General features: G+C 38.8%; 413 protein-coding genes, 9 tRNA genes, 3 rRNA genes and 9 pseudogenes (2 of these 434 only partly in view). 263 read left to right on the forward strand and 171 right to left on the reverse strand.

Annotated features, from left to right (window positions below; genetic code table 11):
• On the forward strand, positions 1–107 hold the 3' portion of the coding sequence (locus tag ALW18_12310) for a pyridoxamine 5'-phosphate oxidase (GenBank protein AOE53235.1). Its footprint begins 607 nt before the window's first position; only the last 107 of its 714 coding nucleotides appear in the window; its start codon lies off the left edge, out of view; the stop codon is at positions 105–107.
• Between the two features lies 1 nt (position 108).
• A complete protein-coding gene (locus ALW18_12315; GenBank protein AOE53236.1) occupies positions 109–882 on the forward strand; it encodes an alpha/beta hydrolase in 774 nt (257 codons plus the stop codon).
• Positions 883–1,078: 196 nt separating this feature from the next.
• On the opposite strand, the gene ALW18_12320 is transcribed toward ALW18_12315, so the two are convergent.
• A complete protein-coding gene (locus ALW18_12320) occupies positions 1,079–2,647 on the reverse strand; it encodes a hypothetical protein (protein ID AOE53237.1) in 1,569 nt (522 codons plus the stop codon).
• A 379-nt stretch (positions 2,648–3,026) separates the two neighbouring features.
• On the opposite strand from ALW18_12320, the gene ALW18_12325 reads away from it, so the two are divergent.
• From ALW18_12325 to ALW18_12355, 7 genes are all read left to right on the forward strand, one after another.
• The gene (locus ALW18_12325) at positions 3,027–4,307 is read left to right on the forward strand and encodes a transporter (protein AOE53238.1); all 1,281 of its coding nucleotides are present in this window, start codon (positions 3,027–3,029) and stop codon (positions 4,305–4,307) included.
• 12 nt (positions 4,308–4,319) lie between these two features.
• Positions 4,320–5,819, forward strand: a complete 1,500-nt coding sequence (locus tag ALW18_12330) for a G-D-S-L family lipolytic protein (protein AOE53239.1) — start codon at positions 4,320–4,322, stop codon at positions 5,817–5,819.
• Between the two features lie 74 nt (positions 5,820–5,893).
• Complete coding sequence (locus tag ALW18_12335) at positions 5,894–6,235, forward strand: hypothetical protein (GenBank protein ID AOE53240.1); 342 nt, start codon at positions 5,894–5,896, stop codon at positions 6,233–6,235.
• 125 nt (positions 6,236–6,360) lie between these two features.
• Positions 6,361–7,686 carry a peptidylprolyl isomerase gene (locus ALW18_12340; GenBank protein ID AOE53241.1) on the forward strand — a complete coding sequence of 442 codons (1,326 nt, stop codon included), beginning with the start codon at positions 6,361–6,363 and terminating at the stop codon, positions 7,684–7,686.
• A 92-nt stretch (positions 7,687–7,778) separates the two neighbouring features.
• Complete coding sequence (locus ALW18_12345; GenBank protein ID AOE53242.1) at positions 7,779–8,453, forward strand: Clp protease; 675 nt, start codon at positions 7,779–7,781, stop codon at positions 8,451–8,453.
• A 72-nt stretch (positions 8,454–8,525) separates the two neighbouring features.
• Complete coding sequence (locus ALW18_12350; GenBank protein ID AOE53243.1) at positions 8,526–9,758, forward strand: AAA family ATPase; 1,233 nt, start codon at positions 8,526–8,528, stop codon at positions 9,756–9,758.
• A gap of 445 nt (positions 9,759–10,203) precedes the next feature.
• Positions 10,204–12,300, forward strand: a complete 2,097-nt coding sequence (locus tag ALW18_12355) for an alpha-glucosidase (protein AOE53244.1) — start codon at positions 10,204–10,206, stop codon at positions 12,298–12,300.
• Positions 12,301–12,569: 269 nt separating this feature from the next.
• Here the strand turns inward: ALW18_12355 and ALW18_12360 are convergent, their stop codons facing one another.
• The gene (locus ALW18_12360) at positions 12,570–12,935 is read right to left on the reverse strand and encodes a hypothetical protein (GenBank protein AOE53245.1); all 366 of its coding nucleotides are present in this window, start codon (positions 12,933–12,935) and stop codon (positions 12,570–12,572) included.
• A 149-nt stretch (positions 12,936–13,084) separates the two neighbouring features.
• Between ALW18_12360 and ALW18_12365 the strand changes: the two genes are divergently transcribed.
• Complete coding sequence (locus ALW18_12365) at positions 13,085–13,693, forward strand: hypothetical protein (protein ID AOE53246.1); 609 nt, start codon at positions 13,085–13,087, stop codon at positions 13,691–13,693.
• 106 nt (positions 13,694–13,799) lie between these two features.
• Positions 13,800–14,090 carry a hypothetical protein gene (locus ALW18_12370; GenBank protein AOE53247.1) on the forward strand — a complete coding sequence of 97 codons (291 nt, stop codon included), beginning with the start codon at positions 13,800–13,802 and terminating at the stop codon, positions 14,088–14,090.
• Between the two features lie 225 nt (positions 14,091–14,315).
• On the opposite strand, the gene ALW18_12375 is transcribed toward ALW18_12370, so the two are convergent.
• Positions 14,316–14,507, reverse strand: coding sequence for a hypothetical protein (locus tag ALW18_12375; GenBank protein ID AOE53248.1), 192 nt, complete (start codon positions 14,505–14,507; stop codon positions 14,316–14,318).
• Between the two features lie 60 nt (positions 14,508–14,567).
• Entirely contained in the window at positions 14,568–16,100 is a 1,533-nt protein-coding gene (locus ALW18_12380; GenBank protein ID AOE53249.1) for a hypothetical protein, read from the reverse strand.
• A gap of 40 nt (positions 16,101–16,140) precedes the next feature.
• On the opposite strand from ALW18_12380, the gene ALW18_12385 reads away from it, so the two are divergent.
• Both ALW18_12385 and ALW18_12390 read left to right on the forward strand, forming a co-directional pair.
• Positions 16,141–16,938: a hypothetical protein gene (locus tag ALW18_12385; GenBank protein AOE53250.1), complete on the forward strand. Its 798-nt coding sequence runs from the start codon at positions 16,141–16,143 to the stop codon at positions 16,936–16,938.
• A 119-nt stretch (positions 16,939–17,057) separates the two neighbouring features.
• Positions 17,058–17,267 carry a hypothetical protein gene (locus tag ALW18_12390; GenBank protein ID AOE53251.1) on the forward strand — a complete coding sequence of 70 codons (210 nt, stop codon included), beginning with the start codon at positions 17,058–17,060 and terminating at the stop codon, positions 17,265–17,267.
• A 125-nt stretch (positions 17,268–17,392) separates the two neighbouring features.
• On the opposite strand, the gene ALW18_12395 is transcribed toward ALW18_12390, so the two are convergent.
• Together ALW18_12395 and ALW18_12400 are read right to left on the reverse strand one after the other, a co-directional pair.
• On the reverse strand, positions 17,393–20,062 hold the full coding sequence (locus tag ALW18_12395; protein ID AOE53252.1) for a hypothetical protein: 2,670 nt from the start codon (positions 20,060–20,062) through the stop codon (positions 17,393–17,395).
• Between the two features lie 299 nt (positions 20,063–20,361).
• Positions 20,362–22,185, reverse strand: a complete 1,824-nt coding sequence (locus tag ALW18_12400) for a protease IV (GenBank protein AOE53253.1) — start codon at positions 22,183–22,185, stop codon at positions 20,362–20,364.
• Positions 22,186–22,351: 166 nt separating this feature from the next.
• Here ALW18_12400 and ALW18_12405 point away from each other — a divergent pair, with 166 nt between their 5' ends.
• Complete coding sequence (locus ALW18_12405; protein ID AOE53254.1) at positions 22,352–23,482, forward strand: 7,8-dihydro-6-hydroxymethylpterin-pyrophosphokinase; 1,131 nt, start codon at positions 22,352–22,354, stop codon at positions 23,480–23,482.
• Between the two features lie 332 nt (positions 23,483–23,814).
• Positions 23,815–24,462, forward strand: coding sequence for a hypothetical protein (locus ALW18_12410; protein ID AOE53255.1), 648 nt, complete (start codon positions 23,815–23,817; stop codon positions 24,460–24,462).
• On the opposite strand, the gene ALW18_12415 is transcribed toward ALW18_12410, so the two are convergent.
• Positions 24,452–26,494 carry a hypothetical protein gene (locus ALW18_12415; protein AOE54402.1) on the reverse strand — a complete coding sequence of 681 codons (2,043 nt, stop codon included), beginning with the start codon at positions 26,492–26,494 and terminating at the stop codon, positions 24,452–24,454. The two genes, ALW18_12410 and ALW18_12415, sit on opposite strands and share 11 nt — an antisense overlap.
• Positions 26,495–26,588: 94 nt before the next feature.
• On the reverse strand, positions 26,589–27,128 hold the full coding sequence (locus tag ALW18_12420) for an RNA methyltransferase (GenBank protein ID AOE53256.1): 540 nt from the start codon (positions 27,126–27,128) through the stop codon (positions 26,589–26,591).
• Positions 27,129–27,361: 233 nt separating this feature from the next.
• On the opposite strand from ALW18_12420, the gene ALW18_12425 reads away from it, so the two are divergent.
• From ALW18_12425 to ALW18_12475, 11 genes are all read left to right on the forward strand, one after another.
• Positions 27,362–29,968, forward strand: coding sequence for a DNA mismatch repair protein MutS (locus tag ALW18_12425; protein ID AOE53257.1), 2,607 nt, complete (start codon positions 27,362–27,364; stop codon positions 29,966–29,968).
• A gap of 75 nt (positions 29,969–30,043) precedes the next feature.
• Positions 30,044–30,634, forward strand: coding sequence for a phosphohydrolase (locus ALW18_12430; protein AOE53258.1), 591 nt, complete (start codon positions 30,044–30,046; stop codon positions 30,632–30,634).
• 264 nt (positions 30,635–30,898) lie between these two features.
• Positions 30,899–30,974, forward strand: a tRNA-Gly gene (locus ALW18_12435).
• Between the two features lie 12 nt (positions 30,975–30,986).
• Positions 30,987–31,075, forward strand: a tRNA-Leu gene (locus ALW18_12440).
• A gap of 80 nt (positions 31,076–31,155) precedes the next feature.
• On the forward strand, positions 31,156–31,485 hold the full coding sequence (locus ALW18_12445; protein AOE53259.1) for a hypothetical protein: 330 nt from the start codon (positions 31,156–31,158) through the stop codon (positions 31,483–31,485).
• A gap of 78 nt (positions 31,486–31,563) precedes the next feature.
• Complete coding sequence (locus ALW18_12450) at positions 31,564–33,201, forward strand: hypothetical protein (GenBank protein ID AOE53260.1); 1,638 nt, start codon at positions 31,564–31,566, stop codon at positions 33,199–33,201.
• A 170-nt stretch (positions 33,202–33,371) separates the two neighbouring features.
• Positions 33,372–35,588 (forward strand): glycosyl hydrolase family 3, encoded by a 2,217-nt coding sequence (locus ALW18_12455; GenBank protein ID AOE53261.1) that lies wholly within the window; start codon positions 33,372–33,374, stop codon positions 35,586–35,588.
• A 70-nt stretch (positions 35,589–35,658) separates the two neighbouring features.
• A complete protein-coding gene (locus tag ALW18_12460) occupies positions 35,659–36,309 on the forward strand; it encodes a hypothetical protein (GenBank protein ID AOE53262.1) in 651 nt (216 codons plus the stop codon).
• A 3-nt stretch (positions 36,310–36,312) separates the two neighbouring features.
• A complete protein-coding gene (locus ALW18_12465) occupies positions 36,313–37,368 on the forward strand; it encodes an acyltransferase (GenBank protein ID AOE53263.1) in 1,056 nt (351 codons plus the stop codon).
• A 507-nt stretch (positions 37,369–37,875) separates the two neighbouring features.
• Positions 37,876–38,580 (forward strand): hypothetical protein, encoded by a 705-nt coding sequence (locus ALW18_12470; GenBank protein ID AOE54403.1) that lies wholly within the window; start codon positions 37,876–37,878, stop codon positions 38,578–38,580.
• 263 nt (positions 38,581–38,843) lie between these two features.
• Complete coding sequence (locus tag ALW18_12475) at positions 38,844–39,770, forward strand: hypothetical protein (GenBank protein ID AOE53264.1); 927 nt, start codon at positions 38,844–38,846, stop codon at positions 39,768–39,770.
• 151 nt (positions 39,771–39,921) lie between these two features.
• Here the strand turns inward: ALW18_12475 and ALW18_12480 are convergent, their stop codons facing one another.
• Both ALW18_12480 and ALW18_12485 read right to left on the reverse strand, forming a co-directional pair.
• Positions 39,922–40,131: a hypothetical protein gene (locus ALW18_12480; GenBank protein AOE53265.1), complete on the reverse strand. Its 210-nt coding sequence runs from the start codon at positions 40,129–40,131 to the stop codon at positions 39,922–39,924.
• Between the two features lie 231 nt (positions 40,132–40,362).
• A complete protein-coding gene (locus tag ALW18_12485; protein AOE53266.1) occupies positions 40,363–42,498 on the reverse strand; it encodes a peptidase S46 in 2,136 nt (711 codons plus the stop codon).
• Between the two features lie 93 nt (positions 42,499–42,591).
• Between ALW18_12485 and ALW18_12490 the strand changes: the two genes are divergently transcribed.
• Together ALW18_12490 and ALW18_12495 are read left to right on the forward strand one after the other, a co-directional pair.
• Positions 42,592–43,164, forward strand: a complete 573-nt coding sequence (locus tag ALW18_12490; GenBank protein ID AOE53267.1) for a cyclic nucleotide-binding protein — start codon at positions 42,592–42,594, stop codon at positions 43,162–43,164.
• A 102-nt stretch (positions 43,165–43,266) separates the two neighbouring features.
• Positions 43,267–43,701 carry a hypothetical protein gene (locus ALW18_12495; protein AOE54404.1) on the forward strand — a complete coding sequence of 145 codons (435 nt, stop codon included), beginning with the start codon at positions 43,267–43,269 and terminating at the stop codon, positions 43,699–43,701.
• Between the two features lie 99 nt (positions 43,702–43,800).
• Here the strand turns inward: ALW18_12495 and ALW18_12500 are convergent, their stop codons facing one another.
• A complete protein-coding gene (locus ALW18_12500; protein AOE53268.1) occupies positions 43,801–44,814 on the reverse strand; it encodes a UDP-galactose-4-epimerase in 1,014 nt (337 codons plus the stop codon).
• 93 nt (positions 44,815–44,907) lie between these two features.
• Positions 44,908–46,038, reverse strand: coding sequence for a transcriptional regulator (locus ALW18_12505; protein AOE53269.1), 1,131 nt, complete (start codon positions 46,036–46,038; stop codon positions 44,908–44,910).
• Positions 46,039–46,139: 101 nt separating this feature from the next.
• Here ALW18_12505 and ALW18_12510 point away from each other — a divergent pair, with 101 nt between their 5' ends.
• Both ALW18_12510 and ALW18_12515 read left to right on the forward strand, forming a co-directional pair.
• Positions 46,140–47,369 carry a 3-deoxy-D-manno-octulosonic acid transferase gene (locus tag ALW18_12510; protein AOE53270.1) on the forward strand — a complete coding sequence of 410 codons (1,230 nt, stop codon included), beginning with the start codon at positions 46,140–46,142 and terminating at the stop codon, positions 47,367–47,369.
• Entirely contained in the window at positions 47,369–47,818 is a 450-nt protein-coding gene (locus ALW18_12515) for a GCN5 family acetyltransferase (GenBank protein ID AOE53271.1), read from the forward strand. The genes ALW18_12510 and ALW18_12515 overlap by 1 nt, the downstream gene beginning before the upstream one ends.
• Here ALW18_12515 and ALW18_12520 read toward each other — a convergent pair whose 3' ends face one another.
• Entirely contained in the window at positions 47,819–48,001 is a 183-nt protein-coding gene (locus ALW18_12520) for a hypothetical protein (protein AOE53272.1), read from the reverse strand.
• Between the two features lie 210 nt (positions 48,002–48,211).
• Positions 48,212–49,096: an ACP S-malonyltransferase gene (locus ALW18_12525; protein ID AOE53273.1), complete on the reverse strand. Its 885-nt coding sequence runs from the start codon at positions 49,094–49,096 to the stop codon at positions 48,212–48,214.
• A 370-nt stretch (positions 49,097–49,466) separates the two neighbouring features.
• On the opposite strand from ALW18_12525, the gene ALW18_12530 reads away from it, so the two are divergent.
• Positions 49,467–49,748, forward strand: a complete 282-nt coding sequence (locus ALW18_12530) for a hypothetical protein (GenBank protein ID AOE53274.1) — start codon at positions 49,467–49,469, stop codon at positions 49,746–49,748.
• Between the two features lie 55 nt (positions 49,749–49,803).
• Here the strand turns inward: ALW18_12530 and ALW18_12535 are convergent, their stop codons facing one another.
• From ALW18_12535 to ALW18_12550, 4 genes are all read right to left on the reverse strand, one after another.
• Positions 49,804–50,754 carry a hypothetical protein gene (locus ALW18_12535; protein ID AOE53275.1) on the reverse strand — a complete coding sequence of 317 codons (951 nt, stop codon included), beginning with the start codon at positions 50,752–50,754 and terminating at the stop codon, positions 49,804–49,806.
• Positions 50,755–50,791: 37 nt separating this feature from the next.
• A complete protein-coding gene (locus ALW18_12540; GenBank protein AOE53276.1) occupies positions 50,792–51,511 on the reverse strand; it encodes a hypothetical protein in 720 nt (239 codons plus the stop codon).
• 80 nt (positions 51,512–51,591) lie between these two features.
• The gene (locus ALW18_12545; GenBank protein ID AOE53277.1) at positions 51,592–52,989 is read right to left on the reverse strand and encodes a histidine kinase; all 1,398 of its coding nucleotides are present in this window, start codon (positions 52,987–52,989) and stop codon (positions 51,592–51,594) included.
• A gap of 1 nt (position 52,990) precedes the next feature.
• Positions 52,991–53,665, reverse strand: a complete 675-nt coding sequence (locus tag ALW18_12550) for a transcriptional regulator (protein AOE53278.1) — start codon at positions 53,663–53,665, stop codon at positions 52,991–52,993.
• A 235-nt stretch (positions 53,666–53,900) separates the two neighbouring features.
• Between ALW18_12550 and ALW18_12555 the strand changes: the two genes are divergently transcribed.
• Complete coding sequence (locus tag ALW18_12555) at positions 53,901–55,535, forward strand: hypothetical protein (GenBank protein ID AOE54405.1); 1,635 nt, start codon at positions 53,901–53,903, stop codon at positions 55,533–55,535.
• 151 nt (positions 55,536–55,686) lie between these two features.
• Here ALW18_12555 and purT read toward each other — a convergent pair whose 3' ends face one another.
• The 3 genes from purT to ALW18_12570 all read right to left on the reverse strand — a co-directional run bounded on the left by purT (position 55,687) and on the right by ALW18_12570 (position 59,415).
• On the reverse strand, positions 55,687–56,853 hold the full coding sequence (gene purT, locus ALW18_12560) for a phosphoribosylglycinamide formyltransferase (GenBank protein AOE53279.1): 1,167 nt from the start codon (positions 56,851–56,853) through the stop codon (positions 55,687–55,689).
• Between the two features lie 243 nt (positions 56,854–57,096).
• Entirely contained in the window at positions 57,097–58,287 is a 1,191-nt protein-coding gene (locus ALW18_12565) for an aspartate aminotransferase (protein ID AOE53280.1), read from the reverse strand.
• Positions 58,288–58,320: 33 nt separating this feature from the next.
• Positions 58,321–59,415, reverse strand: coding sequence for a fatty acid desaturase (locus tag ALW18_12570; GenBank protein ID AOE53281.1), 1,095 nt, complete (start codon positions 59,413–59,415; stop codon positions 58,321–58,323).
• Positions 59,416–59,525: 110 nt separating this feature from the next.
• Between ALW18_12570 and ALW18_12575 the strand changes: the two genes are divergently transcribed.
• Positions 59,526–60,155, forward strand: a complete 630-nt coding sequence (locus ALW18_12575) for a 16S rRNA methyltransferase (GenBank protein ID AOE53282.1) — start codon at positions 59,526–59,528, stop codon at positions 60,153–60,155.
• 93 nt (positions 60,156–60,248) lie between these two features.
• Here ALW18_12575 and ALW18_12580 read toward each other — a convergent pair whose 3' ends face one another.
• From ALW18_12580 to ALW18_12605, 6 genes are all read right to left on the reverse strand, one after another.
• Positions 60,249–61,874 (reverse strand): 1-pyrroline-5-carboxylate dehydrogenase, encoded by a 1,626-nt coding sequence (locus tag ALW18_12580; GenBank protein ID AOE53283.1) that lies wholly within the window; start codon positions 61,872–61,874, stop codon positions 60,249–60,251.
• Positions 61,875–61,985: 111 nt separating this feature from the next.
• Positions 61,986–62,372 carry a cobalt transporter gene (locus ALW18_12585; GenBank protein ID AOE53284.1) on the reverse strand — a complete coding sequence of 129 codons (387 nt, stop codon included), beginning with the start codon at positions 62,370–62,372 and terminating at the stop codon, positions 61,986–61,988.
• A 113-nt stretch (positions 62,373–62,485) separates the two neighbouring features.
• On the reverse strand, positions 62,486–63,742 hold the full coding sequence (locus ALW18_12590) for a hypothetical protein (GenBank protein AOE54406.1): 1,257 nt from the start codon (positions 63,740–63,742) through the stop codon (positions 62,486–62,488).
• A gap of 138 nt (positions 63,743–63,880) precedes the next feature.
• The gene (locus ALW18_12595) at positions 63,881–64,648 is read right to left on the reverse strand and encodes an SAM-dependent methyltransferase (protein ID AOE53285.1); all 768 of its coding nucleotides are present in this window, start codon (positions 64,646–64,648) and stop codon (positions 63,881–63,883) included.
• A 52-nt stretch (positions 64,649–64,700) separates the two neighbouring features.
• Positions 64,701–65,093, reverse strand: coding sequence for a GxxExxY protein (locus tag ALW18_12600; protein AOE53286.1), 393 nt, complete (start codon positions 65,091–65,093; stop codon positions 64,701–64,703).
• A gap of 51 nt (positions 65,094–65,144) precedes the next feature.
• The gene (locus ALW18_12605) at positions 65,145–65,963 is read right to left on the reverse strand and encodes a methionine aminopeptidase (GenBank protein ID AOE53287.1); all 819 of its coding nucleotides are present in this window, start codon (positions 65,961–65,963) and stop codon (positions 65,145–65,147) included.
• A gap of 126 nt (positions 65,964–66,089) precedes the next feature.
• Between ALW18_12605 and ALW18_12610 the strand changes: the two genes are divergently transcribed.
• Entirely contained in the window at positions 66,090–67,364 is a 1,275-nt protein-coding gene (locus ALW18_12610; GenBank protein AOE53288.1) for a 4-hydroxybutyrate CoA-transferase, read from the forward strand.
• 126 nt (positions 67,365–67,490) lie between these two features.
• On the opposite strand, the gene ALW18_12615 is transcribed toward ALW18_12610, so the two are convergent.
• Positions 67,491–69,011, reverse strand: a complete 1,521-nt coding sequence (locus ALW18_12615) for a phosphoglyceromutase (protein ID AOE53289.1) — start codon at positions 69,009–69,011, stop codon at positions 67,491–67,493.
• 343 nt (positions 69,012–69,354) lie between these two features.
• Here ALW18_12615 and ALW18_12620 point away from each other — a divergent pair, with 343 nt between their 5' ends.
• Complete coding sequence (locus tag ALW18_12620) at positions 69,355–70,062, forward strand: hypothetical protein (GenBank protein ID AOE53290.1); 708 nt, start codon at positions 69,355–69,357, stop codon at positions 70,060–70,062.
• On the opposite strand, the gene ALW18_12625 is transcribed toward ALW18_12620, so the two are convergent.
• Positions 70,051–71,646, reverse strand: coding sequence for a hypothetical protein (locus ALW18_12625; GenBank protein AOE53291.1), 1,596 nt, complete (start codon positions 71,644–71,646; stop codon positions 70,051–70,053). The two genes, ALW18_12620 and ALW18_12625, sit on opposite strands and share 12 nt — an antisense overlap.
• Positions 71,647–71,927: 281 nt before the next feature.
• On the opposite strand from ALW18_12625, the gene ALW18_12630 reads away from it, so the two are divergent.
• On the forward strand, positions 71,928–72,551 hold the full coding sequence (locus ALW18_12630; GenBank protein ID AOE53292.1) for a hypothetical protein: 624 nt from the start codon (positions 71,928–71,930) through the stop codon (positions 72,549–72,551).
• Between the two features lie 69 nt (positions 72,552–72,620).
• On the opposite strand, the gene ALW18_12635 is transcribed toward ALW18_12630, so the two are convergent.
• Positions 72,621–73,058, reverse strand: a complete 438-nt coding sequence (locus tag ALW18_12635; GenBank protein AOE53293.1) for an acetyltransferase — start codon at positions 73,056–73,058, stop codon at positions 72,621–72,623.
• Positions 73,059–73,184: 126 nt separating this feature from the next.
• On the opposite strand from ALW18_12635, the gene ALW18_12640 reads away from it, so the two are divergent.
• A tRNA-Gly gene (locus tag ALW18_12640) sits at positions 73,185–73,257 on the forward strand.
• An 83-nt stretch (positions 73,258–73,340) separates the two neighbouring features.
• On the opposite strand, the gene ALW18_12645 is transcribed toward ALW18_12640, so the two are convergent.
• Positions 73,341–74,048: a (alpha)-aspartyl dipeptidase gene (locus ALW18_12645; GenBank protein ID AOE53294.1), complete on the reverse strand. Its 708-nt coding sequence runs from the start codon at positions 74,046–74,048 to the stop codon at positions 73,341–73,343.
• A gap of 125 nt (positions 74,049–74,173) precedes the next feature.
• On the opposite strand from ALW18_12645, the gene ALW18_12650 reads away from it, so the two are divergent.
• From ALW18_12650 to ALW18_12695, 10 genes are all read left to right on the forward strand, one after another.
• Complete coding sequence (locus ALW18_12650) at positions 74,174–74,884, forward strand: hypothetical protein (GenBank protein ID AOE53295.1); 711 nt, start codon at positions 74,174–74,176, stop codon at positions 74,882–74,884.
• Positions 74,874–75,608, forward strand: a complete 735-nt coding sequence (locus ALW18_12655; protein AOE53296.1) for a hypothetical protein — start codon at positions 74,874–74,876, stop codon at positions 75,606–75,608. Before ALW18_12650 ends, ALW18_12655 begins: the two co-directional genes overlap by 11 nt.
• Positions 75,598–76,311, forward strand: a complete 714-nt coding sequence (locus ALW18_12660; protein ID AOE53297.1) for a hypothetical protein — start codon at positions 75,598–75,600, stop codon at positions 76,309–76,311. The genes ALW18_12655 and ALW18_12660 overlap by 11 nt, the downstream gene beginning before the upstream one ends.
• The gene (locus tag ALW18_12665) at positions 76,304–77,056 is read left to right on the forward strand and encodes a hypothetical protein (protein ID AOE53298.1); all 753 of its coding nucleotides are present in this window, start codon (positions 76,304–76,306) and stop codon (positions 77,054–77,056) included. The genes ALW18_12660 and ALW18_12665 overlap by 8 nt, the downstream gene beginning before the upstream one ends.
• Entirely contained in the window at positions 77,049–77,819 is a 771-nt protein-coding gene (locus ALW18_12670; GenBank protein ID AOE53299.1) for a hypothetical protein, read from the forward strand. Before ALW18_12665 ends, ALW18_12670 begins: the two co-directional genes overlap by 8 nt.
• Complete coding sequence (locus tag ALW18_12675) at positions 77,809–78,594, forward strand: hypothetical protein (GenBank protein AOE53300.1); 786 nt, start codon at positions 77,809–77,811, stop codon at positions 78,592–78,594. Before ALW18_12670 ends, ALW18_12675 begins: the two co-directional genes overlap by 11 nt.
• A 28-nt stretch (positions 78,595–78,622) precedes the next feature.
• Complete coding sequence (locus tag ALW18_12680; protein AOE53301.1) at positions 78,623–79,126, forward strand: hypothetical protein; 504 nt, start codon at positions 78,623–78,625, stop codon at positions 79,124–79,126.
• Between the two features lie 54 nt (positions 79,127–79,180).
• The gene (locus ALW18_12685; protein ID AOE53302.1) at positions 79,181–81,388 is read left to right on the forward strand and encodes an aminopeptidase; all 2,208 of its coding nucleotides are present in this window, start codon (positions 79,181–79,183) and stop codon (positions 81,386–81,388) included.
• Between the two features lie 106 nt (positions 81,389–81,494).
• Positions 81,495–81,794: a Sec-independent protein secretion pathway component gene (locus ALW18_12690; protein ID AOE53303.1), complete on the forward strand. Its 300-nt coding sequence runs from the start codon at positions 81,495–81,497 to the stop codon at positions 81,792–81,794.
• A 1-nt stretch (position 81,795) separates the two neighbouring features.
• On the forward strand, positions 81,796–82,410 hold the full coding sequence (locus tag ALW18_12695; GenBank protein ID AOE53304.1) for a phosphoesterase: 615 nt from the start codon (positions 81,796–81,798) through the stop codon (positions 82,408–82,410).
• On the opposite strand, the gene ALW18_12700 is transcribed toward ALW18_12695, so the two are convergent.
• Entirely contained in the window at positions 82,369–83,010 is a 642-nt protein-coding gene (locus ALW18_12700; GenBank protein AOE53305.1) for a methyltransferase, read from the reverse strand. The two genes, ALW18_12695 and ALW18_12700, sit on opposite strands and share 42 nt — an antisense overlap.
• Before the next feature lie 121 nt (positions 83,011–83,131).
• Between ALW18_12700 and ALW18_12705 the strand changes: the two genes are divergently transcribed.
• The 8 genes from ALW18_12705 to ALW18_12740 all read left to right on the forward strand — a co-directional run bounded on the left by ALW18_12705 (position 83,132) and on the right by ALW18_12740 (position 92,663).
• Complete coding sequence (locus ALW18_12705) at positions 83,132–84,754, forward strand: hypothetical protein (GenBank protein AOE53306.1); 1,623 nt, start codon at positions 83,132–83,134, stop codon at positions 84,752–84,754.
• Between the two features lie 115 nt (positions 84,755–84,869).
• Positions 84,870–85,931 carry a 23S rRNA (adenine(2503)-C2)-methyltransferase gene (locus ALW18_12710; GenBank protein AOE53307.1) on the forward strand — a complete coding sequence of 354 codons (1,062 nt, stop codon included), beginning with the start codon at positions 84,870–84,872 and terminating at the stop codon, positions 85,929–85,931.
• A gap of 63 nt (positions 85,932–85,994) precedes the next feature.
• Positions 85,995–86,972, forward strand: a complete 978-nt coding sequence (locus tag ALW18_12715) for a polyprenyl synthetase (GenBank protein ID AOE53308.1) — start codon at positions 85,995–85,997, stop codon at positions 86,970–86,972.
• Between the two features lie 277 nt (positions 86,973–87,249).
• Entirely contained in the window at positions 87,250–89,088 is a 1,839-nt protein-coding gene (locus ALW18_12720; protein ID AOE53309.1) for a hypothetical protein, read from the forward strand.
• 226 nt (positions 89,089–89,314) lie between these two features.
• The gene (locus ALW18_12725) at positions 89,315–89,875 is read left to right on the forward strand and encodes an RNA polymerase subunit sigma-70 (GenBank protein ID AOE53310.1); all 561 of its coding nucleotides are present in this window, start codon (positions 89,315–89,317) and stop codon (positions 89,873–89,875) included.
• The gene (locus ALW18_12730) at positions 89,862–90,539 is read left to right on the forward strand and encodes a hypothetical protein (protein AOE53311.1); all 678 of its coding nucleotides are present in this window, start codon (positions 89,862–89,864) and stop codon (positions 90,537–90,539) included. The genes ALW18_12725 and ALW18_12730 overlap by 14 nt, the downstream gene beginning before the upstream one ends.
• Before the next feature lie 34 nt (positions 90,540–90,573).
• Complete coding sequence (locus ALW18_12735) at positions 90,574–91,614, forward strand: hypothetical protein (protein ID AOE53312.1); 1,041 nt, start codon at positions 90,574–90,576, stop codon at positions 91,612–91,614.
• A 122-nt stretch (positions 91,615–91,736) separates the two neighbouring features.
• Entirely contained in the window at positions 91,737–92,663 is a 927-nt protein-coding gene (locus ALW18_12740; GenBank protein ID AOE53313.1) for a cobalt transporter, read from the forward strand.
• Between the two features lie 2 nt (positions 92,664–92,665).
• On the opposite strand, the gene ALW18_12745 is transcribed toward ALW18_12740, so the two are convergent.
• Complete coding sequence (locus ALW18_12745) at positions 92,666–92,926, reverse strand: hypothetical protein (protein ID AOE53314.1); 261 nt, start codon at positions 92,924–92,926, stop codon at positions 92,666–92,668.
• Positions 92,927–92,933: 7 nt separating this feature from the next.
• Between ALW18_12745 and ALW18_12750 the strand changes: the two genes are divergently transcribed.
• Positions 92,934–94,928, forward strand: coding sequence for a DNA primase (locus ALW18_12750; GenBank protein AOE53315.1), 1,995 nt, complete (start codon positions 92,934–92,936; stop codon positions 94,926–94,928).
• A gap of 246 nt (positions 94,929–95,174) precedes the next feature.
• On the opposite strand, the gene ALW18_12755 is transcribed toward ALW18_12750, so the two are convergent.
• Together ALW18_12755 and ALW18_12760 are read right to left on the reverse strand one after the other, a co-directional pair.
• Positions 95,175–95,804 carry a LuxR family transcriptional regulator gene (locus tag ALW18_12755; protein ID AOE53316.1) on the reverse strand — a complete coding sequence of 210 codons (630 nt, stop codon included), beginning with the start codon at positions 95,802–95,804 and terminating at the stop codon, positions 95,175–95,177.
• A 75-nt stretch (positions 95,805–95,879) separates the two neighbouring features.
• A complete protein-coding gene (locus ALW18_12760; GenBank protein ID AOE53317.1) occupies positions 95,880–96,686 on the reverse strand; it encodes an NAD synthetase in 807 nt (268 codons plus the stop codon).
• An 85-nt stretch (positions 96,687–96,771) separates the two neighbouring features.
• On the opposite strand from ALW18_12760, the gene ALW18_12765 reads away from it, so the two are divergent.
• Complete coding sequence (locus tag ALW18_12765) at positions 96,772–97,734, forward strand: gliding motility protein GldB (GenBank protein AOE53318.1); 963 nt, start codon at positions 96,772–96,774, stop codon at positions 97,732–97,734.
• Positions 97,734–98,075, forward strand: a complete 342-nt coding sequence (locus ALW18_12770; GenBank protein ID AOE53319.1) for a gliding motility protein GldC — start codon at positions 97,734–97,736, stop codon at positions 98,073–98,075. The genes ALW18_12765 and ALW18_12770 overlap by 1 nt, the downstream gene beginning before the upstream one ends.
• A gap of 27 nt (positions 98,076–98,102) precedes the next feature.
• Here the strand turns inward: ALW18_12770 and ALW18_12775 are convergent, their stop codons facing one another.
• The gene (locus ALW18_12775) at positions 98,103–99,176 is read right to left on the reverse strand and encodes a hypothetical protein (GenBank protein AOE53320.1); all 1,074 of its coding nucleotides are present in this window, start codon (positions 99,174–99,176) and stop codon (positions 98,103–98,105) included.
• A 329-nt stretch (positions 99,177–99,505) separates the two neighbouring features.
• On the opposite strand from ALW18_12775, the gene ALW18_12780 reads away from it, so the two are divergent.
• The gene (locus ALW18_12780; protein AOE54407.1) at positions 99,506–100,657 is read left to right on the forward strand and encodes a hypothetical protein; all 1,152 of its coding nucleotides are present in this window, start codon (positions 99,506–99,508) and stop codon (positions 100,655–100,657) included.
• 174 nt (positions 100,658–100,831) lie between these two features.
• On the opposite strand, the gene ALW18_12785 is transcribed toward ALW18_12780, so the two are convergent.
• The 3 genes from ALW18_12785 to ALW18_12795 all read right to left on the reverse strand — a co-directional run bounded on the left by ALW18_12785 (position 100,832) and on the right by ALW18_12795 (position 102,948).
• The gene (locus ALW18_12785) at positions 100,832–101,302 is read right to left on the reverse strand and encodes a hypothetical protein (GenBank protein ID AOE53321.1); all 471 of its coding nucleotides are present in this window, start codon (positions 101,300–101,302) and stop codon (positions 100,832–100,834) included.
• Positions 101,303–101,323: 21 nt separating this feature from the next.
• Entirely contained in the window at positions 101,324–101,944 is a 621-nt protein-coding gene (locus ALW18_12790; GenBank protein ID AOE53322.1) for a GTP-binding protein, read from the reverse strand.
• Between the two features lie 218 nt (positions 101,945–102,162).
• Positions 102,163–102,948, reverse strand: a complete 786-nt coding sequence (locus ALW18_12795; GenBank protein ID AOE53323.1) for an alpha/beta hydrolase — start codon at positions 102,946–102,948, stop codon at positions 102,163–102,165.
• 406 nt (positions 102,949–103,354) lie between these two features.
• Here ALW18_12795 and ALW18_12800 point away from each other — a divergent pair, with 406 nt between their 5' ends.
• The 15 genes from ALW18_12800 (at position 103,355) to ALW18_12870 (ending at position 119,983) form a co-directional block, all read left to right on the forward strand.
• Positions 103,355–103,828, forward strand: coding sequence for an MraZ family transcriptional regulator (locus tag ALW18_12800; protein ID AOE53324.1), 474 nt, complete (start codon positions 103,355–103,357; stop codon positions 103,826–103,828).
• Positions 103,815–104,711, forward strand: a complete 897-nt coding sequence (locus ALW18_12805) for a 16S rRNA methyltransferase (protein AOE54408.1) — start codon at positions 103,815–103,817, stop codon at positions 104,709–104,711. Before ALW18_12800 ends, ALW18_12805 begins: the two co-directional genes overlap by 14 nt.
• Positions 104,712–104,715: 4 nt before the next feature.
• Positions 104,716–105,063: an S-adenosyl-methyltransferase gene (locus tag ALW18_12810; protein ID AOE53325.1), complete on the forward strand. Its 348-nt coding sequence runs from the start codon at positions 104,716–104,718 to the stop codon at positions 105,061–105,063.
• Entirely contained in the window at positions 105,054–107,054 is a 2,001-nt protein-coding gene (locus tag ALW18_12815) for a penicillin-binding protein (GenBank protein ID AOE53326.1), read from the forward strand. Before ALW18_12810 ends, ALW18_12815 begins: the two co-directional genes overlap by 10 nt.
• A complete protein-coding gene (locus ALW18_12820; GenBank protein ID AOE53327.1) occupies positions 107,051–108,514 on the forward strand; it encodes a UDP-N-acetylmuramoylalanyl-D-glutamate--2,6-diaminopimelate ligase in 1,464 nt (487 codons plus the stop codon). The genes ALW18_12815 and ALW18_12820 overlap by 4 nt, the downstream gene beginning before the upstream one ends.
• Before the next feature lie 9 nt (positions 108,515–108,523).
• The gene (locus tag ALW18_12825) at positions 108,524–109,753 is read left to right on the forward strand and encodes a phospho-N-acetylmuramoyl-pentapeptide-transferase (GenBank protein AOE53328.1); all 1,230 of its coding nucleotides are present in this window, start codon (positions 108,524–108,526) and stop codon (positions 109,751–109,753) included.
• A 3-nt stretch (positions 109,754–109,756) separates the two neighbouring features.
• Complete coding sequence (locus tag ALW18_12830; protein ID AOE53329.1) at positions 109,757–111,088, forward strand: UDP-N-acetylmuramoylalanine--D-glutamate ligase; 1,332 nt, start codon at positions 109,757–109,759, stop codon at positions 111,086–111,088.
• A 109-nt stretch (positions 111,089–111,197) separates the two neighbouring features.
• Positions 111,198–112,532: a cell division protein FtsW gene (locus tag ALW18_12835; protein AOE53330.1), complete on the forward strand. Its 1,335-nt coding sequence runs from the start codon at positions 111,198–111,200 to the stop codon at positions 112,530–112,532.
• A 94-nt stretch (positions 112,533–112,626) separates the two neighbouring features.
• A complete protein-coding gene (locus tag ALW18_12840; GenBank protein ID AOE53331.1) occupies positions 112,627–113,721 on the forward strand; it encodes a UDP-diphospho-muramoylpentapeptide beta-N-acetylglucosaminyltransferase in 1,095 nt (364 codons plus the stop codon).
• A 90-nt stretch (positions 113,722–113,811) separates the two neighbouring features.
• A complete protein-coding gene (locus ALW18_12845; GenBank protein AOE53332.1) occupies positions 113,812–115,161 on the forward strand; it encodes a UDP-N-acetylmuramate--alanine ligase in 1,350 nt (449 codons plus the stop codon).
• On the forward strand, positions 115,148–115,870 hold the full coding sequence (locus ALW18_12850; protein AOE53333.1) for a cell division protein FtsQ: 723 nt from the start codon (positions 115,148–115,150) through the stop codon (positions 115,868–115,870). Before ALW18_12845 ends, ALW18_12850 begins: the two co-directional genes overlap by 14 nt.
• Positions 115,871–115,875: 5 nt before the next feature.
• Positions 115,876–117,282, forward strand: coding sequence for a cell division protein FtsA (locus ALW18_12855; GenBank protein AOE53334.1), 1,407 nt, complete (start codon positions 115,876–115,878; stop codon positions 117,280–117,282).
• A 12-nt stretch (positions 117,283–117,294) separates the two neighbouring features.
• Complete coding sequence (locus tag ALW18_12860; GenBank protein ID AOE53335.1) at positions 117,295–119,289, forward strand: cell division protein FtsZ; 1,995 nt, start codon at positions 117,295–117,297, stop codon at positions 119,287–119,289.
• 86 nt (positions 119,290–119,375) lie between these two features.
• Complete coding sequence (locus ALW18_12865; GenBank protein ID AOE53336.1) at positions 119,376–119,825, forward strand: glutamyl-tRNA amidotransferase; 450 nt, start codon at positions 119,376–119,378, stop codon at positions 119,823–119,825.
• Positions 119,826–119,906: 81 nt separating this feature from the next.
• Positions 119,907–119,983, forward strand: a tRNA-Arg gene (locus ALW18_12870).
• 354 nt (positions 119,984–120,337) lie between these two features.
• Here the strand turns inward: ALW18_12870 and ALW18_12875 are convergent.
• From ALW18_12875 to ALW18_12885, 3 genes are all read right to left on the reverse strand, one after another.
• On the reverse strand, positions 120,338–120,877 hold the full coding sequence (locus ALW18_12875) for a hypothetical protein (GenBank protein AOE53337.1): 540 nt from the start codon (positions 120,875–120,877) through the stop codon (positions 120,338–120,340).
• 15 nt (positions 120,878–120,892) lie between these two features.
• Positions 120,893–121,939, reverse strand: a complete 1,047-nt coding sequence (locus ALW18_12880; GenBank protein AOE53338.1) for a hypothetical protein — start codon at positions 121,937–121,939, stop codon at positions 120,893–120,895.
• Between the two features lie 278 nt (positions 121,940–122,217).
• Complete coding sequence (locus ALW18_12885) at positions 122,218–127,761, reverse strand: hypothetical protein (GenBank protein ID AOE53339.1); 5,544 nt, start codon at positions 127,759–127,761, stop codon at positions 122,218–122,220.
• 329 nt (positions 127,762–128,090) lie between these two features.
• Here ALW18_12885 and ALW18_12890 point away from each other — a divergent pair, with 329 nt between their 5' ends.
• The gene (locus ALW18_12890) at positions 128,091–128,864 is read left to right on the forward strand and encodes a PA-phosphatase (GenBank protein ID AOE53340.1); all 774 of its coding nucleotides are present in this window, start codon (positions 128,091–128,093) and stop codon (positions 128,862–128,864) included.
• 43 nt (positions 128,865–128,907) lie between these two features.
• On the opposite strand, the gene ALW18_12895 is transcribed toward ALW18_12890, so the two are convergent.
• Positions 128,908–129,777, reverse strand: a complete 870-nt coding sequence (locus ALW18_12895; protein ID AOE53341.1) for a cupin — start codon at positions 129,775–129,777, stop codon at positions 128,908–128,910.
• 206 nt (positions 129,778–129,983) lie between these two features.
• On the reverse strand, positions 129,984–130,142 hold the full coding sequence (locus tag ALW18_12900; GenBank protein ID AOE53342.1) for a tropinone reductase: 159 nt from the start codon (positions 130,140–130,142) through the stop codon (positions 129,984–129,986).
• Positions 130,143–130,327: 185 nt separating this feature from the next.
• On the opposite strand from ALW18_12900, the gene ALW18_12905 reads away from it, so the two are divergent.
• The 10 genes from ALW18_12905 to ALW18_12950 all read left to right on the forward strand — a co-directional run bounded on the left by ALW18_12905 (position 130,328) and on the right by ALW18_12950 (position 139,385).
• The gene (locus ALW18_12905; GenBank protein AOE53343.1) at positions 130,328–131,671 is read left to right on the forward strand and encodes a kynurenine 3-monooxygenase; all 1,344 of its coding nucleotides are present in this window, start codon (positions 130,328–130,330) and stop codon (positions 131,669–131,671) included.
• A 626-nt stretch (positions 131,672–132,297) separates the two neighbouring features.
• Entirely contained in the window at positions 132,298–133,134 is an 837-nt protein-coding gene (locus ALW18_12910; GenBank protein AOE53344.1) for a flagellar motor protein MotA, read from the forward strand.
• 85 nt (positions 133,135–133,219) lie between these two features.
• A complete protein-coding gene (locus ALW18_12915; GenBank protein ID AOE53345.1) occupies positions 133,220–133,870 on the forward strand; it encodes a biopolymer transporter ExbD in 651 nt (216 codons plus the stop codon).
• Between the two features lie 20 nt (positions 133,871–133,890).
• Positions 133,891–134,448, forward strand: a complete 558-nt coding sequence (locus ALW18_12920) for a biopolymer transporter ExbD (protein AOE53346.1) — start codon at positions 133,891–133,893, stop codon at positions 134,446–134,448.
• A gap of 28 nt (positions 134,449–134,476) precedes the next feature.
• Positions 134,477–135,304: a hypothetical protein gene (locus tag ALW18_12925; GenBank protein AOE53347.1), complete on the forward strand. Its 828-nt coding sequence runs from the start codon at positions 134,477–134,479 to the stop codon at positions 135,302–135,304.
• A gap of 11 nt (positions 135,305–135,315) precedes the next feature.
• Positions 135,316–135,549: a hypothetical protein gene (locus ALW18_12930; GenBank protein AOE53348.1), complete on the forward strand. Its 234-nt coding sequence runs from the start codon at positions 135,316–135,318 to the stop codon at positions 135,547–135,549.
• Complete coding sequence (locus ALW18_12935; protein AOE53349.1) at positions 135,546–136,475, forward strand: hypothetical protein; 930 nt, start codon at positions 135,546–135,548, stop codon at positions 136,473–136,475. Before ALW18_12930 ends, ALW18_12935 begins: the two co-directional genes overlap by 4 nt.
• Positions 136,476–136,518: 43 nt before the next feature.
• Entirely contained in the window at positions 136,519–138,213 is a 1,695-nt protein-coding gene (locus ALW18_12940; protein ID AOE53350.1) for a hypothetical protein, read from the forward strand.
• A 102-nt stretch (positions 138,214–138,315) separates the two neighbouring features.
• Entirely contained in the window at positions 138,316–138,948 is a 633-nt protein-coding gene (locus ALW18_12945) for a 7-carboxy-7-deazaguanine synthase (GenBank protein AOE53351.1), read from the forward strand.
• A 26-nt stretch (positions 138,949–138,974) separates the two neighbouring features.
• Positions 138,975–139,385: a hypothetical protein gene (locus tag ALW18_12950; protein AOE53352.1), complete on the forward strand. Its 411-nt coding sequence runs from the start codon at positions 138,975–138,977 to the stop codon at positions 139,383–139,385.
• Positions 139,386–139,433: 48 nt separating this feature from the next.
• Here ALW18_12950 and ALW18_12955 read toward each other — a convergent pair whose 3' ends face one another.
• Complete coding sequence (locus tag ALW18_12955) at positions 139,434–140,138, reverse strand: methyltransferase (protein ID AOE53353.1); 705 nt, start codon at positions 140,136–140,138, stop codon at positions 139,434–139,436.
• A gap of 42 nt (positions 140,139–140,180) precedes the next feature.
• Here ALW18_12955 and ALW18_12960 point away from each other — a divergent pair, with 42 nt between their 5' ends.
• The 3 genes and pseudogenes from ALW18_12960 to ALW18_12970 all read left to right on the forward strand — a co-directional run bounded on the left by ALW18_12960 (position 140,181) and on the right by ALW18_12970 (position 141,307).
• The gene (locus tag ALW18_12960) at positions 140,181–140,672 is read left to right on the forward strand and encodes a Fe-S-oxidoreductase (GenBank protein ID AOE53354.1); all 492 of its coding nucleotides are present in this window, start codon (positions 140,181–140,183) and stop codon (positions 140,670–140,672) included.
• Positions 140,673–140,694: 22 nt separating this feature from the next.
• Positions 140,695–141,071: pseudogene (locus tag ALW18_12965) on the forward strand (glyoxalase).
• Complete coding sequence (locus ALW18_12970; GenBank protein ID AOE53355.1) at positions 141,068–141,307, forward strand: hypothetical protein; 240 nt, start codon at positions 141,068–141,070, stop codon at positions 141,305–141,307. Before ALW18_12965 ends, ALW18_12970 begins: the two are co-directional and overlap by 4 nt.
• A gap of 3 nt (positions 141,308–141,310) precedes the next feature.
• Here the strand turns inward: ALW18_12970 and ALW18_12975 are convergent, their stop codons facing one another.
• Positions 141,311–141,520 carry a hypothetical protein gene (locus tag ALW18_12975; GenBank protein ID AOE53356.1) on the reverse strand — a complete coding sequence of 70 codons (210 nt, stop codon included), beginning with the start codon at positions 141,518–141,520 and terminating at the stop codon, positions 141,311–141,313.
• A 90-nt stretch (positions 141,521–141,610) separates the two neighbouring features.
• Positions 141,611–142,867 carry a hypothetical protein gene (locus ALW18_12980; GenBank protein ID AOE53357.1) on the reverse strand — a complete coding sequence of 419 codons (1,257 nt, stop codon included), beginning with the start codon at positions 142,865–142,867 and terminating at the stop codon, positions 141,611–141,613.
• A gap of 7 nt (positions 142,868–142,874) precedes the next feature.
• Between ALW18_12980 and ALW18_12985 the strand changes: the two genes are divergently transcribed.
• The 8 genes from ALW18_12985 (at position 142,875) to ALW18_13020 (ending at position 152,270) form a co-directional block, all read left to right on the forward strand.
• Positions 142,875–144,110 carry a transmembrane permease gene (locus ALW18_12985; GenBank protein ID AOE53358.1) on the forward strand — a complete coding sequence of 412 codons (1,236 nt, stop codon included), beginning with the start codon at positions 142,875–142,877 and terminating at the stop codon, positions 144,108–144,110.
• Positions 144,111–144,971: 861 nt separating this feature from the next.
• Positions 144,972–146,497 (forward strand): 16S ribosomal RNA (locus ALW18_12990).
• Between the two features lie 89 nt (positions 146,498–146,586).
• Positions 146,587–146,663, forward strand: a tRNA-Ile gene (locus ALW18_12995).
• A 109-nt stretch (positions 146,664–146,772) separates the two neighbouring features.
• A tRNA-Ala gene (locus ALW18_13000) sits at positions 146,773–146,849 on the forward strand.
• Between the two features lie 126 nt (positions 146,850–146,975).
• Positions 146,976–149,864: ribosomal RNA gene (locus ALW18_13005) — 23S ribosomal RNA — on the forward strand.
• Between the two features lie 167 nt (positions 149,865–150,031).
• A 5S ribosomal RNA gene (locus tag ALW18_13010) occupies positions 150,032–150,140 on the forward strand.
• Together the 16S, 23S and 5S rRNA genes with 2 tRNA genes alongside form the textbook arrangement of a ribosomal RNA operon.
• A gap of 347 nt (positions 150,141–150,487) precedes the next feature.
• Positions 150,488–150,793: a hypothetical protein gene (locus ALW18_13015; GenBank protein ID AOE53359.1), complete on the forward strand. Its 306-nt coding sequence runs from the start codon at positions 150,488–150,490 to the stop codon at positions 150,791–150,793.
• A gap of 124 nt (positions 150,794–150,917) precedes the next feature.
• A complete protein-coding gene (locus ALW18_13020) occupies positions 150,918–152,270 on the forward strand; it encodes a chemotaxis protein CheY (GenBank protein ID AOE53360.1) in 1,353 nt (450 codons plus the stop codon).
• On the opposite strand, the gene ALW18_13025 is transcribed toward ALW18_13020, so the two are convergent.
• Together ALW18_13025 and ALW18_13030 are read right to left on the reverse strand one after the other, a co-directional pair.
• Positions 152,267–154,699 (reverse strand): hypothetical protein, encoded by a 2,433-nt coding sequence (locus ALW18_13025; protein AOE53361.1) that lies wholly within the window; start codon positions 154,697–154,699, stop codon positions 152,267–152,269. The genes ALW18_13020 and ALW18_13025 overlap by 4 nt on opposite strands.
• Before the next feature lie 70 nt (positions 154,700–154,769).
• Entirely contained in the window at positions 154,770–155,111 is a 342-nt protein-coding gene (locus ALW18_13030) for a hypothetical protein (GenBank protein AOE53362.1), read from the reverse strand.
• A gap of 361 nt (positions 155,112–155,472) precedes the next feature.
• Here ALW18_13030 and ALW18_13035 point away from each other — a divergent pair, with 361 nt between their 5' ends.
• Positions 155,473–155,808, forward strand: coding sequence for a hypothetical protein (locus tag ALW18_13035; GenBank protein ID AOE53363.1), 336 nt, complete (start codon positions 155,473–155,475; stop codon positions 155,806–155,808).
• 33 nt (positions 155,809–155,841) lie between these two features.
• Here ALW18_13035 and ALW18_13040 read toward each other — a convergent pair whose 3' ends face one another.
• Positions 155,842–156,984 (reverse strand): acyl-CoA dehydrogenase, encoded by a 1,143-nt coding sequence (locus ALW18_13040; GenBank protein ID AOE53364.1) that lies wholly within the window; start codon positions 156,982–156,984, stop codon positions 155,842–155,844.
• A gap of 91 nt (positions 156,985–157,075) precedes the next feature.
• On the opposite strand from ALW18_13040, the gene ALW18_13045 reads away from it, so the two are divergent.
• Positions 157,076–158,143 carry an anhydro-N-acetylmuramic acid kinase gene (locus ALW18_13045; GenBank protein AOE53365.1) on the forward strand — a complete coding sequence of 356 codons (1,068 nt, stop codon included), beginning with the start codon at positions 157,076–157,078 and terminating at the stop codon, positions 158,141–158,143.
• On the opposite strand, the gene ALW18_13050 is transcribed toward ALW18_13045, so the two are convergent.
• Positions 158,140–158,817, reverse strand: a complete 678-nt coding sequence (locus ALW18_13050) for a hypothetical protein (protein AOE53366.1) — start codon at positions 158,815–158,817, stop codon at positions 158,140–158,142. The two genes, ALW18_13045 and ALW18_13050, sit on opposite strands and share 4 nt — an antisense overlap.
• Positions 158,818–158,922: 105 nt before the next feature.
• Between ALW18_13050 and ALW18_13055 the strand changes: the two genes are divergently transcribed.
• Positions 158,923–159,648 (forward strand): hypothetical protein, encoded by a 726-nt coding sequence (locus tag ALW18_13055; protein ID AOE53367.1) that lies wholly within the window; start codon positions 158,923–158,925, stop codon positions 159,646–159,648.
• A 205-nt stretch (positions 159,649–159,853) separates the two neighbouring features.
• Here ALW18_13055 and ALW18_13060 read toward each other — a convergent pair whose 3' ends face one another.
• Positions 159,854–160,150 (reverse strand): hypothetical protein, encoded by a 297-nt coding sequence (locus ALW18_13060; protein ID AOE53368.1) that lies wholly within the window; start codon positions 160,148–160,150, stop codon positions 159,854–159,856.
• 43 nt (positions 160,151–160,193) lie between these two features.
• Between ALW18_13060 and ALW18_13065 the strand changes: the two genes are divergently transcribed.
• The 4 genes from ALW18_13065 (at position 160,194) to ALW18_13080 (ending at position 165,107) form a co-directional block, all read left to right on the forward strand.
• Positions 160,194–162,239, forward strand: a complete 2,046-nt coding sequence (locus tag ALW18_13065; protein AOE53369.1) for a hypothetical protein — start codon at positions 160,194–160,196, stop codon at positions 162,237–162,239.
• Positions 162,240–162,307: 68 nt separating this feature from the next.
• The gene (locus ALW18_13070) at positions 162,308–163,534 is read left to right on the forward strand and encodes an amino acid dehydrogenase (GenBank protein AOE53370.1); all 1,227 of its coding nucleotides are present in this window, start codon (positions 162,308–162,310) and stop codon (positions 163,532–163,534) included.
• A gap of 65 nt (positions 163,535–163,599) precedes the next feature.
• Positions 163,600–164,814: a tetrahydrofolate synthase gene (locus ALW18_13075; GenBank protein AOE53371.1), complete on the forward strand. Its 1,215-nt coding sequence runs from the start codon at positions 163,600–163,602 to the stop codon at positions 164,812–164,814.
• Positions 164,815–165,032: 218 nt separating this feature from the next.
• Positions 165,033–165,107, forward strand: a tRNA-Val gene (locus tag ALW18_13080).
• Positions 165,108–165,205: 98 nt separating this feature from the next.
• On the opposite strand, the gene ALW18_13085 is transcribed toward ALW18_13080, so the two are convergent.
• Positions 165,206–166,552, reverse strand: coding sequence for a hypothetical protein (locus ALW18_13085; protein AOE53372.1), 1,347 nt, complete (start codon positions 166,550–166,552; stop codon positions 165,206–165,208).
• 206 nt (positions 166,553–166,758) lie between these two features.
• Here ALW18_13085 and ALW18_13090 point away from each other — a divergent pair.
• Positions 166,759–167,238, forward strand: a pseudogene (locus tag ALW18_13090) (hypothetical protein).
• A 176-nt stretch (positions 167,239–167,414) separates the two neighbouring features.
• Positions 167,415–168,614, forward strand: coding sequence for a sugar transporter (locus tag ALW18_13095; protein AOE53373.1), 1,200 nt, complete (start codon positions 167,415–167,417; stop codon positions 168,612–168,614).
• A 123-nt stretch (positions 168,615–168,737) separates the two neighbouring features.
• On the opposite strand, the pseudogene ALW18_13100 reads toward ALW18_13095, so the two are convergent.
• The 9 genes and pseudogenes from ALW18_13100 to ALW18_13140 form a co-directional block, all read right to left on the reverse strand.
• Positions 168,738–169,796: pseudogene (locus ALW18_13100) on the reverse strand (hypothetical protein).
• 109 nt (positions 169,797–169,905) lie between these two features.
• Entirely contained in the window at positions 169,906–170,370 is a 465-nt protein-coding gene (locus tag ALW18_13105) for a hypothetical protein (GenBank protein AOE53374.1), read from the reverse strand.
• Positions 170,371–170,458: 88 nt separating this feature from the next.
• Entirely contained in the window at positions 170,459–171,505 is a 1,047-nt protein-coding gene (locus tag ALW18_13110; GenBank protein AOE53375.1) for a hypothetical protein, read from the reverse strand.
• 271 nt (positions 171,506–171,776) lie between these two features.
• Positions 171,777–172,637 (reverse strand): abortive infection protein, encoded by an 861-nt coding sequence (locus tag ALW18_13115; GenBank protein AOE53376.1) that lies wholly within the window; start codon positions 172,635–172,637, stop codon positions 171,777–171,779.
• Positions 172,638–172,708: 71 nt separating this feature from the next.
• A complete protein-coding gene (locus ALW18_13120; GenBank protein ID AOE53377.1) occupies positions 172,709–173,503 on the reverse strand; it encodes a hypothetical protein in 795 nt (264 codons plus the stop codon).
• A 65-nt stretch (positions 173,504–173,568) separates the two neighbouring features.
• On the reverse strand, positions 173,569–174,258 hold the full coding sequence (locus ALW18_13125; GenBank protein AOE53378.1) for an abortive infection protein: 690 nt from the start codon (positions 174,256–174,258) through the stop codon (positions 173,569–173,571).
• A 75-nt stretch (positions 174,259–174,333) separates the two neighbouring features.
• Positions 174,334–174,894, reverse strand: a complete 561-nt coding sequence (locus tag ALW18_13130; protein ID AOE54409.1) for a cyclic nucleotide-binding protein — start codon at positions 174,892–174,894, stop codon at positions 174,334–174,336.
• Positions 174,895–175,086: 192 nt separating this feature from the next.
• Positions 175,087–175,833 (reverse strand): response regulator, encoded by a 747-nt coding sequence (locus ALW18_13135; GenBank protein ID AOE53379.1) that lies wholly within the window; start codon positions 175,831–175,833, stop codon positions 175,087–175,089.
• A complete protein-coding gene (locus ALW18_13140) occupies positions 175,833–177,647 on the reverse strand; it encodes a regulator of cell autolysis (GenBank protein AOE53380.1) in 1,815 nt (604 codons plus the stop codon). The genes ALW18_13135 and ALW18_13140 overlap by 1 nt, the downstream gene beginning before the upstream one ends.
• Before the next feature lie 165 nt (positions 177,648–177,812).
• Here ALW18_13140 and ALW18_13145 point away from each other — a divergent pair, with 165 nt between their 5' ends.
• The 3 genes from ALW18_13145 (at position 177,813) to ALW18_13155 (ending at position 180,744) form a co-directional block, all read left to right on the forward strand.
• A complete protein-coding gene (locus ALW18_13145; protein ID AOE53381.1) occupies positions 177,813–178,031 on the forward strand; it encodes a hypothetical protein in 219 nt (72 codons plus the stop codon).
• 198 nt (positions 178,032–178,229) lie between these two features.
• Positions 178,230–179,414 (forward strand): hypothetical protein, encoded by a 1,185-nt coding sequence (locus ALW18_13150; GenBank protein AOE53382.1) that lies wholly within the window; start codon positions 178,230–178,232, stop codon positions 179,412–179,414.
• An 88-nt stretch (positions 179,415–179,502) separates the two neighbouring features.
• Positions 179,503–180,744 carry a hypothetical protein gene (locus ALW18_13155; GenBank protein AOE54410.1) on the forward strand — a complete coding sequence of 414 codons (1,242 nt, stop codon included), beginning with the start codon at positions 179,503–179,505 and terminating at the stop codon, positions 180,742–180,744.
• A gap of 253 nt (positions 180,745–180,997) precedes the next feature.
• Here the strand turns inward: ALW18_13155 and ALW18_13160 are convergent, their stop codons facing one another.
• Positions 180,998–181,609 carry a hypothetical protein gene (locus ALW18_13160; GenBank protein AOE53383.1) on the reverse strand — a complete coding sequence of 204 codons (612 nt, stop codon included), beginning with the start codon at positions 181,607–181,609 and terminating at the stop codon, positions 180,998–181,000.
• Between the two features lie 187 nt (positions 181,610–181,796).
• On the opposite strand from ALW18_13160, the gene ALW18_13165 reads away from it, so the two are divergent.
• From ALW18_13165 to ALW18_13175, 3 genes are all read left to right on the forward strand, one after another.
• Positions 181,797–182,357 carry a hypothetical protein gene (locus tag ALW18_13165; GenBank protein AOE53384.1) on the forward strand — a complete coding sequence of 187 codons (561 nt, stop codon included), beginning with the start codon at positions 181,797–181,799 and terminating at the stop codon, positions 182,355–182,357.
• Between the two features lie 236 nt (positions 182,358–182,593).
• On the forward strand, positions 182,594–182,803 hold the full coding sequence (locus ALW18_13170; GenBank protein ID AOE53385.1) for a hypothetical protein: 210 nt from the start codon (positions 182,594–182,596) through the stop codon (positions 182,801–182,803).
• 216 nt (positions 182,804–183,019) lie between these two features.
• Positions 183,020–183,400, forward strand: coding sequence for a hypothetical protein (locus tag ALW18_13175; GenBank protein ID AOE53386.1), 381 nt, complete (start codon positions 183,020–183,022; stop codon positions 183,398–183,400).
• Positions 183,401–183,452: 52 nt separating this feature from the next.
• Here ALW18_13175 and ALW18_13180 read toward each other — a convergent pair whose 3' ends face one another.
• The 5 genes from ALW18_13180 to ALW18_13200 form a co-directional block, all read right to left on the reverse strand.
• Positions 183,453–184,307 (reverse strand): esterase, encoded by an 855-nt coding sequence (locus ALW18_13180; GenBank protein ID AOE53387.1) that lies wholly within the window; start codon positions 184,305–184,307, stop codon positions 183,453–183,455.
• Positions 184,308–184,445: 138 nt separating this feature from the next.
• Positions 184,446–185,783, reverse strand: coding sequence for an ankyrin (locus ALW18_13185; protein AOE53388.1), 1,338 nt, complete (start codon positions 185,781–185,783; stop codon positions 184,446–184,448).
• 11 nt (positions 185,784–185,794) lie between these two features.
• Positions 185,795–186,982, reverse strand: a complete 1,188-nt coding sequence (locus ALW18_13190) for a hypothetical protein (protein ID AOE53389.1) — start codon at positions 186,980–186,982, stop codon at positions 185,795–185,797.
• A gap of 22 nt (positions 186,983–187,004) precedes the next feature.
• Positions 187,005–187,703, reverse strand: coding sequence for a hypothetical protein (locus tag ALW18_13195; protein AOE53390.1), 699 nt, complete (start codon positions 187,701–187,703; stop codon positions 187,005–187,007).
• Between the two features lie 170 nt (positions 187,704–187,873).
• The gene (locus ALW18_13200; protein AOE53391.1) at positions 187,874–189,124 is read right to left on the reverse strand and encodes a hypothetical protein; all 1,251 of its coding nucleotides are present in this window, start codon (positions 189,122–189,124) and stop codon (positions 187,874–187,876) included.
• Positions 189,125–189,385: 261 nt separating this feature from the next.
• On the opposite strand from ALW18_13200, the gene ALW18_13205 reads away from it, so the two are divergent.
• A complete protein-coding gene (locus tag ALW18_13205) occupies positions 189,386–189,739 on the forward strand; it encodes a hypothetical protein (protein AOE53392.1) in 354 nt (117 codons plus the stop codon).
• A gap of 6 nt (positions 189,740–189,745) precedes the next feature.
• Positions 189,746–191,494: a hypothetical protein gene (locus ALW18_13210; GenBank protein ID AOE53393.1), complete on the forward strand. Its 1,749-nt coding sequence runs from the start codon at positions 189,746–189,748 to the stop codon at positions 191,492–191,494.
• Between the two features lie 37 nt (positions 191,495–191,531).
• Here the strand turns inward: ALW18_13210 and ALW18_13215 are convergent, their stop codons facing one another.
• Both ALW18_13215 and ALW18_13220 read right to left on the reverse strand, forming a co-directional pair.
• Positions 191,532–192,818, reverse strand: coding sequence for a UDP-N-acetylmuramoyl-tripeptide--D-alanyl-D-alanine ligase (locus ALW18_13215; protein AOE53394.1), 1,287 nt, complete (start codon positions 192,816–192,818; stop codon positions 191,532–191,534).
• A 66-nt stretch (positions 192,819–192,884) separates the two neighbouring features.
• A complete protein-coding gene (locus ALW18_13220) occupies positions 192,885–194,549 on the reverse strand; it encodes a gliding motility protein GldJ (GenBank protein AOE53395.1) in 1,665 nt (554 codons plus the stop codon).
• Between the two features lie 206 nt (positions 194,550–194,755).
• On the opposite strand from ALW18_13220, the gene ALW18_13225 reads away from it, so the two are divergent.
• From ALW18_13225 to ALW18_13265, 9 genes are all read left to right on the forward strand, one after another.
• Positions 194,756–198,631, forward strand: a complete 3,876-nt coding sequence (locus tag ALW18_13225) for a peptidase C25 (protein AOE53396.1) — start codon at positions 194,756–194,758, stop codon at positions 198,629–198,631.
• Between the two features lie 40 nt (positions 198,632–198,671).
• Positions 198,672–199,856, forward strand: coding sequence for a hypothetical protein (locus ALW18_13230; GenBank protein ID AOE53397.1), 1,185 nt, complete (start codon positions 198,672–198,674; stop codon positions 199,854–199,856).
• Between the two features lie 220 nt (positions 199,857–200,076).
• The gene (locus ALW18_13235) at positions 200,077–201,078 is read left to right on the forward strand and encodes a pyruvate dehydrogenase (protein AOE53398.1); all 1,002 of its coding nucleotides are present in this window, start codon (positions 200,077–200,079) and stop codon (positions 201,076–201,078) included.
• A 2-nt stretch (positions 201,079–201,080) separates the two neighbouring features.
• Entirely contained in the window at positions 201,081–202,754 is a 1,674-nt protein-coding gene (locus ALW18_13240; GenBank protein AOE53399.1) for a pyruvate dehydrogenase, read from the forward strand.
• Between the two features lie 374 nt (positions 202,755–203,128).
• Positions 203,129–204,082: a peptidase M28 gene (locus ALW18_13245; protein AOE53400.1), complete on the forward strand. Its 954-nt coding sequence runs from the start codon at positions 203,129–203,131 to the stop codon at positions 204,080–204,082.
• Positions 204,083–204,084: 2 nt separating this feature from the next.
• Entirely contained in the window at positions 204,085–204,762 is a 678-nt protein-coding gene (locus ALW18_13250; GenBank protein ID AOE53401.1) for a short-chain dehydrogenase, read from the forward strand.
• Positions 204,763–204,781: 19 nt separating this feature from the next.
• Positions 204,782–205,378: a metallopeptidase gene (locus tag ALW18_13255; GenBank protein ID AOE53402.1), complete on the forward strand. Its 597-nt coding sequence runs from the start codon at positions 204,782–204,784 to the stop codon at positions 205,376–205,378.
• A 76-nt stretch (positions 205,379–205,454) separates the two neighbouring features.
• Complete coding sequence (locus ALW18_13260; protein ID AOE53403.1) at positions 205,455–206,528, forward strand: mannose-1-phosphate guanylyltransferase; 1,074 nt, start codon at positions 205,455–205,457, stop codon at positions 206,526–206,528.
• Between the two features lie 86 nt (positions 206,529–206,614).
• Entirely contained in the window at positions 206,615–210,859 is a 4,245-nt protein-coding gene (locus ALW18_13265; protein AOE53404.1) for a hypothetical protein, read from the forward strand.
• A gap of 48 nt (positions 210,860–210,907) precedes the next feature.
• Here the strand turns inward: ALW18_13265 and ALW18_13270 are convergent, their stop codons facing one another.
• The 3 genes from ALW18_13270 to ALW18_13280 all read right to left on the reverse strand — a co-directional run bounded on the left by ALW18_13270 (position 210,908) and on the right by ALW18_13280 (position 213,377).
• Positions 210,908–211,705, reverse strand: coding sequence for a phosphonate ABC transporter ATP-binding protein (locus ALW18_13270; GenBank protein ID AOE53405.1), 798 nt, complete (start codon positions 211,703–211,705; stop codon positions 210,908–210,910).
• A complete protein-coding gene (locus ALW18_13275; protein AOE53406.1) occupies positions 211,705–212,445 on the reverse strand; it encodes an ABC transporter permease in 741 nt (246 codons plus the stop codon). Before ALW18_13275 ends, ALW18_13270 begins: the two co-directional genes overlap by 1 nt.
• An 83-nt stretch (positions 212,446–212,528) precedes the next feature.
• Positions 212,529–213,377, reverse strand: coding sequence for a glycosyl transferase family 2 (locus ALW18_13280; protein AOE53407.1), 849 nt, complete (start codon positions 213,375–213,377; stop codon positions 212,529–212,531).
• A gap of 59 nt (positions 213,378–213,436) precedes the next feature.
• Here ALW18_13280 and ALW18_13285 point away from each other — a divergent pair, with 59 nt between their 5' ends.
• Entirely contained in the window at positions 213,437–214,306 is an 870-nt protein-coding gene (locus ALW18_13285; GenBank protein ID AOE53408.1) for a glycosyl transferase, read from the forward strand.
• Positions 214,307–215,773, forward strand: coding sequence for a hypothetical protein (locus ALW18_13290; GenBank protein AOE53409.1), 1,467 nt, complete (start codon positions 214,307–214,309; stop codon positions 215,771–215,773).
• A 151-nt stretch (positions 215,774–215,924) separates the two neighbouring features.
• Here the strand turns inward: ALW18_13290 and ALW18_13295 are convergent, their stop codons facing one another.
• From ALW18_13295 to ALW18_13305, 3 genes are all read right to left on the reverse strand, one after another.
• Positions 215,925–216,983: a 3-oxoacyl-ACP synthase gene (locus ALW18_13295; protein ID AOE53410.1), complete on the reverse strand. Its 1,059-nt coding sequence runs from the start codon at positions 216,981–216,983 to the stop codon at positions 215,925–215,927.
• A gap of 130 nt (positions 216,984–217,113) precedes the next feature.
• Positions 217,114–217,485: a hypothetical protein gene (locus ALW18_13300; GenBank protein AOE53411.1), complete on the reverse strand. Its 372-nt coding sequence runs from the start codon at positions 217,483–217,485 to the stop codon at positions 217,114–217,116.
• Positions 217,486–217,626: 141 nt separating this feature from the next.
• Positions 217,627–220,476 carry a glycine dehydrogenase gene (locus ALW18_13305; GenBank protein AOE53412.1) on the reverse strand — a complete coding sequence of 950 codons (2,850 nt, stop codon included), beginning with the start codon at positions 220,474–220,476 and terminating at the stop codon, positions 217,627–217,629.
• Positions 220,477–220,608: 132 nt separating this feature from the next.
• On the opposite strand from ALW18_13305, the gene ALW18_13310 reads away from it, so the two are divergent.
• A complete protein-coding gene (locus ALW18_13310; GenBank protein ID AOE53413.1) occupies positions 220,609–221,433 on the forward strand; it encodes a hypothetical protein in 825 nt (274 codons plus the stop codon).
• A 51-nt stretch (positions 221,434–221,484) separates the two neighbouring features.
• Here the strand turns inward: ALW18_13310 and ALW18_13315 are convergent, their stop codons facing one another.
• From ALW18_13315 to ALW18_13365, 11 genes are all read right to left on the reverse strand, one after another.
• Positions 221,485–224,127, reverse strand: a complete 2,643-nt coding sequence (locus ALW18_13315) for a TonB-dependent receptor (protein AOE53414.1) — start codon at positions 224,125–224,127, stop codon at positions 221,485–221,487.
• Positions 224,128–224,323: 196 nt separating this feature from the next.
• A complete protein-coding gene (locus ALW18_13320) occupies positions 224,324–225,232 on the reverse strand; it encodes an NAD-dependent epimerase (protein AOE53415.1) in 909 nt (302 codons plus the stop codon).
• Between the two features lie 16 nt (positions 225,233–225,248).
• Entirely contained in the window at positions 225,249–225,635 is a 387-nt protein-coding gene (locus ALW18_13325) for a hypothetical protein (protein ID AOE53416.1), read from the reverse strand.
• 4 nt (positions 225,636–225,639) lie between these two features.
• Positions 225,640–225,999 (reverse strand): hypothetical protein, encoded by a 360-nt coding sequence (locus ALW18_13330; GenBank protein ID AOE53417.1) that lies wholly within the window; start codon positions 225,997–225,999, stop codon positions 225,640–225,642.
• Positions 225,996–226,301 carry a hypothetical protein gene (locus ALW18_13335; protein ID AOE53418.1) on the reverse strand — a complete coding sequence of 102 codons (306 nt, stop codon included), beginning with the start codon at positions 226,299–226,301 and terminating at the stop codon, positions 225,996–225,998. Before ALW18_13335 ends, ALW18_13330 begins: the two co-directional genes overlap by 4 nt.
• A 54-nt stretch (positions 226,302–226,355) precedes the next feature.
• Complete coding sequence (locus ALW18_13340) at positions 226,356–226,862, reverse strand: transcriptional regulator (GenBank protein AOE53419.1); 507 nt, start codon at positions 226,860–226,862, stop codon at positions 226,356–226,358.
• Between the two features lie 108 nt (positions 226,863–226,970).
• The gene (locus tag ALW18_13345) at positions 226,971–228,998 is read right to left on the reverse strand and encodes a peptidase M3 (protein AOE53420.1); all 2,028 of its coding nucleotides are present in this window, start codon (positions 228,996–228,998) and stop codon (positions 226,971–226,973) included.
• Between the two features lie 139 nt (positions 228,999–229,137).
• Complete coding sequence (locus ALW18_13350; GenBank protein AOE53421.1) at positions 229,138–229,428, reverse strand: hypothetical protein; 291 nt, start codon at positions 229,426–229,428, stop codon at positions 229,138–229,140.
• Complete coding sequence (locus ALW18_13355; GenBank protein AOE53422.1) at positions 229,425–229,655, reverse strand: hypothetical protein; 231 nt, start codon at positions 229,653–229,655, stop codon at positions 229,425–229,427. Before ALW18_13355 ends, ALW18_13350 begins: the two co-directional genes overlap by 4 nt.
• Before the next feature lie 35 nt (positions 229,656–229,690).
• The gene (locus ALW18_13360) at positions 229,691–230,173 is read right to left on the reverse strand and encodes a N5-carboxyaminoimidazole ribonucleotide mutase (protein AOE53423.1); all 483 of its coding nucleotides are present in this window, start codon (positions 230,171–230,173) and stop codon (positions 229,691–229,693) included.
• 72 nt (positions 230,174–230,245) lie between these two features.
• Positions 230,246–231,397 (reverse strand): phosphoribosylaminoimidazole carboxylase, encoded by a 1,152-nt coding sequence (locus ALW18_13365; GenBank protein ID AOE53424.1) that lies wholly within the window; start codon positions 231,395–231,397, stop codon positions 230,246–230,248.
• 211 nt (positions 231,398–231,608) lie between these two features.
• On the opposite strand from ALW18_13365, the gene ALW18_13370 reads away from it, so the two are divergent.
• On the forward strand, positions 231,609–233,072 hold the full coding sequence (locus tag ALW18_13370) for a glycosidase (GenBank protein ID AOE53425.1): 1,464 nt from the start codon (positions 231,609–231,611) through the stop codon (positions 233,070–233,072).
• Positions 233,073–233,161: 89 nt separating this feature from the next.
• On the forward strand, positions 233,162–234,436 hold the full coding sequence (locus tag ALW18_13375; protein AOE54411.1) for a hypothetical protein: 1,275 nt from the start codon (positions 233,162–233,164) through the stop codon (positions 234,434–234,436).
• Positions 234,437–234,666: 230 nt separating this feature from the next.
• Here ALW18_13375 and ALW18_13380 read toward each other — a convergent pair whose 3' ends face one another.
• From ALW18_13380 to ALW18_13400, 5 genes are all read right to left on the reverse strand, one after another.
• Positions 234,667–235,905, reverse strand: a complete 1,239-nt coding sequence (locus tag ALW18_13380) for a glutamate:protein symporter (protein ID AOE53426.1) — start codon at positions 235,903–235,905, stop codon at positions 234,667–234,669.
• A gap of 37 nt (positions 235,906–235,942) precedes the next feature.
• Positions 235,943–236,542, reverse strand: a complete 600-nt coding sequence (locus ALW18_13385; protein AOE53427.1) for a hypothetical protein — start codon at positions 236,540–236,542, stop codon at positions 235,943–235,945.
• 84 nt (positions 236,543–236,626) lie between these two features.
• Complete coding sequence (locus ALW18_13390) at positions 236,627–238,069, reverse strand: hypothetical protein (GenBank protein AOE53428.1); 1,443 nt, start codon at positions 238,067–238,069, stop codon at positions 236,627–236,629.
• Positions 238,070–238,279: 210 nt separating this feature from the next.
• Positions 238,280–240,349, reverse strand: a complete 2,070-nt coding sequence (locus tag ALW18_13395; protein AOE54412.1) for a TonB-dependent receptor — start codon at positions 240,347–240,349, stop codon at positions 238,280–238,282.
• Between the two features lie 214 nt (positions 240,350–240,563).
• On the reverse strand, positions 240,564–241,841 hold the full coding sequence (locus tag ALW18_13400) for an L-sorbosone dehydrogenase (GenBank protein AOE53429.1): 1,278 nt from the start codon (positions 241,839–241,841) through the stop codon (positions 240,564–240,566).
• Between the two features lie 186 nt (positions 241,842–242,027).
• Here ALW18_13400 and ALW18_13405 point away from each other — a divergent pair, with 186 nt between their 5' ends.
• From ALW18_13405 to ALW18_13425, 5 genes are all read left to right on the forward strand, one after another.
• The gene (locus ALW18_13405) at positions 242,028–242,558 is read left to right on the forward strand and encodes a hypoxanthine phosphoribosyltransferase (GenBank protein AOE53430.1); all 531 of its coding nucleotides are present in this window, start codon (positions 242,028–242,030) and stop codon (positions 242,556–242,558) included.
• Positions 242,559–242,575: 17 nt separating this feature from the next.
• Positions 242,576–243,148 carry an adenylate kinase gene (locus tag ALW18_13410; GenBank protein ID AOE53431.1) on the forward strand — a complete coding sequence of 191 codons (573 nt, stop codon included), beginning with the start codon at positions 242,576–242,578 and terminating at the stop codon, positions 243,146–243,148.
• 66 nt (positions 243,149–243,214) lie between these two features.
• Entirely contained in the window at positions 243,215–244,441 is a 1,227-nt protein-coding gene (locus ALW18_13415; protein ID AOE53432.1) for a hemolysin, read from the forward strand.
• A 99-nt stretch (positions 244,442–244,540) separates the two neighbouring features.
• Positions 244,541–245,551 (forward strand): GTPase CgtA, encoded by a 1,011-nt coding sequence (locus tag ALW18_13420; GenBank protein AOE53433.1) that lies wholly within the window; start codon positions 244,541–244,543, stop codon positions 245,549–245,551.
• A gap of 310 nt (positions 245,552–245,861) precedes the next feature.
• Positions 245,862–247,799: a hypothetical protein gene (locus tag ALW18_13425; protein AOE53434.1), complete on the forward strand. Its 1,938-nt coding sequence runs from the start codon at positions 245,862–245,864 to the stop codon at positions 247,797–247,799.
• Between the two features lie 25 nt (positions 247,800–247,824).
• On the opposite strand, the gene ALW18_13430 is transcribed toward ALW18_13425, so the two are convergent.
• The gene (locus ALW18_13430; protein ID AOE53435.1) at positions 247,825–248,892 is read right to left on the reverse strand and encodes a nucleotidyltransferase; all 1,068 of its coding nucleotides are present in this window, start codon (positions 248,890–248,892) and stop codon (positions 247,825–247,827) included.
• Positions 248,893–248,896: 4 nt separating this feature from the next.
• Positions 248,897–249,646 (reverse strand): nucleotidyltransferase, encoded by a 750-nt coding sequence (locus tag ALW18_13435; GenBank protein AOE53436.1) that lies wholly within the window; start codon positions 249,644–249,646, stop codon positions 248,897–248,899.
• Positions 249,647–249,860: 214 nt separating this feature from the next.
• Here ALW18_13435 and ALW18_13440 point away from each other — a divergent pair, with 214 nt between their 5' ends.
• Together ALW18_13440 and ALW18_13445 are read left to right on the forward strand one after the other, a co-directional pair.
• Complete coding sequence (locus ALW18_13440; GenBank protein AOE53437.1) at positions 249,861–252,005, forward strand: peptidase S46; 2,145 nt, start codon at positions 249,861–249,863, stop codon at positions 252,003–252,005.
• A gap of 119 nt (positions 252,006–252,124) precedes the next feature.
• The gene (locus tag ALW18_13445) at positions 252,125–253,483 is read left to right on the forward strand and encodes a peptidoglycan synthetase (protein ID AOE53438.1); all 1,359 of its coding nucleotides are present in this window, start codon (positions 252,125–252,127) and stop codon (positions 253,481–253,483) included.
• Positions 253,484–253,505: 22 nt separating this feature from the next.
• Here ALW18_13445 and ALW18_13450 read toward each other — a convergent pair whose 3' ends face one another.
• Positions 253,506–254,069 (reverse strand): hypothetical protein, encoded by a 564-nt coding sequence (locus ALW18_13450; GenBank protein AOE54413.1) that lies wholly within the window; start codon positions 254,067–254,069, stop codon positions 253,506–253,508.
• A 137-nt stretch (positions 254,070–254,206) separates the two neighbouring features.
• Between ALW18_13450 and ALW18_13455 the strand changes: the two genes are divergently transcribed.
• Positions 254,207–254,905 carry a hypothetical protein gene (locus ALW18_13455; protein ID AOE53439.1) on the forward strand — a complete coding sequence of 233 codons (699 nt, stop codon included), beginning with the start codon at positions 254,207–254,209 and terminating at the stop codon, positions 254,903–254,905.
• Here the strand turns inward: ALW18_13455 and ALW18_13460 are convergent.
• From ALW18_13460 to ALW18_13470, 3 genes are read right to left on the reverse strand one after another with little or no spacing between them, the layout of a single operon-like run.
• Positions 254,902–255,813 carry an AraC family transcriptional regulator gene (locus tag ALW18_13460; protein ID AOE53440.1) on the reverse strand — a complete coding sequence of 304 codons (912 nt, stop codon included), beginning with the start codon at positions 255,811–255,813 and terminating at the stop codon, positions 254,902–254,904. The genes ALW18_13455 and ALW18_13460 overlap by 4 nt on opposite strands.
• A 58-nt stretch (positions 255,814–255,871) precedes the next feature.
• A complete protein-coding gene (locus ALW18_13465) occupies positions 255,872–256,909 on the reverse strand; it encodes a hydroxyacid dehydrogenase (GenBank protein ID AOE53441.1) in 1,038 nt (345 codons plus the stop codon).
• A 19-nt stretch (positions 256,910–256,928) separates the two neighbouring features.
• Positions 256,929–257,936, reverse strand: coding sequence for an aldo/keto reductase (locus ALW18_13470; GenBank protein AOE53442.1), 1,008 nt, complete (start codon positions 257,934–257,936; stop codon positions 256,929–256,931).
• Positions 257,937–258,084: 148 nt separating this feature from the next.
• Here ALW18_13470 and ALW18_13475 point away from each other — a divergent pair, with 148 nt between their 5' ends.
• The 7 genes from ALW18_13475 to ALW18_13505 all read left to right on the forward strand — a co-directional run bounded on the left by ALW18_13475 (position 258,085) and on the right by ALW18_13505 (position 263,009).
• Positions 258,085–258,516, forward strand: coding sequence for a hypothetical protein (locus ALW18_13475; protein ID AOE53443.1), 432 nt, complete (start codon positions 258,085–258,087; stop codon positions 258,514–258,516).
• A 171-nt stretch (positions 258,517–258,687) separates the two neighbouring features.
• Positions 258,688–259,071, forward strand: coding sequence for a hypothetical protein (locus ALW18_13480; GenBank protein ID AOE53444.1), 384 nt, complete (start codon positions 258,688–258,690; stop codon positions 259,069–259,071).
• Between the two features lie 64 nt (positions 259,072–259,135).
• Positions 259,136–259,765 carry an ABC transporter ATP-binding protein gene (locus ALW18_13485; GenBank protein AOE54414.1) on the forward strand — a complete coding sequence of 210 codons (630 nt, stop codon included), beginning with the start codon at positions 259,136–259,138 and terminating at the stop codon, positions 259,763–259,765.
• Positions 259,759–261,096 (forward strand): permease, encoded by a 1,338-nt coding sequence (locus ALW18_13490; GenBank protein AOE53445.1) that lies wholly within the window; start codon positions 259,759–259,761, stop codon positions 261,094–261,096. The genes ALW18_13485 and ALW18_13490 overlap by 7 nt, the downstream gene beginning before the upstream one ends.
• Entirely contained in the window at positions 261,089–261,583 is a 495-nt protein-coding gene (locus ALW18_13495) for a hypothetical protein (protein AOE53446.1), read from the forward strand. The genes ALW18_13490 and ALW18_13495 overlap by 8 nt, the downstream gene beginning before the upstream one ends.
• Positions 261,583–262,272 (forward strand): haloacid dehalogenase, encoded by a 690-nt coding sequence (locus tag ALW18_13500; GenBank protein ID AOE53447.1) that lies wholly within the window; start codon positions 261,583–261,585, stop codon positions 262,270–262,272. Before ALW18_13495 ends, ALW18_13500 begins: the two co-directional genes overlap by 1 nt.
• A 5-nt stretch (positions 262,273–262,277) precedes the next feature.
• Positions 262,278–263,009 (forward strand): hypothetical protein, encoded by a 732-nt coding sequence (locus tag ALW18_13505; GenBank protein AOE53448.1) that lies wholly within the window; start codon positions 262,278–262,280, stop codon positions 263,007–263,009.
• Positions 263,010–263,074: 65 nt separating this feature from the next.
• On the opposite strand, the gene ALW18_13510 is transcribed toward ALW18_13505, so the two are convergent.
• Positions 263,075–264,349 carry an AAA family ATPase gene (locus ALW18_13510; GenBank protein AOE53449.1) on the reverse strand — a complete coding sequence of 425 codons (1,275 nt, stop codon included), beginning with the start codon at positions 264,347–264,349 and terminating at the stop codon, positions 263,075–263,077.
• 162 nt (positions 264,350–264,511) lie between these two features.
• Here ALW18_13510 and ALW18_13515 point away from each other — a divergent pair, with 162 nt between their 5' ends.
• Positions 264,512–265,321: a hypothetical protein gene (locus tag ALW18_13515; GenBank protein ID AOE53450.1), complete on the forward strand. Its 810-nt coding sequence runs from the start codon at positions 264,512–264,514 to the stop codon at positions 265,319–265,321.
• Between the two features lie 3 nt (positions 265,322–265,324).
• Here the strand turns inward: ALW18_13515 and ALW18_13520 are convergent, their stop codons facing one another.
• Positions 265,325–266,059, reverse strand: coding sequence for an RNA methyltransferase (locus ALW18_13520; protein ID AOE53451.1), 735 nt, complete (start codon positions 266,057–266,059; stop codon positions 265,325–265,327).
• A gap of 195 nt (positions 266,060–266,254) precedes the next feature.
• Here ALW18_13520 and ALW18_13525 point away from each other — a divergent pair, with 195 nt between their 5' ends.
• A complete protein-coding gene (locus ALW18_13525) occupies positions 266,255–268,993 on the forward strand; it encodes a metallophosphoesterase (GenBank protein ID AOE53452.1) in 2,739 nt (912 codons plus the stop codon).
• Positions 268,994–269,104: 111 nt separating this feature from the next.
• On the opposite strand, the gene ALW18_13530 is transcribed toward ALW18_13525, so the two are convergent.
• From ALW18_13530 to ALW18_13550, 5 genes and pseudogenes are all read right to left on the reverse strand, one after another.
• Positions 269,105–270,763, reverse strand: coding sequence for a hypothetical protein (locus tag ALW18_13530; protein AOE53453.1), 1,659 nt, complete (start codon positions 270,761–270,763; stop codon positions 269,105–269,107).
• Between the two features lie 152 nt (positions 270,764–270,915).
• A pseudogene (locus tag ALW18_13535) lies at positions 270,916–271,233 on the reverse strand (hypothetical protein).
• Between the two features lie 536 nt (positions 271,234–271,769).
• Entirely contained in the window at positions 271,770–273,488 is a 1,719-nt protein-coding gene (locus ALW18_13540) for a hypothetical protein (protein ID AOE54415.1), read from the reverse strand.
• 10 nt (positions 273,489–273,498) lie between these two features.
• Positions 273,499–276,648 carry a TonB-dependent receptor gene (locus ALW18_13545; GenBank protein AOE53454.1) on the reverse strand — a complete coding sequence of 1,050 codons (3,150 nt, stop codon included), beginning with the start codon at positions 276,646–276,648 and terminating at the stop codon, positions 273,499–273,501.
• A gap of 116 nt (positions 276,649–276,764) precedes the next feature.
• A complete protein-coding gene (locus tag ALW18_13550) occupies positions 276,765–278,429 on the reverse strand; it encodes a hypothetical protein (GenBank protein AOE53455.1) in 1,665 nt (554 codons plus the stop codon).
• 179 nt (positions 278,430–278,608) lie between these two features.
• Here ALW18_13550 and ALW18_13555 point away from each other — a divergent pair, with 179 nt between their 5' ends.
• The 45 genes from ALW18_13555 (at position 278,609) to ALW18_13775 (ending at position 312,863) form a co-directional block, all read left to right on the forward strand.
• On the forward strand, positions 278,609–278,989 hold the full coding sequence (locus tag ALW18_13555; GenBank protein AOE53456.1) for a 30S ribosomal protein S12: 381 nt from the start codon (positions 278,609–278,611) through the stop codon (positions 278,987–278,989).
• 26 nt (positions 278,990–279,015) lie between these two features.
• Positions 279,016–279,492, forward strand: coding sequence for a 30S ribosomal protein S7 (locus ALW18_13560; GenBank protein AOE53457.1), 477 nt, complete (start codon positions 279,016–279,018; stop codon positions 279,490–279,492).
• Positions 279,493–279,511: 19 nt separating this feature from the next.
• A complete protein-coding gene (fusA, locus tag ALW18_13565) occupies positions 279,512–281,635 on the forward strand; it encodes an elongation factor G (GenBank protein AOE53458.1) in 2,124 nt (707 codons plus the stop codon).
• Positions 281,636–281,646: 11 nt separating this feature from the next.
• On the forward strand, positions 281,647–281,952 hold the full coding sequence (locus tag ALW18_13570) for a 30S ribosomal protein S10 (GenBank protein AOE53459.1): 306 nt from the start codon (positions 281,647–281,649) through the stop codon (positions 281,950–281,952).
• A 254-nt stretch (positions 281,953–282,206) separates the two neighbouring features.
• Positions 282,207–282,824 (forward strand): 50S ribosomal protein L3, encoded by a 618-nt coding sequence (locus ALW18_13575; GenBank protein AOE53460.1) that lies wholly within the window; start codon positions 282,207–282,209, stop codon positions 282,822–282,824.
• Positions 282,824–283,453, forward strand: a complete 630-nt coding sequence (locus tag ALW18_13580; protein AOE53461.1) for a 50S ribosomal protein L4 — start codon at positions 282,824–282,826, stop codon at positions 283,451–283,453. The genes ALW18_13575 and ALW18_13580 overlap by 1 nt, the downstream gene beginning before the upstream one ends.
• Positions 283,454–283,460: 7 nt before the next feature.
• A complete protein-coding gene (locus tag ALW18_13585) occupies positions 283,461–283,751 on the forward strand; it encodes a 50S ribosomal protein L23 (GenBank protein ID AOE53462.1) in 291 nt (96 codons plus the stop codon).
• 6 nt (positions 283,752–283,757) lie between these two features.
• Complete coding sequence (gene rplB / locus ALW18_13590; protein ID AOE53463.1) at positions 283,758–284,582, forward strand: 50S ribosomal protein L2; 825 nt, start codon at positions 283,758–283,760, stop codon at positions 284,580–284,582.
• Positions 284,583–284,592: 10 nt separating this feature from the next.
• A complete protein-coding gene (locus tag ALW18_13595) occupies positions 284,593–284,871 on the forward strand; it encodes a 30S ribosomal protein S19 (protein AOE53464.1) in 279 nt (92 codons plus the stop codon).
• Between the two features lie 9 nt (positions 284,872–284,880).
• Complete coding sequence (locus ALW18_13600) at positions 284,881–285,294, forward strand: 50S ribosomal protein L22 (protein AOE53465.1); 414 nt, start codon at positions 284,881–284,883, stop codon at positions 285,292–285,294.
• 5 nt (positions 285,295–285,299) lie between these two features.
• A complete protein-coding gene (locus ALW18_13605; protein ID AOE53466.1) occupies positions 285,300–286,055 on the forward strand; it encodes a 30S ribosomal protein S3 in 756 nt (251 codons plus the stop codon).
• Between the two features lie 20 nt (positions 286,056–286,075).
• The gene (locus ALW18_13610; protein ID AOE53467.1) at positions 286,076–286,495 is read left to right on the forward strand and encodes a 50S ribosomal protein L16; all 420 of its coding nucleotides are present in this window, start codon (positions 286,076–286,078) and stop codon (positions 286,493–286,495) included.
• A gap of 12 nt (positions 286,496–286,507) precedes the next feature.
• Positions 286,508–286,699, forward strand: a complete 192-nt coding sequence (locus tag ALW18_13615) for a 50S ribosomal protein L29 (protein ID AOE53468.1) — start codon at positions 286,508–286,510, stop codon at positions 286,697–286,699.
• 17 nt (positions 286,700–286,716) lie between these two features.
• Positions 286,717–286,974 carry a 30S ribosomal protein S17 gene (locus ALW18_13620; GenBank protein AOE53469.1) on the forward strand — a complete coding sequence of 86 codons (258 nt, stop codon included), beginning with the start codon at positions 286,717–286,719 and terminating at the stop codon, positions 286,972–286,974.
• 2 nt (positions 286,975–286,976) lie between these two features.
• Positions 286,977–287,345 (forward strand): 50S ribosomal protein L14, encoded by a 369-nt coding sequence (locus ALW18_13625; GenBank protein AOE53470.1) that lies wholly within the window; start codon positions 286,977–286,979, stop codon positions 287,343–287,345.
• 11 nt (positions 287,346–287,356) lie between these two features.
• Positions 287,357–287,671 (forward strand): 50S ribosomal protein L24, encoded by a 315-nt coding sequence (locus ALW18_13630; protein AOE53471.1) that lies wholly within the window; start codon positions 287,357–287,359, stop codon positions 287,669–287,671.
• Between the two features lie 2 nt (positions 287,672–287,673).
• On the forward strand, positions 287,674–288,225 hold the full coding sequence (locus ALW18_13635) for a 50S ribosomal protein L5 (protein AOE53472.1): 552 nt from the start codon (positions 287,674–287,676) through the stop codon (positions 288,223–288,225).
• A gap of 3 nt (positions 288,226–288,228) precedes the next feature.
• Positions 288,229–288,498 carry a 30S ribosomal protein S14 gene (locus tag ALW18_13640; GenBank protein ID AOE53473.1) on the forward strand — a complete coding sequence of 90 codons (270 nt, stop codon included), beginning with the start codon at positions 288,229–288,231 and terminating at the stop codon, positions 288,496–288,498.
• A 70-nt stretch (positions 288,499–288,568) separates the two neighbouring features.
• Positions 288,569–288,967 (forward strand): 30S ribosomal protein S8, encoded by a 399-nt coding sequence (locus tag ALW18_13645; protein AOE53474.1) that lies wholly within the window; start codon positions 288,569–288,571, stop codon positions 288,965–288,967.
• A 17-nt stretch (positions 288,968–288,984) separates the two neighbouring features.
• Positions 288,985–289,527 (forward strand): 50S ribosomal protein L6, encoded by a 543-nt coding sequence (locus ALW18_13650; GenBank protein ID AOE53475.1) that lies wholly within the window; start codon positions 288,985–288,987, stop codon positions 289,525–289,527.
• Between the two features lie 11 nt (positions 289,528–289,538).
• The gene (locus ALW18_13655; GenBank protein ID AOE53476.1) at positions 289,539–289,889 is read left to right on the forward strand and encodes a 50S ribosomal protein L18; all 351 of its coding nucleotides are present in this window, start codon (positions 289,539–289,541) and stop codon (positions 289,887–289,889) included.
• Positions 289,890–289,895: 6 nt separating this feature from the next.
• Positions 289,896–290,420: a 30S ribosomal protein S5 gene (locus ALW18_13660; GenBank protein AOE53477.1), complete on the forward strand. Its 525-nt coding sequence runs from the start codon at positions 289,896–289,898 to the stop codon at positions 290,418–290,420.
• A 13-nt stretch (positions 290,421–290,433) separates the two neighbouring features.
• On the forward strand, positions 290,434–290,616 hold the full coding sequence (locus ALW18_13665; protein AOE53478.1) for a 50S ribosomal protein L30: 183 nt from the start codon (positions 290,434–290,436) through the stop codon (positions 290,614–290,616).
• Positions 290,617–290,628: 12 nt separating this feature from the next.
• Positions 290,629–291,081, forward strand: a complete 453-nt coding sequence (locus ALW18_13670; GenBank protein ID AOE53479.1) for a 50S ribosomal protein L15 — start codon at positions 290,629–290,631, stop codon at positions 291,079–291,081.
• A 14-nt stretch (positions 291,082–291,095) separates the two neighbouring features.
• Positions 291,096–292,439, forward strand: coding sequence for a preprotein translocase subunit SecY (locus ALW18_13675; GenBank protein ID AOE53480.1), 1,344 nt, complete (start codon positions 291,096–291,098; stop codon positions 292,437–292,439).
• 8 nt (positions 292,440–292,447) lie between these two features.
• Positions 292,448–292,663 carry a translation initiation factor IF-1 gene (gene infA / locus ALW18_13680; GenBank protein ID AOE53481.1) on the forward strand — a complete coding sequence of 72 codons (216 nt, stop codon included), beginning with the start codon at positions 292,448–292,450 and terminating at the stop codon, positions 292,661–292,663.
• A 10-nt stretch (positions 292,664–292,673) separates the two neighbouring features.
• Positions 292,674–292,790, forward strand: coding sequence for a 50S ribosomal protein L36 (locus tag ALW18_13685; GenBank protein ID AOE53482.1), 117 nt, complete (start codon positions 292,674–292,676; stop codon positions 292,788–292,790).
• A 2-nt stretch (positions 292,791–292,792) separates the two neighbouring features.
• The gene (locus tag ALW18_13690; protein ID AOE53483.1) at positions 292,793–293,167 is read left to right on the forward strand and encodes a 30S ribosomal protein S13; all 375 of its coding nucleotides are present in this window, start codon (positions 292,793–292,795) and stop codon (positions 293,165–293,167) included.
• Positions 293,168–293,175: 8 nt separating this feature from the next.
• Positions 293,176–293,559 (forward strand): 30S ribosomal protein S11, encoded by a 384-nt coding sequence (locus tag ALW18_13695; GenBank protein ID AOE53484.1) that lies wholly within the window; start codon positions 293,176–293,178, stop codon positions 293,557–293,559.
• Between the two features lie 85 nt (positions 293,560–293,644).
• A complete protein-coding gene (locus tag ALW18_13700) occupies positions 293,645–294,250 on the forward strand; it encodes a 30S ribosomal protein S4 (protein ID AOE53485.1) in 606 nt (201 codons plus the stop codon).
• A 21-nt stretch (positions 294,251–294,271) separates the two neighbouring features.
• Positions 294,272–295,264, forward strand: coding sequence for a DNA-directed RNA polymerase subunit alpha (locus ALW18_13705; protein AOE53486.1), 993 nt, complete (start codon positions 294,272–294,274; stop codon positions 295,262–295,264).
• 32 nt (positions 295,265–295,296) lie between these two features.
• Positions 295,297–295,809 (forward strand): 50S ribosomal protein L17, encoded by a 513-nt coding sequence (locus ALW18_13710; protein ID AOE53487.1) that lies wholly within the window; start codon positions 295,297–295,299, stop codon positions 295,807–295,809.
• 171 nt (positions 295,810–295,980) lie between these two features.
• Entirely contained in the window at positions 295,981–297,090 is a 1,110-nt protein-coding gene (locus ALW18_13715; protein AOE53488.1) for a carbamoyl phosphate synthase small subunit, read from the forward strand.
• 160 nt (positions 297,091–297,250) lie between these two features.
• Positions 297,251–298,546 carry an enolase gene (eno, locus tag ALW18_13720; GenBank protein AOE54416.1) on the forward strand — a complete coding sequence of 432 codons (1,296 nt, stop codon included), beginning with the start codon at positions 297,251–297,253 and terminating at the stop codon, positions 298,544–298,546.
• 139 nt (positions 298,547–298,685) lie between these two features.
• Positions 298,686–300,662, forward strand: a complete 1,977-nt coding sequence (locus tag ALW18_13725) for a hypothetical protein (protein AOE53489.1) — start codon at positions 298,686–298,688, stop codon at positions 300,660–300,662.
• A gap of 2 nt (positions 300,663–300,664) precedes the next feature.
• The gene (locus tag ALW18_13730; protein AOE53490.1) at positions 300,665–301,426 is read left to right on the forward strand and encodes a transcriptional regulator; all 762 of its coding nucleotides are present in this window, start codon (positions 300,665–300,667) and stop codon (positions 301,424–301,426) included.
• Positions 301,427–301,525: 99 nt separating this feature from the next.
• On the forward strand, positions 301,526–303,397 hold the full coding sequence (locus ALW18_13735) for a hypothetical protein (protein ID AOE53491.1): 1,872 nt from the start codon (positions 301,526–301,528) through the stop codon (positions 303,395–303,397).
• A gap of 136 nt (positions 303,398–303,533) precedes the next feature.
• Positions 303,534–305,984, forward strand: a complete 2,451-nt coding sequence (locus ALW18_13740; protein ID AOE53492.1) for a hypothetical protein — start codon at positions 303,534–303,536, stop codon at positions 305,982–305,984.
• A gap of 172 nt (positions 305,985–306,156) precedes the next feature.
• On the forward strand, positions 306,157–307,440 hold the full coding sequence (gene gltA, locus ALW18_13745; GenBank protein AOE53493.1) for a type II citrate synthase: 1,284 nt from the start codon (positions 306,157–306,159) through the stop codon (positions 307,438–307,440).
• Positions 307,441–307,597: 157 nt separating this feature from the next.
• Positions 307,598–308,512, forward strand: a complete 915-nt coding sequence (locus tag ALW18_13750) for an amidinotransferase (GenBank protein AOE53494.1) — start codon at positions 307,598–307,600, stop codon at positions 308,510–308,512.
• A 14-nt stretch (positions 308,513–308,526) separates the two neighbouring features.
• On the forward strand, positions 308,527–309,462 hold the full coding sequence (locus tag ALW18_13755; protein AOE53495.1) for an amidinotransferase: 936 nt from the start codon (positions 308,527–308,529) through the stop codon (positions 309,460–309,462).
• 1 nt (position 309,463) lies between these two features.
• Positions 309,464–309,877, forward strand: a complete 414-nt coding sequence (locus ALW18_13760; protein ID AOE53496.1) for an Rrf2 family transcriptional regulator — start codon at positions 309,464–309,466, stop codon at positions 309,875–309,877.
• A gap of 114 nt (positions 309,878–309,991) precedes the next feature.
• On the forward strand, positions 309,992–310,711 hold the full coding sequence (locus ALW18_13765) for a phosphoadenosine phosphosulfate reductase (GenBank protein AOE53497.1): 720 nt from the start codon (positions 309,992–309,994) through the stop codon (positions 310,709–310,711).
• 2 nt (positions 310,712–310,713) lie between these two features.
• Positions 310,714–311,619: a sulfate adenylyltransferase gene (locus tag ALW18_13770; GenBank protein ID AOE53498.1), complete on the forward strand. Its 906-nt coding sequence runs from the start codon at positions 310,714–310,716 to the stop codon at positions 311,617–311,619.
• Between the two features lie 2 nt (positions 311,620–311,621).
• Positions 311,622–312,863 (forward strand): hypothetical protein, encoded by a 1,242-nt coding sequence (locus ALW18_13775; GenBank protein ID AOE53499.1) that lies wholly within the window; start codon positions 311,622–311,624, stop codon positions 312,861–312,863.
• Positions 312,864–312,926: 63 nt separating this feature from the next.
• Here ALW18_13775 and ALW18_13780 read toward each other — a convergent pair whose 3' ends face one another.
• Positions 312,927–313,559 carry an antibiotic resistance protein MarC gene (locus tag ALW18_13780; GenBank protein AOE53500.1) on the reverse strand — a complete coding sequence of 211 codons (633 nt, stop codon included), beginning with the start codon at positions 313,557–313,559 and terminating at the stop codon, positions 312,927–312,929.
• Positions 313,560–313,899: 340 nt separating this feature from the next.
• On the opposite strand from ALW18_13780, the gene ALW18_13785 reads away from it, so the two are divergent.
• Entirely contained in the window at positions 313,900–314,358 is a 459-nt protein-coding gene (locus ALW18_13785; protein AOE53501.1) for a hypothetical protein, read from the forward strand.
• 22 nt (positions 314,359–314,380) lie between these two features.
• Here ALW18_13785 and ALW18_13790 read toward each other — a convergent pair whose 3' ends face one another.
• Complete coding sequence (locus tag ALW18_13790) at positions 314,381–315,079, reverse strand: hypothetical protein (protein AOE54417.1); 699 nt, start codon at positions 315,077–315,079, stop codon at positions 314,381–314,383.
• A 170-nt stretch (positions 315,080–315,249) separates the two neighbouring features.
• Between ALW18_13790 and ALW18_13795 the strand changes: the two genes are divergently transcribed.
• Together ALW18_13795 and ALW18_13800 are read left to right on the forward strand one after the other, a co-directional pair.
• Positions 315,250–316,332, forward strand: coding sequence for a hypothetical protein (locus ALW18_13795; protein AOE53502.1), 1,083 nt, complete (start codon positions 315,250–315,252; stop codon positions 316,330–316,332).
• Positions 316,333–316,400: 68 nt separating this feature from the next.
• On the forward strand, positions 316,401–316,769 hold the full coding sequence (locus ALW18_13800; protein ID AOE53503.1) for a CoA-binding protein: 369 nt from the start codon (positions 316,401–316,403) through the stop codon (positions 316,767–316,769).
• Here ALW18_13800 and ALW18_13805 read toward each other — a convergent pair.
• Entirely contained in the window at positions 316,753–318,261 is a 1,509-nt protein-coding gene (locus tag ALW18_13805) for a sodium:solute symporter (protein AOE53504.1), read from the reverse strand. The two genes, ALW18_13800 and ALW18_13805, sit on opposite strands and share 17 nt — an antisense overlap.
• Before the next feature lie 112 nt (positions 318,262–318,373).
• Between ALW18_13805 and ALW18_13810 the strand changes: the two genes are divergently transcribed.
• The 25 genes from ALW18_13810 to ALW18_13930 all read left to right on the forward strand — a co-directional run bounded on the left by ALW18_13810 (position 318,374) and on the right by ALW18_13930 (position 347,325).
• A complete protein-coding gene (locus ALW18_13810; protein AOE53505.1) occupies positions 318,374–318,994 on the forward strand; it encodes a recombinase RecR in 621 nt (206 codons plus the stop codon).
• Positions 318,995–319,104: 110 nt separating this feature from the next.
• Positions 319,105–320,094: a Vi polysaccharide biosynthesis protein VipB/TviC gene (locus ALW18_13815; protein ID AOE54418.1), complete on the forward strand. Its 990-nt coding sequence runs from the start codon at positions 319,105–319,107 to the stop codon at positions 320,092–320,094.
• Positions 320,095–320,115: 21 nt separating this feature from the next.
• Entirely contained in the window at positions 320,116–321,387 is a 1,272-nt protein-coding gene (locus ALW18_13820) for a UDP-N-acetyl-D-galactosamine dehydrogenase (protein ID AOE53506.1), read from the forward strand.
• A gap of 143 nt (positions 321,388–321,530) precedes the next feature.
• A complete protein-coding gene (locus tag ALW18_13825) occupies positions 321,531–322,925 on the forward strand; it encodes a UDP-glucose 6-dehydrogenase (GenBank protein AOE53507.1) in 1,395 nt (464 codons plus the stop codon).
• 12 nt (positions 322,926–322,937) lie between these two features.
• Positions 322,938–323,993 carry a dTDP-glucose 4,6-dehydratase gene (locus tag ALW18_13830; GenBank protein ID AOE53508.1) on the forward strand — a complete coding sequence of 352 codons (1,056 nt, stop codon included), beginning with the start codon at positions 322,938–322,940 and terminating at the stop codon, positions 323,991–323,993.
• The gene (locus ALW18_13835) at positions 323,993–324,541 is read left to right on the forward strand and encodes a dTDP-4-dehydrorhamnose 3,5-epimerase (protein AOE53509.1); all 549 of its coding nucleotides are present in this window, start codon (positions 323,993–323,995) and stop codon (positions 324,539–324,541) included. The genes ALW18_13830 and ALW18_13835 overlap by 1 nt, the downstream gene beginning before the upstream one ends.
• A gap of 6 nt (positions 324,542–324,547) precedes the next feature.
• A complete protein-coding gene (locus tag ALW18_13840; protein ID AOE53510.1) occupies positions 324,548–325,408 on the forward strand; it encodes a dTDP-4-dehydrorhamnose reductase in 861 nt (286 codons plus the stop codon).
• Positions 325,405–326,271, forward strand: coding sequence for a glucose-1-phosphate thymidylyltransferase (locus ALW18_13845; GenBank protein ID AOE53511.1), 867 nt, complete (start codon positions 325,405–325,407; stop codon positions 326,269–326,271). Before ALW18_13840 ends, ALW18_13845 begins: the two co-directional genes overlap by 4 nt.
• A 114-nt stretch (positions 326,272–326,385) precedes the next feature.
• Positions 326,386–326,895, forward strand: coding sequence for a transcriptional regulator (locus ALW18_13850; protein ID AOE53512.1), 510 nt, complete (start codon positions 326,386–326,388; stop codon positions 326,893–326,895).
• A 15-nt stretch (positions 326,896–326,910) separates the two neighbouring features.
• Complete coding sequence (locus tag ALW18_13855; protein ID AOE53513.1) at positions 326,911–328,041, forward strand: UDP-N-acetylglucosamine 2-epimerase; 1,131 nt, start codon at positions 326,911–326,913, stop codon at positions 328,039–328,041.
• A gap of 20 nt (positions 328,042–328,061) precedes the next feature.
• Positions 328,062–329,270 (forward strand): UDP-N-acetyl-D-mannosaminuronic acid dehydrogenase, encoded by a 1,209-nt coding sequence (locus ALW18_13860; GenBank protein ID AOE53514.1) that lies wholly within the window; start codon positions 328,062–328,064, stop codon positions 329,268–329,270.
• A 12-nt stretch (positions 329,271–329,282) separates the two neighbouring features.
• Entirely contained in the window at positions 329,283–330,698 is a 1,416-nt protein-coding gene (locus ALW18_13865; GenBank protein AOE53515.1) for a hypothetical protein, read from the forward strand.
• A gap of 1 nt (position 330,699) precedes the next feature.
• A complete protein-coding gene (locus tag ALW18_13870; protein ID AOE53516.1) occupies positions 330,700–332,472 on the forward strand; it encodes a hypothetical protein in 1,773 nt (590 codons plus the stop codon).
• Positions 332,469–333,542 (forward strand): hypothetical protein, encoded by a 1,074-nt coding sequence (locus ALW18_13875; GenBank protein AOE53517.1) that lies wholly within the window; start codon positions 332,469–332,471, stop codon positions 333,540–333,542. The genes ALW18_13870 and ALW18_13875 overlap by 4 nt, the downstream gene beginning before the upstream one ends.
• Before the next feature lie 2 nt (positions 333,543–333,544).
• On the forward strand, positions 333,545–334,867 hold the full coding sequence (locus ALW18_13880; GenBank protein ID AOE53518.1) for a hypothetical protein: 1,323 nt from the start codon (positions 333,545–333,547) through the stop codon (positions 334,865–334,867).
• On the forward strand, positions 334,864–336,021 hold the full coding sequence (locus tag ALW18_13885) for a hypothetical protein (protein AOE53519.1): 1,158 nt from the start codon (positions 334,864–334,866) through the stop codon (positions 336,019–336,021). The genes ALW18_13880 and ALW18_13885 overlap by 4 nt, the downstream gene beginning before the upstream one ends.
• Positions 336,003–336,458, forward strand: a complete 456-nt coding sequence (locus ALW18_13890; GenBank protein AOE53520.1) for an acetyltransferase — start codon at positions 336,003–336,005, stop codon at positions 336,456–336,458. The genes ALW18_13885 and ALW18_13890 overlap by 19 nt, the downstream gene beginning before the upstream one ends.
• Positions 336,459–336,538: 80 nt before the next feature.
• Complete coding sequence (locus ALW18_13895) at positions 336,539–338,383, forward strand: heparinase (protein AOE54419.1); 1,845 nt, start codon at positions 336,539–336,541, stop codon at positions 338,381–338,383.
• A 4-nt stretch (positions 338,384–338,387) separates the two neighbouring features.
• Positions 338,388–339,620 carry a glycosyl transferase family 1 gene (locus tag ALW18_13900; protein AOE53521.1) on the forward strand — a complete coding sequence of 411 codons (1,233 nt, stop codon included), beginning with the start codon at positions 338,388–338,390 and terminating at the stop codon, positions 339,618–339,620.
• A gap of 6 nt (positions 339,621–339,626) precedes the next feature.
• Positions 339,627–340,229, forward strand: a complete 603-nt coding sequence (locus tag ALW18_13905) for a UDP-galactose phosphate transferase (protein ID AOE54420.1) — start codon at positions 339,627–339,629, stop codon at positions 340,227–340,229.
• Between the two features lies 1 nt (position 340,230).
• Positions 340,231–340,836, forward strand: a complete 606-nt coding sequence (locus ALW18_13910) for an acetyltransferase (protein ID AOE53522.1) — start codon at positions 340,231–340,233, stop codon at positions 340,834–340,836.
• A gap of 86 nt (positions 340,837–340,922) precedes the next feature.
• Entirely contained in the window at positions 340,923–342,065 is a 1,143-nt protein-coding gene (locus tag ALW18_13915) for a pyridoxal phosphate-dependent aminotransferase (GenBank protein AOE53523.1), read from the forward strand.
• A gap of 16 nt (positions 342,066–342,081) precedes the next feature.
• On the forward strand, positions 342,082–344,031 hold the full coding sequence (locus ALW18_13920) for a polysaccharide biosynthesis protein (GenBank protein AOE53524.1): 1,950 nt from the start codon (positions 342,082–342,084) through the stop codon (positions 344,029–344,031).
• Between the two features lie 139 nt (positions 344,032–344,170).
• Positions 344,171–344,947 (forward strand): sugar transporter, encoded by a 777-nt coding sequence (locus ALW18_13925; GenBank protein ID AOE53525.1) that lies wholly within the window; start codon positions 344,171–344,173, stop codon positions 344,945–344,947.
• Positions 344,948–344,949: 2 nt separating this feature from the next.
• Complete coding sequence (locus ALW18_13930) at positions 344,950–347,325, forward strand: hypothetical protein (protein ID AOE53526.1); 2,376 nt, start codon at positions 344,950–344,952, stop codon at positions 347,323–347,325.
• 17 nt (positions 347,326–347,342) lie between these two features.
• Here the strand turns inward: ALW18_13930 and ALW18_13935 are convergent, their stop codons facing one another.
• The 3 genes from ALW18_13935 to ALW18_13945 are packed head-to-tail and all read right to left on the reverse strand — an operon-like array spanning position 347,343 to position 350,248.
• Complete coding sequence (locus ALW18_13935; GenBank protein ID AOE53527.1) at positions 347,343–348,080, reverse strand: histidinol phosphatase; 738 nt, start codon at positions 348,078–348,080, stop codon at positions 347,343–347,345.
• Positions 348,081–348,121: 41 nt separating this feature from the next.
• Entirely contained in the window at positions 348,122–349,249 is a 1,128-nt protein-coding gene (locus tag ALW18_13940; protein ID AOE53528.1) for a hypothetical protein, read from the reverse strand.
• 9 nt (positions 349,250–349,258) lie between these two features.
• Positions 349,259–350,248 (reverse strand): hypothetical protein, encoded by a 990-nt coding sequence (locus ALW18_13945; protein ID AOE53529.1) that lies wholly within the window; start codon positions 350,246–350,248, stop codon positions 349,259–349,261.
• 186 nt (positions 350,249–350,434) lie between these two features.
• Here ALW18_13945 and ALW18_13950 point away from each other — a divergent pair, with 186 nt between their 5' ends.
• A complete protein-coding gene (locus ALW18_13950) occupies positions 350,435–351,184 on the forward strand; it encodes a phosphatidylserine synthase (GenBank protein ID AOE53530.1) in 750 nt (249 codons plus the stop codon).
• 4 nt (positions 351,185–351,188) lie between these two features.
• On the forward strand, positions 351,189–352,058 hold the full coding sequence (locus tag ALW18_13955) for a glycoside hydrolase (protein AOE53531.1): 870 nt from the start codon (positions 351,189–351,191) through the stop codon (positions 352,056–352,058).
• 215 nt (positions 352,059–352,273) lie between these two features.
• On the opposite strand, the gene ALW18_13960 is transcribed toward ALW18_13955, so the two are convergent.
• From ALW18_13960 to ALW18_13975, 4 genes are read right to left on the reverse strand one after another with little or no spacing between them, the layout of a single operon-like run.
• The gene (locus tag ALW18_13960; GenBank protein ID AOE53532.1) at positions 352,274–353,059 is read right to left on the reverse strand and encodes an ABC transporter; all 786 of its coding nucleotides are present in this window, start codon (positions 353,057–353,059) and stop codon (positions 352,274–352,276) included.
• 12 nt (positions 353,060–353,071) lie between these two features.
• Positions 353,072–353,434, reverse strand: a complete 363-nt coding sequence (locus ALW18_13965) for an alkylhydroperoxidase (protein AOE53533.1) — start codon at positions 353,432–353,434, stop codon at positions 353,072–353,074.
• Complete coding sequence (locus ALW18_13970; GenBank protein ID AOE54421.1) at positions 353,427–354,233, reverse strand: preprotein translocase subunit TatC; 807 nt, start codon at positions 354,231–354,233, stop codon at positions 353,427–353,429. The genes ALW18_13965 and ALW18_13970 overlap by 8 nt, the downstream gene beginning before the upstream one ends.
• A gap of 31 nt (positions 354,234–354,264) precedes the next feature.
• Positions 354,265–355,230, reverse strand: a complete 966-nt coding sequence (locus ALW18_13975; protein AOE53534.1) for a D-arabinose 5-phosphate isomerase — start codon at positions 355,228–355,230, stop codon at positions 354,265–354,267.
• An 88-nt stretch (positions 355,231–355,318) separates the two neighbouring features.
• Here ALW18_13975 and ALW18_13980 point away from each other — a divergent pair, with 88 nt between their 5' ends.
• Positions 355,319–357,514, forward strand: a complete 2,196-nt coding sequence (locus ALW18_13980; protein ID AOE53535.1) for an ATP-dependent DNA helicase RecQ — start codon at positions 355,319–355,321, stop codon at positions 357,512–357,514.
• 119 nt (positions 357,515–357,633) lie between these two features.
• Here the strand turns inward: ALW18_13980 and ALW18_13985 are convergent, their stop codons facing one another.
• Positions 357,634–357,870, reverse strand: a complete 237-nt coding sequence (locus ALW18_13985) for a hypothetical protein (GenBank protein AOE53536.1) — start codon at positions 357,868–357,870, stop codon at positions 357,634–357,636.
• Between the two features lie 284 nt (positions 357,871–358,154).
• Between ALW18_13985 and ALW18_13990 the strand changes: the two genes are divergently transcribed.
• Positions 358,155–360,320 carry an alpha-glucosidase gene (locus ALW18_13990; protein AOE53537.1) on the forward strand — a complete coding sequence of 722 codons (2,166 nt, stop codon included), beginning with the start codon at positions 358,155–358,157 and terminating at the stop codon, positions 360,318–360,320.
• Between the two features lie 73 nt (positions 360,321–360,393).
• On the opposite strand, the gene ALW18_13995 is transcribed toward ALW18_13990, so the two are convergent.
• Both ALW18_13995 and ALW18_14000 read right to left on the reverse strand, forming a co-directional pair.
• Positions 360,394–361,293 carry a short-chain dehydrogenase gene (locus ALW18_13995; protein ID AOE53538.1) on the reverse strand — a complete coding sequence of 300 codons (900 nt, stop codon included), beginning with the start codon at positions 361,291–361,293 and terminating at the stop codon, positions 360,394–360,396.
• Positions 361,294–361,374: 81 nt separating this feature from the next.
• Positions 361,375–362,283 (reverse strand): transcriptional regulator, encoded by a 909-nt coding sequence (locus ALW18_14000; GenBank protein ID AOE53539.1) that lies wholly within the window; start codon positions 362,281–362,283, stop codon positions 361,375–361,377.
• An 86-nt stretch (positions 362,284–362,369) separates the two neighbouring features.
• Between ALW18_14000 and ALW18_14005 the strand changes: the two genes are divergently transcribed.
• From ALW18_14005 to ALW18_14015, 3 genes are all read left to right on the forward strand, one after another.
• Complete coding sequence (locus tag ALW18_14005) at positions 362,370–363,422, forward strand: hypothetical protein (protein AOE53540.1); 1,053 nt, start codon at positions 362,370–362,372, stop codon at positions 363,420–363,422.
• 112 nt (positions 363,423–363,534) lie between these two features.
• The gene (locus ALW18_14010; GenBank protein ID AOE53541.1) at positions 363,535–365,100 is read left to right on the forward strand and encodes an FAD-binding protein; all 1,566 of its coding nucleotides are present in this window, start codon (positions 363,535–363,537) and stop codon (positions 365,098–365,100) included.
• Between the two features lie 244 nt (positions 365,101–365,344).
• Positions 365,345–366,946 carry a hypothetical protein gene (locus ALW18_14015; protein AOE53542.1) on the forward strand — a complete coding sequence of 534 codons (1,602 nt, stop codon included), beginning with the start codon at positions 365,345–365,347 and terminating at the stop codon, positions 366,944–366,946.
• A 78-nt stretch (positions 366,947–367,024) separates the two neighbouring features.
• On the opposite strand, the gene ALW18_14020 is transcribed toward ALW18_14015, so the two are convergent.
• The 5 genes from ALW18_14020 to ALW18_14040 form a co-directional block, all read right to left on the reverse strand.
• Positions 367,025–367,855 carry a dioxygenase gene (locus tag ALW18_14020; GenBank protein AOE54422.1) on the reverse strand — a complete coding sequence of 277 codons (831 nt, stop codon included), beginning with the start codon at positions 367,853–367,855 and terminating at the stop codon, positions 367,025–367,027.
• Between the two features lie 143 nt (positions 367,856–367,998).
• Positions 367,999–368,823: an AraC family transcriptional regulator gene (locus ALW18_14025; protein ID AOE53543.1), complete on the reverse strand. Its 825-nt coding sequence runs from the start codon at positions 368,821–368,823 to the stop codon at positions 367,999–368,001.
• A 53-nt stretch (positions 368,824–368,876) separates the two neighbouring features.
• Positions 368,877–369,116, reverse strand: a complete 240-nt coding sequence (locus ALW18_14030; protein ID AOE53544.1) for a hypothetical protein — start codon at positions 369,114–369,116, stop codon at positions 368,877–368,879.
• A gap of 79 nt (positions 369,117–369,195) precedes the next feature.
• Positions 369,196–369,657, reverse strand: a complete 462-nt coding sequence (locus ALW18_14035) for an RES superfamily protein (protein AOE53545.1) — start codon at positions 369,655–369,657, stop codon at positions 369,196–369,198.
• Positions 369,654–370,085 carry a hypothetical protein gene (locus ALW18_14040; protein AOE53546.1) on the reverse strand — a complete coding sequence of 144 codons (432 nt, stop codon included), beginning with the start codon at positions 370,083–370,085 and terminating at the stop codon, positions 369,654–369,656. Before ALW18_14040 ends, ALW18_14035 begins: the two co-directional genes overlap by 4 nt.
• A 220-nt stretch (positions 370,086–370,305) precedes the next feature.
• Here ALW18_14040 and ALW18_14045 point away from each other — a divergent pair, with 220 nt between their 5' ends.
• Both ALW18_14045 and ALW18_14050 read left to right on the forward strand, forming a co-directional pair.
• Positions 370,306–370,965: a heat-shock protein gene (locus ALW18_14045; protein AOE53547.1), complete on the forward strand. Its 660-nt coding sequence runs from the start codon at positions 370,306–370,308 to the stop codon at positions 370,963–370,965.
• A gap of 1 nt (position 370,966) precedes the next feature.
• Positions 370,967–372,286: an ABC transporter gene (locus ALW18_14050; GenBank protein ID AOE53548.1), complete on the forward strand. Its 1,320-nt coding sequence runs from the start codon at positions 370,967–370,969 to the stop codon at positions 372,284–372,286.
• A 68-nt stretch (positions 372,287–372,354) separates the two neighbouring features.
• On the opposite strand, the gene ALW18_14055 is transcribed toward ALW18_14050, so the two are convergent.
• From ALW18_14055 to ALW18_14070, 4 genes and pseudogenes are all read right to left on the reverse strand, one after another.
• Entirely contained in the window at positions 372,355–372,969 is a 615-nt protein-coding gene (locus ALW18_14055; protein ID AOE53549.1) for a hypothetical protein, read from the reverse strand.
• Between the two features lie 51 nt (positions 372,970–373,020).
• Entirely contained in the window at positions 373,021–373,740 is a 720-nt protein-coding gene (locus tag ALW18_14060; protein AOE53550.1) for a hypothetical protein, read from the reverse strand.
• A 78-nt stretch (positions 373,741–373,818) separates the two neighbouring features.
• Positions 373,819–374,379, reverse strand: a pseudogene (locus ALW18_14065) (hypothetical protein).
• 414 nt (positions 374,380–374,793) lie between these two features.
• A complete protein-coding gene (locus tag ALW18_14070; protein ID AOE53551.1) occupies positions 374,794–375,453 on the reverse strand; it encodes a hypothetical protein in 660 nt (219 codons plus the stop codon).
• Between the two features lie 163 nt (positions 375,454–375,616).
• Here ALW18_14070 and ALW18_14075 point away from each other — a divergent pair, with 163 nt between their 5' ends.
• The 6 genes from ALW18_14075 (at position 375,617) to ALW18_14100 (ending at position 378,374) form a co-directional block, all read left to right on the forward strand.
• Complete coding sequence (locus ALW18_14075; GenBank protein ID AOE53552.1) at positions 375,617–376,144, forward strand: isopentenyl-diphosphate delta-isomerase; 528 nt, start codon at positions 375,617–375,619, stop codon at positions 376,142–376,144.
• A gap of 71 nt (positions 376,145–376,215) precedes the next feature.
• Positions 376,216–376,626, forward strand: coding sequence for a 6-pyruvoyl tetrahydrobiopterin synthase (locus ALW18_14080; GenBank protein AOE53553.1), 411 nt, complete (start codon positions 376,216–376,218; stop codon positions 376,624–376,626).
• Positions 376,627–376,648: 22 nt separating this feature from the next.
• Positions 376,649–377,614 carry a mannose-6-phosphate isomerase gene (locus ALW18_14085; GenBank protein AOE53554.1) on the forward strand — a complete coding sequence of 322 codons (966 nt, stop codon included), beginning with the start codon at positions 376,649–376,651 and terminating at the stop codon, positions 377,612–377,614.
• A 55-nt stretch (positions 377,615–377,669) separates the two neighbouring features.
• Positions 377,670–377,936 carry a hypothetical protein gene (locus ALW18_14090; protein ID AOE53555.1) on the forward strand — a complete coding sequence of 89 codons (267 nt, stop codon included), beginning with the start codon at positions 377,670–377,672 and terminating at the stop codon, positions 377,934–377,936.
• A gap of 80 nt (positions 377,937–378,016) precedes the next feature.
• Positions 378,017–378,093: transfer RNA gene (locus tag ALW18_14095), tRNA-Thr, on the forward strand.
• Between the two features lie 204 nt (positions 378,094–378,297).
• A tRNA-Thr gene (locus ALW18_14100) sits at positions 378,298–378,374 on the forward strand.
• Positions 378,375–378,520: 146 nt separating this feature from the next.
• On the opposite strand, the pseudogene ALW18_14105 reads toward ALW18_14100, so the two are convergent.
• From ALW18_14105 to ALW18_14155, 11 genes and pseudogenes are all read right to left on the reverse strand, one after another.
• Positions 378,521–378,718: pseudogene (locus tag ALW18_14105) on the reverse strand (hypothetical protein).
• Between the two features lie 139 nt (positions 378,719–378,857).
• On the reverse strand, positions 378,858–379,988 hold the full coding sequence (locus tag ALW18_14110; protein ID AOE53556.1) for a hypothetical protein: 1,131 nt from the start codon (positions 379,986–379,988) through the stop codon (positions 378,858–378,860).
• 172 nt (positions 379,989–380,160) lie between these two features.
• A complete protein-coding gene (locus ALW18_14115; GenBank protein ID AOE53557.1) occupies positions 380,161–380,748 on the reverse strand; it encodes a hypothetical protein in 588 nt (195 codons plus the stop codon).
• An 82-nt stretch (positions 380,749–380,830) separates the two neighbouring features.
• On the reverse strand, positions 380,831–381,559 hold the full coding sequence (locus ALW18_14120) for a hypothetical protein (GenBank protein ID AOE53558.1): 729 nt from the start codon (positions 381,557–381,559) through the stop codon (positions 380,831–380,833).
• A 140-nt stretch (positions 381,560–381,699) separates the two neighbouring features.
• Entirely contained in the window at positions 381,700–382,017 is a 318-nt protein-coding gene (locus ALW18_14125; GenBank protein AOE53559.1) for a hypothetical protein, read from the reverse strand.
• Between the two features lie 40 nt (positions 382,018–382,057).
• Positions 382,058–383,884 carry a peptidase M61 gene (locus tag ALW18_14130; GenBank protein AOE53560.1) on the reverse strand — a complete coding sequence of 609 codons (1,827 nt, stop codon included), beginning with the start codon at positions 383,882–383,884 and terminating at the stop codon, positions 382,058–382,060.
• 95 nt (positions 383,885–383,979) lie between these two features.
• The gene (locus ALW18_14135) at positions 383,980–385,365 is read right to left on the reverse strand and encodes a hypothetical protein (protein ID AOE53561.1); all 1,386 of its coding nucleotides are present in this window, start codon (positions 385,363–385,365) and stop codon (positions 383,980–383,982) included.
• A 5-nt stretch (positions 385,366–385,370) separates the two neighbouring features.
• Positions 385,371–385,946, reverse strand: coding sequence for a hypothetical protein (locus ALW18_14140; protein ID AOE53562.1), 576 nt, complete (start codon positions 385,944–385,946; stop codon positions 385,371–385,373).
• 13 nt (positions 385,947–385,959) lie between these two features.
• Positions 385,960–386,241: a hypothetical protein gene (locus ALW18_14145; GenBank protein ID AOE53563.1), complete on the reverse strand. Its 282-nt coding sequence runs from the start codon at positions 386,239–386,241 to the stop codon at positions 385,960–385,962.
• Positions 386,242–386,366: 125 nt separating this feature from the next.
• Positions 386,367–386,639, reverse strand: a complete 273-nt coding sequence (locus ALW18_14150) for a hypothetical protein (GenBank protein AOE53564.1) — start codon at positions 386,637–386,639, stop codon at positions 386,367–386,369.
• A 244-nt stretch (positions 386,640–386,883) separates the two neighbouring features.
• On the reverse strand, positions 386,884–387,237 hold the full coding sequence (locus ALW18_14155) for a DoxX family protein (GenBank protein ID AOE53565.1): 354 nt from the start codon (positions 387,235–387,237) through the stop codon (positions 386,884–386,886).
• A 655-nt stretch (positions 387,238–387,892) separates the two neighbouring features.
• On the opposite strand from ALW18_14155, the gene ALW18_14160 reads away from it, so the two are divergent.
• Both ALW18_14160 and ALW18_14165 read left to right on the forward strand, forming a co-directional pair.
• Positions 387,893–388,231, forward strand: coding sequence for a hypothetical protein (locus tag ALW18_14160; GenBank protein ID AOE54423.1), 339 nt, complete (start codon positions 387,893–387,895; stop codon positions 388,229–388,231).
• 138 nt (positions 388,232–388,369) lie between these two features.
• A complete protein-coding gene (locus tag ALW18_14165) occupies positions 388,370–388,969 on the forward strand; it encodes a peptidase (protein ID AOE54424.1) in 600 nt (199 codons plus the stop codon).
• A 95-nt stretch (positions 388,970–389,064) separates the two neighbouring features.
• Here the strand turns inward: ALW18_14165 and ALW18_14170 are convergent, their stop codons facing one another.
• Positions 389,065–389,472, reverse strand: coding sequence for a hypothetical protein (locus tag ALW18_14170; GenBank protein AOE53566.1), 408 nt, complete (start codon positions 389,470–389,472; stop codon positions 389,065–389,067).
• 165 nt (positions 389,473–389,637) lie between these two features.
• Between ALW18_14170 and ALW18_14175 the strand changes: the two genes are divergently transcribed.
• A complete protein-coding gene (locus ALW18_14175; protein AOE53567.1) occupies positions 389,638–390,174 on the forward strand; it encodes a general stress protein in 537 nt (178 codons plus the stop codon).
• Between the two features lie 46 nt (positions 390,175–390,220).
• On the opposite strand, the gene ALW18_14180 is transcribed toward ALW18_14175, so the two are convergent.
• Together ALW18_14180 and ALW18_14185 are read right to left on the reverse strand one after the other, a co-directional pair.
• Positions 390,221–391,000, reverse strand: a complete 780-nt coding sequence (locus tag ALW18_14180) for a hypothetical protein (protein ID AOE53568.1) — start codon at positions 390,998–391,000, stop codon at positions 390,221–390,223.
• Positions 391,001–391,092: 92 nt separating this feature from the next.
• On the reverse strand, positions 391,093–392,979 hold the full coding sequence (locus ALW18_14185) for a molecular chaperone Hsp90 (GenBank protein ID AOE54425.1): 1,887 nt from the start codon (positions 392,977–392,979) through the stop codon (positions 391,093–391,095).
• Positions 392,980–393,353: 374 nt separating this feature from the next.
• On the opposite strand from ALW18_14185, the gene ALW18_14190 reads away from it, so the two are divergent.
• The 4 genes and pseudogenes from ALW18_14190 to ALW18_14205 all read left to right on the forward strand — a co-directional run bounded on the left by ALW18_14190 (position 393,354) and on the right by ALW18_14205 (position 396,086).
• A complete protein-coding gene (locus ALW18_14190; GenBank protein AOE53569.1) occupies positions 393,354–393,806 on the forward strand; it encodes a hypothetical protein in 453 nt (150 codons plus the stop codon).
• Between the two features lie 32 nt (positions 393,807–393,838).
• Complete coding sequence (locus ALW18_14195; protein AOE53570.1) at positions 393,839–394,534, forward strand: hypothetical protein; 696 nt, start codon at positions 393,839–393,841, stop codon at positions 394,532–394,534.
• 103 nt (positions 394,535–394,637) lie between these two features.
• A pseudogene (locus ALW18_14200) lies at positions 394,638–394,829 on the forward strand (hypothetical protein).
• Between the two features lie 378 nt (positions 394,830–395,207).
• Positions 395,208–396,086, forward strand: a complete 879-nt coding sequence (locus ALW18_14205; GenBank protein ID AOE53571.1) for an alpha/beta hydrolase — start codon at positions 395,208–395,210, stop codon at positions 396,084–396,086.
• 36 nt (positions 396,087–396,122) lie between these two features.
• Here the strand turns inward: ALW18_14205 and ALW18_14210 are convergent, their stop codons facing one another.
• Positions 396,123–396,713 carry a hypothetical protein gene (locus ALW18_14210; GenBank protein AOE53572.1) on the reverse strand — a complete coding sequence of 197 codons (591 nt, stop codon included), beginning with the start codon at positions 396,711–396,713 and terminating at the stop codon, positions 396,123–396,125.
• Between the two features lie 452 nt (positions 396,714–397,165).
• On the opposite strand from ALW18_14210, the gene ALW18_14215 reads away from it, so the two are divergent.
• Positions 397,166–398,125, forward strand: coding sequence for an ABC transporter ATP-binding protein (locus tag ALW18_14215; GenBank protein ID AOE53573.1), 960 nt, complete (start codon positions 397,166–397,168; stop codon positions 398,123–398,125).
• A gap of 89 nt (positions 398,126–398,214) precedes the next feature.
• Here the strand turns inward: ALW18_14215 and ALW18_14220 are convergent, their stop codons facing one another.
• Positions 398,215–400,629, reverse strand: coding sequence for an aminoacyl peptidase (locus ALW18_14220; protein ID AOE53574.1), 2,415 nt, complete (start codon positions 400,627–400,629; stop codon positions 398,215–398,217).
• A 179-nt stretch (positions 400,630–400,808) separates the two neighbouring features.
• Here ALW18_14220 and ALW18_14225 point away from each other — a divergent pair, with 179 nt between their 5' ends.
• Both ALW18_14225 and ALW18_14230 read left to right on the forward strand, forming a co-directional pair.
• The gene (locus ALW18_14225; GenBank protein AOE53575.1) at positions 400,809–401,822 is read left to right on the forward strand and encodes a 3-oxoacyl-ACP synthase; all 1,014 of its coding nucleotides are present in this window, start codon (positions 400,809–400,811) and stop codon (positions 401,820–401,822) included.
• Positions 401,823–402,087: 265 nt separating this feature from the next.
• A complete protein-coding gene (locus ALW18_14230) occupies positions 402,088–402,591 on the forward strand; it encodes a hypothetical protein (protein ID AOE54426.1) in 504 nt (167 codons plus the stop codon).
• Positions 402,592–402,734: 143 nt separating this feature from the next.
• Here ALW18_14230 and ALW18_14235 read toward each other — a convergent pair whose 3' ends face one another.
• Positions 402,735–405,137, reverse strand: a complete 2,403-nt coding sequence (locus ALW18_14235; GenBank protein AOE53576.1) for a TonB-dependent receptor — start codon at positions 405,135–405,137, stop codon at positions 402,735–402,737.
• 335 nt (positions 405,138–405,472) lie between these two features.
• Between ALW18_14235 and ALW18_14240 the strand changes: the two genes are divergently transcribed.
• The 5 genes from ALW18_14240 to ALW18_14260 all read left to right on the forward strand — a co-directional run bounded on the left by ALW18_14240 (position 405,473) and on the right by ALW18_14260 (position 413,359).
• Complete coding sequence (locus ALW18_14240) at positions 405,473–407,254, forward strand: arginyl-tRNA synthetase (GenBank protein AOE53577.1); 1,782 nt, start codon at positions 405,473–405,475, stop codon at positions 407,252–407,254.
• Positions 407,255–407,341: 87 nt separating this feature from the next.
• Entirely contained in the window at positions 407,342–408,748 is a 1,407-nt protein-coding gene (locus ALW18_14245) for a hypothetical protein (GenBank protein ID AOE54427.1), read from the forward strand.
• Positions 408,738–410,171 (forward strand): peptidoglycan-binding protein, encoded by a 1,434-nt coding sequence (locus tag ALW18_14250; protein AOE53578.1) that lies wholly within the window; start codon positions 408,738–408,740, stop codon positions 410,169–410,171. The genes ALW18_14245 and ALW18_14250 overlap by 11 nt, the downstream gene beginning before the upstream one ends.
• 3 nt (positions 410,172–410,174) lie before the next feature.
• Positions 410,175–411,842 (forward strand): alginate O-acetyltransferase, encoded by a 1,668-nt coding sequence (locus ALW18_14255; GenBank protein ID AOE53579.1) that lies wholly within the window; start codon positions 410,175–410,177, stop codon positions 411,840–411,842.
• A gap of 113 nt (positions 411,843–411,955) precedes the next feature.
• On the forward strand, positions 411,956–413,359 hold the full coding sequence (locus ALW18_14260) for a hypothetical protein (protein AOE53580.1): 1,404 nt from the start codon (positions 411,956–411,958) through the stop codon (positions 413,357–413,359).
• 136 nt (positions 413,360–413,495) lie between these two features.
• On the opposite strand, the gene ALW18_14265 is transcribed toward ALW18_14260, so the two are convergent.
• Genes ALW18_14265 through ALW18_14275 form a run of 3 tightly spaced genes read right to left on the reverse strand, consistent with a single transcriptional unit; the run spans position 413,496 to position 417,488 of the window.
• Positions 413,496–416,030: a hypothetical protein gene (locus tag ALW18_14265; GenBank protein ID AOE53581.1), complete on the reverse strand. Its 2,535-nt coding sequence runs from the start codon at positions 416,028–416,030 to the stop codon at positions 413,496–413,498.
• On the reverse strand, positions 416,030–416,923 hold the full coding sequence (locus ALW18_14270) for a hypothetical protein (protein ID AOE53582.1): 894 nt from the start codon (positions 416,921–416,923) through the stop codon (positions 416,030–416,032). Before ALW18_14270 ends, ALW18_14265 begins: the two co-directional genes overlap by 1 nt.
• 43 nt (positions 416,924–416,966) lie before the next feature.
• Positions 416,967–417,488, reverse strand: a complete 522-nt coding sequence (locus tag ALW18_14275; GenBank protein ID AOE53583.1) for an RNA polymerase subunit sigma-70 — start codon at positions 417,486–417,488, stop codon at positions 416,967–416,969.
• A gap of 234 nt (positions 417,489–417,722) precedes the next feature.
• On the opposite strand from ALW18_14275, the gene ALW18_14280 reads away from it, so the two are divergent.
• The 3 genes from ALW18_14280 to ALW18_14290 all read left to right on the forward strand — a co-directional run bounded on the left by ALW18_14280 (position 417,723) and on the right by ALW18_14290 (position 421,589).
• The gene (locus ALW18_14280; protein ID AOE53584.1) at positions 417,723–419,048 is read left to right on the forward strand and encodes a hypothetical protein; all 1,326 of its coding nucleotides are present in this window, start codon (positions 417,723–417,725) and stop codon (positions 419,046–419,048) included.
• 214 nt (positions 419,049–419,262) lie between these two features.
• Complete coding sequence (locus ALW18_14285; GenBank protein ID AOE53585.1) at positions 419,263–420,603, forward strand: signal recognition particle; 1,341 nt, start codon at positions 419,263–419,265, stop codon at positions 420,601–420,603.
• Between the two features lie 101 nt (positions 420,604–420,704).
• Positions 420,705–421,589 (forward strand): 5,10-methylene-tetrahydrofolate cyclohydrolase, encoded by an 885-nt coding sequence (locus ALW18_14290; protein ID AOE53586.1) that lies wholly within the window; start codon positions 420,705–420,707, stop codon positions 421,587–421,589.
• 48 nt (positions 421,590–421,637) lie between these two features.
• Here the strand turns inward: ALW18_14290 and ALW18_14295 are convergent, their stop codons facing one another.
• Entirely contained in the window at positions 421,638–422,468 is an 831-nt protein-coding gene (locus tag ALW18_14295) for a short-chain dehydrogenase (protein ID AOE53587.1), read from the reverse strand.
• Between the two features lie 152 nt (positions 422,469–422,620).
• Positions 422,621–425,191, reverse strand: coding sequence for a hypothetical protein (locus ALW18_14300; GenBank protein ID AOE53588.1), 2,571 nt, complete (start codon positions 425,189–425,191; stop codon positions 422,621–422,623).
• A 649-nt stretch (positions 425,192–425,840) separates the two neighbouring features.
• Here ALW18_14300 and ALW18_14305 point away from each other — a divergent pair.
• Both ALW18_14305 and ALW18_14310 read left to right on the forward strand, forming a co-directional pair.
• Positions 425,841–426,914, forward strand: coding sequence for a histidine kinase (locus ALW18_14305; protein AOE53589.1), 1,074 nt, complete (start codon positions 425,841–425,843; stop codon positions 426,912–426,914).
• Entirely contained in the window at positions 426,911–427,648 is a 738-nt protein-coding gene (locus ALW18_14310; protein ID AOE53590.1) for a transcriptional regulator, read from the forward strand. Before ALW18_14305 ends, ALW18_14310 begins: the two co-directional genes overlap by 4 nt.
• Positions 427,649–427,765: 117 nt before the next feature.
• On the opposite strand, the pseudogene ALW18_14315 reads toward ALW18_14310, so the two are convergent.
• A pseudogene (locus ALW18_14315) lies at positions 427,766–428,515 on the reverse strand (pseudouridine synthase).
• A gap of 422 nt (positions 428,516–428,937) precedes the next feature.
• Here ALW18_14315 and ALW18_14320 point away from each other — a divergent pair.
• Positions 428,938–429,978, forward strand: a pseudogene (locus ALW18_14320) (hypothetical protein).
• Positions 429,979–430,290: 312 nt separating this feature from the next.
• Here the strand turns inward: ALW18_14320 and ALW18_14325 are convergent.
• From ALW18_14325 to ALW18_14335, 3 genes are all read right to left on the reverse strand, one after another.
• Entirely contained in the window at positions 430,291–431,139 is an 849-nt protein-coding gene (locus ALW18_14325; GenBank protein AOE53591.1) for an alpha/beta hydrolase, read from the reverse strand.
• Between the two features lie 47 nt (positions 431,140–431,186).
• On the reverse strand, positions 431,187–431,966 hold the full coding sequence (locus ALW18_14330) for a hypothetical protein (protein ID AOE53592.1): 780 nt from the start codon (positions 431,964–431,966) through the stop codon (positions 431,187–431,189).
• A gap of 431 nt (positions 431,967–432,397) precedes the next feature.
• Positions 432,398–433,489: an NGG1p interacting factor NIF3 gene (locus ALW18_14335; GenBank protein ID AOE53593.1), complete on the reverse strand. Its 1,092-nt coding sequence runs from the start codon at positions 433,487–433,489 to the stop codon at positions 432,398–432,400.
• A gap of 174 nt (positions 433,490–433,663) precedes the next feature.
• Here ALW18_14335 and ALW18_14340 point away from each other — a divergent pair, with 174 nt between their 5' ends.
• The 3 genes from ALW18_14340 (at position 433,664) to ALW18_14350 (ending at position 436,040) form a co-directional block, all read left to right on the forward strand.
• Entirely contained in the window at positions 433,664–434,107 is a 444-nt protein-coding gene (locus tag ALW18_14340) for a hypothetical protein (protein ID AOE53594.1), read from the forward strand.
• A 123-nt stretch (positions 434,108–434,230) separates the two neighbouring features.
• Positions 434,231–435,268, forward strand: coding sequence for a tetraacyldisaccharide 4'-kinase (locus tag ALW18_14345; GenBank protein ID AOE53595.1), 1,038 nt, complete (start codon positions 434,231–434,233; stop codon positions 435,266–435,268).
• The gene (locus tag ALW18_14350) at positions 435,228–436,040 is read left to right on the forward strand and encodes a purine nucleoside phosphorylase (protein AOE53596.1); all 813 of its coding nucleotides are present in this window, start codon (positions 435,228–435,230) and stop codon (positions 436,038–436,040) included. The genes ALW18_14345 and ALW18_14350 overlap by 41 nt, the downstream gene beginning before the upstream one ends.
• A 76-nt stretch (positions 436,041–436,116) precedes the next feature.
• Here the strand turns inward: ALW18_14350 and ALW18_14355 are convergent, their stop codons facing one another.
• Positions 436,117–437,118 carry a glyceraldehyde-3-phosphate dehydrogenase gene (locus ALW18_14355; protein ID AOE53597.1) on the reverse strand — a complete coding sequence of 334 codons (1,002 nt, stop codon included), beginning with the start codon at positions 437,116–437,118 and terminating at the stop codon, positions 436,117–436,119.
• A gap of 42 nt (positions 437,119–437,160) precedes the next feature.
• The gene (locus tag ALW18_14360) at positions 437,161–438,051 is read right to left on the reverse strand and encodes a lipoyl synthase (protein ID AOE53598.1); all 891 of its coding nucleotides are present in this window, start codon (positions 438,049–438,051) and stop codon (positions 437,161–437,163) included.
• A 145-nt stretch (positions 438,052–438,196) separates the two neighbouring features.
• Between ALW18_14360 and ALW18_14365 the strand changes: the two genes are divergently transcribed.
• On the forward strand, positions 438,197–438,664 hold the full coding sequence (locus ALW18_14365) for a hypothetical protein (GenBank protein ID AOE53599.1): 468 nt from the start codon (positions 438,197–438,199) through the stop codon (positions 438,662–438,664).
• 44 nt (positions 438,665–438,708) lie between these two features.
• Here the strand turns inward: ALW18_14365 and ALW18_14370 are convergent, their stop codons facing one another.
• The 7 genes from ALW18_14370 to ALW18_14400 all read right to left on the reverse strand — a co-directional run bounded on the left by ALW18_14370 (position 438,709) and on the right by ALW18_14400 (position 444,782).
• Positions 438,709–439,542, reverse strand: a complete 834-nt coding sequence (locus ALW18_14370; GenBank protein ID AOE53600.1) for a hypothetical protein — start codon at positions 439,540–439,542, stop codon at positions 438,709–438,711.
• 174 nt (positions 439,543–439,716) lie between these two features.
• Positions 439,717–440,283, reverse strand: coding sequence for an RNA polymerase subunit sigma-70 (locus tag ALW18_14375; GenBank protein ID AOE53601.1), 567 nt, complete (start codon positions 440,281–440,283; stop codon positions 439,717–439,719).
• Complete coding sequence (locus tag ALW18_14380) at positions 440,274–441,380, reverse strand: glycosyl transferase family 2 (GenBank protein ID AOE54428.1); 1,107 nt, start codon at positions 441,378–441,380, stop codon at positions 440,274–440,276. Before ALW18_14380 ends, ALW18_14375 begins: the two co-directional genes overlap by 10 nt.
• A gap of 103 nt (positions 441,381–441,483) precedes the next feature.
• Positions 441,484–441,855, reverse strand: coding sequence for a S23 ribosomal protein (locus ALW18_14385; protein AOE53602.1), 372 nt, complete (start codon positions 441,853–441,855; stop codon positions 441,484–441,486).
• Between the two features lie 51 nt (positions 441,856–441,906).
• A complete protein-coding gene (locus ALW18_14390; GenBank protein ID AOE53603.1) occupies positions 441,907–442,920 on the reverse strand; it encodes a UDP-N-acetylenolpyruvoylglucosamine reductase in 1,014 nt (337 codons plus the stop codon).
• A gap of 47 nt (positions 442,921–442,967) precedes the next feature.
• The gene (locus ALW18_14395; protein ID AOE53604.1) at positions 442,968–443,639 is read right to left on the reverse strand and encodes a hypothetical protein; all 672 of its coding nucleotides are present in this window, start codon (positions 443,637–443,639) and stop codon (positions 442,968–442,970) included.
• Between the two features lie 63 nt (positions 443,640–443,702).
• On the reverse strand, positions 443,703–444,782 hold the full coding sequence (locus ALW18_14400) for a DNA recombination protein RecF (protein AOE53605.1): 1,080 nt from the start codon (positions 444,780–444,782) through the stop codon (positions 443,703–443,705).
• A 146-nt stretch (positions 444,783–444,928) separates the two neighbouring features.
• Between ALW18_14400 and ALW18_14405 the strand changes: the two genes are divergently transcribed.
• Both ALW18_14405 and ALW18_14410 read left to right on the forward strand, forming a co-directional pair.
• The gene (locus ALW18_14405) at positions 444,929–445,705 is read left to right on the forward strand and encodes a hypothetical protein (protein ID AOE53606.1); all 777 of its coding nucleotides are present in this window, start codon (positions 444,929–444,931) and stop codon (positions 445,703–445,705) included.
• 2 nt (positions 445,706–445,707) lie between these two features.
• A complete protein-coding gene (locus ALW18_14410; GenBank protein ID AOE53607.1) occupies positions 445,708–446,199 on the forward strand; it encodes a 6,7-dimethyl-8-ribityllumazine synthase in 492 nt (163 codons plus the stop codon).
• Between the two features lie 192 nt (positions 446,200–446,391).
• Here ALW18_14410 and ALW18_14415 read toward each other — a convergent pair whose 3' ends face one another.
• The gene (locus tag ALW18_14415) at positions 446,392–446,814 is read right to left on the reverse strand and encodes a hypothetical protein (protein ID AOE53608.1); all 423 of its coding nucleotides are present in this window, start codon (positions 446,812–446,814) and stop codon (positions 446,392–446,394) included.
• Complete coding sequence (locus ALW18_14420) at positions 446,814–447,284, reverse strand: 3-demethylubiquinone-9 3-methyltransferase (GenBank protein ID AOE53609.1); 471 nt, start codon at positions 447,282–447,284, stop codon at positions 446,814–446,816. The genes ALW18_14415 and ALW18_14420 overlap by 1 nt, the downstream gene beginning before the upstream one ends.
• 191 nt (positions 447,285–447,475) lie before the next feature.
• Here ALW18_14420 and ALW18_14425 point away from each other — a divergent pair, with 191 nt between their 5' ends.
• Positions 447,476–448,345 (forward strand): NmrA family transcriptional regulator, encoded by an 870-nt coding sequence (locus ALW18_14425; protein AOE53610.1) that lies wholly within the window; start codon positions 447,476–447,478, stop codon positions 448,343–448,345.
• Positions 448,346–448,359: 14 nt separating this feature from the next.
• Here the strand turns inward: ALW18_14425 and ALW18_14430 are convergent, their stop codons facing one another.
• Both ALW18_14430 and ALW18_14435 read right to left on the reverse strand, forming a co-directional pair.
• Entirely contained in the window at positions 448,360–449,067 is a 708-nt protein-coding gene (locus ALW18_14430; protein ID AOE53611.1) for a chemotaxis protein CheY, read from the reverse strand.
• The gene (locus ALW18_14435; GenBank protein AOE53612.1) at positions 449,064–450,089 is read right to left on the reverse strand and encodes a histidine kinase; all 1,026 of its coding nucleotides are present in this window, start codon (positions 450,087–450,089) and stop codon (positions 449,064–449,066) included. The genes ALW18_14430 and ALW18_14435 overlap by 4 nt, the downstream gene beginning before the upstream one ends.
• Positions 450,090–450,308: 219 nt before the next feature.
• Here ALW18_14435 and ALW18_14440 point away from each other — a divergent pair, with 219 nt between their 5' ends.
• Both ALW18_14440 and ALW18_14445 read left to right on the forward strand, forming a co-directional pair.
• Entirely contained in the window at positions 450,309–451,109 is an 801-nt protein-coding gene (locus ALW18_14440) for a hypothetical protein (GenBank protein AOE53613.1), read from the forward strand.
• A 28-nt stretch (positions 451,110–451,137) separates the two neighbouring features.
• Positions 451,138–453,519, forward strand: coding sequence for a hypothetical protein (locus ALW18_14445; protein AOE53614.1), 2,382 nt, complete (start codon positions 451,138–451,140; stop codon positions 453,517–453,519).
• Positions 453,520–453,647: 128 nt separating this feature from the next.
• Here the strand turns inward: ALW18_14445 and ALW18_14450 are convergent, their stop codons facing one another.
• The 4 genes from ALW18_14450 to ALW18_14465 all read right to left on the reverse strand — a co-directional run bounded on the left by ALW18_14450 (position 453,648) and on the right by ALW18_14465 (position 459,929).
• Positions 453,648–455,090, reverse strand: coding sequence for an RND transporter (locus ALW18_14450; GenBank protein AOE53615.1), 1,443 nt, complete (start codon positions 455,088–455,090; stop codon positions 453,648–453,650).
• Positions 455,083–458,277 carry a multidrug transporter AcrB gene (locus ALW18_14455; GenBank protein AOE53616.1) on the reverse strand — a complete coding sequence of 1,065 codons (3,195 nt, stop codon included), beginning with the start codon at positions 458,275–458,277 and terminating at the stop codon, positions 455,083–455,085. The genes ALW18_14450 and ALW18_14455 overlap by 8 nt, the downstream gene beginning before the upstream one ends.
• 26 nt (positions 458,278–458,303) lie before the next feature.
• Positions 458,304–459,386 carry a hemolysin D gene (locus ALW18_14460; GenBank protein AOE53617.1) on the reverse strand — a complete coding sequence of 361 codons (1,083 nt, stop codon included), beginning with the start codon at positions 459,384–459,386 and terminating at the stop codon, positions 458,304–458,306.
• Between the two features lie 174 nt (positions 459,387–459,560).
• Positions 459,561–459,929: a hypothetical protein gene (locus tag ALW18_14465; protein ID AOE53618.1), complete on the reverse strand. Its 369-nt coding sequence runs from the start codon at positions 459,927–459,929 to the stop codon at positions 459,561–459,563.
• A gap of 513 nt (positions 459,930–460,442) precedes the next feature.
• Here ALW18_14465 and ALW18_14470 point away from each other — a divergent pair.
• Complete coding sequence (locus tag ALW18_14470; protein AOE53619.1) at positions 460,443–460,835, forward strand: hypothetical protein; 393 nt, start codon at positions 460,443–460,445, stop codon at positions 460,833–460,835.
• A gap of 76 nt (positions 460,836–460,911) precedes the next feature.
• Here ALW18_14470 and ALW18_14475 read toward each other — a convergent pair whose 3' ends face one another.
• Positions 460,912–461,373, reverse strand: partial view of a thioredoxin reductase gene (locus tag ALW18_14475; protein AOE53620.1) — the 3' portion only. Its footprint extends 492 nt past the window's final position; 462 of the gene's 954 nt are visible here — the last part of the coding sequence; the start codon falls outside the window, past its right edge — the gene reads right to left on this strand; it ends in the stop codon at positions 460,912–460,914.

A 461,373-nucleotide genomic window follows, 5' to 3' on the forward strand; every position in this document is an offset into this window, starting at 1 on the left:
ATATTCCAGGTTTATTGGAGGTGTCTATCGGGCATGCACTTATTGCAGAGTCATTATACCTTGGGCTGGAAAATGTGGTGAATATGTATCTTCAACGATTAAAATAATATGCAGTTACATTCTACTATACAGGGAGAGGGCAAACCGCTTCTTATTATTCACGGTTATTTAGGAATGAGCGATAACTGGAAAACACTGGCAGGGCAATATGTTGCTGCGGGTTTCCAAACGCATGCGCTCGATATGCGTAACCACGGAAAGAGTTTTCATTCGGATGAGTTTACGTATGATGCTATGGCGCAGGATCTTGTGAAATACATCAATTTTCATAACCTGAAAAAGGTAGATGTTATTGGGCATTCTATGGGTGGTAAGGCCGCTATGTTTTTTGCTGTAAAACATCCTGAACTATTAAATAAGCTTGTGGTTGCAGATATTGGCCCTAAATATTACAGGCCGCACCACCAGGATATCATGGAGGGGCTTAATGCGGTAGATTTTTCTGTTCATACCGATAGGGCTGCTGTGGAAGCTGCCATAGAACAACACGTGCCCGATTTTGGTACGCGCCAGTTTTTAATGAAGAATGTATATTGGGTAGAACCGGGAAAACAGCTAGGTTTCCGATTCAATCTGGACGTGTTTAACAATATGATCGATTCTATTGGTGAGGCGCTTCCGGAAGGAACAACGTTTAATGGGCCGACACTTTTTCTGAGGGGAGATAAATCTAATTATATAAAAGATGCCGATTTCGATTTAATAAAATCGCATTTTCCTCACGCAGAAATAAAAGAGATTAAAAATTCAGGACACTGGCTTCATGCCGAAAATCCAAAAGACTTTTTAGCAGAAACGCTTGAGTTTTTGAACGAAAACTAAATTTCTTGTTATGCTATGTTTGTAGATAATAAGAAAAAAAACTGTCGATAGGTCTAGCGTTAAATAAAACACACCCCTAGCCCCTCTCAAGAGGGGAACTACTCAAACCGACTTACTTTTACGTCTGAGGGAAGCTGGTTCCCCTCTTGAGAGGGGCTAGGGGTGTGTCTATAGTATATTGACCACTGTAAACTGATTACTGTTTCTTCCCCTTTGCCTTCGTTGTTTTAGATTTCTCTTCCTTGTCCTTTTTCTCTTTTTTATTATCGGCAATTTTAACCACGGCTTTTGGCAGTACAGATTGTTTTAATCCCTGCTCAACAAAACGCCAAAGGAAATTAAAGATTGATTTATGCTGAATCCTGTCGACCGCTACGTTAGTCTGTTTTAGTTTATCGTCGGTGTCGTTCTTAACCACCAGATTGGCTACAGCACTAACGATCTTATTTTCTTTTTTACCGTCTTTCTTAAGTATGTCAACTTTTAGGTCGTCATAATTTATCGCGAAAGTTCCCTTGCCATTTCTGGCATTACCGTTCATGTTGAATTTCACTTCTTTAATGTTGCCATCAGTTCGGGCATTCATCAGCGGTCTGGTTATAGGGTCTATCCGTTCGCTGTCAATATTCTGCAGGTGGCCCATAATGCTAAAGGCGTCACTCTCTTCCGGAATATTAAACGACCATGTAACCCTTAATGGGGACGACTTCATAAAGATGCATTTCACATCCAATACAGTTGCTGGCAATTTGGTGTTTTTCTTTTTGCCAACGAGGCTAAAAACGTTGGATATTTTCGCATCGAACTTGGTAAAGGTTACTCTTGCAGCAGGCTTTGCAAAGCTAAGTTGCTCCTCATATACTATAGTTGTGTTTTTGATGTCCAGTTTTTTGATATCAATATCAATCTTAAGGGAGCGTAGCATTTCGCTATATAGCTTTTTACGGCTATAGTCGTCTTTAGGTTCTTTGTTACGGTAAATATTGGCGTAAACTTTATCCAGTGTCATTTGTGGTGAATGCACATAAAGCGTATCGCGGGCAAACCCCCAGTCGAGGTTAGGTAGGCTTATTTTGTCGACCTTTAGGTTAAACTGATCCAGTTCTTTAGATTGCATACGGGTAAACTGAACACGGTTTTGCTTGGGAGTCATTTTAAATTGCTCCATAGTAAAATCGTTGTCGGTAGTGTTTAATTTCCCGGCCGTAATGGTATAAAATTTCCCCGAATCATAAAAAAGGCTGTCCAGCTTTAGCGTGTAGTCACGGTAACGGATAGGTATATCTTTTGTAACCGATGCGCTGTCTATTTTAATATTGGTCAGCCCAAAGTTTATGTTGGCTGCGGTAAGAAATGGCTTTTGTAGGGAATCAAGCATTTTAAAGCGTCCGTCTTTAATAGACAGGCTTCCTGTAGTAATGGCGTTTTCAAATGGTTTTACAAAATCGTCTTCGGGTTTGTATTTTTCTTTTCGGTAATACAGTATGACATCGGGTTTTGTAATTATTACTTCCTTAACCCTTATACTGTTATTGCGAAGTAGCGCCCAAAGGTTAAAATGATTTACTTCAATCTTTTCTATTTTGGCAAAGGCCCCTTGCTGCATAGCTGTTTGCAGGCTGTCTTTTGGTGCCAGATATGCGTTTTTTATAGAGAAACTTCCGCTAAGAAGACTTATGTCCAGGTCTTCGTAACTTACATTGTATGGAAAGTCTTTTTGGTCTTTAAGTATAGAAGGCAATTTTTTAGATACATAATAGCTCAATCCGAAACTTAGAGACACGATTAGTACTACAATTACGGTAATTATTATAGCTATTCTCTTTATTATCCTCATAGTGTGTGATTTAAGATGTAATGTACTACATTATGCGCGGTATAAATAGTTATTTATGTTTTTATTAATATCCTTATCTCAAAAGAGGCTTTAACTGGAGAAAACGCATGTAGATCATTAAAATTTGTTCTTAAATCTGAACTTTATAATTTTTTTATGATAATTTTTCAAAATTGATAAGTAATTTTTGCGAATATAATTATTATGAATGCATAATATTTTACGCTTTACTATTGTGTAATTCATAAAATATTATAAATTTGGTATACGATTTTTAACAAACGAAGAACCTAACACTTCTTAACTTATGAGAAAACTATTATCTTTAACAATGATGGCTCTTGCTACATCATCTGCTTTTGCCGGTGGGTATCGTGTGAGTCTTCAGGGTCAGCAACAATTGGCGATGGGGCATACCGGTGTTGCCGTTGCTAACAGTGCCGAGGTGCTGTTTTTCAACCCGGCGGGAGCGGTGTTCCTAAAAGACCGTTTTAATGCGTCGGTGGGTGGTAACCTGCTGTTCGCAAAAACCAAATATCAAAACGCCGAGTTCAATCAAAAAAACTCTACCGATAATATGGGTACGCCATTAAGTGCGTATGTATCCTATAAGGCTACCGACTGGCTGGCTCTTGGTGTTGCTTTGTATACTCCGTACGGTAGTGCCGTAGAGTGGGACAGGGACTGGCAGGGTGCTCACCTTGTAAATAACATCGACCTTCAGGCAGTGTATGTTCAGCCAATAGTTTCAGTTAAAGTTAGCGACCAGTTTAGTGTTGGTGGTGGTCCTATCTATGTTTCGGGTGGTGTAGAATTCAACAGGAATGTTGGAAGAAGCATCACAGATGAAGAAGGTAATAAAACAGATGTTACTATCGAAGCTAAAGGTGTTACGGCTTGGGGATGGAGTGCAGGTTTAATGTTTAACCCAACCGAAAAAATAAGATTAGGGCTTAACTATCGTTCTGAAATTACAATGGAAGCCCGTGATGGCGATGCTACTTTTCATGATGTACCGGCTTACCTTGCCGATTCTCCTACATCTGCAACAGACCTTCAGTTAGGTAATACTAAATTTAATGCAGATCTTCCGCTTCCTGCCGAAATTACAGCAGGTATTTCATGGGAAATCGATGACCAATGGTTAGTGGCTTTTGACTACAACAGAACATTCTGGAATGTATACGATGCCCTTGTGGTAGATTTTAAAGCGTCTTCATCTTCTCAGGTTCCACAGTCTTTCAATCCGCGTAACTATAAAGATGCAAGTACCTACAGAATTGGTGTGCAGTACAAACCAAATAGCAAATTCTCTTTCCGTGCAGGTACTTATTTTGATGAAAGCCCGGTACAGGACGGGTATTTTGCTCCCGAAACACCAAGAAACGACAGTGTTGGATTTACAGGTGGTTTAACGTATATGATTACCGATAAACTGGGTGTGGATGCATCATTCCTTTACCTTCACTTTAAAGAAGTTAATGCTTCTTACGACTATTTTGTAGAAGAAGGCCAGAATATACCTTTTGGAGGTACTTACAAAAACGTGGTGTTCTCACCGGGACTTGGTTTATCTTATCGCTTTTAATCTTACCTGAAAATGAAAAATAAATTTATATACTTAGCGGTTCTGTCGGCAATATTTGCCAGCTGTGAACCTGAATTTGATAATGAGGTTACTAATGCAACGTACAGTGCTGGTGAAGCCGATTTTTCATCATATGTTGCTATTGGTAACTCACTTACTGCCGGTTATATGGATGGTACAGTGTTTAGAACGGGGCAGCAATATTCGTATCCTAATATTCTTGCACAGCAATTTGCAATAGTAGGTGGTGGTGCTTTTACACAACCGTCTTATGAAGACGATATTAATAATACAGGTGGTTTTCTATTGGGGTCTACACCAATAACATCTACAAGGTTAGTTATAAATACTGCAGTTGGAGGGCCTCAGCCGCTTAATTTGCCGCCAACGGCAAATGTATCTACTTTACAGGCTACAGCATATAATAATATGGGTGTACCGGGTGCAAAAGTATTCCATCTTTTAGCACCGGGGTACGGTAACCTTCAGGGTGTGGCAACAGGTCAGGCTAACCCATACTTTGTACGTCATGCAACATCGCCTACAACTACAGTTTTGGCAGATGCCATGACTAAAAACCCAACATTCTTTACCAACTGGATAGGTAACAACGATGTGTTGTTCTATGCATTATCGGGAGGTACAGGAGTAAACCAGACAGGTAACCTAAACCCTGCTACATACGGACCTAACGATATTACAGACCCTCAGGTGTTTGCAAGTGCTTATTCTACAATTATGAATACGCTTACGGCAAACGGCGCAAAAGGTGTTGTAGCTACAATACCGGGTGTAACATCTATACCGCATTTTACTACAGTGCCTTACAATCCGGTTCCGCTTGATGCTACAACAGCAGCAGCGCTTAACCAGGGGTTTGCACAGTATAATGGCGGACTTCAGTTAGCAAGAACAGCAGGATTAATTACTGCAGATGAAGTTACAAAGAGAACAATTTCTTTTAAAGCAGGTGCCGGTAATGCGGTAACTATAGAAGATGAAAGCCTTACTAACTTAGCTGCGCTGGGCTTACCGTCTTACAGACAGGCTACAGCGTCAGACCTTATCGTTCTTCCTGCAAGCTCGTTTATTGGTACTACCGTTAACGGAAATCCTCAGCAAATCAACGGTGTGTCTGTGCCATTAGCAGACAAGTGGGTGCTTATACCTTCTGAAATTGCTGCAATTAATGCTGCAACAGATGCATATAATACTACTATTAAAACCATTGCTGCTTCTAAAAACATTCCGGTAGCCGATATGAATGCTGTATTAGCACAGTTGGTTACAGGGTTAAGGGGCCCGGACGGACAAATTTATAAAGCAAGCTTCTTTAGTGCTGCTACAGCAAGTACAGTAGTGTTCTCTTTAGATGGTGTTCATCCTAATGCAAGAGGTTATGCTTTTGTAGCTAATGAATATATTAAAGTAATCAACAGCTTTTATAAAGCGCACCTTCCGTTAGTACTACCCGGAGAATATCCAGGGGCTACGATCCTTACGTCTAATTAATTTAGTGCTATAATTTCTACAAAAACATCCCGCAATAGTGGGATGTTTTTTATTTTTGCTTAAAACCATTTGATATGAAAACGCTCATAAATATTTTCTTTACCGCAGTATTCGTAGTATTACTGTCGTATTTTATGCCCGGTATTTCTGTAGATAGCTTTTTTACGGCTGTTATAGTTGCCTTGGTACTGGGGCTGCTTAATATTTTTATTAAACCCCTGCTGGTGCTGTTTACACTGCCGGTTACCATATTTACACTGGGTCTTTTTCTCTTAGTTATCAACGCTATTATAATTATGCTGTGCGATGAACTGGTAGATGGTTTCGAGGTTCATGGCTTTTTAAGGGCATTGTTATTCAGCCTTGTGCTGTCGTTCTGCCAGTCGTTGGTATCATCACTTTCCTCTAAAAAATAAGAAGGGGCAAAAATTGATATTCTTTTTCAGGATATTGGTATACAATAATTTAAAAACTTGTATGGCTTGTAAAAAAACTTTAATTTTGCAAGCCAAATTTATATGGATATAAAACAACTTAGATAATGAATATTACAAGAGAGCAGGTAGATGCATTAAATGCTGTTGTAACAGTAGCTGTAACCAAAGAAGATTACAAACAAAAAGTAGATAAAGTTTTACAGGACTACAGGAAAAATGCAAGCATTCCAGGTTTTAGAAAAGGTGCAGTACCAATGAGCCTTATCGAGAAACAATATGGTAAAGCTGTACTTTTAGAAGAAGTAAACAAAGTACTTCAGGCATCATTAAATGACTATCTTGTAAAAGAAAAACTGGATATACTTGGTAACCCGCTACCTAAAGTAACTGAAGATTTTAACTGGGATGCTGAAGATTTCTCTTTTGAGTTTGAACTTGGCCTTGCTCCGGAATTTACAGTAGACCTTGATGCTAAAAATAAAGTAGTAAAATATAACATTACTGCTGACGATGCTATGCTTGATGAGCAGATTGAGCGTATACAGAAACAATTTGGTAAACTTGTTTCTAAAGATAAATCAGAAGAAGGAGACGATATCCGCGGTACTTTTGTAAACGAGGAAAAAGGTATCAATGCAGAGGCTACAATCTCTTCAGACATCTTTAAAACTAAAACTGTAGGTAAAAAATTCCTTGGTAAAAAAGTTGGCGATGTAGTTACTGTTTCTACAAAAGGCCTTTTTGATGATGACCACAAACTAATGGATGTACTTAAAGTAAGCCATGATGATGTTCACGGTCTTGAAGTTGATGTAAACTTTACTATTGAAGAAATAAACACTTCTGAGAAAGCTGAGCTTAACCAGGAGCTATTTGATAAACTGTTTGGAGAAGGTGTTGTAACATCTGTAGAGCAGCTTAAAGAAAAAATCAAAGAAGATGCAGAGCAGCAATTTGCTTCTCAGGCAGACCAGAAATTCCTTAACGATATAACCGAGTCGCTTATAGAGAATACTAAATTCGACCTTCCGAATGAATTCCTTGTAAAATGGCTTCAAACTGCAGGTGAAACGCCTCTAACAGCTGAACAGGCAGAAGCTGAATTCAAAAAATCTGAAGGCGGACTTCGTTACCAGCTAATTGAAGGTAAAGTAATCACAGGAAACAACCTGCAAATTACTTTTGAAGACCTTAAAGCATATACTTCAGAGGTTATTAAAAAGCAAATGGCACAGTTCGGACAGCTTAACCCAACTGCAGAAGATGTGGAAGGAATCGTTGCAAGGGTACTTTCTAACCAGGATGAAGTTAAGAGGTTATCTGAGCAGGTTATGAGCGAAAAAATGCTTAACCTTTTCAGGGAAAAAGTGAAGTACACTACTAAAGATGTTACTTATCAGGAGTTTATCAAAGAGATGTACGGAGAATAATTCTCGTAAAAAATGATTATATTTGAACGTCAGTCCATTTGGGCTGGCGTTTCGTTCTTTAATGCAAACAAATAATTTTTTTTAAAACGACTATGAATTACGGTAAAGAATTTAAAAAGTATGCCACGAAACACCATGGCGTAAACAATTTATACTACGATAAATTAATCACCCGCGTTACACCAACAGGTATGACGCCTTATATCATGGAAGAGCGCCAGATGAACGTAGCACAGCTTGACGTTTTTTCGCGCCTTATGATGGACAGGATTATCTTCCTGGGAACAGGTATAGACGACCAGATCGCAAACATCGTTCAGGCACAGTTATTGTTCCTTGAAAGTACAGATGCATCTAAAGATATCCAGATCTATATTAACTCTCCGGGTGGAAGCGTTTATGCAGGTCTTGGTATGTATGATACAATGCAGTACATCAGGCCCGATGTAGCTACTATCTGTACTGGTATGGCAGCATCTATGGGTGCTGTGCTTTTATGTGCAGGAGCGGCCGGAAAACGTTCGGCACTACCGCATGCAAGGGTAATGATCCACCAGCCTTCGGGAGGTGCACAGGGTGTAGCTACTGATATGGAGATCAACCTTCGTGAAATGCTTAAGCTTAAAGAAGAGCTTTATGAGATTATCTCTAAGCATTCAGGACAGAGCTACGAAAAAGTACACACAGACAGTGAGCGTGATTACTGGATGAAAGCTCAGGAAGCTAAGGAGTACGGAATGATTGATGAAGTATTGATAAGAGAATAAAAATAAAAATCTGCGTTATGTAACAATAGGGCTGCTATGTAGTCCTATTGTTGTATATCCAAATTATTAAAAATGGCTAAAGAAGTATTAGAGTGTTCTTTTTGTGGAAGGAAAAAGCCTGAGACTAACCTGCTTATCGCAGGAATAAGTGCCCATATCTGCGACCGCTGTATTGAGCAGGCGCATGGTATTGTGCTGGAAGAATTAAAGCAGTCGGGTACATCGGCATTGTCTGCTGAGCTTGAGCTTAAAAGACCTAAAGAGATACGTGCTTTCCTTGACCAGTATGTTATTGGCCAGGATCAGACTAAAAAAGTGCTTTCGGTAGCGGTTTATAACCACTACAAAAGGCTTATGCAGCCTCAGGGCGATGATGGTGTAGAGATTGAAAAGAGCAACATTCTTATGGTGGGGCAAACAGGTACAGGTAAAACGTTGGTTGCCAAAACCATTGCCCGTATGCTTAATGTGCCGCTAACCATTGTAGATGCTACGGTGTTAACTGAGGCAGGTTACGTTGGTGAAGATGTTGAAAGTATACTTACCCGTTTATTACAGGCAGCAGATTATGATGTGGCAAAAGCCGAGCGTGGTATCGTGTTTATTGACGAGATAGACAAGATTGCCCGTAAAAGCGATAACCCGTCTATAACCCGAGATGTATCGGGTGAGGGTGTGCAGCAAGCATTGCTTAAACTGCTTGAAGGTACGGTTGTTAATGTTCCGCCAAAAGGTGGCCGTAAACACCCTGACCAGAAATTCATTGAAGTAAATACGCAGGATATCCTGTTTATTGCCGGTGGTGCTTTTGACGGTATTGAGCGTATCATCTCTAAAAGGCTTAACCGCCAGGCAGTAGGATACAGCACATCTAGGAATGTAGATAATATAGACAAAGACAATCTGTTACAGTATATTATTCCTAAAGATGTTAAGGATTTCGGGCTTATCCCTGAGATCATCGGGCGTATGCCGGTACTAACACATATGGATCCGCTGGATAGGGAAACGCTTCGTGCAATCCTAACCGAGCCTAAGAATGCCCTTGTAAAACAGTATGTTAAGCTATTTGCTATGGACGAGGTTAGCCTTTCTGTAGAAGATGATGCTCTTGACTATATTGTAGATAAAGCATTGGAGTATAAGCTGGGTGCCAGGGGTTTACGTTCGCTTTGCGAAGCTATCCTTACCGAAGCAATGTACGAATTGCCGGGTTCTGATGAGAAAGAACTGCATATCGACAGAGAATATGTAGAACACCACCTTAACAGGACGCTTCTTAAAAGGCTTAAAACAGCTTCTTAAATAGTTTGAGTGTTCCCCTCTCGAGAGGGGAAACGGGTGTGTTAGTACATATCTAAAATATAAAATTTCAAAAATCCTTCGCATTGCGAAGGATTTTTTATTTGAAGTATAATCTTACAGGAATGATTAAAAAAGTGCCTAATGTTACACTTTGTGTTCTCAAAATGCACTTTTGCTGCGTAACATTAAAATTCGTAAACGACTGTACGTCAATATTCCGGAAAATAATGTTTCTCTTTTTGTTTTTGAAAATCAGGGTGATTTTACCCTATTTTGAATTAGTAAAATCCACCTTTTAAAAGTTATAAAAATCAAACAGTCAAAATTCATTTATGAATGCCTAAAACGATAAAGTTGTCAACACGAAAACGGTTTCGGTTATCTATATTTAGTATTATGTGCTGAATTTGGGTACTTTAGCAATTCAAAAGACAAAATCCATACTATGAATAAACTGTTTTCTGCCGTTTTACTATTGGCAGCGGCTCTGGCGGGAGCACAAACCATCTCGTCACCCGACAAAAACCTTTCGCTAACCTTTACCTTAAGTGCTAAAGGAGAGCCTACTTACCAGCTTACTTACAAAAAGAAACCGGTTATAAAAACCAGTAAACTAGGACTAGACCTTAAAAAAGGTGCCGATATGCTTGACGGCTTTACCGTTACAGGAACCAAACAGGCTTCGTTCGATGAGACCTGGAGCCCTGTATGGGGAGAGCAGAAAAACATTCGCAATAATTATAACGAATTGCTTGTTACCCTTGCCCAGCCTGCTGAGAAAGGGCGATACATCAATATTCGTTTTAGGGTGTTTAATGACGGACTGGGTTTCCGTTACGAATTCCCTGAGCAGAAGGAACTTGACTATTTCGTTATCAAAGAAGAAAAGACACAATTTGCCCTTGCGGGAGACCACAAAGCATTTTGGCTTCCGGGAGATTATGATACCCAGGAATATAGCACAACAACCTCTAAACTATCTGAGGTTCGCGGACTTATGAAAACGGCTGTAACTCCAAATGCATCGCAGCATCCGTTTTCAGACACTGGCCTACAGACACCATTAATGATGAAAAGCCCTGACGGATTGTATATCAACATTCACGAGGCAGGACTTATTAACTATTCTTGTATGTCACTTAACCTAGATGACAAGAATATGATTCTTGAATCATGGTTAACACCGGATGCAATCGGTGATAAAGGATACATGCAGGCATCTACGCAGTCGCCGTGGAGAACGGTTGTTGTTAGCGATAAAGCTACTGATATCCTTGCGTCTAAGCTTATCCTGAACCTTAACGAGCCTACACAATTTAAAGATGTTTCATGGATTAAACCTGTGAAATATATTGGTGTATGGTGGGAAATGATTACAGGCAAAAGCACTTGGGCGTACAACGACCTGACAAGTGTTAAGCTTGGCGAACTGGATTACTCTAAAACAAAGCCTAACGGCAAACATGCGGCAAACAACGCACACGTAAAAGAATACATTGACTTTGCAGCGAAACATGGCTTTGATGCGGTACTTGTTGAAGGCTGGAACGAAGGCTGGGAAGACTGGTTCGGGAAATCGAAAGAGTATGTTTTCGACTTTGTAACGCCATATCCTGACTTTAATATTAAGGAACTGAATGATTACGCGCACGCTAAAGGTGTTAAGATCATTATGCACCATGAAACATCGGGTGCTGCTGCAAACTATGAGCGCCACATGGATAAAGCGTATAAGCTTATGAATGACTATGGCTACAACGCAGTTAAAAGCGGTTATGTAGGCGATATCATCCCAAGGGGTGAGTTTCACTACAGCCAGAGCATGATTAACCACTATAACTTTGCTATCACTAAGGCAGCAGAATACAAAATAATGGTAAATGCCCATGAGGCAGTGCGTCCTACTGGATTGAGTCGTACGTATCCTAACCTTATTGGTAACGAGGCAGCTCGTGGTACAGAGTATGAGGCGTTTGGCGGTAACAATGCAGATCATACAACGATACTTCCGTTTACTCGTTTAATGGGTGGGCCTATGGATTATACGCCGGGTATCTTCCAGACAAAAGTGAGCGCTTACAATCCTGAGAATAACTCATTTGTTCACACTACACTTACAAAACAATTAGCATTGTATGTTACTATGTACAGCCCGCTTCAAATGGCGGCAGACCTTCCTGAAACTTACAACAAATACCTGGATGCTTTCCAGTTTATTAAAGATGTTGCGGTAGACTGGGATGACAGCTATATTCTTGAAGCAGAACCTGGCGATTATATTACTATTGCCCGTAAGGCAAAAGGCAAGGACGAATGGTTTGTTGGTGCTATAAACGATGAAAATGCACGTACTGCAAAGATCACTTTTGAGTACCTTCCAAAAGGTAAAACCTATACAGCTACAATTTACGCTGATGGCGCAGATGCTCATTACGAGAAGAATCCGCAAAGCTATACCATTAAGACCATTAAGGTAACCAGCAAAACCAAGCTGGATCAAAAACTCGCTCCGGGCGGCGGAGCTGCAATAAGCATTAAATAAGATCTATAGAATATAGAGTTAAGGTTAAACTCCGGAAGTGCAGCAATGTATTCCGGAGTTTTTTATATTGGAAAAGCCCCAGCAGGGCGGTATGTTTATAGAAACAAGGAGCCTATAATAATTGAGCTCCGGAGGAGCGGTACATATTATTTCTATGCCGCTCCTCCGGAGCTCTCTGTTTCTGTACAAAATGTCAACTATAAATATACCGCTTCTCCGAAGCTATCGATGTTTTGCCTCTGGCTTTAGCCAGGGGGAGACAATAAGTTCTAATCATCTTCCGGAACTTCCTCAATATATTCCATGATAAATATCTGGTAATTGTAGTGCATTTCTAAAGGACGTGCATGGTTAGTGCGCTTTAAAAAATCCAGTAATTGATTCAGGAAATTGGGGTCAGTTTCGCTGCCATCGGGGGCTTTCAGGCCAACAATGGCGTAATTGCCAAAACTGTCCGGGATGCTAAGCTTTTCATGCATTCCGGTATTTAGGACAAAACCACCTTCGAATATTTCGACAATGTCGTCAACGGTAACTTTTTGTATGGCATCGAAAAAAGCGTCGGATACATACCCTCTTTCAGCTTCAAGTTCTTTTCCGCCGGGCAGGCGAAATATCGCTTTATAATGTTGCATAATTCTGTTTGTGTAATACTACTAAGGTAAAATATTTTGAAAAATCTCACAAACATTGGTATAGTTTCCTGTATGGTTTTCAGAACCTTTTAGGTATAATTTATATATTTGATTGATGGTGTGCTGAAGTAAACTCTAAAATAGCAACAATGGGATTATTCAATTTTAATAACAAAAAGAAACAAGAGAATAAATCAACGCCTGCCGAACGATACCTGCAGCATCTTGATGCGGTTTTTCAGCAGGAACCTATCTTTCATAACGGGGGAAAAGGCAAAAACAAAATGGATAATGTCAGTGTGATGATTTACAAAGATGTTCCAGAGGAAGGTTTCATTACCGGAATAACCTACGGATTATCGCTTTTTGAACACCCGGCATGGAAATTGGGCCGTCCTGAACTTTGCATTTCTGTTGAATCTACAGATGAGGATTGGGCAAGGGTAGCGGGTTTTATTGCAAATCAACTTGGCGGCGACTGTCCGTTTAGCTATGGACAGGCGATTAATTTTGGGCAGCAGGTAGCCGAAGAATCAGAGATGGATGCCTTTTTTGTATTTGCACCCAGTACACTGGATAAGGAAGATTGCCTGGATATTGAAGTTGGTGCTGATTACAAAATAAACATTGTGGGATTGTATCCAATGTATTCTAACGAGCTTGAAGCCTTTGGAGAAATGGGACTTGAGCAATTCTGGCATCATCCCAATTTTAATAACTACGCGGTAAACAGGGATCGTATTACTAATACAGAATAACCAGATAATTGTATACAGTCCGTTTGTAGTGTAACCGTTTGATTTTCTTTTAATTATTCCCTTTCCGGTTTTTAATGTCGTACCTTACTTACCTAAATATAATGTTATGACAAAAGCCGAAAAGAAGGTGCAGTTGAACAAACTGATTGCCGAATTCCTTAAATCTACCGATAAAGAGCTGCTAACCAGGCTTCGTAACGATATATACAAAGAAATAAACAAACTTCCTATGTCGTCTAACGACAGGAATGCCACAGAAGAGTCGATGTATTTGTGGAATTATAACAGCGACAGGTATATTGAAAATCCTAAAAGTATCACTATCCGTACATCGCTTACTGCCGATTTTGAAGCAATCGTAAAAACCGTTGATATTTCTTTACTGAGTAACAAGTAAGTGTTGTCGTTACGTCCTCATAGTGGTAACGCCAAAAATCAAGGAAGGATTTAGCGTTGGGAGAAGGAGAGCGACCCACGAGTCGAGCGCGGAGCAGCGAGCGGCTTGGGTCGGGATGGAAAATCCTGACGTAGATTTTAAGTTGCCGTTATGCAGGCTTGAATTTTTGTTTCTTTTGTTTCAAGACAAAAGAAAATAAAAAGCCCCACTTCCGTGAGGCTCATATTATGCTTCTTTGGTCAAAGACCTTTGCTGTAATTTTTCGGCTGCCGATTTTGCAGTTTCAACATGGCTTATGCAGCGGCGTTTTCCGCCACAGCTGTAACGGTGAAGTTTTGGGCCGCATGATCCTAAAAGTAACAGTGTTGCAGCGCCCAGTATAAAAAAGTATTTCCTCTTCATTATCATCAGTTTCATATTGTGGTAGTGATATTGCAAACAGTGTGCCAAATTATTGATACACTACATGTTAAAGCATTACGCTATGTCTGCCGAAAGGCTCTGCATCGCTTTAAGCTCCTCTAAATAATGGCGTTCGTTAGACAGTCGCGGTATCTTATGCTGTCCGCCAAGCTTGTCTTGTTCTTTAAGCCAGTCGTAAAACAGCTTAGGTCTCGCAACATTCAATACCAGCGGATTCAGCGTCATGTTGTTGTAGCGTTTCGCCTCATAATCGGAGTTTAATGACTGCAACGTTTCATCCAGTACGGTGCGGAAATGTTCGGCATCCGCCGGAGCCTGTTTAAACTCGATTATCCACTCATGTGCACCTTTTTCACGTCCTTCCATAAATACCGGGGCAACGGTATAATCAATTACTTCGTGTCCCGTTATTTTGCAGGCTTTAGCAATGGCACTATCGGTATTTTCTACCATTAGTTCTTCACCAAAAACATTAATGTGGTGCTTTGTTCTTCCTGTCACTTTTATGCGGTACGGGTCGATTGATGTAAACCTAACCGTGTCGCCAATCATATAACGCCAAAGTCCCGAATTGGTAGTGATAACTATAGCATAGTTTTTATTCAGCTGAACTTCTGCAAGCGGAATAACCCTTTGCTCTAAGGTCCCAAAAGTATCCATAGGGATAAATTCGTAGAAAATTCCGTAGTCCAGCATTAGCAATAGCTCATTGCTGTCGTTGGAATCCTGTATGGCAAAGAATCCTTCGGATGCGTTGTATATTTCGTAATATCTAAAGTCCGCTTTAGGCAGTATCTTTTTGTATTGATCGCGATAGGGTTCAAAACTCACGCCGCCGTGAAAGTATACTTCCAGGTTGGGCCATATTTCCATAAGGTTGCCTTTTCCGGTTTCTTCAAGGGCACGGTTCATAAGCACCAGCATCCAGGAGGGAACGCCTGCAAAACTGGTAACGTTCTCATTTATGGTTTCTTTTACAATGGCCGGCAGCTTGGTTTCCCATTCGCTCATAAGCGACACCTTATTACTTGGTGTGCTGCTAAATTCTGCCCATATTGGCATGTTGTCTATAAGTATGGCAGAAAGGTCGCCAAAAAAGGAGTTGTTGTCTTCATAGAGCTGTTTACTGCCTCCAAGGCGAAGCGACTTGCCAGTGAATAGCTGCGACTCTTCATTATTGTTTAAATAAAGGCAAAGCAGGTCTTTTGCCGCCTTATAGTGGCAGTCTTCTAGCGCATCGCTGCTTACGGGGATAAATTTACTCTTGGCGTTGGTTGTTCCGCTGGATTTTGCAAACCATTTTATCGGCGTAGGCCAAAAAACGTTCTGCTCGCCACGGCGGGTCTGTTCGATAATAGGCTCCAGGTCTTCATAGGTAGAAACAGGAACCCTCTCGGCGAATGCCCTGTAATTTTTGGCCGATGCAAAGTCGTACTTACGGCCTATAACCGTATGTTCTGCTGTGCGTATTAGGCTCATTAGCAGCTCGTCCTGAACTTCATTAGGGTATTTCAGGAACAATTCTATCTGGTGGACACGTTTTTTGAGTATCCACGAAGCAATTGAATTGATAATTGGCAATGCCATATTTTAGTATCTTTATGCCCATAAAAATACTAAATTTTCCATGCAATACGAAGGGGTTTTAACAAAAATGCAGACAGAGGCGGGCAGCCCTATACAATATTACCTTGTTTTTGAAGATAGTTTTTTAAACGTGAACCAGTTGCTGGGTAAGGACTTAGAGATAAATTTCATGGGTTTTTGCTGCTTAAACTGCAGTAAGAAAAAAAAGATATACCGTCAGGGGTTTTGTTATGATTGTTTCTATAGTTCGGCTTCGGCGGGCGACTGGATCATGCGCCCCGAACTGAGTACTGCACATTTGGATATCGCCGACCGTGACCTGGAATTTGAGAAGAAAGTGCAGCTTCAGCCCCACGTGGTTTACCTTGCGGTAGCCAGCGATATGAAAGTAGGGGTGACCCGAAAAACACAGGTGCCTACCCGATGGATAGATCAGGGTGCATCGTGGGCTACACCACTTGTTGAAGTGCCAAACCGATACCTTGCAGGAATAACCGAGGTGGCGCTTAAAAGCCATTTTTCGGATAAGATCAACTGGAAGAGGATGCTTTTAAATGAGCTGACAACTATCGACCTGCTTGCCAGGAGAAATGAAGTGCGTAACCTGCTGCCTGAAGAAGTACAGCCTTATTTTGATACTACCGCAGAGAAATTATATACACTGGATTATCCGGTACTGCAATACCCTAAAAAAGTAGCGGGAAGCCTTAATCTTTCCACCACTCCAATTTACAACGGAAAACTGATGGGTATTAAAGGACAATACCTTTTGTTTGAAGACGGTACGGTTTTTAATGTGCGTTCGTACGAAGGTTTTGTTGTAAGGATATTGGTATAGTTTGATTACTGGTTGTTAGTTGTTGGTTTCAAAATGAACTTTCGAAAAACAGTAAAATGTTAAAAATCATGGCTATGGGTTTATAGTTGCGTAATTTTGTATTCTAAATATTTAACGCCATGAAGAATTTTATCGAGATTTTAGAGAATCAGGTGCCGGTTGCATCTGTAAATATAAACCATATTGTAAGCCTTACCGCAGTTGAAGACGAGGTAACTCACCTACTGCTTTCAACAGGAGAAACAATACCTGTAAATTTGAGTTATGACGAAGTCAAAAAGCTGATTGAAGCAGAATCGGCAGGTAGTTTTTTAACAACTTTTAGTTAAGATATAAGCAATACTAAAATAGTAAAAAGCCTGATGAACATATTCATCAGGCTTTTTTATAGCTGTATTTCATGTTTGAGTGGGTAACCCGAACCGGAACTCAAAACATTGTACCGCGCTTCGCGCTATTCTTTTTTCTCTTTTTTCTTAAACAGTCCCTGTATTACTTTACCGGCTGCTTCTTTACCTTTTTCTTCAAGCTGCTGCTTGGTTGGGGTAGGTGTCTGCGTTTTTGTAGTATCTGTGCTTGTAGCAGGCTTGTTTCCGTTTAAACGTTTGTTTATAGCTTCTTTACCTTTATCTTTCGCTTCGTTTACATACATGTCTTTTTGCTGTTTCGCCAGGTCTGTAGTAAGTTTAGTAATGGCTTTAGGTAAATCGGTAGATACTTTTGGATTTTTAAAATTACCCGTAAGCAGTGCCGTTACCGGAACGCTTATCTTACTTGCATCTACACCTTTGAGTTTGCCGATAAGGTTGTTAATATCGCTGCCCAGGTATTTTGCAGGAACATCAAACGCTACATTGTAGGCTATGTTTTGGTCGAACCCATGCGTACCATCTACCTTAATAGCAATATCCTGATATTTGAGATCGATCGGCTTAATAAGCACTTTACCTTTTTCAAAAGTAAGGTTTATCTTTTTATTCAGGTCGATCTTTTTAGGATCTAAGAATTTTACGTTAGATGTTAATGCTGAAAGTAATTTCGAATTCTCAGGGTTAATAGCCGTTTGCGCCAGTTGTCCTAAGAAATCTCCCGAAAGCGAGTTAAGATCCGGTGTCATTTCTTTTGCATCAAGGTTACCGTTTACTTTAATGTTGGTGTTCAGCTTTCCTGTAATAACGCCTGCTATGGGCGCGATAGACTTAAGCATCTCCAATTGCGTAAACGACTGTGTAATATCGATATTGCTTAACGCAAGGTCAACATCAAACGTTGGCACTTTCGCTTTTGTAGATACCGTACCGTTCATGCCTATGTTTCCGCCGAAGATGGATGTTTTTACATTTTGTAATGTAACCGCCTCATCTTTAATGATCATTTTGCCTGAAACATCTTTAAGGTTCAGGTTGTCATAAACTACAGTTCCCGCTTTGGCTGTAATGGTGCAGTCAAGAAACGCAGGAATTTTAACATCTGTTGATGGAGTAGTGGTTTTGGTAACCTTTTCTTCAGCAGAACCCTGCTCTGTAGTTTTAGTTGTTGTAGTCTTAGGAGCTGCCGGAGCCATGAAATCGGCTACCAATAGCTTGTTAGAATTCATGTTGAAATTTCCCTTAAGCGTTTGGTCTTTAAATACAAAGCCGTAAAAATTATCCAGTGTTCCGGTTACAGAAATATCAGAACCTCCGGTTACAGCGTCAAATTTGCTCAGTGTAATACGGCTTGGGTTAAATTGTATTGCAGCCTGGTTTATTTTAATAGGCTTAGCGAGTCCTTCACCTGCGTAGGTAAATCCGCTTAAGCTCATGCTCCCGTTATTCTGTATCTTCTCATACTGGCTTGTCTCAACCGACTTCATGTCGAATTTTGTTTCAACATCAGCTTTTAATATACCCGATAATGGAATATCAAGTTTCACAGGGTAGGCTTTAGATACGTTGCCAAGGTTCACAGTACCTTTTAGTCTGGCGTCAACTAAAGCATTTTCGGCAATGTTTTTTATGGTAGCACTTGCGTCAAATACATCTTGGTCTATCCTGAAGGATAGTTTATCAAGGTTTACGTAAGTATCGTTAAGTACACCTGTTTCGTTGATGATCTTGGTGTCAATAACAATATTCTGAACCGATTTTGGCAGGTCAGGGTATTTAAATGATGCATTGTTAGATGCAATAGCAATGTTGAATTTAGGGATAGAATTATCGCTGTTCAGTCCGTTTACCTTACCGTTGATGGTGAAATCACCTTCCGTTTTAACCGATGCAAGGTTGCCGGAGTACTGTGCAGGCACTAACCCCAAAAAGTTTTTAAACGATGAGGTTGGCGTTTTAAATGTAATATCTATCTGTTGTCCCTGTTCTACCATTGCAAATGACCCGTCAAACTCCAAAGGCAATTGGTTAATAAGTGCCTTGTTGTTTTTAAAGGTGTAAATGCTTTTGTCAAGGTCAAGCCCCAGTACCGCATCAAGGCTAAGCGCTACATTGTTCATGTAGTTCGACTTGTCCATTGTAAGCGAAAGTTTTGCCGTGGTTTTAGTATCAAGGTCAAGCTTGTTGGCTGCCATGTTTCCCTTACCCTCATGGTTAAGGCTGTCTATAACCATATTGATTTTAGAGCGCTCGTCGTAATAGCGAAAACGCAGGTTTTCTACTTTATAGCTTTGCATATTTAGTGCAAACGGCTTACTCTCTTTGTCATCAGGTGTAGCGGCTTTGTCATCTTTAATTGCAATGTCAAAGTTTCCTATGCCATCTTTATTAAAAAGAATGTTTATTATTCCGTCTTTAGTACCTACATACTCAATATTCATCGGTTCGCCATCTCCTTTAAAAAGCTCCTTAACCGACATATCAAGATCTATGTGACCCATATATACCAGCGTATCGCCGGCAAACGGAGCCTTATTGATGATGCTAAGCTTGTCTATTTGTACATTCGCTTTCGGGAAACTCCTGAAAAGGCTCAGGCTTACATCCTCAAAAGCAACGGTAGCATCAACTTTTTCGTTAATGGCCTTAACCACAAGTTCCTTTATTTTATTCTTAAACAAGAAAGGTGTTGCAACTAACAGTATGATAATCACCAGTAGTGTAATACCTGTCCACTTCAATATTTTCTTAACCATAGTACATTTTATTTTGCCCTAAAGATAAAGAATAATGCCTTTTACATACTTTAAAATTTTAACAATTGTGACATAATTGTTTTTTTAAGAAAATTAATTGTAGTAGCTGTTTTCCTGATAAATTAACCATTTGGTTTGATTAGTCGGGTTAAAGACATAACGATACTAATTCAAAATCAGCATAACTTTACTGGTAATGATTACAATAAAACCGGGTAACTGAAGCATAAAATGTAAAAGTAAAAAAGCGGAATGATATAAACCATTCCGCTTTTTTTATGTAGTCTTTATAGAGAGCCTTATTTTATGTTTATCTCATAAGGCAGCATAACCTGTGTGCCTTTAAGCTGGCTTACACGGCGAATGCGCTCAATAACTTTGTAGTTTTCTTCGCCAACTTCCTCTTTAATAAACTCTTCTTTCGTTTTTGCTAAAGGCAGTCCTGTAAGGTTAGCAAAAAGCTTGCTAAGATCCCTCTCGAATTCAGGATAGTCATGTACAAAATAATCGGTAGTCTTGCCCAGTTTTGCAGCATGTTTAATGGCAGCGTCAAGTCCGCCAATTTCGTCAACAAGTCCAATCCTTTTCGCATCGGTACCGCTCCAAACACGTCCCTGGCCAATAGCATCTACCTGCTCGGGGGTTAGTTTACGGCCTGCGGCAACACGGCTTACAAATGTTTTATAAACGTTTTCTACGCTTTCCTGTATAATAGCCTTTGTATCATCTTTAAGTGGAGAGAAAACACTGTAGCCCGATGCGTTCTTATGTGTGCTTACCTGTTCTGTATGAATACCTATTTTGTTAGAAAGCTCGGTAAAGTTAGGCAGCATGCCAAACACACCGATAGATCCTGTAATAGTACCTTCTTCAGCAAAAATGCGATTGGCATTACATGAAATGTAGTAACCGCCCGATGCTGCTACGTTACCCATAGAAACCACAACCGGTTTCACTTTTTTAGTCAGTTCAATATCCCTCCATATAAGTTCAGAAGTCAGTGCGCTTCCACCCGGAGAGTCAACACGAAGAACAATAGCTTTTACTGCTTTGTTATCGCGGGCCGCTTTAAGGGCATCCCTCATTGCGCCTTCGCCAATAATATTTACATCACCTTCGCCACCGCGAATTTCACCCTGTGCATAAATTACAGCGATCTCGTCTTCCGCGCCCGATAGCAGGTCGTTAATAGCATTTGCCTGTACATAATCAAGAATATCAACACTGTTGTATTCTTCGTCTTTTTTCACCTTAAGTGCTTTTTTAATTCCGTTGCGGAATTCGTCTTCGTAACCTATTTTGTCAATAAGTCTAACCTGTTTTGCCAGTTCGGGAGTACGGGCGCCCAGCCTGTCGGCAATGCTGTTAAGGCTGTCTACCGGTATTTTACGGCTTTTAGAAATATCGGTAACTACCGAACTCCAAACCGAATTTAGCAATGTAGTTAGCTGCTCCCTGTTTTCAGGGCTCATTTCGTTGCTTAAGAACGGCTCAACGGCACTTTTAAATTTACCGTGACGGATAACTTCCATCTTAATACCTGTTTTTTCCTGAAGGTCTTTGTAAAACATAACTTCAGACGATAAACCTTTAAAGTCTATTTCGCCAACCGGGTTAAGATATACAGTATCGGCAACCGAGTTAAGGTAATAATCGCTTTGCGAATAACCATCAGAATAGGCCACGACAAACTTGCCCGACTTTTTAAAAGCTTCAAGCTCGTCACGAAGCGCTTTGTTTTGCGCAATACCCAATGAGGTGCTGCTATTGGTTATAGAAATACCTTTAATCCTGTCATCTTTTTTAGCAGCATCAATGGCTTTTATAATATCCATTACACCGTCTTTAGGTTCAGAATCCAGCATTGCAAAATCCTTGTATTTAAATTTTCCGCCGTAATCGTTGGTTACTTTGGTAATGTCAAGCTCTATAACTGAATTGTCTTTTACGGTAACAACATCTTTATCGTTGCCACCTGTAACAGCAGCCACAATTACACCTACCAAAAAGAGCAGGAAGAATACGATTAGCATAAAAAAGAAAATTCCTGTTACCGTGGCCATTACACTCTTAAAGAAAGAAGGGCCGGCGGGTTTTTGCGGGTATCTTGGTGTTTCGTTCATTTTAAATATGAATAGTTTATTTACGGTACTAGTCGCATTAATGGCGATAATGTTACAATATACGAAGATAGAATTTTAGGATAGTAATGTTAAAGCCTGTTTTAAAATTATTAACAGCCGCCAATAATTTTAAAACCCTAGCATAGTTTTGTGTTACTTTGCAGGTATGAGATTTCAAAACAAAGCCATATTATCATTGGGCAGTAACATGGGCAATCGCCTGGAAAACCTGCAATGGTGCATAGACTATATAAACGCCTATATCGCCACAGTAGTGAAGGTTTCGGGTATTTACGAGAATCCGTCGGTAGGGTTTGAGGGTGCCGATTTTTACAACTGCTGTATTTTACTGCATACGCAGAAACCCGTACTTCAGCTGCTTGGCGAACTGCTTAAAGCCGAACTGGAAGGCGGCAGGGTTCGTAACCCCGATGGTGGCTACAGTTCGCGTACTATAGATATTGATATTATTACTTTTAATAACGAGGTAATAGACAATGCCGAACTTACCGTACCGCATCCGCGGATGCACGAGCGTAATTTTGTCATGATACCGTTACGGGATGCCGATCCGCATTGGGCACACCCGATCCTTAAAAAAGATATTCAGCAACTAATTGCCGAATCGCCCGATACCAGTGCGTGCGAATTTGTATTGCAGCTGCCGTCCCCGGTTGAAGAACTGAGTCCGAGGCAGTACAGTTACATTGCTATTGAAGGAAATATAGGCGCAGGCAAAACCAGCCTTACGGGAAAACTAGCCGAAGATTTTGGCGGCAAAATTGTGTTAGAACGTTTTGCCGATAATCCTTTCCTCCCACAGTTTTATAAAGATCCGCAGCGGTATGCGTTCTCGTTAGAAATGTCTTTTCTTGCCGACAGATACCAACAGCTTACAGACGATATTGCCCAAATAAACCCGATGCACGATTTTGTAGTGGCCGATTACCACATTATCAAGAGCCTTATTTTTTCTAAGGTAACACTTAACGATGATGAATATACGCTGTACAAAAAACTGTTTGATATTATGTATGGGGAAATGCGCAGGCCGGGATTGTATGTGTACTTATACCAGACTACAGAAACGCTGCTTGCTCATATAAAACTTCGCGGGCGCAGCTACGAACAGGAAATTGAAGCAGATTATCTGGATAAAATAAACGAGGGATACCTTGACTATATAAAAAACCATAGCGGATTAAATGTACTGGTTATAGATGTTTCTAACCGCGATTTTGTACATAATCAGGAGGATTATATCTGGGTGTTGGGGGAGATGAACAGGGTTTTGTAATCGATAAAAAAATAGCGACACTATAGTTTACTTTGGTAAGCCCCCGGAGGGGCGGTATATTTATAGGATATATTCATAAATTATAACAAGAGCTCCGGAGGAGCGGCATTAATAATATGCCGCTCCTCCGGAGCTCTTGCCGCTTTCAGTACCTGTATACTATAAATATCGCGCTTCTCCGAAGCTTCAAATTGGTTTTCTCAATAGCGGCTTTGCATGCAACGCTTGATTAATTCCGGATCATTTTAATTTTATGAAATTACACTGTAACAAAACCTTCAGGCGTTACACTAATAGATAATCATCAATGCCAATCAATCATCAATCAAAAAATGAACAATTATAAATATATCGTCTTTGATTTTGACGGTACTATTGCCGATTCCCGCAGTGTCTTTATTTCGCTGTACAACGAACTGGCACACAAACATGGCTACGGAATCCTTACAGATGAAAACCTCGACGAACTACGAAGCCTGAGCATACCACAGCGTTGCAAAGTATTAGGGGTGCCGTTGTATAAAATTCCTTTTATTGCGTCTGCCATCATTAGCAAATATAAAACTTCAGTCGCCGGACTTCAGTTTAATGAAGGAATGAAACAACTGTTGCAGTCGCTGGAACGCAATAATATTAAGTTTGCCGTATTATCATCTAATGCCAAAGAAAATATAGAGCAGTTTTTTGATTTAAACAGATTGGTTGTTGCCGATATATTTTCATCCCGAAGCGTTTTTGGGAAACACATCCTCATTAATAAATTCCTGAAAAAGAAGGGCCTTCATCCCTCGGAAATTCTGTATGTGGGAGATGAACTCCGCGATGTAGTAGCCTGTCACAAAAGCAATGTAAAAGTGGCCTGGGTGAGCTGGGGGTACGATAGTTTACAATCATTTAAAGACAATAAACCGGACTATTATATAGATAGCCCTGCGCAAATATTATCGTTGGTTTTGTCTAAACCTGTAGCTATCGTATAAGACTAAAGTTGCCTTTTATCTCTTCACTGTTTTCATCCAGTTTCATTACATACCAGTAGTCGGTTGCGGGTAAGCGGTTGCCATCAAAAGTGCCATCCCATGAGCGGTTGGTGCGGTTCAGACCTGTGATAAGCTTTCCGTAACGGTCAAATATCATAATGGTAGCATTAGGATACAAATTAAACGCTGTCATGGTAAATCGATCGTTACTATCATCTCCATTTGGAGTGAAGAATCGTGGCAGCAGGTTTACAGTGAAATTTTTAAAGTCGCTGCCACAACCGCTTTTCGATTTTACAAATACGGTATATACCCCGGCGGTTAAATTGCTGAAGATGTTAGAATCTTTATACGTTTGCCCATCCAGTGAATATAAATAATTGGAAGTGTTAGGGTCTGCCATTACAACTTTGGCAACGTCGGTATTAACTTCAACCCTTAGAATATCAGCAGCAGGAAGGGTAGTCGCTGTAACAGTTTTTACGGCGCTGCATCCCGCAGCATTGGTAATAGTTACGGTATAGGTTCCGGCATCTTTTATCTCAATATTTTCTGTAAGTTCTCCCGTAGACCATACGTATCGCATATCGGGAAGTCCCGAACTAATAGTGGTTGATGCTCCCTGGCAAAATTCTATTTCCTCGTCCTGTATTTGCGGAACATCCAATACCCTTACAGTTATCAATTGCAAACCCTGTGAAGGGCATCCGTCAAATGTTGCCTGCACGTTATAAGTGGTGTCTTCGGTAAGTGGAGGGGTTGTAAATGTAGTTCCGTTAGCAAGCATATCACCGCTCTGTACGTCATGCCAATATATGGTACTGCCGGGAGTTGCGGTAACGGATAATTGCGCCGACGATCCGCTGCAAACAGGATCTGCCGGGTTGATTATTAGTATTGGCGGTGTATTTATAGTTGCGGTAACTGCTGTCCTTGTGCCGGTAGTACAGCTTTCGGGGTAGGCAGATGCATAATATGTTGTAGTTTCAGATAGTGTGGGAGTAGTAAATGATGAGCCTGTTGCAATAGGGCTGCCGCCTGTAGCATTCGCATACCAGTATACCATTGTGCCGGTAGAAACGGCGTTTAAAACAACGGTTCCTTCGCCGCAGGCCATGCGGTCCGTTGAGGTGGCAATTTTTACAACTTCAATAGTTGTACTGGCCGATATGTTAGGTGCCGGAGGGTCGCCAGGCATGCCGCCGTATTCCACAACGTAGCCTTTTGGCATATATTCGCCGCCGCTTCCGCCATTTGCCAGGTCGTTCCATGAGCCTTTAATACCTACGCCGGGCGCAGTAATATGCGCATAATTTTCATCACCAAGGTTGTTGGGTTCACCCGTATTCCAAAATGCAAAATTTGGGGTTGAACCATTTACACCGCCATTCCAGAAAGTTGTGCCTGCCTCGGGGCCTGTAACCCATTTCCAGATACCTTCCTGCGCTGCATCACTACCGCCTATCCATCCTGTTCCGGTAGCCTGCTCGCCGCATAGTGTAGCTTCATCTGCAGAAAGCAATGTGGCAAGGTAGCCCTGCAAGCCATAATAGGTGCTGTTTTCTGCGGCAATTTTAGCCGACGTCCACAGTATATTTGGTGCTGCAATAAATTTGTAGTAATGCCCTGTTGAAGGCAGGTAATTGGCATCACCAACTGTTATGGAGAATGTTCGTATTCCTGCTGTGGGATTGGTCGAGGTATTAGTATATACGGTGCTGTAAACAGCATTTATGAGTGCTGCAATAGATGCCTGTTGCCCGCCTACGCCTGTTATGCTTAATTTTCCCGAAGCCGTATCCCATTGCGATGTGATATTCGGCAGGTTAAGCGATAAGCTTAATTGATCCTGTCCGCTTACATACCCACTCGCTATCTGAATATATACACCCTGTGCTGTGGCATCGTCCGGGTCAACAATATTAAAAAAAGTAGCTATGTTTAATGGCGTGCCCGGGCAATATTGTTGTGTTCCCTGGGCGGTAACCGTTGGGGCAACATTACTTTGTGACGTAGCAGTTTGCCCTGTCAGGAATAGTGTCGTTATTAAAAGAAATTGTAAGTTTTGTATCTTAAAAAAAGCAGGCAAAAAATTCTTCATGTCGTAAAAATAACGATTTCGGAGACTAATTGCTACTTGTATAGTTTTTTTGAAAGATATCCCACACTACGATACCTGCACTAACCGATATGTTGAGGGAATGTTTAGTTCCTAATTGCGGAATTTCTATGGTTCCGCTGCATAGTTTTATGGCTTCCTGCGATACGCCTTTTACCTCGTTGCCAAATACAAGGGCATATTTTTTTTGAGGTTCGGGTATAAAATCATTCAGGTAAACCGAATTCTCCACCTGTTCAATAGCCCAGACTTCAGTCGCTTCAGCCTGTAGTTTGGTAATTACATCAAGTACGTCTTTGGCATATTCCCAGGCAACGGTATCGGTAGCGCCAAGAGCTGTTTTGTGAATTTCTTTATTAGGAGGGGTAGCGGTTATGCCGCACAGGTATATTTTTTCGATAAGAAAAGCATCGGCGGTACGAAAAACAGACCCAATATTGTGCAGGCTGCGAATATCGTCAAGTATCAGTATCAGCGGAGTTTTCTCGGCTTGTTTAAAGTCGTCAATACTTTTACGTCCCAGTTCGCTGTTGGCTAATTTTCTCATGTATTTATAATAAATAGGGGCAAATGTACTTATTATTTAGATAATGCGCATATCGGTTCGTAGAGACGTTACTCTGCAATGTGTCTGGTAATAAACTATATCAAAGAATGTTTTTAAAACCTTACAGGATATTATGTCGTCCCACAAGTTATCCACCATTTACCAACACCGCATTTAAGGGTGCAGGATTTTGAGTAACTTCGCCCTCTAAGTAAATTTAAACCTCATTTCCATTGGCTACGAAAGAAAAAGCACCCAAAGAAACCCCGTTAATGAAACAGTATAACGAGATTAAGGCAAAGTATCCCGATGCGTGCCTGTTGTTTCGTGTGGGCGATTTTTACGAAACCTTTGGTGAAGATGCCGTTCGTACTGCCGGAATATTAGGTATTGTGCTTACCAAAAGGGGAGCAGGCAGCGAAACCGAAACTGCATTGTGCGGGTTTCCGCACCACTCTTTAAATACCTATCTGCCAAAACTGGTTAAAGCCGGGCTGCGTGTTGCTATATGCGACCAGCTGGAAGACCCTAAAATGACAAAGACCATCGTAAAACGTGGTGTAACCGAACTGGTTACTCCGGGTGTATCGATGAACGATGAGGTACTACATTCTAAAAGTAATAACTTTTTAGCTTCGGTTTATTTTGGCAAGAGAACTGTTGGTGTTTCGTTTCTTGATGTATCTACGGGTGAGTTCCTTACAGCACAGGGTAATGAGGAATATATAGATAAACTGTTGCAGAATTTTAGTCCGAGTGAGGTGCTTGTGCCTAAGGCGGAGAAAAATAATTTCAAGGAAACTTTCGGGGACGATTTTCATACTTTCTTCCTTGAAGACTGGGTGTATAAAGAAGATTACGCTTTTGAGAACTTAACATCGCATTTCGGAACCAACTCCTTAAAAGGGTTTGGTGTAGAAGAATTGCAAGAGGGCGTTATTGCATCGGGCGCGGTGCTATACTATCTGTCCGAAACCCAGCACAACAGGGTGCAACACATAACATCTATTCAGCGAATTGCAGAAGATGCCTATGTATGGATGGATCGTTTTACCATCCGTAACCTTGAGCTGTACCAGAGTCCGAACCTGAATGCCGTAACCCTTTTGGATGTTATAGACAGGACGCTTTCGCCAATGGGCAGCCGACTGCTAAAACGCTGGCTGGCACTTCCGCTAAAGGATGCCAACAAAGTACGCGCACGCCATGAGGTAGTGTCGTACCTGAAAGATAATCAGGAAATATTAAACAAAATACAGTACCAGATAAAGCAGATTTCCGACCTGGAAAGGCTTATCTCTAAAATTGCGACCGGAAAGGTGAGTCCCCGCGAGGTTGTTTACCTAAAAGATTCACTTGATGCGATAGTGCCGATTAAAGGCTTGGCACTGGAAAGCAAGAACGAGGCATTGAAAGCCATCGGCGACAGCCTGCATGCGTGCGACCTGCTTCGTGAAAAAATAAAGACAACCCTGCATGCCGATGCTCCTGTTTCCATCAATAAAGGAAACGCCATTGCATCGGGTATTCATCCTGAACTGGATGATCTAAGGAATATATCGAATTCAGGTAAAGAATATTTGGAAGGTATAGAGCGAAGAGAGTCGGAAGCCACCGGTATCTCATCATTAAAGATATCCTTCAACAATGTATTCGGTTACTATATCGAGGTGCGTAATACCCACAAAGATAAAGTGCCTACAGAATGGATTAGAAAGCAAACACTGGTAAACGCAGAGCGTTACATTACCGAAGAGCTTAAAGAATATGAAACCAAAATTCTTGGTGCCGAAGAAAAAATACATGCGCTGGAAACCCAGTTGTTCGATCAGCTTGTAGTGTGGATATCTACCTACATTAAGCCCGTTCAGCTTAACGCCAGCCTTATCGCTCAGTTAGACTGCCTGGCTTCGTTTACGCAGCTGGCTATAGAAAATAAATACGTTTGCCCGGTTATAGACGATAGTTTCGACCTTGAAATTAAAGAAGGCCGCCACCCGGTTATAGAAAAGCAATTGCCGGTAGGTACGCCATACATCACAAACGATGTCTATCTTGACCGCTCACAGCAGCAGATCATCATGATTACCGGACCCAATATGTCGGGTAAGTCGGCTATCCTTCGCCAAACTGCATTAATTGTTTTGCTGGCGCAGATGGGAAGCTTCGTGCCTGCCGAAAGCGTACGCATGGGAATTGTAGATAAGATATTTACAAGGGTAGGAGCATCGGATAATATTTCTATGGGAGAATCTACTTTCATGGTAGAGATGAACGAAACAGCAAGCATCCTGAATAATATATCCGACAGGAGCCTTATTTTGCTGGATGAAATTGGCCGTGGTACCAGTACCTATGACGGTATCTCTATTGCATGGGCAATTGCCGAATTCCTTCATGAACATCCGGCGCAACCAAAAACGCTGTTCGCAACGCACTATCATGAGCTGAATGAGATGCAGGATATCTTTGACCGCATACAGAATTTTAACGTGTCGGTAAAAGAATTGAAAGATACAGTATTGTTTATCCGTAAGCTTGTAAAAGGCGGCTCTGCGCACAGTTTTGGTATCCATGTGGCTAAGATGGCGGGAATGCCGCAAACGGTTATCCAGAAGGCGCAAAAACTGCTTAAAAAGCTGGAAAAAGATCATTCGGGCGAGGCGTTGGGTAATGGCAAGGCAGCAAGTAAAGATGAGTTGCAGTTGAGCTTCTTTAACCTTGACGACCCATTACTGGAAGAAATAAAAGAAGAGATTATGAATCTCGACATCAATACCCTTACGCCTGTAGAAGCTTTAATGAAGCTGAACGAAATAAAAAGGATGCTGACGAAGTAGTGTTCAGTGTTCAGTGTTCGCGCGGTGTAACGGAGTCGAAGAATCTCAGGAATTTACTTTTCAAATTTGAAAATTATGAGAACTGATAATCTATTAAAACAGGTCGTTTTTATCAAGGAAATTGATAAGCTAAAATATATTCAGCGCAAAACCAGGCTCTTTAATAGCGACAGGCACGAGAACGATGCCGAACACAGCTGGCATCTGGCCATGATGGCCCTGGTTTTAGCAGAACATGCAGACAAGCCAATTGATGTGCTTAAAGTCGTGAAGATGGTACTGATACATGACATTGTTGAAATTGATGCCGGCGATGTTTTTATTTACGATACCGTAAAAAACCATTGTAATACAGACGAGGAGCGCTTGGCAGCAGAGCGGATCTTTGGTTTATTACCCGAAGAACAGGCAAAAGAATATATTGCTATATGGGAAGAGTTTGAAGAGGGAATTACTGATGATGCAAAATTCGCGAAGGCAATGGACAGGTTTGAGCCTCTTTTGCAGAATACGTCGAACAATGGCGGAACATGGGTCGAGTTTGATGTAAAGTACGATAAGGTATATAATAAGAAAAAAGTAATTCAGGAGGGTTCAGCATCAATTTGGGAATATGCCGAGCGTTTGATTAATGAGAGCGTGGAAAAGGGTATTCTTAAAAAATAGCTTTATCCGCTAAGCTGATGACAGATTTTTATAGAAAAAGGAAGACTCAGGGTGTTTAAAAGGGGAAACCCTTTGTGAATCTTTGCGCCTTCATTGCTAATCTCCGTATCATAATTCCAATTGCTGAAAAAACTTTCATTTTTAAGCCAAACGTTATCAGAAAGTTATATTTTTTAGTGAATTTTTTTTCAGGAAACGTTTGCAGAATTGAAATTTAGTGCTACATTTGCAACCGAATTACTGATACAAACAGCGGTAACCAATGCGAAAATAGCTCAGTTGGTAGAGCGCAACCTTGCCAAGGTTGAGGTCGCGGGTTCGAATCCCGTTTTTCGCTCAAACTACTAATAATGCTCGAGTGGTGGAATTGGTAGACACGCTGGACTTAAAATCCAGTGGGTAGTAATGCCCGTGCGGGTTCAAGTCCCGCCTTGAGTACAAGAAGCCTTAAACGAAAGTTTGAGGCTTTTTTTGTTTTTAGATGCTTCCATAATTCTTCATTTAATTACCTAATTGTTCATATGGAAAATACGAATCAACATAACTTTATACTGTGGCTTGAATTTGAACATTCAGATTATTCAGACTCCGATATGGAGAATGAATTATGTAATGTTATTGTGGATCTTCCTGATGGCAGACGTTATGGAATTAATGTGTGGACATACAAATTTCTTGAAACTATTGAGAAAATTAATCAGAATTCGGGTGAAGAACTGGCAGGGCTTTATATAGTTCCTCCTGATTTATTTGTAAAAGTCCTGACGCGGGAATGTATTGAAAAAACAATTTCTGATTTGCTGAAAAGAGGTAATCTGGAAGATGTGCTTAATCCTTCAGTACTGTCTTAAGATTATAACAGAAATTTGTAATTTGGATCTAAATTATTTCTCCCACTACCTCACTACATTTGCCTTTTAATGCTCCTCGTGAAAAAACTACTTTTTATACTGTTCCTCTTTTTTGGTACAATAGCCGCTGCCCAAAACAGCCGTGCTATTTTTGCCGAACTAAATGCTGCCATAAAAAACAAAAAGGAATATTCGAAAAAAAGGGAACAGCGTATAAGCGGACTTAAAAAAATCAACGAAAGCGGGCTTCCTTCGCTGCAGGAATACCAGGTGAATAAAAGCCTGTATAAAGAATACCGTAAGTTTAAGTTAGATTCGGCTATATTCTATGTGCAGCGCAATCTTGCCATTGCGGCCTCGCAAAAAAATGCAGCATTGCAGGACGAGGCAAATATCCAGCTTGCAAACCTGTATTCGTCTTCTGGTAAATTCAGGGAAGCCGAAAGTATCTTTAAAAACATCAGTAGCAAAAGACTTCCTGCATCGCTTCTTCCGGAGTTTTATGAATTCTACAGTCAGTTTTTTGAACATTACGCTACCAACAGCTATAACGAAGATTATTTTAAAAGCATAGCAATCTACAGGGATTCACTGCTGAGAGTGCTTAATCCATCATCTGTAAAATATAAGATCGTACAGGCGCAGAAAGACATCTACAATAAAAAGTTAGACAAGGCAGAAAGAGACCTGCTGCAGTTGCTGAATACTTCTGAAGAAAAAAATGCCGACTATGCGATGTTTGCTTATCTGTTGGGTGATATTTATGGTACTCAGGGCAAAGCAGAACTCCAGAAAGATTATTTTGCCATCTCGGCAACTGCTGATATAAAGAATGCTATTAAAGACAATGCGGCGATTCAGAATCTTGCATTGTTATATTATGAAGAGGGCGATATAGATAACGCTTATAAATTCACCAAATCGGCTATTGAGGATGCTATCTTTTGCAATGTAAAGTTCAGGACGTTACAGATGTCAGAACTGTATTCCATTATCAACACAACGTATCTTGATAAAGAAGCGAAGAGCAAAAGCCAGTTGCAGTTGTATCTTGTCCTGATCAGCATCCTTTCGCTATTCCTTATTATTGCCATTGTATATGTATACAAACAAATGAAAAAGGTATCGCGCATTAAGGAAGAACTGGCTGTAACCGGGCAAAAGCTTGCAGAACTAAATGCCGATATTACCAATGCTAATGCGCAGTTACACGAAAGCAATACACAGCTGTGGGAATCCAATCACATAAAGGAGGAATACATTGCACATTTCTTCGATCTGTGCTCTACGTATATTAACAAACTGGAGGATTATCGCAAATCGCTTAACCGTAAAGCGAATGATAAGCAGATGGACGAATTGTTCAAAATGCTTAAATCGACCACAGTAGTGGATAACGAGATCGACGAATTGTATAAAACCTTTGATACTATCTTTGTTAACCTGTATCCTACCTTTGTTAAAGATTTCAACGCGCTTCTTGTTCCCGAGGAGCAGGTGACCGTTAAACAGGGCGAACTGCTAAATACCGAACTGCGTATTTTTGCACTGGTTCGTTTGGGTATTACCGACAGCATAAAGATCGCTGCATTTCTTCGATACTCACTTAGTACTATTTACAACTACCGCACTAAGGCCAGGAACAAGGCCGCTGTTTCCCGCGACGATTTTGAAATTATGGTTTCAAAAATCGGTATAATGGCTTCTAAAAGCTAAATTTCCCTTTTTATTTTACTACTTTTTTTGGGTGTCAGTATATGTTTAATATATTGATATTCAGTGTTTTTTTGTTTATGATTCACTACTTTTTTTGGTGTAGAAATTCTGCGTGTACTATAACGTTATAGTTTTACAAAAAAAATAAGATCACTTTAAAATATACAAACATGCTTAAAAAGTTTAGAGTAATTGTTATATCTCTTTTGTTGGGTTCATCCGGGATGCAGGCGCAAACCACTGTGCCTGTTTACCTGGATGATAATAAACCTATTAAAGACAGGGTAGAAGATGCCCTTGCTAAAATGACCCTTGAAGAAAAGATAGCCATGATACATGCGCAGTCTAAATTCAGCTCGCCGGGCGTACCAAGATTGGGCATCCCTGAAAACTGGATGACCGACGGCCCTCATGGGATACGCCCTGAGGTAATGTGGGACGAATGGTCTCAGGCAGCGTGGACAAATGATTCCTGTATTGCTTTTCCTGCCCTTACGGCGCTTTCAGCAACATGGAACAGGGATTTAGCGAAACTTTACGGAAAGTCGCTTGGTGAAGAAGCTCGCTATCGAAACAAAAATGTACTGTTAGGCCCGGGTGTAAACATTTACCGTAGTCCGCTTAACGGAAGGAATTTTGAGTACATGGGCGAAGATCCGTTTCTTACATCAAAAATGGTGGTGCCGTATATTCAGGGTGTACAGTCTAACGGTGTAGCCGCTTGCGTAAAGCATTTTGCGCTGAACAATCAGGAAACCAATCGCCATAGCGTAAATGTGGTTGTTAGTGACCGCGCACTGTACGAAATTTACCTGCCGGCTTTTAAAGCGGCGGTTCAGGAAGGGCAAACGTGGACGATAATGGGGGCTTATAATAAATACAAAGGGCAGCAGGCTTGCCATAACGAATACCTGCTTAACGATATCCTTAGGGGTAAGTGGGGTTTTGAAGGTGCTGTTGTAGCCGACTGGGGTGGAACACACGATACCAAACAGGCTATTTATAACGGACTCGATATGGAGTTTGGCAGCTGGACCGACGGTCTTGCGTGGGGTAAAAGTAACGCTTATGATAGTTATTACCTGGCGGTGCCCTACCTGAAGATGATTAAAGATGGTGAAGTTGGTACTAAAGAGCTTGATGATAAAGTGCGACGCATACTTCGATTATCTTTCCTTACAACAATGAACAAAAACAGGCCGTGGGGTTCTTTTGGTACCGAGGAGCATGCGCTTGCGAGCCGCAAGATCGCTGAGGAAGGTATTGTGCTGCTTCAGAATAAAAACAACATATTGCCTATCAACCTGGCGAAGACTAAAAAAATCGCTGTTATTGGTGAGAATGCTATTAAAATGATGACTGTTGGTGGTGGAAGTTCTTCATTGAAAGTGAAGTATGAGATATCTCCGCTTGACGGATTGAAAAAACGAATTGGTAATCAGGCTGAGGTGGTGTACGCACGTGGTTATGTAGGCGATGCAAGTGGCGATTATAATGGTGTGGTTTCGGGTCAGAATCTTGCTGACAGCCGTTCTGCTCAGGAGCTAAAAGCCGAAGCTTTAAAGGCAGCTAAGGATGCCGACATCGTAATTTTTGTGGGCGGATTGAATAAAAGCGATTTTCAGGATAGTGAAGGTAACGACCGTAAAGGTTTAGAGCTTCCGTACAACCAGAACGAACTGATTACAGAGCTGGCTAAAGTAAATAAGAATCTGGTGTATGTAAATGTATCGGGTAATGCAGTGGCTATGCCGTGGATAAACCAGGTGCCGGGTATTGTTCAGGGATGGTTTTTAGGCACAGAAGCCGGTACGGCATTGGCTTCGGTGTTGGTGGGCGATGTAAATCCGTCGGGTAAACTTACGTTTACCTTTCCTGTAAAGCTTGCCGATAATGCTGCGCATTCTGTTGGGCAGTTTCCGGGTGGTGATGAGGTTGAATATACCGAAGGCTTATTTGTAGGTTACCGTTGGGCAGACAAGCAAAACATAAAACCGTTATTCCCTTTTGGGCATGGGTTAAGCTATACTACGTTTGCCTACGGAAAAGTAACTTCCGACAAAAAAGCAATGACAGCAGGAGATAAAATAACCTTCTCTGTTAAAGTAAAAAACGCAGGCAAGCGGGACGGGCAGGAAATAGTTCAGCTGTATATAAACGATGTAAAATCATCATTAGAGCGTCCTCTAAAAGAGCTGAAAGGTTTCGAAAAAGTAACTCTTAAAGCGGGCGAAGAAAAAACGGTAACCTTTACTCTCGATAAATCGGCATTAAGCTTTTTTGACGACAAAAAACATGACTGGGTTGCAGAGCCCGGCGATTTTGAAGCGATCATCGGGGCATCATCTTCAGATATCAAATCGAAAGTAAAATTCATATTAAAATAAAGAATATATTTACAAATACAAGGGTTGTAGCTGTTGTTGCAGCCCTTTTTTCAATCAACCACCAAACACTATGAAGAAATTTTTTATTGGGATAGTTTCGCTACTGTCCCTGCAAGCAGCCTTGGCGCAAAGCCTCGAAAAAATGCAATGGTTTAACGAGCCTGCAAAATGGGAAATTAAAAACAATGCACTAACCATGCAGGTTACCCCAAAAAGCGACTACTGGCGCATATCGCACTATGGCTTTACGGTAGATGATGCTCCGTTTTATTACACTACCTATGGCGGTGAATTTGAAGCTAAAGTAAAGATCACAGGCGCATACAAAGTCCGTTTTGACCAGATGGGGCTCATGCTTCGCATCGACGAAAAGAACTATATAAAAACAGGTGTGGAATTCGTAGACGGTAAATTTAATATCAGCACTGTTGTAACACATGATAAAAGCGACTGGAGCGTAACTACCCTTGATAAAGCACCGCCATTTGTATGGATAAAAGTAGTACGCAGGCTGGATGCTGTTGAGGTGTTCTACTCGTATGATGATAAGACCTATGTTATGACCCGTAACGCGCCACTACAGGACAATACTCCGGTGATGGTGGGGCTTATGGCTGCCTGCCCGGATGGAAACGGCTTTGAGGCTAAATTTGAGAATTTCACAGTGAAGCACCTTCCGGACCAAAGAAGGCTTGAGTGGTTAAAAAATCATCAGGAATAGCAGATGAAGCCGCATTACCCAATTCTTGATGGCCTGCGCGGAACAGCAGCCATTCTGGTTGTTATCTTCCATCTGATTGAGGCAATTTACCCCGATGTAAACATCCACCCCATGCACCACGCCTTTTTAGCGGTCGATTTTTTCTTCTTGCTATCGGGGTTTGTAGTTGGTTATGCTTATGATGACCGCTGGGAAAGAATGACTATAAAAGACTTTTTTAAGATACGCCTGGTACGGTTGCATCCGTTGGTAATTGTTAGTTCGCTTATTGCCGGTGCCTGTATATTGCTTGATCCATATACGGAGAGTGTACAGAAATTTAGTTTTCTGCAAGTGACGGGCATAACCCTGCTTGCAATGACATTACTACCGGTGCCCGATGTGAGGGGTTGGAATGAAACACACTCTATCAACGGGCCATTCTGGTCGCTGTTGCAGGAATACATAGCCAACCTTGTATATGCTGTTATCGGCAGGAAGCTAAACAGGACAGCCTTATGGATACTCGTGATTATATGTGCCATAGCACTGACAATAACGGCTTCGTGGCGTGGCAATCTTGGTACGGGCTGGGGCTTTGATACCTTCTGGATAGCCTTTGTCAGGATGATGTTCCCGTTTTTTGCGGGTCTATTGCTTTTCCGTACAGGGAAGCTTATCAGGATTAAAAATGCTTATTTGTGGTGTTCGGTAGCCCTAACCGTGTTGTTCTGCCTGCCTACCTTCAGGTTCAACGGTTTGTACGAAGCAGCTGTTATTATTTTTGCTTTCCCCCTTATCGTTGCGGCGGGAGCAGGGGGTAGCATAAACGGAAAACGGGCGAAACTTTGTAAGTTCTCCGGCGATATTTCGTATCCTATTTACATACTGCATTACCCTTTCATCTACATTTATACATCGTGGATATATGCCGAAAAACCGGATACCATAACTATATGGTATGTCGCTATAGGTCTGAGTATATTCTTTGTACTTTTGGCGTATGCCGTGCTTAAGCTATATGATGAGCCAGTAAGGAAATGGCTGAAAGATAAATTTATTACAAGAAGAACAGTATAACAAACCTACTCTTACAAAATGCCGCTAAAGATTTGCTTAGCGGCATTTTTTTGTTTACAGCATTCATATTTAACATTTTTGGGCATACTAATTGTTTATATTACAACGTTGTAATATGCTAAAGTATAGCTGTTTATTTTGTGTTTAATTTTAAAAGGGCATTTTGTTCCGTTTCATTTTTTAACATTCGGCGAAAGCCAAATCTTTATTATCCCTACTATATAACAAAACAAATTGAGGCTGTTGGGCTGTTGTCTGATTTTGATGCAGCGTAATAATGCCAAGGAATGCATGTGTGTGGAATAGTTTAATTTATATGGAACTAGAATGAGAATAAGAGGATTTTTGTTATCGGTTGTTTTGGGTATATCTTCATTTGCCGCAATGGCACAAACCGATTCGCTTTCGGAACCAAAAGATAAGGTACGTTTTAAAGAATTTAATATCCCGGCAGTAAAGGCCAAAGATTCTGTTGCGTCTAAGCAGCGTCACGATCCACCCAAATCGCTGCAACAGGCTGTTGCCGAAAACAAGCAGAAGGATTCGCTGGTACTGCAATCTAAGGCAAAACCCGGTTTTATCCGAAAAACTGTTTTACCGGTATCTATGATAGCGGTTGGAGTTTTAATAAGCAAAAGTGCTTTTGAGCGTTCTGTAAAAAACGAGGTGCAGGATGCCTTGGGTAATAACTTTCACACCAAGATTGACGACTACACCCGCTATGCACCTATAGTGCAGTTGTATGCTGCCGATGCTTTTGGCGTAAAAGCTAAAAACCATTGGTTTGACCAGACAAAAAACCTGGCTATATCATACATTATTACCGATTTTGTAATTAATTCATTAAAGGACAATGTACATAAAATACGCCCTGATGTTGAAATGGGAGACGGGTCGTTTCCATCAGCGCACACAGCCCAGGCTTTTACAACGGCAGCGGTATTGTATGAGGAGTTTAAAGATACAAGTCCGTTATTAGCATACAGCGGATATGCCTTTGCTACTGCTACCGGTACAATGCGTATTATGAACAATGCACATTGGTTTAGCGATGTCGTTGTAGGAGCCGGAATTGGTATACTGGTAACTAAGCTGGTATATATGCTGGATCCGATTATCAAGTGGAACCCGTTTAAAAAGAAGAAAGATATAACCATTCTACCCCAAATTGCGGGCAACGGATATGGTGTGTACGTAGGGTATAAGTTTTAGAAAAAAATATATAGAATGAATGCCGCTCTTAATGAGTGGCTTTTTGTTTTTTGGTAAAAAGTAATGGGTACCATATTTAATATTTATATAATTATTTATGATGTAAAAAATTCGTCTAAATATTTAATATTCGTAACGTTAGCCTGATAATTTTAAAATGATTTGGGAGGCTGTACTTAACATACGTTGCTGTCCTTTGTTTACAATGATTATTTAAACAATAGCAAACGGTAAAATAAGTCCAATCAACTAAATCAATCTAAATGAAAAAAAATGTACTAAAAGTATTGGGAGCTTTCTCTCTACTATTATTTATCCAGTGTTCAGATGCGTCGCTTGAAGAAGTCGATGAAGTAGTATTTAATACTAAGGCAAAAGCGGTTGTGAATGTAAATCCTTTCCTTAACTGTGGGTGCAGCGAAAGCAGCACAAAAATTACAGGTAACGATGCTGCAAACTGGGCGTCTAAATTTGCGCCGCTTGTGAAGTTTGACCGTGCCGCACCGGATTACCCTACGTCTGTAGAGGATGTCTGGGCAAGTTCTAACCCTTCGGCTATTAACTGTGGTTCAACCCTTGCGTTAACAAATGCAGTGTCGCCATCGGCACCAAATTTTCCGACATATTATGACGTGCAGCAGCACCCTTCTGACGCCGATAAGGTATTTATAGATTACTGGTTTACCTACAAACGCCAGGAACCTTGCGCAGCAGGGCAGGGTGGTCATGATTACGACTGGGAACATGTAGTTATACAGTTTAAAAAATCAACGCAGAGAATCGTTACTGTTACTTATTTTCAGCATGGTGGCTGGTACACTAAAGACTGGAGGAATGTAGCAGCAGGAACAAGGCTTGTTGCTTTTGTTGGTAAAAAAGCACATGGAATGTACCACGATTCGCGTTCAAGCAGTTTCTTTGGTTTTGAGTGTACCTATTATGGCGATTACAGGAATCCGGCGGATGCAGGTGATGAATTTGGCGCTTGGAACAACCTGTTACAGATGAGCTGCGAGAAAACCGAATTTAATTTTAGCGGTACATGGGGAGCTTCGGGTAAAGGGCCTCTGTTCCGTGACCGCGGTTACTGGAATTTTGCAGGCTGTAAAGGTTCTGACGGTCTTTTTGGTACCGATGGATGCAGTGCATCTGATTTTGCAGTAGGAACGATACTGGGTAGTATCAATTAATAAAAATAACCGTTTGCTATTGTTATTAAGCTACTCTTAAGGAGTGGCTTTTTTTATGCTTCGGATAAATGCAAAATGATGTAAAAAAGAAAAGCTTCCGCATTGCGGAAGCTTTCAATACTTTAACTAGTGTTACTAGCCTTGCAAATTCTTAGTGAGCAGGAGCAGTAGTAGTTGTAGTAGTTGAATCTACAGTAGTAGTTGTAGCAGAATCAGCAACTGGTGCAGTTTCTTCAACTGGAGCAGTTTCAGTTTCTGTAGTTACTTCTGTTTCTGTAGTTTCAGTTTCTTTAGCTGCATCTTTACAAGAAACAACGCTCATCATAGCTACTAGTGCTAGGCTTAAAACAACTTTTTTCATCTTACTAAATTATAAAGGTTAATTATTAATTCGGAGCAAAGATATAAATTTTTTGATATCACAAAATATTTCGTGCAAAATTTTTTATAAATCTTTTTCCCTTTAAAATCAATGGTTTGCGGGCATCGTATTGCATTTTGACATTAGGTTTTTTCTGTACATGCCCGCATGATATTCTTAAGACAGCTTTTTGATATTTGCACTCCGTTTTTTTAACGTAAAAATAGGGAGTTATTTACCTACAACTTTCATCTCGTCTACCAAGTGTTTTGCCCCGGCATACTTATCTATTATAAATAAAACATAGCGCATATCTACCATAATGTTACGGCAAATAGACGGGTCGTAATGAATGTCGCTCATCGTTCCTTCCCAAACACGGTCAAAGTTTAAACCTATAAGGTTTCCTTTTGCGTCTATAGCAGGGCTTCCTGAGTTACCGCCGGTAGTATGGTTAGTACCAATAAAGCAGACAGGCATTTTGCCTTTGTCGGCATAAGGACCATAATCTTTAGCATTGTAAAGGTCTATCAGCTTTTGAGGCACATCAAATTCATAATCGCCCGGCACATATTTTTCCATCACACCATCAAGGTAGGTAACAGGCTTGTAGTACGTAGCATCTTTAGGCTCATAGCCATTTACCTTACCGTATGTAACACGCAGGGTGCTGTTAGCATCGGGGAAAATGCGTGCATCTTTCGGGCTCAGTTCTAATATGCCTTTCATATACGTACGCTGTAAAGCAGCGATCCTTAAATTGATCTCATCATGTTTAGGCGCAACGTTTGCCAGATAGGCATCGGTCATAGCTTTTATAAGCTTATAGCCTTTATCCTGGTTAAGGCGTGCAATAACGGTTTTTGCATCGCCTTCAAGCAATGCTTTTACACCGCTGTATGAAGTTAGTTTAGACTGTCCGTATACTTCGGTAGTCATTCCTTTAAAATCAGTGGTGTTCAGCTCTTTCGGAAGAAACTGCTTAGGTGATTTGGTAGCGTAAAGTTCTATAAGCTGCTCGAATATTTTTTCATCAACATTTTTGTTGAAATCCTTATACGTTTCTTCAAGGCTGGCAATAGTGTTGTTACGCCTGTCGTTAAATGATTGCTCGCCACGTGCATTGAAGATTTGCTCCAACTGGTATAACCTATAACCTACCGTAAGAAGTTCTGTATTACGAAGGGCAACTTCGGTAAAGTAATCCCTGCTTAATGCATAGGGTGCAATCTCGGTATAATTCTTTTCGAAATCAGCGATCAGGTTTCCGTACTCTGCCTGTTTGCCGGCTTTGGCGACTTTAGCAAGGAAATCTTTTTCGAATGCTCTTTTTATAGCAATAGCATTTGTTTTTTTAAGGCCCAGTGTTTCGCCTATCCATTTTTTCCAGTAGTTGGCAATGCTTGCATATTTGGCAGCATACTGAATTTTAATGGCCTGGTCTTTACGCATAAAGCCGTCGGCAACTTTAAGGGCCGCTTCCCTGATCTCTATTTTAGCCGGGTTAAGGCTGTTCACGATCTGGTCTACCGCAACAGCAGGAAGGTACTCTGTAGTCCTGCCCGGGTAACCAAATACAAGTGTAAAATCATTCTCTTTAACACCGTCTATAGATACAGGGAAGAAGTGTTTTGGAGTATACGGCACGTTGTCTTTAGAATATTTTGCCGGTTTGTTGTCTTTACCCGCATAGATGCGGAAAAGCGAAAAATCGCCTGTATGCCTTGGCCAAACCCAGTTGTCGGTATCCGATCCGAATTTACCAATTGATGATGGCGGTGCACCTACAAGGCGAACGTCTTCAAAAGTTTCGGTCACAAAACGCATGTACTGGTTGCCTTCGTAAAATGTACGTATGCTGTTACCCTGCCACGATTCTTTAGGAAGCGTGTTGGTAAGGCGCGTAATGTTTTCCTGTATTTTTTTCTGTTTGTCTTTTTCGTTTGTAAGTGTAACCACGCCTTCAAGAACCTGGCTGGTTACATCTTCAATTCGTACAATAAAAGTAACCTCAAGATCCGGGTTTGGCAGCTCTTCGGCAAGGCTCATCGCCCAAAATCCGTTAGCAAGGTAATCGTGGTCTACAGTAGAATGGGATTGTATCTCGCCAAAACCACAGTGGTGGTTGGTAAGCAATAATCCTTTTGAAGAGATAACCTCCGATGTACACCCGCCGTTAAATTGCGGTACAGCATCTTTAAGGCTCGAATTGTTTACATCATAAATGTCGGCAGCGGTCATTTTCATGCCCAGGCTTTTCATTTCTTTTTCATTCATTCCCTTAAGCAGGGAAGGTATCCACATACCGCCTTGCTGCGCATAGGCAGGCAGGACAAGTAATAAGACAAGCAGTCGTAATAATCTCATATCTTGATTGTATAATTATTTTAGCGTTGCGCAAGTTACACAATATTTATAAAAGGGTGTAATTTGTATCTTCGCCTATATATACTTAGTGTTATGTTCGATGCAATTGTTACACATATACGAAAACATGTTAGCCTTACCGATGCCGAAGCCGATGTCTTAACCTCATTGCTTACGGTAAGGGATGTAAAAAAGAAAGAGCATTTGCTTGAAAGCGGGACGGTATGCCATGAGAATTATTTTATATTAAACGGCTGCTTCAGGATGTACCTCATCACTACCAAAGGCGTACAGCAGGTGATACAATTCGGAATCGAAGACTGGTGGATAACAGACTACGCCAGTTATAAAAGCGGGCTTCCATCTGGTTATTGTATACAGGCTACAGAGAAAGCCACAGTTATTGTTCTTGATAAAAAGGATGAGGAAGAAATGTTTTCAAAGCTTCCGCAGATGGAACGTTACTTTAGGCATGTGGCAGAAAAGGCCTATTCGGCTCAGCTAATGCGTATTCATTATATTTTTAACCTTACGGGAGAGGAGCAGTACCATCTCATGAATAAAAAGTATCCGTGGTTTGTGCAGCGTGTGCCTCAATATATGCTGGCTTCTTTTTTAGGCATTACGCCCGAATTTTTAAGTAAGCTCCGCGCTAAAAAAGAATAATTTTAAAGGAATTTCATTTCTTAATCTACTTTAAGTTTTTTGAGGGTTAGTTGATGGAAATTTGTCATGTACAAATCACATAACAAATTAAAAACTAATATCATGGAAAAGCGAATGAACTTTTTTAAAACAGAACCGGAAGGGTATAATGCAATGCTTGCAATCTCTAAATACCTTGAAGGAACAGAACTTACCAATATACATAAAGAACTTATTAAGATAAGGGCTTCTCAAATAAATGGCTGTGCTTTCTGTCTTGATATGCACACTAAAGATGCAAAAAAATATGGCGAGACAGAACAACGCATCTATACCGTAAGTGCCTGGAGGGACACTCCTTTCTTTACGAAAGAAGAACAGGCTATACTTGCCTTAACCGAAGAAGTTACGCTTATCTCTAACCATGTTTCTGATAAAACCTATAATGAGGCGGTAGCTGTTCTTGGCGAAAAATATACTGCGCAGGTTATTATGACGGTTATTGTAATTAACGGCTGGAATCGTATTGCCATCACCACGGGTATGATGCCGGTGTAATACGTTGACTAGTTATAAAACAAAAAAATCCGAAGCATAAGCTTCGGATTCTTTGTTATTTATGAGACTGTTTATTGAACACTATTTACTGTGAACTAACTAGCTCCTTATTTTTTGCTCCCATTTCCATGCAGAAGCAAGAGCATCTTCTAAAGAAAGCTGAGATTTCCAACCTAATACATTGTTTGCTTTTTCGGTATCGGCATAAGCTTCTGTAACGTCACCGGGGCGTTTGTCTACAATTTTGTAGTTAAGTTTCTGACCGCTTACTTTCTCAAAAGCATTAATAACTTCAAGAACAGAGCTTCCCGTACCAGTTCCCAGGTTAAATACCTCCACTTTTTCAAGGTTAGCTTTTTTAACCAGTCGCTGTAATGCTGTTACGTGTGCTTTGGCAAGATCTACCACGTGAATGTAATCACGAACACATGTACCGTCTGCTGTTGGGTAGTCGTCACCAAAAACAGATAGTTCTTTGCGTAATCCCATTGCTGTTTGCGTAATAAACGGTACCAGGTTTTGAGGAGTGCCTTTTGGCAGCTCACCAATGTTTACCGACTCATGAGCCCCAACGGGGTTAAAGTAGCGTAAAAGTATTGCGTTAATGCCGCTTACATTGGCTACATCTTTTATGATTTCCTCTCCAATCTGTTTCGTGTTTCCGTACGGAGACATAGCAGGCTGTATCGGTGCATTTTCTGTAATTGGCATTGTTTCGGCTTGTCCGTAAACGGTACATGACGAACTGAATATAAAGTGTGCTTGAGGTTTGCTTTGCATTTCCTGTAATAAGTACACTAATGTGCCAAGGTTGTTTTCGTAATATAATAATGGGTTTTCAACACTTTCTCCCACAGCTTTAGACGCTGCAAAGTGAATTATACCCGATACATCGCTGTATTTTTTAAAGAACTCCTTAACGCTCGCTTTCTCGCGAAGGTCTATTTGTTCAAAATCAGGTTTTTTGCCTGTAATAGCTTCAATGCCTTTAAGAACATCAATAGAAGAGTTCGAAAGGTCGTCGATCACAACTACGTCAAAGCCTTCGTTCTGAAGCTCAACTACAGTGTGCGAACCGATAAAGCCAAGGCCGCCTGTTACAAGAATTTTCATAATATGTTTTTTGGTTGATTATTGGTTGCCGGTTGTTAGTTGTCGGTTGATGGCAACTTCTGTCCAGCAACTGTTAACGAACAATTCTTAACTTTATTTCAGAAACTCTAAAATGCTGTCGGTAATAAATTTAATCTGCTCATCATCCAGTTCAGTGTGCATTGGCAGCGATATAACTTCTTTTACCAATTGATTGGTAACCGGAAAATCAGCCTCGTTGTAACGTGCATCGGCGTATGCCTTCTGACTGTGAAGCGGAATAGGGTAATAAATAGCACACGGAATACCTTTGTCTAGAAGGTGCTGCATAAGTCCGTCCCTGTCAGCATTAAGTATACGTAATGTATACTGGTGGAACACGTGGCTGTCCCTGTCGCCTTTAATTACCGGAGTAACAATGTTAGCGTGGCCTGCAAGAGCATCACTATATTTCTGGGCAGCTGTTTGCCTTGCGTCGTTATAAGTATCAAGGTTTGGAAGTTTTGCATTAAGCACTGCTGCCTGAATACTGTCTAACCTCGAGTTAACGCCTACAACATCGTGGTGGTAGCGAACATACATACCGTGGTTTACAATACCTCTAAGTTTGTGTGCAAGATCATCATCATTTGTAAAAATTGCACCACCATCGCCATAGCAGCCAAGGTTTTTAGATGGAAAGAAAGAGGTTGAAGCCACATGGCCTATAACACCTGCTTTTTTCTTAGAACCATCTGCATATTTATAATCGGCACCAATAGCCTGTGCGTTATCTTCAATAACATAAAGGTTGTGCTCTGTGGCAAGTGCCATAATAGCTTCCATATCGGCAGCCTGCCCAAAAAGGTGAACGGGAACAATTGCTTTTGTTTTTGGCGTTATAGCTTTTTTGATCGCTTCAACAGAAATGTTGAAAGTATCCGGCTCAACATCAACTAAAACCGGAGTAAGCTGAAGCAACGCAATAACCTCAACGGTAGCAGCAAAAGTAAAGTCGGCTGTAATAACCTCATCGCCCGGTTTAAGGTCAAGGCCCATCATAGCAATCTGAAGCGCATCGGTTCCGTTTGCACACGGAATTACGTGTTTTGCATCAAGATAGGTTTCAAGGTTTTTCTGGAAACTGTGTACCTGTGGTCCGTTAATATATGCTGTGGTATCTAAAACTTCCTGAATGGAAGCATTTACTGTATCTTTAATCTGGTCGTACTGACTTTTCAGGTCAACCATTTGGATTTTCTTCATTTGTGCAGAAATTATTAATCAACGCAAAACTACTAATTTAATGACTGCCTGCCAATGAAAATGGCATAAAGTATGTAATTTAGCACCTCAATTTTAAGCCTATGTTTTTTCTATATAACATCCTTACTCTAATTGCCAAATCTGTACTGAATATAGTAGCACTTTTTAGCCCCAAGATCAGGCTTTTTGTTGATGGCAGAAAGACAGTTTTTGCCACTTTACAAGAAAAAATTAAACCGGGTGATAAGACTATTTGGTTTCACGCTGCATCGCTTGGCGAATATGAACAGGGGCTTCCGGTTATGGAAAAAGTCAGGGCACTGCACCCCGATCATAAAATTGTAGTTACCTTTTTTTCGCCTTCGGGATACGAGGTGCGTAAAAATGCCACCACTGCCGACGTAATTGTATACCTGCCAATGGATACCATTGCCAACGCCAAAAAGTTTGTGGCAATGGTAAATCCGCAAAAGGTGTTTTTTATTAAGTATGAGTTCTGGCCTAACTATCTTAATGAGCTTAAAAAAGCAGATGTCCCTGTGTATCTTATTTCGGGACTGTTCAGGGAAAGCCAGATGTTCTTTAAGTGGTACGGCGGTTTTTACAGAAAGGCGTTAAAAACATTCACACACTTTTTTGTGCAGTATGAAAGTTCTAAAATGCTGCTGCATAAAATTGGATTTACGAATGTAACTATAAGCGGCGATACCCGTTACGACCGTGTTAGCGAAATATTGGAACGCGATAACACCCTGTCATTTATTGAAGAATTTAAAAATGATAAAGTAACCGTTGTATTTGGTAGTTCATGGCCCAAAGATGAAGCGATGTTTGCCGATTTTATAAATACAGCAGTCGATACAAAATTCATTATTGCGCCACATACCATTGGAGCAGATCATATTGCTGATATCAAAAATAGCCTGAGTAAAAAAGTGGTACTGTTCTCTGAAAAAGAAGGTAAAAACCTTGCAGAATATGATGTGCTTATTATCAACATTATTGGGATACTGACCAAAATTTACAGCTACGCCGATGTGGCTTATGTTGGCGGCGGTTTTGGTACTGCCGGTCTGCACAATATATTAGAACCCGCTGCTTTTGGTGTGCCAATCATTATTGGGCCTAATCACCAGAAATTCCCCGAGGCTGTGGCTTTGGTAAGTATGGGAGGCTGCCTTGCAGTGAAAGATAAAGCTGAAATGAATGATGCCCTTTCATCGCTTGTGTATAACGACGATTATAGATGGGAAACTGGCCACGTAGCCGATACTTTTGTGCGCATGAACCGTGGTGCTGTAAATATTATACTTAAAAATATTGAAGACTAATGGAAGCTGTGTTTAAACCTATAGAAGCCCAAGATATTCCGGTAGTGATCGCTATGATGGAAGAATTTTACGCGATAGATAATTATCCGATTGATGCTGATGTATCACGCGGACTTATGCATGAATTTCTTGAGAATGATTCTTTGGGAAGGGGATGGGTTATATTAAAAGAAAATGAGCCTGTTGGATATGTGATAATGACGTTTGTATTCTCGTTTGAATACAAAGGTAGAATTGCTTTTCTGGATGAATTATTTATTTCAGAAAAGGCACGCGGACTCGGTTTTGGAAAGCAGGCACTAGATTTTGTAACCAAACAAGCCAGGTCTTTATCGGTAAAGATAATTTACCTTGAAATAGAAGGACATAATACTGTAGCCCAAAAGCTATACCTCTCTAAAGGATATGAAATACATAACCGTGGGCTGATGAAGCTTATGGTGAAGTAATTATAAATTAAACTTCTCTTTGCAAACGTGTTCTTTTACTGTTACAATATTGCCATCGGCATCGGTAACCTGTTTAGTTATATCTGAACATTCTTTATGATCGTTTGTTACATTAACAAAGATAGCAGCACCCGTTATGGCAAAGGCGACTATTGCGATAAGGAAAAAGATCTTAATTTTCATAACGATAAGGTTTTAACCTAAAGGTAGAAAATAAAAATCCCTAATCACATTTGTGTTAGGGATTTTTTATGAGTGCTGTTTTATTCTGACTAAGAAAAATTTTTAATCTTTATTATAAGATTTCTCAATTCCGCTGCGCTTCATTTGAAATTACAAAACGTTGCGCACTGAATACTGATTACTGCAAATGTCTACTGAACACTGCGACTGCTAACTTAAAACTGCAGCTGCTGTCTGTGCTTCAGGAGCAATTTTCTTTACAAGCCCCTGTAGTACATTACCCGGGCCAACTTCTGTAAACAATGTAGCGCCATCGGCAACCATGTTCTGAACAGACTGTGTCCATTTTACAGGAGCAGTAAGCTGTATGATCAGGTTTTGTTTAATTTCGTCCGGAGATGTAACCGCGCTTGCAGGCACGTTTTGGTACACAGGGCAAACCGGTGTGCTGAATGTTGTTTTTTCTATAGCTGCTGCAAGTTCTTCGCGTGCAGGTTCCATCATTGGTGAGTGAAAAGCACCACCTACCGGTAATATAAGAGCACGTTTTGCACCTGCTTCTTTCATGGCAACACATGCTTTTTCAACGGCTGCAGTTTCTCCCGAAATTACAAGCTGACCCGGGCAGTTATAGTTTGCCGGTACAACAACGCCATCAATAGTTGCACATACATCTTCCACTACTTTATCTTCAAGGCCTAGTACTGCAGCCATTGTAGATGGCGTTATCTCACATGCTTTTTGCATAGCAAGGGCACGTTGCGATACCAGTTTTAATCCGTCTTCAAAAGTAAGTGCGCCTGCAGCAACAAGTGCAGAGAATTCGCCTAATGAGTGTCCGGCTACCATCTCGGGCTTAAAATCGTCACCTAAAGTTTTTGCCAGTATAACCGAATGTAAAAATACTGCCGGCTGAGTAACTTTGGTTTCTTTTAGTTCTTCGGCAGTGCCTTCAAACATAATATCGGTAATGCGGAAACCTAAAATTTCGTTCGCTTTTTCAAATAGTTCTTTTGCCTGGGCCGATTTTTCGTAAAGGTCTTTGCCCATTCCTGTAAACTGGGCACCTTGTCCCGGAAATACATATGCTTTCATATTATAGGTATTTGTTTCTGTTTTGTTTGCTCCGCAAAAATAAGGATTTTTTGCGATTACCAGTCGCTGATATTTTTAGGTAACATTGCTTATTGTGTTGCGGTTGATATTTAACACAATAATTAACATATTGGCTTATTGCAGTATAATTTATAATTTCTACTTTTGAAAGACCTTATTAAAGCCCACAGGGTTTTCCTAAAAATATTTTTTAATTAAATCCCACCAATTCGGAGGGATTTTTTTTGTTAATTATTTTACAAAATGCTTACATGTAATCGTGTAGCTAATCTATCTTTACAGTACCAAAAAACATATAGTCTAACGTACCATCTGCTCCTAATTTGTGATGGTCAAAAGTATTTTTGTTATGTCTGATTTTGATAAATTTTCGCTTAAATGTAACTATTCATGGTCTGATGCGGATAAAGCAAACAGATATGAAAATAGTAGGGCTGATGATGTTATTAATACCAATAACGGTTATCAGGTGCTGGACTTTATAAATCATTTTATGGAAGTAGCCGGGCACAGATCGCTGGAGTCTTTTAACAGGGTTGAAAAAATGGTAAAGAGGGAACTTCCCGAAAACTTTACTACCAGAAAAGAAATTGAAAGCTGGTTAAGCAAGAACATGTACAAAAGGGTGTAAAAAAAAGCCGCCCCCTTTCGGGAACGGCTCAACACTTAACAGTATATGAACAAAACTAAAGCACAAAGTAAGCATTCTTAACGGGTTGAATATGGTGCAGTTTGTCATCTGTGGGTACTGCCTCATCTTCGAACTCGTTACGGTATTCGTTAACCATTTGCATAAGATTTCTTTCTATATTATTAGAGATAGATATCATTGGTGTATCTGTAGGCCTGTTCTCAAACGGATCCTGCAGGTGTATAGCCATTTTCTCGATAAGAAAACATGCAGCAGCAATAGTTGCTATAACAGGAATCTGCATCCATCCTAAGTAATCTGTAAGTCCAAACGGCAATAACAAGATAAACAGGAACAATGTAAAACGTATGTACATGCTGTAGGTAGTAGGGAATATTGTATTCTTGATACGTTCGCATTTACCCATCCAGTCACACAATCTTGTTAACGTATTGTCTAACTCTACCTGTTGGTAGGTGTTTATTTTTCCCTGGTCTTTTGCTTTTTTTATTTCTTTAGCGTGGAGCATAAGGATTGCATTAGGTACATGTTTATGGTTCTTTACGAAACGCAACTCTTTCTCTGACAGTAACGTCTGTATTGGCTTTATTGGATCTTTACCTCTTAAAGACTGGGCAAGGCTATAGCACCACGCCGACTGCCTTTTTGCAAAACCTTCTTTAAATTCATTTGCTTCTACAGAAAAGGTTGGATCATCGTAAAAGGTAATGATCTGACGTAATAGCGATCGAGAATCATTTACTATTGCACCCCATACAATGCGGGCTTCCCACCAACGGTCATACGCCTGGTTCGATTTAAACGCCAGTAGCAGCGATATAATAGTACCTATAATAGTAGGTACTGCGATAGGTATGTTTATAGAGATGGCATGGTAAAAGTGGTGAATTATCTCAAATCCTATTGTGTACACTATAACCAGCGCAAGCTCAACCTTAATTTTTCCAAGCACATATTTTAGCGGTATTCTTTTCTTTAATAGCATAATCTTTTCATTTTAATTTAAACGGAATCACTCGTCATTATATCACAGCCTCTTCGTAAATAGACAACACGGGTAAACCAAGTGTGTCGTTTACGTTAATCCCTTTTTTATTCCTTATTTTTTCCGGCTTACGTGTTTCAATAAGCAGGTCGATGTTGTTTTTTGATATTGCTTCTGTAATCTGCGAACCTAGTTCGGCCGGGTATTGTTCGCTTATTGTAGCCTGGCTTACAATTTTAAAGCTAAACTGTGTATTAATGTGTTTTTGTAGTTGTTGTACGTCCAGTTGGTTTTTGTTGTGTTCCAGGTAAAGGGCTTTATTAAATTCACTCTCCTGGCAATCTATAGTAAGATGTAGCATCGGTATCCTGCTGTTGGCAAGAAGTCCCAGAAAGTGGTGATGTATTTTACCTGTCTCTTTTTTATAAGATGCCGGAATTATAATCAGGTTAGTACCCAGATGCTCAAGTAGGTTTTTTAGCAACGGTGCAGACAATCCGTACTGGTTGTGAATTTCCAGCCTGCAATTATCGGTGGCATAGGCAGCCTTTCGGCAGTTTTCTAAAACCGTCGATTGGGCAGTAGTGTTAGTGTATTTTGTTTTACGTAAAAAATAGGCAGCCGATTCAGCTTCCGGGGCTTCATTAAGAAGTACCATTGTGATTACGCAATTTGCGCCGGCCGATTGTTTAATGGCCGCTTTTACAGAATATAAAGTATCATGCTGCAGCGTTGTAGGGACAAGTATGTTCTTCATGATGTATAATCTTTTTGCGGTTATACATACAAACTAACAACCCTAAAATAAGAGCGGACTTAAAATAACGTTAGAAAATCCTAAGATTTTACATTAGATTTTTTAATCTTATCTTTATGAAAGACAATACTTACCACGGTTCCCTTGTCGGGTTCCGACTGAATAATCAATTCACCACTATGCATTCGTATAATTTTCATAGCGAGAGGTAAACCTAAACCATAGCCTGTGTAGCGTGATGCTTTTTTGCCACGGAAAAAAGGTTCATAAAGATATGGAATGTCTTCGGGCGGAATGCCAATACCTATATCGGTAATAACAATTTTAATATCTTTTGTATCTGCGGTAAGCGAAACAAAAACCTCTTCATTGTCTGAATATTTTACGCCATTGCTAATAATATTGCCAATAGCAAGTTCCAGTAAAGGCCTGTTGCAGGGCAGCATAAGCAGATTCTCATCTTCAGGCATATCATTAAGTTTAATGCTTATGCGGTTGTTAGGGTAAAGCCTGTCAAGGTCGCATTTTACATCCATAAGCAATTCGTCTATGCGTGTAATATCCTGAACCTGTTTCGTGCCATCGTAACCAGTCTGTGTAAGCTTTAATAAACTTTCGGTTAAATTGCTGAGGCGCGATGCCTGCCTGCTGATGCTCTCTAATGCAATAGTATATTCCTCGGGGTCACGCTCTTTAAGAAGTGCAATCTCGGTTTCCGCAAGAATCGTCGTAATTGGTGTCTTTAACTCATGTGAAGCATTATTGATAAAATTCGCCTGAATTTCAAACGAAGTTTCCAGCCTGTCGAGCATATCGTTAAAAGTCTTGGTCAGGTCGGTAATTTCATCAGAATCATCCAGTCCTGGAAGCGGAAGGCGATTATGCAGGTTAGAAGCACTAATGCGTTTTACTTCTTTAGTGATCCTTGAAACGGGATTGATAACCCTCCTTGCCAAAAAGCGTCCAAAAAAATAGGCTAGGATTATAAAGCCTATACCACCAAAAAGCATAATACGGGTTATATATATGGTACTTGTATTACCACGTCGGTCTTTTGCGGTTACAATTACCATGTATTTAAGTCCGTTCTCTTCAAAGATCTGCGCGTAATAATAACGGTGTTCTTCCTGCATCACCCAGGAGGTTCCTGTTTTCATGGCTTCCTCATAAAATTCATGAGGTAGGTGCAGCGCGGTATTGTATTCAAAAGAATTAGCACCGTTAACCTTAAGTACAAAGTCGTTTTCGTCTATAAGCTCTTCCAGTCCGTGTTTTTTAAGCTCGCGATAGTAACGGGCTTTTTCAGGATCGTTCTGGTAGTGTATTGAAGCAACGATCTTTGCCCTGTCCTGAAGGCGTTTCAGGAAATAGTATTGGTTGTTCTGCTTAAAAAGAAAAAACACCACAACACACAGCAAGAGTGTACTGAGGCCCGAAAGCGTAATGTAGGTGACAATTATTTTTCTTCTTATCTGCATATTATGTTTTTACCACGTAACCCAGGCCTTTAATGGTATGGATGAGTTTGGTTTCGTAGGGTTTATCTATTTTTTTGCGCAGGTAGTTAATATATACATCTACTACATTGGTATTCATGTCGAAATTTATATTCCACACGTTGTCCAATATTTTTTCACGGGATAGTATCATCCCCGAATTTTTGGCTAAATAATACAGTAGCTTAAATTCTTTTGCGGTAAGCGAAATAACATCGTCGCCGCGTTTTACGGTTTTAGAAAGTCGGTCTATTTCGAGGTCTTCTATAGTAATAACTTCGGGCGGACGGTGTTCCTGCTGTGCACGGCGGGCCAGTGCATTTATACGGGCTTCAAGCTCGGTAAATTTAAAGGGTTTTGCCATGTAGTCATCGGCACCTGCGTTAAGGCCTGTAACCACGTTATCGCTGCTGTCAAGCGCGGTTAGCATAAGTATGGGTACATAATTTCCTGCGGCACGAAGTCGGCGGCAAATTTCTATACCATTAATATCGGGCAGCATAACATCCAATACGACGACATCAAAAGTGGACGCTGCCAGCATAGAAAGCGCAGTAGTGCCATCCAGTGCGGCACTTACCTCATAGTTTTTTTCTGCCAGTCCTTTTCTTAAAATGGAAAGCAGGTTGGGCTCGTCTTCTACAATTAATAGTTTCATCTATTTTGTGGGCATTTTTACAAAAATAAGCATAACCTTCTTAAGTATATCTAAATAAAATACGGTAAACCTCATTTTGTGGATTTAGTAACTAAACTCAGTTTTAATTATACTTTTTTTTATTTTTAACGGTGGTATAAAAACCAATGTATAAATAAATGTGAGATTTTTTGTAACAAAACACCTGCTTTTACGTACAAATAAGTATAACCAGATAATCATAAATAAACAAAACATGAGGAAGCCATTAGTCGTTGGAGTATTGTTGTTAATTGGATTTTTACTTTTTTATACAGCCCTGCCTGTAATTAATTACGGTTTTACCGGATTTGCAATACTGCTTATCTTTCTTTTAGTGCTTGGTAGTTTTCTTACTGCAAATGCCGAAACTAAAAACAATAAGCTGTCGCTTAAATTTAATAAGGGCAATAAGATCGCCTTTATTGTTGCTTTTATCTTATTGCTTTATGTTACCATTTTGCCGCTTCTTACAAGTGCTCCAATTTTTCATAACCAGGCATATCGCGAAATGATAGGTAAGGTGAAAGTAGGTAACGATATGAGTAACCATATTGCGCCTATCGCTATCAATAAAGTAAGGGTGGTAGATGAGCAGCTTGCCTACCTGTTGGGTGAAAAGATATTAGGGTCTGACCCGGCACTGGGTAGTAAAAGTGAGTTAGGAGAATTCTTTATCCAGAAAGTGGGTGACGAGTTGTACTGGATTGCGCCACTATTGCATTCAGGTTTCTTTAAATGGCTTAACAATACAGAAGGTACCGAAGGTTACGTAATGGTATCGGCTACCAATGAACGCGATGTAAAGCTAGTACAGACGCTTAACGGAAAAGACCTTAAAATTAAATACCAGCCGGAAGCTTTTTTCGGAAGCCAGATAGAGAGGCATGCGTACTTTAACGGCTATGCTACTACGGGGTTAGCCGATTTTAATTTCGAGATTGACAATGATGGCAAGCCGTATTGGGTAGCTACAAAGTACAGCCGTAAAGTTGGTTTTGCCGGAGACGACGCCACAGGAGTGGTATTGATTGACGCACAAAACGGAGAGATTAAAGAATATTCAGTTGCTGATGCACCTAAGTGGGTAGACAGGATTCAGCCGATATCATTTGTTATAGAGCAGATGAACGATTGGGGAGAATATGTACACGGCTACTGGAACTGGGCAAATACTGATAAATTGATGATTACCGAAGACCTTACGCTGGTTTATGGTGAAAACGGTCGTTCATATTGGTATACAGGAGTGTCGTCTGTAGGTAAAGAAGAATCTAATGTAGGTTTTGTATTGGTAGATACCCGTACTAAAGAAACTACGATGTATAATCAAAGCGGTGCTACAGAATATGCTGCACAAAGATCTGCCGAAGGTAAAGTGCAGGAGAAAGGTTACCATGCTTCGCTGCCTGTGCCATATACAATTAACGGTATTCCAACCTATGTTATGACGCTTAAAGATGAAGGCGGACTGGTGAAAATGTATGCTATGGTTGCAATTGGCGACTATACTATAGTAGGTGTGGGTAATACAATGCGTGAAACACTCATGTCGTTTAAAAACGTGTACAACATGGCTGGAAACCGAATTAACCCTGATGATAAAGATACCCGAACAAACCTTAAAACGGTGGTGACGCGTATACAGAGCGATATTAAGAATGGTAACAGTTTCTATTACTTTACCGTAAACGGAAACCCTAAGATATTTATCGGTTCTTCACAATTATCAAACGAACTGCCTGTAACAGTAGTAGGCGATAGTATCAATATTTCTTTTGATACCGATGCCGAAGAAGTAATAGACGTTTCAACTTTTGACAACCTTAAATTGGGGGTTAAGAAGAAGTAATTTAAGCCTGTTATTTAGTTTCCAACAAGGTCTCGTATACCTTGTGCGTATAAAATGAAAATCCCGATTACGTTTAGTAATCGGGATTTTTTATTTTTGATATTCTTCGCTCCGCTATCATCCGTTCAGAATGACAGAAGTATCGACTAATTTAAGCGTGAACTTTAACTAAAGCAGCGGCAGCCTTTGCTTTTTCAACAATGCCTTCCACAGGAGTGTCTATGGTATCGCTAACCAGTGCTACACCCATACGGCGGTACGGACGCGATGTTGGTTTGCCAAACAGCCTGAAGTCGGTTTTAGGAAGCGCAGCAATAGCCTCGATACCTTTAAAGGAAGGATTGTCGCTGTTTTCAGATGCCAGTATAACGGCACTTGCCCCGGCTTTCTCTAAAGTGATCTCAGCAATAGGCAGGCTTAGTATCGCACGAAGGTGCAATTCAAATTCATTAAAGTTTTGTGTTCCTGCAAGGGTAACCATACCTGTGTCATGAGGGCGCGGAGATAGTTCAGAGAAATATACGCCTTCATCCGTAAGGAAAAATTCCACTCCAAAAATGCCGGCACCACCAAGTGCCTCGGTTACTTTGCGTGCCATATCCTGTGCTTCGGCAATAGCGGCATCAGTTACAGTAGCAGGCTGCCAGCTTTCTTGGTAATCACCACGTTCCTGCCTGTGGCCTATTGGCGAACAAAATAGGGTCGGGTTATTGTTTTGCGTTACAGTTAGCAATGTAATTTCTGAATTGAAGTTTACAAACGCTTCAACGATAACTTCAACTACGTCACCACGCGAGCCTTCAACAGCATATTTCCATGCTTTTTCAATATCTTCTTGTGTTTTAATTGTTGACTGACCTTTTCCTGATGATGACATCAGTGGTTTAACTACACATGGCATACCTACTTCGGTAACAGCCTTAGCCAATTCTTCGCCGGATGTTGCATAACGGTAGTTAGCTGTACGCAATCCAAGATCTTTTGCAGCCAGGTCGCGTATTGCTTTACGGTTCATGGTAAAGTTGGCAGCCTTAGCCGATGGCACTACATTAATGCCTTGTTTTTCGTAATCGTAAAAACGTTCGGTACGTATCGCCTCTATTTCGGGAACTATAAAATCCGGGTTGTGTTTGGCAACGATAGCGTCAAGTGCATCGCCATCCAGCATATTAATGACTTCAAAGCCATCGGCAACCTGCATTGCAGGTGCACCTTCGTAGCTGTCAACCGCAATAACGGTCTGGCCTATGCGCTGTGCGGCGATAACAAATTCTTTACCAAGTTCTCCCGATCCTAATAGTAATATCTTTTTTTGCATTTGTGAAGTAGTAGTTTAGTGTTTATTGGTTTTTTGTCGTGGTAAAAATACAAAAGTTTTTGTAGATCGGCTTTCCCTACAGCCCGTCTACAGAGGAGGGGAGTGAGTATCACTCAATTGTCATTTCGGTCTTTTCAGGTTGTTTCCGTACTGGATCCCTCTCCTTTTGAGAAAGTTAGGATGGGGTCTCATTCAGGAAAGGGCAAAAAAAAGCCCCAAGTTTCCTTGGGGCCTTATATTTTTTTAAGCCGCCAGGGCTTCTTTTATTCTTCGTAGTGCTTCCGTTAGTATTTCTTCGCTGGTTGCGTAAGAGAAACGGATACAGTCAGGGTTTCCGAAAGCATCGCCTGTTACAGTAGCTACGTTAGCATACTCTAAAAGGTACATAGACAGATCATCGGCGTTTTTAATTTCAACACCGTTAAGTGTTTTACCAAAGAAAGACGATACATCAGGGAAAACATAAAATGCACCTTCCGGAACGTTGATCTTAACACCCGGAATTTCTTTAAGTAATCCTACCACAAGGTCCCTGCGGCTATGGAACGCTGCAACCATGTCTTTAAGAACGCTTGGGTCTGCATCTACAGCAGTAATAGTAGCGCGCTGAGCAATACTGTTAGCACCGCTTGTTACCTGTCCCTGCATTTTTGTACATGCCTTAGCGATAAATTCAGGAGCACCTATGTAACCGATTCTCCATCCTGTCATAGCAAATGCTTTTGCTACACCATTTACGGTAATTGTTTTATCAAACATGCCCGGAATTGTACCGATGCTGCAGAATGTTCCTGAGAAATTGATGTGCTCATAGATCTCATCAGAAACCACATATATGTTAGGGTATTTTTCTAATACTTTAGCCAGTGCAGTAAGTTCTTCGCGGCTGTAAACAGATCCGCTTGGGTTACATGGCGAACTAAACATCATAAGTTTAGTTTTTGGTGTAATAGCAGCTTCCAGTTGTTCCGGCGTAATTTTAAAATCACTCTCTACAGATGTAGGAACTTCTACAGGAGTAGCTTCAGCCATCTTAACCATTTCTGCGTAGCTTACCCAGTATGGAGCAGGAAGTATACACTCATCACCAGGATTAAGCATTACCTGGCACACATTATAAAGCGACTGTTTTGCACCTGTAGAAACTACAATGTTAGCAGGTTTATAATCAAGGTCGTTATCACGTTTAAACTTACGAACGATAGCGTCTTTAAGTTCAGCATAACCGTCAACCGGGCTGTAAGTGCTGTAGTTTTCGTGTATGGCTTTTATTGCAGCCTCTTTAATAAAGTCGGGTGTATTAAAATCAGGCTCGCCAAGGCTAAGGCTGATGATGTCTTTACCCTGTGCTTTAAGTTCTCTGGCTTTAGCAGCCATGGCAAGGGTTTGCGATGTAGAAAGATTGTTAATTCTGTCTGAAAGCGGATTCATCAAGTAGAATGTTTTTGGATTTATGTTCTTTGTTAATTAATTCAGTGCAGGTTTCATTCCCAGTTCTTTTAGGTGTTTAAAGTGAGCAACAACAGCGCCGCGCATGGTTTTGAACTCATGGTAGGGCAGGTTATGCTCGTGGGCTGTCTGTTTTACTATCTCGGCAATTTTGCCATAGTGAATGTGACTGATGTTAGGGAATATATGGTGTTCTATCTGGTGGTTTAGGCCACCGGTAAACCAGTTTATTATTTTGTTTTTAGGCGCAAAGTTAGCTGTAGTGTACAGTTGGTGAATAGCCCAAGTGTTTTCCATTTCGCCGTTTTCATCAGGTATAGGGTTTGCAGTTTCTTCAACCACGTGTGCCAGCTGGAAAACAACGCTTAATATAAGCCCGGCAACATAATGCATTACAAAAAAGCCTACAAGTACTTTCCACCAGGTAATGCCTAAAAGCATTGGGGTAACTATCCAAACCATGACATAGATAAGTTTAGTAATTACAAGAACTGTCCATTGCTTAACAGGGCTTTGGAATTTTCCGTAAGAAAGCCCTCTTTTAATATAACGCCTCATCTGTTTGATATCTGTAGTGATAGCCCAGTTAAAGGTTAGTAACCCGTAAAGGAAAATAGAGTAGTAGTGCTGAAATTTGTGAACTTTCATCCACTCTGCATCTTTAGTGAAACGGATAATACGTCCGGCATCAAGGTCTTCATCATGACCATGAATGTTGGTATACGTATGGTGAAGCACATTGTGCTGTACCTGCCAGTTATTTACGTTTCCTGCTAAAAGGTAAAGGCTTCCGCCCATAAATTTATTAAGCCATGATTTGTCAGAATACGATCCGTGGTTACCATCGTGCATTACGTTCATACCGATACCTGCCATGCCAATACCCATAACTACAGATAGCAGCAACTGTGCCCACAAAGGCATATCTAATGCAAGTATTACAAAGTATGGTGTAAGCAGCAGCGAAAACATAATGACTGCCTTAAGGTGAAGTTTCCAGTTCCCGGTTTTTTTAATGTTATTTTCTTTGAAATAATCATTAACACGCTTATTAAGCGTACGGAAGAATTTTATAGAGTCGTTTTTAGAAAAAACGGGTGGGTTTAAATGCATAACAGGTTTATAGTCTTAGGTTTCAAAGGTAGTTATTAATGAATATGTAAACGCAAAAAATGATGCAAAATTTCATAATGGAATGATTACTTTTGCTTAAAATTTAAAAGATGCAGGAGATACTTAAGCATTTTCCTAACCTTACAGAAGAGCAGGTTGAACAATTTACCAAACTGGAAGGTTTATACAAGGAATGGAATGCCAAAATAAACGTTATTTCACGTAAAGATATTGATGAGCTATATACCAGGCACGTGCTGCATTCGCTGGGTATAGCTAAAGTAATGGAGTTTAAGCCCGGATCTTGGGTTTTGGATGTTGGCACAGGCGGAGGTTTCCCCGGTATACCGTTAGCAATACTTTTCCCGGAAACTAAATTTTATTTGATAGATGTTATCGCCAAAAAAATTAAGGTTGTTCAGGAAGTGGCAGCAGGCCTTGGATTGACCAATGTTAAGGCAGAACAGATTCGCGCAGAAAACGTAAAGGGTGACTTCGATTTTATCGTAAGCCGTGCTGTTACCAATATGCCCGATTTTGTGGGGTGGGTAAAAGAGAAGATCAAGAAGAAACAAAACCACGAATTAAAAAATGGTATTTTGTATTTGAAAGGCGGCGACCTTACCGAAGAGCTTCAGGATTTTCCTAAAGCAACGCTTTATGATCTTGCCGGTTATTTTGAAGATGAATTTTTTGAGACGAAAAAAGTGGTTCACCTTCCGTTAAAATATAAGCCGTGATGTGCCCTGAAAGGCGGCATATTCTATAAATACAATGCTCTTATGTATCTTAATAAAAAAACGCTCCCAATGGGAGCGTTTTTTGTATGATGACTATCCTAAGAAAGGATATCTGTAATCTGTTGGCGGAACAAACGTTTCTTTGATTGTTCTTGGCGATACCCAACGTAGTAAGTTTAGTATAGAACCTGCTTTGTCATTAGTACCCGATGCTCTCGCACCACCAAATGGCTGCTGTCCTACAACGGCACCTGTTGGCTTGTCGTTAATGTAGAAGTTACCCGCAGCGTTTTCAAGTGCTTTAGTTGCCTCTTCGATAGCGTAACGGTTCTGGCTAAAAATAGCCCCTGTTAATGCGTACGGAGAAGTCTCGTCTACAAGCTGAAGAGTTTCTGTCCATTTAGCGTCTTCGTAAACATATATTGTAAGTACAGGGCCAAAAAGCTCTGTAACCATAGTGTCGTATTTAGGGTTTGTAGTTACAATAACCGTAGGCTCTATAAACCATCCCACAGATTTATCATAAGTACCACCAATAACAACTTCTGCTTCGTTAGACGCTTTAGCAGCATCTATAGCAGCTGCAAGTTTGTCAAAAGAACCTTCTGTAATAACTGCTGATACAAAGTTTGTAGTATCTTCAGGAGAACCCATTTTGAAAGACGCAAGGTCTTTTGCAAGATGCTCTTTTACGTCACCCCATATGGACTGAGGGATGTAAGCTCTTGAAGCAGCCGAACATTTTTGCCCCTGGTATTCAAAAGCACCTCTTGAAAGGGCTGTTGCTACCTGTGCAGGAATAGATGAAGGGTGAGCAAGAACGAAATCTTTACCACCTGTTTCGCCTACTATTCTTGGGTATGTTTTGTATTTGCTTATGTTTTTACCAATGTTACTCCAAATGTCGTTAAATACACCTGTAGATCCTGTAAAGTGAACACCTGCAAAATCACGGCTCGCAATAATAGTATCGGTAATCATGACTGCACTACCGTTGATCATGTTGATAACACCATCGGGTAATCCTGCAAGTTTAAATACTTCCATAATAACATTAGCACTTAGCATTTGCGTAGCACTTGGTTTCCAAACCACAACGTTACCCATTAGGGCAGGAGCAGCAGGAAGGTTACCGGCAATTGCAGTAAAGTTAAACGGAGTAATGGCATATATAAAACCTTCAAGCGGGCGGTGCTCCAGCCTGTTCCATATACCTTCTGAAGATACCGGCTGTTCTGCATATACCTGAGTCATAAACTCTACATTGTAACGTAAAAAGTCAATGAATTCGCAGGCAGCATCAATTTCTGCCTGGTGTACTGTTTTTGCCTGTCCTACCATAGTGGCAGCATTAATTTTAGCACGGTATGGCCCTGCTAAAAGATCGGCAGCTTTAAGGAATATCGAAGCTCTGTGTTCCCATGATAGTGAAGCCCATTTTTTCTTAGCGGCAAGAGCGGCAGCAATGGCTTTTTCTACATGCTCTTTCTCTGCTTCATGAAAATTCCCTACCACTTTTTTGTGGTCGAAAGGAGGGTTTATAGTTCTTGTTTTTCCTGTACGTATTTCTTCGCTTCCTATGTATAATGGCACGTCTGTAGTTGTGCTATACAATTCTTTAAAAGCGGCTAGTACCTGCTCTCTTTCTGTAGATCCGGGAGCATAAGATTTAACGGGTTCGTTAATCGCTTTAGGTACATTATAAATTCCTTTTGGCATAATAAAAAGTATTTTTTAAAGGATTAAATTAAAGTATTGCAAAGGTACAATAAATTATCTATCCCGTATTTGTAAAAAATACAGGAAAAAGGATAAAATACTGATTATATATTAATTTATAGCAAATGGTGCACTTAGCCTGAAAGTAGGCACTATAACCCTGAATGTACGGGTTGAAGTAAAATTGATCATGTTAAAATAACCTCTCATAGCACCAAAAGGCGACGCTAAAAGACAGCCTGAACTATACGTGTGCTTTTCGCCCGGCTTAAGTACAGGCTTCTGGCCTATAACGCCTTCACCATCTACAATTTCGATATCGTTTAACGAATCGAAAATTTCCCAGTGGCGGGTGTTTAGCTGTACAGAGTCTTTGCTTTGGTTCTCTATGGTTATCTCATAGCTAAAAGCAAATTGTATCCTGTAATTTTTAAAGTAGGTGCCTTCAAAATTAGTAGATACCGATATTTTTATGCCTCTTGTTATCTGTGTTACCATAGTAAAACCTGGTTTAACGGTTCTCAATCAGCCTCAAAAATACAAATTATTTGTGGTATGGGCTAAGTTTAAAATATTAAATTATCTCTAAAAAATATTTAACTAATTGAATTTTAGTTGATAATGTTTTCTGAATTTGCGCTTCCTATGCCTATCACCCTGTCATAACGCTCGCCATTTTCTCTGTAATACACCAATACAGTGTAATCATTTTCTGTCTGGTAATAGTTGCCGTCTATAGCATTCTTGCCGTCTACCTTGCCGTTTTTATCGGCTACGATATACTGATAGTTGGTAAAGCCTTGTTTTACCATGATTGCTTTTTCGTAGGTAGCAGTCTTCTCGTTATAGTCCATTTTATATTCGGGCGTTTTGGCGTAGTTGTTAAACATTCCGCCTACATAAACGTCTTTCTTTTCGTAAAAGGTTGGAGCGATCATGCTGAAAAATACCCATGTATAGTCAGACTCCAGCATTGGGTTGGTAACACTAAGGTTGATATTATTCACCCTGAAGTTACCATTAACATCGGGATAAAACGTATAGCCTTTTGCATTTCGTGCTTCGCCTGGGTAAAGTATCGTGTTGTAAATCTCGCCTGCTGTAATGCGCATAACGTTGTTTACAGCATTACGAATGTCTTTGTTCTCAAAGTATAAAAATTCGTTGCCCGCCCAGAACTGGGTTTCTTTATCGTAACGGTAAATAAGGTCGTTGCCGGTAGTATACTGGGGTTTTATATTGTAAATGGCGGTGTCAAAGCGTCCGTTCTGAAAAAGGGCAACCTTTACATTTTGCAACGGGCTTTGGAACTGTATAGAGGCACTTCTTATTGAAAATTCAAGATTGTGTTTTTCCTGTATTACAGCCATGTCCCTGGCTCTTTTTACCTGAAGCGGTACTGCTACCTGTTCCTGATATAATACAAATCTCCTGCTGAATACCACTTCGCGGTCGTCATTAAGAATTTTTAATATATAGTTACCACTAAGTAAAAGTGTAGTAAAGTTATTAGGGAATGGCAATGTATATCGCGAATAGATCTGCAGGGTATTAAACGAGTTATCATACGTTTGTATCCTTTGGTTGTCAAACCCCTGTATGTAATCGTTTATTGTTAACTGGGATGACGGTGTCCAGTCGTAATTGCAATGTTGAAGGGTGTAATAATAGTTGGCTTCGTTGCCAAAAAGGTCGTCAAAAACAAAAGTGAAATTATCGCCCAGCCTAAAGAAAGGATATACATTTTCTCCATTTTTTGTAAATGAAGCTGTTTTTATATTGTAAGGCGGTGCAACTTCCTGCTGAACCTGCCCTAGAAATGTTATCGGAAGAAGTAAAAAAAGCGATAAGGCAATAAACCTTTTAATTGCACCCGTCATTTTGTTTCTGGTTTTGTTAGTGAACGTAAATATAGGAATATATATTATATCCTAAATGAAGTTAACAATAAGCACGCCAAAATTGTCATAGGTATTTAGTTGTTATAAAGATAATTCATACCTGAATTAATCTTTATAACAAACCGGAATAATCTCTCCTTTAGCAAGGCAAAAACGTTCAACATCGGCCTCATTCAGTTTTTTAGTGTAGTCTTCTTCTACAACCCTAAAGCCGATGCTTCTTAGTTTATCAAAGTAGTCACGACCGTAAACCCTTACGTGGTCATACTGTCCAAAAATGCGTGCGCGCTCTTTTGGATCGGTAATGCTGTTATCTTCAAAAGTAGTTTCACGGCTCAGGTCCTGCGGAATCTGAAAAATTCCCATGCCGCCGGGCTTAAGTACGCGATATAATTCCTGCATCGCTTTTGTATCGTCCGGTATGTGTTCCAGTACGTGGTTACACAGTATCAGGTCGTAAGCATTGTCTTCAAACGGCAGGTTACAAATATCAGCCTTAACATCTGCCAGGGGAGAATAAAGATCGGTAGTTGTGTAATCCAGGTTTTTCTGGTTACGGAAACGTTTGTAAAAAGCCTGTTCGGGTGCAAAATGCAATACCTTTTTCTGTGACGTAAAAAAGTCGGTTTCCCTGTTTAAGTACAGCCACAATAAGCGGTGCCTTTCCAGGGAAAGCGTTCCCGGAGCCAATACATTATTACGCTGGTGTCCATAACCATACGGCAGGAAGTTTTTAAAACTTCTGCCATCTATAGGGTCAGTGTAAGTATCCCCTTTTAAGGCAAAAGCCAAAACGGGGCGTGCTACATAGCTAAGCCTTATAAGCAGCGGGCGGGGAATGGTGTTAAGTATAAACTTAAAAAGTTTCTTCATGGGCTATTTCGCAAAGATTCACAAAGAAGGCGCAAAGTTTCGCAAAGATTTATTAATAATGATTTGCAGTTTTTTGATTTATAAAACGTTTAATGCCTTCTTTGAGTGTTTTAGTATGAAAATTGATTAATAATCCTAAAGGATAATTTCCTAATTTAAGATAAGTTAGTATTTGTGCATAGTGCACATCTGTAAAACATTCAACAGTTTTTAGCTCCAGTACTAGTTTGTTTTCGACGAGCAAGTCAATTCTGTAGCCGTGTTCAAGTTTAATGTCTTTATAGATTATAGGTAGTGCTTTTTGACTTTCTACGTATAGTCCACTGTTTCTAATTTCATAAGACAAACATTCACAATACGAAGATTCCAAAAGACCTGGGCCGAGGGTTCTGTGAACTTCTATGGCTAATCCAATAACTATATTTGATAGCTTATTTGCATCCATAAGTCTTTGTGAATCTTTGTGTATCCTTTGTGTCTCTTCGTGTAACCTGTCTTAAACTGTAAACGGCACTTTTCTAAATTCCTCCTCTTCATTACTCTCAATACCTAATGCTTTATAAACATAAGCGAAAGTTGAAAGCAGTTCCGGTTTGCCATCCACTAAAGCAACATTATGCTCAAAGTGGGCGCTTGGTTTACCATCGCGGGTTACAATTGTCCAGCCGTCTTTAAGCTGTTTAATGTTTTTGGTACCCATGTTTATCATTGGCTCAATAGCAACTACAAGTCCTTCAACAAACAGTTTTCCGCGTCCTCGTTTACCGTAGTTAGGCATTTCAGGGCCTTCATGCATTTTTTTACCAAGTCCGTGGCCAACAAGCTCACGTACTACGCCATAACCTTCAGCTTCGGTATATCGTTGTATTGCGTTGCCAACATCTTCAACACGGTTTCCGGCTTTAAATTCACGGATTCCTACATATAATGATTCTTTGGTAACCTTAAGCAGTTTTTTAGTTTCCGGAGCTACATCGCCTATCTCAAAAGTATAGGCATGGTCGCCATAATATTCGTTCATAATAGCACCACAATCTACAGATACTATGTCGCCTTCTTCAATGGGGCGGTTAGTAGGCAGACCGTGAACAATCTGGTCGTTTACACTGGTAAGCAGGGTAGACGGGCAGCCGTAAAGGCCAAGAAAACCGGGAACAGCACCGTTGTCGCGGATGAACTCTTCAGCTAGTTTGTCCAGGTGAAGTGTAGTAACACCCGGTTTTATTTCGGAGGCAATCATGCCTAGTGTCTTAGAAACTATAAGTGCACTTTGGCGCATCAATTCAATTTCTTCTCTCGTTTTTGGGATAATCATAGTCTAAAATTTTTCCAGGGCAAAAGTACAACTTTCCGCCGGATTATTTTAACTGCCTGCGTAACATGAGATATATCATGTTTTGTAACTTTAAAGACATTTAATTTTGCGTAAAACTTATTAGGTATGAGTAAATATGTAACCGCGGCAGAAGCCGTAAAAGTAGTACAGTCAGGAAACAGGATATATGTGCAGGCAGCCGGTGCAACACCAACCGTGCTAACCAAAGCACTTGCAGAAAGGGCATCAGAACTTCGCGATGTAGAAGTTTGCCATATGCATACAGAGGGAGAGGCAGCGTATGCCGACCCAAAACTAAAAGACAGCTTTCATGTCAACTCATTTTTTATCGGTAAAAATGTAAGGCATACATTATCGGCGGGTAACGGGTCGTATACTCCGGTGTTTTTAAGTGAGATACCACGGCTGTTCCGTAAAAATATATTGCCGCTGGATGTAGTTTTTATTCACGTTTCGCCACCGGATCATCATGGGTATTGCTCATTGGGAATTTCGGTTGAAGCAACAAAAGCAGCTATAGAAAATGCAAAGGTTGTTATTGCACAGGTAAACCCACAGATGCCAAGAACCTTTGGCGATAGCGTAATTAAGATCTCTTCTATAGATTACCTTGTTGAGGTAGATGCACCAATGTACGGGCATGGCATAGCGCCAATATCCGAACAGGAAGAATTGATAGGGGGTTTTGTAGCTTCGCTTATTGAAGACGAAAGCACTTTGCAAATGGGTATCGGGTCTATACCGAATGCTGCCCTTGCAAAACTGACCAACCATAAAAACCTGGGACTGCATACAGAAATGTTTTCCGATGGAGTTATCGATCTTATTGAAAGCGGCGTGATTAATTGCAAGTTTAAAGGTGTGACCAAAAACAGGGCACTGGCTACGTTTTTAATCGGTTCGCAAAGGTTGTATGACTTTGTAAACGATAATCCGTTTATATCAATGCGCGAATCTTCATTTGTGAATGATACGGCTGTTATCCGCCGAAACCCTAAAATGATAGCTATTAATTCGGCTATTGAGGTAGATATTACCGGGCAGGTTTGTGCCGATTCTATCGGATCAAGAATGTATAGTGGTGTTGGTGGGCAGATGGACTTTATCAGAGGGGCATCGTTAAGCGAAGGTGGTAAAGCTATTATAGCATTGCCATCGGTTACCAAAACAGGCGAAAGCAAAATCGTGCCATTTCTAAAAGAAGGTGCAGGTGTTGTTACAACCCGTGCCCACGTGCAGCATGTTGTAACAGAATACGGTATTGCCGATTTATATGGTAAAACCCTTAAGCAGCGCGCCAATGCTATGGTAAATATTGCGCATCCCGATCATAGGGAAGCTATAGACAGGGTCAATTTTGATAGGTTCAATAATATATAGTAGTGATTAGTATAGTTTTTTTAAGTGTGAATACCCGTAAAAGTCCTTTGTGTTTTTGCGGGTTTTTTATGTAAAAAAAATCCGCTACGGTTAGGTAGCGGATCTATATATAACTAAAGTTTTGTATTATGATACAAGCGAATGCCTTGTCATTGCTTCCGGCTGTGGTATGCCCATCATGTCTAAAATAGTAGGGGCAATATCACCCAGCACACCATCTTTAACGTGTTTAATGTCTTTGTCAACAATTATAATAGGCACAGGGTTCGTGGTGTGTGCCGTATTCGGCGAACCGTCCGGGTTAATCATGGTTTCGCAGTTACCGTGGTCTGCAATTACAATTGTAGTGTAGCCATTTTCAAGCGCAGCTTCAATAACTTCTTTAGCACATTGGTCTACCGCTTCGCAGGCTTTTATGGCAGCTTCAAAAACTCCTGTATGGCCTACCATATCTCCGTTTGCAAAGTTTAGGCAAACAAAATCTACCTCTCCTTTTTTAAGTTCCGGTACCAGGGCATCTTTAAGGTCAAAGGCGCTCATTTCCGGCTGAAGGTCATACGTTGCTACTTTTGGCGATGGGCAAAGTAAACGCTTTTCACCCTCAAAAGGCTCCTCACGGCCTCCCGAGAAAAAGAAGGTAACGTGCGGGTATTTTTCAGTTTCGGCAATACGAATCTGTTTTTTACCATTGCGTGACACAATTTCGCCAAGCGTTTCGGTAAGGTTGTCTTTATCGTAAACTACATGAATGTTTTTGAAGTTATCATCGTAGTTAGTCATGGTAACATAGTATAGTTTCAGCTTGTGCATGTTTTGCTCATGAATATCAAACTGGCTCAATACTTCTGTTAGCTGCCTTCCACGGTCGGTACGGAAGTTGAAGAAGATAACAACATCATCTTCCTGTATTGTAGCAAGAGGTTTACCGTCGGCACCTGTCATTACTATAGGTTTGATGAATTCATCGGTAACGCCTTCTTTGTAACTATCCTGTATGCTGTCTACTGCATTGGTAGATGGTGTTCCTTCGCCGTTAACCAAAAGGTCGTAAGCCAGTTTTACCCTTTCCCAACGCTTGTCACGATCCATTGCATAGTAACGCCCGATAACAGATGCAAGTTTTGCGTTTTTGTCTTTCAGGTGGTTTTCAAGTTCGGATATAAACGACACCCCCGATTTTGGGTCAACGTCGCGTCCGTCTGTAAAGGCATGGATGAAAACATTATCTACACCGGCTTCCTGCGTAGCATCTACCAGTCCTTTAAGGTGTTCTATATGAGAGTGCACTCCTCCGTTAGAAACAAGTCCTAATAACTGTACTTTTTTGTTGTTTTGTTTTGCATAGTTAAAAGCCTCAACAAGCGGTTGTTCCTGTGCAAGGGTTTTGTTTTGTACGGCAAGATTTATTTTTACAAGATCCTGGTATACAATTCGTCCTGCGCCAAGGTTCATGTGTCCTACCTCGCTATTACCCATTTGTCCTTCAGGAAGGCCAACGTTTAAGCCGTCTGTTCTCAGGGATGCACTTGCGTAGTTTTCGTATAGGCTTTTGATAAACGGAACGTTTGCATTGTCTATGGCTGATACTTTAGGATCGGGCGATTTCCCCCATCCGTCAAGGATCATTAAAATTACTTTTTTGTTCATTTTCAAGATGTTATTAATTTTTGGCACGATTTTGGGATTATATTAACCCGTAATCGAGGCTCTAAAATTACTATAATTTAGCCGGTTTTACATACAGTAGCGACGGGTTTGTATTGTGTTTTATAGAAAATTTAATAAAATTTTAATAATCAACGCAATATATGTTTTTGACAACCGTTATAATAATGATTATCGATGAATATGAGATACAGCTTTTGGGAAAAGGCCTATCAAATGAATAAATGTTAAATAATTGATTTTAACAGTGTTGCTATTTTTTGTTTAGATTTCTTTAACTTATTTTAGCCATTCTGATTAAAAACACAACTACTAGAATTTACTTATGGTTTACAACTTTTTTACGTCCGTTTTCTTTTTGTTCTTTTCGCTTACTGCAACAACACCAAAACATACTGAAAGTAAAGGAACCCTTGCTACTGTTGAGAATTCTGCAGTAGCCGAGACACAAAATGTGTACAACTCTATCAAATTGCACTCTGCCTCAATGCCAAAATTCGAATGCTTTTCTAAAGCAATGAACGGATTTAAGCGTCTTAAGGCTCAGGGGAAAATTAAAAAAGACATTCTTACCCTTATCGATTTTAGCCAATCGTCTAATACTAAACGACTTTGGATAATTGATATGGCTACTAACACTGTATTGTATAATACTTTGGTAGCGCACGGAAGAAACAGCGGCGACGAGTTTGCAACTGATTTTTCTAATGCATCAAGCTCTAACAAAAGCAGCCTTGGTTTTTATTCTACAGGAGAAATTTACAACGGTAAACATGGTGCTTCACTTCGCCTTGACGGGTTGGAGAATGGCATAAACAACAATGCACGCAACAGGGCTGTTGTTATGCATGCTGCCGATTATGTAAGCGAATCATTTATTAAAATGCACAAAAGACTAGGCAGAAGCCAGGGATGCCCTGCTTTACCATCTGAACTTACTAAAGAGGTGATAAGCCTTATAAAAGACAAATCATGCCTTTTTATTTATCATCCGTCAAAAAACTATGTAGCGTCGTCTAAATTACTGTCGTAATTTTTTATACAGTACCTTATCGAGTTTATAAATATCATTTCGAAACTGAATACCGCCTTCGTCCATCCAGGCGGTCCAGTATAACTGATGAACGTGGGTTCCTTTTTTAAGGCCCACGTTTTTTGTTTCGCCCTGTGCAATCGTCCCGTCAAGTTTTTCTTTATCCCAGCCGGCATCTTCCTTGTCAAGTACATAGGCAGCTAGCTTAAGCGGATCCTGAACCCTTACACATCCTGAGCTTAGTGCCCTGTAGCCACGGCCAAATAACTCTTTGTGATTAGTATCGTGCAGGTATACGCTAAAGCTATTTTTAAAGTTGAATTTTACCTGTCCCAGCGCATTGCCGCTTCCGGGTCCCTGTACATAACGATAGTGATTTGCTTTTTCAGGATCCCAGTCTTCGGCGGAGGTTTCAATGGTATCGTTATGCCTGTAGATTTTCATGTTATGATTGGCAAAATAACTCCTGTCACCGGATGCTGAAGGTGTAAGATCTTCCTTAAGTATAGTTGGCGGCACCGTCCATGTAGGGTTTAGTACAATATTTTTCATAACAGAATGCAGTACCGGAGTTCTTCTTCCAGGTTTGCCCACTACGACTTTATACATTTGAATGGTGTCATGGCCATTTTCTACCACAGCCATCTGAAATTCCGGAATATTTATTACAAATGCTTTCGGACCGAAATCTTCTGCAAACCAGCGCCAGCGTTCAAGATTAGCCACAATTTGCTGTTTGCGTTTTTCAAGGCTTATGTTTAATGCTTTAACTGTAATGCTTCTCACTACTCCATCTGGGTAAATGCCATGTCGTTTTTGGAAACGTTTCACAGCCCTTAGCGTATTCCTGTCGAAAACATTGCCTTTGGCATAAGCTGTGTCAAGATCTTTCCAGTAGGCAAGCCTTTCTTTTATAATGCTAACAATAGCGGTAGAATCATTAAGTTTAATGTTTGTATTGTTTGGCAATCCGTTATATGAATCGTCATCAGGAAGGCTGTTAAGGAATTTCATGCTTTTTCGTAGCCCCGCATACATTTTACTGCCGGGCCTGCACTTATCCAGGGTTTCGGTTACAGAATGTTTGTCAAGGGCAGTGGTAAGCAGTTTATTGGCGTTGATAGATTTACCGGGCAAAGCCCAGTCGTAATGTACATTATAGGGCTTAAGCTTCCCTTTGTGTAAATGGGTGGCCAGCTTGCGGAACGATTTTGTAAGCAATATGTCATAGGCTGCGCAGCCTTCTTCTGTAATGTTTTTATTGTTTTCAAATTCAAGAAGCGCGGTAATGTTGTACTCTGTAGGGGTAAGCCCATCATTGTTAGCATCCTGTATGGCGCGGTGCAATGCTTTACGGTCGGCTTCTTCCGTCCAGACAGTTTTGAACCCGTTGCCCTGATAAAAATCGGCAATGGCTTCGGGCTCATTGGTGAGTGAAGATGTGTCTATCTGATGGGGAGAATTCTTTAAATGTGCAGTTGAAGCAGCTTCTGCATCGGGCAATTTTTCTTTACCCCCGGCTGCATTTTTGCAGGAAAGGAAAAGAAATAGGATGCTTAGCAATATGATGGCTGCCTTCTTCATTTATGTTTGAATTTTAGCTTGTGCTAAAGTTACAAAACAAAAAAATGCGAAAAATGTAATTCTTTGTGAACGAGAGGTTAAAGTTGTCTTATCGCTTAAGCCATTCGTCTTTTTTGTGGCGGAATAACTTTTGAATTACGTACAAATTATAGTGTAATGATGTATTTTAGCTGTACTTCTCTCAAATACCTGAGCCTATGAAAAATATTTTTTTGACACTCTTATTTTTAAGTATGTATGCCATAGGCCAAACTGCATAGGGTGTAGGAGTTTCTTCTAATATGCCGACAAATCTCAAAGAATTAGTAATCAATTCAAATCAAACGGTCGATATTGGCTACAGTAAAATCAAACGAAAAAAAATAAAAAGCAGCCTCGGTATTGGTAAATTCATCCAGATGGCAGTCTTTATAGAAAACCCATTTAAAACCCCCGTAGTTATAAAGTCTATTTCTTTTAATGTTATAAGGGTAACGGGGCGTCCTGCCTATAAACTTCATTTGTACCATAAACAACAGGGAAAAAACATAAGAGGAGAAGATGCTCCCGGAGATGATATTCATATAAAAGACTTAGTCTATTTTTTGGAAGAAAACACAAAAGGGCTTGTAGAGATCGATTTAGCAGAAGAAGATATTGAAATGGCTGCTGAAGGGCTTTATGTGGCTTTAGAAGGTTTGGGATCTTATGATGAGAATGGCAGGGCAGATAATAATGGGTTCATACCGGAAATGTTCCAAACCTTCGAGCCAATTCATTGTTACAAATATAATTTTCCTGAGCGCTCCATAGGCTGGATCAATAATAACCAGGAATTATTTAGGGCGGAGAAAGCTAATGGTTATAATATAGGTAAAAAAAATTTTCTGGCTCCTTCCTTTGGGTTGACAGTATTTAAGCCATAATGTGATTCAGGTTTATTCTTATTTCACTATTTAGGGAAAATAATGAAATAAGAATATTGGGAGTTGAAATTACAACAGCCTGTACATTACATGGTGTACACCTATGTCGCCTATGGTAAATGGTGTCCCGATAATTTCATATCCCATTTTTTTATAGAAGCCAACGGCAATTTCGCGTGCGTTAAACCAAATAGCATCGGCGTTTTGGGATATTATGTAGTCTTCGGCAGCTTTAACAAGCCTGTCGCCAAGGCCTATTTTCTGATGGGAGTCTAATACTGCCATGCCGCGTATCTGGAATTGGTTATTTTGAGGTAATAAATTGGTGTTTGCTTTAAAAACCGATATAACTCCGATGAGGTTTTCGTCTTCAAAAATGCCAAAGTGTACAGTAGTGGGTAAATCATCACCATCAAAAACACAAGATTCTACAGGTTTTCCGGGACGAAGAACAGGCAGGCGAACGGCAAAAGTGGCTGAAGAAGGGATTTGTTTAATGGAATACATAAAAATTTTAATTAGGTAACAAATTAGTAATAAATAAATTAAAAGCGAACGCCGAAAAAACCTCGATTTTTTTTATTGAAAAGTTTGCGAATATGGAAAGTGGTTGTATATTTGCACCACAATAACGCGGAAGTAGCTCAGTTGGTAGAGCTCCAGCCTTCCAAGCTGGTTGTCGCGAGTTCGAGCCTCGTCTTCCGCTCTGCAAAGCCCAAACAACTGTTTGGGCTTTTTTATTGGTATCAATTAAAAGCTCCCATTTTACGATGGGAGCTTTTCGTTTTTTTACTTCAGCCACGACAAATCGCTTTCTGTATTAATCTCTTCGGGTTGCTCTCCCTGGCGGAAGAGCCTCGCCTGCAAATCGCCTTTAAGGGTTATAGTGTCGCCGTGCACTTGCAGCCAGCTTCCTTCGCGAAGCCCGAGTACCGGCTGCGAATTTATTTTGTGGAATTCGTTAATTCGCATTTCGCGTGTTTCGCCCATGTGGGTAGAACCTTCAATTGGGTCAAGGTAATGCGGATTAAGGTTAAACGGTACTAATGCAAGCGTATCAAAGCTCGGCGGATAGATTATAGGCATATCGTTAGTGGTTTGCATGGTTAGTCCGCAAATGTTGCTTCCTGCGCTGCTTCCCAAATATGGAGTTCCGTTATTAACGGCCTGTTGTATGGCCTTCATTACGTTATTCGCGTAAAGCTGCCTTACCAGTAAAAAGGTATTGCCGCCACCGGTAAATATAGCTTCGGCATTGGCAACCGCTTTCGCCGGATTATCAAATTCATGCAGTCCTTTAACGTTTATTCCCAGCGGGGCTAATGTTTGGGCAACCCTTTTGGTGTAGTCATCATGGCTTATGCCGCCCGGCCTTGCGTACGGAACAAACAGCAAGGTGCTGTATCCTGCAAAATGTTCTTTAAGTGTTGGTAGTAAATAGTCAAGGTAAGCGCCTCCGTGTAATGTAGAAGTACTTGCAATAATTAGTTTTTTCATTCGTTTAAATACTATAAGAAGAGGTAAAGTTACAAAGATTTTAATGTGCGGGATGGTATGTTTTTTGATGAATGTAATGTGCACTTGTACTTTTCCGAACAAATAGTCACCTAAATATACCCCTGTTGAAGAATCTGTTTTTATTTATTTCTGTTATTTCAGCATCATTGCTCACAGCTCAGCAACGTGTCCCGTTAAAGGGAAAGATAAAGTCTGATGCCGAAGACCTGGAAGGAATTTATGTAATCAATAAAACAGCCGATCTTTCGGTGGAGACTTCGCGGGGCGGTTATTTTACATTGATGGTAAAACCCAATGATACCATTATATTCTCGGGTATGCAGATAGCCGCAAAGAATATTACACTTACCGAAGAAGATGTAAAATCTGAACTTTGGATTGTTCCTGTAGAAAAATATACCCGCATTCTTGATGAACTTATAATTGTAGACTACAGGCATATTAATTCAGAATCTTTAGGGCTGGTGCCAAAAGGCCAAAAACAGCTTACAATTACAGAGAAAAGGCTTTTTACTTCTAAAGACGGTGTAGATGGCGTAATAAACATGTTTTCCGGACGTACTAAAATGCTAAAAGGTGCCAATGAGGCTGCTAAAAAAGAGCGGATCATGGAGAAAATTAATTATATTTATACTGAGGAAGAGCTTGTTGAGAAATACCATATCCCAAGAGAATACCTTAGGGGTTTTGTGTACTACATTGTGGAAAATGAAAATTTTGCCCGCGCCCTTAAAGATAAAAATGAAACTATGGCAAAATTTCTCATAAGCGGCCTTTCGGTAAAGTACCTTGAGCTGATAAAGGATGAGAAATAAATTAATTTACCTTTTTATACTACTATTGCCTGTGCTTCTTATGGCTCAGGAAAGGCAAACCCTTGAAGGCAGGGTAGTTTCGGGAGCCAATGGCGTACCCGGTGTTTTTATTATAAACAAAACCGCGGGCCTGGAATCTAAAACATCTTCCATTGGTTATTTTAGCATTAAAGCCAAAAAGGGAGATGCAATAATTGTTTACAATTCTAAAATAATAGTGAGGGAGTTTATTCTTACTGCCGAAGCCCTTGCTGCAAATCCATACATAATAACAGTAAACTATAGTGTAGCCGAACTTGATGAGGTGGTTATTACTAAATACGGAAATATTAATGCCGAATCGTTAGGGCTGGTGCCTAAAGGGCAGAAGAAACGTACCGTCGCTGAAAGGAGATTATATACCGCCGGGGCATTTACTGTGGGTACTGTTATTGGTCTTGATCCTATAATAAACGCGATATCGGGGCGTACGCGTATGCTGAAAAGAGCCTATGAAACCGAAAAGCAGGAGACAGTTATAAGTAGCATACGAGCCTCTTTTGATGACGAAGAGATTTCTCAGCAATATAACATTCCCAAGGAGCATGTTGACGGCTTTTTGTTTTACCTCGCCGAAAATAAAGATTTTACTGCCGTCCTTAAACAGGGTAATAAGCAATACGTAGATTTCATGATGATGGAACAGGCCAAAGCATACCTTAAATTACAGCAGGATGGTAAATAAATTACTTTGCTTTTTACTGTTTTTTCTATTTGTGGCAGGCAGCGCTACGGCGCAGTCGCTGCAGGGTAGGGTAATTTCCGGTAAGCAGGGTGTAAGTGATGTATTTGTGATTAATAAAAATACAGGCGCAGAAACTAAAACAAACACTACAGGAAACTTTGTTATACAGGCGAAACCCGGCGAATCTATCGTAGTGTATAATACTAAAATCATGATTCGTGAGTTTATGCTTACAGCAGAGTCGTTTAAAAATATGCCTTACGATGTATCTGTCAATTATCATCCATATCAGTTGGATGAAGTGGTTATCGATAGAAAGATTGATGCTGTTTCTCTCGGCCTTGTGCCAAAGGATCAGCTACAGCTAACAGTAGCAGAACGCAGAATTTATAGCTGTGTTGGTTTTATAAGCCTGGATGTCTTAATAGACCGCCTGACCGGACGTTGGCGAATGTTACAGGCCAATTTGGTAACCGAGAAAAAAGAAATGATGATTGAGGCATTGAGGGGTTTGTATAACGAAGATGAAATTACCAAAGACTATTCTATTCCTAAAGAGCATGTAGATGGCTTTTTATATTATCTGGCAGAGAAAGGAGACTTTGCACTTATAGTGAAGCAGGGAGACAGGAACCAGATAAATTTTTTACTTGCAGATTTTGCCGCGGACTATCTTACTTTACAAAACAATAATGATGAATAAAGTATACTGTACATTTCTATTGCTGCTAAACATTGCTTTGGGCTTTTCCCAGGAACGTATACCGCTTAAGGGTAAGGTGCTATCGGGAAGCAGGGGCATTGCAAATGTTTTTGTAATTAATAAAGCAAACGGTACCGAGGCTAAAACCGATTATAGCGGTGCATTCGCTATACAGGCAAAACCCGGCGACGTGCTCGCCGTATACAATAAAGATATAACGGTACGGGAATTTCTGCTAAAACCGGAGTCATTCGCAACACAACCTTATGAAGTGTCAGTTAATTACCAACCATACCAGCTGGATGAGGTGGTGATAGATAAGAATGTTACTGCGGAGTCATTAGGTATTGTGCCTAAGGGACAGAAGAAATTTACACAAGAGGAGAAAAAATTATATACAGCAAGTTATAACACACCATTATGGAAGCTTGCCTTAGGGCTGCTTGCCGGGTCTATGCCGGTAGATCCTTTTATAAATGCTATAACAGGGCGTACGCGAATGCTTAAAAACTCGGTGGCAACTGAAAGGACAATTGCGGCGATTGAAAAGATAAACGATATTTATACGAATGAGGAAGTGATTGGGCAACTTAAAGTTCCGGCAGATTATGTGCAGGGATTTAAGGTTTACGCAGCAGAGAATAAAGCAATAACCGCTGCTTTTACGGCAGGAGATGAAGGTCATGCAAAAGCTTTATTGGCTACACTGGCCATACAATACAATCAGCTTATAGCAAATGAATAAACTAGTCGCCATATTGTTTTTCCTTCTCCCTGTGCTGGTAATAGCCCAGGAGAGGCAGCAATTGAAAGGGCGTGCTATTTCAGATCAGCTGACTGTTGATTTTCTTATCGTTAAGAACACAACATCTAATGCAAGTGTCGAAGGAAATGAAGAAGGCGGTTTTGTTATTGAAACGGCTATAGGCGATGTGCTCGAGTTTTCAGCGCCAATTTTTAAGCCATTATACTATACCGTAACAGTAAGGGATTTTAAGGAAGAGCTTTTTGTGGTACGCATGGAAACAAAGGCTTTAATGCTGGATGAAGTGCAGGTATCCGGACTTACAGGAAACCTTGCCATAGACAGCAAGAATACCAAGGTGATTCTGCTGAACGGCCTTTTTGATCCGGCTGAGATAAATAAGAATCTGGTGCCTGCAAATCCAATGGGTAATGTAGATTTTGTAGCGATCTTTGGTCTTATTAAAAATTTGATATCATCTTCGGAACCGACAAAAATGTATAGTAAAAGAGATGCGCCACCACCACCCCGTGTAGAGCATAAGTTGTTTTCTAAAGTTTTACAGGAAAGTTACCCTGAATCTTTTTTTACAGAAACTATTGGTGTACCCAGGGAAAAACTGGGATTGTTCCTGAATTTTTGTAATGCTGAGGCCAAACGATATCTGCTTGATCCTAAAAATGAGGCCGACCTTATAGCGTACCTAAAAAAGAAATACGCCCAATACCAAAACCAATCACCTAACCAAGTTTATGAAGATTAAATTATTCTTTCTGTTGTTACTGCTTCCGGTAATGGCAATCGCCCAAAAAAAGCCGAGGACTGTTTTACCCGGGAAGGTTGTTGCCGACTCCCTTATGGTAGATAACCTTACGGTGCTAAACCTTACATCAAATATTCGCGCTGTTACAGATGCTGAAGGCGAGTTTACTATTTATGCCCGCCCTACAGATACGCTTATGTTTACCGGCGTAGGAGTGCGAACAGGTAAGCTGGTACTGAAAGATGAGCACTTTTCGCAAAGAAAGCTGCTTATAAGATTGAATGTAGATGTGAAAATGCTTGAAGAGCTTATAATCAAGGCGGAATTGAGTGATGACCTGAGTAAGGCGAGTAAAGCATCGAAAACAAAAAATCTTACTTCGGGGTTTGACTCCTCCAAGATTATAGAAAGTGCCGACCCCAAACCTGTTGCTAACATAAATACAGCATTACCAACAGCGGCAACAGGCAGTCAGTTAACAGGGGTAGATTTTGGTAAGATCTATAAATTAATATTTAAAAAGAAAAAGCGTAAAGATGCCGGCGAAATTTATGCGGCTGCATCGGGCAAAACATTTTCGCAAAATGCAAAAGAAAGATATACCTATTATTTTTTTACCGAAACACTTAAAATTCCCAAAGACGAGATCGGACTTTTTCTCACCTTTTGTGATAAAAGAAGCGAAACCGACTGGATGCTCGACCCTAAGAAAGAATTTGAACTTACCGATTACCTTATTGGTAAGAGCAGGGAATACTTAAAAAAAGAAAAATAACCCGCTAAGTTTATTACATTTGGGGCGAATGAGAAAAGTTATCACATTTTCGTCTCTTATACTAATTATGGTATTGTGTATGTCTATGACTGCGCACAAGTACTATGTTGCCGTATTTCAGATGGACTATGTGCCGTCAAAAAAAGTTATTCAGGTAACCTCCCGTGTTTTTGTAGACGACCTTGAAGCGGCGTTTGTGAAAAAGTATAAAAAGAATTTTTATCTTGGTACTTCAACCGAAGTAGCAGGCGCAAATGATTACCTGGCTAAATATTTTGGCGAAAAAATGCGCGTTAAGATAAACGGCAAAGAAAAAGCTGTGAAATTTTTAGGCAAGGAAATAGAAGACGATATTCTTATCTGTTACTACACCATACCTGCCGAAAGCGCAGTGAAATCTGTTGAGGTAACAAATACCACATTATTAGAAATGTTTGACGACCAGCAAAATATAATTCATGCCAAAGTAAAGGGTAACAAAAAAAGTCTGTTACTGACTAGTGGAGAAACAACTGGCTTGCTGGAATTTTAAAATACGGTTATGAGAAAGACTTTATATATACTATCGGTACTGGCAGTGTTTCAAATGACGGCTCAGGAAACACCTGTGCAAAAACGCGAACCAGGCCATAAGGATGCCAATAAATTTAGCCAGATGTACGATCTGCTGGCTACGCCAAATATGTTTCGTACAGCATCGGGAGCTCCCGGGCCGGCTTACTATCAGCAGCAGGCCGATTATAAGATGGACATTGAGTTGGATGATAAGAATACAAAGCTGTTTGGTAAAGAAACCATTACCTACCATAACAATTCGCCCGAGGATTTAGACTATTTATGGATTCAGCTGGACCAGAACCAAAGTGCTAAAGATTCAAAATCTAAACTGGTAGACAGCCAAAAGATGGATCAGGCGTATAATGCCGATGCATTTTCACGCCGTTACCTGGAAGAAGGTTTTGCGGGTGGTTTCAATATAGAATATGTTCAGGATGCTAATGGCAAAGCATTGCCGTTTACCATTAACCAAACCATGATGCGTATTGATCTGCCTACCCCGTTAAAGTCACGTAGTAAAATTTCATTCGCTATAAAATGGTGGTATAATATTAATAACTACCGTGTAGTTGGTGGGCGCTCGGGTTACGAACATTTTGATAAAGACAATAATAACCTGTATGTAATTGCGCAGTTTTATCCGCGAATGGCGGTATACAATGATGTGGAAGGCTGGCAGAACATGCAGTTTTGGGGTGCAGGCGAGTTTGCTTTGCCGTTTGGAAACTTTGAGGTAAATATTACTGTCCCTGCCGATCATATCATGGATGGTACCGGCGACCTTATGAACAGGGCTGAAGTGCTTACGGCAGATCAGCTTAAGCGTTACGAACAGGCAACAAGATCGTATGATAAGCCTGTGGTGATTGTAACTCAGGCGGAAGCCGAAAAATCAGAAAAAGGATTTGCTACCCAGAAGAAAACCTGGAAATTTAACGCTAAGAACGTAAGGGATTTTGCTTTTTCTACATCAAGGAAGTTTATTTACGATGCTATGGCCGTTAAGCTTTCAGAGAAAACGGTAATGGCAATTTCGTTATATCCTAAAGAAGCCAATCCGCTATGGGGTGATACTTCAACTAAAACGGTAGCGCACACTTTAAAAACCTATTCTAAATATACTTTTGATTACCCTTATCCTAAAGCTATATCTGTTTCGGCAGAAGACCAGGGGATGGAATACCCAATGATATGCTGGAACTACGGGCGCCCTGATGAAAAAGGATTTGTAAGCGACAGGATAAAATGGGGAAATATGAGTGTGATCATCCATGAGGTTGGGCACAACTTCTTCCCGATGATTGTTAATTCTGACGAAAGACAGTGGAGCTGGATGGATGAAGGACTTAATACTTTTATACAATATTTAACCGAGCAGGAATACTCGGCAGATTATCCGTCGTCACGTGGGCCTGCGTCTAAGATTGTTCCCTATATGAGCGGCGACCAGAAGTTTCTGGAGCCAATTATGACGAATTCTGAATCTATCCATCAGTTTGGCAGCAATGCGTATGCTAAGCCGGCTACAGGTTTAAATATACTGCGTGAAGTAATTATGGGCAGGGAATTGTTTGACCATGCCTTTAAAACCTATGCTAACCGTTGGAAGTTTAAGCACCCAACCCCTGAAGATTTTTTCAGGACTATGGAAGATGCATCTGCGGTAGACCTTGACTGGTTTTGGAGAGGCTGGTTTTATACTACAGATTATGTAGATCTGGGTATTCAGGACGTAAAACAATACTACGTAACCGAAAAACAGCCTGAAAGCGTTAAAGAGGTGAACATTAAAAAAGGCAGGTTCGGGCAGGAGAAAGGTCCATTTGTGTATATGGTGCCCGATACATACGATGTGAAAAAACGCGATAAGAAAGCACTTGATCTTAAAGAGGTGAAACTGCTTGACGATTATATTACAGAGAAATTTACAGGAGAGGAGAGGGCAAAACTAAAATCACCATCTTATTTTTATGAGGTAACGTTTAACAAGCCGGGTGATATGCTGATGCCGATAATAGCCGAGCTTACGTATGAAGACGGTACTACCGAAACGTTTACTTTCCCGGTGCAAATATGGAGAAAGAACAATCAAACGGCATCGAGGGTGTTTGCTACAAGTAAAAAAGTAACTAAAATTATTGTCGATCCTAAGTTGCTTACTGCCGATGTAGATGTTACCAATAACGTGTGGCCTGCAGCTGAAGGCAATGCAAAGTTTGATAAGTTTGGTGGCTAATTGAGGCTGTTAACGTTAAAATAGCTTTAATTGGGCTATAAACATAAACCGTTCGGGGTTTAAAAACGTAATTTATAATTACATTTGTATATTAAAATTTTGAGCTATGTTTGGAATAGGAGGAGGAGAATTTTTCTTCATTATAATAGTCGTACTTATGCTTTTCGGATCGGATAAGATTCCGGAAATCGCGCGCGGACTTGGTAAAGGTATGCAGCAGCTTAAGGATGCTACAAACGATATTAAAAGCGAAATTCATAAAAGTGCCGATATAGACGGGATAAAGAAAAGCTTTAACGAAATTGGTAACGGTACCAACGATACTTCAGATAGTATAAAAGGTGAGATCGATAAGATAAAAGAAGATGTTGAAGATATGTCGGGCCCTATAAAACGTATCCGATAATATGCTTGAAAGACTTATAGAACTGGACAGAGATGTATTTGTATACCTTAATTCCCTTGGAACTGAATTTTTTGACCCTTTCTGGTTGTTTATAACCAAACAGGTAAATTGGCTACCCATATTTGCAATTATAGCCTACCTTACTTTTAAAAGGCTGGGTTGGCGTCATGCGTTGCTCGTAGTAGGTATGGTTGCGGTTTTAATTGCTTTTACAGATCAGACAACAAACCTGTTTAAAAACAGTTTCCAAAGGCTGCGTCCGGGCAATAACCCCGAGATTGCAGGAATCATCAGGGCTATTCAGCACCGAAAATCATTCAGTTTTATATCAGGGCACGCTTCCAATTCTATGGCTGCCGCTTTCTTTTTATATCATGTATTAAAGCCTTACCTAAAATATATGGGCTTCTTTTTTATATGGCCGCTTATATTTGCTTACAGCCGAATTTACCTTGGCCTGCATTACCCGGGAGACATACTTTTGGGCTATGCATGGGGCATATTCACAGGTTGGCTTGTACTTAAGCTTTACGTATATTTAAGAAACAGATTCTTCCCGGAAGAAAAAGAACGATTAGATAACCCTACTAACAGTGAGCCCGTCACGAATGGGTAATAATACTGTTTCTACCCTTGGGTCTTCTTTCAGTAGTTTATTGTATTCTAATAGAATTTTAGTGCTTTTGTCGTTGGCTTTTACAGGTTCCAGTACTTTGCCACTCCACAAAACATTATCAGATAATATAATGCCACCTTTGTTCATAAGGGGTACGATCATATTAAAATAATTGATGTAATTCTCTTTATCAGCATCAATAAAAACAAGGTCAAACTTCTTATTAAGCGTTGGAATTATATCCAGTGCCTGGCCTAAATGTTGCGTGATCTGGTCTTTCCACTGCGAAAGGTCAAAGTATTTGCGCTGAAAATCATACAATTCCTCATTAACATCCATAGTATCCAGTGTGCCGTCTTTGCGTAGTCCTTCTGCAAGGCAAAGTGTGGCATAGCCGGTGTAAGTACCTATTTCTAGTATGTGCTGCGGATTTACAAGTTTAGCTATAATGCTAAGCACCCTTCCCTGAAAATGGCCGCTGAGCATTCTCGGCTGTAGTATTTTCTGGTGTGTTTCTTTATTTAAAGCAGCTAACAGTTCAGGCTCATTTTCGCTGTGAAAAGCAGCATAATCTTCCAGTTCTTCCGATATAAAATGCATTATGTTGTTTTTTTACAAAGGTAATAAATGCGGCCTATGTTAATTGTTATTGATAAGTATAAAATAATGTAACAAATTATCGGCAAAACGTTTAAATTTATGTTCTTAAAAAAAGCTTTCTATGAAGTTGAAAATTACTATGCTGTTTCTGTTCGTGTTGCAATTAAGCTATGGGCAGGTTACAAATCAAGGTAAGCCTGCAAGCTGGGCTACAATTGCTAAAGCAAAAGAGATGAGGGCAGAGGTAATGCCGGAAATTGATTTTCAAAAGTTACAGGCCGAAGACAAGATTAATGATGTGGGTAAAAATAAACCATGGCGTTATGGTTACGAATTTTTAGTAGATCACAACCTTGAAAACAGTGGGGTATGGAATGAACTTGATAACGGCGACAGGATATGGAGAATACGCTATTCATCTGCCGGTGCGCGCACTATGAACTTTTTGTTTAGCGATTTTTATATGCCTAAAGGTGCTAAAGTATATTTGTATGCTAATGACAGGAGCGATTTACTTGGTGCTTATGACGAGGCGCAAAACAGTGAAAGAAGGGTTTTAGGTACGTGGTTGGTAACCGGTGATGACGTGGTTATAGAATATTACGAGCCTAAGGCTGTAAAAGGCCAGGGTAAGCTAGAGGTATTTAAAGTAGTTCACGGATACAGGTCGGTTGGAAATTATGAAAAGTTGCCTGATTGGGATTTGAATGAATCCGGCGACTGCCACTATGATGTAAATTGTGACATGCCCGAAATCAATAGCCTTAAGAATATAAATAAAAAAGCGATAGGCTTAATTATTGTTAACGGAAACAGTTTTTGTACCGGTGCGCTTATAAATAACACAACGAATGATGGAACACCTTATTTCCTTACGGCCAACCATTGTGCGGAGGGTGAGGATGTAACGCAATGGGCTTTCCGCTTTAACTGGATAAGGGAAAACCCTATCTGTGGAACGATTAATACCGGAGCACCGAATTCGCAAAATTATTATGAAACTGTAAGCGGTGCACAATTAAGAGCGAGAAGTGAAACTACAGATTTTTGCCTTCTAAGAATAACGGCAAATATGCCATCTACATGGAATTTGGTATATGCAGGATGGTCTAGAAGTGAAACTAAGCCCTCATCTACCTTTGGAATACACCATCCATCAGGCGACATAATGAAGGTGAGCAGGGATTTTGACGCCCCGGCAATATATAATGGAGATAATTTCCTGATGTGGGAGGTTGAACAATGGGACATGGGCGTTACAGAAGGTGGATCTTCTGGATCGCCTTTGTTTGATAATAATGGAAGGATAATAGGTCAGCTTTACGGTGGTGAGTCAGAATGCAGCGGGTCTTTTCCTAATACAGGGTATGATGTTTACGGAAGGTTTGGCCAGTCATGGACGGGCGGAGGTACAAATAGTACAAGGCTTCGCAATTGGCTTGATCCGGGGAACACCAATGCACAATCGGTTAATTACAAAGAGGTAGGTACAGTATCTCTAGATGAAGTTGTGAAAAATGAAATAAAAGTATATCCAAACCCATCTAACGGTATTTACAATGTAGCCATTGAGGCAGATGCACAATATGTTGTTTATGGAATGCTTGGACAGGTAATTGCAAACGGCAATTTATCTTTTGGCGACAATACAATCAACCTGTCGGGTAAGGCAAACGGAATATACATCGTTAAAATTACCGATGCCTCGGGTAAATCTATAAGTCAGAATCTGGTTAAAGAGTAAATTGCTTCAATATAATTTAAAAGCTCTGCGCTGTTGCAATTGCAACAGCACAGAGCTTTTTTTAGTATCGGGCGGGGTAAATTGATATTTGACAAATAGTTATTACCTTTGCACCATGCAAACGGAGAAGAAAGATATAAGGGCGCTTACAAAAGAACAACTACGTGATTTTTTTGTGGCAAATGGCGATAAGGCATTCCGCGGTAACCAGGTGTACGAATGGCTATGGAGCAAGAATGCCCATAGTTTTGATGATATGACCAATGTTGCCAAGCCTACAAGGACAATGCTGGAGAATAATTTTGTTATTAACCACATTCATGTAGACGAAATGCAGAAGAGTACCGACGGTACTGTAAAGAATGCTGTGCGCCTTCACGATGGACTTGTTGTAGAATCTGTACTTATACCTACCGAAACCCGTACTACTGCCTGTGTATCCAGCCAGGTGGGGTGCAGCCTTGACTGTAACTTTTGTGCTACTGCAAGGCTTAAGCGTATGCGTAACCTTAATCCCGATGAAATTTACGACCAGGTTGCAGCTATAGACAGTGAAAGCCGTTTGTATCATAATAGGCCGCTTTCTAACATTGTATTTATGGGTATGGGCGAGCCGCTTATGAACTACAATAACGTGCTTAAGGCTATCGAAAAGATAACCTCGCCAGAAGGTTTGGGTATGTCGCCTAAACGTATTACCGTATCTACATCGGGTCTTCCTAAAATGATAAAAAAGCTTGCAGATGATGAAGTTCGCTTTAAGCTTGCTGTGTCGCTGCATTCTGCTATAGATGAGGTACGGTCTAAGATTATGCCTTTTAGCCAGAACTTTCCGTTGGCAGACCTTCGTGAATCGTTGGAATACTGGTACAGCAAAACAAAAAGCCGCGTTACCTATGAGTATGTGGTATGGAAAGGTATTAACGACCGTAAAATCGATATTGATGCCTTGGTAAAGTTTTGCAGGTATGTGCCGTGTAAAGTAAACCTTATTGAATACAACCCGATTGACGATGGAGAATTTCAACAAGCTGATCCTGAAACCATAGATGCTTACATAAGAGCCCTGGAAAGGAACGATATTGTTGCAAAAGTACGCCGCAGCCGCGGAAAAGACATTGATGCTGCCTGTGGTCAGCTGGCTAACAAGAATGAAGCTGCATCTCCTGCACAATAATACCGTAAACTTTACCTTTTACGGCTTGGGCGTATTCATGGCTTTTGTTATCTTTGAGGCGCAATGAAGATTACCGAGCAAATTAAGCAGCCCATTACTGAAGAAATGGAACTTTTTGAAAAAAAGTTTCAGGATGCTATGTCCTCTAAAGTGGCGTTGCTTAACCGGATTACCTATTATATAGTAAACAGGAAAGGGAAACAGATGCGCCCTATGTTTGTTTTTCTTACCGCTAAAATGATAAGCGGCGGTACCATAAACGAACGTACTTACAGAGGTGCATCGGTAATTGAACTAATCCACACAGCCACACTTGTACATGATGACGTTGTAGACGACAGCAACAGGCGCAGGGGCTTTTTCTCTATCAATGCTTTATGGAAAAATAAGATTGCCGTATTAGTGGGCGATTATCTTTTATCTAAAGGATTACTGCTTTCTATTGATAATGGCGATTTTGATTTGCTTAGGATAATATCTGTAGCGGTTCGCGAGATGAGCGAAGGTGAGCTTTTACAGATTGAAAAAGCACGCAGGCTTGATATTACCGAGGATGTATACTACGAAATTATTCGCCAAAAAACAGCTACACTTATTGCTGCCTGCTGTTCACTGGGTGCCTGCTCTGTAGATCCTGATGGGGAACATACAGAGAAAATGCGCAAATTTGGTGAACTTATAGGAATGGCTTTCCAGATTAAAGATGACCTTTTTGATTATACCGATGACGCTATAGGCAAACCAACAGGTATAGATATCAAAGAACAGAAAATGACACTTCCGCTTATTTATGCATTAAATAACTGCACTAAAGAAGAAAAGAAGTGGGTTATCAATTCAGTTAAGAATCATAACAAGGATAAGAAGAGGGTTAAGGAAGTTATTGATTTTGTAAAGAAAAAGAACGGACTTACCTATGCCGAACAGCGTATGGCTAAATTCCGTGAAGAGGCCCTACTGCTTTTAGCGGATTATCCGGCATCTGTTTATAAAGATGCTTTAGTGCTTATGGTTAACTATGTTATTGAAAGAAAGATATAATTTAATTAAATTATAGATTTTTAGATTGTTCTTCTCATACATCATTATTTAATTTTTCTTGTTTTTAACTATACATTACCACAACAACATCGTTGTAGGTGTATGTTTCGCAATATCGCTTATTTTCTCTTGCTTCTTGTTTTGTTAGGGATTTGGTAATTTTTAATCTAAATAAAAATCAAATTCGTTTTTGTATAGTATTTGTATTGTCAATTTATTACTTGTGGGGTTAAAATGTTTATAATTTTATCCTACAACCTTATAAAGACAAACATTTATGAAAAAAATTTACTTTGCCCTTTTAGCGCCATTTGCTTTAATAGGGAGTCTGAATGCACAGACACCTGCAGCGGGACAGTCAGATCCTACTGCACCAGCTGCAAATGTAATCTCTCTCTTTAGTGGAGCCTACACCAATGTGCCGGTTAATACATGGCGCACCGATTGGTCGGAAGGAATACTTGAAGAGGTTGCTGTAGCAGGTAACGATATGAAGAAATACACAAACATGGGATTTGTAGGCATTGAAACCGTAAACCCAAATCAGATTAATGCCACTGGTATGACCTACTTTAATATAGATGTATGGTCACCTAACTTCACTACGGTTGGAATTAAACTTGTTGACTTTGGTGCGGATAACGCATTTCAGGGCGGAGATGATTCTGAATCTCAGGTAAATTTTGCCGGACTCAGCCAAAGTGCATGGCATACATTAAAAATACCTATGTCGAGCTTTACGTTGCTATCTAAAGAACACATATCGCAACTTATATTAGTTAGCGATAACAATTCTACATTATTTATAGATAACGTTTACTTTAGTAACGAAGCGCCACCTGCGCCTGTAGTGCCTGCAATTGCAGCACCGGATCCTACTATTGCAGCTGCGAATGTAATGTCACTATTTAGTGGTGTATATACCAATGTTCCTGTAGATAGCTGGAATACAGAATGGTCTCAGGCAACTTACGAAGAAGTTTCAATTGCGGGCAACCCGACTAAAAAGTATAGTAATTTAAGCTTTAACGGTATAGAGACTGTTGGGCCAAATGCGCTTGATATTTCTGAGATGACACATTTTAACCTTAATGTATGGTCGTCTGACTTTACACAGCTAAGGATTAAATTGGTTGACTTTGGTGCTGACAACGAATTTCAGGGTGGTGATGATTCTGAACAGGAACTTATATACGAAGCCCCGGTACAAGGACAGTGGATTACATACCATATACCATTAACATCATTTGCAAACCTAACAGGGAGAGAGCATCTGTCTCAACTAATAATTTCTAGTAACGGATCTTCTACCGTATATGTAGATAATGTATTCTTTAATTCGGAAGAAGTTGTAATCTCTGAACCAATGACGGCTGCCCCAACCCCAACATTGCCTCAGGCACAGGTAAAATCATTGTTTAGCGGAGCATACACCAATCAGGAAGTAGAAAACTGGAAGACCGACTGGTCTTTAGGTACTATGACAGATATAGAAATTGAAGGCAATGCAACAAAAAAATATGCCGCAATGGGCTTTGTAGGTACTGATATTGGTATTGCAAACCAGGTGGACCTTACCGGTATGACACATTTTAATATGCATGTATGGTCTGCAGACTTTACAACGTTTACAGTAAAAATAGTTGATTTCGGAGCTAATGGTATTTATGATGGTGGAGCAGATGATTCTACAGGAGAGTATACTGTAGATGCACCGGCTCAGGGAGAGTGGGTTACGCTGGCGCTTCCTATAGCTGACTTTACAGGACTTGTAGGTAAAGAGCATATTTCTCAGCTTGTATTTGTAAGCGAGGGCGGAGCTACCATATTTGCAGATAACATTTACTTTAGTAATGGCACTACTGCAGGAAGAGAAGAATTTGCTAAAGCGCAGATGCTTGTGTATCCGAATCCTGCAAGCGATGTAATTACGCTTGAAGCTGGAGATGCAATACAAAAAGTAGCTATATACAATGTATTAGGGCAGCAGGTTTTAGAAACTTCGCCTAACACAAATGCTGCAACTTTAAATGTTAGTGAGCTACAAAGCGGTGTCTATATGATTAATACCACAGTAAATGGCGCACAAAGCTCCCATAAATTCATTAAGAAATAGTTTTAGTTGGATATTTTTATTAGGCCATCCCCAAAGGGATGGCTTTTTTTATTCTTTTTACTTTAATTATTTTCTTTGTAAATCAGTGTGTTACGCTTTTGTTTAAAATATTTTCAATTATTTTTATATATTCATGCAACCATTTTTAAACACATCTCGTCTATGTTTATAGAAGTCGGGTAGTAATGTAAAATGATAGCCGCAACCAACCAATAACCAAACCGTTTTGAAAGTAATAGCCTTACATCAGGAAGAGAAAGACATCATTGCCCAGGCAGCGGCGAACAACCGCCACGCCCAGCAAAAGATCTACTCTAAGCATGCACCGAAAATGCTGAGCATATGCCGGCAATATGTAAAAGATGTGCAGCAGGCAGAAGACATAATGATAACGGCTTTTATGAAGGTGTTTACCAATCTTAAAGCCTTTGAACATAAAGGCAGCTTTGAAGGATGGATACGCAGGATTATGGTTAACGAATGTATCTCTTATATAAGAGTACAAAAAAAGGTAAGTTTTCTGGAAGATGAATATTATGTAGAAGACACCTTTAATAATATTGAGAGTCAGTTTTCGGTAGAAGATATACAAACGCTTATAGACAGCCTGCCGGACGGATACAAAATGGTCTTTAACCTTTATGCGATTGAAGGGTTTAAACATCAGGAAATAGCAAAGATGCTGGGGATTAATGAAGGAACATCAAAATCGCAATTATCGCATGCAAGGAAGATGCTGAAGGAGCAGATTAACAAATTAAAGAATTATGAAAATGGAACCGAATAATATAGAGCAGGATTTTAAACAAAAGCTGGAGCAAAGAAGGATTCAGCCCTCTGAAATGGCATGGGACAGGCTGGATGCCATGCTATCGGTTGCAGAGAATAAAAAACCGAAAAAGAACAAAACCTGGATGTATATGGCGGCAAGCCTTTTGGTTTTTCTTCTTGTAGGGGCGCTGTTCTTAAAACAGGAAAAACAGGGTAATGGCTTAGAAAATAACCAGAATGGTGTTGTAACTACAGATAGCCAACCGGAAAATGTAACACAACCGGCAATAAACACCACTACAGTAGTAGCTCCCGAAGTACAAGAAGAGGTTGTTGTTACAGAGAAAAAACAGGAAGTGATTAAAACTCCGAAATCAAAAGCAGCAGTAATAAAAGAAGATAAGATAATAAAAGTAGTGCCGGTTCAGCAGCAAGTTGCAGTAACAGATGCTAAAGAGCCACAAAATATAATACAGGATAAAGATGCCGAAACGTTATTAGCATCGGTGTCGGATAATGCTGCTCCAAAGAAGAGATCAACTGTAAAAGTAGACCCTAATTCACTACTGTCTTCGGTAGAGGGGGAACTTACAGAGAGCTACAGAAGCAAGACTTTTCAGGGAGTTGTAAAAAGCTTTAATACTGTAAAAGTAGCGGTAGCCAACAGGAACCACGAGTAATAATCAACAGAAACATAAATTAATATCATCAAACATGAAAACAGTAACTTTTTATGTTGCGGGACTGCTATGCCTTCTTGCAACGAAACTATCAGCACAGGAAAAGCCGGTAACATTTGAAGACAGGGCTAAAGAAATCTCAAAAAATATTGAGACAATTACCAAACAGCAAAAAGACTCGCTTAAGGTTGAGGTGGAAGCTATAAACATTAAGCAGGAAAATAAAGAGCTAACGTCACAGCAGGCAGAAACGCAAAAAAAGCAACTTGCCGAAATGCGTGCAAAGAAAATTGAAACTCTTGTTGCGGTAGAGGAACAAAAACTGTCTGATCTTGTAAAAGACAAAGTAGACGGTAAAATTGTTACAAGAAGAAGATCGGGCTTTAGTTGGAAATACGAAACGGATGATGATACTACAAAGGTTCGTGTGGTAGAATATAAAAGAACAACATCGCAGTTTGTATTTGCTTTAGGTGTTAACCGCCTGGTTGCCGATGGAGAAGTGGATACCGACAACTATAAGTGGAGGTCTGATTTTTATGAGTGGGGTGTTAGCTGGAATACGAGACTGCTTAAAACAAATAACTTACTTCACTTAAAATATGGTTTGTCATTTCAGTACAACAATCTTAGGCCGACTGATGACAGGATATTTGTTCTTGACGGAAACAAAACAGTTTTAGCTGCATCGGGGATTGATCTGGATGTTTCACGTCTTACCTATGTAAACATTGTAGTTCCGGTACATTTAGAGTTTGACTTTACTAAGAAAAAAGTAAACGGCGATAAAACATATTATCCGTCACATAATAGCTTTAGAGTTGGACTTGGAGGTTATGTGGGTGCTAACATAAAAGAAAAACAGATCATTAAATATGAAAATGAGGATGGTAATACTGTAAAAAATAAAACCAGAGGCGATTTTAATGTAAACGACTTTGTTTATGGTGTAAGTGCCTATATTGGTTACGGCGAAGTGAGCCTTTATGCTAAGTACGATTTACAGCCAGTTTTCAGTAGCAACGAAATAGATCAGAATAATTTGTCTCTTGGCATAAGATTTGATTTCAATTAAATATAAAGGTTAGTTTTGTACTTTGATAAAAGGGTGCTTCTTCATAAGGGAGCACCCTTTTTTTGTTTTATTTAGGTATTGGCTATTAGTATGTTTCGTATTTTTATATAAAATACAGTGTAATGTCACACGATCATTCCCACGGCCATAGCCATTCGCACCATCATACCTCTGCTAAAAATATAAAAGTTGCTTTTTTTCTCAATTTTGGTTTTACTATACTCGAAATTATAGGTGGATTTTATGTGAATAGTGTATCGATACTATCAGATGCTTTGCATGACCTTGGCGACAGTCTTTCTTTGGGGATATCGTGGTACCTGCATAACCGCTCTAAAAGAGAAGCCGACAACAAATTCACTTTCGGTTATAGCCGTTTCTCTATTTTGGGCGCACTTATAAACAGCGTAATATTAATTGGCGGATCTGTATATGTAATTATAGAGGCTGTTAAAAGGCTTTTTCACCCCGAACCATCGGATGCTCAGGGTATGCTGATATTTGCCATTATAGGCATCACGGTAAACGGTTATGCGGCTTTTAAGCTCAGTCATGGAACATCACTTAATGAAAGGGTAGTAAGCTGGCATTTAATCGAAGATGTCTTAGGCTGGGCTGCGGTACTTGTTGTTTCTATAGTAATGATGTTTACCGATGCACCGTATCTCGATCCGGCATTATCATTGGCTATAACGTTATTCATCTTATATAATGTTATAAAAAGGCTTAGGGAAACTTTTGTGATACTCTTACAGGGCACACCCGAAGGTATCGATCCGGAGAAAATTAAAATGGAGATACTGGCAATACCTAATATCGCATCATTACATAACATGAATGTATGGTCGCTTGAGGGAGAGAACCATGTGTTTACAGCCCATATAAAACTAAACAATGTTACCGGTTTTACAGAAGTGCTTGAAGCCAAGCGCAGGGTAAAAGACCTGCTTAAGAAATACCCGTTCTCGCATTATACCATAGAGGTGGAGCTTAAGGATGAATCGTGTGAAATGGCTTCTCGGCACAATCATAACGGACTGGAATCGTAGCTTTATATGTTAAAAAGTAAAAATACCCACTGATGGGTATTTTTTTGTGCTTGTAATAAAGATAGTTTTGACACAGTTTTTAGGATTACTACCAATGCACGCATCAATACCGGGAACTGTCCAGGATCGGTATTGCTGATATAAAAGTAGTAGTCATTAGATGTAGTGTATTTCTTTTTTTTTGGTAAATGAAAAGCAGGCTTAGTAAGGGCCTGCTTTTTTATTTTATGTAACTTTGCTTTCCTAATTTTTATAACTCCCATTTAAGTTTTGATATCCAAAAGCTCCATAGATACCGTATTTGAAACCGCCCGTGTAGAAGAGGTTATCGGCGACTTTGTAGTGCTTAAAAAGGCAGGTACAAACTTTAAGGGGCTGAGTCCTTTCAGCAATGAGAGGTCACCATCGTTTATGGTATCTCCCGTAAAACAAATCTGGAAAGATTTTAGCTCGGGCAAAGGTGGAAATGCTGTTGCCTTCTTGATGGAACATGAACATTTTACCTATCCGGAGGCGATTCGCTACCTGGCGAAAAAGTATAATATAGAATTAGAAGAAACCGAGCAAAGCGAACAGGACAAAGAGCAGGCTAACGAAAAAGAAAGTATGTACCTGGTGTCGGAATATGCACAGAAGTATTTTCAGAACATATTATTGAATACCGATGAAGGGCAGGCTATAGGCTACTCATATTTTAAAGAGCGTGGCTTTACAGGCGATACTATTAAGAAATTCGGGCTTGGTTATTCTCCCGAAGAATGGGATGCTTTTACTAAAGATGCCTTGGGTAAAGCTTATAAGTTAGATTACCTTGATAAAACAGGTTTTACTATAGTGCGTGAAGACGGCAGGCATATCGATCGTTTCCGCGGACGTGTAATGTTCCCTATACAAAGTATGTCGGGGCGTGTGCTTGGTTTTGGAGGGCGTATTTTAGGTAACGATAAAAAAGCAGCTAAATACCTTAACTCTCCCGAGAGTGATATTTACCACAAAAGTAAAGTGCTGTACGGTATATTTCATGCCAAGCAGTCTATCGCCAAACAGGACAACTGTTACCTTGTTGAAGGGTATACCGATGTTATACAATTCCACCAGGCAGGTATAGAGAATACGGTAGCATCATCGGGAACGGCATTAACACCCGACCAGATACGGCTTATCAGCAGGCTTACTAAAAATATAACCGTTCTTTTTGATGGAGATGCCGCCGGTTTAAGGGCTTCCATTCGTGGTATAGACCTTATTCTTGAAGAGGGTATGAATGTAAAGGTGTGTACCTTCCCTGATGGGGAAGACCCGGACAGCTTTGCAAAGAAAACCCCTCATGATGACCTGGTGGCTTACCTTGCAGAAAATGCGAAAGACTTTATACAATTCAAGGCCGGCCTCCTTATGGATGAGGCGAAGAATGACCCTGTAAAAAAAGCAGGGCTTATAAGGGATATGGTAACCAGTATCTCTAAAATCCCGGACAGGATACAGCGTGAAATATACATACAGGAGTGTGCACGTATCATGGATATTTCTGAGCAGGTACTCGCCAGTACACTGGCGCAGCTTGTACAAAAGGATGTTGTAGATGCAGGTAAAAAAGCAAAGGAGGAGCAGGTAGCAAATGTTATGAAACCTGTGCCTGATGATGAGGGCGGTATGCCTGGGCAGCAGCAAACCCGAATTAATATTCTTGACAGGGTAGAGCAGAAAATAATAGAGATATTATTACTGTACGGAAATATAGAAGAAGAATTTCAGGATGTATACATCAAGTATGATGAGGAAGGTAAGGAGTTTGAGGAAACCGAAAACAAGAATTATAAGGTTTACGAACGTATCTACCTTAACCTTCAGGAAGATGAAATAGAATTTACCAACCCTATGTTCAAAGATCTTTATAAAGCGATTATAGAGAAATATCTTTCGGGAGGCGAACTTGTTATCGACACGTTTCTGAATGACCTTCACCCGGAGTTACAGCACGTAGCTACCGATGTGTATATGCAGGATGAAAAATACTACTTGCACGAGTGGGAAGAAAAAAAGCAGATTCCTGTAAAAGAAAAGGTGGTTACTATTGCCAACTACACCAACGAACATATTGTAGACCTGCGCTGGCTGCTCTTAGGGAGGCTTATACAGGACTTAAAGATGCAGGTGAGCCCGGAAGCAGACAACATGGAAATATTAATGGCTGTGAACGATTACAATACGCTGGTGAATTATCTTTCCCGTAAGCTAAACAGGTTAAGAAGCCAGTTCTATTAAGGGCTAGCCACTAATTACACAAATTTCCACCAATTTTTTATTCAGCAAGCAGCAGTTGATAGTATTGACCCGACTCCACAATAATTTCAAATTTGTGCAATTTGAGTAATTCGTGGCTAAAACTAAAAAAACGCCCCGGTAGTAAGTTCGGGGCGTTTGTCTTTTCAGTACAATATCGGTAAGGCAATACCATACAAGTACTTTATAGTAAGTTTTGTTTTTAGAGTGTAGTGTCTAGTGTTTTTACTAAACTATGTCTAATGTTTTCGCTTTGTTTACAAGGTCTACAAGATTTGTAACGTGTAGTTTTGTAAGCAGGCGCAGCTTATAAGTACTTATTGTCTTTTCGTTTAAGTCAAGAAGCTTTGCAATTTCTTTGTTCTTTTTGCCTTCACTAAGGTAACGCAGTACTTCAATTTCTCTTGAAGACAGTTTTCTGTACAAACGTTCAGATTTTTTACCTTTGTTAAGCAGCGCAAGATTTTTCTTTACAGCTTCGCTAAATACAACTTCGCCATCGTTGACTCTTTTGATGGCATTTTCTAATTCTTCCATTTTGGCACTTTTGTGCACATAGGCAGAAACTCCTGCTTTAAGGGCATTAGGAGCATAAATTTGCTCTGCAAGGTTGGTAAAAATAACTACCTTGGTTTCAGGAAATTCCTTGACAAGCGATTTAACAGCGCTGATACTTGTAAGACCTTCCAATTCAAGGTCGATAACGGCAACATCAACTGTTTTTTTGCCCAATGTGTCAAGAAGGCTGTCCAGGTTGTTAACCACGCCGGCAAAACTAATTTGCGGATTATCGCTAAAATACGATTTCATGCCGTAGTGCACTACGGGGTGATTATCCGCGAGGCATAGTTTGATCATAATTGCTAGATTTTTGGGTTTAGACTATAGTAAATTTAGTAATTTAAATCTTAAAGTATTGTGAATGAAAGAATTTTATTTCAAATTAGGCGGAATTTCGCATACCGGTATTTCTTTCATCTTATGTTGGTTGATCGTATTGAGTCGTTTATAAATTTCAAAAACTTCTTTTTCCCTTCCGGTAAAGTCGTCATGATTTTTCCCGTTTTCCATCTGTTCCATTGCCCATTCCAGTTCGTCGTAGCTTGCGCCAAGCTGGTCTTCATCGCTTCTGTCATCACCAAAAAGTCCGTCTGTTGGCTTAGCAGTAATAATAGTTTCTGTAACACCTAAATGCTTTGCCAGCAATCGTACTTCCGATTTTAAAAGGTCGGCAATAGGGCTAATATCTACACCGCCATCTCCATATTTTGTAAAGAAGCCTACACCAAAATCTTCTACTTTGTTACCTGTTCCGGCTACCAGTGCGCTGTGAAGGCCTGCAAAATAGTATAAAGTTGTCATTCTTAAGCGGGCTCTTGTATTGGCAAGGGTCAGGTTCAGGATGTATGGGTTTTCAGTTTCAGGTAGTTGCTTTTTAAAGGCCTCAAAGATAGGGGTAAGATCGGCATGTGCCGACGTTACGTTAGAAAATTTTTCCTTAAGGTTCTTAATATGTTCTTTTGCACGCGAAACGTGGCTGTGTGCCTGGTGTATGGGCATTTCAACACAAAGGGTGGGTAAACCTGTCTGTGCACATAATGTTGAGGTAAGCGCAGAATCAATTCCGCCAGATATGCCTACAACAAAACCCTTAACTCCTGCGTTCTCTGCATATTCATGCAGCCAGTTTACAATATGTTTGTTTATTGCTTCGGCCTGAAAAGCGGACTTGGTTGCCATAATTGTTCAATATTAATGGGTGAGTTGTATATTTGCCGATAAAATTAAAAAAACCTTAATAAGAAATTACTAATAAAATTACAAAATGAAGAAATGTATCCTTATTCTTTCGCTTTTGGTGTTTGTGGTAGCCTGTAAAAAGGAAAGTGAGGCAGAAAGCAAGATAGCCGAGATACCTGCTCCTAAAGTAGCTATTGAGCGTTTTGATAAAGCTTTTTTTGAAGCAGGTGCTCAGGGCCTGCCCGATCTTAAGGTAAAATACCCTTATCTTTTTCCGGAAGGTAACGAAGATGCGGTATGGCTTAACAAGATGAAAGATCCTTTTATGCTTAAGCTAAAAGCCGAATCGGAGAAGAAATATCCTAACCTTGATAAATTGCAGGATGATATGAGTGCTTTTCTTCAGCATGTAAAATATTATTTTCCACAGTTGCCTGTACCCAGGGTTGTTTCGTTAATAACAGACGATACCGATATTAAAGCAGTGTACACTCCTGAGGTTGTAGTTGTGCCATTGAGCCTGTATCTTGGTAAAGACAACTATTTATACGAAGGGCTTAATAAATACGAGATTGAGCAATATGAGCCGTCGCAGATAATGCCGGATATTGTAACTTCTTTCGGATATAATAAAATTGCACCGCCACGCGACAGGCAACTGCTTTCGCTGATGATATACTACGGAAAAGAGCTTTACCTTAAAGATGCACTTATTCCTGAAACACCTGATAATAATAAAATTGGCTATACTAAAGAGCAATTAGAGTGGGCAGAGGCAAACGAGCAGGAAATCTGGAAATACTTTGTGGATAAAAAGCTGTTGTTTGATTCCGACCCGAAATTACCGGCACGATTCATCAACCCTGCGCCTTTTTCAAAATTCTATCTTGAGCTTGATAATGAGTCACCCGGAAGGATAGGCCAGTGGATGGGGTGGCAAATTGTTAAAGCTTACGCAGAAAATAATAAAAATGTACCTTTGCAGGATCTTTTAGCTATGGACGCTAAAACAATTTTTGATAATTCTAAATACAAACCCAAAAAGTAATGTCTGCTAACAATAAAAAAACAGAAATAAAGATACACGTTGAACTTGATGAGAACAATGTTCCGGAAACAATGAGCTGGGACGCACCCGATGGTGGTGTTAAAAATCAGGAGACTAAAGCGTTTATGCTTTCTATGTGGGACAGCAAGCCTCAAGAGAGTATGAGCATTAACCTTTGGACAAAAGATATGCCAGTAGATGAAATGAAGGTGTTTTATCACCAGACGCTTGTTACTATGGCTGAGAACTTTGAACGTGCCACCGGTGACAAAAAAATGACCGATACAATGAGGGATTTCTGTGATTACTTCGCAGAAAAACTGGAAATTACCAAGAAGTAATTTATTTAAAAGGATATGGAAAGCGGCTTAGGCCGCTTTTTCTTTTATATAGCCAGACGGAGTTGTTCCGGTAAATTTTTTAAAATACTGGTTGAACGACGCCTTTGTTTTAAAACCACAATCGTAAGCTATAGCCAAAAGGCGGGTATTTTTTTGTGTATTTGTATCTAACCGAATAAGTACTTCCTTAATACGGTATTCGTTGATGTACTGGTAAAATGTTTTTCCTGCAAACACATTTAATGTCTCACTAATATGATGCCTGTTGATGCCGGATGTAGCAGCAAGCTTTTCCAGAGAGAGGTCTTCGTCTTTGTACAACTGTTTTTCCTGTAGCAATGTTTCAAGCTGATTAAAAATAGCTTCGTGTTTCGTGGTGTCTAATGTCAATTTTCGGTATTCTGAAATGCCAATAGGCGATTCTTCTGTGTTTATATTTTGAATGATTTCTTTCCGTACAATTACTTCGGGCTGTCCGAACCACAATACTAAAACCGGAATAGCGCCCAACAGCATATAAATGATGCTTCGGATGTACGGATTAATGTCAGCATCCATATTTCCAAAAATCAACAATGCAATTTCTACAAAACCCAATGCTGTAAGAATGTATTTTAACCCTTTGATCAAACTGATGTTGCCGTTTGCTAAATTATCTTTTATAGGAGCCAGGATGCCAAAAACAATATGCGACAGTACTATCGGGAAGAACGCTATCTTATTATAAAATTGCAGTACCGATGTGGCTTGCTCAGGATATTGTGCGATGGCGAGTGATGTACAGGCGTATAATGTTATAACCATTATCAAAGGGATGAACAGATACCACATTCTTGCAGGTATAAAGTCGATATCACTCTTCTTTCTGGCGAATAGGTATAGCAATGGCCCATAAGCAAGCTGTATACCTGTATGCATCCTGAAGGTTACTGCCTCATTGTCTACTGCCGTAAATATATAGAGCTTGGCAGCCAGGTGAATTCCGGCGCATACCAAAAGTAACAGCAACAGGTAATTTGCCTTGTCTTTTGGTATTCGCAACAGGATAAATGCGATTGCTAAGGCATTCAGTACCAGTCCCGCAAATAAAATGTAATTCATAATATCTAAATGTGGCTCAAAAATAAGCCTGATACGGTTGTTTTAGTGTTAGGTGAATGTTACTAAATAGGTTTTAAGGTCGCTTAATGATTAATTAACATTGGTTCAAGTGTCTGTTATGTAGTTGTTTGCAGGTACAATTCGTTCGGTATTTACTTTTTTATGATTTTATTATTTAGATGGTCGCACAGGTTTTGTGTTATGCTCAGTTTTGCTCCGGGGAAATTACAAAGGCAGGCCTGTTGCTTTTTACCCGATGTGTTTAACTAATAAAATATTGTATGAAATCTGTTCTAAAAAATCTGATTGCAGTTTTTGTTTTACTATTAATGGGTCATGTTTATGCTCAAAATCCGGCAAAACCACAACGTACTATTGTTGTAATGATTGATGGCTTTGGTGAAGACTATTACCGAAACAGCGATATGCCTAACCTTAATAAAATGGAAAAGGATGGCATTTTTAAAATCGTTCCCTCTATTATGCCAGCAGTTACCAATGTAAACAATGTTGCCATTGCAACCGGAGAACTGCCCAATAAGCATGGTATTACCGGAAACGTATGGTATAATCCTAAAACCAAAGAAGAAGAATTTATAGAAGATCCGGATCTTATCACTGCTCCGACTATTTTCGACAGGGCGAAAACGCTGGGCATCAAGTCTGCATTGTTTTCTGTTAAAAAGAAAACGGTAGATATTATGGCTATCAATACAAATGTATCGTTATGCCCTGAGTGCGATGGCGCTGAAGAATCGGAATGGGCTAAGAAATTTGGTCCGCCACCGGGTGTTTACACTAAAGAAGTTAGCTATTGGATTATGGAGTCGGCGTTGCATACCATGAACAACAATCCTGACCTTGGTTTGATTTACATTCACACTACCGATTATCCTATGCATACCTGGGCGCCCGAAGATCCTAATTCGAAAGAGTTTCTTCATAAGATCGACGAATATATAGGCAAGCTTCATGATGCGGCACCCGATGCTGCGATTCTTGTAACTGCCGACCACGGACTTAATCATAAAGACTTCTGCTGGGATCTGGAAAAAGCCTGCGCTAAACGCAAAACGCCTATCAGGATAGCTATTTCTCCTGAAAAAGACCGTTATTTTAAGCATCACAGGGGTATGGGAGGTTCCGCTTATGTTTACCTTAAAAAGACTAAAGATCTTGAAAAAGTTAAAAAGACATTGCTTTCTCTTGATGGCGTGGAGGCTGTATTAACCAAACAGGAGGCTATTGAAAAATATGGTTTGTTACCGGATCGGGTAGGTGATCTTATGGTTTTAGGAAATAAGCTAACCGTGTTTGGCCAACTTGCAGACGTAGAATCAGAAAAACTGCCAGCGAATTACCGCAGCCACGGATCGACTTACGAATGTATAGTTCCGTTATTTGTGTATAACGCAAAACAGGCTCCGGGAGCTTCATTTTTCGACCATAACTACAAATTGGCCGCATGGTTATATCGCTAATTTTCAGATAATTGTTTTATTGCACTTTCTGCTCTCAACAATGTAATTTAAAAAGTGCAACATTGTTTGGTTTAAAACTCTCTCTATGAGTGCCTTAACTGAACAATGTTGCACTTTTGGTATGTTAAATGCATAATATTCTGCGGATGCCTGAAAACTTAATTCAAACAGCAATTATTGCTTCATTTTATCGTGCGAATATTGCAGGTAAATATTGTAATTTGCTTTAAGCAGGTCGGTTTTTATAGCCTGGTTGTACAGCGAATCATTTAAACCATCAATCAGTTTCAGGTCGACAAAATCATATTTGTAGTTGGACAGTCTGTTGATTTCGTTTCTTCCCTCTTCGATCATCTTGAGTTTATCGGCCGGTTTAGTTTTATCAATGGCTGAAACCGTCCTGTCTACAACGATCTTAATTTTGTTGATGCTGTCAAAACTCGGGTATAATCCCAGTTGCGGGTTTTGCGAGATGTACTGCTCAATATATACCTGAAAGTCATTAAGGTTGGTGCTGTAAAAATGCTCCGACTCTTTGTATTGGTCCATTAGCAGGTATTCTACATTTTTGTTAGAACCGGTTTCTTTCTGGCATGATACAATACATAATGTTGCCAGTATATAGAATAGGTGTATACGCTTCACTTTAGTGCGGATGGTTAAGTTTTATAAAAATCCCTGATTGTCAAAAATTCCCTGGTTTACTTCGCTGATGTAGTCGAGTACCGCGTCACGGCCCGTACCTTCGGTAGAAGATGTTACAAAATATTGTGGCATCTCTGCCCAGTTATTGGCAAGCATCGATTTACGGTATGCAGCAATGTGCTGGTCTACCTTTCCGCGGCTTATTTTATCAGCTTTAGTGAAGATAATACAAAACGGAACCTCAGTTTCTCCCAGGTACTCCAGGAATTCAAGGTCTATCTTTTGTGCTTCAAGGCGGATATCTATAAGTACAAATGCGCAAACCATTTGTTCACGGCGTTCAAAATAATCGGTGATAAATTTCTGGAATGTCTCTTTTGTAGACTTAGATACACGTGCATAGCCGTATCCCGGTAAATCGACAAGGAACCAGTTTTCGTTTATCTTAAAGTGATTGATAAGCTGGGTTTTACCCGGTCTTCCGGATGTTTTTGCAAGGCTGTTACGGCCTGTAAGCATGTTGATAAGCGACGACTTACCTACGTTACTCCTGCCGATGAAAGCGTACTCCGGCAACGGCTCTTTTGGGCATTTGCTAACCTCAGAATTGCTTATTATAAATTCGGCAGTATTAATTTTCATGTCTTTATATTTTGTTGCAAAGTTAGTGTAAAATTTTTTAGGGTATGATTTGACGGTGAATTGCACTAATTTCTATCGTTGCTGATAAATAAGATTGCTCTAATTTGCGGTATTCGTGAAATTCGCGGCAAAAAATCTTCCACAATTTACCACTTTAAATAAAAAACCACGAATTATGGTAATTCGTGGTTTATAGCTATCCGGCGTATGCCGTAAAATTATTCTTCTCTTAAAAGGTGTTGTGCAGTATCCAGTTTTTTAAGCCATTCATGCATTAGTCGGTTAAACTCATCCGGGTGCTCCATCATGGCAGCGTGTCCGCATTTATCTATCCAGTATAACGATGAGTTAGGCAGTAGCTTATGGAACTCTTCGGCAACATCCGGAGGTGTTACGTTATCGTTCTTGCCCCATATAATACATGTAGGAATATGCATTTTTGGTAAATCCTTAGCCATGTTGTGGCGAATAGCGCTCTTTGCGATAGTAAGGGTTTTAATAAGCTTAATACGGTCGTTTGCCATAGCATATACCTCGTCTACAATTTCTTTTGTAGCAATGGCAGGATCATAAAATACATCGCCTGCTTTTTTCTGTATGTACTCATAATCACCTCTTCGCGGGTAGCTGTCGCCCATAGCGCTTTCATAAAGGCCTGAACTTCCGGTGATAATAAGCCCCATCATTTTTTCGGGGTACATTTTAGTGTGGTATAGTGCAATATGTCCGCCAAGCGAGTTGCCCAGCAATATCACCCGGTCAAAACCTTTATAGGTTATAAAGTCTTTAACCCAGCGGGCAAAAGCTTTTACGTTGGTTTTTAAAATGCTCTGAGTGTAAATAGGGAGTTCCGGAATGACTACTTTGTAGCCTATTTTCGGGAAATACTCCGCTACTCCGCCGAAATTGCTTAGGCCTCCCATAAGTCCATGTAGTATGATTATCGGTGTTCCTTCGCCGGCTTCAAAATAAGTATATTTACCGTCTTTTTTCGTAGTGTACATTTTCTGTTCTAAACAAATTCAATTGTCGCAAATATATAATATTATACCTTAAAAAGAATTTTACTACATAATATTTGGGTTATTTTTTAACCTTTGCGGACATTTTCGCTCAATTTAAAATTTCAGATCTATAAGTGCCTAAATATCAGTTTTAGTCTTATTAACAAATTTTATTAGTTTTTCGTTTTCTGCATTGTCAATGTTAAGTTGTCTTAAAAAATTATAAATCTTACATTAAATTTTTAGGCAGCCTGCATTTTTTCTAAAAATCGTCTTTATAGGCTTTGTAGGACTTTTTTTTCAGGTGGTAGTAAAACTCCAAAACTTATCAACAAAGTGGTAGGAAGTGGTATAAAGTGGTAAAATATATCTATATTTGCTTTATAAACTGTGTAAACGTAACTACTTGAATACCATTATCGGAACATACGAATGTAAGGTAGATTCAAAGGGAAGGCTGATGTTGCCTGCTCCTTTGAAGAAGCAATTGCATGCCGGACTGGAAGATGGATTCGTGTTAAAACGTTCGGTTTTTCAGCCTTGCTTAGAGCTGTATCCTATGGCAGAGTGGAATAAAATGATGCAGAAAATAAACAAGCTGAACCGGTTTGTGAAAAAGAATAACGACTTCATCAGGAGGTTTACCGCCGGTGTAAAGGTTATAGAGATTGATGCGACAGGAAGGCTGCTTATACCTAAAGATCTTTTTGTGTTTGCTGAAATGGATAAAGACGTAGTGCTTTCGTCTGCAGTAAATATTGTTGAGATATGGGATAAAGATAAATACGAAAAATCTATCGACGATTCTGCTGTAGATTTTGCAGATCTGGCAGAAGAAGTAATGGGTAATTTAATGGATGACGAAGATGGAATATCATAACCCGGTTTTATTGAAAGAAACGGTTGATGGCCTAAATATAAAGCCGGACGGAATATATGTTGATGTAACCTTTGGTGGTGGAGGCCATTCAAGGGAAATAATGAAAAGGCTGGGGCCGAACGGTAAATTGTTTGGTTTTGATCAGGATGAAGATGCACAGGCAAATATTATAGATGATGAACGTTTTGTACTGATCCCTGAAAATTTCAGGTTCATTAAAAGGTTTCTTCGCTTTCATAATATTAAAGCTGTAGATGGTATCCTTGCGGATCTTGGAGTTTCATCGCATCAGTTTGATGTTCCGGAGCGCGGTTTTTCTACCCGTTTTGAAGCAGAGCTGGATATGAGGATGAGTAAAAAGAATGAGTTAAACGCTTTTGTAGTAATTAATGATTATGAGGAAGCTGATATAAAGAGGGTTCTTTTTGATTATGGGGAGCTGAAAAATGGTGGAGCGATGGCGCATGTAATTGTAGAAGCAAGAAAAGAAGCGCCTATAAAAAACTCTGAACAGCTTAAAAAGGTTTTATCAAGGTTTCTTCCGGGGCATAAAAGCAATAAAATACTGGCGCAGATCTATCAGGCAATACGAATAGAAGTAAACCAGGAGATGGATGTGCTAAAGGAGTTTTTAGAGCAGTCGCTTGAAATTCTGAATCCGGGCGGAAGGTTGAGCGTTATATCCTATCACTCGCTGGAAGACAGGCTGGTTAAGCGTTATATGCGAAACGGAATGTTTGAGGGGGAGCCGGAACGCGATATGTTTGGCAATTTCTCGGTTCCGTTTAAAAGTATTGAAAAACTGATTGTTCCTACAGAAGAGGAAATAAAGATAAACAACAGGGCGCGTAGCGCTAAGCTAAGGGTAGCAGAAAAAAAATAAGAGTATGAAAGGCGGGGTTATTAATTTATTGAAAGCAAAATATCTTGTAGACCAAGGGTCTATGAAGAACTGGCGCTTTATAATATTCCTTGTTCTTGTGTGTATTGTTATGATTGCGAACTCTCATAATTACGAGCAAAAAATTTTCAGGATAAGCGCAATGGAGACGGAAGTGAAAGAACTTCGATCGGAATTTGTAGATATGCGCTCAGAGCTTATGGAGCTGAAGATGGAATCTACGGTATCGCGTAAAATGGAGGAGAGGCAAATTTTTCCTTCGTCGGTACCGCCAACAAAGATCAAAGTGGTAAAGGAAGAGAAAAAAGGATTCTTTGAAAAATTATGGCAGTAGATAACGATAAAAAAATATCGAAAAGGATGTACCTGGTAGCCGCCGCAATTTTTGTGATGGCTCTTCTGGTTACTATCAAGCTTGCCAATATTCAGTGGGTAGAGGGTGATTATTACCGTCAGCTGGCTAAAGAGCGTACGGTTAAGAATTTCACCATTCCTGCGAACAGGGGTAATGTGTATTCTGCCGATGGCAGCCTTCTGGCGACATCTATTCCTAATTATAAGATACGCTTTGATGCTATGGCACCAAACGCTAAAGATTTTAATAAATATTTGGAGCCGCTCGCCGATTCGCTGTCAAAAATGTTCGGAAAGCCATCTGAAGATTACTACAGTGAGCTTAAGAGGGCGAGGGCAAAAAAGAACAGGTATCTTTTGGTAGCAAGGGATTTAAGCTTTACCGAGTACATGCGTATAAAAAGTTTTCCGCTTTTTAACCTGGGCGCTTTTAAAGGTGGAGTTATAACAGAGCAGAGAACGATCCGTGAGCATCCGATAGGTAAAATTGCAAAAAGGACTATTGGTTATGATGAACTTGACTATGCAGGAAATAATAAAAAGATTGGTATAGAAGGGGCTTTTGCCAGATACCTTAATGGTAAAGATGGCAAGCGAATGATGCAGAAGATAGCTAAAAACCAATGGAAGCCAATTAGTGATAATAATGAAGTAGAGCCCGTTGACGGTCTTGATATAGTGTCTACCATAGATGTTTATATTCAGGATATTGCCCACCATGCGTTGCTTAAGCAATTGGAGCACTACGAGGCTGACCACGGTTGTGTAGTGGTTATGGAAACCAAAACAGGTTACATAAAAGCAATATCTAACCTGGGGCGTGCCACAGACGGTTCTTATTATGAAACGATAAACTATGCTGTAGGAGAGTCTCAGGAGCCGGGATCTACATTTAAGCTTGCTGGGCTTATTGCTTTGCTTGAAGATAAAAAAGTAGATACCAGCAAGGTTTACGACTGTAAAGGTGGCGATATAATTATTCACAAGCGCCATGTGCGTGACTCTAAAAAAGGCGGGTACGGAAAAGTATCGCTGGCGAGAGGATTCGAGTTGTCATCTAACACAGTGCTTGTTCAGGCGGTGTATGAAAATTATAAAGATGAGCCACAGGCTTTTGTAGACAGACTTAACAGTTTCGGACTTAATAACAAGCTGGGTATCTCTATAATAGGCGAAGGCAAACCAAGTATACCACAGCCGCAGGATAAGTCGTGGTCAAGAGTGTCGCTTCCATGGATGGGCTTTGGTTACGGAGTACACTTGACACCATTGCAGACACTTACATTTTATAATGCGGTAGCAAATAACGGCGAAATGGTAAAGCCCTTGTTTGTTCAGGAGATTAAAGAGTGGGACAGGACAATTAAAAAGTTCGATAAAGAAGTTATCAATCCTAAGATATGTTCTCAGGAGACTATAAATAAAGTTAAGGCTGTAATGAAGAATGTGGTTAAAAAAGGTACAGGTTCAAAGCTGTATTCACCTAATTTTTCAATGGCAGGAAAAACAGGTACTGCACAGGTTAACTATGGTGGAGGTAAAGGAGATGAGATGTATTACTCATCATCGTTTGCAGGTTACTTCCCGGCAGAAAACCCACAGTACTCATGTATCGTAGTGGTGCATAAGCCAAGCCGAAGCAAAGGTATTTATGGTGCAGATGTATCGGGGCCGGTTTTTAAAAGAATCGCCCAAAAAATATATACCGATGTTCCTTCTACCAACAAGGTGAAGAAACTAAACGGAAAGATTAAAGAGCAGGAGCAGTTATATGCTTCATATTATGATAAAGAGGCAAAAGCTAAAGATGTAATACCAAACATAGTTGGTATGAGTGGTATGGATGCCGTGGCTCTGCTTGGTAACATGGGGCTTAAAGTACAGGTAATAGGCGTTGGTAAAGTAAAAAAACAATCGCTGAAACCGGGAGAAACAGTTAGTAAAAATCAAACCATAACACTGGAATTATAGTGATTTTAAGGGATATTTTATACAGGGCATCTATTGAGGCGGTGAAAGGCGCCACAGATATTGATGTGAACAAAATTGAGTTTGATTCGCGCCTGGTTAAAGAAGGTGACGTGTTTGTGGCTATCCGCGGTACGATTAGCGATGGACACAGCTTTATTGATAAGGCCGTAAGCCTTGGCGCAGCAGCAATTGTTTGCGAAGAAATGCCCGAAGAAACTGTTGAAGGCATCACTTATATTCAGGCTAAAAGTGCAAGTGCGGCATTAGCACACATGGCGGCTAACTATTACGGTAACCCGTCGCACAATGTAAAGCTTGTAGGTATAACTGGTACTAACGGTAAAACTACTATAGCATCATTGCTATATCAGTTGTTTAAAAATGCAGGATACAAAACAGGGCTGTTAAGCACTGTAAAAATAATGGTAGACAATACGGAGTATAAAGCTACGCATACAACGCCCGATTCGCTTACTATAAATAAGTATTTAAAAGAGATGGAAGAAGTGGGTTGTGAGTATTGCTTCATGGAAGTAAGCTCTCACGGTATCCACCAGAACAGGACAGCAGGCCTTGAGTTTGCGGGTGGTGTATTTACCAATCTGTCTCATGATCACCTGGATTATCACAGCTCTTTTGCGGAATACAGGGATGTAAAGAAAAGGTTCTTTGACGAATTGCCAAAAGGTTCTTTCGGACTTGTTAATGTTGACGACAAGAACGGACTTATAATGCTTCAGAATACAAAAGCTAAAAAGCTTACGTATGCACTGAAAACGTATGCCGACTATAAAGCAAATATACTGGAAAACCAGTTGTCGGGACTACTGCTTAAAATAAACGAGCAGGAAGTATGGGTTAAGCTTATAGGAACTTTCAATGCGTATAACCTGCTTGCTATTTATGCTACGGCGGTTAACCTGGGCCTTGAAAATGTAGAGGTATTGCGACTTATGAGTGAGTTGGAAAGTGTTTCAGGAAGGTTTCAGTTTATAGTGTCTGAAAGTAAGGTAACTGCTATTGTAGATTATGCACATACACCCGATGCATTAGAGAATGTGCTTAGCACTATTGAAAATATTCGCACGCGTAACGAACAGCTTATTACGGTTGTAGGTTGTGGTGGCGACAGGGATAAAACAAAACGCCCGATTATGGCGCACATCGCATCAAACATGAGTGATAAAGCCATTTTTACTTCAGACAATCCGCGTAGCGAAGTGCCTGAAGATATTATTGAAGACATGGAAAAAGGCGTAGAGCCTCAGAATTATAAAAAAACAATTGCGGTGGTAGACAGAAAACAGGCTATAAAGATTGCCTGTCAGCTTGCAAGGCCAAACGACATTATACTCATAGCCGGAAAAGGGCATGAGACCTACCAGGAAATCAAAGGGGAGCGTTTTCACTTTGATGACATGGAAACAGTAAAAGAGATTTTAGAGCAACTAAACAAATAGCGGGAACATATGCTGTATTATTTATTCGAGTATTTAGACAAACAGTTAGATGTGCCGGGCACGGGGGTGTTTCAGTACATAACTTTCCGTTCCGGTTTGGCGATTATATTGTCGCTCCTAATCTCTACCGTATTTGGTAAAAAGATCATCAACTTCCTTAGGAAACAGCAGGTGGGTGAAACAGTTCGCGAGCTGGGCCTTGAAGGTCAGTCGCAGAAAGCAGGTACGCCAACAATGGGAGGGCTTATTATTATCATCTCAACCCTTATTCCTGTGATATTGCTTGCCAAGCTGGATAACATCTATGTAATGCTGCTTATCATCACCACATTATGGATGGGTACAATTGGTTTTATTGACGATTATATTAAAATATTTAAGAAAGATAAAGAAGGTCTTAAAGGTAAATTTAAAGTGGTAGGCCAGGTAGGGCTTGGATTGATAGTAGGGTATATACTTTACTTTCACCCGGCAGTAACGGTAAGGACTGATACCGGAAAGGTAAACATCTACAATCAGCAGAGTGTAAATGTTATCTCTCAGGGAGGTCAGGAAGAAAAATCGACAGCTACTACTATTCCGTTCTTTAAAAATAATGAGTTTGATTATGCCGAGCTGCTTTCATGGGCAGGCGATGGCTACAAAGATTATGCATGGCTGATATTTATACCGATTGTGATCTTTATTATCACTGCGGTATCTAATGGCGCCAACCTTACCGATGGTATAGACGGGCTCGCCGCGGGAACATCGGCAATTGCTGTACTCGCATTGGGCATCTTTGCATTTGTATCTGGTAATATTATTTTTTCAAATTACCTGAATATAATGTACATACCCAATTCGGGAGAAATGACGGTGTATATAACTGCGTTTGTGGGGTCGCTCATAGGTTTCCTCTGGTATAATACCTACCCCGCGACTGTGTTTATGGGAGATACGGGAAGTTTAACCATAGGTGGAATTATAGCAGTACTGGCAATAGCAGTTAGAAAAGAGTTACTGATACCTGTACTGTGCGGTATCTTCCTGGCAGAAAACCTTTCGGTAGTGCTTCAGGTAGGATACTTTAAATACACGAAGAAGAAATTTGGTGAGGGCAGAAGAATATTTTTAATGTCGCCTCTGCACCACCACTACCAGAAAAAGGGATATCACGAAAGTAAGATCGTTACCCGCTTCTGGATTGTAGCCATACTGTTAGCAATATTCTCACTGGTGTCCTTAAAACTAAGATAGATTATGAGACTAGTTATACTTGGTGGAGGGGAAAGCGGTGTTGGTACTGCTATCCTGGGAAAGAAAAAAGGTTATGATGTTTTTATCTCTGATTTCGGTAAAATAAAAAACAATTACAAAGAAGTTCTTGCACTTAATAAACTGGACTGGGAAGAGGAAAAGCATACAGAAGAATTAATTCTAAATGCAGATGTGGTAATGAAAAGCCCGGGAATACCTGATAAGTCGCCCATTGTAAAGGCGATTAGAGCAAAAGGGATTCCAGTAATATCAGAGATTGAGTTTGCATACCAGTTTTTAGATGTTGACACAATAGGCATTACCGGCAGCAACGGTAAAACCACCACGACAATGCTAACGCACCACCTGCTAAAACAGGGTTCGCTAAATGTTGGACTGGCGGGAAATATAGGTAAGAGCTTTGCCTGGCAGATTGCCGAAAATAAGCACGAGGGATATGTATTGGAGTTGAGCAGCTTTCAGCTGGACGGTATAGAAACATACAGGCCGCATATAGCAGTGATAACCAACATAAGCCCTGACCACCTGGATCGCTACGAGTACAAATATGAGTTGTATATAGCGGCAAAGTTCAGGATAACGATGAATCAGACAGAAGACGATTTTCTGATCTATGATGCAGATGATGAGATTATTTCAAAATGGCTGGAAAGCAACACGATTAAAGCACAAACCATTCCGTTCTCGCTGACTAAGGAGGTTGAAAACGGGATTTACGTAAAAGAAGACACTATTATCAGCAACATTAATAAAGACGAATTTACCATGCCTACCAACGAACTGTCACTAGAAGGAAAACACAATATCAAAAATGCAATGGCAGCAACAGCAGTTGCGCAATTAATGCGTATAAGGAAACAAACGATAAGAGAAAGTCTTTCTAATTTCCAGGGGGTAGAGCATCGTTTAGAGAATGTATTAAAAATACAGAACGTACAGTATATCAACGACAGTAAAGCAACTAACATAAACTCAACATTTTATGCTCTTGACAGCATGAAAACCCCAACCGTATGGATTGTTGGTGGTGTTGATAAGGGTAATGACTATAGTGAGCTGATGTCTTTAGTTAGAGAAAAAGTAAAAGCAATAGTGTGCCTGGGTGTTGATAACAGGAAAATAATGGATGCTTTTAGCAATGTGGTAGATGTGATGGTAGAAACATCAAGCATGGCAGAAGCTGTAAAAGTGGCACAAAAACTAGCTGAAAAAGGTGATACAGTATTGTTATCTCCGGCATGTGCAAGTTTTGATTTATTTGAAAATTACGAAGAACGCGGAAAGCAATTTAAAAACGCGGTTCAGAATTTATAATATATAAAATAGTCGCTCTGTCATTCTGAGCGAAGTGCAACGGAGTCGAAGAATCTCAAAATGAGATATCTCCCTATGGTCGAAATGACAAAAAAGAATATAAAAACAAATGAAAGAACTAATCAATAACCTGAAAGGAGACAAAGGCATATGGTCATTCGTGATGCTGCTTGCGCTTATCTCGTTCATGCCAGTTTTCAGCGCAAGCACAAACCTTGTGTATGTGATAGGTAAGGGGTCAACTATTGGTTACCTGGTTAAGCATTTGGTTCATATTTTCATTGGTTTCGGTCTTATTTATTTTGTGCATAAGGTGCCATATCATTATTACAAGGGGATATCGCAGATAGCCTTGCCAATTGTGGCACTGCTGCTTATTTATACTTTCCTTCAGGGTACGGTGATAGACGGTGCAAATGCCAGCCGTTGGATAAAAGTACCTTTTATTGGGGTAACCTTCCAGACATCGACACTGGCATCTATAGTGCTTATGGTATATGTAGCGCGCTACCTTGCCAAGATGGAAGACAAAGAAATTACATTTAAGGCATCGCTCTTGGAATTATGGCTTCCGGTATTTGCTATACTGGCACTAATATTACCGGCCAACTTCTCTACGGCAGCACTTATCTTTTCAATGATATGTATGCTTGTATTTGTAGGCAGGTATCCGTTACGCTATTTAGGAACTATCATCGCGGCAGGAATACTATTTCTTGCGTTGTTTGTTGGTTTTGCGAAAGCATTTCCGGATGCAATGCCAAACAGGGTAGATACCTGGATGAACCGTTTGGAACGATTTACATCGGATGAGCCTAACGAGGACGATTACCAGATTGAAAAAGCAAAAATTGCTATAGCATCGGGAATGGTATACGGGCTAGGTCCGGGTAAGAGTGTTCAGAAGAACTTCCTTCCGCAGTCATCTTCCGATTTTATCTTCGCCATTATTGTTGAAGAGTACGGACTGGCAGGTGGATTGGCTGTATTGACATTATACCTGATGTTGTTCTTTAGATTTCTCGTAACAGCACATAAGTCGAAATCGCTCTTTGGTAAATTACTGATCGTGGGACTTGGTTTCCCGATAATCTTCCAGGCACTTATTAATATGGGTGTGGCGGTAGAACTTCTTCCGGTAACGGGACAGACATTGCCGCTTATAAGTAGTGGCGGTAGTTCGGTTTGGATGACATGTATATCCATAGGTATCATTATCAGTGTTACGAAGAAAGAAGAAGAGATAGCGCAGGAAGCAGCAGAAAAAGAAGAACGCGAAGCAACATTGCAACGCATGATAGACGAGCATATACTTAGGGAACAACAGGAAGAGGAAGCGAAAGCACTGGCAGAAACCGAAGGCGAAGTGCAATCTTCACAACCTGCGGCCTTCTCAATAGAAGACAGGTCGAAGAATCCGATGAGTGCAGTGTTTGGAAAGTAGATATTAGTGGACTGTCCGATGTCGGAAGTCCGAAGTTTATAAGCAGGGAGCTGAACTTTGCAGCTTAGCTACTCTGCTACTTTGAAACTATAAGATGGAAAAAAAGAAATTCATATTAAGCGGTGGCGGTACAGGCGGGCACATTTACCCGGCCATTGCTATTGCTAATGAATTAAAAGAAAGATTTCCTGATAGCGAGATACTGTTTGTAGGTGCCAGCGACAAGATGGAGATGCAAAAAGTACCTCAGGCAGGATATAAGATCATTGGTTTGTGGATTGCAGGTATACAAAGAAAGCTAACGCTTGACAATGCAATGTTTCCACTAAAGCTAATGAGCAGCATTTTAAAATCGAGAAAGATTATAAAAGAGTTTAAGCCAGATGTGGTAATAGGTACAGGTGGTTTTGCCAGCGGGCCTTTGCTACGGGCAGCCGGAGGAATGGGGGTTCCGACGGTTATCCAGGAGCAGAATTCGTTTCCCGGGAAAACCAATAAGTGGCTGGCTCAAAAGGCAAAAAAAATATGTGTTGCCTATGATAACCTTGAACGATTTTTTCCGGCGGAGAAAATAGTGTTTACAGGAAATCCGGTTCGCAGCGATATACTGGATGTAGAAGGTAACAGGGAAGAAGCTATAAAACGCTTTGAGCTGGATGCGGAAAAGAAAACATTACTGGTTTTAGGAGGCAGCCTTGGTTCTAGAAGAATTAACCAGTTGATAGCAAAAGAGGTTACGTGGCTTTTAGCACAGGGGGTACAGGTAATATGGCAGTGTGGTAAATTTTATTTTGAAGAGTACCAGCATTTCGGCGATAAAGAGAATGTAACGGTGCTTTCGTTCATAGACAGGATGGATTTGGTGTATGCTGCGGCAGATGTGGTAATATCACGTTCGGGGGCATCATCAGTGTCAGAACTTTGTCTTGTGGGTAAGCCGGTGTTGTTTATTCCTTCGCCAAATGTAGCTGAAGATCACCAGACTAAAAATGCACAGGCTATTGTAGATAAAGAAGGCGCATTGCTATTGAAAGAAGTGCAATTAGATACACAGTTTCAGCCCGTATTTTCTGATTTGATAACCAATCAGGAGAAGCAGCAAAAACTGGGTGCGAACATAAAGACGCTCGCAAAAGCAAATGCTACCAAAGATATAGTTGACGAAATTACAAAGTTACTGAGGGGCTAAGGTACTTAGGGAACAATAATAATATTAGAAGGAGCTTTTAGAAACCTATGATTCTAGGAAACTAAGCACCTAAGAAACTTGAAAAGAAGAATGGATTTAAACCAGATACATAACGTCTATTTTGTAGGTATTGGAGGCATTGGAATGAGTGCCCTTGCCCGCTATTTTAAATTTATAGGCAAGAATGTAGCCGGTTATGACAAAACACCAACGCAGCTTACAGATGAACTAAAGGCGGAGGGTATAGCGATCCATTTTGATGATAAGGTAGAGCTTATTGCGCTGCCGTTTCTGAATAAAGAAAATACGCTGGTGGTAATAACACCTGCGGTGCCTAAAAATCACCTGCAATGGAACTACTTCCTGCAAAACGGATTTGTAGTTAAAAAACGTGCGGAAGTATTGGGTATTATTACCAAAGACACCTACTGTTTTGCAGTGGCAGGTACACATGGTAAAACAACTACGTCGAGCATTTTGGGACACGTACTGTACGAAAGCGGACTTGATGTTACAGCCTTTTTGGGTGGTATTGTAGAAAACTACAATTCTAACCTTATTGGTAGCGGTAAAACAATAACGGTTGTTGAGGCAGATGAGTTTGATCGTTCGTTTCTTCACCTGCATCCGAATATTGCCTGCGTAACGTCTATGGATGCTGACCATTTGGATATTTATGGCGATACAGCTTCGATAGAGGCATCGTTCAGGGAGTTTGCAGATAAGGTAGAGGATAAAAGGAATTTGTTTGTTACCAACGGCCTTCCGTTAGAAGGGGTTACTGTAGGAGTAGGCGAGGGTGAGTTCTCTGCTGTAAACATCCGTATTGAAAACGGATGGTATGTATTTGACGTGGTTACACCTCATGAAACGATTACCGATCTAAAATTTGCATTACCGGGTCATCATAACCTTACCAATGCGCTTTTAGCATTCGCTATGGCAAAAACATACGGAGTTCCGTCTGACGATATAAGAAAGGCACTGGAGACCTTTAAAGGGGTTAAAAGAAGGTTTTCATACCAGATTAAAAAACAAGGGTTGGTGTACATAGATGATTATGCGCATCATCCAACAGAAATAAACGCGGTACACCAGGCGGTTACAGAGTTGTACCCTAATGAAAAAGTGTTGGCTGTGTTTCAGCCGCACCTTTTTAGCCGCACAAAAGATTTTGCCGATGGGTTTGCAAAAAGCCTGTCTGCTTTTGAGAACATAGTGTTGCTGGATATTTATCCGGCACGCGAACTGCCGATGGAAGGAATAACTTCTAAATGGCTGTTGGAAAAGATAGAGAACCCGAACAAAAAACTGGTTTCAAAAACCGATCTGCTTCCGTTTTTAAAGATGTCGGATGCTACGGTTATAATAACCATCGGAGCGGGTGATATTGGTGAGATGGTACCGGAAATTAAGAAGGTTTTAGATGAAAAAAACTAACTGGAATAACATAAGATTGGTGCTGATTTTCGGCGTCGTGATTTTCCTGTATTCTTTTACATCAAAACGTAATGAAAACAGGTTGCTAAAAGAGGCTGATATTGAATTTGCAGAGGCTGAGGACTTTATTACGCACGAGAAAGTTAATAACTTGTTGATACAAAATTTCGGGAGTATAAAAAGCATCCGAAAAGATAAATTAGATTTGAATAGCGTGGAAAAATCCCTTGACAAAAACCCAATGATTGACAAGGCAGAGGTTTACGCTACGGTAGATGGGAAATTGAAGGCGATAATTTCGCAACGAAAGCCTATTGCCAGAATTTTTCAGGGGAGCAATTCGTTTTATATAGATCAGAAAGGTAGTAAAATGCCCTTATCAGAAAGTTATACAGCAAGGGTGCCTCTGGTAACAGGCGAGGTAGATAGCATAGATAAGCAAAAGCTTAATAAACTGCTTAACTACATCAACGATGATGGCTTCCTTAAAAAGAATATTATAGGGCTGGAGGTTAAGTCTACGGGCAGCCTCAGGATGAAGACAAGAAACTATGGTTACGAGATTGTTTTTGGGAGTCCGGTAAACATAGAGAAAAAATTTAATAATTATAAGGCATTCCTCCAGGATGCGGTAAAAGATACACTGATAGATCAGTACAAAACAATAAATCTGAAATTTACACAACAGGTTGTGTGCACCAAAAAATAGGGGTTATGGAAAAAGACAGCATTGCAGTAGGTTTAGATATCGGGACAACGAAGATTGTCGCGATGATAGGCAGGAAAAATGAGTATGGAAAACTGGAGATACTAGGTGTTGGAAAATCCAAAAGCCTTGGTGTGGCCAGAGGTGTTGTTAATAACATTACACAGACGATACAGTCTATTCAGCAAGCTATAGTAGAAGCTGAAACGGATAGCGGATATAAAATAAACGATGTGGTGGTAGGTATTGCCGGCCAGCATATACGCAGTATTCAGCACAGTGACTATATCAGCAGGAATAATCCTGAAGAAGTGATAGGTGATGCGGATATTGATTTGCTTATTAACCAGGTGCACAAACTGGCAATGCTTCCGGGGGAAGAGATCATCCACGTATTGCCGCAGGAATTTAAAATTGACGGTCAGAACGAAATAAAAGAACCTATCGGTATGTATGGTGGCAGGCTGGAAAGCAGTTTCCATGTTGTTGTAGGTCAGGCATCATCCATCCGTAATGTAGGGCGATGCATAAAAAGTTCGGGCCTTGATCTTTCAGGTTTAACCTTAGAGCCTCTGGCTTCTGCAGATGCAGTATTAAGCCAGGAAGAAAAAGAAGCAGGTGTAGCACTTATCGATATAGGTGGTGGTACAACAGACCTTGCAATCTTTAAAGATGGTATCATTCGCCATACGGCAGTTATACCTTTTGGAGGTAATGTTATTACAGACGACATCAAAGAAGGATGTTCTATTATAGAAAAACAGGCAGAATTGCTTAAGGTGAAATTCGGATCTGCATGGCCGGGTGAAAATAAAGACAACGAGATTGTTTCTATTCCCGGATTACGCGGACGCGAGCCCAAAGAAATTTCGCTTAAAAACCTGTCTAAAATTATCCATGCCCGCGTGGTAGAGATTATCGAGCAGTTGTTTGCAGAGATCAAGGCTTACGGGCACGAAGATCCACGCAAGAAACTTATAGCCGGCATTGTATTAACAGGCGGCGGTGCTCAGTTAAAGCACATCAAACAACTGGTAGAATACATTACAGGTATGGACACCAGGATAGGCTACCCTAACGAGCACCTGGCAGGCAACTCTGACGAAGAGATATCAAGCCCGTTATATGCAACAGCAGTAGGACTTGTAATGAATAGCCTTCGCAACAACACCCAAAGCGCAACACCGCTGGTAGAATTGCAAAAACCGGTAGAACAGCCTGTATACAGGCAACCGGTAGTACAGGCAGTAGTTATTCCCGAACCTGTAGCAGAAGTGCACGAAGAGGAGCTGGAGACAGTAGCGGTACAACAACAGGTACGGAAAGTAGAAGAGTCTACAGAGAAAAGAGTAAAGAGGTCATTTTTTGACAAATACATTGACAAGATTAAAGATTTTTTAGATAACGCAGAATAAAACCCGATTGATATGATGAGCAACTCAGAATTTGGAAGCATTTCGTTTGATTTACCCAAAAATCAGTCAAACGTGATCAAGGTAATTGGTGTTGGTGGAGGCGGTAGCAACGCGATAAACCACATGTTTAAGCAGGGAATCAAAGGTGTTGATTTTATTGTGTGCAATACAGATTCACAGGCTTTGCAAAATAGCCCTGTGCCAAACAAAATACAGCTGGGTATCGGACTTACCGAAGGCCTTGGTGCAGGAGCAAACCCTGAAGTAGGACAACAGTCTGCTTTAGAGAGTATAGATGATATTGAGAAAATGCTGGATACCAATACCAAGATGATTTTCATCACGGCAGGTATGGGCGGTGGTACCGGTACCGGTGCGGCTCCTGTAATTGCACAGCTTGCCAAAGAAAGAGATATTCTTACGGTAGGTATTGTTACCATTCCTTTCCAGTTTGAAGGTAAGGTACGTTCTGAGCAGGCACTATCGGGTGTGGAAAGGCTTAGAAAACAAGTTGACTCTTTAATCGTTATCAACAATAATAAACTACGTGAAGTGTATGGTAACCTTGGCTTTAAAGCAGGGTTCTCTAAAGCGGATGAAGTGTTAGCAACTGCCTCAAGGGGTATTGCTGAAGTTATTACGCACCACTACACACAAAATATTGACCTTAAGGATGCCAAAACGGTACTATCTAACAGTGGTACTGCAATAATGGGATCGGCTATTGCGTCGGGCGATAACCGTGCTAAAGAAGCTATTGTTGAAGCTTTGGATTCTCCACTATTAAACGACAACAAGATTACAGGCGCTAAAAACGTATTGTTACTTGTTGTTTCGGGAACCAACGAGATCACTATTGATGAAATTGGTGAGATCAATGATCACATCCAGTCTGAAGCAGGTCATAATGCTAATATCATTATGGGTGTTGGTGAAGATGAGTCTCTTGGAGATGCAGTTGCTGTAACTATTATCGCTACGGGCTTTAATATAGAGCAGCAAAACGAAATTGTAAATACAGAGCCTAAAAAAATAATACATGCGCTTGAGGAAGGACAAAAACTTGTTCATAACCTTACGCACAACCCTATGGTTGCCTTTGATCTTTCTGCTCCTGCAGAACAGCCAAAAGCAGAAACCAAGCCTGAACCTGTTGTTGAAGAAAAGATCGTTTTTTCGCTTGAGGAGGAGGTAGAGGAAAAAAAGCCGATAGCTGAAGTGGTAGAAGCTGAGCTTCCTTCTTCAGAATACATCAATAACCTTGACGTGTTTTTTGAGATAGTAGCGCCGGAACCTGTTCGTGTGCAAGCACCGGCACCTGTTGTCGCAGCACCGGTAGCAGCAGCTACTGCGTATACTGAAATTAGAGACGTAAGGGAAATTGAGGTTTTTGAACCTGAGTTCGTTGTAGCAGCGAAAAAAGAAGAAGAACAATTTATGTTCTCTTTTGACCTGTCTACAGATAATGTGCGTAAAGAAGAGAAAATGTTCTTTAGCCTTAGCGACGAAACACGCGATATTAAAGTAGTTGAGCCTGTACAGGTAATACCGGTTACAGAGGTTAACGAATCTGGTATAGTGAGATATTCTCTTGAAGAGTATCTTGAAAAAGAGAATGAATTATTACAGTCTAAGCCCGCTGCAAAGGTTGAAGAGCCAATTGCACCTGAGCTTAACCTTACAATGAAAACTGCTCCTCAGCCGGAGACACCTAAGTTTACTCCTGCTAACGAGGAAGTTTCACCAATGGAAATGACAATCGAGGAAACACTTCGTTTAAGGGCTGAAGAAAGAAGAAGAAAGATGAAGGAGTTTAATCATAAATTCCACAACAGTTCTTCAAGGGTAGATGAATTTGAAAGAGAACCTGCTTACAAAAGAATGGGTATCGACCTTAACGATTCCCGTGTAGACAATAGCAAATCGCGCTTGTCTTTAGGAACAGATAGCAACGACGACTTACAGTTGCGTTCTAACAACTCGTTCCTGCATGACAATGTAGATTAACTAACCCAAATGTGAACCTTTGACCCGAAAATATTCTAGTATTTTCGGGTTATTTTTTTATCTTCGCATGCATAATAAATAATACTATGAGTTTACAAACCGATATCATGGAAGGCATCAAAACTGCCATGAAAGCTAAAGATACTGTTACACTTGAATCATTAAGAGCTGTCAAGTCGGCTTTATTGCTTGCGCAGACAGAGAATGGTGCAGCAGCAGAACTTTCTCAGGAAGACGAGATAAAACTACTTCAAAGGCTAGTAAAACAGCGTAAAGACAGCGCAAATATATATCTAGAGCAAGGTCGTCAGGATCTTGCAGATCCGGAACTTGAGCAGGCAGCAGTTATTGAAAAATTTCTTCCGGCACAGTTAACTGAAGAAGAAGTAGAAGCTGTAGTAAAGAAAATTATTGCTGACAATGGTTTTGCAGGAATGACAGACATGGGCAAAGTAATGGGTATTGCTTCTAAAGAGCTTGCCGGTAGTGCCGATGGTAAAACTATTTCGACAGTAGTGAAAAAATCATTATCATAAATTGATAGTTATATTGTTGGATTTTTTGACGCTTAGAAAGAGATCAAAAAATCCGATAATATAATAGTTTAAAATAAAACTGGCCTCATGGCTCAACTGGATAGAGCACTGGATTTCGGCTCCAGCGGTTGGGGGTTCGAATCCCTCTGAGGTCACGAATAAATAAAAAACCACGGTAAAAACGCAGAGCTCGCTCTAAGTGTTTTTATCGTGGTTTTTATTTCAAAGCGGAGCTTTGGGGATGGGCGTAGCCAATCCCTTCGGTGATTATATTCTTTAAAACGCAGAGCCCGCTCTAAGTGTTTTTATCGTGGTTTTTATTTTCAAAGCGGAGCTTTGGGGATGGGCGTAGCCAATTCCTCTGGTGATTATTCTTTAAAACGCAGAGCTTGCTCTAAGTGTTTTTACCGCGTTTTTGTTTTCAAAGCGTAGCTTTGGGAATAGACAGAGCAAGCTACGTTTATTGAAAAATATAAAGCAAGAAAAAGCCCTGTATTACAGGGCTTTTAAATTTATTCTTTTACAATTTTTTCCTGGAAGATATTTCCGTCGCTGGTATTGACCGTAAGAAGGTATATGCCTGAAGGATAATTTTCAAAATTTAATTGTAAAGCGTACTCATCGTTCGAATCTTTGGATAGAATAACTTTTCCGTCAAGTGTTGTTACTGTGACTTTAGAGATCTCCAGATTATTAACTGAAAGATTCAGGGTTGATATCACAGGATTAGGATAAGCTGTAAGTCCGAAATTATCAGCACTGTTTGTTGATTGCTTCTTCGATTTGGTACAAGGTCCTATTTCTGCAAGAAAAGTCGATCCGGATTTAATATACGAACCATCTTTAAGCTCTACAAGTTCGCCGGCTCTCAGCGTGCTGTCATATCCTCCGGGTACACCGTAATTTGATGCCGTTACTACCGTTACAGATGCCTGATGAACAACTGGTGAGCCGGTTTCAAATGTTAAAAGATTGACGTTAGCTGCACATGCCTGGGCGTGCAGGTTAACAGCACCGAGAATGAAGGTTATTGCAATTAATAATTTTCTCATAATACTGTTGTTTTATTATTTTTTAGCCGAGAAGTTCATAAACATCTCTTTCAATTCTCTAATCTCTTCAGCTTGTTTTTCATTTACCTTATTCTGTTCGATAATGTATAATGTAAGCTCTTCGATTTTTTCCTGTTGAATTTTTGCTATTTCACCAAGAGAGATTCCGTTTTCTTCTACTTCTTTGGCAGATGGAACATTTATAAGGTGTCCTTTGTCTGTAATATGCTGCTCTAATTCTTTAAGCGTTGGTAGCTTATAATTGTCTTCGAATACATAATCTGCCCAGGTTGTAGCTACACGGATTTCTTCTGCAAGAATACCTCCCTGAACAAAAAATTTATAGTTTGATACATCCACAGACCCAGCTGTAGTTGGGAAGTTATTAACTGCGATACCTACTTTTCCGGTAGCAAAGTCGCCTTTCAGAAGTGGTGCAGGCATCCATAAATCATAATCTTCTATTATAAGGGTGTTATCTGTAACCTCGCCAAATCCTGCATGGTTGCCTAAGAAGATGTTTCCAGATCCTTTAGACTGCCATCCTGAATCAATACCTATAAAAATATTAGAGTCGCCAATCGATTCTTCTCCTGCAAGTGCACCGATAAATGTGTTTTTTTCGCTATTGCCGTTAAAGTCTCCTGCATGTGCACCAATAAAAGTATTCATTTGCCCGGTTGTAACCCCAGTACCGGCATTAGCTCCTACAAATGTGTTAATTCCTCCTGTTGTATTACTTCCTCCTGAAGTAGCTCCTAAAAATGTATTACCCTGTCCGGTGGTATTTTTCAGTCCTGTATTTGCACCTGCAAACGTATTGTAATTACCATCAGTATTTGCAGGTCCTGAGTTGTGGCCTATGAAAGTGTTTTTTGTACTGTACGTTGCGCCTGATTTACCTGCCTGATAACCGAAATACGTGTTCTCAACGTAAGCACCGCTGCTAATACCGGCATTTAGCCCGCCGCTTGTACCCTGAACAGTAGCCTGATTTAATAATTGTGCATTTGCACTTAAGAAACTAAGGCCTAAAAAGCCTGCATAAATAAATTTTTTCATGTTAAATAAAAATTAAATTGGTTGGTTTTATAAACTTAGCTAATTCATTATTACGTTAATCGTCAGAATTTTACAGTTTGTCGAATAAGAAAAATCTAACAATTTATAAATTTATTAACATGAATTTTTTAAAATAAGGGCTCGGTGTTGTATTTCTTTTATGCTTGTTAAAATAAAGCCTGAATTTGTTAATAAGCTTGTTAATATGTTAATATTGATGTATATAAAAAAAAGGCTGCCCTTAACGGGCAGCCTCAATCACCTAAAATTAAAATGTATTAGTGTTTAATAACTTTTACACTTGTAGAGGCACCTTCTGCATTTACCTGTAGGATGTATGTTCCTGCGGCAATATTTGAAAGATTAACCTGTACAGTATCGGTGTTTGCATTTTGCTCAATAATAGTCTGGCCAAGCAGGTTTACCACTGTTACTTTAGATATTGCACTACTGTTTGAAACAGTTATAACATCTTTAGTTGGGTTAGGATAAACAGAAAGGTTCTTAAATTTAAATGTATCCCTTCCTACAAGAGCACTAACAGTTATTTCTAAGTAGTCACTTTCACAAGTTGTAGTAGTCTGGGTTACATAATAGGTAGCGCCATCTTCTAAAACTGTATCTGTGTCGGCCAAAGTGTAAACATCATCTTGTAAAACATACCATTTAACAGTGGCTCCTGTAATAGTATCTATTGAAAGATCTGCAATAGTATTGCCTTGTTCAAATGTTTGTGTAGCAGACCCGGATGGTGCGTTAGGAACTTCGTTTATAGTTACTGTTACCTGTGTAGCTGTACTTGTGCAGTCGCCAACAGTTTGTGTAACATAATAAGTACCTGAAACAAGAACTGTGTTTTCTGAAATTGCAGCTCCGCCTTCGGTAGCAGACCACACAAGTGTAGCATCTTCTAATGCTGTAGCAGAAAGTTCTTCGGCTGTAGTTCCATCACAGAATGTTTGCGCATTTGCTGTTGGAGGTGCAACTGTATTGATTGTTACCTGAACTTCTGTAGCAGTACTTTCGCAAAGGTTAAGCGTTTGTGTAACATAATATGTTCCACTTTCAAGAGCAGTGTCCTGAGAAAGAACAGTACCGCCTAAGGTAGAGAACCATTTAACTGTTGCGCCTGTAGCGTTGATAGCTATAAGGTCTTCAACTGTTGCGCCAACACAATATGCTTGCGCTGAAGCTTGTGGAGCAGGTGTTGAGTTTACAATAACTGATACCGGTGTAGCAGTACTCACACAATCGTTAAGTGTTTGTGTAACATAATAAGTGCCTGTCTCAAGAAGCGTGTCTTCAGCCAGTTCAGCACCACCTTCTGTAGCAGACCATACAACTGTTGCGCCCGGTAATGTAGTTGCAGTAAGTTGCGCTGCAGTATCACCTATACAGAAAGATTGTGAAGAAGCCACCGGAGCAGCTGTACTGTTTACAACAACCGTTACAGGTGTCGCAGTACTTTCACATGTGTTTAATGTTTGCGTAACGTAGTATGTTCCTGATACTAATTCGGTAGTCGGTTCTAATGCGTCTCCGTCTTCTGTAGCCGACCATTTAAATGTAGCACCGGTTGCAATTGTAGCAGTTAGGTTTTCTACAGTTTCACCAGTACAAAACGTTTGCGTTGGAGTAGCAGCAGGTGCCGGAGTAGAGTTAATTGTAACAGCCACCGGAACAGAGGTGCTTACACATCCGTTAAGGGTTTGTTTTACAAAATATGTGCCTGAGGCAAGTGGGGTAGTGGCTTCTAATGCTGTTCCGTCTTGCGTTAAAGACCATGTAAATGTGCCACCTGTCACTCCCGATACGACAAGATTGTTTACAGTAGCGCCGATACAATAGGTTTGCTCAGTTGCTGTTGGAACAGGTGTAGTGTTTATCGTAACAGCTACAGATGTAGCATCACTTGTACATGTGCCAACTGTTTGTGTTACAAAATAGATTCCTTGTGTTACAACCGTAGTTGGTGTAATTGCAGGGCCATCTTCTGTAGCTGACCATGTAAATGTTGCGCCAGTAGCACCTGTAACGGTAAGATTAGTGAATGTTATACCTGTACAATGTGTTTGTGCCGTTGCAGTAGGAGCTGCAACTGTGGTAGTTGCCAAAGCTACAGATGTAGCCGGGCTTGTACAGTCTCCAACTGTTTGTGTTACAAAATAAGTACCCGTAGCAACAGCTGTTGCTGCCGGTATAGCTGCTCCGCCTTCAGTAGCAGACCATGTTAACGTTGCTCCGGTAACAGTTGTTACATCAAGCTCTGCAAATGTTGTATCCAGGCAAACTGTTTGTGCAGCTGCTGTAGGAGCAAGAACTGTGTTTACAGTCACTGCAACCGAAACCCTTGGGCCTTCGCAGGTATTTACTGTTTGTGAAACATAATACGTATTGCTGTTTACAGCAGCGGTAGCTGCCAGTGCAGTACCTCCGGTTTCTGCTGTATACCAGTTGAATGTTGCGCCTGTTGCGCCAGTAACGGTAAGATTTCCTACTGTAACCGGGCCACATTTTGTCTGAGCTGCTGCTGTTGGTGCTGCAGGGGCTAAACAGTCTGTTGTAAAGCTGTTGCTCACATAAGCAGAACTACAAACGCTGTTTATACCTTTTACTCTAAAATAATATGTTGTTGCCGGAGTTAAACCACTAAGCGCGTGAGTTGTCGTGGTAATCCCTGTGAAAGGGGAACCTGTAATTGGTGTAGTGTATGCTGCATCTGTGTATACTTCTAAAGTATAAGAAGTTGAAGCAGGTGCTGTAGCACTGTTGGTCCAGTTGATGGTTGCTGTCTGTACTGCCGATGTAGAAGTCGCAGCAGTTAAAGTTGGGCACTCATCGATTAGCTGCCCTGATATACCAAAGATATTAGGCACGGGCTCTAAAAGTCCTGTAGACGTTTTTTTGATTATTACTGAAGATACAAGTTTTGTCTGGTTTTCTGCTGTTACAGGAATTGTAACATAGAATACTTTTGAGTTGCCCGGATCTATACCGCCGGTTGTGTTTTCCCTGTTTGCACGGCCTATATTAGATATAAGTGCCGGTTGTGTGCCTGATGCACCTGCATACCAGTCTATAAGTGTAATGCTTGTTGCAGGCTGTACACTTCCATCCTGGAAGTTTATTTCAGCAGAGATTGTGGAGCCGCCGCTTCCTGAAGTAACAGAAAGGTAAACATTGCTTAGTTTTTGTGGCTGTACAAGAGTTAATGTACCTGTTTGATCCTGAGCAGGTAGTCTTAATGCATTATTTCCGGAATAATCAGCTAATAAAAATTTAAGGTCGGAAATTGCACCACTTGTTAATATTCTGTTGATAGGAAGGCCGATTGTAGCAACCGTTCCGCTAACATTTTCGTAATCACGTGCTATATAGCTGTTACTAACTGCATCTACTGCATTGGTTGTAGATACTCTTGCAATACCTGTTCCGTTAGCAATAACGTCGGCGTTATAACCGGTAACGCTAAGAGGTGAATAGCTGTTTCTTGTAGTGAAGCTTTCGGTAGCAGACCATGCGTCAGAAGAACAAAGGGCAGTTGAGCCTTTTACACGGTAGTAGTAAGTAGCGCCGTTAGTAAGTCCCGTTAATGCATGATTGTTTGTAGTAGACGGGTAAGAACCTAACAGGTTTGTTAGTGCAGCATCTTTGTATACTTCTACAGTATAGTTAGCTGGTGTACCGCCTGTACCAACAATAGTATGCCAGTTTAGTCTTGCAGAGTCATCTGTTATGTCACTAGCCCCGGCATTTTTTGCAGCTATTGCACAAGTTGTTGCATCTGCTGTTGCAGGGGTTCCATATTTCGGGCCGAAACACTCAATGCCATTTTCGTTATATGGATAAACAAAATAATAATAGTGTGTGTTAGGAGCTACAAATTCTGTAAATGTTGTAAGTGTAGCTGATACAGCAAGAATATCTCCACCGCCTAGTATGCCGCCTGCGGCATACTGTGCGCCTGTTGCCGGAGCTGCTGATAATGTTGGAGATGTACTTCTGATTAATACGTATCCTGTTGGTGCTGTTGCAGCCGGAGTTACTGTACCGGTTATATTTGATGTAGTTACACCGCTAAGAACCAATGTTGGAGCATCGGGTGTAGTACAATCTGCCGGCGGCGCAACTACTTGTAACGTATAATCTTCTGTTTCTCCGCTAAAGATATTACCGCAGGGAGTAAGGTTGTATGAAGTAGAAGTAGATCTTAATCTTAACCTGTAGCTGCCAATAGCTGTTCCGGCAGGTATAGTGATCACACCGGAGTATGTAGTGCCGCCTCCTATGTTTACAATAGTTTCGCCTGCATCATCAAAGTCAAGGTCGCCATTCCAGTCTACGTAAATAGCCATTTTGGTACTTGTGCTGCTTCGTGTGCCGTTAAAGTTGAAAGAAGTACCAGCCGGTTTTGATACAGAAAGGTTGCTGAAGTTTGTATAAGCGGCAGCTGGTGTTGCGCTATTTGAAATATTAGTATACCCGCCTGTTGTTGTAAAATTGGTGATGTTATTTGAAGTTGACGATGTTGTAGGTATGCAGTACGCAAGCCTAAGTGTTCCTGTAATGTAGTCAGAATCACATGTGCCGTTGTTGGCTTTAATTCTGTAATAGTACGGTGTGTCAATTGTAAGGCCTGTTACTTGTTGAGTTGGGGTTGTTAAACCTGTAAATGGTGAACCTGTAACATGAGTTGTGTAAGTTTCGTCTGTGTAAACTTCTACTGTATACGTAATCGTAGATCCGCCTGTACCGTTGGCACCAAGCACCCAGTTTAGAGTTCCCGAAGTTCCTGAGTTTGTTGTTGTACTAGCTGAAGCTATTGACGGACATGCACTTAGTAGCTTACCGGAAACTGCGAATATGTTAGGTATCTTAGATTCTATTGCGTTAGCTGTAGTTTTAGTAATTTTAATTGCGTTAACCAGTTTAGTCTGGTTTGCAAGTTCAATATTTAATGTTAACTGAAAAATTTTAAAATTACCTGAACCGGCAACACCTGTTGCTCTTTTTACCCTTCCAATTTGGGTAATTATAGCAGGAGAAGGTATTGGAGAAGTAGGAGCAGGATCATCCCAGTTTGTAGCGGGTAAACCTGTTACTGTTTGAAAAGTACCATCTGCAAATTGAATTTCTGCATCAATTGTAGAACCTCCGTCACCGGATGCAACTGCTAAATAAACATTGGTAAGTGCAGCAGGCTGGGTTAATGTTAATGTTCCTGAGTCATTTGAAGCAGATAGCCTTAAAGAATTATTCGCAGAATAATCCTGTAAGATGTATTTAAGCTCAGCCGAAGTAGGGCTTGTAAGGCTTCTGTTAACCGGTAAGCCATAAGCAGAATCACTGTCAGAGCTGTTAAGTTTGTAGTCTCTTGACAGATAAGCAAAGTCAGCACTTGCACTAGTGTTGCTATCTACAGAGTTTGTTGTTGAAGAAATAGCTCCTCCTGTTCCGTTTGCGATGACATCAAAATTAAACCCTGTTACATCAAGTGGTGTAAAGCTGATTTGAGCAACAAACGATCCTGATGAATAATCTGCACAGGCAGAATTATTTGATTTAATACGGAAATAGTAGGTTGTGCCAGCAACTAAACTGGTTAGGGCATAACTGTTTCCTGCAACTGTCGGGTAGGTGCCAAAAGCAGGGCCTGTAAATTCTGCGTCGGTGTACACTTCCAGGGTATACGTTGGTGCAGGCGATACTGCAACGGCATTCCAGTTGATCTTTGCAGATGTAGATGTAATGTTACTTACTCCAGCGATAGCAGGAGAACATTGAGACCATCCGTTAATACTACCAAGCAGGGCAAATGCCAATGCATACTTGGGCAGATAGGACAAATTTCTTTTTGGGAGCAAAATTTTGCTGAGCCAATCGAGTAATTTTACTTTCATAAAAATTGAATAAAAATGTTAATACAATAGGTGATGTATAAAAAATGTTATAAAAAAACTAAAGTAACTATAAAATTAACTTAAAATATGTTTAGTGGTTGGGTATGGTGAATTATCACAATATTCTCACAGAATGTTAATTAGTTAAACGTTTTAGTTTTGAGTATTACGAATTAGTTAAATTTTAAGACTTATATAATTTATTATATACTAGTACATTATTACCTTCTGAATAATGGAGAATGATATAAATGAAGCAAAGAATTATCCTCGTTTTCTCTATGTTTTCCCTTTTTACGGGTTTTGCGCAAGAGAAGATTATTTTTGGTAAAGACACACTTGTCAATCAATCTTTAGTTACCCAAAAAAGCTCTGTTTATAAACAACTTATCGTGCCTACAGTATTGATAGGATATGGTGTTGTCGGACTTGCTAATGATGGTATTAAAGATCTTAACCATACGGTTAGAAGCCGGGTGACGAAAGATGCAGATGGCGGTACTACAGTAGATGATTATTCCCGTTATGCTCCACTTGTTTCTGTTTATGCGTTAAATTTAATGGGACTAAAAGGTAAGCATAATTATAAGGATCTTACTGTAATAGTTGCAACATCACACCTTATAATGACAGGTTCTGTGATGGGTTTAAAGTCGCTGTCTAAGGTGGAAAGGCCTGACGGTAGTACTGATAATTCTTTTCCGTCGGGGCACACGGCGACAGCTTTTGTTGGGGCTGAAATTATGTGGCAGGAATATAAAGATGTCTCGGTATGGTATGGTGTAGCGGGATATGCTGTAGCTACCGGTACGGGATTACTGAGGATATATAACGACAGGCACTGGCTTACAGATGTGGCTACCGGAGCAGGTATTGGTATACTTAGTGCCAAGCTGGCTTACTGGCTACATCCATTTATACAAAAGCAATTGTTCGGTTCGTCGGAAGAAAAAAAGATAACGGCATTAGCGGCCCCTTTTTATAATGGACAACAAGGCGGACTCAGTGTTGTGTTACGATTTTAGATAAAAAGAAAGCCCGAAACATATTCTGTTTCGGGCTTTCTTTTTATTTAATGCCTATAGTGGCGTTGGTTCTGCGTATAGCTTCCTGATCTTTATAATCAAGCCATGCCTGACCTTTGCGTTTTCGCATCCAGTTGTCATAGTAGCGATTGAAAGCCACATTTGTTAATCCTTTTAAAAGGTTAGATGGTCTTCCTGCTAACGATCGTAAGCTTAATGAAAATCCTGGCGTCAGGTATTTCATGTAGTGCCACCATCCTTCGGGCATGTATAGCATTTCGCCATGCTGAAGATTGGTTATATAGGGTTTAACCTGTTTAAGTGCGGGGAATTTTTCAAAATCAGGATTGTCAAAATCGATGTCTTCATTGCAGATCCATGAATAGGGAAGGCGATACATGTATTTTGTTTCCTTGGGATCTACAAGTACGCATTGTTTTTTTCCTGCAAAATGAAAATGGAAGATGTTTGGAAAGTCAATATCGTAATGCATAAATACTTTCGCGTCTTCTCCTCCAAAAAACACCAATGGTAAACTTTTTAAAAGCCGAAGTCCCAGGTCGGGCCATTTCATGTCATCCTTCATAGAAGGGACATCTTTCATCAGGTTATACAAAAAGATACGAAGATCTGTAGGGCCCTTTTCAAGAATATCAATGTATTCGCCCATTGTCATTGTAAAATCGGGTTCGTTTACCTTTTTAGTGTAGTCTGTTTTTCGGCTATCGTAAAGCGGTACGGTTTTGTCTGATGCAACTTCTCTCAAAAAATCAAAGTTCCATTTGGTAAAGGCTGGCCAGTCTTCAATCTGGTTCGTAATTACCACGGGTTTTTGCGGCTTGTAGTAGTTTTCTATAAACTCCTTTTTGGTAAGCTTTTCAACCCTTTCTATTTCTATATATTCAAAGCTCATGATGTGATATGCTAATTAATATTCAGTCTGTGTTAAGACAATGTAAATGTACTAAAAAACCGAACCGTAGATATCGCGAAATAATGAAAATAAAAAGGCATGTTGATTTTTAAATTTTTAGGAATATAAGCAGGCTAAAAATACGAAACCCTCCAAATTGGAGGGTTTCGTATTTTTGCAAATTACTTAGGTGAAGTAGAGGTTTGTTATGGTCTTCTGCCCACAGCAAGCCTGTATAAAATACCAATAATTGCAAGTACTAATAATACGTGTATAAGGCTACCAACAGCTTCTCCGAAACCAAAGTACCCTACAAGCCATCCTATAATAAGGATTACTACGATTAACCAGACTAAATCTCTCATGATGTATATTTTTAAATAGTTAGTAGGTTAAAATTACTTCTTTGACGGGAGGTGTGTTAATTAATTAAGAATCCTTTAATAGCCAAACTTTTCTTAATAAAATATAAGTTCTAAATAATTGCTTAAAAAGGGTATTAGCTGTATTTTAATTAATTACTTTTGTTGCTGTTATAGAATAATTTGCAATGCAGACTCCTTTAAAAATTGCAATAGTAGGCTCCGGTTTGGTAGGCTCGCTATTAGCAATATACCTTAAGAGGGCAGGCCATACAGTTCATGTATACGACCGTAGCCCTGATATTCGAACCATTCAGTTTTCAGGACGATCTATTAATCTGGCCATGTCTAACCGTGGTTGGCGCGCACTGGACGATTTAGGCCTGGGCGAAGAGATTCGTAAAATTGCTATTCCTTTAGATAAAAGAGCTATTCATCTTGTTGGGCAACCGCTTAGTTACCAGAATTATGGTAATGAAGGGGAGTGTATTTATTCAATTTCCCGTGGTGTGCTAAACAGGCAGATGGTTACAATGGCAGAGTCTGAAGGTGTGGAGTTTTTCTTTGAAAGCCGTGTCTGGGATGTTACGCTTGCAGATGCAACATTGCATACCGGTGAGACCGAAAAAGGAGCCTGGGATGATTTGGAATACGATATGGTTTTTGGTGCCGATGGTGCGTTTTCAAGAATACGCCACAGAATGCAGCGCCAAAACATGTTTAACTACTCACAGGACTTTTTAAACACAGGATATAAAGAGCTGAATATTCCGGCGAATGCCGATGGAACGCATAAACTGGATAAAAACTCATTTCATATTTGGCCGCGACATGACTTTATGCTTATCGCAATGCCTAATCTTGACGGAAGTTTTACCTGTACTCTGTTCATGCCGTTTGAAGGGGAGAATTCTTTTGAATCTTTAAAGGATACCGAAACCCTAAAAGCTTTTTTTGCGAAAAATTTCCCATCTACTATAGAAGTGATACCAAATCTCGTGGAAGATTTCTTTAGAAATCCTACAAGTACCTTGGTTACAATGAAGTGTTACCCGTGGACGTATGAAGATAAGGTGGCGCTTATTGGTGATGCTGCGCATGCTATTGTTCCTTTTTATGGTCACGGTATGAATGCCGGTTTTGAAGATGTAACGATATTGAACCAGATGATGCATCAATATGGCGACGACTGGAAGACTATATTTAAGGAGTACGAAAAAAGTCGCAAGCCAAATGCAGATGCAATAGCAGAACTTTCGTACCGTAATTTTATGGAAATGAGGTCTAAAACGGCTGACGCTAATTTTCATCTCCAAAAGAAGATTGAAAAACGCTTCTCTGAAAAATATCCTGACAAATGGCTTCCTTTATATAGTAGGGTAACTTTTAGTTTTAGGCCCTATGCAGAAGCCCTTGCTATCGGGGATCGCCAAAAAGCGATTATGGATGAAGTAATGAAGCTGGAAGGTATAGAACAAAAATGGGATACTCAGGAAGTGGATGACAGAATTATTGAACTATTGGCAGAATAATTAGAATCATATGTTAATATATAGGTGTCGGGCTTTTGTCCGGCATTTTATTTTTAGTATATTTATATAAGGTAATCAATTCGGTTGAATTTGTTGCGCGCGCTGTGTTAATCTGGCTGGATGTATTAGCGAAGGCAGGAAAATGTCCGATGAGTATTACACCAAATGGGTAAATAATAATGAGCTATTGTTGCCATATGGTTAAATTGACTTTTTCCCTGCTCTAAAACGTTTTTATTTGGTGGTGTTACGTCAAAAATTTTATGTTTGGAGTGAGTTGTTTTTATAAATTCTCTTTAAATACAGACAATCAGATAATTTACAATGCCTGCACAATAAATGATAATGATTTGTGTTATTTGTATAGAATACGTCTTTAATTCAATTATTTAATAATTAATATTAGTTTTAAAGTAATTAAAATAGATAAAGTGTAGGAAATTTATTTAAGCTAAAGGTTCACTTAAGTTTATGTTTGCAATAAATTATTGTTAAGAATTGATAAAAAAAACCAATTTATTTTTTTTTATGGCTTAATGATATAAATTTGCCAATCTTATACAAAGAAAATTTTAACAATAAGAAACTATTATTAAAAAATCAGAAAACTAAAATTTTAAAAAAAAATGGCAAACGCATCTATTCAGAAGGTTGAGAAAAAGGAAGGATCAGGATCTAACATTTTCGCTGGTTTAGCGATGGTACTATGTATAGTGGTAGGAATCCTTGTATGGAAATTTATAATGGGAGCTCCTTCGAATTTCCAGGATAACAATCCAGACGGACATCCACTACCGGGTAACTATCTTGCGATGGTTTACAAAGGTGGATATGTTGTACCAGTACTTATGGGTCTGTTCTTAATGTCGGTTGTGTTTTCAATCGAGCGTTTCTTTGTTATTGGCAAAGCAGCAGGAAAAGGAAATGTTGAATCTTTCTTAAGAAAAGTTCAGTCTCAAATCAGTGCAGGTAACATTAACGAAGCTCTTGCTGAGTGTGACAAACAACAAGGTACAGTTGCTAACGTTGTTAAAGCTGGTTTATTAAAATACGAAGAAGTTAAAAGAGAAGGTTTTGACAGCGAAAGAGCTGAAGCTGCTATCCAGCAGGAAATTGAGCAGGCTACTTCATTAGAAATGCCAATGCTTGAGAAAAACCTTGTAATTATCTCTACACTAGTATCTGTTGGTACGCTAATGGGTCTATTAGGAACGGTAACAGGTATGATCAAGGCGTTCTCTGCTCTAGGTGCAGGTTCTACTCCGGATTCATCTCAGCTTGCAAACGGTATCTCTGAGGCGCTTATCAACACTGCTACAGGTATTGGTACTTCTGCGCTTTCAATTATCGCTTACAACATCTTTACGTCTAAAATTGACAAACTTACTTACTCTATCGATGAGGCTGGATTTACAATTGTACAAACGTACAGAAGATTCAGATCTCGTGCTAACCAGGCATAATCAATAGAAAAGTATAACAAATATTGTGGGATTGAAAGTGTACTAATGTGCACTTTCAATATCCATAAGCTAATAAAAATCAATAATGGCTAAAGTAAAAATATCAAAGAAGAGTACTAGGATAGACATGACCGCGATGTGCGACGTGGCGTTCCTTCTGCTATCTTTCTTTATTATGACAGCTACTGCAAAACAGCCAGAGCCAAAACCGGTAGATACACCGGCTTCTACAGTAATTGATAAGTTACCGGATGAAGGCGTGGCAGTAATCACAGTAGGTGAAAAACAAGCATTTCTTACCATTCCGGGTGCAGATGTTAGAAGAAAGACGCTTGAGCGTATTTCTGCGAAATATAATGTAGCCTTTACAGAAGATGAGTATAAAACTTTTGCTTCTATGGAAGGTTTTGGTGTGCCGCTTAATGAACTTAAAGGTCTTTTAAAACTGGAAGCTGCTAAAAGAAATGAAGCAGGTGTACAGAAAGGTATTCCTTATGATTCTATCAATAACCAATTAGGTGACTGGATAAAATTCACTAGGGAAGCTGAGAAAGAAAAACTTGATGAGGAAATTGCTGCGGGTAAAGAGGGTGTAGTATATAAAGATCTTGACGTTGCTATTAAAGGCGATGCTAAAGAAGACTACCCGACTATCAAAAGGATTATTGATATCCTTCAGGAGCAAAAGAAAAACAGGTTCTTCTTAGTAACCGGTTTAAGAGATGAAAACTTTTAATTTTATAAACACACTATAAAATGGCAGAATTAAATACTGGCGACGGCGGTGGCAAGAAAGGCAAAGTAAGAAGTAAAAAATCGAATCCCGGAGTCGACTTAACTGCGATGGTGGATTTGGCTTTCCTTCTTATTACATTCTTTATGCTTACCACTACGTTAGCTAAGCCGCAGTCAATGCCGCTTGCTATGCCGGATAAAAATAAAGATAATCCTGAGCCAACTAAGATTCCTGAAGAAAGACTTTTGACGGTTCTTATTGGCAAGGATAATAAATTAATGTGGTACCGAGGTAAGTTTGAAACTCCTGTTGAAGCACCTACCGAAGCTCAATTTGGTAAAGATGGTATTCGTAAAGATTTACTTAAGCAAATTGAATTAGGTAAAGCTATCGCAAAAAGAGATGGTGGTAAAGAAGGAGATGGACTTATTGTGAACATTAAAGCAAGCGATAAAGCAAGTTATAAAAATCTTGTAGATATGCTTGACGAGATGGCAATCACGCATCCTCAGCTTTATGCTATAGGTGATATTACACCGGGAGAAATTGACCTGTTAACCAAATCGGGTTTATACTAGACCTGGTAGCTACTTAAAAAATAATATTATGTCAAAACTGAATATATTTAATAAGTCTTGGGTTGATATGGTTTTCGAAGGCCGTAACAAAACGTACGGTGCTTACCAGCTTCGTACAGAAAATCCAAAGACTACCGTAAAGGCGCTTATTATAGGAGCTGTATTGTTTACAGCGCTTATTGCTACGCCAAAAGCGGTTGAGTATTTTAGTGGTCTTACTGAGACTGCTGAAGAAGATCAAACGGACAAGATCATTGAGGTGATCGATCTTCCGCCACCACCGGAAGAGGCTCCACTACCTCCGCCTCCACCACCGGTAGAACAGCAACAGGCTCCTAAGTCTATTGTTGAAGAGGTAAAGCTTAAGCCGCTTGTAGCTGCTAAGAAAGAAGAGGTTCCAGAAGATCCTCCTAAAACTGAACAGTTTAAAGAAGCTGACCCAAGTTCAAGAAATGCTGAAGCAAGCCCAACTGGTGATATCAATATTGGTAAACCATCAGGAGATCTTGATAAAGGTGTTGAAGCACCGGATAACGGTATCTATAATTCTGCAGGTCTTCAGGTTCAGCCTGAATTCCCCGGAGGTATGGCTGCTTTTTACAAGTATGTTAACAACAACTTCAGAATCCCTGAAATTGACCAGAATATGACGGCTAAGATCTATGTATCTTTCGTTGTTGAAAAAGATGGCTCATTAACAGCTATCAAAGTATTAAGGGATCCGGGTTACGGATTAGGTAAAGAAGCTGAGCGTGTACTTAAATCACTTAAAATTAAGTGGTCTCCAGGTATACAAAACGGTAAACCTGTTAGGGCTTCATATAACCTTCCTATTACTATTAACATTAAGTCATAAGGAAATAAGAGATGCTTTCAAAAAGAAAATCTCAAGAACAAACACAGAAATCGCCCTTACAGCGATTTCTGTTTGTTTTAGGTATAGTGTTTTTCCTGATGTATTTTGTTTTGGGTATGATGATAATATTCTGGAAGGAAATTCCGTTAACCCTGACATACAATGGAAGACTGGCAATGGGTATACTGCTTATAGTGTATTCTTTTTACAGATTTATCAGATTATTACAAAATAATAGACAATGAAACACACATATAGGTTAGCTGTAATGCTGATTGTAGCAAGCGTTGCGGTTTTATCCTGCAAAGGTGATGGAACATCAGGCGGTAAAAGGAAATCGGGAACTACGATTGCCGGAAAAACAGTTCTTTTAGTAGATAATACAGTTCAGCCAATTGTTGAAGATGTGCTTGCTGTTTTTCACAGTGTTTACGACAGAGCTAATGTTATTCAGGTTAATAAAACCGAAAATGAACTGTTAGGTGCACTTCTTAAAGATTCGGCTACTGTGGTTATAATGCCAAGGTTGCTGACTGATGAAGAAAATGTACATTTTGGTAAGCGAAAAATAACGCCAAAAGTTACACCTTTTGCTTCAGATGCTGTAGCTTTCATAACCAATAAATCAGCTAAAGATACTGTTGTTAACTTAGCAGAAATCCTGAAAGTTCTTAAAGGTGAGTCATCTTATAAAGTGCAAAAACTGGTGTTTGATAACGCAAATTCTAGTACAGTACAATTACTTTTGAAGGAGGCAGGCATAAACAAAGTAGCACAAACTAATATCTATTCGCTTAAGACCAACGAGGAGGTTATAAAATATGTGCATAATACTCCCGGAGCAGTGGGGATAGTTGGGGTAAACTGGCTGTCACAACCGCCACAATCGTTGGCAGAAACTGTGTCAGATATTGTAGTTTTGGGTGTGGATAATGTTAAAATTGATAAGGGTGCTAAAAAGTACTATAAACCGTCTCAGAGTAATATAGCGACAGGTTTTTATCCATTAATCAGAAAGCTATATGTGTTAAATTACAGTGGCGTTGACGATTTAGGCACGGGGTTTGCAAATTACATAGGAGCATTTGAAGGACAGCGTATAATCCTGAAGTCAGGATTGCTGCCCGTAGAGATACCTGCAAGGGAAATCGAAGTGCGTAGTAAATTATAATTGCAATTTAAATCAGAACAAGTAGAATAATAAAATAATACAAATGAAAGACTTGAAATTTATCGGACTATCGTTGTTTGTTTTTGGGGTTGCATCTGCTCAGGATGTAAACGAAGCAAAAAAAGCAATTGATGCCGAACAATACCAAAAAGCAAAAACTATTTTAAAATCACTGGTAACATCATCGCCTGATGAAGGAAAAAATTATTTCCTTTTAGGAGATCTTTACCTTAAACAGACAGTGAATGATTCTGCTGCAATTTATTTTAATAAAGGTAAAGCAGTTAAAAAAGATTCAGAATACAACACTATTGGTTTAGGTCAGCTTGATCTTGATAATAATGATGTTGCTGCTGCACAAGCTAAATTTGCTGCTGTTGAAAAAGAACTTGGAAAGAGGGATGTTGAGCAGCTTATTTATATAGGCCGTGCTTACATAAATGCAGACAAGCCTGATTATAAAAAAGCAATCGAAGTTCTTAAAAGAGCTATCGCCAAAGATCCTAAATCAGCACAGGCTTACCTAAGCCTTGGAGATGCTTTTTATGGTGACAGAAACCAAAACGAAGCTTATTCTGCATACCGTAACGCGCTTCAGTATGATAGCACTTTATTAAGAGCTAAACTTCAGTTAGCAGTTATTACTAAAAATACAAGAGCTGCGTTCCCGGAAGCGGTGAAAGCGTTTGATGCCATTGTTGCAACAAACCCTAACTACGGACCGGTATACAGGGAACTTGCTGAAACATATTATATCTGGGGTGTAACAAATCCTGCTAAAAAAGCAGAATATAACCCTAAAGCCTTAGGGTACTACGAAAAGTACATGACACTTACTGATTATTCATTAGATTCACGTATGAGACATGCTGACTTCCTTCTTCTTACAGGTGACTATAAAGCACTTGAAGCTGAAGCTCAGAAAATGCAGCAAATGGATAAAGTAAATCCAAGGATACTTCGTTACCTGGCATATTCACTTTACGAGAATGGTAAGTTCACAGAAAGTTCTGCTGCTATGAAAGAATGGATTGCTAAAGCAGATCCTAAGCGTATCATTGCACGTGACTACCTTTACCTTGGTCTTGCTAATCTTGCTTCAAGTGTTGGGCAGGATGATAAAGGAAATGCTATTATAACGAACCAGGCATCGTTTGATGAGGCTATTGCTAACATCAGAAAAGCGGCTGAGACAGATATCAATATCACAAACGAGTTCAATACTGTAGGTCAGAAATTATTCAAACAAAAACTTTACGGTCCTGCTGCTGTGGTATTTGAAGTTGCAACTTCAAACCCGGACAACCCGAACCTAATGCTTGATAGCTTCTACCTTGCTTACTCTGTATATTATGATCACGTGAACAAATCACCTGAAGCGCAGAAAACAAATGTTGAAAACCTTAAGAAAGCAGATGTAGCACTTGCTAAAGTTATAGAACTTAATGCTCAGGCTCAGGATGCTTACCTTTACAGGGCTAAAGTAAACAGGTATATCCAAACTCCGGAGTCGTTAAAAACTATGGCTGAGTCTTACGATCAGTATATTACTATTGTAACTGCTGCAGGTCAGGCTGAAGTAACAAAACAAAAAGCGAACCTGCTTGATGCTTACGCAAATGCAGGTGCGTACTATGCAGTTACTGATAAAGCTAAGGCTTCAGACTACTTCAACAAAGCTCTTGCGTTAGATCCTAACGATGAGTTCGTGAAAAGCCAATTGAAAGCACTGAAATAATATTTCTTTCATAACTACAAAAACCGATGGCATTGCCGTCGGTTTTTTATTTGCTTAAAATAAAGGGATTAATGCTTATCTTTGCACCCTGTTTGAAATATCATGCTGAAGAAGGAAATACAAATATTAGTAGAAAAAGGTGAGATGCTTCCGTTAATGGAAGAATTCTACACCATACAGGGAGAAGGGTACCATACCGGTACAGCTGCATACTTTATCCGCGTAGGCGGATGTGATGTTGGTTGTCATTGGTGCGATGTGAAAGAGAGCTGGAATGCAGAACTGCATCCGCCTACAAACACCGATGTTATTGTGGCAAACGCTGCAAAATACTGCAAGACAATTGTAGTGACAGGTGGAGAACCACTAACATGGGATATGGGGCCACTTACACATAAGCTGAAAGAGCAGGGTTTAAGGGTGCATATAGAAACATCGGGCGCTTATAAACTTTCCGGTACATGGGACTGGATTTGCCTTTCCCCTAAAAAGACAAAATTACCAACAGAAGATGTGTATGCACATGCGCATGAACTGAAAATGATTATACACAATAAGCACGATTTTGTTTTTGCAGAAGAACAGGCTGCTAAAGTAAATGGCAATGCTATACTTTTTCTTCAGCCTGAATGGAGTAAAAAAGAAGAAATGACGCCGCTTATTGTAGAGTATGTAATGAATAATCCAAAATGGAGAGTATCTTTACAAACGCATAAGTATTTAAATATACCATAATAGTAAACCAACTTAAACAATTAAAAATGAAAAAAGTAGTATTAGCAGCCATTTTTATGCTGGTTGCGCAAATTGGAATGGCTCAGGCAACAGATGCAATGAAAGCTGATGTAAAGAAATTTCTTCAATTATCAGGAGCAACTGCACAGTTAGAAGCTGCGAAAAAACAAGTTCTGACTATGATCCCTGCTGAAAAGCAAGCTGAATTTACAAAAGAATTTGATGCCTCTCTTGCTCCGGTTCTTAAATTTCAGGAAGAATATTACCTTCAGGAATTCACTGCTGATGATCTTAAGCAGATGATCAAATATTATGAATCACCTATCGGTAAAAAGTTTGCGCAGAAATCTGCAGGTTTAACCGAAGCGAGTATGCCGGTTATTCAGGAATGGAGCCAAAGCCTTCAGCCATTGGTTATGAAATATATGGGACAATAATTTATTCCATGAAGAGAAAGCCCGGACCATGGTCCGGGCTTTTCTTTTTTATGACAGCCTTGCCAGATAATCATAATGCTTACCTTCAATAATCAGCTCACAATTTAATCCGTTAGCATGTGCGGCATTCTGTAGTGTGTTATAGTCGATGTAAATCCATTCAAACGGTTCTTCTTTCTGATTTTTATAGGACATATTAAACGTTATCTCTCCGTAATATTCCACATCCGACGGAATCCATTTGCCTCCATCCTCATCTTCGTCGAACATGTATATAATGTCTGACGAATCAATTAGTATTTGCCCGCCTTCATTAAGAAGCGATTTTAGCTTTTGCAGATAATCAGATACCTTACTTAGCTTACCAAATATTCCGGTGCCGTTCATTAATAGTATGATCGTATCAAATTTCTCATTTTCCAGTTTCATCATATCTACAACACGGGTATCGTTTATGCCGCGTAAACTGCATGTTTCTATGGCAGCTGGCGAAATATCTATGGCTGTAACTTTCAGCCCGCGTTCATTTTGCAGATATAATGAATGGCTCCCCGCGCCGCACCCTATATCTAAAACATGGCCTTTTGCCAGCTGAAGTGCTTTCTTTTCTAATTTCGGCATTTCGTTATATGATCTGAAAAGATAGGCAACGCTCATCTCATCTTCTTCAGATATAGATGTTTCGGTAATAAGGTTTTCCGGATTGTTACCGGTTTGATAGTCTAAGATAGCTTTTCCGAAAAGGTCTTTCATTTTTTTATACTTTTGCCTGATGATTGATAAATGCTCTGAGTGATGGATGATTTTTTGAAGCAGCTCCCAAAGCTTGCCAAAGATAAGCATAATGAAAACAAAAAGTTTTTTGATAAGCTTAAAAAGAAAGCGCCTAAAAATTTAGACTACATCATGCAGGAGCTGCATGACAAAGAGTTTAAAAAAACGGACTGCTTAACCTGTGCCAACTGTTGTAAAACAACAGGGCCTTTATTTACTATTGCCGACATTGAGCGCATATCTAAGCATTTCCGCCAAAAGCCACAGCAGTTTATAGATAAGTACCTGCGCATAGACGAAGATAAAGATTATGTATTGCAAAGCGTACCCTGTACTTTTTTGGATAATGAGAACTATTGCATGATCTATGACGTCAGACCAAAGGCGTGCCGTGAATTTCCGCATACCGACAGGAAAAAATTTCAACAAATAAGCAATCTCACATTACAAAACGTAGCTATTTGTCCGGCAGCCTACAATATTGTGGAAGAAATGAAAAAGAAAATTGTTTAGTTTTGTTTGCTAATTGAAGGTAATGTCAAAATTTACAACATTAAAACCAACGCTATATACAAAGCAGCTTAAAGATACAGTTCAGTTCTATACCTCTGTTCTTGGTTTTGAGTGTGCTGATTTTGACGAAAGTCGGGGGTGGGCATTTGTCGTGAAAGACGATGTTGAAATAATGTTTGCCTATCCTAGGGAGCACATACCTTTTGATGGTCTGCATTTACAGGATCATTATATATTCATACAGACAATGTAGATGATCTTTGGGTTAAATATAAAGATGTCTGCAAGGTTTGTTACGATCCTGAAAATTTTGAATACGGCATGCGTGAGTTTGCTGTTTATGATAACAATGGCTATTTGCTGCAATTTGGCCAGCAGCTGATTAATCACCATCTATGAAAACATTAAAAAAACTTTTGGTTATGGCTTTGGTGTCGGTGGTAATAGCAACAGGCATATTTTTTATAAACAGTACTGTTATAAAAAACAGCTTTGCCGACAAAGTTTTAGAAATTTTAGTTTTAGCTATTCCGGTATTTATAGTACTAGCTCTATTGCTGTATGTAAATAAAGCATTGGTAAAATCGGTAAGGGGTATTAAAAATAAAAAGCCTTCCGGTGAGGGAGGGCTTTAAGGTTTAGGCTGCAGCTTCTTCGTGGTGTTGTTTTAATTCTTCAACAACGCCGCTAATGCTTTGCAGTTTGTCTTCTATATATTCCAGTAATCCTTCGATACGGTCTCTCAGGTCGCTGAAAAATTCGATAATATGATCTACATATCCTTTCAGTTTTTCAATAAACTGGATAATGTATTGTACTATGTTGTCAATTTTGTCTGATATGTTCATGGCTTGTTGTTTTTGATGATTATTACAACTGAAAATTACAAAAGAGTATTGGTACACCATAACACTTTGTAAAAACATTAAGAAATATTCTTATTCGGCATATATAAGATACTTCTTTCTAATCACTTTAAATTTAGTAAGACCGTCTTCCCAGCTCTCTCTTATCTGATCTTCAGACTTTCCGCTAACAATCTGTTCCTGTAGTTTTGTTGTTCCGGCAAGTTTAGTAAAGAATGGAATAAAGAATTTTGACTTATCAGTCGTATTGTTATATGCTTTGATCAGCCATTTCAATTCAAGCCTTTTTACCTTTTCGGCTTTAGATAGATCTTCACCAAAACATTTAATTCCTTTAAGAGGAGGTTCTTTAGATCCAACATTTGGTTGCGGAGTAAACGAATAAGTGAATTTTGCTTCGGGCAGGTTAGGAGAACCATAAATCTGGAATTGTTTTTCCGTTCCTCTTCCTAAACTAATATTGGTTCCTTCAAAAAAGCAAAGACTGGCATATAGGTTTATAGCCTGGTCGTTTGGTAAATTAGGAGAAGGCTTAACCGGTAAATGATAAGGCATGTTTCGGTTATAGTTAGAACAACCGATAACTGTCAATTTGCAGGGCGTAGTGTTTTTTGTCCACTTTTCACCGTTTATCATTTGGGCATATTCGCCAATAGTCATGCCGTGCAACACGGGTATGGCATGTATGCCGATAAAGCTGGTGTTTTCTTTCTCTAAGATCGGGCCGTCAATAATGCCACCATTAGGGTTTGGCCTATCCAATACAATAAGAGGGATGTTATTTTCGGCGCATGCCTCAATGATATAATGCAGGGTAGATATATAGGTGTAAAAACGAGCACCTACATCCTGAAGGTCAAAAACCATCACATCAATTCCTTGCAATTGCTCGTCTTTTGGCTTTTTATTATTGCCATATAACGAAATGATAGGCAGTCCGGTTTGAGTATCCTTACCATCTTTAATAAGTTCTCCGGCGTCTGCTGTACCACGAAAACCATGTTCCGGAGCGTATATTTTTTTGATATCTATTTTTTTGTCGAGTAAAAAATCAACCACAGATATAATCTTTCCGTTATCCGAAGTAACTATTCCTGTCTGATTTGTAACTATGCCAACTTTTTTACCTTTTAATAAGGCAGCATAGTTGTCAAAATTTTCAGCACCTGTAATAATTTCTTTAGAGACAACAGAAGGTGTGGCGTCGGGTGACTTACTAACTTCAGTTGTTGCTGCAGGTATTTCTTTTGCTGTATACGAATTTCCGCAGGCAGCCATCAGTATAAATGAGAATAAAAATGTATTTTTGAATAACGAATAAGATACCATAAGTCAGTTGAATTTAGAATATTTCATAGCCCGCAGGCTGGTTACTGCAAAGAACCATAAAAGTAGTATATCTGCACCAATAATAAAAATAGCCATTATTGCCATAGCGGTTGGTATTATCATGATGATAATTGCCATTGCAACAGGAGTAGGGCTTCAGGATAAGATACGCGAAAAAATCTCGGCGTTCAACGGGCACATCATAATTTCTAACTTTGATGATAACGAATCAGACGTAAGTATAGAGCCGTTATCAATTCGTCAGGATTTCTACCCTAAATTTAAAAATGTAGAAGGCATAGACCATGTGCAGGCTGTGGCTTCTAAAGCAGCAATTATCCGAACCGATAATGCTTTCGAAGGAATTGTGTTTAAAGGAGTAGGTAAAGAGTATAAATGGGATGTACTCGATGAATATATAATTGACGGGCGTAAGCCGAACCTCAAACAAAATTTAAATAACGAGGTATTGCTTTCGCAGTACCTGGCAAACAGGCTGAACCTTAAAGTAGGCAATAAATTTAATACCTACTTTATGAAAGAAGGCGGCAATGGCATGCCCAACCTAAGGGTTTTTCAGTTAGTGGGAATTTATAATTCGGGTTTTCAGGAATTCGACGCTACCTATTTAATAGGTGATATACGTCACGTACAGAAAATCAACAAATGGAGGAATGGCCAGGTAGGAGCTTTTGAAGTCTTTGTTGATGATTTTAATACGATTGAAGAAAAAGGAGATGAAGTGTATAAAGCAATACCGTCTACTTTAAATAGTGTAACCATACAGCAGAAATATTACAATATTTTTGAATGGGTAAAACTGTTTGATATTAATATAATAGTGATTATTGTAATAATGATAGTGGTGTCCACCATTAATATGGTTGTTGCTTTATTAGTGCTGATCCTGGAACGTACCCAGATGGTAGGTATGCTGAAAGCTTTGGGTGCACCAAACTGGAGTGTTAGAAAAATATTTTTATATAATGCGGCTTATCTAATTGTAAAAGGTTTGATGTGGGGTAATGCCATAAGTATTGGATTATTGCTTATTCAGAAATATTTTGGTATCGTAAAACTACCACCGGAGAGTTATTATGTCACGGTGGCTCCGGTAGCCATAGATATACCTGCAATCTTATTGATAAATTTAGGAACAATACTAGTATGCGTAACCCTGTTGTTAATACCATCTTATATTATTACAAAAATTTCTCCGGTTAAGGCGTTGCGTTTTGATTAACCAATATACATAGATATTGAATCCCGGCTGGTCCGGGATTTTTTATTACACCTAAATATAGAGTGTATTTTAGGAGCTATTTCCTGCTGTGCGCTATATCTGCCTCGTTCCTCAGCAGGATGCCGCTTCCATCAGGGCTAGAGAGAACGGTGTTTTATATTTCTCAGGACATTATATTATATATAAGAGAGTGAAATTTGTACTGTTGGTTCCTTTTTATTTTATTGTAGAGTAGTGAAGTGTTCATTAAAACCGTCTTTTGATTGTTGATTTTTTAAAATTTGAATATGTCGTAATCGTGTTTTTGATTATTTTTCAAATTAACATGTAATTTTTCATACGGGTGGTTAAAAAACTTTCGTAGTCAAAAACCGCGTAACCAATGAGTTAAGGATAGGTGTTAAAAAAAGATTAAAAAAAGGTGATTTAAAGTTTGGATAGGGTTTAAATAATGGTACTTTTGCACCCGCATTAGAGAAGTACATTGACAGACTGATACGCAAGGGGGATACTAATTAAAGTGTTTCATAGCGGATAAAAAAAAGTTTTAAAAAGGCTTGTTTTGTAAAGGAAAAAGATATTATCTTTGCCCTCCCAAACCGCGAGGAATTGGGGTTCATTGCAAGACTGGGATTGATTTTTATCTGTTAGAATTTTGAGAAAATTTTTTTTCAAAAAAGCTTGCGGGATTAAAAAGAAGTTGTACTTTTGCAGCCGCTTTGAGAACGAAAGTTTGGAAGCGGGATTAAATAAGAAGAACACGTTCATAGACATATTGGATTGACAGCATAAGAGAGAGTAAGATCTTGATTATCATAAGAAAAAAACCTAGCATATAAGGTCGTAAAAATATTAAAAATATACGATGAAGAGTTTGATCCTGGCTCAGGATGAACGCTAGCGGCAGGCTTAACACATGCAAGTCGAGGGGTAGAGGCTTTCGGGCCTTGAGACCGGCGCACGGGTGCGTAACGCGTATGCAATCTGCCTTGTACAAAGGGATAGCCCAGAGAAATTTGGATTAATACCTTATAGTATGTTGAGGGGACATCCCCTTATCATTAAAGATTTATCGGTACAAGATGAGCATGCGTCCCATTAGCTAGTTGGTGTGGTAACGGCATACCAAGGCTATGATGGGTAGGGGTCCTGAGAGGGAGATCCCCCACACTGGTACTGAGACACGGACCAGACTCCTACGGGAGGCAGCAGTGAGGAATATTGGACAATGGGCGCAAGCCTGATCCAGCCATGCCGCGTGCAGGATGAAGCATCTATGGTGTGTAAACTGCTTTTATACAGGAAGAAACCCTGGCTCGTGAGCCAGATTGACGGTACTGTAGGAATAAGGATCGGCTAACTCCGTGCCAGCAGCCGCGGTAATACGGAGGATCCAAGCGTTATCCGGAATCATTGGGTTTAAAGGGTCCGTAGGCGGTTTTATAAGTCAGTGGTGAAATCCGGTAGCTCAACTATCGAACTGCCATTGATACTGTAGAACTTGAATTATTGTGAAGTAACTAGAATATGTAGTGTAGCGGTGAAATGCTTAGATATTACATGGAATACCAATTGCGAAGGCAGGTTACTAACAATACATTGACGCTGATGGACGAAAGCGTGGGGAGCGAACAGGATTAGATACCCTGGTAGTCCACGCCGTAAACGATGGATACTAGCTGTTTGGTAGCAATACTGAGTGGCTAAGCGAAAGTGATAAGTATCCCACCTGGGGAGTACGAACGCAAGTTTGAAACTCAAAGGAATTGACGGGGGCCCGCACAAGCGGTGGAGCATGTGGTTTAATTCGATGATACGCGAGGAACCTTACCAGGGCTTAAATGTAGGTTGACAGGCTTGGAAACAGGTTTTTCTTCGGACAACTTACAAGGTGCTGCATGGTTGTCGTCAGCTCGTGCCGTGAGGTGTCAGGTTAAGTCCTATAACGAGCGCAACCCCTGTTGTTAGTTGCCAGCGAGTCATGTCGGGAACTCTAACAAGACTGCCGGTGCAAACCGTGAGGAAGGTGGGGATGACGTCAAATCATCACGGCCCTTACGTCCTGGGCTACACACGTGCTACAATGGCCGGTACAGAGAGCAGCCACTGGGCGACCAGGAGCGAATCTATAAAACCGGTCACAGTTCGGATTGGAGTCTGCAACCCGACTCCATGAAGCTGGAATCGCTAGTAATCGGATATCAGCCATGATCCGGTGAATACGTTCCCGGGCCTTGTACACACCGCCCGTCAAGCCATGGAAGCTGGGGGTACCTGAAGTCGGTGACCGCAAGGAGCTGCCTAGGGTAAAACTGGTAACTGGGGCTAAGTCGTAACAAGGTAGCCGTACCGGAAGGTGCGGCTGGAACACCTCCTTTCTAGAGACACGACCGCTTGGTTAATAATTATGAGAAAAATAGGTTTTATTCTCGCTGTTAGTTCAAAAATTTAAAGTAAAGAGAGCTGAAAAATAAATAGTCTCGTAGCTCAGCTGGTTAGAGTACTACACTGATAATGTAGGGGTCGGCAGTTCGAGTCTGCCCGGGACTACTATAAGCTTCGCTCATTTACTTAGAAGGAAATTTTAGAAGATGAGTTGCACTATTTAGTGACGAACCGTATAGGACTGTTAACTAAAGACTGTTAACTGTCAGCTAAATACGGGGGATTAGCTCAGCTGGCTAGAGCGCCTGCCTTGCACGCAGGAGGTCATCGGTTCGACTCCGATATTCTCCACCAGGCAAAGTCTGACACTGGAATTAATTGCCAGTGGCGGCGCGCCACAGTTCATTGACATATTGAGATAAATACAAAGTAGAAAAATATAGAAAGCACATTTGTGTTGCTATATGTAACACAAAAAAAGTACAATAAGCAAAATAAGGGCGCATGGGGGATGCCTGTGGCTCTCAGAGGCGAAGAAGGACGTGATAAGCTGCGAAAAGCTACGGGGATTGGCACACACGAATTGATCCGTAGATATCCGAATGGGGCAACCCACTATGTTGAAGACATAGTACTCCGATAGGAGGGCAAACCCGCTGAACTGAAACATCTAAGTAGGCGGAGGAGAAGAAAACAAAAGTGATTCCGTAAGTAGTGGCGAGCGAACGCGGAACAGCCCAAACCAATGTTGTTACGGCAATATTGGGGTTGTAGGACCACGATATTTTATGCATGAGGAACTGGAATAACCTGGAAAGGTTAATCATAGAGGGTGATAATCCCGTACAGGTAACAAATGTAATAGATAGTGGTATCCTGAGTAGGGCGGGGCACGTGAAACCCTGTCTGAAACTGGCGGGACCATCCGCTAAGGCTAAATACTCCTGAGAGACCGATAGTGAACCAGTACCGTGAGGGAAAGGTGAAAAGAACCGTGAATAACGGAGTGAAATAGATCCTGAAACCATGCGCCTACAAGCGGTCGGAGCAGACTTGTTCTGTGACGGCGTGCCTTTTGCATAATGAGCCTACGAGTTACCGTTGCTGGCAAGGATAAGTAATTAAGTTATGGATCCGTAGCGAAAGCGAGTCTTAATAGGGCGCTTTAGTCAGTAATGGTAGACGCGAAACCGTGTGATCTACCCATGGGCAGGATGAAGCTGTGGTAACACATAGTGGAGGTCCGAACCGGTTGACGTTGAAAAGTCTTCGGATGACCTGTGGGTAGGGGTGAAAGGCCAATCAAACTCGGAAATAGCTCGTACTCCCCGAAATGCATTTAGGTGCAGCGCTGGACACTAGTTATATAGAGGTAGAGCTACTGATTGGATGCGGGGGCTTCACCGCCTACCAATTCCTGACAAACTCCGAATGCTATATAATGATAACCAGCAGTGAGGGCATGGGTGCTAAGGTCCATGTCCGAGAGGGAAAGAACCCAGACCATCAGCTAAGGTCCCCAAATCTATACTAAGTTGAAAAAACGAGGTTTGTCTGCCCAGACAGCTAGGATGTTGGCTTGGAAGCAGCCATTCATTTAAAGAGTGCGTAACAGCTCACTAGTCGAGCGGACGAGCATGGATAATAATCGGGCATAAGTATAGTACCGAAGCTATGGATTTGCAGTTTACTGCAAGTGGTAGGGGAGCATTCTAAGGGGGTTGAAGGTGATATGTGAGTATTGCTGGACCGCTTAGAAAAGAAAATGTAGGCATAAGTAACGATAATGCGGGCGAGAAACCCGCACACCGAAAGACTAAGGTTTCCTCAGCTATGCTAATCAGCTGAGGGTTAGTCGGGACCTAAGGCGAACCCGAAAGGGACAGTCGATGGCCAACGGGTTAATATTCCCGTACTTCTTATAGTTGTGATGGAGTGACGGAGTGATGAAAGCGCCGCGAACTGACGGAATAGTTCGTTAAAGTACCTAGCTATAGGCCCCGTAGTTAAATGCGCGGGGACTGGTGAAATACGATAGTACACGGAGTCTTCGGACAAAGTGATAGTGCGCCTAAGGGCTTCCAAGAAAAGCTTCTAAACTTAGATTATAAGAACCCGTACCGTAAACCGACACAGGTAGTCGAGGAGAGAATCCTAAGGTGCTCGAGAGATTCATGGCTAAGGAATTAGGCAAAATAGACCTGTAACTTCGGGAGAAAGGTCGCCAGCAGCAATGCTGGCCGCAGTGAAAAGGTCCAGGCGACTGTTTATCAAAAACACAGGGCTCTGCAAAATCGTAAGATGAAGTATAGGGCCTGACACCTGCCCGGTGCTGGAAGGTTAAGAGGAGATGTTATCTTCGGAGAAGCATTGAATTGAAGCCCCAGTAAACGGCGGCCGTAACTATAACGGTCCTAAGGTAGCGAAATTCCTTGTCGGGTAAGTTCCGACCTGCACGAATGGTGTAACGATCTGGACACTGTCTCAGCCATGAGCTCGGTGAAATTGTAGTATCGGTGAAGATGCCGATTACCCGCAGTGGGACGAAAAGACCCTGTGCACCTTTACTATAGCTTAGTATTGACCTTGGATAAGTGATGTGTAGGATAGGTGGGAGACTTTGAAGCGGCGTCGCCAGGCGTTGTGGAGTCATTGTTGAAATACCACCCTTTGCTTATCTGAGGCCTAACCCCGCTATGTGGGGGACATTGCTTGGTGGGTAGTTTGACTGGGGTGGTCGCCTCCAAAAGAGTAACGGAGGCTTCTAAAGGTTCCCTCAGCACGCTTGGTAACCGTGCGTAGAGTGCAATGGCATAAGGGAGCTTGACTGAGAGACATACAGGTCGATCAGGTACGAAAGTAGAGCATAGTGATCCGGTGGTTCCGCATGGAAGGGCCATCGCTCAAAGGATAAAAGGTACGCCGGGGATAACAGGCTGATCTCCCCCAAGAGCTCATATCGACGGGGGGGTTTGGCACCTCGATGTCGGCTCGTCACATCCTGGGGCTGGAGAAGGTCCCAAGGGTTGGGCTGTTCGCCCATTAAAGTGGCACGCGAGCTGGGTTCAGAACGTCGTGAGACAGTTCGGTCTCTATCTACTGTGGGCGTTAGAAATTTGAGTGGATCTGATTCTAGTACGAGAGGACCGAGTCGGACAAACCTCTGGTGTATCTGTTGTTCCGCCAGGAGCACCGCAGAGTAGCTACGTTTGGAAGGGATAAGCGCTGAAAGCATATAAGCGCGAAACCCACCACAAGATGAGATTTCTTTTAAAGGTCGTGGAAGATGACCACGTTGATAGGCTATAGATGTAAAGGCAGTAATGTCATAGTCGAGTAGTACTAATAACCTGTAAGCTTATGTACGCCTCTTTTCCCCGCCCTTGGGCGGGGAGAGAACTTTCTAAACAAGTATACTTATTTTTATCTCAGTATGTTAAGATATTATCCATTAGTTCCCAGGCATAAGCCAAAAGACCTATGGACCGCGCAAGAGAGCAGATGCCTTATGGCTGATGCCTATTGCCTTAAAAACTTAAGGTGGTTATTGCGGCGGGGCTCACCTCTTCCCATCCCGAACAGAGAAGTTAAGCCCGCCTGCGCAGATGGTACTGCAGTTTGTGGGAGAGTATGTCATCGCCTTTCTTTTGAAAACCCTTCATCTTTACGATGAAGGGTTTTTTGTTTGTAAAGGTTTCTGAAACAGTCCTTATATTTCAGTACAATATTTTTATAATTAGAGATATAAAATTTAGAATCTACTTTTATTGTTGTTCGTCTATAGTATCTTTGTGTCAAAAATGTAAATTTCTATATTTTAATTATTGTGGATTTTCTACACCCTATTGTGGAATTCTACATATTTCCACACTTTTATGGTAGGCGCCTTTTTGTTTAAGTTTCTGATAATTAAAGCTTTGACTTTTACGTTAGTTGTCACGTTAGACTGGTATGATTATTTCATATTACTATATATCTAAACGATATCGAAAATGAAAAATATACTTTTAGCAGCTACATTTATATTAACATTTACAGTTAATGCTTCAGTTGTTCAAACTAATGCTTATGAGAGTATACTATCTATCGATCAGGAAAAGGAATTTAAAAAAATTGAAACCACTCAAATCCCAGCCGAGGTTTTAAAGCAGGCCAGTACAAAATACAGTGGATTTGCTTTAAAGGGAGCTCAGGCATCAGGGGATGGAGAATATAAGCTGGTTCTGTTCAAAGATGGAAAATCGGTTACAGCTCATTACAGGAGCACAGGAGAATTTGTAAAAGAAGCGCACGCTTAAAAATATATAGTAAGGTGATTGAAGAATTTATTCTTCGATGAAAGGAGACGGAAGCGTCTCCTTTTGTTTTTATTAACATTATGTATCCCGCAAAACCACTACATTTGTAGATATTCTATAAAATATGAGTTCGAAGATTCTGGTAATTGATGATGATACTGCTTTTTGTGTAATGTTAAAAACTTTCCTTCAAAAGAAAGGTTTTGAGGTTACAAATGCCTTTACAGGAGACGAAGCACAGAGTGAAATCAATAAACAGATTTTTGATGTTGTACTTACAGATATACGCCTGCCTGACAGTGATGGGCTTAAGATCCTAAAATTTGCAAAGGAAAAAGATTTACAAACCCAGGTAATCTTAATGACCGGCTATACAGATATTAAAACTGCTGTTAATTCAATCAAAGACGGTGCTTTTGATTACGTTGGTAAGCCAATTAACCCCGACGAGATACTTCACACTATCGGTTTAGCACTTAACAAAAAGAATTCTAAAGAGGTTGCTCCTGCTTCTCAGCAAAAAGAAAAAAAAACAGCTACGGCATCATCTCCTTTATCCTTTGTAAAAGGTATCAGTTCTGATTCGCAACGTCTTCATGAGCATATTGAATTAGTCGCTCCAACAAACATGTCAGTTCTTATTATCGGAGATAGCGGTACAGGTAAAGAATATATTGCGCAATCAATACATGTATTGAGTAAAAGATCGGCTAAACCCTTTATAGCAGTAGATTGTGGCGCGATTCCGAAAGATTTGGCATCCAGTGAGTTTTTTGGTCATATTAAAGGCTCTTTTACTGGTGCTGTTAATGATAAGACCGGACACTTTGAAGCTGCTAATGGGGGAACCCTATTTTTAGATGAAGTGGGAAACCTATCGTATGAAGTACAGGTGCAATTGTTGCGTGCGCTGCAGGAACGCAAAATAAAGCCTGTAGGAAGTAATAATGAGGTTAAAGTAGATATTAGGGTCATTGCTGCGACAAATGAGGATTTAAACGAAGCCGTTAAGCGTGGCGACTTTAGGGAAGACCTTTACCACAGGCTTAATGAATTCTCGATTAAAGCGCCAAGGCTTTCTGAAAGAAAACAGGACATTATGATTTTTGCTAATCATTTCCTTGCACAGGCGAATGATGACCTTGAAAAAGAAGTAGAAGGTTTTGACCAGGAAGTTACCGACTTATTCAAAAACTACGATTGGCCGGGTAATCTCAGAGAGATGAAGAATATAATAAAACGTTCGGTTTTATTAACAAAATCAAATCTTATTCATCTTGAAGTATTGCCTAACGAAATGCAGGAAGCAATGCGCGCAGCAAGTTCACTTTCCGGTTATTCTAAAAGTAACGAGGAGCAGGCTATACGTCAGGCACTTGAAAAAGCAAACTACAATAAGTCTAAGGCTGCGATATTACTCGATATTGACAGGAAAACACTTTATAATAAGCTAAAGCTTTATAATATAGATCTTTAATTTACTTCTTTAGCTAATTCCAGGCATAGTGTTTCCAATTTGCTACACAGCCTATTCACGTAAGCTGTCAATTCAGATGGTTCCATATCAATAACCCTGTCTTCTAATGGTAGTAGTAATTCTACGATAGAGAACACTTCCATTTGTTTTAGCATCGGAATCATTTTGTGTGCTATTTCCGCAAGTCTTTGCTCATTGGCTTCAAAAGCTGCGTCCTTAAGCGATTCACAATTGTCAATAGCACTATCTATAAATGTATTTACTATAGTTCGTAAAGAGGTAGGATCATTATTTGTAAACTGTGACAGGCTTCTTAAATTGTAAAGAGTATTGGTCTCTACATTTATGAATTTTTCTGCAGTGGGTATTGTAGGTTGCTTATGAGTCGTTTGTTGACTACTAAAAATATAAGATATAAGATTTAATAATTTTTCCAGCTGTATAGGTTTGGGATGGTGTCCGGTAAAACCGGCATCAGTAAAATCTTTATCTGTTAAATCTCTCTTGCCAGAAAGTGCAATGACAGGAAGTGAAGCAATACTATTATGTTCGTTGCCACGTATGGATTTTATCAATTCAAAACCGTCTAAAGAAGGCATCTGAATATCCGTCAGCATAAGATCAAAATTTTCTTCTTCGAGTAAAGAAATTACCGACAAGGCATTTATTTCGGTACGCAAAACTACAGGATAATTCGCAAGCAACTCTTTCATTAAGGTGAGCTGCATGTTGTCATCGTCTACAATTAATATTTTTTTATTTTTTATCGCAGGATATGATTCTATAGGTTTTATGTCAGCTATTGCTTCCCTGTTAAAATTATTTGATGATGGAATGCAAGGAATGATAACTGTAAATATAGATCCCTGCCCTTCCTCGCTTTCAAGTAAAATTTCGCCATCAAGCAGTTCAAGTATTTTTTGGGAAATTGTAAGTCCCAGTCCTGTACCACCAAATTTTTTCTCTATACCGGAATGCGCCTGTGTAAACTCTTTAAAGACGTCACCATGTTTTTTTCTTGCTATACCAATACCGGTATCTATAACAGATATATAAATATTATTGCCTTCAATTTTGGCGGTAACTTCTACAGAACCTTCGGGCGTAAATTTAATTGCGTTACTTACCAAATTGGTTAGCACCTGCTTGATACGGTACGGATCTGAAATGTAATTGCCATTAAGTTCATCGCTAATATCCCAATTGAGTTCGATACCCTTATTTGAAGCCATCGGCTCCAGAGTTTTACAGGTGTTTTCTATTAAATTTCTGAAGTTAAAACCTGTTTTTTCTATAGATATGCGATTATTTTCCAGTCTTGAAAAATCAAGGAGATCGTTTACAAGCTTAAGGATATAATTTGCAGATTCTTTTATATTACTAAGATACTGTTTTTGTTTAGGTGTGGTTTCCGAATCTTTAAGCAGGTCATGAAAACCTATGATGCTGCCAAGCGGTGTCTGCAAATCGTGCGTGACTGTAGCCATAAGCATCGATTTTGTGCGGAGAAGTTCCTCATTTTCATGGTTTAATATTTCCAGCTGCTTTCTATAATTCTGATTTATGGTAAGATCACGAATAATTATCCACGCAAAAATTATAAGTATAAATAGTGCGAGAGCTCCGATCCATGCAATATTTTCGATGGTTTTTCGCATTCCAGATTGTGATTGCTTAAACGTGGCATAAGAATTTTGTAGAAATTCATTTTCCACAGAGGTAAGTATCGCCCTTAGCTGATCTGATATTATATTGTTTTCATCCTGAAGGCGCAGTTCCTGCCTGAATAGTATATGCTTTGCCTTGTAATCTTTTTTTGAAAGGTCTACCAGTACCTTATCGTAAGCCATTGCAAATGAATCTATCGAAATGATCTTACTAAGAGAATCCCTTTGTTCTTCTGTAAGCAGTGCCTCAATTGTGCTTCTCCATTGGTGACGTTTAGTAAGTCTTACAGGTTTAGTATTATCTATTATGGAGTCTTTAGTGCTATATACGCCTTCTATAGCTCGGCTGAAACTGTTGAAATCTTTATGTTTTGTCCTGTAGATTATAATTTCAACAATACTTTTCCTCTTTCGCTGAAGTAACATCTGTATAGAATCAAACTTTGCCATCTGACCCTCTTCAACAGTTTGCTTAATATCATTTATCTCATGGTTTATACTGTCTATTAAAGCACTGTATTTGTTGAAGTCCTTATCTGCTAATGTTAGTACCGATGTACGTGCAAGTGCCTCAGATGCGTATAGGTTAGTAATGGTGTTACTAATCCTGATAATCTTTTGATTTTCTTCGCTGTTTTGTCCGGGTCGTGCAATTTTAGATATTTCTGTATAGACAAGCCAAACAGAAAAAGCTGCCATTACTAACAGCAGCAGGTATCCTAAAATAACTTTGTATGTAACGGATTTGGGTTTTTGTACCATTAGATAAAAGTAGTAGTTTTTATTATCTTATAAAAACGGTACATTAATACATAAAGTATACTTTGTAATATTAGCTTCTTACCATTACCCTTAAAAAATTTATTTCATCTTTTAAATGCAGAATTTCTGCCCTTAGGCTTTCAACAAGTATGTCGTACACTTCTTTGTTGGAATTTGTAAATGCAGGGCTGTCTTCATCGTGTATTTCACTTTGTACCTCATTGAAAAGATACGATATGTTTACATTTAGAATCCTTACAATTTTTAGCAGCTTTACTACGTTAAGCCTGCGGTCGTCTTTTTCAAGGCGTCCATAATTACTTTGTGTAACGTCAAGCTGGTGAGCCATAGTTTCCTGTGTAATTCCTTTTTCTTCCCTAAGCTTCTTAATTCTTTGACCAATAATATTCATAATAGCTGGTATTTTTATTTGGATGCAATTCTAAATTAAAATTTATTACGATAGTTTAAGTATTTTCTGTCAGGTTTCAGTTATATTTGGCTCGTCTAATCTTTAGATTTACATAACATACCTTACACCATTTGTCTTTCGCTTGGTCATACAACGGACTCAAAAAAGGCACTATATCAAACTATTTCCTATAAAAATAGAAAAGTAGCCCTGCCGTGGGAAAGCATTGGGCGAAAATTCGATGTAATGCATTTTTTTATCGTCAATGAGTAAGCGAAATGTAACTATATATCTATTTATTAATAGTTATATTTTAATTACGTGAGCAAAGTGTCAATTTTAAAAATAACAGTTTAAGTGTATGAATGTATTGGTTTATGATAATCAGATGGCATATTATGAACTTTTGAGAAATAACTTTTCAGGAAGTCATAACATTATGCATTACCCTTTGTTGAATAGCAAATCGTCTGATTATGTGTGTGACGTCATGATTTTTTTTCTCCATGACGAATTAGAAATACTGGATTTTGTAAAGCTATATAATAAAGATATTCCTGTAATACTGGGAATTGGCGGTGCGGCTAAATTTGAAAGCGTCACGGCAGAACGGAATATTTATTATTTGCATCTCGACAAATTAAAGGAAGAGATTCTTGAAGATGTAGCATTGTTGCTACAGCGAATATATGTTTAAAGAAAAACCCCGCTTTTTGCGGGGTTTGATGTTTTACTGAGCGATAATAGAACGGGAAATGACAATTTTTTGTATTTCTGATGTTCCTTCATATATCTGTGTGATTTTAGCATCACGCATAAGTCGTTCTACATGATATTCTTTTACATATCCGTTACCGCCATGGATTTGTACAGCTTCAATAGTTGTATCCATTGCTACCTGGGAAGCATACAGTTTTGCCATTGCGCCACTGATATCATAATTGTTGTGTTGGTCTTTATCCCATGCTGCTTTAAGGCATAGATGACGTGCTGCTTCTATGCTTACAGCCATATCTGCAAGTTTAAAGGCGATAGCTTGGTGGTTGCATATTTCTGTACCAAAAGCTTTACGTTCCTTAGAGTACTTAAGTGCTAGTTCGTAGGCTCCCGATGCAATTCCTAAAGCCTGAGATGCAATACCAATTCTCCCACCGGCAAGTGTTTTCATTGCGAATTTGAAACCAAATCCGTCTTCACCTATCCTGTTTTCTTTAGGGACCTTAACATCTGTAAACATAAGTGAATGTGTGTCAGATCCGCGGATACCCAATTTTTGTTCTTTTGCACCTATTTCAAAACCAGGCATGCCTTTTTCTAAGATAAGCGCATTAATTCCTTTATGTTTTTTATCGGCATCAGTTTGTGCTATTACAAGATACACATCGGCAGTGCTGCCGTTGGTAATCCAGTTTTTTGTTCCGTTTACAAGGTAATGGTCACCTTTATCTATAGCTGTTGTTCTTTGCGAAGTAGCATCACTTCCTGCTTCCGGTTCAGAAAGGCAGAAAGCACCAATTATTTCACCTGTTGCAAGTCGGGTAAGGTATTTTTGTTTTTGTTCTTCGGAACCAAATGTCTGAAGCCCCCAGCAAACAAGTGAGTTGTTTACAGACATAACCACTGAAGCAGAAGCATCAATTTTAGAGATTTCTTCCATTGCCAGGACATAAGAAATTGTGTCCAGTCCACTGCCTCCATATTGAGGGTCTACCATCATGCCGAGAAACCCAAGTTCTCCCATTTTTTTAATTTGCTCAGTCGGGAAAATCTGTTTTTCGTCTCTTTCTATAACACCCGGAAGCAGTTCGTTTTGTGCAAAGTCACGAGCTGCTTGCTGAATCATCAGGTGCTCTTCAGTAAGTTTAAAATCCATAATAGTTAAATTATATTTTTTGTTTTATTGCGTCCAAATGTAGCTATTAAATGTGAATTTGTCAATATGAATGCGTATTTTTAGCCTCGCGATGAAAGAAAACTATAACGTTATAGGAGTAATGTCAGGAACTTCGCTTGACGGCGTTGATCTTGCCCATATTTTATTTACAATTCAGGACGGGACCTGGTGTTTTTCAGTTAACGAAACGGCAACAATTCCCTATACTAATGCCTGGGTACAACGGTTAAAATCTGCTGTAGATTTTAATGAAAGCGAACTTTCGTTACTTAATAAAGAATACACTGTATTGCTTGGCGGTATTATAGCAAACTTTATAGATGCAAATAGTATAACAGGCCTGGACGCTGTCTGTTCTCACGGACATACTGTTTTGCATCAGCCGGCAAATGGATTTACATTGCAGATAGGGAATTTACCTGAAATAGCTTCGCTAATACATCAGAAAGTGGTTTGCGACTTTCGTGTTCAGGATGTGCAGCTGGGAGGGCAGGGGGCACCACTTGTTCCTATTGGTGACAGGTTGTTATTTTCGCAATACCGCTACTGCCTCAACTTGGGCGGTTTTTCTAATATCTCTTTTGAAGAAAATGGCAAACGTATAGCATTTGATATTTGCCCTGTAAACACTGTGCTTAATTTTTATGCTGAAAAACTTGGTTTTGATTATGATGCAGGTGGATCTATAGCTGCCAATGGTCTAGTAATATCATCGTTACTTAACGAACTAAATGCTTTAGAATTTTATGTACAGCACTATCCAAAATCGTTAGGTTTTGAATTTGTAAAAGAAACCATACTGCCAATAATGGAAAGGTATGACTATTCTCCAAACGATAAACTCGCAACCTTTACCGAGCATATAGCACAGCAAATTGCAATTGTTGTAAAAAGTATTGGTAATGGAGAATTGCTTGTTACTGGAGGAGGAGCTTATAATGATTTCCTTATTAGACGATTGAAACAACTTATTCCGGATACGGTAATTGCTATACCGGATGATAAGACGATACAATTTAAAGAGGCACTTATTTTTGCGCTTTTGGGGGTGTTAAAATTGCGGGGAGAAGTAAATGCGCTTTGCAGTGTGACAGGAGCATATAAAGATCATAGCTCGGGTTATGTGTATAACCCTTAAAAGATACCCATTTTTTTAATGGCCTCTATAAGTTCATGGTCATCACCGCCTTTGCCCTGAAGCAGCATGTTTTTCATTTGCGCTTTTCTTTTTTCTATAGCACTTAATGAAAGCGGTACATAGTTCGGTATGTTTTTGGTTAATATACCTTCAGAAAGACGCATAAGGATCTGCTTGTCGTAACTGTCAAGTTTATAATTATCGAAAACTTTCTCTTTAAGTGATTTTACAATCTTATTGCTAAGATAGGTGTCGCCGCTATAAACAATTTTAAAGGCATTTAGAAACTCATCGATGTCAATGTCACTTTTGCATAAAATTCCCTGAGGATTTATTTCCTTTATAAGCCTGTCAATTAATGAGGCTTCGCTATGCATAGTAAGTATTATAATAATGCAGTCGGGTATTGTCTTACGGATAAGTACACCAAGATCAAGTCCGGAGAAAATATTTTTTTCAGGATAGGGCGGGAGGCTAAGGTCTAGATAAGCTACGTTAAATTTAGTGCCGCCGGTTTGCGAAGCAGTAATTAGTTTATAAGCCTGCTCACAGTCAAGTGCTTTTGTAAAGTTAAGGACGTGATCCTCAAATTCTTCTTCGGATAATACGTTGATATATCCATTAACCGTCATCGGGTGATCATCGACGATTAATATATTTAAATCCTCTTGCATAACTATAAGTTACATATGCGTACAAAATTAACAAAAATTACGGTTTAACCGTAATATTAACAAATCAAAAGTTTTTATATTGCGTCAAATTTTTGCGTGTAATTTGTGCAGTACTCATTCCTTATAGTAGACGATAACAAAGATAATGCCAAGGAAACCTTAAGTAAATTTGAGGCTTTCCCAGAATTTTATTGCGTCGGTGTTGCTGATAACAGGGATGATGCTATAAATAAAATATTAGAGCTTCAACCGCAATTGGTATTTCTTGAAATTTGTCCGAAGAATAAAAAGAGCAATTTATCGCTCAACCTTATTTCAGATTTATATCGTTTTGTAAATAACGTGCCCTATTTTATTGCGCTTACCGCGTCGCCAAAATACGCCTTTGAAGCAATACAGGCAGGAGTGTTTGATTATTTACTCGCGCCACTTAATCAGTTTGATCTTAGAAAAAGTCTTTTAAAATTTCAGAAAACAAATCCGGCGGCTGCAAATAATACAATTTGCATAAAATCATATGGTGATTACCAGTTTGTTTCCCTAAATGATATTGTATACCTTAAGGCAGATAATAACACTACAGATTTCTTTCTTCAAAACGGACGAAAACTAACTGCTTATAAAACGCTAAAGCATTACGAAGCTAATTTGCCGTTTTATTTTTTCCGCATACATAACAGTTATATTGTAAATAGTAATTATATCTCCAGGATTAATACCGGGAAATCGCTATGCTATTTAAATAATAGCGATCTCTCTATATCCTTCTCAAAAACCTTTAAGGATAATATAGATACCATTATCAGGAAAATTGCTCCTGAGTATCTTTAACAAACTTACTTATCGGAAGTTTTATTTAAGTTCACTTTTATCTGAATAAAAGTGAGCCTTAAGTGTATTTACTATTTCTATCTTATTTAAATATTGTATTCTTTTTTTTGCCAAAATACTCATAATATCTATTAAATACATCATTTACCCTGCAAAATAGGCGAGTTACTCGCGTGTGGGGTTATTCTACTAAACCCATTGATAATCATATGGCTTGTAGTTTTTTTACATGTAGTTTTGCTTCAGAATCAAACGGAAAACGATGGTTCTGAATTAAAAAATGAATATAAAATACACCTAATAAAACCTTACTTATCATGAAAAAAATTATTCTTACACTTAGCCTTGTTGCAGTTATCGGTTCATCTTTTGTTTCATGTTCAACTGACGATAGTGCGATACAGGATACTAAATCAGATACAATTATAGTGCCTTTGGACAACGGAGATAAAAGTCTTCCAAAACCACCTGTTAGAGCATAAGCACTTAACATAAAAATCATTATTTTTGAGGCAGTAGTTATAAAAACTACTGCCTCAAAAATTTTGATACACCGCCATATATTATATCTCATTTCAGGAATACTTCTTCTGTGTGTTTCCTGTAACGATTCTGCAAGTAAACACAATGCAGTAAATAATCGTATTGATAGTCTGATTGTCAAGGCAGAGAATGTAAGCCTGACGGAAAAGCAACGTGAAGAATACACCGATACGATTTCTTCTGAAATTGCAAATAGGCAAAACGATTCGTTAACCAGGTTTTATTTCAGAAAAACTGCTGTTAGTTATTATAATTTAAACCTCTATGATAAGACCTTAGAAGTAAGCAGGAAAATATATAAGCTTGCAAAGAAGGACAAAGATACCCTTAGCATGGCAAAAGGCATGTATTTTTTGGGGACATCTTATTATGGGAAATCTGAAGCTGACAGTGCTTTATATTACTATACGGCTTTGGAAGATCTTTATCAGCAATACAGTAATACCGATCCCAGGGATTTTGGTGAAGCAATTTTATATAAGGCTTATATTTACCATGATGCAGGTGAGTATGTATTGTGTGAAGCCGAAGCTTTTAAAGCTTTAAAAAAATTGCTTATTGGTAACAGCCCTACCGATATTTATAATTGCTATAATCTTATTGCGCTGTCTCTTGACGGACAAAATAATGGTAACGCAGCAGTACGCTATTATAAAATGGGGTTAGATGTGCTTAAAGATTATAAAAAAGAAGGCTATAGCGATACTGATATAGATTTTTTTAAAGCATCCAGCTACAACAATCTTGGTAGCGTTTATACAAAAATGGAACGTTATAATGAAGCTGTTTTAACGTATCAAAGAGCTTTAAAATTTCCTGTAACGAAAGAATCTCCGTTGCTCTATGCTAAACTTATAAATAATTTAGCCTATTCAAAATTCAAATCGGGTAAGCCCGAGGGGCTTCCCGGGCTTTTCTATGAGTCGCTTGCAATACGGGATAGTTTAAATAACGAACAAGGTATCGTGGCCAGTAATGTCAGCCTTGGGGAATATTATCTCCATGAAAAAGATACAGCACAGGCATTGATGTATCTTGAAACTGCTTACGATAAAGCAAAAACTATTAAGAGTAACTACGATATACTAAATAGCCTTAAAATGTTAAGTAATATCGATAAGGTTAATAATGATTACTACATACGCAGGTACATAAAGGTAAGTGACAGCCTTCAGCAAATAGCACAGAATACCAGGAATAAATTTGCAAGGATTGAATATGATACCGACAGGATAATTAACGAAAAGGAAGCACTGGCTAAAAAGAATAACTTTATACTGGGGGTATCGGTAATTGTAGTGCTGTTCATTGCAGCGATATTTGCCATTTACTACTTAAATTCCCGAAATAAAGAGTTGTTGTTGATACAGGAGCAACAAAAAGCGAATGAGGAAATTTACGAGCTGATGTTTGAACAGCAGGGTAAAATTGAAACCGCAAAGACCGAAGAAAAGTCGCGAATAGCGATGGAACTTCATGATGGTATCCTTAATAATATATATGCGGTTAGGCTTAATCTTGAATTTATCAATAAAAAATCTGATGATGAATCGATATTAAAGCGCAAAGAATTTATAAAAGAACTGCAAAATGTTGAGGCTGAAATACGAGGGGTATCTCACGATCTTAGCCGAAATGCTTTGTTTAATCAGGAGCAGAGTTTTGAAAATATACTCGCGTTTATGATTACATCGCAAAAAAATAATTTTAATACCGAGTTTGAGGCAGAAATAAGTAGAGATATTGAGTGGGAGAGTACATCAAATGTTTGTAAAGTAAATGTGTACCGTATCATACAGGAGGCGCTGCAAAATATTAATAAATATTCTCAAGCTGCGTATGCTAAAGTTAGTATATGCAGGGAGGACGAAAATGTGAAGATTTCAATCGTTGATAATGGTGTGGGCTTTGACCCGGAAATGGCAAAAGGCGGTATTGGGATTAAAAATTTAAGAAAGCGTGCTGAAGCACTTAACGGAACATTGCAAATTACCTCTGCGCCAGGTGATGGCACTGTTGTAGATGTCACATTTCCGTTTCAATATTAATAGAAAAAATGCCAAATTCTCAGTTATATGTTTTATATATTTGTGCCGATTTATAAAAACACAAACAAATGAAAGATTTACTAAGTAAATTTGAAAATAAACAACCCGAAATAGTATTTAACTGGAAAGATTCTGAAACGGAAGCCGAAGGGTGGACGGTTATCAACTCGCTTAGAGGTGGTGCTGCAGGTGGAGGAACAAGGATGAGAAAAGGACTGGACATGAACGAGGTACTTTCTTTAGCTAAAACTATGGAGGTTAAATTCTCAGTTTCAGGCCCTGCTATTGGCGGCGCAAAATCCGGAATTAATTTTGACCCTGCAGATCCACGTAAAGAAGGTGTACTTCAAAGATGGTACAAAGCTGTTTCTCCGCTATTAAAAAGCTACTATGGTACCGGTGGTGACCTTAACGTAGATGAAATACACGAGGTTATACCAATGACAGAAGAATGTGGTGTTTGGCATCCGCAGGAAGGTGTGTTTAACGGACATTTTAAACCAACCGAAGCCGATAAAATCAACCGAATTGGCCAGTTACGCCAAGGCGTTGTAAAGGTTATAGAAAACCCTGCATTCTCTCCGGATGTAAACAGAAAATATACCATTGCAGATATGATTACAGGTTACGGTGTTGCCGAAGCTGTTGGTCATTACTATAAAATATATGGTGGTTCTATAGAGGGTAAAAAAGCGATTGTACAGGGCTTTGGAAACGTAGGTTCTGCTGCGGCTTTCTACCTTGCTAAGATGGGGGCTAAAGTTGTAGGTATTATAGACCGCGACGGAGGACTCATCAATAAAGATGGTTTTTCTTTCGAGGAAATTAAAAATCTTTTCCTTAACAAGGATGGTAACAAACTTGTTAGCGATAACATGATTCCGTTTGAAACTATCAATAAGGAAATATGGAGTGTAGGTGCAGAGATATTTGCTCCGTGTGCAGCGTCAAGATTAGTACAAAAAGATCAGGTTGACAGCATGATCGCTGCAGGCCTCGAAGTTATATCTTGTGGTGCTAATGTTCCTTTTGCAGATAAAGAAATTTTCTTTGGACCTATCATGGAAGCTACAGATGCAAAAGTGAGCTTAATTCCTGACTTTATCTCTAACTGTGGTATGGCAAGGGTATTTGCTTACTTTATGGAGAAAAAAGTAGGTATGACAGATGAGGCTGTATTTAGCGATACATCTGAAACTATTGGTAAAGCAATTGCTAACGTTCATGCGCGTAACGCGTATAAAACAAACATTAGCCACACTGCTTTTGAAATTGCATTGAAACAGCTTGTTTAATAAGCAAAAACAATAAATAAAAATATTATTTTTAATGACAGATTAATCTCTGTCATTTTTTTATTATGACATATCAGGAAACAGTACAATGGATGTTTGTTCAGCTGCCGGTATACCAGCTACAGGGCGCATCCGCTTATAAAACAGATTTAACCAATACCCTTTTGCTAACCGAACATTTGGGGCATCCTGAAAGGGAGGTTAAAACAGTACACATTGCCGGTACCAACGGTAAAGGATCGGTATCTAATATGCTGGCTTCAATACTACAGGAAGCAGGATATAAAACAGGGCTTTATACATCGCCACACTTAAAAGATTTCAGGGAACGCATCAAAATTAACGGGCAGGATATACCCGAAGATTTTGTGACAGACTTTATAGCACAGAATAAACCTTTTTTTGAGGCTAACGACCTTAGTTTTTTTGAAATGACAGTGGGGCTTGCTTTCGACTATTTCAGGCAGGAAAAGGTAGATGTGGCTATTATAGAGACAGGTTTGGGTGGAAGGCTCGATTCTACCAATGTTATAACGCCTTTATTGTCGGTAATCACCAATATTGGTATGGATCATACGCAATTTCTGGGCGATACCCTCACGGCAATAGCAGGAGAGAAAGCCGGTATTATCAAATCGGGAATACCGGCGGTAATTGGTGAATATACCGATGAAACAAAACCGGTGTTTGTAGCGAAAGCCAGGGGAGTTAAAACAACTTTATATTTTGCTTCAGATGAGGTTACACAAGATTATCCATCGGACTTAGTTGGAGACTACCAAAAGCAAAACAGAAAAACAGTTTTAAAGTCGGTCGACTTATTAAAGGAGCATTTTACTATCTCTGAAGGAAATATAAAACAAGGATTACTTCATGTTGCCCGTAATACAGGATTTATGGGGAGATGGCAGGAAATACATACCAATCCTACTGCAATTGCAGATACAGCCCATAATAGCCACGGACTTAAAATTGTCATGGCGCAGCTGCAAAAGCAGAAGTTCGAGACGCTACATATTGTTTTGGGTGTGGTTAATGATAAAGACCTGCCGGGAATATTGCCATTATTTCCAAAAGAGGCAGTGTATTATTTTAGTAAGCCGGATGTTCCGCGGGGACTGGATGCTGTTATTTTACAAGAATCGGCTAAAAGCTATGGTTTGAATGGTGAAGTATACCAATCAATTCCTGCTGCTTATGCCGCGGCACTGGCTAATTCAACAGAAAATGATTTTATTTACGTCGGTGGAAGCACGTTTGTTGTGGCGGAAGTACTGTAACGAGAATTATTTATGAAAATATTTTCAAAAAAGTTTAAATCGTAAATGTTCTGTATTTTATTTTGTAACAGAAGGTTATTGATCTCTTAACTGAAAACCGGATTTAAATTCAGAAAATTATTTAATTTTTTTTGGTTTTATGTTTGCAGATATCAAAAAGAGGCCTATATTTGCACCCGTAATAAGGAACTAAATAACGGTTACGAATTGCAGAAATAGGGCGATTAGCTCAGTTGGTTCAGAGCATCTCGTTTACACCGAGAGGGTCGGGGGTTCGAATCCCTCATCGCCCACAGATTAAAAGCTTCAGTGAAAACTGAAGCTTTTTTTATTTCGTATACATAGCTTTACTGGCCAAGTAGGTGAATCGCATAAAATTAAAAAAGGTGCCTTATTTTTTAATCAGCTCTACTTTTTTGATCTCGCCGGTTTTTATGTCTTTTAAAACTATTATGGCAGTATCCGACGTGGGCTTTATATCCATTTTGAATGCTTCACAAGGCTGTATAATTGAATAATCAATTTCTCCAAACTTTATTATTTCATCCCCTTCATTTACTCTGTCATTAAATGCAGAATACAATACTATCCCAACAACAAATTTGTCTTCTTTAAGTATAGGTTGTACGGGCCAGTTCTTTTCTGCAAGATCTATTGCTCCATCTGTGTAAGGATTAAAGTATAGCTGCCTGCCCGGATAATCAATTACAATGTCTCCGTATGTTAGTATTTGGCTGCCTATTCTCGATTTAGTATCGCTGGTAGTTGTGGTTTTAATGTTTTTAAGAGAAACACCTGCGAAGTTTAGTTCGGGTATCAACAGCATATAATGTTCTTTCTGGTCTTCAACACCGTGTATGCCTAGTGTATAGGCTCCAGTAGCTTCATGGAGTATCGTAAAAAGGTTAACTTTTTGAAATGTATTGTACGCAGATAATGACAAATCATATAGCCCAACCATTCCCGAATCGAATAGGAGGGTTTCACTTCCTTCAATATCATTATTTTTTAAGCCAACCCATAAATAGGGGTTACTTTGTATTTTGTCCTTTAATAAATCTGCACCTTTCTTTTTATAGATGCTAAAGTTTTTAAGCTTATCTGTAATACTAAAGGTTTTGTCTTTATATGAAAATTTCACTATACTATTGCGGAGCATATTACTTCCAATAAATCCGTCAATTCCAAGGCATTTAAAAAAAAAGCTATCTTCATCGGCAACAACTGCAGGTATATCTTTAAAGGTAATATCACCTAGCTGAACAGGCGGCAGTGTTGTGAGTTTCATTTTTTGGCTAAGGTTGCTGGAATCGCCAATGTCAATCCCTGTGTCCGATTTTAGCCCCAATTCGTTATATAATTGTTGCGATATTGCACTCATTGCCCCTGTATCTACAATAAAATTATAGGCTTTACCATTTATCACAGCCTGTATTATTACCAAGCCTTTAATATCCTTGTAAGGCACGCTAACATTATAGTTTTTTTGTACAACTTTACCCTTATTAAAAGTTGTAATTTTTTGTGCAACAGATAAATTAAGGCACATAAGTGCAGAGAGTAAATAAAGTAGTTTCATATGTGTAATTAATTGGTTGATATAAACGTTTACATAATCTGTGCCAAAAAAATTAACATTTGCCGAAGTATTAATGTTTCTCTCAGTTCTCAGGTTATAAAAACTATTCTTTTTGTTTTCCAAAATTTTCAGCAACGTATTTATCACAAAATAACTCATCTTACCTTCTGTCGTTTTGAAAAAATAAATTTCAATTGACATAAAGAACATTGACTGTATGTTTATTTTTCGTGTAGTATTATGAAGAAATTAAATAGTTCACTCTCCGGATATTGTGGAGTTTTATGTTTACACACAAATCATCAAAAGTAAAAAAGATATAAATAATTATAAACTGATCAGTTTATAATTATCTTTGCAACGTTATGGGAAGAACTAAGGAATTTGATTACGAGAAAAAATTAGACATTGCGCTGGAACTTTTCTGGACGCAGGGATATCATGTGACTTCTATCACTGACCTGGAGAATCATATGGGAATTAACCGCAGCAGTATTTACCCCACATACGGCGATAAAAGGGCGTTGCTTATTAAATGCTTAACGAAGTATCTGAAATCTAAAGTATCAGAATATGAAGGTATTTTAAATGGTCTTCAATCTGATCCCATTGCTACTTTAAGACAAATATTACGTTTGGCGGTAGATCAGAGCATAAAAGAAGACAGGATATGCCTGGCAGTTAAAATTGCATTTGAAATAGCGCTAACTGATGAAAGTGTCCGACATGTTTTGGTCAATAGTGAGAAAAAGATTGAAGATATCTACTTTCAAACTTTAAAGGCTGGGCAGGAGCAAGGATGTATTAAAGTTGATTTAAATACAAAATTGACAGCCGATTTTCTTGCAGGCTCGTCTAGTGCATTGTTCAAAAATTACGCATTAAATAAAAATAGAAAGACTATTTACGACATGATTGAAACTTTGATCTCCATGATTAAAGCATAATCATGACGCAATCCCTAATGGAATTAAATAACAAATAATATTTTTTTAACCTTTTTTAAACTGATCAGTTTAATATGAATCTAATTGTAAACAAAAGAATAGCGTATATAGGATGTTTGGGCGTTATCGGAATTATAAGTACAGAATTTGGTGTGATTGGCATCCTACCGCAGATAGCGGAATATTATAATATAAATATTGGAACCGCAGGTTATCTGTTGAGCATTTTCGCCCTAACGATTGCTATAACAGGGCCATTTATGGTTTTATATGTCTCAAAATTTGACAAGAAGAAAATTATGATGTATGCGCTTGGACTGTTCTTAGTTTCTAACTTTTTCTCAATTTTCAGTCCCCCTTTCTGGCTGCTGATGATACTCAGGATACTACCCACAATATTACATCCGGCATTCTTTTCAATGGTCATTGCTGCAGCAACAAAAGATGCTTCTCCCCAAATGCAGATGAGGTTAACCAGTATTATAATTGGTGGTATTGTCCTTGCACAGGTTACACTGATTCCGTTCACCACATTTATTGCAAGTATTTACACATGGCAGCTGAGCTATGTTATTCAGGGGGTGGTAATCTTAGCAACATTGATCATAATTTATAAGTTTTTGCCATCCATGCCTAATAGAGAAGTTAAATCTTTTAAAAATCAATTGAGCATACTTACACGGCCTGGATTTATCGCAGGAACCGCTGTAAACCTGTTTTTGATAACTGCCTGGTTTTGCTCATACAGTTATTTTGCAGATTATCTTTCTAAAGCAAAAGGTCTGAGTGTGCAGGAAATCAGCTATATGCTATTGCTATTCGGAGTCATGGGGGTGATTTCTAACTTTGTGGCAGGCCGTTTGTTAGGCAGGTATATGATCTGGACTACTTTATTTTTCCTTACAGGTACATTTCTGGTTCCATTTGCATTTCAATATACTACTGATTCACTACTTAGCGTAGCCATTGTGGTAGGGTTTTGGGGAATTATGTATGGTCCATGTTTCCTTATAGGTGTGGGTTATATGGTATCAGCTGCTCCAGATGCAAAAGAGTTTGCAAATAGTCTGCAAACTTCTTTTGGAAATCTTGGCGTTTCACTTGGCACTGCTACCGGTGGCTGGTTTATTAATCATTACGGGATATCAATTGCGCCGTGGGTTGGTATTGGTTTCGGTGTATTAGCACTTATTATGATTTTCTGGCGAGCCTGGCTGGACAAAGATGTTAGTGAAGTTAATGAAGAAGAAGTACCACTAAAAAAAGCGGTGTAAAATATTATTTTCAAGCATATATTCTCAAAATTTTGTTCTTTTAAATTCAAATATGTTGAGTTTTCAACTGCGAATAAAAACTCCTTAAGAGATTAAGGAGTTTTTTTATACTATCTCATCTATTCAATTTTGAGGCAGTTCTCTCCATGAATAACTTTTCTGTACTATTTTCCATGAACCATTGTACTTAAGTAATAGAAAATAGTCTGTAAAAGTTCTCCAGTTTGGAATTACGATTTCTGCTTTGGCTATTGCTGCATCTTTTTCGATGTCTACCGAAAGGATATTTCCTATTCTATCTGTTTTTTGTCCGGCTTTTATATCCAAAATATATTGTTCACCGGAGCGTATCCACAATGTATCGTTTGCAACCGTATACAAATTAAAGTCTGGATGAAATGCTTTTCGTAACCTTTCAAGTTGTCCATTAGCTGTTCCTTCAATGTAATCCAGCAGGACGGCTGAAATTTGTTCTAAATCGCTTTTGGCATTGCCATTGAGGGTTTTAAAGTTAGCGTTTAAAATTTTTAGTACTTCACTCGCTACTTTGGAAGCAGAAGTTGGATCCTGCCCGGTAACAAATCTGCCATCGACAATATAAAAAGCATCTCCGCCATTTTTAGAATACACAAAATTGCCTTCATTATTTTTAATGGCTGTGTTTATCGCAAAAGGGAAAGTTTTGTAATATTTTGCCTCTTTGTTTTCAAACTCATCAGGATATCCTGTAATTTTTCTTCCCGTATATAGCGATTTTCCGTTATCATCTTTTAAGTAGCTGATGCCTGCTGTTCCGTGGCAAATAGCAGAAACAACACCATTTTTGTTGTAGATAGTCCTAGCAATTTTTTGGATAGTTGCATCTTCTGCTACACCATACATGGCCGCTCCACCGCCACTGTAAAATATTGCAGAATAGTTTTCGGCAATAATTTCAGTAGGTTTTAAAGTATGTTCTAACTTGTCCATGAACCAACCGTTATATAGATATTTTTTTTGCAAACTATCAGATGCATTAATATAACCGATAGGTATTGCACCGCCTTTTGGACTGACAAAGTCGACTGTATATCCTGCTTTTATAAATATGTCATATGGAACAATAATTTCTTCAAAGTGTTTGGCGGCAGGGATATCAGTATTTCCATAAAAATCCTGATTTGAAGTTACAAACAGGATTTTATTTTGCGCACTACTGCCTGAGGGATATAGGCATGTCATGACAATTAGTACAACTGTCAATTTATTCATTACTAAGGATTATGAGGTTGAAATTGGAATAAAACATTTCTTACTCCTTTGGTTTAATAGCTTCTACTTCCACGATTTTATGGGGTGTCCTGGTAGATATCTTATCTACAATAAACCAACCCTTATTCGTTTTCAGGAGATTGAAATAATCGGTGAACAAAAGTTTAGAAGTACTAATTTCTACTTTTGCTACAGCTACGGCATTTGTAATATCTATAAATACAACACGCCCTGACCAGTTACTGGATCTGGCATTTGGAGATTTATATCCTGAAAGATATTGGGATTTGGTTACAATATTAAATTTGTCGTCAGCAATATATTTTAATTGCCAGGAGTCATGAAATGACATACCTACTTTAACTGAATCTCCGGTAGCTTGCCCATCTAAATACAGGCTAAGCTTTTTTTGAATCATCAGCCAGTCATTTATAGTATCGTTTACCTGGGCATTTGCATTAACAAACAAGAAACTAACCGAAATAAATAAAAGCACTTTTCTCATTTTAATTTTTTAAAACATTAATAATGAGAGCAAATATCTGCGGTATGGCTATTTAAAAGGTTTTAAATTATAAAGTAGAACTCTTAATTTATAATATCGGACCGGCATTTTCATACGATCGTTGGTATTCGGAAGGGGTTAATCCGGTTATTTTTTTAAAAGCAGTGAAGAAGGTTGATTTGGAACTGAAACCGCTATCATAACCTAAACTTTCCAGCGTCAGGTTTTTTTCAGTTTCTATTAATTTTTTCGCTTTTTCAATTCTGTATTCCTTTATAAGGTTCGAAAAAGACTTACCTAAAATTTCATTTACATACTGGGACAATAAGTGCTTTGTAACTTTTAATTCTTTAGCGGCTTCTTCCAGGCTGAAATCAGGATTAAGATAGAGTTCTTTTTCGGTTATTATCGATAGTTTTTGACCTATCAAATTCAGTTTTTCGGCGTCTAATTCTTTGTTTTTGTATTTTGGCTTTTCTTCAAAAAAAGTGGTTTCGCGGCTACTTCTAAAAATCAAAAGTAAAACTATCAGGTACAATATAAATGTAAATGATAACGCCCCAACGATGTAAGACGTGTAAGCAGCTGTAGTATACGCCAACCATATAATCGCAACACCTACATAGATGCTAAAAAACCAAATATCTGTTTTCTTTACGTTTTCCTTCTGTCTGAAATTTCGAATGATTGGCAGAATGTATTTTAAGGATAGAACAATATATACAAACCATTGAAAATATATTGCGTTTACAATCCAGCAGCTCCACGTTTCCCTATGTTCAATGTAAGGGTAAAATAATCCCAGTAGAGTTATTCCTAACAGATAGGGTAGAACATGCTTTAGCCAATTTGGTTTTTCATCTTCGGTATATGATGTTAGGTATAAAAATAGAAACGGACCAATTAAAATACATGCAGATAGTCCGATTTGAATGAAGATATTAGATAGCTGAGGATTGAAGTGAAAAAATACCGACTTAATAATTCTGATACTCAAAACAAGTAGCAACAGTGCTAAAAAGTAATTTGAAAAAAACTTCTTTTTAGCATTTACAGCAAAGTACAGCGAAAGTATAAAACCATTGAAAGCGCCCAAGGCACTAATAAAGAAAAGTAACTGGTTTGATTCCATCATTAATTTCGCTAATAGATAGTTGTTATAGTAGTTATCGACTTCCGCAACAACTCAACTTCCTGTTGATTTGTACGACTGTTATTCCCTTCATTCGAATATACGAAATATTTTTACTACAAAATCGATCTCATTTATTCCAATGATGGGTGAAAAGAACGTTACAGGTTTGATACCCACCAATCAAAAAATATAAAAACCTCCAAAACAAAATGACTTGGAAGTTTCCTTAAGCTGATAAGCAAAATCAATTTCTAAAATTGGATTATTCAAATTAGGATTTCCAGGATGGATCTACTATTTGGCTCTTTCTTTTACTTAAAATTAATAATATGGTAGCTCCCAGAAGACAGAATAATGTAGCCTGGATTGAACCTTCGGGGCCAAATTGTCCTCCTGTAATCAATTCTGATCCTTGTATTCTGGCCTCGAATAAACTGCTTGTTTTCTCATTCCCGGATGTTATAGCTCCAAAAATTCCCGATTGTGTAAAGTTCCATGCAAGATGTAACGCAATTGGGAGCCATAAATTACGATTATAAATAAAAGCGGCACCCAATAAAAATCCGGCTGAAGTTATACATAATCCCGAAAGAAAGCTGGCGTGTGGATTTGCCACATGCAGTACGCCAAATATCAGCGAAGAAATAAGGAGCGAAATATAGCTTCCAAGCCTTTGTTCTATAATTCTAAATATAATGCCCCTTACTAATATCTCTTCGATAATGGCAACAGTAAACATAATAGAAAACGGAATTACTAAAGATGAAACGGGGTTTACAGCTACGATGCTATAGTTTCCGTTGAGGTACATTACCAAAACGGTTAACGATAATAAAGCAAAGCCAATAAAGGTTCCGATTATGAAATTTCCTGCAAGTCCTTTTGCAGAAAATTCTGTTATAGCTCTTTTTTCATACTTTTTAAAAAAGAAAATATAACTGATGATTGCTAATGAAGAGACAAATAGCCCTTTTAATAGATTTCTAAGGCTTTTATCCAAGGGAGTTAATGATAATAATTTTGAAGCGATTTGCTGCCCAATGACAACAACTGCCATAAAAACAAGCAGAGCAAGAACGATCTTTGTTACGGGTGAATTAAATATTTTTTGTTTTGTAGTTAAGGTTTCCATTGATGGTTCAAGTATTAATTTACGCAAATGTAAATCGCCCTGAAAACAAAAAATAGAATGAAATTTGCCTCTTATAATTTTTGAAAATGTTTGGGTAAAAATCCGGTTTGGTTTTTAAAAGTCCTGATAAAATGGCTTTGATCTGCGAATCCACATTCAAGACTGATTTCAGTTAAGCTATTCTGGTTAGATTGAATTAAAGAAAGCGAACGGTTTATTTTAATACGGCGTAGGTACTCGCCCAAAGTACAGCCAAAATATTTGGGGAAATGTTTTGATATCGTAATGGGATTTAAATTTAAAACCTGCGATAAATCATGTAAACTTGGATTCATATTCCAGGAATCATTCAATAATTCGTTTAAACTTTTTACCCAATACGGACTTTTCTCAAACCGGTCCAAATGAGAAGTACTGTATAGTTGGGTAAATAACATTGTAATGGTATCGTTCGAGAAAGCGTCGGCAACTAAACTTTCCTTAAAAATTTTTAGAATTAAGAACTTTGTTAAAGTAGTATTCCGGATGGAATTTTCAATGATCGCCTCACTAATTTGCAGTTCTTTCAACAGGTTCTCTTCAATTTCAATATTGATATTTTTAGAAGGGAAAAGCGTGTCTTCATTTAAATGTAATTCATCACTGTGATAAAATAGTAGGGAGCCAGGTCCTACAACAGTATTTGACTTTTTTCTTTTTTCAGACGTTCCGCCTTTTAGAAAAAGAGTGATGTGAGCATTATTATGCGAATGCCAACCTTCGTAAACCTTGGTTTTATATTCAGTTTCAACTACCGAAATTCCTTGTGAGGTGTTAAAAATGCTTTTAGTATTACCTAGATATTTATCTTTTTGCAGTTCGTACATTTATGAAATATTAAGTGCAATTTCAGGAGCCAAATTACATATTTTACAATGACAGTTGATATCTATTAGTTGATATTATTTAGATTAGTTTTCAACTGTTTTTTCCTAACGATTAAAGAAATTACCCATATTGACAATAGTGTTGAAAGTAGTATCATTCTGGTGCTATTCATTTCCGGGAAAAAGTTATTTAGGGAATGAAATGCCGATACTGCAAGTAACGAATGTGTGCTGTCTGCAATTTTTCCAATACCCCAGCTTCCTAATACTAAAATTCCGAAAAACATCAGGTTTGAAGATGTCATCTCAAAGTTAAGATGCCATATAAACCACAATGTTGCAACGATTAAAATATTAAAAAATGGAGTCAGGGATTTGAGTTCCTGCTGCAAAAATCCTCTCCAGCCTATTTCTTCCAATAGGCCATAAATTAAAATGGCTGAAACTGCAACAAATGAAACTGTTCCTTTAGCCAAATATTCTACACCTACTATTAATGCAATAGGCAGCCCCCAATACAAAAAGGCAGGAATGCTTATCGTGTTATAGTTTCCTTTTAAAGAAAGCTGAGGTTTTATTTTGAACAATGAAAAGGCAACAAGTGCGCCTATAGCAGGGCCGGCAGCCTGAAGAACTATTTTTAAAAACGTGTTAGATACCCCATCTAAAATTGGAGTCTTATTTGTTAGGTAGCGTAATGAAATTGCAATGATATAAAACGTTAGTACTGCGAGATAATTAACCTTGGCTTTCATAGATTTTGTTTTAATTATACCCCAAAATTATAGATTCGAATTCTTTAAAAAATTGACGATGGGTAAGAAGTGAAATTATCGTGAGATTTTTTTTCGAATACGGCTAAGGCTTTCTGCAGTAATGCCAAGGTAGGATGCAATTATTTTTAACGGTGTTCTCTGCACAATTTCCGGGCGCTCTTTTATAAGTTTCAAGTAACGTTCTGTAGGCGATAGTGTCAACAGGTTTATTTGTTCAGATTGCTTCCGGATAAACATGGCTTCTGAAATCGCTTTGCCGATTAAAAAGCTTTTCGATGATCGTGAGTACAAATTATATAAGTCGTCATGCCTAATTGACCAGACTATTGAGTCTTCCAGGCATTCGGTTTTGATAACCGTTGGAGATTGTGTAAGAAATGAAAGGTAGTCACTGAAAATCTGGTTTTCGTAGTAGAGGTTAATACAGATATCCTTTTCATTAGCTAACACAAAATGTGCAACTGAACCGGAAATTAAAGTATTGATGTATTTTTCGGTTTTATTATAGTCTTTAATTATTTCATTTTTAACGAAAGACCGCGCTTTAACCTGCTTTGTAAATTCTATCCATAAATCTAAATCTGCCTTATAATATTGGTCAAATACTTCCTTTATTTTTTCGGGTGTAGGTTCTTCCATGCAATTGCTTCAATCCACCCGGTTTGGGTTGGCGTTATAAGATAAATTAATTTCACTCTTGCGAATATACCAAAATGCATATAGTAATTTCTATAAGCCCAGTGATAAATGCATACTGTTGAAAAACCTGCGGATTCTGGATTTAGTCCCGGTATAAATTATAAGGGATTATTTAAAATTCTTTAAGAAATCTTCTTTGTAAGTAGGAGATATTTCAACTTCGGCACCATCTTCTAAAGTTATATATCCGCCTTTATTGTAAAGCTTAACAAAGTTGAGATTTACAATGTGCGATTTGTGAACCCTTAAAAAAGGAAGCGGTAACATCTCTGAAAAATGTTTCAGAAAACGGCATGCCATTTTTTTAGAGCCATTGGTAAGGTAAAGATCGGTAAAATTGCCATTGCCTTTCAGGCGGACGATCTCTTCCATTTTTACAATTTCAAAACCTTCCATGGTAGGTAATATAACCTGTTGTTTTTCGGCTTTAGGTTCCCTGAAGTTTTCTACGATCACCTTATTGCGATTAAACAGTTCCTTATTCATTACCTGTTCATGCACCTTATTAACTGCAACAATAAGTTCTTCTATACTAATTGGCTTAAGCAGGTAATAAGCCGCGCTTCTGTTTAATGCCTTAAGCGAATATTCAGAAAAAGCAGTAACAAAAATGGTTTCAAAACTAAGGGTGCTGCAAGCTTCAAGCACGTCGAAAGCATTGCCAAATGGCATTTCGACATCCAGAAAAACAAGCTGAGGTTCAAGTTCATGCAATAGGGGAATAGCTTCCCTGCTGTTTTGTGCCTCACCAACAATCTCTACCTGCGGGCAATATTTGGTAAGGTAGCTGCGCAATACTTCCCTGGCAGCAGTTTCATCTTCTACAATTACGCTTCTTATTTTTGTAAAACTCATTATGGTTTGGTTATTATAGGGAATGTAATATAAACAATAGTTCCGGTTTCAGGGCTCTTCTTTTCGGTTACAGCAAAACTCATTTTAGTTTTGTACAACTCGTTTAATAAGGTCATACGTTCTTTAGTGTTCGTTAGCCCGCGTGAATTATGTACCTTTTGGTTGTGCGTTTTAAGTTCGCTGCTTTTGGTTGGGCCAATACCATCGTCGTCAACGGTGATTAGTATTTTCTTGCCATCAAGAGTAACATTCATTTTAAGCAATCCTTTGCCTTCTTTATAGCGAAGTCCGTGCCAGATAGCATTCTCCAAATGTGGCTGAACAATCATATTGGGAACCCAGATGGTTTCATTATCCAGCTTCTCATCAACATTGACTTCAAAATCGAATTTGTCTTTAAATCGCAGGTGTTCCAGTTCAAGGTATTTCGTGAGGTTTTCAATCTCGTTGCCTAATGTAACAAAATCCTTATTGGAATTTTCCATCGTATTACGCATCAGGTTAGAGTAGGACGTAAGATATTTGTTTGCTTCAAGTTCGTTGTTTTGGGCTATAAACTGGTTAACACTATTAAGGCTGTTAAACAAAAAATGTGGGTTCATTTCGCGTCTTAAGGACTGAAGTGCAATTTCTTTGTTCTTGGTTTTTATAGAATATAAGGTCTTAACGATGAAACCAAAGAATAACAATAACAATATCATGGCACCTAATAAAAAGTAGTTGAAAGTGTTTTTACGGCTGATAAGCTCATCCTTAAACATCTTTTCATTTTCCAGGTTTCGTATTCTTTCTTCGGTTACCTTAAATGTTTTAGCGTCGGTCAGTGAATTGTCAGATAAAATTATGCGATCAAGATTCTTAAGAAATTCCTCGTTCAGTTCCATAATTGCTTTTTCGTCGCCGGTAGTTTTATAATATTCGATAAGCAGTATAATGCTTTCGCGGGCAGCAAAAGTTTGTCCGTTGGCAGACGCGATCGTATACGATTCTTTTAAAGCATTTACAGCATCGGCATCGTCACCCATATTAAAATAGATAGAAGCGATATATTGCAGTTGCGCTACTTCTGTTTCGTAGTCTTTTATTTTTTTGACCTTTTCCAGCAATTCTTTTACTACTTCAACCGCCTCGGGATAGCGCTTTGCCGAGACATGCAGCTTTGCAATTTCATTATATATATTTATTGCTTTGCCGGGAATGTTTTTGGTGTACGGCAGTGCCAGCTGGTATTTTTCCAGTGCGTTGGTACTGTCGCTTTTTTTAAGGCTCAGTTCTGCCTGCTGAATATAGGTGTCTGCTATTTCACCTTTTTTGTCATTTTTATTAAGCAACGCTATATTAGCATTTAAGTACTTATCTTCAAGTTCGGCATTTCCCGCGTTCTTCAGGCGGTTGTAATCATTGGAGTTTAATGTTTTAGACGTTTTGTCTGTAGCTGTTAACTCAGCAGTCTTATAATTCTTAGCGGCGGCGCGTAGCTTGTTTTGCGATTCCTGTACTTTAGCAATATTCCTGATCAACCGGGCTCTTGCCGAAATGTTTTTTGCAGCAGTATAAATTTCAAGTGCTTTAAATAAGTTTTCTTCGGCCTTTGCAAAATCATCCTTATCTATAAATCCCTGTGCTAAAAGTTCGTAGTTGTATGCAATTTTAGAATTGTCATTTTCAAGTAATGATCTTTCCAGGTTTGTGGCTGCTTTTTTTAATTCGGCCGGTGCCTCCTTCTTTTTAGGAGCTGTTTCCTGTGCTTTTAATTCTGCAGGAATTTGAAGCAATAGTAACAATATAGGTAGTATAGCTGTGAAGCTGCGCATCGTAATAGTATTAGTAATGTAAAGGTAATTTAAATTTACACCGTTTTCCTATTGCTTTTACCAAGTGAAAAGCTCGTTTCACCATTTCTCTAAAAAACAGGTTGCATTATGAAATACATTTGTCTCAGATATAAATCGAAAAAAATAATCTTTAAAAATAACATCATGAAAAAAGTAATCGTATTAAGCGCTGTATTATTTGCTGCAACTCTAACTCTAACAAGCTGTGGTGACAAAAAAGCTGAAGAAGCTGCAACTGAAACTACAACTACTGTTGATTCAACTGTAGTAACTGAGCCTGTAGCTGATACTGCTGCACCAGCTGCAACTGATTCAGTAACAACTACTGAAGTTAAGACTGAAACTTCTACAGAAGTAAAATAATTATCTTAGGATTAATTGACTCAGAGCCCCCGCTACAGCGGGGGCTTTGTTGTTTTTAGTAGATTCAATATTTTATGATCAGTATTTTAGTCTTTAAATAGCATACTGCGTTACACGAATTTGTGTAAACTTTAACTTACTGCTTTAAGTAATACCGCTACTTTTGATTTATAACTAAGAGAGAAAATACTTTCAATTATGCTTAAATCTACTTTTATGAAAAAAGGTATCGTACTTGTGCTATTTGCGTGCTTAAACTTTACGCTAAGCTCGTGTCAGGAAAAAGAAACATACTGGGTGGTTGACGGGCTTACTAAGGAAAACGGAGAGCCTATGACCGGAATTACACTTGGCTATATGGAAGCTTTGGCAAGCAGGCAATATCATATTTATAAAAATGGCGATGAGCTTGAATTTATGTACCCTGTTGCTAAAAAGGTAAAAACAGATGACCTGAAATCATTAACTGATAGCAGATTGTTAGAAACGGGGCAGCTCGTCGATAGCGTTTATGCGGTGAAGGTATCGGGAAATAAGCTGAGTATTAAATTCACCTATATAGGAACGGCGCAGGATGATAAAAGATTTTCACTGAATTTTGTGCAGCTCGATAAAGATAAATTTTACAGTGAGTTGAAAAACGTACAGAATGAGCGTAAAAAGATTACCGATAAAATTAAAAAGGTTGAAGTTTCTAAGCTCGACCTTACCATTCCTAAACCAGCTTATTTTAATAAAGAAGATTTAACAGCCTTGAGCCCCATGCAAGGTATTGATCTTTTTCTGGGGGTAAAGAGTGATGAGATGCAGCCTACTGTACAAAGCTTTACTGTAGAATTAGACGAAAATAAAAAGAAAGCTGAATTTTCGAAACTAGGTGTTGACATTCCGGCAAAACAAAATTACGCAGCAAAATTTGATGGAGTAGATTTTAACGGACTTGAATTTGTTACTTCAGCCGAAAATAAAACACAGGCTATTAAGCTAAAAAGGGACGATCTGGATAAAAAATACATCGTTCAGCTATTTCACACGATAGACAAATCTCAGCCTAATGCAGCTATAAATTATATTGGTTTGCCAGATGTATATCAGGGAGAAATGATGCCTATTAGCAATTCTATCTCGGTTTCATGGAAGGCAAAAGATAAAATGGTTAAGTTAATCGTAGATATCCCTAAAGAACTCTACGAAAAGGAAACGGATATAAAGGTGTTTGTTCCCGAAAACGGAACAGCGGCCGATATTAAAAAGGTATTCCTGCATTATGTCAATTTACTGAACAAACCCAAAGTAAGTGTGGTTGTTATATCAACTGATTTTGAAAGCGACCTGTTTTATGACAGAGGATCACGATCAGATATGGGAGATTATCTTAAATAATTTCATTTCTGATAGAGCAGCAATTTTATAAATTCACCTAACATCTATAAATCCTTAAATTATGAAGTTTAATTTTTTTGATAAACAAATAAAAGCTAAAGATTTAAAAAAAGAATGGAATGAGCTCGGGGAGAAGTATACTTCTGCTGTAAATGATATGGTTGACTATGGAGAAATTCACGGATGGGACAATTGGGAAGGTGAGGAGCCGGAAGATAAACGGGACCATTTGGCAGATGAAATAGTTGTGCTGTTGAGAAAAGCCAATAGTACTAATACTGTAAATGAATTTAGAAATGATTTCCCGCCCGCACATGGACCATTAATAAAGTATTTTGAAGAAAAAGCACAGAGTATAGAGCATTTACACTTTATAGAAAACGAAAAAATTATCTTTCTTACCGGCACGGCCTATCAAAAGAGGCGGGCTTATATGCTTAATGGAAATGAAGTAATTGAACTGGATTCTGCAATTAATGCTGTAGGGAAATCAAAACGTAATGAAGTTTTTGCAATTCTAACGGATAAGGAGGTTATTACTACCAAAGGGTGGGAAGGAGATATAATTGCAAAATTTTCGCTACAGCAGACAGCTGATCTTGGTGTAACCGAACTTATACCATTTAATGATGGTGAAAGAGTTCTGCTTACAACTTCTGAAGGGATCTTTATTATTTCTAAAGATAATGAAAAACGTATTCATCCCGTTTTAGATACTGATGCAGAAGAATCCGATTCTTATATCGATATGGAGAATGCGACCTTATCTAATGATAATAAATTTATAGTTGTTGGCGATCAATGTTCTGTACACAGGGTGCTGGATTCATCAGGTGTTGAAATAGGAAGTATCGGGCAACAATCAGAATATCCGTATTTCTGTCTTTTTTCGAAAAATGATGAACAATTGATAACGAATAGCTGTCATTTTTATAACGGTGTAACTATAGGGGTTGAAACATCTAAGCTGAATGGGATTTTTGTAGAGGAATATAAGGAGAGTAATCAATATATAACTATTGATGAAAGCATGAGAGTCTATGCGGGAGTTGCTGCAAATGGCTATTATATACTCGGAGATGCATACGGATACATCAAGGCATTTGGTGCAGAAGGGAAATGCCTGTGGCGTCATTTTTTGGGGTCAACTATCAGTGGAATGACAATTTCTGAAGATGGCAAGATTCTTTGGGTGGGAAGTTCGTCAGGAATGCTTCATAAGCTTAAACTAGGAAAGGGACACAGAGACAAACATACTGTTGGTAACGGTAACCATTATGAAGAATTTCGCCTTATCTTATGGAAGGAAGAGAATGTAATGCTATGGTAGATATTAAAAATGCAGATGTTATAAATTTCTGGACTTAATTTCTTTTTTCAGCGCATTCCAATTACCAATGCTTGCAATAAGCACAGGCATTAAGGTTATAGGTAAAATTGACAAGGGCGTAAATCCGTTGCGGTATGTTAGATATATCGTAATCAAAAACAAAAGGAATAATCCGCCTAAAAATAAAAGCGTAATTGCTTTAACCTTCTTCTCATTTTGAATTAATTGCTCATTAGTTTGATCGGCTAATTTGTTATTTTTCGTCATTCTTTTTTTGTTTAAGTATTTCCAGGTTGTTGATTGTTCCTACAGGCGCTATTTTGACATTCTTGTTTCCTCGTGAAACATAAAAGCAATAGGAACTGTTTATACCAATGATATGAATATTCTCAGGGGCGCCGGAATTGAAAATTGCCTTATGGTGATAGTGCAACTCATTGTTGTTTATTTTCTTTACTATCTCTCTTCCTCTTCCCAGGCCCATTCCTATAAATATAGCTAATAGTTCAAAAGCAACAAATAAAATAAAGACGGGTAAAAGGGCCTTTTGTATATCTCTTTTACTGGTTTCGTCGCTAAATCTATTCTCCCCCAAAACTTTCTTCGCCCATTTTGTATGACTGTTCTGAACTAAGATTGTCTGAATAATAAAGAAAACTATGATTACAACAACTGTGATAATTATTAGTATGGGATTTGATGTCATGTCTGATATCGGACTGATCAGAATATCTGTAATGGAAGAGTAGTCAACAATATTAATTCCCAACGGATAATATAAAAGACTTTCCTTCAATAGCCCTAAAAGAATCAGGTATAAATAACCCAGTGGGAGCAGCCCCTGAATTTTCTCTAAATATTTCATTTCACGAATATATTATTTTTATCCAATTTTTCCTATTTGTTGTGTTTTTAGGTTATTTAGAATGTGAGTGTTATAGAAATATAAATTAAAGAGTTTTACTGAGATGTATATAGGTGTTTTCGTAACGGTATAGTAAGTAATAAGTATTAATCATACATTTGTGTATATTGATATTACAGCTAACGATATGGATTTTGATAAATTTATTTTCTGCCTGGAGGGTGTTGAAGATGTTGAGGTAGAAAGCACCAGCGAAGTACTTAAAAATCTGGAACAACTGGCATTTGACGAAGGAATTGACAGCATTTATAAAACCTGCGATACTATAGAAGGCCTGGAAGAGAGTTTAAGCGCGTTGCTTTATGAGGATGAAAATTTCCCTAATTACGAAATTATCTATCTTATAATGCGCGGTGAACCCAATACTATTTGCCTTAATGGTTACTATTACAGCCTTGAAGAAATAGCAGAACTTTTTGAAGGTAAACTAAAGGGTAAGATACTTCACTTTGCCAACGCAAAGATATTAGACCTTACAGAGGAGGAAGCCCAATATTTTCTAGATGTTACAGGTGCAAAAGCAATATCGGGCTATGGTGAGAAGTTTAGCAGCTTAACGAGCACAGGACTCGATAAAGCTTTCTTTAGCCTGTTTCAGGAAGATGACGATGTAACGGGTATAGTGGAAGAATTGCACCAAAAGCACTATGCACTTTGCAAGCTCCTTGATTTTAGATTGTACTACTAAAAACAGATTATTCAAATAATATGGCAAAGCTTTAGTGAAAACTAAAGCTTTTTGTTTGTGTATGTTACGTAAGTGGGTAGTCATTGTTAAGTCTTTGCGGAAATGCTAAAGTTTTATTAAGGCTTATCCTCATAAAAAAGTTTCTAATTACTTTTATGAAAGAAGGATGAAAGTTGTCTGAATAACAGCAATAAAAGGCCTTGAAGTAATTATTGATAACCTAAAATACTATAGCCATGCACATCACTATTTTTAGAACGTTGTACAAACACGTTATCGACCACGACCTAATTGAGCGTATGTTAAAAAGAAATAATCTTTCATTTGAAAGAACAACTTACGAGCAGGGAGCGCGTTACAAAATTCTTGCTGAAACAGAACAGGCTCTGAATATTTTCAAAAAAAGACTAAGAGAAATTTATCCTCAGATTCCACTAAGTGCATAAGTTTAAAATGTCTGTATTTGTACTGTATCCCTATTTTTCTGATTAGAAAATATATACAGATATAGTACGCACCGGGAATTCATTTTCTTAATAAGTATTGCTGCAAGGCTGCTTATACAGGCTAATATTTGTGTAGTTTTGAAGTGTTGAACGATGAAGAGAGATACAGGGGAGTAGCGCTTCAGGATATGATTTTCGGATAATTTTTTTTGAACTATGGGGGTGTTTGTAATTAGCAAACGATATAACGGTGACTATAAATTTGTATTTACATCTAGAAAAGGTAAAACTATTTTTACCAGTATTAGCTGTAAGCAAAAATCAGATTGTGAGCTTATGATAGCCGCGATCAGGGATAATATAGAACTGTTTGCGTTTACTAAAAACAGTACCGCTTCGGGTAAATATTTCTTCAGGCTGTCTAAAGGTGGGCTTGTATTGGCTACCAGCCGTAAATATTCTACCGAACTTAGTCTGAAAAAAGGTATTAACGAGATATTGAAATATGTTTCCAGATCAGAGACATTGGATTTTGCGGATAATCCTTTTGTATTCCCGGACGAGGCCGATGTTTTCGAAAACAATATGGCGAGCTAATTTGCCTGCTGATTATAAAATAAAAAATGCCTCAGAAAAACTGAGGCATTTTTTATTGCTTTTTATCACGAGTATATAAAAACCGTAACGCGTTAGCTATTGCCTGGTGCGAAATGGTAGCATGATCTTCGTGCGGCAAATAATCAAAATATACATTTGCGGCTTTACTTTTAGTACCCTTTAATTTATCTGCGAGTATATTAGCGTCTACTTCCATAACGCGTGGTATTTTAGTAGGTGCAAGTCCTTCCTTTCCAACCCCAATGTAAATGGAGGTTTTACGAGTAGAATTGCTCTCTAATATGTCTGAATTTAGGTTTAGTATTGATCCGTTATCCCACCACAGGCTAGGACTTATGATTATATATCTATTAAAAAGCTGCGGCTTTTTCAGGATAATCTCAGTAGCTAACAAGCCTCCTAATGATTGGCCAATGATAGTTTTATCGTTGTTCGCTTTATAGTTTTTCTCAATAAAAGGCTGTAGTTCTTTTTCTATAAATGCAATGAATGATTCTGAATGTCCTGTTGTTGGATACTTTTCCTTGTCTTCTTTAACAGAGGTTGGGTAAGTATAATCCCTTTTTCTATCTACAGTAGCGATACCTACTACTATAGACTTCGGCACCCGATCTACCCATTCAAAACTATTAAATTGATAAAGTCCTGCGACGTGAATAAAATCTTCATTGGCAGATCCGTCAAGAAGGTAGACAATAGGATATTTTAATGTGTCATTTTTTGAATATCCTTCGGGCAGGTAAATATTTAAAATCCTCTTTTCTTTGAGTTCTTTCGAGTAGAGTTCCTCAACAACTCCCATAACAAAGGGCTTACTGTTTTTAGACTGTGAGTAGCTATAAATTGAAAAAAAAAACGTTATGCTTACTAGGATTGCTGCTTTCATTGAAATATATTCTTCTATTGATGATTGCAAATGTACTCTTCTGATACGAATTATTGGATGAGTATACAGGTACAATTGTCGGGGTTATAAAATAAAAATGCTCCGGTGAACCAGAGCATTTTTTTAAATGAGATATTTTTACCCCTGGAGTATCTTTTGTTTTTCAGCATCAAATTCATCCTGTGTAAGGATGCCGGCATCTAACAGGTCTTTTATGTCCATTAAGGCCTGTTTTTTGTTTGCTACGCCGTTCCCGGCAACTGGTGCAGCTTCCTGCTGAACGGGTTTCATTTTAGCAATGTCATTAGGACTCTTGCTCAATAACATCTCTGTGATTTCGTTAAAGCCTTTGGTGTTAGAATAATCAATTGCTTTCTGCTCTTTCACATTAATTAAAGAAGCGTCGGCATCTTTTTCTAACAGGTATTTAACGATGTCCTTTTTACCTCCGGCAGCAGCATAATGTAAAGGAGTATTGCCACTTTGATCCTGAATATTTACGACAGCACCTTTATCTATTAATAGTTTAACCATGCTTAAATGTCCGTTTTTAACAGCAACGTGCAACAGGCTCTCAGCACCATGAGCCCCAGAATCTAAGTTGAAATTACTATCGGCAGCAAGATCGTTGGTGGTTAATACCCAGTCAAGGTATGATCCCATATCATTATCATTTCCTGCAAGAGGTTTGCTGTAATTAACATCAATACCATGCTCTATAAACAAACTGACAATTTCCTTCTGGTTATTATTACATGCATACCAGATAGGAGAGAGGCCATTGTTCGATGAAACGGTTGTATCTGCACCATTTACCAACAGGTATTTAATAATCAGATTATTATTCTGGTAACATGCCAGCAGCATTGGGCTTTCACCTCGTTGGTTAAGGTGATTCACATCGGCACCTTTTTCAACAAGAGCCTGTACGGCCTGTAAGTTTTTAGACTGTACAGCAAAAAGCAGTGCGGTGTTGCCGTTTTTATCTACAGTGTTGAGGTTCGCACCACGGTCGGCAAGTTTGTTTATTACCTCTCTGTGTCCGCAATACGCAGCAAGCATCGCTGGAGTTTCGGCTTCGTTGTTTTCTAGGTCGGTACCCAAGCCATTATCCATTAATTTCTCAAGGACATCTACCTGGCCTAAGCTGGCAGTTAAATGCAATAAACTATTTCCTTTATGATCATTAACTGTAATGGATGCTCCCTGTTCAATAAGGTATAAGGCAACTTGTTTCTGTTTAAGAAGACAGGCAAAGTATAGCGGTGTTTCGCCGTTATGGTCTTCGTAATTAATATCGGCACCCTGCTCAACAAGACCCTTAACAATATCAAGGTAACCATTGTGTGCGGCGTAGTGCAGTGCCGTCCTGCCTTTTTCATCGGTGTATTTTACATCTACCTCGTTGTTTTTAAGCAGTAGCTCAGCTATTTTTCGTTTGCCCGATTCACAGGCAATTATAAATGACATTGACATATTTAAGCGTATTATTTACCGTGCTGTAGTAACAGCTCAACAGTTTTAGATTTAAGATTGTCTGAAGAAGCCAGCATCATTGGCGTTTCATCCTGATTGTTCGTAACATTGGCATCGGCTCCCATTTCAAGAAGCAACTTCGCTTTTTTATAGGTGTCGCGTGCCATGTTTTGGTCGTAATTCACATTAAAAGCGCATACTTTGTGCAATAGCGAATTACCGGAGTTGTCAAGGTAGCTAACGTCCAGATCTGTGGCTTTTACTACCGTTTCAAAAATATCGAACGGTTTTTCTGCAAGCGCGTCGAAAGCACTTTTTTCTACGCTGTAATGTGTTGAGGTCTGGTGCAGATCTGCACCGTCTTCAATAAGGGCTTTAAGCAGGTCGATATTTGATGGTGACGACGTATTAAGACGTCTTAAATATTCAAAAAAGAAAGCTTCGCCATTATTGGTTTTCTTATCAAAATCAGGACCTTCAGCCTCCCTAAGCTTTTGATATAAAGGATAGCTTAATTGATGTACCACGACCTGATAGTAGGGAGTTTCTCCATCTTTATTTTGTTCGTTGGTTCTTGCACCGTTTTGTAAAAGCAGCTCTACCAGTTCTTTTTTGTTGGATGCAATAGCTGTCATCAATGGAGTTTCCTTTACGATGTTTCCGCCATTTACATCAACGCCTTCGTCAATAAGAAGCTGGGCATAGGCAAGGTTGGTCTCAACAGGCATCATCCTGTCTTTAGCTATATTGTGCAGATAATTGTCTTCAGCATTATTTACGTAGTTTACGTCACAGCCTTCCTCAATTAAAATTTTTACAATAGCAGGATCTGCCCTTTCCGATAATGCAAGTCCCAGTAACGTCTGGTTTGCTACCGCATCGTTAATACTGCTTAGCTTTGGCATTAACTCTTTTACAAATGCAACCGATTCTTCGTCACTCTTCAGGGTTCTGAAAAGTGTTTCAAAGAAACTGCCTGTCAGGCGGTCATAGTCGTAAATATCGGTATCAATAAGTTTGTTTTCTATAAACAGGTTTACAATATCAAAAGCCTTAGCCCTCAATAAAGTATCAAAAAGCTGCGAGCTCCTAAATTGTTCCAGGCTGCTGGGAATGTTCTCAGGATTATTTAACAGCGTTCTCGCATCGTCAATTTTATTTCTTTGAAAAGCTTCTATCAATTCGGTTTGGTTCGACATGATGATTGTATTATAGTTGGTATTAATTTTCTACTTTTAGTACAGATCCTATGGTTTCGCCGGTCATTTTGTTGGGTGCAGGGGGAGCAACAAGTACTTTGTACTGATCAAGATTAGACTTTTTTGCCTGCTCTTCTGTACTCGTAAAATCTTTGATATTTAAATCGGCAGAATGGTTGTCAAAATTATTCTCTACGGTTTGTGTGCTTCTTACAAAATAGATATCATCGCCTTCAACGCGGGTTATTTTAGCCAGGCCAATTTTACTACTGGCGGTATTACCTGTAGTTTGATAAAATGATACACGAAGAATATCACCGGCTTTTATACTATTAAGGCGCGATGTCATTTCTGCCTGATCGGCTTGTGCCATGTCAGCGTTCTTTTTGTTGATTACCGGCATTACCAGCGCTAGTATACCAACTATTGCTACCAATATTATTGCATTCCTAAAGAAACCAATCTGAAAAGGTACGGTGTCTTTTAGTGCCGAAGCTTCGTTTTTAATTTGCTCTGTCCACTCTTTACGTTTTATGGGCTGCCCGTTGTAATCGTAAAGCTTGACAATTTTGGTACTTGCAGGAAGAAAAGGCCCCAACAAAGACATATAGCTTTGGGTAACTTCCAGGTGTAAATCCTGCACTTGAGGGTTAGACTTTGTAGATGCCTGTATTGTTTTGTGGGCTAATGGTTTTTCTACAATACTATAAAAAACTATCATTTGAATATAAATTAGGGTTGATACTCAAATGTATGTATAGTAGGAAAATATCACGGGAAATTAAACATATATTTAACTTTTCCTTTAGATTTTACCCCGATTTGTAACAATTTTCGGTTGTGATATCTGAATGAAAGGTTATTAAATGCTTATTTCTATAGATATGAATATCATTTGGCGGTAGCGTCACTGCCGTTTTCTTTTTTGCCGGAAGCCCTCACTTTTATTATTTTCTGAAGAAGATCAAACCAAAATGGAGCACCAAGGCAGATGCCAAATGCAAAAAGCAGGTAGCCTACCGGGCGTGTTCCTTTAAAGATGGTAGTAAAGGTTAAGTGTAGGTTTTTGTTCTTTGATTTCGAATCCCATCCTGTGCCTAATACCTTACCGGAATCTTTTACCTCTTCGTTTAGTAGCGCTTTTATGCTGTCAATCTGTTTGCTGTATTCCTGTTGTATTTGTTTAACAGTCTCGGCCTCGCTTGCATCTTTCTTTACAAATGTATTTTTCTCGTACTGTGTCAGCGGATTATTTTGATATTTTTCTTCGGCTGCCGCAGCCATAGCGACCAATTTGTCCCTGACTTCTTTTTCGGTAGATAATTTTCCTGCAATGTCAATAATATCTACATTAAAACCTATTGCCACCGCAAGGCCAAGCACAAAAAGTACGTATTGCATTTGCCTTTTGTACCACCCTGAAACCCTGTCCATTGTGGTGTTGAACCATTCCTCGATTTTAGCTTTAAATACGTCAGCATCATCATAGCTTTCCTTTACATAGATGTTCAATATCTCAAGCGTTTCAGTATCAATTTCCAAGTCTTTTATAGCAGTATTATTGCTTGCCAGAAATGCTATCAGATACTTTATTTTGGTAAGTTTAGATAGTTTAAAAGCGTCAGCTTCAGTAATGTTATTTACTATAGCAATCTGCTCTATGTTTCTATTAAAATAGCTTTCAAGAACATTTGTAAAAACAGTATAAAATGTAGATGCAGATATGTAGGAAGGTACAGAATACCTCCTGCTCGCGCCAAAGTTTTTGATGATAGGATGCAGGTAGAAATCGCCTCCGGGAGTGTTCTTTTTATAATTATAAGGCATGCCTGTTACAATCCTGATAATAGCCGAAAAGAAATTTTGTATGGCCTTTACAATACTGCCCCAGGTATTTCTTTTATGATCGTCTTTTGATGGCGTTGTGAGTAGCACCGTTTCATCATCGATTTTTTTTGGTTGAATACTGTCTGCTACAGCGGTGTTTGATAGCATTCCTTTAATAATTCCTTTGCGCAGCATTCTGGCACGTAACGCAAACAAGGTAGCGATGCCTTCACTTATCGAGGTCGCTAAAAGGCTATATATCAGGAATAGGAAAATTAGTCCTATAGTAACATCAAGTATTGGAGAATCAAACATATGGTGTTGGTTTTGACTGGTTAAAATCATTGTTAAAATTATTATTTATATGTCTGATAACCAACAGATGGATTCGTTTTTTATAAAAAACCTATGTACGTTGTGTAAGAAGTAATGCTATTTATTTAATTAATAATTATTTACTCGTTATATAATTGAGAATTTGTCTGTGATACTGATGGTTAGCGAAAATACTTATAAATATAGTATTGCGATTGTGGTATAATCAATTAATTTTATGCTAACCAAAACCAATCAATCATGAGTACTTTTCAAAAAACCTGTATTTCACCTGATTCAGGAATAAACACAATTCTAAACAAACCGATACTGAAATTAGTCGTCATTGGTGATCACGAAGATATTGTATCGATAGCTGACAATCTTGCTTTGTATCCTCCCATGAATACAGAGCGGTATGTTATATGGTATCCTTTAGTCGATGCAAATTTATTAATGACAAAATTTCCCGGACTGTCAGATGTCGGTAATATTGTTGCTTTTTCGTTATCTAAAACAAACAAGGTGGCAGATATTATTGCAGCGAATGAAACAGCTGATTATGTACGTATCGATTATTCTTTTACTAAAGCGGGAGCAGCTGCATTAAATTAAAAGACGATGAAAAAATTATACTTTACATTTTTTTTGTGTTTTATAACGGTCTCTAACTATGCGCAACTATTTACCGTTAATGAGATCGTAGATGCTAAACCTAAAGCCGTTGGTGAGCTGAATCTTATTGATATAAACGCTACAGTGGAGGTTAAGCTTGATAAAAACCAGATTTTATTACAGATTCCTTACGATGCTACGTCAAATAGCCAACTTGTAGCAAAGGTTCAGGAATTGAATTTTATTTTATCGAATCAGATAGAGTTATTAAACCTTCTTGAAGGAAGGGTTATAGATAAAACGGCTGAAGCCCAATTAGATAATTATACCACTTTGATGACTCAGTTTTACGAAAGGCTTATGGCAAATCCCGAAGTGAGAAAGACTGCGAATAAGCTTTTCCAGGAATTTTTCAGCCCTTCTGTAGATAAAAATGTATACGCCAACCCTCAGACGTATGTGTTGAAAAACCTGAGCGGAGAATACGTAAAAGCTATAGAGGAATTGTATAAAAGTAGCGAAGCAGGCAAAGCAAAAATATATCTTACAGCTTTTCTAACTGCTAAAAATGAGCAGAATAGGAAAGTACATATTGAAAATTTTGATACTTATGCTGAAGGTGAATTTTATGAAGTAGAACGTTGGGTAACTACTTTTTCTAAAGAAGATATTGATGCATTTAAGCAGACTAAGGTATTGGCAGATAATCTGAATGCTCTTGTAGATGAGAAATTTACCTATGTTAAAAATTATCTGGCGGCGAATTTGGAATCGATTGGTTGTATACAGAAGCTGCTTCAGGATGTACAATCGACTATTAACGATAAGGATCTGGTATTTCAGAGTGAGGTTAAAGATGCGGAAGTATTTCTAGAATCGCTTAAAGCGGAATTATTAGGGATATCCGCACCGCTTAATAGCCTGACAGATTTAGGTGCACAAACTGACGTTACTGTACTGGATATTTTTAATGCGAGAAGCAACGCGGCAAGTGCTGCCCTGCAAAATTTTCCTTCTAAAGCTGAAAGTCTCTTTAAAGGTTTAAAAAATTCGGTAGCTAACAACCCAAGGGTAAAAGCATTGCAGGCTCAGCTTGAGACCTGTAAAGTTAAGGTTTCTCAAGATCTCGTGAAGATAAAAAGTTTATCGGCAAATATAGCAGATCTTTTGAATGGATTTAAAAAGTTATCAAATTCAGCTTCAGATATTGGGGATGAGGTTTTACAGTTCAATATAAATGATCTGCCTGGTACAGGATATATTAATTTAAAAACTACCGGTAAACGTGAAAATGGGAGTGAGCTTCTGTTGAAATTGCAGGTTAGTAAAGATGGTATTTCTAAATCGAAAACTACGCTGCTTGAGCAACGATATAAGTTACAGCAACTAGGGTTTTACACGATAACAAATGTATCTGTAATACTTGCTAACCCTTTTAACAGAGGAGCAAATGTAATGCTTGAGAAAGATTTTCAATTTGCACCTTCAGGCAGCCTTATTTTTAAATTCGGATCGAGAACGAGCAAAACATGGAATTTTATCGATCCCGGTTTTGGATTTAATGTTTCCACGCCGGATTTCGATCTTGACGGATCACCTGATATAGGTCTGGGAGGTGTTGTGACTCTTATCCGGGATATTGTATCTGTAGGTGCAGCATATAATACAAATACGGATACGCCCTATTGGTTCTTTGGATTGTCGTTACCTTTTTCTACGCTTGGCTTATTTAATTCTGGCACGACGATGCCGTAATCTATATAACAAAAAGCTTCCCGTAGGAAGCTTTTTGTTATATAAGATCTAGGGTTCTTTCCAGTGCCATGCCTCTGGACCCTTTTATTAATATGGTTTTTCCGGTGGGTTTTAAATTAGCGAAAGCCGATTTAAATGCGTCGTAGGTTTCGTAAAAATGAAGATGTTCGGTATCTGTTTTATAAGCGTAAAAGTCTTTGCCTACAAAACAAATTTCAATATTCTCTTCATTAACAAGTGATGTAACTATCTTTTGATGTTCTGCAGGGCTTTCGGGGCCCAATTCAAACATATCTCCCAGTATTGCAAGTTTGCCGTTTTCAGTGTCCAGTTGCAGAAAGTTTTCAATAGCTGCTTTCATGCTGCTCGGATTGGCATTGTAAGCATCAAGGATTATCTTGTTGCTGTTTTTTTCCAATAGTTGCGACCTGTTGTTGGTTGGTATGTATTCTTCTATCGCCTGCTGAATTTTCGAATCGCTTACCTTAAAATAGGTGCCAATCGCAATGGCGGCACTTATGTTCGTAGCATTGTAAATACCTATCAGGTGCGATTTTATATCGATTCCATTGTATTTAACAGCTACCATCGGGTTGGCTTCTACGGTTTCAATACGTACATCGCAGTTGTAATCGTCAACGGCAAAAGTGTAGCGTGACAAATCTTTTGTCTTTTCTTTTTGGATAGGGTCATCCAGGTTTACAAAAGCTGTTTTAGTATTGGCAATAAGGTAGTCGTAAAGTTCACTTTTCCCCTTAATAACACCCTCATAGCCGCCAAAACCTTCAAGATGAGCCTTTCCAAAATTTGTAATGTAGCCAAAGTTAGGCTCGGCAATTGAACACAAGAATTCAATCTCCAGCTGATGATTGGCGCCCATTTCTACAATACCAATTTCTGTGTCTTTGGCAAAAGAAAGCAGTGTAAGCGGTACGCCTATATGGTTGTTTAAATTGCCAGTTGTGGCAGATGTAGTATATTTTTTAGACAATACAGCATTTATAAGTTCTTTAGTAGTTGTCTTGCCGTTACTTCCGGTCAATGCTATCACAGGCAGGCCAAGTTCATTTCTATGATGGCGTGCAAGCTCCTGAAGTGCTTCAAGACTATTGTTTACCAATAGAGTGGTGTCACCGGTTTTATAATCCGGATTGTCTATCACAACATATTTAGCTCCTTTTAGCAGTGCTTCTTGTGCAAATGCATTGGCGTCAAAATTATCGCCTTTAAGAGCAAAGAATAATGATCCGGGATTTATCTTACGGGTATCTGTAGCAATGCCTGTGCATTGTAAAAAATAGCTGTAAAGTTCTTTGGTTTCCATGAAAGTATATAAAAAATAAAAGCCCTAAGATAGGGCTTTTATTGTATTGTGTAAATTGAAACTTAATTAGTTTCTAGCTTTCTTTTTTCCTGATTTAGGACCTACTTTAGACATTGCACATCTAAATCCAATGTAGTCTGTAGCCATATCCTGAGGGAAGTATCTTCTCTGTGCAGGATCTAACCAGTAAGCTCTGTCTCTCCAAGAACCACCTTTGTAAACACGAACGTTGTCGTTAATAAGTGTAGTTCTTTTCGAAGATTTGTCATACTCTCTAAGCATATTTCCTAAGCTGTCTTTAGCTACAAGGTGTTTTGGAGAGTCGTACATTCTTTCTGCTTCATTTTCTGTTCCTTCGTCAGTACCACTAAAGTCATAGAAACGTGTTGACTGTCTGTCACCATCTCTAAAGTTTCTGTTATCACTCTTAGTGTAGTTCTGTCTTAGGTAAGTATCGTCAGAAGTAACTTGCTCCTGAGCAATTTGTCCAGGCAGGTTTCTGTATTGGATTTTACCGTTTGCAAGAGTGTCATACTGAATGTTGTCAGTAGTAACGATCTCAGCTCTTCCGTCTTCACCAATTTTATTTTTCATATAAACGTTACCCCTGTAATAGTTAAAGTCGTTACCGTCGTCATCGATTATCGGACGATAAACGTCAGCTACCCATTCTGCAACGTTACCAGACATGTCATATAAACCAAAGTCGTTTGGTGGGTAAGATTTAGCCGGAGCCGTGATATCTGCGTTGTCATCAGACCATCCTGCAATTCCACCGTAATCACCTTTACCTTGTTTAAAGTTGGCAAGCTGATCTCCTTTAGAAGTTCTCTTACCACTACGTGTGTAAGAACCTTTCCAAGGATATTTTTTATCACCTCTGTAAAGGTTGTACTCACGGTTACCTACAAGAGCAACAGCAGCGTATTCCCACTCAGCTTCGGTTGGAAGCCTGTATTCAGGAAGAATAAGACCTGATGTTCTTTGTGCGTAAACATTTGTAGCATCTTCTTTAGCAGCCAGTTTGTTTCTTGGTCCTTTTAATACGATTTCCTCATTACCACCAAAAGATTTTGTAGGGCTTTCAAGGTAAGACTCAGTACTAAAAGTTGTTTCAGCAGTTACGTCAAGAACTTTTGCATCTCTTTTAAGGTATCCTTCTCTTTCAAGTACAGATTCGTTAACACGGTCTGTTCTCCATTTAGAGAATTCAACTGCTTGTATCCAGTTAACACCTACCACAGGGAAATCAGAATAAGCTGGGTGCCTAAGGTAGTTATTAGTCATTGTTTCATTGTAACCAAGAGCACTTCTCCAAACAAGAGTGTCCGGTAAAGCACCTATGTAAATGTTTTTGTAGTTCTCTTCTGTTGGAGGGAAAACCCTTTTCAACCAGTCAAGATACTCCATGTACATTACATTGGTAACTTCTGTTTCATCCATAAAGAAAGACTGAACGTGCTGCTGGGTTGGAGTGTTGTTCCAATCGTGCATAACATCGTCCTGAACTTTACCCATAGTAAACGTTCCACCTTCTACCTCTACAAGTCCCGGAGCAGTTTCCTGCTTTTTGTACTTAGAGTTGTGTTGGAATCCACCTTTCTTGTCATTGATCTTCCAGCCGGTAGCAGTGGAATTACCATTAGACCCTTTTTTACTGCACGCAGTAAAACCAAACGCTACTGCAAAAGCTAGTAGCAGTTGTAAAGCCGTGATTTTGTTAACTTTCATCTTTCAGTAGGTAAATAAATTTCGTGGCGCAATATAATAATTAACCTTTAAACCGCAACACGTTTTGAAAATTTTTAATAAAAATCTAAATTTATGTTAAATGTGTCTTTCTAGAACGGTGTTTTTAAAGTAATATTGCAAGCGGGTAGTTAAAAAAAACTTTTAATTTACTGTAATATATTGCGCGTACCTGCGTTCTTTCAAGGATGAAAAACCGATTACTCTTTTATTGCCTGTTGTGTACTTTTTGGGCTTTTGCGCAGCAAAAGAACCAGATTGTTTTGAATTGGACCGATAATGTAAATTCTTCTATAGGTGAATTTCCTATAGTTGTTCCGCAATTTCAGGCAGAATACACAGAACTTAGGGCGGGCGAGAGGCAACTTCTTTTTGGTTATTCTTTTCCGGTTTCGGGTACGGTTGCTGAAAATTCATTGCAAATTACAAACGTTGTTTACGAAAATATGACAAAGGAGCAGTTGGGGTGGCTTTTGCCTTCTGCTGTGCCTTCCGGTTTAAATCCGTCTGTCGTTACAGTGAGGTCGAGAAACGAGATGCATGCGCGTATTACTCTTTCTCCTATTGTTAAAGATGGTAATGGTTTTAAAAGGGTTAAGTCTTTTACGTACGATTATTCTTTGGCAGGTCCTGCTTTAACAACGTTTGGTATAGAAGATTTTCAGGGGATAAGAAGTTCTGTTCTTGCTTCCGGTAACTGGTATCGTTTTTATGTAGAAAAATCTGGTGTTTACAGGGTTAATCGCAGTTTTTTACAACAACTCGGTTTTGACGTAAATACAGATCCGCGCAATATAAAAATTTATGGCAATGGCGGAAGGATGGTGGCACTTAGTAATAGTGATTCATATCCTGCCGATCTTGAAGAAAATGCTATTACATTTATAGGAGAGGAAGATGGAAAGTTTGATAATGCTGATTATATATTGTTTTATGCAGAAGGTGTAGATAACTGGAGTGCTGATAATGGTAGTCATAATAACCTTTATGCGGACAGGTCATATTATTATGTAACATCGCAGGGTGGTCCCGGGAAAAGGATCACTGCCATGGGAGAGCCTGCCGGTGCGCCTACATTGACTACTGGGGTTTTTGATGAATATCAGTTTCATGAAAAAGATTTGGTAAATATTGCACGTCTTGGCAGGAAATGGCATGGCGAGGCCTTTAGCGTAAATAATAAACAGGATTTTGAGTTTACAGTTCCGGATATTGACATGTCTCCGGTTTCAATTACAGTTGGTGCTGCGGCAAATTCTGTCGTGGCAACGTCTATGACTGCTACAGTTAACGGGCAATCTTTAGCTTCATTGTCTTTTGTGCCTCCAGCTGAGTCTGTTGCAGCAACTGAACATATAAGAGCGGGTACATTTACTCCAACGGGCAACACTTTCACTATTAGCCTTACTTATAATAATAACGGGGCTCCCGGATCTAATGCGTGGCTGGATTATATTATTGTAAAAGCGAAGCGAAGATTAAATGGAACAGGTAAGCAATTTAGGTTTAGGTATAATGATGCTGCATTGAATAATGGGGTAGTTCAGTATAATGTTTCAAACGCTTCCGGTATAAGTGAGGTTTGGGATATTACGGATATATATAATGCCGGTAAAGTTGTTAATGCGGGTCAGCAATCTCAGTTTTCGTTTAAAGCGGGTCTTGGTGAAGTGCGACAGTATATTACAGTAGTGCCGTCCGATTATTACACGCCGCTTCGAGAAAGCCAGGCACGTGTTGCGAACCAGGATATAAAAGGGACAATATTCAACGGTTCTAACGGTCAGTTTCAGGATGTTGATTATATTATCGTTACGCCTGCTTCTCTTAATGCTTCTGCAGACAGGCTTGCAAACCTGCATCGTAACCAGGGGTTAAATGTTAAGGTGGTTAATCTTGAAAATATTTATCAGGAATTCTCTTCCGGTAAACAGGATATAGGTGCTATTCGTAATATGATAAAGTATGTTTACTACAATGCATCGTCTGTTGCTAATAGGGTTAAGTATGTAAATCTTTTTGGCGACGCTTCATTTGACTATAAAAACAGGACGCCTAACAATACCAACATCGTTCCTATAATGCAGGCTTATGATTCTAACGGAGGTATAGATCCTCGTAATTCTAATAACTTTAGTGTCATTACTACATTTATTACCGATGATTTTTACGGAGCAATGGATCCCGGCGAGGGCAGGTTCGGTTTTGGTGATTCGGAAGGGTTGGATATAGCAGTTGGCAGAATGCTTGTTACCGGAAGGCAGCAGGCAGATGAAATGGTAAATAAGGTCGCAGAATATATTGATGCAGCGTCTTACGGAAGATGGCGTAATGAGTTTATTGTAATGACCGATGACCTTGATGGTAATGGTTCGGAGCGCTTTGTTGTGGAGATGGAAAATGGAGTTAGTGATCCGCTAAAACAAAACAGGCCATTTGTAAACGTAAGGAAATTTCATACCGATGCTTATGTGCAGCAGTCGTCTGCGGGAGGGCAAAGATATCCTGATGCAAAAGAGCAATTTATAAGAGCAATTAACTACGGTGCCCTGGTGGTGAATTATCTTGGGCACGGAGGAGAGAATGGCCTTGCCAGTGAGCGTATGTATGAGAAGACAGATGCCGACAATCTTACCAATCGCTACAAGTATCCGTTGTTTATAACAGCAAGCTGTGAGGTTACCAAGTTTGATAATCCATATCATCCTACCGTCGGTGAATTTACTTATTGGAATCCGAAGGGTGGGGCGATAGGGCTTATATCTACAACAAGGGCGTTGTATATTTCGAGCGCTTATGTGTTTAATCCAAGAATTACAAGAGAATTGTATGCTTTTGGTCAAAATGAGTATCCCTCTATTTCTGAAGCATTAAGAAGGGCAAAAGTTGGGCTGGGCCTTAGAGATTTAAGAATGATTTGTTTTGTGGGAGATCCTGCGCTGCATCTGGCAGTGCCTAAGCCTAAGATAGAGCTTACTCATATTAATGATATTCCTGTGGCAGATTTTACCGGCGCGCTTAATTCGCTTTCGTATGTAAAACTAGCGGGTGTTGTGATGAACGAAAGTGGTACAGCTGTATTGTCTGGTTACAGTGGGGAACTTGAAGTTACTATTTTTGATAAAGATATAGATAGGGTAACGCTTGGTAATGATGGTGTAAGAAATTCATTGGGTCAGGTAATTATAACGCCATTTAAAACAATTGGTGAAACTATATTTCGTGGTAATGCGTCAGTATCAGGCGGGCGTTTTGAATTTGGGTTTGTGGTGCCGCGTGATATTCGTGTGCCTGTAGGTAATGGGCGTGTTAGCTTATATTCTAAAAGGGCAAATCTTCTGGAAGATCATCAGGGATACAATAATGATGTTAGGGTTGGTGGGGTGAATTTAAATGCAGCTGTTGATAATACGCCTCCAAAGGTGAGGTTGTATATGAATGACGAGTCGTTTGTGTCGGGGGGTATAACCAATGCTTCGCCAATATTGCTTGCCTTTCTTGAAGATGAGCATGGTATTAATACTGCAAGCGGTATAGGGCATGATATCGTGGGGATATTAGATGGTGATGAGAATAACCCATTTATTATGAACGATTATTATGAAACCGAACTTGACGACTATACTAAAGGAGCTTTGCGTTTTCCGTTTAGTAACCTTGAAAAGGGACTGCATACCCTGGTGTTTAAAGCATGGGATGTATATAATAACCTTGTTACTGCCGAAATACAGTTTGTAGTGGTAGGTGACGAGGGCTTAACGCTGGATAAAGTGCTTAATTATCCTAACCCGTTTGTTAGTTATACCGAATTCTGGTTTACACACAACAGGCCTTTTGAGCCTTTGGATGTGCAGGTTCAGATATTTACGGTAACGGGCAAAGTGGTAAAGACGATAAATCAGTCGGTTACTACCGATGGCTTTTTGTGCCGTGATATAAAATGGGATGGAAAAGATGATTTCGGAGACCGTATTGGTAAGGGGGTTTACGTATATAAGCTTACTGTGAGGTCGGCTACGACACGTAAAACTGCAGAAAAGTACGAAAAACTTGTATTGCTGTAAAAAACATTATATTTGTGACCTTTAAATTTTCAAACTAAGAATGAAAAAGATACTATTAATCGCGCTTTCCTTATTAGGATTGCAAACCGTAAAAGCCCAGACGCAGAATGACAGGGTAATTACAACGGGGGTTCCGTTTTTAACAATAGCTGCCGATGCCCGTGCAGCCGGTATGGCCGATCAGGGTGTTGCAACGTCTTCAGATGTTTATTCTCAACAGTGGAATCCCGCTAAATATGCGTTTGCATTGAAAGAGCATGGTCTGTCATTCAGTTACACGCCATACCTTACTAATATTGCGAATGATATATCTTTAGGTCAGATTACTTACTATAACAGGATTAGTGACAGGAGTGCGTTTGCAGGTAGCCTTCGTTATTTTGGTTTAGGTGATATAGAGCTTCGCCAAGACCCAAGCCAGCCGGCTACAGTAAGGTCTCCAAATGAACTTGCTGTTGATTTATCTTATGCGCTAAAGCTTGATGAGCAATTCTCAATGGCTATTGCAGGTAGGTTTATTAGTTCTAACTTAAGGATACCTGAGTCTATGTCGGGTGGAGATGCAAGTGCTGCAAATACATTTGCATTTGATATTGCTGCATTCTACCAGTCAGAAGAAATTGCATTTGATGACTTTAACGGTCGTTTCAGGGCGGGTATGAATCTTCAGAACTTAGGTCCGAAGATTAGTTATGATAATGACCCTGAATTAAGTTCAAACTTCCTGCCTTCTACAATGAGGCTTGGTGGAGGTTTCGATTTTATTTTTGATGAGTATAATAAAGTAGGGGTTAATGTTGAGCTTGCAAAACTTCTAGTGCCAACGCCTCAGGCTTTAACTGATAAAAACGGAGACGGTTTAGTTGATGATACAGACCGTGCAATAATTAATAAAGAATATAACGATACGAACTGGGTGTCCGGTATCTTTAAATCATTCGGTGATGCGCCTGATGGCTTCCGTGAGGAGTTGAAGGAGATTACCTATTCGGTAGGGGCAGAGTATACGTACCAGGATTCATTTGCTTTCCGTTTAGGATATTTTAATGAAGACAAAAGTAAAGGTGCACGTAAATTCTTTTCACTGGGTGCAGGTTTCAGATATTCTGTAGTTAAAATAGATGTATCATATCTTTTCTCTGCATCGCAGGTAAGAAATCCTTTAGAAAACACGCTACGATTCTCGCTTAGCTTCAACTTTGGAGACGATTACGACGAATATTAGTAGATAGTATAATTAAAAAGGAACCTCAAAAGGGTTCCTTTTTTTAGATTATAGCACAGATACATCCGTTGTCCTAAAAAATAACAAAATACTTAGCTTAAATCTTTTTGTTATTAAAGGGAAGTAGTATTTTTGCATTTCGCAAATTTGTGTGAGGAAACTGTTTGCGTTCAGGAAAAACATTTTTTATAAAATCACATCAGCAACAATAATTTAGCAAATGAAAGAAATAACAAAAGAAGTTTATCTGAAGTGGTATGAAGATATGCAGTTTTGGAGGAAGTTTGAAGACAAACTGGCAGCTTTATACATTCAGCAAAAAGTTAGAGGTTTCCTTCACTTATATAACGGCCAGGAGGCTGTTCTTGCCGGAGCATTACATGCAATGGATCTTGGTAAAGATAAAATGATTACTGCTTACCGTAACCACGTTCAGCCAATTGGTATGGGCGTAGATCCTAAAAGGGTTATGGCAGAGCTTTTGGGTAAGGCTACTGGAACTTCTAAAGGTCTTGGTGGTTCTATGCACATTTTCTCTAAAGAACATGGTTTCTTTGGTGGTCACGGTATCGTGGGTGCACAGATACCTGTAGGTGCAGGTATGGCTTTTGCCGATAAATATTTTAATACCGGTGGTGTAACCCTTACTTATTTTGGTGACGGAGCTGCACGCCAGGGATCGCTTCACGAAGCGTTTAACATGGCTATGCTATGGAAACTTCCTGTCGTGTTCATTGTAGAGAATAACGGTTATGCAATGGGTACCTCTGTAGAGCGTACTGCTAACCATACTGATATATGGAAACTTGGTCTTGGTTATGAAATGCCATGCGGACCTGTTGACGGAATGAACCCTATTAAAGTTGCTGAAGCTATGTCTGAAGCTATTGACAGGGCAAGAAGAGGAGATGGGCCAACATTCCTTGAAATGAAAACGTATCGTTACCGTGGTCACTCAATGAGTGATGCGCAACACTACAGAACGAAAGAGGAAGTAGAAGAGTACAGAAAAATTGACCCTATTATCCAGGTTCTTGATATCATCAAAGAAAAGAACTATGCTACGGAAGCAGAAATTGAAGTTATCGATAAAAGGGTGAAAGACCTTGTTGAAGAGTGCGAAAAATTTGCAGAAGAGTCTCCGTACCCGGATTTAAGCGTTATGTACGACGTTGTTTACGATCAAAAAGATTATCCATTTTTACCACATAAACTACAATAACCATGGCAAAGATTATAACTATGCCGCGTCTTAGCGACACTATGACCGAAGGTACTGTGGCTACGTGGCTTAAAAAAGTTGGTGATACAATTAAAGAAGGAGATATCCTTGCAGAGATTGAAACAGATAAAGCTACAATGGAATTTGAAGCTTTTGATGCAGGTACACTTTTACACATTGGAATTCAGGAAGGTGAAACTGCTCCGGTAGATTCAGTTCTTGCTGTTATCGGTAAAGAAGGTGAAGATATTTCAGGGCTTCTTGAAGGTAAGGCAGCTCCTGCTGCTGATTCTGATAAAAAAGAAGAGCCTAAGAAAGAAGAAAAAGCTGATGAAGCTAAAACAGAAGAAAAACCTGCCGAAGAGAAGAAAGCTGCACCTGCTGCTGCCGGACTTCCTGAAGGTGTTATTGTAGTTACTATGCCTCGCCTTAGTGATACTATGACCGAAGGTACTGTTGCTACATGGCTTAAAAAAGAAGGTGATACTGTAAAAGAAGGTGACATCCTTGCAGAAATTGAAACGGACAAAGCTACTATGGAGTTTGAATCGTTTAATGCAGGTACACTACTTAAAATAGGTATCCAGGAAGGACAGACTGCTCCGGTAGACAGCCTTCTCGCGATTATTGGCCCTGCGGGAACAGATGTTTCCGGTGTTACAGGTAAAGAAGGAAGCAATCCTGCTGCTGAAAGCAAATCGGAAGAAGCTCCTAAAGAAGATAAAAAAGAAGAAGCGGCACCAGCTCCAAAAGCTGAAGAGGCTGCTCCTGCAACTAACGATAGCGGAAGACTATTTGTTTCTCCGTTAGCACGTAAGATCGCCGAAGAAAAAGGCGTTAACCTTAATCAGGTTAAAGGTTCTGGTGAGAACGGTCGTATCGTTAAAAAAGATATTGAAAGCTATACACCACAGGCTGCACAGCCGGCGGCTCAGGCTACTGCTCCGCAAGGTGCTGCAAAAGCTGAGGCTAAACCATTTGTTCCTGCTGGTGAAGTAAGTACCGAAGAAGTGAAAAACAACCAAATGCGTAAAACTATTGCGCGTCGTCTGGCTGAATCTAAATTCACTGCTCCGGAATACAGCCTTACTATAGAGCTTGATATGGATAACGCTATTGCTTCGAGAGGTGTTATTAATGCAGTGCCGGATACTAAAGTGTCATTTAACGACCTTGTAGTTAAAGCATGTGCTATGGCTTTGAGAAAACACCCTCAGGTTAATACCCAGTGGAAAGATGATGTTACTGTTTACAACAAACACATTAGCATTGGTGTTGCTGTTGCTGTTGAAGACGGACTTCTTGTACCGGTACTTAAATTTACCGACAACATGAGCCTTTCTCAAATTGGTGCTACAGTGAAAGACCTTGCAGGTAAAGCGAAAAACAAAAAACTTGCTCCTGCAGATATGGAAGGCAGCACGTTTACCGTTTCTAACTTAGGTATGTTTGGTATTCAGGAGTTTACATCTATTATCAACCAGCCTAACTCTGCAATCCTTTCAGTAGGTGCTATCATACAGAAACCTGTTGTTAAAGATGGTCAGATAGTTGTAGGTAATGTAATGAAAGTAACTCTTACATGCGACCACAGAACAGTTGATGGCGCTACAGGAGCTCAGTTCCTTCAAACGCTTAAACAATATATTGAAAATCCGGTTACTATGCTGGCATAACCGCCAATGTAATCTGTTTAGATATACTACCCGTCCTGATTTCAGGACGGGTATTTTTTTATATATAATCGTGAAAACCTGCTTAAATAACGCTGATGTTTTCTCAGGAATTAATCTTGCTTTGCTTCAGGTAAAACGTTCAGTTTAATATTGCACTTTCTGCTTTCAAAATGAAATTTTAGAAAGCGTAAAATTAGATTGATAATTTTATGATATTTAAGTCTTTATGAATTAATGTTGCGCTTTTGGTATTTTCGTGAAAATATAAGCTTCTTGTAAATGTGAGAATTCTAAACAATGGTTTTTGTAGCAGGATTTTCTTCCGAAACAAACGGGATTTTTTTCTTATTTTAGCTGAATTCAAAATCAATCAAATGAAAAAACTATTATTTGTTTCCCTGCTATCATTAGGGTGTGTTGCTTTTACGTCTGCACAAAAAAAGAGAACGGCTCCGGCACCTTATAAGGTTGAAGAAAAATCGGTAGAGGCAACGCTCAAGTTTTTATCTTCGGACGAACTTAAGGGGCGTGATGCGGGTTCTGAAGGGGCAGAAATGGCAGCTAAATACCTTGAAGATGTTTTTAAAAAGAACGGTATCAAACCTTATTTTGCTACTTATAGGGATACACTTACTAACTATGCTATTACTTCGTACAATGTTATAGGATACCTTGAAGGTACCGACCCGGTTCTTAAAAAAGAGTTTGTGGTTCTTGGAGCACATTATGACCATATTGGTGTAGCCGAAACTGCGGTAAACGGAGACAATATATACAATGGAGCCGATGACAATGCTACCGGTACTACAAGTGTTGCTGAATTGGTGAACTACTACGGAAAAACGAAATCGAACAAAAGGAGTATATTATTCTGTTTCTTCTCTGCTGAGGAAGATGGACTTTTGGGGTCTAAGCATTTGGCGGCAAAACTTAAAGCGCAAAACTTTAATATTTATACGATGCTTAATTTCGAAATGACAGGTGTGCCTCTTGGCGGCGACGTGCTTTCGTATCTTACCGGTTATGGCAGAAGTAATATGGCTGATAAAATAAACGAGTATGCGGGTAAAAAAGTAGTTGGTTCTAACGCGTTTGAAATGCAATACCAATTATTCAGGGCATCAGATAACTATCCGTTCTTTATGGAGTTTAATGTGCCATCGCATACTATAAGCACTACAGAAATGACAACTTTTAAATTCTATCACCAGCTAGGCGATGAATTTGGGCAAATGGATACAAAACACATGACGGGGTTTATTCAGGAAATGATACCTGTTGTAGAAAAAATGGTGAATGCACCAACCAAAGAAATTGTATTGAAATAATAATGAAGAATATAATTATAACAGGTACAAGCAGGGGGATAGGCTATGAGCTTGCGCTTCAGTTTGCCAACGCGGGTAATAATGTACTGGCGGTATCCCGAAAAATACCTCAGGCTTTTATCGAAAACCAAAATATTGCCTGCCTGGGTATCGATCTTGCATCGGGCGAAGGCCTTGAAAATATCAAAGATTTTATAGAAAGCACATGGCATAAGGTAGATATTGTTATTCATAATGCCGGGGCACTTTTGCTTAAACCGTTTGCAGAAATTAGCGCTGAAGAGTTTGAATACATTTATAAAGTAAACGTATTTGGCGTGGCTGCGCTTGACAGGGTAGTGTTGCCTTATATGCAGGCTGGCGGGCATGTTATAACTATAAGTAGTATGGGTGGTGTTCAGGGCACTGTTAAGTTTGCAGGACTGGCTGCATACAGTTCCAGTAAAGGGGCTGTAATAACGCTTAGCGAGCTTTTAGCCGAAGAATACCGTGATAAGGGAATTGCGTTTAATGTACTTGCTTTAGGGGCTGTAAACACAGAGATGCTTCAGGAAGCTTTCCCAGGGTATGAGGCTCCACTCTCGCCAAAAGAAATGAGTGATTATATCTTTAATTTTGCTCTTACAGGGCATAAATATTTTAACGGTAAGGTACTGCAGGTTTCCAGTACCACTCCCTAATTAATCAGCTGTTTTTAGATTGAAACATATACTTGCGCCATATATACCGGAACATGCAACAGATACAGTTTTTGAGCTGATAAAACTCTATGGGGTTAACTTAAAAATTGTAAATGAGCGCGTAACACGTCATGGTGATTATCGTCGCGATCCTAATGGCCAGCACCAGATAACGGTAAATGCTAATCTTAATAAATACAGGTTTCTTATTACTTTAATTCACGAAATAGCACATTTGGCTGCTTTCGAAAAGTTTGGGAGGAATATAAAACCACACGGTGATGAGTGGAAAGTAACTTTTCAGAAACTTATGGTTCCATTTATACGTCCCGAAATATTTCCTACCCAGTTATTGCCTTTACTGGCAAGGCATTTCAGGAATCCGAAAGCCAGTAGCGATACCGATGCAACACTGTCTTTGGCGCTAAAACAATTTGATGAAAGGTCTGAAAAGAATTATATCTTTGAAATTCCTTACGGAAGTAATTTCAGGATTCATAACGGTAAGATCTTTAAAAAAGGTGCGCAGCGCATTAAGCGGTTTGAGTGTCTTGAAGTAAGTACGGGCAGGGTTTATCTGTTTAATCCTAATGCAGAAGTAGAGCTGCTGTCGTAAGTGTTAAATGAAAATTAAACGGTTTTGATTTTCACTTTTTTAGTGAAATCTTTACTTAGAAATTAAATTCATAGCAATGAACAAAAATTATTTTGCGGTATTAATGGCGGGCGGTGTAGGTTCGCGCTTTTGGCCGGTAAGTACTGCACAATTTCCTAAACAGTTTCATGATATGCTTGGAACTGGAGAAACACTTATTCAGAAAACTTTCAGCAGGTTAACCCAGATTATACCGAAAGAGAATATACTTATACTTACTAACGAAATATATAATGACATAGTGCTGGAACAATTGCCGGAGGTGTCTCCTGAGCAAATTGTACTTGAACCTGCTATGCGTAACACTGCACCATGCATTTTGTATGCATCACTTAAAATTCAGAAAATAAATCCTGATGCTGTTATGGTGGTAGCACCTACAGACCATTGGATTGAAGACGAAGCCGCATTTTTAGATAATCTTCAGCGCGCTTTTGACTGTGCCCAAAAAGAAGAAGTTTTAATGACGCTTGGTATAAAACCTACTTTTCCTAATACAGGATATGGCTACATTGAATACGATGCCCAAAATGAAAGGCAAATTAAAAAGGTTACCCAGTTTAGGGAGAAACCTGATTATACTACTGCAAAATCATTTTTAGAACAGGGTAATTTCCTTTGGAATGCCGGTATATTTATATGGGGCGTAAAAGCAGTTACGAAAGCCTTTGTGAAATTTCAGCCCACAATGTATGAACTGTTCATGAATGGCTATGATATTTACAATACGCCTGCCGAGAAGAATTTTATTATTGAAAATTATGGTAATAGCGAGAATATGTCTATTGACTATGCTGTAATGGAAAAAGCACCAAACGTATATGTGCTTCCGGCTGCTTTTGACTGGAATGATCTTGGTACATGGGGATCGTTGCACGATAAGCTTGCTAAAGACGAAAACAATAATACGGTTGTTAATGCTAGGGTTTTTATGGAAAACTCGTCTAACAATATTATAAGGGCAGATAAAGGAAAGACCGTAATTATAGACGGTATTAACAATTATATCATTGTAGATAAAGAAGATATTCTGCTTATATATCCTAAAGAAAAAGAGCAGGAAATTAAAAAAATTACAGAACTTGTTACCGGTTCTGCCAAAAAAGTCTGATATAAGTAATTGTTTTTGATATCATTTGTAGGGTTTTTTTGGTTTTAGCTGTTATCTTTATTGCACTTAAACCAAACCAACCAAGCATGAACCAACGATTACCTTACGTAAGGGTGTTATTTACTGTAATAACGCTTTTTTTTACTTTACACTCGTTTGCTCAGTTACCTCCTTTTAATTTTACTGTGTCCGTAACAGATCAGACATGCCTTAATAATGGCGTACTTACTTTTACTACATCGGGCACCCAGGCCGGGGCGGGCATTACATTTACAGTGTATAAGCTTCCGGATACAATTAACTACGTGATAGAAACTACCAATACGGTAGTACCCGGCCGTTCGGCGGGAAACTATCGTATTGTGGCTACCCAGTCATTAAATGGTCAGGTAATTACCAACACACAAGATGTTGTTATAGCCAATCTTATAGCACCTTTAGATTTTGTACTTATTGCCAAATCTGCGCTTTGTGGTAATGATGGCGCTATTACGGTGACAACCATTTCCGGATATCCTGCATCCTACGAAATTATAGAAGGCCCTGTATTGAGGCCGCTTCAGTCATCAAATATATTTAGCGGTCTACCTACAGGCTTGTATAGGGTTAGGGTTTTTGATATTTGCGGGGAGGGAGATCCTAAAGAAGTATTGGTTCAGCAGGCTACTCCAGGGCTAAGTATAGGTGTTATCAGCGATATTGAATATCTCAACTGTAATGACCTGATAGTCACGCAGGATTTTTTTCCACCTACAGGAACTCAAATTGCCTATCCTATTTACATACAAATTACCGTTTATCCTCCGGGCGGGGCGGCACCCGTGGTATTAAACCAGGTTGTAACCGGTGGTTCTACATTTCCTTTAAATATTCCGTATTATCCGGGTAATTACACCTACGATATTAAAGCTACAGATTCATGTGGCAGGGTTTATAATAAAACATCTAACGGACTTACAGCAGTAAATAAAGATCTTGCTTTGTCTGTTGACAGACAGGAAGAAGATTGCGGTGACAATTATTTTATCATAAGGCCCGAAAATTTTACACCTCCTTATACCCTTAGTTTTCCAACGGCTCCCGATGGTTTTAATCCGTTACTGATTAATCCTGATCATCCTGAATTCATTACTAATGAGGCTGTGTATGGTGGTAACGGTGTATATGTGCCCGAAGGTCCATATGTAGTAAATATTATAGATGGATGTCTGAGAACGGCAACACTTTCATTCACAATAGTAGATATTCCTATAGAGCCTGCAGTCGCCGAAACCGACGCGGATTGTAACGATCCTAACGGATCTATTAGTATAACGATTCCCGGTAGGGAGATTACGGAGATCAAAATGAATAGTGGGCCAAATCCGCCTTATAGCGGTTTCCCTATAGATATGAGTTCGGATGTTGACAGTGAAGGTGAATTTACGTTGGATCCTGCTCCGCAGGGACAATATTTGTTCTTTGTAAAGGATTCCTGCGATGATGAATATCTTGTTGAAGCAGAAATAGGTGTGGCTAATGCAGTACAAACCCTAAGCGTATCACAGCGTCCGGGATGTACACAAGGACAGGGAAGTGTAAAAATCACGGGAACAAAAGGGCTTGGAGGTTTTACAATTACCAATGCGCCGCCAACATTTCCTACCCCTTATGTAGGAACACCTAACATTGCTTCTGATGGGGCTTTTTATATGAACTCTATGCCGGGAGGGCTGTACACTATACAAACGGTTGATGACTGCGGTACAGTTAATACCCAGAATATAACTGTAGCAGGATATAACGTAACTAATAATGATTTTACGGTGACACCACACTGCGGATCTTTTGATTTGGAGTTCCTTCATTTAAGCAACGGTACGTATGTACAGGGATTCTATCTTCAAAAATTTAATGAAACAGATAATGTATGGGAACATCCGGCTACGGGTGTAGATTATGTGGAAGGAAGTCAGGCAACGTCAATTAACTCTGTGGTGCTGTCTAATAATGTGCTTATACCTACGTTGTCCTACATGGGGAGATTCAGGGTGCTAAAAACATTTTTTGTTTACGCTAACGGAAACCTAACCAATATTCGATGCACGCAAGTGCTCCGCGAATTTGAATTTGAAAATGAAAAACCGGTAATTACAGATGTATACGGTTTTCCGTGCAGTAACGGAACAACCGAAGTTGCTGTAGTTGCCCAGGGTGTAGCACCTTTGCATTATGCTATAACAACAAAAGATAACCAGGTGTTTACTGTTGATAACGGAGAGTCTAATGTGTTTACAGGACTGGAAAGCGGAATTTACAATTTCGAAGTTTCCGATGTTTGTGGTTTTGTCAGGAACATCAGGCTTGATGTAGATTCGCTGGATCCTTTGGCAATAAAAGCTGATGGATTCTGCGAAGGCGAAGACAGTTTTTTATTTGTTCAGGAGTTTAGTTTCTTAGATTACAAATGGTATAAGGAAGGTTCACCGAATATGGTGCTTAGCACAACAGGTACTTTATTATTTCCGGATTATGAGTCGGCATCTGATGCAGGCAGCTATATATTAGAAATTACAACCGATAATCCTTTGTCGTGCATGAACCAGATATTAGAATATAATCTAAATTTAAACGCTGTTCCAAATGCGGGAGAAAACATCACAGCCCAGTTTTGTAATGCCGGACAAAGTATCAACCTGAATAACTTTCTTGCTACAGGTATCAGTAGGACGGGTGTATGGGAAGATATGAATGCAACAGGCTTCTTAACGAGCAGTATACTTTCCGGCGATGGTCTTGCGCCAGGAACTTATCAATTTAGGTATACGCTTGCAGGGTTGTGTAACCAAACCGATGAAGCCTTACTTACACTTGAAGTTAGAAACAAGCCGTTGCCGCCTGCGATAAGCGGTACAAGTCCGGTTTGTGAAGGTGTAGACCTTCAGCTTACTGCCGATGCAGTAGGAGGAGCTTCTTATGCGTGGACAGGGCCTAATAGTTTTTCTTCCTCAGAACAAAATCCGCTTATTGAAAATTCAACAGAAAATAATTCAGGAACCTATTCGCTTACCGTAACGGTAAACGGATGTTCTTCCGATGCGGTAGAATATGCGGTAACAGTGCTAGCTGCGCCCAATGCGGGACTTGACGGTATTTCTGCGCCAATTTGTAACGAAGGTAATGCTTTAGATCTTACAGATTATCTTACAGGTACATTCGACGTTGATGGTACGTGGGAAGATGTTGATGCAACAGGTGCTGTAAATGGCGATATGTTTGCAACAGCCGGAATAGCTCCAGGGGTGTATAGGTTTAGATACTCAGTTACGAATATATGTAATGCTACTGATGATGCCCTTGTAACACTGGAGTTGGTTGACATTCCCGATGCTCCAACAGTACAAACGGTAGTACCGATATGTGAAGGTGCCGATATTCAGCTCTCTGCTGATGCTCCTGCTAACGCAATATATTCATGGTCAGGACCGGATGGATTTACATCTGCAGAGCAAAACCCGCTAATTACTGCTGCCGGGATGTCAGCGAATGGAAATTATATAGTAAATGTGAGGGTGAACGGATGCACATCTGATGCTGTTGAAGTTCCTGTTACAGTTAGAGCTATACCTCAGTTTAATGTAGTTGGTAATACGGCACTCTGTGAAGGACAGACGTCGTTATTAACGGTAATACCTGATAACTTTGATGGCGGTACCGTACTTTACAGATGGTATTATGAAGGTACTGAGCTTACGGAAGCTACAGCTAATTTACAGATTGACAATACAGGAATGTATCAGGTAATAGTAGATAATAATAATTGTACTACGGCAAGGGATATTGAGGTTGTTCCTAATGAAAATCCTTTTGAAGTGGTTTTAGATTCCGGATGTATTGATTACGATTATATGCTTTGGATAGCAAATATTGACGATATTCAGGGAGCGGTAGTAACATGGACAGGTCCGGGTGGTTTTTCTTTTACAGGTCCAAGGGCGGATATTACGAATAAGTTCCCGGGTACATATAACGTAACTGTAACGAATGCCGAAGGCTGTACCGCTGAGGCCTCGATTCCCATAGATAATACAACCTGCTATATACCAAGGGGGGTTTCTCCCAACGGTGACGGACTTAATGATACGTTTGACCTATCTAACCTTGATGTTATAAAGCTTAAAATATTCAACAGGTACGGGCTTAAGGTTTATGAAGCCAATAACTATCTGAACGAATGGTATGGGCAGTCAGATAAAGGGACGCTGCCAACAGCTACGTACTATTATGTAGTAACATTATCTGCCGGTAAAGAAGTAACCGGATGGGTTTACCTGCAAAGGGAAGAAAAGTAGAGTATATTGATACAAACAAAAAGCGCTTAGATTATCTAAGCGCTTTTTTTACTTTTTATTGTGATGATTATGATCATCATCTTCTGCTTCAGCTAAAAGGCTTTCACGCACTTTTTTAAACAGGTCTGACGAATAAACAAACTCAACGATAGACTTGTTTCTTGTTTCCAATATCTCCTCGTTATTGCCTTCCCATTCTTTAATTCCATTTTTAAGAAAGACGATCTTTTCGCCAATCTGTAAAACAGAGTTCATATCGTGGGTGTTTATAACTGTAGTAATTTCATATTCTTTAGTAATCTCCTGGATAAGCTCATCAATTACGATAGATGTTTCCGGGTCAAGTCCCGAGTTGGGCTCATCGCAAAAAAGATACTTTGGGTTGTTAACTATAGCCCTTGCAATAGCAACCCTTTTTTGCATACCACCCGAAATTTCATTTGGAAACTTCTTATTGGCATCTTTAAGGTTTACTCTCTCCAGTACTTCGTTTACACGGTCTCTAACCTCACGGGCTCTTTTACTGGTAAACATCTTTAGGGGGAAGCCTACGTTGTCTTCTACGGTCATAGAGTCAAACAATGCACTGCCCTGAAATACCATACCTATTTCTGTACGAAGTGTTCTTTTTTCATCCGGGCTCAGCTCAGAATATATCCTTCCATCAAACGAAATAGTTCCCGAATCGGGCGAGTGAATACCCAAAAGTGTTTTAAGCATAACGGTTTTACCCGATCCGCTTCGGCCTATAATAAGGTTTGTCTTTCCTGTCTCAAACGTTGTGGAGATACCTTTTAATACTTTAGATTCCCCAAACGATTTCTCTATGTCTTTAACCTCTATCATTAGCTTAAAAGTAATTGCGTTATAATATAGTTCACCAAAATGATAACAACACTGGTCCATACAAACGATGTTGTACTTGCTTTACCAACCTCTAACGCTCCACCTTTCATAAAGTAACCATGGAAAGAAGGTATAGTTGCTAATAGGAAACCGAATATAAATGTTTTAAAGAAGGCATAAAACACGTGAAACGGTTTAAAGTCAGTTTGCAAACCCTGTAAAAACTCTTCGCTACCGGCAAAGCCTCCATAAACACCTGCAAGCCATCCACCTAAAATACCCAGGAACATTGCTACCGATATTACAAACGGGTACAATGCAAAAGCAAGTATTTTTGGGAATACAAGGTAGTTAAGCGAGTTAACCCCCATAACTTCCAGTGCATCTATCTGTTCTGTAACACGCATAGTACCTATACTCGATGTAATATAAGAACCTGCACGACCAGCCATAATTATGGAAATAAAGGTTGGTGCAAACTCCAGTATAACCGACTGCCTTGTTGCAAAAGCAATAAGCGATTTTGGTATTAGCGGGTTTGTTAAGTTAAGTGCTGTTTGTATCGCCACAACCCCGCCTATGAAGAACGAGATAAATGCAACGATGCCCATAGAGCCTATAATAAGGTCATCTATTTCTTTTAAGATCAGTGGTTTCATCACCTTCCACTTAGTTGGTTTATTAAAAACCTCCTTAAGCATAAGGAAATAACGGCCTATCTGGTGTAATGCTTTTATCATTTATGAGTCGAAAATAAAAGGCTAAAGTACCGAATTGTAGCCAGTAATTAGTATTAGTTAATAGTTTTTTAATACTCTTAGGGTTAAAAGAGTTTCTGTTTCATCTTCTTCCAGCGGTAGGCACGAATAAATTTTGCCTGCTCGTTGGTGACCAGCAAAGGCCTGTTCTCTTTTTTTGCTTTCAGGAACCCATTAATGTAGTCGATAAAAAGTAAAGGTTTCTTTTTACGCATGGCTAGCTTGGCACCTGCAATAGAGGTTATCAGGAATCCGTAGCCCAGGGTGTAAAATGCCTCTCCCTGTTTGTAGCGTGCCGCTTTGTTATAGTTGGCTCCGGTAGGTTTAAGGTGTTTTACTTTAAGATTTTCAAAAGTAACTACTTTCCATCCATAAAATTTGGCAAGCAATTCATCTACTGTATCCCAACCCATAGCAGGGCGCAGGCCTCCCATTTTTAGGAACAATTCTTTTCGGTAGGCTTTAAACGCACCACGAATATGGTCTTTATCGGTAAGGTTTTCTAATATCCACTCGCTGTTTTTTTCAATGTAGGCAAATCCGCCTGCCATTCCCACTTTGTTATCAGCCTTAAAAGCGTTTAGGATAGTCTCAAAATAATCAGGAGGTAGGATAAGGTCGGCATCAAGCTTTACAATGATGTCGTAATTTTCATCTATGGTTTCATATCCTGCCTGAAAAGCCTGTATGACCTTGCTGCCGGGCATGTGTACTGCATCCGACTTTTTGTTTACCAGCGATATCCAGGGGTGCTTTTCCGCAAATGCGGTAACAATTGCAGCAGTACCATCGGTAGAGTTGTCATTTACCACCACAATTTTTGCAGGCAGTACAGTTTGTTCGGCAAGCGACTGCAGGGTAAGTGCCATAAATGCTTCTTCGTTGTGTGCAGGTATAATCGCGTAGTATTTCATGCGTGTGGATAAAATGAATGCAAATATCCCTATTTTTGTGCTATTAAGAAAGAACAGCCTTGAATAAAAAAGTTTTTGTTGTACTTGTTACCTATAACGGCAGCCATTGGATAGATAAGAACATACAGTCATTACTGGATTCTGATTATCCGGTGCATATTATTGCTATAGATAACAATTCTACAGACAACTCTGCTGCACTACTGGCAAAGTATCCTCAAGTAGACCTGATACAATCTCCCGATAACTTGGGATTTGGTAAAGCCAATAACATAGGTATGAAAAAAGCGCTGGAACAGGGAGCCGATTATGTTTTTCTTTTAAACCAGGATGCCTGGGTGTTCAATAATACTGTTGGCAGCCTTGTAGCTAAAATTGCGAGTGGTGAAGACTTTGGTATAATGAGTCCGAAACATTTTTCAGGAGATGGAATAACTTTAGATAAAAGTTTTGAAACCTATTTGAGTCGAAAAACGGGCCTGGCAGATGCTGTTGCAGTCGTACCTTTTGTAAATGCCGCCGCATGGATGCTTACCCGCAAATGTATTGAAACTGTAGGCTTTTTTGAGCCGCTATTTGGACATTATGGCGAAGATCGAAATTACTGCGACAGGTTGCTTTTTCATAAGTTTAAAATCGGTATAGATAACGACAGTAAGATTGTGCATGATAGGGTTATCACCCGAAATTACAATAAAGATATTATCCAGTCGAAATATAAAATACTGACCACACTTCTTAATATTAATAGCGGTTTAGGTAAAAGTTACCTGCAAGCGTTGAAAGAGGTAATTGGTTTACCAAAATATTTCGGTAAATCGTATGGTGTTGATAAATCGTTCAGTATGTTTTTTACTCTGCTGAAATATTATTTACAATGGGTAGGGGGGATGAGTAAAATAAAAACTGCCAGAAATTCGGCTAAATAAATGGATAAAAAAGCGTCGGCAAAACAGGTAGTACTTTATTCCCTCATAAATTATGTGGGTACAGCTATTGGTATAGTGTCTACCGTGCTGGTATATCCAGATAGTAAAGCTTTGCTGGGTACAGTACGCTATGTAGACAACATATCGCAATTACTATTCCCTATAATGGTGCTGGGGGCATCGCACGCGCTTATAAAATTTTATCCTGCCCTTACGGAAGATAAACAGAAACAGCTTTTTAATTATAGCATATTCTCAATTTGTGCCATAAGTCTTTTGGTGTTTGCCGGTGTCATGATCTATACCGGTATAAGTACAGATACTAACGATTACCTTATCTACCTTGCTTATCCTATCGCGGTTTCATTGGCTTTTGTAGAATTGTTTAGGAAACAGGCACAGGATCTGCAAAAACTTGCCGTGCCAACGCTGTATGAAAAGATAATTCCCAAAATTGTATTGCCACTGGTATTCCTGCTGTTCCTGCATCAGTATATATCAAAAACGGCTTCGCTGGTTTATTATACGGTATGTTATGTCGTGATTTTTGTATTAACGGCACTTTACCTGTTCAGGCATTTTAAACCCGGATTCAATTACCGTTTCAAAACGCTGTTTGGCGAAATATCCCGTAAAGATTATTTCCGTTATAGCCTGTACGCCTTTGCCGGAAGCCTGGGTTCACTGCTAGCTTTCAGGCTGGATGGTATTATTATATTCAATCTTATCTCAGAAGAAGCAAACGGAACTTTTACCATAGGCGTAAGCCTAGCATCGGTACTGCAAATACCTGCAATAGGTATGTTTGCGTTGTATGCGCCAATAGTATCAAATCATTTAAAATCGGAAACATATATTGAGCTTCAAAAGAAATATGTTGAGGTCGCCAAATTGTTGTTCTGTATAGGAGCGGTATTGTTTTGCTGTATCTTTTTGGGTATAGAAGATCTTTTCAGGCTAATGCCTACGTACGATAAAATTAAAGACAGTATACCTATTGTGAACATACTGAGCTTTAGTGTGCTTATTAATATGGCAACAGGATTCAATTCAGAAATTATTACTTATTCAAAATATTACAGGTTCAACCTGATTGCTATAAGTATCCTTATTGCGTTAAATATATCGCTAAACTTTTATTTTATATACGGACTGGATTTGGGAATTATTGGCGTTGCCTACGCGTCGTTCATATCTATGACGCTGTTTAATATCTCCAAGCTTGCTTTTATTTATAAAAAGTTCAGGCTGTTTCCTTTTGATAAAGGTTTTGCAGTGATGGCATTGTTATTCCTGATATCTACAATTGTTATTTATTTCCTTCCGGATGTTAGCAACCATTTCATAAATCTTGTCTATAAAACAGGGTTGTCGCTGATGATAAACATTATATTATTGTACAAATTGAAACTGGTCTATCAGTTGAATTTATGGATTGATAAAGGCTTGCAATTTATTAAGCTATAACGAAGCTCCAAAGGAGCGGGATATTTATAGAACAAATAGAATTCTAAAAAAAAGAGCTCCGGAGGAGCGGCACTTTATACCGCTTCTCCGGAGCTCTTTAAATTTATGAGATTATATCTATATACATGTCGCCCCTACGGAGCTGACTATATTATACTTTATATACAAATGCGTTAATGTTCATTCCTGCGCCAACTGATGCAAATAATAAAACATCACCTTTTTCAAATTGCTGGTCGTCCACTAATCCTTTTATCATCAGGTCGTATAAAGTTGGAATTGTAGCAACACTACTGTTACCCAATTTATGAATGCTCATAGGCATAACTTTTTCCGGAACCGATTTGCCATGCAGTTTATAAAAACGGTTAACGATCGCCTCGTCCATTTTTTCGTTCGCCTGGTGTATTAGTATCTTTTTAACGTCGTCTATGTTTACACCGCTGTTATCAAGGCATTCTTTCATGGCCTGAGGTACGCGACTAAGAGCAAACTCATATATTTTACGGCCGAACATTTTTATATATCGAACATCCTGATCATGATCTTTGTTGTATGAGCCCCCGAAAAAAAGAAAATGAGCCTCATCATAAGTGTACGATGCTGTTTCGTGGGCAAGTATTCCGCCTTCTTCATCCGTGCCTTCTATAATTGTTGCTCCTGCACCGTCAGAATAGATCATGCTGTCCCTATCATGCGGATCTACAACTCTTGATAATGTTTCGGCACCAATTACAAGGCATCGTTTTGCCATGCCCGATTTAATATAGGCTTTCGCCTGAATTACGCCTTCTACCCATCCGGGGCATCCAAAAAGAATATCGTAAGCCACACATTTTGGGTTTTTTATTCTAAGGCTGTGTTTTACCCTCGACGCAAGGCTTGGAATAAGGTTGGTCTGGATAGTTCCATGCTTAACATCGCCAAAATTATGCGCAAAAATAATGTAGTCAATAGTTTCAGGATCTATTCCGGCATCAGCAATCGCTTTTTCAGCTGCAAAGAATGCGATGTCAGATGTCATAAGGTCATTGTCTACATAACGGCGCTCTTCAATACCGGTAATTAACCTGAATTTTTCGGTTATTACTTCATTAGAGTAAGTAAGAGGCAGGCCTTCCTCGTCTAAAAATTCATGCTTCGCAAAGTCTAAGTTGGTAACTATGCGATTAGGGATGTAGCTTCCCGAGCCTGTAATCCTGATGTTCATAGTAAATTTATTATTGTTTGTTTTGGGCTAAGGTAGCTAAATATAACTTATAATTTCGTTAAAATACTATGCAAGCATACTGTTTAAATAAAATTAAGTTTTTTGTTATATTAATTAAAGATTTGTCAGTTTAAACTGCTGAAACTTTTATTTTCATAATGGTCGCTATAGAAAGTGCTCTGGTCTTTATTTTCTCTGCGTTTCCTCCTACGAATAAATCGTCTATAGTCGTGTTAAAATGCATAAGCCAAATGTCAAAATGAGCATTTGTAAGCTGTTCTTTGTCATTTAATTGCATATGTATATGCATTGGGTTGTTGTGGTAAGGCCCGGTATGGAATATACTCAATTCCCAAAAATCGGTGATTTTTGGAAGGTGCTCTTCAAGGTCAATTTTGGCAACATCGGTAAATATATAACTAACCCTGCCATCTTCCAGAAGGCTGTTGTAAAACTTTCGGGTAAAAACCTCAAGGTCTGCTCTTGATTCTATGTCTTTCATGTGAAATATTTTTTGACACTTCAAAGGTCTAAGATTTTCGCCAATTGGTATATGACATAAATCATACTACCACGCGTGATTGATAAATTAGCGGCAAAAAAGTGTAAATTAAAAACTCCCGCCGAAGCGGGAGTCTCTGTATTAGTTTTCCATGTAAGCCTCTATCGGCGCACAAGAACAAACAAGGTTCCTGTCTCCGTAGGCATCATCTACCCTGCGAACTCCAGGCCAGAATTTATTTTCCTGAAGGTACTCAAGCGGGAATGCAGCTTTTTCTCTTGTGTAAGGAAACTCCCAGTTGTCTGTAGTAAGCATAGCCAGTGTATGCGGAGAGTTTTTCAGCACGTTGTTTTTATCATCGGCAGTAGCCTCTTCAATTTCTTTACGTATAGATATCATTGCATCGCAAAAACGGTCAAGCTCCTCAAGGTTTTCACTTTCAGTAGGCTCAATCATTAATGTGCCTGCAACAGGGAAAGATACTGTTGGTGCATGGAAACCGTAGTCCATTAAACGCTTAGCAATATCAGTTACTTCGATACCATTTGCTTTAAACGGACGGCATTCAATGATCATTTCGTGAGCAGCACGACCCATTTCGCCTGTGTATAGTGTATCGTAATGACCTGCAAGTCTTTCTTTAATATAGTTGGCATTAAGTATCGCGTGGTGTGTAGCACTTGTTAGTCCTTCAGCACCAAGCATAGTAATGTATCCGTAAGAGATAAGACATACTAGGGCAGAACCCCAAGGTGCAGCAGATACAGCCGTAATAGCATTGTTACCACCTGTTGCAATTACAGGGTTAGTAGGTAAGAATGGTACAAGGTGCTCGGCAACACAAATTGGTCCAACACCAGGTCCACCACCACCGTGAGGGATAGCGAATGTTTTGTGCAGGTTAAGGTGACAAACGTCAGCACCAATAGTAGCAGGGTTTGTAAGTCCTACTTGTGCATTCATGTTAGCGCCATCCATATAAACTTGACCGCCGTTCTCGTGGATTATTTTAGTCAGCTCGATAATAGAAGCCTCGTATACACCATGTGTAGACGGATATGTAACCATAAGACAGGCAAGGTTGTCCTTGTGAAGGATAGCTTTAGCTCTTAGGTCTTCTACGTCAATGTTTCCGTTTTCAGAAGTTTTTGTAACAACAACCTCCATACCTGCCATGTGTGCAGTTGCAGGATTTGTTCCATGTGCAGATGCAGGAATCAGGGCGATGTTTCTGTGGCTTTCTCCACGTGATTCGTGGTAAGCACGAATAACCATTAGTCCCGCATATTCTCCCTGTGCACCAGAGTTTGGCTGTAGTGTAGTACCGGCAAAACCAGTAATTACATTAAGCTGCTGCTCTAATTTAGTTAGCATTTCCTGGTATCCTCCAGCCTGCTCAACAGGAGCGAACGGGTGAATGTTGTTCCAGTTTGGCATACTTAACGGAAGCATTTCTGAGGCTGCATTCAGCTTCATAGTACAAGATCCAAGCGAAATCATCGAGTGATTAAGAGCAAGGTCCATACGCTCCAGTTTTTTAATGTAACGCATTAACGCTGTTTCACTGTGGTATTTATTAAATACATCGTGTGTAAGGAATTCGCTTGTCCTGTTAAGGTTAGAAGGGATAGCGTTAACCTCAGCAAGTGCAGTTACTTTATCGGCAGTTTTACCTGCTGCATCAGCAAATATGCTGATAATATCGTTTATGTCTTTTAATGATGTAGTCTCGTTGAAAGAAACAGAAACCGTATCGTTAGAAGGGTAGAAGAAGTTTATTTCAAGTTTCTCTGCAGCAGCTTTAACTTTGGCAGCATCTGCTTTTACAAGGATAGTGTCAAAGAAAGCAGTGTTTACCTGATTAACACCAATTTTAGTAAGTGCGTCGGCGGTTGTTACAGCAGAAGCGTGAACTTTATCTGCAATGTACTCAAGTCCTTTAGGGCCGTGGTAAACAGCATACATACCAGCCATAACGGCAAGAAGTACCTGTGCAGTACAAATGTTAGACGTAGCTTTTTCACGTTTAATATGCTGCTCACGTGTTTGTAGCGCCATACGAAGTGCACGGTTACCATTAGTGTCAATAGTTACACCGATAATCCTTCCCGGCATGCTGCGTTTGTACTCATCCTTAGTTGCAAAATAAGCTGCGTGAGGGCCTCCGTAACCTAACGGAATACCAAAACGTTGTGTAGTACCTACAGCAACATCAGCTCCAAGGTCTCCCGGAGAAGTAAGTTTTACAAGGCTTAATATATCGGCAGCTACAGCTGTTTTAATATCGTTCGCTTTAGCGCTCGAAATAAAAGCAGCATAATCGTAAACCTGACCGAATTTACCAGGGTATTGTAGTATAGCACCAAAAAAATCGTCACCAAAATCAAAAGTTTCGTGGTTGCCAACTACAAGCTCAACACCAATTGGCGTAGAACGAGTTTGCAATACAGAAAGTGTTTGTGGAAGTATTTCTTCAGAAACGAAGAATTTATTAGCGTTAGCTTTTTTCTTTTCACGTGTACGTACGTCAAACAAAAGTGCCATTGCTTCTGCAGCGGCAGTACTTTCGTCAAGAAGTGATGCATTTGCAATTTCCATACCTGTAAGTTCAATTACAGTAGTCTGGTAGTTAAGCAAAGCTTCAAGACGACCCTGAGCAATTTCTGCCTGGTATGGAGTATACGCAGTATACCATCCCGGGTTTTCAAAAATATTTCTCTGGATAGGTGGTGGTACAATAGCAGGGTGATAGCCCAAACCAATGTACGACCTGTATATTTTATTCTTGTTACCAAGTTGCTGAACGTGGTTAAGATATTCATATTCCGTCATCGCAGGGTCCAGGTTTAGCGGAGCCTTAAGGCGAATCGGGTCAGGTAATGTTTCGTATACTAATTGGTCAATAGATTCAACACCAATGGTCTTAAACATGTGTTTAAGATCATTCTCTCTAGGACCAATGTGTCTTAAAGCAAAAGCATCTGTTCTCATTATATCGTGCGTTGTTTTTAAAGGCACAAAATTAGTTAATTATATTCAATTTTTTATACCTTTTTCTGACCGATTTTTGTGATTATTTCATCATAAAAGTGTTGTTATTAGGATATTGATTAATTTTGTAAGATGAGTGTGATTAAAAACCTTTTTTGGGTCTATATACACGGCAGTATGCACGTGGCATTATCCGTATTGGCACTGGTGCTTATGACCAACCATATGTTTCATTTGCCATTCAATTGGGCTGTTGCTGTTTTTGCGTATTGCGGAACGATGTTTAGCTATAACTTCATGAAGTATGACGGACTTTTCAGGGTTAAAAAGTCGGCAGGGAAAAAGGTGAAATTTGTCGTTTTACTAAGCACAATAGCACTAATTGCAGCGGGAATAAGCTTTTTCTTCCTTGAAAGAATAACACAAATCATCGGAATTGTGTTTTTTGCTTTAACGGCACTTTACACAGTTCCGTTTTTTCCTAATACCAAAAACCTGCGCAACTGGAGTGGTGTTAAAATTTATATTGTTGCCCTCTGCTGGGCCGGTATAACACTTGTTTTGCCACTCATAAACGCCCATGTGGGACTTACATCTGATGCCTATCTTAAATTTACGCAGCGCTTTTTCCTGATTATTATACTGATATTGATATTCGAGATCATAGACCTTAAGGAAGACGACCCGCACCTAAAAACAATTCCGCAGCAAATAGGGGTACGCCGTACCAAAATACTAAACCTTTCAATCCTGTTGCCTTTCTTTCTTTTAGAATTGCTAAGAACAACAATAGACTATCGCCAGTTGCTTTCTAATTTTATTATGGTAGTAACCGTATCTCTTTTTACGGTATTTGCATCGCCGCAGCGTTCTAAATACTATACATTATTTTGGGTAGAGAGTATTCCCATTTTCTGGTTGGGGCTGGTATTCCTGGCTAGCTTTATCTCTATATAAACAAAAGAAGCCCTGCATTGCAGGGCTTTTGATTCATAAAGAAGGAGGCTTTTAGAAATTAAACCTCATACTTATATTATAAGTTCTACCGTTACCGAAGAATACGTTATTTCCGTCGGCAAGGCCATCGTATATCCTACCGTTAGAAAGGTAAGTTCCTAACGACGGATCTGTATTACTTACATTTACTGTAGTTTTAATTGCCGATGTACTCTCACTAATATATATATCATCAAGCAGGTTGTTTATGTTTGCCCTGAAAGTTAGTGATGTAGTAGCAAAATCCATTTTATAGGTTATACCTGCATCCATAATGTCAAAAGCCGGAAGCCTCAGGTTGTCTTTCTCAACAACTGTTGCATAAAGGTTGCTGTAATTTCTCCAATCGGCATCAATGCTTAACCCTTTAGCTATTTTGTAAACAGTGCCAAAGCCCCATGTAGTCTGTGCACCACCGCCAACTCTGCCACCTTTAACGTCTTTAACTGTTTCGCTGATAATGTTCCTGTTCTCATCGCGTACTACAGTAAGTACGTCATCGTCATATTTCCAATCGCCTATAGAAGCAAACCATTTAATGCCAATTTCTTTAATCGGGCGTGCAACTAATTCTGCTTCAATACCTTTGTGTAGTTGATGTACCCCGTTGTTAGTAGTGTATAAAAGCATTCCGGTATCTTCGTCGGTGTTACTAGTTGTTGTAACCCTGTCTTTCCAGCGGGTCATGTAGGCATCTATATTTACATCTATAAATGAACTACGGTAGCGGTATCCAGCCTCAAAACCGGTAATTTTTTCGTTCTGTGTAAGTGGGTTTACTTCGTTACGGAAATTCAGGTAAATGTTATCGTGATAAGGTTGTCTTGAATAATACCCTGCGTTAGCAAATATAGTATGTTGTTCTGCAAATTTATAGCTTGCACCTGCTTTAACGTTATAACCTGTATTGTTTACTTTATCTGACTTTTCATTCTCCTGCGTATATTGAAAACGATCCCAACGTACGTGGCTTTGGTTTGACACCGCACCCTGAATGAAAGCGGAGAAATCATCTGTAGCATATTCCATTTGTCCAAAAACTCCGCCATAGGTTATCCTTTCATCATAATCATAATCTATTTTTTGGAAATCATCAGGCTTTTTGTCAAAAATAGCACTCCACGGATTTGCGCTGTATCGTTCTGTAACTATGTAACCATCCGGAGATTGTATGTTTCCATCTGCCCCGCTGTTAGGCACTGCAAAACCATTAAGGCCTAAGAAGTTATTTATAGTCCTGTAGTGTGTCCCCTTGTAAGTGCGGATATCAAGACCTGCATTATAGCTAAAGTTCTCATTTATCTTGTGGTTAAAGTTGGAAACCACACCATACCACGCATGGTTGTTTACCGAATTACGAATAGCATAGGCTGCATTAGTGCCTATCCCATCTGCAACGGCAAGGTTTTTATCGCGTGTAGCATCAAAGTCAATATGCCCGTCAGCTGTACGAACGCGTCCGTTACCCCAGTTACCTGTTCCTCCACCACGCCCGTAAGAAGCGTAAAGTACCGTACTAAGATTCATATTGTCGTTTATGTTGAAATCCCAGTTTAGGTTAAGTACCGGTTTGTGGTAATAATTGGTCCTTTCGCTAAGGTAATCGCCATTTAGAAAACCGTAATTATTATTGTACTTCCTGCCGTATTGCTGATAGTTTGCAATAGATTTTGTAAAATTCTGATCGTGTGATTGCGGTGCGCCAAATACCAGGAAGTTAAAAAGATGTTTCTCATTAAGTTTGTAACCGAATGAAAGGAAGTAGTTATATCCTTCACCTTGTGTACCACGGTTATAACCGTCGCCACTCCATTTAGAAAGCATAAAACTTGCGCCAAAGCCATTTTCCATAAGGCCTGTATTGTAAGACGCTGTATTTTTCATATAATTATCATTACCAAACATAGACTGCGCAAATCCTCCTTTTCTAAGGTCGGTTGCTTTAGTAACAATGTTCACGGTACCACCCACAGATGATATTGCCAGTTTAGAAGAACCCAAACCACGCTGCACCTGTACATGGTTGGCAACATCTGTCATACCACTCCAGTTACTCCAATACATGTTACCGTCTTCCATACCATTTATTGGCTGGCCGTTAAGCATAAAGGCGGTGTTTGTCTGGTCGAAACCGCGAACAAACATTTTAGAGTCACCATAACCACCGGCCTGGCTTGCTACATATACGCCGGGTGTATTTTTCATAACTTCGGGAAATTCCTGGTTACCCGATTTTTCCACCAATTCTCTTCTGCTGATATTACTCACAGCTACAGGTGTGCGCCTGTCTTCTTCAAGGTCAATAATCCCTTTACCTACAATAACAACCTCCTGAAGGTCTTCTGTGTTAGAAGCTAATTGTATTGTGCCAAGATTTAGCGTACTGCCGGGTGTAATTGTAAACGGCTGCGATCGGGTGTTGAATCCTAAATAATTAATAATTAATTCACCCGATGTAATAGTGGTGGTAATTGTAAAAGTACCATCTATGCCTGTACTGGCAGAAGCTGTTGTTCCTTTAATGGTGATCATTGCTCCAGGCAATGGCATGTTTTGATCGTCGTTAACCTTACCGGTTATGGTTTCCTGTGCCATTGCAAATGCTGAAATCAGCAAAAGGGAAAGCGTAAAAAATAATCTGCTAAAATTTTTCATCCTGCGTTTTACTATTTGGTTTTTGTAAAAATTGCTATTTACAGTAACACGCAGGTTAAGAGATTGTTAAATAGATTTTATTTGCTTTTTGTTGACTGTGCGGAAATGTTTGTATAACATTTTAACGAATAATTGTGATTTTATTTTAATCAACGGTTAAGGATAATTAACCTATCAATAATGTGCTATGCTTGCATTACTTTAGTAAATGACTCATTGCTTTGTAGATATCTCCATAAATAAATTTGAACCCGTTTTCCTGCAAACGTTTCGGGATCACATTTCGACTTTTTAAAACCAGTTCGGTTTCAGTTCCAATAATCTTCGCGCCAAGTTTTAGCATAAAAGCGTTGATGGGGATGCCGAAAGATATATTTGCAGTAACGCGTATGGCTTCCATAAAATTACGATTATGTATTGGTTCCGGAGAGACTACATTTATTGCTCCTTCAATTTCTTTATCGATAATAAAAGCTACAGCGCGGGCAAAATCTTTTTCATGAATCCAGCTTACAAATTGTTTTCCGCTGCCCTGTTTTCCACCGAAGCCGAGATATGCCAATCGCTTTAGCGGAATCAACGCCCCGCCTTTTTTTCCTAATACTATAGAAGTGCGTAAAGCTGTTTTTTTAGTACTTGGTGTTTCGGTCTGAAAAAATGCTTTCTCCCACATACTGGCAACATTCATTGAGAAATCAAATCCTATTTCTCCGTTTACTTCATCCATCTGTTTATCGGTAGAATGCCTGTAGATGGTGGCTGTAGAACTGTTGAGCCAATGCTTTGGCGGATTTGTACATTGCAACACTGCTTTATTAAGTATCGTTGTACTTTCTACCCTCGATGCCATTATCTCATTTTTATTGTTGGTTGTATAACGACAGTCTACAGATTTTCCTGCAAGGTTAATAAGAACATCGGCATCTTCAAGGTCACTTTCCCAACCCGTCATGGTTTTTGCGTCCCAATTTATATACCGAACGGTATTTTTTGTAATTGATTTTCCGCGGGTTAATATGACAATCTCCTCAACTTTATATTTAAAATGATTTACCAGTACCTGACCTAAAAATCCAGTTCCGGCGGCTATAACTATTTTTTTCATGATTCGTTAGAATTAGTTACCCTTTGAAAACGATTTTCTCTGTTTGCTGGCTCTCTTTGGCTTTTCTTTTTCCTCTGAAGAAGAAGTACAGGTTTAGAAAAAGCATGACACCAAGGTATATTGCAAAGCCACCAATTTTATAACTCAGTTCTTCAACAAGCGTCTGATAGGTGTTGTCATGCACGCTCATTTGTAATATCATAAGGGCAAAACCAATGTTCAAAAGATAAAAACCTGTTTCAAAAAGATGGTTGGTAGCGTTTGCAATATCCTCACGGCCTTTAAAAATGTCGAGCATAAATATTTTTCCGTTTTTAAAAAGCGTTCGTGACACAACAAATGTTAGCAAAAGTGCAATTGGTAAATAAATGGCGTAACCGATTAAAATTTTTGTAGTTTCCATAATGTTATTGATTTAGTTGTTGAATTAATTTTTTAGAATATTTGGTAAGAACAAATATGTTGGTGTAATGAAGTATTGATAGAACAGAGATAATGATTGCTGTTTTCATCATTGTTGTTTCTATGAGAAGCGCTACAGTTGTTACTTTTTGCCAACTAACGAGCATCATTAAAGTATAGCCGATATTTATGAGGTAGTAGCCTAATAACAATATTTTATTAATGCGAAGGCAAAGTTCTTCATGGCCGGGCATAAGGCTTAATACATAAATGTTTCCATTACGATAGCATATACGGCCAACAACGATAATTATATATGCCACAATTGCCATAAAGATTCCATATGCTATGATGTTTAAATTCATAACAATGATTTTTTATATTCTGTTGTAACTATATAAGTAAGGTATATTGCCAAGGCAGGAGGCAGCGCGAAAATCCAGTTTCCGGCAGCAAATACCAGCCATAAAAGAAAGAATAAAAGTGTTGTTGCTAAGTAAATGTACAGGTGTATATTTCTGCAATTCATAACCAGCATTATAATTGCTATTAGCACCTGAATAGCACCTGTAAGCATAGTAGATATTAATCCATACATGAATGAGATAATTCCCAATACTATTGGTATTCCCAAGGCTATGAAATTTAATTTTAAAAGCATTTTCATAATATATATTATTTTAAACTTTCAGAAAAAAATGAAACATTAATGCAAATTTTTTTATTTCATGACCTTCATAACAAGCTTTGCCAACCAGTTGTCTTTGTACTCGGTTGCTTTCTCGATCATGTTGTCGGCTTTCAGAACAAAATCATACAGTTTAGTTGTCTGGTCTGTAAAATGTTTTGCCTCTACCGATTTATCTTCTTTCATAGAAGTAGAAACTTCTTTAAGCACTTTTAACGCCGGTTTTATTTCGCGCTTGCTGCGTTCCTGCGCAATTTTTACAGCCAGTTCGTCAAGGTCTTTTTCGGCAATAAAAAACTCACGGCGTTCACCCTGCTTGTATTCTTTGTATACAATACCCCAGTCCATAAGGGCGCGCAGGTTCATACTCGCATTACCACGAGAAATCTGCAGTTCATCCATAATGTCTTCCATAGAAAGCGGTTCGGCAGCAACCATAAGAAGGGCATGTATTTGTGCCATGGTCTTATTGATGCCCCACTGAGAACCTAATGCCCCCCAGGTTTGCACGAACTTGTTTTTTGCTTCTTTGAATTCCATACTTCAAATGTAAGATTTTATTTTTAAACTTTCAAAAATAAATGAAAGTTATTTTTGAAGAAAACCCCGAAGCGGTAAACTCCGGGGTTTGTAAATATATATCTAAAATTATACAAGTCCTGCTCTTTTAAGCAAAGCTTCCGGTTTAGGCTCTTGCCCACGGAAACGTTTGTATAATAGCATAGGGTGTTCTGTACCACCTTTAGAGAGTACATTCTCTTTAAATTTAGTAGCTGTTTCCCTGTCAAAAATGCCTTTCTCCTGAAAGTATTCAAAAGCATCGGCATCTAATACTTCAGCCCATTTGTAGCTGTAATAACCGGATGCATAGCCTCCTTGGAAAATATGCGAAAAAGCAGTGCTCATGGCATTCTCTTTTACGTCGGGGTAAAGCTGGGTAGAGGAGAATTGCTCTGTTTCAAATGCTTTTACATCGGTGATACCGCTTGGGTCGGCGCTATGCCATCCCATGTCAAGCAATCCAAAACTAAGTTGACGCATGGTAGCCATCCCTTCCTGAAAACTTGCACTTTCTTTAATTTTGTTGATATATTCCATAGGGATTACTTCGCCTGTTTGGTAATGATGCGCAAATAATGCAAGTGCTTCCGGTTCGTAGCACCAGTTTTCCATAACCTGGCTTGGCAGCTCTACAAAGTCCCAATATACACTGGTGCCGCTAAGGCTAGGATAAATAGTGTCGGCAAGCATGCCGTGCAACGCGTGTCCAAATTCATGGAACAATGTAGTTACTTCATTAAAGGTAAGCAGCGATGGTTTTGTTTCGGTAGGCTTCGTAAAGTTACAAACGATAGAAACATGCGGCCTCTCGTTAACGCCGTCTTTTACATATTGCGATTTAAATGATGTCATCCAGGCGCCGTTGCGTTTTCCTTTACGAGGAAAGAAATCCGCGTAGAAAATAGAAACAAGGTTGCCTGTTTCGTCTTTTACCTCATAAGTGGTTACATCTTTATGGTATGTATCAATATCTTTAACCTCTTCAAACTTTAGTCCGTATAATTTACCGGCAATAGTAAAGGCACCGTTAAGCACATTTTCCAGTTTAAAGTAAGGTTTTAGTTTTTCATCGTCAAGGTTGAATAATTTCTGCTTTAGCTTTTCAGAATAGTACGCACCATCCCATTTCTCTAAATGGTCTATGCCGTCTAGTTCTTTAGCAAAAGCTGTAAGTTCTGCAAATTCTTTTTCGGCGGCCGGTTTTGCTTTCGCTAACAGGTCTTTAAGGAATGATTTTACTTTCTCCGGACTCTCAGCCATACGTTCTTCCAGAACAAAATTGGCGTGGGATGCATAGCCTAAAAGTACGGCGCGCTCATGGCGAAGCTTGGCGATTTTTAAAACTGTTTCCTGATTGTCGAACTCGTTATTGCTAAAAGCTTTTGCGCCAAATGCAATAGCAAGCTTCTTACGTAATTCGCGGTTATCGGCGTAGGTCATAAACGGAACGTAACTTGGGTAATCTAAGGTGAAAACCCATCCTTCTTTTTCAAGGCTCATTGCAAGTTCACGGGCGGCTTCAATAGTGCCTTCGGGCAAACCTGACAAGTCAGCTTCATTAGTAATGTGCAGCTGATATGCATTTGTTTCAGCCAGTACATTCTCGCCAAATTCAAGGCTAAGTTTAGAAAGCTCTTTATCTATTTCGCGAAGCTTGTTTTTTTTGTCTTCCGGCAGGTTAGCACCGTTACGCGAAAAGCTTTTATATTTCTTGTCAAGAAGTGTCTTTTGCTCTTCGGTAAGGTTTAAGCTGTCTTTTTGGTTGTAAACGGCTTTTACCCTTTCAAATAAATCCGCGTTCAGGCGCACATCATTGCCAAATTCCGACAGCAGGGGAGAAACCTCCATAGCTATCTTTTGTATCTCGTCATTGGTTTCTGCCGAATGCAGGTTAAAAAATATGCTAGATGCACGCTCCAGTATCTCTCCGCCAAAAGACATAGCTTCTATAGTGTTCTCAAAAGTTGGTGCATCGGTATTTGCAGTTATAGCGTCAATCTCTTTGCGGGCTGCTTCAATTCCCTCTTTCATTGCAGGAAGAAAATCTTCTGTTTTTATGCTGTTGAAAGGTGCTGTATCGTGTTTGGTTGTAAATTTCTGTGTAAGTACGTTCATAGTAAATTATGCTAGTATTTGTTTGGGTTGGGTCAACAACTATACCAAAGTTACGCTTTTTAAAAGGAGGCTGACAGTATAGCAGTAATTAAAAAAGGCTGCCAATTGGCAGCCTCACTCTGTATTAATAGTTATGTGACTATTTCAGTTTAAATTTAGTTAGATCCTGGTAGTTGTTCCAAAATCTAAGTAATTCGATTGTGTCATCTGTAATTCGGTAAAATAGCGAAACTTGTTTTGTAACCACTATTTTATAAACATCTTTATATCCTGTTTTTACAAAAAATACATTGTTGCCTTTTAAAAGCTGAATGTTGTACTCTACTTCCTTAATAAAAGAAATGACCTCCTTTGGAGACCATTCTTTTTCTAAGTATTCGATATTTTTCCAATAATCAGCTTTCGCTAACGAAGACCAGTATATAATCATTCTTCAAAATATTTTGAATACCTGATTTTTGTTTCTTCCATTACCATTTCATGTGGTATGCCTTGTCCATGTTCCAATTCGGCAATAGCAGCGTCAATATGTTTCTTTTGTGTAGAAGTAAGCGTTGTCTCAGATTTTAGCAAATTCAAAATTTTAGTAATAACAGAAGAATCTTCCAATTCTAATATCATTTTTGCTAATTCTATTTTTGAAGCCTGAATATCCATAACTACTTTGCTTTTACCAAAGTTACAAAACTATTTTATTTTTTAAGGCCTTCAGATGCTTTGATAACAGCTTCTTTAAGTCCTTGCTTGTAAGCAATAATTGTTGCCTGAACGATTTTGTCCTGACTGCCTAATATTTGTGCTGCAAGTATACCTGCATTCTTAGCACCGTTAAGTGCTACAGTAGCAACAGGTACGCCCCCCGGCATTTGAAGTATAGACAATACACTGTCCCATCCGTCAATGGAGTTGCTTGATTTTACAGGCACGCCTATTACAGGAAGCGGACTCATGCTTGCTACCATTCCCGGTAGGTGCGCAGCGCCGCCTGCACCTGCTATAATTACATTAACGCCACGGTTGTGGGCTGTAGTACTGTATTCGTAAAGTTTTTCGGGAGTACGGTGCGCAGAAACAATATCTACTTCTGTTTCAATTCCAAACTCTTTTAATATATCTATGGCATCCTGCATTACCGGCATATCCGATATAGAGCCCATTATAATTCCTACTTTCATTTTTTATTGTTGTTAGTTAATGGTTGTCGGTTGTCGGTATTTTGGAAACTGCGACTTGCGACTGAAACTAAATTATGCGATTACTCTAATAGTATTCTTAACTTCTTCGGCTACTTTGCGTGCTTCGGCAATATCTTCATTTACAATGGTAACGTGTCCCATTTTACGGAAAGGCCTTGTTTGCCTCTTGCCGTATATGTGTGGCGTTACGCCATCTTTACCTAATATTTTTTCGATGTTCTCGTATATAACGTTGCCTGAATATCCTTCCGCACCAACAAGGTTAACCATAATTCCGGCTACTTTACTATCGGTATTGCCTAACGGCAGGTCAAGAATCGCACGAATGTGCTGCTCAAATTGCGACGTATAACTGGCTTCTATAGAATAGTGTCCACTGTTATGTGGCCTTGGAGCTACTTCATTTACCAGTATCTGGTCATCTTCCGTTTGGAACATCTCTACAGCAAGCAGGCCTACATGGTTAAATTGTTCCGATACTTTAAGTGCTATTGCACGGGCATTATTGGCAACTTCATCATCAATACGTGCCGGGCAGATAACATATTCTACCTGGTTGGCTTCCGGGTGAAATTCCATTTCTACGACAGGGTAAGTTTTAATTTCTCCCGATGGGTTTCTCGCTACTATAACTGCCAGTTCATTTTTAAACGGAATCATAGTTTCTGCAATACACTGTACGTTTGGAAGGCCGTTAAAGCTTTCCGCAGAACGGATAACCTTTACACCATTTCCGTCATAACCGCCCTCTGTACTTTTCCATACAAAAGGAAGCGAAATTTCATTATTTTCCACGGCCTGTTTAAGGTCAGCCAGATTTTCAAAACGCTTATAATCGGCAGTTGGAATTTCTTTTTCAGTATAAAAATCCTTCTGTTTTCCTTTGTTCTGAATTTGGCGTAATGTCTTTGGAGACGGATATACTTTAATACCTTCAGCTTCCAGTTTTTCCAGTGCTTCCAGGTTTACAAGTTCAATCTCAAAGGTAAGTACGTCTACCTGTTTGCCAAAGTTATAAACGGTATCAAAATCCATCAGGTCACCCTGAAAGAATTTATTACTGCCTATTTTACATGGAGCTTCATCACTAGGATCAAGCACATAAGTTTGTATGTCAAATTTTCGGGTGTCGGTAAGCATCATTTTGCCCAGCTGTCCGCCGCCTAAAATACCCAACTTAAAATCAGAAGAAAAATAATTCATTATCAGCTTTTGTTTTGCACCGCAAAGATACTTAAAACTACTTTTAGAATTTCATCTTTTGGTAACATTGCTGTACAGCTTTTGTAACGCCTTTTTCTGTAGTACTTTTACAATAGTTTTAGCATTTAGGGCAATGGTTTATATAGAATTATATTTGTATTTTAGAGGTTCACAAAATCTGTACGAGTTATACAGATGTAAAATGTAATCTATGAGACTGACGATAGAAAGAAAACCGGTGAAGGTTTCACCCGACGCATCGCGCGTTATTGCCCGATTTTTTTTTAATGGAGAAGAAAGAGCTGTAGAGCTTATCCGGAAAATACTTGCTTTAGATAAAGATGAGGTATTCGGACTTATTTCTCCGCTATTGCAGGATTTCTCTAAAAGGCACCGTAATATTACCCGTAAGCTTTTACACAATTGCGAACGTGTTAAAAAATATATTCCGATGGCAGGTGGCGATTACGCCAAGCTTGACGAATACTGTAAACTTCTTATAGGCTCTTACTTTACGCATGAATATTCTATTGAATCGGCTGCGTTTTTTAACCCCTCTATAGTTCCCGATCCAGATCAGTCCAATCTTGAGGAGGGCCAGCTTCGCGTTATCATAAGCTTTAGGGCAGTAGGTGAGGGGCACGTGTCTTCGGTAGCTTTCAGGAGGGCACTTATCGACAGGAATAATGATATTGTTGTTATGGCAGCAAGTAATTATATAGACGAAGCGGAAAAAATACATAATGTTGTATACCAAAAAAGGCTTTTCCTTAAAAAGGCTGAAGAAGCAGATATTAACGATGAGTTCCTTACGGCAGTAACAGAGCAATTGGGTGACCGTTTTGATTATGATGAGCTGAAAAAATTGGTTGTTGAAGCAAAAAGCAAAACAACAGATGTTGATACTATACGCCAATATAACCTTGTTCTTGCACTGTCTGACAGTTACAGGAGAATTTCGTTTTCTAAGGACACCGACATTAGCGACAGGGTAATATTCCCAATTTCTGATTTTGAGAGCAAAGGTATTGAAGATGCCCGTTTTGTGAAGTTTACAGATGATCATGGGCGCGCAGTTTACTACGCCACATACACCGCTTATGACGGTGTACACATTATGCCAAAACTTTTAAAAACTACCGACTTTTACGAATTCAAAACGAGTCCGCTAAACGGATCGGGAGCAAAAAATAAAAACCTTGCATTGTTTCCGAGAAAAATAAACGGCAAATATGCAATGCTATCAAGGATAGATGGCTGGAACAACTATCTTATGTATAGCGAGAACATCAACGAGTGGGATGATCCTATAAAAATTCAGGGGCCGGAATATCCGTGGGAGTTTGTGCAGATTGGTAACTGTGGTTCGCCCATAGAAACTAAAGATGGCTGGCTGGTGCTTACGCACGCTGTAGGTTCTATGAGACGTTACAGTATTGCCGCTTCTCTTTTAGATATCGATGATCCGTCTATTGAAATCGGCCGACTTAAAGATCCTTTAATTTTACCAAATCCGGATGAACGTGAAGGTTATGTACCTAACGTTGTATATTCTTGTGGAGGTATAATACATAACGGCGAGCTTATAATTCCTTACGGATTATCCGATCACAGTTCAGGTTTTGCTACAGTAAGTATCGATACGCTTCTAGACAGGCTAAAAAACGGAGGATAATTAATTTATAGTTGCCGGTGGCAGTATTCTCTAATCAGGTATCTTTGTATTCAGAATAACCAATAGCATTTATAAAATTGGAAAATGAATTGCCTGAGCAATCAGAAACCGGGTTTTTTGCGAAAAACCCGGTATTAAAAATAAGAGAATTTCAGTCTTTTTTAAGCATACGTTTTGGGCTAATCTTTGCCCTTAACATGCAAATCACCATAATATATTATTGGGTATACCATATTACCAACGATAAACTTTCGCTTGGGTTTGTTGGCCTTGCCGAAGTAATTCCGGCTATTGGATGTTCGCTTTTTGCGGGACATTATGTAGACCTGAATGAGAAACGTAAAATGGTTCTCTTTTGCATAACTTCTTATATTCTTTTGGCATCCTGTCTGTTTACACTTACCACGCCTTTTTCGCTCAATGAGTTAGGCGTAAATACTACACTTTACCTTATATACTTTTTTGTTTTCTGTGGCGGAATCATCCGTTCGTTCATGGGGCCATCGGTGTTTTCACTATTTGGGCTTATAGTGCCAAGAAAACATTTTCCTAATGCAACGAGCTGGAGCAGTATGGCATGGCAAACAGGATCTATGATCGGTCCGTTAGTGGCAGGACTTGCAATTGCTTTAGATGGTGTTCTTGCAGGAATGTTTAGTGTAGTTGTAATCACACTACTATTGCTTATACCTATACTCTCCATAAAGACCAAACCGATACTTAAAAAAGAAAAAGAACCCATGCTGAAAAGCCTTACCCAGGGTATTAAGTTTGTAGTGAAAACCCCGGCATTATTAGGGGCTCAGCTACTTGATATGTTTTCGGTATTATTTGGTGGTGCTGTGGCATTATTACCGGTGTTTCAAAAAGAAATATTGCATGTAGATGAGGTAGGTTTCGGATTGCTGCGATCAGCGCCCGGAGTAGGTTCGCTTTTAACTTTGGGGATATTAGCGTTTTTACCTCTTAAAACCTATCCCGGCAGGAAACTGTTTATCGCCGTTACCGGATTTGCGTTATGCATTATCGGCTTCGGGCTCTCAACTAATTTCATCTTCTCCTTTTGTTTCCTTCTGTTCTCCGGTATGTTCGATGCTGTGAGTGTAGTAGTAAGAAGTACTATCCTTCAGTTAGTAACGCCCGATCATATGCGGGGACGTGTGGCTTCGGTAAACACCATCTTTGTAAGTTCATCCAACGAGCTGGGTGATTTTGAAAGTGGTGTAATGGCGCATTGGCTGGGAACGGTACGAGCAGTTGTAACTGGAGGTTGCATTACACTTGGTGTTATTGCTATTACATTTTTCAGTGCCCCACAGTTAAGACGATTCGGTTTTGATGATGAAGAGGAGGAAAAGGAATAGTTTGGTTTATTTCCAGCCGTTCCAAAGAGCATGAGCTTAGCTCGGTTTCGAGTGAAGCTAAGGCCTTAAACTTTGTGGCGTAAAGCAAAATGGGAGTTTAAGCGTTAAGAAAGGTTTGCTGTTTGAGCGAAGCGAGTTCAAACCTTTTAGCTGAAACTGCTATTTTGTAGCCTAAGAAGTTTAGCCTTGAATTTTTGATTCTTTTGTTTCAAGACAAAAGAATATTCAGGTTATTCGATTCTCGGATTATCCTCGTTTACAAATTCATTTTCCGATTTTGAGATGACGATAGTTGCAACGCCATTGCCAATAAAATTGGTTAGTGCGCGTGCCTCGCTCATAAATTTATCTACGCCGAGTAAAAAGGCAAGGCCTTCAACGGGTATTTTGTGTATGGCAGTAAGGGTGGAAGCAAGCACTATAAAGCCACTTCCTGTAACACCGGCAGCACCTTTGGAGGTTATCATCAGCAGTCCTATAATAGTAAGTATCTCCTGAAAGCTTAAATGAACGTTGTATAGTTGGGCCAGAAAGATCACCGACATCGACAGGTATATTGATGTGCCATCCAGGTTAAAAGAATAACCGGTAGGAACTACCAATCCTACAACTGATTTGCTGCAACCCATTTTTTCGAGTTTCTCCATTAGGTTAGGCAGGGCAGCTTCAGATGATGAGGTGCCTAAAACAATCAGTAATTCGGCTTTAATGTATTTTATAAAATCAATAATGCTGAGTTTGTAATAACGCATTATAGCACCCAGAATTACAAAAATGAATATAGCCATTGTAATGTAAACCGTAATCATAAGTTTACCTAACGGAATAAGCGTATGCAGGCCAAATTTACCTACTGTATAGGCCATGCCGCCAAAAGCACCAAGAGGAGCTAGATACATTACTATTTTAAGGGCTTTAAAAACATAGTTGGACCAGGTATATAATATGGCAACAGCCTGCTCTCTTTTTTTGCTATAATTTAAAGCGACCCCTACAAGAATAGCCACTAGCAATACCTGGAGCGTAACATTGTCTAAGAAAAATTGTAACCAGCTAAAATTGCTTTCGGCACCGGTATACTGACTCGCGTCCTGAACATCAAGACCTGTTTTGTCAATCTTTCCGGGCTGAATGAGGTACGCCACAGCAACGCCAATAGCAAGGGCAAAAGTAGTAACGATCTCAAAATAGATTAGTGATTTTATTCCGATGCGACCAACCTTTTTAAGGTCGCCCATACCGCTTATGCCCAAAACAATAGTTAGGAATATGATAGGAGCAATAAATATTTTAATGATCTTAATGAAACTATCGCCTATTATTTTCATGTCTACGGCAGTCGCCGGATAAAAATGTCCAAGCAGTACACCGCACACAATGGCTATCAGTACCCAAAAAGTCAGGTTGGTAACTATTCTGTAAAGCAGGCTTTGCCTGTTCTGGGTGTACGGAGTTAACGACTGTTTCATTGGCCTAATATAGTACTTTTTATGAAGTAAAAAGTAGCTAGCCGGCTTTTGAAAACGATATAGGTTGCTGTAAGATAATTAAGAACAAATGCATTTTTATCTTCCTTAAAACATCTTTCGCGGCTGCTGTATAAGCGGCAGTATGTTTCGATGCATCTTCGCTAAGTATTCGGGTTAGTTCAGGATGTATCCAGTCTTGTTTTTTGCCTAGTAGAAAAAGTGTACGCATGGCATAGGCTTTCGTTGCCACTTTTGTTTTAGGATTGATGAGCCAGTCAAAACAGGCTTCGGTAATAAGATCTATATGATCCGTATTTAAAAATGAAGGATTGTTTTGATGCTGCTGCACGGCAAACTGACATATTTTGGATATGGGCCGCATAGCGCTTTCATTTGTCAATTGAGAAAGCGTTGTGCAAAAAGAATCCAAATGATCGCTCAGCCATTCAATCTTTGCTCCAAAAACCAGTTCAGATATCCAGCAGGCTTTATGGTGATTCTTGTCTTTTATATCAAAAGCTATAGCAAGTAGCTCAGGTAGCAATGCAGCATTTTTCAAAACCTCTCCCGACAATACATCCCGTATGGGACGGTGTGCGGTGCTGCTGGCTATTTGTATGTATAATAACGATTCCAAAGATATTTTTAGTTTGTTCGAAAAGTACAAAAAAAGCCGGGACAAATGCCCGGCTAAAAAAAGAACCTTTGATTGACTAACTGTTTATTGCTTTATAAACATTTTCGCAGCCTGAGCTTGCGGTCCGTTTAATTTAACTATATAGGTGCCTGAAGAAAGATCTTCTACATTGATTGATGTTTCTGTCTGGTCGATTGTTCCTGTTAGTAAAATTTTTCCTGTAATGTCTATAATGCTGTAGTTCGTAACCTGTGCGTTTTCAGGAACGATCACATTAAGAACACTATTGGCAGGATTTGGATATAGTTTAGTAGCGTTTGCAAGCTGCGGGTTGTTAACACCTAAGAAACAACCTTCTTTAGCACTAAGTGTTACCGGATTATCTACAGTGCTCAGGATATTATTTGTACAAACCGTCATTGCGGCATCAAGGTGGTAAACCCCAGGCTCGGTAGCCGTATAGCTAACGCTGTTTGCATCTTCAATAGCGATCCCGTCTTTAAACCACTGCATGTTGATAAAGTCTTCTTCATTACCAGGTATTGTAAATGTAACTGAGTCACCCTCACATACAAAATATACAGCACCTTCATTGGTAACGCCTTCGCTTGGCTCAGAATCAAAAGAAATTGCGATATCGTAACTGCCTACAATTAGTTCGTTAGAGGTATATGTTTCACCATCTTTAGTTACCGATACTTTTATCGTGGCATCGCCATATGTTTCCTGATCATAAGCAAACGATGCTACAGTTGCAGCAGTTATAGCCTCGAACCCTGTTTCTTCTGAAAATTTAGCATACCATTGGTAAGTGTCATATCCTACCGCATTGGTTACAAAAGCTAGTCCGATAGTTTCCGGACAAAGCATAGTGTCTCCCTGAATAACAAGTGGCGACGGAGTGTTTGGTCCACAATCGTCACTTGCAACAACATTAACAACAGGCGATTTTGATGTAGCGTTAGGGCATATTTCAACACCTGCTATTGCATAGTAAACGCCGGGTTCTGTAATTGTATAGGTTAAAGAAGTAGCGCCCTCAATAGGCTCATCATTTTTGTACCATTGTGCCGTTACATAAGGTTCCAATACCGTTTGAACTAATTTAGCTCCCGTACACATTACATAGCGCTGTTCTAATGTTTCGTCGTTAAATTCAAAATGAATATTTCCCTGTAGCTCATTCCTCACGAGAAGACTTGACCAGTTATGGCTGTCAATCTGGATAGCGTTAGATTCAAACGTCTGTCCGTTTTTTGTAACCACTACTTTTAATAATGCCTGATCGTAAGTATACCAGTCGTATGTAAATGACGCTTCATTTGCTCCATCTATGGCTGCGTATTCATCATTTAAAAACCAAAACTTCCAGTACCACTGGTATGAGTCGTATTGTGTTTCGTTTGTAATTGTGGCTGTTCCGTTTGTGTACGGACACAACATAACATCGCCTTCGATCGTAGGATTCTGTGCTCCCACTGCCCATGCAAAAGCAAGGAAAAGAAAAGTGAATAAAGTTGTTTTCATGAGTAGATAGTATATAATTTATTTGTAGTACAAATTACATTATAAGAATCCTAATACCTTAGTTACAGATACGGACAAAGTGTGACACTTTATTTTTAAAAGTGTGACACTTTTTGTCTATTTATTTGTTTTTTAGTGCTTTGGTTTATTTGGACTGTATGCAGATCATAAGTTTATCATTAAATTATTTTCGGTAGTTCCTGAAAGAATTTAAAAGTTATAACTAAACGAAACGTTTCCGTAATAATTTATAGGCATTCCGGGATAATAATATCTGGGAGGCGCACCATTAATTCCTGTCGCATTTACGAGTACCATGCCTGCATAATGAGTATTACCAACATTATTTATACCTGCCGATATGTGCGAAGTAAATCCTTTAAATAATTCAAGTCGATATCCGGTTTTCATGTTTAGGAGGCTATAGCTCTTAGCATAAGCCGAATTAGCATCATTAAGCGGAATATTGTCTACATAGTAAAAATCGGAAGACAGGTATAACCCAAAATTGGTTTCAACAGCGAGTCCGGCGTTTACCTTATTAGCCGGTACGCCTGTTAGCCTGTTGCCGGAATAATCCACATCGTTATTGACGAACTTTTTAAACTCATAATCGCCAATAGAAGCTGTTGCGTAGGGCTGAAGCATAAAAGTACGGTTTAGTTGCCAGCGGTAATTGATACTTGCCTCGATACCCTGATGCAATGTTTCACCTGCATTAATGCCCACGTATTGATCATCGCCCACACGTTGCGCTACCAGCAGGTCGTTTATCTGCATACGATATAATGATACCTCTGCATACAAGTTTCTATTAAGGAAATAGAATTTTCCACCAACTTCAAAATTATAGCCATTTTCAGGTTTAATGTTAGGGTTTATAGTGCCGTCTGCAGTAAGGGTTTCTTCTATAGATGGTAACGAGAACCCACGGCTTACTGATGCATAAATAGTTTGCAGTATTGAAGGCTTAAATAATACCGATAACTGTGACGACCAAATACCATTATAACTATATTCTTCAGATGAGGTTGTTTCAGCAGGATAGGTGTTATCCAGTTCAAAATTCGTTTTGTTATAATTTACGCCTGCCTGAACTTCGAATTTTTTAGATAACTGAAACCTTAGTTGTGCAAATGCATTTATAAAGTCGCGTTTCTGCTCGGTTCCTGTAAGCCTTGCGCCTTCAAGGGAGCCGTTTCCGTTGTTGTCTTCGTAAAGGTTTTCATAGGTGCCGCCTTTAAATCCATCCTTAAAATATTCAAGTCCGGTAATAAGTTCGGTTTTAATGTTGCCAAGTTTAAAATCACCAAAAAATTGCGTGCGTGCTCCGTATGCGGTCGTGTTTTGGGTTAAAATGTCAAACGGACGCGGTTCGTAATTCTCTTTGGTATTGATAAAAACAGAGGTCGAATTGCTTAGCCAGTTTGCAACTTTCCAATCGTATGCCAATCCGCCCAGGTAAGAATTGTATCGCTCATATCCTTTGGATGCCGCCCATGTTGGTGCTGCCCCACGCGGATTATTTTCAAACATTTGTTTGCTTATACTGCTTGGAATATAAGCTTTCAGGTAGGTGTAATTTCCAAAGTAGGTAAGTTTGCTGTTCTGGGCTCTGAATAATTCGCCAGCAAGGGTAACGCCTTCGCGGTTGTAGGCACTGTTTTTTCGGTAACCATCAGTTTCTAACTTATGATAGCTAAGGTTAAGGCTTGCGGTTTCGGTATTTAATCCATAGCTAATGGTGTTTTTCATCAACCCGAAAGACCCATGTGTAGTGCTTACGGCTGCGCGGCTTCCTCTAGCTGAAGCTAATTTTGGTTTCAGCAATAGTGCCCCGCCGAGTCCTGCGCCATATAGGCTCGATAATGGCCCTTTTATAATTTCGACCTGGTCTATAATTTCAAGATCGATATCTTCAATAGTCGTTTCACTATCTCCCGATGTAAGAGGAATACTTCCGTAAAAAGCCCTTATTTTATTGGTTCCGTAGGGTGTTCGTGCGCCAATACCACGAATAGATATCCTGTTGGTGTTAATACCGCCCGATTGCATAAAAACACCGGCAACGGTATTTAGTACGGGAGAAATATCAGACAGGTTATTGCGCTGTAAGTCGGCAGTCGAGAGTATGCTAATTGATGCAGGGGCATTTAGCAGGCTGTCATTAATATGGTAATTACTTATGACAATTTCATTTAATGTGTTTTCAATTTTTATCCCCGTTACTTTATCCACTATTAGATTGTATCTGTTTCTAGCTTCCTTCTGTGACTTCACTAAGCTGTCATTATATGCTTTTAATGTTTTTAGGGCGATAATTTTTGTACGGGGAATAGTATCCTGCGCAAAAGTATTCGCAGTTAATAAAATGGGAAGTAACCCTAAAAGTATTTTTTTTATCATTGAAGATGATTTGCAGTAAAAGTAAAAAACCTGCAGCCCGAAAGCTGCAGGAATTTAAAGTGAATTAATAATTGTAATGTGTTTCATATTATTTGCTGGCAGCCACTCTCCATAACGTGTTGCCGCTGTCGTCATTTACAAGTAGAGATCCGTCGTTCATAACTGTAACGTCTACAGGGCGACCGTAAGCCTGTGCTTTTTTCTCATCGGCAATAAATCCGGTTAAAAAATCCTGCGGTTTACCCGATGGTTTGCCATCTTTAAACGGAACGAACAATACCTTATATCCGCTTAATACCGATCTGTTCCACGAACCGTGCTGACCAACAAAAGCACCGTTTCTGTATTGTGCAGGAAATGCATCCTTGTTGTAAAACGTTAATCCTAACGATGCGGTGTGATTACCCACTGGTACATCCGGAACTATAGCTTTGGCGACAAGATCTTTGCCCTGTCCTTTCATGCGTGGGTCTTCAATTTGTCCGTAGTAAGAATACGGCCATCCGTAGAAACCACCTTCTTTAACGCTTGTAATATAATCGGGAACAAGTTCATCGCCCAGTTCATCACGCTCGTTAACGGCTGTCCATAATTCTTTATTGGCAGGATTCCAGTCCATTCCCACAGGATTACGAAGTCCGCTTGCATAAATGCGCTCACCTGTACCGTCAGGGTTGACTTCTAGAATATTCGCACGGCGAAATTCTGTTTCAATACCATGCTCGGCAACATTACTCGCAGAGCCTACCGAGATAAATATTTTAGATCCATCGGCATTTGCCAAAAGATTACGCGTCCAGTGATTGTTATAGCCACCTGCAGGCAGCTCAACTATTTTTTTAGCTTTATCGGTTGCCAGTTTTGTGTCACCCTGTTTATACGGATAGCGGTAAAGCCCATCGGTATTAGCAACATAAAAATAATCCTTAAGTACCAGCATACCGTAAGGCTGGTTAAGCTTTTCTGCAAAAACAGCACGGGTTTCAAAAGTGCCGTCTTTGTTGGTATCCCTAAACATGGTAATGCGGTCTGCACTACCCGATGTCCCCGACTCGGCTACAAAAATATCGCCGTTAGGTGCTATATATGTGTTACGTGGGTTTTTTAGGTCGCCTGCAAATTTGGTAACAGTAAATCCTGCCGGAGCTTTTGGGGTTTGCCCTTCCGGCCAGTCTTTCATGCCGCTACGTTTTGTTACCGATTCTGTCGTGAAAGGAGCAGGCAGTGTAAGATCGCCAATAGCTGTTTTTACAGTAGTGCTGCCTTCTGCTTTTGCTTCTTGTTTTTCTTCTTTAGAGGGTTCTTTTTTGCATGAGCCAAGTGCCAAAAGGCCGAGTAGTGAAAGTGAAAATATAGATGTTTTCATGGTAGTGAGTAAGTATTAAAATTCTTATGTATCCGAAATTACTTATTTAAATTTCCAATGCCTTGAGTATTAAATCTATTTTAACATTGATAAATTTATTGGAAAATGAGGTGGCTTATGTAAGGAGCTTATTGGTAATTAGTATATTTGCAAATTATTCTGTAATCTAATTCGATATATTAAACTGTGATACAGCTTCACGACAAACATTTTGTGCCCTTTATAACCGCGGAAGATATTGATGCTGTTATAACTAAAATGGCACGCCAGGCAGAAGAAGATTTTAAAGGCGATATCCCTGTGTTTATAGGGGTACTTAACGGATCGTTCATGGTAGTGTCTGATTTTGTAAAGAAATATACACAGCCTTGCGAGGTAAGTTTTGTAAAGCTTTCTTCGTATGAGGGTACGTCAACCACAAACGAGGTAAAGCAGCTTATAGGGCTTAACCAGAGCCTTGAAGGCCGAAGTGTGGTAGTTATAGAAGATATAGTAGACACGGGTAATACCGTCGCAGAACTTAAAAAGATTTTTGAAGGGCATAACCTTAAGCAGCTTAAGATAGCAACATTGTTTTTTAAGCCTGAAGCTTACAAACAGGATATTGCTCTGGATTATATAGGTTTTGAAATTCCCGATAAATTTATAGTGGGCTATGGCCTTGACTATGACGGATTGGGGAGGAATTTACCGGAAGTTTATCAAGTACAACAATAATACAACCTAAATATAAAATGATCAATATTGTCCTATTCGGAAAGCCGGGTGCAGGAAAAGGCACACAGGCAGAGTTCTTAAAAACAAAATACAGCCTTACGCATATTTCTACCGGCGATATATTTCGCTACAACATTAAAAACGAAACGCCTCTTGGACTTGAAGCAAAATCTTTTATAAACAAAGGTGAGCTTGTACCTGATGCACTTACTATAAAAATGCTACAGGATGAAATTGAAAAGAATCCTGACACTAAAGGTTTCCTTTTTGACGGTTTTCCGCGTACTACAGAACAGGCAGATGCTCTTGATGAGTTTCTGAAATCTAAAGGCTGGGAAGTAACGGCTACTATTGCACTTGAAGCAGACGATGAAATATTGGTAGCACGCCTTCTTGAAAGAGGTAAAACAAGCGGAAGGGCAGACGACCAGGATGAAGCACTTATCCGTAACCGTTACCAGGAGTATAATGAAAAAACAGCTCCGCTTATTGAATATTACAAAGCTCAGGATAAATTCCACGCTGTTGATGGTATTGGTGAAATATCAGAAATTACAAGTCGATTAAGTTCAGTAATCGATACGCTCTAACTTAAAAATCCACAATTGGAAATAGCCATAATATTTTTCCTTATTATCCTTAACGGTGTCTTCTCCATGTCTGAGATCGCATTAATTTCGGCAAGGAAAAACCGCCTTGAATCTGCAGCAAAAAAAGGAAACGCTAGCGCACAGGCTGCGCTGGACCTGGCAAATTCGCCAAACAAATTCCTTTCTACAGTACAGATAGGCATAACTTTAATAGGTATCTTAACAGGTATTTATTCGGGTGATAAAGTTACCGACGATGTTAAAATATTTGTAGAAGGTTTTCAGGTTTTAAAACCCTATGCTTCAAATATATCAGTAGGTATAGTAGTAGTAATACTAACGTTTTTCTCTTTGGTTCTTGGAGAGCTGCTGCCTAAAAGGCTTGGGCTTAACTATCCTGAAACCATTGCAAAAACAGTAGCACTGCCAATGAAGTACATTTCAATAATAACTGCCCCTTTTATTTGGCTGCTAACATCGTCTACCGATTTTCTGTTGAAAATTTTAAGGATACGCCCTACGGCAGATGGTAAAGTAACTGAAGAAGAGATCAAAGCTATTATTAAAGAAGGTACTGAAGGAGGAGAAGTTCAGGAAATTGAGCACGACATTATGGAGCGTGTATTTCATATTGGTGACCGTAAGGTAAACTCACTGATGACGCACAGAAAGTCGGTAGCTTATCTTTCTACAGATGCCAATAATGGAAAGATACGCGAAACCATGCTTGAAGAGCTGCATTCTATATATCCGGTAAGTGAAGGTTCAAGCCTTGACGACGTTATAGGTGTAGTGCTTCTAAAAGATATTTTTGCTAATTACGACAGGACCGATTTTAGCCTGAAAGAAATAGTAAAAGAACCAGTGTACCTTATCGAGCATACATCTGCTTATAAGGCACTTGAAATTTTTAAGAATACAAAAGTGCATTACGCTTTTGTTACAGATGAATATGGTGTGTTTCAGGGTATAATTACCCTTAACGATATTCTTGAAGCGCTTGTTGGCGATGCATCCGATTTTTATGAAGACGAGTTCAGGCTTGTCGCTAACGAAGACGGGACATGGCTGGTAGACGGACACTATCCGCTGCATGACTTCCTAACGTATTTTGATCTTGACGATCTTACTAACGAATATGAAGTAACAACGGTAAGCGGACTTGTAATGACAGAGCTTTCGTATATACCTAAACAGGGCGAAAAACTGGCATGGAACCTTTATGAACTTGAAGTCGTTAAAATGGATGGCGTTAAGATTGATAAAGTGATGGTCAGATCAATAAAAGAATAAGAACGATAGTTCAGGAATTAGATATAGACAGTAAAGGTTATGGTAAGTGGTTAGGTGCTGCTAAGCAACCTGAAGCTTTAAACCTTAAACAAAGAAACAATGACAGAAGGGAATTTTGTAGATTACGTAAAGATATATGTGTCTTCCGGAAAGGGAGGTAAGGGATCTACACACTTGCACAGGGAAAAATTTATTGAAAAAGGAGGTCCCGATGGTGGTGACGGAGGCCGTGGTGGTCACGTATACCTTGTTGGGAACAAAAGTTTGTGGACATTATTCCACCTGAAATTTGCAAGACATATTAAAGGGACTCACGGAGGTGACGGAGGAAGCGCACGTAGTACAGGAGCAGATGGTGAAGATAAATTTATCGAAGTACCACTGGGAACTGTTGTTCGCGATAAAGAAACGAATGAGATTCTTTTTGAAATAACAGAAGACGGAGAAAAAAAGATCATCGCCAGAGGTGGTAAAGGCGGACTTGGTAACTGGCATTTTAGAAGTTCTACAAACCAGACACCAAGGTATTCTCAGCCGGGTATGCCTGCTGAAGAAAAAGATATATTGTTAGAACTTAAGGTTCTTGCAGATGTTGGTCTCGTTGGTTTTCCTAATGCAGGTAAATCTACATTGCTTTCAGTTCTTACTTCGGCTAAACCAAAAATTGCAGATTATCCATTTACTACCCTTAAGCCAAACTTAGGAATCGTAGCCTACAGGGATTTTCAATCGTTTGTAATTGCAGATATTCCTGGAATTATTGAAGGTGCAGCAGAAGGTAAAGGTCTTGGCCATTACTTCTTAAGGCACATCGAACGTAATTCAACATTGTTGTTTTTAGTTCCTGCCGATGCAGATGATATTAAAAACCAGTACGATATTCTGTTGGATGAGTTGAGAAGGTATAATCCTGAAATGCTTGACAAAGACAGGCTTGTGGTTATATCTAAATGCGATATGCTTGACGATGAGCTTAAAGCTGAAATGAAGGTACACCTCGATAAAGAATTTAACGGTATTCCATATATGTTTATTTCGTCTGTTGCCCAACAGGGACTTACAGAACTTAAAGATAAACTTTGGCAGATGCTAAACACTGAAGTGGTGTAATTTATAGTAAGAAAAAAATATAAGCTCCTAAAAAACGTATAGTGATAAGCGTTTTTTAGGAGCTTTTTTATTAGATATAGTATTGGTTTCTTAATATAAGTGCATTAACAGCCAGTAATTTAAGAGTTAAACGTTTGTTTAATTTTATTTGATTCTTTAACATTTTTTTAATAAAAAGATATATCTTTGCTCCCGGAAACATTCAGTTAACCAAAACCTAACTTTTTGATTACAGGAGTTTATGAAATTCAACTATAAAAACAGTCTGACTGTTTTGCTGCTAAGGCTTTTTGTCGTGTATGTTGTCTTTATGCTATGCCGATTTGCCTTTTACTACTTCAACAATAATCTTATCGATCCGGTACAGGGAAAAAATCTTTGGAGTCTGCTTCGCGGAAGCCTTATGTTCGATACCGTTTCTATAATTTACATCAACATGCTTTTTATATTTCTTTCGTTGGTGCCATTCCGCTTCAGGGAAAAGAAGATATACCAAAAAATCATGTTTTGGGTATTTATGGTAACTAACGGTATTGGCCTGCTTATAAATGTAGCCGATATTTTTTATTACCCTTTTAAACAGGCAAGAATAGTAATAGGCGATTTTTTCCTTTTAGGAGAAGATGCGTTTGTGCCTTTACTGGCCGATTTCGTGGTAGACTACTGGTACGGCTTTATTTTCTATTTCCTTTTGCTTGTTATACTGTATCAGGGATATAAATGTGCTTGCGAAAACAAACTTGAAGACCCTAAAAGCAATAAGCGTTATTACACAGTAAACAGTGCTTATCTGGCTGTAATGGCTGTGGTAGTTATCTTTTTTGTAAGGGGCGCTACATTCTCGGCGGCATCATTCCCAATAGGCATGAACGATGCTTTTTTGTACACCGATAACCCAACGCATACATCTTTTATATTAAGCAATCCGTTTTGTATTTTAAGGACAATGAGCAAATCTAAAGATGTGCCGTCCCTAAAGTATTTCGACGACGAAATTGCCCAGAATATTTTTCCGACTACACACAATCCTGCTGTTGTAGCAGAAGATTTTGATATCGACAGGAAAACAAATGTATTTGTAATTATATTAGAGAGTTTTGGTAAAGCGCATATAAAAAGCCTGTCTGACCAGTTTAAGCCGGAACAGGAAAGTAATACACCATTTCTGGATTCGTTATTTCAGCAGGGTTACCTGTTTACCAACGGGCATCAGAACGGTTACCGCTCGGTAGATGCTTTGCCTGCAATATGGGCATCTATTCCATCGTTTAATGAACATTTTCTTGCTTTGCCTAACTCGGTTGCACCGTATTATGCACTGCCTGCATGCATGAATGAAATGGGCTATGAAACCGCATTCTTTCACGGAGCGGTTAGGGAGTCAATGGGGTTTGTTTCGTTCGGAAAAAATACCGGAATAAAGAATTTTTACTCCCGTAACGAATACGAAGAAGAAAATGGAAGCGCCGACTTTGATGGCAAATGGGGTATATGGGATCATAAATTTATGCCGTATGTTCATAAAAAGATAAACAATCTGGCAAGCGATAAGAACAAGCCTTTCTTTGCGACATTCTTTACATTATCATCGCACCATCCGTATAAAGTGCCACCGGGACTGCCAAAACAATTTAGTGAAGGTACGCTGCCTATACACCGTGCAATAAAATATTCGGATTACGCTCTTGGAGAATTCTTTAAAAGCATTGAAAAAGAGTCATGGTATAAGAACACGCTTTTTGTAATTACTGCCGACCATTCATCGGGTGCAGATAGCGAGAAATTCAATAAAGCACCACACGATTACACTATTCCTATATTCTTCTTTAAGCCCGGTAGCAAGATGAAGGCGAAAGATGACAGGATAATGCAGCATATAGATATTATGCCAACTGTCTTAGGGATGCTTAATTATGATAAGCCGTACTTTGCTTTTGGTAAAGATCATTTTGATAATAACCAGTCTAAAGGACACTTTGCAATAAACTTTTCTAATGGTGCTTTTAATTGTACTACAGACGAATATTATTATCTGTTCAATGAAAAAGATGTTATAGCTAAGATCGATTACAGGAAAGATCCGTTAGGAAAAATGAATCTTATAAAACAGAAAACAAAACAGGACGAAATGGCAATACGGGAGTTTAAAGCTTTCGTTCAGGAATATTACAGTCATCTTCATAAACGTGATTACCTTCCGTTACCGGACAGTAAAAAAAGACTGGCCTTGCTGGATATAAGGAAATAGAAAATGCCCCGAATAGGGGCATTTTTTAGTTTGTGTCTATGTATAACGATTTTCGCATTGAAATCAATATTGCCTCAGCCTTTTCGTTATCAGGTGCTGGAGGAAGTATGGTGTCAAAGTACAGTCTGTCAATAGATGCCAGAAGATTATCAGCCATGTTTAGCAAATAGTCGTATTCCATATTGCCCGATTTGATGCCGAGTAGTTCTTCCCGGTTGGTAACACGTATGCTTAGCTTACCGTCGCGGAGTATTTGTTCGGCAGATTGAAGCAGGCGGATGGTATGCATCATGTTTTTAGAATCATAATTTTTGCCATGCTGTTTGTTTGTGTTGTAACGTTCTTCGTTCCGTTTTTCAATCCAGCTCCAGTACTCCATATATTCTTTGCAGTAGCTTGAGTAAGCCTCCTGGTTAAAGTACATATAAGCTAAAGGCTGCTCGGTTTTAGGAACTGATGAAACCGAAACCTGGTTAGCTGTATCTTTGGAGGTTATGCCTTTATATCCAAGTACATTTTCTCTATCGTAGAATAGAGCATACATACCTTTCGAGTGAGGAATATTTATCAGTCCGCACTGCTCCTGTGTTCTATTGTAGGTTTCCAGCCATGTGGCGAGGAGAATACTATCGTATCCATTTAAGATGTAACAGAAGTCTAAAAGATTTTTCTTTCCCTTTGGTAAAGGGTTAACGATTTTCTTTTTTAATCCTCTTGCTTTTTTTATCTGTGTCATTGCGTAACCGGCAAAACTGTCTTTACAGAGTTTAGAAAGAAAATTTCCAATCTTTAATTCATCCATCAGCGGGTGTTTGTAAAGAATACAGTCTTCAGGTGTGGCAAGTATTTCAAGAATATTTGGATTGTTCTTAGTTAGCAACTCAATAAACCTTCCTATTTCGTAATAAACAATATCATTGGTGTCATTACTTATTTGTGGAATATAATCGAAGCCGAAAAATTTATCTTTTGGCATAAAGAACACACCTTTAATATCGGTGTCGGATGTTGGTGTGTCCAGTCCGAAGGACCTGCTTCCGGATATTGTTTCGAACAGGATAAGGTCGTTATTTTTTAGATATTCTATAGTCATTTACTTATCGTTTGATCTCAGCTCTGAAGAAATCATCCAGGGTTTTGTTTATCTTTTTGCCTGAAGGCAGACCGGATGCTTTTTCCTGATTGTAAAGAATTGTGTCCTGTAAAAATTTCGTAATTACTTCTTCTTTAGGATGCAGGTATTTTTCGTCTTTTCCGGATTTTATCTCCTGAAGTTCGAGTATTTTATCCTGTACATTTGTTGGTACTATGGGTAACAGTTCGGCGAAGGCAACAGGCGGAAATGAATTGTTTTCTATAATCCATTTTCCTGCGAGTGCTGTGCGTAATGCGTAAAAATAGCTTTTAAGCTTTATTTGATCTGCTTCACATACTTCCATGAAATTTTTAGTAGTTCCAAGGTAATGATGTAGTGTCGCTATTGGCGAGAAACAGTCGTCAGCAAAAGATTGCATCTGTTTTAAAAAAGAATCATTTGTATAATAGCACACCGGTGAATATAACCATTCTATAAGCGGAGCATTAGATTTTGCAAGTAGCTTTAAAGCTTTAGCTAAATCCCAACCCGATCCGTCGAGATCTTCGTCTGTCATAAATTCTATAACGTCCGGTTTTTCCCAAAGCGATAGGTACCATTCCGGATTGTTTTTGTAAATAAACCTAATGTCGTAATCGCTATCGGGAGAAGCAAATCCCCATGCGCGGCTTCCTGATTCTACTGCATGAAGAACGACTATATTTTTTTCTGTTTCTACAGATTTTAGTTTATCAAATATAAGTTGTTGCATTTGTACTTAAAATTTCCCGAATTTACACTTTTTTTAGTTATTCCCGTTCCGGAAAAAATGCGACATTCTAGTTTTAGCCACGGTATAATTTTATCAAATTCTTAAAATAAACTATATTCGCAGCACTTAATTTAAAATAGTTAGTGGTTCACTGTAACAAAAATGTATTTATAGTGACTATTAGCTAACAACTATTAACTTTTATCCATAACAAATGAAAAAATTAATTTTATTCCTTACCATGTCGCTTATGGTTCTTCCTGTAAGGGCAGACGAAGGAATGTGGTTCCTGATGTTCATTGAGCGCCTTAACCATAGGGATATGCAAAAAATGGGCTTACAGCTTACATCTGAAGAGATTTACAGCATTAACAACCACAGCTTAAAAGATGCTATCGTTCAGTTTAACGGTGGATGTACTGCAGAGATCATCTCTAAAGACGGTCTGGTGTTAACTAACCACCACTGTGGTTACGATGCAATCGCTGAACTTTCTACGCCGGAAGCTAACTGGCTTAAAAATGGTTTTTGGGCTGCCAACCGTCAGGGTGAGCTAAAACCTAAAAGTCTGTCTGTGCGTTTCTTCGTAAGAATGGACGACGTGTCTAAGAGGATACTTGGGAAGGTAACTCCTAATATGACAGAAGCAGAAAGAGAAAAAGCAATACAACAGGAAAGTGCTGCTATTGAAAAAGAAAATAATGAAGGCGGGAAATATACAGTATCTGTACGTCCGTTCTTCCAGGGTAACGAATATTACTATTTCGTTTATCAGGATTATACAGACGTTCGTTTAGTAGGTACGCCTCCTGAAAGCATCGGTAAATTTGGTGGAGATACAGACAACTGGGAATGGCCGCGCCACACAGGAGATTTCTCAATGTTCCGTGTATACGGCGACGCTAACGGAAACCCTGCGGAATATTCTACAAACAACGTTCCTTTAAAACCTAAGCATTACCTTCCGGTAAGTCTTAAAGGTGTTCAGGAGAACGATTTTGCTATGATCTTAGGATACCCTGGACGTACTAACCGCTGGATGCCGGCAGGTGGTATAGAACAAAATGTTAAGTATGCTTACCCTGCATGGGTTGAGGCTTCTAAACTGGGTATGGATAAAATGAAAGTGCATATGGATAAAGATGCTAAAGTGCGTCTTAACTATGCTTCTCAATATGCTCAGGTTGCCAACTACTGGAAAAACCGTCAGGGTATGATTGATGCACTTACAAAGCACAAAACTGCGGCTACTAAAGCTAAAGCAGAAGCTGACTTCAACAAATGGGCTAATAAGTCTGAAAACAAGGCCAAATACGGAGATGTTATTGCTACAATAAATAACTTCTACGCTAAAACAAACGAAAAAGCACGTCATGACAACTACCTTACAGGTTTGCTTAGAACAAGTGCTTTCGCTGCAAACCCTTACAGCATAGGCCGTGGCCTTGAGCAATATACAAGTGCTAATGCCGAAGGCAGAAAAGCAATGGATGCCGATCTTAAAGCGTATATTGATGAAGTATATGGTACACTTTACATACCATTAGAAAAAGACGTTCTTGCTGCACAGCTTAAATTGTATTCTACAAAATCTACGGGTTATGAAGTAGCTCCGCTTGTAGCGAAAATTGGTAAAGAAAATAATAACGATTTTACAGCTTACGTTAACAACGCATTTGACAAGAGTATCTTCGCGTCTAAAGAAAAACTTGATGCATATATGGCTAACCCTAATGCAGAAGTACTTAAAAATGATCCTCTTTATCTTCTTTCTTCTGACCTGCTTACTAAATACAGAGCTAAAACTGAAGAGCAGCAGAAACTGGATGCCGATTATTCTAAATCATTCCGTCTGCTTGTAGAAGGTATGAGACAGGCTAATCCGTCGGTTAAATACTACCCGGATGCTAACAGTACGCTACGTTTAACGTATGGTAAAGTAAGATCGCTTCCTTCTGATAAGAGAAACGATGCTAAGAAAAACTACTACACTACTATGCAGGGTGAGGTAGCTAAGTACAAACCAAACGACGAAGAGTTTGATCTTCCGAAAAGATTACTTGAGCTTTACGAGAAAAAAGACTTCGGTCAGTATGCTGATAAAGCAGGGTATATGCCGGTAAACTTCCTTACTGATAATGATATTACAGGTGGTAACTCTGGTTCTCCGGTAATAAATGGTAAAGGCGAGCTTATAGGTCTTGCTTTTGATGGTAACATCGAAGCTATGGCTGGTGACGTTATTTTTGATAAAGACCTGCAAAGAACTATTAACGTTGATATTCGTTACGTTCTTTGGGTTATAGACAAGTATGCAGGTGCAAAACACATTGTAGACGAAATGACTATCGTGAAATAAATTCAGCATTCGCCGATAATATATAAAATCCGTTCCTGATGAGGGAACGGATTTTTTTGTTTCGGCACTTTTAATTCTTCTATTTTAGTTACATTTGAGGTCTTAAGATATATCAATAAATGCGCACACACTTTATAGCAATAGGCGGTGCTGCCATGCACAATCTGGCATTGGCACTTCACTCAAAAGGATATCATGTAACAGGCAGCGACGACGCCATTTTTGAACCGTCGCGCTCACGACTAGAAAAAAAAGGACTACTTCCTGAAGAATTAGGATGGTTCCCCGAAAAGATAACATCTGATATTGAAGCTATAATATTAGGGATGCACGCTAAGGCAGACAACCCTGAATTACTAAAGGCGCAGGAACTCGGACTTACAATTTATTCATACCCTGAATTTTTATACGAGCAGTCTAAAAACAAGACCCGCGTTGTAATTGGCGGATCGCATGGTAAGACAACCATTACCAGTATGATTCTTCATGTTATGCATTATAATAACATTGAGGTCGACTACATGGTGGGGGCTCAGTTGGAAGGTTTCGATACTATGGTTCACCTTACCGAAGAGAATGATTTTATTGTATTGGAGGGTGATGAGTATCTGTCCTCTCCAATGGATCGCAGGCCCAAGTTTCACCTGTACCAACCAAATATTGCATTGATAAGCGGTATTGCGTGGGATCATATCAATGTGTTTCCGACGTATGAAAACTATGTAGAGCAGTTTGAAATTTTTATTGAGAAAATTACAAATGGCGGCATTTTAGTATATAACGAAAATGACCCTGAAGTAAAACGTGTTGCCGAAGCGGCTACAAACCCTATACGTAAATTACCCTACCGGACTCCGGAATATACCGTTCAAAACGGGACAACATATCTAGAAACCCCTGAAGGGTCTATGCCTATTGAAGTTTTTGGCGCACATAACCTTAACAACCTTGCTGGGGCTAAATGGATATGCCAGAATATGGGTGTAGATGAGGCTGATTTTTATGAAGCTATTGCCAGTTTTAAAGGAGCAAGTAAACGCCTTGAAAAGATTGCAGAGAACGGCAAAAATGTAGCTTATAAAGATTTTGCACATTCGCCAAGCAAAGTAGCTGCAACAACAAAAGCTGTAAAAGAGCAATACCCTGACAAAACCCTTATAGCATGCCTTGAATTGCATACCTACAGCAGCCTTAACGCCGAGTTCCTTAAAGAATATGAAGGTGCTTTGGATAATGCTGATGTAGCTGTGGTGTTTTATTCACCTGATGCGGTTAAGATAAAACAGCTTGAAGAGGTAACCTACGATCAGATTGCGAAGGCATTTAATCGCAAAGACCTGATAATATATACAAACCCTACTGAATTTAAAGAATACCTGTATAATCTTAAGCATGACGATAACGGCATAGCGTTATTGTTAATGAGTTCGGGTAATTATGGCGGGCTCAATTTTGATGAAGTAAAGAATCTTTTATAGTAAAAGGCGCCATTGGTGCCTTTTATTTTTTATACCTGTAATGACCAGTGATTTTAGATTCAAAGAGAAAATCATCCATTTTTTGTCCGTAGCCAATGTTGTGAACAATCATATACCGGCCGGAAGATGCTTTCTTATCAACGACAAATCCTATATGCGGGTGATTGCCGGGCAGCATCCAGGTTACAATATCTCCGGGTTTGTAATCGGCTGCGTTGTTGGTAATTGATTTTACCTCTCCGAAACGGCGAAAGAAAACCTGTAAATTGGGCACACGCCTGTGATCGATATTTGTGTCGGGTTTTTTAAGGCCCCATGTTTTTGGATATAATGAAAAGTTTTTACGCATATCTTCGTGTACTTCTTTCTGAAGGTCAATCCCCAATTTTCGATAGGCCCTTATTATAACATCGGTACAGACTCCTTTATCTTTTGGCACATCGCCGTTAGGGTACGGAATTGTAAAATAATCACCGGTATATTTTACCTTATCCTTAGTGAGAGCAATTGCTGCATCAGATAATTTACCATAAAAATCTTTGTTTACTATAGACTCAGTAATCGGAGTAGTATCATTCGAATTGATGTTAGTGCATCCAAATAAAAATAGAAGTAGTAAATGTTTCATGGTGAGTTGGTTTGTAATTAAAACGAAAGAAATATCGTTCATATTGTATCTTCAAATAGTCCTTTTTGTATTTTAGTGGTATTATCACCTCACTTATGGAAGAAACCAACACGACATTCTCAATAAAATATTGGGCAGAAGACGATCAGCCACGCGAAAAGCTAATGCTAAAAGGCAAAGCAGCCCTTAGTGATGCCGAACTAATTGCCATACTGATAGGTTCCGGCAGCCGCAACGAAAGTGCTGTAGAATTAAGCAAGCGTATATTGGCAAGTGTAGATAATAATCTTAATGCTTTGGGTAAGCAAAGCCTTCAGCAATTAATGAGTTTTAAAGGAATAGGAGAAGCTAAAGCTATAACTATTGCTGCAGCTATGGAACTTGGTAGAAGGAGGCGTGACGAAGCGGGTGTTGATTTAAAGCGTATCACATCAAGCCGTGCAGTATTTGAGATTATGCAGCCCATTATTGGTGAACTGCCGCATGAGGAATTTTGGATATTGTACCTTAATAATTCCAACAAAGTAACTTATAAAGCTCAGTTAAGTAAAGGTGGAATTACAGGTACAGTGGTAGACGTTCGGTTGGTCTTTAAAACGGCATTAGAACAGAATGCTGTTGGAATAATTCTGGTTCACAACCATCCTTCAGGGGTTTTGCAGGCCAGCGAAGCCGATAAGCAAATTACGAAGCAGCTAAAAATGGCCGGGCAGTCACTGAGTATTAATGTGCTCGACCATGTAATTGTTACAGAGGCAGGTTACCTGAGTTTTGCCGATGAGGGAATGCTTTAGTTAAAAAGCTTCCTGTATTCCAACGGCGAAATATTGGTTTTAGTTTTAAAAAGTTTGCTAAACGATTGCGGGTATTCAAACCCTAGTTGATACGCAATTTCGCTTACCGAAAGTGGTGTAGAGGTTAATATCTCTTTTGCCTTTTCAATTAGTTTGTTGTGGATATGCTGCTGTGCGTTCTGACCTGTAACTGCCCTAAGCATATCACTAAGATAGCCGGGTGAAACATTTAAATGGTCTGCAATATCTTTAACCCTTGGCAGGCAGGTGTTGTCACTATTATAATGGTCGTTAAGCAGGTTGTCAATTTTAGCAACGAGATCATTATTCAGATTTTTACGTGTGATAAACTGCCTGTTATAAAAACGGTTCGAGTAGGTAAGGAGCAATTCTATGTGAGAAATAATAACATCCTGACTAAGGTTGTCTATAGCACTTGTATATTCCTGTTCAATATTACGCATTATGCCTTCAACCAACTTTTCTTCTTTTTGCGAAAGATAAAGCCCTTCATTTACCGCGTAAGAAAAGAATTCATAGTTCTTGATGTTTTTAGCTAACGGATATCCGCGTAAAAAATCGGGGTGAATTAAAAGCATGCATCCCGCAAGCGGACTTTCTCCAGGTTCATTTTCATAGCATATCTGCCCCTGTGCGATAAATGACATCACACCTTCATCAAAATCGTAGCTGTTTTGACCGTAGCGGATCTTTCCCTTGTAATCTTTTTTAATGGCGATCATGTAGAGGTTAAGAATCAAACCGTCCGGTATTTCTTCCTGAATATTTTTTATGTCGCTAAAGTGAATGGTGCTCACCAAGGGGTGCTCCGGCCCGGCAAGTCCCAGCATACGGTGCATTTCAGAAATGGTGTTCAGTACCAGCGGTCCATTTTTAACCTTTTTCATAGTTATTGCATTTAATAGAAAAGCTACCGTAAAGATAGCTTTTCTGTGATTGAATATATTAAAGCGTAGCCATATCTATAACAAAGCGGTAACGTACATCGCCTTTCAGCATCCTGTCGTAAGCGGTGTGTATATCTTTAATGTCGATTAGTTCTATATCAGACACAATGTTATGCTCTGCGCAAAAGTCCAGCATTTCCTGAGTTTCAGGTACGCCGCCGGCACCGCTACCTGTAACGGTTTTGTTACCCGATGCTAACGAAAAAGAAGGGACGCTAAAAGGCTCAAGAGGCATGCCAACATTAATGTAGGTGCCGTTTGTTTTTAGCATTGGCAGGTACAGGTTAATATCATGGTCGGCTGCAACGGTATCCAGTATAAAATCAAAACCACTTTTCACTGCGGCTACTTCATCATCATTTTTAGTTACTACAAAATGATGTGCCCCAAGTTTTTTAGCGTCTTCCCTTTTCGATTCGGATGTACTTAATACTGTAACTTCTGCGCCAAACGCTACTCCGAATTTTACGCCCATGTGACCTAATCCGCCAAGACCTACAACGGCTAGTTTATGGCCTTTGCGAACACCCCATCGTCGCAGGGGAGAATAAGTAGTAATTCCGGCACAAAGTAGTGGTGCCACTGCTGCAAGATCCAGCTTTTCTGAAATATGATGTACGTACCTTTCGTGAACAATATTATTGTTGCTGTAACCACCATAAACAGGCTGACCGGATTTATCCAAATTGTTATAGGTCTGTACTCCGTCGGCGCAAAATTGTTCCTGTCCGTCGTTACATTCGGTACAGTGGCGGCAACTGTCTACCATTACGCCGACACCGGCAAGGTCGCCGGCTTTAAATTTGGTTACATGGTTACCAACATGCGTTACACGCCCTACTATTTCATGGCCTGGCACCATTGGGAAAATTCCTGAGAACCATTCATTTTTAGTCTGGTGAATGTCGGTATGGCAAACACCGCAGTATAAAATTTCTATCTGTACATCGTGCGGCTGTAAATCCCTGCGTTCAAAACTCCAGGGAGCCAGATCTGTTTCTGCCGACTGTGCGGCGTATCCTTTAGATTGTATCATTGTTTAAATCTTTTCAATATTATAATCCTACCATTTGCATCCCGCTCGCATCATACCTGTCTCCTGTAGTGGTGCCTAATGGGATGATGCTTTCCAGCCTTTTCATTTCCTCGACAGTTAATTCAATCGCGGCTGCGGCAATATTTTGTTCAATATATTTGATATGCTTGGTTCCGGGTATCGGTACAAAACCTTTGTTTATGGCCCAAGCTAAGGCAAGTTGCGAGGCGGTAATATTTTTCTCGGCAGACAGCTTATTCAATTCGTTAAGTAAGTCAATGTTTTTATTGAATTGTTCTCCTTGAAATTTAGGAATTCCTCTCCTGAAATCATTTTCAGGAAAATCTTCAGGTGTTTTTATATCACCCGAAATAAATCCCCTTCCCAGAGGTGAGTAAGGAACAAAGCCAATACCAAGTTCGTTAATAGTATTCAAGATTCCTGTTTCTTCTACTGTACGTTCAAAAAGTGAGTATTCTGTTTGTAATGCTGTAATTGGATGCACGTTATGTGCTAATTTAAGTGTTTCGGATCCAACTTCAGATAAACCGATGTAACCAATTTTGCCCTCTTTTACCAAATCTGCCATAGCGCCTACAGTTTCTTCAATAGGTGTTTCAGGGTCGAGACGGTGTAGGTAATATAGGTCAATATGATCGGTGCCTAAATTTTTAAGCGAACGTTCAACTGCTTTTTTTACATATTCTTTTTTTCCGTTAATTCGCCATGTAAGTTGTTCGTTGTCGTCTATTTCGTAGCCAAACTTTGTAGCGACAATATAATTACCACGATTACCCTTAATCGCTTTTGCAACCAAGCGCTCGTTGAGTAACGGGCCATATAAATCGGCTGTGTCAATAAAATTCCCGCCAAGTTCAAGTGAGCGATGAATGGTTGCGATACTTTCAGTTTCATCTGCTTTGCCATAAATGTCATTACCCGCTATCGTAGTCATGCCCATGCAACCAAGGCCTATATTAGGTACCGTAAGCCCTTGGCTTCCTAATTTTACTTTATCTAGACTCATGTTTTTTTATTTTGGATATAATTTATAATTATTTGATACAAAGTTCACTATAATACGATTGGTAAAAGTGTTCAAAATAAATGTTGTTGTATCCAAAATGATGATGTAACAAAAACAATTGTTATTCGTCAGACTAAAAACACGCGCTATGAACAACGAAGTATCTGAAGAAAAAAACTGGATGAAACATAACTGGAAATGGTTTGTTCCGTCTTTGGTAATTGTAGTAATTCTGGCGATGCTACTTGTAGCCACAGGTTCGGTTGGTGGTGCATCTGATTTAGCAGCCGCTTACAAAGATGAGGCACTTTATGAAAATGCAGTAAAGCAATCTAACGAGAATAATAAAGTTATCGAGATTTTGGGTACACTTGAACCTGTTGATAATATGGCAATACTCGAGGGTACTGTTAAGTATAGTGATGACAAACAATCGGTTAACCTTACTGTACGGGTTAAAGGTGACAAGGGCAAAGCAAAAATGGACGTTGTTGCGAGTAAAATGGGTAGTATTTGGCAGTACAATCTTATAAAGATAAGAGTAAAAGCTCCTGAGCAGGAAATTATAGTTTTACAATAAATCATCATCAATCAAAAATAGAAACGGTAGGCTGTAAAGGCTTACCGTTTTTGCTTTAAGCATTACTGTCAGAAAATTATGTTTTTTTTAATATTATCAATCTGTTAATATAGAAAGATATTTGTTTTTTTAATTTTACCTTTAAATAAAAAAGCTATGCATAATTACACCATGACCTTTAAGTACGACGGGGAGTTTGATATTCCCGACGACGAGGAAGCCAGAGATAAAGAGGTCCCCCGAATGGTGATCGACAAGCTTGAAAATCATGAATTTGAACTGGTAGATTTTAACCTCACTGAAAATTACGACGGCGAACATTCTAAACATTACATACATGACCCACTTTTACATCGCGCTGTTCTGGAAATAAGACTGGATCTTTCTATAAAAGATATGAAGAGCCGTGAGGCTATTTATTCCAAATGCCTTAAAGCCTTACAGGATGAAGAGGTTTGTCTTGCCCATACTTACGAAAACGATGACAAGCAAAAAGGAATGCTGCAAAGTATCGTTGTTTTTGAAATGAAACAAAGGCAGCGAGCGCAGGCATAATACTTTTTTTGTGTTTTATAATCTGTATGATTTCACTAAATTGCAGGTTCAATAAAACATGGCTATGATACAAACCAAAAATATACACTTTTCTTATGGAAAAAGCACCGATTTCCGTTTTCCGGATATTGCGGCTTCTTCCGGCGAAAGCCTGCTAATAACGGGCGGTTCGGGAAAGGGAAAAACTACACTGCTGCATCTCTTAGGAGGATTGCAGCGTCCGCAAAGCGGAGAAGTTATCATTGAGAACACCAATATAGCTTCGCTTTCAGAAAAAAAACTGGATCACTTCAGAGGTAAGAATATCGGTCTTGTGTTACAGCAGTCGTATTTTGTGGCATCGCTAAATGTGCTGGAAAATGTGGTTCTGGCTTCATGGCTGGCAACAGGGAAACAAGCTACAGAAAAAGCAAAGCAGCTTTTAGAACAGCTTGACCTTGCGGCTCATTTGCACAAGCTTCCTTCGCAACTTAGTATAGGGCAACAACAAAGGGTTTCTATCGCACGGGCACTTATCAATGAGCCAAAGCTCCTTTTGGCGGATGAGCCTACTTCAAGCCTTGACGATGAAAATGCTTTTAAAGTAGCCGATATGTTATCGCATCTTGCAAAACAGTACGGCACTGCGCTGGTAATTGTTACTCATGACCAAAGGCTAAAAGACCGTTTTCCTAACCAAATATCTTTATCATGATTACTAAAATTGCCTGGAAAAACATTTGGTTTAAGCCATTAAATACAGCACTCAGCATTATATTACTTACAGCGAGTGTTGCAATTATAACCCTGCTAATCTTACTGCAGGAACAATTCGAAAAGAAATTTAGTGATAATATAGACGGGATTGATATTGTGCTTGGTGCACAGGGAAGTCCGTTACAGTTAATATTATCTTCGGTATACCAGGTTGATGCGCCAACAGGTAACATTGATTATACCGAAGCTAAAAAATGGATGAAACACCCCTTTGTGGAAACGGCTATTCCGTTATCTTTTGGGGACAACTATAGAGGGTTCCGTATAGTTGGGACAACCCCCGACTATCTTACAAAATATGGTGCCGAGGTAAAAAACGGTAAAGTATTTGGAAACAATTTTGAGGTAGTAGTGGGGAGTTCTATCGCACAGAAGCTTGGAATGAAAGTAGGTGACAAATTTTTTGGTTCTCATGGAGATGCCGAAGAAGGCGAAGTGCACGATCATCAGGCATACATTGTTACGGGTATTGCTTCGCCAACAGGTAAAGTTGTAGACAACCTGATTCTTTGTAACCTGCAAAGTGTATGGGCAATGCATGACCATGAGCACGAAGAAGGTGAAGAGACTCACGATCACGACCATGAAGAACATGACCACGACCATGAAGCTGTAACCGATGCACATGATCACGATCACGAAGGGCACGACCACGATGACCACGCAGAAGAAGCACATAACCACGAACATGGGCATGAAGAAGCTACCATTAGTGAAGAAGGTAAAGAGATCACCGCTGTGCTTGTAAAATTTCGCAGTAAGATGGGAATTGTAACCTGGCCTAGAATAATTGCACAAAATACTAAAATGCAGGCAGCATCGCCGGCTATAGAAATTAATAGGTTGTTCTCGTTATTTGGTATTGGGCTTGATGCACTACGCTACCTCGCCATTGGCATTATGGTAATATCAGGCATTAGTATTTTTATTGCGCTTTTCAATACTTTAAAAGAAAGAAAATACGAATTTGCATTGTTACGCGTTAATGGAGCCAGCCGTTTACAACTATTATCGCTTGTTCTTATAGAAAGCCTGCTTTTATGCGTTACCGGATTCGTGTTTGGAACGATTGTTGGGAGGGTAGCACTAGTGTTTATTTCGGGTTCATCTGAGGACGAATTCAAAATGTCATTTAATCCGTTAGAGTTTGTGTGGGAGAAAGAAGGATATTTGTTTCTGCTCACTATCTTTGTAGGGATTTTAGCAGCGGTTATACCGGCTGTAAAAGCGTATAGTTTAAATATTTCTAAAACACTTGCAAATGCGTAAGTCTTATTTTTTTATTGCCCTGCTTGCAGCAGGAATTGTTTTTATGTCGGCAGGAAAGCCTGCTTCTGTAAGGGAAGCTAAGGCGGGTGAAGCTACTTATATTACAGCATCAGACACACTTACCTGGAAGCTTTTAGCTCAGATAAAATACCTTAAAAAGCCTAGTAAAGATTATCCGGAAGGCGTTATGTTCCCGGTAATTAACCCTACGCTTAAAACCAAAAACAAGAAGCCAATCACTATGAGCGGGTTTATTATCCCTATAGATAATAAGAACTACGCGCTAAGTAAAAATGTATTTGCATCTTGCTTCTTCTGTGGTCAGGCGGGACCTGAAACTATTATGGGTATCAAGTTTAAAAATCCGAATATGAAACTGAAGACCGATCAATATGTGACGCTTCAGGGAACATTCAGGTACAATGATGCCGATGTAGATGATTGGATTTACCACATTGATAATGCTGTAATTACAAAAGGCAACTAATGAAGTTAACCGGTAAAAAGGCTGTGTTTTTTGATCTCGACCATACACTTTGGGACTTCGAGAAGAATTCTGCACTCGCTTTTGAGGTAATTATAGAAAAGTATAATATAGGGGTATCGCATGCTGAGTTTAACTTGCACTTTTCACCAATTAATGCCCAGTATTGGAAGTTATATCGCGATGGTGAAATTACACAGCAGGATCTGCGTTACGGCAGATTACGGGATACCTTCAAGTTATTAAACTTTGCTGCGGACGACGAATTGCTACATGCAATTTCGGAGGAGTATATTGAACTGCTTCCTGTAAATAATCATCTTTACGAAGGTGCGATTGAAATTTTGGAATACTTAAAACCGAAATACAGCCTGCACATTATTACTAACGGCCCTGATGTCGTACAGGAACGTAAACTTACAAATTCTAATATAGGTCACTATTTTGATACGGTAACAAATTCTGAGCTTGCAGGCTGTAAAAAGCCAAATGCCGGAATTTTTGAATATGCCTTAAAAGCAGCGAATGTTGCGAGAGAAAATAGTATTATGATTGGCGATTGTATAGAGGCCGATGTTCAGGGAGCACTAAACTGCGGACTTGACGCTATTTTCTTTAATGAACATAAGCATGAAGCCCATCCTTCAATAAAACAGGTAAATCACCTGTTAGACCTAAAAAACATCTTATAAAAACTATGAAAAAGTTCGTGTTATTTTTTGCAATGCTATATTCGGGTATCAGCCTTGCCCAGAGTATAAATGATTATAAATATGTTGTTGTGCCTAAAAAGTTTGAATGGCTAAATGAAGAAAATAAGTACAACCTTAATTCCCTTACCAAAATGATTTTTGATAAACAGGGATTTCAGACGTATTACTCTTCGGATAAATTACCTGACGAATTGGCTCTTGATAAATGTAAAGCACTATATGGTGAAGTATTAAACGAATCGGGGATTTTAAGGACCAATATTGTTATTGTGCTTAAAGATTGTTTCGGAACTGTAGTGTTTAAATCGCAAGAGGGTAGAAGTAAAGAAAAAAATTACCAGAAAGCTTATTACGAAGCGTTGCGTGAAGCTTCGCAATCGGTAAGCCAGCTAAATTACAAGTATTCTGGTAAAGAAGTAGCTGCTGCTCCTGTAAAAGCCGCTCCACAGCCGGTGCCTGTTGCACAACAGGCAGCAACACCTGTGACAGTGAATAATGATAACCAGCTTTTTGCACAGCCTATTGCTAACGGATATCAATTGGTTGATAATACACCTAAAGTTGTTTTAAAAATATACAAAACATCACAACAAGATTCTTATACAGCAGTATCGGAAGCTAAAAATGGAGTTGTGTTTAAAAGGGGTAACGACTGGATTTTTGAGTATTACCAAAACGATAAACTTGTTTCAGAAAAACTGAATATTAAATTCTAGTAGTTTAGTTTCAAAGTTTCAAAGTTTCAAAGTTTTCGACTTAGTTACTTTGAAACTTTGCTGCTTTAATACCCATACTTTTTCCATCTGTTCTTTAAAAATTCGCGGGTAGAATTTTCCCTGGAGTTATTTCCGGGATCATAAAAAGCGGTGTTTTTAATTTCGTCCGGCAGGAATTCCTGATCGGCAAAATTATTATCGTAGTCATGGGCATATTTATATTCATCTCCATAGCCCAATTCCTTCATTAATTTAGTGGGCGCATTACGAAGATGCAGCGGCACAGGTAAATCTCCTGTTTGCTTTACTATTTGCTGTGCTTTGCCAATAGCCATGTAACTTGCATTGCTCTTAGGTGAGGTTGCTAAATAAATAGCACACTGACTTAACAGTATTCTTGATTCAGGATAGCCAATAGTACTTACTGCCTGAAAAGTATTGTTTGCCATGATGAGTGCTGTAGGGTTGGCATTGCCAATATCTTCCGAAGCCAAAATAAGCATACGGCGGGCTATGAATTTTAGATCTTCGCCGCCTTCTATCATTCGTGCAAGCCAGTATACGGCACCATTAGGATCGCTGCCACGCATCGATTTTATAAAAGCAGATATTATGTCGTAATGCTGTTCTCCCGATTTGTCATACAATACGGTATTCTTCTGAACAAGCTGCATTACCCTTTCGTTCGTAATTTCTATAGTATCACCTTCAGAAGCATTTACAATAAGTTCAAAAATATTGAGCAATTTCCTTCCGTCACCTCCCGACAGGCGAAGTAAAGCTTCAGTTTCCTTTAGATCAATATTTTTAGATTGAAGCATGGTGTCAGTTGCAATAGCACGATGTAGTAATGCTTCGAGGTCTTCTTTAGTGAACGCATTAAGAACATATACCTGGCAACGTGAAAGTAATGCGGGGATAACTTCAAAACTAGGGTTTTCTGTGGTGGCTCCAATAAGTGTAACCCAGCCTTTTTCTACTGCGGCAAGAAGCGAGTCCTGTTGCGATTTGCTAAAACGGTGAATCTCGTCAATAAATAAAATTGGATTTTTCGCTGTAAACAAACCGCCACTCTGCTTGGCTTTGTCTATCACTTCACGTACATCTTTTACACCTGCATTAATTGCGCTCAGTACATAAAATGGACGATTGCTCTCCTGCGCCATTATTTGCGCCAGCGTGGTTTTACCTGTGCCCGGAGGCCCCCATAAAATTAAAGATGGTATAATGCCGCGGGCAATCTGGTGTGTAAGCGAGCCATTGGGGCCCACAAGGTGTTGCTGGCTTATATATTCCGATAAATGCTGTGGGCGTATGCGTTCTGCCAAAGGTGCTTCCATGATGTAAAATTACGGATTTCTTAATTACTCAGCTGTTGATAATATGCTAAAAGTAAGCAGATCCTATTCTGTCAGAACGGCTTTAACCTGCGTCTTTGTTTTAGAGATTCTGACAAATTAGCAGTTGTTTTACTTTGGATATATTTTTGAGTCACTCTTAACATGACCGATAACAACGAATTCAAATTTTCTCCCTCCGTCTGGGCGTGGCCATTATACTCTGTACTTGCGCTATGGCTGGTATATTGGGTAGAAATAAAATATCATATATATCTTAATGACTATGGTATATTGCCAAGAACGTTAAAAGGTGTACGCGGCATTGTATTCAGCCCATTCCTACATGGCAGCCTGGAGCATTTATATAACAACTCAATAACTCTTGTCGTGCTTATAGCTGCATTGCGGTATTTTTACCGTAATCAGGCTTTGCAGGTATTAGTATATGGTATATTGCTATCCGGGTTTATAACGTGGCTTATCGGTCGCGAATCCTACCATATAGGGGCAAGCGGACTTATATATGTGCTGATAAGTTTTATGTTCTTTAAGGGAATACAAACGGGTTATTACAGACTTGTAGCCTTGTCTCTAACTATTATTGTATTGTATGGCGGAATGATATGGTATGTTTTTCCGGATGTGGAGCAGGGTATATCCTGGGAAGGGCACCTGGGGGGATTAATCAGCGGATTTATTTTCTCAAGAATTTATAAAACACCGGAATATAAAAAGCAAATTGTTTATGATTGGCAGCGCCCCGACTTTGATCCGAAAACCGATGCCTTTATAAAGCGCTTTGACGATAATGGCAACTTTGTAAATCCACCTAAGCCGGAAGATATAGAAGTGATAGATCCAATATTTTTATCTCCACCTGCACGGGAGATTCCCGTTCTGAGGATTGTATATAATTATGTTCCGAAAGCAGACGATACTGCTTCGGAACAAAATATTGATGATAAAAGATAAGGATTAGCCTCTTTGTCTAACAGTTTCGTAAAGAAAAGCGCCACAGGCAACGGATACGTTTAGCGATCCTATTGTTCCGAACATAGGTAGTTTTGCTTTCTCGTCTACAATTTTAAGAACAGAAGGGTTGATTCCTCTGTCTTCAGACCCCATAATAATAGCTACAGGTTCATTGAGAGCGATATCATAAATGCTATTTTCTGTTTTTTCAGTAGCGGCAACGGTTTTAATACCCGACCCCTGAAGGTGGAAAATAGCATCTTTAATGTGTTCTACCTTGCAAATAGGCACATTAAATACAGCACCGGCAGACGTTTTAACCGTGTCGCCGTTAACAGGAGCAGAGCCCTGTTTCTGAACAATAATGCCGTCTACACCTGTACATTCTGCAGTACGGATGATAGCGCCAAAATTACGTGCATCAGAAAGCTGGTCAAGAATAAGGAAAAGTGGGGTTTTGCCGCTTTCCATTACTTTTTCTATAAGCTCTTCCAGATTATGGAAAGAGATAGGGGCGATTGTAGCCACAGCACCCTGGTGATTATTAGGTGTTAAACGGTTAAGTTTTTCTACAGGAACATAGCTAAAGTTAACGTTGTTTGCCTTCATAGCTTTCATAAGGTCTTTCATCAAATCGCCTTGGGCGTCCTTCTGAATAAATACCTTATCAATTTCTTTACCTGCGTGTATAGCTTCTATAATAGCTCTAATACCGAATATCTGGTGTTCTTTTTCCATTTTGCAAAGATAGAATATTGATTTAAGATTTTACCGTTTTTGATTTTAGAAATTCATGACGGGTAATCTTAAGGTAATATGCTGTCATTTTGGACTGTAGTTTCTTCATGCTAATTTAAACTTTGTATAATTTCTTCTACATAAACTAACTATAGTTTTGTGGCAATTTCAAAATTAAAATATAGCACTACAATCATGAAAAAACTTTACCTGTTATTGTTATTATGTATGGGTATGCCCGGAATGGCACAAACCCTTTATCCTTATTTACAGGCACCCTCTCCAAATTCTATTTATGTAAACTGGAAAACAGAGAGCAATCCTGAATCAATTGTTCAATATGGTACGAACGCTACGGCATTAACAAATACCGTTAACGGTACTAACCAGATTTTTACCGATACAGGTTACGCTAATAACTATTTTTATCATACAGTTAAGATAGATGGGCTTACAGCTAATACTAAATATTACTATCGTATAAAAACGGGTAATGCAGTATCTGATATCTATTCATTTAAAACGTTGCCATTGCCGGGACAAGCAGCTACAGCAGACGGTCACTTGCGTTTTCTTGTTCTTGGAGATAACCAGATGAGAAACGAGCCAAGATTCGATACCCTTGTAGCATCGGCTAAAAGAAAAATTGCCCAGAAGTGGGGTATAGACGCAGATCCTGCAGATAATATTGCATTGACAGTAATGGTTGGAGACCAGGTAGACGTTGGTACGCTGGATCATTATGAAAATGTACACTTTAAAAAGAATAAAGCACTTTCGGGATACTTACCGATTCAAACGCTTGTTGGTAATCACGAAACGTATGGTACACTTGCAATGCAGGCGTATTACGATCATTATATCCTAGATGGAATGTCGTATAAAGGAATATCATCCGGAACAGAAAATTATTATGCTAATCAGGTAGGTAACACCTTGTTTATTGCTATGGATACCGAGCACACTAGTGTGCAGCAATTAGGGTGGTTATCTCAGGTTGTAGCTGCGGCGGACAATGATGAAACTGTAGACTGGATTGTATCACTGGGACATAGGCCTTACCAGGCAGAGCAATATGTAGGGGATATTTCTACATGGGTTCGTAATTCGGCAATGCCAATACTTGCTGCATCACCGAAACTTGTACTTCATATTGGTGCACACCACCACTTGTATCACAGAGGGCAGCTTAAGAACACGCCAACTTATCAGATTATTTCAGGTGGTGTTGCTTGGGACCAGTATTGGGGGATGGCTGCTGAACAGGATTTTGATGATGTTCAGAAAACAATATCAAACTGGATTTACCAGATTATTGATATAGATGTTAATGCAGGTACATTTGATGTTGAAGCTTATTCTATAGGTAGTGTTTATAAATGGAAAGACAATGAGTTGATGGATGAATTCCACAGGTACAAAGGGTTGGCTTCTCCTAATACACCGCAAATAACAAATGCATTCACAGGAAATGATGTAGAGTTACCTCTAACAATTGCAAGCACCCCATATGCAACATCTACTCAGGAACTAATGAATTCTACACAGTTTATGATAGGAAAGACACAAACTTTTGATATTATAGAGAAAGACGTTTTCAGGGATTATGAAAATCTTTTTGGAGCTGTTGGAACTCAGGTAGACACTACTGCCAATATCCATTTAGGAGTCGATATCACAAAATTTACACTGGCACAAAATGAAATACCAAACGGACAATATTTTGTTAAGGTAAGGCATAGGGATCGTAACCAGAACTGGTCTGAATGGAGTGAGACAAAATCATTTAATATTATAAACAGTGGTTACGCAAATACGCTAATTCAATTGGATACACTGGCTTATGCTGTTAATGCGCCAATTAAAGTTTCATTTACAGATACTCCGGGTAATGCAAAGGACTGGGTTGCTGTTTATAAAGCAGGGCAAACACCCGGTAGTGCCAATCCTTCTCAGGTTTGGAAATATACAAACGGACAAATTAGTGGTAATGTTACACTAAACGGACTTGCTACTCCTGGTTTATATTATGCTACATTGCTTGAAAATGATGGCTATACCGAAATTGCTGACAGAATACAATTTTATGTAGGTTCTTTTGCTAAGCTGGCGGCTGATAAAGAGGTGTATGAAGAAGGAGATGCTGTTACCATAGATTTTAAAGATGCGCCAGACTTTGACAAAGACTGGATAGGTATTTATAAAGTAGGTCAAACACCAGGGCCTGTACCGTCAACTAAATGGGATTATGTCCCTGGAACTGAAGGAAGCCTAACTTTCTCCGGATTAGGTAAAGGATATTATTACGCGCAATATTTGCTTATGGATAAATATGAATCGGTGGGTAATAAGGTGTTCTTTCAGGTAGGAAAACAAATAACACAATTGGGCATCAATAAAACTATCTATAACCTGAATGAGAACATAATTGCCACATGGACTGATGCACCGGGTATTATAAAAGACTGGTTGGGTATTTATCATGAGGGTGATGACCCTAATGCAAATACACTTGTTAGCTATACATATTTTGACGGGCAAACTGAAGGAACTTCGCCAATAACAGGAAGTAATTTACCCACAACACCAGGAGAGTATTTTGTCGTGATGTTTACCAATGATTCTTATAATGAGGTTTCTAACAGGGTTGAGTTTGTTGTGCAGGGAGATACTGCAGGATTACCGGAAACATCGTCTCAAAACGGTGTAATTGTATATCCAAATCCTGCTAAAAAAGGAGAGAAAACATATATTAAGTCAAAATATCCTATTGATCAGATTGACATGTTTGATATGACAGGTAATCTTTTCTATTCGTCGAAGAATGTAGATGATTATAATTATTCTTTAATAAATCAAAGTCTTCCAACAGGAGTGTACATTCTAAAAATACACTCTAATAAAGTGTATACGGTGAAAGTTATCGTAGATTAAATAGAAGTTTTAGTTTTTAAATGAAAAGCTGCCATAAGGCAGCTTTTTAGTATATAAAAAGAGGATGGCTTTACGCCATCCTCAATATTAACTTAACTAACTAAAATTCTATTACTGTTTTAAAATTTTTCTTGTTTCACTTATACCGTTATAATCTATTTTTAGGATGTATACTCCGGTTTGTAGATCTTCGACATTAATACTGGTTTCAGATTCCGTAATATTTATACTTCTTTTTTGCTGACCTAAAATATTATAAATTGATACTTTTGGATTTGAAGATAGTATTTCAGGATTTAGATTTATGTTTAGTATATCTGAGGTTGGATTAGGAAACATGCTAATTCCTTCAATATTTTGGTTTTGAGATTCGGGATTTTGTTCGTCCGATAAATAGGCTATTCTTCCAACAGTACAACCTGGGCCTATTCCACATTGGCATAAGGTAGGTTTATATAGTGTTACATTCATTGATGGTCCATAGCCACAAACGTTATTTGCTTGTACGTGCACAGTTCTGGTATTTCCTGTAGTAAGACCGAGTTCAGACGCTGTTACGGTGGCGTACCCGTATTGATTTACGTTTTTGTAGACGTAGGTTGCTGGTCCTCTGGTAGTCCAATATGTAAATCTTAGTTGTGTTGATTTCTCTTGTGTATTGTTGGTGCTAAACATCCATGTTGTGTCTAAGTCACAATTCATCGGAAGATCAAACATTGTATACGGGTATCCAGATGCACTTAAAAGAGTTGGGGGACTAGGTAACCCGGAATAAATTTCTATACTCTTTAAGTACGTTTGATTACAAGAATTTTTTATAGTAGCGATAAGTGTAACAAAACCATCGCCAATTTTTGATAGTTGTACCGAGGAGCCAGTAGAACTACTTAATGATGCTACATTTTGGCTTGTTAAGGTCCACGTAATCGTGTTTGAAGGTTCTACGCCAGTTAACGTATATGTTCCCGTAGAACATAGAGTGGTACTGCCAGATAAAGTTCCTGATTGATTTATGGCTGTCCTGCTAACAGTGCAAGTTTTTGTCGGTTGATTTACACCATTGAGAACAGGTCTTACAGATACATTTGATGGTAAAGCTGTTGCTGAAGCAGGAGTTAGTGTTATAGTGTTGGTTGTCGTTGTAAATGTTGAACTTCCATTAATTGGGTTTATCCATCCAGTAGCAGTCCATTGGTAAGAAATCGTACCAGGCGTATTATAAACATTGTTTACAGTAAATGTTTGGCTAGTAGTACTTCCGCAAGCAATCTGAAATGAAGCAGGAATTAAATTAAATGTTGGAGTTTGTTCTTTTTTTATCTGATAATTACATGATGTTCCTGATAAAGTTCCGCTACTATTGTAAAATTTGGCATATAGTGTTCCTCCTGTCGTATTAAAGTTGTTTGAGTTAATGTTAAATGAGAATGGAGTTGATGACGCTGTTGAAGGGCTTCCTGAGTTCCAACTTGTCGATGGTATAGCTTGAGATGTATTTTCCTGTTCAAAATCAGAATCTGATTTTTTCGTAAATATTTTTACTGTTCCTGTTCCAACTGCTAACTCGTTTGATTTTGATAGATTCACAACGAAATTTATGTTTGAACTTGAACTTGTGCCTAAGTCTATAAGTCCACAATTTGAAGCATTGATAGTTTGACCATTTTTGGTGTATTGTAGATTTTGTATTGTTAAGGTTACCTGTGAGTAACTTTTAATGTGACTAAAAATTGCGACAATTAAGAATAGTGAAATTGTAATTTTTTTCATACGGTTGATTGTTTGATTGGTGAAAAAAAAAGGTTCAAGGCTATCAAAAGCCTTGAACCTTTTTATGTTTATTCTGCCGAAACTAAAGGCGGCCAGTCTGTTCCATCTGTCCTGGTAAGTGTTGTGTCTCCATATTCTCCGTAATCGTTATCCCAGTGAAAAGAAAGACTACTTCCTTCAACAACAACATCACTAATATTATAAATTGAACCGTATTGATCTGCCGCTCCAAAAGATAATGTACCACACACGTCGATTAAAGTAACGTTTAATGCCGTGCCATCTGAAGGTCCATATAATGCTAGAAAACCGCCAAATGAAGCATCAGAGATGTCGTATATACCTCCGCCTGTATCCTCAAGAGTAACTGTGCCGGTCAAAGGACCTGCCACTGTTGCGCCTCCCGGCTCACCAACATTAGTTGTGGTAAACGAATATGTGCCACCTAAGTCTGATGGACAAGATACTAGGTAGGTTTGAAATACTCTAAAGAAACTAGTTGAATTTGAGATATCTGGTCCGTAATTTTGAGATCCATCTGCGTTTAACAGATTTATGATTTGCCCATTTTTTAGAGTAATGTCGGTAGAAACCTTTAGTTGATCGCCAATTGCAAGGTCATCCGCACTATTTATTGACGTAAAACCATTGAATAATACGTCTCTTGTTATATTAACAACAGTTGGGAAACTTGTTAGATCTTCAGCTAAGATTCCTTTTTCAACAGTTCCATCTGCTTTAATATAATATCCAACAACATCTACAGATGATACTTCGCTTAAACCTCGAGCAATGGTAAGATTTAAAGACATGGCTATGTCATTTCCATCCTGAAGACTGCTTAAATTGATAAACGCTTCACTTCCTTCTGCTTTTTGAATATCAGGTACAGCCCCCGTAGTGAGGTTTAGTTTAGAGTCTCCTCCGTCATCATTACACGATAGCACCAGTGCTAAAGAGAATAATGATGCAATTATTAATTTTATTTTTTTCATGGTTTATGTTTTTAGTTATCCCAGAATATCGTGTAGGTCGCAACATTTTTCTGTGCAGGAGCACTTGCATTTGAGTTTAATTCTGCCTGTGGCCAGAATAAAGATAACTGGTAAGGGTTATTTAGTACTGTTTGCGAATCAATCAGAGGGAAACCGTCATTATTATTCAATTGATACTCAGGCGAAGCTCCGTTAGGATTTGCAAGAACAGGGTATCCTGTTCTTCTGTAATCAACATATTGATCAGCAGGGTCTCCAAAAGTAGCAACCCATTTTTGGGTCATAATTATTTCCAGTTTCTTATCTGCGCTTCCGGCGGTATATTCTGTCATTACGTTAGTAATAAATGTGTTTGCCGCAGCCGTTCCTGCAATTTTAGGCACAGTCTGTGTCGATAGTTTAGCAGCTTCTGCTACTTTATCTACTTTAGCAAAACTTGCAGTCATAGCTTCCTGCAGTTGTGCGCCTGCATCTCCTGTCATAGCACCTGCCAGCATTAGCTCGGCTTTAATGTAAAGGAACTCATCGTACGTAAGGATTCTTTTCGGTGCACGGCCTGTTCCTCCATTGATATCAATTTCAATTTTCTTACCAGATGAGTCTCTGTAACCAAGGCCATCATCATATCTGCCGCCAGTAGGAAAAATACCTGGATAAGTATATGAACCTTCCGCGCTTGCATCTCTCCACGGACCAGTGCTTCCGAAACGAATACTGAAGAATCCTGTTGATGAGTCCCAGTAGTCAGCTTTAGGATTTCCTGTTGCAGGATCTCCTTGATCTGGTGGGAATTGACCTGGCAGGAGCTGGTTAAAGAAATAATAAGGTATACGCGGATCCGGATTACCATTGTGGATGTTTGGATTCATACCTTTTAAAATCTCATAGAACCAAGGGCTTTGGTACGTCGAGAATTGAGTGCCTCCGTAAGAATTTACGAAATACCTGTTTCTTTCGTCTGAAGGTGTTGAATTAGTGGTGTGTGTAAACTCAAAATCATCTGCATTTGATTGCATAAAATTATCTTCAGATACTAATGCATTAAAATCTGCACTGTTGAATAAAGATGTATTACGTATCTGGTTGTAAAGCTTTAATTTAAAGGTGTTCGCAAAGCGTATCCATTTATCAGTATCTCCCTGATAGAAAATATCATTGGTAGATGGTGCAACACCTTCACCTGAAGCAAGGTTAGTTTTTGCTTCTTCTATCAGGTCAAGAACTGCAGCATAAATCTCTTGCTGGTCATCAAATTTCGGAGCAATTACACCTTCCTCTAATCGTGTAGCTTCACTAAATGGTACGTCACCCCATGTATCTACTGCAAAAGCCATAAGGTATGCTTTTTCCAATTGCGCTATACCTACGTATATTTGTTCATTGTCGGCAGTTCCCTGTTTTATTATACTTTGTAGGTTAGTTAGGGTCAGGTACACATTATTCCAATCATTGTTCAGATTGATATTATCAACCTTTGTACCGTATTGATCCGGTTCTTCACGCACAACCAGCTGGTGTGTGTAAACAGACATGATGTCGCCAGTATAAAATTGGAAATCACCAACTGCGCCAAGAGCAACCTGTGTATCTGTTAGAAGCGCACCAAGAGGAGCAACACTAGGGCTGTCTTTATCTATATTTACGTCGTAGTAAGAGTCTGAACATCCTACTGCTAAAATCGTAGTGACTAGCGCTACGAGACCGTATTTAGTATATTTTATTATTTTCATTGCTAAATTTTTAGAAAGATATATTAAGTCTGAAACCATATCGTTTTGCTGTTGGTGCAGCTGAAACCTCTATACCTTGCAGGTTAGTAGAGCCATAACTTGTTGTCTCAGGGTCAAAGTTTGTATATTTAGGTACGTTAGGTGCCCAATACCAAAGGTTGTTAGCGATGAAACCAAAACTAACTCGTCCGAAAGGCGTTTTTTCAAGCCATTTTGCAGGTAGGTCATACGTTAGGCTCAATTCTCTTAACCTATAAACCGTACCATCGTAAACTCTTGCTTCATCAACACTGTTAATTGCGAAAGTATTACTTCCTGAAGGTGAGAAATACAATTCAAAAGTACTAAGCTGTGTTGTGTTAGGAATTTTGTTTCCGTTAGCGTCCAGTACAGGTGTTCCGTCATTATTTCCATAGAATCCAGGAATAACGTGTGTTACCTCCCTGTTCTCTGTGTCTTTAGTCACACCACGTCCTAATAATGATTCGATAGTTGAAGATGATACATCTCCGCCTTCTTTCCAGTCAATCTGAGCTCTTAATGTTAAGCCTTTATAAGTAAAGCTGTTAATAAAGTTCATTTTGAAATCTGGATTAGGGTCACCAATAATTCCAAGTTCAGGATCCTGTACGATACCTCCTGTAGATGGGTTAATAAGGTAATTACCTTGTTCGTCTCTTGCGAAACGGGTACCATAGAATACACCAAATGGCTGGCCCGGAATTGCGTAAGCAACTTCATTAGGATCTAATTGAGACCTGTCAAGACCTTCGTATAATTTGGTAACTTCATTTTTGTTTTTAGTAAAGTTAGTTGTCCATGTCCATTTAAAGTTTTCCGTCTGGATAGGTACAAGTGTCAATCCAATCTCAATACCTTTATTTGTCATAGATGCTCCATTGGTAAGATATTGTGAGTATCCTGAAGATGCAGGAACAGTTACCGGTAATATAAGATCTTCTGCTTTCTTATTGTAGTAGGTAAAGTCTACAGCAATTCTTCTATTAAAGAATTCAAGGTCAGTACCTATTTCAAATTCATTGGCAAACTCAGGTTTTAAGTCTAAGTCTGTTAGGGTAGATGGATTACTCACAGCAGGATTTCCATTAAAGGCGTTGTTTAGTAAAAAGTTTCTACTTAAAACCTCTGCGCCTGTATCACGTCCTACTTTTGCATAACTGGTTCTTAATTTAGCAAATGTTAAAACTTTGCTGTCCATTTTTAGTGCTTCAGTTAAGATAACTGATAAACTTCCTGATGGGTAGAAATAAGAACGATTATTAGTCGGTAGTGTTGATGAAAAGTCATTTCTGGCAGTACCGTTAAGAAATAACCATTCATCATAAGAGAATGTCGCATCTGCAAACACTCCAACTACTCTTTTTCTGGTTGTACCGTCAGCCAGGTTAGTAATAGTTTTAGTGTTACGCAAACTGTAAACATCTTCAACAATTAAGTCACGTCCGTAAAAAGCACTCCTTGTAGTACTATTTTGGAAAGAGTTATTACCTAAAATACCTTGGAAACCAATCTTATCGCTAAGTTTATAATTGAAGTTAACCAATAAGGTTGATTCTATATCTTCATTAGTAAACTGGTCTGCGGTGATTGAACCTACTCCCTGGTCTGCTCTTGAGTTTTTATCTCTTATCTCTCTACGATCAAGATTATATTTGTTAATACCTAATCGGTATGAAGCAGATATATTATCATTAAATGCGTACGACAAGTTAACGCCCACAACTGTTCTTTGTGTGTTTGTAGTAATCTGGTCATGTTGTAAAGACCATAGTGGGTGATCGTATCCTGCGTTTGGAACTACACTTGCGCCTGTAACAGGATCTTCGTAAGGTAAATTAAAATCCCAGTTCCTTGCAAGGAAAAGTGTTCTTGCAAAAGATGATGAAGCTCCGTCGTACTGTGTTTCACCAAAGAAACCACCTACTTGTTCGGTAGTTGAGTAACTCATGTTACCACCCACCGTTAGGCCGTTTTTCAATTTAAACGTACCACCTGTTGAAAATGACGTCCTGTCATACGTGTTGTAAGGTATGTAACCGTTTTGGTCAAGGTCTGAAACAGTAACGTTAAAGTTTCCGTTTTCTCCTGTGTAATTAAGGTTAAGGGAGTTTTCAAGTACTGTACCTGTTCTAAACAAATCTTTAACGTTGTTTGGTTTTGCAACATATGGTACTGTTGGACCAAATTGATTAGGAAACGCATTGGCTAAATTTGTCCATGTAGGAATTGTTTCAAGAGAGTCAAAACGCGGACCCCATGATCCGTTAGCATTACTGTACTGGAAGTTAGATCCTGCTCCATACGTGTTTTGGTAATCAGGTAAATTAGCAATGTTTTCAAAATATGTTCCGTTGCTAAAGTTAACACTCATTTTATTGTTCGTGTTACTTCCCGGTGAACCCGATTTTGTAGTAATAACGATTACACCATTCATTGCTCTCGATCCGTAAAGTGCAGATGCAGCCGTACTTTTAAGAACGTTGATCGACGCGATGTCATTAGGGTCTAATGAAGATAAAGCACTTTCGTAACCACCACCGCCAGTCACTTGGCTTGATGTTGTTACCTCTGTGCTGCTGTAAGCTACACCATCAACGATAATTAGCGGTTGTGTATTACCTGTAAGACTGGTAATACCCCTAATTGTGATTTGGTTAGCCGCACCGGCAACCCCTGTAGATACATTAACGTTAACCCCGGGAACCTTACCATTAATGGCACGAACTAAATCCGGTTCCGAGTTTTCTGTAACGTCAGTGTTTTTAATGCTACTAACAGAATATCCTAAGTCTTTAGGATTTCTCTTAATACCAAAAGCGGTTACAACGACTCCTTCAAGTTCTGTAGCTTCGTCGGCTAAAGTAATGTTGAGTGTTGTTGAGACAGCAAGCGATTCCCTGCTTTTCATACCAATGTAGCTAAATACCAGCACATCGGTAGGAGCGGCCTGAATTGTAAATTTACCGTCAAGGTCTGTTTGGGTTCCTGAAGTGGTGCCTTTAATAAGTACATTAACTCCCGGGATCGGGAAGCCACCTTCATCTTTAACTGTACCGGATACAGCTCTTTGCTGTGCAAACGAGATTTGCATCATTAACGCCATGAGCAGCGTTAACAAAACACGAAGCCTTGTTTTCATTGAAATAGATTTGAGTTAGTCTCCCAAATTTCTAACGTAGAAACGGATTACACAAGTTTTTTATGATAAAATTTAGAATTTTTGTAATATTTTGTGATTTAATGTAGGTCTAAGTGTTAAAACCTGGCTTTAAAGCTAATGTGTATAATGGAATTAGATAGTTTGATTTGCTGGTCTTTAGTGCTTCCATTAGCATATATAATATTAAAAAGACCTGTTTTGGTAAAAAGTCCAAAACCAAAGCCTAATCCTAACAAATTATTCTTGGTGCTTGAAGTCTCGTCCTGGTAATATCCGTAGTCTGTAATGGAGTGGATGTACATGTTTGAACTAAGAACGTATCGGTACTCTGCCATAAGTGCTGTCAGCAGATTAGCCTGCAGACTGTTTTCGTTAAAACCACGAATTGAATTAATGCCGCCAAACCTATATAGCTCGTTTATTATATAGGTGTTGCTGTTAAGGTAATAACTTTGGTTTTTTATATTTATTATGTTTCTCCTGTTGAGATATATGTTGTGTGAAAAGTTAAGCTGTGCAAAATATTGATTAGAGTTACCAGTTTTAGAGTCACGTTTTCCTGTTCCTGATTTAGCGATTAGCACTGTCTTTTCGGGGAATAAAAAATCGTCAAGGTTGTAGTTTGTGAATTCGTAGGTAGATGTGTAAAATGAATTGGAGTAGTCGCTTAATGTTGAACTGTTCAGATTTTGTATGTCTACCGATTGTGATTGCTGGATTCCTCCGAATAATTTCGAATTGTAACTAAAATAATAACCAATGTTAAGGTCGGTTACTGTATTCTGAAATGTACTATCCTGTTTAAAAATGCGCAGGCTTCCTTTTATTCCTATTGGGCTTTTAAAGATGTAAGGTAATTCGAGTGAAGCATTAAATGTGGTTTGTTGATTACCATCACTTTTCCAGAACAAGTTAAATTTTTCTCCTGTGTTTAAAACGTTGTTCAGGGCAAGGTCAACGTATCCGTTAAAGCGTAATTTGTTTTCATCATCGTTAGAGAATCCTATGAAGCCATCAAAAGAATTCGCGTTTGCTTTATCCAAATAAACATATACCTTGGTGGTGTCTTGTTTAAAAAGTATTTCCGGATAGCGTAACTGGGTTATAAACCGGAGTGCATTAAAGTCGTTGTGAATTCTTTGCAGGTTGTCCTGATTAAATGTTTTGCCTTTATATTGTCTTGCTATGTTTTTCCTGATGCCTTCGGGGAATTTTTTGTAGCCTTCAATAACGATGTCATTCAATAATCTAATCTTTTCTGTCTTTACTTTTAGTGTTGCGCTTAGGGTATTGTTTTCGGTGTGATAGTTTGTTAATTGCATTGAGCTTAGTGAGTAGCCTTTGCGTTCCAATGTAGCAACACCTGAGGTCATAAAGTTTTCTACAGCTTCAGTGGAGAGTATTAGGGTGTCTCTTTGTATTCCTATAATCTGTTTTATTTCGGAGCTAATGTTGTTCGTGTATATATTTATAGATTTTGTTTTAGAACCGAGGCTATACTTATAAATAAAAGTGCTGTCGCTTGTTTTCGTGTTGGCAACCAAATTATTTTCAAGATAACCCATTCGGGTTAATTTTCCTGAAAGCAGGGAGGTTTCATCGTTAATTGATTTTACGTTTGGATGTGTGTTTTTATAGGACACAGAATCAATAACTTTTGTTTCTATGCCGGTTACTCCTTCAATTTTTAAATTAAGGGTTTGTGCGTTTGTCTTTAAAAAGACAAATAGTAAATTGAGTATTAGGATGAATCTTTTCACGTAAAATTGTTAGCCGTAAAAATAACGCAAAAAAAGCAAAAAAAATATGTGGAGGGCTTTGTGGGAGACAATAGGTTTGAAAATTAATGTTTTAACGTTTGTTTTTTTGATTTTAATTTATACATTTGCAACCCCGTAAAAAGCGGGTTTTTTAATAATTAGAATTTTTATAATTAATTATGCCAACAATTCAGCAATTAGTAAGGACAGGGAGAGCCCAGATAACTAAGAAGAGTAAATCGGCTGCTTTAGATTCTTGCCCTCAAAGAAGAGGGGTTTGTACACGTGTTTACACTACAACACCTAAGAAACCGAATTCTGCAATGCGTAAAGTTGCAAGGGTTCGTTTAACTAACGGTAATGAGGTGAATGCTTACATTCCTGGAGAGGGACACAATCTACAAGAGCACTCGATAGTATTAGTTAGAGGCGGAAGGGTAAAAGATTTACCGGGAGTTAGGTATCACATTGTGCGCGGAGCGCTTGACACTGCAGGTGTTAGCGGAAGAACACAAAGGAGATCTAAGTACGGTGCTAAACGCCCTAAAGACAAAAAGTAATTTTAAAAAACTTTTAAAGTAAAGACATGAGAAAAAGACAGGCCAAAAAAAGACCTCTTTTGCCAGATCCAAGGTTTAACGACCAATTAGTTACACGTTTTGTAAACAACCTAATGTGGGATGGTAAAAAATCAACTGCTTTCAAAGTATTCTACGATGCAATTGATATCGTTGAGTCTAAGAAACAAGATGCTGAAAAATCAGCTTTAGAGATTTGGAAAGATGCTCTAACTAACGTTATGCCTCACGTAGAAGTACGTAGCCGTAGGGTAGGTGGTGCTACATTCCAGATTCCAATGCAGATTCGTCCGGATAGAAAAATATCTATGGCGATGAAATGGATGATTCTTTATGCAAGAAGAAGAAACGAGAAATCTATGGCTCAAAGACTGGCGTCTGAAGTTTTAGCTGCTGCTAAAGAAGAAGGTGCTGCTGTTAAAAAGAGAATGGATACTCACAAAATGGCAGAAGCTAACAAAGCATTCTCTCACTTTAGATTTTAATTCGTAAAGAAATTTAGAAATGGCTAGAGATTTAAAATATACAAGAAATATAGGAATTGCTGCTCACATTGATGCTGGTAAAACAACAACTACTGAGCGTATTTTGTTCTATACAGGTAAATCACACAAAATTGGTGAGGTACACGATGGTGCAGCAACTATGGACTGGATGGCGCAAGAGCAGGAAAGAGGTATTACCATTACTTCTGCAGCGACAACATGTACATGGAACTTCCCTACAGACCAAGGTAAACCGTTAGCTGATACTCAAGGGTATCACTTTAACATCATTGATACTCCGGGACACGTTGACTTTACTGTTGAGGTAAACCGTTCTCTTAGGGTTCTTGATGGTCTTGTTTTTCTTTTTAGTGCTGTTGATGGTGTTGAGCCACAATCAGAAACTAACTGGAGGCTTGCTGATAACTACAGAGTTCCACGTATGGGCTTTGTTAATAAAATGGACCGCCAGGGATCTAATTTCCTTGCAGTTTGCCAGCAGGTAAAAGATATGCTAAAATCTAACGCAGTTGCAATCACTTTACCAATTGGTGAAGAAGAAGATTTCAGAGGTGTTGTGGATTTAGTGAAAAACCAGGCTATCCTTTGGCATGATGCTACTCAGGGAGCTACATTTGATATTATTCCTATTCCTGAAGACTTAGTTGAAGAAGCTAAAGAATTAAGGAGTAAATTGATTGAAGAGGTTGCTGCTTATGATGAGAATCTTCTTGAGAAATACATGGAAGATGAAAACTCAATCACTGAGGAGGAAATCAACAATGCATTAAGAAAAGCAACTATCGATATGGCTATCATACCGATGATTTGTGGATCTTCATTCAAGAATAAAGGTGTTCAGTTTATGCTTGACGCTGTATGTAAATATCTTCCTTCTCCAATGGATAAAGAAGGTATCGTGGGTACAAATCCAGATACTGAGGAAGAAATTCTACGTAAGCCGGATGTGAAAGAGCCGTTTGCTGCTCTTGCATTCAAAATTGCTACTGACCCTTATGTAGGTCGTCTTGCATTCTTCAGGGCTTATTCAGGCCGTCTTGATGCAGGTTCTTACGTTCTTAATACGCGTTCTGGAAACAAAGAACGTATCTCTCGTATCTACCAGATGCACGCTAACAAGCAAAACCCAATCGAATATATAGAGGCTGGTGATATTGGAGCTGCTGTAGGGTTTAAAGATATCAAAACGGGTGATACACTTTGTGATGAGAAACACCCAATCGTACTAGAGTCTATGGATTTCCCTGCTCCGGTAATTGGTATCGCTATTGAGCCTAAAACAAAAGCTGACGTTGATAAGATGGGTATGGCTTTAGCAAAACTTGCTGAAGAAGATCCAACTTTCCAGGTTAAAACTGACGAGGCTTCTGGTCAAACGATTATCTCTGGTATGGGTGAGCTTCACCTTGATATCCTTGTAGATCGTATGAGAAGAGAATTTAAAGTTGAAGTTAACCAGGGTGAACCTCAGGTTGAGTATAAAGAGGCATTTACAAGGTCTGCACAACACAGAGAAGTTTACAAAAAACAATCTGGTGGACGTGGTAAATTTGCTGATATCGTGTTTATTATTGAGCCGGCAGACGAAGGTGTTGTAGGTCTTCAGTTTATAAACAACGTAAAAGGTGGTAACGTTCCTAAAGAATATATCCCATCTATCGAGAAAGGTTTCAAAGCGGCTATGAAACAAGGTCCTCTTGCAGGATACGAAGTTGATAGCTTAAAAGTAACGCTTCTTGACGGATCTTTCCACCCTGTGGATTCTGATGCTCTTTCTTTTGAGTTAGCTGCTAAAATGGGTTACAAAGAGTCTGGCCGTGCTGCTGGTGCTGTTATCCTTGAGCCGATAATGAAGATGGAAGTTATTACTCCTGAAGAAAACATGGGTGATATCGTTGGTGATATCAACCGTCGTAGAGGTCAGGTTAATGACATGGGTGACAGAGCTGGGGCTAAAACTATCAAAGCAAACGTTCCTTTATCAGAAATGTTTGGTTATGTAACTACGCTAAGAACATTATCTTCTGGTAGAGCTACATCAACAATGGAGTTTTCTCACTACGCAGAAACACCTTCTAACATATCAGAAGACGTAATTAAAAAAGCTAAAGGCAACTCTTAATTTTTAAGAAAATGAGTCAAAAAATCAGAATAAAATTAAAATCATACGATCACAGCCTTGTAGACAAGTCTGCTGAAAAGATCGTAAAAACTGTAAAAAGTACAGGTGCAGTTGTAACAGGTCCTATTCCGTTACCTACTCACAAAAAAATATTTACTGTACTACGTTCTCCACACGTGAACAAAAAATCAAGAGAGCAATTTGAAGTTAGTTCTTATAAAAGACTTCTTGATATTTACAGTTCTTCATCTAAAACTATCGATGCGCTAATGAAATTAGAGCTTCCTAGTGGTGTTGAAGTAGAGATAAAAGTTTAAGTATCTGTCGATACTGCTTATAGGATCTCCGGAGTAGCAATGCTCCGGAGATTTTTTTTTCCTGTTTCTATAAATAGGTATTTGTATGGTAAATACAGTGATTTTTAGATTTAGAATTGAATATTTACGGTTTATTTTCATTTATTTTCCGTAACTATTTGATTATCTAAATTTAATAATTACTTTTGCACCCCTGTTTGGAGTAATCTGTTATTTCAAATTGAAGGGAAATTAATAATTAATAACAATAATTTATGTCTGGGTTAATTGGTAGAAAAATCGGCATGACCAGTATTTTCGATGAAAACGGAAAAAACATTCCGTGTACAGTAATCGAAGCTGGACCATGCGTTGTTACCCAAGTCAGAACCAATGAGGTTGACGGGTATGAAGCGTTACAACTTGGTTTCGATGACAAAACAGAAAAACATGCAACTAAAGCGGCTATAGGTCACTTTAAAAAGGCAGGTACTGTTGCAAAAAGAAAAGTCATTGAATTCCAGGATTTTGTAACTGAGCACAAATTAGGTGATGTTATCGCTGTTGATATTTTCACTGAAGGTGAATTTGTTGATGTACAGGGTGTGTCTAAAGGTAAAGGTTTCCAGGGTGTTGTTAAACGTCACGGTTTTGGTGGTGTTGGACAGGCTACTCATGGTCAGCACAACCGTCTTAGAGCTCCAGGTTCAGTAGGTGCGTCATCTTATCCTTCACGTGTGTTCAAAGGAATGCGTATGGCAGGAAGAATGGGCGGAGTAAATGTAACAGTTCAAAACCTTAGAGTTTTAAAAGTAGTGGCTGATAAAAATCTACTTGTGATTAAGGGAGCTATTCCGGGACACAAAAACTCTTATGTAATCATTCAGAAGTAATGGAAGTAAAAGTATTAGATATCAACGGAAAAGAAACTGGCAGAACGGTAACCCTTTCTGATTCAGTATTCGCAATTGAGCCTAATAAGCATGCTGTATATCTTGATGTTAAGCAATATCTTGCTAACCAAAGACAGGGAACTCACAAAGCTAAAGAAAGAGCTGAGGTAACTGGTAGTACACGCAAAATTAAAAAGCAAAAAGGTACAGGTACTGCACGTGCAGGTAGTATTAAGAATCCATTGTTCAAAGGTGGAGGTAGAGTTTTCGGTCCAAGACCAAGAAGCTACTCTTTCAAATTGAACAAAGGTCTTAAGCGTCTGGCTAGAAAATCTGCCCTTGCACTTAAAGCGAAAGAGTCAAATTTAATAGTGGTTGAGAACTTCGATTTTGAAGCGCCAAGCACTAAAAATTTCATTAACGTTTTGAAAGCTTTAGGGTTAGAGAATAAAAAATCTCTATTTGTGTTGGGTGATTCAAATAAAAATGTATATTTGTCGTCACGCAATTTAAAAGCCTCTAGTGTTGTAACTAGTTCAGAATTAAACACTTATAATGTTTTACATTCAAATAGTTTAGTTCTTTTAGAAGGTGCATTAGAAGGAATTGAAGAAAATTTAAGCAAATAATAGGGCTATGAGTATCATAATTAAACCTATCATTACTGAAAAAATAACTAAAGACGGTGAAGTTTTTAACCGTTTTGGTTTTATTGTTGACAAAAAGGCAAACAAGATTCAGATAAAAAAAGCTGTAGAGGCTGCTTTTGGTGTTTCTGTTGTTGAAGTTAACACTATGAATTACAGGGCTGATAGATCGGTTAAATACACTAAGAGTGGTTTAATCACAGGAAAAACAAATGCTTATAAAAAAGCAATTGTACAAGTTCAAGAAGGAGAAACAATAGATTTTTACAATAATATCTAATAGAACATGTCAGTTAGAAAATTAAAACCTATTACCCCGGGTCAGCGTTTTAGAGTTGTAAATAGCTTTGACACTATTACAACTGATAAGCCGGAGCGTTCATTGATCGCACCGAAAAAAAACTCTGGAGGTAGAAATAGTCAAGGAAAGATGACCATGCGTTATACAGGCGGTGGTCACAAACAAAGGTATCGTATTATCGATTTTAAAAGAACTAAAGCTGGAATTCCTGCTACAGTTAAAACTATCGAGTACGATCCAAACCGTTCAGCATTTATTTCCCTATTATCTTATGTTGACGGAGAGAAAACGTATATCATTGCACAAAACGGACTTCAGGTAGGCCAAACCGTAACTTCAGGAGCTGACGCAGCGCCGGAAATCGGTAACTCTTTACCTTTAAGTAAAATTCCTCTGGGAACTGTTATATCTTGCATCGAGCTACGTCCAGGCCAAGGAGCAGTTATTGCTCGTAGTGCTGGTACTTTTGCACAGTTAATGGCAAGAGATGGAAAATATGCTACAATTAAAATGCCTTCAGGTGAAACAAGGTTAATCCTTTTAACTTGTTCTGCAACAATTGGAGCTGTTTCTAACTCTGACCACCAATTGATCGTTTCTGGTAAAGCAGGTAGATCAAGATGGTTAGGTAGAAGACCAAGAACAAGACCGGTAGCGATGAACCCTGTTGATCACCCAATGGGTGGTGGTGAAGGACGTTCTTCTGGTGGTCACCCACGTTCTAGAAAAGGTCTTCCGGCTAAAGGTTACAGGACTCGTTCTAAAGTTAACCCGAGTAATAAGTATATCGTAGAACGTAGAAAGAAATAATAAGTAAGATATGGCACGTTCATTAAAGAAAGGACCTTTCGTTCACTATAAGTTGGATAAAAAAGTTCAGGAAAATATCGAAAAAGGTAATAAAGGTGTTGTTAAGACATGGTCTAGAGCTTCTATGATTACCCCGGATTTTGTTGGACAAACTATCGCAGTACACAACGGTCGTCAATTCGTACCGGTTTACGTTACAGAGAACATGGTAGGTCATAAATTAGGAGAATTTTCACCTACACGATCTTTTAGAGGTCATGCTGGGGCAAAAAATAAAGGTAAAAAATAATAAGAAGCTATGGGAGTTCGTAAAAGAGAAAGAGCAGAGCAGATTAAAGAAGCTAACAAGCAAATTGCATTTGCTAAGCTAAATAACTGCCCTACTTCACCCAGAAAAATGCGCCTTGTTGCGGATTTGGTAAGAGGTCAGAAAGTAGAATTAGCTCTTAATATATTAAAGTTCAGTTCAAAAGAAGCTTCTCGCAAACTTGAAAAATTGTTACTTTCTGCTATTAACAACTGGCAGCAAAAGAACGCTGAAGAGAGTTTAGAGAATGCAGGCTTATTTGTAAAAGAGATTCGTGTAGACGGTGGTATGATGCTTAAAAGGCTAAGACCAGCTCCACAGGGTCGTGCACACAGGATAAGAAAACGTTCTAACCACGTTACTATCGTGCTTGGAGCTATTAACAATAACACACAAAGCAACTAATAGAGATGGGACAAAAAACAAATCCAATAGGAAATCGCCTTGGTATCATCAGGGGTTGGGATTCTAACTGGTATGGTGGAAATGACTACGGTGATAAACTTGCCGAAGATCACAAAATCAGGAAGTACATCCATGCCCGTTTATCTAAAGCTAGTGTGTCTAAGGTAATCATCGAGAGAACGCTTAAACTTGTAACCGTTACTATCACTACTGCCCGTCCTGGTATCATTATCGGAAAAGGTGGACAAGAGGTAGACAAGTTAAAAGAGGAACTTAAGAAAATTACAGACAAAGAGGTTCAAATCAACATCTTTGAAATTAAAAGACCTGAACTTGATGCTTACTTAGTAGGTACAAGCATTGCTCGTCAGATTGAAAGCCGTATCTCTTACAGAAGGGCAATTAAAATGGCTATCGCTGCTGCTATCCGTATGAATGCGGAAGGTATTAAAGTACTTATCTCTGGCCGTTTAAACGGTGCTGAGATGGCACGTTCAGAAATGTTCAAAGAAGGAAGGATTCCTCTATCAACTTTCAGAGCAGACATTGATTATTCATTAGCTGAAGCTCATACTACTTATGGTAGAATGGGTATCAAAGTATGGATCATGAAAGGTGAGGTTTATGGTAAAAGAGATCTTTCTCCGTTAGTAGGTATGGACAAAAAACAGTCTAAATCTTCAGGATCTCAGGATAGGCCACAAGGAAGACCAAACGGTCGTCCGGGTGGAGATAAACCAAACCAACGCAAAAGAAAGTAATTTAAACTAAAGAAGTAAAAATGTTACAGCCTAAAAGAACAAAATACCGTAAGGTACAGAAGGGTAAGATGAAGGGAGTGTCTCAAAGAGGACATGAACTTTCTAATGGAATGTTTGGTATCAAATCTTTAGATTCGACTTTTATTACTTCCCGTCAGATTGAAGCAGCCCGTATTGCGGCAACACGTTTCATGAAAAGGGAAGGTCAATTGTGGATAAAAATTTTCCCGGACAAACCGATAACCAAAAAGCCTCTTGAGGTACGTATGGGTAAAGGTAAAGGTGCAGTTGAATTTTGGGCTGCAGTTGTTAAACCGGGAAGAATCATGTTTGAAGTAGGAGGAGTTCCTTTGTCAGTAGCTAAAGAGGCATTACGCCTTGCTGCTCAAAAGCTTCCTGTTAAAACTAAGTTTATTGTTGCCAGAGATTTCGAAGCATAATCAAAATTTATTATGAAACAATCTGAAATAAAAGATCTATCTGCAGCTGAGTTACAAGGTAAACTTGGTGAATTGAAGAAAACATATGCCGACCTAAAAACAGCTCACGCTATATCTCCAATAGAGAATCCTCTACAGATCAGAACTGTAAGGAGATCTATCGCTAGAGTAGCCACTGAACTAAGCAAAAGAGAGTTACAATAATTGTATTCTGCTGAAAGATGGAAAAAAGAAATTTAAGAAAAGAGAGAATTGGTGTTGTTACCAGTAATAAAATGGAGAAATCAATCGTGGTTTCCCAAACTACAAGAGTAAAACACCCATTATATGGTAAGTTCGTGTTGAAAACTAAGAAATTTGTTGCACACGACGAAACGAACGACTGTAACATTGGTGATACAGTAAGGATCATGGAAACACGTCCTTTAAGTAAGTCAAAATGTTGGAGGTTAGTTGAAATCATTGAAAGAGCTAAGTAATTATGGTACAACAGGAATCAAGACTAAAAGTAGCAGACAACACAGGAGCTAAGGAAGTTTTAACTATCCGTGTTCTTGGAGGAACGAAAAGACGTTATGCCTCTGTTGGAGATAAAATTGTAGTTTCTATTAAAGATGCAACACCAAACGGAAACGTTAAAAAAGGTGCTGTTTCAACTGCAGTTGTTGTACGTACCAAAAAAGAAGTGAGAAGAGCCGATGGTTCATACATCAGATTTGACGATAACGCTTGCGTATTGTTAAACGCTGCTGGTGAAATGAGGGGAACTCGTGTTTTTGGTCCGGTTGCAAGAGAACTTCGTGAAAAACAATTCATGAAAATTGTATCATTAGCACCAGAAGTGCTTTAATTGTTTTAGAGATGATAAAGCTAAAGATAAAATCTGGAGACACTGTAAGAGTAATAGCTGGAGACCATAAAGGTTCTGAAGGTAAAGTACTACGTGTTCTTCGTGAGAAAAACAAAGCGATCGTAGAAGGTGTTAACTTAGTGTCTAAACACACTAAGCCAAGCGCTAAAAACCCTCAGGGTGGTATCGTTAAGAAAGAAGCTCCTATTCATATTTCAAACCTTGCTCTTGTAGATTCTAAAACAAAGGAAACTACAAAGACAGGAGTTAGAAAAGAAGGAGATAAGAACGTGAGATTTTCAAAAAAATCTAATCAAGTATTATAGTGATGGCTTACATACCAAGATTAAAAGAAGAATATAAGAGTAGAGTTGTCTCTGCTCTTAAAGAAGAGTTCGGTTACAAAAACGTAATGCAGGTTCCAAAACTTGAAAAAATCGTTTTAAGCCGTGGAGTTGGTGCAGCTGTATCAGATAAGAAACTTATCGATTATGCAGTTGACGAGTTAACAAAAATTACAGGTCAAAAAGCTGTATCTACTATTTCTAAGAAAGACGTTGCGTCTTTCAAACTTAGAAAAGGTATGCCGATTGGTGCTAAAGTAACTTTACGTGGTGAAAGAATGTATGAGTTTTTAGATAGACTTGTAACTTCTGCACTTCCACGTGTAAGAGATTTCGGTGGAATTAAGGCTACAGGTTTTGACGGAAGAGGTAATTATAACCTTGGTGTTACTGAACAGATCATTTTCCCTGAAATTGATATTGATAAAGTTAACAAAATATCAGGATTAGATATTACATTTGTAACTTCTGCACAAACAGACAAAGAAGCGAAGTCATTATTAGCAGAATTAGGTTTACCTTTTAAAAAGAATTAAGTTATGGCTAAAGAATCAATGAAAGCCCGTGAGGTAAAAAGAGCGGCGCTAGTAGCAAAGTATGCTGATAAAAGGAAGGCTTTATTAGAAGCTGGAGATTATGAAGGCCTACAAAAACTACCTAAAAATGCTTCTCCGGTACGTATGCACAATCGTTGCAAACTTACAGGAAGACCAAGAGGTTATATGCGCCAGTTCGGTATTTCACGTGTAACTTTCCGTGAAATGGCTAACAATGGCTTAATACCAGGAGTTAAAAAAGCAAGCTGGTAAAAACAGAATTATAAATTGGTTTCAGGTTCGGCCTTTACAGGCCGAAAACCGTTACCGCAAATTACTAAATATGTATACAGATCCAATCGCTGATTTCTTAACAAGAATCAGGAATGCAGTAAGGGCTAACCACAAAGTGGTTGAAATTCCTGCGTCTAACCTTAAAAAAGAAATCACAAAGATTTTATTTGATCAGGGTTATATCCTTAGCTACAAATTTGATGACAACGCTGTTCAGGGTTCAATCAAAATCGCTCTTAAGTACGACAAAGAAACTAAAGAGTCTGTAATTAAAGATATCCAAAGAATTAGTAAACCAGGTTTACGTAAATATGCAGGTGCTGATAACCTTCCAAGGATCCTTAACGGTCTTGGTATTGCTATCGTTTCTACTTCTAAAGGTCTTATGACTGGAAAACAGGCGAAACAGCAAAATGTAGGTGGTGAGGTAATTTGTTACGTATACTAATTTAAAAGACTTATACGATGTCAAGAATAGGTAAAAATCCAATTACAATACCAGCCGGTGTTACTGTAGAGGTAAACGGCAACGTTGTATCAGTTAAAGGTAAAAAAGGCCAACTTAATCAAGACTTTGCAGATGTTACTGTAAAAGTTGAAGAAGGTCAGGTTTTAGTTGAAAGATCTTCAGATCATAAAGATCACAGATCTAAGCACGGTTTATACAGGTCACTTATCAACAATATGATTGTTGGTGTGTCTGAAGGCTTTACTAAAGAGTTAGAATTGGTAGGAGTAGGTTATAGAGCTTCTAACCAAGGACAGAAATTAGATATCGCACTTGGTTTCTCTCACAATATTGTTCTTGAAGTTGTGTCTGAAGTTACTGTTGAAACTGTATCAGAAAAAGGGAAAAACCCTATCATCAAACTAGCTTCTCACGATAAACAACTTTTAGGCCAGGTTGCCGCTAAGATTCGTTCTTTCCGTAAGCCTGAACCATACAAAGGAAAAGGAGTTAAGTTTGTAGGTGAAATATTGAGAAGAAAAGCAGGTAAATCAGCTTAAAAATTAAGACAATGTCATTAAACAAATCTGAAAGAAGACAAAGAATTAAGTTCAGAATCAGAAAGATTGTAAGCGGAACTGCTGCTCAACCTAGACTTTCTGTATTCAGGAGCAATAAAGAAATCTATGCACAAATCATAGATGACGTTAACGGTGTAACCCTTGCGGCAGCCTCTTCAAGAGATGCTGGTGTAACTAAAGGTACTAACATTGAAACCGCTGCAGCTGTTGGTAAAGCAATTGCAGAGCTAGCTTTAAAAGCTGGTATAGATACTATCTCTTTTGATAGAGGTGGATACCTTTACCACGGACGTGTTAAATCATTAGCTGAAGGCGCAAGAGAAGCCGGACTTAAATTCTAAGAAATTATGTATCATAGTTATAAAAACGTAGAACTTGTAAAACCAAGCGGTCTTGAACTTAAAGATCGTTTGGTAAGTGTAAATCGTGTTACTAAAGTTACAAAGGGTGGTAGAGCTTTTGGCTTTTCTGCTATTGTAGTTGTAGGCGACGAGAATGGAGTGGTAGGTCACGGTCTTGGTAAGTCTAAAGATGTATCTGAAGCTATTGCTAAAGCAGTAGAAGATGCTAAGAAAAACCTTGTAAAGATCCCACTTTCTGGACAGTCTGTACCTCACGAGCAAAAAGGTAAATTTGGTGGTGCACGTGTACTATTAATGCCTGCTTCTCATGGTACCGGTGTAATTGCCGGTGGTGCTGTTCGTTCAGTTCTTGAGTCTGTTGGTATTCACGATGTATTATCAAAATCTCAGGGTTCATCAAACCCTCACAATGTTGTTAAAGCTACTTTTGATGCTTTACTTCAAATGAGAAGCGCTGCTACTGTTGCAAAACAAAGGGGTGTTTCATTAGAAAAAGTATTCAAAGGTTAATTCTAAGGAAATCATGGGAAAAATAAAAGTAAAACAAGTAAAGAGCAAAATCAATTGTCCTCTTACTCAAAAGAGAACACTTGAGTCTTTAGGTCTTCGTAAATTAGGACAAGTTGTTGAACACGATGCAACTCCTGCTATCCTTGGAATGGTAAACAAAGTTAAACACTTAGTTTCTGTTGAAGAAACTAACTAACAAAATACACTCATGGATTTAAGTAACTTACAACCGGCTGAAGGTTCAGTTCACAATAAAAACAAAAGGCTAGGTAGAGGAGAAGGTTCTGGTAAAGGTGGTACTGCTTCACGTGGACACAAAGGAGCTAAATCTCGTTCTGGTTATTCTAAGAAAATTGGTTTTGAAGGTGGTCAGATGCCATTACAAAGACGTGTTCCTAAGTTTGGTTTTAAAAACATCAACCGTAAAGAATACGAAGGCGTAAACCTTGACACAATTCAAGCTCTTGTAGATAACGGAATTGTTACTGATACTGTAGATTTCTCAGTATTTGTTGACAATCGCCTAGCTACAAAAAATGAAATGGTAAAGATATTAGGAAGAGGAGAGCTTAAAGCAAAACTAAAAGTAACTGCTCACAAATTTACTGCAACTGCTAAAGCGGCTATTGAGGCTGCTGGTGGAGAAGCTGTAACTTTATAATCTTTATAATTCAAATGAAGAAATTTTTCGAAGCGTTTGCCAATGTCTGGAAAATAGAAGAACTAAAAAATAGAATTTTAGTTACTTTGGGATTGTTACTAGTGTACCGTTTTGGTGCACATGTAACGCTACCCGGTATTGATGCTACACAGTTAAACAAATTAACAGATCAAACCCAGGGAGGTATTGGCTGGCTTATCGATGTATTTACAGGTGGTGCGTTCTCGCAGGCATCTGTATTTGCATTGGGTATCATGCCATACATTTCTGCTTCGATTGTTGTACAGCTAATGGGTATTGCTGTGCCTTACCTTCAAAAATTGCAAAAAGAAGGTGAAAGCGGAAGGAAAAAAATCAACCAGATTACGCGTTGGTTAACCATCCTTATCACTCTTGTTCAGGGTCCTGGTTATATTTATAACCTTTATAGAACCTTGCCTCAGGAAGCGTTTTTACTACCTTCATCATCTTTTGCATTCCTTTTCTCTTCTGTAGTTATATTAGCTACCGGTACCATCTTCGCGATGTGGCTTGGTGAAAAAATTACAGATAAAGGTATTGGTAATGGTATATCTCTACTAATATTAGTGGGTATCATCGCAAGGATGCCGCAGGCTTTCATTCAGGAATTTACTTCGGTAGTTACTGAAAATAATGGAGGTCCTTTAAAACTTCTTCTTGAAGTTGTAGTTTGGTTATTCGTTATTATCGCATGTATCCTTATGGTTATGGCGGTTAGAAAAATACCGGTACAATATGCAAGAAGGACTGCATCTGGCGATTTTGAACAAGATATGTTGGGCGGAAACAGGCAATGGATACCGTTAAAGCTAAACGCTTCGGGAGTTATGCCTATAATCTTTGCTCAAGCTATTATGTTCATACCAGCAGCATTAGCAGGACTTTCCAAGTCTGATGCGGCTCAAACTATCACTTCTCAATTCCAGAATGTGTTCGGTTTAGCCTACAATGTAGTTTTTGCTTTATTAATTATAATTTTTACGTACTTTTACACCGCGATTACGGTGCCTACAAATAAGATGGCTGACGACCTTAAGAGAAGTGGCGGATTTATACCGGGCGTTAGGCCAGGTGTTGAAACCGGAGACTACCTTGATAAGATCATGTCGTTGATCACTTTTCCTGGTTCATTGTTTTTAGCGCTAATTGCTGTGTTCCCGGCAGTAGTGTTTAACTTTGGAGTTCAGCAACAGTGGGCATTATTCTATGGTGGTACATCGCTGTTAATTATGGTCGGGGTTGCGATCGATACTATTCAACAAATAAATTCTTACTTGTTGAACAGGCATTATGACGGTTTGATGAAAAGTGGTAAGAATAGAAAAGCAGTAGCTTAACAATTTTTATGGCAAAACAATCAGCAATAGAACAAGACGGATCTATTATAGAGGCATTATCAAATGCCATGTTCCGTGTTGAATTAGAAAACGGGCATATAGTAATTGCTCACATTTCAGGAAAAATGCGTATGCATTACATCAAGTTGTTACCTGGTGACAAAGTGAAACTGGAAATGAGCCCTTACGATTTGTCCAAAGCAAGAATTACTTATAGATACTAAAGCTATTAATATGAAAGTAAGAGCATCAGTTAAGAAAAGAAGTGCCGAGTGCATCATTGTGCGTAGAAAAGGCAGATTATATGTTATTAACAAAAAGAATCCTAGATTTAAACAAAGACAAGGATAATTATGGCAAGAATTGCAGGGGTAGACATACCTAAAAACAAAAGAGGAGTTATTGCTTTAACTTATATCTTCGGAATTGGTTCAAGCAGGGCTAAAGAGATACTTGAAAAAGCTAACGTTAGCGAAGATAAAAAAGTTCAGGATTGGAATGATGATGAGATTAGCGGAATCCGTGAGGCTGTGTCATTCTTGAAAATTGAAGGAGAACTTCGTTCAGAAATTTCATTAAACATCAAACGTTTAATGGATATCGGATGTTACAGAGGTATCCGTCACAGAGCTGGTCTTCCATTACGTGGACAACGCACTAAGAACAACTCAAGAACTAGAAAAGGTAAGAGAAAAACTGTTGCTAACAAGAAAAAAGCAACTAAATAATAAGTAGTATGGCTAAAGCGAATACAAAAAAACGTAAAGTTATTGTAGAATCTACAGGTGAAGCTCATATCAGTGCTACTTTCAATAACATCATCATTTCTTTGACTAACAAAAAAGGTGAAGTTATATCTTGGTCATCTGCAGGTAAGATGGGCTTCAGAGGTTCTAAAAAGAACACTCCGTATGCAGCTCAGATGGCAGCAGAAGATTGTAGCAAAGTAGCTATTGAGGCTGGTCTTAAGAAAGTGAAAGTTTACGTTAAAGGTCCTGGAAATGGTAGAGAATCTGCTATCAGGTCCCTTCACAATGGAGGAATAGAAGTTACTGAGATCATCGACGTAACTCCACTACCGCACAACGGATGTCGCCCTCCAAAAAGAAGAAGAGTTTAATTTTATAGTATAATCAAAAACAGGATCAAGGATTATCGGAGGATACGACCTGAATTCATAATCCCCTGTTTATTAATTTTTAGAAATGGCAAGATATACTGGTCCACAAACAAAAATCGCCCGTAAATTCGGTGAGGCGATCTTCGGAGATGACAAATCTTTCGAAAAAAGAAATTACCCTCCAGGGCAACATGGTTTAGCTAAAAAGAGAGGTAAAAAATCTGAATATGCTGTTCAGCTAATGGAAAAGCAAAAAGCTAAGTACACTTACGGTATTCTTGAAAAACAATTCAGGAATCTGTATGAAAAAGCTGCTGCGTCTAAAGGTGTAACTGGTGAGATCCTTTTACAACTTTGTGAGGCAAGACTGGATAACGTGGTTTACAGAATGGGTGTTGCTCCTTCAAGAAGGGCTGCAAGACAAATTGTATCGCACAGGCATATTACAGTTAATGGTGAAGTGGTAAACATTCCTTCTTACCACCTTAAACCAGGAGATAAAGTTGCTGTTCGTGAGAAATCAAAATCGCTAGAAGCAATTGATCGCTCTTTATCTAATGCTGCTCAGGTATATGAGTGGATAACTTGGAACAACGATACAAAAGAAGGTACTTTTGTTTCAGTACCTGCCAGGCTTCAAATCCCGGAAAACATCAAAGAACAACTAATCGTAGAGTTGTATAACAAATAATAATTGACATTAGTCGAAAATATGGCAATATTTAATTTTCAAAAGCCCGATAAAGTTATCATGATCGATTCTACCGATTTCCAAGGTAAATTTGAATTTAGACCTTTGGAACCGGGATATGGACTGACAGTTGGTAACGCACTTAGAAGAGTTTTACTTTCTTCATTAGAAGGTTATGCAATTACTTCAGTTCGAATTGAAGGAGTTGACCATGAGTTCTCTACAATCGCAGGGGTAGTTGAAGATGTTACTGAAATAATCCTGAACTTAAAACAAGTTCGTTTCAAACGTCAGATAGAAGACATTGATAATGAATCGGTTTCTGTATCTTTTACAGGTAAAGATCAGCTTACAGCTGGTGATTTCCAAAAGTTCATTTCAGGATTCCAGGTGTTAAACCCTGACTTTGTTATCTTTAACATGGACAGCAAAATAAACATAAACCTTGAACTTACTATCGAGAAAGGTAGAGGTTATGTGCCTGCAGAAGAGAACAAAAAGCAAAACGCAGCAATAGGAACTATTTTTACAGATTCAATCTTTACTCCGGTAAAGAATGTAAAATACGCAATAGAAAACTTCCGTGTTGAACAAAAAACAGACTACGAAAAACTGGTTTTTGAAATCATCACTGACGGATCTATTCATCCTAAAGAAGCGCTTACTGAGGCAGCAAAAACACTGATTCACCACTTTATGCTGTTCTCTGATGAAAGAATAACACTTGAGGCCGATGAAATTGCACAAACAGAATCATATGATGAAGAATCATTACATATGAGACAATTGCTTAAAACTAAGCTTGTTGATATGGATCTTTCTGTAAGGGCATTAAATTGTTTAAAAGCGGCTGAAGTTGATACATTAGGAGACTTAGTATCGTTCAACAAAAATGACTTAATGAAATTCCGTAATTTTGGTAAGAAATCGTTAACAGAGCTTGACGAACTTGTTGCTTCTAAAAATTTACACTTCGGAATGGACTTGACGAAATACAAATTAGATAAAGAATAATCTGAACCCACTGGGTTTAAATTACAACAGCAATGAGACACGGAAAGAAATTTAATCATTTAAGCAGGCAGCAAGGTCACAGAAGGGCAATGCTATCTAACATGGCCTGCTCGCTAATAGAGCACAAGCGTATTAATACGACTGTTGCCAAAGCTAAAGCGCTTAAACAATATATTGAGCCTCTAGTAACAAAATCAAAAGAAGATACAACTCACAACAGACGTATCGTATTTGCTTACTTACGTAACAAATATGCTGTTACTGAACTTTTCAGGGAAGTAGCTGCTAAAGTAGGCGATCGTCCGGGTGGATATACCCGTATCATTAAGCTTGGTAACCGTCTTGGTGACAACGCTGATATGGCTATGATTGAGCTTGTTGACTTTAATGAACTGTACAACGCTACTAAAAAAGAAGCTAAGAAAACTACACGTAGAAGCCGCACAGCTAAAAAAGCTGACGTTGCTACTGCTCCGGTTGCCGAAGCTCCTGTTAAAGATGCACCAGCTGTTGATACAGAAGAAAACAAAGAAGCTACTGAATAATCATGGTAAACCTGATAATTCAATAATATTAAAAAAGGATAAACTTTATAGTTTGTCCTTTTTTTTTGCCCTACTTAATCGTTTTTGTGTAAACCAAATGTTATGAACGTTTTAGAAAGCCAAATTTTTGAAGTAAATTTGCAGCCGAGACGAAAACAACAAACTATTTAAATGAAATATTCTAATCGAAATCAGGCAATTCTCCTACTAGCTGACGGAACTGTTTTTTATGGTAAATCAATTGGTATTGAAGGGACTACTTTTGGAGAAGTGTGCTTTAACACCGGAATGACCGGTTACCAGGAAATATTTACCGACCCATCTTACTTTGGGCAGATTATGGTGGCATCGAATGCCCATATTGGTAATTACGGTACAAATGAAGAGGAAGTTGAGGCTGAAAACATCATGATTTCAGGCCTAGTGTGTAAAAATTTCAGTTTTAATCATTCAAGGGTTAATTCTACAAAAAGCCTTAAAGATTATTTTGAAGAACAAAATCTTGTGGCAATATCTGATGTAGATACAAGAGCACTTGTTAGCTATATTCGTGACAATGGTGCAATGAATGCCGCTATTTCTACTGATGGTACATCTGTAGAAGAGCTTAAAAAGCAACTTGCAGCAGTTCCAGATATGAAAGGTTTAGAACTTTCGTCTAAAGTTTCTACTAAAGAGCCTTACTTTATCGGTAACCCTGATGCTAAATATAAAATATCTGCTCTTGATCTTGGTATCAAGAAAAACATTCTTAGAAACCTTGCAAAAAGAGATTGCTATATTAAAGTATTCCCTTATGATGCATCGTATGAGGATATGAAGAGCTTTAGCCCTGACGGGTATTTCTTATCTAACGGTCCCGGCGACCCGGATCCGCTTTATTCTGCACAGGAAACTGCAAGGAATATATTAGGTAATAATGAACCGGTATTTGGTATCTGCTTAGGACACCAGGTTCTTGCACTTGCTAATGGTATCTCCACATATAAAATGTTTAACGGTCACAGGGGTATTAATCATCCGGTTAAAAACCTTGTAACAGGCGAGGGAGAAATAACTTCTCAGAACCACGGTTTCGCAGTAGTAAGGGAAGAACTTGAAAAACATCCTGACTTTGAGATCACTCATGAGCATATCAATGACGGTACAGTTGCAGGTATGCGTATGAAGAGCAAAAACTGCTTCTCTGTACAATACCATCCTGAGGCTAGCCCGGGTCCGCACGATGCGACATATCTTTTCGATCAGTTTATTGCAAACATCGAAAAAGCTAAAAACTAATACGATCTGATTGGGCTAATAATTTATTAGCCCAATTTTTTTATTTTAAAGCTAAAACGTTTGCGTTTATAAGTTTTTTAAATTTGGCGTATTTGGCTTTTCAAAATGTTTAAATTTGCTAGGTTTCACAAAAAAGTATATAACAACAAAAAACAATATAATGAGCATTATTATTAAAGTACACGCTAGGCAGATACTGGATTCACGTGGTAATCCTACAGTAGAAGTTGATGTAATTACAGAAAACGGAATTCTTGGAAGGGCAGCAGTGCCATCAGGAGCATCTACAGGAGAGCACGAAGCAGTTGAGTTGCGTGACGGAGGTAAAGCCTACATGGGTAAAGGTGTATCTAAGGCTGTTGAAAATGTAAACACAACTATCGCAGAAGAAATTGTTGGTATGTCTATTTTTGAGCAAAATGCTATAGACAAAGCAATGATTGCTCTTGATGGTACAGATAATAAATCTAACCTTGGTGCTAATGCTATTCTTGGTGTTTCACTGGCTGTTGCTAAAGCTGCTGCTAACGAGCTTGGCCTGCCATTATACCGTTACATAGGCGGTGTTTCTGCTAATACGCTTCCTGTACCAATGATGAACATCATCAACGGTGGATCTCACTCTGATGCGCCTATCGCATTCCAGGAGTTTATGATCATGCCTGTTAAAGCTACCAGCTTTACACACGCAATGCAAATTGGTACAGAGGTTTTCCATAACCTTAAAAAAGTACTTCATGACAGAGGCCTTAGCACTGCAGTAGGAGACGAAGGTGGTTTTGCACCTAACTTTGAGGGTGGTACTGAAGATGCTATCGAAACTATTAAAATAGCTGTAGAGAATGCAGGTTACACTTTTGGTGGTGATGTTAAGCTTGCGCTTGACTGTGCTGCTTCTGAATTTTATGTAAATGGTAAATACGATTACACTAAATTTGAAGGTGAAACAGGTAAAATCAGAACTTCTCAGGAGCAGGCAGACTATCTTGCTGAACTTGCGTCTAAATACCCTATTATCTCTATTGAGGATGGTATGCAGGAGAATGACTGGGATGGTTGGAAATACCTTACTGAAAAAATCGGAGACAGAGTACAGCTTGTAGGTGATGATTTATTTGTTACTAACGTAGAGCGTCTTGCAAAAGGTATCGAAACAAATACTGCTAACTCTATCCTTGTTAAAGTAAACCAGATTGGTACACTTACCGAAACTATTGCTGCTGTAAACATGGCACACAATGCTGGTTACACATCTGTGATGTCTCACCGTTCTGGAGAAACTGAAGATTATACTATTGCTGACCTAGCTGTTGCCCTTAACTGTGGACAGATTAAAACAGGTTCTGCTTCAAGAAGTGACCGTATGGCTAAATACAACCAACTACTTAGAATTGAAGAGGAATTGGCTGATGTTGCTTATTTTCCGGCTGAAAAAGCATTCAAAGTAAAACAATAAGTAATTTATTGCGATATAGTAAAAGGCTGTCCGAAAGGGCGGCCTTTTTTTATCGAATTCTAAATCAGTAGCCTCAAATTCTAAACAGGTGTTTTATAATCCGTTTGAAATGATAAATTTGCGTAATTAACTGCGGCTTATGAAATTTTTTAGAATTCTTTTAATCATCTCTCTTCTAACGTTGTTTGGTCTGCCTGCATTTCCGCAAAATTCTACACTCGACAGTCTTTTGACAGAGCTCAATAAGCCTGCTAATGATACGATAAAGATTAGTCTGCTAAATGGTATTGCCGCGGAGTATGAGAATGATCCGGCTAAAATGCTGCAATATGTAAAAAAGGCCCTTTTACTATCTCAACAAAAAAAGTTAGAACTCCACGAAGCAGATGCCTGGTTTAATATTGGCAACGCTAATATTATGCTTAGCCACTATACACAGGCTTTAAAAAGTTATACAAATGCACAAGCTTTATTTGAGCAGCTTTTAAAAAAAGTTCCGAAATCAAAAATAAATGATATTAAAGACCGGCTGGCAATTACCTATGGAAGTATAGGTGTTGTGTGTTCTGAACAGAATAATTATGCCAAATCGCTGGAATATTATTTTAAAGCGTTGAAACTTCATGAGGAAACGAAGGAAGAAGAGTATATGGCTCATACCTATAACAACATAGGTATTGTGTACAAAGAGCAAAAAGAATATGGTAAAGCGCTGGAATATTACAATAAGGCACTTTGGCTGCAAAAGAAGCTTGGCGACGAAACGTCTGCAATAACAATTACAAATATTGGAGCGATATACCTGCTTAGAAATGAAAACGATAAAGCGTTAGAATCGTTTAATGAAGCTTCTAAGATTCTTAAAACTTTTGATAACCAACGGGCACTTGGTGAACTCTACAATAATTACGGGAATTATTATGTTGCCGCAAACAATTACGGTCAGGCTGAAAAAAGTTACCTGGATGCGCTTAAGGTTTTTGAAGGTATGGGCGAAAAGTATGGTGCTTCGGCTTCGCTTGGGTACTTGGGAGCGGTGTATGCCTCGCACGGAAATGATAAGGAAGCGGTGAAGTATTTGCAGAAATCGTCAGCACTTGCCGAGGAAATAGGAGTGCTGGAGCAGCTTAAAGAATCAGAAAAGAGGCTTAGCGAAATTTATGAAAAAACGGGAAATGATGTCGAAGCTTTAAAACATTATAAGCGGTATAGTGCGGCGAAGGAAAAGATAAATAGTGCTGAGAATATTAAAAGTATGGTTAGGGAGGAGATGAATTACGAATTTGAACGTAAATCGGCTCTTCAGAAAATTGAGAATGAAAAACGCCAGCTGATGTTTGATGAACAGGCAAAAAGGCACAGGCTTCAGATAATTTTTATATCGCTATTTATATTGCTGTTGTTTGGTATCGTCTTTTTAATATATAGCAGGCTTCAGCTGAAAAAGACACTTACCTTACAGCGCGACCTTGCGGAGTATGAGCAGAAAGCACTTCATTTGCAGATGAATCCGCATTTTGTTTTTAATTGTCTGGGATCGATATCCAGTTTTATAGTGCAGAATGGTAAAGAGTCGGCTATTAAATATCTGTCGAAATTCTCAAAACTTATGCGCCTTACGCTCGAGTATTCTAAAGAATCATTGATTCCTGTAGATAAGGAAATAGAAGGACTGCAAAATTACCTTGAGTTGGAGCAACTGCGTTTCAACAGGATATTTGAGTTTTCAATCGCTAAAGATCCTGCTATCGAGGATGACATGGCGTTACCACCGCTATTGCTACAGCCGTTTATAGAAAATGCTATCATTCATGGCCTTGTTCCTAAAAAACAAGCGGGAACTATTAGCATTGATTTTTCATTATCAGGAGATAAGATGGTTTGCACTATTACCGACGATGGTATTGGTATTAACCGCTCCAGAAAATTAAAAGAAAATTCGGTCACCGTACATAAATCTATGGCTTTGGAAATTACCCGAAAGCGTCTTGAGGTGATTCAGGCGGTAACCTCTAAATCAGCCAATGTTGAAATTGCTGAAATAACAGATTCTAACGGTTGCCCTGTTGGAACGAAAATTATATTACATTTGCCTATTCAATACGTATCCAGATAGTTATGATCACAGCTTTACTTATAGACGACGATAGCAATTTAAGAAATGGCATGAAAGGCCTATTGGATATGTATGCCCCTGATATAAAAATTTTGGGAGAGGCAGACAGTGTTAAAAGCGGCATCTCTGCGATAGATAAACATCGGCCCGATGTTGTTTTCCTGGATATTCAACTTGGTGACGGAACCGGGTTTGACATCCTTGAGCAGCTACAGCAAAAGCGGGGTAGTCTATCCTGTCATGTTGTATTTATTACGGCGCATGAAGAATTTGCGCTAAAGGCATTTAGGTTCAGTGCGTTGGATTATTTGCTAAAACCTGTAGATCCAGAGGATTTGCAAAAGGTGATTGAAAAAATAAAGAAAGTACTAGCTACTAATGACAGCTATGCGCACATTGACCTTCTGTTGGAAAACATCAGGAAGAAAGTAGATAAGTTTAAGAGGATAGCGCTTTCCACTTCAGATGGTATACACCTGTTTGAAGTAAGTGATATTATCCGCCTTGAATCGCAGGATAATTACACCAAGTTCTATATTAAAGATAATAAGCCCGTACTTATAGCTAAGACACTTAAAGAATATGAAGACTTGCTTTCTGAACAGGGGTTTGAACGTATTCACCAATCGCATCTTATAAACCTGGCGTATTTAAGGTCATACATTAAGAAAGATGGTGGCTACGCGGTTATGGCAGACAACAGCCATTTGCCAATATCACAGCGAAAAAAGGAACGCTTGCAGGAGTTATTAAAAGCATTGTAATGCAAATTCTAAGTCAATCCTGTCAAATTCTAAATGACAGGGTAAAATGTGGCTGAAAAAATTATATTTGAGGGTTAAAACAAAAGCTAAAAAAAGAATATGAAAAATACGTTACTCTATTTGCTTACACTGTTTTCGTGTGTTGCCTTTGCACAGGAGATAGTTGTGCCTGATGCAAACTTTAAAGCTAAGCTTTTGGGATCTGATGTTTCCAATGGTGTTGCCTATAATAGCACTTCTAATCCAATTGCGATTGATGCGAACGGAGATGGTGTTTTAACTCAAAGTGAAGCTGAGGCTGTTTATTATCTGAATGTCTCGTCTTCCGGCATTTCATCATTGGAAGGAGTAACTTATTTTACAAATCTTAAAGGGCTGTACTGTGGGAATAATACGCTGACTACATTGGACCTTAGTACTAATGTCAATCTTACATATCTTTCTTGTAGCAATAATAACCTTGAGACCCTTTTTATAAAAAATGGGAGCAATGAAAATTTCCCTATAGATAACTGGAATGGTAATCCTAATCTGTCGTACATCTGTGCTGACGAATCTCAGGTAAATGATCTTGTTTCGGGTACATATAATGTTCCAAATACGGTACAGGTAAACTCGTATTGTACATATGCTCCCGGGGGAGTGTATAATAAGATTACAGGTACTGTAAGATATGATGCTACTAATAACGGATGTGATGCTTCTGATGCGGTAATTCCATCTTTACGGATGAAAATTTCAAACGGAGTTTATGAAGATGACGTTTTTACGAATGCCGACGGTACCTATACGTTTTTCGTAGGTGCAGGCAATTATACGGTGACACCTAACTTTGAAGAAAATTATTTTACGGCTTCGCCTGTAGATAGTTATGTTAATTTCGCGGCAGTAACAGGATCAGAAGAAGTAAGAAACTTTTGTGTAGCCGCTTCAGCTGCAAGTACTGATGTTGAAGTAGTAATGGCGCCGCTGTCTTCAGCCAATGTAAATAGCGATGTACAGTATAAAATAGTATATAAAAATAAGGGAAACCAAACAGTATCGGGCACGGCAACCTGTAATTGGGACGGGTCGTTATTTGAGTTTGTAAGCATGTCTCCAATGGCTGATTTTATTTCAACAACTGTTTATTCGTGGAATTATACGAATTTAATGCCCTTTGAATGCAGAGAGATCGTAATGACATTACATCTTAATGGTCCGTCTGATACTCCTGCGGTATATCCTGGATATGAAATTCCGTTTACAATGAATATTACATCAATCGGTGACGTAATACCTTCGGATAATAGCCTTGCTTTCAATCAGAGAGTTATCACTGATTTCGAGACAAATACCATTACCTGTATAGAGGGAGAAACGGTGTCGCCCGACAAGATAGGAGAGTACCTTCATTATGTGGTTAACTTTAAAAATACAGATACTCAGTCTGCAGACTTTGTGGTTGTAGAGACTGATATTGATACGGATAAATTTGATTTAAGTTCGTTAAGGATACTTAATAACTCTACACCTGTAAATACACGCATCACCGGAGGAAGGGTTGCATTTAGATTTGACAACGCTATGGGAATTGCAGACCATGGGAATATACTGTATAAAATAAAGACTAAAAAGAGCCTTATGCAAAATGACAGGGTTTCAAATGTGTCATCTATTTATTATGGTTATAATTTCCCTGTTACTACAAATGATGCAAATACCACATTTGCATTATTGAGCAAAGGCGAATTTACTATTGATGCATCGGTTAAAATGTACCCTAACCCGACAAAAGGTTTTGTGAAAGTTGATGCCGCAGGCACAATTAAATCGGTACAAATTTTTGATATTCAGGGTAGGCTTTTACAGCACAGTTTTGTAAGTGAAAATGCAGTAATACTCGATGTTTCAGATAGGCCTTCGGGGATGTACTTTGTTAAGGTTTTAACAGATAAAGGAATAAAAGTTGAAAAACTGATTAGGGAATAAAAGAATTTACTTGTTATATAAAGGTCAACAGTTCGCTGTTGGCCTTTTTTTATACACAACAAAAAAGGATTAGCGCGCATCCTGTTTTGTTGTGGCAAGTTTAAACTGAACGATAAACTAATCAATTTTTCAACCAATGAAAACATCCTTACTTTATGCACTTTTGCTAATGGGCGGAATTGCAGGCGCACAGAATATCTCGATACCCGATGCTAATTTTAAAAGCAAATTGGTAAATGCAAGCCCCAATATGTATGTAGCTGTTAATGCAGCAGGTCAAAACATGATTGTAGATACAAACCACGATGGTGAAATACAGCAAAGTGAAGCCGATGCCGTTTATGAACTTTACCTTTTTGGTTCTTCTATTTCATCTTTATCAGGTATTTCATCTTTTACAAACCTTACAAAACTAGACTGCAGTAATAACCAGATTCAATCTTTAGATGTTGCTGCGTTATCAAATCTAAAGAGCCTTAATTGCAGGGTTAATGGCATGCAATCATTAAATATGTCCGGTCTGGCACTTTTAGAAGATGTTATTTTTGAATGGAATGCGATTACCTCATTTGCTCCGACTGGATTAACAAGCCTTAGAAATATCCAAGGCAGGAATAACAATCTTACAACGCTTAATCTTTCGCTTTTTCCGGCTCTCGTTTCACTTGTTTGCGATGATAACCAGCTGACAACTTTAAATGCTTCAGCAGCTCCGTTGTTAACTGTGGTATTATGCAACAAAAACCAGATCACTAATTTAAATATAACAGGTTTAGATCTTTTCTATCTTGATTATTCAAATAATCCTCTTCCTGCTGTAGACGTTTCCACATTAACAAATTTGGAGACTCTTATTTGCAGCAATGTGGGAACGCCAAATCTTAACCTTAATGGCTTATCGGCTTTAAAAAATGTTGAATGTTCTAATAATCCTATTTCAGTACTAAATACAGAAGACCTTACGGCGTTAGAAATGTTTTTTTGCGAGTATACTCAAATCCTGCAACTGGATTTAAGCCATTCCCCGAACCTTAAATATTTCCATGCCGGAAACAATCCATTACTTACATCAATAAATATTCACAACGAAGGATTAATATTATATCCGGGAGAATGTAACCTGTCTGATACTCCGAGCCTGCAAATGCTGTGTGTAGACGAAGGCGAGGAAGAGCTAATGTTGGAGTATTATGAGTCAAGGCAGGAAATACCTCCATACATTAGTACAACATGCGAATTTGTTCCAGGACAGATATATAACAAGATTTCAGGTAAAATAAGGATAGATATTGATGATAACGGGTGTACAGATGCCGATAGCAAGCCTTTCTATTACCCGGTTAAAATTTCTGATGGGACTACAGAGAAAATTAAGTTCGCCAGTTCTAATGGAGAGTATTTCGCTCTAGTAGGTGCAGGTACGTATACAGTTACAGCACCTTATGACGGAAATATGTACGAAACTCTTCCGGCAACAGCATCGGTAACTTTTGCGGGGATGGATAATGATACCTTTGTACAGGATTTTTGTGTTACACCAACTGGCGAGGTTAACGATGTAAGCGTAATTTTATCAACAGGGCCTGTAAGGCCGGGGTTTGATTCGTACCATTATATATATTACAGGAATAGTGGTAACACCATTGCTAACGGTACGGTAACTTTTACTTTTAACAATGCTGTATTGGATTATGTAGAGGCCGACCCTTTAGAGGCTACTTCAGCTCCGGGATCATTAACATGGAATTATACTAACCTCATGCCTTTTGAGAGCCGTGTAATAATGGTTGCCCTAAATGCAAATTCCCCTACCGAAACACCGGCACTTAATATTGATGATGAACTTTTCTTTGTTGCAGAGGTTGGTATGGATCAAACCGATGTGAACCTGCAAAATAATTTATATCGCAGCGATGTAAGTGTAGTGGGTGCGTTTGACCCCAACAATATAGTTTGCCTTGAAGGAGACAAAGAACCTGTAGAGAACATTGGCGAATATCTTAACTATGTGGTGAATTTTGAAAATACAGGTAATGCGGCTGCAACATTTGTAGTAGTAACGCAGGAACTAGATGCAGCACAATTTGATGTTTCGTCTTTTGAGGTGCTAAATGCTTCGCATGAAGTTGATGTTACGCGAATTGGTAATAATGTAATGTTCAGGTTTGAGGATATTGATCTTGGAGCGGCAGAACAGGGTAATGTAGTATTCAGGATCAAGACGCTTCAAAGCCTGGAAGAAGGTGATCAGGTAATGAACCAGGCAAATATTGTCTTTGATTACAATTACGCCATTATAACTAATCAGGCATTTACAACTTTTGAAACGATACTGGGTAACGATAAATTTACATTAGATAAATCCGTAAGTATTTATCCTAATCCATCAACAGACCTAGTTAACATATCATCTGAAAATAATGTGCACGGAATTGAGTTATATGATATTCAGGGCAGGCTGATACAGGCTATCCAAATAAACGCACCATCTGCTCAAATAGACCTTACAGACAGGCAAAGTGGCATATATTTTATAAAAATTGCTACTGCCAAAGGGGTAATGGTAGAAAAAGTGATTAAACAGTAAGGGCAACCCCTTTAATTTTACAGAATTATCAAAAGTCAATACTTTAAGGTATTGACTTTTGTTTTTTTAGTAGCATATTTAACGATTTTAATAAGTAATTTTCTTTATAAATAAATTTCATTTTATTAAATTCGCAGGAATATATTTTTCACAACTATAATTCACACTACATATGTCAAATACTGCAATACTAGAAATTGATGGCAAAAGGTATGAGTTCCCGGTTATTGTAGGAACCGAAAACGAAACTGCTATTGATATTGATAAACTGCGTGGTCTTACCGGCGCTATAACAATAGATCCGGGTTATAAGAACTCAGGGTCATGCAAAAGCGAAATTACTTTCCTTGACGGAGAGCAGGGTATACTTCGATACAGAGGATATTCTATCGAGCAACTTGCTGAAAAATCTAACTTCTTAGAAGTTTCTTACCTGCTTATTTTTGGAGAGCTGCCTACAGCTGCCGAGCTTGAGAAATTTGAAACTAACATAAGGAAATATACTCTTGTTAATGAAGAGATGAAAAATATCATTGACGGGTTTCCTAAAAATGCACACCCAATGGGAGTGCTTGCGTCACTAACAAGTGCACTTACGGCATTTAACCCAAAATCGGTTGATGTTAACAACGAAGCTGAAATGTATGAGGCTGTTTGCAAGGCGGTGGGTAAATTCCTTGTTATTGCTACATGGACATACAGAAAAGCTATGGGTTACCCCCTAAACTATTACGATAATACAACGGGGTATGTAGAAAACTTCATGAACCTGATGTTCTCTCTGCCTACAGGTCCTTACACTATCGATCCTGTTATTGTAAACGCTCTTGATAAATTATTCATCCTTCACGCAGACCACGAACAAAATTGTTCTACATCTACAGTAAGAATGGTAGGTTCATCTCACGCTGGGCTTTTTGCTTCAATATCTGCGGGTGTATCTGCTTTATGGGGTCCGCTTCACGGTGGTGCTAACCAGGCTGTACTTGAAATGCTTGAAGAGATTCAGAAAAACGGTGGCGATGCCGATAAATATCTTGCGAAAGCAAAAGATAAAGATGATCCGTTCCGTCTTATGGGCTTTGGACACAGGGTTTATAAAAACTTTGACCCAAGAGCTAAGATCATTAAAAAAGCAGCTGATGAAGTACTTTCAAAACTTGGTGTTGACGACCCGGTACTTGCAATCGCTAAAAAACTTGAAGAAGCTGCATTACAGGATGAGTACTTCAAATCTAGAAACCTTTACCCTAACGTAGATTTCTATTCGGGAATCATTTACAGGGCTATGGGAATACCAACAGAAATGTTCACTGTTCTTTTCGCAATTGGCCGTCTTCCGGGATGGATTGCACAATGGAAAGAAATGCGTGTTAACAAAGAGCCTATCGGGCGTCCTAGACAAGTGTATACAGGTTCTCCGTTAAGAGAGTTTGTTGACGTAAAAAACAGATAATTATTTTATATAGATATCTAAAGCCGCTCCTACAGAGCGGCTTTTTTATTGCTTTGTAATGATTGCATAAATTTCAGACGAAATAATTATCAATATCGCTATAAAAGTTTACAATGATGCGTTCATTTTCTATATTTGCGCAAAACCTGTATATACTATGTTACACCTTAACGTAAAAAACGAAACATCGCGGCTTCGGGCCGTTATATTAGGAACTGCCACAAGTAACGGGCCAACGCCAACAGAGAGCGAGGCTTACGATCCGAAATCGCTGGAGCACATAAAAGCGGGAACATATCCGGTAGAAGCAGACATGGTGAAAGAAATGGATGCGCTGGCAAAAGTTTTCGAAAAGTATGATGTAAAGGTATACAGGCCTGAAATTATACAGGATTATAACCAGATATTCAGCAGGGATATCGGTTTTGTGATTGACGATATATTTGTCAAAGCAAATATTTTACCGGACAGGGAGAGGGAACTGGATGCTATACAATATGTAATAGACCAGATCGATCCTGCAAAGGTAGTTCGCCCGCCCGAAGAAGTACATATTGAAGGTGGCGATGTAATGCCGTGGAATGACCATATTTTTATTGGTACTTACAAAGGCAGCGATTATAAAGACTTTATTACCGCCAGAACCAATATACAGGGGGTAAATTATATAAAAGAACTTTTCCCGAATAAGATCGTAAAAGAGTTTGACCTTGTTAAATCGAGGATAGAACCAAGAGATAACGCACTGCACCTTGACTGTTGCTTTCAGCCGATTGGTAAAGATAAAGGCGTAATTTATAAGAGCGGGTTTAGGGAAGAGGCAGATTATTTGTATCTTGTAGACTTGTTTGGCAAAGACAACCTGTTTCATATAGAAAGGGAAGAGATGTATAACATGACATCTAACTTTTTTTCGATAGATACGAACGTGGTTGTTGTAGAGAAAAACTTCCACAGGCTTAAAAACTGGCTTATAGCACAAGATTTTATTGTTGAAGAGGTACCGTATGCAGAAATAGCAAAACAGGAAGGTTTACTAAGATGTTCAACATTACCCCTTATAAGAGATTAATTTTTTAAATTGATATGAAACAGATTACCGATACTATACTTATGATTCGCCCGGTGGCTTTCAGGATGAACGAGCAAACCGCAGTTAATAATTATTACCAAAAAGTAATAGACAGCCTGCTGCCGGAAAGCGTAAATGCTAAGGCACAACAAGAATTTGATGCTTTTGTTGAAAAGCTAAAAGCTGTAGGTGTTAATGTTGTAGTTGTAGATGATACTACAGATTCCGATACTCCGGATTCTGTTTTCCCGAATAACTGGGTTTCTTTCCATGAAAATGGCGATGTGGCATTATATCCTATGTTTGCAGAGAACCGCCGTAATGAGCGCCGTGAAGAGATTTTAGACTTACTGGAAGATCAGGGGTTTGTTATAGATAATATTGTAGACTATACATCGGCTGAAGAAGATGATATTTTTCTTGAAGGAACAGGGAGTATTGTTTTAGACAGGGCTAACCACAAAGCATATTGTGCTTTATCACCACGTGCAGATGAGGAGCTTCTTATAGAATATTGTGAGGATTTTGAGTATACACCGGTTATATTTGAGGCTTACCAAACGGTAGACGGAGAGCGCAAGCTTATTTATCATACCAATGTAATGATGTGTATTGGCGATACTTTTGCTATTATTTGTGCAGATTGTATTGACGATAAAAAAGAGCGCAAAATGGTGCTTGAAAACCTTAAGGAAGACGGTAAAGAGATTATCCTGCTTACAGAAGCCCAATTGAATAACTTTGCGGGTAATATGCTTCAGGTACAGGGTGCCGATAATAAAAGCTACCTTGTAATGAGCGATTCGGCAAGACAGGTGCTTACTAAAGACCAGATTGCTAAAATTGAAAAACATACAGAAATATTGAGTTCAAGCCTTGATACTATTGAAGCATGTGGTGGCGGAAGCGCACGCTGCATGATGGCTGAAATATTTTTGCTAAAACAATAATATGCTTTCAAAAAAAACAAAATATGGGTTAAAGGCGCTTATCTACATTGCTAAGCAGGGTGGAACAGCGCCGGTACTTATATCTGATATATCTGAAAAAGAACAGATACCTAAAAAGTTTCTTGAGGCGATTTTGTTAGACCTTAAGAAGTTTGGTATTCTCGGTTCTAAAAAAGGCAAAGGTGGGGGATATTATCTTATGAAAGATCCTAAAACCGTTACCGCTGCTACGCTTATCCGTGTGTTAGACGGGCCTATAGCATTATTGCCATGCGTAAGCCTTAACTATTACGAAAAGTGTGATGACTGCCCTCACGAGGAAAAATGTTCGCTTAACAGGTTTATGGCAGAGGTGCGTGATAACACGCTTAACGTTCTTCAACAGAAGTCGTTACATGATTTAACATTATTGTAGCGCTTTTTTTTATCTTTATAGTCTATTATTTCTATAGAGTAATAGTATATTTGAAAAAAATTAATCACGGGTTTTTATTTCGATAAAAACATTCGGTATAGGTTAAAAGAAAAGATGGAGGAGAAAAAATTACAGTATCTAAATGACGCATTAGAGGGTCTACAGCTTGCTGAGGCACTTAGCTTTGTGGTTGGTGCTTTTGAGGGGAGAAAGGTTTTTTCTACCTCTTTTGGTATAGAAGACCAGGTACTTACCCACTTTATTGCACCTCACGCAAACGAAGTTGAGGTTTTTACCTTAGATACAGGCCGTCAGTTTAATGAAACTTACGAAGTGTTTCAGCGAACGTTAACCAAATATCCGGCGATAAAAATTAAAACATTTTATCCTGATGAGCAGAATATTGCAGATTATGTAAATAATCATGGTATCAATGGGTTTTACAATAGTGTAGAAAGCCGCAAAGAATGCTGCCGCGTACGCAAAGTAGTACCCTTGCAAAGAGCCATTACCGGAGCATCGTTATGGATAACCGGGCTAAGGGCAGAACAATCGCAAAATCGTGAAGGAATGCAGTTTTTAGAATGGGACGAGGCTAACCGGCTGGTTAAGTTTAATCCTTTACTGCATTTCACACTTAAAGAAGTAGAACAGTTCACAGATAAATATAATATTCCTGTAAGCAGCCTGTATAAAAAAGGTTATTTAAGTATAGGCTGTGCACCATGTACACGCGCTTTACTGGAAGGTGAAGATTTTAGAGCCGGACGCTGGTGGTGGGAACATGGCAAAAAAGAATGTGGCCTGCATATACATTCTGATAAAAATTATTAATAATGACACAGCAATTACAAACACATTTGCATACGCTGGAAGACGAAAGCATATACATAATCCGTGAGGTTGTGGCACAGTTTCAAAAACCGGTGCTGCTTTTTTCCGGAGGCAAAGACTCTATAACACTGGCAAGACTGGCACAAAAAGCATTTTATCCGGCAAAAATTCCGTTTCCGTTCTTACATATAGATACGGGGCATAACTTCCCTGAAACTATAGCATTTCGTGACCAGTTGGTTGAAGAACTTGGAGTGGAGCTTATTGTGCGTTATGTACAGGATAGTATCGACCAGAAAAAAGTTCAGGAAGAAACCGGCAAGCATGCGAGCCGAAATGCACTGCAAACGGTAACGCTACTTGACGCTATAGAAGAGTTTGGTTTTGACGCCTGCATGGGCGGTGCACGCCGTGATGAAGAAAAATCCAGGGCTAAAGAACGTATCTTTTCGGTGCGTGACGATTTTGGCCAGTGGGATGCTAAAAAACAGCGTCCAGAATTATTTAATATTCTGAATGGTAAAATTCATTTTGGGGAGAACGTAAGGGCATTCCCTATAAGCAACTGGACAGAAGAAGATGTGTGGAATTATATTGCACAGGAAGGCATTGGCCTGCCAACAATATATTTTGCGCATCCACGAAAACTTGTAAAGAGGGATGGCGCTTTCCTGGCACATTCTGACTACCTGAACCTTGTAGACAGCGATGAGATCGTGGAAACTATAGTACGTTTTCGTACCGTAGGCGATATGACCTGTACCGCAGCATTCGTGTCTGAGGCTTCAACGATTCCCGATATTATGTACGAAAACAAATCTTCCAAATCTTCTGAACGTGGTGCCCGTATTGACGATAAGCGATCTGAGGCGGCATTAGAGCAGAGAAAGAAGGGAGGGTATTTTTAATTATGGATTTACTACGAATTAATACTGCCGGTAGTGTAGACGATGGCAAAAGCACGTTAATAGGCAGGTTCCTAAATGATAGCCACGCACTGACAATAGAGCAGGAAGAACTTATTGCAAGAAAAACGAAAGAAAAAGGACTTGAAGATCTTGATTTCTCTGTGATAACCGATGGGCTTATTGCCGAAAGGGAACAGGGTATCACCATTGATGTTGCCCATATTTACTTTTCGACTTCAGAAAGAAAATTTATTATAGCCGATAGTCCCGGGCATGTGGAGTATACGCGTAATATGGTTACAGGTGCTTCAAATTCTGAAGTATCTATAATTCTTATTGATGCACGCAAAGGATTGTTAGAACAAACGTACAGGCATTATTTTATAAGCAGCCTGCTAAGGTTAAAAACGGTTGTTTTCTGTATCAATAAGATGGATCTGGTAAATTATAGCGAGGACACATTCCTGTCTATAGCTTCCGATATTAATGCAATGACAACGCAATTCGGCTATAGGCCGGACATCCATATACTGCCTATAAGTTCGCTGAAAGGGGATAATGTAGTGGAAGTTTCAAAATATACCGAATGGTATAAAGGCGATACGTTGTCGGGCATCCTTCATAAAATTATATCGAGCGGTACAGAAACCGAAGATTTCAGGATAGACATTCAACAGGTACTGCATGTTCAGAATGCTGAATTTGTGGATTACAGGGCATACGCCGGAAGAATAATCAGTGGTGAGTTGTCTTTTGGCGACGAGCTTACTGTATTGCCGTCAGGTCAAAAAAGCGAAGTGGTTGAGATACGTAAGTTTACCAATACGCTTAGCTCTGCCAATACAGGGGAGTCAATACAATTCAGGCTTAAAGATGAGGTGGATATCAGCCGTGGTATGATGTTGGTGAAGCAGCCGGATGAAAAACTGCTTTCTAAAGATATTAGTGCAACCCTGGTGTGGATGGACGAGAAACATGCATTGCCATCGGGTAAATATATTTTGCAGGCTGGAACAAGGACTGTTGCGTGCAAGCTTCAGGCTATAGAGGGAATAGTTCCGCCGGAGAATCCTTCTGATATTAAAGAAGCAGATCGTTTACAACTGAATGATATTGCAAAAGTGCAGTTAAAAACTGCTGCACCTGCCTTTTTAGACGCTTTTAGTGTTAACAGGCTAAACGGTGCTTTTATCCTTATAGATGCCCAGACCAATAATACAGTGGCTGTAGGATTTACAGAATAGGTTAGATTAGAATTGTTATATAGTTTGTTTGTTGTCAGGCTGCACCCATTGGGTGCAGCTTGTCTATTTAAAGGGTATTGTCTTTAAAATATTTACCACAGAACTGCTTATATATTGCACGCCTATAGCAATTACAATAAAACCTATTATACGGGAAATAGCCACTATACCAGATGCTCCCAGTATTCTTGAAAGGTAATGTGCACTGCGCAGCATTAAAAAGATAACCGCTGCCACGGCACCCATGGCCAGGCAGGCAATAACCTGTTGATCGAAATGCTGATAATCCTGGTACATGGCAATAAGTAATGATATAGATCCCGGGCCTGCAAGCATTGGTATGGCAAGCGGGGTAAGGGCAATGTCGTTTCTTTTTTGGGCATCGTTCTCTACCTCTTTGTTTACACCCCTTTTTTTGCTGAATTTACCGGTAAGCAGCGAAAACCCTGAGTTAACGATAATAAAACCTCCAGCTATCCTTAACGCATCTATACTAATTCCAAAAAAGGCAAGCACATATTGCCCGATAAAAAAAGAGATGATAAGAATTATAAAAACATTTACCGCTGCCCAAAACGATATTCGTGAACGTTCCGCCATACTGTCGCTCATAGTGAGTCCAACAAAAATTGGCACTGCACCAAGCGGGTTGATTACAGAGAACAATGCTGCAAAAATGTAAATAAATAATTCCATAGGGTTAGTTTGGTTTTATTGGCAAAAGTATGGTTTAACGGCTATTCGGGCTTTTCTAAATTATTAAATTGTGACCCCATATAATAACAAATAGAGAGGTTTGGTTTTGCAGCAGAAATAATTGTTTTTTTCTGCTTTCTTAAATATTTTCAAGATACAAGATAGCAATTATTTATGATTCTTAAATAGACAAAAAGAAGAGAAAGTGTCTTGAGTCTATTTATAGATTAACCGCCTTAGGCTCTGGGGGTTTAATTTTTAAAATAGCTGAAAAATAATTACATTAGTAAATAAGAACAACACACTAACTGGCATTGCCAGCTAATATCCTACATTACTTATGAAAAAAGTTTTGCTTTTACTTTTGTTTATAAGCACACTTTCCTGTAAAAAGACAGAAGTGGCAAGAGAAATAATTAAAGAATTTTCGGAAAACAGGTGGCAGGCAACCGACATAAAAAAATTTGAGTTTAGTGTAGATAAAGATATCGCAGAAGCTGATATTAAACTGTTATTTTCACATATACATGAGCCGCAATATGAAATGGTTTCGGTATCTATAATACTTGAGAATCCAAGAGGCGAGATGGAAAGTATCTATAATAACTTTCGGGTTACAGATGAGAATGGCAAAAACCTTTCTGAGTGTGCAGGAGATATATGTGATTTTTATACAATTATAAAAGAAAATATAAAGCTTGAAAAAGGTGTATATAAAATAACGGTAGAAAATAAATGCGCCGGTTCTTACCTGCCAAATGTGCTGGCTTTAGGGGTAGTAGTGGAAAGCAAGAACTAGCGATTAAAAAGACTACTTAATGTTATAAGGCCGTGAACCCATTGAGTGGCGCTTCTACAAGAAGTAATATTGCATTTTCAGACAATGCCTCCAGGTCAATTTCTTCAGAATTCCATAACGCCAGTCCATCACGTTCTTCAAGCAGGCTTCCCTGGACGTTAAACGCTCCGCTGATAACAAATACGAAAATGCCATTGGTTTTGTTTGCGGGATTATGCAGTACTTCTTCGCGTGCATTAAATATTCCTATTTGTGCAGACATTCCGTTATGGAATGCTTCGAATAGTTTATGAAATGTATTACGAACAGAAAGGTCGGTCTGGGCGATCATAAAATCTTTTAGCGAAAAGAGCTCTGATACTGCAGCATGCGTAAATGTAATGTACAAAAAGTTTATCATGCTGTCCTCGTAAGGGTTTTTTATACTAATAGTTCCGCCGCCGGAACTATGGTAGGTAAAAGCCTCTCCAGGAACTATAACCTGTGGTATATCGCTATTAAAATGACACTCAGCAGCTCCTACCAGAGGTAACACCATAATTACAGTACCGGCATCTAAAGACCTTTCAATAATTTGCTGTGCGGCAAGCGTTTCGTCATTCAGGACGGTAAGCGTGCTAAACGGTGGTTGTAAGGGATCGTTAAATTCATTAAAGTTAAAAGAGGCATGCAGCCTGTGGTTTCCGTTCTCCGTAAGCCCCCTTTTTTGGGCTTTGAAAATTTGTGCGGGACTTTGATGTATCATAGTAGGGGACTGATTATAAATCAAATTTAGTTGTGAGCATTTAATTATAATTTTTTTTGAGGTAAACGCATCTTATTTAAGGGCAAATGCTTTTTTTAGATAATTTATTTGCTGAAATTGCTGAATAATATGAAAGTTACCTAGGCATGAAACAGTTCCAGTTCTTACTTATTTTACTATTTATTGTTATACCGGGAGCTTATGCCCAGGTTATTTCGGGTTACATATATGATGAAGTTGAAAATAAACCTTTGGAAGGTGCCTTTGTTTATCTGGATGGTACGACCATAAATGCCAGTACCGATGCCAGGGGTTATTTTACATTAAAGCCGGGTACAGTATACAATGTCCCGCTTATTGTAACCTACGTAGGTTTTGAAAACTTTGTATTGGAAAATCCTTTTTCTTACAAAAAAACGGTAAAAGTTTTGCTCCGCGAAAGTAGTATTCATCTTGATGAAGTAGTAATAAGTAAAAACCTGCCTTTTACGCGTAAGCAAATGCTAAGGGCTTTTAGGAAGCAGTTTTTAGGAACCACTGCATCCGGTAGGTCATGTGAAATACTGAACGAAGATGATATTAGGCTAACCTATAATCTTTCAACAAATACATTACAGGCGCGTAGCGCGGTGCCACTTCGTATAAAAAATAAAAGACTGGAGTATAATATCGCCTTTAACCTTGTCGATTTTCAGGTTTCTTATAATACACTAACACTTTCGGATCTATATTTAAACAAGAGTTTCTTTGCGGGCACTACGGCATATTCGGATATTTCTAAAAAAGGATCGGCAGATAAAAAGCGCAGGCAAGCCTATTTGGGTTCTACGGTGCACTTTATGAAAACAATGGCTGATAATACCTGGCAAGAAGAGAAGTTTCAGTTGTATGTAGACAGGTGGCCTGCCAATCCGGATAATCATTTTGAAGTATCTGATTCGCTTTCGTTTAAAAAAATAATATCCCTGGACGATGCCAGAGCTCCTGCAAAAGCAAGTTATCTTATGGATGCCGGAGGAAAAAAAGAAACAGTTAAACATAAACTGCGCCAGCACTATTCTATTTTGTACGACAGGAAAGACCAATCCGGTTTTGAACTTACCGATGGTAAATTTTATATCGACAAGAACGGACTTTTTATTCCCATACAGGGTATCACTTTTAGTGGCTATCTGTCAACACTTCGGGCGGGCGATCTGCTTCCTTCCGATTATCAATATAAGCCCTAAATGTTAGCATAACTATAAAAAAGGGGGAAAATAGACCTTTTTTTGATATTTTTATTAAAAAAGAAGCTATGGGAACTCCAAAGAAAACACTTGTAATGGGCGCCTCCACCAATCCTGGCAGGTATGCTTATAAGGCTATAAAGATGCTGGAACGTTTTGGGCATCCGGTTGTCGCGATTGGTAGAAAAGAAGAAAGCCTGGATGGCGTAAAGATAGAAAAAGAGCATGTGCCTTTTGATGAGGTAGATACAATAACCTTGTATCTTAACCCTATGAACCAAAAGCAGTACTATGATTATATCTTAAGTCTTAAGCCTGAACGCGTTATTTTTAATCCTGGTACAGAAAATCCTGAATTGTACTCGCTGCTAAGGCAAAACGGGATAGATATAGAAGTTGGCTGTACACTTGTAATGCTATCTATAAACCAGTTTTAATGGGGAGTACTTTTTTACTCACGCATAGCAATAGCAGAAAAGTGATTAAACCATTTACCACTATTAGTTCATTATCAAAAACATAATTTCCGAAGAATAAAGAAGAATTAAGGCTTATGAATAAAGTAATGAGTGGCGATGCTATGCATATAAATGGTACCATTTTATCTTTTACAGTATAGTTTTTCATGAACAGACCAAAAGAGTATAGTCCTAATAGCGGACCATAGGTATATGATGCTATCCTGAATATCATGCTTACTACCGAATCGTTGTTAAGCACGTTGAATACAATTATTACAAGGAACATAAGCAGTGAAAAGCCTACGTGTACAAAATGCCTTGTTCTTACATTGTTTGTTTTGGCAAGATTTTCTGCTTTATCCATTCCCAGGAAGTCAACACAAAAAGAGGTGGTAAGTGCGGTAAGTGCAGAATCTGTAGTGGCAAAAGTAGCAGCCGTTAGACCTAACAGAAATATTACGGATGGTACAATAGTAAGGTAGTTGAATGCTATTTCAGGAAAAAGAAGGTCGGTTCTTGGATTGCCTAAAGCATCGGTCGGTATAGCAATGCCATTGTTGTTGGCATAGATGTAAAGTAATGCACCAACTCCTAAAAAGAACAGGTTGATGATTACGAAAATCCCCGTAAATGTAAACATGTTTTTCTGCGCTTCGCCTATATTTTTACAACTCAGGTTTTTCTGCATCAGATCCTGATCGAGGCCAACCATGGCTATAGTCACAAATATTCCACCCAGTATCTGCTTTACGAAATGGAATTTGCTTCCGATAAAATCTTCGAAGAAGAATATTTTGGAGTAATTGCTGTTTTTTACGGTTTCAAAAGCTTCGGGGATACTTAGGTTTAAGCTGTCGCAGATAAAATAAATGGTAAAGAATACAGATGACACTAAAAAGAAGGTCTGTAAGGTATCTGTAATGATAATGGTTTTTAATCCACCTTTGTACGTATAGGCGAATATTAATAATAGAGATATTAATACAGTTACCCAGAAGGGTATCCCAAAGGCGTCAAATACATACCGCTGTAAAACAATAACCACCAGGTACAATCTAAAAGCAGAGCCTATAGTACGGCTGATGAGAAATATCATTGCTGATGTTTTATAACTGTAATAACCCAGCCTGCTTTCTATATAGCCGTAAATAGAAGTCAGGTTTAACCTGTAATATAAAGGCAGAAGCACTTTTGCGATTATAATAAATCCTATAGCGTTACCCAAAATAAACTGGAAGTACTTAAACTGGGCTCCACTAGGTGCACCTACCTCTCCCGGTACCGATATAAAAGTAACTCCTGAAAGGGCGGTGCCTATCATACCGAAAGCAACAAGGTACCATTTAGAATTTTTATTCGCCTTAAAGAAAGTGTCATTACTACTGTCTTTTTTGCTTACCAGCCTTGAAATAAGAATAAGTATGCCAAAATAAATTACAATTATAGAGAGTATGGTTATGGGTTGCATAGTGTATAGTTTGTAATACAAAACAAGTGAAAATTATTTCAAAAAACTAAGGCTGATGAAATTTGTGTGGGTTTAATGTAAATAGGGGCTTGTTTACTACCTTTGCACTACTATGGAAATGTCTTCTAAATTACTGGAAAGGGCTGTTGCCGAAATATCGCAGCTGCCGGGTATAGGCAAGAGAACAGCGCTTAGGCTGGCGCTTCATTTATTAAAGCAGCCAACCGAGCAGACATTGCTGCTTACCGGAGCTTTACAAAAAATGAGGGAAGAGATTCAGTTTTGTAGACAGTGTCATAACATTAGCGATGTTGAAGTGTGTCAGATATGCGCTAATACTACCCGTGAACGTTCTGTTATCTGCGTTGTAGAAGATATTCGTGACGTAATGGCAATTGAAAACACTAACCTTTTTAAAGGTACCTACCATGTTTTAGGAGGTAAGATATCGCCCATGGATGGTGTTGGTCCAAGTCAGTTAAATATAACAACATTAGTGGAAAAAGTTAAAAGCGGTAATGTTAAAGAAATCATTTTTGCTTTGAGTTCTACAATGGAAGGTGATACTACAAACTTTTACATCTATAAGCAAATTAAAGAGTATGGTGTTGTAACTTCGGCGATAGCAAGGGGTATAGCTGTGGGGGATGAATTAGAATTTGCCGATGAGGTAACCCTGGGGAGAAGTATATTGCACCGTGTTCCGTTTGAGAATTCTATGAGGAATACTTAATAGTTTACATATTATTCCCGTTAATATACCTATAAATAAGTGTAAATTACACTAATTAGTACTTATATTTGCATTCTCAGTATTTATGAGTGTATAATGTTAAAATATTCATGCAGAACAACTTACAAGCGAAAATATTAATAACCGGTGGTGCAGGATTTATTGGATCCAACTTATGCGACCATTTTATAGCGAAGGGTTATCAGGTTGTTTGCCTTGATAATTTTGCAACAGGCTTCAGGAAAAATATTCAACACCAATTATCGAATCCTGATTTTACCCTTATCGAAGGCGATATCAGGAATATGGAAGATTGCCGAAAGGCCGTTGAAGGGGTTGCTTATGTTTTGCATCAGGCAGCACTGGGATCCGTTCCAAGGTCAATTAAAGATCCGATAACTACAAACGATGTTAACGTTGGTGGTTTTTTAAATATGCTTACCGCTAGTCGGGATGCAGGCGTAAAACGTTTTGTTTATGCAGCGAGTTCTTCTACTTATGGCGATTCCGAAAGTTTGCCGAAGGTTGAAGATAAAATTGGTAGTCCACTTTCTCCTTATGCAATAACAAAATATGTGAATGAGCTTTATGCCGCTATATTTAGTAAAACATACGGTATTGAAACGATAGGACTGCGCTATTTTAATGTTTTTGGCAGGCGACAAGATCCAGCAGGTGCATACGCGGCTGTCATCCCTAAGTTTGTAATGCAATTCATGAAACATGAAAGTCCGGTAATAAATGGCGATGGCAATTATTCCAGGGATTTTACTTATATAAATAACGTTTTGGAGATGAATGAGTTGGCAATGTTAACTCAAGAGCCTGACGCTATAAATACTGTTTACAATACGGCATTTGGAGATAGGACAACACTTAGAGAGCTTGTAGAATACTTAAAGAAGTACCTTTCAGAATACAATATAGCAATAAAAAACGTTGATGTTATCTACGGTCCTGAAAGGGCAGGAGATATTCCGCACTCGTTGGCAAGTATCGATAAAGCGAAAAGATTACTAAATTACAATCCGCAGTATTCTATAAAACAAGGCCTTGAGGAGGCTGTTGATTGGTACTGGGAGAATTTAAAAGCAGACTAGTAATAAGCTGCACTTTATAATATGAATATAGCTATTATAGGATTAGGCTATGTGGGACTGCCGTTGGCAGTAGCAATGGCTAAAAAGCATACAGTTACAGGTTTCGATATTAATATTGGCAGGATAACAGCGTTAAATAAATTTAAGGATTCAACACTTGAAATAAGCTATGAAGAATTAAAACAAGTTGTTAAGACGGAAAAGACTTCGGGAAATGGCTTACATGTTACTAGTAATATTGATGATATCAAAGATTCTCAATATTATATTATAACTGTGCCAACTCCGGTTGATAAAGATAATAGCCCTGATTTGGGAGCACTTTATAAAGCCAGTGAAACTGTAGGTAAAGTTTTAAGTAAGGGAGATATTGTAATTTACGAATCAACGGTTTATCCGGGGGCTACGGAAGAAGAATGTGTACCGGTACTGGAGCGTGTAAGTGGATTAATATTTAATGAAGATTTTTTTGCAGGCTACTCCCCTGAAAGAATTAACCCTGGCGATAAAGAACATACGGTAGAAAAGATATTAAAAGTAACATCTGGCTCGACACCAGAAGCTGCTCTAAAGGTTGATGCACTTTATAAGTCGGTTATTACAGCAGGTACCCACATGGCACCTTCAATTAAGGTTGCTGAGGCTGCAAAGGTTATAGAGAACTCACAGCGTGATATTAATATCGCGTTTGTAAATGAACTTTCTAAGATATTTAGCCGTTTGGATATTGACACGTATGCAGTGCTCGAGGCTGCCGGAACGAAATGGAATTTTCTGCCGTTTAAGCCGGGATTGGTAGGAGGGCATTGTATAGGAGTAGACCCGTATTATTTAGCTCAAAAGGCTCAGCGTTCAGGCTATAATCCTGAAATTATACTTGCGGGAAGAAGGCTCAATGACAGTATGGGCGAATATGTGGCTTCTCAGTTGGTTAAAATGATGATAAAAAAAGGCATCGAAATTAAAGATGCCAGTGTTTTAATGCTTGGCGTGACATTTAAAGAAAACTGTCCGGATGTTAGAAATACAAAAATTATTGACGTAGTACATTCTTTACAAGAATATGGTATAAATGTTACTATTTTCGATCCGTGGGCTAGTCCTGAAGAGGTAATGCATGAGTACGGCTTAGAGACGATAAATGTCTTGCCTAAAGAACAATTTGAAGGTATTGTACTTGGTGTTTCACATAATGAATTTCTAGAGCTGGACTATGCCGGATTAAGAAAAGAAAACAGTATTCTGTTTGACGTTAAAGGTGTCTTGGGCGAAATGGCGGATGGAAGGTTATAAAATAAACATAAAAGTAAAATAATATTTAAAATAATAAGAACTGTTAAAAATTAAGAGTTAAAGATTGTAAGTTTGCTGAACTAAGTAAGTGTTTTTTTAATTCATTTATATACAGGTTTTTATAAATATTCGAATAGCGGAGAATGACTAAGATTAAAAATATTTGCTGTATTGGTGCTGGTTATGTAGGCGGTCCAACAATGGCTGTGATAGCGCACAAATGTCCGGACATTAAAATTACAATTGTAGATCTTAATGCAGAGAGGATTGCGGCGTGGAACGATGAAGATGTGAATAATATTCCAATTTACGAACCGGGACTTTCCGATATTGTGGCTTCAGCGCGCGGAAGAAATCTTTTCTTTTCTACAGATGTGGAAAAAGCTATAGATGAAGCCGATATGATATTTATTTCGGTAAATACTCCAACAAAGACTTACGGTGTTGGGAAGGGTATGGCTGCCGATCTTAAATATATTGAGCTTTGCGCCAGACAGATAGCAGCAGTTTCTAAAAGTGATAAAATAGTAGTTGAGAAATCTACGTTGCCAGTAAGAACTGCCGAGGCAATAAAAAATATATTAGACAATACAGGAAATGGTGCTAAGTTTCAAATCTTATCAAATCCTGAATTTCTTGCCGAAGGCACTGCTGTTGAAGACTTATTAAATCCGGATAGGGTATTGATAGGAGGAGGTACAGATGCAGAAGGCCAGGAAGCGATTAATGCACTTGTAGAAGTGTATGCGAACTGGATACCTCAAGAAAGAATACTTACAACCAATGTATGGTCGTCTGAACTATCCAAGCTAACCGCTAATGCATTTCTGGCTCAAAGGGTTTCTTCAATCAACGCAATGTCTGAGTTATGCGAGAAAACCGGTGCTGATGTAAATGAAGTTGCAAAAGCAATAGGTATGGACAGCAGGATTGGGTCTAAATTCCTTAAATCGTCTGTTGGTTTTGGCGGTTCGTGTTTTCAGAAGGATATCCTTAACCTGGTATATATTGCTAAATCGTACGGCCTTAATGAAGTCGCTGATTACTGGGAACAGGTGATCATTATGAACGATCACCAAAAACAACGTTTTGCATCTAACATTGTAAAAACGCTTTATAATACTGTGTCTGGGAAGAAGATAGCCTTTTTAGGATGGGCTTTTAAAAAGGATACTAATGATACGCGGGAATCGGCAGCTATTTATGTAGCCGATAATTTATTGAATGAACAGGCAAACATTACTGTTTATGATCCGAAAGTAAGTGAAAGCGCTATATATAAAGATCTTGATTATCTTGACTCCAGAAATCCGGAAGCTAACAGAGCTGGTTTAGAAGTAGTGACCGACGCTTACGAAGCCTGCAAGGACGCTCACGCTATTGCTGTACTTACAGAGTGGGATGAGTTTAAAGATTACAACTGGCAAAAAATATATGATAACATGAAAAAACCTGCTTTCGTATTTGATGGCAGGAATATACTTGATGGAGACAAGTTGTCTAAAATTGGATTTATATTTCAGGGAATAGGTAGTTAAGAAGTAAAACTCATGAAAAAAATTCTTATCACCGGTGGTGCCGGTTTTATTGGATCTCACGTTGTGAGGCGTTTTGTAAAAAAATATCAGGATGTACATATTTACAATCTTGATGCGCTTACATATGCAGGTAACCTGGAAAATATTAAGGATATTCAAAATGAACCCAATTATACTTTTGTTAAGGGAGACATTACCGATGCCGAATTTATAAATGATCTATTTCAAGAGCAAAAATTTGATGGTGTACTTCACCTGGCTGCGGAGTCCCACGTTGACCGCTCTATAAAAGACCCTCTTGCCTTTGTGAAAACAAATGTTATTGGAACAATGAATTTGCTTAATGCGGCAAAAGATTTGTGGAAAGGTAATTTTGAAGGTAAGAGATTCTATCATATAAGTACTGATGAGGTGTACGGTACATTGGGCGCAGAAGGATTGTTTACAGAAACTACTGCATACGATCCTAATTCACCATATTCAGCTTCAAAGGCAGCTTCAGATCATTTTGTAAGGGCATACGGTGAAACCTATGGGCTGCCTTATGTTTTAACTAACTGTTCAAATAATTACGGGCCTTATCATTTTCCGGAAAAATTAATACCCCTGTTTATAAATAATATTATAAATAACAAGCCTTTACCGGTTTACGGTGACGGCAAATATACCCGCGACTGGCTTTTTGTCGAAGATCACGCAGTGGCTATAGATTTAGTTTTTCATGAGGGAAAAAATCATGCGACATACAATATAGGAGGCTTCAATGAATTGCAGAATATCGACTTGGTAAAACTATTATGTTCTATCATGGATAAAAAACTTGGTCATCCGGAAGGTACTTCAGTTAAGCTAATCACTTATGTAAAGGATAGGCCGGGGCACGACCTGCGATACGCTATAGACGCGTCAAAGATCAATAAAGAACTGGGTTGGAAACCATCTGTGACATTTGAAGAAGGACTTGAAAGGACTGTTGATTGGTTTTTAAGTAATCAGGAGTGGCTTAATAATGTCACATCAGGTGCCTATCAAAAATATTATGACAATCAATACAGTGTTTCAGAGTAATGGAAATTGAAAAGACAAAATTGGAGGGGTGTTTTATCCTGAAGCCTCAGCAATTTCATGATGACAGAGGTTATTTTTTTGAAAGTTTTAATGAATCTAAATTTCAGGAGCTTACAGGTACTGCTACGAGGTTTGTCCAGGATAATCAATCGTTCTCAACTTATGGGGTTTTAAGAGGGCTTCATGCCCAGGCCGGGGAACACGCTCAAGCTAAATTGGTAAGGGTATTAAAAGGAGAAGTGCTTGATGTGGCAGTAGATGTTCGTAAAGGCTCGTCAACTTTTGGTGAGCATGTTGCTGTAAAACTTAGTGCAGAGAATAATCTTCAATTGTTTATTCCAAGAGGCTTTTTGCATGGATTTGTTGTTCTGTCGGAAACAGCTGAGTTTTTTTATAAATGCGATAATTATTACAATAAGGTTTCTGAAACTGGAGTTGTTTATAATGATGCTGCGATTGAAATCGACTGGATTGTACCACAGGAAAAAATAAATTTATCTCAGAAAGATGTTATACTACCGGTTTTGGCAGATGTATATAGTAAATAATATAAAATGAAAACTATATTAGTTACAGGAGGTGACGGACAGTTAGGACAATCGATCCGTGCAGTTAAAGAACAACATGGAAAGGGCTATAATTTTGTATACCTGACATCATCCGATTTTAATCTTACGAATCCATTACAGATGGAGCAGGTTGTTAAACAATACGCTCCTGCATATATTATAAATTGTGCAGCGTACACAGCTGTTGACAAAGCAGAGACTGAGAAAGAAAAGGCTTTTGCTGTTAATGCGCACGGTCCGTCTGACCTGGCAGCAATATGTAAACGTGAAGGTGTCATACTGATACATATTTCTACCGATTTCGTTTTTGAAGGATCTGTACCGATACCTCTTACAGAGGAAATGGAAACCGTTCCAGCTGGTATTTACGGCGCATCTAAGCTTGCAGGTGAGAAAGCTATTTCAGAACAAATGGATCAGTATTTTATCCTCCGTACCAGCTGGCTGTATTCTGAATATCAGAGTAATTTTCTGAAAACGATGATTCGCTTAGGTAATGAAAGAGAAGAGTTATCGGTTGTTTATGATCAGGTGGGATCGCCAACCTATGCAGTTGATCTTGCTGAAATGATTATAGCTATTGTCAATTCTTCATCAGAAGCATTTGGGGTTTATCATTACAGTAACGAAGGAGTAGCATCCTGGTATGATTTTGCCTTCGAGATATTCAAATTAGGAAAACAAACCATACGATTAATGCCAATCAACTCGTCACAATATCCAACACCGGCAAAAAGACCCGGATATTCTGTTATGAGTAAAGATAAAATTAAGGCTGAATTTAATGTTACTATAAAACACTGGTCTGCTAGTTTGACTATGTGTATGCAAAATATAAATTTATGAAAGGTATCATACTCGCGGGTGGATCAGGAACAAGGCTTCATCCTTTGACGATTACTGTCAGTAAACAATTGTTGCCAGTTTACGATAAACCTATGATCTATTATCCATTATCTGTATTGATGCAGGCAGGTATAAGAGAGATATTAATTATTACCACTCCAAGAGATCAGCAGGCATTTAAAGATTTGCTAGGTGATGGTAAGCGTTTAGGTTGCCGTTTTGAATATGCTGTTCAGGAACATCCTAATGGCCTTGCACAGGCCTTTATTATTGGCGAGAATTTTATAGGTAGTGATAAAGTAGCACTTATACTTGGGGATAATATTTTCTACGGGACCGGACTGGCCGATTTATTACAGGCTAACAATAACCCTGATGGGGGTATTATTTATGCTTACCATGTAAAAGATCCCGAGAGGTATGGTGTAGTAGAGTTTAACGAAGATGGAAAAGCTGTTTCGATTGAAGAGAAACCAAAGGAACCAAAATCTCATTTCGCTGTTCCAGGCATTTATTTCTATGATAACGAAGTTATAAGTATAGCAAAACAAATCTTGCCAAGTGAAAGAGGGGAGCTTGAAATAACAGATGTTAACAGAGAGTACCTTAGGCGTGGTAAGTTGAGCGTAAGTGTGCTGGATAAAGGTACAGCATGGCTTGATACCGGTACTTTTCAGTCTTTAATGCAGGCTTCTCAGTTTGTAGAAGTCATTGAAGAGCGCCAAGGGCTTAAAATAGGTGCTATTGAAGGTGTGGCTTATGAAATGGGTTATATTGATAAGACAGAGTTTAATGAGCTTATTAAGCCGTTTATGAAAAGCGGTTATGGAAGAAATTTGGCAGGTTTGACGAAGCCAATTTAGCGTGCCAAATCATCTCATCAGAAAAATTTGTTAAAACATTTATAATTCTTATATGATAAATTGTATGTTAGACAATAACGAGTACTTTTGTGGTGCAATTTATTTAAATATTAGATGTTAGATTCTCTAATTACTTCAAAAACCAGATTAAGACTTCTTGTGAAGTTTTTTGTCAATGCTGCCAACGAAGGACATTTAAGAGGTCTTGCCACTGAATTTAGCGAATCAACTAACGCGATTCGTAAAGAGTTGAATAATCTTTCTGATGCCGGCTATCTTGAAAAAGAGAATGTTAGCAATAAGGTAAGATACAGGGCTAATGAAAAACATCCATTATTTTTATCTCTTCAAAATATTGTCAGGAAATATCTTGGGCTTGATGTAATTGTTGATCAGGTGCTTGAACGCATGGGCGATGTGAAAAAAATTATCCTTATTGGTGATTATGCTAATGGATTGGATACAGGAACGATAGAAGTTGTTGTTGTTGGAGATGTTTTAAATGACGATTACTTTAATAATTTATCTCTCAAAATTGAAGAACTGATCAACCGCAAGGTAGTGTTTATATTATCTACTGAATCGCGGGATGGTTTAGTTGTTTTTGAGAATTTATCTAAATAAGATTTTAGCTGTATAATGAAAAAAATTCTAATTGTATTTGGAACCCGTCCGGAAGCTATAAAGATGGCGCCCTTGGTAAAAGCTTGTATCAACGAAGCTCAGTTTATTACAAAAGTTGCAGTAACGGCTCAACATAGGGAGATGTTAGATCAGGTTCTTGATTTTTTCGAGCTATCACCGGATTTTGATTTAGACCTGATGAAACCGAATCAGAATCTTTATACATTAACTGCTGATATAATAACAGGATTAAAGCCTGTTCTTGAGGATTTCAAACCAGACTACGTTTTTGTTCATGGTGATACTACAACTACAATGGCAACCAGTATAGCTGCGTTTTATTCGGGGGCAACTGTATGTCATGTTGAAGCAGGTTTGCGCACAAATGATAAATATTCACCGTTTCCTGAAGAAATTAACAGGCAGATAGCGGGTAGAATTTCAGATATTCATTTTGCCCCTACATCAACTTCTAAAGAAAACCTTTTAAAGGAAAATATAGAAGAATCTTCAATACTTGTTACAGGAAACACTGTAATAGACGCGTTATTGGATAGTGCAAAGCGTGTCGAAAATATAGAAAATGAAGAAATTGATTTTTTAAAGAAGAACGTAGATTTTTCAAAAAGGATCATCCTTGTAACTGGTCACAGGAGAGAAAATCACGGAGAAGGGTTTATTAATATTTGTGCAGCATTAAAAGAAATTGCGCAAAGGAATCCTGATGTACAGATTATTTACCCGGTGCATTTAAATCCTAATGTAAAGGGGCCTGTCTATGAAATTCTGGGTGATATTTCTAATATAAAATTAATTGACCCTCTGGCTTATCCAGCTTTTGTATGGTTGATGAATCAATCAACATTAATAATTACCGATAGTGGAGGAGTTCAGGAAGAAGCGCCAAGTCTTGGTAAACCTGTATTAGTAATGAGGGATACTACAGAAAGACCTGAAGCTGTTTCGGCAGGTACTGTAATTTTAGTAGGTACAAACAAAGACCTTATAGTTGAAGAATGTACGAATTTACTAACCGATACAGCACGCTACCAAAGTATGAGTGCGTTACATAATCCTTATGGTGATGGGAAGGCATGTGAGCGTATAGTTGAATATATAAAAAACCATCAAACTAAAACCAAATAATTTCAATTCAATCAATTAAAATGGATCAAAAAGTTGTTACAATAGGCTTAGGGTACATAGGTTTACCGACATCGGCATTAATTGCTAATAATAATATTCACGTACACGGTGTAGATATCAATCAGAGTGTTGTTGATACTATAAATGCCGGAAAAATACATATAGTTGAGCCTAGTCTTGACGAAGCTGTTGCTAAGGCGGTTGCAGCGGGGTTTCTTACTGCCAGTACAAAACCGACCGAAGCAAATACGTACTTGGTTGTTGTCCCAACGCCATTTAAGGGTAATTATGAGCCGGATATTTCTTATGTTAAAGCGGCTACCACCGCTATTTTACCATTATTAAAGAAAGGTGATTTATATATAATTGAGTCGACATCACCTGTTGGAACTACAGACAAGATGATGAACTATATTTTTGCCGAACGTCCCGAACTTAAAGGTGAAATATTCCTGGCGTATTGTCCGGAGCGTGTATTACCGGGTAACGTTATGCATGAATTGGTGTACAATGACAGAGTTATTGGTGGTGTTGATGAAGCATCAACAGATAAAGCCGTTGCATTTTACAGCCAGTTCGTTAAAGGCGAACTTCATAGAACTAATGCTGTTACAGCAGAAATGTGTAAGCTTACTGAAAATTCATCAAGAGATGTCCAGATTGCGTTTGCAAATGAATTATCCCTGATTTGTGATAAGGCAGGTATTAACGTATGGGAACTGATTAAGCTTGCGAACAAACATCCGCGTGTTAATATACTTCAGCCTGGCTGTGGTGTGGGCGGTCACTGTATCGCTGTTGATCCTTACTTTATCGTTTCAGACTACCCGATGGAGTCACGTATTATAGGTAAAGCCAGAGAAGTAAATAATTACAAGTCGTTTTGGTGTGCAGAAAAAGTAAAAACTGCAAAACTTGAATTTCAGGTTAAACACGGTAAACTGCCAAGGATAGCGGTAATGGGACTTGCGTTTAAACCAAATATTGATGATCTAAGAGAATCTCCGGCAAAGTACATTGCTCAGAAAATTATGCAGGATATGCATGACGAAGAGTACTTTGTTGTTGAACCGAATATCGAAGAACACAACGTTTTTAAACTTACAAACTATAAGGAAGCCGCGGAAAAAGCAGATATAATTGCTTTTTTGGTAGCTCACGATGAGTTTAAAACTTTGGAAATACCTAAAGATAAAGTTGTATTGGACTTTTGTGGGGTGCTTAAATAAGTTACCTACTAAATGAAAAAATTTTTATTAAACAGCGGTATTTTAGCTCTACAACCTTTTATTACAAAAATAATTGTATATTTTGTATTACCCCTTTATACTCTGTGTTTAACGCCAGTACAATTTGGAGAGGTTGAATATTTATTAGCGATTGGAGTTTTTTTCAAAACTTTCATAAGCATGAGTATGACTAGCTCTTTTTGGAAGTATGTTGGTGATAATCAAAGATGGAAAGAAGGAGAAGTAGTTTTTAGCATATTGCTTATATCTAGTGTTTTAGGTTGTGTTATAACACTGCTGTTTTTTCTATATTGTTGTATCTTCCAAGATTTTAAAGCCATAAACGTAAGCCTTATAATATACTTTGTAAGTGAAATTATTTCACTAGCTTATATGGTTGTTAATTTGGTTATCAGGAATAATTTTAATGTGAGGAAGTTTTTATTCATTACTTTTTTATATGTTGTTACTTTTGTATTGTGCAATTATTTATTCGTATACTATTTAGATCTGGGCATTAAGGGAGTGTTTTATAGTTATTTACTTTCGGCAAGTATAGTTTTAATTGGAGCTGTTAGTATTTTGAAAGATCATATCGTTATAAAATTTGATAAGTCGTTAATTTTTGATATTTTGAAGTATAGTTTTCCATTAATGTTAACAAATCTGATTGCTATAATAATAATGTTCAGCGATAGAATACTTATTAAAAATTTAAGAGGAAGCTATGAGTTAGGTATATATTCCTATGGGTTTAAGTTTGGTTCGCTAATCAAAAGTGTTGTTATTGATGTGTTCTTTATAATATGGAATCCTATTAGATGGAAAATTTATAGGAATCCCAATGGAGAAAAAATATTTGCTGTAATTTCAAAAGCAATTTTTATCTTGTTTCCAATTGTTGGATTTTTAACCGTAATAGTGAGTAAATTCGTGGGTGAGTTATTAGCTGTGAATGATGATTATACAACAGGTTTTAAAATTATTCCCTTCATTACTTTTGGATATATTTTCTATGGATTGTACTATTATTCTTCTATGGGATTACTTTTTAAAGATAAAACAGGTCTAATCGCTAAAATAGTCTTTAGCGTTTCTTGTTTTAATGTCATTCTTAACTTTATACTTATTACTGGTTTTGGATATATTGGTGCAGGACTGTGTGCATTCGTTACATACATAGCTATGTTCTTTCTAGGACATTTTTATTGCAATAAATATTATAACATTGGTCCAATTAATTACAGTTCCGTTTTGCTAATGATTATTTATCTTGCAGTCACTATGTTTATTAGCGTAAATATATTAATTGATATAATTTTAGGTTTAGGCTTTATTTTTATGTTATTGATTCTTAATATTAGAAATTTAAGATATATAAGGAGTAACTCATCATTATTAGTTAAAACATTAACAGAAGCTTACTAATATGTATATGACGAAATTTTATAATAAGATTATTCGATTGTATGAGTTATTATCAAAAGCTTTATTAAACACGAACTATAAGAGTTATGGTTGGAAAGCAACTAAAAACCTCAATATTTGGGAATATCTAGATATTCCATTTAGTTTTAATTCAGTATACATACTGCAAGGAATAGAACCCTGCATTAGCGATGTCCAGGGTCTCTTCAGTACGGATCAAATATCCGGAATTGAAATTAATAATTCAAAATGGTCATTTTTATTAAATCTAAAGAATAAAAAGGGACTCGATGTAAAATTTTTGTGGGATTTATCAAGATTTCAATTTATAGAATTTTTGCACGAATTTAAACATCCCGAAGATCTACAAAATCACGCGAAAAATAGGTTAGTATTCTTAAAGTACATCAAAAATTTTAAAAGATTCAACAAGCCTTATTGTGGAGCTAATTGGATGTGTACAATGGATGTGGCGATTAGGGCAGTGAATATATTATACTTAAAGTCATATTACAATACTGTTCAAAATAATGATGATTACAACGAAGAAATAAACGATTTGTTGATAAATCACCTATTTTATATTCGTAAAAATTTGGAATGGGTTCCGAAAAAAAGAGGTAACCATTATTTATCTAACGTTTGTGGAATTCTTATTCTAGCATCGTCTTTTGATTTGACAAATGACACCAAATTGCTTCTTGATTTTGCAATTAATCAATTTGTTAAAGAGTTAGAATTACAAGTTAATGAAGATGGATCATATTTTGAAAATTCTACAGGTTATCATCGTTTATATTTAGAAATGCTTTTTTATACATTGATATTTATTGAAGCCTCATCTTTAGAAATTAGGTCATTCTTATTTGAAAGTTTAGAATTAAAATATAAAAAAGGTGAAAATTTTAAAGAATTTATTGAAATCTACTTTCACCCATTATTACGAAAAGGTATTCTTTTCGCTAAAGCTATAACTTTACCCGATGGTACATTCCATCAAATTGGAGACAATGACAGCGGTAGATTTATAAATCGGGATAACGTTTGGGTTGGACAATATAAAGATAAATATTATAATACCAATATCAGAAATTCTTTTTATTCTGTTATGAGTGACATCGATCTTTATTTAAAAAGATGGTATTTGGATACTTCTACACAATTATTTGATTTGAACTTTTCCCAGCATAAATACAGCAAGGATTCTCTTGTAAAATTTAATTCTAATAATATCGCTATAAATAATGGCCTAAATTTAGAACGATTTTCTTTTTCTGGATTCGGTCTTTATGGATTTAGAAATGACAAATTCTATCTCGGGTTTAGATGCGGATTTGATAAAAAAAGTAAAACTGTGCATGCACATGAAGATCAACTTTCATTTGAAATTCATGATGAAGAAAATGTTAACTTGGTTTATAAGGATAAAGGGAGTTTTACATATACACGCGACATAGGAATGAGAAATTTGTTTAGATCTTCGAAATCTCATTTAGTTCCCGTATTTTCAGATATTGCGCAAGGGAAAAGTTCTGGAGTTTTCAATTTTGAATATAATGGAGAATTTTATCTAAATAATTTTGCAGAGAATTCAATTGAAGGCATATGGGTAATTGATGATAGGGTTATATTAAGAGAAATAATTATTGAATCTGATAATGTTGTAATAAATGATTATGTTAACCGGGAAAATATGCATTTGGTCAGGCCTAATAGCTGGTCGGGTCAAGGATTAAAATTTTCTCCAGAATATAACGTAAAAATTGACTTATGAAAGTAGTACATATAGGTATACATTATAACCCTTCCAGAGGGGGGGGGAATTTGAGGAATTCAAGATTGATAAAAGAATCGGCTTACCTTACGCCAAATGACGATATATATATAATATCATACGATTATAAGATAGCGTTTATAAATACAATACCAAATGTACATGTCTATATCTCCAATAATGTTTTTAAACAACTCTATTATCTAATAAAGCTATGTTTAACTAATAAAGTAGATATTATACACTGCCACAACCCTAGGTTGTTCTTCCTTGTTTCGCTCTTGCAATTTAAGGCAAAACTTATTTTAGAACTGCATAGTTTTCAAATTCTCTCAGGGATTAAACAGAAAATGTTTGCATTAACCTTGCATAAAGCTCACAAAATTTTTGTGCTTGGTAAATACGGACGGGATCTATTGATGAAAAACTACAATATTTGCCATGAAAAAATCTCTATAATACCTAATGGTTTTACAGTGACAGGTTCACAAACGTATGTCAATAACGAACGTAGAATTAAAGTTGTCTCATATATCGGATCGTTTTATGAATGGCAAGGTGTTTACAATTTTGTTGAAGCCGTCAAAATTTTTTTAAAAAAATATAATGACGACAATGTCAGGTTTTTAATGGTAGGAGCAGGCGTTGAGTTTGAAAATGTTAAAAAAAAGATAACTCAATATAATCTGGAAGCCAAGATTATTTTGACGGGGCATGTTAGTCCTGACGATATAGAAGGATATTGGAAAGATACTGATATATTTGTAATTCCCCGACCTTCTACTCAGGCAACAGAATCTACTGTGCCGCTTAAAATTATGGAGGCATTTTCGTATGGAAAGTTTATTATCGGTTCCGATGTAAAAGGGGTTAGTGAACATATTAGTAATAATTATAATGGATTGCTTTATAGTCATAAGGATTTAAATATGTTGGCTGATAAAATATATATTTCGGTTACAGATAATGATTTATACGACAATATTTGTCAAAATTCGATTCGATATTGTAAAGAGTTATTGTCTTGGGAAAGTGTGGCTAAATTAGTTTTGGAAAATTATAAAGAGTAGAGATGATATTAGAATATACATTTTTTTTAGCTATTATTTTAATTACATTTCTTGCTAATAAGCTGACCGGTTTTTTAAACTTAAGATACCCCACTATTCCTGGGTTTTATTTTATATGGTTTTTATTGATGGTTACTACATTATTGCAGCCACTGGAAATAGAAATGCATAATACTGCACCAGGATACACTATTTTTTTATTAGCATTATTTTCACATGCTTTCTTTTTTCTATTGGGGTTGACGTTTGGATATAATAGACGCATTGTTAAAAGCAAAGTTATTTCCGAAAATGTTGCCGAGAATGTTTTTCTTTTTAAGGAAAAAAAAGTTGTTAAAATATTATCTTTGATCTCAATAGGCTTATTTCTACATGCTCTTGTTTCTGTTCAGAAGATACCGATTTTGGAAATCCTTAAGGCTGGCGCAGATGAATCGTTGGCTGCAGATGCTACTGTCAGTAAAGAAGCTCTATTTAAAGGTGATATTGGACTAAATAATTATATTTGGAATTTAAATAGGCAAATTTTTTTCCCAATAGTAATCATTTATTATTTCAGTTTATATTTTTTAAATAGAAGCAAAAAAAACCTAATATGGTTTTTATGTTTTCTGATTGTCGGTATTATAAATAATAGTATAAGTGGTTCATTAGCACCTGTGGCATTAATTTTTTTGATGTTAGGTGTTACTTTTATATACCTTTCTAAAAAAGTTAGAATAAAGCATTTTGTTTTGTTGTTTATTAGTTCTCTTGCTTTCCCTATCCTAATTGATTTTATCGCATCTGATAGAAGTTTTATTGATTCTGCTGAAGTTACAATTACTAAAACAGTGTATCGATTTTCGGGCGAGACTTTTAAAAGATCCATTGATTATTTTAACGTTTATGGAGTTAGTGAAGATTTTTTAGGAGGAAGGACTCATAAAATATTTACATATTTTTCAGGAGAAGATTATTTTAACGTATCTAATCACATTTTTATAAAAAACTTACCTGAACGCAAACTGGTATATGCTTCTACGGGGCATCAAAATGCTCATTTTATATGCTATTTATATTCAGATTTTGGCTATATGGGAGTAGTTGTTGGATCTTTAGTGATGGGATATGTTCTAGCTAAATTTCAGTTGTTTTGTACTGATAAAGTAAGAGATAAAATTTCATTTTCAGCGTATGTAATTTTGGTATCATTATTTTGGAAGCTAATGGGTGTACATCCTTTCACCATCTTGTTTTCACACGGAGCAATCTTATTGTTGTTTTTAGTCAATTTCTTGTATAAAAGATATAGGAAGTATGGCGGCATATCATTTAAATTATGAAACATAAAATTAAAATATTAGTTCTTTACCAAGTAATCATGCACTATAGGTTGCCATTTTATGAGCACATTGATGGTGATAGTGAATACGAGTTCTGCCTTTTATTCGGCAGGGGAAAAGAGGGTAGCAAGCTTGTAAATACAAATCAGGAATTTAGATTTAAAAACAAGAAATTATTTGATTTTAGAATTCCGCTTAAAACAGCAAATGGAGAAGCATACATACCTGTAAGCCCCTTTTTGTTTTTTCACCTGATAGTAAAATCGCCACAAATTATTTTTTCAGAAGGTTCGTCATCAATAGTTAATTCCTCAATAGCATTTATATATGCTAAGATCTTTAGGAAAAAATTTGTCTGGTGGAGTTTGGGAATGCTGGAAGGAAGAACATATAGCGGATTACGAAAATGGCTAAATAAATGGGAAAAGGTGATTGAAAATAACAGTGATGCTATTTTTACTTATAGTTCTAAAGGGCGGGATTACTTTCTGAGCCGTGGCGTAGAGATGGAAAAGATTTTTGTAGGGGTGAATGTCATAGATACAGATAAGAAACTTAAGGAAATTGAAAGATACAGAAATGTAGAATTTTCTTTTCCATACCAAGACAAGTTTAATTTGGTTTTCATAGGATCAATCACGTCAGAAAAAAATCTTGAATTGTTGATTGATGTAGTTAAAAGATTTAATCTCGTGTATAAAGATGTTGGAATGCTTCACATTATTGGTGACGGAAAGTATCTGACTGTGATTGATAAATATATCAAAGACAATAATGTTGCTGATAGCATTTTATTACATGGACGTATAAATGAAGGCGCTAGTAAAATATTAAGCAAATGTGATGTTATGGTTTTACCTGGACTTGGAGGACTTGCTATCGTAGAGGCTATGCTTAATAACTTGCCTGTTATAACAGGTAGGGCAGATGGAACGGAATATGATTTAGTGGATGATTCAAACGGCTTTATTATTGAAACGATAAATGAGCAGTCCCTATTTGAAAAAATCGAATTTTTATATCTAAACGAAGATGTCCGCCAATCGATGGGTCTTAAATCGTTTGAAAGAATAACTAAGGAATTTAGTTTTTCTAAATACTATAGTAAGTTTAAAGAAGCAATTAATTACGCATTATGGCGCCACCAGTATTAATATATAGAATCGGCAATTGGTTTCATAGAAATCGAATGAAGCCTGTAGGGAAATTTTTCTCATTTTTAAACAGATTTTTATTTTCTGTATGGCTTCCGTCTTCTGCGCAGATAGGCGAAAATTTCAAAATCGGTTACTGGGGACTAGGGGTTGTTATTCATTCCAATACAGTTATTGGCGATAACGTAACTATTGCTCAAAATGTAACTATTGGAAGAAATTTTGGAGATAAGCGTGTACCTGTTGTTGGAGATAACGTATATATTGGAACGGGTTCAGTTATTTTTGGAGAGATAAAAATCGGTAACAATGTTATAGTGGGCTCAAATTCGCTTATTAATAAAGATATCCCGGATAATTGTACAGCCGTAGGAAACCCGATGAAGATCATTCAGCAAAATCGATCGGTCAAATATTATGAAATTGACCAGTTGTAATTTTTTGTGCTATACATATATTAATTCCAAAATAACACAATTTGAATAAGTTAGTGCAGGTTATACAGCTTTTAAAAAACATGGGACCACGGTATGTGGCTTACCGTGTTTTTCATGAACTGGAAAAAAGACTGGGAGTACTTAAACGAAAGCATAAGGCGAGTCCTGCTTCAAAAAACTTTATATTACTGTCAGACTGGCGTAATTTAAACTCAAGGTTTCTTGTCGGCGCTAAGGAAGAAATTGGATTTCCTAAGTATCAGGATGAAAATCTAGAGCAGGCGTCTCAGAAAATACTAAATGGGGAAATACGATTTTTTAGTCATGAATGGATAAAACTAGGAAAGGATTATGACTGGATTACTAATCCTGATAATGGATTTAAGTATGACATTTCTAAGCACTGGTCTGAAATACCCGATCTTTCAGTAGAAGCTGGTGACATAAAATATGTGTGGGAAAAGTCCAGATTTTCCTATTTACTTTCAATAATAAGAAGTGATTATCATTTTAATGAAGATCATTCGGAATATGTGTTTTCAGAAATTGAAAGCTGGATTGACAGCAATACCGTAAATCAAGGGCCAAATTGGAGATGTAGCCAAGAGATATCACTTAGGGTATTAAACTGGTGTTATGCTATTCACTATTATAAAAACTCTAAGGCGTTTACACAGCAACGTTGGGAAAAGATACAGAATACAATTTACTGGTCGTTGGATCATGTTTACAGACATATTAACTTTTCGAGAATTGCGGTAAGAAATAATCACGCTATTACAGAGACGCTTTTACTTTCTTTAAGTAATATTTTGTTTCCGTATATACCTGAAACTAAAATATGGGCAAAAAGAGGTTCTAGATGGTTTGAACAGGAAATTGGTTACCAAGTGTACAGAGACGGTACATTTTTACAGTTTTCAATGAATTACCATAGGGTTGTTGTTCAGCTGTTGTCTTTAGGGATTACTGTTAAAGAATTAAATGGTGAAAGATTCTCGGATGTGGTTTATGACAGAGCTTACAAATCCTTAGATTTTCTTTACCAATGTCTTGAGGAAAAAAACGGACACCTTCCAAACTATGGATCTAACGATGGAGCGTTGTTCTTTCCTTTGTCATCGACAGATTACAGGGATTACAGGCCCCAGCTTAATACATTGCACAAAATATTAACAGGAACACATCTTTACAACGAAGAAACTATACGGGAAGATTCTAAATGGGTATGTGGCAACCTGGAAGTAAATCCTGATCGCAAATCTAGTTTACGGAAACATTTTGGTTTTAAATCATACCCCGTAGGAGGGTTCTATATACTTAGGGAAAGTAATTCTTTTACTTTCATACGATGTGGTAATCATAAAGACAGACCAGCTCATGCAGACAATCTTCATGTTGATATTTGGGTAGATGGTCAAAATGTATTACGCGATTCTGGGACATATAAGTATAATACTAATAAGGAATTCCAGGATTATTTTACGGGTACATTGTCGCATAATACTGTTGTTGTAGGGGATCATTCGCAAATGCTGAAAGGTAGCCGCTTTATATGGTATTATTGGTCGCAGGCTTTGAGTGCAAGGTGGACAGAAACAGATGATACTTATGTATTTGAAGGTGAGATAAGCGTGTTTCGGTTTCTGAATCCTAAAGCAAGACACAAAAGGATAGTAGTCAAGTTAAAAGGTAAAAACGTTTGGACTGTGAAAGATGAAGTTTCTGGTTTAATGGCTGTTGATAAAAAGCAAATATGGCATCATGATGATTATCCGGTTACATTTACAGCCATCGCGGATTCGTTAGGTGCAATGGTGCAACATACAAATTCATATAATTCAGAATATTATGGATATAAGAAAGAGGGATCAGCTACTTCTTTTGCCTTTAAAAATGAAATAGAAACACAAATAGAAATTTAGGTATATGAAAATACTGTTATTACATCAATATTTTCTGGAAGAAGATGATGCGGGTGGATCAAGGTGGAACGAGATCTCTAAAAGTTGGACAGATGCAGGTCACGAAGTAACTGTGATAGCAGGTATGATGCATGCTAATGGTAGTAGTAAAAGAGATGAATATAAAGGAAAGTATTTTGTAAGAAAAAATCAAGGAAAAGTGAATGTGCATCGGGTACATGTTTCCGAATCTTATAATAGCGGTTTTTTGGGGAGGCTTTGGGGGTATTTTTCATTCATGTTTTCTTCATTTTGGGCAGGCGTGTTTAAAATTAAAGGCAAATATGATGTTATAATTGTAACTTCACCACCGCTATTTGTAGGGGGTAGTGGTTATTTTATTTCACTATTTAAACGAATTCCTATGGTTTTTGAGATAAGGGATTTATGGCCGGAATCAGCAATTGATACCGGTGTTTTAACCAATAAACTAATTATTAAGCTGGCATACGGCTTTGAAAATTTTATTTATAAAAAAGCAAAGCTTATAAACGTGCTTACTCCTGCTTTTTACAATACTTTGATTGAAAAGAAAAACGTAAACAAGAATAAGCTTATAATGATACCAAATGCGTCTGATTTTTCATTATCTGAAGAAGTAAGACAAAATTTTGATAGGGATAAGTTTCGTGAAGAACACGATTTTGGTGATCATTTCGTTATTACATACGTTGGTGCGCATGGAGTGGCAAATCATCTTGAACAAATACTCGAAGCTGGAAAGGCATTAGAGGATACAAAAGTATTGTTTCTGCTAATTGGCCAGGGTATGAGAAAAGAAAGCTTAAAGTCGTTGGCAGCAGAAATGGGAGTTGTTAATGTGCGGTTTATAGACCCAGTGGCTAAAAAGGACGTTTTTAAATATATCATAGCGTCTGATATGGGAATTTCTGTTTTAAAGAGAGTGGATACTTTTAAAACAGTTTATTCTAATAAGACATTTGACTATTTTTCTTGTAAAACCCCCGTGCTTATGGGTATAGATGGTATTTCAAAAGAACTAGTTGAGGAAGCAAAAGCAGGAAGCTATATAGAACCCGAAAACATTTCAGAATATAATAGGATAATTAGAGGATATATTAATGATCCCGAACGGATAAGGACTGAAGGTGAAAATGGTTACCTTTATGCAAAGCTGAATTTTGACAGGCAAGTGCTTTCCGATAGATATTTAGAGAGTATTAAGCAAATTATTTAATCAATGATATATAAAAATAGTGTTAAGCGCCTATTTGATTTTTTTTCTGCTATTATAGGGTTACTGTTATTAAGCCCTATTTTTATTACAGTTTGTCTATGCCTCTTTATTGCAAATAGTGGAAAACCATTTTTCTTTCAAAAAAGGCCTGGAAAAGGGGAAAGGATTTTTAGTATTATTAAATTTAAAACCATGACAGATCGCAAAGATGCCCAAGGTAATTTATTGCCGGATTCGGATCGTCTTACTTCGGTAGGATCATTTGTCAGAAAAACATCTTTGGATGAAATTCCCCAATTAATAAATGTTATCAAGGGAGACATGAGCTTAATTGGCCCAAGGCCCCTATTGCCACAATACCTGCCTTTATATGACAATTTTCAAAAAAGGCGACACGAAATTAAGCCGGGTATAACCGGCTGGGCTCAGGTAAATGGAAGAAATGCTATAAGCTGGCAGCAAAAATTTGAGTATGATGTATGGTACGTAGATAATGTTTCATTGGTATTGGATTTGAAAATTATATTTTTAACGATAAAAAAGGTGTTTAAGTCAGAAGGTATCAGTTCAACAACTTCTGCTACGATGGAGGCTTTTAAAGGAAATTAATATGTTTTTATACGGCGCGAGCGGACATAGTAAAGTCATTATAGAGATAATCAGAGCCGTTGGAGAGACAACCATCGATGCTCTGTATGATGATAATCCTAAATATACAGATATTCTGGGTGTGCCTGTAAATAATGATGCGTCATTTTTACAAAACGGAAATAGATGCATAATTTCAATAGGGAATAATAGAGTAAGGCAAAAAATCGCCATGAAAATAGACGCAAACTTTGTGTCAGCAATCCATCCTAATGCTGTTGTAGCTCCGTCCTCAACTATAAGTGCGGGTACAGTTGTTATGGCAGGTGCTGTAATAAATGCAGATGCATTTGTGGGAACACATTGTATCGTTAATACAGCATCGGTAATAGAACATGATTGTGTTTTAGGTGACTATGTACATATATCCCCTAATGCTGCATTGGCAGGTAACGTGATCGTAGGCGAAGGTACTCATGTAGGTATTGGAGCATGTGTGATTCAGGGTGTCAGTGTTGGGAAATGGGTTACCGTAGGTGCAGGGTGTGTTGTAATAGATGATATACCTGATTATGCTGTCGTTGTTGGTAATCCCGGAAGGATAATAAAATTTAATGAAATTGGATAAAGTTTAGTGTTTTTAGTTATTTTTAAGACAAAAACATTACAATACTTTTCTGATTAAACTACATTTGTATACTAATTTTTGAATTAATGAGTAATAGTAAGATATGGCTTTCTTCGCCGCACATGGGAGGAAACGAGTTAAAGTTTATAAATGAAGCATTTGATGCCAACTGGGTGGCGCCTTTGGGTCCGAATGTTGATGGCTTTGAAGCTGATCTGGAAACATATCTTGGAGATGAGGTTAATGTAGGGGCGTTAAGTTCAGGTACTGCTGCCCTCCATTTAGGATTGATATTACTTGGAGTACAACCAGGAGACGAGGTGCTTTGTCAGAGCATGACCTTTTCTGCATCGGCAAATCCTATAATGTATTTAGGAGCAACTCCAATATTTGTTGATAGCGAGAAAGAAACGTGGAATCTTTGTCCTAATGCATTGGAAGATGCAATTAAAGACCGAATAAATAAAGGGAAACAGCCTAAGGCTATTATAGCGGTACATTTATATGGTATGCCTTATAAGGCAGATGCAATAAAGCAAATTTCTGAAAAATATGGTATCCCTGTACTGGAAGATAGTGCAGAAGCTTTGGGAAGTACATATAAAGGCCAAAAATGTGGTACTTTTGGCGATATAGGTGTTTTGTCCTTTAACGGTAATAAAATTATAACGACTTCAGGTGGCGGAGCTATTGTATGTAAAAATAAAGAGCTAAAAAATAAGGCTGTTTTTCTATCTACCCAAGCAAGAGATAATGCACCTCATTATCAGCATAGTGAAGTTGGCTATAATTATAGGATGAGTAACATTTGTGCTGGTATAGGCAGAGGGCAAATGGAGGTTTTGGATAAGCATATTGGTCTAAGAAGAAGAATGCATGGGTTTTACAATGATTTGTTTAAAGATCATGATGGGATAACCCTTTTTAAAGAAGCTAACGATGATTACTTTTCCAATCATTGGCTTAGTGCAGCTATTTTTAACCCTGAATACTCAAATGGTATAACAAGAGAAGATGTAAGGCTGGTATTGGATAAAAATAATGTAGAATCCAGGCCCTTATGGAAACCAATGCATATGCAGCCGGTTTTTCAGTCATTCCCATACTACGGTGCAAATGTCGCTGAAAATCTTTTTAGAGATGGGTTGTGTCTTCCTTCCGGGTCTAACCTAAATGATCAGGATAGGTCAAGAATAACCGATGCTTTTAAAGAGTCAGGTTTGCTTTAATATAAATATTTTTTAAGTGGCTAAAGGAAATAAAATAAATACAGGTAAGATATACGAATCGCTGCACAATCTAGGATATTTGCCAAGGTGGATTATATTGCTGCTGGATGTGTTTGTTATCTCGATGACAGGTTTGTTCTCCTATATGATTATATATCGTACGGGTATCCTATATGTAAAACCTGCTGTCTACAGCATTAGTATTCCGGTTTATCTTTTTACGAGTATACTTTCCTTTAGGGCATTCAGGACTTACGCAGGAATTATAAGACACTCTTCTTACATAGATGCAGTGAAAATCTTTTTTGCACAATTTACTACCGCATTTCTATTATTAGCAATCAACAGTTTTTACTGGAGCGTCACTGATCATTTACTATTCTTAAATATAGGAATACTTATCAATGCGGTATTTTCTTTTAGCTGTCTGTTTCTTTACAGGGTTTTAGTAAAGCAGGTTTTTGAAAATTATTTTAATAACAATCAGTCAACTAAATTAGTACGGTCTATAATTTATGGGTCAGATGCGAATGCGATAGCTGTTGCCAACGCACTTAAATCTGAAATCCCTGCAAGATTTAAAATTGTAGGTTTTATAGATAAGTCAAGCCATAATAAATCAAAGATGATATTAGGGCTGCCCATATTGCAGCACAAAAAGAGAGTTTCAGTATTAATGAGGATATTTAATGCGGAGGCTCTTGTAATCGCTGATAAAAGTCTTTCTAAAGAGGACAAATTACTAATTGTAGATGAATGCCTTGAGTTTAACTACAAGGTTTATACCGTTCCATTAATTTCAGACTGGGAAGACCAGAAGGAAATTTCTAAAAAAGTCAAAAATTTCCAAATTCAGGATTTACTGGAGAGAAAACCAATAGTGTTGGATAATAAATCGATATCTGGCCAGGTTAAAGGTAAAACCGTATTGATTACGGGTGCGGCAGGCTCTATCGGAAGTGAGATTGTTAGACAGGTAATACAGTTTGGTCCAAAAAATATTATAATGCTGGATCAGGCGGAAACGCCATTGCATCATCTCGGGCTGGAAATATCAGGATTAAAAGATAGTTCAAGTATATGCAGTGTTATTTCCGATGTCAGGGACAGGAAGGCGTTAGATGCCGTTTTTGATAGATTCAGGCCGCAGGTTGTTTATCATGCCGCAGCTTACAAGCATGTGCCACTTATGGAAGAAAACCCTTCGCAAGCCATTTTTGTAAATGTACTTGGAACTAAAAATGTGGCTGAGCTCGCCTTGAAGTATAATGTTGATAGTTTTGTAATGGTTTCAACTGATAAAGCTGTGAATCCAAGCAATGTTATGGGCGCGAGCAAGCGTATTGCTGAAAAGTACGTACAGGCATTACATAATAATGAAGTCCTTCTTAAAAATAATTCGGCAACCAAGTTTATTACAACTCGTTTTGGAAATGTTTTGGGATCTAATGGTTCTGTAGTACCACTATTTACAAAACAGATAGAGGCAGGAGGACCGATAACGCTGACTCATCCTGATATAATACGTTATTTTATGACAATACCAGAGGCTTGTCAGCTTGTTCTTGAAGCTGGTGCCATGGGAAAAGGGGGGGAGATTTATATTTTTGATATGGGTAAACCTGTTAAGATTATCGATCTTGCTAAAAAGATGATCATGCTCGCAGGTTTTGCGCCTTACAAGGATATAAATATAGAAATCGTGGGCTTGAGGCCGGGAGAAAAGTTGTACGAAGAGCTTTTGAACGATACCTCTAAAACACTTCCTACCCATCATGAAAAAATCATGATTGCACAGGAGAGTTATGATGATTTTACTTTACTAACTTCATTGCTGGAAGATCTTATTACTGCCGCAGGTGGTTACTCGCGTGAAGAAGTAGTATTGAAGATGAAAGAAATTGTGCCGGAATTCAAAAGTATGAACTCTGAATTTCAGCTACTGGATAAGGCTGCGGGATTGTAATTTCTTAAAACACCTATCATATTGTTCTGTCATATCAATTTGATTATGCATATTTATTTGTCATAATTTTATGATAGTAATAATGATAAAAAATTATCTTTGCGCTTAAATTTTCACCTTTATAGGTTAATTGGAATATATGATAAGGAAAGCACTATTATTTTTTATTACCGTCTCGTTATTTTGCTCTTGTGCATCAAGGAAAAAAATCGTTTATTTTCAAAACATTTCTAACACTTCAGAAAGTTCGGCAGTTAATTATGAGCCAAGTTTGAAAGCAGACGATTTATTGCTTATTATTGTTTCTGCTTCAGATCCTGAGTCAGTAAAAGATTTTAACCTTCCGCTTGTGGGGGTTATGAACTCGTCAGGATCTAATATGAATGTTGTTTCGTCACAACAACAATATCAAACCTATCTTGTTGATAATAGTGGTAATATACAATTTCCGGTTTTAGGTACCCTGAAACTTGGTGGACTTACACGTGCAGAAGCAATCAATAAGCTTAATGCAGAACTTAAGAAATATGTGAATGATGCTATTGTTAACATGAGGATACTTAATTTTAAAGTGTCGTTACTTGGTGAAGTTACGAGAGCAGGTTCTTACAATATCAACACAGAAAGAGTATCACTGCCTGAAGCTCTTGCAATGGCCGGTGATATGACTATATATGGCGATAGGAGCAGGGTTCTTATTATCAGGGAGGCAAACGGAAAGAAAACGCATAATTTTGTTGATATGACAAAGGCAGATTTTATCAATTCGCCTTTTTACTATCTTACACAAAATGATATAGTTTATGTTGAACCCAACAAAACAAGGATTAACTCATCTGTGGTAGGTCCTAATATAACTGTAGCTATATCCGGAATCTCATTATTAATTACCATTATCGCCCTAGCAACACGTTAAAAATGCAAAATAATTTACCGATTCAGAATAATGAAGTCAGTAGTGATTTCAATATCAAGGAACAACTTGATATCTATCTTGTCAAATGGAAATGGTTCGTTTTAGGGGTAGTTGCATGTGTTATTATTTCTCTCTTATATTTAAGGTATTCCACGCCAGTTTACAAGGTGTCATCCACTATTCTTATCAAAGATGAGAACAGAGGTGGTCTTGCGGATGAATTGTCTGCTTTTTCCGATCTTGGATTGATGTCTGGCACTAAAAGCAATGTCGATAACGAAATAGAGGTGCTTAAATCAAGAACCGCATCTTATAATACAGTCAAAGAACTGGGCTTCAATATAAGTTATTATAATAAAGGTAATGTTAAGACAAGTGAGGCTTACAAGAAATCGCCGGTGAAGGTACAATTTATTGGTGCAGGAGATAAACTGTATGAAACAGATACTTTATTTCATATCAAAAATATTTCTGAGTTAAAATACGAATTGTTTGATTCCGAAGAGCATAGCAAAGGAGTGTATTCTTTTGGGCAAACAGTAAAAAATAACCTGGGCTCAATCGTAATCATCAAAAATATTGAAGGGTATCAACCTAAAGATAAATCCGATATAGATGATATTATAGTTAAGATTACGCCATTGGAAAAAGTTTCCGAATTGTATAGGACTAAATTCCAGGCGGCTACTACAAGCAAGCAAACTAGCGTTATAGCGTTGTCACTTACAGACGAAGTGCCGCAAAAAGGTATTGATTTTCTTAATACGCTTGTAACAAGGTATAACAATGATGCAATTGAAGATAAAAACCTAGTTGCACGTAATACTGATATTTTCATCAACCAGCGTATCGATTCTCTTATAAAAGAGCTTAGTGGCGTTGAGTTAGATGCAGAGCGTTTTAAAAAGAAAAACAGGCTTACAGATATCGTTTCTGATGCCCAGTTAGTTATTAAATCGGCTAATGAGTATGAGTCAAACGTTGTTACAACGACAACTCAGCTTAATGTTGTAAACTATATGCTGGATTATCTCAAAAAGTCGACTACAGATGATATTATTCCAAATAATATTATTCCTGATAATGCCGATGCTGCTACACTTATTTCTGAATATAATACGCTTGTTTTGGGTAAAGCAAGAATATTAAAAACCAGTACAGATATAAATCCAAGGGTCGCAGCGTACAATATGCAGCTTGACGGTTTAAAATCCAGCATAAGTAAAAGTCTTAATAATCTTAAGTCTTCGTTACAGATTTCTCAAAAAAACTTACAGCGACAGGAAAATCTTCTTGGAGGTAAAATCGGAGATGTTCCAAGGCAGGAAAGAGAATACAGGGAGATGGACCGTCAGCAAAAAGTTAAGGAATCATTGTATCTTTATTTGTTGGAAAAGAGAGAAGAAAATGCAATTTCACTTGCTGTAACTACGCCAAATGCTAAGATTATAGATTATGCTTTTGCGGATAGACAGCCTGTATCGCCAAAGCGCAGTATAATTTTATTGGCGGCATTGCTGCTAGGTGTCATTATTCCGGCTCTTATTATTTACATAAAAGATCTTTTAGATAATAAAATTCATAATTTCAAAGATATAGAAAAGTTTGCCTTACCTTATCTAGGGGATGTTCCGAGATCGGAGACTAACGGTGAGCTAGTAAACCTTCACAGCCGTTCAGGAACTGCTGAGGCTTTAAGGATAGTTCGTACCAATCTTGAATTTATGGTGTCTCAGGTGCCACAAGGATTGGCTAAAACAATCTTTGTAACTTCTACAATACCAAAAGAAGGTAAAACTTTTATATCTGTTAATCTGGCGACTACAATAGCGTTAACCGGTAAAAAAGTATTGTTAATCGGTATGGATATCCGTAATCCGAAATTGGATGAGTACGTAAATATTCCAACCAAAGGACTTACAAATTACCTGTCTTCTGCCGATGTGGATTACAATAGTTATATTGTTCACTATCCGGGATTTGAACAGTTCTATATTATGCCTCCGGGTATTATACCGCCAAATCCGGCAGAATTGCTTATGAGTGACAAACTGATAAGGCTTTTTGAAGATATTAAAAGCGATTATGACTATATAGTTGTAGATACAGCTCCGGTAAGCTTGGTTACCGATACCCTTATTGTAGCTCATCTAGCTGATGCGTTTGTATATGTTAGCCGCGCAGGTTATCTGGATAAGCGTATGCTTGCAGTGCCTAAAGGATTGTATACCGACAGCAAATTACCTAACATGGCTATGCTTCTCAATGATACGACAAGTGAGAAGGGCTATGGTTATGGTTACGGCTACGGTTACGGTTACGGTGCGGAAGTACAAAAGGAAACATCATGGACCGATAAAATATTCAAAAGAAAATAGAAAAAACAATTCCCTTTTTAGCTAGTAAAAAGGGAATTGTTTTTTAATGCGGTAACTAATAGGTCTGGCTTCTTAAGCTGGACTTTATTTTTATAGCTCTCTACATGCCTTTCATGGTGTACATCAGATCCTGTAAAATCGATCAGGCCCTCTTCAATAAGCCTTTGCGCTGCAGTTAATACTTCTTTGCCGTAGTAGCCTGTTACTGACGAAAGGTTGATCTGGAACTTACATCCCGCCTTTTTTAGCTTGTAGTACTCTTCAAACCTTTTATGATAAAATAAATATCGCTCCGGGTGTGCAAGTATCGGTTTGTATCCTGCTACTTGAAGTTCGTAGATTATATCATATAGCTGTATTGGTGCGTTAATGTATGACATCTCTACCAACACATAATTCTCTTTAAGTGTAAGTAGCGGTTCCGATTTAAATAGCTGTGTAAAGGCGTCATCCATTATGTACTCTGCCGCTGCTTTAAACGGATTAAGTATCCCCTGCTCTTTTAGCAATACTTTTGTAGACTCTTGCTTTGCTGTAATACCTTCCCTGGTATTATTCCATACGCCCGTAAGCACGTGCGGAGTGGTTATGAATTCTGAAAATCCATAATCCCTTAAACTATTAATTAATTTTATGGAATGCTGCTGGTCTTTAGCGCCGTCGTCAATACCGGGAAGCAGGTGAGAATGTATATCTACATAACCATCGGGTATAAGATCTGCCAGGTTAGGTTTTGGTTTGTTGAAGAAAAACAATGTATTTAGTATTATAGTTAGTACTGCAAAAATACACCAAATTACCCTATTTTCTTTCTCGTAGCCAGTGTAATACGCACAAGCACTATTGCTGTTAGTAGTATTAAAGGTAATACAGTTAAAAGGTGGGATTTGTTCAGCAACACTATAATATATATACCTAGTATACCTAGACTGGTGTATAATGCTTTTAATGTTGCCTTGTGTCTATTCGTAAAGATAAAGTATAGCAGTACTAAAAATAGCGGATTAAACAGCAACGTATTGTAATTATACGTGATCTCGCTGTGGAGTGAATATAATCCCACAGTACAGAAGAAAATGCCTAATAAGCCTCCTATAGCTATAAAGGAACGTTGAAACAATTCTTTACCGGACAAGGCTGCGAGTAAAAGACAGAATAGTGTGAAAACCCACCAGCTATTGAATGAAAACTGCTGTTTTTCCGGAGTTGCTTTATAAACCGTTACGGTCGATTTTGCTAACGCTCCATTTACGGTAGAGGTATTAGCCACGCCCTGCATAAGTTCGTTGGGTAGGAAAAGCTTTTCTGAGGTAACATCGGTAGGTGCTCCAAACATGAGGCTTATGCCGAGGTCTTCAAAGAAATGATTGTTCAGCCTGCTGTGTATAATTTCCCTGTAGGTCATGCCACTGTCCTGATTTTTAAGCGATATCTTAGTTGGGATGTATTGGTTAATGATATCTGCCACCATTGTGGTACAGTTACGGTGAATGAACTTATAGGTGTAAAAGCGTTGGTCGCTAATAAGCCTTGTGTTAAGTTCTGTCGCTATGTCTTGCTTTTGTTGTTGGGTAAGGTTTAATGTCTGTTCAAAAACATCCCTGTTATAGTATCTGTAAGTATACACAAAATCTTCATAGGATGATGCCGACACAAAATACTGCAAGTCGCCTTTTACAAACTTTGCGTAAAAATTAGGGGTGTCAAAATCGAAAGTTCCAAAGTTGTATACCACATCAAAATGATTGGATGGGTCATAGACCCTGATGGCAGTATGCCCAAAAACCGAATACAGCTCATCGCCGGGCCCGCAGGTAAGCAGGGTGACATTGGCCTGTTCGGATAGTTGTGTTTGCGCAAAAGTCTTAAACGAGACCGAGATTAAAGTAATTAATAGCGCTGTTAAAACTTTAAAGTTTTGCATGGTGTTGTATTAGTTTCTGAATATTCCGAGGTCAACTTTTACTGAAAAGATATTAGAATACAAAGCAGCACTCTGGTCGCCAATATCGGTAAGGGCGTAATCTACCTGGATGCCTTTGTATTTAAATCCTAATCCGATGTTCGGCTGCAAGCTTAACGATCCTGAACCGTCAATTTCTTTAATGTTCTGGAAGTTACCAACACCGGCTCTTAGAAATACAAGGTCAAGGTATCCGAATTCAAAACCAACGGCAGGGTCAATACTTACCACTTCGGTTGAGATAATATCATTGGTTTGTGCAAACTGCATGTTTAAGTTGGCAGCTGCCAAAAGGCTATAGTCGTAGTGAAAAATAAACTTCTTTGAAATCCCAAGCTGTGCTTTGGGTAAGGTTATCTCGGTGGTTTCGGGTAGTTCCTGGTTTTGACCCGGAACTGCATCTTTAATGGTATTGTATTCGTCTTCGTCAATGTTCCAAACGTTGTAAGTTGTGGTAATGTCACGAAGCATAAGCCCAACCTTCCATTCGTTTTTAGTTTGGTACTGAATCCCGAAATCAAATCCAAATCCCCATGAATTGGCAAACTTACCAATGTTCCTTCGTATCACTTTTGCATTAACACCGTAGTTAAATCCGTCTAACGGCAGTTTACGCGCATATGACACGGTAATGCCATAGTCGGCGGCGGAGAACAGGCTGATACGGTTGTAGTCAATATTTCCTTCGCTGTCAATTAACTGGGTGGTGTTAAGGATGTCATCCACACCAAAGCGAATAACCGATATTCCAAAAGCACTCCTTTCGTCAATGGGCATTGCAAAAGCAGCATAGTCATATTGAGCGATATTGGCAAAATAACTGGCGTGCATAAGGGCAATCTGTTTGTCCTTAACCTGGATAAGCCCAGCCGGATTCCAATAACCTGAGTTAACATCGTCGGTATGACCCGTAACAGCATTGCTCATACCCAGCGCGGCAGCGTCTACACCAATATTCATAAATTCATTGGAGTACTTTCTAACGGACTGGCTATAAGTATAAAAGGTGGTAAAAAAGGATAAAATAAAAAGTATCTTTCTCAATGCTGTTATTTTGTGCAAATATGATATAAAATTCTCAATTACTAAACTCCAATTCTATTAACTTATTGTGTTAACTTTGTGCATATAAAAATAAAACCAACTATGTCTTTTAAGAAACACGTCCCTAATCTTATTACGCTGTGTAACCTGTCAGCAGGTCTTATTGCTTTGATATATTCATTTAATACCCATTACCAAATGGCATTTGTTTGGGTATGCATTGGTATATTCTTTGATTTTTGGGATGGATTCTTTGCTCGTGTGCTTAAAGTGCAGAGCGACTTAGGCCTTCAGTTGGATTCCCTTGCCGATATGGTAACTAGTGGGGTAGTGCCCGGGCTTGTTATGTACCAGATGCTTTCTGAGATTGCTACAAACCAGGAAGAGTATAACCTTAGTTCTGATAACTACTACTTAGGATTACTGCCTTTTGCAGGTTTTATAATAACACTGGCATCGTGCTATAGGCTTGCGAAGTTTAATGTAGATACACGCCAGACCGATTCATTCATCGGATTGCCTACACCGGCTAATGCTTTATTCATATTGAGCCTTCCGGTTATAGAGGCACATTCTGACGGTACAGGTGTTGTTTTCGAAATGCTGAGCAACCCGTTTGTACTTATTGGTATAAGCCTGTTGAGTGCTTATATGCTGAATGCAGAAATTCCTTTGTTTTCGCTTAAAGTAAAATACTTTAATTGGGAAACAAATAAAATACAGGTGATCTTCCTTATACTATCAATATTGTTGTTGTTCTTCTTCCAGTATTTAGGTATACCGCTTATAATACTATCCTATGTAGCACTATCGGTAGTCAATAATAAATTACTTCAGCCTAAAGCTGCTTAACTATATGAGGAGACAAACGTCGCGACCTTCAGCAAGAAGGGCTAAGCCGAAAAAATCTTCAAAAAAAATTACACAGGGGAAAATACTTAAGTATTCTCTCCTGTTGCTTTTTAGTGCCTTTTTAATAGCAATGGCGTACCAGTACAGACACGGTTTCTTGTATTGGCTGGGTTTTAAAACCGACAAGCGTATTGAATCCCTTTCTAAGGAAGAGCGCAAGATAGCCGACCTGCGTACCTACGAGATCCTCGCGCGCCATAAGGATAAAGTTTTTGGTATTGATGTTTCGCACTACCAGGGAAAAATTGAGTGGGAAACCGTGGCTAATGACAATCCCGACTTTCCGCTTGGTTTCGTTTTTGTACGTGCTACTGCAGGGGGTAAAAAACTTGATTCCGAATTCAAGAACAATTGGAAAGGGGCTAAGTCGAATGGGTTTCTGAGAGGCGCGTACCACTATTACCGTCCCGATGAAAATTCCATAAAACAGGCCGATAACTTTATTGAGAATGTAACGCTTTCGGAGGGCGATCTTCCGCCGGTATTGGACATCGAAAAAATTCCGAACAAGCAAAACCTTGACAGCCTAAAAACCGGACTTAAACGCTGGCTTGTTAAAGTAGAAAACCATTATGGCGTTAAGCCGATAATCTATAGTGGTGAAAGTTTTTATTCTGATTTCCTGAAAAAGGAATTTAAAGGCTATGATTTGTGGATTGCCAATTATAGTGTATTTGCAGATGAGATTCGAAAAGACTGGTTGTTCTGGCAATTCACCGATAAAGCTACATTGAAGGGTATTGAAACCAATATCGATGTGAATATTTATAATGGGAGTTATGTTGCATTGAGGAAAATATGCATTAAAATATAAAAGTTTTATTTTATGGATTGCGACAAATAAAAAAAGCATCCCCAATGGAATAAGGATGCTTTTTAAGGTATTCGGTAAGATTGGTTATCTTGGTTTTGTAGGTCAAAAGTAAGGCGGCAACTGGTATAAAAAAATACCCATCAGTGGGTATTTTTCGTTTATTTACATACTGAACAATAAAAAAGCGCGGGAAGATCCTGCGCCTATTATATTGCCTAAAAATTTTCCTGATCCGGTACTTCTTTACCTTCTTTGGTTTTATGGAAGTCGATCTTCTTTTTACGAAGCTCAAAATTCTGCCCTAAGTATACTTTACGCACAATTTCGTCCTGTACCAGTTCTTCGGGTACACCTGCTTTAAGAATTCCTCCTTCAAACATAAGATAGGTCTTATCCGTAATGGCTAACGTTTCCTGTACGTTGTGGTCGGTAATAAGTATTCCGATATTTTTATCTTTTAGCTGTGCTACAATACGCTGAATATCTTCTACTGCAACGGGGTCAACTCCTGCGAAAGGCTCATCCAAAAGGATAAATTTCGGGTCGGTTGCCAGTGCGCGGGCAATCTCGGTACGTCGGCGTTCACCACCCGATAAAAGGTCACCACGGTTGGTGCGTATATGTTGTAAGGAGAACTCATCGATAAGTTCTTCCATTTTAGCTTCCTGTTCCTTTTTTGAAAGGTTGGTTAGCTGTAATACGCTAAGTATATTGTCTTCTATGCTTAATTTTCTAAAGACCGATGCTTCCTGTGCCAGGTAGCCAATACCGTGTTGAGCACGCTTGTACATCGGGAAGTCTGTAATTTCTGTCTTGTCCAGAAATATTTTTCCGCTGTTAGGTTTCACAAGGCCAACGATCATGTAGAACGAAGTCGTTTTACCGGCACCGTTCGGCCCAAGCAGCCCCACGATCTCGCCCTGGTTTACTTCAACCGATACGCCTTTTACGACACTACGGCCTTTATAGGTCTTTACTAAGTTTTCTGCTCTTAATTTCATGTAATAGCTGTATTAAACGCCCGGAGTGATATCACTTGCTTCAAGTGCTTCCCAAAATTCATACGCCCTGCGCAGGTGAGGAATAACAATTGTTCCGCCTACAACGGTGCCTATGCTTAGCGCTTCCATAACCTGTTCTTTGGTAATTCCTTCTTTATAGCAGGTCTCAAGATGGTATTTTACGCAGTCATCGCATCGCAGTACTACCGATGCTACAAGTCCAAGAAGCTCCTTGGTTTTTACATCAAGGGCGCCCGGCAAATAGGCATTCGTGTCTACGTTAAAAATACGTTTAATAACTTTATTGTTGTCGCCCAAAAGCTTGTCATTCATCTTTTGGCGGTAGTCGTTGAATTCTTGTACTAAATCAGCCATTTGCTTGTTCTTTTTCTAGTTTAGCGCGTTTTTTATCCATCCTTGCAGCAATAAAGATACTGGTTTCATACAGTATTACCAATGGAATGGTTACGATCATCTGGCTTACTACATCCGGAGGCGTAACAATTGCAGCGATAATTAGTATTATTACATACGAATACCTTCGGTATGTTCTGAGGAATGAAGCCGATACCAGCCCGATCTTAGCAAGGAAATACATTATGATAGGCAGCTCAAAAACCAGGCCACAAGATATAGCAGTGGTTTTTACAAGGCTAAGGTAAGAGTCAAGGTCAATGTCGTTTTTAACGAGTGAACTGATCCTGTAATTGCCTAGGAAGTTAAGTGATAGCGGCGTGATAAGGTAATGCCCGAATAACACCCCAAGGAAGAACAATAACGATGTTGTTATAATAAACATCACGGCATGTTTTTTCTCTTTGTCATATAGGGCCGGACTGATAAATTTCCAGAATTCCCAAAGAATAAAAGGGAACGCAAGGATAAAACCTGCGGTGATTGATGTCCATATATCGGTAGTAAACTGCCCGTCCATAGAGCGGCTTTGTATTTCGAACGGAAGTTCTTTAATACAGAAACTTTTGTCGAGGTCGTATTTGTTTGCTAGGTCGCAGAAAAAGCGGTAGGTGATGAAATCGCCGCTTTTGGGTGCAAAGATAATTTCGTCAAAAATAAATCCGCTAAATGCAAAGGCCACACAACCACCAATTATTATAGCGATAGAGCTTCTTACCAATAGCCAGCGTAGTTCTTCAAGGTGGTCCAGGAAAGACATTTCTGCCCCGGGGGTCTTTTTTTTTGCCATCTTATACGATTCCTTCTTTTAAAATATCATGTAAATGCAGTATGCCCTTGTATTCGCCTTCATCGGCAACCACAAGCTGAGTAATGGCAAAATTCTCCATTGTGTTCAGCGCATCTACAGCCATATCTGTACTTTTAATTGTTTTTGGGTTGCGGGTCATAATATCTGTAGCACTAACGCCAGCAATATTGTCCCTGTCATTCAGCATACGCCTTATATCCCCGTCGGTAATAATACCAACTATTTTATTGTTTTCTATCACTGCTGTAACACCCAGCCTTTTCTCCGAAATTTCAACAATAGCCTGCTTAATGCTGCTATCGGGGCTAACCTGTGGCATATGTGTGCCGTCCAGCATGTCGCCCACACGAAGCAATAGTTTCTTGCCAAGTGCGCCACCGGGATGGTATTTGGCAAAATCCTCGCTTTTAAAATCGCGCATTTCCATAAGGCATACCGCAAGTGCATCGCCTAAAACTAGTTGCGCTGTGGTACTGTTGGTTGGGGCAAGGTTGTTAGGGCAGGCCTCAGATTCTACATACGTATTTAATACGAAGTCAGATTCCTTTCCTAAAAAAGAAGTTTTATTGGCCGTCATGGCAATAAGAACATTACCGAAACGTTTTAGTAGCGGGACCAATACTTTAATTTCCGGACTGTTACCGCTCTTAGAGATACAGATAACTACATCGCCTGGCTGCACCATACCAAGGTCACCATGAATGGCTTCGGCAGCATGAAGAAAAAGTGATGGTGTTCCTGTAGAATTAAGGGTTGCAACAATTTTCTGAGCGATGATAGCGCTTTTGCCGATACCCGTTACAACAAGGCGTGTTTTGCAATTGTAAATTATTTCGGCAGCCTTAACAAAATCGTCGTCAAGGAACTGTACAAGGTTAGCAATGCTCTCACTTTCAGAAAGTATGGTTTTTTTGGCAGTTGCCAATATTGCGTCTCTATTTATCAAACTTGTGAAATGTTTAAAAAGTTGTGCATATTAAAGATTTTTGTATCTTTATGTTCTGCAAATTTATGTAAATTACTATTAATAAATAATGAAATCGACCGAAATTGACTTACACAAAGAGTTAAAAAAATATTTTGGTTTTAACAAATTCAAGGGCCTTCAGGAAGATGTTGTAAAGAGTATTATTTCGGGCCACAACACATTTGTTATTATGCCTACAGGCGGTGGTAAATCACTCTGTTACCAATTGCCTGCACTGGCACTTGACGGAACTGCAATCGTAGTTTCACCTCTTATCGCGCTTATGAAAAACCAGGTCGATGCTATTCGCAGCCTGTCTTCAGATGCCGGTATAGCACACGTTTTAAATTCATCGCTTACCAAGACAGAAATCAATCAGGTTAAAAAGGATATTACATCGGGCCTGACTAAATTGCTATATGTTGCGCCGGAATCGCTTACCAAGGAAGAATATGTAAACTTTTTACAAAGCGTGCCTATTTCTTTTGTTGCGATTGACGAAGCACACTGTATATCGGAGTGGGGGCATGACTTCCGCCCGGAATACCGAAATTTAAGAAGTATCATAAAGCAGCTGGGTGATGTGCCTATTATCGGCCTTACTGCAACAGCAACGCCTAAGGTACAGGAAGATATACTAAAAAATCTCGACATGACCGATGCCAATACTTTTAAGGCATCGTTCAACAGGCCAAACCTGTATTACGAGATACGTACAAAAACAAAAAACGTAGAATCGGATATCATCCGTTTTATACGCCAGCATAAAGGTAAATCGGGCGTTATATACTGCCTGAGCCGTAAAAAAGTAGAAGAGATCGCGCAGGTATTGCAGGTTAACGGTATTAGTGCCGTGCCTTATCATGCCGGACTTGATGCTAAAACACGTGCCAAACATCAGGATATGTTCCTTATGGAAGATGTGGATGTTGTAGTGGCAACCATTGCCTTTGGTATGGGAATTGACAAGCCGGATGTACGTTTTGTAATTCACCATGATATTCCAAAATCTTTAGAGAGTTATTACCAGGAAACAGGTCGCGCAGGCCGTGACGGTGGCGAAGGCCATTGCCTTGCGTACTACTCCTACAAGGATATCGAAAAGCTTGAAAAATTCATGTCTGGCAAGCCCGTGGCAGAGCAGGAGATAGGCTATGCGCTGCTTCAGGAAGTTGTGGCATACGCCGAAACATCCATCTCGCGCCGTAAATTCCTTCTTCATTATTTTGGTGAGGAATTTGACGATGAAACAGGCGAAGGTGCCGATATGGACGACAATATCCGTAACCCTAAGAAAAAAGTGGAAGCCCAGGATCAGGTGGTTACCCTTCTTGAAGTGGTTAGGGATACAAAGCAGCTTTACAAATCTAAAGAGATCATATATACTCTTATCGGTAAAATAAATGCCGTAATAAAGGCGCACAGAACAGATAATCAGAAATTCTTTGCTTCGGGTGCTGCTTTCGATGAAAAACACTGGATGGCGTTAATACGCCAGGTGTTGGTTGAGGGCTATCTTTCTAAAGATATCGAAACCTACGGGGTGCTTAAGCTTACCGAGAAAGGCGAGGAGTTTATTAAAAATCCGAAGTCGTTCTTAATGAGCGAAGACCATGTATACAACGAAACCGAAGAAGAAGCTACAGTTACGGCTTCTAAATCGTCGGCTACTTCAGACGAGGTACTTATGGGGATGCTTCGTGAGCTACGTAAAAAAGTTGCCAAAAAACTGGGTGTGCCACCGTTTGTGGTTTTCCAGGATCCTTCACTAGAGGATATGGCACTTAAATATCCGATAACGCTTGACGAACTGGGCAATGTGCACGGCGTTGGTGAAGGCAAGGCTAAGAAATATGGTAAAGATTTCGTGGAACTTATTGCGCGATACGTAGAAGATAACGATATTATGAGGCCGGACGATCTTGTGGTGAAGTCTACAGGGGCTAACTCGGCACTGAAATTATATATTATACAAAACATTGACAGAAAGCTTTCGCTAAATGATATTGCAAAAGCTAAAGGCCTGGATATGGATGCGCTGCTTAAAGAAATGGAGCAGATAGTATATTCTGGCACTAAGCTGAATATAAAATACTGGGTTGATGATATTCTTGATGAAGATCAGCAGGAAGAGATCCATGACTATTATATGGAATCCGAATCGGATAGTATTAAAGATGCCCTGAAAGAATTTGACGGTGATTTTGATACTGAAGAGCTACGCCTAATGAGGATTAAATTTATCAGTGAAGTAGCAAATTAGTTGTTGGTTTCTATTTGTCAGTTGTCAGACAAAAGTTCAAATTATAAAAGAGAAAATCCTGAAGCAATTCAGGATTTTCTCTTTTATAATTTCCGGCAATAATAAGTTCCGATAGACAATTACTCCTCGTAAAGCTCGCCGCGGTGTGGTTTCAATGCATCACGAACCTGTATCATGTGTTCGTCGGTTACAACCATCCAGGCTATGGCATGCATATCTGTAATGGTATTGAATCCGGTAATGTTTAATGGCAATTTCTCAATTGCAATGTATTCCTTAAGATGTATCTCGTGGTGTTCGGCAGTTTTGGCGCCCGCTTCTCCACGGAAATCCCATATCAGTTTTATTTTTCTCATTTTTTTTAAAAGCTGCAAAGTGGCAGATCGTCAAAGTTACAAAGTTTTATATAAATCTTTTTTATAGAGGGGTAAGTGCAGAATACTATTTATATGAAGCTGCGAACTTTTTGTATTCGAAAAACGGATAAAATAAATACACATAATTTAAAATTATTTCAATTTTTGAATTATTTTCGCTTTACTAATACGATTTAGTAAAGTTAAAAATGTAATATATCGCGATTATTTAAAAAGGCTGATATTCTGTATTGCTAAAGTACCATATCCAAAATAACAATCAAATGAATTTAAAAAACATCATTTTATCTTTCCTGGCATTGCTCGCGTTGTCAAGTTTACATGCGCAAAAAGTTTCCATTCAAAAGACAACACTGGTGGGGAAAAACATTGTTGAATTTATACCGTCAGGATTTGATAAGAACCTGACGCCTTCGTTAATACTCCAAAAAGAGCCCGTTCGCGCGGGTGAAGTTTCAAAAGACTGGAAGTTGGTTCCTGAATTTGTAACTAAAGACGGCAAAGCAAGCGCTTCGTTAAAGCTGACAGGTAACATTAGTTTGTATGGTGGAGGTGAGGTAACCGGGCCACTGCTTCGTAACGGGCAGTCGATAAAATTATGGAATACAGATACGGGAGCCTACAGCGTTGAAGGCGGAAAGAGATTGTATCAAAGCCATCCCTGGGTTATGGGGGTGAGGGAAGACGGAACAGCTTTCGGTATTCTGTTTGACAGTTCGTGGAAGGCAGAACTCCACACAAAATCAGATGAAATTGTTTTTAATACCGAAGGGGCGCTTTTTAGGATTTATATCATAGACAGGCAGTCTCCTCAGGATGTATTGATGGGGCTGGCTGAATTGACAGGAACTATAAAATTACCGGCGCGCTGGACATTAGGTTACCATCAATGTCGATTTTCATATGCTACCGAGCAGCGTGTTCGTGAAATTGCAGATACTTTCAGGACTAAAAATATCCCTTGTGATGTGATCTGGATGGATATCGATTATATGAACGAGTACAGGATATTTACCTTTGACAAGAAAAAATTCCCTGATCCTAAAACGCTGAACAACGACCTGCATAAAAAAGGATTCCGCGCCATATATATGATTGACCCGGGTGTGAAAGTAGACGAAAATTACAGTGTTTACCAATCGGGAAGTAAAAATGATATTTGGGTAAAGAAACCGGATGGTGCTATATATCAGGGAAAAGTATGGCCAGGCTATTGCGCATTCCCTGATTTTACAATGCCAAAAGCGAGAAATTGGTGGAGCGGCCTGTATAAAGATTTCTTAGCTACCAATATTGATGGGGTATGGAATGATATGAACGAACCTGCCGTTTTTGATGGTGACCTACCGGAAAACGAGCGCTTAGGTACAATGCCGCATGATACACCCCACAGGGGTGGAGGCGATTTGCCAAAAGGGTCGCATTTACTGTACCACAATGCTTACGGCAGGTTAATGGTTGAGGCATCTTATGAAGGTATATTAAAAGCTAATCCAACAAAGAGGCCATTTTTGCTTACAAGATCGAATATATTAGGTGGACAACGTTATGCGGCTACCTGGACGGGAGACAACTATGCGAGTATGGAACATTTAAAACTTTCTGTACCAATGTCATTAACGCTTGGCCTGTCGGGTCAGCCGTACAGTGGCCCGGATATAGGTGGTTTTTTGGGTAATACCAGTGGCGATTTATGGGCTAACTGGTTAGGTTTTGGTGCGTTCATGCCGTTTGCACGAGGGCATGCCTGCGACGGGACTAACAATAAAGAGCCATGGGCGTATGGCGAGGCGATAGAAAAGACATCTAAAATTGCATTGGAAAGAAGGTATCGCCTGATACCTTACATGTATACTGTTTTTCAGAACACATCTAACACCGGTATCCCTGTAATGGCTCCCGTGTTTTTTGCAGATCCAAAAAACCAGGAGTTACGAGCAGAAGAACAGGCCTTTTTGGTAGGCGAAGACCTTTTGGTAATTCCGGCGTTTGCAAATAACCCTAAACTGCCACGTGGTATTTGGGAAGATCTTAGTTTAGTAGACGGCGATGTTGACGATGCCTATCAGGCCAAATTGAAAATTAAAGGAGGAAGCATTATTCCGGCAGGCAAAATAATTCAGAATACAGGAGAGAATTCATTTGACCCGTTAACACTTATGGTTTGCCTTGATGAAAAAGGAAAAGCACAAGGGAAACTATATATAGATGAAGGTGACGGATGGGGTTATCAAAAAGGCAATTACAGCCTGGTGACTTTTACTGCTGAGAAACAGGGTACCGGTGTTGTTGTAAAAGTGTCAGCCAAAGAAGGTAAAAGAAATTATGAAAAAGATCTAAATAAGATCAGTGCAACGGTTCTTATTGGTGGAAGAACCTATACAGGTAATGGCAATGTTAAGGACGGAATTAAAGTTACTGTGAAATAGTTTACACAGTAGCAATGTAGCATAATAAGTAAACCCACCAGTTTTTAAATCTGGTGGGTTTTGTGTTTAAGGGTTAAAGAAAAGAAACGCCTGTAGCTTCTTCGGCATATTGCCATAATTTTTTAGCCTCGGCTTCATCCAGTGCCAACGGCAGTATTTCTGCTTTTTCAGGATATCCGCGCAAACCTCCATCGCCGTCAGGGCCTATAAAATCGCCCTCCTGTATATCTAGATTTGTTGCCGCATAGAGTGTTGGCAGAGCACCCTGCCACGGCTCCATCAGTTCTCCATACACTTCAATGATACCACTAATATCTTCTTTTGTCAGGTAGCGCGATAAATTAGTGCCTGTTACGCCCGGATGCGCTGCTGTAGATAGTACACTATCATTGTTTTTATTTATCCTGCGTTGCAGTTCAAGGGTAAATAACAGGTTGCAAAGCTTGCTTTGTGCGTATTCACGGTTGGCGTCATAATCGTTTTCAAGTTTCAGGTTTGTGTAATCAATAGTTCCAAGTCGGTATACGAGGCTACTAAGTGTGACTATTCTGGACTCGGGCGTTGCTTTTAATAATGAGTATAAATGGGCTGTAAAAGCAAAGTGCCCCAGCACATTAGTGCCAAATTGAAGTTCGTAGCCTTGTTTTGTTTTTGAAGCCGGTGGAACCATAACCCCTGCATTATTAATGAGCAGGTCAAGTTTTGTATGTTTTGATTTAAAAGTTTCGGCCGCATCTTTTACAGATTCAAGGTCTGAAAGGTCAAGGTGCAGTACGTCTACCTGTCCTTTTCCGTTTAACTTTTCAATCTGTGTAGCGGCCATTTGCGCTTTTTCAATGTCGCGACAGGCTAAAATTACATGTGCGCCTTTTTCATAAAGTGCCAGTGCAGTTTCGAAACCGATACCAATATTGGCCCCTGTAACAATTGCTGTTTTGCCTATTTGGTCAGGCATATTTTCTTTTGTCCACATAAAATTCAAATTTTTATAAGACAAAGTTCAGGTATATGAACTTTCAAAACGATACGCCAGGCAAATCAAATAGTATAAAAATCAATCAATGATTTTTCTAAATGCACCCGGTGTTGATTTTGTCATGTTCCTGAAGAAAGAAGAGAAATGATTGGCTTCCTCAAAGCCAAGACAACGGGCAATCTCGCTGATTGTCCAATTGGTAGTCTTTAGCAATATTTTTGCCTCCTGTAAGATCCTTGCTTTTATAAGTTCGGAAGTGGTTTGGCCCGTATGTGTTTTCAACGCTTTGTTGAGGTGGTTGACATGCATACTGAGTTTTTCCGCAAAGTCCGATGGAGCGCGAAGGGAAATAACATCGTTTATATCATCAATTATAAACTGGCGCTCAAGAAGATCTGTAAATAGTAAAAAGATCCGTTCTGATGCGTTTGAAGCTGCTATTGCTATGCCTGTCTCAGGATTCATTTTTTGCGCTTCGTGAATTACTTCCATCATAAGGTTACGAAGAAAATCATATTTATAAGTATACTCCGCATGCAGTTCCTTTTCCATCTTTTGAAAGATAGTTTTAAAATGCATGAATTGTTCCTTATTCAGGATGATGATAGCATTTTCCGCTGAACCAAAAACAGGATAATCTTTTATCGGAGTAAACCGGCTAAAGAAATCTTCGGTAAAAACACTAACGTAGCCCTGCTGTTCTTTACTTACTATTTCCCATTTGTAAGGTACAACAGGATTGGTAAAAACTAGGCCAAACTCCGGTATGGTAATGCTGCGATCGGCATAATGCACCAAACAATTACCTTCAACAAGGCTTATCTTGAAAAAGCTTCTGCGGGTGTATCCACTACGAATAATCTTGCCATCTACCACCAGGTCTTCCACTTTAAAGATGTTAAAGTGTCCCATGTCAGTCATTAGGTTTGCGGCATGATCTCCCGGAAGGGTTTTGTATAACGACTCGAGTCCGATGAAATTTGTCATGTTGCAAAAGTACAAAAATCAAACATTGTAATGGTTCTTGGGTAGCCCGGAATAATATTTATTATATTTAGCCTTTTATAAATAACATGAGAAAATATATAGTCACGGCATTGCTTGTATCAGCATTCGCATCTGCGCAGGATCTTACGCTTCAACAGGCAAATGCGTTAGCAAAACTGCCTGTAAAATGCCTTCAGCAGGAATACCCAAATAAGTTAAGCCAGCTACTGGCCGATGCTTCAGAAATACAGTCACCCAAACAGTTGCACCCTGCTTTTTACGGTTGTTTCGACTGGCATTCATCGGTGCATGGGCACTGGAGCCTGGTATACCTGATAAAGAAATTCCCCGATCTGGAAGGGAGAAACGATATCATCAGTAAATTAAAAGTCAATCTTTCAAAAGAAAATATAGCGCAGGAAGTAGCTTACCTTAATAAGAAGCATGAGAAGTCGTACGAGCGTATGTATGGATGGGCATGGCTGCTAAAATTACAGCAGGAGCTGGATACCTCCGACGAACCATTCGCTAAGGAACTTGCTGCTAACCTAAAACCATTAACGACGATATTGTCTGAGCGCTATATAGAATTTCTTCCGAAGTTAAACTACCCTATACGTGTAGGTACGCATACCAGCACGGCATTTGGGCTCAACCTTTCGTGGGACTATGCAGTTCAGGCTAAGAATCTTCCGTTACAGGAAAGCATCAGGGTAAATGCTTTGCGCCTGTTTAAGAATGATATGGACTGCCCATTTGCATGGGAGCCAAGCGGAACTGATTTTCTTTCGCCTTGTATGGAAGAGATTGGTATTATGCAGCGCGTTATGCCAAAAGCTGAATTCCTGAAATGGCTTAAAGATTTTGCCCCGGCATTATTCGATAAGAAGTTTACCTGGAAACCGGGAGAAGTATCAGACCGTACCGATGGACACCTTGTACACCTTGACGGGTTAAACTTTAGCCGTGCCTGGAATTTATACACCTTGGTAAAACAATACCCTAAAGAATTAGGACATTTAAAAGCTTTGGCTGATACCCACTTTAAATATTCGCTGCCATCCATAACCGATGGTAACTATGAAGGCGAACACTGGCTGGCATCGTTCGCTTTATATACTTTTGAGAATAAAGAATAGTTTACAATTGCAATTGGCAGTAGAACAGCGTAATACAGGTTGTTTATTCCCCTCTCTTCTGGAGAGGGGCTGCAGGTGAGGTGAAATAGAAAATATTCATTAATTTTGCACCATGCCAAGAGAACTTCAATTACAGGTGGCGCCCGAAGTAGCCGCACAACAGTCTTTATTAATTAATCATGTCGCTAAGCTCATGCAGGTTAAGCCTGAAGAGGTTAGGCATATTGCTATTATTAAGCGCTCTATAGATGCACGCCAGAAAGCAATTAAGATTAACCTTAAAGTGGCTGTGTACTGGAATGAAGACTACACCGAGTCCAAAACAAAACTCCCTGATTATAAAGATGTTTCCAATAAACAGGAAGTGATAATCATTGGTGCGGGGCCTGCAGGCCTGTTTGCGGCATTGCAGCTAATAGAACTTGGGTTAAAGCCAATAGTTTTAGAAAGAGGTAAAGATGTGCAGGAACGCCGCCGCGACCTTAAGGCGATCAATCGCGACCATACTGTAAGTGAGGATTCTAACTACTGTTATGGCGAGGGCGGGGCAGGTACGTATTCTGACGGTAAGCTCTATACCCGATCTAAAAAGCGTGGTGATGTAGACCGTATACTTGAATTATTTGTTGGCTTTGGTGCCAGCGACGAGATATTGGTAGAAGCGCATCCGCATATCGGAACAAACAAGCTTCCTAAGATCATTAAGTCGATGAGGGAGAAGATTATAGAGTTCGGTGGACAGGTGCTTTTTGATACCCGTGTGGTAGATATTCTTGTTAAAAACAATGAAGTTGAAGGCGTTGTAACCCAGACCAATGACGTTATAAAAGCCTCAAAAATAATACTGGCAACGGGCCACTCAGCCCGTGATATCTTTGAGCTTTTAGATCGCAAGCAGATATTTATAGAAGCCAAACCCTTTGCCCTTGGCGTTCGCGCCGAGCATCCCCAAAGCCTCATAGACAGCATACAATACAGCTGCGATTACAATACCGGCAGGGGAGAGTTTCTTCCTCCGGCGCCGTATTCTATTGTAAAACAGGTTAATGGCAGGGGAATGTATTCTTTCTGTATGTGTCCGGGTGGGGTTATTGCCCCATGTGCTACCAGTCCTGGAGAGGTAGTAACCAATGGTTGGTCGCCCTCAAAGCGTGACCAGGAAACAGCTAACTCAGGTATTGTGGTTGAGTTAAAACTCGAAGATTTTGCCCCGTTTGCCAAATATGGTGCCCTCGCCGGAATGGAATTTCAAAAAGCTATCGAGCAGAAAGCATGGCGCTTAGCGGGTGAAACACAACGTGTTCCTGCCCAGCGAATGATAGACTTTACGCAAAGCAAAGTATCGGCAGATATCCCTAAAACATCGTATGTTCCGGGTACTACTTCAGTAGAATTAGGGCAGGTATTTCCGGGGTTCATAACTCAGGTGTTACGCCAGGGATTTGTAGATTTCGGCAAATCGATGCGCGGTTACCTTACTAACGAGGCAATTTTGCATGCACCGGAATCAAGAACATCATCGCCGGTACGTATTCCCCGTGATAATTTTACTTTAGAGCATCTGCAAATCAAAGGGTTATATCCTTGTGGTGAAGGTGCAGGCTATGCAGGTGGAATTATTTCTGCGGCAATAGACGGCGAAAAATGTGCTATAAAATGCGCTGAAAGCCTTAATTAATAGTGCACTTTTTGCTCTCAAAACGCCATTTTGCTGCGTAATATTAATCGTTGTAACTATTTGGTTTTGAGCACGTGTTAAATTAATGTTTCTCTTTCGGGATTTTAAAATTTCATCATTTTTGAATGAAAATTCTTAGTTTTTTTGTGTCTGAAAAAATATGATTTAATATTTTCAGGTTTAATTCTTCAGACTTATTTTAGCGACTTAAAATAATTCCTACAATCAGTCAATCAATCAACGAATGAAAAAAATCTACACTTTACTGTTGCTGTTTTTATCGGCAGCAGCCTTTTCGCAGTACAATTTTACCGATATCGATACACTACTCAAAAATTACAACAAACCCACTTCACCGGGACTGTCCATTCATGTACTTAAAGACGGCAAAGTGCTGTACAGCAAACAATCAGGAATGGCTGACATCGAAAACAAAAAGCCGATTACTAAAGAGTCAGTGTTTCATATGGCTTCTGATTCTAAGCAGTTTACCGCAGCCTGTATTGTGGTATTGCAACAGCAGGGCAAATTAAAGTTTGATGACAGGCTATCGAAATATTTCCCTGATTTCCCCGAATATGCTCAAAAGGTCACTATTGCCAACCTCATGAATCATACAAGTGGCATTAAAGATATTGCTGTTCTGGCAATGCTTAAAGATGAAGATGCAACGGATTACAATGACAATCAGGTGCAAACACTCCTTAAAAACGCAGTATTAGATTTTGAGCCGGGTACAAAGTGGAGTTATTCTAATTCAGGCTACTGGTTTTTAGCGCAGATCGTAAAACAAGTATCGGGCAAACCAATGATAGAATTTGTAAACACCAGTATTTTCAAGCCTCTCAAGATGAAAAACAGTCAGTTTGTAGAGAGTCGTGATACAAAATTTGCAAATAAAGTTAAAGGGTATGAGATGGTAAACGATACATTTTCTCAGAGTATTGTAGACCCTTATCATATTTCGGGGGCAGGATTGTACGCTCCGATAGCCGACCTTCAGAAATGGCTTAATGAGATGATGGATCAAAAAGTGCTTGGTAAAGCGTTTTGGAGCGAAATGCTAAAAGTAACCTCCAAAACGGGTTACGCCGCCGGCTTATTTATAAATGATTTTTCGGGACACAAAAAGATTTCCCACGGTGGCGATAATCCCGGTTTTCACTGTATAATGGGAGTATACCCTGATGATAAGCTAAGTGTCATCGTAGTCGCTAATACTGATGACGCTTCCGTTAAGGACATTGAAAAAGCGATAGCTGCTAAAGTATTTGGTATTACAGAAGAAAAGGCGCAAGAGGCTGAAGGTGAGGTTACAGAAGGAATCGTTGTTTCTCCCGAAGAGCTAAAACAATACGGAGGAATTTATGGCAGTGGAACAAGTAATTTTTACATACAGCCATTAGAAAACAGGCTTTGGCTGATGCAGATTCATAATGATATGAGCTACGAGCTGTCTCCGGTAACGCAGGATAGCTTCACCTTTTCAGGGATTGTATTTTCATTTGAAGATAGTATCGGTGATGTTGCTCAGACAATGGTTATAAACGATAACGGATCTAAGGAACAGTTTGCACGTGTGGTTATAGATCCGAAACTGAAAACAGAATATTGTGGCAAATATTTCTGCAAGAGTCTTGCTATTGAGTACACATTTTTTGAAGATGGCGATATCCTGAAGTTCAAAATAGGCTCTGGCGAAGCGCAGGAGACACTTGTCGTGAAGGGAGATAAGTTATATACTGAAATAGGGAATGTAAAATTTAAACGTGATGCATCGGGTAAAATATCCGGTTTTGTCCTTAAACATGACCGCGCAAATAATATAGAATTCGAAAAAATTTAAATCAATAAAAATTCCCTTAGCACCAAATGTTAAGGGGAATTTTATTTACTGAGAGGTTTGCTAAGCCAGTCGAGCATGTTATCCTATTTTAACCGATGTCATGGTTAAAGATCCGGCTACTGCCTTATCGTTAAAAATGCTGATTTCGTCTTTTTCGCTTTTTAGTGCAAGAGTGTACAGTAATGGTAGGTAGTGCTCGGGAGAAGGTATTGCCAAATCAAACGCCTTACCCTGCGATGCAAAGTTGATAAGCGGTTTATAATCGCCCGACTTAATATACCCTTTGATTTTGTTATCGGCCTCAAAAGCCCAGTCGAAACCAAAATTATCGGTATGTATGTTCTTCCAGTCCATTAGTCTCAGGTTGTGTACAATATTTCCGCTACCTATTATCAGTACGCCTTTTTTACGCAAAGCGGCAAGTTCTTTACCTAACTCGTAATGGTACTGCGGCGGTTTTGTATAATCAATGCTAAACTGTATGGTTGGGATATTCGCGTTTGGGTACAGGTGTTTTATGACCGACCATGCGCCATGATCCAGTCCCCATTTATCGTCCAGCCCAACAGCAACCGATTTTACCAGTTCCTGTGTCTGCTTTGCAAGCTCAGGGCTTCCCGGTGCGGGATAGCGAACATCAAACAATGCTTTTGGGAATCCGCCAAAATCGTGTATTGTCGGTGGGTTTTGCATTGCCGTAACAAACGTACCGCGGGTTTCCCAGTGTGCCGAAACGCATAAAATAGCAGTAGGCTCGGGTATCTCTTTGGCAATCTTCCTGAAGTTTGCCACAAACTCATTTTCTTCAATAGCATTCATCGGGCTGCCGTGGCCTAAGAACAAGGCGGGCATTGTAACACCGGCATCATTAATACTGCCGGAAAGTTTCCCTAATTCTTTAAGTCCCATAATTCCGCCGCCTGCAAAAGGCAGGGCTGCCATACTTTGTAAAAACTTTTTGCGATCCATAACTGCATCCTTAAAATTATAATACAAAGTTCAGTCTTTTAAGGGTAGGCAGGGTAACAGTTTCAGGTAAAAGAGTAGTACAATCAGGAAATGAGCTTTTGCATTTCGTCTTTAAATTCAGTGGGAGTTTGCCCGGTTCTCTTTTTAAAGACACGGGTAAAATAGGCCTTTTCTTTATAGCCCAGTTCAAAGCCAATTTCAGAAATGGTTGTATCGGTATGCATCAGCAGGTTCTTTGCTTCAATAAGCTTTCGGGTCTCTATGATCTCGGCGGCGGTTTTCTGCATGATCTGCTGGCAGATGAGGTTAAGGTTTCGTGCCGACATGAATAACTTTTGGGCATAAAAATCTGCGCCTTTCGGCCTTCTGAAATTCTCTTCCAACAAGGCAAGAAAGTTTTTAAATGTAATGCTGTTATTCTTGTGGGTATCTGTAGGGTCTATCTTTTTACGCTCGTCCTCGATCATTAAAAACACAGCCGAAAGCAGATGTTTTATAATGGCCAGCTTGGGTACCGGATGCTGCATTTCGGTATGCATCATCTCACATAGGTTAACCAGCCGCTTAAAGCAGTTGCCTTCCTGCGCGGGGATGGTAGCGTAATTATGGTAAAAGGAATAAAGTGAAAAAGTCGTTTCGGGAATGAATTCGCTTTTAAAGCGTATCACCCACATATCGCATTTACCGTCTTTAAGCCCCGGGCGAACACGGTGAATCTTTCCTTTTGTAATAAAGCTGATAAACGGCGCTGCATACGTATTGGTGGCAAAATCTATAAAATGTTCCAATACGCCTTCCATACCAATAATAAGCTCTTCGTAATCGTGATTGTGCGGATTATTAGGCTGTGTGGCTATGCGAAGTGTTTCTTCGGGAGTAAGGCGGTATATCTTGAATAGTTGATCCACTGTCAGCTTTAATTTATATCAGGATAACAAAATAAAGCAAAAAAGCGGATAAGTTATTCCTTATCCGCTTTTTCTTCTGTCATATGTTCTACCTTGACACCGCCTGTAGATATTACCGATTTGCCACTATCGGTCTCGGTAGTTTGTTTTATTGATGTCTCGGTTCGTACTTTCGGTTCTATAGTGTCAACCTTCGTGATTTCTTCGGTTGTAACCTTTGTGGTATTAGCATCTTGTTTCTTGCAGGCTCCCATTACTAATAGAAGTCCTGCCATAATCATTGCTTTTTTCATGGCGTTTACTTGTTTTGATTTGTAATATATTTAAAATTAAGTCTTTAAGAATTGAATTCTTTTAAAATAGTCTTAATTGTTACTTAATAAACAAGCGTTCATCAAAATCAAAAGGCTCAATAAGCTTCACCTTGATCTTTTTAAAATCCCTGTGTGAAGGATTGAGCAGGTAATTAAATTCACCTTGAACTACCGCTGAAGGAACCCTGAGCACTGCGAATTTTTCAGATGAAATAAAAGTATCACCAAGCTCCTGTGTGGAGTGGGAGTGGGGTAACGATTTCCAGTCTTCCGGTAATGTATCTGTGGCTAATTCCTGTATGGGCAATGTCTTTGGAATTTCGATAGCTATGATTACATAGTCCAGCGGAAGGATGCCCAGTGGCGTATGTACCGCTATCTCGGTCGTGCATAGCGCACGCGATTCGCTGGTATATACCATAGCTGTGCCTTTGCTGTTCCATCGCCCGCCTGCTTTTTCAGCACCGCGCCCGGACAGGTCGTTGGCATAAACCGATTTGCTTAAACGAAATACTATCATGCCAATACACCGTGTTCTATCCTGGTAAGTTCATCCTTTAAAAGGTTTATCCCGAAAGAACTGTCAAAAAGTTCTTTCGGTTTTATCTTTCCCAGTGCCAGGTTTTGGGTATTAAGCCAGGTGTTAAAGTTTTGGGTGCTGCCAAATACAGAAATTCCTTTTTTATACAAAAGGGCTATTTCCAGTATTTTTTCTGACTGAAGGGCATCAAAAGTACGCTCCTCTTTTTTGTAGCGTTGCATGGTACGTTCGGACACATGAAGAAACCCCGACCATTCGGCAAGGTCAAACGGACTTTTCTCCATAAAGTTTACAAACACAGGAAATTTAATTCCCTGTCTTACCAGGGCTATTAACGACATAATATTCTGGTCGTCAATGGCATTGTTGTAACTTAAATTTGAACTGAATAGGTCTATCGCTTCCATGATCATCACATTTAATACAACAAAGTTACGAAAGTTGTCTTTAATTTTACGACATATGTCGTTAAAATTGTAATGTTATTTTTATTTCAGAAAAAAATGAAACTTTGTGATAGTTTAGCATGGATTTTGATTACATTTACCTGTATATAATACTATTAACCATCCGGCAGGTTTATAAAAATGTTAACGGATAAATGTGCGGGACTAAATTTGAATTGCTATGGCAGCTAAAAAAACAGTACAGCTTTCAAAATCTGATATCATAGACAGATATTCAGATTACTGCCTGATGAACGGCCACAAACCGGCATCGGTATATAAATTCGCAAAAGAAAATGGTTTTGAAGAAGCAGAGTTTTACCAGTACTTTACTTCGTTTGAATCGTTAGAGCATTACTATTTTGTAGAGATGTTTAATCATTCGCTTCACGCTTTAGAGATATCTCCCGTGTACAGTGAATACGGAGGAGTAGAAAAACTTTCGGCCTTTTATTTTACATTCTTTGAAATGGCAACCGCCAACAGGAGTTTTGTGATCTACACTATGGAAGAAGGCGGCAGCAGGCTGCGCAACCTTCATAAACTAAAGGCACTTCGTAAAGAGTTTATTCAATATGCCGAAGCGGTGCTTGAAAAACCGGTTAAGGTAGAAAGCCCGCGTGGCGATAAGCTTCAGGGTGAGGCATTGCGCGAAGGGGCATGGCTTCAGTTCCTGTCGATATTCAAGTTCTGGCTGCAGGATACGTCTCCCGGATTTGAGAAGACCGATGTGTTTATCGAGAAATCGGTTAAGGCATCCACCGACCTGGTCTACAACAGTCCGCTGAAAAGCCTGTTCGACCTGGGCAAATTTGTATGGAAAGAAAAATTTACGGTATAATATGAAAAGGCTCGATTCTATTCCCACAAACAAGATTGAAAGGGTAACCAAACTGGTTGCCACCGGGGCGAAGGTAGGGGGGAATTACCTTAAATATTACGGTCAGAAGATGATGAATCCCGAACTGACCAAAGATACACTGCATAAAGACAATGCAGCCGATATTTACGATGGGCTGAAAGAGCTGAAAGGCAGCGCGCTTAAAGTAGCGCAAATGCTGAGTATGGAAAAGAACCTGCTGCCACAGTCGTATGTAGAAAAGTTCTCGCTAAGCCAGTTTTCGGTGCCGCCATTATCGGCTCCGTTGGTTATGAAAACGTTTAAAAGCTATTTTGGCAAAGAACCACATATGCTTTTTGATGAATTTAGTGCCGACTCTATTAATGCTGCCAGTATTGGGCAGGTGCACCGTGCTAAAAAAGACGGTAAAAACCTTGCGGTTAAAATTCAGTATCCTGGAGTGAGGGAAAGTATCGGTACCGATATTGCCCTTGTAAAACCAATAGCCATACGTATGTTTAACCTTCAGGGAGCATCAGACGAATATTTTAAAGAAGTAGAGGACAAGCTTATTGAAGAAACAGATTATACGTTGGAGCTTCAGCAGAGTGAAACCATCCGCAAAGCGTGTGCGCATATAGAAAATCTGAAATTTCCACAGTATTATCCGGAGCTGTCATGTGAAAAGATCATTACTATGGACTGGATGGAGGGTATCCACCTGTCGGAATTCTGTAAAACAGAACAGTCACAGGAAAAACGCAATAAGGTAGGGCAGGCACTATGGGACTTTTATATGTACCAGATACATGAGCTTAAGTACTTCCACGCCGATCCGCATCCTGGGAACTTCCTTGTGGATACCGAAGGCAACCTTATGGCAATTGATTTTGGCTGTATGAAGAAGATACCGAATGATTTCTATGTACCGTATTTTGACCTTGCCCGAAAAGAGAACCTGGATAACCCGGTTTTCTTTAACGAGAAGCTCTACGAACTGGAAATACTTAAGGACAACGATTCAGTAAAGGAAATTGAATTTTTCTCAACGCTGTTTCATGACCTGCTAACCACATTTACAAAACCATTCCAGGAGGATCGTTTTGATTTTTCGGACACCTCTTTCAGTGATGCTATTGCACAGCTGAGTGAGAAATTTGCGAATGATAAAACACTCCGCAAAATGAATGGAAACCGTGGTTCTAAACACTTCATCTATGTAAATAGAACTTTCTTTGGGTTATACAGCCTGTTGTTTGACTTAAAGGCAGATATCGACTTAAGTACTTATAACAGCTATATTAAAGCAGTAGCAGTATAACGTAAGTATATAAAAAGAAAATCCCTTCGTTTTTTAAGCAAAGGGATTTTTTATTTAAAGCGGTATTTCTAGTTCAAAAAGTCTTTTACCATCCAGTGGTTGGGTCTTTCTTTTTTTAATGCGGTTGCTATCTGCTGGCGTTCGGTTTCATTTTCAGAAAGCAGGTAGGTGTAAATTTTTGCAGGGATACAATCGGGTTGTACTACAAGAAGGTTTTTAAACAATGTTTTTGCTTCCTCATTTCTCTCGCCCGACATCAACGCCTCGCCACGGTAAATGGTAATAATTGTTGGCACCTTTTTGTAGATTTTGGTTGATTCATTTACTAAAACATCAGTGGTCATAAGCTGGAAATCAGGATCCATGGGCTGTTGGTTTTCATCCATTTCGGCAATATATCCCTGATACATAAGGAATATCTGCAGGATGTTGCTGTTAGGCGTTTCGGGAGTCTCCATTAATTTGGTTATATCGTCAATGGTTCCCTGTGTTAATTCGCCATCATCTGTTTTAAGGGCTTCTTTGTAAAAAGATTCCAACAGGTTGTATACTTTTAAGTCTTTACCATTAATAACAGCCGTTTTATTTATCTGCTCAAATTCTTTAGCGGCCTCGTCAACCAACGGATTCTGGGCAAAAGCCACAGAAGTGACAAACAGGGCTGCCAGCAATAATTTTTTCATAGTTTTTTTGTTTATAGCTAAGATAAACAAATCTGCCAACTTGAAGGGGATCTATTCGAGTCCTTTTTTGCCCGGATGCCAGAATGGTTTGGTTTTTATAAAGCGTGAAGAAATATTGTGCTCATTTTTAAAGTACTTATGCAGGGCGATGCAAAAGGCAGTTTCGCCCGCAATGTAAATAGCCGTATTACCTTTAGGTAATGTATTCCACATTACTTCTGTTATAATATCCTGAACCGGATTTTCGGGGGCTTCAAGAAAACCGAAATTACGCCTTGGCGACAGGTCATCAAAATAATGTGTCTTCTCTGAAGAGTACACAATACCCGATGCATTAGCATTTATACCGGTATTGCGGTTAAGTTCGTACAGGTGCGCCAACGACGATATGTCGCCCAAAAATAAGTGATTGTCGGCATCGGGATTAATAGTGAATTTTCCTTCCGGCCCGCGGAAGTAGATCGTATCGCCACGCTCTAGGTTATGAGCCCATTTAGCGCCCTGTCCGTTAGAGAAGGTGCAAACGGCAAGGTCGGCCTCTTTTTTAAGCTCATCATAGTGCCATACCGAGTAGGTGCGCACCATATTACTTAACGATGCAGCTTCTTCATAGCCTACGATAACGCGCAGGTGCTGTCCGGGGATATAATTCTTAAAGCTGTCGCTATTAAGTTTAATGCGAACGTGATATGTAGAATTGGTAATTTGTTCTTTATGTATCACCACAGCCGTGTGGCTCATTTTCTGGATGATAGATTGTATAATACTCATTTGATCAGCGTTTTTACTGATGCAAAGTACCCTTAAAACCGCCTGATTTCTATTTTACAAAACAGCTCAATAATTGGACTATTCGCGGAATTTCCTTCTGAATTCTAACGGAGTCTGTCCGGTAATTTTTTTAAAGAGCCTCGAAAAATAAGCGTGGTCATCATAACCCAGGGTATAGGCAATTTCTTTGATATCGCTATCAGAGTAATATATCTGTTTTTTGGCTTCGGTAATCATGGCGTCCTGAAGCCAATGTGTTACAGATAATCCTGTAGCCGTATTAAGGCAATGGTTGAGGTGCGATGTTGTTATGTTGAGCTTTTGGGCATAAAACGACGGAAGATGAAGAAATGAATATTGTATAAGCAGTTCCTTAAATTTAGCACTAATGCTGTGAGCCTGGCTTTTCTGCTGCGGTTTTACAGCTCCTCTTTTATGGTAAAGTGAACACGCCTGGTTTAAAAAGGCGGTTAGCAAGCCATTTAGAATAAAAGATTTATACGGATCATCTGTTGTAAAGGCGCGATGCAGTAGCGCAGCGGTCTCTTCTATGTCTGCACCATCATTTTCTTCAAATTTCAGGTATTGCTGCTGAGGTGATAGGTTTTCAAACAATTCCCGGCAGTGCGAAGGCATCAGGAAATTTTCTACACTAATAAAATAGCCCTTTACATCTTCACTCACTCCTTTCGGTGCATGTACCTGATAGGGCTTTACAGTCATTACCCCTTTAGCCGAAAGGCTAAGCTCCTCCATATCGCAATGAAAAGTAACAGAGCCGGTTTCTGCTACAAGAAAAACATAATGGTCATCCATATGCTCCGTTAGTCCATTGGCTAAGTACATTTTTTCACGTGCAGCATCAAAAGAGATATAATGTACATCTATACCACCAATGGCGCGTGCGTCCTGTTTTTTTAACGGTATGTTTTTTAACATTTTCATATAGGGTGGTAAGTGGCATAAAAGTATGGATTTTTTGAATTGATGCGCCAAACCAAAAACAAAAAGTCCGGACGAATGCCCGGACTTTTTAAATGTATAATGTGTGTCTTACTGCTTGTAAGGAGCAATGGATTTTGTTACTTTCTCTAACTGTGCTTTCTGTGATTCATCCCCGTAAGAATAAATAAAGCCTAATGCAAAGCCGTCTTTTACGGTAGCCATATAGGTTTGATATACCGGAATGCCGTTTACATCCATCACTACATTCATAGCATGAAATTCTATTCCGTTAATGTCTCTTTTAGTATAAGTATCATCAATTTTAGATATTTTCATTGCCGAGCTTGTAAGTAGCTGTTTTGCATTATCTAAATACTGATCGCCAGATTTTATAGCAGGAAATTTTTTAAGATTTTCAGCCACGAGCATAAAACTTGGGTTGTACTCAACATCAGCTCCAACTTTATGCTGGTAAACGGTAAGCAGGTTAGCGCTGTTGATTTCCGAAGCCTTAATTTGAGCTTTCATCATTTCATTGTCACCGGCAGCTATCTCCTGTCCTTCTTTCATCATAGCATCGCGTTGCTCCTGATCCTGTACATCCCATCCGGCGGGAACATCCATTTCGATGTTAAAGAATTTATTGGTGTACTTGTTATTGGCTACGGTACCGTAGTCAAATCCTTCCTGTTCTACAATGGCTTTGTCTTTACATCCTGTAAGTGCGAATGCTGCTACAAACAGCAATAGTTTGATTGATTGTTTCATGATTGGTTTTGTTTATCACAAAAATAAAATGATACTATCAAAAATAAATGTTAACTAGTGTAATTACTTACGAATTAAATGAATACTTATCAACTGCTATCAAAAAGTTAAACGGTCTGTAATCCGCAAAGTTTTTCTTATTTTTGGAGGCTATTAGGATGATATGACAGAAGAAAAAGTAATACTGGTAAACGAGAACGATGAGCAGATAGGGCTTATGCCAAAAATGGAGGCCCATGAAAAGGCTGTGCTTCATCGTGCTTTCTCGGTTTTTATAATAAATTCAAATAACGAGATCATGCTGCAACAGCGTGCAGCGCAAAAATATCATTCGCCCCTGTTGTGGACAAACACCACATGCAGCCACCAGCGTGAAGGCGAAAGCAACATTCAGGCGGGTACGCGCAGGCTTAGGGAAGAAATGGGATTTGAAACCGAACTGAAAGAGCTTTTCTCATTTATTTATAAAGCCCCGTTTGATAACGGGCTTACTGAACATGAGCTAGATCATGTAATGATCGGCTATTATAATGATGCGCCTAACATTAACAGGGAAGAAGCAGAAAGCTGGAAATGGATGAGTATTGATGCTGTTAAAGAAGATATGCAAAGCCATCCCGAAGCCTACACCGTATGGTTCAGGATAATATTTGATGAATTCTACCATTTTTTAGAAGACCATAAACTATAGATTAATAGCTGACGGTTATTAGTTGACGGGATGATCCGGCAACCAGCAACCGCAATCAATAACCATACAAAATGAGAGTAACCGTAAGCAGGAGCGCCCACTTTAACGCTGCCCACCGCCTTTACCGCAAGGACTGGGCCGATGCGCAGAACAATGCTGTTTTCGGCAAATGCAACAATCCTAATTTTCACGGGCATAACTATGAGCTTATAGTTGGTGTTACGGGAGAAATAGATCCGCAGACAGGCTACGTTATCGATATTAAAATACTAAAGGATATTATTGCCGATGAGGTAGAAACACCCTTCGATCATAAAAACCTTAACCTTGATGTGCCGGAGTTTGCCGACCTCAACCCTACTGCCGAAAATATAGCAGTGGTGATATGGAACCGCATAAGAAGGCGTATTGATGCAGCAATGAACCTGGAAGTGGTGTTATATGAAACGCCACGCAATTTTGTAACCTATAGAGGAGAATAAATCAACCAAAAAACATAAAACAATGAAATTATATCCACTGGTTTTTGAACCGATCCTGCAGGACAGGATTTGGGGAGGCACCAAACTTAAGACAGATCTTGGTAAAACCAACCTGCCTACAGATACTACCGGCGAGAGCTGGGAACTTAGCGACGTTAAAGGCAACGTAAGCGTTGTGGCTAACGGCGAATACAAAGGGCAGAACCTTACCGAACTGCTTGAAAAATATCCTGCCGAAGTGCTGGGCTACAAAGTGCACGAAAAATTTGGTAAAGATTTTCCGTTGTTGTTTAAATTTCTTGACGCAAGGGATGATCTTTCAATTCAGGTACACCCGAATGACGAGCTGGCAAAACAACGCCACAATTCTTTTGGTAAAACCGAAATGTGGTATGTTATGCAGGCCGATGAGGGTGCGCGTATTATTGTAGGCTTTAAACATAAATCGAGCCCGGAGGAATATCTTGAAAACCTGGAAAAGAAAAGCCTTATCAATATACTGAATGAAGTTCCCGTTAAAAAAGGCGATGTGTTTTTCTTAGAAACAGGAACTATCCATGCTATTGGCGCAGGTATTGTTATTGCAGAGATCCAGCAGACTTCTGACATTACCTACAGGATATACGACTGGGACAGGGTAGATGCAGAAGGCAAATCGCGTGAGCTGCATGTAGAACAGGCACTTGATGCTATGAACTATAATACTACCGATACGCAGAAACATTACACTACGGTTGAAAATAAATCGAACGTAATGGTAGACTGCCCTTATTTTACCACAAGCTACCTGCCGTTAAACGGTACAGCTGCTGTTAGTAAAGAAGGAAGCAGTTTTACGGTTTATATATGCACAGAAGGCGAATTTGCCATTGAAGCTGATGGAGAAAAGCACAATTTTAAGAAGGGTGATACCGTGCTTATACCGGCTTCGTTAAAGGTTTACCTGCTTGCAGGAGAAGCTACTTTGTTAGAAATAGGCATTTCTTAACAAAACAATCAAAGAATAGTTGTAATTTTGTACCGAATTTAAAATAAAAATAGAGATGGCAAGCGTTAAAAACTTAAAGAAAGACATCAATTTCGTATTAGGAGATATTATTGAAGCAGTTTACCTTTGGGAACTAACTTCAGGTGGTCAACCAACAGAAAAATCAGAAGCGCTTATAGATGAGGCTATTGTTACTTTTGACAGCCTTATTACTAAATTAAATGCTAAAAAAGTAGAAGATAAAAAAGCACACTTCAAAGCTATCAACCAACAGCTTGAAGAATCTGCTACACAATTAGTTGAGAAAATCAACGCGCTGTAAGCAGAAAAAATCAATAAAAAGGGCAGATAAATATTTGCAAAATTAAAATGCACAATATATATTTGCACCCGTATTGAGACGCCGGTGTAGCTCAGCTGGCTAGAGCAGCTGATTTGTAATCAGCAGGTCGTGGGTTCGAGTCCCTCTATCGGCTCAATAAGAAAACCGCTTAAGTAATTAAGCGGTTTTTGCGTTTTACACGGTCTGTACAAAGTTTTATCATCTGTGTATTCGATACATTTTACTGTTTATTAAATGGTTATGTTTCGATGTTGAAATTAATCTAAAAAAAGTGCCTGATTTTATTGCCGACCCTTTGGAAAATAAAAAAATCAGTATATATTTGCACCCGTATTGAGATGCCGGTGTAGCTCAGCTGGCTAGAGCAGCTGATTTGTAATCAGCAGGTCGTGGGTTCGAGTCCCTCTATCGGCTCAATAAAAAACCGCTTAAGTAATTAAGCGGTTTTTGTGTTTTATATACTATTCCTTTTTTAAGTAATCTTTAAACGAAGTACCGTCTTTATTAACCTGTGTGCGTTTTAAAACATTGTTGTCAATATAAAACACATCGGGTTCTGTGCCACATATAGTGCCCTTTCTATACTTGGGATCGTAATTGAGACTGTCAACTATAAAGCGTATATCTTCGCAATACAGATATAAAGAGTCGTTAGAGATGCTCCAGTGTCCTTTTGTTATTTGAGCGCAATCCTGACGTGTAAATGATTTATCGTTATTTAAATTTAAAGTGCTTCCTGTAGCGTAATTGCTAAATAATATATCAACAGCGCTTGTTGTAGATTTAAAATAACCTATAATCTCTGTTTTTTTTGAAGAACATGAAAGAGCTATGGTTAACAATGTAATTATAATGTATTTCTTCATTAGATAATTGTGAAAACTGTAGTAAAGACTTATATCAATTTTCTAGATATTTTGTGATTTGATAATTTGTTTTACTTGTTAATGTGTTTACTTCGGAAATTATAAAATCAATTTTTTCTTTTTGAGAGTTACTAATATATAGTTTTTTAGTCTTATTTAAAAAATTTATAATTTTTACACTGTCGGTATTGTTGATTAAAATTATCTGTGAATTAGGATTATTCATCAAATCCTGTGTCATAGGTAAAACTGTATTATCGATAATTTCTATTGCTTCTCTACAATACACTAAAGTTAGATTGTTTTCAGGAATTGAGAGGGAATAGTATAGGTTCACCAAATTTCGTCCTTTGATTTTTCCTAAAAGATAATTATCTCTAAAAGTTCTCAAAGATCTATTTTTTTGAACTGGCTCAAATTGTTCATCAACTGGTTCGGGGCTGTCTAATATTGGCTCATCTATTTCTTCTTTTGGACATGGTTTACCAAAACAAAACCAGCTTTCCGGTCCATTTTCACGTTCTTGAGCCGTGCATCTTTGATCTTTAGTTGTAAAATTGCAAGGTAGACCACATTCTGTACTTTGTATTCCCAAGTTTATCCTTTCCGTATCTATTACGGTCTGTAATTCATCGTATTTTAAATCTTTACTTGGGAGTAATTTGAAATTTATAAATGTGATTGAAGTCAGCTTTGTTTCTTCTAGGGATAATCTAGAAATTAAATTGATATCGGTTGCTGATACAATCCTTGTCGTTAAATCTGAAAATATACTTTTTTTTGTAAAGATGTCATTGGTTTTGATGTAGACCGAAGAATAAATTTTATCATTTCGCGATTCGTAAATTAAAATACCCTGTATGTCGCTCTGTGATATGTCATAATTGTTTTCGGTTTTATAATTTGAATTAGCGGTGTAAAAAACCACACTTACAATATTTGCTGAATTTATTGAAATGTTTAATTCATTAAAAATGGATTGAAAATTAGTAAAATTATCTTGGTTTTTATACATAAAATGATAGTCATTTTCTGAGTCATAAACTTTCATTTTGTAACTTTTGCCTAAAATTTGTTGATTAATAATTTTAGGTTCAACTTGTTCACAAGTTTCACATTCGTAAACATTGTTAGATTCACAAGATGAAAAGTAATATGACAACATTATAAGTAAAATTGCCAAAAAAAATGATTTTTTTCATGTTATAATAATTTGATTGGTTATTGTAAAATTATGATAACGTGCGGTTAACCTGGTTAATGTCTTGTTAAAAAATAATCTTATTAATAAAAAACCGCTTAAGTATTAAGCGGTTTTTGTGTTTTATGATGTCTAGTTATTGTATAGTATCTACTAAAAAGTGATTCAGGAATTCTTTTTTATTTGTAAAATTACCTTTAGCGTCTTTCGTTATAAAAATAGCCTTTTCCTTTTTGTTGTATATTATCGTATCTGGTATAAAGTCATTATCATAAGGTACTTTTGTAAATACTATGGTATCGTTTTTAAATATATAAGTACCGGAATATTTATCCTCAAATCCCATAAATCCATTGACTTTGTTTTCGCATGTACCATCTTCCCTCAAAATAAGATTGTAATGAAAAAGATCGTCGTGAAGTGTAGCAGATAGCACCCTCGTGCTTTTAAACAATTCCAGATCGTACACATTAAATAAGGCAATTGCACATAATGTTATGAGATGGACATTTATTTTTCTCCGATATCTGTTGTAACCTTTATCAATGAGACATATCAATGTATCAAAGAATGAAATAACGTAAAGAAGTATCAGTGGTATAAATACAAACCAAAGGGATAAAATCCATGTAAACATACCACCAAAAAAATGAGTAATCATAAGTGCAAAAATGCCTACGCAGGATAGTATTGCAACAAAATAATGAACTTTATGTTTTTCCATAATTTTAGATCATATCAAATCTAATAAAAAAACCGCTTAAGTAATTAAGCGGTTCTGTAAACTATAAACTGATCACTATAAACTATTTCACTTCGGCAGTTTCAGCTTTCTTTCTGTCAGCTACATATTTGGTAAGTATTTTTCCATAAAGTGATTTCGCTACTGTAGGCGACATGCTTTTTTGGATAGTATCCAGGTATTTTATATTGATGTCGGCAATTTCATATAAAGCAAGGTATGGGGCGATATCGTTTTTAGCGTGGTTTAACGCAAAATTAGCTGTGTAAAGGTATCTGCGTTTAATTAGCTGTTCAGATCGAAGAGCAACGCTGTCAAGCTGTTTTACGTTACTATTTTTAGTAGCCTCAAGATTTTTAGCTACAAGGTCAAGATTATCGCTGCTAAAGCGCGCTTTTATTTTTTGGAATTCCTCATACAGTTTTTGATTTTCAGATCCTGTTACTTTGGCTTTATAGAAAAATTCATCGTTAGAGGTCTCAATTGTCATATCGCCCGGTTCGGCAAAGAATGAAAGGTTATTATCTACCGAATTGGTTTTCCCTCTGTCTAGGAAAAGGTAAAGCATTTCGGGAGAGTCTAATTTGATATGGCTTTCAAAGGCAGATTTGCCATTAAACACTATTGTGTCTATGGCAACAAGCGAAGTGTCTACAACTTTTTGAATGTACAGTGTACCCTTTTTAAGGCCTTTAATGTTTCCGGTAATGTGAAGGTTGGCATCGCCATGGTCTTCTTTGTTGCAGGAAATAAGTAGCGCCAGTGCCAGAAGGGCAAGAATAGATCTTTTCATATACTAAGAAAGCGTTTTAAAAATTTCCGCAAAGTAATGAAAATAAAAGACTTTTTCCCGAAGCATTTTTAAGAAAAAGCATGGGTTTGGCAATAAAAAATAAAGCTGCCAAATGGCAGCTTTATAAAGTGTAAATATTTTTAGTCCAGTAGCATATTAACCAGCTTAACATTGCTGGTGTGTACAAAATCTACAAAGTATTCGCTTATGCTAAAAGGCGACTTGTCCAGGGTTGTGCAGCTTTTTGCTGTTCTGGATTTATGCGGTTTTTCTTTAACAGGGTTTTCCTTCTGAGCCTGCTTTACTGTAGTTTCAGTTTCCTGAAAGCGTAACGTTTTAGCGCCTTCTTTTTTGGCGGTTGTTTCGTGTCCGTATACAGATGGTGCTGTCTGCTCATCGGCATTGGCAAAAGCAGCAGTTCCAAGAACAAGTAGCAATAAGGTTAATAAATTTTTCATAGTTGGATGATTGGTTTATGGTTGCGCAATAAATTCAAAATTATCCTTTAAGCCATGCTTCTTTTAATTTGTTTTTAGAGGCATCGGTAGCTTTATATCCTTCGGCTTCTTCAAAAGGCAGTTTTACAGTACCTTTTACGTCCAGCTCTTTTCCGTCACGTTTAATCTTCATGGTAATCGCATCGCCGTCTTTCCAGATTGCTGCTTCATTAAGCAGGTCGTAAATATTGTCAAGATTATATGCTTTCCCGTTGACAGCCAAAATGATATCTGATTTTTTCAGGCCTAAGTTAGTCATAAAAGTGTTAGGTTCAACATTTGGCAACAAAGCAATTTCCTTGTATGGATTTACCGTGATAAGCGGCTCCTGTCCGTTTTTAACGAATGGGTGGCCCGGTAGCTGCATCTTAGTCTGTGTAACCCCCATCTTTGCGAAATAGGTTTCGTAAGGGATAGATGTTGTACCGGCAACATAGGTCTTTAGGAATTCGCCAACAGCAGGGCAGCTAAGTCTTGTAATAGTAGCAAACAGGTCTTCGTCGTTAAACGGTTTATTGCTTCCGTATTCTTTAGAAAGGTCCTGCATCAGGTGTAATATACCTTTTTGCCCGTTGCTGCTTTCCCTCATTTGTATATCTATACACATAGCAATAAGCGCACCCTTAAGGTATACGTTATAGTAGGCATCTTTATAGGGTTTCTCCAGTATGTTCTTACTCATATTGGTAAAATCCATAGTGTCGTCAAAATGTTTTGACTGGTCAATTTTCTGGGCTATCCTCTGGTAAAATTCATCTTCGGTAATTAACCCCTGGTTTACCTGGAACAGGTTAGCAAAATATTCGGTAACACCTTCATACATCCAAAGGTGCTCGCTCATTTTTGGTGTATTATAATTAAAGAAATGTATTTCTTTAGAATGTACACTTAGCGGCGTTACAATATGAAAGAATTCGTGCGAAACTACATCTTTAAGCTGTTCCAATAGTTGTGGCAGCGGATAATCTTCCGGCATAACGACTGTCGTAGATGTCGTATGTTCTAAAGCACCATTGCCTTTGGCATCATTAGCTTCTCCGGTAGAAAGATATAGCAACACGCTATATTTCTTCGTGCTGTTTATCGGCCCTAAGAATTTCTTTTGGGCACGCATCATACGTTCCATTTCCGGAGTAATGTCTTTGGCGGTAATTTTTCCGTTAGGTGAGTATACTGCGATAAGAATTTCCATACCGTCTACGGTAAACGTAGTGTAGTCAGGTTTAGAGTACATTATCGGATGGTCTACAAGGTCGGCGTAACGCGGCGATGTAAATACATCAACCTCATTGCTGGCGTTGGTGTCTACTAAAGATGTAGCGCCCCATAGCGTTGAAGGATGCGTAATAGTAGCCTCATACGGTACTTCTCCTTTATCGTCAAAATAGCCTACAAACCCATGGGTATTAACCACAAAGTTTTTACCGGCATCAATATTTGTTCCTGCAGGCGAGAATATCTCGTGCGTAGTTTCTATATCGTAGGTGTCATTTACCAGGTAGGTAACCTTAGCCAGTTGTTTGGCATTGGCTATTTTCCACGAATTATCATCTACTTTGGTTACAGTAAGTTCTTTACCTTTTTTATCGAAAGCTTTAAATCCTTCAATGAATTTTCCGTAGTTGTCTTCAGAATAGGTTCCCGGAACAATTTTCGGAATAAAGAAAGTTGTTGTTTCGCTGGTAAAAGCAGGAGGGGTGATGGTTACCATCACTTTGTCATCTTTTACATTTTTAAGGTCTATGGCTACTTTTACGTCTTTATTTTGGGCGAAAGCTGCGCCATTTAAAAACAATGCTATTGCCAGTGAGCAGATAAATCTCTTCATAGTTTAGGTCTTGATATCTTGTAAGTCGATTGAAAACGAGTTTTGTTACATCATAAAGATAAAATAATATCTTAAAAACCTTACTTAGAGGTGTGTTACTGTTTTAGTACCCATGTAGAGATCTCATTCAGTACTACTGGCGACATGGTTTGTTCTATCTCTCCATACTCCTGTATCGTTCCTGTTGTAGATTCCTGAAACAGATGATTAAGTCCCGGGAGTTTTTGTGTAATTACTTTTTTATTGCCGCCTTTTTCGGCTGCTCTTTTAATCGCATCAAGGTTGGCAGTAGCTGCTACCTGAAAGTCCTTTTCGCCATTAAGTGCAAGTATAGGGCATTTTAGTTTTTCAATTACGGGAGCAGGATTGTAGCGTAAAAAGTAGACAAACCAGGGCGAGGTAACTGTTTCTACCTGGGCATTTACGGCGCGTGCTATTTCATCTTTCGGTACACCTTTAGAAGCGAAGAAGGGAGCAAAACCTTTATTGAAAACAGAAGCAACTGCCGCTCTCCTTGCTTTTTCATCATTTTCTGTAAGTATCACAGTGTAGGCTTCTCTCAACGTATTGCCCATAGTGGTCAATTCATTTTCCGGAATACCGTCGGCTTTTCCGGCAAGGTAGTTTTGCAATACCATAAGCTCACTGCCCTGGATGCCGGGACCGGCAAGCATTACTATAAAAGCAACATCGGCATTTTTCTCTGCAATCAGCTGGGCTATAAGTCCGCCTTCGCTGTGGCCTATAAGTCCTATTTTCTTTTTGTTGACTTCTTTGCGTATCTTCAGGTAGTCAAAAGCAGCCTGGGTATCGGTAGCAAAATCTGCCGATGTTCCGTTAGCAGGGTTACCGCCCGATTTGCCAATTCCCCTGTCGTCATAGCGCAAAACTCCAATACCATTTCGTGTTAAATGGTCTGCCAGTACAAGAAAGGGTTTGTGCTCAAATATCTCTTCATTACGATCCTGAGATCCGCTGCCGCTAATCAATATCACAACCGGATAATTGCCTTCTTTTTTAGGAAGTGTAAGTGTTCCGGCTAAAGTTATTCCTGCTTTTTCGTTTTTAAAAGTTACGTCTTCGGTGTAATACGGAAAAGGCGCTTTAGGTTCCTGCGGGCGTCTGGTTACGTTTTGTATTTCGCCTTTGGAAAAACTAAGCGGAAGGTCATATGCTCCCTGTTTAAATGTCCCTTTTATGACGTCCTTTTCTAGTGTGCCTTTATAGCTTATCCCACCCGCAGCTATAGAAAAGGTTAGTGTATTATCAGAGAAATCTATCTGGTCGATTTTTACGCCTTTAGCATTTTGGTCGGGGCTGTCCATAGTGGCAGTATATCCGGATAACCCCTGTGAGATATTTATGATAAGGCGCAGCTTGCCTCCGGGAACACTAAGGTCACCTTTCCAGGCGCCTGTCATATCCTGAGCAAAAAGAGATGCCGAAAATAACAGTATAAGTAATAAGATCGATTTTTTCATGATGGTTAGTAGATTATAAAGAATAGTATTTTAGAAAGTATCTCAGCAACGAGCAGTGTCACGGCAAATAAAACTTTCTGGTTGGTTGTCTTAAGGTTGGTTGCAGTTTTAAAGCCATTGTAAAGTAGTGCGATATACCATACCAACAGAACAATCGACACAAGACCGGCGACTACAATTAATATGATGTCAGATGTGTTGATCTGTATATTGTCCATATTCATGCCAAGAAACATTTCTGTACTGCTTGCCATGTAATTATTCAGATTGAAAAATGCACCCAGGTAAAATGGAAGGCGTGCAAGCATAACGGTACCTAATATATCTGCTGGCCTTGTTTTATTATTAATGATGAACCCGTATAAATGCAGTGTAAAGAATAATATTGCAATATTAAAAACATTATCGGTAAAGGGTTGCGCAAACGGTACACTATACGTGAAGTGCATATCTATAACACCGTCAAAACGGGCGTTAAAGCTGTAGCCAAGCATGCTGCCTATAAGTGTGGCAACGAGACCGATCGCTAAAAGTGCGCGCCCGTCATATTTTTCAAAAGGATTAAAAAGAAGTTTTTTCATATGGGTTGGTGGTTTATTCTTCGGTAGATAGTTGGTTTACTTTTTCAATTAGGTCGTCCAGGCGGTTACGCACAGTGGGGTAGCTGATACCTATTTGCGATGCAATTTCCTTAAGGCTTCCGCCCGATAAGAAGAATTGCAATATAAAAGCCTGCTCATCTGCCGGAAGGCGTAATAGTACCGGAAGCGGATAATTACCCGATACCTGTGTGCTGCATGAAGGGCATGATAACTGCGACACATGCAACGAGCCGGAACAGCTGGGGCAGGCAACAGGAAGTTTAGGGGTCTGCATGTTTATAATGTTTAACTAAAAGCAAATATAAATGAATAAAGTTAAAAACGAAATTAATAAAATTAATACGTTTGTTGTTTTTGTTGAGTTGGTGTTAAAAAAAAAGCCCCTTGCGGAGCTGTGTATTAAAATTTATTCTTTATATAATATTTAGAATCCAGTTCATCATCTATAAAACTGTTTATAGGCTTTGGTTTTGGCTTTTTGGCCGCTACCTTCTTCTTCCACAATTCAAAATTATCTGCGGATAATCTCTTATGCATAATCTCGGTCACTTCCTTTTCAGACAATCCAAATTGTTTTTTGATTTCTTCAAAGGGCTTTTTTTCCTCCTGGGCAAGCGTTACGATCTTGTCTAGCGCTTCCTTTTCTAATTCGGTACGGTTACTCCTTTTCATCAGATGAAAAACTTTTAATCAGATAATGTTTTAAATGTTTAAGATTCGTTAATCAATATTACTAAAAAAAACAATTAAATATAAGATCAGGTAAGGTTTTTAGATTTTTTTGAAAAATTTAAAATATTGAATGATGATTCTTCAATTCTTTTTGGAAAGATTGTAAAATCGTTAATTATTTTCTAATAAAAGCAGTTTTTTATCCGGTAGCTGAGCATGTTTTTTGCTTGTAGGTTAAAGCCTTTCAGGTATATAGCCACGCCCAGTATATTAATAACAGTTGGAGCGGCAGCCTTATCAGCCGTGCCCATTTTGGTAGTCCCAATGCAGCCTTATCATTAGCATACATATAATAATTAGCAGGAAATATAGCCACGAGCAGGACAATTATTCCCCATGCGCCCCACACCGAGGTGGCAGGAATGCAAAGCATAATCCCGAAAATTATTTCTGCTAATCCACTAACTACATTCAATGCTTTGGGAGCGGGTAGTGCAGGCGGAATCATTTTTACATACAGCCTTGGTACCCTAAAGTGATTAATACCGGCCAGTATGTAAATTGCGCCCATAAGGTATAAGTGCCACGGTAAAGCCATACATTTCTCGTTTTACTCAAAGTTAATTCTTTTATATATTTGTTTTATGATAAAACGTGCCTTCCATAAAATAATAATTGCCTTTTGTTTTCTAACTCTCTTATCCTGCGGTAAGGATAAAGAAAAAGAAACGCAACTGAATACTATTGAAACTCCCGAAAAGGAAAACGGTGAAGTTGAACTGTATGATTTTTCTAAATTCGAAATCGGGAAGGCTTCACTTGGTCCGGTAAAAGTTGGAATGACCATGAAAAAGGCAGAAGAGTATCTTTCTGACTTTACAAAACAGGAAGCCGAAGCTTACGATTTTGGTTTTGACGGCGGCGGTAAATCCTATATCTACAATTATAAAGGAAAACCGGTTTTAGCCTTAGTACCTTACAGGGAAAGCGATAGTATACTTGCAATCGTGGCTATTGATAAGAACTTAAGAACAACTAAGGGGCTTCATCCCGGAATGACAGCAGCAGCACTTTTGCCACTATATCCTAACGTAAAATTCCACCTGAACCATATGATGGAATGGGAAGAGGTGTTTGATGATGTAAACGGCTGGACAATTGTTTTTTCTACGGATGATAAAAACAGGGTAGGTGAGTATAAAGATATGAATACGCCATCGTTACCTAAAAAACTAGAGGTGCCGGGCAACTGGATTACCATTGAAAAACCCGTTGTAAAAAACGATTGCACATTATTGCGCGACGGCGTTTTTAAATATACAGATGCAGATGGCCAGGACGTAACGGTAAAAATAAATGGAGAATCGTGGACTGAAGAACATAAAGGCGGAAAATATGTAACACTTGGCAAATTAAAATGGAAAGGCAAATGCCAGTACGAAAATATGCTGGTTATGTCATCACTGCCCGGATTTAAACTTCCGCCCGGTACGGTGATGAACGTCACCATAGACCAGGTTAAAGGCTTCGATATTTACTTTACTGCAACTGCCGAAGGAAAAAGCTACCACGGGAAACTGACTAAGATGTAATTTGGTTTTTTTTTAATTTGGTTATTTGTTTACCGGTGCAGCTCAACTTCAAATAGCCAAATAACCGTATTACCAAATCACGCATACTAAATCAAATAGTTTTATAGTTATAGGTATATACCTACACTAAACTATATGATGCGTCCCTTACTTTTGTTACTGCTCGGCTTTATGAGCTGCATGTCATCTTCCGAAAATGAAGCTGGCGAAATAGCCAAAGATTATTCTTCCAGACACACCGAAGCTGCGGCTTTCTGCAAAAAGAATAACTACTGTGAAGACTATTATTTTCTCATAGACCTTAGCCTGCATTCCGGTAAAAAGCGTTTTTACGTATACGACCTAAAACAACATAAAGTTATAGATAGTAATCTTGTAACGCATGGCTCATGCGATAAGCTTGATGATAACGAAACCAAATACGAAAAAGCGAAACTCAGCAATAAGAATAACAGCCATTGCTCATCGGCAGGAAAATATAAAGTTGGCAAACGCGATTACAGTACCTGGGGTATTAACGTAAAATACTGGCTCGACGGCCTTGAAGCATCCAACAGCAATGCAAAGCAGCGGGTTGTAGTGCTACATTCCTGGGATGCTGTTTCCAACACCGAAATTTACCCGCGCTATTCACCCTTGAGCTGGGGCTGCCCGGCTGTCTCTAACTTTTTTATGACAAAACTTGACAACAGGTTACAAAAAACAGAAAAGCCTGTTTTGCTGTGGATAGTGGAATAGATTCGGTTATTTGTGGATTTGGTTATTTGGAGCTTCACACAATGGTTTACTAGTGACTTCATTTTATGAGTAAGTCAAATAACCAAATCTCTAAATTACCTGTGTTGCTTAGCTTCTTCAATTAAATCATTCAGGTGTATTCGCAGCGCCCTTACCGAAATACTTATCTCCCAAAAGGACACACCTAAAGAAGCCAGTAATAAAAACAGGCTTAGTCCGAAAATATAAGTGCCCCAATCCTGGACGCCTGCAAAAAGCAGTGTCATAGCAAATACAGAAAAAAATAAACTTAGTACACCATACATCTGCATATGGCGGATGAGCGTAAGCCTTTTGTTGAGGTTTGCAATTTCAAGTAATATACTTTTGGTCTGGTTCGCTTCATAGTTGGCTTTGAGTCCGCGTACTATGGTTGCGATAGTAAGAAAGCGGTTGGTATACGCTAATAATATAAGTGATGTTGCCGAGAACAAAAGTGCAGGGGTTTCTATGTTGAGGTTCATGCTGAATAGTGTTGTTTGGATAAAGCTAAGGTATAAAACTAGCGACGTAATTATTGTAAGGGGACGGTCATAATTAATAGTCATTATAACTCTTTAGTATTCCCCTAACAAGTGTCTAAGGGTAATTGGTTTAATTTTAAAGATATAACAATAAACAATTACGCTATGGACTCTATCAACAAACAACAAAAAGAAGACAATTTCAAGAACCTAATAGGTCAGGAAGCACTCGATAAAATTAAAGATCTTGCTGGTAAAGCCGGAGGATGCTTTTTTTGTACCAAAATACAAACCGGGCAGCCTTTCCAGACACGACCTATGGCTCCGGAAAAAATTGACGACGATGGTAACTTCTGGTTTTTAAGTGCTAACGATTCGCATAAAAATGCAGAGATCGAAGCTGACCCTTCGGTACAGTTATTATTCCAGGGATCTTCATATTCTGATTTCTTAACCATTTACGGAAAAGCAACGATCAGTACCGATAAGCAAAAGATCGATGAACTTTGGGACGCCCAGATGAAAACCTGGTTTACTGAAGGTAAAGATGACCCAAGAATTACAGTTATTAAAGTAACACCGACCGAAGGCTATTACTGGGATGTAAAAACCAATATGGCGGTAGCTATGGTAAAAAGACTTTACGGGGCAGCAGTAGGCGAAACCTACGACGACTCTATAGAAGGAAATATAAAACCTTAAATTAAGTGTTTAGTGAATGAGAAGCCATCCGTAAGGGGTGGCTTTTTTATTGTAGCGATGATGGCAGCATTTTTAAGAAGGGTAATGCCTGCGAATAATCAAGCTCATCGTATTCCAATCCTAAAGCCCTAATGTTAGTATAGTATGTTTGATGCTGGTCGTAATACTGCTTCTCAGATTCTATAAACCAGGCTTTTTCGCCAAGTTTTTCGGACAGAAACCACTTTTCAAGTAAGCGTGCTGTACGGCCATTACCGTCATTAAGCGGATGGATCTTTACAAAAACCAAATGAAGCATGGCAGCATAAAAGAAAATTTGCTCGAAATCGATTTCTGATTTTAGGAGATAGTTCAGATCCTGATAAAATTTATCCGTTTCAGGGGTAACTTTTTCAGGGGAGGCGGCAACATATTCTATACGCCCATCGTTGGTCATTACAAACATATTTCCTTTTCTGAACTGACCCTGTTCTGAAGGATGTAATATGTTTTTTGTAAGCAACCTGTGTGCCTCCATTAATGTATCTGCTGATAAGTTGTTGCTCTTTGCAAACTCATACGCATTATAAAGGTCATCGATTTTTTGGGTGTAATCGGGCTGGTAGTTTACCCCGAACCTTTTATGTTTTATAAAGGAATCTAACTCTATGCTTTCTCCCTCTATTTTTGATGAAAATACCGCAGATACCGAAGTGTAAAAACTAAAGTTGTCTATACTAAGCTCGCTGTCACGAAGCGCTTCAAAATTACTTTTAAGGTTATTATTAAAAGTAGTCTTGTATTCTTCTAGTAACTGTAAAGGGATTATTTTCAGCGGTAGGCTCATAGTATTCAATGTGAATCAAAGATATAAAGATAAAACAAAAAACCTGCAACTCTCGTTGCAGGTTCTCAATACTAATATATGTTATCTCAATACTATTTTATAAGATCAAAGCTACGCTTTACAAAAGCAGTAAGCTCTTCGCCTTTAAGCAGGTTTTGCGATAGTTTAGCAAGGTCTAATGCCTGTTTAACTAAAGCTTCCTGATGTATTTTGTCAGTACTGTTTAGTATGGCCGAAGACAGTTCGTGGTTACTATTTACTACAAGATTGTACATATCCGGGAAGTTACCCATACCAAACATTCCGCCACCGCCGCTTGCGCTCATTTCTTTCATACGGCGCATGAACTCCGGTTGAGTGATCATAAACGGAGAAGCGTTGCTATCCATAGCTTCTAACTGTACAGAGTAACCCGATTTCGGGATAAACTCTTCAATAGAAGTTTTAAGTTTAGTTTGCTCTTCTTCGCTTAATTTAGAGATCTGCTCTTCATCCTTTCTGATGATTTTATCAATATGGTCAGCATCTACACGTGCAAACGTAACATTTTCGTTGTCAGCTTCCAGTTTCTGTATAAGGTGCGATACGATAGGAGAGTCAAGAAGTAAAACTTGGTAACCTTTATCCTGTGCTGCTGCGATGTAACTGTGCTGTGCATCTTTGTTAGAAGCATAAAGCACTACAAGTTTGCCATCTTTATCAGTTTGTGTAGCAGCCAGTTTTTCTTTCAGTTCTTCTAATGTGAAGAATTTACCATCTACAGTAGGGTATAGTACGAACGATCCTGCTTTCTCGTAGAATTTAGGCTCGCTAAGCATACCGTACTCAAGAACGATTTTGATATCATTCCATTTTTGTTCAAAATCTTCACGGTTTTCAGTGAATAGCGATTTAAGTTTATCGGCAACCTTACGGGTAATATAGTTAGATATTTTCTTAACTGCACCATCTGCCTGTAGGTACGAACGCGATACATTAAGCGGAATATCCGGAGAATCGATCACACCGCGAAGCATGGTAAGGAATTCAGGAACGATACCTTCTACGTTGTCGGTTACAAATACTTGGTTTTGGTATAGCTGTATTTTATCTTTCTGAACTTGTAGGTCTGCCCCAAGTTTCGGGAAGTATAGTATACCTGTCAGGTTAAATGGATAATCTACATTAAGGTGAATGTTGAAAAGCGGCTCCTCAAATTGTGTAGGGTACAACTCGTGGTAAAACGTTTTGTAGTCCTCTTCATTAAGGTCTGCCGGTTGTTTTGTCCAAGCCGGGTTAGGGTTGTTAATGATGTTGTCAACTTCAACTGTTTCGTTAACATAATCTTCAGGAGCATCTTCCGGTTTAGGAAGTGTTTCTGTACGGGTACCAAATTTAATAGGCACCGGCATAAATTTGTTATACTTTCTTAGCAGTTCGCCAATTTTACTTTCCTCAAGAAAATCAAGCGAGTCTTCTGCAATATGAAGGATGATCTCAGAACCCCTGTCAGTTTTGTCAGCAGGTTCAAGGCTAAATTCAGGGCTGCCGTCACATATCCATCTAACGGCAGGCTCATCTTTAAACGATTTTGTAACGATCTCTACTTTTTCTGCAACCATAAAGGCAGAATAGAATCCAAGACCAAAGTGACCGATGATGCCTGAATCTTTAGCAGAGTCTTTATATTTTTCAAGGAACTCTTCAGCGCCCGAGAAAGCTACCTGGTTGATGTATTTTTCAACCTCTTCGCCCGTCATACCAATACCCTGGTCGATGATGTGCAGTTTTTTGCCTTCTTTGTCAATTTTTACTTCGATTACCGGATTGCCGTATTCAACCTTGGCTTCACCTATATTAGTAAGGTGTTTTAGCTTAAGTGTGGCATCGGTGGCGTTTGAAACCAATTCACGTAAAAAAATCTCGTGATCGCTGTATAAGAATTTCTTGATTAAGGGAAATATGTTTTCTACCGAAACATTAATTTTTCCTGTTGTCATAGTTATAAGTGTTTTAAATATGAAATTAGTTTGATTTGAAGCAGTCAAATAGGATACCAATTGTTATTTGATGACAAATTGACATTTCTAAGTCAGTTGTTTTTATTGACGAATTGCGATTCATAAGGCGTTAATTGTTAAAAAAAAGGTGCTTTAAGAAAAGATTAATATGGCATAATGAAGAAAAATAATGTAGCCAAAATCGCTTTAATATCAGCTACTATAGTGTTTTTTAATTACATACATATTACAAATTATTAAAATAATTCCTATTAAAAAAACGGTGCAGATGTTGTAAAGTAGGGTAGTAATTCACTAATTTTATACTACAAAAATATAGCGGATTTAAACCCTTAAAAACCTAATTAACGACTATGAAAAAATTTCTTATTTTAAGCATGTTTGTACTCGCTTTGGCATCATGCGGATCAATCGACCACAAATCGCAAGTGGGCATTAAAGGTAACTGGAGCATAACAAATGTAAGCTACCCAAATTCTGATTATATCAAAGTGACTTCTTTTGATGTGGCAGACTCTAAATGTTTTGTAGGCAGTTCTTGGAACTTTGTTTCAAACAACAATAAAGGTACAATGAGCCTTAGCGGTGGTAACGGATGTCCTTCATTCAGCAGCCCTATTGTATGGACAGTAACTAAAGCCGGAGATTTTACACTTAAAATCACAGAAGGCGAAAAAGCTAAAAGAGTAACGTCAGGTTATTTCCTTAAAGTGAGAAACCAAAGCGAAAACTCTTTCGAACTTGTAGATAATGTAACTGTAGGTGGTAAAACCGTTGAGGTTGTTTACCAATTCGCTAAAATGTAATCCCAATAAATAAACATAAAATTAATCTGATCATGAAAAAGACAAAAATCTATATGCTTGCTATTGCATTTGCTGCAAGTATAGGCCTATCATCTTGCGAGGCTGTAAAAAATACAAATAATACACAAAGAGGTGTTGCTATCGGAGCTGCTTCGGGAGCTGTTCTTGGTGGTGTACTTGGTAACAATGTAGGTAAAGGCGGTAACACTGCACTTGGCGCTATCATCGGTGGTGTTGTAGGTGGAGCTGCCGGTGGACTTATTGGAAACAAAATGGACAAACAAGCTCAGAAAATCGACCAGGCTCTTCCGGGTGCTGAAGTTGAAAGAGTTGGAGAAGGTATCAAAATTACACTTGGTGAAAACTCTGTGAACTTTGACCTTGGTAAATCTACACTTACTACTCAGGCTAAAACTAACCTTGATAAATTAGTACCTGTATTTAATGAATACCCTGATACAGATATCCAGATTGTAGGTCATACAGATAGTTCTGGTGGTGCAGACCTTAATCAGAAACTTTCTGAACAAAGAGCTGCGTCTGTTAAAACATATCTTTCAGGAAAAGGTATCAAATCAGGCAGGATTGTAACTACAGGTCGTGGACCGGCAGAACCAATTGCTGATAACTCAACTAAAGATGGTATGGCTAAAAACCGTCGTGTAGAGTTTGCTATTACTGCAAATGAGAAAATGGTTCAGGATGCTCAAAAAGAAGCTAAACAATAATTATTGTTTCTGATACATATAAAGAAAGCTCCCAACCGGGAGCTTTTTTTACGTTTTAAAATTATTTGTCACATAATTGTGACAATTTTACTATATTTGCGACATGGAAGTTACAAAGGAAAAAATCATGAAGGCAGCTATACAGCTGTTATCTGCAAGTACTGTTTTTACTCTAGATGAAGTGGCACAAAAAGCGGGAATAAGCAGGAGAACTTTACATAGGTATTTCGAAGGGCGTGAAGAACTTATTGATCAATGTAAAAGTCAGATACTGCGTAGCTGTAATGAGGCGATGACCAAAGCGTATAACTCATCTAATGATCAGGTACAACAACTGGAACGTATGCTTTATGCGGCTATTGATACAGGAGTAAAGTCTGCCTTTATGAAAAAGATATACGAGGCTACCACATATTCGGAAGCCCAGGCCGGAGGCGAATTTACTGGAGGCGATGTAAAATCGAAATGGTTTAAGCTTATACTATCCTTACAGGAAGAGGGAAAGATAAACAGGCAGTTAACTACAGCTTGGATATTTAACCTTTTTGGTGGAATTATAGACACGGCAATTCTTGCTGTCGATGCGGGAGATGTTGCCAAAAATGATGTAAAGGGCTTTGCCTGGTTTTCTTTTGCTAATGGCATAGGTTTGCAAAATTCTTAATATAATTATATGGAACAGTTTATATCAGACGATACACTAGTTGAAATGCTGCCGGGCTTTACGAATCATTATGCAGAGGTAAATGGTACAACATTGCATTATGTTGAAGGCGGTAACGGAAATCCTTTACTATTGTTACCAGGCTGGCCCCAAACATGGTGGGCGTTTCATAAAATCATGCCTTCACTCGCTAAAAAATATCATGTTATTGCAGTTGATTTACGAGGGATGGGAAGTAGTTCGGCACCTGAAAAAGGCTACGATAAAAAAAATATGGCTAAAGATATCTTAGAACTTACTAAAGCTTTAGGATATGATAAGGTAGCAATCGCCGGGCACGACATAGGTGCTAATGTTGCCTTTAGCTTTGCGGCTAATTATCCTGAATTTACAACCAAATTGATAATGCTTGACACGCCACATCCCGATGAGAATATGTACAAACTGCCTATGCTGCCCATAGGCATGCCGGTATATCCGTGGTGGGTTGCCTTTAATCAGGTAAAGAGTTTGCCGGAAGAACTATTGGAGGGACGCTATCATTTGGTTTTAGACTGGCTGTTTAATTCGATGCTCGTCAATAAAGAAAACATATCTGAATTTGACAGGCAGGTGTATGCCGGGCATTATAACCAAAAAGAAAACATTCGCGCGGGTAATGCATGGTATCAATCATTTACAGATGACATAGAGGACATGAAAAGTTATGAAAAGATAAATGCACCTATTCTTGCTGCAGGTACTAACGCAGGATGTGAAATGCTGTCGTATAATCTTTCTCCGTTTTCCGGTACTGTAGAAATGGTAGAAATTGAAAACAGTGGCCATTTTATTATAGAAGAAAACCCGGAGCAGGTTATAAGTGCTATCACCAATTTTTTAGGATAATGAAATAGGCTGCTAAATAAGCAGCCTATTTTATATTTATCTCCAGTCAGACCTGTTTTTGTTTCTGCCTATATAGTAGGTAATACCTATACTTGCGTTAAGCATTTTACCAGTATGTGTGTCTATATATTTACTGTCGAAATTATTCTGTTGCCTAAAGTTTAATATTCCCGAAACGTCGGCTGTTAGTGCAAAAGATTCATTTATATATAATTGTGCAGTACCGCCAATAATAAAGTTTCCAATATTATCATAATGCCTATTTTCAAAGGGGTCGAGCCTTGAGTATCCTACACCGCTATGCAGCAATACATTTACGTATCCATCGGTAAGGTATGTCATATTCAGTAAGCGTCCAATATTATATACTGCCTGCACAGAAGCACGGTCATATATGCTCCCGGTTCCCCTGGTACCGTTATCGTCAATGCGGTCATGGGCGTAATCTGCCTTTATACCCCAATATTCATCAAACATATACCTAAAGCCAAAACCAAAATGTTTATAGCTGGTTTGTTTTGGCGCCCGGGTGTAAGTAAGCCCGTAATCAGCTTCGATTGAAAATTGGTTAAAACGGTTCCTGTTGACAGACATTTGCGAAAATGCCTGCATACTAAATACCAACATTAAAATTGTGATCGTTTTTTTCATAGATGTCCGGCAAAGCCCTTACTGTTAAATTATACAAAATTGAATCCATAGCGCTGACAGTTACGTACATATAAATATCAGCTTGCAATTGTGCTGCTCTTTTCAGGCGGCACTATAGTAAGGGATGTTTATTTATTGGTTAGGTTGGTAAAGGCGTTTTTCTGTAAAGGAGAACGCCTTTGGTTTTTTAAATAACTGCGCCAATAAATAACTAAGTAAATAGGTGATATTATGTAACGTTAATAAGCGTAAGAATATTTGCCGAAAATCTGAAAATTTTAAGATTCAAATGTTAAAAAAATATTAAAATTTTTAATATTTATGTTTTTGGTATTAACAGGACGTTATAAATAAAGACCCTTTAATATTTGTTAACCACGGTGGTGTATCTATACTAATTCTATACTTTTGTAAAATAATTAAACACGATGCTTGCAGTTAAGAACATATCATTCGGTTACACCGATAAGATAATTCTCCACAATATAAATTTTACAGTAAAAACAGGCCAGAATATAGCTGTTATTGGCGAAAGTGGCTGCGGTAAAAGTACGCTCCTTAAGCTTATATACGGCCTCTACGACCTTAATGAGGGAGAGATTACGTATAAGAGTGAAAAAGTAACCGGCCCCAAACATAATCTTATACCGGGTATGCCTTACATGAAGTACCTGGCTCAGGATTTTGATTTGATGCCTTATGTAACGGCAGCCGAAAACGTAGGTAGTTTTCTGTCCAACTTTTATCCGGAAGAGAAGCAGCAACGCATTCAGGAACTATTACAGATTGTTGAGATGAACGCTTTTGCCGATGTTAAGGCAAAACACCTTAGCGGAGGCCAGCAGCAGCGTATCGCCCTGGCAAAAGTACTGGCGTTGGAACCCGAAATTTTGTTACTGGATGAACCTTTTAGCCATATTGACAATTTCAGGAAGAATGCATTGCGCCGAAACCTGTTTGCCTATCTTAAACAAAAAGGCATTACTGTAATTGTTGCAACACATGACAGTACCGATGCACTTTCTTTTGCCGATGAAACAATAGTTATTCAGCAGGGTAATCTTTTAGATAAGGCACCATCTAAAGAAATTTACTACCATCCTAAGGATAAATATACAGCTTCGCTTTTTGGTGAGGTAAATGAGATAAAGCTCGAGCTGCTTACGCTAACGCAGAAGCCCGATGAGACCGTGCTTATCTATCCGCACCAGCTTAAAATTACCGAAGGCGGCCCGCTTCATGTTACCGTAAAACAATGTTACTTTAAAGGCAACCGTTATTTGGTGAAAGCGGCTTTAAACCGACAGGTGATATTCTTTGAACATCACAAAGAATTGGAAGCCAATGAAGAAGTTACGCTTGCAGTTGACAGAAATGCTTTTGGGTAATTGATTTATGATCCAATGAAATTACATAAAAACACCCGCTATCAAGGCGGGTGTTTTGTTTTTGTATGACTACGAATTGTAAAGAACCGCTATTTACGGTTCTTTACATATTTCTCTAACCACTGATCCTGTTCCCACAGTAAGTGTAGTATACTTTCTATAGCAGCATAGCCGTGGCTTTCTTTAGGTAATAACACCAGACGCGTTGGCGCACCAAAACCTTTTAGGGCATTAAAATATCGTTCACTCTGCATTGGGAAGGTACCCGAATTGTTATCGGCTTCACCGTGAATTAATAACAGCGGCGTTTTCATTTTATCAGCATGCATAAATGGTGACATGGTATTATAGACCCCAGGCGCATCCCAGTAGTTTCTTTCTTCACTCTGGAAACCGAAAGGAGTAAGAGTCCTGTTGTAGGCTCCGCTTCTTGCTATTCCCGCAGCAAACAGGTCGGAATGTGTCAGTAAGTTAGCCGTCATAAACGCACCGTACGAGTGGCCTCCCACAGCGACACGTTTTCTGTCGACGTAACCCAAAGCATCAACTGCGTCAATTGCAGCTTTAGCATCAGCAACAAGCTGCGGAATAAATGTATCGTTAGGTTCTTCTGTACCTTCACCTACAATAGGGAACGATGCATCATCCAGTACTGCATAACCACGGGTTACCCAATATACGGGTGAACCATAGTACGGATACGTAAAGTCGTTAGGGTTAGATGTCGTCTGTGCAGCACTGTTCTTATCCTTAAACTCTGCAGGGTAAGCCCACATGATCATCGGCAGCTTTTCCTTTTTGGTTTTATCATAACCTGCCGGAAGGTATAATGTTCCTGTAAGGTCAAGGCCATCTGCCCGTTTGTATTTTATAAGTTCTTTGCTAACGTTCTCGATCTTTTTAAAAGGATTCTCAAAAAACGTTACCTGCGTAGGCTTCTGTTTTTTAATGTTATTGATGTAGTAGTTAGGATATTGGTTTTTAGATTCCATCTGAACCAGTACATCACCTTTTTTAATATCTATAATACTATTGATAGATTCTTTCCTGTCTGTGTATTTCGATTGATACAGGCGTGTTTTCTTTTTTGTTTTCAGGTCGAACTGATCTATGAAAGGAAATTGTCCTTTGGCAGTAAATCCATCACCGGTAAGGTAGGCGTTGTTGCCTTCCAGATTTAAAACGTAACGGCCCCACTGGTTTCTTTTAGTATCAAAATTACCCGGGTCGCTATACACATCCTGATAATTGTAATCGAAAATAATTTCAGGTTTTTGTGACGCATCAGACGGGTTAAAAATGTAGTTTTTTACATTTCGCGTATTCCACCAGTTATCACGAAGTATGGCAATTTTATCATTACCCCATGTAATGCCACTGTAACGGTTAATGGTTTTTACAAGGCTCTTAGGTGTGCCTGTAAACGGAGCGCCAACCTCAAATACTTCATCCCTAAACGGAACTTCCACGGCAGGGTCGCCACCATCCAGTGCTTCAGCCCAAATAATAGTAGCAGGTTTGTCGGCTCTCCAGGTAATATCCCTTTTGCCTTTTTGCTCAGCCATAAATCCTTTAGGCATATCTTCAATAAGAGGTTTTTCATTGAAGGTGGTTACGGTCTTTCCTGTACTATCGTAAATAACGCTTTTGTTAGGGAAACGATCCAGTGTAACAATATAAGAGAATGGTTTTTGTAATGTTGTAGCCATTACATAATTTCCATCGGGTGAAAAGCTAAGTCCGCCATACATTGCTGCTGGAGCCCATGCCGACTTTTGTCCGCTAAGGCTAACCTTTTGCAGTTCGGAAGTGGTAAGCGACTCGAAGTTGGCTTCGTCGTTTTTATTTTTAAGCAGATCCTGATACGTCCTGTTCTGGGCTTTTGTGCCATCACTTACGGTAACGGTTGGCCCCGCAGGAATTGCATCTGTAGTATTGATAAGTGCTGGCCTGTTGGCAGGAAGCACTTTTACAAGCAGCGCGCTGCCATCTCTAAACCATGTAACAGGGTTACCCATATTGGCGTTAAGGTTGGCTTCAGTAAGTTTTTTGGCTTCAAGGGATGTAATATCCAGCACCCATGCTTCGACTCCAGTAGCAGTAGTATTGGTAAACGCCATTTTGGTTTCATCTGGCGACCACGAGAAATTGGCAAGCTTCGGGTTTTGCGGAAGTCCTTTTACCTGCACAGGTTCTTTGTCTTTCAGTTTTTTATATTTCAGGTTGTTCACATAGGTAACAGTACTTGAGATATTTGTTTTCGGGTTGATGCGAAGTCCGCCCAGTTTTAATTCGGTTTCAGAAAGATCAGCTAGTGTTTTGTAGGCGTTGCGGTACATAAGCAGCATGTGGTTGTGCTTGCTGTCCATATTCACAGACGGTGCCCTTTCTACATCTACAAGTTCAAGTATTTCTTTAGGAGGCTTTTGGTAGGTTACGTTTTCCTGTGCCTGAAGGCCAAGCCCTGCCAGCACAAAAAGCAGTGAGGTAACAAGTATTTTCATGTCTGATTAATTAGGTTGATGCTATATAAGTAGTTATTAACGATTTGTTGTTACATTAATTTTAGTTAATATATTAAAACGTTATAAAATAGCATAAGTTAAAAATTAACGGGTGTTTGCAATTTAATTTTAAGGAATGTTTACTTTTACAGTCTTATTTTTAATAAAATAACTAATACATGTATCATTCAAAAATTTCAGGCTTAGGCTATTACGTTCCGGAAAATGTTGTAACCAACGATGATCTTTCAAAGATCATGGAAACCAATGATGAATGGATACAGGAACGTACCGGTATTAAGGAAAGAAGACACGTGATAAAAGGCGATGGCGATACTACAACCACTATGGGGGTAAAAGCTGCCAAAATTGCCATAGAGCGTGCAGGTATAGATAAAGAAGACATCGATTTTATAGTATTTGCAACCCTTAGCCCCGATTATTATTTTCCTGGGCCGGGCGTTTTGGTACAAAGGGATCTAGGGATGAAACGTACTGTTGGCGCGCTCGATGTGCGTAACCAGTGTTCAGGGTTTATCTATGCGCTTTCGGTTGCCGATCAGTTCATAAAAACCGGTATGTATAAAAATATACTTATCATCGGTTCAGAATTACATTCTACAGGCCTTGATATGACAACGAGAGGCCGCGGTGTCTCTGTTATTTTTGGTGATGGCGCAGGAGCGGCAGTTTTAACCCGCGAGGAAGATACAACTAAAGGTATACTTTCTACGCATCTGCACTCTGAAGGACAGCATGCCGAAGAACTTTCGCTTATTGCACCCGGTATGGGCAAGCGTTGGGTAACTGATATTATTGCAGATGCAGATCCTAACGACGAGAGTTATTTCCCGTATATGAACGGACAATTTGTATTTAAAAATGCAGTGGTTCGTTTTAGTGAGGTCATCAATGAGGGGCTTAAAGCGAATAACCTTGAGGTAAGCGATATTGATATGCTTATTCCGCATCAGGCGAATTTAAGGATAGCACAATTTATTCAGCAAAAATTTGGATTAAGCGATGATCAGGTATATAATAATATCATGAAATACGGTAACACTACCGCAGCATCTATTCCTATTGCGCTTACAGAAGCATGGGAGCAGGGAAAAATTAAAGAAGGCGATACTGTTGTATTAGCGGCTTTCGGTAGCGGCTTTACATGGGGTAGCGCTATTATTAAATGGTAATCTTCTAGTTTAAAAATTTTAAAGTCATAAAGTCAGCTACTGTTGCTGAATATATATAATTCCGCTTTTAGTCTTTCAAGGATTAGAAGCGGAATTTTTTTATCCCTGAGTGAAGCTTGCTCTCCTCTCCATCGGAGAGGGGCTGGGGGTGAGGATTGTTTTTTTAATCTTAGCGAACCTTTCTCTCTTGAGAAGGGCAGTGGTGTGTTTTATTTAATATTTTTGGTGTAAATAGTTATTAATGTCGAAATTCAAACTAAAATATATGTTCTGGCTTTTTCTCTTTGTACTTGTGGGTATTGCTGCATGGTGTTTTTATCCGGGTAAACCGCTGCCAAAAGGTAGAACCATCGATAAGCTTGTGGTGTATAAGTCCAAACGTAAAATGGAAGCGTATTCTGCTGACAAGCTTTTAAAAACCTACACTATAGCACTGGGTAAAAATCCTGTAGGGCATAAGCAGTTTGAGGGCGATAACAAAACTCCCGAAGGATTATATATTATAAATGCCCGAAACCCAAAAAGTGGTTATCACAAGAATCTGGGGGTGTCTTATCCCAATACCGCTGATAAGGCATACGCCGAAAAACAAGGCAAATTACCGGGCGGGCATATCAAAATTCACGGACTGCGAAACGATAGCGGTTACATTGGTAAATTTCATCGTTTTAAAGACTGGACAGCAGGCTGCATTGCAGTTACCAATGCTGAGGTGGATGAGCTTTATACAGCCGTTAAAAAAGATGCCGAGATAATTATTCTAAAATAGTTTTCAGATACGGTATCTAATTTCCCCCTTTGGGGGTTAGGGCGCTAAAAAACAAAACCCCGGGCGCAACTCCCGGGGTTTTTACTAACCTAAACCTAATTTAATATGGAGATCATATTAAGCTGTATGCAGTAGTGGTGTTTCTAGAACATTCCGCCGCTGCTTTGTTTTGTATTGTCTTCGCGTTGTTTACGTGCCATTGCCCTGTTTTTACCGCCACCAAACATATAGTTGATGCCAAAGTACACAGTGCGGCTTTCCCATCTGAATTCGCCCTCCTGAGGAAAAGGATTTCTTGAATCAAACCCGTAACGCATGGTTTTAAACATATCGCTAAAGCGAACGCTAAGTGTCATTTTGTTGTCAAGTAACGTATAACGTGCGCCACTGTCAATTTTATACATGTCCTTCGAGTTGTTCTGAACACCGTTTACAGGACCTCTATAGAAGCCGAAAAGGTTAAGGCTAAAGCGGTTGTTGATTTTGAAATTACTGTTTAGCCTTGCATTGAATGCATTAGCGGTAATGCTTTTAATTTCGGTTACAAATGTGTCGTCTGCCTGTTCAATGTTTACAACCCCTTTTTGTGATATACTCGAGAAATCAATAGCCGGCTGAATGTCAAGCCATTTTGCTATTTTATAGTTAGCAGATATTTCAAAACCAAAAGCATTGTTGTGGTTAAAATTGCTGTAACTCATTATCTGGTCCTGCGTGTTTTCTGTACTTTCGTTAGGATATAAAACCCTGCTGATCTCGTCGTTTATCAGTCTGTAAAAAACACCTCCTGTAATAGAGGATCCCTGTCCGAACATTCTTGTGTAATTGATCTCTACAGAGTTGGTGAATTGTGGTTTCAGTTCCGGGTTACCCAAAGAGGTTACAAGCGGTGTAGCAAATTCCCTTATTGGTTTTGTCTGGTCAAGGCTTGGCCTGTCTACACGGCGGCTATAACTGAACTGAAGCATATTCTTTTCGTTAAGGCTGTACGTTAAGTAAGCAGAAGGATAAACGGTAATATAGTCATCTTTAAAAGCTGTACTTCCGTTATAATTTGCATTAACCTTGTAGCTTTCAAAACGCGCACCTAACTGGTAGCTGAACTTCTCAAACTTCTGCCCGAAAGTTGCATACGCCGAATAAATATCCTGATCGTAGGTGTAGCCTACATTTTGCTGATCAGCCGGGATAAGCGGGTTCGAAGAATTATATGCATTATCAGAACGTATAAGCCTTGCTTCTGCACCTAACTCTAAAGTTGATTTTTCACTTAACGGGTTAACGTAGTCAAGGTTTAAAGTTGTGTTCTGACGTTTATCTATAACATCATCATTATACAATACAGCTGCAGCATTACCTGTTGTAGTGGTATAGTCTACATACTGAGTATCTTTTGAGTCGTTGTAATTTCCTTCAAAATCAAGCGTATGGCCTTCTTTTTCAAATTTATGCTTGAATGCAAGGTTGTATGAGTTATTATGGTTGTCGCTGTCAATTAGTGATAGCTGCGAAATGTTGGGGGTGTTTTCTCCCGGTCCATATAAAATGTTGGCTCCAATGCTTGCTTTTCCACTTCCGTAGTTCTGGTTGGTATATGCCGATAATGTATTATTGTCGTTGATATAATAATCCATACCAAATTTACCAAGTACACTTTCGTTATCGTTGATAACATCAATTAGCTGGTTAGAGTCGATATCCAGACGGTTTACAAACCCGTCATTAAAGTACTTACCGGAGTTGCTTCCTGCTGTACCAAAAAAGTTGATCTTACCGGTACGGTAGTTCATATCTACCGAGTTGTTTACTTTAGGCGTTTCACCAAAAGTGATACCTGCATTAAAGCTACCGTTAAAGCCATCGTTAGCGTTTTTATGAAGGACGATATTAATAATACCGCTCATACCTTCGGGATTGTACTTTGCACTAGGGTTAGTGATAAGCTCAATCTTTTTTATAGATGTAGAAGGTATTTGCTTTAACAGCTGTGCAGGGTCAAGGTTTGTAGGCCTTCCATCTACCAATACCCTTACATTAGTATTGCCTCGCAAAGAGATATTGCCATCCTGGTCTACATTCACCGATGGTATGTTATTCATAATTTCCGAAGCTGTTCCGCCTGCAGTAGTAAGATCACGCCCAACAGTAATTACTTTACGGTCAAGTTTCTGTTCTATAGTGCTTACTTCTTTAACGATACTTACTTCGTCCAGAGTGGTAGCTTCTTCCTTAATGGCAATAGTGCCAAGGTTTACCGACTTTGCTGCATCGCTTAACGCTGCGGTAAGGTTTTGGGTTTTGTAACCCATAAACTGGATTTCTACAGCTACACTTTTAAGTGGAATGTTCTTAACGGTAAATGTTCCGTTGTCTTCGGTAATGCCGCCACCTATAACAGTGCCGTTTTCCTTTACTACAATACTCACGTAAGGCAGCGCCTCTTTAGTCGTATTATCGATTACTTTTCCGGTAATGCTGCCTTGGTTTTGGGCAGTCATTGTCATGATGCTCCCGAGAAGAAGCATGCACAAAAATTTCAATTTCATGTTCGATTAGATTTGATGATGATTTTGAGGGTAAAGCACAGCGGCTAAAATGAAACTGCCATACTATTACCTGTCGATGCAGCATTGATTTTATTTAACTTTATCACTTCTGCATTTACCCATAAGACACAGGAGAGCCTGTTTTGTTACAAAAAAATGTAAAAAAAGTTTTATTTAGAGTCATGAAAAATAATAAGGCGATAAGATTTTCTAACTTTACAGGAGGTAATTTGTTGATTATAACGCATTTTAATTAACAGATTATTTAGGTTTTTTCCCTTCAAAAGGATGCCAAATATGTTTATCTTTGCACGCTTAAAAAAAATTATAGTACAATGTCAATATCAAAAATCCTTACTTTCCAGATAGAAAAAGCTATAGATGCTTTGTTCGGCGTAACTGTAGAAAAAATAGAACTACAGGCTACACGGAAAGAATTTGAGGGCGATGTTACTATGGTTATTTTTCCGCTTCTTAAAGTTATAAAGGGTAGCAACCCTGCCGAACTTGGTGGTAAAATAGGGCAGTACCTTGTAGATAATACAGTAGCGGTAGAGAAGTTTAACGTGGTGGGAGGTTTCCTTAACCTTGTTATTGCCGATGCTTACTACATCAACTATTTTAATGAGATTAAAAACGATGACAAATTTGCCTATCCGGCACCTGCCGAAAATGGTAAAGCTGTTATGGTAGAATATGCATCGCCAAATACAAACAAACCGCTTCACTTAGGCCACGTGCGTAATGTGCTGTTAGGATATTCTGTAGCAAATATTATCGAGGCATCGGGTAAAAAAGTATACAAAACCCAGGTTATTAACGACAGGGGTATACACATATGTAAGTCGATGCTTGCTTACGAGAAATTCGGACATAATGAAACTCCGGAAAGTGCCAACATTAAAGGCGATAAGCTTGCGGGAAACTACTATGTAGAATTTGATAAGGCTTACAAAAAAGAAATAAGCCAGCTGATGGAAGCAGGCGCTACCGAAGAAGAAGCAAAGAAGAAAGCTCCGATTTTACTTGAAGCACAGGATATGCTTCGTAAATGGGAGGCGGGTGATGCAGAGGTAATGGCACTTTGGAACAAAATGAATGCGTGGGTATACAAAGGTTTCGAAGAAACGTATACCAACATTGGTGTGAAATTTGACCAGAATTATTACGAAAGCAATACATACCTTTTAGGTAAAGATGTTGTTGCTGATGGACTTGAGAAAGGCGTTTTTGAAAAAGATCCTGATGGTTCGGTTTGGATCGATTTAACGTCTGATGGATTAGACCGTAAGATCGTTTTGCGTTCTGACGGTACATCGGTATATATAACACAGGATATCGGTACGGCTATTCAGCGTGTTAAAGATTTTCCTGATGTTGGCGGTATGGTGTATACTGTTGGTAATGAACAGGATTATCATTTTAAAGTGCTTTTCCTTATCCTTAAGAAATTAGGGTTCGACTGGGCACAGCACCTGTACCACCTGTCTTACGGAATGGTTGACCTTCCGTCAGGAAAAATGAAAAGCCGTGAAGGTACTGTTGTAGATGCAGATGACCTTATGGCTGAAATGACCGCTACTGCAAAAAGCATTTCTGAAGAATTAGGTAAGCTGGAAGGCTACTCTGATGAAGAGAAAGGCAAATTATATGAAACTATTGGCCTTGGCGCCCTTAAATATCAAATGCTTAGGGTAGATCCTAAGAAACGTATCTTGTTTGATCCTAATGAGTCTATCGACTTTAACGGAGATTCGGGTCCGTTCATTCAAATGTCGTATGTAAGGACAAGGGCAATTTTGCGTAAAGCAGACTTCGATCTTGAACGTAACATCACCACAGTACCGTTGCATGCTAAAGAAAAAGACCTTATTAAACAGGTTGAGTTATTTGGTACTGTAGTGCAAAATGCTGCACAATTGTACAGTCCGGCTATCATTGCCAATTATGCCTACGACCTTGCTAAAGAATTCAGCTCTTACTACCAGGTAGTTTCTATACTTGGCGAAGAAGATATGGATACTAAAGTATTTAGGGTACAGCTTTCTAAAAAAGTAGGTGAAACCATTAAAGCGGCTTTCGGCCTGCTGGGCATCAATATGCCCGAGCGCATGTAATTTTATAAATCAGCCATTCTTGTGAGCCAGAATAAGTCCTATTTTTTTCAGTCTTATGCCATTATAGTTATATCTGTAGTGTCGCTTATGGTATGTAAGCAGTATCTGCCAAGGAAAATTTTTACAGAAACTACCGGCAATACCAAAAATGTAGTGGTTGACAGCCTCGCACTGGAAGCAGTTGCCGAAGAAGGCGATACTATTTCTGCAAACGATACGCTTAACAAAAACAGCCAGATTAGTTTTGAGGCTGTAAACGGTATAAAATTCCCTACAGAAAATTTCGACGATTATAAAGGCTATCAGCACCTTGTTGTCTTTTACGAAAAGCTGCTTCAGCTTGAAACTAAAAAGCAGGGTAATGTGAGGATTGCCTATTTTGGCGACTCTATGACAGATGGCGATATGATCGTAAAAGAATTCAGGAGCAGCCTGCAATCACGATTTGGTGGGGAAGGAGTTGGTTTTGTAAATATCACATCAGAATCGGCACCGTCAAGAAGCACGATATCACACCAGTTTTCGTCGAACTGGAAAACCTTATCTTACCTGAATGTAAAATATCCTAAAAAACCATTTGGTGTAAACGGGCACGTGTTTTTTGTAAAGAAAGATACTGTAGACCCTATCTGGGTTAAATATAAAGCCAGCAATGTTGGCCATCTTACCATGTTGAATAACCCAACACTTTTCTACGGAAAATCGGGGAACAAATTTGGTGGGGTAAACTTTATTGTTGGAAAAGATACTATTCATAAAAAGCTGAACCCTGTAAACAAAGTAAATACGTTAAGTGTTGGTATGGGCGATCTTAAATCATTCAAAGCACAGTTTACGGCGTCAGATTCAATTCCGTTCTACGGTTTTAATTTTGACGATGGCAAAGGTGTACACGTAGATAACTTCTCTAACAGGGGGAATTCCGGTTTGCCTATTGCAACGTTTGATACCAGTGTAATGCAGTCTTTCAACGACAAGCTGGGTTATGATCTTATTGTTCTTCAGTACGGTACCAATGTACTTAACTACGGTTCACTGAACTATACATGGTACGAAAGAAAAATGACTAGGGTTGTTGAGCACTTAAGGGAATGTTTTCCTGGCGTGGCGATACTTATTATTTCTACTGCCGATAAATCTACCAAGTATGACTTGGAGATGAAAACCGATTCTGCTGTTGTGCCGTTAACACGTGCGCAACGTAAATATGCAGTAAATACCAATGCAGCTTACGTAAACCTTTACACCCTGATGGGAGGCGATGGATCTATGGTGAAATGGGTGGAAGAAGCACCGGCTATGGCAAACAAAGATTACACGCACTTTAATTTCCGCGGAGCGAAAAAAGTATCAGACCTTATCTACAAACAGATAAATGACGGCTACGAAAAATATAAAACCCTTAGAGGCCACAAAGCTCCTGAGGCTAAAAAGCCTGAACCTAAAAAACAGGATTCACTAATTCACAATACCGACTCTACGAATGCACAATAAGCTCGTTGCCTTTTTTTTACTGCTGTTGTGCTATTCCGCTACAGCCCAGGTTGATTCTACCGAAGTAGATATCGACTCTGTGTTTGTAGATATGGTTGCCACAGATACTACCGAGATTGTTACCGGTAAAAATATTATTACCAACACTTCTTCAATGAAACTGTTTTTCTACAAGCTGCAACAGCTGGATATAGAAAAAAAGGGCAGGATAAATATCGTTCACATTGGCGATTCTCATATTCAGGCCGATTTAATGACAGGTGTTGTCCGTAAAAAATTACAGGAGCGTTTTGGTAATGCAGGTAACGGATTTACGTTTCCGCACAGTCTTGCCAGGACAAACGGTGGGCATTATGTGCGTTTTAATTCTAACGCCTCATGGCAAACCCGACGAAATATATATTCACCCGAGGATGGAATGAATGTAGGTCTTAGTGGTATTGCACTTAAAACACGTGAAAATTTCGTTGTCGAACTAAATGTACGTGACAGCTCTTATGATTTTAATACCATAAAAATAATCACGCCAAAAAATAAGCCCGCTTTCGACTTGGCTACAAGTTCTAAGACTATTGTTTTAGAGTCTACAGTACCCAAAAAGATAACGCACAAAATTAAAAATGGTGAGGTGTTAGGGAGCATTGCAAACAAATATGATGTTAGTATTACCCAGTTAAAAAAAGCAAATGGGTTAAAAAGTGATAACATCAGGGCGGGAAGGATATTAAAGATCCCTACCAGCCAGATGCAGAAAAAAGAAATTAAACGGTCGGAGTTTATTCCACTGCAGCTAACGGCTGATGCATTAACGTATAACTATCATAGCGATAAGGCTCTGGATAAAATGTACCTGCTTCCAAATAAAGAGTATAAAGAATATACGCTTAGTGGATTAATATTGGAAAAAGATGATTCGGGCATTGTGTACCACAGCATAGGAGTGAACGGAGCTAAATGTTCTGACTATAATAAATATCCTTTGTTCTTTGAACAGCTTCCGGCGCTTCAGCCAGATTTGGTTATTATATCATTAGGAACTAACGAGTCATTCGATAAAATGGGCACGCCTACTTATAAAGACCAGCTTAACACTTTTATAGAGAATGTAAAGGCTAAGAACCCGGATGCGGCTATATTAGTAATGACGCCGCCACCATCATTATTCAGGAGAAAATACCCAAACACTTTTGCAGCAGACTATGCTAAAGGAATTTTAGGGCAGGAAGTAGAAAAAAATTATGCTACCTGGGATTTGTTTTCTGAAATGGGTGGGCTTTTTAGTGTAAACAGAAATGCTTCGCAGGGATTAATGAGTACCGACAGAGTACATTATTCTAAAGATGGATATGAGAAACAGGGAATGCTTTTTAGTGCATCTCTGCTAAATGCATACGACAATTTTAAACTTAATAACGGAAACTAACTAATGCAGTTTACAGATATAGTGCCGCAAATTACGGTTCAGGATCTACAGGAATGGTTTTTTTACAATCCTAAAGAGCCTATGCTATTTAATACCGCAAAGTTTCTCAGGCTGTTCCTGATATTTTACTTTGTGTATGTGTTAGTTAGAAATACATTTAAGCCGAGGATTTATATTACGGCTGCATTCTCCATTTACTTTTATTTTCTGTGTAGTGGGCCGCTGTTTGTGTTCCTGCTAATCTCATCCGTGGTAGATTATACACTGGGTTACTTTCTTTACCGTGAAGAAAGTACAGTAAAGCGTAAAATATATCTATGGTTTAGTGTTATCATAAACCTTGGTTTACTGGGGTATTTTAAATATGCTAATTTCCTTATAGGTACGTATAATGATGTTTCGGGAATGCACTTTGATTTCTATAAGGTTATACTGCCCGTAGGTATATCGTTCTATACATTCCAATCTATAAGTTATATTATAGAGATCTATCGTAAAGAGATAGCACCAACCAAAACCTACATGGAGTATTTATTCTTCGTGTCGTTCTTCCCTCAGCTTGTGGCGGGGCCTATTGTCAGGGCAAAAGATTTCCTGCCCCAGATCTATGCAAAACTGAATGTTACAAAAGAGGAGATAGGTTATGCTTTGTTCCTTATAATTGGCGGTTTAATTAAAAAAACAGTTATATCAGATTATATATCGATCAACTTTGTCGACAGAGTATTTGATCTGCCGAATGCTTACACACCATTTGAGAACCTTATGGCTATCTATGGGTATACGATACAGATATATTGCGATTTCTCAGGATATAGTGATATGGCAATAGGTATTGCGTTGTTACTGGGCTTTAAGCTGCCAACTAACTTCCGTACGCCATACAAGTCATCATCTATTACAGAGTTCTGGAGACGATGGCATATATCGCTTTCTACCTGGCTAAAAGATTTCTTATACATATCTGTAGGGGGTAACCGTAACGGAACCTTTGCCGGTTTCCTGTTCCCTGCTTTGTTCTTCCTGGGTCTTATAGTTTGGGGAGCAACTTACGGGCCAACCAGTAATGTGCCTCTAATTTTAGGTGTTGGTTCGCTGGTAGTATTTACGCTTACATTTGTACTTTCTAAAGAAAAAGACAGGACTATGTTTACCAATGTAAACCTTATGACAACTATGTTGTTGGGTGGATTGTGGCATGGAGCGAGCCTTCGCTTTATTATATGGGGTGCTTTGCATGGTATGGCGTTAGCGGTACACAGGTTATTTTCAGAATACTTCCCTACAAAAAAAGATGCTCCCCAAACCGGGGCAAAAAGAGTATGGACTTTTATATCTGTACTGCTTACTTTCCACTTTGTAGCTTTCTGTTGGCTGTTCTTCCGAGCGAAAGATTTTACAGTAGCACTCGATGTTATTAACAATATAAGTAAGGTAACATTTAACCCTGAGCAATGGCAAACCATCATAATGGGGTATAAAAATGTATTTATACTTATGCTAGTTGGTTATGTATGGCATTTTCTTCCTGATAGCTTTTCTACTACTCTTAGAACAGCCTTTGATAAGACACCTTTAATTATTAAAGGGTTGGTGTTAGGCCTTATTTACTGGTTAGTTTACGCTGCTGCATCTGCTGGGCCACAGCCATTTATTTATTTCCAGTTTTAAATATAACATTTTGATGTTAATTCGTTGGTTTTATTCATAAGTAAAGAGTTTACTTCTTGTTGTGAAATTTTCGTTAAGTTTTTTTAGTAAATTACCACCCTTAAACTACTATAATGAAAAAAACTTTACTTATTTTATCTTTATGCGCTTCTATGCTTTTGCCTTCTAAGGTGATAGCTCAGGACGATGTGCCTTACACTTTAAACCTATTTAATAAGGCTGTATTTTACGGCATGTATGAAGGAACTGTTCAGGATAAGCCAGTACCGGAAGGTGCTATTCGCCACAGAAACTATTCATATGCTAAAATGCTTACACAGGATCAGTTGGATTCATTTGGCAATACGCTTAAAATGACAGTAGTTCTTAATCCATTATGTGATAATTACGACAGGATTGGAAACGTAAACATGGTATTGGTACCTAAAGCTCAGACATCATACGATTATCAGGCTACTGATATCAAAAGATTTGAAATTGGAAGATTCATAACTCCATTTATGAGGCTTACCGTTACAAATCCTAACGCTGTTCCTTATGAGTATGAACTTAACCATCTTACAAACGTATTTCATGACGAATCTATTACAGCAGATTACAATGTTTGGATTGAGTTTGAGGTATACGGTTATCAGGGAGGTCCTGGACAGGGAGGTGCTGCTGTAGAAGTACCTGGATGTGCCGGAAGAAATGACGTTTACATGGGAAGTCTAACATTTGAATCTACTAATAGCCCAAATATTATTTATGGAGATGACCATGTCATTATGCCATTATCACATAAATATGAGCTTAAAAATTATACACTTGATGGAACTGACGAGCTAAATAAAACAGTTAGAACCATTAAATTTACGCTTGCGGAAGCTGTACCAAATGCAAAACTACATTTAATTACTTCAAATCATGGGTCAGGCACAAATGGTGAAGAATATGTAAGAAGAGAACATTTTGTTTATATGGACGGTAATCAGGTGGCAAATTATATTCCCGGAGGCGTATCTTGCGTTCCTTTCAGCGTATATAACACTCAACCCAATTGTGTTTACCTTATTTGCACTCAATTTAGTTCTAATCCAAGACCTGATACAGATGCTGCATGGAGCTGGAATAACTGGTGTCCTGGTGATAAAATCCCTAATAGGGTTATTGATTTAGGAAGTCTTGCTGCGGGTGAACATAGTTTTAAAATTGAGGTGCCATCTGCTGAATTTTATAACGATGAAGGGTACTTCCCAATGTCAGCATATGTTGAAAGTACAACAACAACTTTAGACACTAAAGAGTTTGACCTTAACAAAGTAGATGTTTACCCTAACCCGGTAACAGATGTTGCGTTAATTCAGGCTCCGGATATGCAGATTAAAAATGTAACCGTTATAAATACCGTTGGGCAAACTGTATTTACAGGTGCTACAGATAAAATTAACATGTCACAGTTACAAAGCGGTATCTACATTGTTAGAGTAGAGTTTGATAACAATCAGGTTGCAGTTAAGAAAATTATCAAAAAATAATTTTCCATTATATGAAAATGAATCCGCCCATTGTGGCGGATTTTTTTGTTATAACGGGGATGGGTTTGCTAACAGTTGAATGTGGTTATCAGTACCGATACAGAATACAATCCCTTGAGATGTTATAATTGTAATTCTAAAAGCTAAATCGTACTATGGCATTAGGTGTTCTTTCAAGTGCATACGTATTAACAACTTCGGTGTTGTTGCTTGTTGGGTTAATTCGGTAATAGCGATTAATGATATTCTGCCTGTTGAAAATATTTAATACAGATATGCCAAGCTGTAGCTGAGACTTTTCTGTTGCTTTAATTACATATGAAGCTGAGAAATTTACCTGAAAGAAATTTTCAATATTGTCTGAATTAGGAGATGTATAAATAATTTCCGATTGCGAAGCACTGTTTATAAATGGCTGACTGCTTACGGGGGTTGTTACAGGTCTTCCGGTAAACCATTTAGATCCTAAAGCCAGTTTCAGGCTTTTCCATTCGTATATGGCAGCTGTGTTTATAGTATGGCTGATCTGGTAGCTGCTCGGGAATTTTTGAGATGAGAAACTATCAAATCTGTAGTCGTTATTATTAAAGCTGTAGCTAAGCCAGGTGTAAAAGTTTTTAAACTGTTTTTGCACCAGGAATTCACTGCCTATAACTGTATAGCTTCCTATGTCGTTACGAAGTTCCAACTGATCCTGAAAGCCTTGTCCAGCAGTAGTAATCCCTCTTACTTTCTTGTAGAAATTTTCTAAGGATATAAGCCATCCGTTTTCTTTAAAAGTAACTCCTATAGATGCCTGCCCGCTCTTTTGAACGGGGATGTCCTCATTGTTTGAAAGCACCCAACGGCGTTTTTCTATACCTAAAAAATCGCCCTGCAACTCTACTATTTGCGACGACGACTGGCTTTTCATTTCGGCCAGAGCTTCAAGTTGCCAGCCGGGAGCCAAATTATAATTAAATTGAAGTCTTGGCTCCGCATAAATCATATCAAACTTGCCAATATAATTTCCACGAATACCGACTCGTGAATGTATTTTGCCATCTTTAGAGTCATATTCCATTTCGGCGATAAGAGCATGCGTGCGGAGTACTTCTTTTACTTTACGGCTGTAGGCAGGTTCGTTAACCTCATCGGTGTTCTCTATGCCAATCTCGTTAAACTGATAGCCGGTGTGAAGATTAAAAAAGGTATTGAGTTTATAATTATCTGTAAACTTAAATCCGGCATCAAGTATGCTATTGCCTTGTTGCATTACCTGGTCGGATTCAATTGAAGCATTTCGTCCGTCTACTTTGTAATAAGATCCATATACCCCGACTTCTGTAGAATGATTTTTACTCCATTCTGTTTTTAATCCTGCTGATGCACCAAGCGTCATTTGCTCAAGGCTGCTAAATTGTGTCAGCACCGTAATGGCGTTAATGGTGCCTTGTGTAAAATCAAGATTGTTGTTGATACCTATGGCATCTATAAATAGGTTGTGTTTTTCGCCTATTTTTTGGTGGTACTGCGCTGTAAAATCATAAAAATAGAACTCTTTATCGCTTTTATAATTCACATCAGCACTATTATCAAGTCCCGTAACTACGGTGTTCTGAAATATACGTTTAGAATATTTTGTATACGTAGGAAAGTTTAGCACATCGGTAAATGAACGGCGTGCAGAAATTTCAAAGTTTGCATTTTCAGACGCTTTAATTTTGGTGTAAAAATCAACGTTTATCATATTGCTGCCTACCGTAAAGCTACCGTTGCCTATCTCGTTTGTTCTTGACGATATATCTACAGCACTGGATACACTTTCTCCGTAAAAGGCAGATGTGCCATTTTTAAAAATTTTAATCTCGTTGGCAAGATTGGGATTAAGTGCAGATATAAGACCAAAGAAGTGTCCGGTCTGAAAAAGGCGAATACCATTCCATGTAAAAAGGTTTTGGTCGTGCGTACCACCCCTCACGTTAATATTAGATACGGTTTCGTCTATACTGTTAATGCCCGGTAATTGCTGCATTGTAAGCAGTACATCGGGTTCTATAAGTCCGGGTAGAATTCCGAATTTCTTTGGTTTTATAGTAAAGCTTCCATCTCTCTTTTTAGATATACCTGTTGCGAGGTATCGTTCGGCAACCAGTTCCTGTAGTTCAAGTATTTCAAGTTGTAATACGATCTCTTTACAATCGTCTGAAAATTTTCTCAGATCAATAGTAACAGGTTCAAAATTAAGGTGGTCTATATAAATACTGCCCTTAAGATTTATAGGTAGTTCAAAGTAACCGTCCTGTTGGGTAACAATTTTTTGGTTGTTGGGTAACTGAATTACAGCTTTGTCTACCGGGGCTCCAACTTCATCTACCAGGTAAGCGCAGTGTTTCTTATTGGTTTGGGATGTGGTGTATATGGTAATATAATCACCGATTTCTTTGTAGCCCAAAAGCGTTCGATTGGATATATAAACCAGCTTTGCCTTTAGCGGAAGGTTTTTAGATGGCGGAATAATAGAATGCCCTTTTACATCTTCTTCAAGATAGGTAAATTTTGCATTATGTTGTAATGCAATATCTTCCAGTATTATTTTGAGTTCAATACTTTTCTTTTCGTCCTGTCCAAAAGCATTGGAGGCGATTAAAAGAAGCGGTAAGAACAGCAAAAACTGCCGGAGTTTTAACATTATTCAACGGAGAGTATGATTTTATTGCCCTGTTTTTGTGACTTTAAATGGTAAGTAGTTTCAATAATTTCAAGGGCATCATTAATGTTGTTCATAGGCATAGGCCCATTAAAACCATCAACCGGTTGTTGGGTAGTAACAGAAATAGCAACATTATACTGGCGTTCCAGTTCACTTATAACGTTAGCAAATTTTTCATCGTGAAAAATAACTTCATACGTAAGCCATCCCGGTTTGCTATTTTCGTCAGCAGGTAGTTGTATTAACTTTCCTTCTTTAAAAGCTACGCTTTTTCCCGGTGTTAGCAATATAGTATTGTTGTTGCTTGTTACCCTTACTTTTCCTTCAAAACAGGTTACATAAAAACGGCTGCCTCTTGCCCTTACGTTAAACTGTGTGCCTACTACGGTAACTTTTCCCATAGCGGTTACCACATCAAATGTCTGGCCTTTTGCTACTTTAAAGTAAGCTTCGCCATCCAGTTGCAATTTACGATTATTTTTCCAATTCCAGGTTTTGTAATCAGCCTCAGAACCGGCGTTAAGCGTTACCTCAGAATCATCGGGTAGTAAGAACGTTGTTCTCTCTCCTGCTGCGGCAAATTGTGTAGTTGTGTTTGTGGTATATAAAAAGTAAACAGCACCCAGCGCCATTACCAGCATAGCAGCGATTCTTGGCAGCCAGGGGTTTAATTTTTTTACTTTTTGTTTGTTCTTATTTGTATTGATGCGTTCGTAAAGGGCATCCATATCTGCTTCGGGCACAGTTAGCTGTGCCGAATATTCTTTTATCTTATTGTAAGTAGCATACTCAGGCGATGCCATGAAAGCCTCTAATTCGGCGCCTTCAAGCTCATTGTTAAGCCACTTAGCTAATAAAGTCTCATCTTTCATTTTAAGTCCCTTTTTGTATATAACAGTTATGCTTTAAAATTCCCTACCTTAAATTTTCAATTTCTTTTCTTAATTCCAATAAGGCGCCATGCAGTCGTTTTTCAACAGCCTTTACGCTAATACCTAATATTTCGGCAATTTCATGGTACTTCTTACCATCTATACGGTGTAAAAGAAAAGCGGTACGCTGAGCTTCGGTAAGGTTTGCAATGGATTTTTGTAGTTTGGTTTTAAACTGCTCTTCTTCCATAAGAAATTCCGGGCTCTGGGAATCGGTGTTGTTTGCAGGGCTTTTTTTATTGTATTCTAAAACTACTTTCTGGTGGGCAATCTGGTTGAGGGTGGTATTATTAGCAACCGTGTAAAGAAACGATTTTGCTTTCTCAAGCGGAACGCTGGCGCAGTTTTCCCAAAGCTTTATGAAAGCCTCCTGAGTAACGTCTTCGGCCTGCTCTTCATTACCAAATTTATAATAAAGGTAATTACGTAGCGACTTTGCGTGGCTTTTAAAAAAGTTCGAGAAAATGATCTCTTCACAAATTCCTGTAAGCGAATTGTCTTTCATTTTGGCTGATACATATAAGTGATACAGTAATAAATTTCCTCTGCCGGGTGAATCTAACAAAAATACTGAATGGCAATATTATGCTTTTTTCTGTATCGAAAAGTAAATTAGAAGATATAAATATTCAATATATTAATGTTTTTTATGAAGGATCATTAATGTCAAAAAAAAATGAAAATCAGGGTAGGGTATTTTAAATTTTGACTGTTTTAAATTAAATGGGTTCTAATTATAATGATTAAAAATTTACTTGCTGTCGTAGTGTTTGTCTTATTGGTTTTGTCATGCCAGGAAGATACGGTTACCGAAAATACGGTAGCTTTAACTGCATCTTCCCCGCTAACGGGTATGCTAAAATCGATGACGGCAAATGACACTTCAATAGACAATGTATTGGACGGTACGAGCTGTTTTAAGATTCAGCTTCCGGTAGAGGTTAATGTAAACGGGCATGCAATGCTGGTAAGTACGGCTGCCGATTACCAAAAGGTGAATGAGATTTTAGACGAAAGCGATGAGGATGAGGATAAAATTATATTCGGTTACCCTATAACACTGGAAAGACACGATTATTCATCGTTTAGTGTCGCAGACGAAAATCAGCTTAAAACTGTAATTGCAGAGTGTAGCAGTATTGCAGATTATATGGGTACAGATTGTGTTAGTATTGTATATCCTATTACAGCTTACACGTACAACAGTGGGTTTCAGATGCAGAATAGCTATAGTGTAGAAAACAATGCAGGTTTATATACCATATTGCAAAATATGGCAGAAAATGAATACTATGCAATAAAATATCCTGTTTTGCTTACGGTTAAAGATGGGCCGGGTATAACAATTACTAATAACGACCAGTTTTTTAGTGCAGTCACAAATGCAATTGAAGGATGCAAAAATGGTGGGTGCACCAATCCGGGAGTATTAGTGGATGATCTGCTATTATATATGCCGTTTTCAGGAGTCGTTAAAGATTTAAAGGGCAATATTGAATTGCCTTCAGGAAGTATTGCATTTAAGTCCGACAGGGAAGGAAACCAAACATGTTCGGTACAGTTCACAGGTAGCGAATTTGTAACAGTGCCCTCTACTGTTAAGAATAAAATAGATATTAATGACGCGTTTAGCGTGAGCCTTTGGTTCAGGATGAATAATACTAATAGTAATAATCTTGAAACATTATTTGCTAAAGGTGTCGATGGTGCGGGATTTGAGATTTCTGTTTTTAGCCTCAATGCGCCACAGTTTAAAGCTGGTGAAGTCCTGCTCGTAGATGGCGACTGGAAAGCTGATGCAGCATTACCGGTAGATATAACCCAGTGGCACCATTTGGTAGTAACTGTAAGTTCAGGTAATGAAATCAGCCTGTATCGCGATGGACAGCTGCGTGCTACTTCATTGATTCCGAATGGTATTGGTACAGAGGCTATGGATTATTATATAGGTAAAAATTTCCAGGGATTTTTAGATGACCTGAGAGTTTACAAAAGGGTTTTGATGCCACAGGAAATACAAACGCTGTATGAACTGGATGGCGATTGTAATACATGTTTAGAATAGTTGTGTTTTTTTAAATATTCAAGTTTTTTTCGAAAAACCGGTCACTTCCCAGGCCGGTTTTTTATTTGTATTCTATATCAGAATTATATATTTAGAAAAAATGTTACTCTTTTATGACGGACACTCTGCAATACATTGTTTTTTATTACACGAAACCCTGTAACTTAAAAATCAAATTCTTAAATTTGCACCTCTATAAAGAAACCCTGAATTTATGTTCGATAATTTAAGCGAAAAATTAGATAAAGCCTTTCATATACTTAAAGGTCACGGAAAGATAACCGAGGTAAATGTTGCCGACACTCTTAAAGAGGTGCGCAGGGCGTTACTTGATGCCGACGTTAACTTTAAGATAGCTAAAGATTTTACTACCAAAGTAAAAGAAAAAGCTATTGGCGAAAATGTATTAACTACATTACAGCCGGGCCAGTTAATGGTAAAGCTTGTTAAAGATGAGCTTACCGAACTTATGGGTGGAGATGCTGCAGGTATTAACCTTTCGGGCAACCCTTCCATCATACTAATGTCGGGTCTTCAGGGTTCAGGTAAAACTACTTTCTCAGGAAAGCTGGCTAATTTCCTTAAAACCAAAAAGAATAAAAAACCATTACTTGTAGCGTGTGATATTTACCGTCCGGCGGCTATCAACCAGCTTCATGTAGTAGGTGAGCAGATAGGGGTAGAAGTATACTCTGAAGAAGGCAACAAAAATGCTGTTGAAATCGCCCAAAATGCAATTAAGCATGCTAAAGCAAACGGATTCAATGTGGTTATCGTGGATACCGCCGGACGTCTTGCTGTAGATGAAGAAATGATGAACGAGATCGCTAACGTTCATAAAGCTATAGAGCCGCACGAAACATTGTTTGTGGTAGATGCCATGACAGGTCAGGATGCGGTAAACACAGCCAAAGCGTTTAACGACAGGCTGAATTTTGATGGTGTTATACTTACTAAATTAGATGGTGATACACGTGGTGGTGCCGCCATCTCAATTAAATCGGTAGTAAACAAGCCTATCAAATTTATTGGTACGGGTGAGAAAATGGAAGCTATTGATGTTTTCTATCCAAACCGTATGGCAGACCGTATTCTTGGTATGGGTGACGTTGTGTCGCTTGTGGAAAGAGCACAGGAGCAGTATGACGAAGAAGAAGCGAGAAAGCTACAAAAGAAGATCGCTAAAAACGAATTTGGTTTTGACGATTTCCTTTCGCAGATACAGCAGGTTAAAAAAATGGGTAACATGAAAGATCTTGTGGGGATGATTCCGGGTGCCGGAAAAGCCCTTAAAGATGTTGAAATTGAAGATGATGCCTTTAAACATATCGAAGCTATTATACATTCCATGACTCCGGTAGAGCGCAGCAAGCCGGCAGTTATTGATGCCAAAAGGAAAAACAGGATTGCAAAAGGATCGGGTACCTCTATACAGCAGGTAAACCAGTTGCTAAAACAGTTTGACCAGATGAGCAAAATGATGAAGATGATGCAGGGTGGCGCAGGCAAAAACCTGATGAGGATGATGGGCGGAATGAAAGGAATGAAGCCTTAAAAATACTGAGACGCGATAAAACGCGTCTTTTTTTTATTATAATTTACTGCCCGTGGCAGAATCGTAAAGAACATCTATTTCAAAAAAATAAAACACGAACAATGCAATTACTCGACGGAAAAAAGGTTTCGGAAGACATTAAAAATGAAATTGCCGAAGTTGTAACGAAAATGAAGCAGAATGGCGAGAAGGTGCCTCACCTTGCAGCTGTGATTGTAGGTAACGACGGTGCCAGCCTTACTTATGTAGGCAGCAAAGTTAAGGCCTGCGAACGTGTAGGGTTTGAGTCTACACTTATAAAACTGCCAAGCACTATATCTGAGCTTGAGCTATTACAAAAAATTGAAGAACTTAACCAGGATGCTAACATCGATGGTTTTATAGTACAGCTTCCGTTACCAAAACAGATTGACGACCAAAAAGTGCTTATGGCGATAGACCCAAGCAAAGATGTTGACGGTTTTCACCCTGAGAACTTTGGTAAAATGGCGCTGGATATGACAACGTTTATTCCGGCTACTCCATTTGGTATCCTTGAATTATTAGAGCGTTATAACGTAGAAACTGCCGGAAAACATACTGTAGTTATTGGCCGTAGCCATATTGTAGGCCGCCCAATGAGTATCCTTATGGGACGTAAAGGTTTTCCTGGTAACTCAACGGTTACGTTAACGCACAGCCATACTAAAAACATTGCACAGATAACTACGCAGGCCGATATTATTATCACAGCTTTAGGTGTGCCTAATTACCTTAAAGCAGAAATGGTTAAGGACGATGTTGTGATTATAGACGTGGGTATTACACGTGTTGCCGATGAAACGAACCCTAAAGGATATGTTATTACCGGTGACGTTGATTTTGATAATGTAAGCAAAAAAGCATCTTTCATTACTCCGGTTCCGGGTGGTGTTGGGCCAATGACAATTGCTATGCTATTAAAAAACACACTTCTTGCAAGAGAACTTAAGAGAGAGAAGAAATAATTTTTCTTATTTTAATATAACTTAAAAGGCGCCCATCGGGCGCCTTTTTTAGTAATCAGTAGATTTTGTGGTTTTTTCCAAAGCATCATATTGATCTTTCAGGCTTTCCAGCTTTTTGTTTGCCCTTCGGTACGCGTCGCTGCCTAATAGTAAAAGTATCGGCGGGTTTTCGTTATAGGCAGTCTGTATCATAATAGCTGCCGCTTTTTCGGGGTCACCGGCCTGGTTGCCGTTCATGGCGTCATATTTTTTATGCGATTCTCTTATAACCGAATATTCGTCAATTGGATTTTTGGCCAATACAAGCGATTCTTCAGTCAAAAAACTAGTTCTGAAGGCTCCCGGTGCAACAGCGGTAGCTGTAATGCCAAACTCTTTTACATCTTCGGCAAGTACCTCGGTCAAAGCGATAACAGCGGCTTTAGCGGCTCCATAAGCGGCCCATCCTGCAACAGCACCAATACCCGCAATAGAAGCAATATTAATTATATGCCCCGATCGTTGCTTTCTCATAATTGGTAAAGTGTGGCGTATTGTATTTATGGTGCCAAACACGTTCACATCAAAAGCTGAACGGACTTCTGTATCTGTAAGTTCTTCAAGGCTTCCGCCGATGCCATATCCTGCATTATTTATCAAAACATCAATCCTTCCAAAAGTAACCAGTGTTTTTTCGATAGCCTTTTTTACAATATCACTATTGGCAAGGTCTACCTGTAATGGTAAAAAGTTATCGCTGGTAATTCCCACAGCTTTGATAAGCTCATCTTTGATGCGGGATGTTGACGCTATCTTTTGTCCTGCGGCTAAAAGCTGTTTCACTAAAGACAACCCAAGTCCTTTTGAAGCGCCTGTTACAAACCATATTTTCGTTTCCATATTTATCGTGTTTAAAGTAATACAAAGTTCAGGAAATCATAAGGCTTAAGGTTTGTATGTTCCAAACGCATAGTTGTATAAATCAAACAGTAACGGTTAGAATCAGAGAAGGCGCCCCTAAAGCGCCTTCTCCTCCTATTAATCAAAATTACCTATTGTTTCACAATTTTAATTCTCTTAGATGTACCTTCACCTAAAACATTTACAAGGTATACTCCGGCTGATACCTGCTGTAAATTAACTTCAGCATCCAGGCTGTTGTTGTCCTGGCTAAGTATAAGCTGTCCTGTAATGCTGTATACTTCAACCTTAGTAATAGATGTAGCAGCATTAAGATGCAGTACGTCTTTTACAGGGTTAGGATATGCTGTTAACGAGGTGAAATTTTTATCGTTAAGGCCAACTGTAGCATCTGTTTTAAAAGGTATCGTAACCCATTCGCTCCATGTCGGGCCACATAACACTCTTACAAATGCGTAATATTGAGTGTCAGCAGTAAGCTCATCAAGAGCTATTGATGTTGTTGTTTCCGGTGTGCCTTCTGTAGGAAGCGCGTCGGTTGTTCCGTAGTTGTATTCATAAACATTAGGTGTAGCATTTCCTGTAGTAGCAGCTTCCCATGTTACTGTTGCAGTAGTGTCTGTAACATCATTAACACTAAGATTTGTAGGTTCGCCACAATCTATTTCCTCAATAAGGAAATCGTCTACGAAAAGGCTTCCCTGGCTTGGCGCACTATAAGCATTAAAACCAAAATAGTAAACACCCGATGTTTCAACAGTAAAATATTCAACTGTATGTGATAATTGGGTTGCTCCTGTTATTCCTGCATGTGTGGCAAGATCTTCAGTAACCCATTCGGCATTAGGGTTTGTGCCTATTGTTACTTTAAGGTTCTCGGTTGTTGCAGTATTGCCGTTGCCATACTTATATGATATTTTATAACGGGTTCCCTCTGTAAGCTGGATACCGTTTGTAAACAACCATGCGTTAGCCGTTGCATCGGTACCCGTGTATGCAAGCGCATTTGAGGTAAACCCGCTTCCCGGGTTGGTAGCTGTAACCCAGTTGTTTCCGGTAGTTGCTGCACTAATTATTGTACATGAAGGAGCGGCAGGAACAGTAGCTGTTTCAAAATCTAATGAATAAGGTACGGTAGTAGCTTCGCATGCGGGCGTTGTAAATGTCATGCTTTCAGACCAGTCACCTTCTACAGGGCCACATATACCTTTTACGAATACATAATATGTTGTTCCCGGAGTAAGTTCGGATACATTTACACTTAAACCGCTTTGAAATATCGGATTCGAAGGTGTGGTATTTGTTGTAGATACGGCATATAAATAACCGACAGCTGGATTGCCCTGCGATTCCCACGTAAAAGTAGCACTGGTTGTTGTAATGTTTGATGCCTGAAGATTAGTAGGTACGCTGCACGTCCATGGTTCTATAACAATATCATCTACGTATAAATTACCTTGTGATGCATCACTATATCCGTTAAATGCAAAATAGTAAATTCCTGTTTCTCCAACCGAAAATGCATTCGGTAAACCAAAGTCTACTGCAGTTCCGCCTGTAATTGAAGCGTGATCTGATAATGTGCTTGACACAGAAGCAGGGTTTGGACTTGTAGCTAAATAAGTTTTAAGTTTCTCTGTAGTAGTGGCACTATTGTTACCATATTTATACGAAATTTTATAATGAGTACCCGCAACTAACGTAACTCCCTGTGTAAAAAACCACGCATTTGCAGCATTTGTTCCGCCTGTGTATTGTAGTGATTTAGTTGTAAAGCCATTTCCGGCATTGTCTGTGGTAGTCCACTGGCTTGCCGATGTACATGCGGGTACTGCGGGTGTTGTAGCAGACTCAAAATCCTGTGTATATGGAATTGAGGTAACTGCACAAGATGCGGTTGTAAACGGAATTCCCTCGGTCCAGTCGCTCCATACAGGGCCACATAATGACCTTGTAAACAGATAATAAGTTGTAGAAGGGTTTAATCCTTCTAATGCTACCGATGTTTGTGGATGGTATGTTCCGTCAGCAGGCGGGGTATTGGTTGTTCCATAAGCGTACTGGTATACGGTTAACATACCAATATTACTTCCTGTTGGTGCGCCCCACGATACAGATGCTCCATTTTGAGTTACATTTTTTACAGTTACGTTAGTAGGTGTGCCGCATACAGCAGGTTCTATAACAATGTCATCTACATATATGTTGCCCTGGTTCGCATCGCTATGAGCATAGAAACCTAAGTAATACGTTCCTGTAGTTTGGGCAGGCATCAAATCTACATTATGTATTGTAGCAGATGCGCTTGTTATAGTGTGTTCCTGAAACGTTGCATCGTTTTGGGTACCTGTAGTCCCTAAGGTCACCCTAAGGTTTTCTGTAGTTGCACCACTGTTTTTTCCATACATATAACGGACTCTGTAGTAGACTCCCGCCGTCATTGTAATTCCTTTACTAAAGTACCATGCATTTGCAGGTTGTGCATTTGCGGTATACTGCAATGTTTTGTTTGTGAATAGATTTCCGGGATTGTCGGACGTTTTCCATCCATTTCCATTTGGACTAGATGTTGTTATGCAAGGTGGCAATGAAGGGACAGTGACACCTTCAAAATTTTCCACATAAGATACCTGCGGATTACAATCCTGCGACCAGCCATGAGCCGCCAGCAATAGCCCAAATAGTAGGGTGATTTTTTTCATTTGTAATTATTGTTTTAGTTAGTGTTGCTAAGATAAAAAGTTAACTATATGATTGTCAGTAAAATATATTTATAACAAAATTTTATATATTGTTATTTTATTAAGTATTTCGCTGTTAAAATATTTAAGAATCACAAAAAGTGAACAATTTCATAAATTTTACCTATGGTCTTTTTGACTATAAGGTTGATTTTCTTATTGTTGTTGAAGGTGATAAAGTATTTTTTAAGGATAATTTGTTAAGTTTATTAAAAAATGATGTATTTTTCTTTATAAATGTTAAAATACGAAATCGATATATTCTTAATTTATAATCATCAATAGCCAAAGAGTGAGTAGCTATATAATTTCTTTGCCGTTCGTCATAAAATAGCTGCCGTTCGTCATAAATACATCGCTGTAAGAAAAATATTGAATTACATTTGACTCAACCTACCAATCAATCTGCCTTCGGGCCTAAAAAACTAAAATTATGGTATCAATTGCAGTTTTCGTTTTAAAGACTATGGTAAACCTGATCCTGTCATTATTTTAATGACTGAAAAATAAATCATCAATCATCAATCAAAAAAAATCAGGTTATTTTGAGTAGTTAAACAATCAGGCAATGCTTAAAAACATTGCCTGATCTTTTTTAGAATAATACTAAATGAATTTATTAAATAACGCTAAATATCATTTCTACACAGCTTCTGCATTCATCTTGTATGTGTTATGTTCGCTTACCTTGGGTAAGGTATCATATCGTATCAGGTATCCCGAAACTATGGGAGATTCATCGGTAGTTCCCTATTATATTTTTGAAGGTATTATTTGCGGCGTAGTTGCTTACCTGTTATCCAACATCCTGCTTTATTTTTTAGAACGCCTTATCGTATTTAACGATCTTAAGCGATCGGCAATATTAAAAATGCTTTTTATATTAACGGTTGTTGTTATAGGGTATAGCCTAATTATCTGGCCATTATTAGATTTTACCTACTACCTGCTTATGGGTAAGCATATGGCGGCTACACTTTTTATGATGATAATGAATGTGCCTTATTTTGGAGCAATATTTACCATTTGGCTATTTGTTATTATAACTATTAAAGCCTACCGACACATTAATGAAGTTAAAATAAGCCAGCTTCAGCTTGAATCTAATTTAAGAGATTCACAGCTAAACACGTTGAAAGGGCAAATTAATCCGCACTTTATGTTTAACAGCTTAAACAATATACGCGGACTTATATTAGAGGATGCACCACGGGCAAGAGATATGATAACGCGCCTTTCTGAAATGCTTCGTTACAGCCTTACAAAGAATGGTGTAAATACAATTCCTCTTAAAGAAGAATTGCAGACAGTAGATAACTATATTGAGGTTTCTAAAATTCAGTTTGAAGACAGATTAAATTTTGTGATAGATGTTAATCCGGAAACCATTAATACGGGTATTCCGCCAATGGTTATACAGATGCTGGTAGAAAATGCAGTAAAGCATGGTATAGGTAAAATTAAGGAAGGTGGAGAGGTTCGTTTAAGAGTTGATACTATAGATAATGATCTTGTGATTATAGTGCAGAATTCAGGCAAGCTTTTGATAACCGATGGTTCTACAAGGCTGGGGCTTGAAAATATAAAACAAAGGCTGTCGCTGCTTTATGGAAACAAAGCTTATTTTACCCTCGAGGAAAATAGTAATTTTGTCGAAGCTAAAATTATAATTCCACGAGCATGAGTAGCATAAGAACTGTAATAGTAGAAGATTCCCGCCTTGCACGGAATGAGCTGAAAGAGCTAATTAAAACGCATTCGGAAATTAACGTTATTGGCGAAGCAGAGAATGTTGATGATGCCTTTGCAATGATCAATGAATTGAAGCCGCAACTTATTTTCCTGGATATTAATATGCCGGGCAAAGATGGCTTTGAACTTTTAGAAATGCTGGATGATGTTCCTATCACCGTATTTACAACTGCTTTTGATGAATATGCTATAAAATCTTTCGAATACAACGCACTGGATTATCTGCTTAAGCCTATTAATGAGAAGAGGTTTTCGGATGCCGTTCAAAAAATAAAAGATAAAGTTAGTGATGTAAATGAACAGCCAACTCCATCGGCTGCGACACATCAGCTTACCGAAGAAAGCCAGATATTTATCAAGGATGGCGAAAAATGCTGGCTTGTAAAAATAGGTGAGGTGTTTTTATTTGAAATCGTAGGCAACTATACCCGCGTCTATTTTAAAGATTGCAAGCCTCTTATCTATAAGTCGCTTAATCAGATAGAAGAGCGACTGCCCGAAACAGTTTTCTTTAGGGTAAACAGGCAGCAGATTATTAATCTTAAATATATTAAATCGGTAGATAACTGGTTTAATGGCAAACTAAAAGCTACAATGAATGATGGCACCGAAATTGAGATTTCGAGGCGTCAATCGGCATTGTTTAAAGATATGCTTAGTTTATAACTAATCCCTGTAGCCTGGTCGTGGTGGTCTTCTGCTGGTATTAAATGGTCGTGCAGGGCCATTGTTCCCTCCTTGTGCCCTTCCGGGATTAGCAGGCCTGCGTGCAGCCGATATTCTTTGGGTAGGCTCTTCTTTAGGCAAACTTGCTTCCTCCGTTTTACTGGAAGGTTCAATAAGAGTATTTAACTCTTTAATCTCAGCAGATGTAAGTTCCCTGTAACGTCCAACAGGTACATCAAGCGATATGTTTATAATTCGTATACGTTTAAGTGCCGTAACATCATAGCCAAGATATTCTGTCATTCGCCTAATCTGGCGGTTTAAGCCCTGTGTAAGCACGATCCTGAAAATGTACTTACTAATTTGTTCCACCTTACATTTTCTGGTAACAGTATCTAGAATAGGTACGCCATTACCCATGCGTTGTATAAACCTGTCGGTAATGGGTCTGTTTACGGTAACAATATATTCTTTCTCGTGATTGTTCCTTGCGCGTAAAATCTTGTTTACGATATCACCATCATCGGTCATAAAAATAAGTCCTTCACTGGCTTTATCCAGCCTTCCTATTGGGAATATACGTTTTGGGTAATTAATATAATCTACAATATTGTCCCTTACGTCGGGGTTTGTAGTACATTCAATACCCACAGGTTTGTTGAAGGCAAGATATACATTGCTGCCTGCTTTTTCTTTAATAAGCTTTCCGTCAATACGTACTTCATCTTCCGGTGTTACTTTAGTTCCCATTTCAGGTACAATACCGTTTATGGTTACTCTTCCGTCTTCAATAAGCTTGTCGGCTTCCCTGCGCGAGCAGTAGCCGGTTTCAGATATATACTTGTTTAGGCGCTTCACTTCTTCCATACTGCAAAAGTAAGTTAAATTTTTACAATCTGTAACTGCATATAATTACTATATTGGTGCTGAAAAAGTTTAACAAATTGCTAAGAATTATGAAAAACAGAATTACTATTTTATTACTGGCCCTGTTTTCGGCGCTTTCCTATGCCCAAGATCGGAAGGGACAGTTGCACCTTACACCGCAGAGTGAATACCACCGGTTGTATGTTTCCTTTAAAAATATGCCATCTTCCGGTGAGAGATTAGCTTTGCCTGAAGAAAGCCTTGCTATGCTGGTAAGACAGTATAATGTCACTCCTCAACAAGCTTTTGATATACCGGAAGATAAATTTAAGGAATTGAGCTACATGGCAATTAAAAACACAGGCAGCAGTAAGTCTTTAGATAAACTTAAAAATATACAGGAGTTTAAAATTGAGAATCCTACCAATGAAAGAATGCTTGAATTGGCAATGGCTCTTGAAAAACTTGATAATGTTGAGTATTGCAGCCTTATGCCGCTTACTCCTGTAAAACCTCCGTACGACATTGCACCGGTAACACCATCTTTTGCAGATCAGCAGCTTTATGTTACCGATTACGGTGTTGATATGACATACGCTTGGGAGTTGGGACTAACGGGACAGGGTATTAATATTCGTGATATAGAATTTGGGTTTAATAAAGACCATGAAGAGTTTAACGAAAGAAATGTATCTGTTGGTGGTGGAATGATAATTTCAGATCAGGCGGAGGTTGGTTATACAGAACATGGTACAGGGGTTTTCGGAATAATGTATGCTGATAAAGAAGGTGATTATGGTGTGTCGGGACTTGCGTATGGCGCAAAAGAACTGCTGTTGTTTCCCGAATACGAACAGTTTGTAGGCTATAACAGGGTAAATGCAATTATGCAATCCATTATAAATTCTACAGAAGGTGATTTTATAATTTACGAATTACAGGCTACCGGTGCACTTGGCAAATATGGTCCTGCAGAATATGAAAATGTAGTATGGGATCTTACAAAAGCAGCGACTGATTCGGGTATTATAATTGTGGCAGCTGCCGGAAACGGTGCAGAAAATCTTGATGCACCCCAATATGCCTCATATAGAAATAGGGGAGACAGCGGAGCGATTATCGTTGGTGCAGGAAGCAATGACCTTAATCATGACAGGCTGGATTTTAGTACTTATGGTGAAAGGGTAGATTTGCAGGGGTGGGGAATGTGGGTGTTGTCATCCGGTTCAGGAGATGCCTACACCATTGCCAACGATTTTAACCAGACCTATACGTGGTTTAATGGTACGAGTTCTGCAACCCCAATAGTTGCATCTTGCGCTGTTGTGTTACAATCAAGGTATCATGACCTTACTAATGAATATATGACAGGCGCGGAACTTCGAGATCTTCTTAAATCTACAGGTATTCCTCAGGGTATGGGGGGTAATATAGGTCCGTTTCCTAATATGCCCCAGGCGCTTGCTGCATTAGATGTGTTGCTTGGTATTAATAGTGTTGATAAAGAAAGTTTTATTGCTTATCCAAACCCTGTAGAGGAAAATCTAACTATTGCGGGTAACTTTTCTACGAGCGTAAAAGCGGAAGTGTATAACGCAGTAGGTCAGCAGGTGTATGCTTCGGATAATATGAACGGAGCGATAGATTTTACAAACTTTTCAAAAGGTGTCTATATTGTAAAGATTACAGATAACGGAAAATCCGTCTCAAAGAAAATAGTAAAAAACTAGTATCGATAGAGCAATAAAAAAGGCGGAATGTGCATTCCGCCTTTTTTATTGCTCTTCAAATAAGAAAGAGTATATAGTATTGTATAAAGATGCGTCGTGCATACTGTGTCCTAGTCCTTTAGTGGTGATAAATCGCGCATCAGGCCAGGCAGCAGCAATTTTTTTACCCTCTTTATAAGATACTACAGTATCTTTTACATCGTGGGCAAGCAGTGCTTTAATTTTTATTTTTTTAGCGAAAAGGCTTCCTGAAAATTCATGTGTCTTAATCCTGAAATGCTCAAAAAAGTGTTTTTCTAAAAGCTGGAAAACATTACTGTTAAGGCTAAGCATGCCAACGTAATTTCTTAAGATCGTACTCAGGTCACTTGGTGCGCCTAAAATCACCATCTTCTTTATGTATTCGTTGGTGTAGTGCGATTGAAAATATATAGCCGTTGCTCCGCCAAGGGAATGACCTATAAGGTAATCCGGCTTTACAGATTCGGCAACCACATTTACAAGTTCTGCGTACTGCGGAATGTTGAATTCGTTTCCGGATGATAGTCCATGTGCAGGCGCGTCTACAGCAATAATAGTACTTCCTGATTTTTTAAGATAGCCGATAAGAAGCTCCCAGCGGGAAGCGTTGCTTTCCCATCCGTGAAGGAGCATCACTTTTGTAGCGTTGCCTTTCCATGTATAAGTCTGGAAAAGAAAATCGTTATGGGTTATCATTTCGGCTTCGGCCTCTTTAAGTATTTCGGGTAGTGCCTCTTTAATCAGCCTGCCGTCACGGGGATGGGTAAAATACTTATAGGCAAGCTGGCTGGCTTTCTTTGGATAGATATAGCCAAGCAGGTTTATATAAAGCCCAAGCGATTTGGAAATGAGAAAGGTTAGTAGTTTTTGCATCGCGGAGAGACAAAAAAAATCCCCCGCCGTGGCGGGGGATTTGATAATTATATTTTAGAGAACAATTGTTCCATTTTTTCTTTTTCTTCTTCAGCAAGAACGCTGTCTACAAGAATACGTCCGCTGTGCTCATCAGTAATGATCTTTTTACGGGCAGCAATTTCCATCTGAGTTTGTGGTGGAATTGTAAAGAAAGATCCTGCAGAAGCACCTCTTTCGATAGATACTACAGCAAGGCCGTTTCTAACGCTGGTTCTGATCCTGTTGTAAGCAGCAAGAAGTCTTTCTTCAATTAGCTCACGGTACTCAGCAGATTTTTCAGAAAGGAATGTTTCTTCTTTCTGAGTTTCAGCCATAATAGCATCAAGTTCAGATTTTTTGTGGCCAAGGTGAGATGATTTTGCATCAAGTCTTTCAGAAGATTGTGCAATAGTCTCTTTTTTGTGCTCAATAGAAGCTTTCATTTCTTTAATGTGCTTTTCAGCTAGCTGAATTTCAAGTTCCTGGAATTCTACCTCTTTAGTAAGAGAGTTGAATTCACGGTTGTTACGCACATTTTGTTGCTGTTCAGTATATTTTTTAATGGCTGCTTTGTGATCTTCAATAGCCACTTTTTTATCTTTAATCTGCTCTTCGATAGATTCAAGGTCTGTTTTCAGTTTTTCAAGCCTAGTGCTTAATCCGGCAACTTCGTCCTCAAGATCTTCCACCTCTAGCGGAAGTTCGCCTCTCACGTTCCTGATTTCGTCTATTCTTGAATCAATCAACTGTAAATCATAAAGTGCCCTTAATTTGTCCTCAACACTTAGTTCCTTGATATTCGCCATATTTATATGTACTTAACTGGATTTGTATTTCTTGCAATAAAATGAATGCAAAATTAGGGATTTTTTTCGTAAGATAATCAACTAAATAATTTTTTGTTGTAATGGTTGCAGAATAAATCTATATTCACCTCCTCAAAGCAATACCACCGATGTATCTACAGCATTTTTCCTATAAAGGTTTTAAACTATATCAAATACAGGGGCGATGAAACAGGATTATCGCCATGCGCAATAGAAAAACTGAATACGCTGGAAGAAGCTATGCGCAGAAAGACACAATCATCTAAATCTCGAAACAAACAAATACACGAAATTGTAGCGTCTAAATCGGCTTAGGGAATTTCTTGGATAGTGCTTATAATATTCCTTGTAGGTGCAGTAATAGTTGGTTTTATTGATGGTGTTACTATATCGTGGAACTGTTTTTCCAGCTACAGATATTTTACAGGATTAGTATTAATCCCAGTGATAATTACTTTCATATCTAAGTGTTTGCCGAGATAATCTGCAATATATTCCTGAATGTATCGTTCGCTTTCAAAATGACCAATATCGGCAAGTAAAAGTTTGCCTTCTGCCTCGTAAAACTGGTGGTATTTTAAGTCGGCGGTAAGAAAAGCATCTGCGCCAGAGCCTATAGCGTTTTTAATAGCGAAACTTCCCGACCCTCCGAGAACTGCTACTTTTTTAATTGTCCTGCCGTTAAAAGCACTGTGCCTAATTCCATCAGCCTGCATTTTTTCTTTTACAAAAAGAAGGAATTCTTTTTCATCCATTGGCTCTGCAAACTCTCCTATCATGCCAAGGCCTATATTTTGATGACTGTTATTCAGGTTGTAAATCTCATAGGCAACCTCTTCGTACACGTGATTGGTAAATAGCGCTTTCAGAATTTTACCTTCCAACTGTTTTTCGAAAGTTACTTCAATTTTAATCTCCTGTGCTTCTACAAATTCACCGGGTATGCCAATTTCAGGATTACTGTTTTCGTTACCCTGATATGTGCCTAAGCCTTGCGAATTGAAACTGCAATTTTCGTAATTGCCTATGCTGCCTGCACCTGCATTAAAAAGAGCGTTGCGCAATTTTTCAAGGTTTTCGAGTATAGTATAGGTTACCAGCTTGCGAATATGGTTTTCTTTAGGTATAAGTATCTTAGTGTTGATAAGTCCCAATGCATCGCAAAATATTTTATTCACTCCCTGCTGATGATTGTCTAGTGCAGTATGGACAGCATAAATGGCAATGTCATTTTTTATTGCTTTAATAACGGCGAGCTCTACATAATTTTTACCGGTTATCTTTTTTAATCCCGAAAACAAAATCGGGTGAAAGCATACTATCAGGTTACAATTGTTTTTAATTGCTTCGTCAATAACACCTTCAAGTGCATCATGGCATACCAGTATGCCTGTAGCCTCATCGTTTATATTTCCGGTAAGCAACCCAACATTATCAAAATCCTCAGCGTAGGCTAAGGGCGCCATAGTTTCTAGTACAAGTAGTATATCTTTAATTTGCATGATTGTCTGGTTTAATAGCAAAAATAAGATTTTAATACTGAAATATGATAAATCAGGATGATTGTCTGCTTTGGTGTAGTGAATATATATTTTATTAAGTAAATACTTGGTAAAATATTTGTAATTTAAGAAAAATGCTATATGTTTGCGCTCTAACCAAACTTTATTTTTATTATGAAAAAACTTAAAATTGCACTATTCTCGGTACTGGCACTTGGACTAACATTAACATCTTGTAGTGACGATGATAACAATGGTGGTGATGACACGAGTGCAAAGCTTGAAGGTAAATGGGTTTATGCTAAAGAAGGTGTGTCTGCAAATGGACAGGATGCTTTAATAGATTATGATCATACCGAAGGGTGTGATAAAGATTACATGGAAATTACAGCAACTACTGTTAAAGATGTGTGGTATAATAACAATGGAACTGCATGTGAAGAGGATTTTGATACTTCAACTTACACGAGAAATGGTAACACAATTACCGTTAAAGAAGGAGAAGAAACTTATACTAGCACGATTGAAAAATTAACTGCAAGCGAGCTTAGAATCAGTGATGAAGAAACTGAGAATGGTGTTACAGTTAAATATATCACTACTTACACAAGAAAGTAATTATTTCTGCTAATAGACAAGCGCCGTGAACACGGCGCTTTTTTTATGGCTTATAGTGAGATAATTTCCATATGGTTAATTTGAAAAAATTATCTTTGCTTATAAGCAACACTTTAACTGCCAATGAAATTTCTACGTAGGCTTTTGTTTCCTTTCTCTCTTATTTACCTGTTGGTAACAACAGTGCGTAATTTTTTCTACAATAAGGGAATTTTTAAATCGTATGGTTTCAATATTCCGGTAATTGCCATTGGTAATTTAAGTACTGGCGGTACGGGTAAAACACCTCAGACTGAATATTTAATACGTCTATTGTCTGATAACTATAAAGTAGCAACGCTTAGCCGTGGCTATAAAAGAAAATCTAAAGGTTTTGTTTTGGGCAGTACTACCAGCGATGCCAATATATTAGGCGATGAACCTTTTCAGTTTTATCAGAAATTCCCGCAGATAAGGGTGGCTGTGGATGCCGACAGAAAAAACGGAATCGAACAATTATTATCACTTTCCCCGAAACCACAAGTATTGCTTTTGGACGATGCCTACCAGCATAGAAGGGTTAAAGCGGGGCTATATATACTACTGACTTCGTATGGCGATATCTATCCTGATGATTTTCTTTTGCCGGCGGGTAACCTTCGTGAAGGCAGGGCGGGAGCAGATAGGGCAGCTGTTATTATTGTAACCAAATGTCCACCTGAATTGTCTCAAAATACGATGGATAGTATAGTGAAAAAGCTAAAGCCAAATCCTTCACAAAAAGTATATTTTACTTGTATAGAATATGATAGCTCCGTATATTCGGAAGAGCGGCAGCTTACTGAAGAAGAGGTGAAATCTACTGAAAAAGCATTGGTTGCAGGTATTGCAAAGCCACAGCCTTTTTTTGATCATTTGTATCAGCAAGGTGATGAAGTACTTGCTTATCCGGATCATCATGACTTTACAGATAAGGAGCTTGCAGAGTTAGAAGAAAAATCGAAAATAAAAATAATCGTTACTACCGAAAAAGATTATGTGAGGTTAAGAGGGAAGCTGCCTAAAAACAGGCTTTTCTACCTGCCTATAAAAAGCCGTTTTCTTACAGGGGCAAACGATTTTGATAATATTATTTTAAACTATGTGGGAAAAAGTACAGGAAACAGCAAAATACATTCTTGACAAGACTGGCTTTACGCCACGTTATGGTATAATTTTAGGATCGGGGCTTGGTAGCTTTACCGATGAAATAGAAATAGAACATATGCTGGAGTATACCGATATTCCAAACTTTCCAGTTTCAACGGTAGAAGGTCATTCCGGAAGCCTTGTGTTTGGAAAAATAGGGCAGAATAACGTGGTGGCTATGAAGGGCCGTTTTCATTATTACGAAGGCTATTCTATGGAAGAGGTTACTTTTCCGGTAAGGGTAATGAAGGCTTTAGGTGTAGATAAGCTTATTGTTTCTAATGCTTCGGGAGGTGTAAACTCTTTTTACAAGGTTGGTGATATCGTAATTATTTACGATCACATCAACTTTTTCCCTGAACATCCGTTGCGCGGAAAGAACGATGACCGTTTTGGCCCGCGATTTTTAAATATGCACGAAGCATACAGCCGTAAGATGATCGCCAAAGCAAAAGAAATTGCCGTTGCACAATCTATAGATGTTAAAGATGGTATTTACCTAGGTCTGCAGGGGCCTACATACGAGACAATGTCGGAATACCGAATGGTTAAAATTCTTGGCGCTGATTGCGTTGGTATGTCTACCGTGCCGGAAGTTATAGTGGCAAGACATATGAATATGGAATGTTTCGGACTTTCAGTTATTACCGATATGGGTAACGAGGAAGGTATCGAAACCCTTAGCCATGACGAAGTACTACAAGCTGCAAAAATGGCTGAACCGAAAGTAAAAGCGCTTATTAAAGAACTTATTATTAAGTATTAAAAAGCTAGCCACGAATTACAAAAATGCCACCGATTTAAAATTAGTGTAGATTATTGTAATTCGTGGCTTTTATATTTTACTTCTCCAAAAACAGTATAAGATCTATAATTCTTGACGAATAACCAATTTCGTTATCATACCATCCTACGACTTTTACCATCCTGTCAATAACAGATGTTAACTGGGAATCGAATAGGCATGAGTTACGGTTGCCAATGATATCTACAGATACTATGGGGTCTTCCGTGTAGGCCAATATTCCTTTCAGCTCGTTATCGGCGGCATTTTTAAAGGCGGCATTTATTTCATCAATACTTACTTCGCGTTTTACGTAGCATGTTATATCAGTTAATGAACCATCGGGTACAGGTACACGAATACCTCCGCCGCCAATTTTACCTTCAAACTGAGGAAAAATCTTTGTTAACGCTTTAGCAGCTCCCGTTGTTGTAGGGACAATAGACTGCGCTGCGCCACGTGCCCTTCTGAGGTCTTTATGAGGTTGGTCGTGCAGGCTTTGGTCTGTAGTGTAAGAGTGAACTGTAGTAATGTACGCCTGTTCAATACCGCAAAGGTCATTTATGATCTTCATCATTGGTGCGGCATTGTTTGTGGTACAGCTGGCGTTAGATATTACTTTTTCGGTACCGTCCAGTATGTGTTCGTTAACACCAAGAACAACAGTTTTAATACGGTCATCTTCCGGTGGTGCAGAAAGTATTACTTTCTTCGCTCCTGCATCAAGGTGTTTGCTGGCGTCTTCAAGGGTTTTGAATTTGCCTGTGGCTTCAATTACAATATCAATTTCGAGAGATTTCCAGTCCTGGTCGGCTGCATTTTTCTTTCTTAAGAAAGGGTAGGGCTTTCCGTCAATAACAATACTGTCTTCTGTGTGAGAAACCTCATAAGGCAAGATACCGTGAATACTGTCGTATTTTATAAGATGCGCCATAGTACGGGCATCGGCAATATCGTTTATTGCAACCACCTCAATAGACGGATGGTTAATTAAAAGCCTGAAAAGGTTTCGGCCTATGCGGCCAAAACCATTTATGGCAATTTTTGTTTTTTTATTCATTTCTGTAAAACCGTCAGCCGTAAACTGACAACTTTCAACTAATTATAAAATGTGTTTTTGTGCTTTGTATGATGAACGTACAAGTGCACCGCTCTCTACATGGCGGAAACCAAGTTCAAGTCCTATTTTTTCGTATTTTTCAAACTGCTCAGGAGTTATAAACTCTTTTACAGGAAGGTGTTTTTTACTCGGCTGAAGGTACTGCCCTATAGTAAGTACATCAAGGTTAACGCTTCTAAGGTCGTGCATTGTCTGAATCACTTCCTCTTCGGTTTCGCCAAGGCCAAGCATAATGCCCGATTTTGTACGGTTAATACCATTGGCTTTCAGGTAGCGTAATACTTCAAGGCTACGTTCGTATTTTGCCTGGATACGTACTTCACGGGTTAACCTTTTTACAGTTTCCATGTTGTGCGAAACCACTTCCGGTGCAACCTGTATAATACGGTCAATATTTCTTTCTATCCCCTGAAAATCGGGGATAAGAGTTTCAAGTGTAGTGTTTGGGTTCATCCTGCGGATAGCCTTAACGGTTTCCGCCCAAATAATAGATCCGCCATCTTTAAGGTCGTCACGGTCTACGCTGGTAACCACAGCATGCTTAATGTTCATAAGCTTAATAGAACGTGCTACTTTTTCGGGTTCATCCCAGTCTACCGTCTCAGGGCGTCCGGTTTTTACACCACAAAAGCCGCAAGAACGTGTACAGGTATTACCAAGTATCATAAAGGTAGCAGTACCCTCGCCCCAGCATTCACCCATATTAGGGCAGCTTCCCGAAGTACAAATCGTATGCAGCTTGTATTTGTCTACAAGACCGCGAAGTTCAGTATATTTTTTGCCGGTAGGTAATTTAACCCTAAGCCATTTTGGTTTTTGGGTTAAAAGTCCGTTAGCGGCGGTAGGTCGTATAGTGTCTAAAACAGTTTCCATATATAAAAACTTTGAGATGCAAAGATACTACTTATTTGTATAACAGCAGCTATTTTTGGTGGCTAGCCAAAGCTGTCACAATCCTTTGCAGAGATGTTATTTATTTTCTTAAATTGGCCTCTATAATCTAACTAAACTAATTATTATGAAAAAGATTGTTCTTGCAATGTTTGTCCTTTTCTCTGTTATTGCATGTGAAAGCGACGATAATAAGCAAACTGGAGGTAGTGGAAATAACACTCCAACCAATATCCAGTTTACTACTTTAGCTAAAGGCAATGTTACGACCGGATCGGCGGTATCGCCTCGTTTCTACGTATTAAGGACACAAACGGAGTATAATACTTTTAAAGAGGAAAAGCAATTGCTTACTGACCTTGTTGTAGATTTTAATATTAACGAGGTAATAGTTGTTTTTGATGAGTTAAAAACCGGCGGTGGCTATGCTGTAGACGTTACAAATATTTCCAGAATGGATAATAAGCTTACCGTAAAATTACAAAGTTCGGCGCCCCAGCCTGATGATACAGCAATTAATACACAACCGTACCATGCTGTACGATTACAGAAAACAGGATTACCCGTAGTTTTTGAAGAGCAAGCTCCTCTTTAAATTTTAAGGATACAAAACTAAAAGCCCCGAAGGGGCTTTTAGTTTTAATGTACTTTAACTGTTATTGGCAGGTTATAAGCGGTTCGCACTGTTCGACCTCCTTTTTTACCGGGAGTCCATTTTGCTTTAAGCGATTTTAAAACCCTTACAGCTTCGGCACCCATGCTATAACCGGGATCTTTAGTAGCTTTTATATTGCTTAATGTTCCATCGGGTTCAACCACAAAAGAAACATATACTTTCATTGTTGTAGCGTTTGCTACTTCAGGTGTCCTGAATTTATTAGCCACATCTTTATAAAACTCAGATAATCCGCCTGGATATAAAGGAGCTACATCTACAAAGTTCTCGATTGCACCTTCACCACCACCAGCTGTTGGCCCTGTATATGTGCCGGTTCCTGAGGTCGCTGTTCCCGGATTTAATGATATTTGTGTACCTGTACCTGCTGTTGTAGCTGCTGCCGGCGGAGCGTTATCAAAGTCAGATGTTGTAGGCAGGTCAGGTGTAGGTTCAGATGTCGCTACAAGAGGTTTTAGTTCTGTTGTAGGTGTTACACTCTGTGCAGCAGACGCAGCCGGTTCGCGAACTATTGGCTCCGGTTTTGCGACAGGTGGAACAGGTATTTCTATAGGGTCTGACAGATCTACAGGAGTTATAGGGTCTACAATAGTTTCGGGTGCAATCACTACAGGTTTAAGATAGTTCGCTATGGCAGGAATGCCTACTAATAGTAATAATATCCCGATGCCTGTAAAAAATGCTTTGATAGTAGTCTGTGCATCCTGTTTACGAAGCTGGTAAGCTCCGTATTGCTGGTTACGGCCTTCAAATACAAGGTCGATCCATCCGTGGTCGAAAACGCTAACTTTTGACATAATAAGATGATTTTGGTTGTTAATATGATTTATATTAACTAAAACGTTTTCGTTGATTTTAATATTGTAGTAAATACCATAAATATTTACAAAATACGTAATCGATAGTTTTGGATAAATCGAACCTCGTTATATTGTCAATTCGTTAGTGGACTAAACCTTTTTTAGAATATGTTATTCTTTTTTGGTGATGATCTCAGATAGTAATTTCTTCGCCCTAAGGAGTTTCACTTTTACATTGTTAAGCGGTTCGGTTAGTTGGTGGGCAATTTCCTGATAACTCATTTCCTGAAAATAGCGCAGCTGTATTACTTCCTGGTATTGAGGCTTAAGTTTTTTAATGCATTCTAAAAGGCTGGAAAGGTTCTGCTCTTTGATTAGCTTATCTTCGGGAGAAGGCGAGCTGTCTGCAACATTATAAGCCTGTTGGTCTTCTTCGTCGGTTATTTCAACAAATAAGGATGAGCGTTTTTTACGAAGCAAATCAATATGAACATTTTTGGCAATGGCAATGAGCCATGTGTTAAAGGCATATTCAGGATTATATGTCGCAATCCTGTCAAAAGCTTTCGCAAAAGTTTCTATAACTATGTCTTCGGTGTCTGCTTCGTTTTCTGTGCGCTTCAGCATAAAACCATATACCTCATTCCAAAAAAAGTCAAGCAGGAAAGTAAAGGCTACCTGGTCACCTTTTTTTGCCTTTTCGATATGTTGCTGTATGATTTGCGAGGTTATTTCCAATGCGCAGGTTTTGAAAACAAATTGGTAAAGAAAACGTTCAGTTGTGTGAAGGTAAGGATTATTTCTATAACCGGATACCAGTAAACTGTATCTTTTTCCTTTAATTTGGCAGCACTATAACCTATGGTTAACCAGCTCCCAAAGTATCGTATTACAATTACAGGCACCATAAACATCCAATTATACTGCAAGGCAAAAAGCAATATCGCCAGCACTATAAATGACAATTGGGAAAGGAAAAATAAACGTAGTTGGAAAATATCCAGTGGACGGAAGAACTTAGCAATAAATACCTGTCTTCTTTTTTGTTTGCGCCATGCACCAAATGATTTTTTAGGTTCGCTGTATGTAAAGCTTTCAGGAGTATAGCAAACGGTTACATTCTTTTTTGTAGCTGCCTGATTAAGAAAGAGAGCATCTTCTCCCATACGGATATTCATATGGTCTATATATCCGTTAACTTTAAAGAATTCATCTTTTTTATAGGCCAGGTTTCGGCCTTCGCCGGAAAACGGACTACCCACTTTTGCCCAAGCAAAATACTGGGTTGCGGTAAGCATATTGTCAAACCTGATGATCTTGTTAAGGAATGAGTTCTTTACTTTTTCGTAAGCACCATACCCAAGAACAATAGTCCTGTTCATGGTAAACTGCGATGTCATGTTGGTTATCCAGTCTTTAGAAGCAGGGTAGCAGTCGGCATCGGTAAAAAGAAGGTATTCTTTACGGGCCGCTTTAATTCCCAGTGTAAGTGCATATTTTTTATTGCCCCAAAAAGCTTCATTGTTTGCCACTTTTACAAGCCGAACATTGCTGTATTGTTTCTCAAATTCCTCGAAAATGTCAAGCGTGTCATCGCTAGATGCGTCGTCAATAAGCACTATCTCAAAATCGGGATAATCCTGTTCTGCCAAAAGCGGAACAAACTGTTTAACCTTTTCGGCCTCATTTTTTGCACATACAATTATAGATACAGGAATTCTTTTAGGTGTAATTTCCTGTGGTTGCGCAAAAGCGAATTTTCCAAAAATTATAAGATAATATACAAGTTGCACTACTACAACAGCAATAAATACAAAGAAAATAATGTTCAGCATATAGGCAGGCGGCATTTATGTTTACTTCGGCAAAATTATGGAAAAGTATCCAGTGTTCAGTGTTCAGTGCTCAGTTTTCAGTCCTGGATAGCAGTTTTAGTCGTCAGTTTTCAGTAACGCCAAATTTTGCAGGGTTTAAAATCATATAATTCAGTAGTTTGCCAATATCTTCAGTTTCTGTAATCAGATTAGTGTATGTATCATAGGGTATATATTTGCATTGGTAACAAAATTCTATCCATACCTGAGTTTCAGAATTTTCAGCGTCACAGTCGGTAAGTTTGCTATGGAAATGTTTCGGAAAAACTCGTTTTCTATAAGCCTCTGCAATGTTTGCAGGAACGCTTCTTGAAGACCTTCTAATCTGATCTGTAAGAGAATATCTTTCTTCAACAGGAAAAGTTTTTGAAATATCAAAGATTTTCATCGCTAATGAAAAAGATTTTTTGTAAACAATTAAATCCTGAAACTTCATACCTTAAGAGTGTTTTTGCAGTTTGCATTACTGACCACTGACCACTGACCACTATATTATATTAACTTCTGCTTCAATCCTGATTCCGAAGTTGTTAAACACAGTTTCTTGTATGTTTTTAGAAAGATCTAGTAGTTCCTGCCCGGTTGCATTACCATAGTTAACCAATACTAATGCTTGTTTTGCGTGAACACCTGCATCGCCAAAGCGTTTCCCCTTAAAACCACTCTGTTCAATAAGCCATCCCGCAGGTACTTTAACCTGGGTATCAGATACTGTATAATGAGGCATAGTAGGGTGAAGAATATAAGCCCTCTCAAATTCCTCGGCTGTAATGATAGGATTTTTAAAGAAGCTTCCGCTGTTGCCTAATTCCTTAGGATCGGGTAATTTACTTTGACGGATTGCTGTAACTGCTTCGCTAACGTCTTTAATGGTGGGAACTGTAATTCCTTTGCTCGTAAGTTCGGCAGCGATATCGCCGTATGACGTATTTATTTTATGTTTTTCGGTAGTAAGCCTGAAAGTTACCGATACAATAACGTACTGATTTCTAAGTGCACCTTTAAAAATGCTTTCACGGTAGGCAAATTCACATTCTTTTTTTGTGAATGTTTTTATTTGCTGCGTGGCAATGTGCATCGCTTCGCAAGAAACAAAGGTGTCTTTTATCTCGGTTCCGTAAGCCCCGATATTCTGAATAGGCGTTGTACCAACATTTCCCGGAATAAGTGACAGATTTTCAAGTCCTCCTAGATTGTTGCTAATGCAGTATTGTACAAACTCATGCCAGTTCTCTCCGGCCATCGCTTTTACTTCAGCAAAGCCATTTTCAGCGTTGAATATTTCTTTTCCTTTAAGGTCTACATGGATAACCAGGGCATCTATATCCTGCGTAAGCAGCATGTTACTGCCTCCGCCAAGAATAAAAAGTTTTTTCTCCTGATTTTCTTTAAGTACTTCGGCAAGTTCTGTTGTGGTATGCACCTGAACGAATTCTTTCGCAAAAGCGCTGATGCCAAAAGTATTGTGGTTTTTTAAGGGATAATTAGCAACGATTTCCATAGTACGTATACGGTTGTTTTTGTAGCGCAAAAGTAATGCTTTAAAAGCTATTCTGTAGTAAGGGCACGGTTTAAAAACTCCACTAGCGGTTTTAGTACAGTCAGTTTTTTAACAGTATTCTTTATAAAGTCTTTTTGAGAATATTCTTTGTCATCAATCTTTGCCGAGGCCGTAAAGCTTTTTAGTTTTAAAAACTGTATAGCAGGATGGTCTTTCGCAAAATCTTTTGGAGCCGTTTTAAGCGTATTCTTTTCATCGCTGTCCAAACTTCCAAATAATTTTTTGAATTCTGCTTCATCCACAATTTCTTCAAGGTCTTCATAGAAACCATCAATCTCACGGCGCACCTTTTTAAGGTCGGCCGCATCGGGATTATAAACACCAGCGGCTATAAAACCTGCACCTTTTTCAATGTGCACATAGTAGCCTGCCAGATTGGTGTTTTTATTCCCGCTGCACAGCCAGATTCCCATATGGGTTTTATAAGGCGATTTATCTTTAGAAAAACGAATGTCTTTATTAATACGGAAGGACGCGTCCTTAAATTCAAGATGACTAAGGGATTCATCTTCTTTACTCATTTCGGCAATAAAAGCTTCCACGGTTTGCCTGTAGTCTTTTTTGTATTCGTCGTATCGCTTTTGGTTTGCCTGAAACCAGTCACGGTAATTATTATTTTTCAGGTCTTCAAGGAATTGAAAGGATTCTTTTGATATCATGATTTACTGATTGAATATAATAAATGTATAATTTTTAATAGCAACAGACAATACAACTATTGATTACATATTAAATATAGTATAACTCTGATGTGTAGCTTTCACTATATTCTCTGTGCGCTCGGGGTGGGTGTCAGAAATAAATATCTGCCCAAAAACCTTGTCATCAATCATCTGAACTATTTTCGCAACACGTGTTTCGTCAAGCTTGTCGAAAATGTCATCAAATAAAAGAATAGGCAATACACCACTTTGCTTTTTTATAAATTCAAACTGGGCGAGTTTTAGTGCGATAAGGAAAGACTTCTGCTGCCCTTGCGACCCGAATTTTTTTATGGGATGCCCATCGATCTCAAATAACAGGTCGTCTTTGTGAATACCTACACTGGTATATTGCAATACACGGTCGCGCTGAAGGTTTTCATCAAATAAAGTTAGCAGCCTTTTGTTATGCAGGTGACTGTCGTAAGCAAGGCTTACTGCTTCGGCAGAATCGGTTATCGATTGATGATGTTTGTTGAATATCGGAATAAAGTCTTCAAGAAATTGTTTTCGTTTCTCGAAAAGTGCCTGACCCAGCGTGTCCAGCTGTTCGTTATATATAGATAAGGTGTCTTTATCGAAGGTATGGTTTAGTGCAAAGTATTTCAGCAGGGCATTACGCTGGGCTACTACTTTCTGGTAATTAATTAATTCCTGAAGATAGGTTGAATCTAATTGCGATATAACGCTGTCTATAAATTTACGTCGGGTTTCGCTGCCTTCTACAATAAGGTCATTGTCGGAAGGGGAGATGATAACCAACGGAATAAAGCCTACGTGTTCGGAAAACTTATCGTAGATCTTACCGTTTCGCTTAAGTACTTTTTTCATGCCTTTTTTAAGGCTGCATACAATCTGCTCGCTACGGCCGTCTTTTTCAAAAGTGCCGTCTATTACAAAGAATTCTTCGCCGTGTTTTATGTTTTGAACAGCCAAAGGATTAAAATAACTCTTGCCGTAAGCCAGGTGATATATGGCATCGAGAACATTTGTCTTGCCAACACCGTTCTTTCCGGTAAAACAGTTTATCTTTGGATCAAATTCATAATTTGCCTCGGCAATATTTTTATAATTGAGTAGTGATAAATTCTTTAAGTACATGGGGCAAACTGGATGCTGATAGTGAGAACCTTGTATAAATTAGGCTTCTTTTGTTGAGAAGCCGCAAATTATCGAAAAATATCGACAAAAAGATATTTTAATATTCAATAAAAATTTTATTTTTGCGGCTCACTAAAATAAATTAAATGGCAACGTATAACAAAAGAGGCTATAAAGCTCCCAAACCTGCAGATAGTAACGAGGTAGAAACTGTAGAAGAAACTTTTGACGGAAAAAGCACAACAGCAGAGGTATTTAACTCGCTTGACGAAGGTGCTTCAAGAACAGAAGAGTGGGTAGCAAGAAACCAAAAAGGTATATTAGTGGGTGTAGTTGCTATAGCTGTGGCTGCAATTGGATACTTTGCTTACAATAGATTTGTAGCAGATCCAAAAGAAAATACTGCTGCTGAAGATATGTTCCAGGCTCAACTATATTTTGATCAGGCTGTAAATGCTCCAACTGCGAGCGATTCTCTATACAAACTTGCACTTAACGGTGGTGAAGGTAAACTAGGTTTCCTTGGAATCATTGAGAACAACTCGGGTACAGATGCTGCAAACCTTGCAGAATACTACGCGGGTACATCTTACTTAAACATTGGTAAATACAAAGAGGCAGTAGAACACCTTGAAAAATTTAGCACTAAAGATGAAATTCTTGATGCTATGGCTAAAGGTGCTACAGGAGATGCTTTTGCACAGCTTAAGAAAAACGATGATGCATTAGAGTTTTATGACAAAGCTGCTAAAGCTACAAACAATGACATGATCGCTCCGCGTTACCTTTTCAAAGCAGGACAAACAGCTCTTGCTTTAAACAAAAAAGCTGAAGCGCTTAAATATTTTAAAGAAATTCAGGATAAATACAGCACTTCTCAGGAAGGCGCTACTATTGATGCCTACGTTGCAATGGCTGAATAAACATGGCTACAGTAAATAAAAACTTATCAGTATACGATAAAAACACAGTCCCAAACGCGAAAGATTTTCGGTTTGGGATTGTTGTTTCTGAATGGAACGAAAATATAACTTCCGGCCTTTACAAGGGAGCTATTGAGGCTTTGCTTGAAAACGGTGCACTCGCAGAAAACATTATTTCATGGGATGTGCCGGGAAGCTTTGAACTTATATACGGTTCTAAAAGAATGATAGATACTCAAAACGTTGATGCTGTTATTGCTATAGGCAGTGTTATACAGGGAGAAACAAAACATTTTGACTTTGTATGTGAAGGTGTGGCACAGGGTATTAAAGACCTTAATGTGCTAACCGATGTACCCGTTGTGTTTTGTGTACTTACCGATAACAACCTTCAGCAGGCGATAGACCGTAGTGGGGGTATTCATGGAAATAAAGGTACAGAAGCTGGAATTGTTGCTATAAAAATGGCGTATTTAAGACAGCAGACAACATGATTTTTAAAGCTTAACTGCTTGTAAATAAAGCCTTCCCAAATCGGGAAGGTTTTTTTTTGAAAAAAAGTGAAATTTTTTAAATCCGTAAAACCTAACCTTTCGTATATACTATCAAATGCTATTTTCTAAACCCTCGGATGTTTATCGTCCCCGAAAATAAAATAAGCCATCTAATTAAAGTAAGGTGTGGTTTTATGGCTTCCCCTCTTCTTCCTCCCCGGTTGAAGAGGGTTTTTTTTTGCTTTTCAATTTCGCCTTCGCTTTATTTTCCTCAACCCTGAATGTTACTATTTTTGCTATAAGGTCTAAAGGCAATGGCTTGTCTAACGGAAATTGTATCGATCCCTTACCTGTCTTGTAAGCAGATAGTTCCTTTTGAAAAGCCTCATTACCCGATGGTAATGCATAAAACCCGATATGGTTGGTAAAAGCAGCAAAGTGAACCAGTATGCCATGCAGCTTAAAGGTAGGCATGCCATAGCTAATGGCTTCTTCAGCTTCCGGTGCTGCTTTTTGTATAGTTTTTCGTGCCTGTTGTAATAGCTGCTGTACTTGGGGCGTAAACGACGCTATGTAGCTGTCGATGTTTTCAGGTTTATTCATGACATTCAGCATTAGCCTTTAGCAACTTCGCGAAGTTTATTTAGGTCAAGTTTTTTCATCTGCAGTAATGCTTCCATAACTTTAACGGCATTGGGGCCGCTGTTTTTCACAAGTTCGCCCATTTCTTCCGGGACTACCTGCCAGGATATTCCATATGGATCTTTAAGCCAACCGCATACGCTTTCTTCGCCACCGTTGGATGTCAGCTTTTCCCAGTAGTAATCTATTTCATTCTGATCCTTGCAATCAATTACTAATGATATCGCTTCGCTATGTTTAAATTCAGGACCTCCATTAAGTATCATAAAAGATTGGCCTTCTATATCAAAGTTGGCTGTTAAGATAGAACCTGCCGGCATTGGCATGTTTTCTTCATAATATGATATTTCTTTGATCTTAGCATTTTTAAATACCGAAGTGTAAAATTCTAGTGCCTCTTCAACTCTCCCGTTGAACCAAAGGCATGGTGTTATCTTTTGCATACTAATTGTTGATTTGTTTGTTATATGCCAAAGTTACTAAATACCAATATGTTGGCATAGGGGGTAAACCTGACAATAAAAGGGGCATATCGGGACAACGGGTATATGTTGGGTTAACGAAAAGATAATTAGTAAGGTTTTACCACTAATGATGAGTAACTTGAAAAGGTAAATTATAAATCATTCATATCATGTATATTATATTAGGAGGTACGGGCCATGTAGGCAGTGCGGTAACCAAAGAGCTTTTAGCAAACAATAAAGAGGTGATTATAATAACCCATGATGAAAATAAGGTAAAAGATATAGAGGCAATGGGAGCTAAAGCTGAGATTGCCGACATAACAGATAGCAACAGGCTAAACGAAATATTCAGAAAAGGGGAGCGTTTGTTTTTGCTGAACCCACCAGCCCCGCCTGAAACAAATACAGCTAAAGTGGAACGTGACAGCATGCAGTCTATAATTGCTGCCCTTGAAGATTCGGGACTTGAGAAAATAGTAGCGGAATCTACTTACGGCGCACAACCGGGTAAACATATTGGAGACCTGGGTGTGCTCTATGAAATGGAGGAGGTTCTAAAAGATATTCATATTCCGGTTATAATTCAGCGAGGAGCTTATTACTATAGCAATTGGGATTTTTCGCTTGAAACAGTGAAGAAAGAAGGTAAATTATACAGCCTTTATCCGCCCGATTTTAAACTGCCAATGGTTGCTCCGGAAGATCTTGGTACATTCGCGGCAAAACTGCTTATGAAACCTTTGGAAGAAACAGGTTTATATCACAGGACAGGCCCCGAGGACTATTCGCCAAACGATGTAGCCACAGCCTTCTCTGAAGCACTTGACAAACCTGTTGAAGCTATACAAATACCGGAAGGCGAATGGGAATCGTACCTGGAAGAGCAGGGCTTTTCTAAAAAAGCGGCAAAGTCTATGGTAAATATGACGAAACTTACGTTGGAAAAGGTTCAGGACGAACAACCTGAAAATCCTGAGCGTGGATCAATTACCATTCAAGACTATATTAGTAAGCTTGTTGAAAGATCGGCTAAGTAAAAAGTTGACCAAAATTACATCTGGTAATCCTCGATCCTTTTAAAAAAAGCGTCTTTATAGGTTGCGCCAATCGGCAGGTCTTTATTGCTTATAATAACCGAAAAATTATCGGTAGTATCAATATGCTTTATCTGCACGGCATACGACCTGTGTATTTGCACAAAGCCCGATGGCAATAACTCTAAAAGGTTTTTAAGGGTGCTATGTGTTATTATCATTCCCTTTACGGTATGTAGGCAGATGTAATTCTGAAGTGCTTCTATGTAAAGAATATCATCAGTGAATACTTTTGCTAGTTTGTTTTTTCCATCGGTTTTAATAAAAAGAAAGCCACTCGCTGATGGCTGTTCTACTTCTGATTGTGGTGTAGTAGGTGCCTGTAATTTGGACACCGCCTGGTAAAAACGTTCAAAAGGTATGGGTTTCAACAGGTAATCGGTTGCATTAAGGTGGAAACCTTCTACAGCAAAATCGGCATATGCAGTCGTGAAAATTACTTTTACATTGGGCGAAATTATGCGCGAAAGCTGTAACCCTGTTAGCTGCGGCATCTGAATATCAAGAAACACCACATCTAGCTTATTGCTGTTTAAAAACTCCAATGCTTTAAGCGAATCGTTAAATGTGCCGACTAACTCCAAAGTTGGAATACGTTCGGTAAATTTTTCCAGCAGTCGTACGGCAGGCGGTTCGTCATCAACAATAATGCAGGTTAATTTCATGGCTGTATGGGCATTTTTAAGTAGGTAGTAAAAATATCATTTTCCTGCGTTTTTTCTAAGATAAATCTGCCTTCATATGTATGTTTTAACCTGTTTGAAAGATTCGTGTATCCTATGCCGGTGGCATAATAATTTTCGCCTCCCTGAACGTAATTACTCGTCTTAATCTCTATAATATCGGTGTTTATCGTGATACTTATTAAAGCAGGCTTTTCGCGATCATTTAGTTTACCGTGTTTAAATACATTTTCCACAAAGTGAATAAGCACTGCAGGAAGTATGGTCTGTGCCATAATATTACCTTTTACTTCATAGTCAAGATAGAGCTGACTTTCAAAACGCTTTTCCTGTAGGTTGATATAATTGGTTAAAAATTCGAGTTCTTTTGCTAGTAGTACCGTTTCTTTATTGCTTTCGGTTAATGTATAGCGTAAAAGATCTGACAGAGTCAACAAGTCTTCGGCTATGCCCTGATCTTTATCGACCATTTCACTGTAAAAAGAATTAAGTGTGTTAAAAAGAAAGTGCGGGCTTAGCTGCGATTTTAAAAGCTGTAATTGGGCCTGTCTGTTTTCAACTTCCAATTTTGCAGTGTATTTTGAATGTACATTGTATTGCCATCCTAAATATAAAAGTACAGAAAGTATGACTGACGGTAAACCGTAATAAAAATTATCCAGTATGTAGGCTATAGGCTTTAGCGAGAAATAATTATGAACGCCTGTTAGGTAAAACAAAATTACTTCCTGAAGTAGGAAACGTATCGCCGAGAAAATAATAAGTTGTGCGGGTATTGACAAGATATAAAGATAGATTTTCTTTTTGCCAAGAAGCGGGCAAAAAATATAATAGCCTATAAGGTAGGCAAATGAAATTGCAAGTATATGTGTAATATCCAAAAGTACAATATAAACGTCTATTACTATAGGCTTAGCACTTAATCCAAAATCATATAAATGATAAACTAAAAATATAGTGGCTAACAGTACTATATGGTAATGAAATGGAATTTTTTGTTTCATGAGGTCAGTTATATAAGTCAAAAATACAACGAGAAAGGCAATGCATTTTATTTTTTACACGAATGTGCTGTTTTATGGTACGAACACATTAAAATAGAATGGCGAAATGGCCAAAGCTTAAAAAATATCGGTCTGTATAATCTAAACAGCCGTTCGTCAAAAGCTTTAAAATAGAGGGTATTGCTGTCTTAGTTTCGCATAGAATTTAAAACCAATCGTATGAAAACTTATCTATTACTTATCATTACAATTCTTTCTGTTTCAGTACAGGCACAGACACAAAAAACAAAAATACTTTTATTGGGGACTTTCCATTTTGAAAATCCCGGGTTTGACGTAGCACTATATGACGACTTTAATGTTATGACACCAGAGCATCAAAAAGAAATGGAAGATATCTCACAAAAGATAAAAGCCTTTGCCCCGGATAAAATATTTGTAGAGTGGAATTATAAAGATCAGGCAAGACTAGACAATCTTTTTGCAAAAAATACAGATAGCCTATTAAAAAAAGATGCAGACGAAAGGGTACAGATAGCGATGCGTACGGCAAAAAAACTGAAGCATAAACAACTCTATGCTATAGATTATAAAGAAACTACTTTTGCTTACGACCTTTTGATAAAAAGTATGGAAATGGCAGGGCAGCAGGAACTTATAAAAAGCAGCGATGATTTAATGAAGCAACATGAGCAAAGTCAAAATACCAAAAGAAAGACGTATACACTTAAACAGCTTATACTGGATGTTAACACCAGGGAAAGCAATGCTTCTAATTTAGGATGGTATTTTGATTATGCTAACAGGGCAGGGGCAAAGGATGTTTTTGTGGGCGCTAATCTGGTATCTGAATGGTACAAGCGTAACCTGCATATGTATTCGCTTGTGCAAAAACTTACTGCTGCTAACGACAAAAGTATTGTTGTACTGGCAGGAGCAGGGCATACGGCTATATTACGTGAATTTGTGAAGAACGACGCAAGGTTTGAGCTTGTTGAGGTTGAAGATGTTTTAAAATAATACCTGTCAATCAAACTTAGACCGACCAATGAAAAACGTGGTAATACTATTCATTTTTATTGTGGTTTATTTTCCGGTAAACGCACAGATAAAAGTTCAGGGTAAAGTAACCGATGTAATCACAAAAGAAGTATTGCCTCTTGCTGCAATTTCCGTTACAGATACGCTTCGGGCAAATACTATTGTATTTTTCGAAACGGATGAAAAGGGAGACTTTGAGATTACAATTCCGAAGTCTTTTACGAGTGCCATGCTCACAGTGAAATATTTAGGATACGCTACTTTTTCGAAAGTGATTTCAATTAATGCAATCCCGGAAAAATTGCAGATAGTGTTGCACCCGTCAGCAAAAATGCTGGAGGAGATTACGGTAAATGCAAAACAAAAAGCAGTAACCATAAGCGGTGATAAAATTATCTATAATATCGAAAGGTTAGGTGCCGGCAACGGTAATAACGGACTCGAAACTGTGCGCCAGATTCCCGGGGTTCGACTTGATAAAGATGACAATATTCAGTTTAGGGGTAGCAGTGATGTGCAAATAATGATCAACGGACGAAAGAGCCTTTTACAGGGCGATGCTTTGCGAGAGTTTATCCGCTCGCTTAAGGGTAACGATATACAATCTGTAGAGGTTATTGCCCAGCCATCAGCCAGATATGATGCCGCCGGAACTACGGGGATTATAAATATTGTCCTCAAAAAAAACAAAGCGGCGGGTATCACAGGAAATGTTTACAGCTCTGTAGCCTACGCAGAATATTTTAAGAACCATAGCGGAGCACAGCTATTCTACAACGATTCACTTTGGAATATTAATGCGAATGGTTATTATTATGACGGAAATTCGGTAAACCACAGACGGGTAAGTCAAACCATACAGTTGGAAGAAGGGGTAAGAAATATAGACCAGACCAACGAATGGCTACCCCGTACTATTTCTAAAAACCTGAATTTTGGAGCCGAAAGAAAGCTTAGCGAGCATAGTTTAATGAGTACCGAATGGCAGTATTTTAAGGAAAATGAAAACGCAGATACCTATGGGGTTACAAATGAATACTTAAATGGACAACCGACTAACAATGTTAGGCTTACACAGTTTATCGCTAGTCCTTCAAAGCGTATTACGGGTAACATGTTTTATAATTATACTGCCGACAGTACAGCAACAAAACTGGATGCACAGGTGAATTACGCACATTATGAAAGCGGGCACAATGGTTTTCAGCGTAATGACTATTCCGATGATTCATTTATGCAACTGGATGGGCGAAGAAATACCGTTTATGATATTATAAACGGACAAGTAGATTTTAACAGGCAGCTGACTAAAAAGACTAACCTTGAAGTTGGGGTTAAGTATTCCTATGTCAACATGGATTATTTTAATGCGTACACTACAAATAATGAATCGAAGCTGCTTATTCCTGACAGTTTGCTGGTAAACGATTTCACTTATAAGGAACATCTTGCATCTGGTTATGCTCAATATGCGGTTGATCTTGAAAAGTGGAATTTTATGGCGGGATTAAGGGCTGAATACTATACGTATGACGCTACTTCCGGAATCAGCCATAAAACAAATTCGGTTAATTTTTTGAATTGGTTTCCGTCACTCTCGGCAAGTTATAAAGACCAGAATTACCAATATCAGGTAAGTTACAGCAGGCGTATAGGGCGTCCGGCATACCTGGCACTAAATCCCTATTATCAATACATTGATGCTTATACGCTTGAGTTGGGTAATCCTGATTTAAAGCCTCAGTTATATCATAGTTTCCAGTTGAGCTATATTTATAAAAGCGCGCTAAATATCAGTATGTACGGCTATCTTTATAACAAAGGTTTTACCAGCGTTATAAACTATCTGGAAGAGCAGAATTATAACCTTACCTATCAGGCAAATGCGTCTAAAGGGAACCGGTTTGGTATTTCGGCCTCACTGCCTTATGAACCTTTCGACTGGTGGACAATGCAGTTAAGCCTTGATGGTGTATATAGTTTTGAAAAATCAGACATAACCGATTTTAGCTATAGTGGCGGCGGCTACAATTATGATATTAGCCTGTATGAAAATTTCAGGTTGAAATACGACTGGAACTTAACATTGAATGGCTTTTACAATGGGCGTAGTACTTCCGCTAACGGATATACGAGGGCTACGTACGACTTTAGTTTATCTGCTAAAAAGTTTATGTTCGATAAAAAGCTCCAACTTTTGTTTGGATGTAATAATATTCTGAAAAAGAGTTTCTACAGCCAGGTTACAAACGTGGATAATGTATCGACCGATTGGACAAACCGTTGGGAGACCAGGCGATTTTATTTCCAGGTTATTTACTATTTCGGAGGCGGTAAAACTAAGAAAATAAAATCTACTTCGCTGGGCGATGAGATGGATAGGATATAAGTCAGCCCTGTTAACTATATAAAATGCCAAAGCCTCCAAAGTACAGTACTCTGAAGGCTTTGTTAACTGCCCGGCGATTAAAACGCTCAAATCTATAGCCGGATAGCTTTGCTATTCGTGTTTTTATATTAGTTCCATCCGCCGCCTAGTGCCCTGTAAATAGTTACTTTGGCATTCATTTGCTGCATTTTGGTTTCAATAAGGTCAAATCTCGATTCCAGGGCATCACGCTGTGTCATCAATACTTCCATATAATCCGCTCTTGCCGATTTAAACAGGTCGTTAGAAATATCTATCGACTGGTTTAACGCTTGAACTTCTTTCGATTTATAGTCGTAGCTTTTTTCAAGGTTGCTAATTTTAGACACCTGGTTGGCAACTTCTATATAAGCATTCAATACTGTACGCTCGTAGTCATAAACAGCCTGAACCTGTTTTGCATTAGCCGTGATGTACGCTGCTTTAATAGCATTCCTGTTAATAAGCGGAGCCATAAGGTCGCCACCTAACGAATATAGCAGTGATTTTGGTTTTATCAGGTAAGATGGGTCAAACGCATTATAACCAATTCCCGCTGAAATGCTTAACGATGGATAAAATCGTGCTTTAGCGACTTTAATATCAAGCTTTGCCGCGGCAAGATTAAGTTCTGCCTGTCTGATGTCTGGGCGGTTTGCCAGTAGCTGAGATGGTATCCCTGCACTTGCAACGCCAGGAGCAAGGTTTTCAAAAGATTCCCTGCTTCTTTCTATAGGCTGCGGATACCTTGCCAACAGGAAGTTGATTCTATTTTCGGTTTCTGTTATCCTTTGCTGAATATCATACTGAAGGCTTTTGGTATTTAATACCTGGGCTTCAAATCGTCTAACGGCAAGTTCGGTTACACGTGTAGCCTCTTTTTGATACTTCACAATTTCAAGTGCATTGTTCTGAATTTCGATGTTCTTTTTTACGATTTCCAGCTGGCTGTCAAGGGCAAGCAGTTCGTAGTAAGAAGAAGCGACTTCACCAATAAGGTTCGTAATTACAAAGTTTTTACCTTCTACAGTGGCGAGATACCTGCTTACCGCTGATTTTTTTGCATTATGCAGCTTATTCCAGATATCCAGTTCCCATGTTGCATAAGCACCTACCATATAATCCTGTAAAGGCTCAGGCATTTCTTTACCCGGCTTAATATCTGTAGTAGCTTCCATTGCACCTCTGCTGGTATAACGGCCTACTTTATCAACTGAAGCACTAGCACGAAGACCAATTGAAGGCAAGTATTCGCCTTTTCTGGCTCTTACTTCACTTCTTGCAATTTCGATTTCCTGTAAAGTTATGTTCAGTTCCTGATTGTTTACCAAGGCAGTGTCAATTAAGGCTGCAAGGTATTTATCGGTAAAATACTGCTTCCATTGTACGGTTGCAGAGCTGATAGTGTCTTGTGCAGTACCATTAGTTGAGTATGCGGCAGGAACATTTTTATTTTCGGTTTTCTGAACCACAGAAGGAGTTTTACACCCTGTGAAAGTTAGTACTACACAGGCTAAGCCTGTGTAGATATAGTTATTCAATTTCTTACTCATGATCTTCAGTGGTTTTGAAATTATCGATCTGATGAACAAATCCTTCCGATAAAGAAGTGTCTTCTTCATCACGTATTAGTTTTCTGCCATTGGCAAGCGATCCGAATATGTAGTACAATCCGGGAACAACGATTACGCCGAATATTGTTCCGAAAAGCATACCGCCTAATGCCGAAGATCCTAATGTTTTATTACCAATAGCACCGGCACCACTTGCAATCATTAGTGGAATCATACCTGCGATAAATGCAAATGATGTCATTAAGATTGGTCTGAAACGTACTTTGGCTCCTTCGATTGCTGCCTCGAGTATCGTCATGCCCTGATGGTGCTTGAGGACGGCAAATTCAACAATAAGTACCGCGTTCTTACCGAGTAGCCCGACAAGCATGATAAGTCCTACCTGAGCATAGATATCATTTTGAAGCCCCATGATTTTAAGTAGTAGGAATGAACCAAATACCCCAACAGGAAGCGAGAACACTACAGCTAACGGAATAATAAAACTTTCATACTGTGCAGCAAGTACAAAGTATACGAACGATAATACGATAAGGAAAATGTATATTGACTCGTTACCTTTCATTGACTCATCATAAGAAAGTCCTTCCCAGGCAATGTCGTATCCTTTAGGTAAAGATTGCTTAGCAACTTCGCGTACAGCCTGGATAGCATCGGCAGTGGTATATCCTTTAGCCGGAAGACCCTGGATAGCTGCTGAGTTGTACATGTTGTAACGTGTAATCTCATTCGGACCCTGAGTTTTCTTAAGCTTCATGAATGCAGAATACGGAACCATCTCTCCATGATCATTTTTAATGAACAGGTTAAGAACATCTGACGGAAGCCTTCTGAATTTTGGATCTGACTGAACATATACTTTAAAGAAACGTTCAAATTTAATAAACCCCTGTTCGTAAGTACTACCAATAAGTATGTCAAGGTTTTCCATAGCTTTACCTATAGAAACGCCTTTTTGCATTGCTAACTGGTTGTCAATTTCCAATTCATACTGAGGATAGTTGGCAGCAAAGAAGGTAAATAAACCTGAAAGCTCTTTACGTTTACCAAGGTCTTCCATGAATTTTTTGTTGATCTTGTCAAAGTCTTTATAATCTACCGTTGTACTCTTATCAAGCAAACGCATAGAGAAACCTCCCGAAGAACCAAAACCAGGAATGGCCGGCGGTTCGAAGAACTCAATTTTTGCTCCAAGGCCTTTAGATTTTTCTTCCAGCTCTTCCATGATCTCTGTTACAGTATGTTTCCTGTCAGACCATTCTTTAAGGTTGATAAGACACGTACCTGCGTTAGAACCCCTACCTTCTGTCATGATCTCGTAACCTGCAAGAGAAGAAACGTTCTCTACACCGTCTACGTGTTCACAAATTTTCTGAAGCCTTTGCGATACCTGGTTTGTTGTTTCCAGTGTAGATCCCGGAGGTGTCTGTATGATAGCATAAATAGTACCTTGATCTTCACTTGGTATGAATCCTGAAGGCAGAATTTTATTTATAAAGAAAGTACCTGCACAAAATGCTATAAGTATGGCAAATGTTACTACTCTTCGGTTAACAATAAGTTTAAGCAGTTTTACGTACCAGCCGGTAAGTTTGTCAAACGATCGGTTAAATTTATCAAGGCCTTTTGTAAGGATGTTCTTTTTAACTTCTTTACCATGGTTGTTTTTCAACAGCATTGCACACAATACAGGTGTAAGTGTAAGTGCAATAAGTGCAGAAATTACAATTGAACTTGCCATTGTTATAGAGAACTGGCGATAGAATGTACCTACCGGCCCGGACATGAATGATATAGGTACAAATACCGACACCATTACCGCTGTAATAGCTATAATAGCCCCACTAATCTCACCAAGTACTTCTTTTACCGCTTTGTACGGCGTTATATGTGGGTGCTCTTCAAACTTGGCATGCACTGCCTCGACGACGACTATCGCATCATCCACCACGATACCAATTGCAAGTACAAGTGCAAACAGGGTTACAAGGTTAATTGAAATTCCAAAGAACTGGATAACAAAGAATGCACCTACTAACGATACCGGTACAGCAAGTATCGGAATTAGGGTCGAACGCCAGTCGCCAAGGAAAATGAATACAACAAGTGCAACCAGTATAAATGCGTCTCTAAGGGTATCAACAACCTGCTCTATTGAAGCGTCTAAGAATTTAGAAACGTCATAGCTGATTTTATAATCCAGTCCCGGAGGGAAGGTTTCTTTCATTTCTTCAAGCTTGGCTTTAACCTGCTTAATTACATCACTTGCATTACTACCGTAGTTTTGTTTTAATACGATAGATGCAGAAGGGTGTCCGTCAAGGTTAGAATAAATATCAAAGAATTCACTACCCAGCTCGGCACGGCCGATATCTTTTAAGCGGATGCTTTCGCCTTCCGGATTGGCACGTATAATAACGTTATCATATTCTTCAGGCTCACTGAATCGTCCTTTATAAGTCAATACATATTCAAGCGATTGTGCTTGTATACCCGAACTTTGTCCTAAACGTCCAGGACGTCCAACGATACTTTGTTCGCCAAGGGCCTTCATAACTTCATCGGTAGAAACTTTATAAGCTCTCATACGGTCCGGGTTTAACCAGATACGCATAGCATATGTTCTACTACCTAATATTTGAGATCTAGCTACACCTTTAATCCTGTTGATCTCGGGAAGCATTTTAACGTTAGCATAATTGTACAGGAATTTTTCATCCATGTTTTTGCCTTTAGCATACAGGTTGACATACATCAACATACTTGGCTGGATAGGGGTAATAACAACACCCTCTCGCTGTACAAGTTCCGGTAATAAGGGCATAACCTGGTCTACCCTTGTTTTTACCCTGATAACAGCCTGGTTAGGGTCGGTACCCGGTTCAAAGATTATCCTTAAGGTTGCTTCACCGGCACTGGTAGCATCGGTAGCCATATAACGCATATCCTGAACACCATTAATGGAGTTCTCTAAGGTAATAAGGGTCGATTTAACCAATACGTCGGCACTTGCACCGGGATAGGCAATAAAGATATTCACTGTTGTTGGTGCAATATCGGGGAATTGCGATGTTGGCAATTGTGTGATTGCCAGGGAACCCATAAAGACGATAATAATCGAAATTACTATGGCAAATACAGGCCTATGTATGAATTTACTAAACATTGTTTCTTGTTTTTAAAGTATTTCGATTACTCTGCATATAGTTCCAGATGCGACATTACATATTCCGGTTTCTCCAGCTTATAGTTTATCTTTTCGTTTTCTTTTACAAGGCGTATACCTTCAAGAAGTACTTTGTCGTTGGTAGATAACCCTTCGCTTATAGCAAAAAGGTGAGGAAGTTCAGCAGCAATTTTTATTTCTCTCGATCTTATTTTGTTGTCTTTATCTACAACGTAAACATATTTTTTATCAAGAACTTCGAAAGTCGCTTTCTGAGGAATAAGTACAGCATTTTTAAGAGGTATTACCATTTCGATATTACCTGTTTCGCCGTGTCTTAGTAAACCTTTCGGGTTAGGGAAAGTTGCCCTGAATGCGATATTACCGGTCTCATTATTAAATTCACCTTCAATGGTTTCAACGATACCAGGGTAATCAAACATTTTGTTGTTAGCCATTAACAGGTTTACCTTAGGGGCAGAAGTGCTTTGAACTTTTGCTTTGTAATCAAGATATTCCGATTCCGGCACATTGTAGTACACCCACATTTTACTGTTGTCAGACAGGTTTGTAAGCAGGTCGCCTTCATCAACAAGGCTACCCAGCCTTACGTGGAAACGGTCTATAATACCATCAAAAGGAGCCTTTATCTGCGTGAATTGCAAATGCACTTTGGTTAATTCCAATTCGGCTTTTGCTTTGTCATATTTTGCTTTAGCCATTGCCAACTCATTAGGAGATACTACATTCCTGTCGGCAAGTGCTTTAGTATTTTTAACTTCAATTTCGGCAAAGTTTGCCTCGGCTTGGGCTCTTTTCAGTTCTGCTTCATATAGTTTAGGCATGATCTGGAATAACAGCTGGCCTTTTTTTACAAATTGCCCTTCGTCTACATAAATTTTTTCCAGGTAACCTCTTTCCTGTGCCCTTAATTCAATATGCTGTATCGAATTGATTTGCGACACATACTCTTTAGTAATTGTAGTGTCTTTTTGTACAGGATTAGTAACTAGGAACTGGTCTTTTTCTTCCTTTGATTCATTTTTTGTTTGGCAGCTTGTATTGCACAACAGCACACACAAGCCCATGATCATGAGCGTTTTCTTCATAATAATTTGCTTTAAAGCAGTACGATAAAATTTATTGGATAATTTTTTGTTGAGATTTGCGTATAAGACAATACACGTGCGCATCCTCTATAGTATAGAACTATGGACGTGGCATTTGCAAAAAAACGTAGGGATAATCAGGCGGTTATTGAATTTACCTGATTATTGTAGAAATCACAGTCTGATTACTCTGAATATAATATACTTTTGGCACGATGGTGTGTAAAAAAAATGCTTACCATTAGGTAAGCTGTTTTTTGTATAAGTATAAATATATCCAGATACCTGAGTAAGGTATTGTGAAGCAAAGTAGTTGTTGATTTCTAATGATTTTTTCAAAGAAATCGTTTCGTCCTCTTCAATTTCATTATCGTTAACTACAAATTTGTAGTTTTTGCTGAAATCGGGAGTTGTATTGATTATAGAGATGTCGTTGATAAGATAGCCGAAATCTGGAGTAATATCTGTACCGCTATAATTTTCTATACATAGTGTACTGTTGCTATCCTGAGTGTGAGCATGCAATAAGCCTTGCCCGCTCAACAGGAGAACGTATAGTGGTATAAAAAATCTTAGTAACTTCATCATAGGGCACAAAATTAGTGAAAGCGTACTATAAATACAAGTAATTGATCTTCAAAATTAGAAATTTTAATGTTGTAACCCCTTGATACTGTACTATAACGATTGAACATGGTTAATATCAGCTACTTAATTTTCTGACAACGCTCAAAATTAATATCATTTAAAAGGCAATAGCACTCAATTGCAAATTTGAAATCGAATTAACAATCCGTTTTTTAGATTTATTAACAGAATTGCTTTTCAAATTTTGAAAATCAAAAGGTGTGCCAATAATTTTTAATTGAATTGATAGGATAACAATATCGTTTACGAATGAATATGTTGATTTTATTCTATTTACTAAATATTTAATAATTTGACGTTATTTAGTAAATGGAATATGGTTCTATTTTGCTTACAGTGTTGTATTTCAGTATTTTAAGTTATTGGTGCAATGTTGGTTGTTCTCTTTTAAACTTTAAATTTCTATTTATGCTTAGTGAGAAAAAAGAATTTAGCACATTTAATATGCCTTGGGAAGAGGTGTATGGTTATGTTCAGGCTGTAAAGAACGGTGATACAGTTTGGACTTCGGGTCAATTAGGACACAATAATGAAGGCGTACTTCTTGAGGGTATGGAGAATCAATTTAAACAGGCTTATGCGAATATTGGAACCCTTTTGCAGGGATTTGGGATGAAGCACGATGATATTGTAGAAGAGGTAATTTATGTAACTGATATGGCGTCTGGATTTGAAGCTAGAAAGATATGTGGTAAATTATTTTACGCTGACCCTAAAAGAATAGCAAGCAGCATAATTGGCGTAAGCGAGTTGGCACTACCAGGGCAAATGGTGGAAATTAAGATTATTGCAAAAAATTAATAATTGACACCTTGGCACGAGACATAAAAAAAGCAGAACATTGCTGTTCTGCTTTTTTTATTTATAAGTAAGCCGATTAATGAATTTCTAAAGAAGACAGGTAACGTTCAGCATCCAAAGCTGCCATACAGCCAGATCCGGCTGCGGTTATAGCCTGGCGGTAATCTTTATCCTGAACATCCCCAGATGCAAATACACCCGGAATATTAGTTTTAGTCGATTTGCCTTCTGTAATAAGATATCCTGTTTCATCCATGTCAAGCTGGCCTTTAAAGATATCGGTATTAGGTTTGTGGCCAATTGCTATAAATAAACCAGTAATAGCAATTTCGGTTTTATCTCCTGTAACATTGTTTACAATCCTAAGTCCGTCAACTACCTGGTCGCCTATAACCTCGTCAACCTCGCTGTTGTATAACACGGTAAGGTTAGGAGTGTTTTCGACGCGGTGCTGCATAGCTTTAGAAGCACGCATAAAGTCTTTACGCACCAGCATAGTTACGTGTTTACAAATGTTAGCAAGGTAAGTAGCTTCCTC

Source organism: Flavobacterium psychrophilum, from assembly GCA_001708385.1.
In the GTDB taxonomy this organism is placed as follows: Bacteria; Bacteroidota; Bacteroidia; order Flavobacteriales; family Flavobacteriaceae; genus Flavobacterium; species Flavobacterium psychrophilum_A.

Coding starts and splice junctions, on each gene's coding strand:
- ALW18_12370 (AOE53247.1), top strand. CDS start 13,800: ATGACAAAAGCCGAAAAGAAGGTGCAGTTGAACAAACTGATTGCCGAA.
- ALW18_13520 (AOE53451.1), bottom strand. CDS start 266,059: ATGGAAAAAGAACACCAGATATTCGGTATTAGAGCTATTATAGAAGCT.
- ALW18_13555 (AOE53456.1), top strand. CDS start 278,609: ATGCCAACAATTCAGCAATTAGTAAGGACAGGGAGAGCCCAGATAACT.
- ALW18_12980 (AOE53357.1), bottom strand. CDS start 142,867: ATGGTATCTTATTCGTTATTCAAAAATACATTTTTATTCTCATTTATA.
- ALW18_13445 (AOE53438.1), top strand. CDS start 252,125: ATGCGCACACACTTTATAGCAATAGGCGGTGCTGCCATGCACAATCTG.
- ALW18_14035 (AOE53545.1), bottom strand. CDS start 369,657: ATGATAGTATTTCGTTTAAGCAAATCGGTTTATGCCAACGACCTGTCC.
- ALW18_13210 (AOE53393.1), top strand. CDS start 189,746: ATGAAAAAATTATACTTTACATTTTTTTTGTGTTTTATAACGGTCTCT.
- ALW18_13530 (AOE53453.1), bottom strand. CDS start 270,763: ATGAAAAAAATTACAATTTCACTATTCTTAATTGTCGCAATTTTTAGT.
- ALW18_12865 (AOE53336.1), top strand. CDS start 119,376: ATGAGTTTACAAACCGATATCATGGAAGGCATCAAAACTGCCATGAAA.
- ALW18_14085 (AOE53554.1), top strand. CDS start 376,649: ATGAAATTATATCCACTGGTTTTTGAACCGATCCTGCAGGACAGGATT.
- ALW18_13800 (AOE53503.1), top strand. CDS start 316,401: ATGGGAACTCCAAAGAAAACACTTGTAATGGGCGCCTCCACCAATCCT.
- ALW18_13160 (AOE53383.1), bottom strand. CDS start 181,609: ATGAAATATTTAGAGAAAATTCAGGGGCTGCTCCCACTGGGTTATTTA.
- ALW18_14155 (AOE53565.1), bottom strand. CDS start 387,237: ATGGCTTTACCGTGGCACTTATACCTTATGGGCGCAATTTACATACTG.
- ALW18_12660 (AOE53297.1), top strand. CDS start 75,598: ATGGTAAATAAATTACTTTGCTTTTTACTGTTTTTTCTATTTGTGGCA.
- ALW18_14380 (AOE54428.1), bottom strand. CDS start 441,380: ATGCTGAACATTATTTTCTTTGTATTTATTGCTGTTGTAGTAGTGCAA.
- ALW18_13195 (AOE53390.1), bottom strand. CDS start 187,703: ATGATAGTTTTTTATAGTATTGTAGAAAAACCATTAGCCCACAAAACA.
- ALW18_14430 (AOE53611.1), bottom strand. CDS start 449,067: ATGAAATTAACCTGCATTATTGTTGATGACGAACCGCCTGCCGTACGA.
- ALW18_14140 (AOE53562.1), bottom strand. CDS start 385,946: ATGAAAAAACTTCTTTTTAATCCTTTTGAAAAATATGACGGGCGCGCA.
- ALW18_13300 (AOE53411.1), bottom strand. CDS start 217,485: ATGAAAGACATAGAATCAAGAGCAGACCTTGAGGTTTTTACCCGAAAG.
- ALW18_14020 (AOE54422.1), bottom strand. CDS start 367,855: ATGGGACTTAAAGAATTAGGGAAACTTTCCGGCAGTATTAATGATGCC.
- ALW18_13610 (AOE53467.1), top strand. CDS start 286,076: ATGTTACAGCCTAAAAGAACAAAATACCGTAAGGTACAGAAGGGTAAG.
- ALW18_13570 (AOE53459.1), top strand. CDS start 281,647: ATGAGTCAAAAAATCAGAATAAAATTAAAATCATACGATCACAGCCTT.
- ALW18_12665 (AOE53298.1), top strand. CDS start 76,304: ATGAATAAAGTATACTGTACATTTCTATTGCTGCTAAACATTGCTTTG.
- ALW18_14340 (AOE53594.1), top strand. CDS start 433,664: ATGAAAAAACTTAAAATTGCACTATTCTCGGTACTGGCACTTGGACTA.
- ALW18_13345 (AOE53420.1), bottom strand. CDS start 228,998: ATGAACGTACTTACACAGAAATTTACAACCAAACACGATACAGCACCT.
- ALW18_13740 (AOE53492.1), top strand. CDS start 303,534: ATGAAAACATCCTTACTTTATGCACTTTTGCTAATGGGCGGAATTGCA.
- ALW18_14210 (AOE53572.1), bottom strand. CDS start 396,713: ATGTTGGTATTTAGTATGCAGGCATTTTCGCAAATGTCTGTCAACAGG.
- ALW18_12845 (AOE53332.1), top strand. CDS start 113,812: ATGGATTTAAACCAGATACATAACGTCTATTTTGTAGGTATTGGAGGC.
- ALW18_14305 (AOE53589.1), top strand. CDS start 425,841: ATGAATTTATTAAATAACGCTAAATATCATTTCTACACAGCTTCTGCA.
- ALW18_14235 (AOE53576.1), bottom strand. CDS start 405,137: ATGAAATTGAAATTTTTGTGCATGCTTCTTCTCGGGAGCATCATGACA.
- ALW18_13950 (AOE53530.1), top strand. CDS start 350,435: ATGTCTTTTAAGAAACACGTCCCTAATCTTATTACGCTGTGTAACCTG.
- ALW18_12875 (AOE53337.1), bottom strand. CDS start 120,877: ATGAGAAAATTATTAATTGCAATAACCTTCATTCTCGGTGCTGTTAAC.
- ALW18_13820 (AOE53506.1), top strand. CDS start 320,116: ATGAATATAGCTATTATAGGATTAGGCTATGTGGGACTGCCGTTGGCA.
- ALW18_14135 (AOE53561.1), bottom strand. CDS start 385,365: ATGAAAAAATCGATCTTATTACTTATACTGTTATTTTCGGCATCTCTT.
- ALW18_13270 (AOE53405.1), bottom strand. CDS start 211,705: ATGATAGAGGTTAAAGACATAGAGAAATCGTTTGGGGAATCTAAAGTA.
- ALW18_12915 (AOE53345.1), top strand. CDS start 133,220: ATGGCTAAAGTAAAAATATCAAAGAAGAGTACTAGGATAGACATGACC.
- ALW18_13320 (AOE53415.1), bottom strand. CDS start 225,232: ATGAAAAAAATAGTTATAGCCGCCGGAACTGGATTTTTAGGTCAGGTA.
- ALW18_14120 (AOE53558.1), bottom strand. CDS start 381,559: ATGAAAAGATCTATTCTTGCCCTTCTGGCACTGGCGCTACTTATTTCC.
- ALW18_13325 (AOE53416.1), bottom strand. CDS start 225,635: ATGGAAACTACAAAAATTTTAATCGGTTACGCCATTTATTTACCAATT.
- ALW18_12765 (AOE53318.1), top strand. CDS start 96,772: ATGAAGAAATGTATCCTTATTCTTTCGCTTTTGGTGTTTGTGGTAGCC.
- ALW18_13070 (AOE53370.1), top strand. CDS start 162,308: ATGAAAGATTTACTAAGTAAATTTGAAAATAAACAACCCGAAATAGTA.
- ALW18_12920 (AOE53346.1), top strand. CDS start 133,891: ATGGCAGAATTAAATACTGGCGACGGCGGTGGCAAGAAAGGCAAAGTA.
- ALW18_13665 (AOE53478.1), top strand. CDS start 290,434: ATGGGAAAAATAAAAGTAAAACAAGTAAAGAGCAAAATCAATTGTCCT.
- ALW18_12505 (AOE53269.1), bottom strand. CDS start 46,038: ATGAAGAAAATCCAAATGGTTGACCTGAAAAGTCAGTACGACCAGATT.
- ALW18_13220 (AOE53395.1), bottom strand. CDS start 194,549: ATGAAAGTTAACAAAATCACGGCTTTACAACTGCTACTAGCTTTTGCA.
- ALW18_13870 (AOE53516.1), top strand. CDS start 330,700: ATGTATATGACGAAATTTTATAATAAGATTATTCGATTGTATGAGTTA.
- ALW18_14240 (AOE53577.1), top strand. CDS start 405,473: ATGTCAATATCAAAAATCCTTACTTTCCAGATAGAAAAAGCTATAGAT.
- ALW18_14370 (AOE53600.1), bottom strand. CDS start 439,542: ATGTCAAAAGTTAGCGTTTTCGACCACGGATGGATCGACCTTGTATTT.
- ALW18_14115 (AOE53557.1), bottom strand. CDS start 380,748: ATGGAAAAACATAAAGTTCATTATTTTGTTGCAATACTATCCTGCGTA.
- ALW18_12595 (AOE53285.1), bottom strand. CDS start 64,648: ATGAAGAAACTTTTTAAGTTTATACTTAACACCATTCCCCGCCCGCTG.
- ALW18_12830 (AOE53329.1), top strand. CDS start 109,757: ATGAGACTAGTTATACTTGGTGGAGGGGAAAGCGGTGTTGGTACTGCT.
- ALW18_12475 (AOE53264.1), top strand. CDS start 38,844: ATGAAAAAAAATGTACTAAAAGTATTGGGAGCTTTCTCTCTACTATTA.
- ALW18_14450 (AOE53615.1), bottom strand. CDS start 455,090: ATGAGTAAGAAATTGAATAACTATATCTACACAGGCTTAGCCTGTGTA.
- ALW18_13185 (AOE53388.1), bottom strand. CDS start 185,783: ATGTCAATGTCATTTATAATTGCCTGTGAATCGGGCAAACGAAAAATA.
- ALW18_12705 (AOE53306.1), top strand. CDS start 83,132: ATGAAGTTGAAAATTACTATGCTGTTTCTGTTCGTGTTGCAATTAAGC.
- ALW18_13350 (AOE53421.1), bottom strand. CDS start 229,428: ATGATTATATACTGGTCTTCGTTAGCGAAAGCTGATTATTGGAAAAAT.
- ALW18_13165 (AOE53384.1), top strand. CDS start 181,797: ATGGATTTTGATAAATTTATTTTCTGCCTGGAGGGTGTTGAAGATGTT.
- ALW18_13630 (AOE53471.1), top strand. CDS start 287,357: ATGATAAAGCTAAAGATAAAATCTGGAGACACTGTAAGAGTAATAGCT.
- ALW18_14220 (AOE53574.1), bottom strand. CDS start 400,629: ATGAAAATACTTGTTACCTCACTGCTTTTTGTGCTGGCAGGGCTTGGC.
- gltA (AOE53493.1), top strand. CDS start 306,157: ATGTCAAATACTGCAATACTAGAAATTGATGGCAAAAGGTATGAGTTC.
- ALW18_13480 (AOE53444.1), top strand. CDS start 258,688: ATGACCTTTAAGTACGACGGGGAGTTTGATATTCCCGACGACGAGGAA.
- ALW18_14040 (AOE53546.1), bottom strand. CDS start 370,085: ATGGAAGCGATAGACCTATTCAGTTCAAATTTAAGTTACAACAATGCC.
- ALW18_14165 (AOE54424.1), top strand. CDS start 388,370: ATGCGTCCCTTACTTTTGTTACTGCTCGGCTTTATGAGCTGCATGTCA.
- ALW18_14270 (AOE53582.1), bottom strand. CDS start 416,923: ATGAAAGATGAGACTTTATTAGCTAAGTGGCTTAACAATGAGCTTGAA.
- ALW18_13670 (AOE53479.1), top strand. CDS start 290,629: ATGGATTTAAGTAACTTACAACCGGCTGAAGGTTCAGTTCACAATAAA.
- ALW18_13435 (AOE53436.1), bottom strand. CDS start 249,646: ATGCAACAACTTATATTTGATAAACTAAAATCTGTAGAAACAGAAAAA.
- ALW18_12485 (AOE53266.1), bottom strand. CDS start 42,498: ATGAGATTATTACGACTGCTTGTCTTATTACTTGTCCTGCCTGCCTAT.
- ALW18_13675 (AOE53480.1), top strand. CDS start 291,096: ATGAAGAAATTTTTCGAAGCGTTTGCCAATGTCTGGAAAATAGAAGAA.
- ALW18_12680 (AOE53301.1), top strand. CDS start 78,623: ATGAGAAAAGTTATCACATTTTCGTCTCTTATACTAATTATGGTATTG.
- ALW18_12375 (AOE53248.1), bottom strand. CDS start 14,507: ATGAAACTGATGATAATGAAGAGGAAATACTTTTTTATACTGGGCGCT.
- ALW18_14325 (AOE53591.1), bottom strand. CDS start 431,139: ATGCAAAAACTACTAACCTTTCTCATTTCCAAATCGCTTGGGCTTTAT.
- ALW18_13460 (AOE53440.1), bottom strand. CDS start 255,813: ATGAAAAAGGTTAAAAATGGACCGCTGGTACTGAACACCATTTCTGAA.
- ALW18_12575 (AOE53282.1), top strand. CDS start 59,526: ATGCAGGAGATACTTAAGCATTTTCCTAACCTTACAGAAGAGCAGGTT.
- rplB (AOE53463.1), top strand. CDS start 283,758: ATGTCAGTTAGAAAATTAAAACCTATTACCCCGGGTCAGCGTTTTAGA.
- ALW18_13235 (AOE53398.1), top strand. CDS start 200,077: ATGAAAGAAATAACAAAAGAAGTTTATCTGAAGTGGTATGAAGATATG.
- ALW18_13045 (AOE53365.1), top strand. CDS start 157,076: ATGAAAGAAAACTATAACGTTATAGGAGTAATGTCAGGAACTTCGCTT.
- ALW18_13860 (AOE53514.1), top strand. CDS start 328,062: ATGGATCAAAAAGTTGTTACAATAGGCTTAGGGTACATAGGTTTACCG.
- ALW18_13315 (AOE53414.1), bottom strand. CDS start 224,127: ATGAAAAATTTTAGCAGATTATTTTTTACGCTTTCCCTTTTGCTGATT.
- ALW18_14440 (AOE53613.1), top strand. CDS start 450,309: ATGAAAACTTATCTATTACTTATCATTACAATTCTTTCTGTTTCAGTA.
- ALW18_13360 (AOE53423.1), bottom strand. CDS start 230,173: ATGAAAGTAGGAATTATAATGGGCTCTATATCGGATATGCCGGTAATG.
- ALW18_13965 (AOE53533.1), bottom strand. CDS start 353,434: ATGGCTGATTTAGTACAAGAATTCAACGACTACCGCCAAAAGATGAAT.
- ALW18_13770 (AOE53498.1), top strand. CDS start 310,714: ATGACACAGCAATTACAAACACATTTGCATACGCTGGAAGACGAAAGC.
- ALW18_13995 (AOE53538.1), bottom strand. CDS start 361,293: ATGTGGACAAAAGAAAATATGCCTGACCAAATAGGCAAAACAGCAATT.
- ALW18_13890 (AOE53520.1), top strand. CDS start 336,003: ATGGCGCCACCAGTATTAATATATAGAATCGGCAATTGGTTTCATAGA.
- ALW18_12745 (AOE53314.1), bottom strand. CDS start 92,926: ATGGGAGTTATAAAAATTAGGAAAGCAAAGTTACATAAAATAAAAAAG.
- ALW18_13715 (AOE53488.1), top strand. CDS start 295,981: ATGAAATATTCTAATCGAAATCAGGCAATTCTCCTACTAGCTGACGGA.
- ALW18_13880 (AOE53518.1), top strand. CDS start 333,545: ATGATATTAGAATATACATTTTTTTTAGCTATTATTTTAATTACATTT.
- ALW18_13355 (AOE53422.1), bottom strand. CDS start 229,655: ATGGATATTCAGGCTTCAAAAATAGAATTAGCAAAAATGATATTAGAA.
- ALW18_14205 (AOE53571.1), top strand. CDS start 395,208: ATGGAACAGTTTATATCAGACGATACACTAGTTGAAATGCTGCCGGGC.
- ALW18_14190 (AOE53569.1), top strand. CDS start 393,354: ATGAAAAAATTTCTTATTTTAAGCATGTTTGTACTCGCTTTGGCATCA.
- ALW18_13810 (AOE53505.1), top strand. CDS start 318,374: ATGGAAATGTCTTCTAAATTACTGGAAAGGGCTGTTGCCGAAATATCG.
- ALW18_12605 (AOE53287.1), bottom strand. CDS start 65,963: ATGATTATCCCAAAAACGAGAGAAGAAATTGAATTGATGCGCCAAAGT.
- ALW18_13940 (AOE53528.1), bottom strand. CDS start 349,249: ATGCAAAACTTTAAAGTTTTAACAGCGCTATTAATTACTTTAATCTCG.
- ALW18_14335 (AOE53593.1), bottom strand. CDS start 433,489: ATGCAAATTAAAGATATACTACTTGTACTAGAAACTATGGCGCCCTTA.
- ALW18_14005 (AOE53540.1), top strand. CDS start 362,370: ATGAGAAAATATATAGTCACGGCATTGCTTGTATCAGCATTCGCATCT.
- ALW18_12655 (AOE53296.1), top strand. CDS start 74,874: ATGAGAAATAAATTAATTTACCTTTTTATACTACTATTGCCTGTGCTT.
- ALW18_14355 (AOE53597.1), bottom strand. CDS start 437,118: ATGAATAAAAAAACAAAAATTGCCATAAATGGTTTTGGCCGCATAGGC.
- ALW18_12810 (AOE53325.1), top strand. CDS start 104,716: ATGAAAGGCGGGGTTATTAATTTATTGAAAGCAAAATATCTTGTAGAC.
- ALW18_13390 (AOE53428.1), bottom strand. CDS start 238,069: ATGAAAACAACTTTATTCACTTTTCTTTTCCTTGCTTTTGCATGGGCA.
- ALW18_12770 (AOE53319.1), top strand. CDS start 97,734: ATGTCTGCTAACAATAAAAAAACAGAAATAAAGATACACGTTGAACTT.
- ALW18_13060 (AOE53368.1), bottom strand. CDS start 160,150: ATGATTTTTATGTTAAGTGCTTATGCTCTAACAGGTGGTTTTGGAAGA.
- ALW18_12515 (AOE53271.1), top strand. CDS start 47,369: ATGGAAGCTGTGTTTAAACCTATAGAAGCCCAAGATATTCCGGTAGTG.
- ALW18_14280 (AOE53584.1), top strand. CDS start 417,723: ATGATTAAAAATTTACTTGCTGTCGTAGTGTTTGTCTTATTGGTTTTG.
- ALW18_13660 (AOE53477.1), top strand. CDS start 289,896: ATGTATCATAGTTATAAAAACGTAGAACTTGTAAAACCAAGCGGTCTT.
- ALW18_14390 (AOE53603.1), bottom strand. CDS start 442,920: ATGGAAATCGTTGCTAATTATCCCTTAAAAAACCACAATACTTTTGGC.
- ALW18_13240 (AOE53399.1), top strand. CDS start 201,081: ATGGCAAAGATTATAACTATGCCGCGTCTTAGCGACACTATGACCGAA.
- ALW18_12710 (AOE53307.1), top strand. CDS start 84,870: ATGCAAACGGAGAAGAAAGATATAAGGGCGCTTACAAAAGAACAACTA.
- ALW18_13525 (AOE53452.1), top strand. CDS start 266,255: ATGAAAAAACTTTACCTGTTATTGTTATTATGTATGGGTATGCCCGGA.
- ALW18_13400 (AOE53429.1), bottom strand. CDS start 241,841: ATGAAAACATCTATATTTTCACTTTCACTACTCGGCCTTTTGGCACTT.
- ALW18_13175 (AOE53386.1), top strand. CDS start 183,020: ATGGGGGTGTTTGTAATTAGCAAACGATATAACGGTGACTATAAATTT.
- ALW18_14215 (AOE53573.1), top strand. CDS start 397,166: ATGCTTGCAGTTAAGAACATATCATTCGGTTACACCGATAAGATAATT.
- ALW18_12400 (AOE53253.1), bottom strand. CDS start 22,185: ATGAACGAAACACCAAGATACCCGCAAAAACCCGCCGGCCCTTCTTTC.
- ALW18_14290 (AOE53586.1), top strand. CDS start 420,705: ATGCAATTACTCGACGGAAAAAAGGTTTCGGAAGACATTAAAAATGAA.
- ALW18_13695 (AOE53484.1), top strand. CDS start 293,176: ATGGCTAAAGCGAATACAAAAAAACGTAAAGTTATTGTAGAATCTACA.
- ALW18_12550 (AOE53278.1), bottom strand. CDS start 53,665: ATGAAACTATTAATTGTAGAAGACGAGCCCAACCTGCTTTCCATTTTA.
- ALW18_12405 (AOE53254.1), top strand. CDS start 22,352: ATGAGATTTCAAAACAAAGCCATATTATCATTGGGCAGTAACATGGGC.
- ALW18_13605 (AOE53466.1), top strand. CDS start 285,300: ATGGGACAAAAAACAAATCCAATAGGAAATCGCCTTGGTATCATCAGG.
- ALW18_12900 (AOE53342.1), bottom strand. CDS start 130,142: ATGAGAGATTTAGTCTGGTTAATCGTAGTAATCCTTATTATAGGATGG.
- ALW18_13420 (AOE53433.1), top strand. CDS start 244,541: ATGACAGAAGGGAATTTTGTAGATTACGTAAAGATATATGTGTCTTCC.
- fusA (AOE53458.1), top strand. CDS start 279,512: ATGGCTAGAGATTTAAAATATACAAGAAATATAGGAATTGCTGCTCAC.
- ALW18_14365 (AOE53599.1), top strand. CDS start 438,197: ATGAAAAAGATTGTTCTTGCAATGTTTGTCCTTTTCTCTGTTATTGCA.
- ALW18_13510 (AOE53449.1), bottom strand. CDS start 264,349: ATGGAAGCACCTTTGGCAGAACGCATACGCCCACAGCATTTATCGGAA.
- ALW18_14295 (AOE53587.1), bottom strand. CDS start 422,468: ATGGAAACGAAAATATGGTTTGTAACAGGCGCTTCAAAAGGACTTGGG.
- ALW18_12670 (AOE53299.1), top strand. CDS start 77,049: ATGAATAAACTAGTCGCCATATTGTTTTTCCTTCTCCCTGTGCTGGTA.
- ALW18_13230 (AOE53397.1), top strand. CDS start 198,672: ATGAAAAAGATACTATTAATCGCGCTTTCCTTATTAGGATTGCAAACC.
- ALW18_13595 (AOE53464.1), top strand. CDS start 284,593: ATGGCACGTTCATTAAAGAAAGGACCTTTCGTTCACTATAAGTTGGAT.
- ALW18_13710 (AOE53487.1), top strand. CDS start 295,297: ATGAGACACGGAAAGAAATTTAATCATTTAAGCAGGCAGCAAGGTCAC.
- ALW18_13215 (AOE53394.1), bottom strand. CDS start 192,818: ATGGAAACCAAAGAACTTTACAGCTATTTTTTACAATGCACAGGCATT.
- ALW18_13955 (AOE53531.1), top strand. CDS start 351,189: ATGAGGAGACAAACGTCGCGACCTTCAGCAAGAAGGGCTAAGCCGAAA.
- ALW18_13290 (AOE53409.1), top strand. CDS start 214,307: ATGGATAAAAAAGCGTCGGCAAAACAGGTAGTACTTTATTCCCTCATA.
- ALW18_14090 (AOE53555.1), top strand. CDS start 377,670: ATGGCAAGCGTTAAAAACTTAAAGAAAGACATCAATTTCGTATTAGGA.
- ALW18_12500 (AOE53268.1), bottom strand. CDS start 44,814: ATGAAAATTCTTGTAACAGGCGGCCTTGGCTTTATCGGTTCGCACACT.
- ALW18_13370 (AOE53425.1), top strand. CDS start 231,609: ATGAGACTGACGATAGAAAGAAAACCGGTGAAGGTTTCACCCGACGCA.
- ALW18_13505 (AOE53448.1), top strand. CDS start 262,278: ATGAAAAAGTTCGTGTTATTTTTTGCAATGCTATATTCGGGTATCAGC.
- ALW18_13895 (AOE54419.1), top strand. CDS start 336,539: ATGGGACCACGGTATGTGGCTTACCGTGTTTTTCATGAACTGGAAAAA.
- ALW18_12720 (AOE53309.1), top strand. CDS start 87,250: ATGAAAAAAATTTACTTTGCCCTTTTAGCGCCATTTGCTTTAATAGGG.
- ALW18_14360 (AOE53598.1), bottom strand. CDS start 438,051: ATGGAAACTGTTTTAGACACTATACGACCTACCGCCGCTAACGGACTT.
- ALW18_14175 (AOE53567.1), top strand. CDS start 389,638: ATGGACTCTATCAACAAACAACAAAAAGAAGACAATTTCAAGAACCTA.
- ALW18_12600 (AOE53286.1), bottom strand. CDS start 65,093: ATGGATGCAAATAAGCTATCAAATATAGTTATTGGATTAGCCATAGAA.
- ALW18_12615 (AOE53289.1), bottom strand. CDS start 69,011: ATGAACAAAAAAGTAATTTTAATGATCCTTGACGGATGGGGGAAATCG.
- ALW18_12825 (AOE53328.1), top strand. CDS start 108,524: ATGCTGTATTATTTATTCGAGTATTTAGACAAACAGTTAGATGTGCCG.
- ALW18_13650 (AOE53475.1), top strand. CDS start 288,985: ATGTCAAGAATAGGTAAAAATCCAATTACAATACCAGCCGGTGTTACT.
- ALW18_12610 (AOE53288.1), top strand. CDS start 66,090: ATGAGTAAATATGTAACCGCGGCAGAAGCCGTAAAAGTAGTACAGTCA.
- ALW18_14060 (AOE53550.1), bottom strand. CDS start 373,740: ATGAGTATTATACAATCTATCATCCAGAAAATGAGCCACACGGCTGTG.
- ALW18_12625 (AOE53291.1), bottom strand. CDS start 71,646: ATGAAGAAGGCAGCCATCATATTGCTAAGCATCCTATTTCTTTTCCTT.
- ALW18_14330 (AOE53592.1), bottom strand. CDS start 431,966: ATGGCGAATATCAAGGAACTAAGTGTTGAGGACAAATTAAGGGCACTT.
- ALW18_13260 (AOE53403.1), top strand. CDS start 205,455: ATGAACAAAAATTATTTTGCGGTATTAATGGCGGGCGGTGTAGGTTCG.
- ALW18_12340 (AOE53241.1), top strand. CDS start 6,361: ATGAATATTACAAGAGAGCAGGTAGATGCATTAAATGCTGTTGTAACA.
- ALW18_13140 (AOE53380.1), bottom strand. CDS start 177,647: ATGCGCAGCTTCACAGCTATACTACCTATATTGTTACTATTGCTTCAA.
- ALW18_13885 (AOE53519.1), top strand. CDS start 334,864: ATGAAACATAAAATTAAAATATTAGTTCTTTACCAAGTAATCATGCAC.
- ALW18_13500 (AOE53447.1), top strand. CDS start 261,583: ATGAAGTTAACCGGTAAAAAGGCTGTGTTTTTTGATCTCGACCATACA.
- ALW18_13470 (AOE53442.1), bottom strand. CDS start 257,936: ATGAGTCTAGATAAAGTAAAATTAGGAAGCCAAGGGCTTACGGTACCT.
- ALW18_13150 (AOE53382.1), top strand. CDS start 178,230: ATGCTTAAATCTACTTTTATGAAAAAAGGTATCGTACTTGTGCTATTT.
- ALW18_13775 (AOE53499.1), top strand. CDS start 311,622: ATGGATTTACTACGAATTAATACTGCCGGTAGTGTAGACGATGGCAAA.
- ALW18_12490 (AOE53267.1), top strand. CDS start 42,592: ATGTTCGATGCAATTGTTACACATATACGAAAACATGTTAGCCTTACC.
- ALW18_12795 (AOE53323.1), bottom strand. CDS start 102,948: ATGTACACTACGAAAAAAGACGGTAAATATACTTATTTTGAAGCCGGC.
- ALW18_13365 (AOE53424.1), bottom strand. CDS start 231,397: ATGAATTATTTTTCTTCTGATTTTAAGTTGGGTATTTTAGGCGGCGGA.
- ALW18_12700 (AOE53305.1), bottom strand. CDS start 83,010: ATGCATTTTATATCGGAAGAACTGGAAGATTATGCTGCTTTTCACAGC.
- ALW18_13025 (AOE53361.1), bottom strand. CDS start 154,699: ATGGTACAAAAACCCAAATCCGTTACATACAAAGTTATTTTAGGATAC.
- ALW18_13485 (AOE54414.1), top strand. CDS start 259,136: ATGATACAAACCAAAAATATACACTTTTCTTATGGAAAAAGCACCGAT.
- ALW18_12675 (AOE53300.1), top strand. CDS start 77,809: ATGAAGATTAAATTATTCTTTCTGTTGTTACTGCTTCCGGTAATGGCA.
- ALW18_13735 (AOE53491.1), top strand. CDS start 301,526: ATGAAAAATACGTTACTCTATTTGCTTACACTGTTTTCGTGTGTTGCC.
- ALW18_12635 (AOE53293.1), bottom strand. CDS start 73,058: ATGTATTCCATTAAACAAATCCCTTCTTCAGCCACTTTTGCCGTTCGC.
- ALW18_12360 (AOE53245.1), bottom strand. CDS start 12,935: ATGCAACATTATAAAGCGATATTTCGCCTGCCCGGCGGAAAAGAACTT.
- ALW18_13725 (AOE53489.1), top strand. CDS start 298,686: ATGAAATTTTTTAGAATTCTTTTAATCATCTCTCTTCTAACGTTGTTT.
- ALW18_13615 (AOE53468.1), top strand. CDS start 286,508: ATGAAACAATCTGAAATAAAAGATCTATCTGCAGCTGAGTTACAAGGT.
- ALW18_13830 (AOE53508.1), top strand. CDS start 322,938: ATGAAAAAAATTCTTATCACCGGTGGTGCCGGTTTTATTGGATCTCAC.
- ALW18_14455 (AOE53616.1), bottom strand. CDS start 458,277: ATGTTTAGTAAATTCATACATAGGCCTGTATTTGCCATAGTAATTTCG.
- ALW18_13840 (AOE53510.1), top strand. CDS start 324,548: ATGAAAACTATATTAGTTACAGGAGGTGACGGACAGTTAGGACAATCG.
- ALW18_14045 (AOE53547.1), top strand. CDS start 370,306: ATGGCAGCTAAAAAAACAGTACAGCTTTCAAAATCTGATATCATAGAC.
- ALW18_14410 (AOE53607.1), top strand. CDS start 445,708: ATGGCTACAGTAAATAAAAACTTATCAGTATACGATAAAAACACAGTC.
- ALW18_13845 (AOE53511.1), top strand. CDS start 325,405: ATGAAAGGTATCATACTCGCGGGTGGATCAGGAACAAGGCTTCATCCT.
- ALW18_13960 (AOE53532.1), bottom strand. CDS start 353,059: ATGAAATTAAGAGCAGAAAACTTAGTAAAGACCTATAAAGGCCGTAGT.
- ALW18_12685 (AOE53302.1), top strand. CDS start 79,181: ATGACGGCTCAGGAAACACCTGTGCAAAAACGCGAACCAGGCCATAAG.
- ALW18_13925 (AOE53525.1), top strand. CDS start 344,171: ATGATAAGGAAAGCACTATTATTTTTTATTACCGTCTCGTTATTTTGC.
- ALW18_13645 (AOE53474.1), top strand. CDS start 288,569: ATGTATACAGATCCAATCGCTGATTTCTTAACAAGAATCAGGAATGCA.
- ALW18_12835 (AOE53330.1), top strand. CDS start 111,198: ATGAAAGAACTAATCAATAACCTGAAAGGAGACAAAGGCATATGGTCA.
- ALW18_13425 (AOE53434.1), top strand. CDS start 245,862: ATGCTATGCCGATTTGCCTTTTACTACTTCAACAATAATCTTATCGAT.
- ALW18_12335 (AOE53240.1), top strand. CDS start 5,894: ATGAAAACGCTCATAAATATTTTCTTTACCGCAGTATTCGTAGTATTA.
- ALW18_12735 (AOE53312.1), top strand. CDS start 90,574: ATGAAAACAGTAACTTTTTATGTTGCGGGACTGCTATGCCTTCTTGCA.
- ALW18_12420 (AOE53256.1), bottom strand. CDS start 27,128: ATGAGAAAATTAGCCAACAGCGAACTGGGACGTAAAAGTATTGACGAC.
- ALW18_14435 (AOE53612.1), bottom strand. CDS start 450,089: ATGAAACAAAAAATTCCATTTCATTACCATATAGTACTGTTAGCCACT.
- ALW18_13440 (AOE53437.1), top strand. CDS start 249,861: ATGAAAAAATTAATTTTATTCCTTACCATGTCGCTTATGGTTCTTCCT.
- ALW18_12645 (AOE53294.1), bottom strand. CDS start 74,048: ATGAAAAAACTAATTATTGCAAGTACTTCTACATTACACGGAGGCGCT.
- ALW18_13135 (AOE53379.1), bottom strand. CDS start 175,833: ATGAGTTTTACAAAAATAAGAAGCGTAATTGTAGAAGATGAAACTGCT.
- ALW18_12740 (AOE53313.1), top strand. CDS start 91,737: ATGTCACACGATCATTCCCACGGCCATAGCCATTCGCACCATCATACC.
- ALW18_12890 (AOE53340.1), top strand. CDS start 128,091: ATGAAGCAAAGAATTATCCTCGTTTTCTCTATGTTTTCCCTTTTTACG.
- ALW18_13690 (AOE53483.1), top strand. CDS start 292,793: ATGGCAAGAATTGCAGGGGTAGACATACCTAAAAACAAAAGAGGAGTT.
- ALW18_13180 (AOE53387.1), bottom strand. CDS start 184,307: ATGAAAGCAGCAATCCTAGTAAGCATAACGTTTTTTTTTTCAATTTAT.
- ALW18_12345 (AOE53242.1), top strand. CDS start 7,779: ATGAATTACGGTAAAGAATTTAAAAAGTATGCCACGAAACACCATGGC.
- ALW18_13280 (AOE53407.1), bottom strand. CDS start 213,377: ATGAAATACTACGCGATTATACCTGCACACAACGAAGAAGCATTTATG.
- ALW18_12630 (AOE53292.1), top strand. CDS start 71,928: ATGCCGACAAATCTCAAAGAATTAGTAATCAATTCAAATCAAACGGTC.
- ALW18_12695 (AOE53304.1), top strand. CDS start 81,796: ATGCTTGAAAGACTTATAGAACTGGACAGAGATGTATTTGTATACCTT.
- ALW18_14445 (AOE53614.1), top strand. CDS start 451,138: ATGAAAAACGTGGTAATACTATTCATTTTTATTGTGGTTTATTTTCCG.
- ALW18_13020 (AOE53360.1), top strand. CDS start 150,918: ATGAGTTCGAAGATTCTGGTAATTGATGATGATACTGCTTTTTGTGTA.
- ALW18_12545 (AOE53277.1), bottom strand. CDS start 52,989: ATGCAGATAAGAAGAAAAATAATTGTCACCTACATTACGCTTTCGGGC.
- ALW18_14145 (AOE53563.1), bottom strand. CDS start 386,241: ATGCAGACCCCTAAACTTCCTGTTGCCTGCCCCAGCTGTTCCGGCTCG.
- ALW18_13015 (AOE53359.1), top strand. CDS start 150,488: ATGAAAAATATACTTTTAGCAGCTACATTTATATTAACATTTACAGTT.
- ALW18_13990 (AOE53537.1), top strand. CDS start 358,155: ATGAATTTAAAAAACATCATTTTATCTTTCCTGGCATTGCTCGCGTTG.
- ALW18_14400 (AOE53605.1), bottom strand. CDS start 444,782: ATGTACTTAAAGAATTTATCACTACTCAATTATAAAAATATTGCCGAG.
- ALW18_14195 (AOE53570.1), top strand. CDS start 393,839: ATGAAAAAGACAAAAATCTATATGCTTGCTATTGCATTTGCTGCAAGT.
- ALW18_12805 (AOE54408.1), top strand. CDS start 103,815: ATGGAATATCATAACCCGGTTTTATTGAAAGAAACGGTTGATGGCCTA.
- ALW18_13730 (AOE53490.1), top strand. CDS start 300,665: ATGATCACAGCTTTACTTATAGACGACGATAGCAATTTAAGAAATGGC.
- ALW18_13625 (AOE53470.1), top strand. CDS start 286,977: ATGGTACAACAGGAATCAAGACTAAAAGTAGCAGACAACACAGGAGCT.
- ALW18_12465 (AOE53263.1), top strand. CDS start 36,313: ATGAAGCCGCATTACCCAATTCTTGATGGCCTGCGCGGAACAGCAGCC.
- ALW18_13430 (AOE53435.1), bottom strand. CDS start 248,892: ATGACTATAGAATATCTAAAAAATAACGACCTTATCCTGTTCGAAACA.
- ALW18_14245 (AOE54427.1), top strand. CDS start 407,342: ATGGTATGTAAGCAGTATCTGCCAAGGAAAATTTTTACAGAAACTACC.
- ALW18_13875 (AOE53517.1), top strand. CDS start 332,469: ATGAAAGTAGTACATATAGGTATACATTATAACCCTTCCAGAGGGGGG.
- ALW18_13205 (AOE53392.1), top strand. CDS start 189,386: ATGAGTACTTTTCAAAAAACCTGTATTTCACCTGATTCAGGAATAAAC.
- ALW18_13115 (AOE53376.1), bottom strand. CDS start 172,637: ATGGAAACCTTAACTACAAAACAAAAAATATTTAATTCACCCGTAACA.
- ALW18_14125 (AOE53559.1), bottom strand. CDS start 382,017: ATGAAAAATTTATTAACCTTATTGCTACTTGTTCTTGGAACTGCTGCT.
- ALW18_13545 (AOE53454.1), bottom strand. CDS start 276,648: ATGAAAACAAGGCTTCGTGTTTTGTTAACGCTGCTCATGGCGTTAATG.
- ALW18_13805 (AOE53504.1), bottom strand. CDS start 318,261: ATGCAACCCATAACCATACTCTCTATAATTGTAATTTATTTTGGCATA.
- ALW18_13410 (AOE53431.1), top strand. CDS start 242,576: ATGATCAATATTGTCCTATTCGGAAAGCCGGGTGCAGGAAAAGGCACA.
- ALW18_14260 (AOE53580.1), top strand. CDS start 411,956: ATGAAAAAAACTTTACTTATTTTATCTTTATGCGCTTCTATGCTTTTG.
- ALW18_14070 (AOE53551.1), bottom strand. CDS start 375,453: ATGAAACAATCAATCAAACTATTGCTGTTTGTAGCAGCATTCGCACTT.
- ALW18_12925 (AOE53347.1), top strand. CDS start 134,477: ATGTCAAAACTGAATATATTTAATAAGTCTTGGGTTGATATGGTTTTC.
- ALW18_13495 (AOE53446.1), top strand. CDS start 261,089: ATGCGTAAGTCTTATTTTTTTATTGCCCTGCTTGCAGCAGGAATTGTT.
- ALW18_13125 (AOE53378.1), bottom strand. CDS start 174,258: ATGAAAGCCAAGGTTAATTATCTCGCAGTACTAACGTTTTATATCATT.
- ALW18_13755 (AOE53495.1), top strand. CDS start 308,527: ATGAAACAGATTACCGATACTATACTTATGATTCGCCCGGTGGCTTTC.
- ALW18_12790 (AOE53322.1), bottom strand. CDS start 101,944: ATGAAAATTAATACTGCCGAATTTATAATAAGCAATTCTGAGGTTAGC.
- ALW18_13455 (AOE53439.1), top strand. CDS start 254,207: ATGGAAGAAACCAACACGACATTCTCAATAAAATATTGGGCAGAAGAC.
- ALW18_13295 (AOE53410.1), bottom strand. CDS start 216,983: ATGAACATCAGGATTACAGGCTCGGGAAGCTACATCCCTAATCGCATA.
- ALW18_13245 (AOE53400.1), top strand. CDS start 203,129: ATGAAAAAACTATTATTTGTTTCCCTGCTATCATTAGGGTGTGTTGCT.
- ALW18_13915 (AOE53523.1), top strand. CDS start 340,923: ATGAGTAATAGTAAGATATGGCTTTCTTCGCCGCACATGGGAGGAAAC.
- ALW18_13685 (AOE53482.1), top strand. CDS start 292,674: ATGAAAGTAAGAGCATCAGTTAAGAAAAGAAGTGCCGAGTGCATCATT.
- ALW18_12365 (AOE53246.1), top strand. CDS start 13,085: ATGGGATTATTCAATTTTAATAACAAAAAGAAACAAGAGAATAAATCA.
- ALW18_13780 (AOE53500.1), bottom strand. CDS start 313,559: ATGGAATTATTTATTTACATTTTTGCAGCATTGTTCTCTGTAATCAAC.
- ALW18_14265 (AOE53581.1), bottom strand. CDS start 416,030: ATGTTAAAACTCCGGCAGTTTTTGCTGTTCTTACCGCTTCTTTTAATC.
- ALW18_12540 (AOE53276.1), bottom strand. CDS start 51,511: ATGAAGAACATACTTGTCCCTACAACGCTGCAGCATGATACTTTATAT.
- ALW18_13835 (AOE53509.1), top strand. CDS start 323,993: ATGGAAATTGAAAAGACAAAATTGGAGGGGTGTTTTATCCTGAAGCCT.
- ALW18_14110 (AOE53556.1), bottom strand. CDS start 379,988: ATGTTGTCATATTACTTTTCATCTTGTGAATCTAACAATGTTTACGAA.
- ALW18_14000 (AOE53539.1), bottom strand. CDS start 362,283: ATGACAAATTTCATCGGACTCGAGTCGTTATACAAAACCCTTCCGGGA.
- ALW18_13750 (AOE53494.1), top strand. CDS start 307,598: ATGTTACACCTTAACGTAAAAAACGAAACATCGCGGCTTCGGGCCGTT.
- eno (AOE54416.1), top strand. CDS start 297,251: ATGAGCATTATTATTAAAGTACACGCTAGGCAGATACTGGATTCACGT.
- ALW18_14425 (AOE53610.1), top strand. CDS start 447,476: ATGTATATTATATTAGGAGGTACGGGCCATGTAGGCAGTGCGGTAACC.
- ALW18_13335 (AOE53418.1), bottom strand. CDS start 226,301: ATGAAAATGCTTTTAAAATTAAATTTCATAGCCTTGGGAATACCAATA.
- ALW18_14310 (AOE53590.1), top strand. CDS start 426,911: ATGAGTAGCATAAGAACTGTAATAGTAGAAGATTCCCGCCTTGCACGG.
- ALW18_13190 (AOE53389.1), bottom strand. CDS start 186,982: ATGTCGAACCAAACCGAATTGATAGAAGCTTTTCAAAGAAATAAAATT.
- ALW18_13145 (AOE53381.1), top strand. CDS start 177,813: ATGAAAAAAGTAATCGTATTAAGCGCTGTATTATTTGCTGCAACTCTA.
- ALW18_12570 (AOE53281.1), bottom strand. CDS start 59,415: ATGCATTTAAACCCACCCGTTTTTTCTAAAAACGACTCTATAAAATTC.
- ALW18_13705 (AOE53486.1), top strand. CDS start 294,272: ATGGCAATATTTAATTTTCAAAAGCCCGATAAAGTTATCATGATCGAT.
- ALW18_13640 (AOE53473.1), top strand. CDS start 288,229: ATGGCTAAAGAATCAATGAAAGCCCGTGAGGTAAAAAGAGCGGCGCTA.
- ALW18_13110 (AOE53375.1), bottom strand. CDS start 171,505: ATGATGGAATCAAACCAGTTACTTTTCTTTATTAGTGCCTTGGGCGCT.
- ALW18_14080 (AOE53553.1), top strand. CDS start 376,216: ATGAGAGTAACCGTAAGCAGGAGCGCCCACTTTAACGCTGCCCACCGC.
- ALW18_13850 (AOE53512.1), top strand. CDS start 326,386: ATGTTAGATTCTCTAATTACTTCAAAAACCAGATTAAGACTTCTTGTG.
- ALW18_14055 (AOE53549.1), bottom strand. CDS start 372,969: ATGAAAAAATTATTGCTGGCAGCCCTGTTTGTCACTTCTGTGGCTTTT.
- ALW18_12385 (AOE53250.1), top strand. CDS start 16,141: ATGCAATACGAAGGGGTTTTAACAAAAATGCAGACAGAGGCGGGCAGC.
- ALW18_14350 (AOE53596.1), top strand. CDS start 435,228: ATGTGGGAAAAAGTACAGGAAACAGCAAAATACATTCTTGACAAGACT.
- ALW18_14470 (AOE53619.1), top strand. CDS start 460,443: ATGCTTAGTGAGAAAAAAGAATTTAGCACATTTAATATGCCTTGGGAA.
- ALW18_13170 (AOE53385.1), top strand. CDS start 182,594: ATGCACATCACTATTTTTAGAACGTTGTACAAACACGTTATCGACCAC.
- ALW18_12460 (AOE53262.1), top strand. CDS start 35,659: ATGAAGAAATTTTTTATTGGGATAGTTTCGCTACTGTCCCTGCAAGCA.
- ALW18_12620 (AOE53290.1), top strand. CDS start 69,355: ATGGTTTACAACTTTTTTACGTCCGTTTTCTTTTTGTTCTTTTCGCTT.
- ALW18_12760 (AOE53317.1), bottom strand. CDS start 96,686: ATGGCAACCAAGTCCGCTTTTCAGGCCGAAGCAATAAACAAACATATT.
- ALW18_13760 (AOE53496.1), top strand. CDS start 309,464: ATGCTTTCAAAAAAAACAAAATATGGGTTAAAGGCGCTTATCTACATT.
- ALW18_13075 (AOE53371.1), top strand. CDS start 163,600: ATGACATATCAGGAAACAGTACAATGGATGTTTGTTCAGCTGCCGGTA.
- ALW18_12355 (AOE53244.1), top strand. CDS start 10,204: ATGAATAAACTGTTTTCTGCCGTTTTACTATTGGCAGCGGCTCTGGCG.
- ALW18_14415 (AOE53608.1), bottom strand. CDS start 446,814: ATGCTGAATGTCATGAATAAACCTGAAAACATCGACAGCTACATAGCG.
- ALW18_14345 (AOE53595.1), top strand. CDS start 434,231: ATGAAATTTCTACGTAGGCTTTTGTTTCCTTTCTCTCTTATTTACCTG.
- ALW18_12855 (AOE53334.1), top strand. CDS start 115,876: ATGGAAAAAGACAGCATTGCAGTAGGTTTAGATATCGGGACAACGAAG.
- ALW18_12950 (AOE53352.1), top strand. CDS start 138,975: ATGAAAAAAGTAGTATTAGCAGCCATTTTTATGCTGGTTGCGCAAATT.
- ALW18_13515 (AOE53450.1), top strand. CDS start 264,512: ATGACCGATAACAACGAATTCAAATTTTCTCCCTCCGTCTGGGCGTGG.
- ALW18_13200 (AOE53391.1), bottom strand. CDS start 189,124: ATGTTTGATTCTCCAATACTTGATGTTACTATAGGACTAATTTTCCTA.
- ALW18_13415 (AOE53432.1), top strand. CDS start 243,215: ATGTCTGAGATCGCATTAATTTCGGCAAGGAAAAACCGCCTTGAATCT.
- ALW18_12755 (AOE53316.1), bottom strand. CDS start 95,804: ATGATCAAACTATGCCTCGCGGATAATCACCCCGTAGTGCACTACGGC.
- ALW18_12975 (AOE53356.1), bottom strand. CDS start 141,520: ATGAACATATCAGACAAAATTGACAACATAGTACAATACATTATCCAG.
- ALW18_12520 (AOE53272.1), bottom strand. CDS start 48,001: ATGAAAATTAAGATCTTTTTCCTTATCGCAATAGTCGCCTTTGCCATA.
- ALW18_12445 (AOE53259.1), top strand. CDS start 31,156: ATGGAAAATACGAATCAACATAACTTTATACTGTGGCTTGAATTTGAA.
- ALW18_14275 (AOE53583.1), bottom strand. CDS start 417,488: ATGAAAGACAATTCGCTTACAGGAATTTGTGAAGAGATCATTTTCTCG.
- ALW18_12690 (AOE53303.1), top strand. CDS start 81,495: ATGTTTGGAATAGGAGGAGGAGAATTTTTCTTCATTATAATAGTCGTA.
- ALW18_12510 (AOE53270.1), top strand. CDS start 46,140: ATGTTTTTTCTATATAACATCCTTACTCTAATTGCCAAATCTGTACTG.
- ALW18_14180 (AOE53568.1), bottom strand. CDS start 391,000: ATGAGCCTACCGCTGAAAATAATCCCTTTACAGTTACTAGAAGAATAC.
- ALW18_12525 (AOE53273.1), bottom strand. CDS start 49,096: ATGAAAGCATATGTATTTCCGGGACAAGGTGCCCAGTTTACAGGAATG.
- ALW18_12955 (AOE53353.1), bottom strand. CDS start 140,138: ATGAAAGACCTTTTCGGAAAAGCTATCTTAGACTATCAAACCGGTAAC.
- ALW18_12430 (AOE53258.1), top strand. CDS start 30,044: ATGAGAACTGATAATCTATTAAAACAGGTCGTTTTTATCAAGGAAATT.
- ALW18_14230 (AOE54426.1), top strand. CDS start 402,088: ATGTTCTGGCTTTTTCTCTTTGTACTTGTGGGTATTGCTGCATGGTGT.
- ALW18_13050 (AOE53366.1), bottom strand. CDS start 158,817: ATGCAAGAGGATTTAAATATATTAATCGTCGATGATCACCCGATGACG.
- ALW18_13985 (AOE53536.1), bottom strand. CDS start 357,870: ATGAGAAAAATAAAACTGATATGGGATTTCCGTGGAGAAGCGGGCGCC.
- ALW18_12395 (AOE53252.1), bottom strand. CDS start 20,062: ATGGTTAAGAAAATATTGAAGTGGACAGGTATTACACTACTGGTGATT.
- ALW18_13085 (AOE53372.1), bottom strand. CDS start 166,552: ATGAGTTATTTTGTGATAAATACGTTGCTGAAAATTTTGGAAAACAAA.
- ALW18_13980 (AOE53535.1), top strand. CDS start 355,319: ATGAAATCGACCGAAATTGACTTACACAAAGAGTTAAAAAAATATTTT.
- ALW18_12775 (AOE53320.1), bottom strand. CDS start 99,176: ATGAATTACATTTTATTTGCGGGACTGGTACTGAATGCCTTAGCAATC.
- ALW18_12555 (AOE54405.1), top strand. CDS start 53,901: ATGAGGAAGCCATTAGTCGTTGGAGTATTGTTGTTAATTGGATTTTTA.
- ALW18_13585 (AOE53462.1), top strand. CDS start 283,461: ATGAGTATCATAATTAAACCTATCATTACTGAAAAAATAACTAAAGAC.
- ALW18_12380 (AOE53249.1), bottom strand. CDS start 16,100: ATGGCATTGCCAATTATCAATTCAATTGCTTCGTGGATACTCAAAAAA.
- ALW18_13310 (AOE53413.1), top strand. CDS start 220,609: ATGAGTGTGATTAAAAACCTTTTTTGGGTCTATATACACGGCAGTATG.
- ALW18_13475 (AOE53443.1), top strand. CDS start 258,085: ATGAACAACGAAGTATCTGAAGAAAAAAACTGGATGAAACATAACTGG.
- ALW18_14015 (AOE53542.1), top strand. CDS start 365,345: ATGAAAAAAATCTACACTTTACTGTTGCTGTTTTTATCGGCAGCAGCC.
- ALW18_13265 (AOE53404.1), top strand. CDS start 206,615: ATGAACCAACGATTACCTTACGTAAGGGTGTTATTTACTGTAATAACG.
- ALW18_12840 (AOE53331.1), top strand. CDS start 112,627: ATGGAAAAAAAGAAATTCATATTAAGCGGTGGCGGTACAGGCGGGCAC.
- ALW18_13930 (AOE53526.1), top strand. CDS start 344,950: ATGCAAAATAATTTACCGATTCAGAATAATGAAGTCAGTAGTGATTTC.
- ALW18_14130 (AOE53560.1), bottom strand. CDS start 383,884: ATGAAGAGATTTATCTGCTCACTGGCAATAGCATTGTTTTTAAATGGC.
- ALW18_12935 (AOE53349.1), top strand. CDS start 135,546: ATGAAACACACATATAGGTTAGCTGTAATGCTGATTGTAGCAAGCGTT.
- ALW18_13340 (AOE53419.1), bottom strand. CDS start 226,862: ATGGAATTCAAAGAAGCAAAAAACAAGTTCGTGCAAACCTGGGGGGCA.
- ALW18_13855 (AOE53513.1), top strand. CDS start 326,911: ATGAAAAAAATTCTAATTGTATTTGGAACCCGTCCGGAAGCTATAAAG.
- ALW18_14185 (AOE54425.1), bottom strand. CDS start 392,979: ATGACAACAGGAAAAATTAATGTTTCGGTAGAAAACATATTTCCCTTA.
- ALW18_12910 (AOE53344.1), top strand. CDS start 132,298: ATGGCAAACGCATCTATTCAGAAGGTTGAGAAAAAGGAAGGATCAGGA.
- ALW18_12930 (AOE53348.1), top strand. CDS start 135,316: ATGCTTTCAAAAAGAAAATCTCAAGAACAAACACAGAAATCGCCCTTA.
- purT (AOE53279.1), bottom strand. CDS start 56,853: ATGCAAAAAAAGATATTACTATTAGGATCGGGAGAACTTGGTAAAGAA.
- ALW18_12905 (AOE53343.1), top strand. CDS start 130,328: ATGCAGACTCCTTTAAAAATTGCAATAGTAGGCTCCGGTTTGGTAGGC.
- ALW18_12960 (AOE53354.1), top strand. CDS start 140,181: ATGGATGATTTTTTGAAGCAGCTCCCAAAGCTTGCCAAAGATAAGCAT.
- ALW18_14405 (AOE53606.1), top strand. CDS start 444,929: ATGGCAACGTATAACAAAAGAGGCTATAAAGCTCCCAAACCTGCAGAT.
- ALW18_13910 (AOE53522.1), top strand. CDS start 340,231: ATGTTTTTATACGGCGCGAGCGGACATAGTAAAGTCATTATAGAGATA.
- ALW18_13620 (AOE53469.1), top strand. CDS start 286,717: ATGGAAAAAAGAAATTTAAGAAAAGAGAGAATTGGTGTTGTTACCAGT.
- ALW18_13765 (AOE53497.1), top strand. CDS start 309,992: ATGGAGGAGAAAAAATTACAGTATCTAAATGACGCATTAGAGGGTCTA.
- ALW18_12495 (AOE54404.1), top strand. CDS start 43,267: ATGGAAAAGCGAATGAACTTTTTTAAAACAGAACCGGAAGGGTATAAT.
- ALW18_13785 (AOE53501.1), top strand. CDS start 313,900: ATGAAAAAAGTTTTGCTTTTACTTTTGTTTATAAGCACACTTTCCTGT.
- ALW18_13970 (AOE54421.1), bottom strand. CDS start 354,233: ATGTCTTTCCTGGACCACCTTGAAGAACTACGCTGGCTATTGGTAAGA.
- ALW18_12970 (AOE53355.1), top strand. CDS start 141,068: ATGAAAACATTAAAAAAACTTTTGGTTATGGCTTTGGTGTCGGTGGTA.
- ALW18_14075 (AOE53552.1), top strand. CDS start 375,617: ATGACAGAAGAAAAAGTAATACTGGTAAACGAGAACGATGAGCAGATA.
- ALW18_13120 (AOE53377.1), bottom strand. CDS start 173,503: ATGTACGAACTGCAAAAAGATAAATATCTAGGTAATACTAAAAGCATT.
- ALW18_13700 (AOE53485.1), top strand. CDS start 293,645: ATGGCAAGATATACTGGTCCACAAACAAAAATCGCCCGTAAATTCGGT.
- ALW18_13945 (AOE53529.1), bottom strand. CDS start 350,248: ATGAATATTGGTGTAGACGCTGCCGCGCTGGGTATGAGCAATGCTGTT.
- ALW18_14420 (AOE53609.1), bottom strand. CDS start 447,284: ATGCAAAAGATAACACCATGCCTTTGGTTCAACGGGAGAGTTGAAGAG.
- ALW18_13330 (AOE53417.1), bottom strand. CDS start 225,999: ATGAATTTAAACATCATAGCATATGGAATCTTTATGGCAATTGTGGCA.
- ALW18_13305 (AOE53412.1), bottom strand. CDS start 220,476: ATGAGAACAGATGCTTTTGCTTTAAGACACATTGGTCCTAGAGAGAAT.
- ALW18_13095 (AOE53373.1), top strand. CDS start 167,415: ATGAATCTAATTGTAAACAAAAGAATAGCGTATATAGGATGTTTGGGC.
- ALW18_12315 (AOE53236.1), top strand. CDS start 109: ATGCAGTTACATTCTACTATACAGGGAGAGGGCAAACCGCTTCTTATT.
- ALW18_13540 (AOE54415.1), bottom strand. CDS start 273,488: ATGAAAATAATAAAATATACTAAATACGGTCTCGTAGCGCTAGTCACT.
- ALW18_14030 (AOE53544.1), bottom strand. CDS start 369,116: ATGAAAAAAGCAATGATTATGGCAGGACTTCTATTAGTAATGGGAGCC.
- ALW18_13900 (AOE53521.1), top strand. CDS start 338,388: ATGAAAATACTGTTATTACATCAATATTTTCTGGAAGAAGATGATGCG.
- ALW18_13655 (AOE53476.1), top strand. CDS start 289,539: ATGTCATTAAACAAATCTGAAAGAAGACAAAGAATTAAGTTCAGAATC.
- ALW18_12390 (AOE53251.1), top strand. CDS start 17,058: ATGAAGAATTTTATCGAGATTTTAGAGAATCAGGTGCCGGTTGCATCT.
- ALW18_14010 (AOE53541.1), top strand. CDS start 363,535: ATGCCAAGAGAACTTCAATTACAGGTGGCGCCCGAAGTAGCCGCACAA.
- ALW18_12850 (AOE53333.1), top strand. CDS start 115,148: ATGAAAAAAACTAACTGGAATAACATAAGATTGGTGCTGATTTTCGGC.
- ALW18_12480 (AOE53265.1), bottom strand. CDS start 40,131: ATGAAAAAAGTTGTTTTAAGCCTAGCACTAGTAGCTATGATGAGCGTT.
- ALW18_12585 (AOE53284.1), bottom strand. CDS start 62,372: ATGGTAACACAGATAACAAGAGGCATAAAAATATCGGTATCTACTAAT.
- ALW18_12730 (AOE53311.1), top strand. CDS start 89,862: ATGGAACCGAATAATATAGAGCAGGATTTTAAACAAAAGCTGGAGCAA.
- ALW18_13465 (AOE53441.1), bottom strand. CDS start 256,909: ATGATACAATCTAAAGGATACGCCGCACAGTCGGCAGAAACAGATCTG.
- ALW18_12940 (AOE53350.1), top strand. CDS start 136,519: ATGAAAGACTTGAAATTTATCGGACTATCGTTGTTTGTTTTTGGGGTT.
- ALW18_14225 (AOE53575.1), top strand. CDS start 400,809: ATGTATCATTCAAAAATTTCAGGCTTAGGCTATTACGTTCCGGAAAAT.
- ALW18_13815 (AOE54418.1), top strand. CDS start 319,105: ATGCAGAACAACTTACAAGCGAAAATATTAATAACCGGTGGTGCAGGA.
- ALW18_14170 (AOE53566.1), bottom strand. CDS start 389,472: ATGAACCTCAACATAGAAACCCCTGCACTTTTGTTCTCGGCAACATCA.
- ALW18_12880 (AOE53338.1), bottom strand. CDS start 121,939: ATGAAAAAATTTATTTATGCAGGCTTTTTAGGCCTTAGTTTCTTAAGT.
- ALW18_12815 (AOE53326.1), top strand. CDS start 105,054: ATGGCAGTAGATAACGATAAAAAAATATCGAAAAGGATGTACCTGGTA.
- ALW18_12410 (AOE53255.1), top strand. CDS start 23,815: ATGAACAATTATAAATATATCGTCTTTGATTTTGACGGTACTATTGCC.
- ALW18_13030 (AOE53362.1), bottom strand. CDS start 155,111: ATGAATATTATTGGTCAAAGAATTAAGAAGCTTAGGGAAGAAAAAGGA.
- ALW18_13380 (AOE53426.1), bottom strand. CDS start 235,905: ATGAAACAGTCGTTAACTCCGTACACCCAGAACAGGCAAAGCCTGCTT.
- ALW18_14285 (AOE53585.1), top strand. CDS start 419,263: ATGTTCGATAATTTAAGCGAAAAATTAGATAAAGCCTTTCATATACTT.
- ALW18_12530 (AOE53274.1), top strand. CDS start 49,467: ATGTCTGATTTTGATAAATTTTCGCTTAAATGTAACTATTCATGGTCT.
- ALW18_13795 (AOE53502.1), top strand. CDS start 315,250: ATGAAACAGTTCCAGTTCTTACTTATTTTACTATTTATTGTTATACCG.
- ALW18_14460 (AOE53617.1), bottom strand. CDS start 459,386: ATGAAGAAAACGCTCATGATCATGGGCTTGTGTGTGCTGTTGTGCAAT.
- ALW18_12350 (AOE53243.1), top strand. CDS start 8,526: ATGGCTAAAGAAGTATTAGAGTGTTCTTTTTGTGGAAGGAAAAAGCCT.
- ALW18_14300 (AOE53588.1), bottom strand. CDS start 425,191: ATGAAAAAAATCACCCTACTATTTGGGCTATTGCTGGCGGCTCATGGC.
- ALW18_12780 (AOE54407.1), top strand. CDS start 99,506: ATGGGTCATGTTTATGCTCAAAATCCGGCAAAACCACAACGTACTATT.
- ALW18_14385 (AOE53602.1), bottom strand. CDS start 441,855: ATGAAGTTTCAGGATTTAATTGTTTACAAAAAATCTTTTTCATTAGCG.
- ALW18_12330 (AOE53239.1), top strand. CDS start 4,320: ATGAAAAATAAATTTATATACTTAGCGGTTCTGTCGGCAATATTTGCC.
- ALW18_13865 (AOE53515.1), top strand. CDS start 329,283: ATGAAAAAATTTTTATTAAACAGCGGTATTTTAGCTCTACAACCTTTT.
- ALW18_13040 (AOE53364.1), bottom strand. CDS start 156,984: ATGGATTTTAAACTTACTGAAGAGCACCTGATGATTCAGCAAGCAGCT.
- ALW18_12715 (AOE53308.1), top strand. CDS start 85,995: ATGAAGATTACCGAGCAAATTAAGCAGCCCATTACTGAAGAAATGGAA.
- ALW18_13105 (AOE53374.1), bottom strand. CDS start 170,370: ATGAGAAAAGTGCTTTTATTTATTTCGGTTAGTTTCTTGTTTGTTAAT.
- ALW18_12535 (AOE53275.1), bottom strand. CDS start 50,754: ATGCTATTAAAGAAAAGAATACCGCTAAAATATGTGCTTGGAAAAATT.
- ALW18_13225 (AOE53396.1), top strand. CDS start 194,756: ATGAAAAACCGATTACTCTTTTATTGCCTGTTGTGTACTTTTTGGGCT.
- ALW18_12325 (AOE53238.1), top strand. CDS start 3,027: ATGAGAAAACTATTATCTTTAACAATGATGGCTCTTGCTACATCATCT.
- ALW18_13600 (AOE53465.1), top strand. CDS start 284,881: ATGGGAGTTCGTAAAAGAGAAAGAGCAGAGCAGATTAAAGAAGCTAAC.
- ALW18_14150 (AOE53564.1), bottom strand. CDS start 386,639: ATGAAAAGGAGTAACCGTACCGAATTAGAAAAGGAAGCGCTAGACAAG.
- ALW18_12860 (AOE53335.1), top strand. CDS start 117,295: ATGATGAGCAACTCAGAATTTGGAAGCATTTCGTTTGATTTACCCAAA.
- ALW18_13035 (AOE53363.1), top strand. CDS start 155,473: ATGAATGTATTGGTTTATGATAATCAGATGGCATATTATGAACTTTTG.
- ALW18_12455 (AOE53261.1), top strand. CDS start 33,372: ATGCTTAAAAAGTTTAGAGTAATTGTTATATCTCTTTTGTTGGGTTCA.
- ALW18_13560 (AOE53457.1), top strand. CDS start 279,016: ATGAGAAAAAGACAGGCCAAAAAAAGACCTCTTTTGCCAGATCCAAGG.
- ALW18_12580 (AOE53283.1), bottom strand. CDS start 61,874: ATGCCAAAAGGAATTTATAATGTACCTAAAGCGATTAACGAACCCGTT.
- ALW18_14250 (AOE53578.1), top strand. CDS start 408,738: ATGCACAATAAGCTCGTTGCCTTTTTTTTACTGCTGTTGTGCTATTCC.
- ALW18_13635 (AOE53472.1), top strand. CDS start 287,674: ATGGCTTACATACCAAGATTAAAAGAAGAATATAAGAGTAGAGTTGTC.
- ALW18_14255 (AOE53579.1), top strand. CDS start 410,175: ATGCAGTTTACAGATATAGTGCCGCAAATTACGGTTCAGGATCTACAG.
- ALW18_14395 (AOE53604.1), bottom strand. CDS start 443,639: ATGATATCAAAAGAATCCTTTCAATTCCTTGAAGACCTGAAAAATAAT.
- ALW18_14050 (AOE53548.1), top strand. CDS start 370,967: ATGAAAAGGCTCGATTCTATTCCCACAAACAAGATTGAAAGGGTAACC.
- ALW18_13575 (AOE53460.1), top strand. CDS start 282,207: ATGTCTGGGTTAATTGGTAGAAAAATCGGCATGACCAGTATTTTCGAT.
- ALW18_13250 (AOE53401.1), top strand. CDS start 204,085: ATGAAGAATATAATTATAACAGGTACAAGCAGGGGGATAGGCTATGAG.
- ALW18_13825 (AOE53507.1), top strand. CDS start 321,531: ATGACTAAGATTAAAAATATTTGCTGTATTGGTGCTGGTTATGTAGGC.
- ALW18_12945 (AOE53351.1), top strand. CDS start 138,316: ATGCTGAAGAAGGAAATACAAATATTAGTAGAAAAAGGTGAGATGCTT.
- infA (AOE53481.1), top strand. CDS start 292,448: ATGGCAAAACAATCAGCAATAGAACAAGACGGATCTATTATAGAGGCA.
- ALW18_13580 (AOE53461.1), top strand. CDS start 282,824: ATGGAAGTAAAAGTATTAGATATCAACGGAAAAGAAACTGGCAGAACG.
- ALW18_12895 (AOE53341.1), bottom strand. CDS start 129,777: ATGAGCTTTGAATATATAGAAATAGAAAGGGTTGAAAAGCTTACCAAA.
- ALW18_13275 (AOE53406.1), bottom strand. CDS start 212,445: ATGATAAAAGCATTACACCAGATAGGCCGTTATTTCCTTATGCTTAAG.